We start from the raw sequence: 453,228 nt of genomic DNA, 5'->3' as shown, positions 1-453,228 counted from the left end.
CTGCCGAAGGAGACCGAGTCCGGCGTCGCGTTCTGGGGCGCGATGTACATCCCGGTCGTCGTCGCGATGGCGGCCAACCAGAACGTCGTCGCCGCGCTGAAGGGCGGGCCCGTCGCGTTGCTGTCGGCGGTGGGCGCGGCCGCCGTGTGCGCGGTCTGCATCGCGGTGCTCGCGCGCGTCGGGCGCGACGCGACGACGCTCGCGGCGCTGCCGCGGCCCGAAGAGAACTGAGCGGGAGCCGGCCATGATCGACATGCTCGGAAGAGTCGTCGCGCACAACGGGCTCGTCGCGTCGTTCGCGCTCGTCGGCTGCATCATGCTCGCGTCGGCGGCGCTGTCGAAGAAGCTCACGCTCGGCCGCGTGCACGGCTCGGCGATCGCGATCCTGATCGGTCTCGCGCTCGCGTACGTCGGCGGCGCGTACACGGGCGGCGAGAAGGGGATCGCCGACGTGCCGCTCTTCGCGGGCGTCGGCCTGATGGGCGGCGCGATGCTGCGCGATTTCGCGATCGTCGCGACCGCGTTCGAGGTGCAGCCCGCCGAGGCGCGCAAGGCGGGGCTCATCGGGCTCGCGTCGCTGTTGCTCGGCACGGTGCTGCCGTTCGTCGTCGGCGCGAGCGTCGCGCGCGCGTTCGGCTATTCGGACGCCGTCAGCATGACGACGATCGGCGCGGGCGCCGTCACGTACATCGTCGGGCCGGTGACGGGCGCGGCGATCGGCGCGAGTTCCGACGTGATCGCGCTCAGCATCGCGACGGGCCTCGTGAAGGCGATCATCGTGATGGTCGGCACGCCGTTCGCGGCGAGCTTCATGGGGCTGCGCACGCCGCGCGCGGCGATGATCTTCGGCGGGCTCGCCGGCACCGTGAGCGGCGTGAGCGCCGGGCTCGCCGCGACCGATCGGCGGCTCGTGCCGTACGGCGCGCTGATCGCGACGTTCCATACGGGCGTCGGATGCCTGCTCGGGCCGTCGCTGCTGTTCTTCGCGACGAAGGCGGCGGTGGGGGCGTGACGCCCGCGCGCGGGATCGCATGCGGCCGCGCCGGCCGATCCATCGCGCGCGCCACTGAGTCGCATCGCGCAACGTCATCAATCGCCGCGGCGGCGCGGCTTACAATGCCGCAGAACCTACCGGACGGATACGCAGGAGGCGACTCTATGACGGGATGGAACGACGCCCGCGCCGCGCGCGCCGCGCGTCTCGCGGCGGCCGCGCCGCTCGCGCAGCGCAAGCGGGTGGCCGCGCGCGACGCGACCGCGCTGCTCGAGGCGGTGCTGCGGCCGGGCGAGCGCGTCTGCATCGAGGGTGACAACCAGAAGCAGGCGGATCTGCTCGCCGCGGCGCTCGCCGCCGTCGACAGCGCGAAGGTGCACGATCTGCACATGGTGCAATCGGGCGTCGTGCTGCCCGAGCATCTCGACGTGTTCGAGCGCGGGATCGCGAAGCGGCTCGACTATGCGTATTCGGGCCCGCAGTCGCAGCGAATCGCGAAGCTGCTGTTCGGCGGCAAGATCGAGCTCGGCGCGGTGCACACGTATCTCGAGCTGTTCGCGCGCTACTTCATCGATCTGACGCCGCACGTCGCGCTCGTCGCCGCGGTGAGCGCCGACGCCGACGGCAACCTGTACACCGGCCCGAACACCGAGGACACGCCGACCGTCGTCGAGGCGACCGCGTTCAAGGACGGCATCGTGATCGCGCAGGTCGAGAAGATCGTCGATCGCGTGCCGCGCGTCGACATTCCGGGCGACCGCGTGCACTTCGTCGTCGAGGCGGGGCGGCCGTTCTACGTCGAGCCGCTCTTCACGCGCGATCCGGCCGGCATCACCGAGACGCAGATCCTCACCGCGATGCTCGCGATCAAGGGCATCTACGCGCGCTACGGCGTGAAGCGGCTCAATCACGGGATCGGCTTCAACACGGCGGCGATCGAGCTCGTGCTGCCGACCTACGGCGAGCGGCTCGGGCTCAAGGGCAAGGTTTGCACGCACTGGGCGCTGAATCCGCATCCGACGCTCATCCCGGCGATCGAATCCGGCTGGGTCGAGCAGATCCACTGCTTCGGCTCCGAAGTCGGGATGGACGACTACATCCGCGCGCGCTCCGACATCTTCTTCACGGGCGTCGACGGCTCGCTGCGCTCGAATCGCGCGTTCTGCCAGACGGCGGGCCTCTACGCGTGCGACATGTTCATCGGCTCGACGCTGCAGATCGATCTCGCGGGCCATTCGTCGACGGTGACGGCCGAGCGGATCGCGGGCTTCGGCGGCGCGCCGAACATGGGCAGCGACGCGCGCGGGCGGCGTCACCCGAGCGAGCCGTGGATCAAGGCGGGCGAGGAGGCCGATCCGGCGACGCCCGCGGCGCTGCGGCGCGGGCGCAAGCTCGTCGTGCAGATCGGCGAGACGTTCGGCGAGAAGAACGCGCCGATGTTCGTCGAGAAGCTCGATGCGCTGCGCCTGGCCGACAAGCTCGCGCTCGATCTCGCGCCAGTGATGGTGTACGGCGACGACGTCACGCACGTCGTCACGGAGGAAGGGATCGCGAATCTCTTGCTGTGCCGCGACGCCGACGAGCGCGAGCACGCGATTCGCGGCGTGGCCGGCTACACGGAGATCGGCCGCGGCCGCGACCGCCGGCTCGTCGAGCGGCTGCGCGAGCGCGGCGTGATCCAGCGCCCGGAGGATCTCGGCGTCGATCCGCTCGACGCCGACCGGCGGCTTCTCGCCGCGCGGTCGATCAAGGATCTCGTGCATTGGTCGGACGGCCTGTACGCGCCGCCGTCCCGATTCCGCAATTGGTGAGGAGCGTTTCGCAATGGAACAGTTGAACTATCGCCACGCCGCGCGCGCGCGCGCGAAGGGCGACGCGGCGTGGGCGATCGTCGGCGTCGTCGCGTCGGGCAATCTCGAAGTGCTCGTCGAGCGCGTGCTGCCCGACACCGAATGCGAAGTCGACATCCGCACGGCGGCCGCGGGCTTCGGCGACGTGTGGCAGGCGGTCGTCGCCGATTTCGTCGAGCGCCGCTCGCCGGGCGGGCTGCGCCTGTCCGTGAACGACGGCGGCGCGCGGCCCGACATGGTGTCGCTGCGGCTCGCGCAGGCCGTGCGCGCGATCGAAGGAGACGCGCGATGAACGCGGCGGCCACGGCAACGCATCCGAAGATCGCGCCGGCGGGGGCGAGCTGGTTCGAGGCGTCGGCGCGGCAGCGGCTCGCGGGGCTCGTCGACGCGGGCTCGTTCGAGGAATTCGTCGGCCCGCGGGCGCGGCTCGTGAGCCCGCATCTGCCGCTTTTCGGCTTGCCGCAGCAGTTCGACGACGGCATGGTCGTCGGCCGCGCGGCGCTCGGCGGGGCGCCCGTGCTGGTCGCCGCGCAGGAAGGGCGCTTCATGGGCGGCGCGTTCGGCGAGGTGCACGGCGCGAAGCTGACGGGCCTGCTGCGCGCGGCGCGCGAGCTGCGCTCCGTGCCCGTGCTGATCCTGTTCGACACGGGCGGCGTGCGGCTGCAGGAGGCGAACGCGGGCGAGATCGCGGTGTCGGAGATCGTTCGCGCGGTGATCGACGCGCGCGCGGCGGGCGTGCCCGTCGTCGGGCTCGTCGGCGGGCGCGCGGGCTGCTACGGCGGCGGCGGGATCATCGCCGCGTGCTGCTCGGCGCTCGCGGTGTCCGAGCAGGGGCGCATCGGCGTGTCCGGGCCGGAAGTGATCGAGAGCCGGCGCGGCGTCGACGAGTTCGACTCGCGCGATCGCGCGCTCGTCTGGCGGACGATGGGCGGCAAGCATCGGCGGCTCGTCGGCGGCGCGGAGCGCTTCGTCGACGACACGATCGACGCGTTTCGCGACGCCGCGATCGCGCTCGTCGCGCAGGCGTGCGCGGGCGCGGCGTTCGGCACGGCGACGCTCGAGGCCGAGCACGCGCGGCTCGCCGGGCGCATCGCGCGCTTCGGCGGCTGCGAAGACGCGCTCGACGTGTGGCGCGCGCTCGGCGCGAGCGACGCGAACGCGATTCCGTCGCTCGACGGCGCGGCGTTCGCGGCGTTGGCCGGCCGCTTGACGGAGGTGCGCGATGACGCTCGATGACGTGCTCGCTTCGCTGTTTCCGTCGGGCCACGACGTCGCGATCGACGCCGACGGGCTGCTCGCCGGGCACGGCGCGCTCGCGGGGCGCACGGTCGACGTGATCGGCGTCGCGCGGGGCGCGGCGCTCGGCGTCGACGGCGCGCTCGCGCTCGCCGAGCGCGTGCTCGCGACGATCGGGCGCGGCGGCGAGACGCCGATCCTCGTGCTCGTCGACGGCGACAGCCAGCGGATGAGCAAGCGCGACGAACTGCTCGGCCTGAACGAATGCCTCGCGCATCTCGCGAAGTGCCTGCTGCATGCGGACGCGCTCGGCCATCCGACGATCGGCTTGCTGTACGGGCATGCGGCGGCGGGCGCGTTCATCGCGACGGCGCTCGCGACCCGCACGCTCGTCGCGCTGCCGGGCGCGCAGCCGGAGGTGATGGATCTGCAGGCGATGTCGCGGGTGACGAAGCTGCCCGTCGACGTGCTGCGCGAGAAGGCGCAATCGACCGCGGTGTTCGCGCCGGGGCTCGAGAACTTCGCGAAGACGGGCGCGGTCGACGCGGTGCTCGATCCGGCGCGCTCGCTCGCCGAGCAGTTGGCCGGGATCGTCGCGCGGCCGACCGATCGCGCTGATCGGCGCGACCGCGTCGGCGCCGAGCGCGGCGGCCGGCCCGTCGCCGCCGACGTCGCGCAGCGCGTGCATGAGCTCGCCCGCGCCGGCCGCTGACGCGCCGCTCGTGCGGCACACGCTCGTGCGCGTGCGCGCCGACGCGTGGCGCGCGCTGCTCGCCGCGCGCGACGGCGCCGATGCGCTGCCGTACGTGCGCGACTGGGCCGCGCGCGGCTGGCCGCTGATCGTGCGGCGGCGCTCGCCGTGCGATGCGGGCATTCCGCTCGGGTTGCCGCTGCCGCCGTCGGCGGGCAAGCGTCGCGTCGCGCTTGCGGCCGCGCGCGAGCAGATCGACGCGGTGTGCGCGCTGCCGGCGCTCGGCGACGTCGAGCATCGGGCGCCGCCCGCGTGGCGGCCGACGCTTGCCGGATTGCGCGCGCTCGCCGACGCGCATCGCGTCGACTGCCGGGTGTTCGGCAGCCTGGCGTGGCAGACGCTGACGGGGCTGCGCTATGTGGGCGACGGGTCGGATCTCGATGTCTTGTTGATGCCGTTGCGCTCGGAGCCGTCGCTGTCGCTTTCGACGTCGCTGTCTGCGTCGATGTCGTTGCCGACGTTACCGGCACCGTCGATGTCGCCGTCGTCATCGCCATTGCCATCGCCATTGGCTTTGCCTTTGTCTTTGCAGGTATCGTCGCTGACGGCATCGGCATCGGCATCGGCATCGGCATCGGCGTCAGAACGGGAGGCTACATCGTCGTTTTCGATTTCATCGCGGCGCGACGCGATCGCGCCGTTTCTCGCGGCGCTCGCCGAGCTCGACGCCCATGCGCCGATGCGCATCGACGGCGAGCTGCTGCGTGCGGACGGCGCGGGCGTGAACTGGCGCGAGCTGCACGCGGGCGAGCGCGAAGTCGCGATGAAGACGGCGACGGGCGTCGAGCTTTGCGAGCCGGCGGCATTTCTGGACGCGTGGCGATGAAGCGGCGCGCATCCTCGGTATGGACGGCGGTGTGGTGCGGCGAGGCGCGTCGCGAGCCGGTACGCGCGCTTGACGGGGCGGGCGGGGCGGATACGCTGCTGAATGCGTCGAATGCGTCGAATGCGTCGAATGCGTCGAATGCGTCGAATGCGTCGAATGCGTCGAATGCGTCGAGCATCGCCGCGATACCGGACATGCGAATCCTCCGGCATACGCCGTCCGCGCACAACGCGCGCGATCGATCCGATGCGCGAGCCGTCGCGGAGCGTTTCGATCATTCGACACCCGAGTCGCACCGGCGAACGTCGCCGGCGGCAGCGATGATCGGCGCCCACGCGACGCGCTGTCTTCGCCTCGAAATCGACACGTGGCCGAAGCCCGGTCTCGTGAGCCACGTCGACGCGGGCAGCCACGACGACATGACGGCCGGCACCTTCTACCGCAGCGCGGCGGCGCTCGCCCGCTACTTCGCCGAGCTCGCCGCGGCGGGCGCGCACGACGCCGGCATGCCGGCGCTGCGCAGGATCGGCCTGCGCGCGGAGCACGCGATGCTCGCGGCGACGGGCGGCGTGAACACGCATCGCGGCGCGATCTTCGGGCTCGGCCTGCTTTGCGCGGCCGCGGGCCTGCGCGCGTCGGCGGAGCGCGGGCGATGCGCGGGCGCGACGCTCGGCGCGCTCGTCGCCGCGCGTTGGGGCGGCGAGATCGTCGGCGGCCCGCGCCTTGCCGGTAGCCACGGCGAACGCGCGGGGCGTCGCTACGGCGTCGGCGGCGCGCGCGCGGAGGCGGCGGGCGGCTTCGCGAGCGTGTATGCGATCGGCGTGCCGGCGCTGCGCGAAGCCGCGCGGCTCGCGCCGGGCGACGCCGAGGCGGCGCGCGTGCACGCGTGCTTCGCGCTGATCGCCGCGGTCGACGACACGAACCTCTTGCATCGCGGCGGCCGCGACGGCCTCGACTTCGCGCAGCGCACGGCGCGCGAATTTCTCGCGCGGGGCGGCGTGGGCGCCGCCGGGTGGCGCGCACGCGCGGCCGCCGCGCATCGCGCATTCGTCGCGCGCCGGCTGAGCCCGGGCGGCGCGGCGGATCTGCTCGCGATGAGCCTGTTCGCCGCCGCACTCGACGCGCCGCCGCCGCCATGACGATCGCGATTCTCTGTTCGGGGCAGGGCGGCCAGCGCGCCGGCATGTTCGAGCTGACAGCCGATGTGCCGCAAGCCGCGCCGCTTTTCGCGCATGCGGCCGCGCTCCTCGGCGCCGATCCGCGCGAGTGGGCGCGCGACGCCGGCGACGATGCGTTGCGCGAGAACTTCGCCGCGCAGCTCGTCTGCACGCTGCAGGCGCTAAGCGCGATGACGCGGCTCGACGCGCTGCTGCCGCGCCGGCGCTGCGTCGCGGGCTACAGCGTCGGCGAGGTCGCCGCATGGGGCGTCGCGGGGCTCGTCGACGCGCGCGACGCGCTCGATCTCGTCGCGGCCCGCGCGCGCGCGATGGACGCGGCGAGCGACGGCGACGCGCGCATGCTGTTCGCGCGCGGCCTGCCGCGCGACGCGATCGACGCGTTGTGCGCGGCGCACGGCGCGGCGGTCGCGATCGTCAATCCGGGCGACGCGTACGTGCTCGCCGGCCCGCGCGCGGCGCTCGACATGCTCGCCGCGCACGCGCGCGAGAAAGGCGCGGCGCGCGTCGCGCCGGTCTGCGTTCGCGTCGCGTCGCATACGCGCTGGCTCGACGCCGCGGTGCCGCGGTTTCGCGCGGCGCTCGCCGACGTGCGGATCGCGCGCGCACCCGTGCCCGGCACGCGGCTTTTGTCCGGCATCGACGGCGCGCCGGTGCTCGACGTCGCCGCCGGCGTCGACAAACTCGCGCGCCAGATCGCCGAGCCGATCGACTGGGCGGCGTGTCTCGCGGGCTGCGTTGAAGCGGGCGCGCGCGCGTTCGTCGAGCTCGGTCCGGGGCGCGCGCTCGCCGACATGGCCGCCGCCGCGTATCCCGCGCTGCCGGCGCGCAGTCTTGCCGATTTCCGCTCGTGGGACGGCGTGCGCGCATGGTTTTCCCGCGTCGATCCCGGCGCGTAGCGCGCATGGCGTGCGGGCGCGGCGATGCGTCGCCGCGCGCTTTGTCGACGAAACGGTTTGCAACGATGGGGGAGGTGGCTACAATTGCCGCCCCATGACATACCGCGTTCGTTTCGCTCCCGTCTTCTCGTCCGTTTGCGCACTGCTCTGCGCGACGTCCGCGCCCGAATTCGCGCGCGCCGCGCAGATTCCGTCGCGCGATGCCGCGCTCGGCGCGTACTTCGACGCCGATGCGAGCTCGACCGAGATCGAGGTCGAGTTGATTCGGCTCGCGCGCACGCGCGTGCTGGTCGCGGGCGGCGCGTCCGTGCCCGCGGCCGTTGCGTCGGCGCTGTGCGCGGCGCGCGGCCGCGGCGTCGACGTGCGGGTCGTGCTCGACCGGACGGGGCGCGCGACGAAGTACAGCGGCGCGGCGTTTCTCGCGAGCGCGGGCGTCAGCGTCGCGCTGAGCGAGCGCGTGTCGAACGCGCACGGGCCGTTCGTCGTCGTCGACGACGCGGTCGTGCTCGGCACCGCGAGCTTCGCGCAGACGCGCGACGCGCGCGGGGCGGGAAACTTCAACGTTTTCTATCGCGCGCCGCAGCTCGCGCAGTCGTATGCGACGGAATTCTGGCGGCTCTACGGCCTGGCGCGCCGATAGCGGGCGACGGCGGCCGCGCGGCGGCGCGGCGCGAGAACGGCGGGGCGTCGACCGAGAACTGCGGCGCGACGCCGGGCGGCGCCGCACCGGCGCGCGCGCTTCGATGCCCGACATCGCCGACATCGCCGACATCGCCGACATCGCCGACATCGCCGACTTCGCCGACATCGCCGACTTCGCCGACTTCGCCGACTTCGCCGACTTCGCCGACTTCGCCGACTTCGCCGACTTCGCCGACTTCGCCGACTTCGCCGACTTCGCCGACTTCGCCGACTTCGCCGAGCCGGTCAGACCGGCACGACCGAAAAAGCGGACAAGGCCGGCAAGACCGCCGCAACCGGTTCCGCCTCGCGCGGCCGCGCCGCCGTCGAAGCGGAGGGCGGCTGGCGGGCAATCGCGTTCGCTTGCACAATAGCCGCTCGATAGCGAGGATGTCGATGCACGAACGACCGCAGATCACGGCCGAGACGACACGGTTTGCCGCGCTGGACGGCCGACTGTTGACGGGGACTTTCCATGCGCCGGGCACGCCGGGTGCGAGCAACGGGCGCAGCGTGCTCGTGAACGGCGCGCTCGGCGTGCCGCGCGGCTTCTACGAGCGCTACGCGCGCTTCCTGGCCGGCGACGGCTTCACCGTGCTGACCTACGACTATCGCGGCGTCGGCGATTCGCGCAAGCCGCCGGCCGAAGCCGACACGGCGACGCTGCGCGACTGGGGCGAAGCCGATCTGCCCGGCGCGCTCGACCATCTCGCCGCGCGCGCGCCGTCGCATCGGCTGCTCGCGGTGGGGCACAGCGTCGGCGGGCAGATGTTCGGCCTCGCGCACAACAACGGCCGTGCGGCGGCGCTGTTGTCGATCTGCTGCCCGAGCGGCTACTGGCGGCTATGGCCGTGGCCGCGCCGGCCGCTGCTCGCGGCGCTGTGGTTCGGCGTCGTGCCGGCGCTGGGCGGCGTGCTGTCGCATCTGCCGGCGCGGCGCCTCGGCCTGGGCGGCGGCGCCGACCTGCCGTCGGGCGTGATGCGCGAATGGGCGCGCTGGAGCCGCCATCCCGACTATCTGATCGACGGCGCGGGCCGTCCGCTGCGCGAGCATTTCCGCGATTATCGCGGCCGGATTCTCGCGTACACGGTCAGCGACGACTGGATGGCGCCGCCCGCCGCGGTGCAGGCGCTGCATCGGCTCTATTCGAGCGCGCAGATCGAGCACCGCGAGATTTCGCCGGACCGCCGGCAGCATGCGATCGGTCACTTCGGCTATTTTCGCGACGATAATCGCGCGCTGTGGCCGCTCGGCGCGGCGTGGCTGCGCGAGCAGTGAGCCGCCGGGGCGGCAGCGCGCGTGATGCCGTGCCGCAAGCGGGGAGCCACGCGCCACACGCCACACGCCACACGCCACACGCCACACGCCACACGCCACACGCCACACGCCACACGCCACACGCCACACGCCACACGCCACACGCCACACGCCACACGCCACACGCCACACGCCACACGCCACACGCCACACGCCACACGCCACACGCCACACGCCGACCGCGCCGCGCGAATCCGGTTCCCGCATTTCACGAGCGCCCGCTAGGGCCTGTTCCCGCTAATAACGGGCTTGCGCTGGCCGCCAGAAGGGCCGAGCGCAAGGATTGCAACGAAGCGAATACTCGACGTATTCGCGAGGAGCATGGCGCAGCGATCGGCCCTTCTGGCGGCCAGCCCCTCGACGGATTTTTTTGATCACGGGAACGTGCCTTTGCGCCCGCATGGCGGCGTCGTTCGTCGTTGCAATAGCGACCGCTATTGCGCCTCCTCGCTCCTTGCCCTGCGGGCGCAAAGGCACGTTCGCAAGCCCGTTGTTAGCGGAAACAGGCCCTAGGCGAAGCGGGCGCGACGCGCTAAAGTCGACGCTCCCCACGTCAAGCAGAGCATTACCGATGAAGCTGATTGGCATGCTGGATTCCCCATTCGTGCGGCGCGTCGCGATATCGGCGAAGCTGCTCGGTTTGCCGTTCGAGCACCGCTCGATATCGGTGTTTCGCCAGTTCGACGAGTTCAAGTCGATCAATCCGCTCGTGAAGGCGCCGACGTTCTTCACCGACGACGGCACGATGCTCGTCGATTCGTCGCTGATCGTCGATTACCTCGACCGGCTCGTCGCGCCGCAGCGGCGGCTGATGCCCGACGATCTGCCGGCGCGCGTGCGAGCGCTCGAGCTCACCGGTCTTGCGCTCGCGGCGGCCGAAAAGACGGTGCAGGTTGTCTACGAGCATGGCCTGCGGCCGGGCGACAAGCAGCATCAGCCTTGGCTCGACCGCGTGCTCGGCCAGCTCGACAGCGCATACGGCGCGCTCGACGCGCGCATCGCGGGCGCGGGCGGCTGGCTCGTCGGCGAGCGGATCACTCAGGCGGACGTGACGGTCGCCGTCGCGTGGCGCTTCACGGCGTTCATGAAGCGCGATTACCCGGACCTCGCGCGCATCGATCCGGCGCGCTATCCGGCGCTCGCTGCGCTGTCCGCGCGCGCGGAGGCGCTGCCGGAGTTCGAGAGCACGCCGCTCGATTGAGCGGCGCGAGCCGCGGCGCAATCGGCTTCCCATACGTTGCGTGATGCTTGATGCGCGACGCGGCATCCTGAACGCGGACTGCGGACTGCGGACTGCGGACTGCGAATGGCGGATCACCAACTACCGATAACCGACTACCGATAACCAGTCACTAGTCGCCGGTGACCGGTCACCGGTCGCGGCTCACCGATCCGAATGGCGCCCGGCCAGCCGGAATCGAGCGCCGCGCGGAACGCCGCCGATTTCGGCAAGCCGGCTGCCGCCGCGCGCAAAAAAACGGAGGCGGTCTCGCCACGCCGCCCGGGCGTCGCGAAACCGCCTCCGCGGTTCGTCATCGAAGGGCGCGCCTCCTAAGCGGCCGCGCGACGATGCTTACGCACGCAGCGCGGCGGCGGGCGCGTAGCCGCCGTCGTCGCGCTCGGCCGCCTCGCGGCGCTTGATTTCTCGCGCGAGCGCATGCGCCTCGCGGTGCGACGCGACGGCGGGCGGCGAGCCCTTGAGCGGCTGGCGCGCGCTCTCGGGCAGCGCGAGCACCGAGATCGCGCCGATCACGGCGGCGCCCATCAGGTAATACGCGGGCATCATCAGGTCGCCCGTCGCGTCGACGAGCCACGCGGCCGCGAGCGGCGTCGTGCCGCCGAACAGCGACACCGATACGTTGAAGCCGATCGCGAGCGCGCCGTAGCGGATCTCGGTCGGAAAGAGCGCGGGCAGCGCCGACGGCATCACGCCCGTAAAGCACGACAGCAGCGCGCCGAGGATCAGGAGGCCGCCGAACACGAGCGACGTCTCGCCCGTGCGGATCAGGAGCAGCGCCGGAATCGCGAGCGCGAAGAGCCCGATGCAGCCGGCGAGCATCACCGGCTTGCGGCCGATCGCGTCGGACAGCCGGCCCGTCGCGAGCGTCATCGGCATCATCAGCACCATCACGATCAGGATCAGCACGAGGCCGTGCGCCTCGTCGAAATGCAGCGTCGAGGACAGATAGCTCGGCAGATACGACAGCGCCATGTAGTCGGCCACGTTGAAGATCAGCACGAGGCCGACGCACAGCAGCAGCGCGCGCCAGTGACGCACGAGCTGCCGGCGGAAATGCGCGTTCGGCACTGCCTTGTCCTGCGCTTCGCGCGCTTCGGCCTGGCGCTTGAACGCGGGCGTCTCCTCGAGCTTCATCCGGATGTAGAGGCCGATCAGGCCGAGCGGGCCCGCGATCAGGAACGGCAGGCGCCAGCCCCACGACAGCAGCGCGTCGTGCGACATCGACGCCGTCAGCAGCGCGACGACGCCCGCGCCCATCACATAGCCGATCAGCGTGCCGAACTCGAGGAAGCTGCCCATGAAGCCGCGGCGCTTGTCGGTCGAGAACTCGGCGATGAAGGTCGCCGCGCCGCCGTATTCTCCGCCCGTCGAGAAGCCCTGCACGAGGCGCGCGACGAGGAGCAGCGCGGGCGCGAGGAGGCCGATCGAGTCGTAGCTCGGGATGAGGCCGATCGCGAACGTGCCGACCGCCATCATGATCATCGTCATCGCGAGCACGCGCTGGCGGCCGATGCGGTCGCCGATCGGCCCGAACACCATTCCGCCGAGCGGGCGCACGAGGAACGCGGCGGCGAACGTGCCGAACGTCGCGAGCAGCTGCGCGGACGGGCTGCTCGACGGGAAGAACACCTGGCCGAGCGTGACCGCGATGTAGCTGTAGACGCCGAAGTCGAACCATTCCATCGCGTTGCCGAGCGCCATCGCGCCGACCGCGCGCTTCAGGAGCCCTTGGTCGACGACGGTGATCTCGTGGGGGGCGGCGGACGCGCCGTCGGCGGGCGCGATTGACGAGGAAGACGGGGCGGATGTTGCAGTCAAGGTCGAAAACTCCTGTGACGGCGGCCGAATCGCGCGAGGGGACGCGCGGTTCGCCACGGTTTGCCGGAGAGTGCGGCTCGCGATCGAACGAGGGTCGCGAGCGTGAAAGGGCGCATGAAGCGCTTAATCCGAAAGGAAGCCGATCCGGCGCGGACCCGATGGTCGTCGCGCACTCGCACTCGTGAGAAAGGCCGCCGTACGGGGACGGTCGGCCAACCGGCGCATCGCGTGGCGCTCGCGGCCGGCTGAATACCCTTCAAGGGCGTTGAAACGAAAAAAGCGGCCCGAAGGCGTGCTTTCTTGTGAGCGAAATTCCGGTCGATCCACTGCGGCGCAACGCCGAACGGCCGGGCGACCGAAATAAATGGCAGACGTAGACTGTTGAAAGAAGTGACATATTAGCACGATGGCGGAGGATCGTGCAAATTGACGCGCGGGCGCCGGTTTCTCCGGCGTCGGCTCGGGTATGATCGCGCTCGTTGCCGCGGCGTTGCGCGGCGTTTTCGACCCGCGCGTTGCGCGCCTCCGGACATGCTCCCACTCGCGAAGATCGCCGCGCTTTTCGTATTGACCGCCGTCGCCGAGATCGTCGGCTGCTACCTGCCGTGGCTCGTGCTGAAGGCCGGCAAGCCGGCCTGGCTGCTCGTGCCCGCGGCGCTGTCGCTTGCGCTCTTCGCGTGGCTGCTGACGCTGCATCCGGCCGCCGCCGCGCGCACGTACGCGGCGTACGGCGGCGTCTACATCGCGGTTGCGCTCGCCTGGCTGCGGATCGTCGACGGCGTGCCGCTGTCGCGCTGGGATGCGGCGGGCGCGGCGCTCGCGCTCGCCGGAATGTCGGTGATCGCGCTTCAGCCGCGCGGGTGAGGCCGGGGCGATGCGGCGGTGCGCGCCGGTTCGCGTCGCAGCGGGCGGTGCGGGCGATGCGGCGGCGAAAATCCGGGCGGTGCGGGGCGCGCGGTCTCCATGATCGGCGCGCGCCGACGGCCGGCGAGCCGCGCGGCGGCCGGGGCCGAGCACGGCGAGCGTCGACTAATCGCACGTGCGCATGATTCGGCCGAGCGGCGTTCGTTGGCCTGGGCGATTGCGCCGTCGCGACGGCGCGCCGCGCACATTTCCGGCTGATGGTCGATCGAACGTCGCGTGAAGTCGGGCGTCCGCCGCGCCGCGTGCCGCGCGGCGGCCGTCCGTCCGGAGAGCGGCCGATCGCGATTCAAATCGATTGCGGCGAGATTCGATTGTGGCCAGGTTCATCGTCGAGCGCGCGGCCGGCGGCGTGCGGCGGCCATGCGGGCTCCGATGATTCGCATGCGGCGCCCGACCCGCGGTGGCACATGAACGTGGCGCTGGCGCCGTGCGGCTCGCCGCGCCCTCGCGGCCGCGAATCAGCGGCAGATACCGCGCCCTGCGGCGCGGCCACGCACGCGTCGGCCGGGACGCGGAAAGGCTGAAAAGCCCAAAAGCCCAAAAGCCCAAAAGCCCAAAAGCCCAAAAGCCCAAAAGCCCAAAAGCCCAAAAGCCGAGACGCCGTCAGGCTTCGCCGGGCGTTTCCTTGCGCCACACGCACGCGCCCTTGACCGATTTGTCGAGCGCATCGAGCTGCGCTTCGTGCTCGGCGAGCTCTTCGTCGGTCGCGGCGAGCACCGGCAGGTCGAGCCCGCTGAACGCCATCCTCGGCTCGTCGCCGTTGCGGTGCTTGTCGCCGGCGTCGTCGAGCATGTCGATGACGAGGCTCTCCTGTCCGCGGGTCATCGCGAGATACACCTCGGCGAGCAGCTCCGAGTCGAGCAGCGCGCCGTGCAGCGTCCGGTGCGCGTTGCTGATGTCGAAGCGGTCGCACAGCGCGTCGAGCGAGTTGCGCTTGCCGGGGAACATCTGCTTGGCCTGCACGAGCGTGTCGATCACGCCCGCGCAGTGCTCGGTGAAAGGCGGCAGGCCGAGCAGCGAGAACTCGGCGTCGAGAAAGCCGACGTCGAACGGCGCGTTGTGGATGATGAGCTCCGCGTCGCGGACGAAGTCGCGCAGCTGGTCGACGATTTCCGCGAACTTCGGCTTGTCGCTCAGGAACTCGGTCGTGAGCCCGTGTACCGCGAGCGCGCCCGGGTCGCTGTCGCGCCCGGGGTTCACGTAGAAATGCAGGTTGTTGCCGGTGAGCCGGCGATTGAGCAGCTCGACGCAGCCGACTTCGATGATGCGGTCGCCCGCGCGTGCGTTGAGGCCGGTGGTTTCGGTATCGAGAATGATCTGGCGCATGTCGGAAAAACGGATGTCGGGTCAGTCGGGGAGCGAACAAGGGCGCGCGAGCCGGCTCATGCCTGCTCGAGCGATTCGACGCCGCGGTTCGCGAGCGCGTCCGCGCGCTCGTTTTCCGGGTGGCCGGCGTGCCCTTTCACCCAGCGCCATTCGACGTCGTGCTGCGCGACGAGCGCGTCGAGCTTCTGCCAGAGGTCCGCGTTCTTCACGGGCGTCTTCGCGGCCGTGACCCAGCCTTTCTTCTTCCAGCCGTGAATCCACTCGCTGATGCCCTTCTGCACGTACTGAGAATCGGTGTGGACGACCACCTTGCACGGGCGCTTGAGCGCCTCGAGCGCGGAGATCACCGCGGTGAGCTCCATCCGGTTGTTGGTCGTGCCGGCTTCGCCGCCGAAAAGCTCCTTCTCCTGCGTGCCGTAGCGCAGCAATGCGCCCCAGCCGCCGGGGCCCGGATTGCCCTTGCAGGCGCCGTCGGTATAGATGTCGATGGTTTGCAACGTCATGAATGTTCTTGGTGAGTGGTCGGGGTGGCGGCGGGCGTGAGGCCCGGCGCGAGCACCGGCTTTTTCATCTTGATCGGACCGACGAGTCGCATCCCGCGCACGCGCTTGATCGCCGTCACCATGTAGACGGCGCCGAAGATCGGCCACCAGCGGTCGCCCGCGGCCTCCATGAACGCATAGCGGGACAGCCACTTGTCGGTGGCGAGGGGCGGCCGGTAGCAGCCGAAGCGGCCGCGCTCGAGATCGAAGCCGAGCAGCTTGATCCAGTCCTTCAGCCGGATGAACGTGATCTGGTCGCGCGTCGCGGGGACGAACGGCCGGCTCGCCATCTTGCCGACCGATTGCCGCGCGCCCCAGAGGCTCAGCGAATTGAAGCCGGTGATCACGAGTTGGCCTTCCGGCATCAGCACGCGTTCCGCCTCGCGCAAGAGCCGGTGCGGATCGGACGTGAATTCGAGCGTGTGCGGCATCACGATGAGATCGACGCTTTGCGACTCGAACGGCAGGTCGAGCAGGTCGCACCACACGGTGCTGCGCCCGGCGGGCGCATGCTCGGCGCTGTGCGCCTCGCGCGCCCACGGGTAGTGATAGGGCGCGCTCGCGCCGCTCGCCGGATCGAGCACGAGGCCGCGGCACGGCATGCGGTTCTCGCGCAGCGCGTCGAGTTGCGGCAGCCCGAGCTGCAGCGCGTGGAAGCCGAACACGTCGGACACGGTGCGGTCGAGCTGCGCTTGCTCCCAGCCGAGCACGTAGCGCCCGGGCGGGGAGTCGGTCCAGGCGGGCCAGTCTATAATCGAACGGTCAGACATATCTCGGTGGTTGCGCGCCCATGAACGAGCTGGAATACGTGCCGGTGCCGGCATTCGACGACAACTACATCTGGCTCGTGTCGGACGGCAGCGATGCGGTCGCCGTCGATCCGGGCGAAGCCGCTCCGGTGCGCCGTCATCTCGACGCGCGAGGCTGGCGGCTGACCGCTATTTTACTCACGCACCACCACGGCGACCACGTCGGCGGAGTGGCCGAGCTGCTCGCGACCGCGCGCGAAGGCGAGCCGGTCGCGGTATTCGGCCCTGCGCACGAGGCGATCGAGCACGTCACGCGCCGCCTCGCGGGCGGCGAGCGCGTGCGCATCGGGTCGCCCGAGCTCGAATTCGACGTGATCGACGTGCCGGGCCACACGCGGGGCCACATCGCGTACTTCCAGCCGGCGGGGCGGGCGAATGCCGCGCCGCACCTCTTTTGCGGCGATACGCTGTTCTCGTGCGGCTGCGGGCGCCTCTTCGAGGGCACGCCCGCGCAGATGCTCGCGTCGCTCGACGCGCTCGCGGCGCTGCCGGGCGACACGCGCGTGCATTGCGCGCACGAATACACGCTGTCGAACATCAAGTTCGCGCTCGCGTGCGAGCCGGACAACGCGGCGCTCGCCGCGTGGCGCGACGAAGCGCTCGCGCGCCGCGCGCGCAACGAGCCGACGCTGCCGACGACGATCGCGCACGAGCGTGCGGTGAACCCGTTCCTGCGCGCGGACAGCCCGTCGATCCGCGCGACGCTCGAAGCGCAGCTACACGAGGCGGCGCCGGACCGGCTCGCCGCGTTCGCGCTGATGCGCGAGTGGAAAAACCGTTTTCGTTGAACCCTGGGAGCGATCGGGTCAAGCTCAAGCGGAATCTAGAGAGTCGGCCCCAAATACCCGATTTAGCAGGTTTTTTCGGCCTTTTTGTTGACGCGAAGCACGCACTTTCGTACTATCGCCTGCAATTTCCAGCTGTTGGAAGCCGAGATTTTCATGCGATTCCTCCTCAGTGCGCTGTTGGTCCTCACGCTCGCCGCCTGCGCGGGCACGGGACCGACCGCCCAAAATCCCGCGGCCGCCGACCCGCAAGCCGCTTCGGATTACTTGCGCAAGTCCGCCTCCGCGAAAGAAACCGTCGACGTCGACAAGCAATCGGTCGGCGATCTCACCACCGCCGACAGCGATCTCTGGGCGCGCATCCGCCGCGGCTTCCAGATGCCCGACCTGCAGAGCGACCTCGTCGACATGCAGGCGTCGTGGTACGCGCAGCGTCCCGACTACGTGCAGCGGATGACCGAGCGTTCGCAGAAGTATCTGTACCACATCGTCGAGGAGCTCGAGTCGCGCCATATGCCGACCGAGCTCGCGCTGCTGCCGTTCATCGAATCGGCGTACAACCCGCAGGCGCTGTCCGTCGCGAAGGCGGCGGGGATGTGGCAGTTCATGCCGGCCACGGGGCGCACGTACAACCTCAAGCGCAACATGTGGCAGGACGAGCGGCGCGACGTGCTCGCGTCGACGAGCGCCGCGCTCGACTACCTGTCGCGCCTGCATGACATGTTCGGCGACTGGTATCTCGCGCTCGCCGCGTACAACTGGGGCGAGGGCAACGTGCAGCGCGCGATCGCGCGCAACCAGGCGGCCGGCTTGCCGACCGACTACCAGAGCCTGCGGATGCCGAACGAGACGCGCAATTACGTGCCGAAGCTGCAGGCGGTCAAGAACATCGTGATGAACCCGCAGCAGTTCGGCCTCGCGCTGTCGGAGATCCCGAACCACCCGTATTTCGTGACGGTCACGACGTCGCGCGACATCGACGTGACGGTGGCCGCGAAGCTCGCGAACCTGCCGCTCGACGAATTCAAGTCGCTCAACCCGTCGTTCTCGAAGCCGGTGATTCTCGGTGCGACGCAGCCGCAGATCCTGCTGCCGTTCGACAACGCATCGGCGTTCGAGAAGGGCCTGAAGTCGTACGGCGGCCAGCTGTCGTCGTGGACCGCATATACCGTCACCGAGCGTTCGCGGCCCGCCGCGATCGCGGAGAAGATCGGCGTCGACGCGGACACGCTGATGCAGGTGAACAAGATTCCGGCCGGCATGCGGCTGAAGCCCGGCTCGACGATCGTCGTGCCGCGCACCGACGACGACGACGAGGACATCAGCGCCGACGTCGCCGAGAACGGCGCGCTCGCGATGGAGCCGGACGTGCCGGACACGCGCAAGATGCTGATTCGCGTGCGGCGCAAGCAGTCGATGGAAGCGCTCGCGAGCCGCTACGGCGTGTCGGTCGCGCAGCTGCGCGCGTGGAACCGCACGCGCCGCGCGGTCGTGATGCCGGGCCAGACGATGGTGCTGCACGTGCCGGTCGGCCGCGCGGTGCCGGCCGAGCCGGGTCCGGAGCGGATCGCGACGTCGGTGTCGGGCGGCCACATCGAGCGCGCGAGCCTGCATACGGGCGGCAAGGCGAGCCGCGGCCGCAAGGCGGCGCCCGTGGCGGCGAAGGCGCCGGCGAAGGCCGCGAAGAGCAGCGCGAAGGCCGCGCCCGCGAAGGCCGCGAGCCACAAGGCGAAGAAAAAGTAAGACGAAATGGCGTGCGCGCGGCGGGGGCTTTCCGGCCGCCGGCGCGTAATCGACTACCATCGCGCAACGCCGTCACCCGGGTGACGGCGTTTTCGTTTGTGCGCGCCGCGCCGTGGGTCCGCCGGCCGGCCGCTTCACCGGTGAAGTGTGATGTCCGTTGTGCAATTTCGCGTGTTCGCGCTGTTCGCGATCGGCTATTTCGTTTCATACGTGTTTCGCGGCGTGAATCTCGGCTTCGCGCCGCTCATCACGCGCGACCTCGGCTTGTCCGCTGCCGACCTCGGCCTGCTGACGAGCCTCTATTTCCTCGGCTTCGCCTGCGCGCAGATTCCGGCCGGCGTGCTGCTCGACCGCTACGGTCCGCGCCGCGTGAGCGCCGTGCTGCTGCTCGTCGCGGCGGCGGGCGCGTGGGTGTTCGGCGCCGCGCACGACATCGGCACGATGATGGCCGGGCGTCTTTTGATCGGCGTCGGCGTGTCGGTGTGCCTCGGCGGCGCGTTCAAGGCGCTCGCGCAGCACTTCCCGGTCGCGCGGCTGCCGCTCCTGAACGGCTTCGTGATGGCGGTGGGCGGCCTGGGCGGCGTTGCGGTCGGCTCGCCGCTCGAATGGCTGCTCGGCTTCGCCGGCTGGCGCGCGGTGTGCGCGGGGCTCGGCGCGTTCACGGTGGCGGTGGCGGCCGCATTGTGGGCGTTCGCGCCCGACGCGCGACAGAGCCGCCACGATACGAGTGTCGTCGAGCAATTCGCCGGCACGTGGCGAATCGTCACGAACCGCACCTTCTGGAAGATCGCGTCGTTCTCGGTCGTCACGCAGGGCGTGTTCTATGCGATGCAGTCGCTGTGGGTCGGCGCGTATCTGCGCGACGTGAGCGGCTTCGCGCCGCGCGATGCGGCCGCGCTCGTGTCGGTGCTCGGTTTCGCGATGATGGCGGGCTGCGTCGGTTTCGGCGCGGCGGCGCGCGGACTCGAGCGGCGCGGCGTGTCCCTCTACGCGTTCTGCGGCTTCGGAATGGCGCTCTTCGTCGCGACCCAGGTCGCGATCATGCTGCGCGCGCCGCTGCCCGCCGCCGTGCTGTGGGCCGCGTACGGGGTGTTCGGCGGCGTCGGCATCCTGAGCTATGCGGTGCTCGCCGAGTATTTTCCCGTGCATCTGATCGGCCGCGCGAACACGACGCTCACGCTCGTCATCTTCGTGCTGATCTTCGGCTTCCAGGTCGGGGTGGGCGCGGTGCTGTCGCATTGGCCGACGCATGCGGGGCATTATCCGGCGGCCGCACATCTGAGCGCCTGGAGCGTGCTCGTCGCGCTGCAGATCGCGAGCGCGGTGTGGTACGTGCTGCCCGACCGCGCGCTCGACAAGCCGGCCCGGCACGCGGGCTGATGCGCGTGCCGCCTGCTGCGGGCCAAGCAGTGGGCATGGACCGCGCTACGCGTTGCCATTGCCGGCGCGGTTCGCCGCGTGACATACCGCATTGGCGAATGCGATGCCGCGGGCGGTCGCGCACCGTTGCCGGCGCGCGGAGCGCTTCAACTGCGCCGATCGACGTACTCGATGTACCCGCGCCCGCCCGCAGGGCGGCCGTCGCGCTCGCCTTCCCATCGATAGCCGCCGACATAGCCGGTGCCGATGCCGAACAGCATCGGCGTGTCGACCGTCGCGTCGATGGCGAACAGATTGCGGCCATGCCGGTCGCGCACGCGCCACGTGAACGTCTCGGGCAGTCTCATCTCGTTGCCGTCCGGCGCGACGGCCGGCCGCGCCTGCGCGCTCAGCACGCGGAAATGGACATCGGCGTCGAGCCGGTGTGCGCATTGGCCGACGACGCGCAGATACGCGCTCGTCAGCGCCGAATGGCCGTCGACCTGAATGTGCGCGAGCAGCAACTGCGTGTCGGCGTCGAGGTCGATCACCTGATAGCTGAACACGTTCCACGGCAGCTTCGCGGCTTTCGGGAGGAAGCGGTTGTAGAGCAGGTACGGCGACGTGCCGCGCGCGTATTCGTAGGTGCAGAGGCCCGACACGTCGATCGCTGTGCCGCCGTGCTCGATCGTGCCCCGATAGCGGGTGACGAGCGCGATGTGTTCGTAGAAGCGGCCTTTCGCGAACCATGTAACGTCGCCTGTCGCGGTGAGCGCCAGATCGACCGCGAAGCCGTCGCGGCGGCTTTTGAGCCGGAACTCCGGGTAGCGGCCGCTCAGTTCCAGGTCGCCGCCGAGGCGCAGCAGGCTGCCGTCGGCGTGCCACTCGGTGTCACGCGGTATCGAGTAGTGCGTGAAATGGCGATCGACGGCGGCCGCCGTGCCGTGCACGAGCGTCGCGGTTTGCAGCGGGCCGTCGCCCGGCGCGGCCGCGAAGTCGGTGTCGAACACGCGCATGCCGGCGCTGCCGAGGATGATCGCGGTGGCCATGAATTGATGCGGCGCGGGCAGGTCCGGAATCATGATCCCGTAATGCACGAGGCCGAATCGGCGTGCGCCGCCGTCCGGCGCGAAGGTCATCGGCACGGGCAGTCCGTGCTGCACGGATGGTTCGACCGGCCGCAGAATCTGCGTGGCGACTTTGGTGAACAGATAGCCGCGCAATCCTCGCCAGCCGCGGTGGCGATGTTTGCTGTCGATGAGCGGCAGGGCGGGGGTGGTGCCCGGGGGCGGGGCGAGGGGGGTGCTCATGTCGTCTCCTGTTTGTCGCGCGAGCACGGCGTTGGGTGCGCGTGTGTGGCGAAGCGCCAGCGGCTTCGCAGTCGTCGAATATGTCGCCGATGCGATGGCCGCGTACTCGGCCTCGCGACCGTGGCCGGCGAGCGGCGATCGCCGGTGATTGGGCGTGCGGGAAAGATCGCATTGAGCGTTACATTGTGCAATGGCATATTGGGCGCATTCCGAACACTTGAGGCCATCTTGACCGTCAAGCTCGCCCACTGGGATTTCGTCCGGCCTGTCGGGACGACGCGCGTGCTCGTCGACGTGGGAGTCGAGCAGGGGATGGCCGTCGACCGGTGCCTGGGCGGCAGCGGCATCCCCTTCGATCTGCTCGACAAGCTGGACGCCGCAGTCGCCGCCACGCAGGAACTGTGCATCATCCGCAATCTGATGCGGCTGCTGGGGCCGGACTTTCCGCTCGGCATCGAGATCGGCCGGCGCTATCACGCGACCGCCTACGGTGTCTGGGGGTTCGCGCTCATGAGCAGCGCGACGTTCGGCGAAGCCGTGTCGGTCGGCTTGCGCTACCTTCAATTGACGTCGACCTTCTGCGACATCCGGCCGACCGTGCGCGGCGAGGATGCGACACTCGTGATCGGCGATCGCGACCTGCCCGGCGACGTGCGCGACGTGCTGGTCGAAATCACGGCGGCCGCGCTGATCACGCTGCAATTCGATCTCGATGCGACGAACTTGCCGGTCAAGCGGCTTGCGCTCAAGATGGAGGCGCCGCCGTACGCGGACCGCTTCCGGGCGCTGTTCGGCGTGTCGCCCGAGTTTGGCGCGGCGGAAAACGCGTTGTCAGTCGACGCGCGCTGCCTGAATCTGAAGCTGCCGCAGCGCAACGCGCTGACGCGGCGGCAATGTGAAGACGAATGCCGGCGCGTGCTCGAGCGGCGTCGTCGACGCGAGGGATGGGCGGGGCGCGTGCGCTGGCGTCTCGCGGGCGATCCGGCGCGCGGCCCGACGATGGACGTGCTCGCGGCCGAGTTCGGCGTGAGCGTGCGCACGTTGCGGCGGCGGCTCGCGGACGAGGGGACGGATTACGAGGCGGTTGTCGACGAGGTTCGCGAAACGCTCGCCGAGGAATTGCTCGTGACCACGACGCTCACCGTCGCGGAAGTGTCGGAGCGGCTCGGCTATTCGGAGCCGTCCGCGTTCGCGCGCGCGTTTCGGCGCTGGAAAGGGGTGCCGCCGAACGAATTCCGGCGGTCCGTGTGAAGGCATGCCGCGTGCGCGCCGCGGCGGTGCGCGGCCGATGGCCGGAATCGGCGGCGTTGCGGCCGATGTCGGCGCGGCCGTGGTTTCGGCGCACAGCCGCCCCGGCGGGCGCGAGCCCGCACGAAATGCGCCGATCGATTGAAGATAAGGCCAATTTCACGCTATAATTTGAAAGTTTGTGCTAATCAACCTCGCACCCTAGCGCCTACCTCCTTCATCCCGTTCGTCCGCCGCACGCCGCTTGACGCAGGCGATGCCGCGAAACCCGCGCCCGCGCGCGCCGTTTCGCGCTCGACCGCAAGCCCGCGCGCGCAAGCGCCCACGCGCGCCGTGATGCGTCACGCGGCCCGCGAGCGCGCGGCAGGATAGACAGGTCGGCGGCAAGGGTGTCCCCCAAGGAGCCCCCCGTGTTGCCGTCTTTTTCTCCCGCATTGCTCGCACTCGCCGACGGCACGGTCTTTCGTGGTTATTCGATCGGCGCGGCCGGCCATACGATCGGCGAAGTCGTGTTCAACACCGCGATCACCGGCTATCAGGAAATCCTCACTGATCCGAGCTATGCGCGCCAGATCGTCACGCTGACCTATCCGCACATCGGCAACGTCGGCGTGAACGCCGAGGACGTCGAGGCGACGAAAGTCCATGCCGCCGGCCTCATCGTGCGCGATCTGCCCGCGCTCGCGTCGAACTTCCGGATGGAGCGCACGCTCGGCGATTACCTGCGCGACGAGGGTGTCGTCGCGATCGCGGGCATCGACACCCGCAAGCTGACCCGCATCCTGCGCGACAAGGGCGCGCAGAACGGCTGCATCCTGACGGGCTCCGACGACGAGGCGAAGGCGATCGCGCTCGCGCGCTCGTTCCCGGGCCTGGCCGGCATGGATCTCGCGAAGGTCGTGTCGACGGCGAAGCCGTTCGAATGGAAGCAGACCGAATGGCGCCTCGGCAGCGGCTACGGGATGCAGGAGACGCCGCGCTACCGCGTCGTCGCGTACGACTTCGGCGTGAAGTACAACATCCTGCGCATGCTTGCCGAGCGCGGCTGCCACGTGACGGTGCTGCCCGCGCAGGCGAGCGCGGCCGATGCGCTCGCGCTCAACCCGGACGGCATTTTCCTGTCGAACGGCCCCGGCGATCCGCAGCCGTGCGATTACGCGATCGCCGCGACGAAGGAATTCATCGAGCGCGGCGTGCCGACCTTCGGCATCTGCCTCGGCCACCAGATCATGGGCCTCGCGGTCGGCGCGAAGACGCTCAAGATGAAGACGGGCCACCACGGCGCGAACCATCCGGTGAAGGATCTCGGGAACGGCCGCGTCGTGATCACGTCGCAGAACCACGGCTTCGCGGTCGACGCCGATTCGCTGCCCGCGAACGCGCGCGCGACGCACGTGTCGCTGTTCGACGGCACGCTGCAGGGCTTCGAGCTGACCGACAAGCCCGCGTTCTGCTTTCAGGGCCACCCGGAAGCGTCGCCCGGCCCGCATGACATCGGCTATCTGTTTGACCGCTTCACCGCGCTGATGGACGCGGCGAAGACGCGCAGCGCCTGAGCCCATCGCATCGATCACGGAGTCTCGCATCATGTTCGGCCACGCACTCGGTATCACGGATCTCTGGACCTACGTGTTCGGAGTAGTGTTCATCATTCTGCTGCCGGGGCCGAACTCGATGTACGTGCTGTCGCTCGCCGCGCAGCGCGGCGTGAAAACCGGCTACCGCGCCGCGTGCGGCGTGTTTCTCGGCGACGCCGTGCTGATGGTGCTGTCGGCCGCGGGCGTCGCGTCGCTGCTGAAGGCGAACCCGCTGCTGTTCTCGGTCGTCAAGTACGGCGGCGCCGCGTACCTGCTGTACATCGGCGCCGGCATGCTGCGCGGCGCGTGGCGCAAGCTCGCCCGGCCCGCCGACGCCGACGCCGGTGCCGACGTGCAGCGCGCGGTCGACGGCGAGCGGCCGTTTCGCAAGGCGCTCGTCGTGAGCCTTCTGAATCCGAAGGCGATCCTGTTCTTCATCTCGTTCTTCATCCAGTTCGTCGATCCGACTTACGCGCATCCGGCGCTGTCGTTCGTCGTGCTGGGCGCGATCGCGCAGCTCGCGAGCTTCCTGTATCTGAGCACGCTGATCTTCACGGGCGCGCGTCTCGCCGATCATTTCCGCCGCCGCCGCAAGCTCGCGGCGGGCGCGTCGGGCGGCGTGGGCGGCCTGTTCGTCGGCTTTTCCGTGAAGCTCGCGCTCGCGACGATGAGCTGAGCGCCGCCCGTCGTTCGCGCATCAACGATTATTTTTTGAATCCCAAGAGCCATGCCAAAACGCACAGACATCAACAGCATCCTCATCATCGGCGCCGGCCCGATCATCATCGGCCAGGCGTGCGAGTTCGACTATTCGGGCGCGCAGGCATGCAAGGCGTTGCGTGAGGAGGGCTACAAGGTCATCCTCGTCAACAGCAATCCGGCGACGATCATGACCGATCCGAACACGGCGGACGTCACGTACATCGAGCCGATCACGTGGGAAGTCGTCGAGCGCATCATCGCGAAGGAGCGCCCGGACGCGATCCTGCCGACGATGGGCGGCCAGACCGCGCTCAACTGCGCGCTCGACCTGCATCACCACGGCGTGCTCGAGAAGTACGCGGTCGAATTGATCGGCGCGTCGCCCGCGGCGATCGACAAGGCCGAGGACCGCCAGAAGTTCAAGGACGCGATGACGAAAATCGGCCTCGGCTCGGCGAAGTCCGGCATCGCGCACTCGATGGAAGAGGCGCTCAAGGTGCACGCGGACATCGCGGTGGCCACGGGCGGCAGCGGCTATCCGGCCGTGATCCGTCCGTCGTTCACGCTCGGCGGCTCGGGCGGCGGCATCGCGTACAACCGCGAGGAATTCGAGGAGATCTGCAAGCGCGGCCTCGACCTGTCGCCCACGCGCGAGCTGCTGATCGAAGAGTCGCTGCTCGGCTGGAAGGAATACGAAATGGAAGTCGTGCGCGACCGCGCCGACAACTGCATCATCGTCTGCTCGATCGAGAACCTCGACCCGATGGGCGTGCACACCGGCGACTCGATCACGGTTGCGCCCGCGCAGACGCTCACCGACAAGGAATACCAGATCCTGCGCAACGCATCGCTCGCGGTGCTGCGCGAGATCGGCGTCGACACGGGCGGCTCGAACGTGCAGTTCGCGATCAATCCGAAGGACGGCCGCATGGTCGTCATCGAAATGAACCCGCGCGTGTCGCGTTCGTCGGCGCTCGCATCGAAGGCGACGGGCTTTCCGATCGCGAAGGTCGCGGCGAAGCTCGCGGTCGGCTACACGCTCGACGAGCTGAAGAACGAAATCACGGGCGGCCAGACGCCGGCGTCGTTCGAGCCGACGATCGACTACGTCGTCACGAAGATCCCGCGCTTCGCGTTCGAGAAGTTCCGCGAAGCGGATTCGCGGCTGACGACGCAGATGAAGTCGGTCGGCGAGGTGATGGCGATCGGCCGCACGTTCCAGGAGTCGTTCCAGAAGGCGCTGCGCGGCCTCGAGGTCGGCGTCGACGGCCTCGACGAGAAGACGACGAGCCGCGACGAGATCATCCGCGAGATCGGCGAGCCGGGTCCGGACCGGATCTGGTACGTGGGCGACGCGTTCCGCGTCGGCATGTCGCGCGAGCAGATCTTCGAGGAGACGGCGATCGATCCGTGGTTCCTCGCGCAGATCGAGCAGATCGTGCTGAAGGAGAAGGCGCTCGCCGGCCGCACGCTCGCGAGCCTGACGAAGAACGAGCTGCACTACCTGAAGCAGGGCGGCTTCTCCGACCGCCGCCTCGCGAAGCTGCTCGGCGCGACGCCGCAAGACGTCCGCAAGCGCCGTCTCGAGCTGAACGTGCGCCCGGTCTACAAGCGCGTCGACACCTGCGCGGCCGAGTTCGCGACGAAGACGGCCTACATGTACTCGACCTACGAGGAAGAGTGCGAGGCGCAGCCGACCACGAACAAGAAGATCATGGTGCTGGGCGGCGGCCCGAACCGGATCGGCCAGGGCATCGAGTTCGATTACTGCTGCGTGCACGCGGCGCTCGCGATGCGCGAGGACGGTTATGAAACGATCATGGTCAACTGCAATCCGGAAACGGTGTCGACCGACTACGACACGTCCGATCGCCTGTACTTCGAGCCGCTCACGCTCGAGGACGTGCTCGAGATCGTCGACAAGGAAAAGCCGGTCGGCGTGATCGTCCAGTACGGCGGCCAGACGCCGCTGAAGCTCGCGCTCGATCTCGAGGCGCACGGCGTGCCGATCATCGGCACGTCGCCGGACATGATCGACGCGGCCGAAGATCGCGAGCGCTTCCAGAAGCTGCTGCAGGATCTCGGCCTGCGCCAGCCGCCGAACCGCACCGCGCGCGCCGAGGGCGAAGCGCTCGCGCTCGCCGACGAGATCGGCTATCCGCTCGTCGTGCGGCCGTCGTACGTGCTCGGCGGCCGCGCGATGGAAATCGTCCACGAGCCGCGCGACCTCGAGCGCTACATGCGCGAGGCGGTGAAGGTGTCGAACGATTCGCCGGTGCTGCTCGACCGCTTCCTGAACGACGCGATCGAATGCGACGTCGACTGCATCTGCGACGGCGACGCCGTGTTCATCGGCGGCGTGATGGAGCACATCGAGCAGGCGGGCGTCCACTCGGGCGACTCGGCATGCTCGCTGCCGCCGTACTCGCTGTCGAAGGAAACCGTGGCCGAGCTGAAGCGCCAGACGGGTGCGATGGCGAAGGCGCTGAACGTGGTCGGGCTGATGAACGTGCAGTTCGCGATCCAGCAGGTGCCCGCCGACGCGAATTCGGCGGACGGCTCGAAGCAGGACATCATCTACGTGCTCGAAGTGAACCCGCGCGCATCGCGCACGGTGCCGTACGTGTCGAAGGCGACGAGCCTGCCGCTCGCGAAGATCGCGGCGCGCGCGATGGTCGGCCAGAAGCTCGCGCAGCAGGGCGTGACGAAGGAAGTGGAGCCGCCGTACTTCAGCGTGAAGGAAGCGGTGTTCCCGTTCATCAAGTTCCCGACCGTCGATCCGGTGCTCGGGCCCGAGATGCGTTCGACGGGCGAAGTGATGGGCGTCGGCACGACGTTCGGCGAAGCGCTCTTCAAGTCGCAGCTCGCGGCGGGCTCGCGCCTGCCGGAGTCGGGCACGGTGCTGCTGACCGTGATGGATGCGGACAAGCCGAAGGCGGTCGAGGTCGCGAAGATGCTGCACGACCTCGGCTATCCGCTCGTCGCGACGCGCGGCACGGCCGCCGCGATCGAGTCGGCGGGTGTGCCGGTGAAGGTCGTGAACAAGGTGAAGGACGGCCGTCCGCACATCGTCGACATGATCAAGAACGGCGAGATCGCGCTCGTGTTCACGACGGTCGACGAGACGCGCGCGGCGATCGCCGATTCGCGTTCGATCCGGATGAGCGCGCAGGCGCACAAGGTCACGTATTACACGACGATGTCCGGCGCGCGCGCGGCAGTGGAGGGCCTGCGCTATCTGAAGAACTTGGAAGTCTATGATTTACAAGGCCTGCACGCTCGCCTAAACTAAGCCTCCAGTTACCTGTCGAAGCAATACGTGCCGCGATTAAGCGGCGTTTCCGATGTTTCGGAAATGCGCTTAATCGCGGTGATTTTTTTTATAGCCGTTTTAGCTATTGAGTCGTTTATGAGCACCATTCCGTTGACGAAGCGTGGCGCAGATCAACTGCGCGATGAACTGCAGCGCCTGAAGTCGGTCGAGCGGCCGGCCGTCATCAACGCGATCGCAGAAGCGCGCGCGCAGGGTGACTTGTCCGAGAACGCCGAGTACGACGCCGCAAAAGAAAAGCAGGGCTTCATCGAGGGACGTATCGCCGAAATCGAGTCGAAGCTGTCGGCCGCGCAGATCATCGATCCGACCGCGCTGGATGCCGACGGCCGTGTGGTGTTCGCGGCGACGGTCGAGCTCGAGGATCTCGAATCGGGCAATACCGTCAAGTACCAGATCGTCGGCGACGACGAGGCCGATCTCGATCACGGCCTGATCTCGGTCAGCTCGCCGATCGCGCGCGCGCTGATCGGCAAGTCCGAAGGCGACGTCGCGGCGGTTCAGGCGCCGAGCGGCGTGCGCGAGTACGAAATCATCTCGGTGCTGTACATCTGATGTCCGGTTCCGCGGCGCCGCACCGGCTGTTTCGCCTGCTGGCGACGATCTGGGTCGGCAGTCTGCTGACGATCGGCTATGCGGTGGCGCCGGTGCTGTTCGCGACGCTCGATCGGGCGACGGCGGGTTCCGTCGCCGCGCGCCTGTTCAACATCGAGGCGACGATCGGCGCGGTGTGCGGCGTGCTGCTGATCGGCTTGTCGAATCTGCTCGTGCGGCGCGGCCACGATTCTTACCGCCGGCTGCGCTGGCTGCTGGCCGCGATGCTCGGCTGCGTGCTGGTCGGCTATTTCGCGTTGCAGCCGTTCATGAACGCGCTGCGCGTCGCGGCGCTCGAGGCGGGCACCGACGTCGGCCATTCCGCGTACGCGGGGCGCTTCGCGCTCCTGCATGGCGTGTCGAGCCTCTTTTATCTCGTCGAGAGCCTCGTCGGCGTGTGGCTGATCTGGCGGCTGCCGGGGCACGGCGGCTCGAGCCCGCTTGGCGGCGCGCGGCGCGCATAGCCGGCGCATATCATCCGGCGCGGCGCACGCGCGCGCTGGAAGCGCGGGCTTGCCCGGCCGGCGATCCGGCCGTGTGGCAAGCCCGAAGGCGATTACTTCTCGTTCTGATGCTGGCGCTTCGCGCTCGACTGGCGTTTTTTCGCGCGCTTGACGTTGCCGCCCGCGGTCACGCGTTCGTTGCCGAGCACGCGCACTTTCTCCGGCTTCGGCCGGCGGACGGCGGGCGCGTTCGGCGATTGCTTCACCACCTTGACGACGCGCGGCGCGCGGCCCTTCGCGTCAGCCGACGGCGCGGCGCCCGCGCGGGCGGCCTCGCGCGCGCTCGGCACGCCGCGGCGCCCGCGCGGCGGCGCCTCTTCGGCCTGCTCGGGCTTCCAGATCACGAGCAGCTTGCCGATGTGCTGGATCGGCGCGGCATTCAGGCGGTCGCAGATTTCGTCGTAGATCGCGACGCGCTCGTCGCGCTCGTCGCCGAATACGCGGATCTTGATCAGCTGGTGCGCGGCGAGGTGGACTTTGATCTCGGCGAGCACGGCATTGGTAAGCCCTTCTGCGCCGATCAGCACGACGGGCTTGAGCGCATGGGCTTCGGAACGCAGCGCGGAGCGCTCGGCGGGGGAAAGCGAAAGGGCGGGCATCGGAATGAGGAATTCGAATCAAATTGACGGCGGGCGAGCCGGGAAGAGCGGCAAAGCTTTTCCGCGGCGGCGCGCCGAAACCACGTAAAATCGCGGCTTGGGCCCGTCGGGGCCGAAAGCCGCGCCAATAAGTCCCGTATTATCCGCCAAAAGTGCGGCTTCACGAAGCAATCGGCAGCAATCTCTCCATCGCATGGCAAAGAACCGCTTTAACCAATCCTGGTTGCATGACCACATCAACGACCCGTACGTCAAAATGGCGCAGCGGGAGGGCTATCGCGCGCGCGCCGCGTACAAGCTGAAGGAAATCGACGAGCAGGACAAGCTGATCCGTCCGGGCCAGGTGATCGTCGACCTGGGCGCCGCGCCGGGGAGCTGGAGCCAGTACGCGCGCAACAAGCTTGCGCGGGGCTTGCGGCGCGACGCGGTGCGTGAGGGCGGGATCGACGGCACGATCATCGCGCTCGACATGCTGCCGATGGAGCCCATCGCCGACGTCCATTTCATCCAGGGTGACTTCCGCGAGGAGGACGTGCTGCACCAATTGGAGGAAGTCCTCGCCGGGCGCCCGGTCGACCTTGTAATTTCCGACATGGCCCCCAACCTGTCCGGCGTGGCGGTCGCGGATGCGGCGCGGATCGAGCATGTCTGCGATCTGGCGCTCGAATTTGCGCAAAACCATCTGAAACCGGATGGGGCCCTTTTGGTGAAGTGCTTCCACGGCAGCGGCTACAGCCAGATTGTCGAGAAATTCAAGCACCAATTTAAAACGGTGGCGCCGCGCAAGCCAAAAGCTTCCCGCGACAAATCGTCCGAAACGTTTATTTTGGGTCGGCATCTGAAGCAACCGCGCTGAAGGTGGCATGGCGCGGCAGGATGCGCCGGAGCCCTTGCCAGTCGTGCCGCGCGCCTATCGGCGCGGTAGCGAATCCTTATGGCGAGGGGCTGCGGACTGGATTAGAATGCCTGAGGAGCGCCGCAAGGCAAATGTAGGCGCTCGTCTATGAGTGAAGGAGTGGTGCTTTGAACAACAATATGTTTTCGAAGGCAGCAGTGTGGCTCGTGATCGCACTGGTGCTGTTTACGGTGTTCAAGCAGTTCGACAAGCCCCGCGTCCAGGAAGGCGTCTCCTATTCGCAGTTCATGGATGACGCGAAGAACGGCAAGATCAAGAACGTCGTCGTGCAGGGGCGCAACCTCACCGTCACTCCCGCGGATGGTCAGAAATATCAGATCGTGTCGCCGGGCGACATCTGGATGGTCGGCGATCTGATGAAGTACGGCGTGCAGGTCAGCGGCAAGGCCGACGACGAGCCGAACGCGCTCGTCTCCGCGCTCTACTACCTCGGTCCCACGCTGCTCATCATCGTGTTCTGGTTCTACATGATGAGACAGATGCAGGGCGGCGGTAAGGGCGGGGCCTTCTCGTTCGGCAAATCCCGCGCGCGGCTGATCGACGAGAACAACAACGCGGTCAACTTCTCCGACGTCGCCGGCTGCGACGAAGCGAAGGAGGAAGTGTCCGAGCTCGTCGATTTCCTGCGCGATCCCCAGAAATTCCAGAAGCTCGGCGGCCGCATCCCGCGCGGCGTGCTGCTCGTCGGGCCTCCCGGCACCGGTAAGACGCTGCTCGCACGCGCGATCGCGGGCGAGGCGAAGGTGCCGTTCTTCAGCATCTCGGGCTCGGACTTCGTCGAAATGTTCGTCGGCGTCGGCGCGGCCCGCGTGCGCGACATGTTCGAACAGGCGAAGAAGCATGCGCCGTGCATCGTGTTCATCGACGAAATCGACGCGGTCGGCCGTCACCGCGGCGCCGGCATGGGCGGCGGCAACGACGAGCGTGAGCAGACGCTGAACCAGATGCTCGTCGAGATGGACGGCTTCGAGGCGAACTCGGGCGTGATCGTGATCGCCGCGACCAACCGCTCCGACGTGCTCGACAAGGCGCTGCTGCGTCCGGGCCGTTTCGACCGCCAGGTCTACGTCGGCCTGCCGGACATCCGCGGCCGCGAGCAGATCATGCGCGTGCACCTGCGCAAGGTGCCGATCGCGAACGACGTCGACGCGGCGGTCATCGCGCGCGGCACGCCGGGCTTCTCGGGTGCCGATCTCGCGAACCTCGTCAACGAGGCCGCGCTGTTCGCGGCGCGCCGCGGCAAGCGGATCGTCGAGATGCAGGATTTCGAGGACGCGAAGGACAAGATCTTCATGGGGCCGGAGCGCAAGTCGGCCGTGATCCGCGAGGAAGCGAAGCGTGCGACCGCGTACCACGAGTCGGGCCACGCGGTGATCGCGAAGCTGCTGCCGAAGGCCGATCCGGTCCACAAGGTCACGATCATCCCGCGCGGCCGTGCGCTGGGCGTCACGTGGCAACTGCCGGAGCATGACAACGAGACGTATTCGAAGGACTACCTGCTCGATCGCCTCGCGATCCTGTTCGGCGGCCGGGTGGCGGAAGAGCTGTTCCTGAACCTCGTCAGCACCGGCGCGTCGGACGACTTCAACAAGGCGACGCAGACCGCGCGCGCGATGGTGGCCCGCTTCGGGATGACCGACGCGCTCGGGCCGATGGTCTACGTCGACGACGAGAATGACGGCGGCCCGTTCGGCCGAGGCTTCACGCGCACGATTTCGGAAGCGACGCAGCAGAAGGTCGACGCGGAAATCCGCCGCGTGCTCGACGAACAGTACGGCCTCGCGCGCCGTCTGCTCGATGAGAATCGCGACAAGGTCGAGGCGATGACGGCTGCGCTGATGGAGTGGGAAACGATCGACGCCGATCAGATCAACGACATCATGGAAGGGCGTCCGCCGCGCTCGCCGAAGAGCGCGCCGCCGGCCGGCGATCCTTCGTCGGGCGGTTCGTCCGGCGCCGAAGTCAAGCCGGGCAACGCCACCGCGCCGGCATAAACGATCGCGGATTTCGTTCACGGGCTGGTGCGGCTGTCACACCGGCCCGTTTTGCTTTCTTGCCTGACGCATTTCATCGCTTCCCATCGCGTTCGATCCGACGCCCGAGCTCGTGTCCCATCCCGATTCCGCTTTTCCCGTTCCCGAACCGCTTCAATGCGGCCGCTTCACGCTGACCTTCGAGCGCCCCCTCGTGATGGGGATTCTCAACGTCACGCTCGATTCGTTCTCCGACGGCGGCCGCTATGTCGTTCGTGACGCTGCGCTCGCGCAGGCGGAGCGAATGATCGCCGAGGGCGCCGACATCATCGACATCGGCGGCGAGTCGACGCGGCCCGGCGCGCCGCCCGTGCCGCTCGACGAGGAGCTCGAGCGTGTGATTCCGCTCGTCGAAGCGCTGCGCGGCATGAATGTGCCGCTGTCGGTCGACACGTACAAGCCTGCCGTGATGCACGCGTCGCTCGCGGCGGGAGCCGATCTGATCAACGACATCTGGGGCCTGCGCCAGCCGGGCGCGATCGACGCCGTGCGCGACAGCGCGTGCGGCCTTTGCGTGATGCACATGCTCGGCGAGCCGCAGACGATGCAGGTGCACGAGCCCGACTATCGCGACGTCGTCGCCGACGTGCGTGCGTTTCTTGCCGAACGGGCCGACGCGCTGGTGCGGGCGGGCATCGATTTCCGGCGTATCAGCGTCGATCCGGGGTTCGGTTTCGGCAAGTCGGTGATAGAACACAACTACGCGCTGCTCGCGCATTTGCCGTTCACGGCGCCGACGCGGCCCGACGGGCGCGCGTATCCGATTCTCGCGGGCATGTCGCGCAAGTCCATGCTGGGCGCGCTGATCGGCAAGCCGGCGCCCGAGCGCGTCGCGGCGAGCGTCGCCGCGGCGGTTTGCGCGGTCGAGCGGGGAGCGGCGATCGTGCGCGTGCACGATGTCGCGGCGACCGTCGACGCACTGAAAGTATGGAGCGCCGTGCGCGATGCCGCGCGGCTAGCATAAGTCGAAACAAGGAGGAAGGTTCTACATGGGACGTCGTTATTTCGGCACGGACGGCATTCGCGGCAAGGTCGGCGAGGCGCCGATCACGCCCGATTTCGTGTTGCGGCTCGGCTATGCGGCGGGCAAGGTGCTCGCGAGCGCGTCCGGGCGCGCGGCGTCGGGCGCGCGCCCGACGGTGCTGATCGGCAAGGACACGCGCGTGTCGGGCTACATGCTCGAAGCGGCGCTCGAGGCCGGCTTCTCGGCGGCGGGCGTCGACGTGATGCTGGCGGGGCCGATGCCGACGCCGGGCGTCGCGTACCTGACGCGCGCGCTGCGACTGTCGGCGGGCGTCGTGATCAGCGCGTCGCACAATCCGTATCACGACAACGGCATCAAGTTTTTCTCGGCTGACGGCAACAAGCTGCCGGACGAAACCGAGGCCGCGATCGAAGCGTGGCTCGACAAGCCGCTCGAATGCGCGCCGTCGGACGGGCTCGGCAAGGCGCGGCGTCTCGACGACGCGGCCGGCCGCTACATCGAGTTCTGCAAGAGCACGTTCCCGGCGGCGTTCGATCTGCGCGGGATGAAGCTCGTCGTCGACTGCGCGCACGGCGCCGCGTATCAGGTCGCGCCGCACGTGTTTCACGAGCTCGGCGCGGACGTGATCCCGATCGGCGTCGCGCCGAACGGCTTCAACATCAACGACGGCGTCGGCGCAACCGCGCCCGATGCGCTGATGCGCGCGGTGCGTGCGAACCACGCGGATCTCGGCATCGCGCTCGACGGCGACGCGGACCGGCTGCTGGTCGTCGATCACACCGGCCGGCTGTATAACGGCGACGAGCTGCTTTATGTGTTGGTCAAGGATCGCATCGCAACTAACGGCCAAGTCGAGGGGGCGGTGGGAACGTTGATGACGAATCTCGCCGTCGAAGTCGCACTGAAAGACGTGGGCGTGCAGTTCGTGCGGGCGGCGGTTGGCGATCGCTATGTGCTCGAGCAGCTTCGCGAGCGCGGCTGGCAGCTCGGTGCCGAAGGTTCGGGCCACATTCTGTCGCTCGATCGGCATTCGACGGGCGACGGGATCGTGTCGGCGCTTCTCGTGCTCGCGGCGCTCAAGCGCAGCGGCACGACGCTCGCGCAGATGCTAGACGGCGTGACGCTGTTCCCGCAGAAGCTGATCAACGTGCGGATGAAGCCGGGCGCCGACTGGAAGGGCAGCGACGCGATCCGGCGCGCGATCGATTCCGCCGAAGGGGCGCTCGCGGGCAGCGGACGGGTGCTGATTCGTGCGTCCGGCACGGAGCCCGTGCTGCGCGTGATGGTCGAGGCTCGACACGCGGCGGACGCGAACCGCCACGCGGAGGCGATCGCCGACGCGGTCAGGCAGGCGACGGCGTAAGCGCGGAGCGCTTACGCCGGGACCGAGCCGACCGAGCCGACCGAGCCGACCGAGCCGACCGAGCCGACCGAGCCGACCGAGCCGACCGAGCCGACCGAGCCGACCGAGCCGACCGAGCCGACCGAGCCGACCGAGCCGACCGAGTCAGCCGAGTCAGCCGAGTCAGCCGAGTCAGCCGAGTCAGCCGAGTCAGCCGAGTCAGCCGAGTCAGCCGAGTCAGCCGAGTCAGCCGAGTCAGCCGAGTCAGCCGAGTCAGCCGAGTCAGCCGAGTCAGCCGAGTCAGCCGAGTCAGCCGAGTCAGCCGAGTCAGCCGAGTCAGGGTCGCAACACTACTCGGCGAGCTTCCATATCAGCGGGGCCGCCGATCCCCCCGGATCGGCGGCCCCGCGGCGTTTTCACGCCTTGCTCGAGGTCGTCCAATCAAATAGACCGTAGCCCGCGCGCCAGTCATCTTCTCCACGATCCGACCCCGTTACTCCCCCTCGCCAACATCGGCCTTTTCCTTCGCGTGAATTTTTTCCTACGCTCTACAGGCGGCGTGCTCGCATTGGCCGGCGGCCCCGACAGAGGCCGTTGTCGCCTTTCAATCGAGTCATGTTACTGTCACAGCAGGTTCATCGAATGTCACATTACTGTCATGAGGAGCCCCTAATCTTCGCGGTGCCGTAGTCATCCGCTCACACACTGGAGGTCTCATGAAATTGATGCAAACCGCGTTCGCCGGTCTCGCCGGCGCGCTTTTCGCGGTCGCCGCACACGCCGACATCACCGGCGCGGGCAGCACCTTCGCCATGCCGATTTACACGAAATGGGCAGCCGACTATCAGCAGTCGGGCGGCGCGAAGGTCAACTACCAAGGCATCGGCTCGTCGGGCGGCCTGAAGCAGATCGTTGCGAAGACGGTCGATTTCGCCGGCTCGGATGCGCCTCTGAAGGATGACGAACTCGCGAAGGAAGGCCTCTTCCAGTTCCCGACGGTGGTGGGCGGCGTCGTGCCCGTCATCAACGTGCCGGGCGTGAAGGCGGGCGAGCTGACGCTGTCGGGCGCCGTCCTCGGCGACATCTATCTCGGCAAGATCAAGAAGTGGAACGATCCGGCGATCGCGGCGCTGAACCCGAAGGTCAAGCTGCCGGACACGGACATCGCAGTGGTTCGCCGCGCGGACGGCTCGGGCACGAGCTTCATCTGGACGAACTACCTGTCGAAGGTCAACGAGGAGTGGAAGTCGAAGGTCGGCGAAGGCACGACCGTCAACTGGCCGACGGGCACGGGCGGCAAGGGCAACGACGGCGTCGCGGCATTCGTGCAGCGCCTGCCGGGCGCGATCGGCTATGTCGAGTGGGCGTACGCGAAGAAGAACAACATGGCCTACACCGCGCTGAAGAACTCGACGGGCACGGTGGTCGAGCCGAAGACCGAAACGTTCAAGGCGGCTGCCGCCGGCGCGAACTGGTCGAAGTCGTTCTACCAGATCCTCACGAACCAGCCGGGCAAGGACGCGTGGCCGGTCGTCGGCGCGACGTTCGTGCTGCTGCACGCGAAGCAGGACAAGCCGGCGCAAGGCGCGGAAACGCTGAAGTTCTTCGACTGGGCGTTCAAGAACGGCGCGAAGGCGGCGGACGATCTGGATTACATCTCGCTGCCGGCGTCGGTCGAGACGGAAATCCGCAAGCAGTGGAAGGTGAAGGTGACGGACGCGGCGGGCAAGACGGTCGCCGAGTAAGCTCGACGGCAACGTCGCAGCGGTTCGCCGCCCGGCTGCACGGCCGGGCGGCGTTTGCGGTACAGGCGGGCGGCGCAAGCCGTTCGTCATTGAAAAACAGGCTCCCATGTCTGACATTCCTTTCGCGTCGACACGATCCGGCGGCCAGGCGCCCATGCGCGCGCCGAGCCGGTACGGCGACATCGTGTTCGGCGGCCTCACGCGCGTCGCCGCCATCGTGACGCTACTCCTTCTCGGTGGCATCATCGTGTCGCTCGTCGTCGCGTCGATGCCGACCATCGAAAAATTCGGCCTCTCGTTCCTTTGGCACACGGAATGGGACCCCAACTCCGATTTGTACGGCGCGCTCGTGCCGATCTACGGCACCATCGTCACGTCGCTCGTCGCGCTCATCATCGCGGTGCCCGTGAGCTTCGGCATCGCGCTCTTTCTCACCGAGCTGTCGCCTGTCTGGCTGCGCCGGCCGCTCGGCGTCGCGATCGAGCTGCTCGCCGCGATCCCGTCGATCGTCTACGGGATGTGGGGCCTCCTCGTGTTCGCGCCCATCTTCGCGACGTATTTCCAGAAGCCCGTCGGCGCGCTGCTGGGGCCGATTCCGATCATCGGCGCGCTGTTCCAGGGGCCGCCGATCGGCATCGGCATCCTGGCCGCCGGCGTGATTCTCGCGATCATGATCATTCCGTACATCGCGTCGGTGATGCGCGACGTGTTCGAAGTAACGCCCGTGCTGCTGAAGGAATCCGCTTACGGAATCGGCTGCACGACGTGGGAAGTGATGTGGAAGATCGTGCTGCCCTATACGAAGACCGGCGTGATCGGCGGCGTGATGCTCGGCCTCGGCCGCGCGCTCGGCGAGACGATGGCCGTCACGTTCGTGATCGGCAACACGAACCTGCTCGACAACGTATCGCTGTATTCGCCCGGCAACAGCATCACGTCGGCGCTCGCGAACGAGTTCGCGGAGGCGGCGCCCGGCCTGCACACGTCCGCGCTGATGGAGCTCGGCCTCATCCTGTTCGTGATCACGTTCATCGTGCTCGCGATCTCGAAGCTGATGCTGCTGCGCCTCGAACGCGGGGAGGGCCGCAAATGAGCTCGCCGATTCTCAACATGCCGGGCCCGGACGGCGCCGCGCTCGACGCGATGCGCGCGCGCTTGCAGCGCCGCCGCAAGGCGACCAACGTGATCGCGCTGACGGCGTCGCTCGCCGCGATGGCGTTCGGCCTGCTCTGGCTCGTCTGGATTCTCTACACGACGCTGCATCTCGGGATCGGCGGCTTGTCGCTCACGCTCTTCACCGAATCGACGCCGCCGCCGAACACGGCGGGCGGCGGCCTCGCGAACGCGATCGTCGGCAGCCTGATGCTCGTCGCGCTCGCGACGTTCGTCGGCACGCCGATCGGCATCCTCGCGGGCGTCTATCTCGCCGAATACGGCCAGAAGAGCTGGCTTGCGAGCGTGATGCGCTTCATCAACGACATCCTGCTGTCGGCGCCGTCGATCGTCGTCGGCCTGTTCGTGTATGCGCTCGTCGTCGCGAAGGCCGGCCACTTCAGCGGCTGGGCGGGCGTCGTCGCGCTCGCGCTGCTGCAGATTCCGATCGTGATCCGCACGACCGAGAACATGCTGAAGCTCGTGCCGAACGCGCTGCGCGAGGCCGCGTTCGCGCTCGGCACGCCGAAGTGGCGGATGATCCTGAGGATCACGCTGCGCGCGTCGGTGGGCGGGATCATCACGGGCGTGCTGCTCGCCGTCGCGCGGATCGCCGGCGAAACGGCGCCGCTTCTCTTCACCGCGCTGTCGAACCAGTTCTTCTCGGTCGACATGAATCAGCCGATTGCGAACCTGCCGGTCACGATCTTCAAGTTCGCGATGAGCCCGTTCGCGGAATGGCAGTCGCTCGCGTGGGCGGGCGTGTTCCTGATCACGCTCGGGGTGCTGGGACTCAACATCCTCGCGCGCTCGGTCTTCTCGAAAAAGTAACGGCGGAGCAATCCGATGAACATGGCAGAAAGCCACCTCGATCCTTCCCAACGCGCGACGGCGCCGGCCGGCTTCGGCGCGGCGGCGGGGCAGCGTCCGCTCGCGCCGCTGAACGCGAAGATCGAAGTCAAGAACCTGAATTTCTTCTACAACCAGTTCCACGCGCTGAAGAACATCAACCTGAGCATTCCCGAGGGGAAGGTGACGGCGTTCATCGGCCCGTCGGGCTGCGGCAAGTCGACGCTCCTGCGCACGTTCAACAAGATGTACGCGCTCTATCCGGAGCAGCGCGCGGAAGGCGAGATCCTGATGGACGGCGAGAACCTGCTTCAGACGAAGCTCGACATCTCGCTGTTGCGCGCGCGCGTCGGCATGGTGTTCCAGAAGCCGACGCCGTTCCCGATGTCGATCTACGACAACATCGCGTTCGGCGTGAAGATGTTCGAGCGGCTCACGCGCTCGGAGATGGACGATCGCGTCGAATGGGCGCTCACGAAGGCGGCGCTCTGGAACGAAGTGAAGGACAAGCTGAGCCAGAGCGGCTACGGGCTGTCGGGCGGCCAGCAGCAGCGTCTTTGCATCGCGCGCGGAATCGCGATCCGGCCCGAGGTGCTGCTCCTCGACGAGCCGTGCTCGGCGCTCGATCCGATCTCGACGGGCCGCATCGAGGAGCTGATCGCGGAGCTGAAGAGCGACTACACGGTCGTGATCGTCACGCACAACATGCAGCAGGCGGCGCGCTGCTCGGACTACACCGCGTACATGTATCTCGGTGAGCTGATCGAGTTCGGCGAAACGGAGAAGATCTTCATCAAGCCCGCGCGCAAGGAAACGGAAGACTACATCACGGGCCGCTTCGGCTGACCGAATGACGGAGAGCAACAATGTCGGATAAACATCTGTCGAGCCAGTTCGACGCCGATCTCAATGCGGTGTCGTCGAAGGTGCTCGAAATGGGCGGCCTCGTCGAAGCGCAGATCACCGAAGCGATGCGCGCGCTGAACGAGTTCGACCGCAACGCGGCCGAGCGCGTGATCGAAGCGGAAGACCGCCTCAATCACATGGAAGTCGAGATCGACGAGGAGTGCGGCAACATCATCGCGCGCCGGCAGCCGGCCGCGCGCGACCTGCGCCTGTTGATGTCGATCTCGAAGACGATCACGAACCTCGAGCGCGCGGGCGACGAGGCGGAGAAGATCGCCAAGCGCGTGCGCCGCCTCGTCGACGAGCCCGCCGCGCGCGGCGTGAACATCGCCGAGATCAAGGTGTCGGGCGACATGGCGGTCACGATCCTGCGCCGCGCGCTCGACGCGTTCGCGCGCCTCGACACGGTCGCGGCCGCGCAGATCGTCAAGGACGACAAGGAGATCGACCAGGAATTCCGCGCGTTCGTGCGCAAGCTCGTGTCGTACATGCAGGAAGATCCGCGGACGATCTCGGTCGGCCTCGACTATCTGTTCATCGCGAAGGCGATCGAGCGGATCGGCGATCACGCGAAGAACATCGCCGAATTCATCATCTACATCGTGAAGGGCACCGACGTGCGGCACCAGCCGCGCGACATGCTCGATCGCGAAGCCAATAGCTAACCCTGTCGACAAGGACGGACCGAGGTGCCGATGCCCAGCAACATTCTCGTCATCGAAGATGAGCCCGCGATTTCCGAATTGATTTCGGTGAACCTGCAGCACGCGGGACATTGCCCGATTCGCGCTTACAACGCGGAGCAGGCGCAGAGCCTGATCAGCGACGTGCTGCCCGACCTCGTCCTGCTCGACTGGATGCTGCCGGGCAAGTCCGGCATCGCGTTCGCGCGCGACCTGCGCAACAACGAGCGGACGAAGCATATTCCGATCATCATGCTCACCGCGCGCGGCGACGAGCAGGACAAGGTGCTCGGCCTCGAGATCGGCGCGGACGACTACGTGACGAAGCCGTTCTCGCCGAAGGAGCTGATGGCGCGGATCAAGGCGGTGCTGCGCCGCCGCGCGCCGCAGCTCACCGAGGACGTGGTGTCGATCAACGGGCTGCGGCTCGATCCGGCGACGCATCGCGTCGCGGCGCATGCGCAAGGCAGCGAGATCAAGCTCGATCTCGGCCCGACGGAGTTCCGTCTGCTGCATTTCTTCATGACGCATCCGGAGCGCGTCCACAGCCGCACGCAACTGCTCGATCAGGTCTGGGGCGACCACGTATTCGTCGAGGAGCGCACGGTCGACGTGCACATCAAGCGGCTGCGCGCCGCGCTCAAGCCCGCCGGCTGCGATGCTATGATCGAAACCGTGCGCGGCAGCGGCTACCGCCTCGCGAAACACGCGTAACGGCCGCGCGGCGCGAGGGGTGCGCGCCGTGGCGAGCCATCGTCTTCATCTTTCGTCGGGCGCCGAATCATGAACATCATCTGGGCGCGCTTTCTGGTGTCGCTCGTCTTGCTCGCGCTCGTCAGCGTGATCATCGGCGTCATTGCAGGCCCCGTGCCGGCGCTCGTCTTCGCGCTCGCGATGCTTGTCGCGCAGGGCTTCTTCAGCACGTTTCACACGCAGCGCCTCTGGCGCCTGCTCGATGCGCCCGTCTACGGCGAGGTGCCGAGCGCGCCCGGCATCTGGGGCGAGATCTACTACCGGCTGCACAAGCTCGCGAAGCAGTGGCACGGGCAGGTGCGCCAGGTCGAGCAGCAGCATTCGCGCTTCATCCAGGCCATTCAGGCGTCGCCGAACGGCGTCGCGATGCTCGACGACCGCGATCAGATCGAGTGGTGCAACGCGATCGCCGAAGTGCATTTCGGGCTCGACGCGAAGCGCGACCTGCGCCAGCACATCGCGCATCTCGTTCGCCATCCCGACTTCGTCCGCTACCTGAACGGTCAGCACTACGACGAGACGCTCGTGATGCGCGGAATGGGCGGCAACCGGCAGAACGTGCTCGCCGTGCAAGTGTTCCCGTACGGCGAGAATCGCAAGCTGCTGCTCACGCAGGACATCACCGAGCTCGAGCGCACCGACGCGATGCGGCGCGACTTCGTCGCGAACGTGTCGCACGAGCTGAAGACGCCGCTCACGGTGCTGTCGGGCTTTCTCGAGACGATGCGGGAGCTGCCGCTGTCCGACGACGAGCGCGCGCGCTATCTCGAGCTGATGGAGCAGCAGGCGTCGCGGATGCGGCACATCGTCACCGATCTGCTCGTGCTCGCGAAGCTCGAAGGCGAGAGCAAGCCGCCCGCCGATCGCGCGGTCGACATGCGCACGGTGCTCGAACACCTGAAGGACGACGCGCAGACGCTGTCGAACGGACATCACGAAATCACGTTCAAGGTGGACGAGACGCTCGCGGTGACGGGCGCGCAGACCGAGATCTTCAGCGCGCTCGGCAATCTCGTGACGAACGCGATCCGTTATACGCCGGAGGGCGGGAAGATCCGCGTCGAATGGCGGCGCGACGGCGCGCAGGCGGTGTTTTCGGTCACGGACAGCGGGCTCGGCATCCCGGCCGTCGATCTGCCTCGGCTCACCGAGCGCTTCTACCGCGTCGATCGCAGCCGCTCGCGCGACACGGGCGGCACGGGGCTCGGGCTCGCGATCGTCAAGCACGTGCTGCAACGGCACGATGCGCAACTGGCGATCCAGAGCGAGGAGGGGCGCGGCAGCACGTTCACCGCGCGCTTTCCCGCGCATCGAACGATCAGCCGGCGGCACGCCGCGTGACGCGAGGCGGCGCGCGCCGCCGCGCGTTCGAAGCGTGCGCGGCGCGTGGGCCGTCGCTGCTTCCTGTTTGAGGTTTTCCGATTCGGCGCGAAACGTAGCGCATCGTCGCAGCGCATCGTCACGGCGAGACGGCGCAGCCGAGCGGCGGCGGTCGCGGCCGCCGCTTATGCGTCGCCCGCACAAGGCGCGGCGCGCCCGGCGCCGCCCGTTCAGCAGAATTTCGCGAGAAGCCCGAGCTGCGCGTTGCGCGGCGCCTTGCCGGCGCGGCGGCGGCGATAGTGGCCGTCGCTTTGCATGAGCCACGCGGACTGATTGTCGACGAGGAACACCGACAGCCCCTCGGCGATCACGCGGCGCTTGAGCTTGCGCTCGCGCACCGGGAACGCGACTTCGACGCGGCGGAACAGATTGCGATCCATCCAGTCGGCGCTCGACAGATAGACGAGCTCCTCGCCGTCCGCGTGGAAGTAGTAGATCCGATGATGCTCGAGAAAGCGCCCGACGATCGAGCGCACCGTGATGTTGTCGGACAGCCCCGGCACGCCGGGCTGCAGCGCGCACACGCCGCGCACGATCAAGTCGATCTTCACGCCCGCCTGCGACGCTTCGTATAGCTCGGCGATCACGGTCGGCTCGAGGAGCGCGTTCATCTTCGCGACGATCCGCGCCCGCTTGCCGGCGCGCGCGTGCTCGGTTTCCGCGCGGATGTGCTCGATGAGCTGCGGGTGCAGCGTGAACGGCGACTGCCACATCTCGTGCAGCTTCAGTTCGCCGCCGATGCCCGTCAACTGCTGGAACACGTGGTGGACGTCCTCGCACAGCGACGGTTCGGCCGTCATCAGCCCGAAGTCGGTGTAGAGGCGCGCGGTGCGCGGATGATAGTTGCCGGTGCCGAGGTGCACGTAACGGCGCAGCGCCGACTTGTCGTTGTGCGTCACGCGGCGCACGATCAGCATCATCTTCGCGTGGCACTTGTGGCCGACCACGCCGTACACGACGTGCGCGCCGACCGCCTCGAGCTGCGACGCCCAGTTGATGTTCGTCTCCTCGTCGAAGCGCGCAAGCAGCTCGACGACGACCGTGACTTCCTTGCCGTTGCGCGCGGCTTCCATCAGCGCGTCCATCAGCGGTGAATCGGTGCCCGTGCGGTAGATCGTCTGCTTGATCGCGACGACGCTCGGGTCCTGCGCCGCCTGCTGAAGCAGCTCGAGCACCGGCTGGAAGCTTTCGTACGGATGGTGCAGCAGGATGTCGCCGCGATCGATCGCATCGAACATCGACGGCGCGCTCGCGACCGCGTGCGGGATCGACGGCAGGAACGGCGTGAACTTGAGCTCGGGCAGATCGACGAGATCGGGCAACTGCATCAGCCGCACGAGATTGACGGGGCCGTCGACGCGATAGCAATCCTTCTCGGAGAGGCCGCTTTCGTCGAGCAGGCGCCGCACGAGGTGCGGCGGCGTGTCGGCCGACACCTCGAGGCGCACCGCGTTGCCGAGGTGGCGCGCGGGCAGCTCGCCCTGCAGCGCGACGCGCAGGTTCGTGATTTCGTCTTCGTCGACGAAAAGCTCACTGTTGCGCGTGATCCGAAACTGATTGCAGTTCTTGACGACGAGCTTCGGGAACAGCTCGCCGACGAAGCGCTGCATCAGCGAGCTGAGCAGCACGAAGCCGTGCTGGAAGCCCGACAGCTCCTGCGGCATCCGCACGAGGCGAGGCAGCGCGCGCGGCGCCTGCACGATGCCCATCACCGCCTGGCGGCCGAACGCGTCGCGGCCTTCGAGCTCGATCACGAAGTTCAGGCTCTTGTTCAGCACGCGCGGGAACGGATGCGCGGGATCGAGGCCGATCGGCGTGAGGACGGGCAGCAGCTCGTCGAGGAAGTAGCGGCGCGCCCATTCGATCTGCGCGTCGCTCCAGGTCTCGGTGCCGTGGAAATAGATGCCTTCCTGCTCGAGCGCGGGCAGGATCGTTTCGTGCAGCATCGCGTATTGCCGGTGCACGAGACGCTGCGCGCGCTCGACGACGAGGTCGTACACGTGCTGCAACGACATGCCGTCGGGCGCGAGCGCGCCCGGATTGTCGCGCATCTGCTCCTGGAGCCCGGCCATCCGGACTTCGAAGAATTCGTCGAGGTTGCTGCTCGTGATGCAGATGAAGCGCAGGCGTTCGAGAAGGGGGACGTGAGGATCGGTGGCTTGGGCAAGCACGCGCTCGTTGAAGCCCAGGATGCCGAGTTCACGATTCAAAAGCGGATAGCGAAGAGGCATCGGCAGAGAATACGAAAGGTCAGACGCAGACTCGAAAGGTCGCTCGGAAATTCTCACGGTGCGATGACGTGCTGATGACAGTTTGATGTTTGTCGGCAAATCATACGCCGGAAACCCGGGGATTTCATAAAAGCGTCCTCTGGATACAATGAAAGCCGGTGTCCTCCGGCTCGCGGCCGACACCGGAAGCCGCGCAACGCTTAAAATGGCGCCTTTGATCCTTTCGGTACGCGCAGCATCGCCTGCGCGGCCAGGCGAGTACGGAGCCCTCTCGATGGTTACATCCCCGCATCTACTGGCTGCCGTCGATCTCGGTTCGAACAGCTTCCGGCTCATCGTCGGGCGCGTCGAGGAGACGCCCGCCGGCAGCCAGATCTATCCCGTCGACGCGCTGCGCGAGCCCGTGCGGCTCGCGGCGGGCCTGTCGCGCGACAAGATGCTCGACCGCGCGTCGCAGGAGCGCGGCTGGGAGGCGCTCAAACGCTTCGGCGAACGGCTGCGCGACTTTCACCCGGACCACGTGCGCGCGGTCGCGACCAACACGCTGCGCGTCGCGAAGAACGCCGGCGAGTTCCTCGCCGAGGCCGAGGCGGCGCTCGGTTTCCCGATCGAGGTGATCGCGGGCCGCGAGGAGGCGCGCCTCATTTACGCGGGCGCCGCGCACTCGGTGCCGGCGAGCGCCGGCAAGCGGCTCGTCGTCGACATCGGCGGCGGTTCGACCGAGTTCATCATCGGCCAGCATTACACGCCGCTCGTGATGGAGAGCCTCTACATCGGCTGCGTGAGCCACAGCCGCGCGTTTTTCCCGGCCGGCAACGTCGACGAATACACGATGCGCCAGGCCGAGCTCGCCGCGAAGCGCGAGATCCAGATCATCTCCGGCGAATACAAGAAGGCGGGGTGGGATCAGGCGATCGGCTCGTCCGGCACCGCGCGCGCGCTCGCGGAGCTCGTCGAGGCGAACGGCTTCAACGACGCGGGCGTGCCGCACGGCATCTCGCGCGGCGGCCTCGAGCGCCTGAAGCGCGCGCTCATCAAGGCCGAGAACGTGAACCGCCTGAAGCTCGTCGCGCTCAAGCCCGATCGCGTGCCGGTGCTCGCGGGCGGGCTGTCGATCATGCTCGCCGCGTTCGAGGAGCTCGGCATCGACTATGTCGACACGACGGACGGCGCGCTGCGCCTCGGCGTGCTGTACGACCTGCTCGGCCGCACGCAGCACGAGGACATGCGCGCGGTGACGGTCGACGGCTTCATGCGCCGCTACGGCGTCGATCGCGCGCAGGCGGCGCGCATCGGCGCGCTCGCCGCGCGCTTCTACGATCAGCTCGACGAGCCCGAAGGCGAGGCAAGCGACGAAAGCCGCACGTTTCTCGGCTGGGCGGCCGCGCTGCACGAGATCGGGCTGTCGATTTCGCACAGCGCGTATCACAAGCATTCGGCGTACATCGCGAGCAACGCCGACATGCCGGGCTTCTCGCGCACCGATCAGGCGCGGCTCGCCGCGCTCGTGCTGGGCCACGCGGGCAAGCTCGGCAAGCTGTCGCAGGCGCGCGACGTCGAGTGGCCGCTGCTGTTCTGCCTGCGTCTCGCCGCGCTGCTGTGCCGACGCCGGAACGACGCCGGGCTGCCCGACATCAACATCGCGCAGATGAAAAAGGGCGGCTACGAAGTGCACTTGCCGAGCGCGTGGGTCCAGCAGAATCCGCTCACCGACTACAGCCTCAGCCAAGAGGCGGCCGAGTGGGAGAAAGTCGGGATTCCGTATCGCGTCGTCTATACGGGCGCGTGATTCGCGTTGCGGCGGCGCGGCGCGCGTGTCGTCGCGCGTGTCGTCGGTAGGTCGCGGCGGGGCGGGGGGCGCGGGGCGTCGGTTGCCGTCGCGCGACCGGCGTTCACTTCACTCATGTCGCCGCGGATGCGCGCGTCGAACCTCGGCGAGCGCATGCCGCCTTGCACGACGCGCAAACTTGACGGGGTGGGGGCGCGGGCGACGCCGCCATGTTTGCGGCGCGGCTTTGATGCTCGGCTTTGCGGCGCGGCTTTGTGGCTCGGCGTCGGGCGCGGGCCGCGCTGCAAGCCGGCCGCGCATTTCGGCATGCTTACGGCGACGTGCAGACGATCGCCGTCAGAAACGGAAACGCATCCTTGACGACCGCCTGGCTGCCCGCCTCGCGCACCTTCGCCTCCACCGCCTGCTTCGAGCCCCGCACGACGACGCCGTACGCCCAGTCGCCGATCGGTGTGCCGTCGCCGTGCGTGAAGATCGGATCGTTCGCCTGATAGCCGAGCACGACGTAGACCGGAAAACCGTAGGCAGTCAGCGAATGGTTCGTGCGGAACGCGTTCATCGAGTTCGCTTCGACGTGCATCGGCTGCGAGCGGATCGCGCCGCTCGCGACGAGCGGCGCGACGAACGCGTGGCCCGTCGACGAGCAGCCGAGCGCGGCGTCGAGCGCCAGTGAATCGGCGGATGCGGGCGATGCGCTCGCGAGCGTTGCGATCGGGATCAGGAGTCGGGCAATCAGGCGGAGTGAATCGTTCATGCGATGGCGCGCGCCGGACGGGCGGCGGGTTGTCGACGGCCCGGGGCGGGCCGCTCGGTCGGAGGCGGGCAAAACGGTGCGCGGCGATGCGGCCGCGGCCTGTTCGCCCGGCTTTTCTTTCGAGCCTGACGGATCGGGCGCGACTTGCCGCTTCGGGCTTGCCGGCGCCATTCGCCCGATGATAGCGAAAACGTCCGGCGCGCGCAGGCGAATCGGCGCGTGACGATTGCGACGGGCGCGTTGGCGAAACGCTTGACTGAGGGCGGGCGGATGCGCGGCGAGGGGACGCGAAGCGCGCGTGGGCGGCGTGAAAGGAGGCGACATGCGTGTTTGCGACACGCGCGTTCGCGACGTGCGCATTCGCGACATGAACGTTCGTGACATGCGCTTGTGGACAGCGCTTGTGGACAGCGCATATGCATATTCACAACAATCGACTCGAGGGCGGCCAGCGATCTATGATGAGCGACGCCCGACGCCCGACGCCCGAGCCATCGGTCTCCGTCGTTTGGGAGGGCCGCGCGCGGCCGCATCCGCCGAACCGCGCCGGGAAGCGCCGCACGCAATCATTCGTAAGACAAGAGCGACCTCATGACGCATCGTGCCGACACCGCCCCATCCGCCGATCCGTGCCGCAGCACGCTCGCGCGGCACCCCTATCGGCTCGGCTGGGCACTGTGCGCCGCGGTGGCGCTCGTCGACGCCGTGTGGCTGCGCGCGGGCGGCTACGTGCTGCAAGGGGCCGGCGCCGTCGCGGCCGTGCGGGCTGTTGCCGTGTGCGCGGTGTTCTCGATCGTGCTGGGCGGCGTCGCGCGCATGCCGCGCTATGCGGACGTCGCGATGCGCTTTCGCTATCGCGAGGCGTCCCGCACGTTCGCGTGGCTGGCGCTGCTGGCCGCGTTCGTCGCGGCGGCGGGCATCCTGTCCTATCTCTGCGTGACGTTGAGGCCGCCGCTCGTCGACGACGCGTTGATTCGTCTCGACGCGCGTCTCGGCTTCGACTGGCTGGCCGCCTACGACCGGGTTCGCGCGCATTCGGCGCTGCAGCGCACGCTCGCGTTCGCGTACGACAGCGCGAAATGGCAGCTGATCGCGATTCCGATCTGGCTGGGCCTGACGGGGCGCGACGACGCCCTGTCGGAGTTCGTCTCGCTCTTCATGCTGACGAGCGTGCTGGTGCTGCTGATTTCGGCGCCGTATCCGGCGGCGAGCGCGTTCCTGCATTTCCGCGTGTCCGATCCGGCCGCGCTGTCGAGCGTGAGCGATTTCGTGCGATTGCGCGACGGGACGCTGCGAGTCTTCGATCCGTCGGCGCTGCAGGGGACGGTATCGCTGCCGTCGTTCCACACGGTGCTCGGCGTGCTGTTCGCCCATGCGCTGCGACACGTGCGCGTCGTCGCGCCGTTCGCGCTTCTGTTCAACGGCTGGATGATCGCGTCGACGCCGACGCAAGGCGGGCATTATCTCGTCGACGTGCTGTCCGGGCTGCTCGTCGCGTTTGTCGCGATCGCTGCGCTCCGTCATGCGAGCAGTGCGCGAGCGGCCGCCGGCGCCGCGTTCGCCGGTCGCGGGCAGCCGGCGACGTCGGGGCCGTTGGCGGGCGGCGACGCGCCTTTCGCAGGCCGCGCGGCGCGAGCATCGCGATCGAACGGCGAAGCGTGAGCCGTCCGTGGGCAGCGCAATTCGATTGCTTTTGCTCGATTCGCTTGCTATCACAGAGGACGGCGGCAGACGACAGCGGACGCACGCGTCGAGCGACGTCTGCCCGCCGTCGACGAAGAACGATAAGGAGGACGCGCAAATGGCCAGCCCGACTGCTCACAAGATCATGATCATCCGGCACGCGGAGAAACCGGACGGAAACGATGCGCCATACGGCGTGAACGCGAAGGGAGAACAGGACGTCGAGGCGCTCACGGTGTTCGGCTGGCAACGCGCGGGCGCGCTCGCGGCGCTGTTCGCGCCGAGCCGCGGCCCGCTGCAGAGCTCGGAACTCGCGACGCCCGATTGCCTGTTCGCGGCGGCGGTCGCGAAGCATGCGAAGAGCGAGCGTCCGATCGACACGGTCACGCCGCTCGCGCACAAGCTCGGATGCGCGATCAGCGACGCGTATACGAAAGGGCAGGAAAAGGAGCTGGCGCAGGCAGCCGCGGCGAGCAAGGGATGCGTGCTGATCGCGTGGCAGCACGAGGACATTCCGACGATCGCCAATGCGCTGCCGCTCGGCAAGGCGACGGTGCCGCCGAAGTGGCCCGACGATCGCTTCGATCTCGTCTGGGTGTTCGATCTCGATGCGGCGAGCGGCGCGTATCGGTTCAGTCAGGTGCCGCAACTGCTGCTGAAGGGCGATCGGAACAGTGTGATCGAGTGACGGAGGGTTCGGTCAGGCGTGTCGATTCGCATCCGACGAGGGATGCGCGTTCGTCGAGCGTGCGCCCGCCGAAGACTTTCGAAGGGCGGAGATTTTTCGAGCGGCGCTGCGCGTCGTTGGAGGAAAGCGGAATGGCCGCCGTCTTTGGCGCGGGCGAATGCCTTTCGTAGCGGAATCGTTGAAAGTGACTTGATGGAGTTTATCGATATTGGAATGGGAGATGGCGTCCGCTAAGGCATCTTCGATTGCGGGGCCGTCAATGGATTCTTGCTTCGCAATTCACGGATTCCAACCAAGTCCGCGCCCGTTGACGGCAATGTCGAGTGCGCGAACCGGAAATGGAAAAAGGGGTGACGGCGATTAACCATCACCCCTTGATGTTGCTGGTCGGAGCGATAGGATTCGAACCTACGACCCTCTGATCCCAAATCAGCAACGAGCACATTTATGTAAGCCTTACCAGAAAAGGCTCTCGGGCCGATTGTGTCTAATGTTCTGCTCAAAAAACATGCACGAAGAGACGGGGCTCTGCGGGCGACGGTAGGGCAATTATTAGACACCCTCAAGCCGATTCTGGCAGTCTCAGGCGCACGTCCGCCACTGGTACATTTCGCTTTTTGATGTACGTCTCCGTCATCTTCTCGTCAGTGTGCGCTGCGGCAATTTGGAGTGCCTTCACGTCATATCCAGCCCGCTCGCCATCTGTTAGGGCCTTGGCTCGTATGTCCTTCACGGTGTATCCAAAATGCAACAGGTTGGCGCGCTTTGCGGCCGCTTTCCATGCCTTCAGGATCGTGTTCGCAGCGTACGTCTTCCCTTTGCGTGTGTGGACAACGGGCATATCGCCGATGGTCGGACGGCCGTCGATCTGCCGAATTCGCAACAACACTTCGCTGATCTCGGGCGTGATCTTGAAATCGACCCGCACACCGCTCGAATCCACCGTTTTGCTCGGGATGAAGTGAATTACGCCGGCCTCGCGATCCACGTCCGACCATTTCAAGTTACGGATCTCGGTCGAGCGTTGTGCCGTCAGATAGCATAGATCGACGATGCACTGCATCATTGGCCCAGTCGGAACGTCTGCTACGACATCTCTTTCCCTGTCTGTCCCCTCGTGGAGCTTGTAGGTAGTCTCAAGCATCGCGCTGCGGATCGCGGCAAAATGCGTGTCCGTGATGTAGGTCTGCCTCGATTTCGGTTTCTTCAGCTTCACTTCCTTGCACGGGTTCGTGTCGCGCTTCCCCTTGTCGACGCACCACTGGAAGAAACCGGATAGGAACGCGCGCATGACGCGTTGCATATGCAGCTTGCCGGCGTATTTCACCTTCAGCCAGTTATTGATGTGCGTCGGCTTCACGTCCGCGACGTTGACCTTGCGGAATCCATTGCCAGCGTAGTCTCCATACTTCGGCCAAGCCTTTTCCTTGTGCAGTTGCCTGTTCTCGCGCACGTACTGGTCGATCAGTGGGCGCATATCCCCTGCGCCGTCCGGACGTTCGCGTTTCTTCCGCTCTTCCGCCAGCCGCTCGACTAGCTTTGTTTCGTCGTCGGTCAATCGGCACAGACGAATCCATCTTCCCGATACTGGCTCGCTCCAATACCAGGCGCCGTGCTTGGCGTAGACGCGCGGATACTTTGCTTTCTTACGATTTGTAGCCATCAGTCAAAGCAGAGTTCAACATTCGATGTTTCGGGATTCCCGACGAGGCCGGCCTTTTTCGCTTGGAGTGACTCGAATGTCGACCAAGTCATGATGACGGCGCCGTTCGCAGCGGTGGCGACGTCGATGCCGAACGTTGCTTTGAACCAGTCGGCTTGTTTGGTGTATCGCTTCTTGCCGGTGACGATCGCGAGGTCGGCCGGCGTCATCAGACGTGCGGTCATACTACAGTTCCTTGCAATTTGATTTCAATAATTGAAGAGGTGGCTGCGGACTCGAGACGATCAAGCCGTGCGCGGAGTGCGTCGAACTGCACGGGCAGCCGTCGACGGTAAAACCGAATCATCTGGAGATGGTTGGCGCCGGTGAGTTCCACGGCGAATGCCGCGAAGAGCATTGCGAGTGCTCGACATGCGGCGTCGCGTTTGCCGGTGTCCTGACGGGCGAGGCCGAGTCCAGCGTGCGGTTGGCCGTGAATTCAATCCAGCATTGACGCCCACACGCGTTGCGCCGTCAGATTCATGAAACCCGCGAGTGCTACGATCGCCTCGGTTCGTTTCATGGTTTGGCTCAAATGCAGAGTTTGTTCACGATGCGCGGCTATCAAGTCGACTGTACGCCGCGCGTGACCGAAGATGGTCAGTTCGCCGCTCAGGTGACGTTCACCTACATCGGCTACAACCCAGAGGCGTTTTTCAAGAATCTCGGGACCTACGAAACCGAAGAGGCAGCGGTCGAGCGGGCTCGGTCGTTCGCCGTTGAGTGGCTCGCGCGAAACGGTTGAACTGGGCTATGCTCGATCGATTCACATACCGCGGGTACGACGTCGAGATAGAGGCAACCGAGCGGGAGAGCGATGCCCTTGGCCCGCGCGTGCTCGTGAGCATGTCGATCGTCCGCGCGCGCGATGGCGACGTGCTGTTTCGCGAGGCGCCGATCCGCATGCTGCCAGCCGGTGTGACAATCACGCCTGATCTGGCAATCGAATACCGGCGAGATGAGGCTCGGCGTCGGGTAGACGGGGTGATCAGCGCGTAGTGCAGTTCAATACGGAGGCTGATATGTCGGAACATATGGTTGTCGACGAAAACGGTTATCTGTGTTTTTGCGAAGCATACGAAGAGGCTTCGGGTGTTTGGCGCGCACTCGTGCGTTTCGAGCGCAAGAGCGACCATACGGCGATGAAGTCCCACATCGCCAGCATGAGGCACACGATCGTTGAGAAATTTGCGACCCACCACGAAGCAATGGAAGCCGCAAAGGCTTACGCCAGATACAAGGCGTCTCAAGACGACACGGGTCTCTAAAATCAACGATCGAGGTGACTACTCCTCTGCGCCGATAGAGCATCGCATCTGCGTTTTGCGGCCGTCGAGGATGGCGCGCACCATCGGGGCGTTGAACAGGATTGAACGTTCTTTCATCTGGCGTTACTCCCGGCCCAGCAATTCCGATACGACCTCGTTGGTATCGACGAAGTAGTAGTCGGAGTCCGTCAGGTTGTTGATCAGGAAGCGTTCGAATTCGGCGGCCGGCATGGTCGCTTGAATTCGGCGCCATTTCGCGGTCGGCCCGCGCCACGTCGGCTTGATGCCGGCGGCGCGCGCGGCCGCGAGGTTGTGGTGGCCGTCGATCAGCAGCCGGTACGACTTCCCGCGAAGCGTCACATCGGCGACGTGCACGATGAACACCTTGAAGCGGGCAGCCTTATCCGTGACTCGCGACGGATTGAGATGGCGCTGCGACGAAATCAACGGTTTAGAGGCAATGCTCATCGCGACACCTCCGGGAATTCGTCATGCGTGCGACCGTCGAGCAGGCGGCCGGCTGCTTTCTTGCCGACGCGCTCTGCGTAATGGACGCGTTCGCCGTTGAAGCCGTGTCCGCCTGCCAGATTGATCCAGCGGCCGGGTAGGCGAGCCATGCGATCGCACCGACGATAGTCCGGATCGTCCCGATCGCGGTCGTAGGCGAGAGAGTGTTCACCCCATTGCTTGAACAGGAACGGCACATCTGCGGCAGCGCATTGGTCGCGCAGCGACCGAGCCCAGTCGGGATGCAGCGGCCTCGCACCGGGGCCGCTTTCGCCACCGCAAATTACCCAGTCCGGAAACAGGTCAGACGGGATCGTGCCGAGGTCGCCGAGCATCGGCTCGACGCTCCAAAACGTGACGCGCGCACCGGTTGCTTTGAGCTTGGCCGCGTCGCGCAACATCTCGTCGCGGTTCGCGATCGTTGCGCCGAGCCAGACATGCGGCCACGGCCACTCACGCTCATCGCGCATGATGCTGCCCAGGGTGCCGGCAATCATCTCTCGCGCGTTTCCGATTCGCTTCGTCAGCAGCAGCCAGTCGAGGTTCGACGTGTCGGCGATCAACCGGAAGAGGTCGCGGCGCCAGAGCAGATCAACCGCGTTGTCGAACACGTCGGCGAGCGACGCGCAGAACACGCGCTGGCGCCGGCCGTGCGCGTCGAAGAACTGGTCGTGCTCGCGATTCCAGCGTAGCGGCATGCGCCAGTTGGCGGCCGACGTGCGGCGGCGTGGCGCGCCGGGCCCCCAGTTCACGGCCGAGCCGCCAGCGAAGCGTGCATTGCGCGCCTCTGCGTAGCAGTGGTCGCATCCCGGGCCGACCTTCTGGCAACCTTCCCACGGGTTGAACGTGTGGTCGCACCATTCGATTTTGCTGTTCTCGCTCACGATTTGCTCTCTTGGGTGCGGGCGGCGTCGGCGACCTGATCGGCACTCGCTTTGTACTCTGTGAAGGTCAACGGTCTTAGCACCTTCCTTTCCGCCGCGGGCATGTAAATGGTCTCGTACTCGTATTTGATGTGCGTGCGATACCGCTCGGCATCTCGCTTGACATCGTCCGCCAGGTCTACGCTTGTCCGCGTCGGGGGATGCACAGGACACGGCCGCCGCAGCGAGCCGTCGCCGCTCGGGCAGGTGCATTCCTTCGACTCCTCGCTTGGCTGCTGTGTGGAGTCGAGAAGGGCGCGCAGTTCAGTTGCCTCCGTCTTCAGCCCGTGGAATTCCAGCGTGTCGGCAGCTCTGCTGATCGTCTGCTGTTCACCGACCGTCAGGGTCGACGACTTTGCGTCGGCGTAGAGCAGGTGCTTGCCTTTGCCCAGCGTCTGCCGTCCGCGCTCGTTGAGGGACATGAACGAGATGCCCGTGGCCGAATCCCCCGGCTTCGAGATCGTTACGGACCCTACCGCTTCTCCCGCATCGGCGGGGGTGCAACGCATCTTATGAGCGAGCATGCGCAGCTCGTAGGCGACAGCGCGCACGCCTGCTGCAGCGCTGTCCTGTCCGAGCCTGTCCAACGCATCAGCAGCCATCTCCAGCGACTCGTCGTTGCCGCACAGGACTTCGGCCCGCAGCTCGCGAAGCACGCCTTCTGGATCGCCCACATTTGCAGTCCCGAGAACCCTGCCGTCGCGCAGTCCGGCCGCATAGCCGTTGTTGCTTGCCGCGATCAGCTCAGGGTCGTCGCGCTCTCGCGCCTCAGCGCGCGGTGCGGGCTGCGAAGATGCGGATGCGGCAAGTGTCGGAACGATCGCGCGGTTGATCAGGTCGTCGATCGTGCGCGAGTCGCAGTAATCGAACGTGCGAAGGATTCGTCCTTCCGGCGTGCGGATACCTTCGTCGGAATCGAGCTTGCCGAAGTATTCCGCAAGCGCTTCGCCGAGTGCTTGCCGTTGGTCGTATGTCAGCGCATCAGCGCGGCTCTGTTGTTGGTCGTTCATGGTCGAACCTCGATTCAGGACGGTTTGCGGATCTCGACCGCACACAGCGTGGTCATCACTTCGTGCAAAGCCGCTTCAAGCCATCCCATGACCCACTCATCGCCCACGACGCTTCGAAGCAGTTGGTAAGCGGACAGCAGCGACGCGGACAGGTAGGTGACCTTCTCTGCATCGGTCATCGTGGCGATGCCGTTGCGGGTATAGTCGTCCAACACGAGCTTCATCATCCGCATGTCTTCGGCTTTCTCGGCGTCGCTGTATGGCGAATCAGCGTGGATACCTTCGTCGAACCCCGCCCGATAGGCGGCTTGTTCTGCGGGTGTGCGCCCGGTCGGCTCCGTTGTATGCCGTGTGCGATCGCGGCGCACCTTGGGGGGAATTGCACGTGCAAACAGCGCGTGCGGGCCGTCTTCGGTGTCGTAGATCTCGAGCAGCGCCCAACCTTCGCCATCGGGTGGCGTCGGCGTCCATGCGCTGCAATCGGCGTCGGCGCGTTCGTGGTACTGCTCGTAGCTCTCGGCATCGACGTCGGATTCCATGCTGACGAACGCCGATTCGATGCCGAACGCCGCGAGGAACTTGTCGATGCGTACGTCTTCGTCGCAGCAGGGAAGTGCGGGATGCGTCAGCCAACCTTGATCGTCGCGCTCGATCTCGCGCGGTGCGAGCAGCTTTTCCCGCAGACCTTCAAGCGAGATCAAGCCATCGAAGAGCGATTCGCGTGTCGCGGTTGCGAGATCGAGCCGAAGAGCCTTTGCTTGTTTCAGTGCCTCGTCGCGCTGCGGCGACTCGGGCAGCAACCCGATCGCGCCGACCAACTCAAACATGTACTGCGTCAGGTTCACGATGCCGCTCGCGCGCGGCTTCGCCTCGATGGGGGCGCGCGCTCCGCACTCGACACATACGCTGTCCGTCCGCACGTAGTCGTGTGCGCACGTGTCGCGCGATTCTGCGCGCGCGGTATTCGTTTCGTTGATCATGACTTGTCCCTGTTCAATAGTCGCGACCCGGGTAGTAGGTGTTGATGCTGTTCTCGTCGCCGTCGATGATCAGCTTCGTGCCGGCGGCGTAGAGCTGGAACAGGCGGCGCTTGAAGCCATGCATGGGGCCGACGAACAGCGTCTTGCTTGGGTCCTTTCGATCGATCTGCACGCTGTACACGCGGCCATCGTGGACATCGATCTGATACGGGCAGCTGTAGGATTCGGTGCCGTATTCCTTGTCCAAATGGATGTGGTAGAACTTCGAATCGACGACGCTCGCTTCGCGAACAATCAGCGTGATGCGATTGGATTCTTCGCATGAGCGCGAGCGGTACTGGCGATCGGTGTGCTCGTCCTTGATGAATTCCTCGACGAGTTGCGAGAGCTTGATCTCGGTCGGTGCGGGTGCGAGCAGTTCCTTCATTTGCTGCTCGATCTGCGTTGCGATCGTCGCGTTTAACTGCGTGTCGACTTGTTGACGAACGACCTTGAGAATGAGGTTGTTGTATCCGGGCAGTCCGAGGTTATGAAAATCGACTTGCAGCGCGGTTTTGACGTGTTCCTTCAACCGCTCGCCGAAGCTCGAGTACGAGCGGAGTTCCTCGTCGATGATCGAAGTGATCGTCTTCGCCAACTTTTCTTCGATCGCCTTCTCGATCGCGCCGGCCGCGACGATGTTCGAGAAGGCAGTGGAGACAGCTTGTTGCAGTTCTTTCATGGCTTGGCCCTCATGCGCATCATTGGAATCCGAAAAAGTGCTGGCCCGTACAGGCGCCAGCTCAAGCGGGGGTTCAAGGGCGGACACTCAGCGCTCGCATAAGGCAGCGTTGCATGAAGTGATCAACATTGAGTTGAGGGAGTGACGGAGCCCAACCGCCACCGCCGAGCGTCCGCTCTTGAATCTCCGCAGCGGAAAAAGAGGGTGCCGAACTGGCCACCCTTAAAGGCCGCCCATATCCGAGGGGGAGAGCCCGGGCGCAGGCTCAGAACTTCGTTACCTGATCTGAACGAACGGGACGCTGTTCGCGCCCATGTATTGGGGAAGCTTGCCGTCCCACTTTTCAATCGCCATCTGTTGCAGCATCTGGCCGTTCTCGCGCAGTGCTTTCGCTTTCACTTCGAGCGCTTCGGCTTCGCCCTTGGCGATTGCGACCTGCTTCGCTGCATCGGCCTCGGCAGCGCGCAGTTCGTTCTCTTTCTGCTGCGCGATCTGTGTCGCGGCGATCTTCCCGTTGATCGAGTTCATAACCTGCTCGGGGAGACGCATCTGATTCACGAAGTAGACCTTCTCGACGCTGATTCCGACGGTCGCGGCATTCGCCTTTACCTCGTCCTCGACGCGCTGCTGAAGCGCCGCTTTGCCCTTGCCGTAGACGTCCTCGACGGCCATCGACGCGCCGGCGAGATTCAGTGCGTCGCGCACCATCGCGCGCAGATAGACACCCGTGATTTCGTCGACGCCGCGGCGGTACTTCTGGAACACCTTCGGCGCGTTGTCGTGCGGGATCGCGTAGCTGATTCCGATGTCGGTGTTGACCGACAGTCCCTCCACCGTTTGGAATGTGAACGACTCGTCGGACTTGTCCGTTCTGTCCCACACGTAGGACTGCGTGAACGTCGGGAAGATGAACATGTCGACGTTCGGCCCGTTGAAGTAGCGGCCGGGGCCTTTCACCTCGACGTTGACGCCGCGGTCGTCGCCGTAGCGTTGCACCTTCACACCGACGTAGCCGGCCGGGACGTTGTCGCAGCCGGCCGCGAGGAACATCACCGGAGCGAGGATCAAAATCAGAAACAGGCGTTTCACTTGTTCTCCTTGATATGAGGGGGAAGAAATTTCACGAAAGCGGCGGCATACGCCAGCCACACGAACGGCACGGCGAGCAGGGTGATGCTGCTGTCCTGATTCACCAGCCACGGGGTTACGATCGACAGCAGCACCAGAAACAGAACGACCGCGAAAACAAACTTCGAAGCGGTTTTGATGGGTATCTCCCGTGAAAAAGGGCGGGGCGCACGTACAGGCCGCCCGCCGAAAGGCCGCGCTTATCCGAGAGGAAATCCCGCGCGCGGCGAGCGGGGAACTGCGGTGCGTGGCTTACGTCGGCCACAAAAAAGCCACGCGTCCGGAGCGCCGGGATGTGCGTGGCTACGGGGCAGGTTGCCGTGCTAGGATTTGCCGCAGAAGCACAACGACGGGGTGCGAAATGAACAATCGAAAAACGATCCTCTTTGTGTTATTTGGCGCTTGTGCGGTGATCTTGCTTTCATTCGTCGGCGCGACATCCGCCGGGACAGAGAAATACGACGGCGACGTGATGGCTAGTTGGCTGCAAGCAACTGGCTCCATTGCGGCTATCGTCGGTGCATACTGGGTCGCAGAACATCAGGCGCGACAGCAACGCCGACAAGCACTCGAGATGGACCTCTTGTCGCGCAAACGAAGCTTCGAAGCGTTTCGTGCCATCGTTGAGAACGGAGACAAATGCCTTCACGAAGTCGAGTTCATCGGCGGTGCGTCGCCCACAGCGGAGTTCGTCAAGTATTGGGAACAGGCGGCTAGACGCTTTAACGATGCAATTAACGCGCTGGCAGCCATTCCGTTGCACAGCTTGGGATCTTACGAAGCAGTGCGTGCGGTTGTGGGCATGAAGGACACTCTGTTAGCCGCGCGAGACGCTGTCGATTCGTACGTCCGCCCGCTAGATAGCGACAACCCGCTCTTCGAAGACGACTTCAAAGGCAGGATTAAGCAAATGGCGTTGGAAGCAAGTTCCTATCGAAACGAGTTCGAAGTGACTCAGCAAGGTGTTTGAGTTGCTGTGCTGCATCGCTCCAGTGTGGGAGTGGTGTGCCGGCATGTCGCAGTTGCCCCTTCAAGATGCATTGTGCTCCTTAGATCAGGCTTTTGCTGGCGTCGATGTAGCCAAGTCGATAACCGATGGTCGTCGATCTTGGCGGTCTACCGAGAGCAGCGTCGTTCCAGCCTTTTGCGTAGTCGCTAATGCGTGCTTGGTTCATGGTCGGTCTCGTTGTGCTGCTGTCGCACGATTACGGTGTGCTGCCTGCCTGGGTGACGCCGGGGGCGATCAATGCCAGCGCAAACTCGCGTAGCAGGTGCTCGACAAGCGCGCCGCGAGGCATTCGACGCAGCTCGAGCAGGTTCTTTGCGGGTTGGCTCACGATCGTCTCCTAGACCTTGAGTCCGACCGTACGCAGGAACATGCGTCGGTCGTAATCGAGTTTCATGCGGGCCGCGTGTCGCATGGCATGAGCGCGGCCGATGTTCTCGCTGTACCGATGGGATAGGCCGAGCAGCGCCCACGTCTCACGGCTCGCGTTCGCGCTGACTTCGAGGTCAGCTGCTGCGTTTTCTAGCCACTCGACCGACACGGTCGGCAGCTTCCGTTTCGTTTCCACTGGTTCTCCTTTCGAAGAGTCACGATCGCGATCCTCGTTTCCCCTCATGATTTAGTAGTCCGAATTCAATGAAACGATGAGGGTGCAACGCTGATCGATCTGCTTCCTTGTCAGTTTTCATGGGATGGGGCCACTGCCGCGACTTCCGGCTTCGCTCTCCCCTCCGAACGACAATCCGGCTATCTCGCGAACCGCCACGTGCGTCGCGACCAACTCCGGCGTCCTCTGGCTCCCTCGCCGTGGCCAGACCACGTCCGCATCGGCAGGACCCCATCTCATGAAAGCTGAGGGGGTGTCGGGCGCTACCCCGTTTCTCGGCTACACCGTAGAGCCGGCCGGTTGCTCCCTGTACTGCGGTCCCGGCGCACTAGCACTCTTAAAGATCGATCCGCTGGAGCGGTGGCGCAGCGATCCGTGCTGCGTCGGAGTGAATATTAGAAGTTCTTCTTTTTTGGGTCAAGAGAAATTCTAATATCCGGTGGTGAATTTGTAACAGCGTCCGAACCGGGGTAGGCTTACGCCGCGCTGACGCGCAGCTTGCTCAGATGGCGCCGGCGAATCCCGCGCCGAAGAAAGCTGGGATGGACTAGAGAGACCAAACGATGAACAAATACGGGATCGCGGTTGCGATCATCGCGGGGGCAGTGCTCGTTGCATGTGGTGACGAGAATGGCGATTTGATGGCTCGGGCGCGGAGGGAAAGGGACGTTCGGGCCATTACTCTGTGCCAAGACTATGCTCGGTCCAAAGCCACCCATCCGAGTACGGTAGACTTTTCCCTCTTGGGAACTCGGGTTGCCGAGCAATCGGACGGCAGCGTGATCGCTGCCTCAACCTTCACTGCGAAAAATGGGTTTGGCCTTGAGTTGAAGTACGAGGTGGCCTGCCAGGTCAACGGAAGCGGCATCGTTGAAGCAGGTGTTCGTGAGGCTCGCGATTAAGGCGCCATCCAAATCACCTATGCTATGAAGTTCAACGGGAGCTAGCCATGACGTCCGGCGACGTGATCACAATCTTCGAGCGGTTGAACGCAGAGGGAAAGGCAGTAGTCGACCTAGATGAGACATGCGCCGGGTTCGCGGGCTGGCTGGCCGAGGCGTGGGATCGGCTCGGTGATGATGAGATCGCGTTGCTGCCGTCGGTAAGAGCAACACTCTTCCGAGAGGGTTTCGAGCGGGGCCAGAAATGAAGAGCCCCGCTCAGGGCGGGGCTTATCTAAGGGTGTCTTCGTCGTCGTCAGGCTGCTTGCCGGCATTCTGGCGGTGAACATGCCCGGTAAGGAAAGCGAGGGCGATGCTTGCGGCTGGATTGCATGGGAGTAAGAACATCCACCGAGCTTAGGCCGAATCGATCGATTTCTTCGCTCTCTTTCTTGATCGAGGGGGCTTTGCCGGGGCTGGCAGCTGTACGCCTTCACCAGAATTCGCGGTCGCAGGAGTAATGTCTGTTGAATTAAAATCAATCCCCAGATTGGGGCTGACGCCTGTAAAACCCATATCTTGTGCAATCCGGCGCATTCTCTCCATTTGCAGTGGAAAGGCTTGAACTATAAATGTCCTGATTTCTCGACCGGCGTCTAGGTCATCAAAATACCCACGCTTCTCACTCTCGAATAGATATTCGGCACGGGTTTCGATGCTGAAAGAGCGATCGGAGTCACTTCTTCCTTGCCCTTGGAAACCTACTAATTCCATCGTGAGTTCTAGGTGTACGTAATCGCCTTGATCTTCCTTTGATGGCAACGGGCATACGCCATCCATTCTCGCGATGGTGGTTCCGCTGCCGTCTTCTGAGGGACTTTCGTATCTTTCGGCGGATATTGAAATAATCCGTGTATCTACGAATTTAAAATCACCCGCACTCAATGTGGCAGGGGCGTTGCGCTTTCGTGTTTCCATTTGGTCGGTTCTTTGAAGGTCGCAGTGACTTCGAGCTGTGCGCTGCTGGCATACGTATGGTGGTGACTATGTTCGTGATTATGAATAGTCACATAGCGTTCGCCGGATATCTCGTGTTCCAAGGAAATTCGTACGAACTCGTTTAGAGTTATAGCTCGTCTTGCCGCTTCGACCTGTACCTTGCGATGCAAGTCAGGCGAGACGCGAACGTTAAATGTGCCGCTGCAAGGCTTGTTGGCGTCGATGCCTTCTTCTTTACATACGGCCAGATAGTTGTCTACTGCATGAATAAAGGCCTGCTTGAGATCAACCAACGTCTCGGCTTCGTAATTTACAAGATCTTCGATAAATAGAATCTTCCCCGTGAGAATCCCATCCTCAAGGCTGAATTCAACAGACCCTACATACCCCTTGTGCTCAAAAACGTTCGATTTCGTCATTTCATTCCTCGCTGTCCAGCAGGCCGAATTCCTGAAGCTTGGTCACTATGTTTCGCAGACAGTATTTCTTGACAATCGAGCCTGGGTGTGGCTTGTGCAAAAACAGCTTCCGACCATCTTCGCGAAAAAATGTTCTATACGATCCGCCTTTTTTGGATTTTTCTTCGAATCCGACCGATCCCAAAAGTAAAATTAACTCATCCCAGGTGAAATCCGCTGGGATGGCCACCATGCGCTGGCGTAGCTTCTCTAACTTCGACACGAACTATATGCGATCTATGTTAGTGGTTGCAACTAAGATTTAGTTGCAAAGCGTGTGTTCTTTTGTCGCTTGGTCGACGTGGCGACCCCGTCGATCACGTGCTGACGGGCAATCTGACCAACAACTTGTGGCTGATGAGCACAACGATATGTCCGACATCTGCTCCAGAATTGATGCCCGGCGGCATTGAGGCAGAACGGCGAAGAATGACGTTCATTCTGTTCATGTTGTCGCATCTCAGGTTCCACGATCCCCGGCTCGCGGTTCGCCGTTGTAATTTTGCCTGCATGGCTTTGGCGCAGCACGCAAGATTTTGTTGAATTGTATTCGTGCCGCGCAATGTTGGTTGATTTTCGGTAAGATAAATTTGACTTCTATCCGTGCAGGGCGTGAAGCCATTTCTTACACCCTGTCAGAATTGTCATTGATAGGCCACTTTGTCCTTGGCAAAATACTGTATGCATGAACAGTATTTGTGACAAAAAAAAGACGACCAGGGGGTGGTAATGAAAGAAAAATCGACGGCGCGCTTGCGCTGCAGGCCGGGGGATTTGGCGATTGTGACGAAGTGCGGGGTAAAGGAACGGATCGGGCTGCTTGTCCGAGTCGTGGAGCGCTGCGAGAGCGATGCGCACGACTGGGTAACTGAACTGCAGGGGGCGGGGATTCTGGCGCGAGGTGTGACTTCCGGGCGCGTCTCGCTTCGTCGTCGGGCGCTGATGCGCGACTGGAATCTGACTCCGATTAGGGGGATGGAGACTCTATGTCGAACGGCTCATCCGGGTCGGGCAGCATACGAAGCATCAGCTTGAATGTTGTTTCCGGTTCGCCGGCCCTATCTGCCCTGATGACAGCTTCGATGACCTTCCGCGCAATAGCGCTAATTCCCTGAAGCGTGACGGTGTCTTGTATCGCCTGAACATCCTTAGCTAGCCGAGGGCTGACCTCTGCCGGATTGGCTCCGATCTGGGCGCAAATTGCCAAGAGGGCTCGCACGTTAAGCGGGATGATGCCTCTGAAATATTGGCTGATAAGGCCCTGAGTGCCTAGCCCAGTCGTCTGCGCGAGCCATATTTGGGACGCCCCGGGGTGCCCGTTTTTGTAGCGTTCCCAAGCCGCAACCAAGCGATCTCGATCCGCCAGTTCCTCCTCGGTGAGGGGGCGTTTCTCTACAGTAGCCATGTCGGTATGTTAAATAGAGACGCTAATAAATTGGGCGGCTCGTAATTAGAACTTCTCTTGACGCAAAAAGAGAGAAGTTCTAATATTTCGCCATGAACAATGTGCGCAGCCTTCGCAAGACGCTCTCCCTCTCCCAGGCGGAGCTGGCCAAGAACATTGGAGTCAGCCAATCCGCGCTGTCTCACTATGAGAACGGTGGGTGCAATCCGTTAGTTGGCACTGCGCGGCGGCTGATTGCATTTGCCAAGACACGCGGTATTGAGTGGCGGCTTGAGGATGTTTACGCAGCGCCAGATCTCGCCCAACAGAAGGAGACGACGGCGTGATGCCGCTCAGTCTTCTTCCGTCGGAAGCAGGTCGGCGAGCACGGCCTCAAGGTGCTTGTGCAGGTCGGCGAGTACTTCGCGGTGCTCGTCGTCGAACGCGGCCGCTTCGGCTGGATGCCATTCCGAAGTGCCGGGTTCTGGCTCAAGACCTTGAAGCGCTTCGCGCAAGCGTACGGGAGCGAGTTCGCGGGTTTCCTTCGGATCGCCGTCGACTTCCTCGAACGATCGTTGGACGAGTAGTCGCAAGACGATTTGCTGGAGGGCGAGGACCTGAATTCTGAGGCGGTGGTGATCGAGGTCGTGCTGCGTGAGCGGTGCCGGGGTTATCTTATTCAAGTTAACGATATCCTGTGAGAGTCGTTTGTCCCATGAAGGGACGCCCAATAGAAGGAGCCAACGTGACAAGCGCGCAAAACAAATGTGCCGTGACGATCGAAGCAAGGCCCAATGGAACGGGGCGGGTGTTGATCGATGGCGTCGAAATCCGATGCGTTCAGAGCGTCAACGCGCGCGTCCGAGCTGGGCAGGGGCCGGTAGTGGAGCTGGGATTGGTCGCTGATGGCGGCACCCAGATCCACTACGACGGCGCGAACCTCTACGTCGAAGAAACTGCTATGCCCGCGGCACTCGAAATCGCTCTGTGGAAACACCTCGCGAAGAAGTACGGCCGCGAAATCGACGTTACAACGATGAGTTCGTCGACGCGCGATCACTGCCTTGTTGGCGACTAGATTCGCGTGATCTCGACGCCGCTTCTCACGAGTCGAAAGACATTTTCCGAGACGCGGTTCAGTGGCTCACCGTTCGAAAGTCGATATTCCTTGAGTTTTCGAGTCGCTTACCCAACAGAAGGAGACTTCATGAAGCGCATGTACGCACGTTTCGTCCTGTGGCTGATCCGGCCGGCGCTCGAAGCACATCGTGCGGAACGCGAGCCGGACATCGCCGCATTGACCGAAAAGCTTAGTCGGACTTTACGAGCGTCAGAGCCGGTTTCTCGGGCTCGTTAGAGACGACCCGCAAAGCAATCTCGGCAATCTTTGCGCTCAATGGGTCTAGTTCGTCGACCTGAGTGAATTTCTCAATTAGTCGTTTGATCGTTGCCTCGGAGCCGGGATGCGCCACTTCGAGTGCCGCAATGGTTGTTTGAATGAGGACGCGGTTGGCAAGAATTTCGAGTTCGTAGTTTGGAACTTCCATGAGGGTCCGTAGAGAAGTGGTTGTTTGAGAGCTGCCAATTCTAAGACGAAAGTCCGGGGCCCTCGCCCAATGCAGTAGATCGCGCCTGCACGGTGTGGTCGAGGAAATTGAAATTTCGTTCGCGTCATAGGGACACACTTTAGTAGTCCTTATCGAATCGAACAACGTTCAGATGAGGATTGAATGAACATCATCGACGCCGCATACGCGGTTGTTCACGATTACCCGGGCGGCAGTGAGTCGCTCGCGCCGCGTCTCGGTATGTCGGCGGCGGTGCTGCGGAACAAGGTGAACCCGAACAACGCTACGCATCACCTCGGGCTCGCTGACGCGGTTCGCGCGACGGACGTGACCAACGACGATCGGATGCTCGAAGCGTGGGCAGCGGCGCGTGGTTACGCGCTCGTGAAGTTGCCGAGCGCCGTTGAGTGCTGCGACGCGGCCATCGTCGAACTGATGGGCAAGGCGTGGTCGACGCACGGCCTAGTCGGCCGAGAGATCGTCAAGACGCTCGAAGACGGGCGCGTCGAGCACTCCGAAGTCGTGCGGGTCGAAGCGCGCATCTTCCAGCACGCACAGGTGCTGTTCAATCTCGCGGCGCGGCTGCGCGGCATGGCTGAGTAGCGGGGAGCGTTTGAGTGCCGCCTACTACAACGAACACGATCCAGTCACCGCCGCGTGGCTGCGAAACCTCATCGCCGCCGGTCACATTGCAGCTGGTGACGTCGACGAGCGCGACATCCGCGACGTCCATCCTGACGACCTGCGCGGATACACCCAGTGCCATTTCTTCGCAGGCGTCGGCGTCTGGTCCTACGCGCTTCGTCGCGCCGGCTGGCCCGACGATCGACCTGTTTGGACCGGTTCCTGTCCGTGCCAACCTTTCAGCGCGGCAGGCAAAGGACTTGGGTTTGATGACGAGCGGCATCTCTGGCCTGCGTGGTACTGGCTTATCGGCGAGCGCCGCCCTGCAATCGTCTTTGGAGAGCAGGTTGCGAGCTCGGCTGTCGACCCTTGGATCGACCTTGTTCAAGCTGACGTGGAAGCGTTGGACTACGCCTATGGGTGTGTCCCGTTTCCGTCTGCGGGCGTCGGCTCCCCGCATATCCGAGACCGGGCGTATTGGATGGCCTACGCCGCTCGCGAGCGACGCGCGAGGATCAGCGGGCGTCGGCAAAACCGAATTGCCGAACATCGCGAAGCTGGCCGGTTGGCCCACTCCAACCGCATGCCAAGCGGGCGGGGCTCCGGAGCAGTTCTTAGAACGGAAGCTACGCGCGATCGCGCGCGGCTCGAAGATGGGCGTGAGCCTGACGGATCTTGGAATGGTTGCGCAACTGTCGGGCTGGCCGACGCCGACTGTTGGCAACGCGGAGGGATCTCAATCGTTCGCGGGCTTGAGCGCGACGGGCAAGACGCCGGACGGTCGCAAGGTCGCGGTGAGCCTGAATCATGTGGCGCAGTTCGCGGGCTGGGCAAGCCCGACCACGGGCGATGCGAAGCTGCGGGACTACCAACGCAGCGGTGCAACGGGGACGATCAATCTAGCGCTGAACGGAATGGCCAAGCTGGCGAGCATGCAACCGTTGCAGCCGGCCGCCGAAGCGGAGTTGAAATTGCCACCGCTGATCCCGGCCCGATTAACGGCTTCTGGCGAGATGCTGATTGGCTCCTCTGCCGGGATGGAAAGTGGCGGCCAGTTGAACCCGGCACATTCCCGTTGGCTCATGGGGCTCCCGCGCGAGTGGGACGACTGCGCGCCTACGGCAACGCGATCAACGCGGAAGCGGCGGTTGCGTGGATCGAAGCGTGCCGAGGGGTGATCGGATGAACTGGCTCGACCGCTCCCATCGCGGCGACTGCCGCGACCTCATGCGCGCGATGATCGCCGATGGCGTGAAGGTGCAGACGATAGTGACGTCGCCGCCGTACTGGGGCCTCCGCTCGTATCTGCCCGACGGCCATCCGGACAAGCATCGCGAGATCGGCAGCGAGCCGACACTGCGCGAGTTTATCGACACGCTCGTCGAGGTGTTTGATCTCGCGCGCGAGATGCTCGCGGACGACGGAACGCTCTGGCTGAACATGGGCGATGCCTATGCGTCATCGGGCGGACAGACGCCGATGCGTGGCGAGACGTTCGCCGGGCGCGCTCGCGCGAAGGTGAACATCTGCCTGAGCAACAGGAAGGCGGGCATCGACGGTCTCAAGATCAAGGACCTGATGGGCCAGCCGTGGCGCCTTGCGTTCGCATTGCAGGATGCCGGCTGGTATCTCCGGCAGGACATCATTTGGCACAAGCCGAACCCGATGCCCGAGAGCGTGCGCGACCGCTGCACGAAGGCACACGAATATCTGTTTCTGCTTTCGAAGAGCGAGCGCTACTACTACGACTTCGACGCGATGCAGGAGCCCGTGACTGGCGGCGCACATGGGCGTGCGTCCGGCAATCGGTCGCACAAGGCCGCGGATGCATTCGCGGCAGGCGATGAGCATCACCGCACGAAAAGCGGGCTCGTCGCATACGCCGAGCGGCAGCGTGCTGCGGGCGTCAATCCGAAAGCTGTAGCGGTTGCCGGTTGGCAGTCGGGGCCGGGCGCACATTCGACTGTCCAGCACAACCGCGGCGCGCGAACGAAACGGCCAAAGCAGAACGAATCGTTTTCTGCGTCGGTCGCGGAGCTCGTTACGAGTCGAAACCGCCGCAGCGTTTGGACGATTCCGACGCAATCGTTCGACGGAGCACACTTCGCGACTTTTCCCGAGGCACTCGTCGAGCCGTGCGTGCTCGCCGGCAGCCGGCCGGGCGACGTCGTCTTCGATCCGTTCTTCGGCAGCGGCACGACCGGACAGGTAGCGCAGCGTCTCGGCCGCCGTTTCATCGGCTTCGAACTCAACCCCGACTACGAGCCGCTGCAGCGCGATCGCCTGCGGCAGCCAGCATTCATTTTCGAAAGCGCTTGATCGCGCACACAAGTTAGCGAGGACCAGAGATGGCAAAGAACTCGATAGACGTCTACGGGGCATCGGGCAAGGGCAACGTCCTTTCGATGGACCCGGACAAGCTGACGCTTGTCACGGACCCGAAGCACCCGCTATACGACCGGCGCGTACATCAGGCGCCGAACCCGAAGACGGTTCGGAACTACCGCGCGCAGGGCGTGCTTGAGCCGGTGCTCTTTTGCAAAGACCCGGAGACGGGCGAGAACCTCGTGATTGATGGCCGTCGCCGAGTGACCAACGCGCGCGAGCTGAACCGTCAACTGATCGATGCGGGCGAAGAGCCGATCACGATTCCAGCGATCCCAAAGCGCGTTATGCGCGACAGCGACAAGTCGTTCGTCGGAATGATGGTCAGCACGAACGAGATCCGCGAAGAAGACTCGCCGATCAACCGGGCCGAGAAGATGGCTCGCATGCTCGACGTCGGCCACACCGAGGATGCTATCGCCGTCGCGTTCGGCGTCGAGGTGCCGACCGTGCGCTCCGCATTGAAGCTGCTCGACTGCTGCATGGCGGTGCGTGACGCTGTTGAGGCGGAACAGATCACTGTGTCGCACGCGCTGAAGCTTGCGAAGCTGTCGCCGGACGAGCAACGCGCGAAGGTTCAGGCGTTGATCGATGCCGCTGACGGCAAGGAAGGGCACGCGCGCTCGCGTGCGCAGAAGGCCGTGCTCGGCGGTACGGCGGCACGCGTACGTCCGCGTAAGCAGATCGAGGCGGCGCTTGCGGAGGCGACGGGCGAGCGCTTGGCGGCGCTGCGATGGGTGCTCGGTATTGACGACGCGGAAAGCGCACAGGAGGCCGCCGAATGAGTTTCGAGCACCTCAACCGCGCTATGCGCGAGCAGTTCCCGCCGACGGCCAAGGTGATCCTGATCTTTCTGGCGCGGTTGGCCGACGAGCAGGGGAATTGCGATCCGTCGATCGACGCCATTGCGGAATTCGCGGGCGTGACGCGCGTGACCGTGTCGTCGACCCTTCGCACGTTGGAGGAGGTCGGTGCGCTGCGCATTACGCGCCGGCCCGGTCACCCGAGCGCCTATCGCTTGACTCTCGGGAGAGCGTCTTGACTCCGACCGACATCAAAGAGCCCGTTCCGGCGCGCGCTGGCGAAGTGACGCCCGTTGCGGTGACAGCTCGCGCAGCGGCCACGCGTACGTGTCTGTCATGTGGCGCAAAGACTGACGCTGACGGCGCGTTGCCGTGCGGGCACTGAGGAGCCTATGAGCGTCAAGGTTATGAACGCCGTGTTCGAGCGCTATCCGGAAGGTGGCGGCGAGATGATTCTCGCGCTGGCACTCGCGGACCATTCGCACGACGACGGCACGCACATCTATCCGAGCGTCGACAAGCTGGCTGCGAAGACGCGCCAATCGCCGCGTGCGGTGCAGTACCAGCTTCGCCGGATGCAGCAGTCCGGATGGCTGATTCTCGTGAGCGAGTCGACGGGCGGACGTGGAAACACGCGCGAATACCGAATCAATTCGGACTGGATAAACGGTGCAGAACTTGCGCCCATTTCGTCGGGTTCAAAGGGTGCAAAAAATGCACCCACTGGAAAGGGTGCAAACGGCGACGTAAAGGGTGCAACTGGCGACGTAAAGGGTGCAAATCACAGCACTAAAGGGTGCAAAGCTTTTGCACCCGAATCATCAGGAACCACCATAGAACCATCAGAGAACCATCAACCCGCGCGGCGTGCGCCGCGAGTTGCGTTGCATGGCGAACTGCGATCGATCGAACTGCCCGACTGGCTGCCCCTCGACGCATGGCTCGACTGGTGCGAGCACCGCGAGGCGAAAGCGTCGGAGAAGTCGGCGCCGTGGACACGCCCGGCAGCGAAGGTGTCGCTGCGTCGCCTCGAGAAGCTCAGAGAGCTTGGGCATGCCCCGACGGACTGCATCGACGAAGCGGTGCTGCGCGGCTGGACGGGGCTGTTCCCGGTGAAGCCGGACGGCACGGCGACGAATGGGCAGGACGTTCCTTCCGATTGGCACAAGAGCGCGCAAGGCGTTACTGACCGCGGTAAGCAACTCGGTATCGAGCAGCGCGAGGGCGAAGTGTTCATGCGTTTCAAGGCGCGCGTCGTCAAGGCGGACGGGCCCGGCGAGGCGATGGAGGAAATGCTTCGCGAGGCCAACCGCTTCGGGAACGAAACCTACGAGCAGCTCTACCGGTACTTCAACGACATCCCGCGCGATCAGGAGAGCGTGTGAGCAAGAACGCACTCCGCTATCCCGAGAGCGCGATCGAAGGCGGTCGCTTCGGAACCGCTCGTGTTCGCGAGGACAGGACGATCGGCCGCAGCTTCGCCGAGCGCGAGGTGTTGCGCCGCACGGGCAATCAACCGAATTCGGAATTCGACGAGATCGCTTCAGGCGACCTCGACAGGCCGATCTTCCCGCCCGCCATGACGGCGAAGCGCTCGAAGTACCGCAACACGAAGTGCGAGTACGACGGCATCAAGTTCGACAGCAAGCGCGAGCGCTCACGGTGGTTCGAATTGAGCCGGCAACAGGCGGCAGGCCACATCAGCGAACTTCGTCTTCAGGTGGAGTTCGAGCTGATCGCGCGTCAGCGGCGCTCGGACGGCTCGATCGAGCGAGCAGTCGAATACGTTGCCGACTTCACCTATCGCAATTCCGCAGGCGAGCTTGTTGTCGAGGACGTGAAATCGGCCATCACACGGAAGAACAAGGACTACGTCATCAAACGAAAGCTGATGCTCCGAGAGCACGGCATCACGATTCAGGAGGTCGAGTGAAGAAGAAGGTGAGCTTGAGTTCGGGTAACTGGCTGATCTGCGATTGCTTGAAGCGGAAGGCCGGCCGCCGCGGGCTGACGATTGAGCAGATCGGATACGAAGCGTCGATGACGACTGATACGGTGAAGGGGCGCATACGAAACCTTCTCGGCAAGAAGTATGTTGAGCGCATCGAAGGTTCGCGCCCCACGACGTACCGCTGCTTGCTCAAGGAACTTCCGCCGCCGACTGAGTCGCCGCAAGAGAGGCTCTTGAAGCGAGCAGCCGAACAGCATCGAGAACGTAACGCGGCGATCGCGCACGCGGCATTCGCCATGGACCGAATGATTCGTTCCTGCGCAGTCGTTGCGCAACGCGATCGGCGCCAATGAAGCGAACGGGATTTAAGCGAAAGCCGCATTCGCCGTTCAGCAGCCTGACGCGAACGGTGACGCTGAAGCGTCAGAAGGCGATTGTGAAGCGGATCAAGCGGCCGACGGTCGCCGAGGGTTCGAAGTATCTGGCCGCGTGCCGAGGCGAGCCCTGCTATCTGCGCGTACCGGCGCAGTGCTGGCGCAATCCGATCGATGAAACGGTCGTGCCGTGCCACGACAACAGCCTCGCATCGGGGAAGGGTATGGGGCTCAAGGCAAGTCACGAACGGACGGTGCCGGGTTGCTTCTGGTGCCATCGCTGGCTTGATCAAGGGCCGACAACGCGCGAGGAAAAGCAGGCTGCGTTCGAAGCAGCATATGAGGAATGGGCGCCGGTGCGCGCTCGAAAGATGGGAGAAAAGGATTGCCAGTGATTTTGACGGTGCAGTTGCCTGCCGGTCGGCACTGCTTTAAGCGACGGCACGGGATGGGGCCGACGATCAGCGCCGAGTTGCACAGGCCGTTGCCGACGACCGTGTACCGGATCGCGCGCGTCGTGACGGTTAAGCGCCAATTGCTGACGACCGTCGAGGTAGACGCATTCATTCCGGAACATCATCGAACCCACATCGCGCCGAGCGACATTCGTTGGATCGCGCCGGATGTGTTTCGGACGAGAGCGTACTGGATCGACAACAAGAAGTCGCGCGTGCTCGGGGCATTCATCGAGAGCGGTGACGCTGAATGGGATGTGCGAGGTATGTCGTGAGCGCCATTCTCTATTTCAACCTGAGCGACGTCGTGGAACCGGTAGCAAAGATGGCGGTGCGGAGAAATGAAGCGCTTACGGGGAACCGGTTTATCGCATTTCCCGGTTGCCCGCTCGAGGGCGTCGAGCTCGACGACGGGCAGATCGAGACGCGGCTCCATCACGGCGAGGAGGTTCGTGACGTCCTGATCAACTGGCTGATGTACTGGGGCATTCCTTTCCGCGTTCTTCCATGAGACAACAGATGGATTTCATTTTCGACAGCACTCGCCAAGCGCTGCACGTGTCGTTCCTGATTCTGGCGAGCGAGCCGCGAGCGAAGAACGTGCTTCGAACCGCGCTCATTCGCGCGATGGAACTTGAGCCGGAACTGTCCGAGGAGCAGCGGAAATGGCTCGGGCAACTGACCGGCTCGGCCGCCGAATCCACTGTGAATTTCAGCGGGCTCGACATGGCGGAAGTGCGGGCGCAGTGCGCTGCCGTGGTGAGCGCGGTCCGCACGAAGCTGATGGACGTCGAGCGATGGGCGGTGATCGCGCGTTTCGGGCAAATGGGAGACACTCGGGATGCCGATGGCGTAAAGCGCTACTACTTCCTCGCCGAGCGCGCTGAAGCGATCCAGAGCCTGTCGCGTTGGCTGGAGCCGTCGTTTCCCGGCATTTCGAATCTCGCACTCGACTGTCTGCTCGCGCGGCTGTATGCGAATCACGCGCGGGCGACGATCAGCTTTCGCGATCTTGAGCGCAGTTTCGGCGCGAGCCATATGACGTACAAACGTGCGTACGAAAAGATCGACCAGCGCTTGCGAGAAGTCGAGGCGTCAGCGGTGGGGCGGCTTACGCCATACTTCGAAGAGACGGGGCTGATAGCTGTTCAGTCGAATACGCGTGATGGAGACTTTCGGCCGGGCTAGCGCGACGTTGTCTCGCTGGCGACGTGTTGGAAATTCCAGCGGGCGACGGCTGTGGCCAGCAACTGGAACATCGCGCGTCGATTGGGGTGCGCCGCATCTCATCGTGACCTTTGCTGGTTCGAGCCAGTCGCTATTGCTTTTGCTGCCTTGAGGGCATTTTTCTAAACATCAGCGACGATCCACAGTAAGCTCTGCGGCAGAAATGCAGGGCAATGTTTAGCCTCAGTGGTGCGCCGTAACCAATCTGGGTCCGTCAAAGCTCTGCGAAGATTGTGGTCATGTGTTTATCGCCTCGACTGTATCCGGGGCGTTCGCCAATGAAGTGTTGTCCAGTAGTCTGCAACCCGGAAATTTTTGAAATATTGCAGAAATCCCATTCGTGGCCCGGGGTGACATGGCCACCTTGTGTTTGGTAACATCGCAACACGTTATTTCCCGCTGTCGACACTCCCACCGCGTGCGGCTCGGCTACGCGGGCGAATCCATCGTATGTGAAAGATAGAACTTCTCGGTTGCGAATAGCGTCGATGATTGTTTGTAACATCGCGACTGCTCCTCTTAGATGTGCCCTGCATCCTAGATTTTTCATTCCATCAATCTGATTGACGTGGCTCATTCCGCATCGGAAGGGCCATGATTCTTGATCTCCGCGAACTTGGCAGCCATCGTCGGATTTCCACGAGTCAGCTTCTTGATCGTCACGTCCTGCGCCTTGTCGTTCGCGAGACGAAGGTTCCGATCGGTTCCAAGTAGGGCATCCTTCGTCTTCTGTAGATGGTCGATCGACTTGTCGATCTCATCAATTGCCGTTTGGAAGCGCCTGGAGGCGAGATCATAGTTCTTCGCGAATGCGCTCTTGAAGGTTTCGAGGTCGGTTTCGAAGCTCGTGATGTCTATGTTTTGCGCCTTAATAAGTGCCAACTCCGACTTATACTTGAGCGAGTTCATCGCAGCATTTCTCAGAAGTGTAATGATTGGAAGAAAAAACTGCGGTCGGACGACGTACATTTTCGGGTGCCGGTGAAACACGTCGACAATTCCGGTGTTGTAAAGCTCGCTGTCGGGTTCGAGCAGAGAGACCAACACCGCATATTCGCATCCCTTCTCGGTACGATCCTTGTCGAGTTCCTTCAGGAAGTCCTCGTTTTTGCTCTTCGTGGCGGTGTGATCACTCTCGTTTTTCATTTCGAACATGATCGAAACAATTTCGGTGCCAGCCTCATCTGAGTCGCGAAAGATGTAGTCGCCCTTGCTGCCAGTCCGCGAGTCGTTGTCCTTCTCGAAATATGCCCTCGGAAATGCCGTCGCTCGAATGCGGTTGAACTCGGTCTCGCAGTGCTGCTCAAGAGTTTCACCAACCATCTTGGTCGACAAGCGGGCCTTCATGTCCCGGAGGCGCTCGATTGCGTCATCGCGATCCTTGATCTGCGTCTCGTACTTGTCTTTGAGCGACTTCTCCGCGAGCTGCATCTCAAGCTCCGCTCGCTCGAGGCCACTCTTCAGTTCGTCGCGTTCCTTCTCGACTGCGCTGAGTGCCTCGGTTATGGCGAGCTTCTGCGCAACCTCGATGGCATCGAGCTTGGCCTTTAGGTCCTGGATCTCCGCGTCCTTCGTAGCTGCGGCGCTTTGCAGTTCGCTCGTGAGCCTCACCTCGGCTAGCTTGGAGGTGGCTTCCTTATCGAGCTTCGCTCGCTCAAGTTGGTTCGCAAGTGCGTCACGCTCTTTTTCCACGGCGCTTAGGGCCTCGGTCACGGCGAGCTTCCGTGCGACCTCGCCAGCATCGAGCTTGGCCTTCAGGTCCTGAATTTCGGCGTCCTTGGTTGCGGCAGCTCTCTCCAGTTCGCTGGCGACCTTGGTCGTGGCAAGTTCAATGGCATTTCGTTTGTCCTGCTCGGCCAGTTCAAGCCGCTCGTGCAACTGCTGCTCGAACTCGTTGTCGCGAACCTGCTTCAAGATGTCCGCGTACCCGGCCTCGTCGATCTTAAATGCCTTCCCGCAGTGCGGGCAGATGATTTCGTTCACTGTTACTTCCCCTCCACTTTAGCCAGAACCTGCATGAGCATCTCTGGCACATTCCCCGCGGCCTTTAGTGTTGCCGTTCGGTATGCGAGTTGATTCTTCGCGAGACTGAAACCTGCGGCAGCCTCGAGGCTGTTGCAGGCCGTGACCCATTCGCTCCAGTTTGCTGACAGGAATGCTTCCAGGTGATCGTCAAAGATCGCCACCTCGTCAGCAACAACGGCAGACGGAAAGTCCTCTTCAGCTCGACCAAAGTACCTCAGAACCGCACGATTCGCTTTCGAGTGGTTGTCCCGCTCTTCATCGATCTTTTTTTGCGGCTTCCCATTATCTTTCGCACGTGCTTCAAATCCGCTATCTGCATCGAAGAGCGCATAGACCGGTATACCGATCGACTCCAGAATCGCATGTACGAGCGGGATAGATGTCTTGCCTCCTACGGGGACGATGGAGACGCCAGCGGCTTCAAGCGAGCCGAGAGACGCTCTATCGCCGATGCCGTAAAACACCGCCGACTCTGTCGTGCCTTCCACGAGAAAAGCGCGATGCGCGAAGAGCGCCACGGCGAGCTGATTTGCTACGATGCCGTCGAGCTGGCGGTCAACTGTATCTGCGATCAATATTCCGTCCAGTTTGGTTTTCACGCCAGCAACCGTGGCGAGGTGGACGGTGACCACTGGAGTCGCGTCAGACGACCTTGTCAGCCGCCTCACCTGGTCGAAATGTCGCGCCTCCAGGAAGTAGGGGCTATGAGTCGCATAGGCCACTTGGATACGCTTACTGGCGTCCTCCGCGAGCGACCGGAGCACCTTCGCGAACGTCTGGGCCTGGATCGGGTGCTGAAAGAGTTCCGGCTCCTCAATCGCCAAGCAGATGACACCCTTTGCCGACGCCGCGCCTGACTGCGCCAAGAGTTGGAGCGCCGAGATCAAAAGCGTTCGCTGAAATCCATGTCCCTGTCTCTCCACGGCCGTCTCGGTTGTGCCATCGAGCACGGCCACCTCGAACGTGGTCCGAGGGGCCTTAAGTTCCACCTCTGCCGGGGATACCGTGACAGCCCGACCGGGCGAGTAAGACTTGACGACCTCATTGAGTTGCGTCGTCATCGTCTCAAGCTGCGCCTTGAACTTCTCCTCATAGATAGTCTGTTGCTTTGCGCGTGACTCCTCGACGATCTTTGCGATCGCCTCATCAGCAGCAGTGCGATCGACTGAACGCTCAAGGATTCGACCGATGATGCTCGACTTTCCGTCGATCGACTCCTCGCTCGCGCGAAGATCGGCGGTGACCAGGACAAAGTCGAAAAGGCCACTCATCTTGCCGCCGCTGTTGAAGCCGAAGAAGTTGGTCTGCAAGGACTCGGGCGCTTCGACGAGTTGGTCGTTGTGAGCTGCCTCCCAGGTCGTCATAGCTTGGTTGACGGCATCAACATTTGTCCACGCCGGGAGACCAAGCGACGAATCAGATGTCCGCAGTTCGTTGTAAGCTGCCTTTTTGTCGGCAGCCGATCCCTTACCGCGGACGGCGTTGAATGGCGCATAGCTCTTCGAGTTCGCAGACAAGCTTTCGGAACCATCTTGGCCGCGACGTTTCCATGCGGTGAATGTTGTGACACCTGAAGGAGCGTACTTGCCGAGCTCATTCCGATCCTTTTCAGTAAGGTCCGTGAACGTGACCTGAACCTCGATGTCTTCATCAGTCGCCCCGAAGGAGCAATCCTTCTCCGTCAGCGTCCCAGGCTTTCCGTTAAAGTACCAGTCGAGCGCCCGTAGCACAGTTGACTTCCCGGCACCGTTCGGCCCAATGAAGGTCGTGACGGAATCAAAGGGGATCGTCACGTCTTTCAGCGTGCGGAAGTTCTTGATGTGGACTGATTGGATCTTCATTGCGGACTCCAACTTCTTTGTGCGAAGACTGATTCGTGAACGCCGGCTCGCTGCCCGGAAATTCGAAGCGTGGTTCGCACGAGCGTTTGAAATATCTTCTTGACATCGTTGTTACAGGAGCATATGATTTTTGCCATGCTGCACGAGTTGCATGCGAGAAGCCCTGCCGGATTGCCGAGCGGGGCTTTTTGTTTTTGGTAGCGGCGTGTGTTTCAAAAAACTATGGTTGATCCCTATGTTCGTGCAGATTGGGGTTCTCACTTTTCCCGAGCAAGTAACCGGCGACTGTACCCAGGAGGCCGAGAACCGATGCGATCTGCTTATCGCTGTATCCAGCGACGACCAGGAAGACGGCAAACACGAGGATGAGCACAGTTCCCAGGACGCGCAGGACGGCATTGTGCGGTATGCGACGGAGTATCAACCACGCTGCGAGTCCGATTGTCACCAAGCCGAACACAAGCACTACGGTGCTAATCGTCATTGCGTTTTCGACAGACCACCAACCGGCTTCCTGGGCGACTAGCTGAGAGCCTTGGGCGGCAACGCCGCTTGATGCATCGACCACTGCAGCTTGCGACGCTATTGCTTTGTTGAGTTCTGCCAAGGCTTGCGCGGAGTCATTTGCCATTTTCTTTTGTGGAGCTTTCGAGGATCGTGATTTTTGTTTGGAGAAGTTGTACGTACTTCTCCAAATCCGTGATTCGCTTTTTCAGCGCGGCATCATCACAGGCAATTGTGGGTTTGCCATCTCCCGCTAGGCTAGGTGCCTGGGCCGGCACATTTGTGTTGCCAAACTCGGAGCCCTTAATGCCGGAATTGTCGTTCTTCCGCGTCCAGTTGGAGTGCGGTTGAATGCTATCGGATTTGTCGGGGGCCTGTTGTGACGCTGCTGTCATTGATACCAGTAGCGCAATCGCACCACAGTATTGGATTCGCATTTCAGCTTCCCCGTGTACTGGCTGAGACGCTAGCGTAAATGTATGGTGCGCAACATGTAGAGTTGCGAGCAGTTATTGTGCGAAAAGAGATTGATCTCGGAGAAAGAATAGTGCATCGAGACATGCTAATCAAAGGGCGGGGCGCAACCGATGCAATGGAACCGGGCCCATAACCGGCTTTAATTTTCAGATAATATGGCCCATGGTCGCGGCGGGCGTGGCAACGTGGCAATCGGTTACGATGTCGCGATCCCGCTAGGTGAAAGCCTCGCGGGCTTTTTCGTTTCCGAGCCCACAGCTGATGTGGCCGTTCTGATGTTTCGCCGTCGTTCGCACTGGGTGCGGGCGGCTGTGGCGGTCATCGCGTTCATGCGACAGCATTACGTAGACCGACGAGACGAGCGACATTGCGTTACGACTGTGCGGGCGGCGGCTCGATCAAGTCGTCGACGGGCACGGCAAGTGCGCTGGCGATCTTAGACAGCACGTCGGTAGTGCCGACGCGCTGTCGGGTTTCGATCTGGCTGAGATACGGTTTGCTGATGCCGGCTGCTGCGGCGAGCGCATCTTGCGTCATGCGCAGATGATTGCGCCAAGCTCGAACAGGGTGATCGCCCGCCAATTCAGCATCGAGCACAGCGGCCGGGATGCGGCGGCCGTCGTCGCTTGCCTTGGCCTGCGCGTAGAGCGCTTCATCTTCGAGATCTTCGATCAGGTCCTTCACGCGGTCCCACAGTTCGATGGGGACCACGGCAAAGGCCCGGTGGCCGTCCTGCTCGATAAATTGAACTTCGGTCATTTGTAGGCACCTCCACGGGGTTTGACGGCCAGCACAACGATCACGACGCGGCCATCTTCGATTTCGTACAACACACGCCAATCGCCAACTCGGAGCCGGTAGCCGGGCTGGCCCGCCAACTTCTTCGCGTTCGGATTCGGTGCGTAGGGATCAACTGCCAGTGCATCGATCTTTGCCCGAATCGTCGCCGAAATGTTGCGCGGCATTGCCTTGAGGGCTTGGGCGGCTTGTTTGGTGAATTCGATTGAGTGCATAAACGTATGTTAGCAAATCGCTAACAAAAATGCAAACAAAGTTAGCTGGAGTTTGGCGAGATGGCGCGACGACCGATGAAGCCCTGCAAGCACCGAGGATGCGGCGCGCTCGTTGCGGACGGCAAGTCGTACTGCGAGCAGCACACTCATGAGGCGGTGAAATGGAAGCCCGACGCGGTGCGCGGCAATCGCCATGCGCGGGGATACGGAACCGCTTGGGACAAGATCAGGCCGCGCATCCTGCGTCGCGACAGCGGCCTGTGTCAGCCCTGCCTGCAAGCCGGGCGCGTGACGCCGGCAACCGCTGTCGACCACGTTATCTCGAAGGCGCGCGGTGGGACAGACCGCGACGAGAACCTGCAAGCGATCTGTTGTGACTGTCATACAACGAAGACGGCGCGCGAGCGGTTGCGGTGACGCGGGAGCGGTCCCGCCTGGCTGTTGCCCGCCCGGCGTATGCGCCGGGCGGGGAGGGGGGGATGAAAAAGTCTAGGAGGTGTCGCCTCCGGGACCGCCCGCTTCGTCAAATTTTCACGCCCGCGAAATTAAAAATTCAGGAGTTGGCCAGTGGGAGGTATCGCGACAGTGCCGGGCCGGGGCAGAAAACCCAAGCCGACGGCGCGGAAAATCGCGGCGGGAAATCCCGGCAAACGTGCGCTGAATAAGGACGAGCCGGATTTCGGCTTGGTCACGAACATCGAGCCGCCGGACTGGATTGTCGGCAAGGCGCGGGACATGTGGGAGCGCGTTGTGCCGCTGCTTTGTGGGCAAAAAATCTTGCAAGTGACCGATCTGCACATTGTCGAAATTTTCTGTGCGGCCTACGGCAACTGGAGGGCCGCCCAGGACGATTTGACTCGCAACGGCCCTGTCGTCGACAGCTCGCAAGGCAGTCCGATGAAGAATCCAGCTGCGACTGTTGTGAAGGAAGCGGCGGCGCAAATGGCGAGCTTCGGCGCAATGCTGGGGCTCGACCCGGCGAGCCGGCAGCGCCTGGTCGGTCCAAAGCCGAAAACACCCGACAACCCTTTCGCGAAGCTGCTCGGCAAATGATTGGAAGACATGGCGACGAATTTCCCGCGCGTAGAGCAGGGGCTCAAGTTCGCGCGAGACGTCGTTCGTGGCAAGCGCCCTGCTTGCCGGTATGTGCAACTTGCGTGCAAGCGCCACCTTGACGACCTTGCGGCGAGCCGCAAGAAGGATTTCCGATGGAAGTTCGATCCGGAGGCGGCCGAGCGAAAGCTCGCACTCGTTGAATTGCTGCCGCACACGAAGGGTGAGTGGGCATTCAGAGGGCAACTGGTAACGCTGGAGCCTTGGCAGAAGTTCGGCTTGATGGCGACCTTCGGATGGCTCAACAAGCGCACCGGAAAGCGCCGGTTTCGAGAAAGCTACTGGGAGGTCCCCAGAAAGAACGGCAAATCGGTGATCGCCGCGGGCGTCGGCATCGGCATGTTCGTCCTCGACGACGAGTTCGGTGCGGAGGTATATGCGGGCGCGACGACCGAAAAGCAGGCGTGGGAGGTTTTTCGTCCAGCGCAGTTGATGGTCAAGCGCTCGCCCATGCTGATCGATTCGGCTGGAATAGAGGTGAATGCCTCGAATATGAACAAGCCGGCCGACGGCAGCCGATTCGAGCCGATCATCGGCAACCCAGGCGACGGCGCGTCGCCGTCGTGTGCGATCGTGGACGAGTATCACGAGCACGATAGCGCCGCACTGTACGAAACGATGCTGACTGGCATGGGCGCGCGTCGACAGCCGCTCATGTTCATCATCACGACTGCGGGCGCGAACATCGAGGGGCCGTGCTACGACAAGCGCCGGCAGGTGATCGAAATGCTCGAAGGGACGGTGCCCGACGACGAGCTTTTCGGCTGGATCTGGACGATCGACGAAGGGGACGATTGGACCGATCCGCGCGTGCTGGCGAAAGCCAATCCGAATATCGGAATCTCGGTCTATCAGGACTATCTGGAAAGCCAGCAGCAGCGTGCGATTAAGTCTGCGCGCTTCACGAACACGTTCAAGACGAAGCACTTGAACGTCTGGACGTCGGCCAAGGCGGGCTATTTCAACCTAGAAGACTGGAAAGCACGCGAGGACCAAGCGTTGGCCCTCGAACAGTTCGAGGGGCAAGACTGCGTGCTCGCGCTCGACATGGCGCGCAAGCTCGACTTGAACAGCATGGCCCGCCTTTTCTGGCGCGACATCGAGGGGCGCCGGCATTACTTCTGCGTCGCGCCGCGATTCTGGGTGCCGGAAGACACCGTTCGCAACACCGAGAACCGGCGTATGGCGGAGCGGTATCAGGCGTGGGTCAATCTGGGCTTTCTATTCGAAACGGACGGCGCAGAGATCGACTATCGCGACATTCTGGATGAGGCAAAGGAGGCGAACCGGTTGTGCCCGGTGCAATGCACTCCGCTCGACCCGCACGGCGCAACGAACCTGTCCCACCAACTCGAGGACGAGGGACTGACGCCGGTCACGATCGTGCAGAACTACACGAACATGTCAGACCCAATGAAGGAGCTTGAGGCGGCGATTACGGCGGGCCGATTCCATCACGACGGCAACCCGATCATGACGTGGTGTGTCAGCAATGTCATCGGCAAGAACCTGCCGGGCAATGACGACGTGGTGCGCCCGATCAAGCAGGGTAACGACAACAAAATCGACGGCGCTGTTGCGCTCATCATGGCGGTGGGGCGTGCAATGCTCGCCGATCGCGTCGATTCCGAGTCGATCTACGATCAAGGGGTGGGTGTTTGAATTCAATTGGTATTGCGGCCTGGGTGGCCGGCCTGCTCGGGTTTGCTCTGCTGGTGACGGGTGTCGTGCTGATCAGCTTGCCGGTCGGGCTCATCGTTGCGGGTGTCCTGCTGCTGTTGTGGGCGTTCGTTGCAGATCTCGCGGCGGCTCGCGCTGCGCGAGTCGTTCAGCCGAAGGAGTAGCTCAATGTTTTTCAGCAGGCAATTGCTGTCCAACCTAGGCCAAACGCAGATGAGTGCGGGTGGGTGGGTGTCGGCGTTGCTCGGTAGCTCGCGGTCGGACTCCGGGCAGGTAGTGACTCCGGCAAGCGCGCTAGCGCTTACGGTCCTTCAAAACTGCGTGACGCTGCTTGCGGAGAGCATCGCGCAACTGCCGATTGAGTTGTACGAGCGTTCCGGAGAGGACAGAAAACCGGCAACGGACCACCCGCTGTATTCGATTCTGAAGTACGAGCCGAACTCGTGGCAGACGCCGTTTGAGTATCAGGAGCAGTCGCAGGTAGCCGTTGGCCTTCGTGGCAACAGCTACAGCTTCATCGATCGCGATTCGGACGGCGTCATTCAAGGACTTTACCCGCTAGACAACGAAGCGGTGACAGTCATGAGGGGCTCGGACCTGAAACCTGTTTATCGAGTCCGAGGCTCCGACCCGATGCCGCAACGCCTCGTCCATCACGTTCGCTGGATGTCGATCAACGGTTACACAGGGCTGTCACCGGTCTTGCTTCATGCGAACGCAATCGGGCATGCGCAGGCGATCCAGCAGTACGCCGGCAAGTCGTTCATGAACGGCACGGCACTGTCGGGTGTGATCGAGCGGCCGAAGGATGCCCCGGCGCTCAAGGACCAAGCCAGCGTGGATCGCATCACCGATGGCTGGAACGCGAAGTTCGGCGGATCTGGTAACGCGAAGAAAGTTGCGCTCCTGCAGGAGGGCATGACGTTCAGGCCGCTATCGATGACGAACGTCGATGCAGCGCTGATCGACGCGCTGCGCCTTTCCGCGCTCGACATCGCGCGGATCTACAAGATACCGGCTCACATGGTGAACGAGTTGGAGCGAGCCACGTTCAGCAACATCGAGCACCAGTCGCTCCAGTTCGTCATCTACACGCTGTTGCCGTGGGTCAAGCGGCATGAGCAGGCGAAGACGCGCGACCTTTTGCTGCCGTCGGAGCGCAAGCAGTACTTCATCGAATACAACCTCGCCGGGCTGCTGCGCGGCGATCAGTCGTCGCGATACGCCGCCTACGCGGTCGGGCGCCAGTGGGGCTGGCTGTCGATCAACGACATCCGGCGGCTTGAGAACATGCCGCCGGTCAAGGGCGGCGACATCTACCTGAGCCCGATGAACATGGTTGATGCCTCGAAGCCGCAGCAACTTCCCGTCGGGAAGTCTGAACCGACGAAAGCGGCAATCGACGAAATTGGGAGAATCCTATCTTGAAACCGCACCTCAGACTCGCAAGTCTGATTTTCAATCAGCCGCAGCTCGTCACGGACCCGATGATGTCGCTCGCCGTGCAATGGGCGAATCAGGCGCTCAACCTGAACATCGTCAACCTTACCGTGAACGGTGCGCAGCCGAAGATCATGGAGGACGGCGAATTCGACAGCGGCGCGCAGATGGCTGCCTCATCGGAGCGCCGACGTGCCCTGGTCGCAGATACGGGCATGGACATCATTCCGGTGTCGGGAATTCTCGTATCGCGATCCGCGCACATGAACCCCTGCGAGCCGATGACGAGCTACGAAGGCCTGCGCTCTGCCGTAAGTCAGGCGGTCGCAGATCCGGCGGTCGAACAGATCGTGCTCGACATCGACAGCAACGGCGGGAGCGCGACTGGCGCGTTCGAGCTGGCGGACGACATCCGCGCTGCCTCGTTGGTGAAACCGATCACCGCAATCGTCAACTTCTCGGCTTTCTCGGGCGGCTACCTGATCGCTGCCGCAGCGTCGAAGGTGATCGTCAGCCGCACTTCGGGCGTAGGGTCGATCGGCGTCATCGCCAACCATCTCGACGTATCGAAGCGGGATGAGCAGCAGGGGATCAAGGTGACGTCGGTGTTTGCCGGGGACCACAAGAACGATCTCACCCCGCATGAGCCGCTGAGCGACCAGTCGCTGACGTTCCTGACGAGCATGGTGCAAAACAGCTACAAGCAATTCGTCGACGCAATCGCGAACTTCCGTGGTTTGAGCACTCAAGCGGTAAAGGACACGCAGGCGGGATTCTTCTTCGGACAGAAGGGCGTTGAGGCTGGGCTCGCGGATAGCGTTGAGACGCCACAGGCAGCAATCAATCGCATCGCTGCCGAAGTTCGCGCCTCCCGAGCCGATCGTCAAGGCGCGAATGCGCACCGTAGCGTTTCGGCTCGCGCGGCCGCGATGAACATGCAGGTGACGATGTAGCCAGTCGTCAGAAATCGGATTTTCGTCATTCAGCACTGGAGCGCGTTCGCGTCTCAGTCAAGCACTGCCGCCTTCGGGCGGCATTTTTTTGGGAGAAGAGTAGTGAACGTCAATGAACTTCGCCGCGAACGCGCAGCCGTCAATCAGCGGGTGCAAGCGCTGGCACAGATCGAGGTGGGCGGTACGGCGCTGTCGGTCGAGCAACAGGCCGAATTCGACCAACTCAGTTCGAAATTCAACGAACTGACCGCGCAGATCGAACGCGCGGAAGCCGCTGAACGCATGGCGGCTGCGGCGGCTGTTCCGGTTGACCCGAATCCGGCCGCCGTCGCGGCACCGGCCGCCGCGCCCGTGCATGCACAACCGAAGGCCCTGGAAGTGAAGGGCGCGAAGATGGCGCGCATGGTACGTGCACTCGCGGCAGCGCGCGGCGACGCGCAGCTCGCCTCGAAACTGGCGATCGAGCGCGGCTTCGGCGAAGAAGTCGCGATGTCGCTTAACACCCTTTCGCCGGGTGCTGGCGGCGTCCTAGTGCCCGAGAACCTGTCGAGCGAGGTCATCGAACTGCTGCGTCCGAAGTCCGTCGTTCGCAAGCTCGGCGCGCGCACGCTGCCGCTCTCGAACGGCAACATCACCATCCCGCGCCTGAAGGGTGGCGCGATCGTCGGCTACATCGGTGCTGACACCGATATCCCGACGACGCAACAACAGTTCGACGATCTGAAGCTGACGGCGAAGAAGATGGCCGCGCTGGTGCCGATCGCAAATGACCTGATCAAGTACGCCGGCGTGAATCCGAACGTCGATCAGATCGTGGTCGGCGACCTCACCGCCGCGATCGGCGCGCGCGAAGACAAGGCGTTCATTCGCGACGACGGCACGGCGAACACCCCGAAGGGCCTGCGCTTCTGGGCGCTTCCCAGCAACGTCATCGCCGCCAGCGACGGTTCGACGCTGCAGAAGATCGAAACGGATCTCGGCAAGGCAATTCTCGCGCTCGAAAACGCCGACGCCAATCTGACGCAGCCCGGCTGGATCATGGCGCCGCGGACGTTCCGGTTCCTCGAAGGCCTGCGCGATGGCAACGGCAACAAGGTCTATCCCGAGCTTGCCAACGGCATGCTGAAGGGCTATCCGGTCGGCAAGACGACGCAGGTGCCGATCAACCTCGGCCAAGCCGCGAACGAGTCGGAAATCTACTTCACCGACTTCGGCGACGTGTTCATCGGTGAGGAAGAAACGCTGGAAATCGACTACAGCAAGGAGGCGACCTACAAGGACGCTGACGGCAACATGGTAAGCGCATTCCAGCGGGATCAGACGCTGATCCGCGTGATCGCGAAGAACGACTTCGGTCCGCGTCACGTGGAGTCGATTTCCGTGCTGGCCGGCGTGACCTGGGGCGCGTAAGCGATTCTGTAACCGTGCGGCCCGTCCGTTCATGGGCGGCCCGCATATCGGAGAAAAACATGAAGGTGGTCAAGTTCAAGCGACATTACGCGCAGTACACGCCCGGTGATGTCGCGGGGTTCGATGACGAGCACGCAGACAGGCTCGTCGAGGCGCAGATCGTCCAGGCGCACGAACCCGGTCTGAAGGAGCCGAAAGCACCGCCGAAGACTGAAACGTCCAAGCCCGCAGCGGCAAAGGGGTAAGCCGGTATGGGCGCTGTTCTCGTCGAATACCTGGACGATGCGGAGCCGCTCACCTTCGAGGATGTCGCTGTTCAGTGCCGAATTGATGACGACGATGAGCGCCAGTTTGTTGAGCGCATCGTGGTTCCCGGGGCACGTCAGGCGGCCGAGAACAAATCCGGTGCGGCAATTCGAAAGGCCCGCTATTTCGAACGGTTCGCTGGCTTCCCCGCAGGAGAATTTCCGCTGTCCGTCGGACAAGTGCTCAGTGTCGAGAGCATCGCAAGCCGCGATGCGTTGGGTGCGACTACGAAGCTCGACCCGGGTGCCTACGAGCTTATCCAGTTGGGCCGCGAATCTCTGTTGGTCCTGCCCACCGATGTTCGCTTGCCGAGTGCTCGCGCTTGGACAGTCACGTATCAGGCGGGTATTGAGATCGACAAGTATCCGTCGGTGCGATCGTGGATGCTGCTTGCAGCCGCGTGGGCGTACGACCATCGCGAGCTTTTTTCAGAAGGGCAGACGATCGCACCGATGCCAGACGGGTACGCGGATCTCCTGCTCGATCCGATCACAGTTCCGCCGAGGTTTTGATGAAAGCCGGGAAGTTGAAAGAGCGGATCGTCATCGAGCGGCCGAGTGGCGAGGAAAACGAGAACGGTGAGCCGATACCGGGCGCGTGGGTCGTGCATGCGAAACCGTGGGCCGATGTGCTGTTCCTGAACGGAAAGGAGCACGTCGTGTCCGGAGCGATTCGAGGTGCAACGGTCGCGAGCATGCGCATCCGATATCGGGCAGGCATTGACGAACAGATGCGTGTTCGTTACGACGGCAGGCTCTACGACATTACGGCGGTGTTGCCTGCGCGCGTCCGGGGATATCTCGATCTGTCAGTGAAGGTGGGAGAAAAGTATGTCTAGCGTGCAGATCATTGGTTTAAACGACCTGCAGGCTGATTTCGCGAAACTGGCAAAGGCGCAATCTCGGTCGGTACTCCGGAAGGCGACTATGGCAGGCGCGCGCGTCATCACCCGCGCGGCGAGAAAGCGCGCGCCGAAGAAGTCGGGGAAGCTGCGTCGCAATATCGTCGCGGCTCCGCTGAAGCGTAGGGATGAGCAGGGTGTCGCGGTGGCGGGGATGCGAGTACGGACGCAGGGCAAGGCTGATTCGCCTAACAACGCGTTCCACTGGCGATTTGTCGAGCTTGGAACGCGGTACATGCAGGCGCAGCCGTTCGCTCGACCGGGTTTCGACGAATCGATCGACGAGGCGGAGGCCGCGGTGCGCACAGAAGTCGCGCGGGCTATCGATCAACTGCTCGGAGGCTGGCGTTGAGCACGATTATTATCCGTGACGCCCTACAGGGCATAGGTGGCGCAAAGGGGTATATCGGCGTTGCAGCGCCGAAGGCGCAGGCGCCGTACTTCGTCGTGGCGCGCGTACATGGCGCGCTCGACATGACACTTGCCGGGCCGACCGGAGGCCGTTCTGGCTCCTATCAGGTCGACTGCTACGCGTCGACCTTCACCGACGCCGATCGGCTTGCCGACTTGGCTGTCGATCGTGCGATGTCGGCGCAGGACCAGTTTTCGGTCGGCGGCGTAGACGAATTGCCGGACGACTACTCGCCGGACACAGGACTGTTCCGCGTCTGTCTGGAAATTTCGGTCGAGTTCTGACCGACAACACGACGATTCATTTGGCCCGCCGCGTGCGGGCCTTTTTCATTTGTGAGGGGCATATGGCTGACAAAAGCAGGCGCACCAAGGCACAGGGGACCAAGGTGGAGGTCTCGAAAGTTGCGTCGACTGATCTCGACGCGGCCGATCTGGTGTTCATCGATCTGAGCGCGACGGGCAAACAGATCCAGTGGCAGGGCGGGCAATCGGAAGAAATCGACGCGACGACGTTTGCGAGCGACGAAAAGGAATCCGAGCTCGGCTTGCCCGATCCGGGCGAATTTTCCGTCGATGGCAATTACCAGTCGAACGACGAAGGGCAAAACATTCTGCGTGCCGCGCGCGCGACAGGCGAAAAGCACGTGTTCCGCGTCACCTTCGCCGACAAGTCGCAGTTCCTGTTCGCCGGCATGGTGCGTCAGTACACATGGGCGGCGTCGGTCAACGGACTGATCTCGGCGACGTACAGCGTGCGTGTGAGCGGCGCACCGAAGCTCGTGCCGCCGCCGGCGGCCTAACTCCGGAGCACAGATAGGAGATGTACGTGGAAAACGAAATTCAAGGGCTGTCGGACCTGCGCGCCGCTGCGCTCGATCCGCTGACCGGCTGGCGGCACGAGCTAATTACCGTGCCGGAGTGGAACGACGAGACGATCGCCGTGCGCGAGCCAACCGTCGGCGATCGCATGTTCTGGATCGAACCGCTCCAAGACGCTGCTCGCGTGACGGACGAAGACGACGAGCCGGCCGCCCGCGAGAAATATGAGCGAATCAGTGCGGCGGCACACTCGCAGGCCAGTGCGCGGTTATTCGTTCGCGTCGTGTTCGTAAAGACGTCGTCGAGTTGGCAGCGCCTGTTTGCGGATGAAGACGTTGGCGCGATCGTGACGGCGTACGGCGCCGTACACGACCGCGTCGTCGTCAAGGCACTCGAGCTCGGAAAGCTGAACGTCGACCCGGTCGAAGACGGAAAAAAGCCTTCCGCCGAACCCCAGGTCTCCGCTTCCTGATGTCGCTCGCGCTGCGGCTCGGCAAGACGTTGGCCGAGCTGCGCGAGCAGATGTCGTCGGCCGAGTTGAATCTCTGGATTGCATTAGACGCGGAATCGCCCATTGCGGACGATCGCGCGGATCTGCATGCGGCGATGATCGCGGCGGCGGCGTTCCAGTCGCAGGGCGCGAAGGTCAAGGTGTCGGACATGATGCCGAACTGGTCCGGCGAGCCCGCGACGGTGAAGGATGAGGAAGGGGGCGGCGATCCGTTTCAAGCCGCCCTGATGCGCATGGCGAAGTAGGCGAGAACAAACACTATGGCAACGAGCCTTCGCGAGCTGATCGTCAGCGTCACGGCGAATACGACCGAATACGACCGCCGCATGCGCGGTCTTGCGTCGACGGCCGGCTCGTATTTCAATGCAGTTCGTGACGGCGGGCGCACGGCGGACGCGGCGTTTGCCTCGAATGCCGCGAGCGTGCAGGTCACGGTACGCGCGCTCGACGTGGCGCGCAGCTCGATTCGCGAATACGCGCAGGCCGCTGCGGCGGCGTTCGGCGTGCATCAACTGATCGAGTACGCCGACGAATGGACGAACCTTAGCAACCGGCTGCGGATCGTCACGCGCGATCAAGTCGATTTCGCGATCGCGCAGAACGACGTGCTACGGATCGCGCGCGATACGCGGCAGCCGCTCGACGCGACCGCTGAGCTGTATCAACGGATCGCGAACAACACGTCGCACCTCGGCCTGACGATCAAGCAGGTCGGGCCGCTCGTCGAGACGATCGGTAAGGCGGTTGCGCTGTCGGGCGTCTCGGCCGATACGGCGCGGCTCGGTATCGTGCAGCTCGGGCAGGCGTTCGCCGCCGGTCAGCTGCGCGGGCAGGATCTGAAAAGCGTGCTCGAGGAGCTGCCCGGCGTCGCGGACGCGATCGCGCGCGGCATGGGTACGAGCACGGCGCAGCTCAAGTCACTTGCGGAAGACGGCAAGCTCACCGTCGAGAACCTGATCGATGCGCTGACGCGCGCCGGGGCGAGCACGAACGATCTGTTTGGCAAGGTCAACGTGACCGTCGGGCAGGCGATGACGCGCCTGCAAACGGAGATCGTCGCGTATGTCGGGAGCGCGAACGACGCGACCGGCGCGAGCCAAAAGCTCGCGCAGGGGATCACGTACGTCGCGGAGCACCTCGACGGCATCGTGAAACTCGGCGTGTCGCTCGCGGCCGGGCGGATTGCCGTGTACTTCGGGCAATCCGCGGTCGCGGCGACGCAGGCGGCGACGGCGTGGGTCGGGGCGCGCCGGGCGCTCGTTGAGGAGACGGTCAAGCAGCACGAGGCGGCGCAAGCGGCGCTCGCCAAAGCGCAGAGTGATCGCGAAGCCGCCGCGGCGAAGCTGCAAAACGCGCAAGCGGCTGAGGCGGCGGCACAGGCCGAGCTCGCAGGCATGCGCGCGATGCGCGAAAGCCTCGCGATGCAGTCGGCGTTGACGGCCGGCTCGATCAAGTACACCGAAGCGAGGCTTGCCGAAGCGCGTGCCGTCGAGGCGGCGGCGCAAGCGCACGTCGCGACGGCGCGCGCGAACGTCGCCGGCAGTCAGGAAATCGGCGCGCGCATCGCGGGCATGCCGTATGCGGCGATCATTGCCCGCGAGACGGCCGCCGCGCAGCAGGAACTCGAGCGCGCCGAGGCGTCGCTCGCGCTCGCGCAGCAGCGGCGCACGGCGCTCGAGGCGGCAGCGAGGCAAGGCACGATCGACAAAGCGCGCTACACAGCATCTCTTGCCGAGACGGATCGCGGCCTTGCGCAGGCCGAGCGTGGCGTCGCGCTCGCCACGCAGGCGCGCGAGCGGGCGGAGCGCTCGGCGGCGGCGACGTCGGCCAGCCTGACGTCGGCGACCGAGCGAGCGACTGCGGCGCAGACGGCATTCGTGCGTACTGGCTCGATGATGCGATCGGTCGGATCGGGATTGCTGGCGGCCGTTGGCGGCTTGCCGGGCATTCTGGCGACGGTGGGCACAGTGGCGCTCGGCGCCGCCGCGAACTGGCTGCTGTTTCGCGACAACGCGAGCGGCGCGACGTCGAGCCTGATCGACATGCAGGCGCCGCTCGATCAGATCATCGACAAGTATCGGCAACTGACGCCGCTGTTGCAGGAGTCGGAGCGGCTGCGCACGAAGCAAGAGACGTCGCGCGCGGCAGACGACGCGCAGTCCGCGTACCGGAGTCTGGCGATGCGGGCGGCGCAAAGTGTCATGGTGCCGACGTTTGGCGATGCGCCGTCCGTCATGCCGGACGCTTATCAAGCCGAGCTGGATCAATTTCTTGCTGGGTTGGATCGCATCAGGGCGGCAGACCTGGGCGTCGACGAGAAGTCGCGCGAGATCGGTCAGTTGATTGACCGCTTCGTGTCCGCAACAGACGGCGGCGACGAACTACGTGCCGAACTTGTCCGAGCCGCCGGCGCGATCGACACGGCGAGCCTCGCGTCGCAGAAGGGCGCGCAAGCACTCACGGCGATGGACGTAGCCGCGCGGGGCGCTAACGACGGCGTGCGGCTGCTGTCGGACGCGACCAATTTCTTTGCCGGCGGGATGGCGCAGGAGGCTTGGGAGAAGTACGTCCACAAGCTCAAGGAGGAATCCGACGTCATCGGTATGACGGCCCGTCAGAAGGCCGAATACGAGGCGAGGACGAAGAGCGCGAATGACGCGCAGGTCCGCATGGCGGGGCTGATCGCCGGGCGCGCCGACGCGTACAAGTCGCTCGAAAAGGCGATCGCCGACAAGGATTCGAAAGCCGTGGCGGGCGCGCGAACCAACATCGACAATCTGACGCGCGAGCTCGCGCTGATGAATCAGCAGATGGTGGTTGCGGAGGCGCTCGCCGAGTTTCAAGCCGACCTATCAAACAAGAAATTCGAGAAGTTCGGCTTCAACGCCGACGCGGCGCGCGCCGCGGCTGCCGCGCGCGGGCAGCAGGCTTTCGACGAGACGATCGCGTCCGCTGCGGCGCAGACGTCACGCGTATCCACCAACGCCGCGGCGGCCCGCGTAGCGAAGGGCAGTGGCGTTCACTCGCTGGAAAGCGAGCGCATGCTCGACAACATCCGGCAGCGGATCGCGCAACTGCGCGTCGAGGCGGTCGCGACCGACAAGCTGACGCAGTCGCAAAAGGATCTGCTCGCGTTCGATCAGAAGGTGGCGGACCTGCGCGGCAAGCGCAAGAAGCTGTCGGACGATGACAAGAGCCTGCTCCGTGATCAGCAGGAGATTCGCGCGAGGTTCGAGCAGGCCGCACAGCTCGAAAAGGAGGTGCGCTACCGCGACGCGATCAACAAGCTGAAGGAGCGCAGTGCGCAGATCGATGCGGAGCTCGCGGACTACGCGGCCGAGCGTCAGCGCGACGTGCAGCGTGAGCTTGCGGCGATGTCGATGGGGGACAACGCGCGCGAGCTGAATCAGGCTGTCAATCGCGTGGGCGACGAATTCCGGCGCCGCCGCGATGAGCTGACGAAGGGCGCGCGCAAAGACGGCACGCTCGGGTCGCCGGAATATCTTGCTGAGATCGAGCGTATCAACGCGGCCGAGGTCGAACAGGTCGCGCGCGAGCGCGGCTATGTCGAGCAGCGGCTCGCGTTGCAGGCCGACTGGCGGGTTGGCGTGAAGCGGGCGCTGGCGGTCTATCAGGAGTCGGCGCAAAACGCGGCCCAGATGGCCGAGGAAGCGCTGACGAGTTCGTTCCGTAACGCCGAGGATGCGCTCGTCTCGTTCGCGACGTCGGGCAAGCTCAATTTCCGCGGACTGGTCGACAGCATGATCGCGGATCTCGCACGGTTTTCGGCGCGCGCGGCGATGTCTCAGGTATTCGGGGCGATCGGCTCGGCGTTGGGCTTCGGCAGCGCTTCCGATGCCGTGGGTGCGTTCGGTGGTGCAGCGAGTGCGGCTGTCGGTTCTAACGCCTACGGCTTTCACCTCGCGACGGGAGGTGCGGTGTGGGGGCCGGGCACGTCCACGAGCGACAGCATCCCGGCGCAGCTTTCGAACGGCGAGTTCGTGGTCCGCTCGGCGGTGGTGTCGCAGCCTGGCGTTCGTGCGCACCTCGAGCGATTGAATGCGGCTGGCCGGTCGGGCTTCGCGCGATTCGCCGCTGGCGGGCTCGTTGGCGGGAGTGCGGGCGGAGGCGATTCGTCGATGCGCGACGGCGGAATCTCGGTCAGCGCGCCGGTCACGATCGAGGGCGGCTCGGCGAGTCCTGCAAGCCTGATCGCGCTCGGCGATTTCAAGAAGCTGTTTGAACAGATGATGCGTGAGTTCATACAACGCGAGTTCCGGCAGGGCGGCACGTTGTGGAATTTCAAACAAGGAATGGCGAGATGAAAGATACATTTCATTGGCCGTCGACGACGCAGGGGCACGGTGGCGATACGACGTTGCGCGTGCGTAAGGCGCAGTTCGGCGACGGCTATACACAGCGTGCCGCGGACGGCCTGAACAATCGCGAATCGACGTTCAATCTTCGGTTCGTCGGCGATGCCGAGAAGATCGTGGCGATCATCGATTTCCTCGACCGGCACGCCGGCGCGGAGTCGTTTTACTGGGCGCCACCGCTTCGCGACCGCGGGCTGTTCGTCTGCGAAAAATATTCCGAGCCGATCAAGAACGGCGCCGCGTACACGATGACGGCGCAGTTCGAAGAGACGTTTTCTGCGTAGGAGCTCAGATGTCAGTGCTTCAAAAGATCAAATTGGGTACGCCGCCGGGCGGGCGGGATGGCGACGACAACCGCGTCGCGCACATCAAGACGAACGAGAATTTCGACGTGGTCGAGCGCTCGACCCCGCTCGATATTGGATTTTTCAACGACAGCGAGAACCTGACGCCGGACCATGTTGGGAAACGGTTCGGGCTGTGGATTGCCGATGCGGGAAAGGAGATCGGGTTGCCACTCGCTGCGTCCGTGCGGCCGAATTCGTGCATCCATCTGTTTAACGTGCAGCAGAAGGTGTCAATCAAGCTTCAGGCAGGCGACATGTCGCAGCTCACGGCTTTGAATACCGGCGACTGGGTGAAGTACGTGTCTGATGGCGCAAAGATTTGGCATGTCGCCGAGCGTGGTCGGATGATGTGGGATGAAGTCGTCGGCGGTAGTCTGACCGTCGGGCAAGGGCTTACGGTAGGCGGACCTATCCATGTCGAGCCGGCCTCCGACGAAGCCCATATATATATGGGCAAGATGCCGGGCTATTTCTACGGGAACAGCGGGTCGGTGGGTTGGTGGTCTTCGGAATCTGGAGGATCGTACCAATACCTACTCAACGATCATACATTTCGCGTCAACGACGAAGTCGTCACGGTATGCGCCAAGGGGCACGCGCTGCGGTTCGACTGGAGTGATGTTGCGAACGGCTGGCAACTCGGGGCGACAGTCGACAAAACGCATATCGGGTATCTCTGGCACAGCGGCAATCTCGCGCAGCCGATGACGCTAGATACGCCGCAAACAGTCGGATCGAAGAAGACGTTCACGCAGACTCAGGAAATCGCGGTGGCCCCCGCGGGGCTACACACTCAGGCGAATTTGCATCTGAACGGAACGGGCGGTTTAAGCTACCTCGGGTTTTCGGGGCTGAACAATACCGTTGGGGTACAACTGCGAGTTTCGAACAATACGTCGGTCGCCGAATTGCAGTGTGTCAACTACAACGCCTCAACGTTCGGCGTGTTGACCGCATCGAACTTCAATCAGGCATCGGATCGCGCTTTCAAGTCCGACATCAGGACGCTCGAAAACGTGATGGCGCGGCTGCGTGGTAAGCGGGGCGTGACATATCTGCCAAAGAGCAGTCCGGACGTGGGGCGGCAGGCTGGCGTCATCGCAAACGAGTGGTGGGATTTCCCGGAACTGCTCGGCGAGGGGCCCGAGATCGACGAGGACGGCGATTTCATCGTGCGTCAGTACGACGAGAGCGGCAAGGAGATTTTCGGCGAGAGCGGGCCGCCGAGGGGGCGGCCGTCGCTAACCTTCCGTTACACGAATGCCGTTGGCGTGTTGTTGGCCGGCTTGCTCGAGACGGATGCGGCGTTACAGGACGCGCTCAGGCGGATTGCGGAATTGGAGGCGGCGAAGTGAGTGTAACGGCAGACATCCAGCAGCTGGAGCCGGGCCGTCTGATTGAGTTTTTCGAAGTCGACTGCACGGAAATTGGCGCCGACGTGCTGCGCTTTCATCGGCATCTTCAGTCGACGTCGATCGTATGGCAGGGGCGCGAGTACAGGTCGTGGCCGATTCAGGCCACCGGCTTCGAGCAGACATCCGACGCGCAGCAGCCATCGCCGACGCTGCGGGTGGGTGACATTAACGGAACGATTTCGGCGCTGTGCGTTGCGCTTGGCGATCTCGTCGGCGCGAAGGTGTTCCGGCGCCGGACACTCGCGCGCTACCTCGACGCCGTGAATTTTCCGGCCGGCAATCCGACGGCGGACCCGCACGAGGAAATGCCGACGCAGCAGTGGCGGATTGAACAGAAGAGCGACGAGCAGCCGGGATTGCACGTCGAATTCACGCTGTCGTCGCCGCTCGACTTTGGCGGCCAGCAACTGCCGAAGCGGCAGATCATTTCGATCTGCCAATTGGGGTATCGCGGTCCCGAGTGCGGCTATACCGGAGCGGCGTGTTTCGACAAGGACGACAACCCGGTAAGCGATCCCGCGCTCGATCGATGCAGCAAGAAGATCAGCGGTTGCGAACGTCGATTCGGTGTGAACAACCCATTGCCGTTCGGCGGCTTCCTGTGCGACACGATGGCGTGATGCACGAAACAGTTTCGATATGAGGACCCGCCACACGGCGGGTTTTTTATGGACGAACAAATCAAGAAGGCGATCGAGGCGCACGCGATCGCAGAGTATCCGCGCGAGTGCTGCGGGTTGGTCGTGAAGACGGCGAGCGGCGAGACGTACGTGCCCTGCCGAAACCTCGCAGCCGCGCCGACGGACCAATTCGCGCTCGCATCCGAGGACTACGCCGCCGCGGAAGATGCTGGCGAGATCGCAGCTCTCGTGCATTCGCATCCGGGGGCGTTGGCGCAGCCGAGCGAAGCGGATCGCGCGATGTGCGAGCGCAGCGGCATCGCGAAGTGGGTGATCGTGTCGCTCGGCGTGCAGGCCGACGGCTCGATCGGTGTCGACGACTGGTGCGAGTTCGCGCCGGCCGGCTACGTCGCGCAGTTGGTCGGCCGCCAGTTCGTACATGGCGTGCACGACTGCTACGCGATCGTGCGCGACTGGTATCTCGCCGAGCGCGGCGTTTCGCTACCCGACTTCGAGCGCGAGGACGAGTGGTGGAACGACGGTCGGTCGAACCTCTACCTCAACCACTATCAGGACGCAGGCTTTCTCGACGTCGGCCGCGACGTGACGTTGCAGGTCGGCGACGTGTTGCTGATGCAGGTCCGCAGCAAGAACGGCGTGCCGAATCACGCGGGCGTGTATCTGGGCGACGGACAGTTCCTGCATCACATGCACGGGCGTTTGTCCGCGCGCGCGGTGTGGGGCGGAATGTGGGCCGACTGCTGCACGACGGTACTGCGCTATGTGGGAGATCGAAAGTGAACGAGACGCTTCGCACGATAAGGTTGTATGGGGTGCTCGGTGGGCGTTTCGGAAGAGTTCATCGTCTGGCGGTTTCGTCGACCGCGGAGGCCGTGCGCGCGCTGTCGGTGCTGATTCCTGGCTTCCGCGCGTTCCTGACGTCAGCGCGCGATGCCGGCCTGACGTTCGCCGTGTTCAACGGCCGGCGCAATCTCGCCGAGGACGAGCTCGAGCATCCGGTGGGGCGAGATGAAATTCGCATTGCGCCGGTAATCGTCGGCAGCAAGCGCGGCGGGCTCTTCAACACGATCCTCGGCGCCGCACTCGTCGCGGTCGGCGCGGTCGCGACGTTCGGTTTTGCGCAGCCGTGGGGCGCGTCGCTGATGGGGCTCGGTGCGTCGATGGCATTGGGCGGCATCGTGCAGATGCTCAGTCCGCAACAGGCCGGCCTCGCGGGCGCGGCCAACAATGGCACGTCGTACTACTTCAACGGTCCCGTGAACAGCGCTGCACAGGGCGAGCCGGTGCCGCTCGTCATCGGCGAAATGGTCGTCGGCTCGAAGGTGGTCAGTTCGGGAATCTATGCGGAGGATCAGGTTTGAAGAAGGTCCATGCTGAAGGCGGGTTGAAGCGCATCTACGGCGCCAAGGGCGGTGGTGGTGGCGGTGGCAGCAGTGAATCGCCCGACAGCCTGCATTCGATCGCGCGCGCGAAGGTGCTTGACGTGATCTCGGAGGGGCCGATCGTCGGGCTGGTGAACGGCCTGCAATCGGTCTATCTCGACGGCACGCCGATCCAGAACGCGGACGGCTCGCTGAACTTCCAGAACTACACCGTCGACGTGCGAACCGGCACGCAGGATCAGGACCACGTGCCGGGCTTTCCGGCCGTCGAGCGTGAAGCCGGTGTCGGCGTGCCGCTGACGTCCGACGCGCCGTGGGTGAGGCAGATCCAGAATACGCAGTTGACTGCGGTGCGCGTGCGCTTCGGCGTGCCGGCGCTACAGCGTCAGGACACGTCGAACGGCAACATCACGGGCTATCGCGTCGACTATGCGATCGACTTGTCGGTCGACGGCGGGTCGTATGCGCAGGTGCTGGCTGGCGCGTTCGATGGCAAGACGACGTCGCTCTACGAGCGCTCGCATCGGATCGAGTTGCCGCGCGCGAAAAATGGTTGGCTGATCCGTGTGCGCCGCATCACGCCGAACGCGCACACGGCCACGATTGCCGATGCGGTCAACATCGAGGCGATCACCGAGATCATCGATCGGAAGCTCCGCTATCCGATGACGGCGCTCGTCGGCATGACCTTCGACGCGCGCTCGTTCTCAAGCGTTCCGGTGCGCTCGTATCACGTGCGGGGGATGATCTTCCGTGTTCCGACAAATTACGACCCGGAAACCCGCACGTATTCGGGCACGTGGGATGGCACGTTCAAGATGGCATGGACGAACAATCCGGCTTGGGTCTACTACGGCCTATTGCTCGACAAGCTCTACGGATTGGGCGACCGTGTCGATGCGTCGATGGTCGACAAGTGGGCGCTGTACGCGATCGCGCGTCACTGTGACGAACTGGTATCGGATGGGAAGGGCGGCAAGGAACCGCGCTTTACGTGCAACTGCGTGATTCAGACAAAGGCGGACGCGTTCAAGGTCGTGCAGGATATCGCGAGCGTTTTTCGCGGCATTTCGTACTGGGGCGCCGGGTCGGTCGTCGCGTCGGCGGACATGCCGTCCGATCCGGTCTATCTCTACACGGCCGCGAATGTCGTCGGCGGTGCGTTCAAGTACGTTGGTAGCGAGCGCAAGACACGCTACACGGTCGCGCTCGTCAGCTACAACGATCCGACGAACCAGTACAAGCAGGCTGTCGAAGCAGTGCAGGACGACGACGGGATCGCGCGATACGGCGTCATCAAGACGGAAGTCACAGCGTTTGGCTGCACGTCGCAGGCGCAGGCGCACCGCCTCGGGCGCTGGTTGCTGCTGACGTCGCGATACGAAACCGGCACGGTGTCGTTTCAGGTCGGGCTCGACGGGACGCTTTGTGCGCCGGGACAGGTGATTGCGGTCGCCGATCCAAAGAGGGCCGGCCGCCGGATCGGCGGGCGCATCCGCGCTGTGGCCGGCGAAACGATCACGCTCGACAAGGCGCCGACGATCACGGCGGGCGATCGCTTCACGGCGATTCTGCCGTCGGGTATTGCGCAGGCGCGCGCGGTCAAGTCGGTCGACGGCGACACGGTCACGCTCGCCCAGCGCTTCGACGCCGATCCGGTGCCGGGCGCAGTATGGATGGTCGAAAGCCGCGAGCTCGCCGCGCAGCAGTATCGCGTGGTGAGCGTGCAGGAAAGCGACGACGACGGCCAGATCGTCTACACGATCAACGCGACGCAGTACGAGCCGGGGAAGTACGCGGCGATCGACGACGGCGCACAGATCCAGCAACGGCCGATCACGATCGTTCCGCCGTCAGTGCAGCCGCCGCCGTCGAACGTGCGCCTGTCGACGTACTCGGTGGTCGATCAGGGCATATCGAAGACGACGATGGTGATCGCGTGGGACGCGGCGAGCCACGCGACGAGCTACGTCGCCGAATGGCGGAAGGATAACGGCGAGTGGGTGCGTGCGCCGTCGACGGGCGGCTTGCAGGTCGAAGTGTCGGGCATCTATCAGGGGAAGTACCTCGCGCGCGTGCGCGCCGAGAACGCGCTCGGCGTGACATCGATTCCGGCGTACGGCGTCGATACGGTGCTCACGGGGAAGACCACTCCACCGCCGTCGGTGGTGTCGCTGACCGCGACGGGCATCGTGTTCGGGATCGATCTGAAATGGGCGTTCCCGGGCGACGGGTCCGCGGGCGACACGCAGCGTACGGAGATCTGGTACGGCCGCACGCCGAGTCGCGACGATGCGATCAAGTTCTCGGATTTCGCGTATCCACAAGTCTCGACGTCGTATCAGGGGCTCGCGCTCGGGCAGGTCTTCTATTTTTGGGCGCGACTGGTCGACACGTCGGGCAACGTCGGACCGTGGTTTCCGGCGAAGGGGCCGGGCGTGCAGGGGCAGCCGAGCACGGATCAAAGCGACTACGAGAAGTATTTCGCCGGGCAGATCAGGAGATCGGCGCTTGGCACGGATCTGCGCGAGCCGATCGACCTGATCACCCCACCGATGGCGGGCGACGCGACCATCTATGCCGGCGACGAGACGCTTAATGCCGGCGTCTGGTCGTTGCAGTCGGCGATTGCCGAGGGCGACATGGCGGTCGCGAAGAAGGTCGACACGGTGGCGGCTCAGGCGCGCTCGAGCTCGAACCTGCTGAACGCTGCTGTGCAGAAGGAGACAATCGCGCGCGTCGAAGGCGAGCGCGCGATGGCGCAGGACATCACGACGGTTCAGGCAAAGGTGAACGACAACGTGGCCGCGGTGCAGACCGTCGCGAAGTCCTATGCCGACCTGAACGGGCGCGTCTCGGCGTCGTATCAGGTCAAGGTGCAGACGACCGTCGACGGGCGCAAATACATGGCGGCGATCGGCGTGGGCATCGACAACGAAAGCGGCGTCGTCGAATCGCAGGTGCTTGTGTCGGCGAAGCGGTTTGCGGTGATCGACGAAGACGGCGCGGGCGTGATTGGCGCGCCGTTCGTCGTACAGGGCGGGCAGGTGTTCTTGCGCCAAGCGCTGATCGGCGCGGGCTGGATCACGAACGCGATGATCGGCAGTTACATCCAGTCCGACAACTACATCGCGGGCCGGCAGGGGTGGCGGATCGACAAGAGCGGTTGGTTTGAGATCAACTCGACTGATGGGCAGGGAAACCGAACGGTGGTCGATAGCAATGGGGGGCGCACGTACGACGCGAACGGGGTTCTTCGCGTGCGATGGGGGGTATGGCAACAATGACAGCGGGGCTTCAGATCTTCGACAACGTCGGCCGCATCTGGCTCGACGGAACGACGAGGTGCGGGCGGGTCTTGGGCATGCAACGAATACGGGACGGTGCGGGGGGCAGCGTGTCCGCCGATTTGTCGCGCGGGACGCCGTTCTGGTCTTTCATGCCGGACTGGTTGTTTCAGCATATCTCGATGAATGCGCCCGTTCCGATCGTACAGATCGGCGCGGGCGGCATCTCGTGGCGATACAGCGCCGACGGTAACAGCAACTACCGAACGCCAGTGCCGGGGTGGCTCATTTTCGGGGTGTTTTGATGGCGGCAGGATTTCAAGCCTTTACAGACTCTGGCGTCTTTCAGATCGATGGACTGACGCCGAATTACCAGCTCGTACAGTCAATGTCGGCTGTATCGCAGTCGATTCGTATCGATACGGCCTGGAACGATAAGAACATTCAATATCAAGGGCAGTTTTGGGTGTGCTCGTTTACCTTCTCCGCGGAAGCGCCGCTGTATGCGTTTTCTGCGGATTCGGGCGTTGGCGTTTCTCTCTGGGACGCCAACAGCCGTGATGGTCAGACGTACACCGTACGCTTCATCACTGAAGTTCAGACGACGGTGCGGTTCTTCGTTTTTTCGAAAGTCCCGGTATCTAGCAGAGGATTCGGGCTTCAGGTGTTCGATGGACACGGACAACTGATTGCCGATGCCGCGAGTCCCTTCTTTCGTGTCCTCGACGTTGTGTACGACGCTTACATGCCCGCGAATGGCGGCGAAGGATGGACGGTCGAGGGCGCGCCGAATCCGCCTTGGCAACTGCGTTCGTACGGACGGCCAGTGCTGATATCGAGCATGTGGGCGGCGCACTATATCTGGGGCTCGTCGAACAGCAATCAGCGGCTTTGGGACATCCTTGAAATAGGGATGGTTCGGGTGAGCGGTGGCGATGTCAGTTGGGGAACTCAGATTTACAACGGGGGGAGAGCGCCGAACATCACGACGTTTCGAGAGTGCTGGCGCATGCAGTTCATGGTGATTGATGGCACTGGGATCATTTAATACACCGCCTTTGGGCGGCTTTTTCATTTCTGCGAGGAGTGGATGCGAGCTAGTCCTACGGAAGCCGTGAGCTACGCGGGAAGCATAGCGTCGGTTGCGTCGTCGCTTACGTTGACTGATATCGGCGTCATCGTCGGGATTCTCACGGCGATCGCGACATTCGGATTGAATTTTTACTTCGCACGGCGTAAGGATCGTCGAGAGCAAATCGAGCTTGCCGCACGCCTGCGTGAACTGGAGCATCACGATGGCTGAGAAGAAGACGCTGATTGGAGTGGTAGGGGCCGCGACAGCGGCCCTTTTGCTTTCTATCGTTCCTGCATTTGAGGGCGAGGTGCTTGTCGCGCGGCCAGATCCGATCGGCATCGTCACGGCATGCAACGGCGATACGAAAGACGTGTACGCGAGCCAGCGCTTCACGCGTGATGAATGCCGCGCGCGGCTCGAGCAACGGCTCATAGAGCACGCGGAGCCGGTCATGACATGCACGCCCGGCTTGAGGGGGCACACATATCAGCTCGCGGCGGCGGTGAGCTTCGCCTACAACATCGGGCCGCGAGCCTACTGCGGCAGCACAACCGCGAAGCGATTCAATGCGGGCGACTGGCGGGGCGCGTGCCGCGCGATCAACGAGTCGGACAATGGCCGGCCGCAGTGGGTGACTGCCGGCGGGCGAGTGCTGCCGGGTCTCGTGAAACGCCGCGCCACGGAACGCGCAATTTGCGAACGGGGACTGTGATGCCGAAAGCAACCCCGTATCTGTTGGCCGCGCTGCTTGGCATGGCGGCCGGCGCTGGCGTCGAGCACCTGATCGGCGCACGCCGGCTTGCCGACGAGCAGGCCGCGCGAGCGCTCGACGCACAGCGGCACGCCGAAGCGTTGGACGCGATCTCGCACGCGGCGCTCGACGCCGAACAGCGTGCGATCGCCGCGCACGATGCGGCGGCGTCGGCGGTGGCCGCCGTCGACCAACGAACCACGAAGGATAGGAACGAGCATGAAAGCGAGAATCGCAGCCTGCGGGCTGCTCTTGCCGCTGGCACTGAGCGGCTGCGCGTCGCTGTCCGAAACTGCGCGGCAGCCGATCGCGACGGCATGTCCGGCGCTTCCAGCGCCGCCGGCATGGGCGATGGTGCCGCCGCCTTCGCAGACGTCGACCCAGCGGTTGCGGAACGCGTTTTTGCAGTCGCTGGAGACGATCAGCGCGAGATCGACAAACTGACGGCCCTACAGGGCTACGTGTGTGCGATCCGGCCGCAGACGCCTGAATGTCAGAATTGAAATTTGAATGTAAACTCTGCGGCTCATGAAGTGAACAATACCTGAGAACCTGAGACCAAATATGAAAAAAATCTTCGCCTTGGCGGCACTTCCGTTTTGCCTCGCGATTTCCGCATGCGGAGGAGGCGACGACGGCGGATCGTTAGCCGGGCCTGCGATTAAGCTATCGTATTCCGGCGCGCCTATCGTGAAGGCACAGCAAGCGAAGGCAATGGCTTCGGTCGACGTTGCGATTGGCGCGTCGGCCAGTTCATCCGCCTCTGCTGCCGATGCACAAGCAACCATTGACGCGCTAAGCCAAGCATTCAAGGCAAGGGGTGCTGACATCGGTGTGTATCCGGGCGTGATTGACGGAACGGCGTTGCACCAACTCGTTATGGCCGAGAACGGCGGTGTGCCGCCGACTGGTGACGAACTTGATCGGGCGACTACCAATATCAGCGAGTGGACGCTCGTCAATTTTCAACTCGATGACATGAGCGGCTATATCGACACGCCCGCGCGCGAGGCCGCCGTTGCGCAGTTCGCGCGGGACTTGGCGATCTACACGGCCCGGGAATACATGAGAGGCCGCGTCGTGTTTGCGGCACTTCCCATTGTTTCGTGCGCACTGCCCAAAACTATTTCGATGACGGACAGCTCAGGCGGTAGCAGTATGAAGACCGTTTATACGGCCTCGGACGAGCTTCACTATGCCATTGCGTCGAGAGCGAAATACGAGACAACGGTTTCAGGGCCGAACGGCGTCGCTCGTTGGGATGTGCGTCTATTCCAGACTATCGGGGGAGCACGGCCGACGGCCGAACACATGGGAGAGGATTGCAATACTCCGGACAAGGAAACGCGCGAGGCCTATATCGCTGCAATTGCCGATCCCCTTGTTGAGCGGTACAAGATTGCTCTCGATACGATCGACAAGTGCAAACACAATCCCGAGGCAATTCCTGAGTATGAGCGAGCGGGGCAGTGCTGGGGGATCGAGCCGGAAAAGAAATAGCTCGTTCTGTTGCCCCGGTCGCTCGGCCGGGGCTTTATGTGGCGACCCATAATTCCGGCCTGATGCCTTGCCGCTTCGAGGAGACTCAATGAGCCGTCCTGCGAGCAAGTGATCGCTTAATGGCGATGTTCGCAAGGGCGACGAGTATGCCGACAACGATGATCGAAGCGATGAGAATCGCCGTCATCGCCAGTACCTCCATGTCATCCGGGTTCGCGAGTTCAGGATGTCCGGTGAGGCTCAGCACGGCGCGGATGCCATTGTCCAGAAACCCGGGCATTTCGATGGGAAGCCGAATCACTAAGTTGGCGAGTGCCCATCCGCCAACGAGCGTAATGATCGTGTTGAGCGCGAATTTCCCGAGCCTCTTCATTTCACTTCCACCGTGCCATAGGCCTTCAGGCTGGTGCCCGGAACCGTCAGGTCCGCGCCCTTCTTGCGGAGGAACGTTGCGAACCTCTCGAAGCTGGCTGTGTTGGTAACGGTAATACATCCTTCACTGAGTCCCATTGGGCCAATCGGATGCAGGCGAAACGCGCCGCGCTTTACTTTACCCACGTACGTGCTATCGCCCGTGTCTCTGTTCCAAAGCATGAACCATTTCGTGTGATCGGACGTGCCGTACCCGAATTGGCCCCACAGGTCATAGAGCCACCCGAGATTTCCACCCGACTGACGGTCCACGATGTAGTAGACGCCCTTCGGTATCGGGCCGACTTTTTCGATCGCGGTTGCTTCCGGGTTGTCGCGGCCGGAACTGCGGCCGGAGAACGCCGGCAGAGTGCCTACGCCTGGGCAATGAAAAGCGGACGTCGGCTGATTGTTCAAAACGAATGTGCAGCGGATCGGCATCGCGTGGCCCCCTGTGATTTTCGACGCGCATAGTGTACATGCCTGCAAAATCACGCCGCACCCGGTGAATCTGTCAGGTGCAGAGCCACTCGCATCTATCCGTCACTACACGATATGGCTGAACGCTTCATCCTCGTGTTCGGCTTCAAGAAGGCGTTTCAACTGGTCGAGAGCGAACAACTGCACTCCGCTTTTCTCTGCTTCAATTCGGGCTGCATCGACGAGCTTTCGCGACTTCCCGACGATGTTGCTTCGCAAATATGCGATATCAAGAGCCATGCGCTGCTCGAGCGTATGCCGGCCCACTTTCTTGCCTTCCTCGATGCGCCATTTCTCGCGCAGTTCCGCCCACGTTACCCGCTGAAATTGTGGGATCGATTTCGGCGACGTGCCGGGGGGCGTGTCGTCCGGAGACTCCCAGCATTTGGACTTGAGCTCTTCGCGGGCACGCCACTCGTCCGAAAAGGGCGCGACTGGTTCTCGCATACGGGCGAATGGGGCGGCACGATCAATTTCCTTCTCGACAATGTAGCCGAGCCTCCGTAGCGGCGCGCCATACTCGAGCAACGACGGGTCAATTGCGCGAGCCCGCCGCGACGCATCGGCGATGCAACTGCGGAGCTCCCACAACGTGAGGCGTTGGTGCTGAACTTCGAGAATCAGCCGTTGGACGTCCGCATACGTGCAGCGCGTCCACCACTCGGTCATCTCGGGTAGCTTGGGCGGATTGAACGGTGGCAGGATCATTTCGTGATACGAGAAAACCTGTAAGTTTATACAGTATATCGTGGACTATGATGAAGTGATCCATCCCCTGAAAAGAGGTGCCGTCGTGTGCACCAACTATCGCGCCCCCGACGAAGATCCGGGCATCAGCGAGCTTCGGCTTGGCTTGATTGACCTATGGAAGAGAGCGCCCTGGGAGCCTGAGATCTACCCGGACTATCTTGCGCCCACGGTTGCGATGATCGACGGGCGCGTCGAGGCGTTCCTCGCGGGGTTTGGTTACTGGCCGCGTGCGATGCAGAAGGCGAACATCGATAAAGCGAAGGCTGAGGGCAAAGCGCCGCCGATCATGCGTAGCACGATGAACGTGCGTGACGACAATCTTGGGAAGTCGCCGCTATACGGGCCGGCGTGGCGCGCCGGTCGCCGCTGTCTGATTCCGGTGCAATGGATTTACGAGCCGTGCTACGAGACCGGCCGAAACGTCTGGCATCGAATCGGCCTGTCTGGCTGGCGGCCGTATTGTGTTGCAGGGATCTGGCGTACGCTGACGGGCGCGGATGGGAACGAGCTGCTCACGATGGCGATGATCACCGTCAACGCCGAGGGCGATCCCATCATGTCGCGCATGCATAAGCCCGGCGACGAAAAGCGATCGGTCGTCATACTTCGGCCGGACGATTGGGAAGAGTGGCTCACGACGTCGAATGCTGAAGCCGCTCGCGCGATGTTGCAGCTCTATCCCGCGGGCGACATGGTTGCAGCGCCAGCACCGTGATTGGGAAGGGAGAAGGCGCCGTAGCGATCAGCGAGCCAAATTTCGACGTTTAGGTATCGAGATTGGTCCCACCCAAAAATGAAAAAGCCCGCACGGTGGCGGGCTTCCTCGCGATCAAGATGCCCAATTTATTAGACACCGATTGGACTTGCTATTAGACAGGTCCTGTCAAAGTGCGGCGGAACCTTTTGTATAAGTGGTCGGAGCGATAGGATTCGAACCTACGACCCTCTGATCCCAAATCAGATGCGCTACCAGGCTGCGCTACGCTCCGACGAATCGATGATTGTATCGCTCTTGTACAAATCGGGTCAATCTCCGCGTGCAATCGCTCACGCGCGCGCATAGACTGCGCAAGAATGACGGATGTCGCGACATCGCGCATGCCGCGCCGCGAAGCCGCGGCATGCGGCTTCCATCATCCTGGAGACGTCTCGTGATGAACCTCATTCTCTGGCGGCATGCCGAAGCCGAAGACTACGCGAGCACCGATCTCGCGCGCCAGTTGACCGCGCGCGGCCGCAAGGACGCGCAGGCCGTCGCGAAATGGCTGCGCGCGCGCATCGAGCGTCACGCGGTGGTACTCGCGAGTCCGGCCGCGCGCACCGTGCAGACGGCCGAGACGTTGACCGACCACTATCGGACCGCGGACGAACTCGCGCCCGGCTGCGACGTCGGCGACGTGCTCGCGGCGGCCGGTTGGCCGGACGGGATCGCGTCGACGGTCGTCGTCGTCGGCCATCAGCCGACGCTCGGCAGTGTCGCCGCGTATTTGCTCGCTGGTTCGGACGAAAGCTGGAGCCTCAAGAAGGGCGGTCTGCTGTGGTTTGTGAGCCGCGCCCGCGAGGGCAACGGGCAGACCGTGCTGCGTGCGGCCATTTCGGCCGATCTAGTCTGATTGGCCGCAATCAAACGCCATTTTCCGCTTTCTGCTAAAGTCAAATCGGCGACACGTCACCGAATGGACACCGTTTTGCCACGTAAGCGTCACGGCCGGTTACTACATTGGCGGGCATGTCGTCTCCTTCCTTACGACCAGGAATGCCTAATGCGAGAACTGCCGACGCCCACGCTTCCATTTGCCTCGCTGTCTCTTGAGCAACCGCGCCGCCGTTTGCCACGCGCGTCCGAAACGGTCACCGCCGAATTCCGCCTGCGCGCCGCCTGGGCGCGCACCGAAGACGAACTGCGCGAAGCGCAGCGTCTGCGCCACAGTGTGTTCGCCGACGAAATGGGCGCGCACGTGAGCGGCCCGGCGGGCCTCGACGTCGATCCGTTCGATCCATACTGCGATCACCTGCTCGTGCGCGATCTCGACACGCTCAAGGTCGTCGGCACCTATCGCGTGCTGCCGCCGCATCAGGCCGCGCGTGTCGGCCGCCTGTACGCGGAGGGCGAGTTCGACCTGTCGCGTCTCACGCACCTGCGCTCGAAGATGGTCGAGGTCGGCCGCTCGTGCGTGCATCGAGACTATCGCAGCGGCGCCGTCATCATGGCGCTCTGGGGCGGCCTCGGCACCTACATGCTGCAAAACGGCTACGAGACGATGCTCGGCTGCGCGAGCGTGTCGATGGCCGACGGCGGCCACTACGCGGCGAATCTCTATCAGTCGCTCGGCGATGCGCTGACGGCGCCCGAGTACCGCGCGTTTCCGCACACGCCGCTGCCCGTCGACGATCTGCGGACGGGCGCGAAGGTCGCTCCGCCGCCGCTCATCAAGGGCTATCTGCGGCTCGGCGCGAAGATCTGCGGCGCGCCCGCGTGGGACCCGGATTTCAATTGCGCGGACTTCCTGACGCTGTTCCGCCTGTCGGACATCAACGCACGCTACGCGCGCCACTTCCTGAGCGATCCGCTGCCGCGGTGACGCCACCCGGCTCGATCCGAATCCGGGCGTGAACGACGGCACGGCGCATGCATCGCCGTGCCGTTGCTTTGTCTGCGGTCGTTCGGCGAATCGAAACGGTGGGCGGTGTCGTGTTGCGGTCGAGGTCGACGTGCGACGTGTGATGCGGGATGCGGAATGCGAGATGCGGGATGCGGGATGCGGGATGCGGGATGCGGGATGCGGGATGCGGGATGCGGGATGCGGGATGCGCTGCGATCGCGCGCATTCCGGTGCGCAAACAGCGCCCCTCCTGCTCGCCGCGAGCGGGCATTCGTGGTGACTCCGAACAGGCGCCGCCCGCGCTAGACGCAAGCGCGCCGCGCACGTCGGCGCGCGGCGTCGCGTTCGTCGTGCATGAGACGGTGGAAGAGAAGTGGCGGAGCGTCAGTGCTTGCGCCGCCAGTCGAGCAGGTGATGCTCGGCCATCCAGTGATGGATCATGCCTTCGCCGTTGTGCGTACGCTTGTATTCGCGCGATTCGTACACCGACAAACTGACGAGCACCAGCAACCCGATACCTAGGCCAATCAGGCCCGCAATCGATTCGGCATCCATGGCAGCCCTCCTTTCAAACCGGCATAGCGCCACGTCTACATAGTAGGACATGCGGGCGCGGACGCGAAGGAGCGCGGGGTCGTCGTCGGGCGCCGATTTCCAGTAGACTCGCCGGGCGCCATCCGGCGGAAACCGGGGCGCAATCGTCCATTCGTTCCGAGGAAATTCATGACCCGTATCGTCATTGCCGCGCTCGTGGCGGCCATGCTTGCCGGTTGCGCGAGCGATCCGCGGCAGGGCCGCCGTGGCACGCCGCCGCAAGATCCGCCCGATTATCAGGGCGTGCCGACCGACATGACGCCGCCGTCGATGCTAGGCGAACCCGGTGCGAGCGGCGCGCCCGCTGCACCCGCGAAATAGCTTCGACGAACGCCTCGGTCAGCCGCGAACGGACTGTGCTCGGCACGCTCGCTCGCGGCGAAGCGGGCGATGGTATGGCGCTCATATCCGCGCCGCCGCCGTACGGCATGCTTCGCCCGGCGATGCATGCGCGCCGCCGGCAACACGACATTCATCGACATCCGGCGCGGTACGGCGCGGCCCGTCGCCGCAGCCGGCGCGAGGCGCGCGTTAGCTTGCGGCGCGCGCCGCTGCCGATGGCGCGTCTGCCGCGACTGCTCGTTCGAGCCCGGGCAGGTGGCGCGCGAGCGTCGCGCCGCGCGCCGCCATGAACACGAGCAGCGCGGCCCAGAGCCCGTGATTGCCGAACGGGCCGACGAGCGCGAACGTCGCGGCGACGAACAGCGCGAACGATGCCGCCATCGCACGCATCAGCGCCCGCGTATGCATCGCGCCGATGAACACGCCGTCGAGCATGAAACCCCAGACCGAGATCACGGGCGAGAGCGCAGCCCATGGGAGATAGCGCTCGGCGACGCTGCGAATCGACGATTGATCGGTGAGCTGTGCGACGATCCAACCGCCCGCGCCCCAGTAGACGAGCGCGAACGCGAGCGCGCCGATTCCCGCCCAGAAGAACGTCGCGCGCAGCGCCTGCCGGAATGTATCGCGGTTGCGCGCGCCCGCCGCCGCGCCGACGAGCGCTTCGGCCGCATGCGCGAAGCCGTCGAGCGCATATGCCATGAAGGTCTGGAAATTGAGGAGGAGCGCGTTCGCGGCGAGCGTCGCGTCGCCTTGCCGCGCACCGAGATGCGCGAACCAGCCGAACGCCGACAGCAGGCACAGCGTACGGAGGAAGATGTCGCGATTGAGCGCGACGAGGCGTGCAAGCGCCGCGCGATCGAAGAGCTCGGCGCGCCCGATCTTCGGCAGGCCGCGGGGGCTCAGCCAGCGAAGCAGCAGCGCGCTGAGCGCGAAGCCCGCGATGTCCGCCGTCGCGGTGGCGGCACCGATGCCCGCGACGCCCCAGTCGAAGTGATACACGTACAGCAGCACCGCGCCGATGTTGACGACGTTGACGAACACCTGGATCGCGAGCGCGAGACGCACGCGCTGCACGCCGAGCAGATAACCCAGCACGACGTAGTTCGCGAGCGCGAACGGGGCGGCCCAGATGCGCGCATGCGTGTAATCGAGCGCGGTCGCGCGCACCGCATCGCTGCCGCCCAGCGCGGCGAACGCGAGGCCGACGAGCGGCGTCCGCAGCGCGAGCACCGCTGCGCCAAGCGCGAATGCAAGCAGCAATGCGCGCATCACGTTGATGCGGATGCCGGCAAGATCGTTCGCGCCGAACGCCTGTGCGACGAGCCCCGTCGTTCCCATCCTCAGGAAGCCGAAGCCCCAGTACACGAAGTTGAAGAAGAGACCGCCGAGCGCGACGCCGCCGAGATATTGCGGGCCGCTCAGATGGCCGGCGACGGCGGTGTCGACCGCGCCGAGAATCGGCTGCGTGAGGTTCGCGGCGATGATCGGCAGCGCGAGACCGAGCACGCGGCGGTGCCAGTTCGCGGTGGAGCGCGGCTCGGGGTCTTCGTCCGAGTGCGCGGAAGCGGAGGAGGCGGACATCGCGGCGTTACGTGCGTTCCTGCACGCACACCCACGGCGACACGACCACCGCCCACAGCTCGGGATCGCGCGTCGCGTAATCCTGCGCGGTGCCGGCCTGCATCCGCTCGACATGGCCCGCGGACAGCCAGCGCGTGACCTGCTCCTTGTCGTCGCCGGCGATCGCCTCGGCCACGCTCACGAGGTCGAGATCGCGCGCGACCGACAGCAGCTTGCCTTGCGCGAAAAAGCGCTCGAGATCGCACCAATCGATCTTGGCGGTTTCGCCGAGAAGCTTCAGATAGAGCGGGCTGTGCTGCGAGTCGGAGGAAGGGGTGTTCGAAGACATGGAATGGGGTGACTGAACTACGGTGAGCGCCACTATAAACCATTCGCGCGGCCCGCGAGACTCGGCCGTTCGGACGAGTTCCGCGACGGACGGCGGCGTGGGAGGATGGCGCCGTACGCATGCCGGTCAAGGCGCTCGAGCTGCGTGCGCCGGCGCTGTCTCGCGGTTCTTTCGGTGCGGATTTTGCGGCGGTTTCGGCGCGCGGTGCTCGTCGCTCGCGCGCGGCGCGCCGCTCGACATACGGCGCCCATGCGGCGAGCGCGACGCGCGTCGCACACGTCACGCACGTCACGCACGTCACGTATCGCGCAGCGCGCGGCGGATGATCTTGCCCGTCGCGGTCATCGGCAAGCTGTCGACGAACGCCACTGCACGCGGATATTCATGGGCGGCGAGTCGCGTTTTCACGTGCTCCTGCAACTCGCGCGCGAGCGCGTCGTTCGCTTGGTGGCCCGTGTTCAGCACGACGAACGCCTTGACGATCTCGGTGCGGGTCGCGTCCGGCACGCCGACGACGGCCGCCATCCGCACCGCCGGGTGCTTGAGCAGGCAATCCTCGATGGGAGCCGGGCCGATCCGGTAGCCGGCGCTCGTGATCACGTCGTCGTTGCGGCCGACGAAGCGGACGAAGCCGTCGGCATCGGCGAGCCCGACGTCGCCCGTCAGCAGATAGTCGCCGACGAATTTTTCGCGCGTCGCGTCGGGCTTGCGCCAGTAGCCGATGAACATCACCGGATCGGGCGCGCGAACGCCGATGTTGCCTTCGACGCCGGGCGGCAGCGCGTTGCCGGCATCGTCGACGATCGCGACGCGATGCCCGGGCACGGCCTTGCCGATCGTGCCCGTGCGCGGCTCGAAGAGCGTGCTGCACGACGACAGCACGACGTTGCATTCGGTCTGTCCGTAGAACTCGTTGATCGTCACGCCGAACGCGTCGCGGCCCCAAGCGACGAGTTCCGCGCCGAGCGATTCGCCGCCGCTCGCGACCGATTCGAGGGCGAGCGCGTAGCGTTCGCTAGGCTGCGCGACGGCGGCGCGCATCAGCTTCAATGCGGTCGGCGGCAGGAATGCGTGCGTGACGCCGTGCCGCGCGAGCAGCTCGAACGCGGCCGCGCCGTCGAACTTCTCGAAGCGGCGCGCGAGCACCGGCACGCCGTGATGCAGGGACGGCAGCAGCACGTCGAGGAGCCCGCCGATCCACGCCCAGTCGGCGGGCGTCCAGAGCAGGCGCGCATGCGCGGGAAACAGGTTCTGCGACATCTCGAACCCCGGCAGATGGCCGAGCAGCGCCCGGTGCGCGTGCAGCGCGCCTTTCGGTTTGCCCGTCGTGCCGGACGTGTAGATGATGAGCGCCGGATCGTCGGCCGACGTGTCCGCGGGCGCGAACTTGTCCGACTCGGCCGCGAGCGCCGCATCGAATGCGAGCACGCCGGGCTCGGCGAGATCGGGCGCGCCGTCGATGCAGTAGATCGTCGCGAGCGACGGCAGCGACGCGTGCAGCGGTGCGATCTTCTCGTAGCCCGCGCGATCGGTGACGAGCGCGGCCGCGCCGCTGTCGCCGAGGCGGTATTCGAGCGCGTCCGCGCCGAACAGCGTGAAGAGCGGCACCGCGATCGCGCCGAGCTTGTACGCGGCCAGGTGGGCGATCGCGGTTTCCGGGCCTTGCGCGAGCAGGATGCCGATCCGGTCGCCGCGCTTCACGCCCGCGCGCGCAAAGCTGTTCGCGAGCCGATTAGAGCCGCTCCTCAGGTCGTCGAACGTGTAGCGCGCGACGCCGCCGTCCGCATGCTCGTGAATCAGCGCGACGCGGCCGCTGCCGTCGGCCCACTTGTCGCAAGCGTCGACGCCGATGTTGTAGCGCGCTGGAATGCGCCATGCGAAGCGGTCGACGAGCTCGGCGTAACTGGCGGCATGGGGCAGCATCGGGCGTCTCCGGTCGTTTTTTCGTGTGCCGTTTCGACGCACAGTACACCGAATCGCCGGGCCTACGCTCACTCGTTAGGGTCGATCCTAGAAAGCACGGTCATGCGCAAACTACAAATGCTGCGTATGATCGTTTCACCAACGATAGATACGACCATGGACCTGTTTCTGATAGCTACGGGGCTCAGCGTGATAGGGATCGGCGCGCTGGTGGCGTTCGCGCGCCACGTCGATCCGGTGTCCGGCCGTCTGCACGGCCGGCTGCGCAAACGCTGATCGTTTTCTTGATCCGATCGCCCGGCTCACGCCGGAATGCGCACGACGCGCTGCGCCGTGCGCGAAGCGTCGCGCCGTGTCAGCGCGACGGCAGGTAGCGTGACGGATCGATCGAGCGGCCGCCGTAGCGCAGCTCGAAGTGCAGCGAGACGCGGTCGTTGTCGGTATCGCCCATCTCCGCGATTTTCTGCCCTTGCGCAACCGTTTGGCCTTCCTTCACGAGCAGCGCGCGGTTGTGCGCGTACGTCGTCAGGAAATCGGCGTTGTGCTTGACGATCAGCAGGTTGCCGTAGCCGCGCAGGCCGTTGCCTGCATAGACGACCGTGCCGGCCGCCGCCGCGACGATGGGCGTGCCCGCCGTGTTCGCGATGTCGACGCCCTTGGACTTCGAGCCGTCGAACGAGCGAATCACGTTGCCGGCGGCGGGCCACACGAGCGAGATGTTCGACGCGGGCTTCACGGACGGAGCCGACGACGTGGCGGGCGACGACGGCGCCGGGCGGCTCGGGCTGCGCGACGCGCTCGTCGCGCCCGACGACGATGCGGCGCCGGGCGGCGGCGCGACGCGCAGCACCTGGCCGACTTCGATGGCGTCGGGATTGGTGATCTGGTTCCAGCGAACGATGTTCGCGACCGGCTGGCGGTTCGCGCGCGCGATCTTGGAGAGCGTGTCGCCGCGCTCGACCCGGTAGAAGCCGGGGCCGACGGGCGCCGAGCCGCAGGCGGCGAGCAGTGCGGCAAGCGATGCGACGACGAGCCGTCTCGTTGTTTTCAGCAACATTGAACCTCGCAGGGCACCGCCGCGACGGCGCGGCGGTGGGTACAAAAACGTCTGATTTTAACGGGTTCGGCGGCGAGCCCGCCGTTTCGGGGCGGCAGGGCGGCGCAAGCGGGTGCTCGGAAGGCGCTCGGAAGGCGCGAGCGGGGGCCGAGCGGGCCGGCGCGGCAGCCGCTTGGAGCAGGCTGCCGCGCGATGTCGGGCGGGGTATGGCGGGGTGTGCGCGACCGAAACCGTTACGCGAGCGGCGTCACGCGAATGCGCAGCGCAGCGGTTTCGGTCGCGCCCGGCGCGACGTGGCGCAGGCCGAGGCCGTTGTGAATCGCGTCCGGCAGCCCGAGCCACGGCTCGACGCAGTAGAAATCCGATCCGGGCGCCTCGGTCCACGTCGTCACCGCATACCACGGCGCCGAGCCCGGGCGGTTCAGGTCGATCTCGACCGCATGCCCGCGGCCGGCCATCAGCACGCGCACCGGCTCGGCGGGGACGCCGCCCAGGCAGTGGAAGCGATCGAGAATGCTCGCGTCGTCGAGCGTGTAGCGGGGCAGGCCCGCCTCGGGCGCGCCGATCGAGCCGTCGTCCAGTTGGCGGCGGCGTTGCGTCGGCGGCAGCTCGAGCACGGTCGACGCGCGCTCGGCGTGCGGCAGCGCGAAATAGAAATGATGGCCGGCATAGTGCGGCAGCGGTGCGTCGCCGAGATTGGTCGTGGTCAGCTCGACGTCGAGCGTGCGCTCGTCGACGAGCCGGTAGCGTGCGGCGAAGCGGAATTCGAACGGGAAGCCGGCGCGCGTGCGATCGCTGCTTTCGAGCGTCAGCGTGACGCCTTGGCCGTCGGCGTCCGTTTGCGCGTCGAACGGCAGATCGCGCGCGAAGCCGTGCATCGGCAGTTCACGGACGACGCCCGCGCCGTCGCGCCAGAAGCCGATTCGTCCGTCGACCCGGTGACGGCCGAGAAACGGGAACAACAGCGGATTGCCGCCGCGGATCTTCGCCGGATTGGACCAGTCTGCGGCTTGCGGCCAGAAGACGATGCTCGCGCCGCCGATACTCCATGACAGCAGCCGACCGCCCGCTTGGGGCGCGACGCGCGCGAGCGACGCGCCGGCGGTGAGTTCGAGGATGTCCTGGTTCTGAAAAGAAGGCATGATGGCAGCCGTCGGCGTTCTCTGGGGTAGGGCCGCCAAGGATAGCGGAATCGCCGCGGGCCGGGGCGGCGCGTCGGTGCGGCAGATGACGGCGGCTACGGGAAAGCGCGCATGCGGGAAACCGAGAATGTCAAAAATGGCAAGCTGTAAGGACAATGACGCGGACCGGTCATTTTTTTAGCGCCGGATCTGTATCTAACAAGGAGCGAACATGGATCTGGCAACTGCGATGGCCCTTACGCTGTTCGGCATGTTCACCGGCAGCACCGTGCTGTTCTTCTACAAGGTCGGCCGCTGATTCGCCGCCTGTCGTCCGGGAAGCATTGTCGCGACGCGCGGCAATTCGCTTTCGCTCAAGCTTTCAATTGAATTAAAGATGTATCTGGCTGTTAGCCAGATGCCCGATTCGCGCCAAACGCCTTGGCGCGGTCACGCTCGCTCGGCATAATCGGGGCGCGGTTTTTCGGGCGGCGCGGCGATCCGCACGACGCCGTTTCCGTCTGTTCTCCTCGCTTAACCCTCTCCGACAAAAGGACCGACGCGTGAGCCTCTGGTTTCTGGTATTTCTGAGCGTCCTGCAGGGCGTCACCGAACTCTTTCCCGTCAGCAGTCTGGGGCATACGCTCCTCGTCCCCGCGCTTTTCGGCATGCACATCGACAAGCATGCGCCGCAATTGCTGCCGTTCCTCGTCGCGCTGCACCTCGGCACCGCGTTCGCGCTGCTGTGGTACTTCCGCGAGCGCTGGATCGCGCTGATCGCCGGCTTCTTCGCGTCGCTGAACGGGCGCAAGAACGACGAGGGCCATTTGATGTGGGCGCTCATCATCGGCACCATTCCCGCGGGGCTCGTCGGGCTGCTGCTCGAAAAACGCATCGAGCGGGTGTTCCACGACTTGCGCATCGTCGCGATCGCGCTGATCGTCAACGGCATCCTGCTGTGGCTCGGCGATCGCATCCAGCGCGCGCGCGCGCATCAACCGCCCGAAAAGCTGACGTTCAAGCAGGCGTTTTTCGTCGGTCTCGCGCAGGTCGGCGCGCTGATCCCGGGCTTCTCGCGCAGCGGCCTGACGATGATCGCCGGCAACGCGGCGGGGCTCACGGCGGAGAAGGCGGCGGAATTCTCGTTCCTGCTCGGCACGCCGATCATCTTCGCGGCGGGGCTGCTCGAACTGCCGAAGCTCTTTCATGCGCCCGATCAACTCGCCGACGCGCTGCTGGGCGGCGTGCTGACCGCGATTGCCGCGTATCTGAGCGTGCGTTTCCTGATGCGCTACTTCGAAGGGCGCGGGCGGCTCGCGTCGTTCGGCTTGTACTGCGTGCTCGCGGGCCTGCTCTGCCTCGGCTGGTTCATGTTCCACACGCAGCCGGTTTGATGCGCGATTGGCGTTTTCGATCGCTTCCACGAAGCGATCGGGTATAATTGCCGGCTCGGTTTTTGCCGGGATCGTTGCGGGATTTTTTTGCAGTTGCCGGCGGCGTCCGGCAGCCTCCCGCAGCGTCAAATGCGCGGCGCTTGCCGCCATCTTCCTCCTCCGCGACCGCCCTTAGCTCAGTCGGATAGAGCAACGGCCTTCTAAGCCGTAGGTCACACGTTCGAATCGTGTAGGGCGGGCCAGAAATTCATGAAAGATCAATGGGTTACGAATCGAGCGCACTGCTGGATTGCACTCCGGCCAGCATGCGAAACTGCAGTCACCGTGCTCGAATACGCTCGCATTTTCGCTGACGCGTGGGCAGGCTCTGGATCGAGCAGACCGAGGGCGTCAAGTTCTGGCTGCGGGTCGTCAACGACCTGAACCTGCGTGGCGTGCAGGACATTCTGATCGCCGTAGTCGACGGCCTGAAGGGCTTCCCGGAAGCGATCAACTCCGTGTTCCCGGAAACGACGGTTCAGACCTGCATCGCGCATTTGATCCGGAACTCGCTCGACTTCGTGAACTGGAAAGATCGCAAGGCGGCCGCCGCCGCGCTCAAGGAGGTCTACCGGGCGCCGACGGCCGAGGCAGCCGCCGTGGCGCTGGATGCCTTCGACGCCGGCCCGTGGGGCACGAAATACCCGCCGATTGCCGCGCTCTGGCGCCGGGCCTGGGAACAGGTCATCCCCTTTTACGCGTTCGCGCCGGACATCCGGAAGATTATCTATACGACCAACGCGATCGAGTCATTGCACATGCAGCTTCGGAAGATCATCAAGGCACGCGGCCACTTCCGGTCGGACGAGGCCGCACTTAAGCTGATCTGGCTGATGCTGCGTAACGTCGTTGCCAAGTGGACCGGCTCCCGGCGCGATTGGAAAAGCGCGATGACGCAGTTTGCGTTGCTTTACCCGCAGCGATTCAGCATCGCAATCTGAGTCTTAACCCGCCTAACACACGAAAATCCTGACAGGCTCAAACTGCACTTCGCCTAATTCCACCCGGAATGGCATCCGTGCCGATGGGTGAGTTCATGTTCCAGCAACTCATCAGTTGTTCTGGCGAAGAACTCTAAGCAACTGAGAGCGTCGTCTACATACGCCATATCTAGCATGCCGGGCACAGCAAGGCCGGGGACGTTTGCGGGTATCGAAAAGCCATGGGCGAAAGCATGTCTGACGCTCATGATTCCATCAAAAAATACCTTAGTGTCTGTCTGATTTGTGAATTTTGGCGCCCAGATCCATGATGAGTATGGATCCATACCTGTGGCGGTCATCAGCAGCTCGCGCGCCTTTTCCCAGCTTGGAGTATTTAGATCGGCTGCCATCTTGTCGACTATCGTTTCGAACTGAGCAATTAGCCCCCAAGCTTTTCGATGCGCCTGTACGCGCGTGCGGGAAACGAATTCTCTCAATGCACCTTCTATGTAACCTTCCCAGCAGCCGACCGCAAGGGCGATCGCCGCTTTCAAGCACGTTTGATCGACGAAAGGCTGATCAGCGCATGCAGCCGACGACGTGCCGGCATGGGATTTCAACACCATCGCGCCAGTGTGAGTTGCCCGGAATTTGGTTAGTGCGCTGGATGGCATCTCAGAGCCTCTCCGCGAGCTTTTTGATTGCCTTTGTGTATTTGTCGATTGCGTTTTGATTCACTTGGACAAGGTCCCCATCAATCTGATGGTGACCCGACCTCATAAGCGACAAAGGGCACCCTTCGGACGATGCTACAACGGCGACGGAATGGTAGTCGGGCATTTCCGCAAAAAGATCTGCCACATTTCGATACGAGGCAAAGTAGCGCTTGTTCTGTGCTGCTGTCGTCTCGATAACCGCACGAATCGGCGCGCTCTTGGCTTGAAATGCGGAACTCGGCTTTCCTTTGTACATGGTCACCCGATTACTCACGAAAGTGTGCAGCTTGGGTATATCGACGCCTTCGTCCGTTGCTTTTTTTGAAAAGCTAAGCTTGGCATATCCCTGTAACTCATTAGCTGAGAGGCCATATAGGAGAGCAAGAACGTTCTCTACACCACGACGAGAGCTATCGTCGGCGGTGAAAGGAATGATCAGATAGTCTGCGGCCGAAAGACCGACTTGCGTGTAGATCGAGAAACTTGGATTACAGTCGATGAACGTGACCACGTCCGACGCTTGGCTGTATTCGGTGAACGATCGAATTAGATCCGACGCCCAGCGCATGACTTTAGGCCACGCGTCGTATGGAAGTGCCATTTGAGACGCTTGCCGCATAGCCTCTGAAAGCAATTCGAGTAAGTTGTCGCCGGCTACAAGCGCGATATTCTCCGGGAGATTTTCATTGATGGTGTGCGGACGACAAATGAAATCCGTAACGTCTGCTGGCGCTACAAACGGAGATGTTAACCGAGACTCAAAATAACCACCGATGGAGCGTCGAGGCTTCTGCTTATAGAGTTCATCCAGCGCTGCACCCGAGAGATCCTTGCCGCCGAGTAGCATTTCGGTAAGATTTGCTTGAGGGCAGAGGTCAAGTACTAGAACATCCTCGTCTGGGTTGTCTAGTGCATATTCGCAAGCGAGAGAGAAAGTGAGAAAGCTCTTTCCGACGCCTCCTTTGTTATTCCACAGGGCGTACTTCGTCATTTTGAGTTCTTGTCCACATTGAATTTCGAAATGAATCTGGTTCGGGCAAAGCTACGTTGACCCTTGGTCACGTCGCGAAGTATCAGGGGCGTATCGGGACGGGTCAAGTGTTCTGCGGTGTCACCCGGCGCACTCATATAAATAGGGGAGTCCGGCTCCGGGAGTCGAGCAACCAGCACTCTATGCGTATAGCCATTTTGCAAAAGCCGCAGCCTGAAAGCGTGCACGCGTTGCACTGCGCAACAAGCAGACAGCCGAGATCCGGCATTGCTACCTTGACGAAATCTTGTCGAAAATCGTTGCGAAATGGCAAGAATAGGGACCGGAAGCGCAGCGGTTCAGATGTGGTGATCGCTGCAAGTCTTTGATTTTGTTGCGTTTCGGTTTGCGTCAATTTTCAAATTGCCGTTCCTCCAGGGCGTAGGTTACACGTTCGAATCGTGTAGGGCGGGCCAGAAATTCCTGAAAGATCAACGGGCTGAAAAGCAGGCGACACTGCGCGACTGCACCCCGAACATCACGCGGAGCCGCACTCACCGTGCTCAGAGTGAACTTGAACTCGCATTGTAGCCAGCGCGCAGGCGTGACGGGTCGGCCTCCGTCCGCCCCAAACCACCAAAGCGCCGCCCCGTCCGCCGCAAATCCAAGATAGTCATGGAAAGCTGTATAAACATACAGTATAGTACTCATCGCGATTGAGCCGCGACGGCGTCCGCATCGCGGCGCGGGCGCCGCGCCTGCGAGCGTCCCGCAGCCTTCCGGCGCAGCGAATCCCTGGCTAACACATTCAGACGGGCAGACAAATTGTCATCCAGCAATCTGATCCGCATTCGCGGAGCACGTCAGCACAATCTCAAGAATCTCGATCTCGATCTGCGCACCGGCGAAATGACGGTCGTCACCGGCCCGTCGGGCTCGGGCAAATCGAGTCTCGTGTTCGATACCCTTTACGCGGAAGGCCAGCGGCGCTACGTCGAGACGTTCAGCGCGTACGCGCGGCAGTTTCTCGACCGGATGGACCGGCCGCAGGTGGACCGCGTCGACGGCGTGCCGCCCGCGATCGCGATCGACCAGACCAATCCGGTGCGCAGTTCGCGCTCGACCGTCGGCACGATGACCGAGCTCAACGACCACCTGAAGCTCTTGTACGCACGCGCGGCGGAACTGTTCGACCGCATGACCGCGCAGCCGGTGCGGCACGACTCGCCGGAGACGATCTACGCGGAGCTCTTCGCGCGCACGGCGGATCACGATCCGCGGCTCGCGGTCACGTTTCCGGTCGAGCTGCCGGAAACCGCGACCGATGAGGAAGTCGAGCAGTGGCTGTCGGCGAGCGGCTATACGCGGGTGCAGGCGCGACGCGAAGTGGCGTCGCCCACCGGGCCGCGCAAGGTGCTCGACGTGGTGGCCGACCGCTTCCGTCTGCATCAGGTCGACAAGGTGCGCGCGGTCGAGGCGATCGAGGCGTCGTTGAAGCGCGGCGGCGGGCGGGTGAATGTCTACGTGCTCGCGCAGGCGCCGGAAAACCCGGGCGACGCAACAGAAGAGCCCCAGGTGTGGCGTTTCTCCACCGGGCTGCATCACCCGGACAGCGATCTGCGCTATGCGGACCCGCAGCCCGCGCTGTTCTCGTTCAACTCGGCGTACGGCGCGTGCGAAACCTGCCGCGGCTTCGGCCGCGTGATCGGCGTCGATCTCGGCCTCGTGATTCCCGACGCGCGCAAGACGCTGCGCGGCGGTGCGATCAAGCCGATGCAGACGCCCGCATGGAAGGAATGCCAGGACGACCTGATGCGCTATGCGGCGAAGGCCGGCATCCGGCGCGACGTGCCGTGGGCCGAACTGTCGGACGCCGAGCGCGACTGGGTCATCAACGGCTCGCCGGACTGGAACGGCAAGTGGCAGAGCCAGTGGTACGGCGTGAAGCGCTTCTTCGGCTATCTCGAATCGAAAGCGTACAAGATGCATATCCGCGTGCTGCTGTCGAAATACCGCAGCTACACGCCGTGCGAGGTGTGCGGCGGCGCGCGCCTGAAGACGGAGTCGCTGTTGTGGCGGCTCGGCACGAAAGCGAACGCCGATGAGGCGCTCGCGCCGGCCGGCCGCTTCATGCCGCGCGGCGTCGACTGGACCCGCGCGCAGCTCGAAGCGCTGCCGGGCCTGACGGTGCACGACCTGATGCTGTTGCCGATCGAGCGCATCCGCCGCTTCTTCGACGACATCGGCCTGCCGAGCGCGCTGCTCGACGACGCGCTGAAGCTGCTGCTCGCCGAGGTGCGCACGCGGCTGAAATATCTGTGCGACGTCGGGCTGGGCTACCTGACGCTCGACCGGCAGAGCCGCACGCTGTCGGGCGGCGAGGTGCAGCGGATCAACCTGACGACGGCGCTCGGCACCTCGCTCACGAAGACGCTGTTCGTGCTCGACGAGCCGAGCATCGGCCTGCATCCGCGCGACCTGAACCGGATCGTCGAGGCGATGCAGCGCTTGCGCGACGCGGGCAATACGCTGGTCGTCGTCGAGCACGATCCGTCGGTGATGCTCGCGGCCGACCGGCTGATCGACATGGGGCCCGGCCCGGGCGAGCGCGGCGGCACGATCGTCTACGACGGCACGCCCGGCGACATCCGCTCGGCCCGCACGCTGACGGGCGAGTATCTCGGCGGCCGCAAGCATGTCGCGCATGCGTCGCACTGGTCGCGCCGGCCGGTGGACGCGCACACGCCGCGCATCGTGCTCGAGGGCGCGAGCGAGCACAATCTGCGCGACGTCACGGTCGAGATTCCGTTGCAGCGGCTCGTCTGCGTGACGGGCGTGTCGGGTTCCGGCAAATCGACGCTGCTGCAGGACGTGCTCTACCCGGCGATGGCGCGGCATCTGGGCCGCGCGACCGAGTCGCCGGGCGCGTACCGCCGCCTCACGGGCGCGGAGCAGGTGGGCGACGTCGTGTTCGTCGATCAATCCCCGATCGGCAAGACCACGCGCTCGAACCCGGCGAGCTACGTCGGCGCGTTCGACGAGATCCGCAAGCTGTTCGCGAAGGCGCCGCTCGCGCTGCAGCGCGGCTACGGCGCGGGCACATTCAGCTTCAACTCGGGCGACGGCCGCTGCCCGACGTGCGGCGGCTCCGGCTTCGAGCACATCGAGATGCAGTTCCTGAGCGACGTCTATCTGCGCTGCCCGGACTGCGACGGGCAGCGCTACCGCGCCGAGATCCTCGAAGTGCGGATCGAGCGCGACGGCCGCGCGCTCAGCATTGCCGACGTGCTGGACCTGACCGTCAGCGAAGCCGCGGCGTTCTTCGCCGCCGACGCCGAGGTGCTGCGCGTGCTGCAGCCGATCGTCGACGTCGGGCTCGAATACGTGAAGCTCGGCCAGCCGGTACCGACGCTGTCGGGCGGCGAGGCGCAGCGCTTGAAGCTCGCGGGCTTTCTCGCCGAATCGGCGAAGGCCGCCGGCGGGCGCCGTGTCGTCACGCGCGAGGCGCGCGTCGCGCAAGCGCGGCTGTTCATGTTCGACGAGCCGACCACGGGGCTGCACTTCGACGACATCGCGAAGCTGATGCAGGCGTTCGGCAAGCTGCTCGCAAGCGGCCATTCGCTGATCGTGATCGAGCACAATCTCGACGTGATCCGCGCGGCCGACTGGCTGATCGACCTCGGCCCGGAAGGCGGCGACGGCGGCGGCTTCGTGCTGTGCGCGGGCGCGCCGGACGACGTGAAGGCCTGCGCCGGATCGCATACCGGCGCGGCGCTCACGCACTACGAGCGCGCAATGGATGCCGAAGCGCGGCTCGCCGACGAGGGCGTGCCGCTGCAGGCTGCGTTGAATGCGGCGCGTGCGCGGCGCGCGGTCGAGGGAGAGGACGTCGTGCGGATCGTCAACGCGCGCGAGCACAACCTGAAGGCGCTCGACGTCGACATTCCGCACGGCAAGTTCAACGTGATCACCGGCGTGTCCGGTTCGGGCAAGTCGACGCTCGCGTTCGACATCCTCTTTCACGAGGGCCAGCGCCGCTACCTCGAATCGCTGAACGCGTACGCGCGCTCGATCGTGCAGCCGGCGGGGCGCCCCGAAGTCGATGCGGTGTACGGCATTCCGCCGACGGTTGCGATCGAGCAGCGGCTGTCGCGCGGCGGCCGCAAGAGCACGGTCGCGACGACGTCCGAAGTGTGGCACTTCCTGCGGCTGCTGTACGTGAAGCTCGGCCTTCAGCATTGCATTCACGACGGCACGCCGGTCAGCTCGCAAACCGTCGAATCGATCGCCGCGCAGTTGCTGCGCGATCACCGCGGCGAGCATGTCGGGCTGCTCGCGCCGCTCGTCGTCAACCGCAAGGGCGTGTACACGGATCTCGCGAAGTGGGCGAAGGCGCGCGGCAACACGCATCTGCGCGTGGACGGCGAGTTCGTGACGGTGGACCCGTGGCCGAAGCTCGATCGCTTCCGCGAGCATACGATCGAGCTGCCGGTGGCCGATCTCGTCGTGTCGCCGGACCGCGAGGCCGAGTTGCGGCAGCGCCTCGCCGAGACGCTCGAGCTCGGCAAGGGCGTGATGCATCTGCTCGCGCCGCTCGACGGCCTGCATCATGCGATGGCCAACGATCATTCGACCGCGCGGATCGGCGAGATCAAGGTGCTGTCGGTCAAGCGCGCGTGCCCGGTGTGCGGCACGAGCTACCCGGAGCTGGACCCGCGGATGTTCTCGTACAACAGCAAGCACGGCTGGTGCACGACCTGCGTGGGCACCGGCGTCGCGCTCACGCGCGAGCAGCGCGCGGCCTACGACGACACGGTGTTCGCCGAAGACGGCCGCGGCCGCGAGCAGACGCTGCCGTCCGACGAGCAGGAACCGGAAGGCGTCGGCGACGAGCCGTGCGCGGATTGCGGCGGCACGCGACTGAATCCGTCCGCGCGCGCGGTGATGTTCGACGGCCATCCGATCGTCGATGTCGCGCAATGGACGGTGTCGGATACGCGCCGCTGGATCGACGGCCTGCAACTCGGCGGGCGCGACGCGCAGATCGCGCGCGACGTCGTCAGCGAGATCGGCAGCCGTCTCGCGTTTCTCGAGGAAGTCGGGCTCGGCTACCTGAGCCTCGATCGCGCCGCGCCGAGCCTGTCGGGCGGCGAGGCGCAACGCATCCGGCTCGCGGCGCAGCTGGGCAGCAACCTGCAAGGCGTCTGCTACGTGCTCGACGAGCCGACGATCGGCCTGCATCCGCGCGACAACCAGATCCTGCTGAACGCGCTGCGCAAGCTCGGCGACAAGGGCAATACGCTCGTCGTCGTCGAGCATGACGAAGACACGATTCGCCGCGCCGATCACATCATCGATGTCGGCCCGGGCGCCGGCAAGCGCGGCGGCACGCTGGTCGCGCAGGGCGGGGTCGCGGACCTGTCCGCGCAGGCCGATTCGTTGACGGGGCGCTTCCTCGCGCATCCGATCGTGCATCCGCTGCAGCCGCGCCGCGGCGTGAGCCCGCCGGGCGCGAAGAACGGCGCGGCGGTGCCCGAGAACTGGCTGACGGTGCATCGCGGCAAGCTGCATAACCTGCGCGACGTCACGGTCGGCATTCCGCTCGCGCGGCTCGTCGCGGTGACGGGCGTGAGCGGCTCGGGCAAGTCGACGCTCGCGCGCGATGTGCTGATGACGAACCTGCTCGATGCGGTGGGCCGCTCGGTGCTGTCGTCGCCGGCCACGCGCCGCGCGCGCAAGGCCGCGCAGCAGGGCGCGGAAAAGGGTGCGGAAAAGGGTGCGGAAAAGGGCGGTTCGCTGGCGGCGCAGGCGGCGAAGCGCCGCGCGAGCGTGCTCGCGCGCAGCGCGCCGCGGCCGTCGTTCGACGTCATGCACGCGTGGCAGGGCTGCGAGGCGATCAGCGGCTGGGAACATATCGACCGCGTGCTCGAAGTCGACCAGACGCCGATCGGCAAGACGCCGCGCTCGTGCCCGGCGACCTACATCGGCGTGTGGGACACGATCCGCAAGCTGTTCGCGGATACGCTCGAGGCGCGCGCCCGCGGCTACACGGCGTCGCGTTTCTCGTTCAACACCGGCGAAGGGCGTTGCCCGGCATGCGAAGGGCAAGGCGTGCGCACGATCGGCATGAGCTTCCTGCCCGACGTGAAGGTGCCGTGCGATGTGTGCCACGGGCAGCGCTTCAATCCGGAGACGCTCGCGGTCACGTGGCGCGGCAGGAACATCGGCGATGTGCTGACGATGGAGATCGACGAGGCGGTGGAGTTCTTCGCGCCGATATCGAACATCGCGCATCCGCTGCAACTGATGAAGGACGTCGGCCTCGGCTACCTGACGCTCGGCCAGCCGTCGCCGACCTTGTCCGGCGGCGAGGCGCAGCGCATCAAGCTCGTCACCGAACTGAGCAAGGTGCGCGACGACATCACGCGGCGCGGCCAGAAGGCGCCGCATACGCTCTATGTGCTCGATGAGCCGACCGTGGGCCTGCACATGGCGGACGTCGCGAAGCTGATTCGCGTGCTGCACCGGCTCGTGGACGCGGGGCACAGCGTCGTCGTGATCGAGCACGACCTCGATGTGATCGCGGAGGCGGACTGGATCATCGACCTCGGCCCGGAGGGCGGCGTGGGCGGCGGCGCGATCGTGGCGGCGGCGCATCCGGAAGGGCTCGTGCAGGTGAGCGCGAGTCATACGGGGCGCGCGCTCGAACCCGTGCTGGCGCGCGGCGGCTCGGATCGGGGCGAGCCGGTGCGAAGCGGGGAGGCGGGCGCCGGTTGATCGGCGCGCTGCCGATGAACGCCCCCGGCGCCGCGTGGGAAGCCGAGGCTTCACGGCAGGCCCGAGGCGTTCATGCACGCGCGGCGCGATCGCGCATCGTCGGCTTGCCGGTGCGCGTGCGGCCGCGGTTCGAGCGACGGGGCGCCGGTATCCGCCGCGCGCCCGCGTGCGAGGCATCCAAATGCGGCGCGGCAGGGCGCGTCAGGGGCGTGACGGAGCGGCCGTTGCGCATGCGTGCACGGACCGGACGCAACTTCGCCGTATCCGGCGCGCTCGCCATCCGGCGAGCAAAGACCAGAGCATTCGACCTGCGCCGAACTAGCCCGAACTGATCAGAATCGAGCCGACCGAGCCGACCGAGCCAACCGAGCCAACCGAGCCAACCGAGCCAACCGGGCCAACCGGGCCAACCGAACGAACCGAGTCAACCGAACCGAGTCAACAGAACCGGGCCAACCGAATCGGTCCGATTCGAACCGATTCGAACTAACCGGCCGCTCCCCCGCGCCGCGCAACCCGCCCGGCCTTCTCTCCCGGCATCGCAGGCAGCCCCGCCGGCGGCAATCCCGGCGGCGCGCCCGTATCCGCGAGGCTGAACATCGGCATCGCGCCGGGACACCGGAACGTCTTCAGCACGTCGCTCGTCAGCGGGTTGGCGACGCTGCCCGCGCTCGCGATGTCGAGCACGGCGCGGCGGCCGTCGAAGTCGAGCGCGACGCGCGTGCGCCCGGGCGTCGCCGTTTCGCTCACGTGCCCCTTCTGCAGCAGGCGCAGCAGCGCCCATGGCCCGTCCGTCGACACCGTCGACGTATCGGGCCGGATGCGCGGGCTCGCCGTGATTTCCGCGTGGACGCCACCGCGCGGCCCCGGCCAGCTCACCGTGATCGGGGAAACGGGCCCGTGCTGGTAGAGCGACGTCTGTCCGTCGACGTCGATCGCGAGGCTCGTGATCGTCGGGTCCAGCTCGGGAATCCGGATGTCGGCCTTCCACGCCATCTGCTTGTGGCCCGAGCCGCCGAAGAAGATGTCGCGGATCGCCTTCGCATGCTGGAACGGCTCGAGGTCGGGGCCCTGCACCGGTTCGGTCGCGCCGGGCAGCGTCTTGTAGCGCCACGGCTTCGTCGACGTGTCGACGAACGGCGCGAGCGCGTTCGTGAAGAAGTCGTCGATCACGCCGCCCTGCGCGAAGACCCGCGTGAAATCGTCGATGCCGACGTCGCGCCGACTGTCCGAGGCGAACGGGTAGTTGCCCGCGATCGCGAGCCGGCACGCGTCGCCGAGCTTCGCCTCCAGCTGTCGCGACAGCAACTGGCCGATGCCGCGATTCACTTCACGCGAGCCCTGCACCGACAGATCGATCAGCACCGCGCGAAACGGCGCGGGCATCGTGTCCGCGGTCATCTTCAGCTTCGCCGCCGCGTCGCTCGCGGGCGGCATGCCATTGCTGGTGAGCGCGTCGTCCGCGACGGTGAGCGCGGTGTAGTAGTCGTTCAGCAGGCTCGTCACGGCGTCGAGCCCGGTCTTGCCCGCTTGCGCGGCGGACGGGGGCGGGGCCGTGCGCGTGTCCGCGCCGCCCGTCACCACTTCGCGCAGCGCCGCGAAATGGTTGTCGACGAGTTCGCGCTCGACGCGCTCCTCGGCGCGTATGCCGAGCGCCTGGTCCGCTTTCCGGCTCAGCTCGTCGGAGGCCTTTTGCAGGAACGAACGGTCCGCCGCGGCGACGGGGCCGGCGAGGGTCGTCTCGTTCACCGCCGCGCGCGCGAGGCGGGCGAGCGGCGAATCCGGCGCCGCGAGGCTGCGCAGCACGAGCCGGTTGAAGCCGAGGCTCGTGCCCGTCACCGTGCGGATGTCGCCGAGAAAGTCATCCCATTGCTGCGCGTACTCGATCAGGTATTGCCGGCGAATCGCCTCCGTCAGCGGATCGTCGGCTCCCGTCGCGGCGTTCACGATCGCAGCCGTTTTTTTTTGAGCGCCGCCCAGATAGGCGCGGCCCATCACCCACGCGTCGTCTTCGCGCGCGGCCTGCACGAATTCGGGCAGCCGCTTGTCGAACAGGCGCCGGTATCCGTCGAACGTGAAGAGGCCCGGCACGCCGCGCGAAAGCGGCGCGCCGCTCGCTCGCGTGAAGACGGTGCCCGCTTGCGGGCCGACGGCCCGGATCAGCGTGAATTCGTCCGGCGCTTCTTTCTCGATGGCGGCCTTCGCGCGCTCGTAGAGCCGCGCGGTCGCATTGCTGCCGTCGAGAAAGTCTCGCGCCTGGCGGATCAGCGCGTCGTTGCGGATCAGCGGCGATTGCACGACGCGCTCGCCGGAAAAAAGCTGCTCGACGTGCGCGATCATCGACGCGCGGCCGCCGAAGATCGCCGCGCTGTCGGTCTTCGCCCAGTCGTCGAGCACCCACGCCTCGATCCGCGCGGCGTCGAACTTCGTCTTGTCGTACAGCATCAGGTAGACGCGCAGCGCGTCGTAGGCGGCTCTCGCGTCCCGGCGGGCGATCGCGTCGGAAAGCACCGTTTCGATCCGCTTCACGATCTGCGGCAGCAGCAGGTTGTCCGCGAGCGCGTCGTAGGTGCGACGGCTTTCGGCGACGATGCCGGGCGGCGCGTACAGGCCGAAGCGCCAGGCGCTGTCCGGCTCCGACAGGTCGAGGCCCGGGTACGTGGGCAAATCGCGCGCTTCGCTCAGCGTGTCGGGCACGGCCTCGGGCTTGGGCTCCCTGTACGACTGGCCGACCCGCGACGCGAGCGCGGCCGTCTTGCGCCCGATCGCGTCGAGGTAATCGCCGTTGTTGCCCGCGCTGACGCGCAGGCCGATTGCCGCCCACGCGAACAGCAGCAGCGCGAGCGCGTGGCCGACGATGCACAGCGTTCGCGAGCGGTATTCCCACCGCAGATTCGGCTGCACCAGATGCGCATCCGGGAACACGACCTTCGTCAGCAGATCATGGAGGAAGAAGCTCCGGTTGCCCTCGTGCCGGGGCGCGCACGCGATCGGCGCCGGCGCGCGCCCGATCGCGGCCGCGAGACGCTGCATCACGGTGCGCGCTTGCGCCGGCGCCTCGCTGTCCGTCTGGGCGGCGCTCGTGAAATACACGCCGCGCAGCGTCGAATGGTATTGCGTGTCGTCGTAGCGGGAATCGACGAACACGCGGTCGATCAGCTCGCCGAGCGAGCGCGTCATCACGAGGAATTCCTCGGCAAGGGCGGACAGCTTGCGACGCCTGAGCGCGTCGTGCTCCTCCTGCAGGCGCGCGTTCGTGCCCGCCGCGAGCCGCGCGGCCAGCGCGTCGAGCTCCTCGGCGCAGCGCGCGCGGATGCCGTCTTGCGCGACGGTCTCCTTGTCGTACGCGAGCGTGAAGCCCCATGCCTGCGCACGGCCCTCGGTGGTCAGCGAGCTGAAGTATTCGCTGAAGCCCGGCAGCCGGTCCATCTTCGTGACGAGCAGATAGACGGGAAAGCGGATGCCGAGCTCGGTGCGCAGATCGGCGAGCCGTGCGCGCAGCGCGGCGGCTTCGGCGTGGCGCGCGGTCTCGTCGGCGCTCGTCAGGGCGGCCACGTCGACGGCGAGCAGCGCGCCGTTGATCGGCGCGCGGGGGCGGTGCTTGCGCAGCATGCGCAGGAAGCCGAGCCACTCGGCCGCGTCGACGGTCTGCCGCCATGCGCTTTGCGGTCCGTCGTCCGGGGCGGCGCTTGTCGCGCTCGTCGCGCTCGTCGCGCTCGCCGGGGCCGCGGCGGCCGCGCGGGCCTGGCCGGCGGCCGGGCCGTCCGCGCGGCGCGCGTCGGCCCGCGCCGCGGATTCGCCTGCGTCCGGGCGCCCGGACCGCGCGGCGACGAACGGCCGGGGCAACGCATGCAGCGACGTGCCGTGGCGCGTGTAATGGCCGGCCGTGTCGATCAGCACCGCGTCGTTGGTGAGCCACCAGTCGACGGACCCGTCGCGGCCCGAAACCATGCCCGCGGCCCGCTGCATCTGCGCGGCCACCGGGAACGTGAGGCCGGCGTTCAGGAGCGCGCTCGTCTTGCCCGACGCGCCCGAGCCGAGCGTGATGTACCACGGCAGTTCGTACAGGTAGCGCTTGCCCTGGAACAGGCGCCCGAGCCCGCGGGCGCCGGTGCGCATCGCCTTCAGGCGCGCGAGCGCGCCGGCGACGGCCGCGCCGACCCTGGCCAGTTGGCCGGCCGCGGGCGATTCGTGCCGCTTGCCGCCGACATCGAGCAGGCTTTGGAGAAAATCCGGGTCCGCTCGCATCCTCTGCAGCAGCCGGAACGCGAGATGGATCAGAAACACCGCGAGCACGGCCGCGATCGCGATCGCGCGGACCGAGGGCGGCGCGAAGGGCGTCGCGTGTCCGAACGCGAGCAGCGGCGACGCATGCCAGATCAGCAGGCAGAGCAGCGCCACGAACGCGGCGCTCGTCGAGCGGCCCGCGAGCCATAGCAGCGCGCCCGCAAGCAGCAGCGCGATCGCGGCGATCCGCATGCCCGCGCCCGCGAGCGGCTCGAGGCCGCCGAACGCGACGAACGGGCCGACGAACCAGATCAGCAGCGCGACGAGCAGCAACGCGACGAAGGCCAGGAACTGGCGCGACACCAGAAAGGACAGGAACTTGTTCATGTCGGCATCCGAATGGCCGGGGAGTTAGTGCGCGACCGTGATTTCGACGCGGCGGTTCAGCGCGCGGCCTTGCACGGTCTGGTTGTCGCCGATCGGGTTCGCGTCGCCTCGGCCGGCCGATTCCAGACGGCTCGCCGGCACGCCGCCCGCCTGGAGCAACTGCATGACCTGCGTCGCGCGCTCCTCGGACAGCGCTTCGTTCGATGCGAACTGTCGGCTCTTGATCGGCGCGTCGTCGGCGTAGCCGATCACCGTCACCTTGCCCGGCACCTTCGCGATCTCGGCCGCGATCTTCGCGATCAGCGCGCCCATCGCCGCATTCACGGCCGCGCCGCCCGGCGCGAACATCGCGTCGCTTCGGAACGTCACGGAGCTGCGGCGGGCGTCTTCGTCGACGCGGACCGTTCCCGCGGCGATCTCGCTCGCGAGCAGCACCTTGAGGCGCAGCTCGGCGCGCGCGGCCGGCGGCGTCATGCGGCCGATGGCGGCGATCTGCATCTGCACGTCGGCGCCGCGGCTCGACAGCGCGTATTTGAAATAGCCGAACAGGCCGAGCAGGATCAGCGACAGCACGGCTGCCGTGATCCGCACCGGGAAATCGTAGAACGACAGGCGCTTGCCGTTCGCATCGGCTTGCCAGTGCGGCGAAAGGGCGACGGACACGGGGCCGCGTTGCGAGGCGATCTCGTTGTGGAGCCGCTGGCGCACGGTCTCGTGCTTGCGCTGGCCGTCGGCTTCGTAGCGGTAGCGGCCTTCGAAGCCGAGGCTCAGGACCCGGTACACGACTTCGAGCAGATCGAGGTGCTCCTGCGGCGAGCTCATCAGCCGGCCGATCAGCAGATACACCTTGTCGCCGCCTTGCCGGTCTTCGTGAAACGACGTGGCGAGCCCTTCGCTGATCCAGGTGCCGAAGTTGCCGTCGCCGGAGCGGGCCCACGTCGTCTGCATCGCGGCTTCGTCGAGCGCCGTGCACAGGCAATAGCGCGCGCCGAGCATGTGGTCGCGCCGGATGTTCGCCTGCTCGCAAAGCCGCTGGAACTGGCGCACTTCCTGCTCGAGCAGCAGGCGCAGCTGCTGGGCGCCTTCGCGCTCGAGCCTGTCCGGCATGTCCGACAACGCCCGCAGCAGCGGGCGCGCCGCTTCGAGCAGCGGATTCGCGGCGGCCTTGACCGCCGCGAGGCGGGCGGCGGGCGATTCCGCGGCCGGAGGCATCGCGGGGGACGGCGCGCGCGCGTGCTCGGCGAACGCCGTCACGGCGGGATCGGTCGGTGGCGGACCGGGCGGGTCCGGACGTTGGACGGCTTCTGAGCTCACGGGCGTTCTCCCGGTTCGTTCGATTGATCAACGCGACCTGCATGCGCGACAGCCCGGTCGCTTCCTGCACGCGCCGCTATCCCCGGATTCCCCACAGTTCGAGCCGCAACGACGGGAATTCGCCCGCGATGTGCAGCGCGAGCCCGCCGTGCCGCGAGACTTCGTCCCACAGCGGCCCCGTTCGCGACAGTTCGTAGTAGACGTAGCCCGCGTTGAACGGAATCTGCCGGGGCGGTACCGGCAGCGCCTGCAGCGCGATGCCGGACAGGTGGCTGCGCACCAGATCGGGCAGCCGTTCGGAAGGCCCCGCCTTCGCCTGCGCGGCGAATTGCTGTTGCAGCAGATCGGGCGGCATCTGCGCGTGCACCGCGAGCACGACCGCCGTGAAGCCCTGCACGTCGGCCGGGTCCACCACGGCGTTGAGGATGCCGTGCTCCTGATCCGACAGCGCGATGCTCTGCGCGCTGCGCACAAGCACCGCGTTGAGCAGCCGGTGCGCATCGTCGACGACGGGCTTCAGGCACAGGTGCGGCGCGACGTGCTGATACGGCGGATGCGAATCGAGCGGGCGGCGCGTGTCGGTGCGCACGTAGGTCGACAACTCGCCCGCCATGCCGACGAGAAGCGCGTACAGCTCGGCGGGCGACGTGGTCGGCACCCGCTGCAGATGCTGGAGCAGCGGCTCGTAGCGGTTGAGCGTCTGCAGCAGCAGGTAATCGGATACTTCGGCCGTCGAGCCGGTCTTGCCGTCAGCGCCCGTCAGGCGCTCGGCGAGCGCGTTCGCGCGCAGGCGCGTGAGGTCGTGGATCTTCGCGAGCCAGCTCGCGAGCGTGTCGCTCGCGCCGTAACCGGTGACGGGCGGAATCAGCGTGTCGTCGAGCTCGATGCTGGCGTCGGCGCGAATCGTCTTCACGCGCGTGAGCGCAAGGCCGATCCACGCGTCCGTCAGTTCCTTCTCGGGAATCAGCCGCAGCCGCAGGTTCGACAGCTGGACCGTCTTCGGTCCTTGCCCGATCGAATTGGTGTCGCGCAGGTCGGTCTCGAACACGACGTAGCGGGCGAGCGATTCGGCCGCATGGTCGAACGCGGTTTCCTCGCCGTTCGGCACGCGGATCGGCACGGCCAGATAGATCACCTGGTCCAGGTGCTCGGGCCGGATCGTGAGCGGCGCGGGCGGCGGCGTGCTGCCGGGCGCGTCGAACGGCGTGCCGTCGGCGAATACGCCGCTCGCCGATTTGACGACGATCTTGCCGAGCGCGGGCGCCTCGGTGTCGAGGCTGTAGTGGCTGAAACCGAAGAAGAACGGGGAGAGCGGCGCCGTGCGCCGGTGCGCGTAGTGCTCGAGGTAGCGCTCCTGCTGCTGGAACAGCTGCGGGCGCATGAACAGTCCCTCGCTCCAGACGACCTTGTTATGCCAGCTCATGGTGTCATTCCGACGTTCGTGTCATTTTCCGGTTTCGGTGATCCTCACCGCGTGCGTGTCGAGATCGATCGTGAGTCTCAGCTTCGGCGACGAGAAGCGATACCAGGCCGCCTCGCGCGCGGGCGGCAGCGGATACGCGGCGCGCCAGACCGAGTTCGGCAAATCGCGGTAGGCCGCGACGACGCCGAGCGCGGTCGCGGCCGGATCGATCTTGCGGCGCAGCGTCATGCGCTCGCCCGGGCGCAGCAGCAAGCGTTCGCGCGACACGAGATCGTCGGCGAGCACGGTCTTGTCCTGGTCGTCGAGCGTGAAGAAATCGGCGGCGTTGAACGCGCCGTCGGTCTTCAGCTCATAGACGCTCACCGCGATCGGCGCCGCGCGTTTCAGGTCGTCTGGATTGACCGTGGGCGCGGCGCGCACGGTCAACTCGAGACGCGTCGGTTCCTTCGGCGTCGGCGGGCCGCCCGCGCATGCGGCGAGCGCGAGCGGGAGCGCGAAGAAGGCGGCGAGCGTGGTCGGGCGCATGCGGATTCACCGTGCTAAGGGTGAGGCGATCGAAGGCGGGTGCGTGCGGCGGACGCGGGCCGCGCCCGCCGCACGCGCGCTCACGCCGCTCAGGCTTCCTTGTTGCCCTTGATGTCGAAGCTGGTCGTGACGGCGCCGCCGCTGCCGCCTTGCGCGTTCTGCACGACGTACTCCTGCTTGACCTTCGCGAACGACAGCGACACGGTCTCGCGGCTGCGCTCCGTATCGGTGCGGCTGCCCGACGGCTTCACCCGCGTGACGATCACGTCGCTCATCGTGAGCTTCAGGTACTCGAGCGGATTGCCGCCCGCCTTGCGCATCACGAGCACGGCCTGATCGACGTGCTTGCCGGTCAGCGCGTACTTCATCAGATTCGGGCTCGCGCGGTCGATCGCATGCTCGAACGTGAGATCCCGGACGGTCGCCTTGCCCGCGCCGCCGCCGCTGCCGGTGTGCATCGTCGACGCCTGCTCGATCTCCCAGCCCCAGTTCAGCACTTCGATTTCGTCCTTGTGACTGTCGTCGAGCGACTCGCCGTTGATCCCGTCGATCTTCAAAAAAATATCTTGAGCCATGAACTTGCTCTCTTGCGTTGATGACAAAAAACAGCCGGTGTCGCGGTGAAGCCGCGATGCCGGCCAGCCGAGGACGCCGGCCCGCAATGGGTCAGGCGGCTTCCTTGATCGACGGCAGCTTCGCGACGAGCCGCAGCGACACGGTCAGGCCTTCGAGCTGGAAATGCGGCCGCAGGAAGAACTTCGCCTGGTAATAGCCCGGGTTGCCTTCCACTTCCTCGACGAGCACTTCGGCGGCGGCGAGCGGCCGGCGGGCCTTGGTGTCCTGCGAGGAGTTGGCGGGGTCCGCGTCGACGTAGTTCATGATCCATTCGTTCAGCCAGCGCTGCATGTCCTCGCGCTCCTTGAACGCGCCCACCTTGTCGCGCACGATGCACTTCAGGTAGTGCGCGAAGCGCGAGCACGCGAACAGGTACGGCAGGCGCGCCGACAGGTTCGCGTTGGCGGTCGCGTCGACGTCGTCGTATTCGGCCGGCTTGTGCAGCGACTGCGCGCCGATGAAGGTCGCGTGATCGGTGTTCTTGCGGTGAACGAGCGGGATGAAGCCGTTCTTCGAGAGCTCCGCCTCGCGCCTGTCGGAGATCGCGATCTCGGTCGGGCACTTCATGTCGATGCCGCCGTCGTCGGTCGGGAACGTGTGGCACGGCAGGCTCTCGACCGTGCCGCCCGATTCGACGCCGCGGATCAGCGAGCACCAGCCGTAGAGCCGGAACGAGCGGTTGATGTTCACGCCCATCGCGTACGCCGCGTTCGCCCACGCGTAATGGCGGTGATCGGCGCCGTTCGTGTTTTCCTCGAAATCGAACTCGTCGACCGGGTTGGTATGCACGCCGTACGGCAGGCGCGCGAGGAAGCGCGGCATCGCGAGGCCGATGTAGCGCGCGTCGTCCGCGCTGCGCAGCGCGTTCCACGACGCGTATTCGAGGTTCTGCGTGAAGATCTTCGTCAGGTCGCGCGGGTTGGCCAGCTCCTGCCACGATTCCATCTGCAGCACCGACGGCGACGCGCCGGAGATGAACGGCGTGTGCGCCGCCGCGGCCACTTTCGAGATCGAGCCGAGCAGGTCGACGTCGGGCGGCGTGTGGTCGAAGTAGTAATCGGCGACGAGGCAGCCGTACGGCTCGCCGCCGAGCTGGCCGTATTCCTCTTCGTAGATCTGCTTGAAGAGCGGGCTCTGATCCCACGACTGGCCCTTGTAGCGCCGCAGCGTGCGGCGCAGCTCTTCCTTCGAGATGTCCATGAAGCGGATCTTCAGGCGCTCGTCGGTTTCGGTGTTCGACACCATGTGATGCAGCCCGCGCCACGCCGACTCGAGCTTCTGGAAATCCTCGTGATGCAGGATCAGGTTGATCTGCTCGGAAAGCTTGTGATCGATCTGCGCGATGATCGCGGCGATGCTCTTGTACGCGTCGTCGCTGATCGTCGCGGCTTGCGCGAGCGCCTGCTCGGCGAGCGTGCGGACCGCGTACTCGACGGCCTCGCGGGCCTGCTCGGTCTTCGGCCGGAACTCGTGCGCGAGCAACTGCGCGAAATCCGATTGCGGTTGGGCCTGCGATTGGGCGTCGTGCGATTGGGCCTGCGATGGGGCCTGCGATTGCGTTTGCTGTTGCGTCTCGGCGCCGGCCGCCTGCGGTTGCTGTTTTTTCATGATGGTTTCCTCGGGTTGCCCTGTTCGGCCGGTCAGTCGGCGTCGCGCTCGCGCGCCGCGGCGTCGGCGCCGTTCGCCTCGCCCGCGAGCCGCGGCTTCGGCGCGGCCGCGAGCGAGCGCAGCAGCGCGTCGTCCTGCAGCAACTGGTTGACGAGCGATTCCGCGCCCGACTTGCCGTCCATGTAGGTCTGCAGGTTCGCGAGCTGCGTGCGCGCCTCGAGCAGTTGCCGCAGCGGATCGACCATCCGCGCGATCGCGGCGGGCGAGAAGTCCTCGATGCTCTCGAACGTCATGTCGACCATCAGCTGGCCGTCGCCCGTCAACGTGTTCGGCACGGCGAACGCGACGCGCGGCTTGACGGCCTTCATGCGCTCGTCGAAATTGTCGATGTCGATGTCGAGGAAGCGCCGGTCGGTGACGGACGGCAGCGGCGCGACGGGCTTGCCGGACAAGTCGGCGAGCACGCCCATGACGAACGGCAGCTCGACCTTCTTTTCCGACCCGTAGACCTCGACGTCGTACTCGATCTGCACGCGTGGCGCGCGATTGCGCGCGATGAATTTCTGGGAACTGCTGATTGCGGACATGCCTGGCTCCATGAAAGAGAGAAGAGGGCAGGGTCAGTGAGCCTGCGCGGCGGGACGCGGCGTCGCGGAGGACGTCGCAGGGTCCGCGCCGACCGGACGAAACACGAGCGCTTCCGGGGGCGGCGCGGCCGGATCTGCGACGTCGATGTCGATGCGCGCGAGGACTGCCTTCGAGGCGAACGCGTCGAGCCACAGAGCGGAGAGGCGCGGCAGCACGTGCTGCTCGATGAAGCCGATCAGCAGCCGGGCGCCGGTTTCCTGCACGAGACATCGCCCGACGATGTAGTCGACGAGCGCGTCGCGATAGGCGACGGCGATCCGATGGTGGCCGGCCATGCGCGCGGCCACGCGATCCAGGTGCAGGCGCACGATGCGCGCGAGCGCGCCGTGCTCGAGCGGCCGGTACGGCACGACGGCGACGCGGCCGAGGAACGCGGCCGGGAACGCCTTCAGGAGCTCGGGCGCGAGCGCGTCGCGCAGGCGCGCGGCGTCGGGCGCGAGCGCCGCGTCGGCGCACAGGCTCGCGCTCAGCTCGGCGCCGACGTTGCTCGTGAGCAGGATCGTCGTGTTGCGGAAATCGATGTAGCGGCCGTCGCCGTCTTCCATGTAGCCCTTGTCGAACACCTGGAAGAACACTTCGTGCACGTCGCGATGCGCTTTCTCGATCTCGTCGAGCAACACGACCGAGTAGGGGCGGCGGCGCACGGCCTCCGTCAGCACGCCGCCCTCGCCGTAGCCGACGTAGCCGGGCGGGGCGCCCTTCAGGCCCGACACGGTATGGGCTTCCTGGTACTCGCTCATGTTGATCGTGATCAGGTTCTGCTCGCCGCCGTACAGCGCCTCGGCCAGCGCGAGCGCGGTCTCGGTCTTGCCGACGCCGGACGGGCCCGCGAGCAGGAACACGCCGAGCGGCTTGTGCGGATCGCTCAGGCCCGCGCGCGCGGTCTGCACGCGTTCGCCGATCTGGCGCAGCGCGTCGGCCTGGCCGATCACGCGCGCCTCCAGCGTGGCGGGCAGCGCGCGCACGGCGGCGACTTCGTCGGTCACCATCCGGCCGACCGGAATGCCGGTCCAGTCGGCGACGATCTGCGCGACGATCGCCTCGTCGACTTCGGGGAATACGAGCGGCGCGTCGCCTTGCGCCGCCGCGAAGCCGCGCTCGAGCGCGCCGAGCGCCGCGGCGGGCGCGCTCGGCATCGCGCCGCCTTCGGGTGCCGTGCCTTCGGGGGCCGCGTCTTCGGCGAGCGCCGCCTCGCGCGCGGCGAGCAGCGCCCGCGCCGCTTCGATCTGCGCCTGCCAGCGGGCGTCGAGCGCCGCCTCTTCGGCCGACAGCGCCGCGATCCGGCCGACGCAAGCCGCGACGGACTGCTCGGCCGCGAGACCGATGCGCGCCTCTTGCCCGAGCAGGTCGAGCTCGGTGCGCGCTGCCCGCAGGCGCCGGCGCGTGTCCTGCAGTTCGCGCGGCGCCGCGTGCTGCGAAAGCGCGACGCGCGCGCACGCGGTGTCGAGCAGGCTGATCGCCTTGTCCGGCAACTGGCGCGACGGGATGTAGCGATGCGACAGCGTCACCGCGGCGCGGATCGCCTCGTCGCGCACGAGGACGCCGTGATGCCGCGAGAACGTCCGCGCGAGGCCGCGCACCATGTCGACCGCGGCCTGCTCGTCCGGCTCCTGCACTTGCAGCACCTGGAACCGGCGGGTCAACGCGGGATCTTTCTCGATGTGCCGCTTGTATTCGGACCACGTGGTCGCGCCGATCATGCGGATCGTGCCGCGCGCGAGCGCCGGCTTGAGCAGGTTCGCCGCGTCTCCCGTGCCTGCCTGGCCGCCCGCGCCGATCAGCGTGTGCGCTTCGTCGACGAACAGGATGACCGGAGCGGGCGATTTCGCGGCGGCCTCGAGCACGCTTTTCAGGCGCGATTCGAATTCGCCCTTCACGCTCGCGCCGGCGAGCAGCGCGCCGACGTCGAGGCTCATCAGACGTGCGCCGGCGAGCTTCGGCGGCACGTCGCCCGCCGCGATCGCGAGCGCCAGGCCTTCGACGACGGCCGTCTTGCCCACGCCCGCCTCGCCCGTGAGGAGGGGATTGTTTTGCCGGCGGCGCAGCAGCACGTCGATCATCGTGCGGATTTCCAGCTCCCGACCCACGACGGGATCGATTCCACCGTCTTTCGCGCGCGCGGTGAGATCCGCGCAGTACGGCTCGATCGGCGCGCCGGTCGGCGCCGACGGGATCGCATCGGATGCGGCGCCCGCCGGGACGGGCGCGAAATCGCGGCTGTCGTAGGGCGCGTCGGCGGCTTCCGGGGAGCCGTCGATCCACGCGGGCAGCGCGTCGTCGATGCCGTCCGCGCCGAGCTTGCCGAACGCCGGAGAAATGGAGAGCAGCACGCGCCGCAACTCCGGCGTGCCCACGAGCGCCGCCACGAGCCACGCGCCGCGGATGCGCCGATCGTCGAAGCGCAGCGTCGCGAGCACCCATGCGCGCTCGATGGCCGATTCGACGTGATGCGAGAAATCGCTGATCGAGCTGGCGCCCGCGGGCAGCGCGGCGAGCGCGCGCGCCATGTCGCGATCCAGCGCGTCGCGCTCGATGCCCGCGTGCCGGAGGATGCGGTGCAGATCCGAGTCGGTCTGCTGCAACAACTGGTGCAGCCAATGAACCAGCTCGACGTACGGGTTGCCGCGCAGCTTGCAGAAGACCGTCGCCGACTCGATCCCTCTGAAGAGCGTGCCCCCGAGCTTGCCGAACAGCGCCTGACGCGAAATCGTCATGGACAGGTCCTTCCTTTTGCTTGTCTTGTTTTATTGCGGAGCCGAGCTAATCGCTCCGCACATCGTTCGATCGTCAAGGCGCGCGACTTGTTTTAGGATTTTTCTTATTCGCATTAATGCGTTCTGCTTTCGTTGGCTCGAATATTCTTTTTGAATTAAGGCTTGGTCAACTACCATAAATGGTAAGTCGGTCGAAAAATGGAGGATCGAACTTTTTTGTCAATCGAATCGGCAAATTGTCAAAAATTGCAAAGCTGTTATATTCCGTTATGGACAACGGCGAATTCCATGGCGCACACTGATTTAAAGCACGTGCCGCGTGAAATGCGGCGCGCCGGAAAATAGCGTCGCATCGAATAATTGATGTCGCCGAGGCCGATTGAATTACCGCCGGATTTCGTGTGGAATCTGTTTCCGGGTGCGAAAATCGGTGTCGAATGAAATTCTTTTTATTGAGATAACGAGAGCGGTTCGATTTAAGAACGATTTTCATCAATTTTTAAGTCAGTCGGATTTGCCATGCGAACTTTTAAACTGTTTCGCCGCAACGGGCAGGGCGCGCAATATGCCGAATCGGCATCGCGGGACGCCGGCGCTGCGTCTCGGGCCGCCGGCCGCCGCAGCGAATCGATCGTCGAGACGCTGCTGATCGGGCCGTCGGATACGGGCCAGGATGATTCGACGCATGACGGCGGCGCGGTGTTCGGCCTGATCGGGACGACGATCGCGGCGGAGGCGTTCGCTTCCCGTCCGGAGCGCGCTGCAACGGATGTTGCGACGGCGGCCGGCGCGCCCGCGCCTGCCGGGGATCTCGTGCATTCGCTGTACGAGCAGTACTGCAGGGCGCTCGAGGACCCGCAGGCGCCGCTGACGAGCGATTGGGCGGCCCGGCTGGCGGTCGTGCACGCGCCGTCGCCGGAGCCGGCCGTCGCGCGGATCGAGGAAGCCGACGGCACAGGCGCGATCGACGCGCTTCTGTCCGGCGCGCGCGTCCTCGACGACGCGTTCGGCTCGCTCGGCTCGGACGGCGCGCCCGATCCGGCGGGCGCGGATTCGACGCCGGAGGTCCTGCGGCTTTTCGCTCCGGCCGAATACCGCGCGGCGGCGGCGCGGCGGCCGGGCGGCCTGCCGCCCGCCCTGGCCCGGCGAGAGCACCATGCGCTCGCCATCGACAGCCCGCTGCCCGCGCCGGGCGCGGCCTCGAATCAGGACGCGCGATGACGACGCCGAACGCATCGGATGCGCGCGCCGCGGCGAAAGCCGATCTGCACGATCTGCCGATCGCCGCGCGGCTCGCGGAGATGGAACGGCGCGTCCGGGAGCAGCCCGCGAGCGCGGAGCACCGCTGGCCGCTGTTTCAGCTGCTGTGCGTGACGGAGCAGTGGGCGCGCGCGCTCGTGCAGTTGCAGGTGCATGCGCAGCTCGCGCCGCAGGATGCGCAGGCCGCGCAGGCATACCGCGATCTGATTCGCGCCGAGCGCTTGCGCGCCGAGGTGGTCGCCGGCCGCGCGCGGCCCGGATTCGTGTTCGATGCGCCGCGGTGGGCCGACGATCTGCTGGAGGCGCTGCGTGCCGCGTCGATCGGCCGGCGCGACGAGGCCGACCGCGTGCGCGAGCGGGCGCTCGATCAGGCGCCGCTCGTCGCGGGGCGCGCGCCGCATTCGGCGTTCGACTGGATCGCCGACAGCGATTCGCGGTTCGGCCCCGTGTGCGAGATCGTGACTGCCGGCCATTATCGGTGGCTGCCGTTTTCGGACATTGCCGCGTGGCACGTTCCGCGTCCGGCCCGGCTGATCGATCTCGTATGGGCGCCGTGCGCGGTGACGCTCGTCGACGGCGGCGCGGTGCGGGGCTTCATGCCGGCGCGCTATCCGGCGGCGGATGACGCGAACCAAGCGAACGAGACGAACGAGACGAACGAGACGAACGAGACGAACGAGACGAACGATGCGCACGAAACGAATGCGCACGCCGATCGAGGCGCGGCCGACGCGGCGCGCGAGATCGACGCGTTGCGCGTCGGCCACAGGACGACATGGCGCGAGGCCGGCCGTACCGGCGTGATCGCGCGAGGCCGGAAGACCTGGTCGACGAGCGCGGGCGACTACGGCCTGTTCGAGCTCGAGCGCTGCGCGTTCGGCGCGGCGGCGCGCGCGGCCGGGGCGGCGGATGGCGCGACGCACGATGCGGCGCACGGCGCGCCGCGCGAAGGGGACGGCGATGGACGAGCATGAGAAACGCGCGCCGGGGCCGGGCAAAGGCGGCGCGCGCCCGGGCGGCGCAGGCGTCGCGGCGCCGCGACGCGCGAACACGCATCTGCTGCCCACGCTGATCGACCGGCTGCGCGACGACGCGCCGCAGCGCCAGACCGAGGCACCCGGCGAATACGCGGTGACGCGCATGCAGATGCGCGGCATCGTCCAGCGCGATCTCGCGTTCCTGCTCAACACGATGAACATCGACGATCGCATCGACCGCGAGCGGTATCCCGCCGCGGCCGCGTCGACCGTCAACTTCGGCGTGCCGCCGCTCGCGGGCGCGTTCATGGCGGCGTGCAAATGGGCCGACATCGAGCGGATCATCCGCCGGGCGATCGCCGATTTCGAGCCGAGGCTGATCGCGGAAACGCTCGTCGTCGCGCCGTCGAAGGACGTCGAGGCGGGCGAGCGATCGAACGTGCTGTCGTTCGAGGTGCGGGGCATGATCCGCATGGACCCTTATCCGATCGAATTCATGGTCCAGAGCGCGCTCGATCTGGAAACGAGCCAGGTGAGCATTACCGGCATGCGCGCGGTCTGACGCGCGCGCCGACGACAAGGGGGACATCCGGTGGACCCGCGACTGCTCGACTACTACAACCAGGAACTGATCTACATGCGCGAGCTCGGGGCCGAGTTCGCGCACGCGCACCCGAAGATCGCGCGGCGCCTCGGCATGCAGGCGGGCGAGGTGGCCGATCCGTACGTCGAGCGGCTGATCGAGGCGTTCTGCTTCATGGCCGCGCGCATGCAGATCAAGCTCGACGCGGAGTTTCCGCGCTTCACGGGCCGGCTGCTGGAAGTGCTGTATCCGAACTACGTCGCGCCCACGCCGTCGATGGCGGTCGCGCGCCTGTATCCGAGCCGCACCGAAGGCAATCTCGCCGAAGGGTTTCGCATCGCGCGCGGCACCGCGTTCACCGCGCGCGTGCCGGCCGGCGAGAAGACCGCCTGCCAGTTCCGCAGCGGGCAGGACGTGACGCTCTATCCGCTGGAGATCGCGGAAGCGACGCTGACGGGCATCCCGCCCGACATCCCGGCGCTCGACCGCTACGTTGCGTCCGGCACGCAGGTGCGCGGCGCGTTGCGCCTGCGGCTGCGCACGACGGGCAACGTCCGCATCGCGGACCTGAAGGGGCTGGACCGGCTGCCGGTGTATCTGGCGGGCGACGAGCAGGTGGCCTCGCACCTGTTCGAACTGCTGCACGTGGCGGGCGTCGCGACGATCATCGCGGCGCCGGGCGAATTCGCGGCGCCGGGCCGGCCGCTTTACGCCGTGACGGCCGATGCGCTCGCCCACGAAGGGCTCGGCGCCGACGAAGGCCTGCTGCCGCTCACGTGGTCGAAGTTTCACGGGCACAACCTGCTGCACGAATACTTCGCGTGTCCGCAGCGGTTCTACTTCTTCGCGTTGACGGGCCTCGCCGACGGATTGCGCCGCGTGAGCGGCCGCGAGGTCGAGATCGTCGTGCTGCTCGACCAGTCGCCCGAGCGGCTCGAGAGCGTCGTCGACGCATCGCGCTTCGCGCTGTTCTGCACGCCCGTCGTCAACCTGTTCGCGCGCCACACGGACCGGATCGAGCTGTCGACGGGGCAGAGCGAATTTCACCTGGTGCCGGCGCGCCTCGCGCCGCTCGACTACGAGGTGTTTTCCGTCGAGGCGATGCACGGGCAGGTCGCGGCCACGTCCGCCGAGCTCGAGTTCCGGCCGCTTTACCAGACGCTCAACGACGACGAGCACAATCATGGACGCTATTTCTCGACACGGCGCGAGCGTCGGCTCGCATCGGACTCGGCGCGCCGCTACGGCACGCGCACGCCTTATGTCGGCACGGAGATGTTCGTATCCCTCGTCGATCAGAACGAGGCGCCTTATAGCGAGGAAATCCGCTACCTGTCGGTCGACGCGCTGCTGACGAACCGCGACCTGCCGACCCTCGTGCCGCGCGACGGCGTGCGCGACCTCACGATCGTCGAATCCGCGCCGCTCGAAAGCGTCGGCCTGATCCGCGCGCCGACCGCGCCGAAGGCGCCGTATGCGGAGCGCGAGACCGCGTGGCGGCTGATACGCCAGCTCAATTTCAACTATCTGCCGCTCGACGAGCTCGATCACCGCGCGGGCGGCCAGGGAATGCGCGATCTGCTGCGTCTGTTCGTGACGGGCGACGAGGCCGACAATCGCCGGCAGATCGAGAGCCTGATCGGCGTGAAGACGCGGCCCGTGACGAGAAAGCTGCCGGGCGCGGGCCCGCTCGTCTTCGGGCGCGGCATCGAATGCTCGCTCACCGTCGACGAGCCGGGTTTTTCCGGCGTGAGCCCGTACCTGTTCGGGCTGGTGCTCGAACACTATCTGGCGCGGCACGTGTCGATCAACGTTTTCACGCAGACCGAGCTGCATTCGGTCCAGCGCGGCCGCATCGCGCGCTGGCCGGTGCGCATGGGCGCGCGGGGAGGCGCTTGATGGAACACGCATCGCACGACGCCGCGCTCCCGCCGCGGATGCACGAACGCCTGAAGGCCGAGCCTTGGCGCTACGGCTTTCTGACGCTGCTGCGGCGCGTCGGCGCGAATCCTCGCCTCGATCCGATCGGCACCGCGAAGCGTCCGCGCGCCGAGCCGTTCAGGCTCGGCCAGCAGCCGAGCCTCGCGTTCGCGCCGCGCGAGATCGCGAGCGTCGGCGGCGCGAACGGCCGGCTCCGGGTGCGGCTGTTCGGCCTCGGCATGCTGGGGCCGAACGGGCCGCTGCCGATCCACGTGACGGAGATCGCGCGCGATCGCGAAGAGAGCCGGCGCGACACGACGCTCGGCGATTTCCTCGACCTCTTTCACCACCGCTATCTGACGCTGCTGTATCGCGCGTGGGCGTCGGCGCAGGCGGCGGCGGGGCTCGACAGGCCGGGCGACGAGCGTTTTTCCTTTTATGTCGCGAGCCTCACCGGGCAGGACGCGGCCGACATCGCCGCGCGCCCGCTGCCCGCGCACGCGCGCCTGTCGGCGTCGCCGCACCTGGTGCGCGAGGCGCGCAATCCGGATGGCCTGCGCATGACGCTCCAGCGTTACTTCGGCGTGCCGGTGACGATCGAGGAGAACGTGTTCCACTGGATTCGGGTGGACCCGGCCGAGCACAGCCGTCTCGGCCGGCCGGGCAGCGCGTCGGTCATGGCCGAAGGCGCGATGCTCGGCGAGCTGGTGCCGGACCGGCAGCACAAATTCCGCATCGTCGTCGGACCGCTCGACATCGACGCCTATCTGCGCTTCACGCCGCAGGGCGAGGATTTGCCGCGGCTCGTCGAATGGGTGCGGGCGTTCGTCGGCTACGAGTTCGAATGGGAGCTCGAGCTGCGCATCAAGCCGAACGGCGCGCCCCCCGCGGTGATGAACGGCCCGCAGCAGCTCGGCTGGTCGGGGTGGCTCGGGCGCTCGCCAGCCGAGGCGCCCGTCACCGGCATGCGTTTCGAACCCGAGCGGTATGCGGACCGGTTCCGGCGCGATGGCGGCCCGACGCCCGCCGATCGCCCGATTTGAGAGGTGAGCGATGAGCAGCAGAAAACCGGCCGGTCAATCCGCGCCCGCGCGAACGCCGAAGGCCCCGGACTGGATGGCGAGCGTCGATGCGGACGCGCCTTGCGGAGCGGACCTTGAATACGATCCCGAATTCGTCGTGCTGTCGGCGAAGGTCGCGCCCCGCTCGGACGCGCAGTACGGCGACTTCGTCGGGATGCCCGAACCCGTGAACTGGAGCGACGTCGACCGCGACTGCCGTCGGCTGATGACGCGCAGCAAGGACATGCGCGTCGCGGTTCTGTTCGCCCGGTGCCGCACCCGGCTCGCCGGCGCGGCCGGGCTGGCCGAAGGCGTCGGCCTGCTCGCCGCGTGGCTCGCCGCGTTCCCCGATGCGATTCATCCGCGGGCCGACGTCGACGCGGATCGCGACGCGGCGCTCGAGATCCGGATGAATGCGCTGCAGGCGCTGACCGATTCCGACGGCCTGCTCGCGGACGTGCGCGAGATCGTGCTGATCGGCGCGACCGCGACGCGCCTGCAGGTGCGCGACGTGGAGCGCGCGTTTGCGCAACCGCGCCCGGGCGACGCGCTCGCGCCCGAATCCGTCGCGCGCCAGCTCGCGGATCTGCGCGCGCAGCAGCCGGCCGCGCTCGCGGGCTTCGACGAAGCGCTCGCGAGCGCGGCCGCGATTCGCGCATGGAGCCGCGCGCATCTCGGCGCGTATGTGCCCGATCTGTCGGCGCTCGAAGGGCTGCTTCGACATGTCGCGGGGCGAGGCGCGCGCACGGACGACGCGGCCCCGGCGCCGGCCCCCGCCGATGCGCCGCCGACGCAGGAGGCGGGCCGCGTGCGAGCGGACCGCCCCGCGCGGGCTCAGGCGAAGGCTCACGCTCAGGCGTCCGTCGAACGCGAGGCGGCGCCGACGGTCGAGTCGAACGAACGCGGCGCGGTCGCGACGCCGCTCGATCGCTACGCCGCGCGCGCGTTGATCCGGGAGGCGCGCGAGTGGTTCGAGCAGCACGAGCCGAGCAGTCCGATTCCGGTGCTGCTCAGGCGCGCCGAGTATTTCGTCGGCAAGCGCTATGCGGAAGTGGCGCGGGCGATTCCGGTCGAGCTGCTCGCGCAGTGGGGCGACGGCGAATCCTGATCGCGCATGGGCGCGAAGCGCGCCGATTGGCGTCGCTCGCCGATAGACGACGTTCCTGAAGGAGGGCAGTCATGCCGAATTTACCCGCCGCTCGCACCGTCGAGATCAGCGGCCCCGCGTTGCCGACGTTGCCGTCGGGCGAGCCCGCCCTTCGGCTGAGCGCGATCCGCGGCAGCGAAAAGCTGTCGGAGATCTACGCGTACGCGCTGGAGTGTCTGACGCCGCCGGATTCGACGCTCGCCGACGAGCAGGCCGCGAACCTCGACTTGAAGGCGATGATCGGCAAGGCGCTGACGGTGACGGTCCAGCTCGAAGGCATGGGCTCGTTCGTGGCGGGCATGCCGGGCATGTCCGGCACCGCCCACATCGGGCAGGGCAAGCGCGAGATCAGCGGCATCGTGACCCGGGCGAGCTTCGCGGGCCCGTTGAACCGGCAGTGCCGATACCGGCTGACGATGCAGCCGTGGATCTATCTGGCCGACCAGCGCTCGGACTACCGGATCTTCCAGAACCGGAGCGTGGACGAGATCATCGACGAAGTGCTGAACGCGTACTCATATTCGTACGACAAGCGGTTGAGCGGCCGGTATCCGAAGCTCGCGTTTCAGGTGCAGTACGGCGAGACGGATTTCGCGTTCATTCAGCGGCTGATGCAGGAGCACGGCATCTACTGGTTCTTCGAGCACTCGAACAAGGTGCATCGGATGGTGCTCGTCGATCACCTCGGCGCGCACGAGCCGGTGGCGAGCGCCGCGTACCGCACGCTGAAGTATTACCCGCCCGGGCACAAGATCGATCGCGAATACATCGACGCGTTCGATACGGCGGAGTGCCTTCAGCCCGGCCGCTGGACCACGAGCGATTTCGATTTCGAGAAGCCGAACGCGCGTCTTCGCGTCGAGAACGCGCTGCCGCAGGAGACGGCGCACAACGGGCTCGAACGGTACGAATGGCCGGGCGATTATGCGAACCCCGAGCACGGCGAGCATGTCGCGCGGGTGCGCATGGAGGAACTGCGCGCGCAGGGCGAGCGCGCGTCGGGCGGCGGCAACGTGCGCGACGTCGTGTGCGGCACCACGTTCTCGCTCGAGGGCTATCCGTGCGCGAGCGCGAATCGCGAGTATCTGGTGCTCGGCGCGTCGTTCGAGGCCGAGGAAACGGGCGGGGCGACGGGAACAGGCGACCATCGGATCAGCGCGTCGTTCGTCGTGCAGCCGGCGACCACCGTGTTCCGGCCGCCGCGCACCGTGCGCAAGCCGCGCACGCGCGGGCCGCAGACCGCGGTCGTGACCGGGCCGCCAGGGCAGGACATCTGGACCGATCAATACGGCCGGGTCAAATTGAAATTCCACTGGGATCGCTCGGCTGCGCGCGACCAGAATTCGTCGTGCTGGGTGCGCGTGTCGTATGCGTGGACGGGGAACAACTACGGGGGCGTCCACATTCCGCGGATCGGCTCGGAAGTGATCGTCGATTTCGAGAACGGCGATCCGGACCGGCCCATCGTGACGGGGCAGGTCTACAACGCGCTGCACATGCCGCCGTGGCCGCTGCCGGACCACGCGACGCAAAGCGGGATGCTGAGCCGCACGCCGGCCGGCAGCGGCGAGAACGCGAACATGCTGCGCTTCGAGGACAAGGCGGGCGAGGAGCAGGTCAAGCTGCACGCGGAGCGCAACTACGACGTATCCGTCGAGCGGGATTCGACGATCGCCGTCGGTCGCAAGCACTTGACGCTGGTGGGGCTGGAGCTGCCGCCCGTGTCGTCCACGCGCTCGCCGCTGGATCGGCTGATCGAGGTGCTGCGGCTCGGGGGCGCGCCGCGTCCCGCCGCGCCGGCGCAGCAGCCTGCGCCGCAGCAGCAACACCAACAGCAGCAACACCAACAGCAGCAACACCAACAGCAGCAACACCAACAGCAGCAACACCAACAGCAGCAACACCAACAGCAGCAACATCAGCAACAGCAGCAACAGCAGCAACATCAGCAACAGCGGCAACCACAGCCGTATCAGCAATTGAAACGGCAGCGGCAGTTCCAATGCGCGGGCGCGTTTCAGGCGCTCGCCGCGAATGTCGCGAGCGCGCTGCAGGGCATCGTGGCCGTGCTCTCGGACCCGTCGATGACCGCATCGGCGCGCACCGTGCAAGGCGCGTCGACGTCGGTCGTGTTCGGCGACACGCAGGGCGTGAACGTCGGCAACAAAGTGACGGTCACGAGCGGAGACACGCACGCGGAAGTCAATGGAACGGCTTCCGCGAAGAACGCGAACAGCGTCTCGCTGAACGGCACGAGCACGAGCGTCACCGGCTATTCCACGGGCGTGACCGGAGCGAGCGTCACCACGCTGGGATTCGGCGTCTCGACGAACGGAACAACGGTCACGACGAATGGCGCGACCATCGGTTCGACGAGGGTGGCGATCGCAACTAAAGCGAACGATTACACCTTGATCGAAGGAATCAAGATCTCCTTCTGACCGAAGCCGCCCACAAGCCTCAGGCCGTCAAATGAAAATCATCAAACCCTTCAGGATCAGCCCGCTGACCCGTCTCTACCGGATGCACGGACAAGAGCATCTCGGCGTCGCCGCGCTGATGGCCGCGACCTTGGGCGAGCATCCGCAACTGCTGACGGACTCGGCACTCTGGAATCTGGCCGGCGAAGCGCTGCGCGGCTACACGCTCGACATGGCGCTGCCGAAGCCGTGCCCGGAATTCCTCGTCTGCGGATATGCGTACGGGAAACATGCGGGCGAGCGCAGCGGCGGCGCATGCGAGGTCGGGATCGGCGTCGCCGGCGTGGAAAAGCGGCTGCGGATATCCGGCGACCGGCAATGGGCCGGCGGGCGCGTCACGCCCGCGCGGCCGTTCGAGCAGTTGCCGCTCGACTGGGAATTCGCGTACGGCGGCGCGGGCTTCGCTGACAATCCGCGAGGCCGCGGCGCGGAGCCGTCGCAAGACGGCGTCCGCCCTCTGCCCAACATCGAATACGCGCACAGCCCGATGCGTTTTCCCGACGAGCTTCCCGCGCCCGCCGGCTTCTGTCCGATCGACGCGACGTGGCCGCAGCGCGCGAGCCTGTCCGGCGAATACGACCGGCAATGGCTCGAAACGGATTTTCCCGGCTTTCCGCGCACGCTCGATCCGCGCTGCTTCAACATCGCGCCCGCGGATCAGCAATTGACGGGGCTCGCCGAATTTCCGGACGGCGTCGCCTACGAACTGACGCATCTGCATCCCGATCACGCGGTATTGACGGGGCGCGTGCCGGCGCTGCGCGCGCGGTCGTTCGTCGTGCGCGCCGGCCGCGAGACGCCGGAGGAAATTCCGATGCGCTTGACGACCCTATGGTTCATTCCGCACCGCGAGCGCGTCGTGATGATCTATCACGGCGCGACGGCCGTCGCGCAGTTCGACGCGAGCGACGTGCAGGCATTGCTGCTCGGCGCCGACGCGAGCGGGCAGCCGAGGCCGCCCGAATGGTATCGGCAGGTGATCGAGTGGCGCACGCGACACGACAAGGCCGTGCTGTACGCGCTGCGCGATCGGGATCTGCTGCCCGAGCGCTATCTGCCGGCGGATTCGCCGGCTGAGCCCGCGGCCGCGACGCAGGGTGCGAGGCAGCGGCTCATGCGGGACCGGCTGAGCGCGTTTGCGGACGCGCGTCCGGTCGAGGAGCCCCGCCTCGATCAACTGGTCGAGTTCGTCGAGCGTCAGGAAGCGGCGGCCGACGAAGCGCGCGCGCGGCTCGAGGCGATGCGGCGCGATCTGCCGTCCGGGCGCGAAGCGCCGGCCGCGAAGCGGCGCGGCCCGCCGGCGCCGGCCGTTTTTCATGGCGACGGAGACGAGGCCGGGCAGGCGGCCGCCACCGATTGGTCGGGCATGCAGAAAATGCAACGCGATGCGCACGAGAGCCTTCGCAAGCTCTACCTGCAATCGGCCCAGCATCAGGACGCGCCGGACCGGCTGAGCGAGGCGGCGTCGGAATCGCGGCGCGCGTTCGTCGCCGCCGCCGTCGCGGCGGGGCGCTCGCTCGAGGGCGTCGACCTGACGGGCGCGGATCTTTCCGGCATGGATCTGCGCGGCGCGCGGCTTGCCGGCGCGATGTTCGAGAGCGCCGATCTGAGCGACGCCGATCTGTCGGGCGCGATCGTCGATCACGCCGTGCTGGTGCGCGCCGGTCTGAGCCGGACGCGGTTCGTCAACGCCGATTTGACGGGCGCCAATCTCTCGCTCGCGGCGTGCGACGAGACGGACTTCTCGGGCGCGAACCTGAGCGATTGCATCGTCGAGCGCGTGCGGTTGCGAAAGTGTCGATTCGAAGGCGGCATCTTGTCGGACACCCGGTTCGGCGATTGCCGCTTCCATGAAGTCGATTTCAGCCGCGCCACGCTGCGCAATCTGATCGTCGTCGATCAATCGTTCGAGAACGTGAACTTCTCGAACGCGACGATCCGCAAGATGCTGCTGATGAACTGCTCGCTCGCCGACGTTCGGTTTTCGGCGGCCGACATCGACGGATTCGGAATCGTCGACGCGCGCACGCAAGCGCCGCTTCGCTTCGACGCGGCGAATCTCGTGAAGGCGTGCTTCGTCCAGCGCTGCGACGTCGCGCGCGCCGATTTCTCGTTCGCGACGCTCAGTGAGGTCAATTTTCGCGAAGCGGATCTCGACGCGGCGGATTTTCACGGGGCGCGCATCGGCAACTGCGACTTCACCGACGCGCGCCTGCGGGCCGCCAATCTGCGCGGCGCGAAAAGCGAAGGCAGCCACTTCGTGCGAACCGACTTCACCGGGGCCGATCTGCGGGACACCGATCTGATCGCCGCGTACCTGCGCGGCGCGACGCTGGACGGCGCCGATCTGCGCGGGGCCAATCTGTTTCGCGCGAATCTCTCGGAAGTCCTGTCCGACGGCGATACGCAATGGGCGGGCGCGTATCTCGACCACGCGATGCGGTTCCCGGCAGCGCGAGCGCGCCAATGAGAGCGAGCCTCGAGCAATTGCGCGACGCCGTCGCCCAAGGCCATGTGATCAAGGGCGTCGTGATCGATTCGGCGAACCTCGACGGGCAGGATTGGTCGGCAGGCGTGTTCGAGCAGGTGCGGTTCGCCGGCGTCGCGATGCGGGGCGCGCGGCTCGGCGAAGCCGTCTTCAACGAATGCGAATTCCGCAGCGTCGACATGCAATGCGCGGATTTGTCGAAGTGCACGTTCCACGCGTGCCGGCTCGACGATGTGAACCTCTCGGAAAGCCGCCTCCACGGGTTCACGATGAGCTCGACGGTTGCCGCCGGCGTGGATTTTCGCCTCGCGCACGCGCACGGCTTCAACTGCCTGCAAAGCGATATCGGCGATTGCAGCTTTCAACGCGGGCGCATCGAATCGTCGGTGTTCAGCGAGACGCGGCTGGGGCGCGCCGATTTCACGGCGGCCGTCGTCCGCAAGGCGGTCTTCTTCCAGCTCGATCTGACGCAGGCGATCTTGCGCGACGCGACCTTCAGCGACGCCGTCTTCGTCGAAGCCGATCTTGCCGGCCAGTGCTTGCGCGGCCAGCGGATGCATCGCTGCCAGTTCGCCGGCGCGAATCTGACGAACGTCGATTTCACCGCCGCCAATCTCGCTTACTGCAATTTCCAGCGCGCCAGGCTGAGCGGCGCGCGGCTGGACGAAATCGACGCACCGTACGCGGTGTTCGTCGAGGCCGACGCGCAGGGCGCCGTGTGCCGTCATGCCGCGCTGGAGGGCAGCCTCTGGGTGCGGGCCGACATTCGGCAAGCCGACTTCACCGGCTCGACGCTGGAGCGGGCCGTGCTCCAGCACGCGCGATGCGGCGCGTCGCGCTTTTCGCGGGCGCGCCTCGCGGGCGCGGATTTTTCCGGCGCGGATCTGACCGGCGCCGAATTCGACGGCGCGGGTTTCGCGCGAACCCTGTTTCACGACGCGGTCGCGCCCGACATCGCATGGCACGCGCATCCCGGCGCGCTGGCGCGCGATTCGGCGTTGTCGGAGGCGCAAGCGTGGTCGCGGCGACGAGACGAAGCGCTGCGTCGCGAGCGCGAGTGAGAACGGCGCGGGCGCGATCGATCCGTTTCGAACCGAGGAGGAAACATGAATCCGACCGTGATGGAAGCACCGCGCAGCCGCGCCGCGCCTGCGATGCAAGAGAAAGCGGCGACGGTCGCGGATGCGCTGTCCGACGGCTCGTTCGTCGTCGAATGCGAAGGCGCGAGCGTTCGCTGCCGGCGCGCGTTCAGCTGTCTCGTCGAGCCGCGAGCGGGCGACCGCGTCGCGATTTGCACGGCCGATGCGCGATGCGTCTACGTGACGGCGATCCTGGAGCGCCCGAACGCGGACGCCGTGCACGTGTGCGTTCGGGGCGACCTCGTGCTGGAGGCGACGCAAAACGTCTATCTGAAGAGCGACGGCGCCCTGTGCCTGACGGGGCGGGAGCGCGTATCGGTCAGCGCGGAGCGGCTGGCCTTGTCGGCCCTCGACGCGTCGCTGTCCGCCGACAAGACGACGCTCGCCAGCGCGGAAGTTCACGGCCGGCTCGGGACGATTCGTCTGATCGGCCGGATGCTGGAGACGGTGATCGACCACGTCGCGCAATCGTGCCGAAGCAGTTTCCGTTCGGTTGAGACGGTCGAGCACTTGCGGGCGGCGCAGATCGATCACGCGGCGAGCGGCAACCTGCGCCTGCATGCGAAGAACGCGCTGCTCACGGCCGAGCGGCTGTCGAAGATCGATGCCGGGCAAATACATCTGGGTTAGGAGGGTGCTGAGATGGTGATGGTGAATTCGAGCGCGGGCGGCGAAAACATGGCGACGAGCGTCAACCTCACGCCGCCGGCGGGCGCGCCCGCTCCTTATCCGAACAGGGCTTCGCGCGCGAGCGCGATACCGAATGTCACGAACATCTTCGTGGGCGGCGGTCCCGCCCACAACGTCGCGACGATCATTCCGATGTCGAGCGGCGACAGCGCGGGGGCGATGGGCGGGGCCGCGTCCGGCACCGTGTCGAGTGTCTCGCGCAACGCCCGGGGCGCGAGCAAGACCCTGATCGCCGGCATGCCGGCCACGCGCATGACCGACCCGACGCAGCAGAACAGCGGCAATACCATCGGTGCGGGTAGTTCTCCCAGTCAGACCATCGTGTTGAATCTGAGCGGTTGAAGGATTCGCGCGCCGCTTGGAACACGGCTCGGAGACGCCGCGCGAGGCGATTTCCGGTCGATGTCGCCGGGCTTCGAACTCGGGCTTCGAACTCGGACTTCGAACCGGCACGAAAGCCGCGCTGGCGATCGGGACGCGCCATTGCCACAGTGCAAACGCATCGCCGCGCTTGCGCCGAGCCCGAGTGCATGCGAGCGGGCCGGCATCTTCCCGTTTGAAACCGGCATGCCCGGGCGTCGCGACAACGATCGAAGCCGGGGGCGCGCATGCGGTGAAATGCGAGCGGGCATATCGAAGAGCGGATCGCGTTCGGGTTGAAACAGCGCGAGCATGCGGCAGTCGACTTGAAAGGCCGACACGATGCGTTTTGAAGCGTCGCTCACGGGCGGCGCGAGCCACGAATTTCATGAGCGCTTCGTCTATGGCCGCGAGGCGTTCGCACCGGATGCGCAGGCATTCGAAGTGATGCGGCCGTGCACGGATGCGCCTGACGGCGCAGCGGGTTTCGCCGCGACCGCTTCCGGGCGGCTCGCGGCGGCGGGCGGACTGCGCGGCGATGCGGGCGGCGTGCAGTAGCCGTGCAGTGGCTGTGCAACGGACATGCGGCGGACATGCGGCGGACATGCAATGGCCGGCGATGACGGGACGTAAAAAGCGGACAGCGCCGCATCGAATCGGCGCACTTTCCGGATAGACGGCGCCGGTGGGCGCCGCCACAATCGGATGCCATGCGTTTTCCCACATTCCGAATATCGGCGGATCGACGATGGAACGACTGTATCGCGGCATGGGCCGCGCGGCGCTCGACAGGGCGTACAACAACACTCGGGCGATTGCGAATTTCCCGGCGGTATTGGCCGATTTCCGCACGCGCAGCGCCGCGCTGTACGAGCGCGTTCGCGGCCGGCGCGACTTGCGCTACGGCGATCGGCCGCGCGAGCGTTTCGACTGGCTTCCCGGCGGCCGCGCGAACGCGCCGACCTTCGTGTTCATTCACGGCGGATATTGGCAGAACTGCGCGAAAGAGGATTTCGCGTTCGTGGCGCACGGGCCGCTCGCACGCGGATTCAACGTCGTGCTGGCCGAGTACACGCTTGCGCCCGACGCGTCGATGACGCAGATCGTCGACGAAATCGGCCGCTTGATCGATCATCTGCGCGCCGATCGGGACGGCCTCGGCACCGCGGGACGGCCGCTTTGCCTGAGCGGGCATTCGGCGGGCGGACATCTGAGCGCGTTGCATCGCGGCCATGCGTTCGTGACGAGCGCGCTCGCGATCAGCCCGCTCGTCGATCTCGAACCGATCAGCCTGTCGTGGCTCAACGAGAAACTGCAGTTGAGCGAGCGCGAAATCGCGGCCTACAGCCCGTTGTGGCACGTCGGAAAGGGCGCGCCGACGGTCGTCGCGGTCGGCGCCGACGAACTGCCTGAGCTCGTGCGCCAGGCGGACGACTATACGGCTGCGTGCGCGGCGGCGGGCGAGCCGGTATGGGGCGCCCACGTGCCGGGCTGCACGCATTTTTCCGTGCTGGACGATCTGGCGCAGCCGAACGGCACGCTGATGCGTCTGCTCGACGCGGCCATTGCCGGTTCCGGGCACGGCGGCGACGAGCGGGCAGACGAAGAGCGCCGGTAGGCGCGGCGGACTTACGCGGCGGACATAGGTGGCGGACGTAGGCGGCGGAAATAGGCGGCGCAATTAGGCGGCCGACGCGCACGGCGGGCATGCGCGGCGCAGCATCGCGCATCGCGGCCGGCTCGGGCATGGAGCCTTCCCGAGTTGCGCCGCGACGGAACGCGGTTCCGGTTCGCGATCCTTATCGTTGCGCCGTTTCCTGCGCTTGCGCGACCGTCCCCGTCGCGAGCGCGAGCGACGCCGCGGCCGACAGCGCGGCGCTGTAGCTGTCCGCGTAAGCGGTCCGCGCCGCAAGCAGGCCGTTCTGCGCGAGCATTGCGTCGGTGATCGATCCGACGCCGTGCCGATACGCGTCGAGCGCGGCGTCGTAGGTCGTCTGTGCGGCGTCGACGAGCGCCGCCGCCGCCGCCTCGTGCGATGCGAGGCTCGTGCGCAGCGCGTTCTGCCCGGCGAGATAGCCGCCCATCGCGGCCGCCGACAGTTGCGGCAGATACGCGGCCTTCGCGATGCCGGCTGCGAGCGCCGCGTTGCGCGCGTCGTTCCAGGCGATGCGCGTCAGCGGATTCGTCGATTCGGCGAGGTCGATCAGCTCGGGCAGCGTGTACGCATGTGCCGGATCGAGCGCGCGGCGGGCGGCACCTCGGCGAGCGCGCCGTTCGCGGGCAGCGTGTAATCGCCGCGCGCGACGCTCGCTGCGGGCGTCGATGATCCGGGCACGATCGCGCCGGCGACGTCCGTCTGCGGCCGCCACGGGCGATCGGGTGCGTCGGGCGCCATGTCGAGCGATGACGTCGCGCAGCCCGCGAGGCCGGCCACGGCAAGCGCGATCGACAGTGACATCGGATTAAGCGCGCGCATGATTCGTCGGCTCCTTCGATACGTCTCGTTGTCGCGCGGTCTCGGCGAGGCGGGCGAGGCGCGCGTCGATCAGGTTCAGCAGCGTGCGTCGCGGCGCGTCTGCGTCTGCGGTTTCGGTTTCGGCATTGGCTCGGGCTTCGGCTTCGGCTTCGGCTTCGGATTCGGATTCGGATTCGGATTCGGATTCGGATTCGGATTCGGCATGGCGGGTTGCGGCGTCGCTTGCGCCGAGCGCGTGCGGCGTCACGGCGGGTGCGGTGGATGCGGTGCCCGGCGGGGCAGCGTGCGTGTCGGCGGCGTGCGGCGCATCGGTTGCGGCATCGCGCGCTTTTGCATGCGTGTCATCGCCTGCATCGCCCGCATTCGCACTCGCGTCATTGCCTGCATCGCCCGCATTCGCACTCGTGTCATTGCTCGCATCGCCCGCATTCGCGCTCGCGTCATCGCCTGCATCGCGCGCGTTCGCACTCGCGTCATCGCCTGCATCGCCCGCATTCGAGCTCGTGTCATTGCCCGCATCGCTTGCATTCGCACTCGTGCCGTCGCCCGCATCGCTTGCATTGCGCGCGACGCGGCGCAAGCGCGCATCGACGTCCGCGAGGCCATCCTCGCCCGCTGCGCGTTCGGCGAGCAGGAACAGCGGGCCTTCGAGCGCGTCCAGTTCCGCGAGCGTCCGCCGCCGGCTCGCGACCCGGTCCGGCGCCGGCCGCACCCACGACGGCGCATAGTGGATCAACCCGAGGTCCTGCCGCAGGCTCGCGTGCTGCGCGAGCGCCGCGGCGGTTTGCGTGCGGCGCGAGTCGGCGTCCTTCGCGCGCGCGATGCGCGCCCATTGCGCGACGAGCGCGGCCGCCGCGCCGATCACGGCGCTCAGCAGCCAGCGCGGGAAATACGCGCCGAACAGCACGTACGAAGGCGCGCCGCGCGAGCCGCAGCCCTCGAGCGGCGCGCATAGCGCGAGCGTCGCGGCGACGCCCGGTAGCGGAAGCGATTTTCGTTGTTTCATCGAGTTCATGCCCGAGCGTTTGACGTGACGGCGATACGCGCGGCCCGCCGGCATCCTGCGGCACCTGACCGTGCGGCTCTTCCTGCGCGCCCGGCGGGGCGCGTCGCTGCGCCGAGGGCTCGGCGGCGGTTGCGGCACTTGCTGATCTTCGTCGGCACTCCTGCGCGTCGATGCATTGCGTGCCGCGCGCGGCACGCCGCAAAAATTCTAACCCAGAGCCGGGGAGGCGCCGCTCGGCGAGCGTGGCGGACGACGTGCGGTTCGGGCCGCTCGACGGCGATGGCTCGGAGGATTGCCGGAGCGGCATCGAGGCGACGTCGAGGCAACGTCTAGGCGGTATCGAGGCGGTATCGAGCCGACGTCAAGGCAACGTTGAGGCGACGTCGGTATCGGCGCGACGCGGGTTGTCGGCGCGATCGCGCGAATGCCGTTCGCCGCGCTGCCCGATGGGCGTCGCGGAGAGGCGAAGTGCGGAATGAAGGAGGCTGCGCGGTTCGTTCGTCATCTTTCCCGTTGCGCACTCATTGTCTTCCCATCGGGGGCGCCGCGTCGGTCTGCTGCGATTGCGCGCAATCGCGCGTCGTCCGCGTCGCTTGCTCGGCGCCGAGCGCCTCGATCGCACGCCGGTCCTGCTCGGCGTTCGCCGCGAACGCCGAGACGTCTGCAATCGCGCGACGCCTGAAGCCGCGATGCGCGTCCGGGCGCTGATCGAGTCGAAGCGCGCGGTGAGCGGGCGAGCGTCTGGCCGACGGTGACAGCACCGAGCGCGCGCGTCCGCTCGCACCAACCTCACCGGCCGCACCGGCCGCACCGGCCGCACCGACCTCACCGATCTCACCGACCTCACCGACCTCACCGACCTCATCGACCTCATCGACCTCACCGACCTCACCGGCCGCATCGACCGCACCGACCGCACCGACCGCGCCGACCGCGCCAATCGCGTCGTCACCCGTCGCGTCCGTCGTCGCGCGTCGCCGCCCTGGCGCGCGTTCGCCGCGGATAGCCCGATCGGCCGACGCGCGGGCCGCGGCGTGGACTGCACCCGAATGTTCCGGTAAAGTTGGCCGTCGCGTCGGCCCAGGCTGATTGCCCGCGCAACGTTCGTCCATTCGGGCCCGCACGGCGGTCCGGCCGTTCGCGCTTTCGCCGAACGCATGGTGAGCCGTGCCGTCGGCATCGGCCGACCGGCGTGCGACGGCACTTTCGAGAACCGCTGATGGATGAACTCCTCTCTTACTACGAACGGGAACTGGCGTTCCTGCGCCGCCATGTGCGCGATTTCGCCGAGCGCTATCCGAAGATCGCGAGCCGCATGCAGCTCGCGAGCGGCGCCGACGGCAGCAGCGAGGACCCCCAGGTCGAGCGGTTGTTCGAGTCGTTCGCGCTGACGGGCGCGCGCGCGTCGCAGCACATCGAGGACGATTACTCCGAATTCACGAAGGCGTTCGTCGAGGTGCTGTACCCGCATTATCTGCGCGCGTTTCCGTCGTGCTCGATCGCCGCCTTCGACGTCGACGCGAGCCGCGCGGCGCAGATGTCGGCGGCAGTCGTCGTGCCGCGCGGCACGCAGCTGTACAGCCGGCCCGTCAAGGGCGCGAAGATGTTCTTCCGCACTGCCTACGATGTGACGCTGTCGCCGCTGCAAGTGAGCGCGGCGCGCTTTCACGCGATGCCGCAGGCGCCGATGTCGTTCCGGCTGCCGCCGAACGCGGGCGCGCAAATCTCGCTCACGTTCGCGATCCGTTCGCCGCACGCGTGCGTCGCCGACCTGAAGCTCGACACGGTTCGCCTGTACGTGCGCGGCGAGCCGCTGCTGAGCGCCGCGCTGCGCGACGCGCTGTCGTTGCACGCGGTGCACGCGTATGTCGAATCGGCGCAGAGCGGGCGCTGGGCGGCGCTCGGCCGCGTGCCGTTCTCGGCCGCCGGCGTGTCGCGCGACGACAGCCTGATTCCCTGTCCGGACACCGTGCATCCCGCGTATCCGCTGCTCACGGAGTATTTCGCTTTTCCCGAGAAGTTCGGCTTCTTCGATTGCGATCTGCGTGAGGCCGGGCGGCTCGGCGGACGGCAATTCACGCTCCATTTGCTGCTGAAGGACATCCCGGCCGATTCCGCGAAGGCGAGCGTGCTCGAATCGCTGAGCGCCGAGCACGTGCGGCTCGGATGCACGCCGGTGATCAACCTGTTCGAGACGTCCGGCAAGCTCGGCGCGCAGCCGGGCGCGGCGTCGGGCACGCACATGTATCCGCTCGTCGTCGACAAGCAGAATGCCTACGCGTACGAGGTCTATTCCGTCGACGCGGTGACGCAGGTCGAGGACACGCCGCAGGGCGAGCGGATCACGGCGTTCCGGTCGCTCCATTCGCTGTACCACGGCGGGCACGCGGCGCGGGCGTCGTCGTACTGGCGCATGCGGCGCGACGCGCTGATCGCGAGAAGCGAGCCGGGGCACGAACTGTCGCTCGGCTTCGTCGACGGCGCGCTCGACCCGGTCGCGCCGCCGCCCGGCGTCGACTTCAAGCTCACGTGCAGCAATCGCGACTTGCCGGAGCAACTGCCGCACGGCGCGCCGGGCGGCGATCTGATGATGGAGGGCGGCACGCTCGCGAGCCGGATCAGCCTGCTGCAGCGGCCCACGCGGCCGCTTCGTTTGCGCGACGACCGCGGCGCGCTGTGGCGCCTGATCTCGCAACTGTCGCTGAATTCGCTGCTGCTCGCGGGCGGCGCCGGCGCCGTGCGCGACATGCTGAAGCTTCACGACCTGCAGGAGTCGCCGGCTACCGTCCGGCAGATCGCGGGCATCGTCGACGTGTCGCAAAAACCCGTGACGGCGTGGGTATCCGAGAAGCCGTTCGCGAGCGTCGTGCGAGGGCTCGAGATTCGCATCACGGTCGACGAAGACTGCTTCGCCGGTACGGGCGTCCACACGTTCGCGCAACTGATGGATTGCCTGCTGAGCCAGTACGTCGCGCCGAACGGCTTCACGCAGCTCGTGCTCGTGTCGAGCCGGACGGGCGACGCGCTGTGCCGGCGTGCGCGCCGCTCGGGCGGCGGATTTCTGATCTAGACGCGCGACGCAGCCGCGGCGCACGCGCGGCCGGCTTCGGCGTGCTCAGGCGGCGGCTGCGAGATCCGGCCCGATCGGCTCGGGCGTGACGAGCATGACGCCGCGCGCAGCCGGATCGCCGATCGACGCCGCGAACGTCGGCTGCCGTTCTTCGTTCGCGCGCCAGCCGGCCACAGCGAGCGCGCCGAGCGCGAGTGCCGCGCCGCTTTCTCCGTTCGCGACGCCGAGATGCCGGCAACGTTCGCGGCCGTCGTCGGGCCAGGTTCGCTCGACGACGCCCGCGATTTCGGTGCGGCTGCCGCCGCGCTGGTTGGCGTCGCTCACGAGCCCGCAGCCGGACAGATCGAGCTCGGCCGATGCGGTCTGCGTGCGCGCCGCGTCGAGCAATTGCGCGAGCGTATCGGATTGCGGCTCGGCCGCCGCGTCGCCTGCGGCGCGGGAGCGAGCCGCGACGAGCCGGTGAATGCGCGGCGCGTCCATCGCATCCGCCGACGCGGGATGCGCGAGCAGCAGCGCGCAGGCGCCTTCGCCCGGAACGCGGCCGTTCGGCCGGTTGTGTCCGTACAGGCTGCCGTTGTCGTCGAGCGCGCGCACGGTCGCGTCGCTCAGTGACGAATCGCACGCGAGCACGACATGGCGCGCATCCGACGGCTGGTGATGGAGCGACACGATCAGTTCGTCGACGATCGTCCATGCCTGCACCGGGTCCGCGATCATGCGGGTCTGCACGCGCTCGACGCCCGGCATCCAGCGTTCGCGCGCGACGTGCGCGTCGAGCCACGCGGCGAGCGTGGCCGCCACCGGCTGCCAGCGCTCGGGCAGCAGCAGATGCAGCTTGAGCGGCTCGGCAACGCGGGATGCGCCGCCCGTCGACAGCACCGCGTGGCGCTCGAGCAACTCGTCGAGCGCGTCGGCGGCGAGCATCAGCGCGCGCCAGTGCTCGTCGTTCAGCGCGGCGCCCGTGCCGGGCGGCAGCAGGCTTTCGTCGAAGTGGTCGAGCGAGACCGACGCCACGCCGCTCGCGAACACGCCCGCGCCGTCCGGGCGGCGCAGCTCGGGGTGCAGGCCGACGGCGGTTTCGTTGCGGGCGGCGTCGTCGGCTTCAGCCGTCGTCGCGCCCGTCGGAAATCTCACGCTGCTATCGAGCAGCGCGAGCGTCCACCTGCGCTGCGCCGCTTCGTCCGCGGCCGGTGCGGCATGGGCAGCGTGCGGGCCATGGGCGGACGCCGCCATGGCGACGGCCTGCGATGCGGCGGCGGGTGCTTCACGCAGCCGGCCGACGGCCTTGCGCGCCCACGCGACGCACGCGGCGAGCAGCGACGGCAGCGCGATGCCGTACACCAGCAGCTCCGTCCCGCTCGGCGGGTGATACGTCGCTTTCCAGTAAACGATCGTCGCGATCCAAACCAGAACGAATACCGCGGCCACGAGGGCCGTCTTGCTCAACCACGCGCGCTGCTTCATGCGATTCCCCGTCGATGCATTCGTCACGCCGCGTCGCCGCCCGTGTTCGACTGGCTCGCGATGAGCGCCGCGCCGCAGGCTGTCCGGTAGCCGTCGCGCGCGACGCCTTCGTTGTCGATGATCATCGTGTCGTCGCCTTCGACGATGTGGTTCGATCCGTGGATCGGACACGAGACCTTGTCGTTGCGTCGCGCGATGCCCTTGCCGTGGATCGCGGACGTCGCGGCCGCCGTCGTGACGGTGCCGCCGTGGCTGTGCTTGTCGCCGAGCACGATGAACGGGCGTGCCATGGTGTGGTCTCCTTCGGGACGCTCGGCGGGCGTGCGTCGAGCGGGTCGGTTTCCGCCCGCGCTCGGCGCGGGCGGGGCCGATTTTACCGGCTAATCGCCATTGGCGACGATATCGGAATTTGGCTGGCGGAATTAATTACCTCGGCGGCAATATTTACTGAGCGACTTTGGAAATCGTCCCGTTCGCGGCAGTACGAAACATTTTCATTTTGAGATAGCGCCCGGTTGCGCGTTTTTGCTCGGGTTTCGTATCGGTGTCCTATAGCCTAGCGCCGCCGCGTAATTTAAAATAGTGCGCGATAAATGGGGGACCTACCGTCCGGCGGCCTTGGCGGCGGGGCGCGTCCCGGTGATTCGGCAAGCCGGATCGCATCGCGCGCAATCGGGGTTTGGCTACGCTGCATTATCGCGATCGTTCGAGGGTGGTGATCGCGCTGCGCAGTGGTTTTATCCGTTGTCCCGTTTTCGTCGCAACGAGCCGTATTCAAAAAATAGTCGAACTCCGAGAGAGCGGGATTCTCATGAGCGTGATCACGCAATTCACGTCGCTTTTCAGCGCTGCCAATTGTCTCTATTCCCTCGACGGCCCGGGCGAGCTCGCGTCGCTGCAGATCGAGCGCTGGGCGGGCCGCGAGACGCTCTCCGAGAATTTCCAATGGGACGTCTACGCGCTCGCGACCGATCCCGGCCTCGACCTCGAGGCGATGCTCGGGCAGCGCGTGACGATCCGCACCGCGCTGCCGCACGGCGCGAGTGCCGTGCGCAGCGGGCTCGTCGCGCAAGCCGAATGCATCGGCTATGACGCCGGCCTCGCGCGCTATTACCTGCAGCTCGTGCCGTGGCTCGCCGCGCTCGCGCACGGGCGCGACGAGCGTACGTTCGTCCGGCAGGGCGTCGCGGACGTGCTCGGCGCGGTGTTCGCGCCGTACGGCGCGATCGCCCGCTGGCGCTTCACGGCGGACGCGAACCAGCGCGTCGCCGAACTCGGCGCGCGCGACTACCGCGTGCAATACCGCACCCATACGCATTTCGATTTCGTTCGGCACGTGCTGGCCGAAGCGGGGCTCGGCTTTTGCTTCGTCGAAGACGCGGATGCGCCGGCCGGCCACGCGATGCTGATTTTCGACGACAGCACGCAACTGCCCGAGGACGAGACGTCCGCGCGCGCGGGCGGCGTGCCGCAGCGCCTGAGCGGGACGGCGACGGAACCGGACGACGTGATCGTCGGCATCGGGCAGTCGCTGTCGCTGAGCGCGGATCGCGTCACGCTGATCAGCAGCGACTACCGCAGCAACCAGTCGACGAGCGCGACGGCGAGCCTCGGCAATCCGGCCGGATCGCGCGAGCTGTACGACGACGTTGGGCCCGAAGCGTTCGACAGCCTGCGCGAAGCCGAAGACACCGCGCGCCGGCACGCGGAGGCGATCGTTTCCGCGGCGCGCTTCTGGACGGGCTACAGCACGTTGCGCACCGCGCGCGTCGGCCGCGCGCTGCGCATCGCGGGCGCGACGTGGCGCATGCCGCGCGGCGGCGCGCAAGCGCCGGATGCGTTCGTGCTCACCCGCATCGACGAGGTCGGCGTCAACAATCTGCCCGCGACCGTGATGGAGCGCGTCGAGCGCGGCCTCGGCCCGCTGCCGCTCGCGGATCTCGACGCGCGCGTGCTCGGCCAGGCGAAGGCGGGCGGCTACGCGAACCGGTTCGACGCCGTGCCGCGCGAGCAGGCGTGGCGCCCGACACTCGACGACGGCACCGGCCAGCGGCTGAATCCGGCGCCGACGGCGCTCGGCGCGCAGACGGCGATCGTCGTCGGGCCGCAGGGCGAGCCGCGGCCGGGGGCGACGGGGCCGGTCCACACCGATGCGCAGGGCCGGCTGCGGCTGCGCTATCACTGGCAGGCGGACGGCGATTCGGGCACGTACCCGACGCGCGCGATGCAGCGCCTCGCGAGCCAGGGGCACGGGTTGCAGCAGACGCAGCGGATCGGCCACGAGGTGCTCGTGCAGTTCGTCAACGGGCTCGTGCATCGGCCGATCGTGCTCGGCGGGCTGTTCAACGGGCGCGGCGAAGGCGGCGAGGCGCCGACGCCGGGCGGCGAAGCGGGGCAGCCGCTCGACGAATCGGTGTATGCGCAGGCGGGCGATCACGCGACGAGCGCGCAAGGCAATCTCGCGGGCGGCCACAGCCCCGCGTGGCACGGCGCGGGCGGCGGCGCGAAGCGCCACCGTCACGCCGGCGCGCTGTCCGGCTTCAAGAGCCAGGGCTTCGACGGCCAGGGCCACAACCAGCTCGTCGCGGACGATACCGACCGCATGGGCCGCATGCAGATGGCGACGACGCACGCGGCGACGCAGCTCAACATCGGCCACCTGCGCCATCAGGCCGACAACTATCTCGGCAGCTTTCGCGGGCAGGGCGTCGAGCTGCGTTCGGACGCATACGGCGCGTTGCGCGGCGCGCGCGGCATGCTGATCTCCAGCTATGCGCCGACGGGGCCGTCGCAACCGGCGGGCGACGTGTCGGCGCTGCGGTCGCTGCTCGGCCAGCAGGCGACGCTCGCGAAGCTTCTCGACCAGGCGGCCGATACGCACAAGACCCTGCCGTTCGCCGCGCAGCGCGGCGCGCAGCAGGCCGGGCAATCGTCGATGAACGACGCCGCCGCGCCGCTCGACGCGCTCAAGAAGAGCCTCGCGACGACGGTCGGCGCGGACGGCTACGCGCAAGCGGCGGCCGACGCGTCGAGCCGCTCGGCGGGCGACGCGCTGCCCCATACGGGCGACGCGGTGCTCGGGATCGAAGCGAAGGGCGGCCACGGATTGCTCGCCGGCCAGTCGCTGCAATGGGCGGCGGGCGAGACGCTGACGGTCGGCAGCGGCAACGACACGAACCTCGCGGTCGGTCGGACGCTGCGCATCCACAGCGGGCAGGGGATCGGCTGGCTTGCCGGCGCGAGCGCGGCGAGCGGCGTCGGCATGAGCGTGATCTCCGGCAAGGACGATCTGACGCTGCAGGCGCAGCATGACGCGATCGCGCTGCGCGCGCGCGACGACCTGAAAGTGGCTTCCGTCGGCGCGGACGTCGAGATCGCGGCGAGGCAGACCGTGCACCTCGCGGTCAGCGGCGGCGCGCATCTGACGATCGAAGGCGGCAACGTCACGTTCGGCTGCCCGGGCTCGCTCGTCGTGCACGCGGCGCAGCATACGTTCGTCGGCCCGGATCAACTGGATGCCGCGCTGCCGCAGTTTCCCGAGAAGGTGTGCGTCGAGTGCCTGAAGCACGCGATGCAGTCGGGCAGCGCACTGGCCGGCAAGGCGGTTTGAGCATGACGGCCGAGATATTCGACTGGATCGATCCGTACCCGGCGGGCGCGTTGCCGCGCCTGCGGCAAGTGCTCGACGCGCCGTCGGCCGAGGGGCGCTGGTATGCGCTCGTCGACATGGGTTTCTCGCCGTCGCTGCGCGATGCGCTCGCGGCGCTGAATCCGAACGGCACGGTCGTCGCGCTTTACGAAGGCGTCTACGACGGCGAAGGTCTGGTGGAAATCTCGCCTTGCCTGATGCCGCTGCCGGACGACGCGCAGCCGCGCGAAGAAGTGTGCGCAGGCTTGCTGCGCGAGACCGACGGCCGGCCGATGTTGAGCTTGCTGCGCGCCGCGCACGGCATCGATGCGCTCGCCGCGCATTTGCGCGGGCAGATGGAGGCGCGCGCCGAAGACGACGAAGCGTTTCTCGTGCGGCTCGCGGATACGCGCTGCGTGCCCGCGTGGACGGGCGTGCTGACGCAGGCGCAGCGCAATCGCTTTTTTGCGGGCATCGATGCGTGGTGGCTGTTCGATCGCGCGGCGTCGCTCGTCGAGCTCGATGTCGCGCCGGTTGGCGGCGAGATCGCGTCCGACGGCGGCGACGACGAGCCGTATCGCCTCGACGCCGATCAGATCGCGGCGCTCAGGCAGGCGTCGAGGATCGACACGCTGATTTTTCACGTGCGGCAGCGGCCGGAAAGCTTCGGACGGCTCACGGCGACGCCTTCGCAGGCTCATGCGTGCGTGAGCGAAGCGTGGGCGAAGGAAGGCGTGCCGCCGTCGGCCGGCGCGCGGGCGGCGCTCGATGCGCTCGAGGCGGCGGGATGGCTCGTGCCGCCGGTCGAAGCGTCGGCGTAGTCGGGGTGGGTGAATCGTGAGGCGGAGCGAGAGGTCGGGAGGGCGAGGAGCGGTGCGGTCGTTCATGCGAGCCCGGATTCGACGTGTGACATCGGTGGCGCTTGGGCGTCGGTCGATGGATGCGGTTGCCCTGTTGTTGCTCTTGCTGGCGCTGTTGGGGAGTGTCGCGGCTTGCTCGCGTGCGGGGAGCGATGCGTCGCTGGAGGCGGGAGGGAAAGGCGAGGCCGTGTCGCAGGCGGATGACGACATGATGAGCCTGAAGCTGAACGCGTTGAACTACACGGAAATCCCCATTGGTCGGTTTTATGTCGATGGCACATGGGGAGGTAATGTTCCGTCGCGTATTGGAAGCGGTGGAGGGCGAATTATCTGTTGCGTATCGTTGCCCAACAAATGGCGTCCCGGGCTGACCGTGACTGTCGAATGGCGCAACGACGAGATGTTCGCGAAAGATCCGAAATCGATAGCGGGTCGCGTGGTGCCGGTCGAGAAGTACGAGTACTTTTCCGACGGATTCTTGTGGGTGCTGTTTTTACCGGAGGACCGGATCAAGGTGTACGCGTCGCAATGGATGCCCGGCTTTCCGGGGTTCCCGGAAGGGCTGCAAGCGCCGAACGAGGCGTGTCCGGGCCACTTCACGCTGAGGAACGATGATCCGCGCTGCCCTCATCCGGATAAGAGAATCAAGTCATGAATTTGCACTTTGGCCCGATGAAGGTTTTTATCAGATTGACCATATTCCTGATTGTGTTTCTGGCCGGCGCGGGTTGCTCGCGGGCGACAGATCGAACGTCAGTCGACGAGGGGGAGGAGGCGCTCTCACAGTCAGGGGGCGATGCGATGAGTTTGAAGTTGAATGCGCTTAACTATACCGAGATTCCAATTGGCAGATTTTATGTCGATGGGACGTGGGGAGGGAATGTCCCATCTCGAATTGGTAGTGGGGGGAGGAGAATTCTTTGCTGCGTTTCCCTGCCGAATAAATGGCACTCTGGGCTGACTGTCACAGTCGAGTGGCGCAATGACGATATGTTTAAAAAAGATCCCGATTCGATGGCAAGTCGCGTTGTACCCGTCGAAAAGTATGAATATTTTTCCGATGGATTCTTGTGGGTGCTATTTTTGCCGGGAGATAAAATTAAAGTATATGCGTCACAGTGGGTGCCCGGATTTCCTGGTTTCCCGGAGGGGTTGCAGGCGCCAAATGAGGCCTGCCCGGGAAATTTCACGATACTGAACAATGATCCGCGTTGTCCGGTTCCTGATAAAAGGATCAAGCCATGAGCGTTTGTTTCGCTTCTGCCGAGCGTCCCGACATCAATGTCGTTACCAAGGAAGAACAGGACGCAATTTTGCGTAGACTCCAATCTGATGATGGCATGGGTTGTTGTAAGACCCTGCACATCGGGATTTTTTTTGATGGTACGCGTAATAATGCGGGTCGTGACAGGGCAGGGCGGAAGGATAGCAACGTGGCTCGCCTGAGTGCGACATTCCCTGACGACAGATACCACTTTCCCATCTATGTTGCGGGAGTTGGTACGCCCTTTGTTGACCAGATCGGCGATTACGGTGTCGGATTGCAAGCGGCGGCAGGTGCGGCAGCGGGATGGGCAGGGGAAGGGCGTATCAATTGGGCACTTTTGCAAATTCACAACGCATTACATACCTACGTTTACGGTAACTCGTTAACCGTGGCGTTAGGAAAAAAGGATAAGGAAATCGTAAAATCGATGAGCCTCGACATGAATTTCAAGGGCATCGATCTTGGCGGCACACCACCTAAACCGGGAAGCGCAGGCGACATCAAATTGCGCGCGAATTCTGGTGTGGGGGCGCTCAAGCTGATTGCTGCCGAGCAGAATGGCGTCGAATTGACTTGGGATTGGGATTCGAATTGGGCGCAGCTCAAGGACGAGTTGGATTCGTCGAAGTGGAATGCAGCCGTGCAAGATTGGGACAGCAAGCGCCGCAAGGTATTGCTGGATCGTCGTACCCAGTTAAAAGAGCGCATCGGTGATCTGCTGGTCAAAGGAAAGCCGAAGCTGCAACGCATTCGGCTGTACGTATTCGGATTTTCGCGCGGCGCAGCGGAGGCGCGCACTTTTTCGAATTGGCTTGCTGACGCACTCGATCCCGATTTCAGTTTGTGCGGGGTGCCGGTTTCATACGATTTTCTCGGCATCTTTGATACGGTCGCATCGGTTGGCATCGCTCAGAGCGCCGCTGCAACCTTGTTCGACGGACATGGGGGATGGGGGCGCAAGGAATTGATGGCCGTGCCTTACTACGTGCGCCGTTGTGTGCACATGGTGGCCGCACATGAACCTCGTGGATCATTTCCACTCGATCTTATCGATTGTTCGATGGACGGCCGTGAGGAGATCGTCTACCCGGGCGTTCACTCGGACGTCGGCGGCGGCTATGGGCCAGGCGAACAGGGGCGCGGTCAGGACGATGCCGACAAACTTTCGCAAGTCCCGCTGCTTGATATGTACCGGGAAGCACGTAAGGCAGGTGTGCCTTTGGATATCCAGGGACCAGGTATCGGCGCGGACGTCACCGCTTCATTCAAGATTTCAGCAGGACTAAAACAATCTTTCGAAGCCTACGTAAAAGCGAGCGAGAACTACTACTACGAGAAGGACCACGGCACTCCTGGCCTGATGCGCTGCCATTACGGCTTGTATCTTCGTTGGCGCAAGATGCGGCTCAAGGACATGCGCGCGCAGCCGAGCTTCAAGGCTGCGCAGGCAAGCTACCCGCAAGATGCAGCGGATTTGGACAGCGCGAATGCGGAGTTGAAGGAGGAATGGGACGATCTGCTGGAGGTCGAGAAAGCCGGCGGCCCGACGGTCACCCGATACGTGAAGAAGTTTGTTACGAAATGGGCCAGCGAGAATCCGAAAACAGCCGCTGTTGTCTCCACGTCACTACTTCCGGCCGCGGCCGCTGCTGAAGTTTTCATTCCGGGGGCCACCCCTGCGACCGTGCTATTCGGCGACAAAGTGGTCAAATTGGTGCAAGCCCAACTCAATGAGAAGTGGGAGCAGTGGCAACAAGTTCGCAGCGACTGGAACATGGACCCTCCCGAAGCGCCGATCAGCGTGCTGTACGACAACTACATGCACGATTCGCGCTCTTGGTTCAAGCCGCTGGGCGACGACGACGACGTGTGGAACCATAAGCAGATTCAGGAGATTAAGGCCAAGCAAGCCGACTTCGAACGTGCGCACGCTGCCTGGAAAAAACGTGTAGAAACGGGCATGCCCGGCCCGTGGCAGATTACGCAAGCGATGGGCGTGGGTTCCACGGGATTGGGGCCCGTCGGTGGGCTTCCGCCCGAGCCCGAGCCCCGCTCCCCCCTCACCGCGCCGCAAGCCGACCTGCTGAAGCGCTACGACGCCGCGATGCAGTCGGCCAAGCAGGCGCGCGCCGCGAAGGACCCGAGCGCGCCGACGGACAGCGCCGTGCTCACCGATCCGAAGGTGACGGGCGGCCTCGCGCTGCAAACGAGCGGCCGCGAGTTCTATTTCCTGTGGGGCTTCCTGCGCTGGCGGACCGTGTTCGTGAACGGCGTGCGCTGGGATCAGCCGCGCGTGCCGACGATGCAGGAGGAAATGGAGGGCATGCGGATGCAGATGCAACGCCAGGTCGACATGAAGGGCATCGGCGTGCTGTTCCAATGAACGAACGCATGCGAATGGTCGGCGACCGCGCGCCGGGCGAAGCCAGCGCAATGACGCGCATCGAACGCAATCGCCGAGCGCGAACGCACACGAGTACCGGGAACTGACATGGATTTAGTCGCAGCATTGACGGGCTATTCGCAAACGACTCGCCACATCCGGATCGATACCGCGATGCCGGGCGCGTTCGTCGTCGAACGCTTCCACGGGCGCGAGGGCGTCGACGAATCGTTCCGCTTCGAGATCGACGTGCTGTCGAGCGAGCCGTATCTCGACCTGACGCCGCTCATCGGCCACGCGGCGCGGCTGCGGATTGCGACGGGCGCGGGCGAGCGAAGCTGGAACGGTTACGTCACGCATGCGGCATACGCGGACAGCGACGGCGAGATCACGCGCTATCGCATCACGATGGAGTCGTGGCTCGCGCTGCTGCGCCTGCGCCGCAATTGCCTGTATTTCGTCGACGTCGATACGAAGGACATCTGCGAGCGTGTGTTCGGCGACTATCCGGAAGCGCATCGGCGCTACGAGCTGAAGGAGCCGCTGCGCAAGTTCAGCCTGCGCGGCCAGTATCGCGAGACCGACGACGCGTTCGTGCTGCGCCAGCTCGCCGAAGCGGGCCTGTCGCTGCGGATCGAGCATGCGCAGGACGCGGGCAAGGACGCGTCGGGCGACCACACGGTCGTCGTGTTCGATCGTCGCGCCGAGTTCCCGCGCGGCAGCGCGATTGCGTACCGCCATCAGGACGTCGGCGATCCGGACGGCGTGATCACGCAATTCTCCGAGCGCCATCAGATGGTGCCGGACCGTGTCGTCGCGACGAGCTGGAAGGCGGACGAATTGCTCGCGCTCGCCGGGCACGCGCAGCGGCAGCCCGATGACAAGGCGCCGGTGCTGCCCGTGCGCGAAATCTACGACGGCCAGCGCGCCGGCCGCTTCGAGACGATCGACGACGCGCAGCGCTTCGCCGAGCAGCGGCTCGACGCGCTGTGCCTGCCGAAGCTGATTCATTACGGAGCGGGATCGTCGCGCACGCTCGAGATCGGCAAGGTCCACACGCTCACCGGCTATCTGGGCAAGGCGATCACGTTCGTGCCGCTGTCGATCGAGCACGAGGCGGTCAACAATCTCGGCGCAGACATCGGCGCGCTGCTCGGGCGCGGCGAGCTCGACAAGGGGCTGTACCGCAACCGCTTCGTCGCGGTGCCGGAGGGCACGGCGATCGTGCCGCCATATCGTGAACGGCCGACCGTGCACGGCGTGCAGACGGCGATCGTCGTCGGCGAATCCGGCAGCCGCGTCAGCAGCACGCGCGATCATCAGGTGCGCGTGCAATTTCCGTGGATGCGCGGCGCCGCGCCGCTGCCGGGCGGCCTGACCGACACCGCGAGCCGCTCGAACCCGGCGGGGCATGCGCCGGGCGACCATCGGTCGGGCGTGCTCGTGCGCGTCGCGGAATCATCGGCCGGGCCGAATTTCGGGCATGCGTTCACGCCGCGCGTCGGTGCGGAAGTCGTGATCGGTTTCGAATCGGGCAACATCGACATGCCCGTCGTGCTCGGGCAGGTCTACGGCGGACGCGTGCAGCCGCCGTTCGCGGCGGGCGAAGGCAGCGACGCGAATCATCCGGGCACGCTCACGGGCCTGCAGACGCAGACGCTCGACGGCCAGTCCGGCAGCCGCTGGGTGATGGACGACGCCGCAGGGCAACTGCGGCACGAGCTGGGCAACTCGACCGCGAACAGCCGCCTCGCGCAGGGCTATCTGATCGAGCAGCAGGGCTCGGTGCGCGGCGCGTATCGCGGCGAAGGGTTCGAGCTCGCGACGCAGGGGTGGGGCGTCGTGCGCGCGGGCGAAGGCGTGCTCGTGTCGAGCACCGCGCGGCGGCTCGCTACGTCGACGCAAATGGACGTCGCGCAAAGCGTCGGGCAATTGAAGCAGGCGGTGCAGACCGCGCAGGGCATGAGCGAAGCCGCTGCCGCCGCGCACGCGCGCGAATTGGCCGCCAATGCCGCGCAAGCGGATTTCCTGAAGGCGATCGATCCCGCGCAAGACGGCAAGTACACGGGCGCGGTCAACGGGCAGAGCGCGACGAAGGCGAGCGGCTCGCAGCGCGACGGCGGCGATCCGGTCGAGCGCTTCGCTGCGCCGGCGGTGCTGATGGAGTCGCCGGAGAACATCGTGCTGACGACGCCGCACAGCGCGGCGTCGTATGCGGCGCAGCACGTGCATCTGACCGCGCAGGGCGATGCGCACGTGGCGGCCGCCGCGACGGTCGCGGCTGCGTCGGGCGATGCCGTGAGCCTCTACAGCGCCGCGGGCGGGTTGAAGGCGATCGCGAGCGACGGGCCGGTGAGCGTCGAGGCGCATACGTCGACGATGGAGATTCTCGCGGACCAGTCGGTGCGCATCGTATCGACCGACAACCGCGTCGACGTGCTCGCGAAGGATGCGATCGTGCTGCAGCAGGGGCCGAACCGGATCACGCTGAAGGGCGGCGACATCACGGTCGAGACGCCGGGGCAGTTCCTCGTGAAGTCGGGCGCGCATCCGTTTCCGGGGCCCGCGTCGGAGAGCGTGTCGCTGCCGCCGCTGCCGATTCCCGCGCCGCTCGCGCTGTTCGACGAACAGATTCGCTTCGTCAACGAAAACGGCGAGCCGCTCGGCAACGTCGCGTACAAGCTGAAGCTCGCCGATGGCTCGACCGTGTCGGGCGTCACTGACGACAACGGGAGAACCGAGCGCGTGTCGACGGACGGACCGACGTCGATTCAGTCGGCGACGCTCACGCCGACGCAGGTCGTCGACTGCTGCGGGAGAACGTCGGATGTGCCGCCGCCGTCGGTGAAGGTCGACATCAAGGGAATCGGGACCAACAACATGCTGGTGGGCAGTTCGGAGAAATCGGTCACGGTCAAGGGCGAGAGCCGGCCGCTGACCGAGGGCGAGATCGAGATGGCGAAAACCGTGTTCCAGGACAGCATCGATTACAGCGCGGTGCGCGTGCACAAGGGCAGCTATTTCTGGTTCAACTTGCAGAGCAAGCATACGGCCGTGACGCCGAACAACAACATGTATTTCCTCGAGGAGGATTTCGAGGAGGATTTTTCGGCGGTTTCTGACGAAAAGACGTACATGCAGTCGTGGTTCATGCACGAGATGACACATGTCTGGCAGCACCAGCGAGGATACGTAGTGCGTTGGCATGCGTTAACTGTCACGATTCGCGGCAATAGCGCTTATGAATACAAAGTCGAACCCGATCAGGTCTTTCACGACTACAACATGGAACAGCAGGGTAATCTCGTGAGTGACTACTACGCGCTCATTGTTCTGCGTTTGCATACGGCAGTGAGTCACCAAGGCTACGTCGGGACACCGAACGAACTTCGTCAGGTGCTTGCACCACTTTTACAGGACCCCAGGAATGAGGCGAATCTTCCGAAGTAGTGCGCTATGCGTTGTATTGTCATTGTGTGTTGCCCAGACCGCGGCGATGTCTCGAGGGGCGCTTCTTCTCGATATCAAAGAGGTGGATGGGAAACCAGCGGCCTGTATTCCAGCGAATGATGAAGAATTCGAAAATGTCGTGCAACTTGACTTTATTGGAGTTTCGCGGTCAATGGGGCCGACCACTCCAGGCATCAATTATTGGGAAGTGCAAGTTCCAACCAGTGCGAAGCCTGTTTATCTGAAACGCGGCGAGTGCATCGTATATGGTCAGTACATCGAAGGCGCGCGCGTGGATACGCCACCCAAGCCTTTGGATGCCGGCAAGACGTATTATTTCGCGATTATTCCTCGCGGTGAAGCGCCAGGTCCAGTGTACGGCGCTGGTTTTTGCGTTCTTAAACGCACGGGAGGGGGAACCCAAATTGTGCAGCCGACAAAAGACAATGATCCGTGCCCGCATCGTCGTTGATCTAATGACGTTCGCGATTGCTTGCGTTGTTGTGTTAATAAGGATTCGTGCCCGAACGGAAAATGGCGGTGTGCGCATCGGCCGGATATGCAACTCATGATATTCGATAACGTTGCATGCCCCACGCGTTCGATGCTGACTCCGCGTTGCGGGTGCGTGGATGTGGCGAGCCGTGCGCGCCGTCCCGATGAAGGCATCGAACATTTGCATGTTGAACGGACTATCGATGAATTTCCGCACCCACGTCTCTCGCTTCCTGCAGTGGCCCGCATTGCTTCGTTCGCGTGTGTCCGCACGCGCGTTCGTTCGCGGGGCAACGGCGCACGAGCGCGCCGTGGATAGCGAGCGCCGCGAACGGCGAGCAATGCGGACATCATGCGCATCGGCAGCCGAGGAGACGAGCGCGCATACGCGCAGCGACGAACAACCCGTGCCCCGAGTCGCAAGAGCACGTGGCGTCGCGCCCCAATACATGAACCCGGCCCCGCGGATCGTCGCGCGCCCGGCCCACTGAACGGACAAGCCATGTCGATCCCAACTGACGTTCTGCAAGCACTCTTCGGCGGCTGGTCGCAGCACGACCGTTTCCTCTGGATCACGACGCCGCTCGGCGCGAACGCGCTCGTCGCGGAGAGCCTGCACGGCTGGGAAGCGCTCGATCACGGCGGCTTCCGTTTCCAGCTCACCGCGCTCGCCGAGAACCCGTCGCTGCCGCTCGCGCAATTGATCGGCGCGCCGATCCTGATCGAGTGGCAGGCGGCGCAAGGGCGCGATGCGCGCCGGCCGTTTCACGGCCACGTGATCGCCGCCGAACTGATCGGCTACAACGGCGGCCTCGCGCGCATGCGGCTCGTCGTCGAGCCGTGGCTCGCGCTGCTGCGCCAGCGCATCGACAGTTACAACTATCTGAACGCGAGCGTCGTCGAGATCAGTGAACAGGTGTTCCGCCGTTACACGCGCGGCGCGATCGCGCCTGCATGGCGGTGGGCGCTCGCCGATGCGACGAAGTACCCGAAGCGCAGCCTGACCGCGCAGGCTGGCGAATCCGATTTCGCCTTACTCGAGCGGCTCTGGGCCGAGGAAGGCATCTTCTACTGGTTCGAGCACGAGGGCGATCCGCGCGCGTCGAGCCTCGGCAAGCACACGCTCGTGCTTGCCGATTCGAACCAGCGTTTCGCGCCCGACGAACCCGAGATCGTCGGCTTCCACCAGACGAGTGACGACGATCCGCAAGGCTGCATCCAGCACTTCATGCATGCGCGGCGCTGGCGGATCGGCAGCGTCGCGCGCGCGAGCTGGGATCATCGCAGCCTGTCGACGCGGCCGACGGGCGCGCGCGCGAGCGGCGCGGTCGTGCCGGGCGAGGATCGCGACGTCGCCGGCCCGTATGCGTTCCAGACGGGCGCGATCGGCGATCGGCGCGCGCAGCAGCAACTCGACGCGCAACGCGTGGCCGCGCTGCAAAGCGAAGGCCGCAGCACGCGGCGCGATCTGCGCCCGGGGCTGCGTTTCGCGATCGCGCATCATCCGACGCTCGGCGCGTCGGACGCGCTCGTCTGCCTGCGGGTCGAGCATTCGGCGCGCGCGAACGTCGATGCGACGGTGCGCAGCGCGATCGAACAACGTCTCGGCACGATCCCTTCGATGACCGGCGCCGCGCCCGCACCGCACGGCGCGGCGAACGCGCTGCACGCGGCGCTTGGCGTCGACACGCATCATGGCGGACAGCTGACGCTCGATGACGCCGTTTATCGCAATCGCTTCGTCGCGCTGCCCGTCGAGCAGGCATACCGGCCGCTTGCCGCATCCGGGCACGGCGCGCGCGCGCATCCCGTCGCCGTGATGCCGGGCGCTCAGACGACGATCGTCGTGGGCTCGGGCGATCCCGTTCACACCGATCGGGATCACCGGATACGGATTCAGCATCACGCGCAGCGCGGCCAGCAAGCGGCGAGCCGCGAGGACCATCCGCATGCGGCGAACGCGCCGGCGGACCGGAGCGCCGGCACGTGGACGCGCGTGCTGACGCCTGTCGGCGGCGACAACTGGGGCGGCGTGAGCGTGCCGCGCATCGGGCAGGAAGTGTGGACCGAGTGGCTCGAAGGCCAGCCCGATCGACCGGTCGCAGTGGCCGCGCTCTACAACGGTCAGGGCAACGCCGACGCGCAGCACAACGCGCAAGCGGGCGGCCCGAGCGGGAGCACCGGCAACGCGGCCGCGTGGTTTGCGGGCAATACGCATGCGGCCGTGCTGACGGGCTTCAAGACCCAGGACATGAGCATGAGCCAGCAAGGCACGGGCGGCTACCGGCAGTTCATGCTCGATGACACCGCGGGCCAATCGAGCGCGCGCCTGTACACGACCGATCGCAATAGCGGCCTCACGCTTGGGCACATCAAGCAGACCCAGGACAACCAGCGCCAGGCCGATCGCGGCTACGGCGCGGAACTCGCGACGGATGCGGCCGGCGCGCTGCGCGGCGGCGCGGGGCTTTTGATCAGCACGGCGCCCGGCGTGAGCCAGATGGACGCGAGCGCGCCGAGCCAGGTGCTCGCGCAACATCGGCAGACATTGCAAAGCCTCGCGGAGCTTGCGCAGAAGCATGGAGCCGAGCCGGGCAACGGTACGGCAGTGCAGGCGCCGAGCGCAGCGGATACGCCGCCTGCGTCGACGGGCAACGCGGGCGGCGCGGGCAACGCGGGCAACGCGGCGGGCAAGTCATTGCCGGCCGTCGAGGGCGTCGAGCGGAGCCGCGAGGCGATCGGCGTGACGCGCGAGGGCAGCGGTGGCGGCGATGCGGCGGGCGGCGGGAGCGGCAGCGCAATCGCATGGAGCAAGCCGCATCTCGTCGCGCACGGCGAGGCTGGGCTCGTTGCGATGTCGGCGAAGAGCCACGTGTGGGTGTCGGGCGCCGAGACTGTGCTGAGCGCCGGACAGGACGTGCAGTTGACGGCGAAGGGCAAGACGAGCGTTGTCGCGAATCATGGCGTTTCGCTGTATACGCAAGGCGCTGCGGGCGGCGGGCGGCCGGTGGCGGGGCAAGGCATCGCGTTGCATGCGGCGACGGGCTCGGTGAGCGTCCAGGCGCAGAACGCGGGCAAGCTGAGCGCGAGCGCGCAGAAGGCCGTGACGGTCGCGAGCGCGCAGGGCAGCGCTTCCGTGCAGGCGCAGCAGCGTGTGTTGCTGACCGCGGCGAAGGCTTATCTGAAGATGGAAGGCAACGACATCGTGGTCGGCGCACCGGGACGCGCGGATTTCAAGGCGGCGGCGCATCAGTTGACGGGGCCGAAGAGTGCGAGTGCTCAGAATGCGTTGGGCAAGGGTGCGTCGAAGGACTGTCCGCAGACGATGAGCGACATGGTTTCTTCCAGTGCCGCATTCGCGGATCTATAAGTCATGGTTCGAGAACAGATGCTTTCAGAGCCGCGAGCGAGCGACGCGATTGCGGGCCGCGAATCGGCTTCGCCCGAGGACGCGCTGTTGGGGCAACTGCAGCAGCGATGCGCGGCGCAAGGCGGCGCCACGCGCATCGTGTTGCTGATCGGGCCGGCGATGCTTCAGGAAGCGGACTCCGAAGTATCGAAGGCGCTGCGCGCAGATGGCGCACATTCGACGCTCGACGTGCAACTGCGTCCGGGGCAGATTGATTCGGATTATTGGCCGTCATTGGTCGAGCTGGATTTCATGCGTCAGCATTCGATCGACGCGTGTCGCATCGCACTGCGAGCGGCCTTGGAGGATTGGCGGCCGGGTGCGCTGGCCGAGGGGCGAGGCCATCGTATCGGCGCGCTGTTGTTCGGCGATGCGTCATTGGCGGAAATCGCGCATCACATCGCGAACGTGGCGATTCAGCAGCGTTCCGATCGACCGGGGCAGAGACTGCTGGCGTTGGCCGACCCGGCGGCTTTCGAGGGCGTATGGCGGGTGTGTCGCGACGATCAACGTTGCCGCCTGCTGGGCCCCATTGCCAGATGGTGCACCGTGGATCGCTGGGGACAACTGACGGATCACGCATGCGCGATTGCGGGCGAGCGCGCTCCGGCGCGAGGCCGCTTCGTCGGGTTCGACGACGCGCAGTGGATGGCGTTGTCCGATGTCAGGCCGATCAATCGCGCGTGGATGCGCATGCGCGCGGACGGCGGTGTCGTTCGACGTGAAGACTTCGCCCGCATGCCGGACAGTTTGCTTCGTGCGCGGCGATATGGCTTGAGCGATCCGGCCGATCTGGAATTGTTCGCGTTTCACGCACTCGAGTCGGGGCCGGACTTCGATTTGCATCCTTTGATGCAGACGTTGCTGCGCGCGCGTCCGGAGGACGTCTACTACAGTCGCGCCGTCGCCGAGCTGGACGACGCGCAGTGGGACGAGATTCGCGAGGCTCGCCGAGCCGCGCCCATCAATTGATCAAGGAATGAAAAATGGCGGGAAGCGACGATCGTTGCGACGTTTGCAAGCTTCAGGGGTTGGCGGTCTACCCGTCGCGCTATGCGGTGGTGCCGAAATCGTTCGGCGCGCCGGCACTCGGTTCGTTCGACGACAAGAGCGTCACGGGTGTGGCGTTGACGCAAGGCAAGTACGGCTTGCGCCAACTGCGCGAGGGTTTCGTCTATCTGTTCTACGAACTGGGCGCTCGCGGTGCGTACTATTGGGAAGTGTATTCGGTTGCACCGGATGGCTCGTTGTGGAAGCAACTGGATACCGCGAGCGCGAAAAGAATCGATGCGCCGCAAGCATGTCGACGCACAGGGCACAGCGCGTCGCGCCTCCAATATCTCGTCATCGAAAAGCCGCATCAGTGCGGCAACGTCTGGGTCGCGTTCAGCGAATGGCCGTGGAGTCGGGACACCGTCAAACGCTACGGCGCGCGGGATGCGCAGGCGGCGAGCCTGCGCAAAAAGCGCATGCAGCTCATCGAGCCCGCGAAGTGGATATCGGCGCCGAAGACGGGAACGTATTCGGCGCCGCTGACCGAGGCCAATCTGCAACACGTCATCGAATATGCGCCTGCTGTCGCGACCACCGCAAAGGGGGAGCCCGTCGGCCTGCAAAGCACGGAGCTGCCCGAGGCCGTCAGCTTCGGCGAATTGGGAGCGTTTCGGGACGCCCGTCTGCAGACTTGCACGTCGCGTTATCCGTGGACCATGCGCAACAAGGCCGCGGCAGGCGCGAAGCTGAGCCCGGCGGCCGAGTTGGTGAAGCATGCCGAGAGCAACAGCCGGAAAGAAAAGGGCGCGGCATGCGTGCCGATGATGCTGGCGCTTTGGGATGGCGTGGGGATCACGCACGAATTGAACGGCTTCCGAAACGACGCACAGGCGCGTTTTCTGCAGTATTGCGACGAGCAGGCGCTCAGGATCAATGCGCTGCAATGGATCGATCAGGCGAAGCTCGCGGTGGAAGCCGGCGCGCGCAGAAAGGCGACATTCGACCATAGCCCCGCGACGCCCGGCAGCACGAGCTGGTATTACCCGGACGCGGTTGCGAAGCAAAAGGCGGCCGCGAAGACGCCGGCGGATCAGCAGTTCTGGAGCGACTACCAGTGGATGGGGGAAAACGGCGTGCCGCCGTCGTACGCGAGGCAGATTACGCAGTTTCGCGCGGCGCCTTCTTCGCCTGCGTATCAGGACGCGATGACTCGCGCGCGCAAGTATGTGGAGGCCAAGCCGAGGATCGAGGAAAATCGGGCCCGGAGGATCGATCAGGACACCGCTACCGGGAGCGTGCAAGATTGGTCAAAGTACCGCGAGAAGCTGGCGGACGATACATCGGGCAAACCGGGAAGCGCGAAAGGGAACGTCAAGCGTATCGACGTGTTCCGCATCCTGTATCAACGCATTCAGGACCAGAAGCAAGCGTTGCTCGCGCAGCGTACGGCGGATGTCGCGAACTGGCTGGACGCGCCGCTCTTTCTCGCCGCGCTCGAAGATTATCACGATCAGAACGGCTTCGACGGGGTGGCGTTCGAGTTCGTCATTTTCCATGCGATCGTCGGGCTGAGTGCCGATTCGAGCGGCGTTGCGGCATTGAACAAGTTGATCGACCGCCTCGACCCGACCAAGCCGGAAAGTTTGATCTGGCGGATGGTGGCCAGCAATCAGAAGGAGTCGAAGGAAGCGCTCAAGCTGGCGCTGGCGCGGGCGGAGGCGCACAAGACCACGCTGCTGGGCATGGCGGGAGAAGGCTTCAATGCATTCGCGGAGGCCTGCGAGAAGCTGAAGAAGTTCGCGGAGTTCTACGGAAAGATGGACGAGATGAGCAAGCAGGCCAAGCAGCTCAATGCCGTCGATCAGGCGATGCACGATAAGGGCGTCGACAAGGCCGCGGTTAGCGTAGGGCACCTCATCTTTCAGCGGTTCTCGTTCAAGGGATTCAACCTGCAGAATCTCGGCAACGGGGTGAGCGAGGCGATCATCAACTCCGTGTTCATGCTGAGGGTGGGCATCAAGAGCGACGAGGTGAAAGAACTCGTTCTGCTGCAAGCTAAAATCGAGCCGCAACTGCGCAGCAAGTTCCTCGGTGAATATCAGGCTCAACGCCGAATGGGGAGAAGTTCGCCGGAGGCGTTTCGAATGGCCACCTCGGCCGTCGCCGAGACCGAAGGATCGAATGTTCTTTCCAGGCGGTGGCGCGCGATCAAGGTGCGCGAGAGCGTGGGTCTCGTAGGCGTGATCGGGCTGATCGAGGTGTTTGCTCTGATCAAGCTGATCAATAAGAAGGATAAGGAAAAGCGGGATTGGGCGGAGTTGGGGGGAGCGTGTTTTTCGGTAGCGGGGGCAGCAGCGGAGGTTGCGCTTAAGCCTTTGGAGGCACTCAAGTTCGAACAGGGAGCCAAGAATCTCAAAATAATCGGTGGGTATTGCGGAGCGATTGCTGGAGGCGTCGGGATGATGCTCGATTTCATGGACGCCAGGGGGAAATGGAATAATGGCGAACGGCTGATCGGCCTTCTTTATGCTGGTAAAGGCATTTTCGGATTTGGAGCGACGGTAGCATTCGGTTTAACTGCTTTGAGTTCATCGGCACCATTTTTCGAGCGAATTGCATCGAACGTTACCGGTCGAAAGATTCGTATCGTTATTCTCGACCGTATCGGGCAAGGTATTGTCGATGCGACCATGCGCAAGGCAGCCATTGCGGCGGGTCAGGAAGTCGCAGCTGTCGCTGCCGAACGAGTTGGGGCCATGGTAATGGGTAGAGTGCTCTTGTTTATGGCTAGCTGGGAAATGCAGGTGGCTGTTATCGCTATTCAAGTCGTGATTTGGACGCTAAGCAATGATGATTTGCAGAACGCGATACTCGATTCGGTGTTCGGGAGGGAGGGGAAATATAAAATGATATCGGATATTAAGAAGCAAGATGAAGCATTCGACAAGGCATTAGTGGCTGTTGGCTTCAAAGCTGAAGAGACGGTGGAGACAGGAAAAGCGAAGCAAAACGGGTAGGAGCGCATATGGATAATGGACGAGCGGTGATTTTGCGAGGGGTCGTAAGTAATTTCAGTAAGGAGCGAGCGACGGGAGATTTTCTCCTGAGCGATGCCGATCGATCAGCTGCGGGACTTACCGCGGTCGCGGCGGCGCTGGCTGGCTCGGGAGGAGCAGTCGGATTGGCATCTCTGGCGGGGATCAAGGAAGAGGCTGATAAGGTTCAATTTGAACTTAACGGTAAGAAAATAACGGGGTGGTTGATGTGGTCGCCATTCAAAAATGGCGACGAAGTCGAAGTAGTTGCTGAATTGCTGCGGGATGGTACATATCGAAGTTTTGCCGTTCTCAAACCTGAAGATCGTACCATTGCTCTATATCCGCATTGTTCGAGAGGGAGAATTGCGCACTATAAAAATTCCCTGAAGTGGTTTTTTATGGCATTCGCTTTTATTTTCTTGGGATCGTGTGGCGTTATGGCGGGAATTTTTTTGGTTAACCATGATGACGATTGGAGGAGTTTCGTGGGATTGATGGGGGGAGGGGGGCTGATTAGTCTTGTGATTTACGCCATTATTGCCTATAGAATTTCTAGGAAATTTATGCCATTTGTTGTTATGGCTGAAGGAATATTCCAATCTTTGGGTTGGCGTGATGTGAAGAGTGTGGATTTGCCGGCTAGAAGTAAGGCGGCGAGGAAGGCCGAGAGACGGCCCGGTCTTGGGACGTTGTATTTTAGATATTGATATAAGTGTCGTATATTTTTGGTTCTGAATGGCATGTCATGTGAGAATTTTAATTTGCAGTGTCGACGAGAGAAATTGGCGACTATATGTTATCAACCTGATCGCTGTCACTCAAACCGAGAGCAACAGCCGGAAAAAAAGGGCGCGGCATGCGTGCCGATGATGCTGGCGCTTTGGGATGGCGTGGGGATCACGCACGAAGGGACTGTCAGTAATTTCGTGTTCAAGGCATATCATGCTCGCTAGGAGAACATATGCCTCGCAAACCGAAAGCCAAGCCGGCGGAGCTGCCGGCGATTCCTGCCGAGTTGCTTGAACAGTTCGGCAACGGGCCGATGACGGCTGAAGCGATCAATGCCGCGACGCTGGCCCTGAAGAAGGCCCTGATCGAGCGGGCGCTGGGTGGAGAGATGAGCCATCATCTCGGCTATACGCCCGGCGCCGTCACCAACCAGCGCAACGGCACGGGTGCCAAGACAGTCCTGACCGAGGATGGTCCGATTCGTATCGAGGTCCCGCGCGATCGCGACGGCAGCTTCGAACCGCTGCTGATTCCCAAACACGAACGACGCTTCACGGGCTTCGACGACAAGATCGTCGCCATGTATGCCCGGGGCATGACCGTGCGCGAGATTCAGGGCTTTTTGCTGGAACAATACGGCACCGGGGTCTCGCCCGATTTCATCAGCTCGGTCACCGACGAGGTCATGGCCGAAGTGACTGCCTGGCAGGCCCGGCCGCTTGAGCCGATGTATCCGGTGGTGTTCTTCGACGCGCTGCGGGTCAAGATCCGCGAAGACGCCGTGGTGCGCAACAAGGCGGTCTACCTTGCGCTGGGCATTCTGCCCGACGGTACACGCGATATCCTGGGCCTGTGGATCGAGAATACCGAAGGCGCCAAGTTCTGGACGAAGGTGTTCAACGATCTCAGGACGCGCGGCGTCAACGACATCCTGATCGCCGTGACCGACGGCCTCAAGGGAATGCCCGAGGCGCTGGCGGCAGTGTTTGCGTCGACCACGTTGCAGACCTGCATCGTTCACCTGATCCGCAACAGCCTCGATTGCGCGTGCTGGAAAGACCCCAGGGAACTGGCTGCAGTGATTCGCCCGATCTACACCGCGCCCAGCGCGGAAGCGGCCCAGGTAGAACTCGATGCGTTTGCCGACGGGCCGTGGGGGCAGAAATTCCCGACGGACAGTGCGGCATGGCGCAACGCCTGGGATCGCGTGATTCCGTTCTTCGCCTTTCCACCGGCAGTTCGCAAGGTTATATACACGACGAACGCCATCGAGAACATCAACTCGCAGTTGCGCAAGATCATCATGACCCGGGGCCACTTTCCGACCGATGAGGCCGCGGCGAAGCGCATCTGGCTGGCACTGCGCAACATCACTGCTCATTGGGGCCGCGCGGCTCATGACTGGAAGGCAGCCATGAACCAGTTCGCCATCCTCTATGAGGATCGATTCGTTCGACCATCCGTGTGAATCTCAATCCGCCTTGAACACGGAAATTCTGACTCCCCCCGGGCGGCAGATTCGTATCGTTATTCTTGATCGGATTGGCCAAGGCATCGCTGACGCAACTGCACGCAAGGTGGCAATAGCGGCCGGGGAGAGGGTCGCAACGGTCGCGGCTGAGCGTGTTGGAGCCATGGTGTTGGGTAGAGGGCTGCTGTATATGGCCAGTTGGCAAGTCCAGGTTGCTATTGTTGCGATCCAAGTTGTTATTTGGTATTTTGGGAATGATGATTTGCAGAATTCATTAAATGATTCTGTTTTTGGGGTAGGTAAAAAATATAAAAATAACGATGACTTAAAAAAACAGGATGAGGCATTCGATAAGGCTCTGGTGGCTATTGGATTCAAAGATGATGCTACTTCTGGCGCGGAAGAAGCAAAGTCGCATGGATAAGTGATCGATATATGGATACTAGTCGTGCAGTCGTGTTGCGTGGAGTACTGGAGAATTTTCATAAGGAACGGGCCACCGGAGACTTTCTATTGAGCGACTTGGAGCGCTCAGCTGCTGGGTTGACGGCCGTAGCGTCTGCGTTGGCTGGCTCGGGAGGAGCAGTCGGACTGGCATCTCTGGCGGGCACAAAAGAAGAGGCTGACAAGGTTCAATTCGAAATCGACGGAAAGCAGGTTGCCGGCTGGTTAATGTGGTCTCCATTCCAAAACGGCGATGAGGTAGAGGTGGTGGCTGAGCCATTGAGGGATGGAATGTATCGAGCATTTGCCATACTTCGACCATCTGACCGAACGATTGCGTTATATCCACACTGTTCGCGAGGGCGGTGGGCGTTTTTTAAAAATGCTGTGAAATTATTCATGCTGTTTTTTATATTTATTGTGATAACGCTTGGAAGCCTTTTGTCGGCTGTGTTTTTTGTGAGAGGGTACAGTGATTGGCTGGGTGTCCTTGAGTTGATTGCAATGATATCGGGGGGGCTGTTTGTTGTATATGGAATTATTGCGGTTAATATTGCTAGAAAATTTATGCCATTTGTTAATATGGCAGAGGGGATTTTTGAGGTTTTGGGGTGGAAGGGGGTGAGTCAAATCGATCTCCCGGGAAGAAGTAAAGTCGCGCGGCGAGTGGAGGGGCGGCCTGGGTTGGGAAAGCTATATTTCAAGTATTAGTGAAAGTTTGTGAGTTTGATTGAATTCTATGTGCTCGTTCATGAGGTACAGCCGCGTTGGAGACGGAGGTTGTGTGGAGCTGTCGTGGTGAAGGGCGTGAGAGAACGAAATATGGATATCGATCGAGCTGTAGTGTTAAAGGGAAGGTTGAAGAATTTCAAAAAAAATAGAGTTTCGGTGGATTTTCTGTTAAGTGACATGGATCGATCGGCGGCGGAACTTACCGCGGTGGCGTCGGCGCTGGCCGGTTCGGGTGGAGCAATCGGCTTGGCGTCGTTGGCGGGCACCAAGGAGGAAGCGGACAAGGTTCAATTTGAGTTGGGCGGAAAATTTTTTACGGGCTGGTTGATGTGGTCGCCATTTCAAGACGACGAGGAAGTGGAAGTGGTGGCGGAACCTTTGAAAGATGGAACCTATCGTGCTTTTGCGATTCTTCGACCGTCGGACCACACGATTGCTCTGTATCCGCACTGTTCGCGTGGGAAGAGTGCGCACTTTAAGAACTCTTTCAAGTGGTTTATGCGGGGATTCCTCATTGTGTTCCTCATCTATTTTTTTGTGATGCTGGCAACATTTTGGGGAGAGGGGATCTGGCGAGAGTTTTTTATTGCACTGATCGGTGGCGGGTTGGGGGAATTTTTTGTTTATGGAGTTATCGCCTACAGCATGGCCAGAAGATTTTTGCCATTCGCCGACATGGCTGAGCAAATTTTTCATGTTTTAGGATGGCGAGACGCGGCGAAGATTGATTTGCCGGCTAGAAGCAAGATGGCAAGGAAAAAGGAAGGGAAGCCTGGGTTAGGGGTTCTGTATTTTAGATATTGATAATCGAGAAGCTTGGTTGGCGCGATATGGTGGGGGCGAGAAATTGCTCTGGATGCCACGAGGGGCTATGCACATGGGCTGGATGCAATCGCTTCTTGTGGAACTATGGGCTCGATGCGCATAGACCGGTGAGCGAGCTGCCGCGCGAAGGACAACATAACAAGACGTGCCAGGAGCCGCAGTTCCCGCCAGAGGTCGAGGCCGAATGCCAGGTTGGGCCAAACGATCCGAACGTCTGGTGTATTCCCGCGTCGATCGCCGAATTCGCGGTGACGGTTCTGGGCTTCATGGAGCGCGCACAGGAAAAGGAGGGGCTTGCGCAAATGGCCGAAAGAGTAGCGCAGCGAGCGTAGTCGGAAAGAGAACCTCGCGATCGATGTGCGCGGTAGTGCCCATGGCGGTGGCAATCGTCGCCTGCGAGCGAAAAGTGCGTTGGCAAAATGTTATCTATTCATTCGAGGATGGCGTCGTCGACAGTCAATGGCGTTTCGCGTGTGTTTCCGTTGCGGCGAACAGCGTCAAAGACTAGATGGCACGGCTCATGCTGAGGTTGATCGAAGGTTCGAGCAAGTTTCATCGTTGACATTGGATATCCGGAAATTCTGCTTGTGCGCACGTCGATCGGACATGCCAGATCGACAAGGTTTTGTTTCCTCGAAGGTCGCGCCGACGGTTGGCCTCAAGTTCGAGGAGACGATGAAAAGAGAGGGCAATGTACATGAACTGCGATCGAGCAGTGATTCTGCATGGGACGATAGAGAAATTCAGTAAGCAGAGAACGACGGGGGATTTTCTGTTGGACGATTCCGATCGTTCGGCAGCCGGACTGACTGCAGTGGCTGCGGCGTTGGTTGGTTCTGGCGGTGCCATCGGGCTAGCAGCCCTGGCGGGGACGAAAGAAGAGGCCGACAGAATTCAGTTCGAGCTGGACGGGAAAAAGATATCGGGATGGTTGATGTGGTCCCCTTTCAATAATGGAGACGAAGTAGATGTTGTGGCGGAATTATTGCGAGATGGTACGTATCGAGCATTCGCGATGCTCAAGCCGCGTGATCGGATTATCGCTTTATATCCACATTGTTCGCGTGGCCGGATCGCACATTATATAAATACTCTGAAATGGTTTGTTTGGATTTTTGGGGGCATATTTTTGGCTTCTTGCTGCGTTATGGGTGTGATTTTCTGGGTGAATCATGACAGCGATTGGCGCGCTTTTGTTGGATTAATGGGCGGTGGTGGCATAATTAGTTTCGTGATATATGCCATTATCGCATTTAGTATTTCAAGAAAATTCATGCCGTTTGTCAATATGGCTGAGGGGATTTTTCAGGCTTTAGGATGGCGCGATGCAAAAACGATTGATTTGCCCGCTAGAAGTAGGGGCGCAAGGAAGGCAGAAGGTAAACCTGGCCTGGGGATTTTGTACTTCAAGTACTGAAATGCGGGAAGGACATGGATATGGGCCGACTGGTCGTGTTGCGCGGGACACTGAAAAATTTTCATCAGGAGCGGGTGATCGGAGATTTTTTGCTGAGCGACCTGGAATGGTAGTGAGCGGAGGTCTACTGATTATGGCTAACTGGCAAATCCAAGTTGCCATTATCGAGCTTCAAGTTGTTATTTTGTATTTTTGAATGGTGATCTTCGGGGTGCAATAAAAACTCTGTTTTGATCGTAAAAATATAAAAATAACGGCGACTTAAAAGGTGTGAGACTTTCGATAAGGGGCTGGTGGCTGTTGGGTTTAAAGATGAGGTCAATTCTGGTGAGGAAGAGGAAAAATCTCATGGATGACTGATGATATATGGATACGAATCGTGCAGTGGTATTGCGTGGAGTATTGGAAAATTTACGAAAGGAGCGAGCGGCCGGAGATTTTCTGTTGAGTGATTTGGACCGCTCAGCCGCTGGGTTGACGGCCGTGGCGTCAGCGTTGGCCGGTTCGAGCGGCGCGGTCGGTTTGGCTTCTCTGGCGGGGACGAAAGAAGAGGCCGACAAGGTTCAATTCGAAATCGATGGAAAGCAAGTTGCAGGTTGGTTAATATGGTTTCCGTTTCAGGATGGTGACGAGGTAGAGGCTGTGGCGGAACCATTGAGGGATGGGACGTACCGGACATTTGCCGTACTTCGACCATCGGATCGGACGATTACGTTATATCCGCATTGTTCTCGAGGACGATGGGCTTTTTTTAAAAATTCTGCGAAGCTCTTTGCGTTATTTTTTATTCTTATGGTGTGTTCGATGGGGGCGCTCATGTCGCTCATGTTTTTTAGTAAAGGATACGATGATTTGCGGGGTGTTGCCGAGTTGATTTCGATGGCGTCGGCGGGGGCGTTTGTTATATATGGGGTAATCGCAGTGAATATTGCGAGAAAATTCATGCCATTTGTTAATATGACGGAAGGGATATTTGAGGTGTTGGGTTGGGAGGGAGTGGGGCGAATTGATCTTCCGAAAAGAAGTAAAGCCGCTAGGCGAGCGGGAGGAAGGCCAGGGCTGGGGAAACTATATTTCAAATATTGATGCGAATTCGTGCATTTGGTCGAAATTGCAGCGGCTCACTCGCGGGGTGGTGGTGATCTGAAAATTGCTTGAGTGCTCAAAAAATCCTCTGGCAGTGCCGGTTGAGGATACGAGTATAGAGGCGCTCAAAGTAAAAGGCGAAAGGTCGAAAATATGGATGTCGACCAATCTTGCCGCCGCGGCATGTCAAGAGCTTCAACGGGCGGTTCCGCGATGAATGCCTGAGCGAGCACTGGTTCGTCTCAATGCGCCACGCCAAGGGGCTGATTGATGAATGGCGTACCGAGTACAACGCCGAGCGGCCTCATAGTTCGCTTGGCTATCTGACGCCTGCGCAGTTCGCCCAGGCGTACGATGAGAAGCAGCAGTTTTTAACCTCTGACTCTAACTACAGTCCGGACTAAAACCGAGGGCAGGCCGGTTTCGCATCTCGGGGCGACATCGTCGCACGTGCGTCGCGCGGCGGATGCCCGACGCGAATTCAACGCGCGTTCATTGCTTCGGATGGCGGACGATCGACGAGGGTCGGATGCGCAGTCCGGCATCGCCGCCTATCGCGCGGCCAGCAACCCGAAAGCGCGGGCGAAGCGCTTCGCACACGGGCCATTGTTTGCATTAGCGAAACGGACTGTTAAGCGTGACGGGAATGATCTATCGCGCGGAGCCGGGCATACTTTCGCGTGTCCCGTTGTTCTCAGTGTGCTCGAAGAGCGCGCCGTCAAAATTGAAACTCCGCGTTCTCAAATCGTCGTCCCTATCGATCGTGGTCAGCGCGCTGCTGCTGGCCGCATGTTCAAGCGCGTCCGACATCAGCGCAACCGAGAAGCCGAACGTCTACACCGTCGATTCGAGCTCGCGCGGCATTCTGCTGTCGTGGGCGGGTGCGCACGAGCGGGCCGTCAACGAAGCGACGAGCTACTGCGCGCAGCGCGGGATGCAAGCGAGCGTGAAGCGCGAATCCGTCGATCATGGAAGCGGGCCGCAAGGGCACGCGCAACTCGCGTTCGAGTGTCATCCGGCATTCTGAGCGACGGACGCGACCGACGGATGCAGTCGCGCATCGCGGGCGGCACGACGGCAAGCGCGCTCGCTGCTCGCTGCTTGTTGCTCGGTTTCGTGCCGCAGCATGCCGCATGGCTGCGGCGCGGCAAGTGATACATGTTCCGTCGCATGTCGCGGCGCGTCTTCACCATGAAGCATGCTCGGCCAAGCACGATTTGCGGTCGGCGTTGCCCGGTCATTCGGGCATCGGCTTCGACGGCCGTGATTCTCGCGGTCGCACGACGGCGAGATCGTCTTTCTGCCTTCTTCGCACGCGGTTTCCGACCGCAACCGGCGAACGCGTCGGCGGCGTATCGTGTTTCGCGCGGCTGGCGCCCGGCCCCAATGAAAAGGTTCATCGCAGGAAACCGTGGAGGGTTTTCGAGCGATTGCATAATCTGACACCTGATTTTGAGGATATCGGAGGAAGCAATTGCTCGATCGAAAGGCACTTCAGGCACTGGGCTGCTGGACAGGTTATCGGCTGGAACGTGTGGAATGGCCACAAGGAGAAGAGCGCACGCTATCGCTGTATCTGAAGCCGGTCAGCAAGGTCATGTACTGCGAGCAATGCGGTGCACGCTGCCAGCAGATCCACGAGACGACGGTTCGTCGAGTGCGCGATTTGCCGCTGTTCGAATACCGGGTGGTGCTGCACGTTCCCCGTCGCCGGGTCTGGTGCGAACACTGCGGCGGCCCGCGACTGGAGAAGCTGGCGTGGCTGGGCCGCTACCAGCGAGTGACGGAGCGGTTCGCCAAAGCCTGCGAGAAGCTGCTGCAGGCCGCCAGCGTGCAGGCGGTAGCGGCCTTTTACGATTTGGGTTGGCACACGGTCAAATCGATCGACAAGATGCGCTTGCGAGCGCGTGTGGCCGAGCCGGACTGGTCGGCGATCCGCTATCTGGCGATGGACGAGTTCGCGCTTCATAAGGGCCATCGCTACGCCACGGTGGTGGTTGATCCGATCGGCCGGCAGGTGCTCTGGGTCGGGCCCGGACGTTCACGCGAAACGGCGCGAGCCTTCTTCGAACAACTGCCTGAAGGCGTGGCCGAGCGCATCGAAGCGGTCGCCATCGACATGACCACGGCCTATGAACTGGAGATCAAGGAACAGTGCCCGCAGGCGGAAATCGTCTTCGACCTGTACCACGTCGTGGCCAAGTACGGGCGCGAGGTGATCGATCGGGTACGAGTGGATCAGGCCAATCAACTCCGGCATGACAAGCCGGCGCGGAAGGTGCTGAAGTCCAGCCGCTGGCTGCTGCTGCGCAACCGTCATAACCTGAAACCCGAACAGGCCGTGCACTTGAAGGAGCTGCTGGCCGCCAATCAGTCGCTGTTATGCGTCTATGTGCTGCGCGACGAACTCAAACGGCTCTGGTTCTACCGCAAGCCGGCCTGGGCGGAAAAGGCCTGGGAGCAATGGATCGAACAGGCTCAGCAAAGCGGGATCGCCGCCTTGCAAAAGTTCGCCGAGCGCTTGCAGAGTTACTGGCACGGAATCGTGGCCCGCTGCCGCCATCCGCTCAATACCAGCATCGTTGAAGGCATCAACAATACGATCAAGGTCATCAAGCGTCGTGCTTACGGGTACCGTGACGAGGAGTACTTCTTCCTCAAGATCCGCGCCGCGTTCCCCGGAATTCCGCGATGAACCAATGAAAAAGCCCACACGGCTCGAACGAACGAGCGGTGTGGGCTTTTCGCGGCGGGAGAACGGCGGCGCTAGCGACGCGAGCAAACGTTGTCGAGCGCGGCCGCATTAAGCCGCGGTTACACGACGAATGCGGCGCGATCCTTCCCGGCGATCCACGAAGGCGGGCGGCCGCGGCCCGTCCACGTCGCGCCGGTCTTCGGGTCGCGATACTTCGGCTTGGGTTTGCCGCGGTGGCGCAACGCGCCGGCACGGCCGAACACTTCCTGCGTCGTGAGCTCGAATTCCTCGACGATTCGCTTCACTTCGGACAGCGCCGCGCTTCGTGCTTGCGTGCGCGCCGCATCCAGTTTGATCATCAGGGCTTCTCGTTCTACCAGAAGGTCGAGGTAAGTTTCCATCAAAAAAATGCTCCCTTGCCTGTCGGGATTCGATCGCGTCCCGTATCGGCCGGCAAATGTATGGGTGTGTTGGACGAATGACGACTAGCCGATTGCCCATCGGAATGAAGCGCGGCCCGATGCGGCGATCTGCGGTTGAAACGAAAAAAATGCGAACGGGTTTCGACGTCGATCGCGATGCCTTCCACGGTCAGGCGTTGGCGTTCCGCAAGCAGGCGATGCGTTTCCCGGCCTGCGTGCGGAGTGAAAAATCGATATCCGCAGGCGATGTCCGGTGTCCGTGCGAAAGCGCGTCGGCTCGACATTCGTTCGCGCGCGAAGCGCATCGGACAAGGGGCCGGATGATCGTCATTGGGATGGCGAAATTCTAATGGCCGGCATCAACGCGAACCAGCGGATGGAGCCGAGATATTCATAAATTTTCGACATACATCGGCGGCGCGAGCAGCGCGGCGAAACGATGTGCGGATGCGGTGTGCGGATGCGTCGAATGCAATCGTTTAGCTGTCGAAACGATACAGCGTGCGCGCCGAGTCGCAGAGAACGATGCGCCTGAGCGACGGATCGGGAACCCAGTCGTCGAGCGCCGAGCGCGTTGCGCGGAAATCGGTTCGGTCGCGATGCTGCGTGTGCGGCCAGTCGCTGCCCCACACGAGGCGATTCGGCGCAAACGCGCCGAGCAGCTCGCGCGCCGCGCGCGTGCCGAACGCGGCGCCGTCGCCCGATTCGATGTTGCGATACGCGGCGGACAGCTTGACCCAGACTTGCCCCGTTCCGGCGATCGACAGCAGGAAGCGGAAGCCGGGATCGCGCGTGCCGAGATGCGGCGCCGGGCGCCCGAAATGGTCGACGACGACGCGGCACGACTGTTCGAGCAACGCGGGAATGATCGCGGGAAGATCCGCCGCGCGCCGATGTACTTCGACATGCCAATCGAGCGCGTTCGCCCGCGCGAGCAGCGCGCGCCACCGCGGCGCGGCGAAATCCGGAATCGGCAGGCCGACGAGATTCAGGCGGATGCCGACCACGTCGGTCGCCTCGAGCCGCGCGAATTCCTCCTCGGCCATGCACGGGTTCACGACCGCGACGCCGCGAAAGCGCTGCGGATAGCGTGCCAGCACGTCGACGAAGAAGTGATTGTCGGTGCCGAGAAAGCTCGGCTGAACGAGAACCGCGTGCGTGACGCCGGATGCGTTCAGATGCGCGACATACGATTCGAGCGTTGCGTCGTATTCCGGCGAGTGCCGCGCGCTCGGAATGCGCGGCAGGCTTCGCAGGAACACGTGCGCGTGCGAATCGACGGCTTCGATCGGCGCGATGCCGTCGCCGTACCACGCATCGACGAGCGGATCGCGCGCGTCGTGCGTGTCGCGCATGTGTCGTGCGCGCGTGGCGCAGGTGCGGCCCGTCGTTTCGACTGCCGGATCGTTGCTTGCCTGATCCATGAAAAACCCACGAAATGACGGGCGCCCGGCATGCCGGCCGGCTCCTACAGCGCCGCTTCGCGGATGCGCGGGTCGGGCTGCGGCGACTGGAAATCGCGCGCGCGCGTTTCGGGCAGGAACCAGGCGGCGATGAACACGAGCCCGTAAGCGATGCCCGCGTCGATGCCGAGCGCGAGGCCGAGCGGCATCGACGTCCCCATGTGCCCGACGAGCACGGGGAAGATCGCCGATGCGACGCGGCCGAAGTTGTAGCAGAAGCCGACGCCGCGACCGCGCACGTTCCGCGGATAGAGCTCGTTGAAGAGCGCGCCGAGCGTGGCCGGGATGCCGGCAGCGAAGAAGCCGAGCGGAAAGCCGAGCAGCAGCATCGCGAGGTTGTCGAGCGGCAGCAGCACGTACAGATTGACCGTCACGACGCAGCAGGCGGAGAACAGCATCAGGTTCTTGCGGCGGCCGATGCGGTCCTGCAAGTACGCGCTCGTCATGCACCCGACGATGAACGCGACGATGATCACGGCGAGATACGCTCCCGTGCCGAGCACCGACAGATGGCGCTCGGTCTTCAGATAGGTCGGCAGCCAGGTCGTGATCGCGTGATAGCCGCCGTGCGCGCCGACGCCGATCAGGCCGCCGACGATCGTCATCCTGAGCACGGACGGATCGAAGATGCTCGTTGCCGGTTGCGCGGGCGCCGCGTCGGCGGCCGACGCGATCGTGTCGGCGCGCGGCGGCTCGGGAATGGCGCGCCGGATGTACAGCACGAGCAGGGCGGGCAGCACGCCGATCGCGAACAGCACGCGCCACGCCCATTCGGGCGGCAGCCACGAAAAGATCAGCGTATAGAGCAGCACCGCGCCGCCCCAGCCGAAGCCCCAGGCGCTCTGCACGATCCCCATTGCCTTGCCGCGGTGCCGCGCACGCATCGTCTCGCTCAGGAGCACGGCACCCGCCGTCCATTCGCCGCCGAAGCCGAGCCCTTGCAGCGCCTTCAGCACCAGCAGTTGCTCGAAGTTCTGCGCGAACGCGCTGAGGAACGTGAACAGCGAGAACCAGCACACGGTGATCTGCAGCGCGCGCACGCGGCCGAAGCGATCGGCGATCGCGCCGGCGAGCAATCCGCCGATCGCACCCGCGGCGAGCGTCGCGCCGCCGATGAGGCCCGCCTGCCCCTTGCCGATGCCCCAGGACGTCAGCAATGCGGGGATGACGAGGCTGAACATCTGCGTGTCGACGCCGTCGAGCGCCCAGCCGGAAAAACATCCTTTGAATGTACGTCTTTCAACGGGCGATATTTCTTTGTACCAGCTCACTCATGCTCTCCGGAATGATGTCGCCATAAGCGATTGGAAAAAGCCCGCATCATATCGTCATATTTTATCGAGAGGTAAACGATATATGCATCACGAAGTCGAGCATTATTGATAAAAGAAAATTATGATTGCGTATTTCGCCGTGACGTCGATCGCGTGAGGCGAAATGTTGCGCGAACGTTTGCGTGGCGTCGGCGTCTGTGGATTCAGGATCGTTTTGGTACGATTGATTCGGATATTTGAAATTGTTCGTCGAATAATTCTGTTTGGTTGAATGATGATGAGATTGAAAATGCGCCGGCCGAATTCGTCTATTGAAGGCGGGCGCGGAATGAAATCGTGTATTCGCAATACGTGTCCATCGTCTCGGCGATGCGGCGGCGCGGCCGTCGGAACGCAATCTCGTGGCGCTGCGTGATTATGGAATCCAAGCATCTTCGATACTTCCTTGCGATTGCGGACACGGGCAGCCTGACTCACGCGGCGATCCGCTTGGGCGTCGCGCAGCCCGCGCTCAGTCACGCGCTGACGAAAATGGAGCGCGAGCTCGGCGTGAAGCTGTTCGAGCGTTCGCGGCGCGGCGCGGCGCTGACGACGGCGGGCGAAGCGATCGTCGACGACATTCGCCTGAGCCTCGCGCGGATGGACGCCGCCGCGCGGCGCGCGAGCGAGATCGGCGCGCAGCGGGCGGGGCGGCTGAGCGTGGGCTTCGTGTCCGCCGCGCTGTTCGATACGCTGCCTTCCGCGGTGTGCGCGTTGCGCGCGGCCACGCCGCGCGTCGATCTCGTGATGCGCGAGATGAGCAATGCGGAGCAGGTCGTCGCGCTCGAGCGCGGCGAGATCGACATCGGCATTCTGCACACGCCCGTCGCGATCGGCGGTCCCGTCAACGAGAAGCTGATCCGGCGCGATCCGCTGATCGCGGTGATTCCGAAGTCGTTTCCGCGCCAGCCGGACGGCACGATCACGCTGCGGGAGCTGTCGCGCGCCGGGCTCATCTGGTTCCCGCACGAGCAACTGCCGTCGATACGCGCGGCGATCCTCAGCGCGTTCCGGCTCGCCGGCCATCCGATCGAGATCGTCCAGGACGTGAACCGCACGCTGACCGTGATCGCGTGCGTCGCGGCGGGCTGCGGCGTGTCGCTGCTGCCGTCGTCGATCCGCACGCTGACGTTCGAGGGCGTCGAGTTCAGTCCGGTCTCGGATGGGCAGGCGCTGCCCGAATTTCCGTTGACGGCCATCTGGCCGAAGCGATCGCGCCGAACGCTCGCCGACCGGTTCGCCGAACTGCTGCCTCAGTTCCAGCCGAACTGAGCGGGCGGGCGAAATGGCCGGCCGCGGCGCGCGCGCGGCCTGTCTTCGACGGCGCGACGCGACGCGTCGCGCCCGCGCCGCTGATCGTCCGGATGTCGGAATATTCGAATTGCTCAATATACGAATTTCGGAAATTAATTCGTGATTCGAATTGATGTGCGAAATTTCGGCATGCGAAAGTCAAGATTTAATATTTCGGTTTCCATATCGATTGGGCGGGCGAAAATTTTGGTCTCGCCAAAATAGATGGTCTTTCGCGCGCACGGTATCTTTTGGTGATGCGAACCCGAATCGGCGGAATTCGATCTTTCCCGTCGCATAAATCCAATTTCTCTTGTTTCGTTTCCGATCGTTCGATGACGCTTGCGTGCCGCGCCTAACGCGGCGCCGGTCGAGCCGATCGCGTTTCAAATGCGAGATTTGGCGCGCCAGAATGAATCTTTAAATATTGTCAAATTTACCTAAACTCGGATTATTCCGATAGTAACAATTACTCTAACCATTCATCATCCATTCAATTATATTTTCGATGGAATCGGGGCGCGGTTCCGAAATAACCGCAATCGAGTAGACCAATCGGATCGGCTTCAACCAATTAAAACCGAGCCGGCCGAATTCCAATCCGATCTTGCCTGCCGCGGCGGCGGCGCGCGATGCGCCGCCGTTGGTCCGCGCTCGTCCGAACGCATGGCGGCGCGAGCCGAGTGCCGGGCGGCGGCGCATGTATCGCGCGCAAGGCGACGGGGCCGCCGCGCGCGGCCGGCGCGCGGCGATTGGGCCATCGAAAAACAACGACGAAATCAACGGGCGATCGTGTGGAGAGCGAAATGCGCAAGCGTGTGGTGCAGACGATGGGCGGGGCGGCATTCATGCTGGCTTTCGCGACCGTCTCGGCCGGGCAACTGACCGGCGCGATGCAGGTGAATTTGCAGGTCAGTCGCGGATGCGAGGTCGCGGGCGTTGCCGGAAGCGCGGATTTGGGCCGGCTGGATTTCGGCGCGCACGGACCGCTCTGGTCCGACTACCTGACGGCCGACGGCCGCGCGACGTCGAACGGCGCGGTGCGCGTCGTGTGCAGTCCGGACGTCGACGGCTTTCTGGTCTCGATCGACAGCGGCCGCAACGGGGACCAGTCGGCCCGCTATCTGGTGACGCGCGGCGCGCACGGGCGCGTCGTCGGCCGGATTCCGTACCACGTGTACCGCGACGCGGCGCGCAGCGTGCCATACGTGCCGCTCATGCCGCAGTCGTTTCTCGTCGACGGGCGGCAGGACGACGTGACGCTGCCGCTCTTCGGCGTCGTCAACGGCATGACGCGCGCGATGCCGTCCGGGGCCTACGAGGATTTGCTCGGGATCACGCTCGACTGGTGATCCGGAGCGGGTAAGCAGCAACAGTTCTTTTTCACCACACAGAAGGAAACAAGATGAAGGCTCACTGGAAAGTCTGGGCGGCCGTCGCCTGCGTGTCGGTTTGCGCAGGCGTGCAGGCGCAAACCAGCCCGCTCACGGGGACGGTCAACTCGCAGCTCGTGCTGACGACGGGCTGCGCGGTCGATACGGGCGGCGGTTCTGTCGGCGCGACGAACTTCGGCACGCTCGACTTCGGCACGCAGCCGAGCGGCTTCACGGGCCAGCTCTCGAGCGCGGCGAAGGGCGGCGGCTCGACGTCGACGCAAGTCACGTGCTCGCCGGACGTCACGTCGATCCAGGTGACGATCGACGGCGGCCAGAACGCGTCGAAGGGCGCGGCCGTCGGCACGGGCACGCGCGCGCTCGCGAACGGCGCGAGCTTCGTGCCGTACGAAGTCTATGCGGACGCGGGCCACTCGCAGCACTACGTCGCGGGCACGCCGCAATCGGTGTCGGTGCCGACGCCGGGCGCCGCATTCGAGCTGCCGCTTTACGGTGTCGTCAACAAGACGAGCTCGTCGGCGCTCGCCGCGGGCACGTACGTCGATGTGCTGAACGTCACGCTCGGCTGGTGAGCGAGCGCATCGACTCCGTTCAGTCCGGCCTCGCGGCGCGCATACGAGCAAGCCGCGAGGCGATCCCAGATTCCGATCGTCATGTCGACCTTTGAGCGAGTGGTTTTCCTGCTGTGCGCCGCGTTGCTGCCGGTTGTTCCGGCGATTGGCCGGGCCGACGCGCTGTTGCCCAGAACCCAGGCCTTCACGGTCAGCGCGCAGATTGTCGCGGGCTGCGGCGTCGCGGGCGGCGGGCCGACGAGCGGCCTGAGCTTCGGCACGCTCGATTTCGGCGCGCATCCGGCCGTCGCGACGGGGCAGGCGAGCGCGGCGGTCGGCGGCGGCGCATTGCAGATCGAATGCTCGCCCGGCTCGACGCTGAAGATGACGATCGACGGCGGCGCGAACGCGAGCGCGGGCAACACGCAGCGCAATCTGGCGAGCGGCGGCGCGCGCGTCGCATATCAGCTGTATTCGGACGCCGGACACACGCAGGCGATCGCGATCGGGCAGGCGGTGTCGCTGCCCGTGTCCGGGACGATCACGCTGCCGATCTACGGCGCGCTGACGCTGCCGGGCGGCGGCGCGCCCGCCGGCACGTACACCGACACCGCGCAGGTCACGCTCAGTTATTAATCAATCAGGAATCCGTGATGAAAGTTTCGAGATCGCCCGGCATGCCGGCGCGAGCCGCACGCATGTTGCGCCGCGCGCTCGTCGGCGCGGCGGCCGCGGCGGCGTTGGTCGCGCCGCACGCGCATGCGGCGACGTCCGTGATGATCTGGCCGATCGATCCCGTGATCGACAGCGATCAGCGCGCGGCGGCGTTATGGCTCGAGAACCGCGATCGCCGGCCGGTGACGCTGCAGGTGCGCGTGCTCGGCTGGCGCGAAGCGAACGGCGAGGACGTCTACGACGAGAGCCAGCAGCGCATCGCGGGCAGCCCGCCGATGGCGACTGTGCCGCCCGGCAAGCGCCAGTTGATCCGGCTGACCCGCCTCGCGGACGCCGCGCCCGGCACCGAGGAGGCGTACCGCGTGCTGATCGACGAGATCCCGCAGCCGGACGACGACGCGCGGAACGCCGCGAACGAGACGGCGCTCGGCGTGAAGTTCCAGATGCATTACTCGGTGCCGCTCTTCGTCTACGGCGACGGCCTGTGGACGAAGGAGAACCCGGACGAGCGTCGCGACCCTGCGACGGCGGGGCGGCCCGCGCTCCGGTGGCGCATCGTGCACGACGGCGGCAAGCGCTGGCTCGTCGTGTCGAACCGCGGCCCCGTGCATGCGCGGATCACGCGCGCGGCGTTCGAATCGAACGGCGCGCGCGCCGATTTGGCGCGCGGCCTGCTCGGCTACGTGCTGCCCGGCGCGCAGATGCGCTGGGCGCTGCCCGAGAGCATGAAGCTCAATTCCAATTCCAAGCTGGTCGCCACCGTCAACGGCGTGGCCGATCTCGCGATCGACGTGGACGGCGCCGCTTCGAACCGGTAATCCGCATCACGACACAAGCGACGACGTCGCGACGGGGAAATGCCTTGAAGCGGTACAACGGGTACAACGAACACAGAACGAGAAGACTGCCGCGACGGCGCGCGGCGGCGTGGGCGGTGGGAATGGCGTTCGCGGCGGCGGGGGACGTGCGCGCGAACGAGCCGATGACGCTCGCGGACAGCTTCGGCCGCGCGCTGCCGCCCGCGGGCGGCGCGGCGACGCGCGGCACGTTGTACCTCGAGCTCGTCGTCAACGAGCTGTCGACCGGGCGGATCGTGCCGATCCGCTATCGGGACGGCGTCTACTACGCGCGCGCGAGCGATCTCGCGCAGGCGTCGGTGCGCACGCACGCCGAACCCGACGCGCTCGTCGATCTGTCGACGCTCGACGGCGTGCAAGTCGAATACGAGAGCGGCGAGCAGCGCCTGAAGCTGAGCGTGCCGCCCGACTGGCTGCCGCAGCAGGCGGTCGGCTCGCGGCGGCTGTACGACCGCACGCCCGCGGCCGTGAGCTTCGGGCTCCTGTTCAATTACGACGTGTACGCGAATTCGCCGACGCTCGGCACGAGCTACACGTCCGCATGGACCGAAGCGCGGCTGTTCGACAAGTGGGGCACCGTGACGAACACGGGTGTCTATCGGCGCGATTACGGCGGCAGCGGCGGCGTCGCGAGCAACCGCTATCTGCGCTACGACACGTCCTGGCGCTACTCGGATCAGGACCGCATGCTCACGTACACGGCGGGCGACGTGATTACGGGCGCGCTGTCGTGGTCGAGCGCGGTGCGTCTGGGCGGCGTGTCGATCGAGCGCGACTTCAAGGTGCGCCCCGACATCGTCACGTATCCGCTGCCGCAGTTCTCGGGCCAGGCCGCGGTGCCGACCGCCGTCGATCTCTTCATCAACGGCAGCAAGACGACGACGGGGCAGGTGAATCCGGGGCCGTTCACGCTGAACAACGTGCCGTTCATCAACGGCGCGGGCGAGGCGACCGTCGTGACGACCGACGCGCTCGGCCGCCGGGTCGCGACGACGATTCCGTTCTACGTCGCGAACACGCTGCTGCAGAAGGGGCTCTCGGACTATTCGCTGTCGGTCGGCGCGATGCGGCGCGACTATGGCATCCGCTCGTTCTCGTACGGCAAGTTCGCGGCGTCGGGCACCGCGCGCTACGGCCTCACCGATTACCTGACGATCGAAGGCCATGCGGAGGGCGGCGAACGCCTCGCGCTCGGCGGCCTCGGGTTCGACGTCGGCGTCGGCATGTTCGGCGTGCTCAACGTCGCGGCGACGCAGAGCCGTCTCGCCGGCGCGTCCGGCCGGCAGTACGCGTTCGGCTACAGCTATTCGTCGCAGCGCTTCAGCGTGGCGCTGCAACGGATTCAGCGCACCGACGGGTTTCGCGATCTGTCGGTCTACGACTTGCCTTCGGACGTCGCGTACCGGCTCGTGCGCAGCAGCACGCAGGCCACGGGCGCGCTCAATCTCGGCGCGATCGGCGGCACGCTCGGCGCCGGCTATTTCGACGTGCGCGGCGCCGACGGCGCGCGCACGCGGATCGCGAACCTGTCGTACACGCGTCCGATCTTGCGGCGCGCGACGCTCTACGCGTCGGTGAACAAGACGATCGGCGACCACGGCTTCGCCGCGCAATTGCAACTGATCGTGCCGCTCGGCGACAAGGGCGTCGTGACGGGCTCGCTCGCGCGCGATCAGAACAACAGCGTCAGCGAGCGCGTGCAGTACAGCCGCAGCGTGCCGAGCGACGGCGGCTTCGGCTGGAACCTCGCGTACGCGGGGGGCGGTTCGCACTATCAGCAGGCGGACGCGACGTGGCGCAACCGCTACTTCCAGGTGCAGGGCGGCGCGTACGGCTACGGCGCGGGGCGCGGCTATGCGCGCTGGGGCGAGATGCAGGGCTCGGTCGTCGTGATGGACGGCGCGATGCTGCCCGCGAATCGCGTCGACGACGCATTCGTGCTGATCGACACGCAAGGCCGCAAGGGCGTGCCCGTGCGCTACGAGAACCAGCTCGTCGGCAAGACGGACGGCGGCGGCCACCTGCTCGTGCCGTGGGCGCCGTCGTATTACGCGGGCAAGTACGAAATCGATCCGCTCGAGCTGCCGAGCAATGTGCGCGTGCCGGTCGTCGAGCAGCGCGTGGCCGTGCGCGACCGCGGCGGCGCGCTCGTCACGTTCCCGATCGAGAAGATCGTCTCCGCGCAAATCTCGCTCGTCGACGCCGCGGGCCGGCCGATCGGCATCGGCTCGCGCGTGCTGCACGAGGAGAGCGGCCAGACCGCGCTCGTCGGCTGGCAGGGCGAAACTTATTTCGAAGGCTTGTCCGCGGTCAATCATCTGCGCGTGACGACGCCGGACGGCCGCACGTGCCGAGCGACGTTCGATGCCGACGTCGACGCGGCTAGGATGAGCCGCATCGGCCCGCTCGCGTGCGGCGAATAACGACAGGATTCATCGATGAAGCCATTCTGCCAATTCCTCGTGCGCGTCGCGGCGGCGCTCGCGCTCGGTCTTTTCGCGGCGATGCACGCGCACGCGACGTGCTCGGTCGTGAGCGCGGCCCCCGCGTCGTTCGGCACGGTCACGTCGTTCGTCGCCGCGAGCCAGCCGCAGTCGACGTCGACGACGAGCAGCGGCCTGTCGTGCTCGGGCGCGCTGCTCGGCCTGTTCGTGATCGGCGACCAGATCAACGCGACGATCACGTCGGCCAACGGCGGCAAGCTCGTCGGCCCGACGGGGGACGCGGTGCCGTACGCGGCGTTCGCCGACCAGAACTATTCGATCAAGCTCGACTACAGCACGACCTACAACTGGGCGAGCGGGCAGTTGCTGAACCTGCTCGGGATCTTCGGCGGCCCCGCGAAGACGCTGCCGCTGTATTTCCGCACGATCCAGGGCAGCAATGTCGCGGCGGGCACGTACGCCGACACGCTGACGATCGCGTGGAGCTGGGACTACTGCAGCGGGATCGGCATTCTCGGTCTCTGTCTCGGCCGCGACCGGGGCTCGGGCACGGCCGTCGTGCCGGTCACGCTCACCGTGACGAACGATTGCGTGATCGTCGCGCCCGACGTGAACTTCGGTTCCGCGCCGACGGTCGCGAGCTTCGCGCCGGTGACGGGCAGCGTGTCGCTCACCTGCACGAAGGGGATGGTCTACACGGTCGGCCTCACCAGCGGCGCGAATCCGCACGCGAGCGGGCGCCGGCAGATGGCGAACGGCGCGAACCGGCTGCAGTACGACATCTTCGGCTCGGGCGGCGGCGCGGTGTGGGGGCAGTCGACGAACCGCGCGGGCAGCGGCGCGGCGGCCGACGGCCGATCGGCGCAGCAGTTTCCGTACACCGCGCGGATCTACTCGGATCAGCAGACGCCCGCCGTCGGCACGTATACGGACAGTGTGGTGATCGACGTGCGCTATTAGCCGAAAATCGGCGTTTTCTGAAAATCGTTTCGGACATGCGAATCGAGTCGGACGGGGGGATATGGAGGTGAGCGGAAAAGCCGGAACAGTTTTTTTCGTTTTCGAACGAAGCGTAGATTTGACGATGTGCGAAGCCCGAAACGGCCAATTCGGGCGCGAGAATATCGCCCTGCGCATGCGTTGATCGCCGACTTTCGCGTGTCGGCCGTCCCATTTTCGTTCCGGGCCGGCCGCGGGCGGACGCCGCCGCTCTGCGCTGCGCGCCATCGAATCGAGGAATCGGAGAAAGCGCACGTGCGATGGGATAAACGACCCTACCCATAAATGGAACGGCGACAAGAAAAAGGAGGTGCGAGTTTTTTCCGGAAACGGAAGAGATGCGTATTCTGACGAGGTTCCATATGGGATAAAGGTATGAAAAGCGACGGCTTTTGCGGAGGCAAATTCTGTCGACGCATACTGGTGTGCATCTCCGCAGCAGCGCTCGCGTTCTTGACGCTGCCGCAGGCTTCCGCGCGGGTGCAGGACAGCATGCTGATCGCGGCGACGCCCTGCAAGTGGACGCATCTGTACCCGTTGCTTTGGGGAGGCAGCCACGTGCTCGTCGCGCTGCTGAGCTACGGATGGGCGCACCGCGATCTGAAGCGCCTGCAGGCGGCGCTGCGCGCGAGCCGGGGCTCGCTCGCGACCGCGAGCCACGAGCTGCGCGCGCCCGTCAACGGCATGCTCGCGCTCGTCGAGCTGCTGAAGAAGGGGCTGCTCGCGCCGGAGCAGCAGCGGCTGCTGAGTCTCGTGCAGGACTCGGGGCAGTCGCTCGCGCGCGTGCTGAACGACATTCTCGATCACGCGAGCATCGAGGCGGGGCAGTTCGCGATCGAGAAGACGCGCGTGGACGTGCGCGAGCTCGTCGACAGCGTGACCGCGATGCTCGCGGTGCAGGCGCAGCGCAAAGGCTTGCGAATCAGGCTATACGTCGACGCTGACGTGCCGGCCGCCGTGCTGACGGACGGCAATCGGCTGCGGCAGATTCTCGTCAACCTGATCGGCAACGGCATCAAGTACACGGAGCGCGGCAGCGTGTCGGTGCGCGTGCGCGCGGCGCACGAGGCCGACGGCTCGGTCGAGATCGTCGCGACGATCGTCGATACGGGAATCGGTATCGCCGCCGACGAGCTGCGGCGGCTCTTCACGCCGTTCGTGCGCGCGGCGCGCGGCGCGCGGCGCACGGAATCGGGAACGGGGCTCGGGCTTGCGATCGCGCGCAAGCTCGCGAGATTGCTGGGAGGAGACGTGACGCTGTCAAGCGAGGAAGGCAGGGGAACGACGGCGACGGCGCGCATCCGCTGCGCGGTCGCGGCGCGCGGCTACGCGCCGGATGCGCTCGCCGGGCGCGTGGTGTCGATCGACGTCGGCGATCCGGCGGCCGCGGCGACGCTCGCCGCCTACGCGCGCGCCGCGGGCGTGCGGCTCGCCGCGCGCGGCGCGACGGACGTCGACGCGGTGGTGTGCGACGAGGCGCGCGTCGACGCGGCGCGGCCGCAGATCGGCTGGGTCGGCGTGACCGACGCGGCGCAGCCCGCCGGCTGGCTCGACGACGGCACGCACGTGCGGCTGAGCAGCAACCCGCTCGGCTGGCGCGCGTTCACCGAGAGCCTGCGCGCCGCGCTCGACGCGCGGGATGCGGCGTGCGCACGCGCGGCGACGGGAAGCGAGCCGCGCGCGTACCGCGTGCTCGTCGTCGACGATCAGGAAATGAACCGCGTCGTGATCGGCTACCAGCTCGACGCGCTCGGCCATCGCGCGCGCCTCTGCGGCGGCGGCGAAGAAGCGTTGCGCGCGCTCGAGGCGGGCGCGTTCGACGTCGTGCTCACCGACTGCCGAATGCCGGGCATGGACGGCGTCGCGCTGACGGCGGCGATCCGCGCGCATCCGGATGCGCGCGTGCGCGCGACGCCCGTCGTCGGCGTGACGGCGCTCGTGTCGGACGCCGAATACGCGCGCTGCGTCGCGGCCGGCATGACGTTGTGCATCGGCAAGCCGACGACGCTCGACGCGCTCGAGCGCGCGCTCGCCGATGCGATCGAGCCCGCGCCCGCGCTGCGCTTCGATCCGTCGCGCATCGACGCGACGCGCCTGCTCGCGGGATTCGGCGCGTCGTCCGCGCACGGCGCGGCGCGCGACGCGATCCTGCTTGCGTGCCGCCGCGCGCTCGAGCGCGACCGGGATGCGCTGACGCGCCATTTGCGCGACGGCCTGTCCGAGCGCGAGCTGCGCGCGTGGTGCCACACGGCGCGCGGCACGTACGGCCTGTTCGGCCAGGCGCACGTCGATGCGCTGCTCGACGAATTCCACCATCTGCTCGCGGCGGGCGACGCCCGCGCGATCCGCGGCGCGGTCCGGGACACGCTCGCGATGGTGAACCATCTGCTGCGCTGCGTTGCGCATCCGGCGCAATCGCGCGATCGCGGCGATCCAAAAGGAGGAAGGTAAATGAGCGTTCAAGTGTTGATCGCGGACGACCATCCGCTCGTGCTGTTGGGCGTGCGTCACATGCTGGCGGAGATGGCCGACGTGTCGATCGTCGGCGAGGCGCACGATCCGGCGGGGCTGCTCGCGCGGCTCGCGGCCACGCCGTGCGACATCGTCATCACCGATTTCGCGATGCCCGACCAGCCGGCCGCGGACGGCCTCGCGATGCTGACCGCGATCCGCGACGGCCATCCTTCGGTGCGCGTGATCGTTCTGACGATGCTCGACAACCCGGTGCTGATGCGCACGATGCGCCAGGCGGGCGCGCTCGCGGTGCTGAGCAAGCGGGGCGACCTCGACGAGCTGCCGCGCGCGCTCGCCGCCGTGTGCCAGGGGCGGACATTCGTCGGCACGCACGCGGGCGCGGCGAGCGGGCTCGCGATGCGCGCGACGGACGCGCCGCCGCAGCTGAGCCCGCGCGAGATCGAGGTCGTGCGCCTCTGCGCGACCGGCATGACGATGACCGACATCGCGCACCGCTATGGCCGCAGCATCAAGACGGTCAGCACGCACAAGCACAATGCGATGGGCAAGCTCGGGCTGAAGTCCGACGTCGATCTGTTCATGTACGCGTCGGAGAACGGGCTCGTGTGACGGGCGCGCAGGGACGCAGGCATCGCATCGCGCGATGCCGATGCCGGGTGCGCCGGGCCTGGCGCCGTGCGAAGAGGCGGCTGCCCGATTCGCGAATCAGTCGATCAGATTCGCCATCCGCACGTTCGGGTCGACGTGCGCGTCGTAATCGACGCCGTCGATCTCGAAGCCGAACAGACGCAGGAATTCGGTCTTGTAGCCGGCGAAATCGGCGAGCGTGTACAGATTGTCGTCCGTCACCTGGTCCCACAGCTCGAGCACGCGCGCCTGCACGGCGGGATCGAGCTCGCGCCCGTCGGCGCGCAGCCGGCCTTCGGCGTCGACATGCGGATGCGCGCCGTAGAGACTGTCGCGGAACAGGCCGTCGACCTGCTCGATGCAGCCTTCGTGCGTGCCGCGCGCCTTCATCACCTTGAAGAGCAGCGACAGGTACAGCGGCATCATCGGAATCGCGGAGCTCGCCTGCGTGACGACGGCCTTCAGCACCGACACGCGCGCGTCGCCGCCGCGCGAGGCGAGCTTGTCGCGGATCGCGAGCACGGTGCGGTCGAGGTCCTTCTTCGCCTCGCCGATCGAGCCGTTCCAGTAGATGTCGTGCGTGACCTTCTCGCCGAGATACGTGAACGCGGTCGTCTTCGCGCCGTCGGCGAGCACGCCCGCCGCGTCGAGCGCGTCGATCCACATCCGCCAGTCCTCGCCGCCCATCACGGCGACCGTGCCGGCGATCTCGTCGGGCGTCGCCGGCTGAAGCAGCGTTTCCTTGATCGCCTCGTTGTCCGTATCGATCCCGCGCAGCCGCACCGCGCGGCCGATCGGCTTGAGCGTCGACTGGAACGTCTCGCCCGTCTTCGGATGCGTCCTGCGCGGCGCGGCGACGCTGTAGACGACGAGGTCGACCTGGCCGAGATCGCGCCTGATCGCGTCGATCGTCTTTTGCTTGATCTCGTCGGAGAACGCGTCGCCGTTGATGCTCGCCGCATACAGGCCGCGCGCGGCCGCTTCTTCATGGAAGGCGGCGCTGTTGTACCAGCCCGCGGTGCCGGGCTTCGCGTCGCCCGGCGCACGCTCGAAGAACACGCCGAGCGTGGCGGCCGCCGATCCGAACGCGGCCGCGATGCGCGCGGCGAGCCCGTAGCCCGTCGACGCGCCGATCACGAGCACCTTCTTCGGCCCGTGCCCGATCGGGCCGCCGCGCTCGACGTAGGCGATCTGCTCGCGCACGCTCGCCGCACAGCCGGCCGGATGGGTGGTGACGCAGATGAAGCCGCGTACGCGCGGTTTGATGATCATGGCGGTCTCGCTTGGATGGCAGGGACGGTCGGAAAGGGAGCGTGCATTCTAAACGAGGCGCGCGGCGGGCCATGCGTTCGCGAGGGCGGACGGCGCGCGCGGCGGCGGCCGGAATGCGCGGCAGGCGGAGCGGATGGTGCGGGATCGGCGCCGGATCGGCGCGGATCGATGCAGATCGGCACCGGAGTGCCGCACGCGATGAATCGGGCGGCGGACATCGCGGCGCGCGGCATCGCATGCGAGCGTCCCGCGCGCGCCGGGCCGCTCGCGTGCGAATGCTTGCATCCGATCGGATGCGGCGCGCCGAGTGCGCCGCGCGCGGGCCGAAAAAAAGGGCGGCCGAAGCCGCCCAATGAAGCGATGTCGCGTCGTCGTGATCCGGTAGCGCGCTCAGTTGCCCGTCGACAGCGTGAGCGCGTTCGTCAGGTCGCCCATCGGCTTGAGGCCGTTCGCGACGAGCGCGTCGTCGCGCTGTTTGAGGCCCGCGAGCTTCGGCAGCGAGAAGCGGCGCGTGATGAAGCGCAGGATCGACGCGGTGTCGTATTGCGTATGGTCGACGAAGCCTTGCTTCGCGAACGGCGAGATGACGAACGCCGGAATGCGCGTGCCCGGGCCCCAGCGGTCGCCCTTCGGCGGCGCGACGTGATCCCAGAAGCCGCCGTTCTCGTCGTACGTGACGATCACGACCATGTTGTTCCACTGAGGGCTCTTCTGCAGGTGCGAGATCACGTCGGCGATGTGCTGGTCGCCCGACGCGACGTCGGTGTAGCCCGGGTGCTCGTTCAGGTTGCCCTGCGGCTTGTAGAACGTGACCTGCGGCAGCTTGCCCGCGTCGATCGCCTGGATGAGCGTGGTGCCGTTCGAGCCGGCGTCGAGCAGGTGCTGCGCGCGGCTCGCGCTGCCGGGCGCCTGGTTCGCGTAATAGTTGAACGGCTGGTGATGCGGCTGGAAGTTCGGCGAGGTCATGTTCGGCCCGTAGATCACGCCCGACGTGTTGCTTTGCGCGGCCTGCAGCGCCGCGCCCCACGCGCCGCCGTACCAGGCCCACGAGATGCCCGAGTTCGTCAGCAGGTCGCCGATGTTCTGCTGCGTCTGCGGCGGCAGCGTCGACGGGTTCGACGGATCGGCGAGGTTCGGATCGCCGCCCGATGCGGCCGCGTTGCCGCTCGGCTGATACGGCGGCTGCATCGTGTTGACCGCGTAGAAATCCGGCGTGAGGCCGCCCGATTTGACGAACTTCGGCGGGCCCGACAGCGCGGAAGCGGGCGAATTCGCGGCCGTCGTGAGCGTCACGCCGTCCGGGTTGACCACCGAGATCTGGCTCGCGGCCGGGCTCTTGTCGGCGTTCGGGTAATACGGCGCGCACGCGCAGATCAGGTACTGGTGATTCAGGAACGAGCCGCCGAACGCGCCCATGAAGAAGTTGTCGGCGAGCGTGTATTGCTGCGCGAGCTTCCAGAGCGGCAGCTTCGACGGATCGGCCGTGTAGTGGCCCATCACGAGGCCGCCCGCGTCGGACCACGCGGCGTACTTGTCGTTCTTGCCGCCGTCGATCTGCATCTGGTTCTCGTAGAAGCGGTGAACGAGGTCGCGCGTCGTCACGCTCATCGGCGTGTTGAAGCCGTTCGGATCGTCGATGGCGAACGGCGCGTTCGGCAGGTTCGCCGTCATCGCCTCCGTCACCGCGGGCGACACGCCCGCCGCCGTCAGGCCGTTCCAGATCTTCGGCAGCGTCGCGAGCGGCGTGCCGTCGCGGTCGGCCTGCTGCGCGCTCGCGGCCGTCGCGTTCTGCAGGCCGTTCGCGCCGGGGAAGTTGCCGTACAGGTTGTCGAAGCTGCGGTTTTCCGCATAGATCACGACGACGTTCTTCACTGCCGACAGGCCGGGCGACGTGACGTCGTCCCCGCCGCACGCGGTGAGGCCGAAGGCGGCCGCCAGCGCGATCGGCGTCACGCGAATCCAATGCTTGTTCATCCGTTATCTCTCTTGTCGCACGAGGGGTGTGGGTATCGAGGGGCCGGCCGGCGCGCGTCGCGCGAAGCGGCGTGCGGCATGAATGTGCTTTGACAGCCGGCTGCGCGGATTGTGTAAGGAGCGTTTGACAGCAACATGTTGTAATGCTTTCGTTCAGCTGTCGATTTATCGTCATCGATTTGTCATTCTCGTGACATACGCTCGCGCCTTTCCCACTCGACACCGCCGAATCGATGATGCGCCGCCCGCTGCGACACGCCACCCGGAATCGTTCGACCTTCGCCGCGCTGCGCACGCTCGCGGCGGCGACCGCGTTCGCGGCAGGCGTCGCCGCCTGCGATGCGAACGGCCCCGCCGAGACGCGCGCTTCGGCGCCCGCTGCGGTATCCGCTTCGGCGCCCGCCGCGCAGGCGGGTGCGCCCGCCGTCGTCGAGCGCCGGCCGCAGACGCGCGCGCAGGTGTACGAAGCGGTGACGCAGATGACGGCGCTCGGCCGGCAGCTGTTCTTCGATCCGTCGCTGTCGGGCAGCGGCAAGCTCGCGTGCGCGTCGTGTCACAGCCCGCAGCACGCGTTCGGGCCGCCGAACGCGCTGCCCGCGCAATTCGGCGGCGACGATCTGCGCCAGCAGGGCTTTCGCGCGGTGCCGACGCTCAAGTACCTGCAGAAGGTGCCCGCGTTCAGCGAGCACTATCACGAGTCGGACGACGAGGGCGACGAGAGCGTCGACGCCGGTCCGACGGGCGGCCTCACGTGGGACGGCCGCGTCGACAGCGGCGCGGAGCAGGCGCGCGTGCCGCTCACGTCGCCGTTCGAGATGAACGGCACGCCCGCGAAGGTCGCGCGCGCGGTGCGGGCCGCGCCGTACGCGGACGCGTTTCGCCGCGCGTTCGGCTCGCGCGTGCTCGACGACGACCGCGCGACGTTCGACGCGGTGCTGCAGGCGCTCGGCACGTTCGAGCAGACGCCCGGCGTGTTCTATCCGTACTCGAGCAAGTACGACGCCTATCTGGCGGGCCGCGCGCAGCTCACGAGCGCCGAGCTGCACGGGCTGCAGGTCTTCAACGACGAGAAGAAGGGCAACTGCGCGAGCTGCCACGTGAGCCGGCGCGGACTCGACGGCACGCCGCCGCAGTTCAGCGATTTCGGTCTGATCGCGCTCGGCGTGCCGCGCAATCGCGAGCTCGCCGTGAACCGGAATCCGGCGTTCCACGATCTCGGCGCATGCGGGCCCGAACGCCGGGACCTGAAGGGGCGCGACGAGTTCTGCGGGCTGTTCCGCACGCCGACGCTGCGCAACGTCGCGCTGAAGAAGACGTTCTTCCACAACGGCATCTATCACTCGCTCGAGGGCGTGATGCGCTTCTACGCGCAACGCGACACGCATCCCGAGAAGTTCTATCCGGTGAAGAACGGCGTCGTCCAGAAGTTCGACGACTTGCCCAAGCGCTACTGGAAGAACCTGAACGACGAGCCGCCGTTCGACCGCAAGCGCGGCGATCCGCCCGCGATGACCGACACGGAGATCAAGGACGTGATCGCGTTCCTCGGCACGCTCACCGACGGCTACGACGCGCAAGCGAAGCCGGCGCTCGGCAATCGCTGAGACGCGCGCAACGGGCGGGCTGCGCGACGCCACCGCCCGGCGTCACTCGCGCAGCGCGTCTTCGACGCACGCGGCGCGCGCCGCCGCATGATTCTCGTGCGTCGTATCCGTAAGGCAATCCGCATACGACGCGACGTAACGCTCGAGCATTTCGCGCGCTTCATCGGGCGGCGCGCCGACCATCTGCGCGACGAGCGCGCGCGAGCCCACTTCGAAGTGCTGATAGTCGATCGGGTCGTCCCAATAGCCGCCCCAGCGCAGGAAGCCGTTGTTCGCGAACACGTCGACGGCGCGTTCGGCCATGCCGGGCCTCGGCGGCTTGCCGGGCCGTTCGTCGAGCCGGTTCATCGACGCCTTCGCGGCGGACTCGGGCAGCACGCGCGCGCCGCCGTCGCCGCCGAACGACACGTACGGGTTGCGCAAAGGATTGACGTCGATCGCGACGCCGTACGCGTGCATCGACCACTCGTCGCTGCCCGTTTTGGGCCGCGAGTTGAACGCGGACGTGTTGTCGTCGTTCATCGACGCGACGTCGTTGCCGCGATAGCGCTCGATCGGCACGGCCTTGTTCAGCGGGAAGCGCATCCGGCGGAGCGTGTCGAAGATCGTCTGCACGCGCTCGGCAACCGCATCGAGCACGACGACTTCGCCTTTTTGCGTTTGGCCGTCGAAATTCACGTAATCGAACGACACGTTTCTCAATCGTCCGCATTGAACCGGCGAACGATCGCTCATTACGCGTTCGGCATGCATATTCGCGCATTGCGCGGCCGTGATTCGGTTGATATCGGCAATCGCATTGGTCGTGACGAAAACCGAAAGCAGCGTGAAAAGGGCCGTGCTATGCTGCGCGCACTGCCGAATCGGCGCGAATGTTCGCGGCAGAAGTCGCATGTCGATCACTGATTTGACGAATTCGATGCATGCGAATTCAGAGTGAATGGATATGCATGAAGTTCCGGAGTACCGATGAACCGAAAGCCGAAGGGAATTCCGGATCACGAATCAAATGACGTAAGTGCCGCGAATGCGCGCGGCAAGGACTCGGTGAAAATGCGCAAGAAAAGCTTGGTTCATTTCCCCGTCGCGCTGGCGGTGACGGCGGCGCTCGGCGCCTGCTCGTCGGGCGACGACGACGCGACGATCGAATCACGCGCGGACGCGATCGTCGAGCGCATGTCGACCCGGCAGAAGGTCGGCCAGAAGATCATGATGGCGTTCCGGTACTGGTGCCCGGACGGGCAGCCGGCTTGCACGAGCGGCATGACCGAATTCCCCGACGCCGCGCGCGACGCGTTGCGTGAGAACGGCATCGGCGGCGTGATCCTGTTCTCGAACAACCTGACGGGCATCGAGCAGACGCGCCGGCTGATCGACGGAATCCGCGCGGCGCCCGCGGCCGACAGCCCGGTCGGCCTGATGGTCGGCATCGACGAGGAGGGCGGCAACGTGTTCCGCCTGCCGCGCGTGGAGGCGACGGCGTTCGCCGGCAACATGGCGCTCGGCGCGGCCTACGAGGCGACGAAGGACGACCGGCTCGCATACGACATGGGCCGCGTGCTCGCGGCGGAGATCGCGGCGGTCGGCTTCAACGTGAACTTCGCGCCGGATGTCGACGTGAACAGCAATCCGCTCAACCCCGTCATCAACGTGCGCTCGTTCGGCGACGATCCGGCGACGATCGGCCTGCTCGGCCGGCGCATGGTGCAGGGAATGAAGAGCGAGCGCGTGATCGGCACGTTCAAGCATTTCCCGGGGCACGGCGACACGGACACCGATTCGCACTACGGGCTGCCCGTCGTGATCAAGTCGCGCGCCGACGCGTACGCGATCGATCTCGCGCCGTACCGGCAGGCGATCGACTCGGGCGAGGCGCCCGACATGATCATGACCGCTCACATCCAGTATCCGTCGCTCGACGACACGCGCGTCGCGACGCGCACGGGCGAGCAGATGATCGCGCCCGCGACGATGTCGCGACGCATCCAGCATGACATCCTGCGCGGCGAATTCGGCTATCAGGGCGTGACGATCACCGACGCGCTCGACATGAAGGGCATCGCCGATTTCTTCGACGAGGACGATGCGGTCGTCAAGGTGTTCCAGGCGGACGTCGACATCGCGCTGATGCCCGTCGAGTTTCGCACCGCGGCCGACGCCGGCCGGCTGACGGCGCTGGTCGATCGCGTCGCGGCAGCCGTCGATGCGGGCCGGATCGACCGCGCCGAATTCGATCGCTCGGTGCGCCGGATCGTGCTGACCAAGCTGCGCAACGGCATCGTCGCGGCGGACCGCGGCAGGCCGATCGACGAACTGGCGTCGATCGGCGGGCCCGCGCATCGCGCGGTCGAGCGCGACATCGCGCGCAAGTCGATCACGCTGCTGCGCAACGAGAACGGCACGCTGCCGCTGCAGGCGCAGGGCCGGCGCATCTTCATCCTGACGCCGTGGGGCGAGCAGGCGGAGGCGATGCGGCGCCGTTTCGCCGAGCTCGGCCATCCGCTCGTGACGGGCGCGAAGCTGAGCGCGATCACGTGGCCCGAGCAGCAGCAGGCGATCGACGCGGCGGATGTCGTGATCGTCGGCACGCTGTCGACGGGCGTCACGCCCGTCGAGCACAACGGCGATCCGAGCGCGCGCATCGTGCCGCCCGCGCCCGCGCTGATGCGGCAGACGGCGCCCGCGAACGGCGAGGAGGCGGGCTCGGTGATCTTCGATCACGTCGACGCGGGCGCGGGGGCGGGCGCGGATGTCCGCGCCCGCCGCAGCGTGCTCGCCGTCGCGGTGCCGAACGAGGCGCAGCAGATGCGCGACGCGATGGATTACGCGAAGGCGCGGCGCAAGACCGTGATTCACGTGACGATGCGTGCGCCGTACGACGTGATCAGCTACGACGACGTCGCGGACGCGACGCTCGCGACGTACGCGTACTACGGCTACGAAGGCGGGCTGCGCGGCCCGTCGCTGTTCGCCGCCGTCGACGCGATGCTGGGCGTCGAGCGGCCGGTCGGCAAGCTGCCGGTCGCGGTGCATGCGCTGAACGCGGACGGATCGACGGGGCCGCTGCGCTATTCGCGCGGCTTCGGCTTGCAGTACTGAGGAGCCGAGCGCCGGCCGCGACGCGGCGCTGCGGCGATGCGCGCGGCCGGCGGCGCGGCCGATCGCCGCGCGCCGCCCGAAGCGGTTTCGCCGTCGATTTTCTGAGGCGCGGCCCACGCGAGGCCGCGTCGTGCCGCCGGATCGGTTTCAAATACCGTTCGTTGCAGTTATCCTTGAGCGCTCTTGCGGCGCGCGGCCGAAGCCGCGCGCCGGACGTTCGATCGCTTCCAAAGGAGAACAACATGACGATGCGAGCCCGTGTCTCGATCCTGTCGCGCGCGCTGGCGGGCGCCGCGTGCGCGGCGGCCGCGCTTGCCGCGCACGCGCAGAACAACCTGAACTTCCTGAACGACACGCCGATCAGCTATTTCAGCAAGGCGGACACCGCGTCGCTCGCGAAGGCCGTGCAGAAGGTTCGCGACGAAGGCAAGGACGGCGAAACCGTCGACTGGATGAACGAAGGCCGCGGCACGAAGCTCGCGGCGAAGCTGACGCCGAGCACGACCGAGCAGGAAGGCCGCACGTGCCGCGAGATCAAGACGGAAATCGAGGCGAAGGGGCAGTCGATGACGCTGCGGCCGCTCTATTGCAAGACCGAGGCCGGCAAGTGGCAGTTGCAGAGGCGCTGACGCGGGCCTAGCGCGCGGATGAGCGCGATGAAGCCGCGCGGCCGGCCGCGCACGGTGTCCTGCGGGATCGTGCTGCTCGATTCCGCCGGCCGCGTGCTGCTCGCGCACGCGACCGACACGGCGCACTGGGACATCCCGAAGGGCCAGGACGAGCCGGGCGAGACCGCGCAGCAGGCGGCGCTGCGCGAGCTGGTCGAGGAGACGGGCATCGTGCTCGATCCCGCGCGCCTGACCGATCTCGGCTTGTTCGCTTACCGGCACGACAAGGATCTGCACCTGTTCGCCGCGCGAGCCGCCGCGCACGAGACGGACCTGTCGCGTTGCACGTGCACGTCGATGTTCCCGAGCCGCCGCGACGGGACGATGATTCCGGAGATGGACGCGTTTCGCTGGACCGAGCCGGGCGAAGTGGAGGCGTACGCGAGCCGCAGCCTCGCGCGGCTTTTCGCGACGACGCTGTCGCTCGCGCAATTGCATCGGACGCTGCCGGGGTAAGCGCCGCGCGTGCGCGACGGCCTTGCCGCCCGTCGCCGATGACGAACGTTGCATGATGACAAGCCTCGGCGCGCGATCCCCCGCGTGCGACGCCCGGCGTGCGACGCCCGGCCGATTCGTCCGCGCGAGGTTCGGTGTCACGCGCGCCTGCGCGCCTGCGCGCCGGACGCCGCACGCGCCGCGGCAATCCGGACCGGTCGGCGGGCCGAAAGCCGACTCGGCTGCCATCCCGGCTCGGACATCAAACGAAAATGCCCGGCCTGAGCCGGGCATTTCATTTTTTGCGCGGCGCGAGTAACGGAGCGCGCCGAAGCGGCCGTCAGGCCGGCTTGCCCCAGCTGTCGCGCAGGCCGACGATCCGGTTGAACACCGGCTGGCCGGGTTTCGAATCGACACGGTCCGCGACGAAGTAGCCGTGGCGCTCGAACTGATAGCGCGCCTCCGGCGTCGCGTCGCGCGCGCCGGGCTCGAGGTAGGCCTGGACGACCTTCTTCGAATCCGGATTCAGCGCCTCGAGGAAGTTGCGGCCGCCCGCGTCCGGGTGCGGCTCCTTGAACAGGCGATCGTAGATCCGCACTTCGGCCGGGCACGCGTGCGGCGCGCTCACCCAGTGGATGTTGCCCTTCACCTTGTAGTTGTTCGCGCCTTCGGTGCCCGACTTGCTGTCCGGATAGTAGTTGCAGTGCACGGCGATCACGTTGCCGTTTTCGTCCTTGTCGGCGCCCGTGCATTCGATCACGTAGCCGTAGCGCAGCCGCACCTTGTTGCCCGGGAACAGTCGGAAATAGCCCTTCGGCGGGCTCTCGTTGAAGTCCTCGCGCTCGATCCACAGCTCGCGCGAGATCGGGAACGTGCGCTGCCCGCGCTCCGGATGGTGCGGGTGCACGGGCGCCGTGCATTCCTCGGTCTGGCCTTCCGGATAGTTGTCGATGACGAGCTTGAGCGGATCAAGCACGGCGACCGTGCGCGGCGCCTTGTCGTCGAGGTCGTCGCGCAGCGCGCCTTCGAACACGCTCATGTCGATCCACGAATCGACCTTCGTCACGCCGATCCGCTCGCAGAAGAGCTGGATGCTCTGCGGCGTGAAGCCGCGGCGGCGCACGCCGACGATGGTCGGCATCCGCGGGTCGTCCCAGCCGTCGACGTGGCCTTCCGTCACGAGCTGCAGCAGCTTGCGCTTGCTCGTGATCGCGTACGTGAGATTCAGGCGCGAGAACTCGATTTGCTGCGGCAGCGGCCGCGCGAACACGCCGGCGTCGGCGAGCTCGTTGAGCACCCAGTCGTAGAGCGGGCGGTGATCCTCGAATTCGAGCGTGCAGAGCGAGTGCGTGATGTTCTCGATCGCGTCCGAGATGCAGTGCGTGTAGTCGTACATCGGGTACACGCACCACGCGTCGCCCGTGCGGTAGTGGTGCGCGTAGCGGATGCGATAGATCACCGGGTCGCGCATGTTCATGTTCGGCGAACCCATGTCGATCTTCGCGCGCAGCACGTGCTCGCCTTCCTTGAACTCGCCCGCCTTCATCCGGCGGAACAGGTCGAGGTTCTCCTCGGGCGAGCGGTCGCGGAACGGCGACGGCGTGCCCGGCTCGGTCAGCGAGCCGCGGTTCGTGCGCATCTCGTCGGCGCTCTGGCTGTCGACGTACGCCTTGCCGCGCTGGATCAGCAGCTCGGCGAATTCGTAGAGCTTGTCGTAATAGTCGCTCGCGAAGTACTGGTGGTCGACGCTGTCTTTCTGCCAGTCGAAGCCGAGCCAGCGCACCGCGTCGATGATCGAATTCACGTATTCGACGCTTTCCTTTTCCGGATTCGTGTCGTCGAAGCGCAGGTGGCACACGCCGCCGTAGTCGCGGGCGACGCCGAAGTTCAGGCAGATGCTCTTTGCATGGCCGATGTGCAGATACCCGTTCGGCTCGGGCGGGAAGCGCGTTTCGACGCGGCCGCTCCATTTGCTCGCGCGGTTGTCGTCGTCGATGATGTTGCGGATGAAATTGGAAGGCGCGGTGGCGTCGTTGCGTTCGGTGCTCATGCGGAACAGGGAAGAAAAAGGGGGAGGGCGCGTGCCGCGCCGCTCGAATTCGTCAATTCTACCTGACGGACGACCGTCCTGAGGAGCGGCGCACCTTGCGGCGGGCGGCGCGGCGCGTTTTTCCGGCATTTGTGCGGCATGTGTTGCCGCTGTAACGGGAGGTAAATCGCCTTGCCGGCCGGATCGCGCTTTTTTAAGATGCGCTCACCCAGGTTTCATGCCGCCGCGCCGTGCCTTGCGCGGCAACGTTTCGAAGGCAGCATCATGATGAAGAAGACCAGCTTTCTCGTTCGCGCCACCGTCATCGCCGTGGCGCTCGCCAGCTTGAGCGCGTGCGCGATGAACCGCACGCAGCGCAACGCCGGCATCGGCGCGGCCGCGGGCGGCGCGCTCGGCTACCTGATCACGGGCGGCCCGATCGGCACCGTCGCGGGCGCGGCGGCGGGCGGCCTCGTCGGCGCGGGCGTGCGCTAAAGGGCGCAGAAGGGCATTAAAGGGCATTCGACGCGGCGGCCGAGCGGTGGACGGGGCCGCCACGGCGCTCCTGGCGAGCAGGTGGCGCGGGCGAATGCCGGGGGCGGTGCCGGATCGTAGATCCGGGGCGTCGAATTAGCCGGTTTCGCGCCCTTCGTCAGCTTCGTTGCACGAATGCATGTGTCAGCCCGTCGCAAGCCGGGCAGCAGGGCGCGCCATAGGCGCGCCCGTTTTGTTGGCGGGCACGATTTCGTCGGGTTTTGGGGCCCTTCGACGAGGGCTCGCGATCGGCATCTTCGCCGGCTGGTTTGTTCGGGGGCACCGTTTCGGGTGTCGGCGGCCGAAGCGACGCGCTCGTGTTCGCGGTTTTTCGGTCGACGTCGGGCGTTGATCATTCCTGTCGCTATCCCGTTATCCCGCTAGAGGAGAAACTTGCGACGCGACGACATGCGGGACCTCGGCAGGGAAAACGTGGAAGCCCGCTTTGTACCGTTCGGTCGTGACGAGGCGATGTCCGGGTGCGCTCGCCGGGTGCCGCGTGCGGTGAACGGGGCGGGCCGCGCGTCGAGATCCCGGGTTGCGGCGCGCGGATATTTTGGGCTTTCGAGGGGGGGCAAGTTCCGGCGCCCGAAATGCGGAGTTCGAAGCTCGGGCTCGGGCTCGGGGCTCGGGCTCGAAGCTCGAAGCTCGAAGCTCGAAGCTCGAAGCTCGAAGCTCGAAGCTCGAAGCTCGAAGCTCGAAGCTCGAAGCTCGAAGCTCGAAGCTCGAAGCTCGAAGCTCGAAGCTCGAAGCTCGAAGCTCAACGCTCAACGCTCAACGCTCAACGCTCAACGCTCAACGCTCAACGCTCAACGCTCAACGCTCAACGCAAAAGTTCAACCGTCGATGCTCAACGTCCGAAGCCGAAGCCCGAAGCCTTGAAGCTATAGAAGTTCGCGAGTTTGAATCGGCAAACCGGCAAACCGGCAAACCGGCAAACCGGCAAACCGGCAAACCGGCGAAACGGCGAAACGGCGAAACGGCGAAACGGCGAAACGGCGAGCGGGCGACTGGGCGAAGAACCAACACTCGAGAGAAAGAACGCGGGCGCACAATCGAAGCCGCGCGCCCGCCCGCCATCGCACCCATGCGCCGCGCTCACACGACGCGCTTGTCCCTGAGCGCCGCGATCGCCGCGTCGCCGTAGCCGAGCATGTCGCGCAACACCGCGTCCGTGTGCTCGCCGAGGAGAGGCGGCGCGCTGCGCGCGTCGGGCGGCGTCTCGCTCATCCGGATCGGGTTGCGCACGAGCTTCACGGTCGCGCCGCTCGGATGAGGCAGCTCGACCTGCATGCCGCGCGCGCGCACTTGCTCGTCGTCGAACACTTCATCGAGATCGTTGATCGGCCCGCACGGCACGCCGAGCGCCTCGAGCGCGTCGAGCCATTCGCGTTTCGTGCGCGTCTTCGTCATCTCCGCGATGATCGGCACGAGCGTGTCGCGATGGCGCACGCGCGCTGGGTTCGTCGCGAAGCGCTCGTCGTCGGCGAGCGCCGCGCGGCCGCCCGCCTCGACGAACTTGCGGAACTGCCCGTCGTTGCCGACCGCGACGATGATCCAGCCGTCGCTCGTCTCGAACGTCTGGTAAGGCACGATGTTCGGATGCGCGTTGCCCCAGCGCACGGGCGGCTTGCCGCTCGCGAGGAAGTTCGTGTTCATGTTCGCGAGGAGCGCGACCTGCACGTCGAGGAGCGCCATGTCGATGTGCTGGCCGCAGCCCGTGCGGTCGCGGTGCGCGAGCGCGGCGAGGATCGCGATCGTCGAGTAGAGGCCCGTCGCGAGATCGGCGATCGCGACGCCCGCCTTCTGCGGGCCGCCGCCCGGCAGGCCGTCGCGCTCGCCCGTGATGCTCATGAAGCCGCCCATTCCCTGGATGATGAAGTCGTAGCCCGCGCGGTGCGCATACGGGCCCGTCTGGCCGAAGCCCGTCACCGAGCAGTAGACGAGATCGGGCTTCACGGCTTTCAGCGATTCGAAGTCGAGCCCGTATTTCGCGAGCTGGCCGACCTTGTAGTTCTCGAGCACGACGTCGCATTGCGCGGCGAGCTCGCGGACGATCCGCTGGCCCTCCGGCGTCGCGATGTCGACCGTCACCGAGCGCTTGTTGCGGTTCGCGGCGAGGTAGTACGCGGCTTCGCGGGTGTCGGCGCCGTCGGGCGTTTTCAGGTACGGCGGGCCCCAGTGCCGGGTGTCGTCGCCGCTCTCCGGGCGCTCGACCTTGATCACGTCGGCGCCGAGATCGGCAAGCGTCTGCGCGCACCACGGGCCCGCGAGCACGCGGCTCAGGTCCAGGACGCGGATATGGCTGAGGGCTCCCATCTTCGTTCAGTCTCCTCTGTTGGTGGTGCTATCGATCGGCGCGCGGCCCAAGGGCGTCGCGCCGATCGGGGCGCGGCCGCGCGGGCGCGTGTCCGGTTGGTCGTCTCCCGCCGCATCTTAAAGCGATTCGGGGGCGGCTGTCGCGAAGGCGGGCGGCGCGAGGGCGGCGGCGGGGCCGGATGCAGGCGTGCGCCGCCGCCGCGAGCGCCTGCGGCGCGGTTGTGACCGCTCGCCGCGTGGCGCTGCTTCGGCGGAGCGGATTGGGGGCGAGGTTCCGGCGCGGCTTGGGTGCGGTCTCGATGCCGCCCCGATGCGGCTTCGATGCGCTCGGTCGAAAGCCGACGAGATGCCGATGTGAACGTGTTGCGACGTCGAGCGAGAGCCGACGGGGCGCTCGAGCACGGCGCTCGAGCGCTCGGCAACGGCTTCGAACGGTGCAATGGCCTGCTCATGGCCGGGAAGCCGGCAACGGCCTCGAAAAATGGCTCCGAATGGCTCCGAACGGTCGGTAATGGCGCGGCGGCCGGGCGTCTTTCGGGGGTGGCCGCGGCATGATTGTCGGCGTGTCGGGCGTATCGTCCACATTGGGTTCGACGCGTCGCCATGCGGCCGTCGCGGCGCGCTCGTATCGCGCGCGATCGTTCGGCTCGACCGGACTCGCCGGTTCTGGTCCCGGTCACGGCCGAGTTCAGCTCGCCGCGGCTCGACTCGGCCTGGCCGATTGGCCCAACCCGCCGCCCCAAACCCGTCGCCCCAAACCCGTCGTTCGAGCCCGGCCGCGTGTTTCCGGCGTGGATTTCGCGTGCTTTGCCGGCCGTCCTCGACTAGCGCGTCGGACGTTTCCGGACCGCGACGATCTTACGCCGAGTCGGCCGCGTCGCCCGCTGCCGGCCTCGACGCCGTCCACGGAACGTTCGCCCAACGCCCGCCCCAACGCCCACCCCAACGCCCACCCCAACGCCCACCGGCCGCGAGCGGGGATCTATCCCGTATAATTGATCGTTTCAGAATCCAGCCGCCGTCCGCCGAGTCGAAGCGGCCGGCGCTCAACCCAGTTTTGGCCTGACCCCGTCCCCGCACGCTATGAACGCCGCCGAAATCCGCGAGAAATTCCTCAAGTTCTTCGAATCGAAGGGCCACACGATCGTCCGCTCGTCGAGCCTCGTCCCGGGCAACGACCCCACGCTGCTCTTCACCAATTCGGGGATGGTGCAATTCAAGGACGTGTTCCTCGGCGCCGAGACGCGCCCGTACTCCCGCGCGACCACCTCGCAGCGCAGCGTGCGCGCGGGCGGCAAGCACAACGACCTCGAGAACGTCGGCTACACCGCGCGCCACCACACGTTCTTCGAGATGCTCGGCAACTTCTCGTTCGGCGACTACTTCAAGCGCGATGCGATCCATTACGCGTGGGAACTGCTGACGACCGTCTACGCGCTGCCCGCCGACAAGCTCTGGGTCACCGTCTACCACGACGACGACGAGGCGTACGACATCTGGGCGAAGGAAGTCGGCGTGCCGGCCGAGCGGATCATCCGCATCGGCGACAACAAGGGCGCGCGCTACGCGTCGGACAATTTCTGGCAGATGGGCGACACGGGCCCGTGCGGCCCGTGCTCGGAAATCTTCTACGACCACGGCCCGGACGTGTGGGGCGGCCCGCCGGGGTCCCCCGAGGAAGACGGCGACCGCTACATCGAGATCTGGAACCTCGTGTTCATGCAGTTCAACCGCGACGCGCAGGGCAACATGACGCGCCTGCCGAAGCCGTGCGTCGACACCGGCATGGGCCTCGAGCGGATCGCGGCCGTGCTGCAGCACGTGCACAGCAACTACGAGATCGACCTGTTCCAGAACCTGATCAAGGCGTCGGCGCGCGAAACGGGCGTGGCCGACCTCGCGAACAATTCGCTGAAGGTGATCGCCGATCACATCCGCGCGTGCTCGTTCCTGATCGTCGACGGCGTGATCCCCGGCAACGAAGGCCGCGGCTACGTGCTGCGCCGGATCGTGCGCCGCGCGATTCGCCACGGCTACAAGCTCGGCCGCAAGGGGGCGTTCTTCCACAAGCTCGTGGCGGATCTCGTCGCCGAGATGGGCGTGGCCTATCCGGAGCTGAAGGAAGCCGAGCAGCGCGTGACCGACGTGCTGCGCCAGGAGGAAGAGCGCTTCTTCGAGACGATCGAGCACGGGATGTCGATCCTCGACGCCGCGCTCGGCGAGCTCGACGCCGCGGGTGGCAAGACGCTCGACGGCGAACTCGCGTTCAAGCTGCACGACACGTACGGCTTCCCGCTCGATCTGACGGCCGACGTGTGCCGCGAGCGCGGCGTGACGGTCGACGAGCCTGCGTTCGACGACGCGATGGCGCGCCAGCGCGAGCAGGCGCGCGCGGCGGGCAAGTTCAAGGCGGCGCAGGGCCTCGACTACTCGGGCGCGAAGACGGCCTTCCACGGCTACGAGGAAATCGCGTTCGACGACGCGAAAGTCGTCGCGCTGTACGTCGACGGCGCGTCGGTCGACGCCGTGAAGGCGGGCGAGAGCGCGGTCGTCGTGCTCGACCACACGCCGTTCTACGCGGAATCGGGCGGCCAGGTCGGCGATCAGGGCGTGCTCGCGAACGCGGCCACGCGCTTCGCGGTCGCCGACACGCTGAAGGTCCAGGCCGACGTGATCGGCCACCACGGCACGCTCGAGCAGGGCACGCTGAAGATCGGCGACGTCGTTCGCGCGGAGATCGACGCCGAGCGCCGCGCGCGCACCGCGCGCAATCACTCGGCGACCCACCTGATGCACAAGGCGCTGCGCGACGTGCTCGGCTCGCACGTGCAGCAGAAGGGCTCGCTCGTCGACGCGGACAAGACCCGCTTCGACTTCGCGCACAACGCGCCGCTGACCGACGACGAAATCCGCCGCGTCGAGGCCATCGTCAACGAGCAGGTGCTCGCGAACGCGCCCGGCATCGTGCGCGTGATGCCGTACGACGACGCGGTGAAGGGCGGCGCGATGGCGCTCTTCGGCGAGAAGTACGGCGACGAAGTGCGCGTGCTCGATCTCGGTTTCTCGCGCGAGCTCTGCGGCGGCACGCACGTGCATCGCACGGGCGACATCGGCCTCTTCAAGATCGTCGCGGAAGGCGGCGTCGCGGCGGGCATTCGGCGCGTCGAGGCGATCACGGGCGACAACGCGGTGCGCTACGTGCAGGCGCTCGACGCGCGCGTGAACGCGGCGGCGGCGGCGCTGAAGGCGCAGCCGTCCGAGCTGATCCAGCGGATCGGCCAGGTGCAGGATCAGGTGAAATCGCTCGAGAGGGAACTCGCCGCGCTGAAGTCGAAGCTCGCGTCGAGCCAGGGCGACGAGCTCGCGCAGCAGGCGGTCGAAATCGGCGGCGTGCACGTGCTCGCCGCGACGCTCGACGGCGCCGACGCGAAGACGCTGCGCGAGACCGTCGACAAGCTGAAGGACAAGCTGAAGAGCGCGGCGATCGTGCTCGCGGCCGTCGACGGCGGCAAGGTGAGCCTGATCGCGGGCGTCACGGCGGACGCGAGCAAGAAGGTGAAGGCGGGCGAGCTCGTCAACTTCGTCGCGCAGCAAGTGGGCGGCAAGGGCGGCGGCCGGCCGGACATGGCGCAGGCGGGCGGCACCGAGCCGGCGAATCTGCCGGCGGCGCTCGCGGGCGTCAAGGGCTGGGTCGAAGCGCGGCTGTGACGCGGCCGGGCGGCGCGACGAGATTCGGCGCGCCGTTCTCGTCGCAACGGCGGCCGCACGGCGGCGGCGGGTGACGCGATTTCGGGGGCGTATCGGCGCGGTGCGCGGTGCGCCCGCGCGGCGGAACGCGGGCTTGGACGATGAGCTTGCGGCGATGCCGGCGCGCTTCGCTTCTTCGACTTCCGCGAGCGTCGCGGCAAAAATCGGATGATCGAACGACCGAAACGGTCCAATCGGCTTGCGCCGGCTGGGCCGTTTTGCTTTCGGGTTCGATGACGGGCGCGGCGGTGCGCGGTGCGCGCATGGCGTCGGCGCGCGTCATGTCACGTTGCCTTGCCTCGCGTTGCGTGACGCAGCGCCGCCGCACGGCGAGCCGGCTATGCACGCGCGCATCGCGCACGTCAGACGGCCAGCGTTTCGTCCGCCGTGCCGCGCCGCGTGCGCCCGCGCGTGGCCTTCGCCGTTTCGTTCGTCGCGATGTCGGTTGCGTTCGCCGCCGCGGCCGCATCGCGCAACGCGTCGCGCAACGCGGCGAGCGCCGCCGAGAAATACCCCTGACGCCAGACCAGCATCGTGTCGATCGGCGCGATGTCGTCGATCGGATGCACGCCGAGGCTGTCGGGCTCGCGCTGGACGGTGAGCACCGAGCGCGGCGCGACCGCGACGCCCGCGCCCGCCGCGACGCACGCGACGATCGCGTGATACGAACCGAGCTCGAGCACGCGCCCGGGCTTGAGCCCGTATGCGGCATACCAGCGCTCGACGCAACCGCGGTACGCGCAGCCGCGCTCGAACGCGACGAGCGTCGGCAGCAGCACGTCCCGCGGCGTGCGCACGCGCGGATGGCCGCGCGGCGTCAGCAGCACGAGTTCCTCGGTGAAGGCGGGCGCGGTCTCGAACGGCTCGCCGAGCGCCTCGGAGCCGGCCGGTGTCGCAACGAGCGCGGCGTCGAGCTCGAATTCGCGCACCAGGCTGATCAGCTCGCCGGTCGTGCCGGTGACGAGCTCGAGCGTGACGTCGGGCCACGCCTGATGGTAGCGCGCGAGAAAAGCGGGCAGACGGCTCGCCGCGGTGCTTTCCATCGCGCCGAGCCGCAGCCGGCCGCGAGGGCGGTTCTCGCGGACCGCGTGGCGCGCCTCGTCGGCGAGCGCGAGCAAGCGCTCCGCGTACGGCAGCAGCGTTTCGCCCGCGGGCGTCAGCACGAGCCGGCGGCCGTCGCGCACGAAAAGCGGTGCGCCGAGCTGTTCCTCCAGCTGCTTGATGCGGGTCGTGACGTTCGACTGCACGCGATTGAGCTTCGCGGCCGCGCGCGTCACGCCGTTCTCGCGCACGACCGCGCGAAAGATCGCCAGCGCCGCCAGATCCATGATTCTCTCCATGGGATGGATCGAATCTCAATTATTCATTTTTCGAGAACGGTTGGTCAAGCTAGCATCGATTCGATTTTGGCTAATCCGCGACGCTTCCGACCCCTCGAATCGGCCGCGTCGCCCTCGAAACGATGCGCTCCCTTTCTCCTTCACGCGGCGCGGCCGGCGCGCCCGACTATCCATTCTCCGGCGAGCGCGCGGCGCGCGACGCGGCGCTCGCCTGTGCGGCGGCGCTCGCGGTCGCGCTCGGCGTCGGGCGCTTCGCGTTCACGCCGCTGTTGCCGCTGATGCTCGCGGGCGGCGAGCTCGACATCCGGCACGGCGGCTGGCTCGCGTCCGCGAACTACGCGGGCTATTTCGTCGGCGCGATGACCTGCGCGCGCATCGCCGTCGATCCGGCGCGGATGGTGCGCGCCGGGCTCGCGGCGACGGTCGCGCTGACGCTCGCGATGGGAGTCGCGAGCCCGTTCTGGGTGTGGGCGCTCGTGCGCTTCGCGAGCGGCGCGGTCAGCGCGTGGACGTTCGTGTTCGCGTCGCAGTGGGGCCTGAGGCGCGTGGCCGAGCGCGGCGCGCCTGCGTGGGGCGGCGTGATCTATACCGGGCAGGGGATCGGGATCGTCGTGACGGGGCTGATCGGCTCCGCGTTGGCGGGGCAGCGTGCGGCGTTCGGCTGGATCGGGTTCGCGGCGGCGTCGGCGGTGCTGTCGGCGATCGTGTGGCGCGCGTTCGGGGCGACGGGGCGCGACCCGATGCGCGATGCGGACGGCGGGCGTCTTCGTCGCGGGGCGGAAACCGCGGGCGATGGGGGCGGCTTGGCAGAGGCGGGCGGTCGGGCCGAGACGAGGTGCGCGGTCGAGCCGGCCGGATCGGCCGACGCCATTCGAGTGGGTTCGGCGTACGGCGTGCCCGATGCGCGTGACGTATCCAACGCGCCCGATACGCCCGATGCGTCCAACGCGTCCAACGCGTCCAACGCGTCCAACGCGTCCAACGCGTCCAACGCGTCCAACGCGTCCAACGCGTCCAACGCGTCCAACGCGTCCAACGCGTCGACAGCGGCGGCCGCAAAGAATTTCGCGTCCGCGCAAATTCCCGGCAAGCGCGGCGCGCTCGCCGCATCGGCCGCAAGCGCGCCGCACGCGTGCACCGCCGCCCGGCGCGATGCGTTCTGGCTCGTCTTGCTCTACGGCCTGCCCGGCTTCGGCTACATCATCACCGCGACCTTCCTGCCGGTGATCGCCCGCGCCGCGTTGCCCGCGCACTCGCCGTGGCCCGATCTGTTCTGGCCGACGTTCGGCGCGGCGCTGATCGTCGGCGCGCTGGTCGGCGCGCGGCTGCCGAGCCGCTGGGACAATCGCCTGCTGCTCGCGGTTTGCTGCGCGGTGCAGGCGGCCGGCGTCGCGCTCGGCATCGTCTGGCCGACGGCGCCCGGATTCGCGTTCGGCAGCGCGCTCGTCGGCTTGCCGTTCACCGCGATTACGCTGTTCGCGATGCGCGAAGCGCGCCGCTTGCGCGGCGAGCGCGCGGCGGGCCTGATGGGGTATGCGACCGCGTCGTACGGCGTCGGACAGATTGCCGGGCCGCTGGCGGCCGCGCCGCTCGCCGCGCGCGCGGGAACCTTTTCGCCGGCGCTCTGGCTCGCGTCGGCGGTGCTGCTCGTCGGGGCGGCGGGGTTTGCAGCGGTAGCGGCGAGTTCGCGCGCGACGACGCACGGCCGCGACGTCGCATGAGCGCGCGACTGGCGATGGCGCGATGAAGCGGTTGCGGGCGTTCGAGCACGCCTGCTGCATCGACGCGCTCGACGTGCTCGACGTGCATCGTGCGTTGCGTCGTTGGGAGCGCGCGCCGCGTGCATTGCCGAGCGTCGCCTTTCCCGCGTCGAATGCGCGGCCTCCGCCTCTGCCGCCTCTGCCGCCTCTGCCGTCTCCTCCGTCTCCTCCGTCTCCGCCGCCTCTGCCGCCTCCTCCGTCTCCTCCGTCTCCTCCGTCTCCGCCGCCTCCGCCGCCGCGCCGCGGTGCTGCACGATTTTTTGTCGAGCCGCGTCGCGACGGTCCGTGTTGAGGCATCGTCGCTTGCCGCTTGCCGCTTGCCGCTTGCCGCTTGCCGCTTGCCGCTTGCCGCTTGCCGCGCATGGCGCGCGCATCCTGCGCATCGACCGGAGCGCGCCGCGCGCGCCGAATGACCGCCGCAATCGATCGTCATCGAGCTTGCGCGCCCACGCGGCGCGTTCCGCCGCTTCCACTTTTCTCGATGCGCTCGCCGCGCATCCAACGAGCATCCGACGAACGTGCGTCGCAGGCCGCGGCGAATTGCGAATATCGTGAAAGCACGGACTGCCGGCCGTCGGCCGCTATGCAATAATCAATTCACCAGTGCGTGCTAGTCCTTTGCGCGCCGCGCAACGGGCCCCTGGCATAACGACTGCCTTGGAGGTGCACTGTGTCTCGTCAAACGCTTGGCCGCGCCCTGATTCACGCTGCAGCGATCGGGGCGGTGCTTGCGGGCTTTGCCTGCCTGCAGCCGACGGAGATCGCAGCGGGCACGTTGCCGCAAACCCTGAAGGCGAAGCGGATCGCGCAGACGGGCCCTGCGGGGCCGATCGATTTCCCCACGCTCGTCGAGCGTTACGGGCCCGCCGTCGTGAACGTGAGCGTGCCGGCGCAGGAGCCGCAGATGTCGGCGTCCGGCCTCGAGGCGCTCGACCCCGACGATCCGTTCTTCGCGTACTTCAAGCTCTCCGCGATGCAACCGCCGACGTCCCAGGACAACGCGCCGCGCGCGATGGCGGGCGCGGGGTCCGGTTTCATCGTCAGCCCGGACGGCATCATCCTCACGACCGCCTACGTGGTCGGGCAGGCGACCGAGGTGACGGTCCGCCTCGTCGATCGGCGCGAGTTCAAGGCGCGCGTGGTGGCGCTCGACGACCAGAGCGACGTGGCCGTGCTGCAGATCGATGCGACGAAGCTGCCGACGGTGCGGCTCGGCGACTCGTCGCGGGTGCGCGTCGGCGAGCCGGTGCTGACGATCGGCGCGCCGGACGGCGCCGCGAACACGGTGACGACGGGCATCGTCAGCGCGACGTCGCGCACGCTGCCGGACGGCGGCAGCTTCCCGTTCTTTCAGACCGACGTGACCGGCAATCTCGACAATTCGGGCGGCCCGGTGTTCAACCGCGCCGGCGAGGTGATCGGCATCGATGTGCAGATCTACGGGAGCGGCGACCGCAATCCGGGCGTGACGTTTGCGATTCCGATCAATCTGGCGGTGAAGGTGCGCACGCAGGCGATGCAGGCGCAACAACAGGCTCAGCTGCAGGCGCGGCAACAGGCCCAGCAGCAGGCCCAACAGCAGGCCCTGCAGCCGCAGTACGCGGCGCAGCAGAACGGGCTCGGCGTCGACGTGCAGGACGTCGGCCCGGGGCTCGCGGCGGCGTTCGGTTTGCCGCGGGCGGCGGGCGCGCTCGTCAACGCGGTCGAGCCGGGGTCGCCCGGGGCGGCGATCGGTTTGAAGCCGGGCGACGTGATCGTGCAGGTTGGCGACAGGCCGGTCGGCCGTTCGTCCGAGTTCGCCGGCGACGTGGCGGCGCTGCCGCCCGGCGCAAGCACGCCGATCAGGCTGGTGCGCAACCGCGCGCCGATGACACTGAGGCTCGGATCGGGCCCGGCGGCGGGCGCGGCGGCCGCCGGTTCGTCGGGCAGCGCGAGCGCCGGCCGAAGCGAAGCGGGCGGCGCGGATCGCCTCGGCCTGACGATGCATCCGCTGACGGACGACGAGCGCCGCTCGACGGGGTTGCCGGTCGGGATGGTGGTCGACGCGGTGCGCGGACCGGCGGCGAACGCGGGCATCCAGCCGGGCGACGTCGTGCTGGAGTTCAACGACACGCTGATCGAGACGCCGGACATGGTGCCTGCGTTGGAGGCGAAGGCGGGAAAGGTGGTCGCGGTGCTGATACAGCGCGGCGGCGAGCGCAAATTCGTGTCGGTCAAGGCGAGGTAGCGCCGATGCGGGGAGTGCGTGCCGCGCCGGGCGCGTCTCGATCGTCCAAACTCGCTAGAATTGGGCCTTCCCGACCCAAAAAAACGGCAGGACTCGCGCGCCGCGCCCGACGTATCCGAGCGAGCGGGCAAAGCCGCCGGCCGATCCCCGACAAATGACCACCGCAGACTACCGATTCTGTCCTCGCTGCGCGCGAGCGCTCACCGAGCGCGTCGATTCCATCGAGGAGGGCGGCCGCGTGCGCCGCGCGTGTCCCGACGAAACCTGCGGCTATGTCCATTGGAACAATCCGGTGCCCGTCGTCGCGGCGATCGTCGAATACGAAGGCAAGATCCTGCTCGCGCGCAACGCCGCGTGGCCCGAAGGCGTGTTCGCGCTCATCACCGGCTTCCTCGAGCGCGGCGAAACGCCCGAGGCGGGCATCGCCCGCGAAGTGCGCGAGGAGACGTCGCTCGACGCGGAATCGGTGAAGCTCGTCGGCGTTTATGAGTTCATTCGCAAGAACGAATTGATCATCGCGTATCACGTGCGCGCGAACGGGACGATTCGCCTGTCGCCGGAGTTGCTCGAATACCGGCTCGTCGATCCGCCGATGCTGCGGCCGTGGCGCGCCGGCACCGGCCAGGCGCTCGCCGACTGGATGCGCGCGCGCGGCCTCGACTTCGAAATCGTCGAGTTCCCCGGCCAGTAACGAAGCACGGAAACGGATTGGGCGCCGCGGCGGGCAAGCGGGGGCAGGCGACGAACAAGCCACGGACAAGCGGGGAACAAGCCACGAACAAGCCACGAACAAGCGGGCCGCGCCGGCGCGGCCCGCCGCCCCGGGCGGTCGGCGTCAGCCGGCGCGCGCCGCCTGCACCGCTGTGCCGTAGCACAGCACCTCGGTCACGCCCGACGCGATCTCGGTCGCGTCGTAGCGCATCCCGATGATCGCGTTGCCGCCCATCTGCCGCGCTTCTTCGACCATCCGCTCGTAGGCCTCCCGCCGCGCGCGCTCGCACAGCGACGTGTAGAGCGAGATGTTGCCGCCGAACAGCGTTTGAATCGACGCGCCGAACGTGCCGACGATCGAGCGCGAGCGCACGACGATGCCGCGCGCGACGCCGAGCGAGCGTTCGATCCGGTAGCCCGGAATGTCGAAAGCGGTCGTGATGAGCTGCGGATCTGCCATGATGTTTCCTCTTCGATGTGAAAATAACCTTGCGCCGCGCCTCTTGGAATTTGCCGCAATCTATGCTTTTCTGTGCGGCACGCCCCGCGTGCGCCGCGCCCGGCGTCGCATGTTCGCCCGGACGAAGGCCGCTTGTCCAGCGCCGGGCGGCGCATCGGCCGCGCGCGAACGTGCCGCCCGGCGATTCGAACGAGCGCGACCGAAGGAGACTTCCCGTGGCCTACATTTATTACCTGACGCACATTCATCTCGGCGACGACGCGCTCGCGATGCTCAAGGCCGAATGCGCGCGAAGCGGCATCGCGCGCCCGCTCGTCGTGACGGACAAGGGCGTCGCGGCGGCGGGGCTCGTCGATCGCGCGCTGGACGCGCTCGGGGCGGGTGCGCTGCCCGTGTTCGACGATACTCCGTCGAATCCGACCGAAGCCGCCGTGCTCGCCGCCGCGGCGCGCTACCGCGACGAAGGCTGCGACGGGCTCGTCGCGGTCGGCGGCGGCTCGGCGATCGATCTCGCGAAAGGCGTCGCGATCGCGGCGACGCATCCGCTGCCGCTCGCGCGATACGCGACGATCGAAGGCGGCAGCGAGCGGATCACCGCGGCCGTCGCGCCCCTCGTCGCGGTGCCGACGACCTCGGGCACGGGCAGCGAGGTCGCGCGCGGCGCGATCCTGATCCTCACTGACGGCCGCAAGCTCGGTTTCCATTCGTGGCACCTGCTGCCGAAGGCGGCGATCTGCGATCCGTCGCTGACGCTCGGCCTGCCGCCCGGCCTCACGGCCGCGACCGGCATGGACGCGATCGCGCACTGCATCGAAACGTTCCTCGCGCCGGCGTTCAACCCGCCCGCCGACGGCATCGCGCTCGACGGCCTCGAGCGCGCGTGGGCGCACATCGAGCGCGCGACGCACGACGGCGGCGACCGCGCCGCGCGTCTTGCGATGATGAGCGCGTCGATGCAGGGCGCGATGGCGTTCCAGAAGGGGCTCGGCTGCGTGCATTCGCTGTCGCATCCGTTGGGCGGCGTGAAGGTGAACGGCAAGACGTCGCTGCATCACGGCACGCTGAACGCGGTCGTGCTGCCCGCGGTGCTGCGTTTCAACGAAAGCGCGGCGAGCGTGGTCGCCGAGCGCCGCTATGCGCGGATGCGCCGCGTGATGAATCTGCCCGAGCGCGCGGATCTGCCGCAGGCGCTGCACGACATGACCGCGCGCCTCGGCCTGCCGACGGGACTCCGGCAAATGGGCGTCGACGAGCGCGTGTTCGAGCACGTGATCGAAGGCGCGCTCGTCGATCATTGCCACAAGACGAATCCGCGCGTCGCGACGGCGGACGACTACCGGCGCATGCTCGTCGAATCGCTGTGACGGCGCCGCGCGCGGTTTCGCCGGCATCTTCTGCGGCGTGTCCGCGGTTGCGTTCGTCAGCGCGTTCGTCAGCGCGTTCACCGGCGATTCCGGGCGACGCGGCGACGCCGCCCGATCGCGCAGCCGCCGCCTCGCCGTCGCGCCGCCGTGCGGCGTGCGACCATCCTCAACCCATCGTCAAGCAACCGTCCTTTCGCATCGCGCCGACATGTCCTCAGCCAAACCCGTTCCGCTGCCGCGCAGCGCCTACCGCCATTTCCTGCCGATCACGACGCGCTGGATGGACAACGACGTCTACGGGCACGTGAACAACGTCGTCTACTACAGCTACTTCGACACGGTCGTCAACGAATACCTGATCCGCCGCGGCGTGCTTGACGTCGAGCACGGCGAGACGATCGGCCTCGTGGTCGAGACGCAGTGCAACTACTTCGCGCCGCTCGTGTTTCCGCAGCGCGTCGAAGCGGGGCTGCGGGTCGCGCGGCTCGGCTCGTCGAGCGTGCTCTACGAGGTCGGCCTGTTCGCCGACGGCGACGCGTCGGCCGCCGCGCAAGGGCATTTCGTGCACGTGTACGTCGATCGCGCGACGCGCCGTCCGGTGCCGCTGCCCGAGCCGTTGCGCGCCGCGCTCGCGCCGCTCGCCGCGCCGCAGGCGGCCTGACGCGGTGCAGTCGATCGTCGTCAATCTGCTGAACGGCCTGAGCTACGGGCTGTTGCTGTTCATGCTGTGCGCGGGGCTCACGCTGATCTTCAGCATGCTGGGCGTGCTGAACTTCGCGCATGCGAGCTTCTACATGCTCGGCGCGTATGCCGGCTACGCGATTGCCGCGCGCACGAGTTTCTGGGTCGCGCTCGTCGCCGCGCCGCTCGTCGTCGGCGCGCTCGGCGCGTTGTGCGAACGCGCGCTGCTGCGGCGGGTGAGGGCGAGCGGCCATCTCGACGAATTGCTGCTCACGTTCGGGCTCGCGTATCTGATCGCCGAGGGCGTGAAGCTCGTCTGGGGGCTCGCGCCGCTCGCCGCCCCCGTGCCCGCCGCGCTCGACGGCGCCGCGTTCACCGTCGACGGCGCGGTGTTTCCGCGCTATCGCGTGTTCATGATGATCGTGTCGGTCGCGATGCTCGGCGCGTCGTGGGCGATGCTGCGCGTGTCGCAGACGGGGCTCGTCGTGCGCGCGGCGCTCACGCATCGTGCGGCGGTCGAGGCGCTCGGCCACGACGTGCCGCGCGTGATGACGCTCGTGTTCGGCGCGGGCACGGCGCTCGCCGCGCTCGCGGGCGTGATCGGCGCGCCGCTCGCGGTGATCGAGCCCGCGATGGCGCAGACGCTCGGCTCGGTCGTGTTCGCGGTGATCGTGATCGGCGGGCTCGGCTCGCTCGCGGGCGCGCTCGTCGCGTCGCTCGCGGTCGGTTGCGCGCAGACGTTCGCGACGGCGAGCCGAGCGTCGCTCGGCGACGCGGGCGAATGGGCGGGCATCGCGTTGCCCGACGCGTGGCGCGCGCTGACGCTCGCGCCGCTCGCGCCGCTGATTCCGTATCTGCTGCTCGTCGCGGTGCTCGCGTGCCGCGCGCGCGGCCTGCTCGGCGAGCGCGACGATGTCTAGCGCGGCCGTGCGAAGCCGTCTGGCCGCCGCGCTGCCGTGGCTCGCGCTCGTCGCGCTGCTCGCCGCGCCCGCGCTCGCGTGGCCGCGCGGCTGGGTGCTCGGCTATCTCGCGCAGACGGCCGCGATGATCGTGCTCGCGCTGTCGTACAACCTGCTGCTCGGCACGACGGGACTGCTGTCGTTCGGACACGCGGCGTTCGCCGGGCTCGGCGCGTTCGCCGCCGCGCACGGGTTCAATCGCTACGGCCTGCCGCTGCCGCTCGTGCCGCTCGCCGGCGGCGTCGCGGGCGCGGGCTTCGGCGCGCTGTTCGGCTTCATCGCGACGCGGCGCGCGGGCACCGCGTTCGCGATGATCACGCTCGGGCTCGGCGAGCTCGTCGCGGCCGCCGCGTGGAGCGTGCCCGACTGGTTCGGCGGCGCGGGCGGCGTGTCGATCGACCGGGCGAGCGGCCCCGCGCTCGGCGCGTGGGATTTCGGCAAGCCGGCGCAGGCGTATGCGCTGATCGCGATCTGGTGCGTCGTCGCGGCGGCCGCGATGCGCGCGCTCGTGCGCACGCCGCTCGCGCGGCTCGCGAACGCGGTGCGCGACAACCCGGCGCGCGTCGCCGCGCTCGGCACCGATCCGCGCCGCGTACGCTACGCGATGGCGATCGCGGCGGCGTTTTTCGCGGGCGTGTCGGGCGCGCTGACGCTGATCGACGTCGAGGTCGCCACGTCGGAGAGCGTCGGCATGCTGCGCTCGGGCGCGGTGCTGTTCGCGGCCGTGATCGGCGGTGCGACGAGCTTCTTCGGGCCCGCCGTCGGCGCGGTGCTGCTGACGTTCTTCAGCGTGTTCGTCGCGAGCGTGTCGCGCGCGTGGCTGCTGTATCTGGGGCTGCTGTTCGTCGCGGTCGTGCTGGCGGCGCCGGGCGGCGCGAGCGGCTGGCCGCGCGCGCGGCGCGAGGCGCGGCGGCGCGGCGGCGCGCGCTTCGACTGGCGGCGCGAGCTGCTCGGCGCGCTCGCGGCGCTCGCGGGCGGCGTCGCGATCGTGTTCGTCGTCGAGCTCGCGTATGCGCTGCGGTTCGCGCAAGACGACGCACGGCGCGCCGTCATCGGGCTCTGGCGGTTCGATGCAGGCGCGCCGCTAGGCTGGGCGGTCGCGGCGGCCGCGGCGGCGATCGGCGCGGGGTTCGCGCAGGCGGCGCGGCGGCGCGGCGCGAATCGTGCTCGTGCGGATCTCGCGGATCGCTTCGATCGCGTGATTCGCGCGAATGCCTCGGATGATTCGAATGCTCGGGACATCGATGCGGCCGGCGCGCCCGGCATGCCGTACGCGAGCGGCGCAGCCGGCGCAGGCGGCAAGGCGAGCGCGCTTGCGCCCCGTGCGGCGGTTGCCTCCGACGACGCAGCCGCGCTCGCAGCCCGCGCCTCGGCCGCCGCGGCCGATCCCGAGCGCGCGAGCGCCCACGCGGCGACCGCGCCTGCCGCGTTGCGCCTGACGAACGTCGGCAAGTCGTTCGGCGCGACGCCGGTTCTCGTCGGCGTCGATCTGACGATCCGCGCCGGCGAGCGCCATGCGTTGATCGGCCCGAACGGCGCCGGCAAGTCGACGCTCTTCAACCTGATCGCGGGCGCGCTCGCGCCGACGCATGGCCGCATCGAGCTGAACGGCACCGATCTCGGGCGGCGCGGCCCGCATGCGGTCGCGCGCCTCGGGCTCGCGCGCAGCTTCCAGCAGACGAGCGTGTTCGCGCGGATGAGCGTCTACGACAACCTGCGCTGCGCGGCGCTCCACGCGCCGCGGCAGCGCCGCCGCTGGCGCAACCGGCTCGCGGGCGCCGCCGAGATCGATCGCGCCGCCGACGCCGCGCTCGCGTCGATCGGCCTCGCCGCGCATCGCGACGCGCTCGCGGGCAGCCTGAGCTACGCGGAGCAGCGCGCGCTCGACGTGGGCCTCGCGCTCGCGAGCGGCGCGTCGGTGTTCCTGTTCGACGAGCCGACGGCCGGCATGAGCCGCGAGCAGGCGCGGCGCACGATCGCGCTGATCCGGCGCGCGACGGCGGGCAGGACGGTGCTGATGATCGAGCACGACATGGACGCGGTGTTCGGCTTCGCCGATCGCGTATCGGTGCTCGTGCGGGGCGAGCTCGTCGCGACCGGCGCGCCCGCGGCGATTCGCGCGAACGCGGCCGTGCGCGCCGCGTATCTCGGCGAGGCGTTCGAGCGATGAGCGCGTTGCTCGAACTGCGCGGCGTGCGCGCCGGATACGGCGCGCTGCCGGTGCTCGACGGCGTCGACCTGCGGATCGCGGCGGGCGAGGCCGTCGCGCTCGTCGGCCGCAACGGCTCGGGCCGCTCGACGCTCGCGAAGGCGGTCATCGGAATCGTGCGGGCGGCGGGGACGGTGCGCGTCGACGGCGTCGACGTCGCGGGCGCGCCGCCGTTCGAGATCGCGCGGCGCGGCGTCGGCTACGTCGCCGAGAGCCGCGACGTGTTTGCGTTGCTGAGCGTCGAGGACAATCTGCGGCTCGGCTTGCGCGGCATGTCCGGCGCGGCTGCGCGCGCGGCGCTCGCCGACGCGCGCCGGCGCTATCCGATGCTCGCCGAGCGCTGGCGGACGAAGGCGGGCGTGCTGTCGGGCGGCGAGCAGCAGATGCTCGCGCTCGCGCGCGCGCTGATCGGCGCGCCGCGCGTGCTGATCGTCGACGAGCCGGCCGAAGGGCTCGCGCCGCTCGCGGTCGAGCAGGTGCGCGCGTGTCTTGCCGACGCGAAGGCGCAAGGCGTCGCGCTGCTCCTGATCGAGCAGCGGATGCAGCTCGCGCCCGCGCTCGCGGCGCGCGTCGCGGTGATGGGGCGGGGGAGAATCGTCTACGACGGCGCGGCGAATGCGCTCGATGCGGGAATCGTCGAGCGTTGGCTGAGCGTCGGTTGACGGGCGGCGGGGCGGACGGCCGCGTCGAACTCGCGCGAGCGGTGCGCCGATCTTGCGGCGCGGGCGGCGATCGCGCGCCGGCTGGCCGCCAAATGGTCGCTGATTGGCCGCTGATTGGCCGCTGATTGGTCGCCGATTGGTCGCCGATTGGTCTCCGGCCGGCCACCGAATGTCCACCGAATGGCCGCCCGGCAGCCGCCGCGGTTTCGCCGTCACCGCCCGCCGCTCAGCAGCCACTCGTGCGCCGGATCGTTCTTGAAGTGCCACACGCGGCTCGGCCCGGCCATCACGTTCAGGTAGTACGACTCGTACCCGTATGGCACGACGACCGGGTGATAGCCGCGCGGCACCAGCACGACGTCGTGATCGCAGACGGCCATCGATTCGTCGATGTCGCGCGAATCGGTGTACACGCGCTGGAACACGAAGCCCTGCGGCGGATGCACGCGGTGGTAGTACGTCTCTTCGAGCGCGCTTTCGGCGGGCGCGTTGTCGGTGTCGTGCTTGTGCGGCGGATAGCTCGACGAATGCCCGGACGGCGTGCGCACCTCGACGACGAGGAGCGACTCGGCGGGCTCGGTCTGCGGCAGGATATCGCAGACGTAGCGCGTGTTCGCGCCGCTGCCGCGCACCGAGCGCCGCATCTGCGACGGCTTGATGAGCCGCGCCGGATAGCGTCCGGCCGCGGGCGCGCTCGCGACGCCGAGCTCCGCGTCGCGCGACGCGCGCACGGCGACGGATCGCATCGGCGGCAGGTACAGCGCGTACGGCGCGACGCCGTCGAACACGCTGTCGCGCGAGCCGAGCCCGGTCCAGCGGGTGCCGTCGTCCGCCTCGACGTCGACGGTGCCCGACAGCACGACGATGCACATCTCGCGCGCGGCCTCGGCGAGCGCGAGCGCCTCGCCCGCCTTCAGCCGATACGCGGCGAAGCCGACGTGCTTCCAGTGCGCCGATTCCGGCGTGACGCGCGCGATCGACGCGCCGTCGGCCGCGCCCTTGACGAGCAGACTCATTTAAGCGGCCTCCTGGTCGACGGGATCGACGGGATCGACGGGATCGACGGGATCGACGGGATCGACGGGCGGGAGCGGCGCGTCCACGAGCGCGCGCAGCGTCCGATAGCCCTTTTGCGCGTACGCGTAGCTCGGCGCGACGGCCGGGTCCTGCTCGGCCTCGACGACGAGCCAGCCGCGATAGCCGTGGCGCTTCAGCATGCCGACGATCGTCGGGAAATCGATCGCGCCGTCGCCCGGCACCGTGAACGCGCCGGCGATCACCGCGTCGAGGAAGCTCCAGTCGCGGTTGCGCGCGAGCCTGATCACGGCCGGGCGCACGTCCTTGCAATGGACGTGGCACACGCGGCCGATGTGCTTCGCGAGCTCGGCGACCGGATCGCCGCCGCCGAACGTCATGTGCCCGGCGTCGAACAGGAGGCCCACCGCGTCGCTCGTGCTCGCCATCAGCCGGTCGACGTCGGCGGGGGATTCGACGTATGCGCCCATGTGATGGTGATAGCCGAGCCGCACGCCCTGCGAGCGCGTGTAGCGCGCGAACGCGTCGACGCGTTCGGCGTACGCGTCCCAGCGCGCGTCGTCGACGAAGCGCGGGCGCTGGTAGAGCGGCGCGGGCGAGCCCTGGATCGTGCCCGCCACTTCGCCGTAGACCATCACGCTCGCGCCGTTTTTCGCGAGCAGCTCCAGGTGCGGGCCGACCGCGTCGATCTCTTCCTGCACGCCGCGCTCGGCGAGCCGGCCCGAATGCCAGCCGGACACGAGCGACAGATCGTACTGCGCGAGCAGCGCCTTCAGCGCCTGCGGCTCGCGCGGAAACTTGTTGCCGAGCTCGAAGCCTTCATAGCCGATCTCGCGGCCCTCGGTCAGCGCGACGGACAGCGGCGTCTCGCCGCCGAGCGACGGCAAGTCGTCGTTCATCCACGACAGCGGATTGATGCCGATACGGATCTCGGGTGTGCTCATGTCGATGATTCCGGGGTAGAGGTCGAAGGCGAAGCGGGGGCCACGCCGGCGCGCGCGGCGAGCCGCCGCTCGTAGTTCGCGCGCGCGTCGCGCACCGCATCGCGCGGCGACACTTCGGGCACCGCGACTTCCCACCACCAGCCGCCGTCGGGCGTCGTGCGGGCGGGGTCGGTGTCGATGCAGATCACGTATGTGCGATCGGACGCGCGGGCGCGCGCCATCGCCGCTTCGAGCGCGGCGACGTCCGCGACGTGCTCCGCGTGCGCGCCCAACGCGCGCGCGTGCGCGGCGAAATCGATGCGCGGCGCGCCGAGCGGGCCCTGCACGCAGTCGTCGAACAGGTTGTTGAACGGCGCGCCGCCGCACGCCTGCTGCAGCCGGTTGATGCAGCCGTAGCCGCGGTTGTCGAGCACGACGACGACGAGCTTCGCGCCGAGCATCACCGACGTCGCGATCTCGCTGTTCATCATCAGATAGCTGCCGTCGCCGACCATCACGATCACTTCACGCGCGGGTCTGGCGAGCTTCGCGCCGAGGCCGCCCGCGATCTCGTAACCCATGCACGAATAGCCGTATTCGACGTGATAGCCGCCCGGCGCCGCCGCGCGCCAGAGCTTGTGCAGCTCGGCGGGCAGCGTGCCCGCGGCGCACACGGCGATGTCGCGCACGGCCGAGTCGGGCGCCGAGCGCTGCACCGCGCCGATCACGTCGGCGTCGTACGGCAGCGCGCCCGCGCGCTGCGGCGCGTGCGTGAGCGCGTTCACCGCGTCGCGCCATTCGCTCGCGAGCGAGCGCGCGCGGGCCGTCCACGCGGCGTCGGCGCGCCAGCCTTCGAGGCGCGCGCCGAGCGCGTCGAGCGCGAGCCGCGCGTCGGCCTGCACGATCGACGCGCGGTGTTTCAGCGCATCGAATGCGTTCGCGTTGATGCCGACGACGCGCGCCTGCGCGAACAGCGTGTTCGAGCCCGTCGTGAAATCCTGCAGCCGCGTGCCGAGCGCGATCACGCAGTCGGCGTCGTTCGCGAGCGCGTTCGCGGCGGGCGAGCCCGTCACGCCGACGGCGCCCGCGTTCAGCGGATGATCCCACGGCAGCGCGCTCTTGCCGGCCTGCGTCTCGCCCACCGGAATGCCGTGCCGCTCGGCGAACGCGGCGAGCGCGGCCGCGCCGCCCTCGCTGTACAGCGCGCCGCCGCCCGCGACGATGAACGGGCGCTTCGCCGCGCGCAATTGCGCGAGCGCCGCGTCGAGCTCCGCTTCGACGGGCGCGGGCGCATGGAACGTGACGACGCGCGGCGCGAAGAACTCGGCCGGATAGTCGTACGCCATCGACTGCACGTCCTGCGGCAGCGCGAGCGTGACCGGGCCGCAGAGCGCCGCGTCGGTCAGCACGCGCAGCGCGCGCGGCAGCGCGCTCAGCAACTGGGCCGGGTGCACGATCCGGTCGAAATAGCGCGACACGGCCTTGAACGCGTCGTTCGCCGAAAGCCCGCCGTCGTGGAAATCCTCGATCTGCTGCAGCACCGGGTCCGGCGCGCGCGACACGAACACGTCGCCCGGCAGCAGCAGCACCGGCAGCCGGTTCACGTGCGCGAGCGCCGCCGCCGTGACGAGGTTCGTCGCGCCGGGGCCGATCGACGTCGTCACGGCCATCATCCGGCGGCGCAAGTGCGCCTTCGCGTAGGCGATCGCGCTGTGCGCCATCGCCTGCTCGTTGTGCGCGCGGTAGGTCGGCAACGCGTCGCGGTGCTGATGGAGCGCCTCGCCGAGGCCGGCGACGTTGCCGTGCCCGAAGATCGCGAACACGCCGCCGAAGAGGGGCGCGCCGCCGTCGGCCAGGCCGCCGCCGCCGTCGCCGTCGTCGTTCGCCGCGACGCGCTGCGCGGCCAGATACCGCACGAGCGCCTGCGCGGCGGTCAGCCGGATCGTGCCGCGCGCGTTCGCGGCCGGATCGCCGATGATGTCGTTCACGCTGGAATCCCGTCGGGTTTCGTCATCCGTTGCTCTGCGATTCATGCGCAGGCTCCTAGGCGGCCGCGCGCCGCGCGGCCGCGTGCCCGTCGCGCGCGCCGCTTTGCGCGCGCGCCGCGCGCCACGCGCCGATCAGCGTCTCGAACGTCCGCCGCACGCGCGCGATCAGCTCGGCGTCGCCGATCTCGCCGGCGAGCCACGCGCGGCTCGGCTCGTGGAAGATCGTGCGGCCGACCGTGAAGCCGCGGCACGTGGCGGACGCGGCCGCCGCCTTGAAGCCGTCGACGAGCTCGTCGACGGGCGCGGACAGGCCGAGCAGCACGACGCCGCGGCAGTGCGGATCGCGCTCGGCGATCAGCGCGTCGATCGCCTGCCATTGCGCGGCGTCGAGCGGCGCGAGCTTCCACCATTCCGGCTGGATGCCGAGGTTGTACAGGCGCTTGAGCGCGCGGTGCACGGTGTCGGCCGCCTGCGGCAGATCCGCGCGGCGCGGCGGGATCACTTCGAGCAGCAGCTCGTGGCCGCTCGCCTGCACCGCGTCGTACAGCGCGCGCAGCTGCGTTTCCTGCTCGATCCGCTGCTCGGCGGTTTCGTCCGGATGGTATTGAACGAGGCACTTCGCGACGTGCTCCTGCGGCCACGACACGAGCGTCGTGCCGATCGAGCGGCCGTGATCGAATTCGAGCGGCAGCGATCCGGGCAGCTCGACCGGGCGGCCGATCCACCAGCCGCGGCCCGTCGCGTCGTTGAGCGCGTCCTGGCCGTAGCGGTCGTCGATCAGCACGCCGATCCGGCCGGCGAGCCCGAGCTGCGCCTGCGTCTGCGCGACCGCCTCGACGAACAGGCGCTTGAGCGCTTCGATGCGCGCGACGCTCGCGCCCGTTTGCCGCGCGAGCTCGAAGAACTGATTGCGATGATCGAACGCGAAGCCGAGCACCTCGTCGCGCGGCGTGCGCGCGGGCGTCACGCGGTGCAGCCGCGCGAGCGTCGGATCGAGGTCGGGGCGGCGCATCCGCGCCGGATCGCGCTTCGCCTCGCCGAGGAAATGCGCGAGCTCGGCGGGCGTCGGCATCGCGGGCGAGCAGCCGTGCCGGGACACGACGAGCGCGCCGCACGCGTTCGCCGCGCGCGCCGCCTCGGCGAACGGCCGCCCGCGCAGCCATTGCGACAGGAAGCCCGACGCGAACGCGTCGCCCGCGCCGAGCACGTTCATCACCTCGACTTCGACGCCGCGGATGATCGGCAGCGCGTCGAGCGTCGCGGGCACGTCGCCGTCGACGATCGAGCAGCCGAGCGGCCCGCGCTTGACGACGAGCGCAGCGCACGTCACCGCGCGCACCATCGCGAGCGCGTCGAGCAGCGCGTCCTTGCCGCCCGCGATGCGGAATTCCTCCTCGGTGCCGATCACGACGTCGAACAGCGGCAAGATCCGCTGCAGGTGCGCGGTCACGCCTTCGTTCGCGACGAAGCGCGTCTCGCCGTCGGCCTTGTCCGTCAGGCCCCACAGCACGGGGCGATAGTCGATGTCGAGCACCGTGCGCACCTGGTTGCGGCGTGCGTAGTCGAGCGCGCGGCGGCTCGCGCGCATCACCCGCTCGGTCGAGAAGTGCGTGCCGGTGATGAGAAGCGCCTTCGACGACGCGATGAACGCCTCGTCGAAGTCGCTTTCGTCGAGCGCCATGTCCGCGCAGTTCTCGCGATGGAAAATGAGCGGAAACGTGTCGCGATCTTTCAGGCCGAGCAGCACGAGCGCGGTGAGGCGCTCGGGATCGGTGCGCAGGCGGCTCGTGTCGCAGCCTTCGCGCGCGAGCGTCTCGAGCACGAAACGGCCCATGTGATCGTGGCCCACGCGCGAGAGCATCGCCGATTTGAGGCCGAGCCGCGCGCAGCCGAACGCGATGTTGCCCGACGAGCCGCCGAGATATTTCGCGAAGCTCGACGCATCCTCGAGCCGCGCGCCGATCTGCTGCGCGTAGAGATCGACGGCGACGCGGCCGATGCAGATCACGTCGAGCGGGCGATTCTGCGAAAGGGGGAGAGTAGGGAAAGTCATCGCGAGTCCTGGATCAAATGGTCGCGCCGTCGAGTTCGGCGATCATCTTCTGCATCTCGGCGCCGCCCGCCATCATGTCGAGCACCTCGTTCTTGCTGATCGTGTCCTTCGTGAACGTGCCGAGCGAGCGGCCGCGGTTGAGCAGCGTGAACGAATCGCCGATCGGGTACGCGTGATGCACGTTGTGCGTGATGAAAATCACCGAGATCCCTTTCGCGCGCGCGGTGTGGATCAGCTTCAGCACGTTGAAGCTCTGCTTGACGCCGAGCGCGGCGGTCGGCTCGTCGAGGATCAGCACGCGCGCGCCGAAGTGGATCGCGCGCGCGATCGCGAGACACTGCCGCTCGCCGCCCGACATCGTGCCGATCGGCTGATGCGCGTCGCGCACGTTGATGCCCATTTCGGCGAGCTTCGCGCGGGCGATCTGCGCGCTCGCATCGAGATCCATCACGTTGACGAAGCCGAACAGCTTCTTCCGCGGCTCGCGGCCCATGAAGAAGTTGCGCGCGACCGACAGCAGCGGCACGAGCGCGAGATCCTGATAGACGGTCGCGATGCCGAGATCGAGCGCGTCCTTCGGCGATGCGAAGCGCACCGGCTCGCCGTCGACGAGGTACTGCCCGTCGGACGGCTGGTGCACGCCCGCGAGCGTCTTGATGAGCGTCGACTTGCCGGCGCCGTTGTCGCCGAGCAGGCAATGCACCTCGCCGCGCTTCAAGCGCAGCGTGACGCCCGACAGCGCGATCACCTTGCCGAAATACTTGCTGACGTTCTCGAGCGAGAGAATCGTATCGTTGGATGCTGAGGTGGACATGCTTGAACTCCGTTACGATTGCGACACGCGGCGGCGCACGTAGTGGTTGAACAGCACGGCGACGAGCAGCATCACGCCGAGGAACACGCGGAACCAGTCCGAGCTGATGTTCGTGTAGGTGATGCCGATCTGCACGACGCCGAAGATGAGCGCGCCGAACGCCGCGCCGATCACCGATCCGTAGCCGCCCGTGAGCAGCGTGCCGCCGATCACCGCGGCGATGATCGCCTCGAACTCCTTCTGCAGCCCGCGGTCGGCCGCGGCCGAGCCGATGTCGGCCACCTGCAGCACCGCGAACAGGCACGCGCAGAACGCGGTGAGCACGAACAGCGAGATCTTCACGCGGCGCACCGGCACGCCGACGTTCTTCGCCGCGTGCGCGTCGCCGCCCGACGCGAGTATCCAGTTGCCGTAGCGCGTCTTCGCGAGCACGAACGCGCCGATCGCGGTGACGGCGAACCACCACAGCAGCACCTTCGGCACGCCGGGCACGAGCGGCTCGCCGTTGTCGAGCACCTGGCCGACGCCTGCGTGCGCGAGCCAGCGGAACAGGTCGTGGAACGCGACGCCCTGGAACAGCAGGTGCACGACGGGGTCCGCATGCGCGTAGTCGCCGAGGCCCGAGACGATCGTGCGGTCGGCGAACATGATCGAGAGCGCGAGCGTCAAGCCGCGCAGGATGAACAGGAACGCGAGCGTGACGATGAACGAAGGCAGCTTCGTGCGCATCACGAGATAGCCGTTCAGCGCGCCGAGCGCCATCGAGCCCGCGAACGCGAACAGCACCGCGAGCCAGATCGGCCAGTGGAAGTAGACGGTCGGAATCGCGACCATCATCCCGGCGAAGCCGATCATCGAGCCGATCGACAGGTCGAACTCGCCCGCGACCATCAGCAGGCACGCGCCGACGGCGAGAATGCCGAGGTAGGCCGCGACCTGCGACCAGTTCATGATGCCGTCGAGATTGAACATCCCGGAGCCGCCCGCGCCGAACGCGAACACCGCGAACACGAGCGCGGCGCCGGAAATCGCGGCGAACTCGGGGCGATTGAGAAAGCGCTGGAACCACGCCTCGCCGCGCAGCCGCTCGTCGGACGCGGCGCCCGGCTGCGGCTTCTCGTGTGCATGCGCTGACATGTGCTTGCCGACTACACCCATGATGTCTCCTTGATGCCCGGCGCTCGGCGCGTTCGGCCCCGCTTCGCCGGTAAAGCGCGCGGGCGAGCGCCGCGCGTCGTACGACTCGATGCGATGGACGTTAGCGGTACTGGCCCGCGTACTTGAGCACCTTGTCGATGTTTTCCTTCGTGATGAAGCCCGGGCCCGAGCGGATGTTCTTCGGCCCGTACGACGGCTGCAGCCCGTAAGTCGAAAGCCGCGCCTGGAACTTCGGGTTCGCCTCGAGGATCTGGCGGATCTTCGCGGGATCGGCCGTCTTGTTCTGCTTGGCGATCGCGAGCACGGCGACCGGGATGTAGCCCTGCAGGTACGGCTGCTGGTCGATCGCGAACTTGATCGCGCCGCTCTGGATCGCCTTCGCGATGTCGTCGGAGAAATCGAACGTCGCGAAGAACAGCTTGTTCGCGAGGCCCATCTGCTGGACCGCCTTCAGCGTCGCCGCGGCGGGCACCGGGCCGAGCGTGAGGATCGCCTGCGTGTCCGGATGGTTGCGCAGATAGGCGCTCACCTTCGACTGGATTTCGGTCGGGTCCTGGCCGGAGTCGATCGTCGAGCTCTTGTAGTCGGCGCCGATCGCGTCCGCGAAGCCGCGGCAGCGGTCGAACGACACGCTGTTGGTCGCGATGTGGTTCACGCAGACGAAGCGCTTCACGCCCGCGGCCTTCGCCTTTTCGCCCGCCGCGCGGCCCGCGACGTACTCGGGCTGGCCGACGTGCATGATCGCGCCCAGTTGCGCGCTCTGCTCCTCGGTGCCGGAGTTGATCGTCACGAGCGGGATCTTCTTCGCGGCGACCTTCTTGATCGAGTTCTTCAGCACGTCGTAGTCGGCGATCGTCGTGATCACGCCGTCGTAGTCGCGCGCGGCCGATTGTTCGACCAGGCGCGCCATGTCGGCGATGTCGCCGTTCGGCGGATTGCGGTAGTCGGTCGTGACGTTGAAGTCCTCGTCCGCCTGCTTGATCGCGTTCTTGATCGTGTTCCACCACGAATCGGAATCCGGCGCGTGGCTGATCAGCACGAACCGGGCGTCCGCCGCGTGGGCGGCCGGGGCCGCGGCGAGCGCGCCCGCCGCGACGGCGATCGCGGCGACGCACGCGCGCAGGACGGCCTTGCCGGTGCAAAGTCTCATGTCTCCACCTTTCTCTGTGTGTCGTTATCGGGCGAACGCCGCTCGGGCCGCGTTCACGAGCAAGGTTAGGTCAACTCGCGGCCGATTGCAAAGAAAAGTTTATTAATTTTCTTGATGGAAAATTTGTTCCATTTTGCATCCGAAGTGCCTATACTCGGTTCACGACAAGACAAGGCGCCGGCTGCCTGTCGCGCCGCGCGCGATGCGCGGCGCGGAGCAGCGCCCGCCGGCCGGAACGGACATGGACGACACGACACAACCGGAGACGCCCGCCGTCGACGAGCTCCTGCAGCGGATCGCCGACGCGTACGACGCGCTGCCGCGCCAACTGAAGAGCATCGCCTCGTATATCGACGAGCACCGCTCGAGCGTGATGATGGATCGCACGGGCGACATCGCCGAGCGCTGCGGCGTGCATCCGTCCGCCGTCGTGCGCTTCGCGCAGCGCTTCGGCTTCTCCGGCTTCTCCGATCTGCAGGCCGTGTTCAAGGACGCGTACACGGGCCAGAACCCGAGCGTGCAGAGCTACCAGCAGCGAATCCGCAACCTGATCGACGGCAAGGCGGGCCCGATGACGGGCGGCGCGGTCGCGCGGCAGTTCATCGACGCGTCGCGCGCGGGGCTCGACGAGCTCGCGGCGGGCCTCGACGACGACCAGTTCGACGCGGCCGTCACGATGCTCGAGCGCGCCGAGAACATCTACGTGGTCGGCGTGCGCCGGTCGTTCCCGGTCGCGAGCTACATCGTGTATGCGCTGCAGCACACGGCCAAGCGCGTGCACCTCGTGTCCGGCCTCGGCGGCATGTACCGCGAGCAGATCCGCAGCGTGAAGAAGGGCGACGTCGTGATCGCGATCAGCTTCGCGCCGTACGGCAAGGAAACGCAGTACTGCCTGCGCGCCGCGCGCCACAACCATGCGCAGACGCTCGTCATCACCGACAGCCGCCTGTCGCCGCTCGCGCGCGACGCGAGCGCCCATTTGCTCGTGAAGGAGGGCAGCGCGTTCGCGTTCCGCTCGCTGACAAGCACGATCTGCCTGTGCCAGGCGCTTTTCATCGCGCTCGCGTACCGGCTGGAATTGAACGTCGAGGAAGTCAAGGACACTGGAGGATACGATGACTAATGCAGCACGGACGATCGCAGCGCCGACGATCGACGTCGCCGTGTTCGGCGCGGGGCGGATCGGCCGCATCCACGCGGGCAATCTCGCGCGCCGGCCCGGCGTGCGCCTGAAGTACGTGGTCGACGTGAACCGCGACGCGGCGGCCGCGCTCGCCGCGCAGCACGGCGCGCGGGTTGCCGACGTCGACGGCGCGCTCGGCGACGCGTCCGTCGGCGCAACGGTGATCTGCTCGAGCACCGACACGCACGCCGACCTGATCGCGGGCTCCGCGCGCGCGGGCAAGCACGTGTTCTGCGAGAAGCCCGTGGACCTGACGCTCGCGCGGGCGCGCGCGTGCGAGGCGGCCGTCGCGCACGCGAACGTCGTCTGCATGATCGGCTTCCAGCGCCGCTTCGATCCGACCTTCGAGGCGGCGAAGCGCCGCATCGACGCGGGCGAGATCGGCACGCCGGAGATGCTCGTCGTGACGAGCCGCGATCCGGGCGCGCCGGGCGTCGATTACATCAGGCGCTCGGGCGGGATCTTCAAGGACATGCTGATCCACGATTTCGACATCTTCCGCTGGATCTTGGGCGACGACGCCGACACGCTGCACGCGACGGGCAGCTGCCTGACCGATCCGGCGATCGCCGACGCGGGCGACATCGATTCGACCGCGGTCACGATCCGCACGAAGCGCGGCCGGCTTTGCCAGATCAACACGTCGCGCCGCGCCGCGTACGGCTACGACCAGCGCTTCGAGTTGCTCGGCAGCGACGGGATGCTGCAGGCGGGCAACCTGCGGCCGACCGAGGTGACGGGCTATTCGGCGAAGGCGGTGTCGACCGATCTGCCCGAGGCGTTCTTCCTCGAACGCTATCGCGCCGCGTACGCGCGCGAGATCGAGCATTTCTTCGCGGCGGTGACGAACGGCGAGCCCGTGCGCACGACGGTCGCCGACGGCGTGAAGGCGCTCGAGCTCGCCGAGGCGGCGACGCTGTCGTGGCGCGAAGGGCGCGCCGTGAAGCTCGGCGAAACGGCGGCCTGAAGGAGCGGCGCGATGACAGTCAGCCGCAGCGCCGCGCGCGTGCGCATCGGCATCGCGGGGCTCGGCCGGCTCGGCCGGCGCCATGCGGAGAACCTCGCGCGCCGCGTCGCGGGCGCTGAGCTCGCGGCCGCGTGCAGCCCTATCGCCGACGAATGCGCGTGGGCGCGCGACGCGCTCGGCGTGCCGCGCGTCTACGAGGATTTCGACGCGCTCGCGGCCGATCCGGGGCTCGATGCGCTGTGGCTCGTCACGCCGTCGGCGTTGCACGCGGACCAGATCGTCGCGGCGCTCGCCGCGGGCAAGCACGTGTTCTGCGAGAAGCCGCTGTCGCTCGATCTCGCCGAGTGCGAACGGGTGCTCGCCGAGGCGCGCGCGCGGCCGCATCTCGTCGCGACGATCGGCTTCATGCGCCGCTTCGATCCGAGCTATCGCGACGCGTACGCGCGCGTCGCGGCGGGCGCGATCGGCCGGCCGTTCCTCGTGCGCTCGCAGACCTGCGACCGGAACGATCCGGAAGGCTTCTTCGTGCGCTTCGCGCCGACCTCGGGCGGCATCTTCCTCGACTGCACGGTGCACGACATCGACGTCGCGCGGTGGCTGCTCGGCGCGCCGCGCGCGACGCGCGCGTACGCGGCGGGCGCGGTGGCGCTGCACGAGGGGCTGCGCGCGTGCGGCGACGTCGACAACGGCGTGGCGATCTGCGAGTTCGAAGGCGGCCGGCTCGCGATGTTCTACGCGTCGCGCACGATGGCGCACGGCAACGACACGCATTCGGAGGTGATCGGCACGGCGGGCGCGCTCGCGATCGGCCGCAACCCGCGCGCGAACCGCGTCGAGATCTACGACGCGGCGGGCATCCGCAACACCTGCACGCCGACATTCTTCGACCGTTTCGAAGAAGCGTTCCTGATCGAGGCGCAGGCGTTCGTCGCCGCGGTGCGGGGCGAGGGCGGCTCGGGCGGCGCGACGCTCGCGGATGCGCTCGAGGCGACGCGAATCGGCCATGCGTTGCGCGAGTCGCTGCAGACCGGGCGGGCGATCGAGCTGTAGCCCGGCGCGCGCGCCGCCGCCGTGCGCCGCGCGCATAGTCGCTCGTTCGCTCGTTCGCTCGCGCGCGGATGCGGATGGGGGCGCATGCGGTAGAATCTGTCGTTCCGACAGCGCCGCGACGGCGCGCCATTCGAAGGTCGAAAGCCGATGCTCATTCACAAGGAAGTGGACGCGCGCGGGCTCAATTGCCCGCTGCCGATCCTGCGCGCGAAGAAAGCGCTCGCCGATATGGAAAGCGGCCAAATTCTGAAGGTGCTCGCCACCGATCCCGGCTCGCAGCGCGACTTCGCCGCGTTCGCGAAACAGACGGGCAACGAGATCGTCGAATCGTCGACGACGCAGGACAAGACGTTCGTTTTCCTGATGCGCCGCCGCTGACGCGCGCGGCCGCGACGCCATGTCGTTCCGATGCCGCGCGGGCGTGCCCGGCGCGGCATTTTTCTTCGCACGTCGTCGCATGTCGTCGCATGTCGTCGCGCGCCGGCCGAGCGAGCGCGGCTGGCGGCCGCCGGCGGGCCTCGGGCGGCGCATCCGTCTAACAATCCTTAAACCAAGTTTCGCCGCGCGGTGCCTATACTGCGCTGTCGAGTCTCGTCTGCGGAATCGTGCCGTGCGTACGGCGGCCGCGGCCGGGACGCATCGCGAAGGACATGCCCCGTGCGTGTCGTTGCGGCAAACAGGGGGAGGTCATGCTGTTCAGATCGGGAACGATTCGGATACCGTTCGAGCCGAACGGCAGGGCGCGCGAGCGGGGGCGGCCGATCCAGCGCGTCGAGCTCGATCCCGAGCATGACCGCCACGCGCGCGCGGCGCTGGAAGCGTACGCGGATTCGAGCGCGGCCGAGATGCCGTGGCTCGCCGAATGGATGCGCGAAGCGCTCGGCGGTCCGCAGCCGGACCTGACGCGCTGCGCGGCGACTGTCGAGCGCGTGTTCGACCTCGCGCAAGCGTGGGCAGCCGGTCAGCCGGACTACGCGGGCGCCGCCTGGGAGCACGTGCGGGCGAGTCTGCATGACGCATTGCAACACGTGCCGCGCGCGGTCGCACGTGACGCTCTCGAGACCGATCCGGTCTGACGGGCGTTTTCACCACCGCGCCCGCCGGGCACAAAGCCGGCGGCGCGGCGTGCGATCCGGTCGCCGTTGACATAATTACGCGGCGATACGCACATTTCTCCGGCCGTTTTCATACTACCATCATGAAAACGCCGATCAGGCGTGCCCCGTTTTTGAGATATGGGGCCATCGATCACATAGAATACCGGTACGCGCAGGCGCGCCGGACAACCTTCACCATTCGGCCGATAATGGCGAGTGATGCGAATCGGGGGCTCGTGCAGGCCTGCCCATCGCCGCCCGGCAGGCGTGGGTGCCCGAATGGATTTCGTTTTGCGGGGTGCTATGAGAATTGCTGTACTGGATGACGATCAGGCCCAGACGGATTTTGTCAGTCAGACGCTGACGGCCGCAGGCCATACGTGCTATGCGTTCAAGGAAGGCAAGGCGCTGAAGAAGCGGCTGCAGCGCGAGACGTTCGATTTGCTGGTGCTCGACTGGAACGTGCCGGACATGTCCGGCGAGGAAGTATTGAAGTGGGTGCGGGCGAACCAGGTCGAGCATCGCCTGCCGATCATCTTCATGACGAGCCGCGACGACGAGGCGGGCATCACGCAGATCCTGAACGCGGGCGCCGACGACTACGTCGTGAAGCCCGTGTCCGGCCCGATCCTGCGCGCGCGGATCGGTTCGCTGCTGCGCCGCGCGTATCCCGTCAACGCCGAGTCGTCGATCCGCGAGTTCGACAACTACAAGTTCGACGCGAACCTGAAGCAGGCATACGTCGGCGACAAGCCGGTGAGCCTCACGCAGAAGGAGTTCGAGCTCGCGCTGCTGTTGTTCCAGCACCTCGACCGGCCGCTGTCGCGCGCGCACATTCTCGATCTCGTATGGAAGCAGGCCACCGACATTCCGTCGCGCACGATGGACACGCACATCTCGATGCTGCGCACGAAGCTCGGTCTGCGCCCGGAGAACGGCTATCGCCTTGCGCCGATCTACGGCTACGGCTATCGCCTCGAGCGCGTGATGCAGGGGGATGCCGAGTGAGTGCCAGCGGGATCGTGACGAAGTACGTGCTGACGGCGTGCTGCGCCGCGGCAGCGGCTCTCGCGGCGCAGCACGCCGCCGCGCAGCCGTCGAAGACGAAGAATCCGTCCGGGCAGACCGTCGACTACACGACGCGCAACGGCGACACGCTGTACGACGTCGCGGCCCGCTATCTGCAGGGCTCGGACGACTGGCCGCTCGTCGCGCAACTGAACGACGTGCCGGTGCCGAAGCACCTGCAACCGGGCATCGCGTTGAAGCTGCCCGCAGCGCGGCTGCGCAAGGAGCGGCTGTCGGCGCGCGTGATCGCCGCGCACGGGCCGGTCGAGAGCGCGGGGCGCGGCTCGACGCAGTTCTCGCCCGTCGCCGTCGACACGACGCTGACGGAAGGCGATCGCCTGCGCACGGGCGCGAACGCATTCGTCACGCTCGAGCTCACGGACGGCACCCACCTGAGCCTGCCGCCCGACAGCCAGATCGACCTCGCGACGCTGCGCCGCACGGTGCTGACGGGCACGCTCGAGCGCGTGATCGATCTGCGGCGCGGCTCGGTCGACAGCGAAGTTACCCATCTGAAGAAGAAGGACGACCGCTTCCAGATCCGCTCGCCGTCGGTCGTCGCCGGCGTGCGCGGCACCCGCTTTCGCGTGAATTACGACAAGGACGGCCGCGCGTCGACGACGGTCGAAGTGCTCGACGGCACGGTCGGCGTCGCGCCGAGCGCGAAGCGCGCGACCGACACGCTCGTCCACGCGAACTTCGGCAACGTGACGAGCGCGAGCGGCGTCGTCGGCAGCCCGATCGAGCTGCTCGGCGCGCCGCAGCTCGTCAATCCGGCGAAGGTCCAGGACGACCCGCAGGTGGCGTTCGATCTCGTGCCGCTCGACGGCGCGCAGAACTACCATGTGCAGATCGCGCGCGACGCGGGCCTGTACGATCTCTTCAAGGAAGTGCGCGCGAACACGCCGCACGCCGCTTTCGCGGACGTGCCGGACGGCACCTATTTCGTCCGGATCTCGGCGATCGATTCGCACGGCCTCGAAGGCCAGCCGCGCATCTACGCGTTCGAGCGGCGGCGCTTCGGCGTCGATGCGTCGGCGGCGCCCGCCGACGGCGGCTACGCGTTCCGCTGGTCGACGACGGAAGGCGGCCCGGCCGCCGGCCCGACGCGCTTTCGCTTCGTGCTGTCGGGATCGAAGGACCTGAGCAACCCGATCGTCGACCAGGTCGACGCGCAGGGCGGGCGCATCGTCGTGTCGAACCTGAAGCCGGGCGACTACTACTGGACCGTGATCGCGGAGCGCTACGAAGGCGGCCGTTTCTACGAGAAGGCCAGCGCGGTCAACGCGTTCACGATCGCGCGTTGATGGGCGGCGGATGAGATTCGACCGCACGCAACGGCGGCGGCTGCTCGGCCGCCGCTTTCTCGTCGAGTGGATCGCGATCGGCTGCCTCGGGGTCGCGGTGATCCTCGGGGGCGTCGCGGGCCGGATGACGGCGAGCGTCGACCGGATCATCTACGACCGCTTGCTGACGCTGCGCAAGGTGCCGATCGAGTCGAACATCGCGATCGTCGAGATCGACAATCGCAGCCTCGACACGCTCGGCCGCTGGCCGTGGCAGCGCAGCGTGCATGCGGAGTTCCTTGGCGCGCTCGCGAAGATGCATCCCGCGGCCGTCGTCTACGACGTGCTGTTTACCGAGCCTTCCGCCGACGACAAGGCGCTCGCGAAGTCGCTCGACCTCGCGCCGACGTTCCTGCCGGTGCTGCTGAGCTCCGAGGAGAGCGACGGCACGCGCACCGTCAATCTGCCCGTGCCGGTGCTCGCGGAGCACGTCGCGGGCGCGGGCCACATCAATCTCGAAGTCGACCCGGACGGCATCGTGCGCAGCGTCGCGCTGTTCGAGAGCGACGGCCGGCACCGCTGGCCGCAGCTGATGGTGCCCGTGTTCCACGCGCTCGAGAGCGGCCAGCTGAAGCTCGCGCAGCCCGTGTCCGTCGCGCGGCGCGCGCACGACATCGCGCAGGACGACAGCGGCGAGGCGCGCTATTTCATTCCGTTCAGCCGCGCGTCGCAGAACTATCCGGCGATCTCGTTCGTCGACGTGCTCGCGGGCCGCGTGAATCCCGAGCAGTTGCGCGGCAAGATCGTGATCGTCGGCGCGACCGCGTCGGGGCTCTACGACCGCTTCGCGACGCCGATCTCGGGCGAGTTCGGTCCGCTGCCCGGCGTCTACATCCATGCGAACGTGCTCGACACGCTGATGACGGGGCGCGCGATCTCGCCCGTTTCCGGCTGGCTCGTGTTCAGCGCGTCGCTGCTGCCGCTCGTCGTGCTGCTGGCCGGCTTCCTGATGCTGTCGCCGTGGCGCTCGCTGCTGCTCACGCTGAGCCTTGCCGCGCTCGCGGTCGCGTCGAGCGCGGCGCTCCTCTACGAGGCGCGGCTGTGGCTGTCGCCCGCGCCGGCGATCTTCGGGCTGATCGCGGCCTACCCGATCTGGAACTGGCGGCGCCTGGAGATGACGATGTCGTACCTGCGCTACGAACTGCAGCGGCTCGCCGACGAGCCGCACCTGCTGCCCGAGGCGCCGCGCGAGGGCAGCGAATTCGGCGGCGACGTGCTCGAGCGGCAGATGGCGCTGATGGCGCAGGCCGCGCAGCGCGTGCAGGACATGAAGCGCTTCGTCTGGGACAGCCTCGACAGCATGCCAGAGCCCGTCGTCGTCACCGATCTCGCGGGCACGGTGCTGATCGCGAACCACGCGGCGAAGCGCTACTGCGCGCGCCTGAACGCGCCGGCGCCGGAAGGGCGGCCGCTGCGCGTCGCGTTCGGCGAGCTGTCGTTCACGAAGACGGTCGACGGCAACGCCGAGCAGGACGTCGAGCTTCGCGCGCACTGGCCCGCCGCGCTCGATCCGACGCGCGACTACGCGAACGACGTGATGGAGCGCGGCATCGAAGTTCGCGACCTGAGCGGCCTCGATCATCTGTTACGCTACGCGCCGTGCACGAACGCGCAGGGCAGCGTGACGGGCTGGATCGCGAGCCTCGTCGACGTGACCGCGCTGCACGCGGCCGAGCGGCAGCGCGAGGAGGCGCTGCATCTGCTGTCGCACGACATGCGCTCGCCGCAGTCGTCGATCCTCGCGCTCGTCGAGATCGAGCGGCAGCGGGCCGAATCCGAGCACACGCGCGGGCTGCTCGGACGGATCGAGCGCTACGCGCAGCGCGCGCTGATGCTCGCCGACGAGTTCGTGCAGCTCGCGCGCGCGGAGTCGCAGACGTATCAGCTCGAGGCGGTGAGCTTCGCCGATCTGCTGATCGACGCGAGCGACGAAGTGTGGCCGCAGGCGCAGGCGAAGCGGATTCGCATCGACACGTCGCTTGGCGACGAGCCGTGCTGGATCGGCGCCGACCGCTCGCTGATGACCCGCGCGCTCGTGAATCTGTTGAACAATGCGGTTAAATACAGCCCGACGGACACGGTGATCACGTGTACGCTATCGGTCGAGCCGGGCACGAAGCGCATGCATTGCACGATCCGCGATCAGGGCTACGGCATTTCGCCGGAGGATCAGCGGCATCTGTTCGAGCGCTTCAAGCGGTTTCACACGAACGAGCGGCCGGAAGTCGCCGGGTCCGGGCTCGGGATGGCGTTCGTCAAGACCGTGGTCGTGCGCCATGGCGGCTGCGTCGGCGTGGACAGCACGCTGGGCGTGGGCACGGCGATCACGGTGTCGCTGCCGACGCTCGACGAGCCGTCAGCGTGACGCCGGCAGGATTCGATCGTCCGGCGCGGGTGGGGCCCGCGCACGAGCGAATGGCTAGGACGGGGGCGAACAGCGATATGGGAGAAGCTATGAAAATCTTGTGGGCGGGGGCGGCGCTGGCGGTGGCGTTGTTGTCCGGATGCGCGTCGGTGACGACGGGCGTCAGCGCATCGGGCGCACCCGATGCGCTCGCGGGCGCGCGGACCTACGATTTCGCGCGCACGGCCGCGCAGGCCGACAACGCCGACTACGGGCAAGTGGAGGCGCTCGTGCGCCGCGAGCTCGCGCAGCGCGGCTTCGACGAAACGGCCGACGCGCAGGCGCGCTACCGCGTGTCGATCGCCTATGCGACGCAGCCGGCGTCCGTCGCGCTGACGATGCCGGGCTGCGGCGGCGCGCAGCAGCCGGCGTGCGTCGCGGTCGACGGGCCCGCGCCGTTCGGGCTGCCGTTCGCGGGCACGGTCTACCGGCACGTGCTGACGCTGCGCTTCGTCGAGCGCAGTAGCGGCCGCGACGCGTATCGCGTGTCGGCGGCCGTGCAGGACCGTCGCCCCGATGCGCTGCAGGCGGCGCCCGTGCTCGTGCGCAGCGCGCTTGCGCGCGTGCCGTTTGCGGACGGAAATGGGTGGCTCGTGGAAACGAAGAAGGCCGACGCGAGCGCGCTTCCCGGCGTCGTATCGGTGAAGCCCGCCCGCTCGAACTGAGCGGCAGCGGGGCGTGCGGCGCGTGAAGCGCGGCGACGGCGCACGTGGCCGCCCGCCGCGCCTGACCGGGGTTACGGCTGCCGGGTTTCGCTGCGCGAGCGCAGATAGGCTTCGAACTCGGTCTTCACCTCGGGGTGACGGAGCGCGAACTCGACCGTCGCCTTCAGATAGCCGAGCTTGCTGCCGCAATCGAAGCGGGTGCCGCGATACTTGTACGCGAGCACCTGCTCGTCCGCGAGAAGCGCCTGGATCGCGTCCGTCAGCTGCAGCTCGCCGCCCGCGCCGGGCTTGAGCGCGCGCAGATGATCGAAGATCCGCGGCTTCAGCACGTAGCGGCCGACGACGCCGAGATTGGACGGCGCGACTTCGGGCGCGGGCTTCTCGACGATCGCCGACATCTTGATGATCGAGTCTTCCCATTCCTTGCCGTCGACGATCCCGTAGGACTTCGTGTCCTCGGGCGGGATCTCCTCGACGCCGATCACCGAGCTGTGATAGTGGTCGAACACGTCGACCATCTGCTTCATCACGGGCGGCTCGCCGTCGAGCAGGTCGTCGGCGAGGATCACCGCGAACGGGTTGTCCGCGACGAGCTTCTCCGCGCACAGCACCGCGTGGCCGAGGCCGAGCGCTTCGGGCTGGCGCACGTAGAAGCAATCGACGTGGCTCGGCTTGATGTTGCGCACGAGGTCGAGCAGCTTTTCCTTGCCGCGCGCCTCGAGCTCCGCTTCGATCTCATACGACTTGTCGAAATGGTCCTCGATTGCGCGCTTGCTGCGGCCCGTCACGAAGATCATCTCGGTGATGCCCGCTGCAATCGCTTCTTCCACCGCGTACTGGATCAACGGTTTGTCGACGACGGGCAGCATTTCCTTCGGGCTCGCCTTGGTGGCGGGCAGGAACCGCGTGCCCAGGCCCGCGACCGGGAAGACCGCCTTGGTGACTTTCAACATGATTGAACCCTTGCTCCTCGTATCGATTCGGTCGAATCGAATGGTGATTGCAGCATTATAGTGAACGCAAGATTCCTTACGGATTGTTACGCCGGCAGCCGGGCGAGCTGCGCGCCGAGTTTCGTCAACGTATTCTGAAACTCCGCGAGCCGCTTTTGCTCCTGTTCGACCACTGCGGGCGGCGCTTTCGCGACGAACGCCTCGTTGCCGAGCTTCGCGTTGCACTTCACGACTTCGCCTTCCAGGCGCGCGATCTCCTTCGACAGGCGCTCGCGTTCCGCCGCGATGTCGATCTCGACCTTCAGCACCAGCTTGTTGTCGCCGACGATCGCGATCGGCGCGCCGTGCGCGTCCGCGTCGAGCGCCGCTTCGCTTGCGAGCACGCGCACTTCGGACAGGCGCGCGAGCGCCTGCACGTACGGTGCGAACGCCTGCAACTGCGCGGCGTCGCCGGCCGCGAGGAGCGGCACTTTGGTGGCCGGAGACAAGTTCATCTCGCCACGCAGATTACGACATGCATCGACCACCGCCTTCAGTTCGGCCGCCCACTGTTCGGCCGCCTCGTCGAGCTTCTTCGGCTCGGCGATCGGATACGCCTGCACCATCAGCGACGCTTCGCCTGGCGCGGTGCCCGCCGGATGGCGGCCGGCGAGCGGCGCGACCTTCTGCCAAAGCGCCTCGGTGATGAACGGGATGATCGGGTGCGCGAGACGCAGCACCGTCTCGAGCACGCGCAAAAGCGTGCGGCGCGTCGCGCGCTGCTGCTCGGGCGTGCCGTTCTGGATCTGCACCTTCGCGAGCTCGAGATACCAGTCGCAGTACTCGTCCCAGACGAACTTGTAGATCGCGTTCGCGATGTTGTCGAAGCGGTAGTCGGCGAAGCCCTTCGCGATGTCCGCCTCGACGCGCTGCAGCAGCGATACGATCCAGCGGTCGGCCGCGGAGAAGTCGAGATAGCCGCCCGGGCCGCAGTCGCCCGCGCCGCAGGTTTGCGGCTTGTCGAAGCCGCAGTCGTGGCCTTCGCAGTTCATCAGCACGAAGCGCGTCGCGTTCCATAGCTTGTTGCAGAAGTTGCGATAGCCTTCGCAGCGCGCGAGATCGAAGTTCACGTTGCGCCCGAGCGTCGCCATCGACGCCATCGTGAAGCGCAGCGCGTCGGCGCCGAACGCGGGGATGCCTTCCGGGAATTCCTTGCGCGTCTTTTTCTCGATCGTGGCGGCCTGCTTCGGATTCATCAGGCCCGTCGTGCGTTTCGCGACGAGCGCGTCGAGCGCGATGCCGTCGACGATGTCGATCGGGTCGAGCGTGTTGCCCTTGCTCTTCGACATCTTCTGGCCCTCGGCGTCGCGCACGAGGCCGTGCACGTACACCGTGTCGAACGGCACCTTGCCGGTGAAGTGCGTCGTCATCATCACCATCCGGGCGACCCAGAAGAAGATGATGTCGAAGCCCGTCACGAGCACCGACGACGGCAGGAAGTGCTTCAGTTCCGGCGTGTCGTTCGGCCAGCCGAGCGACGAGAACGGCACGAGCGCCGACGAGAACCACGTGTCGAGCACGTCGTCGTCGCGCTCGAGCGCGCCCGTGTAGCCCTTCGCGGCGGCCTGCGCGCGCGCGTCGTCCTCGCTGCGCGCGACGAAGATCTCGCCGTTCTCGCCGTACCACGCGGGAATCTGATGGCCCCACCACAGCTGGCGCGAGATGCACCAGTCCTGGATGTTCTCGAGCCACTGGTAGTAGGTGCTCGTCCAGTTCTCCGGCACGAACTTGATCTGGCCGCCGCGCACGACGTCGAGCGACACGTCGGTGATCGACTTGCCCGGATGGAACGTGCCTTCCGGCGCGGGCTTGGTCATCGCGACGAACCACTGATCGGTGAGCATCGGCTCGATCACGACGCCCGTGCGGTCGCCGCGCGGCACCATCAGCTTGTGCGGCTTCACCGATTCGAGCAGGCCTTGCGCGTCGAGCTCGTCGACGATCGCGCGGCGCGCGTCGAAGCGGTCGAGGCCGCGGTAGGGCGCGGGCGCGTTGTCGTTGATCTTCGCGTCGAGCGTGAGGATCTCGATCGGCTCGAGCTTGTGGCGCAGGCCGACCTGGTAGTCGTTGAAGTCGTGCGCGGGCGTGACTTTCACGACGCCCGTGCCGAATTCGCGGTCGACGTAGTCGTCGGCGATGATCGGAATCTCGCGCCCGCAAAGCGGCAGCTTCACGTGCTGGCCGATCAGGTGCCGGTAGCGCTCGTCTTCCGGATGGACCATCACCGCGACGTCGCCGAGCATCGTCTCGGGGCGCGTCGTCGCGACGGTCAGGTGGCCCGAGCCGTGCGCGAGCGGGTACCGGATGTGCCACAGATGGCCGTTTTCCTCTTCGCTCGCGACTTCGAGATCGGACACGGCGGTGAGCAGCACGGGGTCCCAGTTGACGAGGCGCTTGCCGCGATAGATGAGACCTTGTTCGTAGAGGCGCACGAACACTTCGCGCACGACGTCGGACATCTTGTCGTTCATCGTGAAGTATTCGCGCGACCAGTCGGGCGACGCGCCGATCCGGCGAACCTGCCGCGTGATCGTCGAGCCGGATTGCTCCTTCCATTCCCATACGCGCTCGACGAACTTCTCGCGGCCGAGATCGTGGCGCGACACGCCTTGTGCGTCGAGCTGGCGCTCGACGACGATCTGCGTCGCGATGCCGGCATGGTCGGTGCCGGGCACCCACAGCGTGTTGTGGCCGAGCATCCGGTGGTAGCGCACGAGCCCGTCCATGATCGTCTGATTGAACGCGTGGCCCATGTGCAGCGTGCCCGTCACGTTGGGCGGCGGCAACTGGATCGAGAAATCAGGCCGGCTCGGGTCGAGCGCAGGGGTGGCATAGCCGCGCTTTTCCCATTCCGGCCCCCATTGGGATTCGATGGTGTGGGGCTCGAAACTCTTCGCAAGCGTGGTGTCGCTCATGGTAGGAAATTCGCCGAAAGATGGGGTGATTGATGCGGAAACCATCAATTATAAATGGATGCGCATCCGCCGGGCGGCGCGGGCCGCGCGCGATTTATAATGTCGGGCCCGCGTCCACCCGCTCGACCGCTTTTTCTCCATGCCCGATCTGCTCGCGAACCTGAACCCCGAACAACTCGCCGCCGTTACGCTGCCCAACGAGCCGGCGCTGATCCTCGCCGGGGCGGGCAGCGGCAAGACCCGCGTGCTCATCACGCGGATCGCGTGGCTGATCCAGCAGGGCTATGCGTCGCCGCCCACCGTGCTCGCCGTCACGTTCACGAACAAGGCCGCGCGCGAGATGATGGCGCGCCTGTCCGCGATGATGCCGATCGACACGCGCGGCATGTGGATCGGCACGTTCCACGGCCTTTGCAACCGGATGCTGCGCACGCACTGGCGCGACGCCGGTCTGCCGCAGACTTTCCAGATCCTTGATACCGCCGACCAGTTGTCCGCGATCAAGCGGCTGATGAAGGCGGCGAACGTCGACGACGAGAAGTATCCGCCGAAGAACGTCCAGTACTTCATCAACAACGCGAAGGAGCAGGGGCTGCGCCCGGACAAGGTCGACGCGACCGACCACTTCAACCGCAAGTTCGTCGAGCTGTATCAGGCGTACGAGCAGCAGTGCCAGCGCGAGGGCGTCGTCGATTTCCCCGAGCTGCTCTTGCGCTGCTACGAGCTGCTCGCGCACAACCCGCCGTTGCGCGCGCATTATCAGGCGCGCTTCAAGCACATCCTCGTCGACGAGTTCCAGGACACGAACAAGCTGCAGTACGCGTGGCTCAAGCTCCTCGCGGGCGGCCACAACGCGATCTTCGCGGTCGGCGACGACGACCAGTCGATCTACGCGTTCCGCGGCGCGAACGTCGGCAACATGCGCGACTTCGAGCACGAGTTCCGCGTGCGCAACCTGATCAAGCTCGAGCAGAACTACCGGTCGCACGGCAACATCCTCGACGCGGCGAACCATCTGATCGCGAACAACGCGCACCGGCTCGGCAAGAACCTGCGCACCGACGCGGGCCACGGCGAGCCGGTGCGCGTCTACGAAGCGGCCACCGACGCGCAGGAAGCGGCGTGGATCGTCGAGGAGATCCGCTCGCTCGTGAACTCGGGGCTCGCGCGCAGCGAGGTCGCGGTGCTGTACCGGAGCAACGCGCAGTCGCGCTCGATCGAGCACACGCTGATGACGGCGGGCATCCCGTATCGCGTGTACGGCGGCCTGCGCTTCTTCGAGCGCCAGGAAGTGAAGCACGCGCTCGCGTATCTGCGGCTCATCGACAATCCGAACGACGACACCGCGTTCGCGCGCGTCGTCAATTTTCCGACGCGCGGGATCGGCGCGCGCTCGATCGAGCAGCTCGCCGACGCCGCGCGCCTGTACGACTGCGCGATGGCGGCCGCGATCCCGTACGTGGCGGGCAAGGCGGGCTCGAGCCTTTCCGCGTTCGCGAACCTGATCGCGAAGATGCGCGCCGAAACGGCGCAGATGAGCCTGCCCGAGACGGTCGAGTACGTCGTTCGCGCGAGCGGCCTCGCCGATTTCTATCAAGGCGAGCGCGAAGGGCAGGATCGCCTCGAGAACTTGCAGGAACTGGTGAACGCGGCCACCGCGTTCGTCTCCGAGGAAGGCTACGGGCTCGACACGCCCGCCCGCTCGATTCCGCTGCACGCCCGCGCGAGCGCGGCGCCCGAGCTCGCCGCGGGCGACGCCGTTCCGTCCGACGCGGTGCTCGCGCCCGCGAATCTCGCCGATCCCGCGCAGAACCCCGATGCGATGACGCCGCTCGCGGGCTTTCTGTCGCACGCGTCGCTCGAGGCGGGCGACAATCAGGCGCAGGCGGGCCAGGACGCGGTGCAACTGATGACGGTTCACGCGGCGAAGGGGCTCGAGTTCACCGCGGTGTTCATCACCGGGCTCGAAGAGGGGCTTTTCCCGCACGAAAACAGCGCGATCGAATCCGACGGCCTCGAGGAAGAGCGCCGGCTGATGTACGTCGCGATCACGCGCGCGAAGGAGCGCCTCTACCTGTCGTTCGCGCAGAGCCGGATGCTGCACGGCCAGACCCGCTACAACATCCGCTCGCGCTTCTTCGACGAGCTGCCGCAGCACGTGCTCAAGTGGCTTACGCCGAAGGTCGAGGCGGGCGCCCGCTGGGGCGGCCGATCGGACAACGCCGGCTGGGGGCGCGACTGGTTCGGGCGGCCGGGCGGGGGCGCGCGAGAGAGCGTCGTCGACGCGGCGGTGTCCGCGCCGCTGCCCGCGTTCGCGAACCAGCAGCGCGAGGCCGAGAACGGCTTGCGGATCGGTCAGCAGGTGTTCCACACGAAATTCGGCGAAGGCACCGTGACGGCGCTCGAAGGCAGCGGCACCGACGCGAAGGCGCAAGTCAAATTCAAGCGGCACGGCGAGAAGTGGCTCGCGCTCGCGGTCGCGAAACTGCAGGCGGTCGAATGAATCTGCAGACGTTTTCGAGCCGGCCGCTCGGCATTCTCGCCGCGCTGCCCGAGGAGCTGGGCGACCTCGTCGCCGCGATGCGCGACGAGGGGCCTGTCGACACGGTCACGCTCGGCCAGCGCGATTACCACGCCGGCGTCGCGTACGGCGTGCGATGCGTCGTCACGCTCGCGCGGATCGGCAAGGTCGCGGCCGCCGCGACGGCGAGCGCGCTCATTCATCGCTTCGACGTGCGCGCGGTCGTGTTCACGGGCGTCGCGGGCGGCGTCGCGAGCGACGTGAGCGTCGGCGACGTCGTCGTCGCGGATGCGCTGTTGCAGCACGATCTCGACGCGTCGCCGCTCTTTCCGCGCTTCGAGGTGCCGCTGCTCGGGCGCACGCGCTTTTCCGCGGACGCCGCGCTCGCGTCGCAGTTGAAGGCCGCGTGCGCGCGCTTCGTCGAGGACGAGGGCGGAGCGCTGAACGCGCGCTTCCGGCTGCGCGGCGCGCGCGTGCGCGAGGGGCTCATCGTCAGCGGCGACCGCTTCGTGTCGAGCGAGCGCGAAGTGACCGCGTTGCGCGACGCGCTGCCGGACGCCCTGGCCGTGGAGATGGAAGGCGCGGCCCTCGCGCAGGTATGCCACGAGTACGGCGTGCCGTGCGCGATCGTCCGGACGATTTCCGACACCGCCGACGATCACGCGAGCGCGTCGTTCACGACGTTCCTGACCGATATCGCCGGCACGTATTCGTCGGGCATTCTGAAGCGGTTTCTCGCCGCGCACGCGAAGGCGGCCTGATTCGAAGGCGAAGGCGGCGCGCCGCTACTTGGCGCTGCTCGCCGCTGCTCGCCGCGCGGCGGCGGCTCGGTCTACCCGCGCGAGCAGCGGGGGTAGGGCGATGTCGGGCCGCTCGCGGCGGCGCTTTTTCGTCGCGTCTGGGGCGCCGCGCGGCGGTCGTTTCGACTCGACCCGACCCGACCCGACCCGACTCGATCCGACTCGATCCGACTCGATCGCCGTCGGCCGCCGCTGCCGCAACGCAGGTTTCGCAACGCTCGGTTGAATTGGCGCGTGAATCGCACATCATCCGCCGAGCCGAGCCGAGCCGAGCCGAGCCGAGCCGAGCCGAGCCGAGCCGAGCCGAGCCGAGCCCAGAGGTGTGCGCGAATCGACGTGGATTCGACGCCGATTCGCCGCCGACCGACTCAGACGACTCAGACGACTCAGACGACTCAGACGACCGCGCGCCGCCAACTTGGCGGCCGTCGCTCCGCGCGCACCTTCGCAACCGCCCGCCGATCGCCTCCGTCGCGGGCGATTTCCCTAGTCGGGCCGATCCGTCAGGCCGCCTGCTTCCCGAGCTTCCCCTTGCTTTCGAGATTCGGCAGGAACACCGTCAGCACGCCGATGAGCGGCAGGAACGAGCAAACCTTGTAGACGAACGCGATGCTCGTCGCGTCGGCGAGCTGGCCGAGCACCGCCGCGCCGACGCCGCCGAGGCCGAACGACAGGCCGAAGAAGAGGCCCGCGACCGTGCCGACCTTGCCCGGAATCAGCTCCTGCCCGTAGACGATGATCGCCGCGAACGCCGACGCGAGCACGACGCCGATCACGATGGTGAGCACCGTCGTCCAGAAGAGATTCGCGTACGGCAGCAGCAGCGTGAACGGCGCGACGCCGAGGATCGACGTCCAGATCACGTACTTGCGCCCGATCCGGTCGCCGATCGGCCCGCCGACGATCGTGCCCGCCGCGACGGCCGCGAGGAACACGAACAGATGGATCTGCGCGGCCTGCACCGACAGATGGAACTTGTCGATCAGATAGAACGTGAAATAGCTGTTGATGCTCGCGAGATAGAAGTACTTCGAGAACACGAGCAGCACGAGCACGCCGAGCGCGAGCATGACCTGCCGGCGCGACAGCGTCGGATGCGCGATGCGCGCGGCCTTCTTCTTCGCGGCCGGATGGCGCTGATACCAGCGGCCGATCTGCACGAGCACCAGAATCGCGACGAGCGCCGCGACGGAGAACCATGCGATGCTGCGCTGGCCGTGCGGGATCACGATCAGCGCGGCGAGGAGCGGCCCGAGCGACGAGCCGGCGTTGCCGCCGACCTGGAACAGCGACTGCGCGAGCCCGTGCTGGCCGCCCGACGCCATGCGCGCGACACGCGACGATTCGGGGTGAAACACCGACGAGCCGCAGCCGACAAGCGCCGCCGCGACGAGCAGGAGCGGGAACGTCGGCGCGAACGACATCAGCAGCAGGCCCGTGAGCGTGAAGCCCATGCCGACGGGCAGCGAGTACGGCTGCGGACGCCTGTCGGTATAGAGGCCGATCACCGGCTGCAGGAGCGACGCGGTGATCTGGTAAGTGAGCGTGATGAGGCCGATCTGCGCGAACGACAGCGCGAATTCCGACTTCAGCATCGGATAGATCGCGAGGATCAGCGACTGGATCATGTCGTTGAGCAGATGCGAGAAGCTGATCGCGCCGAGCACCGGATAGATGGTGCGCGAGGCGGTGGTCGGTGCGGGCGGCGCGGCGGGGCGGGCAACGGACGGGCGGTTGTCGAGGCTGGTTTCCATAGGAATGCGAGTGTCTCGGAAGGGGCGCTGCGTGCTTGAAAGGGCACGACACTGTTTTTCTTTGATGCGTCAACGAAGTCTAAAGTGGCGAGTCGGCAATGTCCGGCCAACTTTTGTCGCGAATCGGACAATTCTGACGCCTACTGTTGCGTGATTTTGCGCGTCTGCGCGTGTTTAGCGTTTGCGCCGCCGCCCGCCGTGCGTCGTGCGTGAAACGGCGGGTTTCACCCCACTCAAGAAAAAAAAGCGCCTGCCGTAGATTCCGGCGAGACGTACCGCGCGAGCGCCGACGGTCATGCCGAAACCGCCTTTTCGGCTGCAGCATCAGAACGGGGACCCATCAATGAAAGGAGTATCGCTGCACGGCAAGCAATTCCTGCCCGACGGCCCGGCCGGGAGCCCGAGGCGCGCGCCCGGGCCCGGCAGGCCGCGTCGCGCGCGCCGCGCGTGGTCGGTGAAGGCGACGCTGCGCGCGGCGTTCGCCGTGCTGCTCGCGGGCACGCTCGCCGTCGGCCTGTTCTCGCTCGCGCAGATCAGCCGGCTCAACAGCTCGATCAAGTCGGTGTACGAGCAGGGGCACGTCGCGAGTCGCGCGGCCGAGGAAGTGCGCGCGTCGGTGCTGCGCGCGAGCCGTGCGCAGAAGATGCTGATCACCGCGACGACCGCGAAGGAGCGCGACGAGCTCGGCGCGGACATCGACAAGGGGCTCGCCGCGATCGGCAACGATCTCGCGACGCTGCAGCGGCACGCGGACGGCGCGGCCGACGCCGCCGCGCGGCTCAAGGCGTTCGGCACGGCCGTCGCCGCGTGGAGCGGGCATCTGCGCGACTTCGTGAAGCTCGTGCGCGAGCAGCCGCTCGACCTGTCGCAGATGAGCTGGCAGGTCGGCTCGCAGGACGTATCGCTGCTCGTCGAGACGGGCAAGCTCGAGAAGCTCGTCGACGCGCTCGTCGACGCGCGCGGCGACGCGTCGAAGGCGACCCTCGACGCGTCGGGCGCGATCTATCGCGAGTCGTTCGCGATGCTCGCCGCGATGACGGCCGCGCTCGTCGTGCTCGCGTTCGCGATCGCCGCGTGGGTCGTGCGCAGGCTCGGCGCGCAGCTGGGCGGCGAGCCCGCGTATGCGAAGGAGATCGCGGTCAGCATCTCGCGCGGCGATTTGTCGAACGCGATCCGGCTCGACACGCGCGATCGCGACAGCATGCTGCACGCGCTGCGCGACATGCAGGAGGGCTTGGCCGGCACCGTGCGCGAGATTTCGGCGAGCGCCGAGGCGATCGCGTCGGCGGCGGGCGAGATCGCGATGGGCAATCTCGATCTGTCTCAGCGCACCGAGCAGCAGGCGGTCGCGCTCGAACGCACCGCGACGAGCGTGGGGCAACTGACGTCGACCGTCCACCAGAACGCGGAGAACGCGCGGCAGGCGAGCGCGCTTGCGGCGAACGCTTCGTCGGTCGCCGAGGAGGGCGGCACGGTCGTCGGCCGAGTGGTCGTGACGATGAACGAAATCGACGAGAGCGCGAAGAGCATCCGCGACATCATCGGCGTGATCGAGAGCATCGCGTTCCAGACCAACATTCTCGCGCTGAACGCGGCCGTCGAGGCGGCGCGCGCGGGCGAGGAAGGGCGCGGATTCTCGGTCGTCGCGAGCGAAGTGCGCTCGCTTGCGCAGCGCTCGGCGACGGCCGCGAAAGAGATCAAGGCGCTGATCGGCGCGTCGGTCGAGCGGGTCGCGAACGGCGCGGTGCTCGCGCAGGACGCCGGGCGCACGATGGACGAAGTCGTGCGCGCGGTGAAGCGCGTGACCGACATCATGGGCGAGATCTCGGCCGCTTCGAACGAGCAGAGTTCCGGCATCGACGCGATCGAGCGCGCGGTCACGCAGATGGATGCGGGCACGCAGCAGAACGCGGCGCTCGTCGAGGAGGCGGCCGCGGCCGCGCGCTCGCTCGACGAGCAGGCGCAGATGCTCAAGGCGATGGTCGGGCGCTTTCATTTGCCCGCGCACGCGGTGGGTTGAGCGGCGCGCGTTTCGGCGGGCGCGCCGTTTCGCGCGCGCTTGCGCGTGGCTTGCTCCGGCTTACGGTTGACGGCTGGCTACTTGCCGGCTCACGACTCACGACTCACGACTTACGACTTACGCTTGCCGCCGTCGTCCGGCTCGACGATCACCGTGCACGTCGTGCCCGCCGACAGCACGAGATCCTTCGGCACCTCGTCGATATGGATGCGCACCGGCACGCGCTGCGCGAGCCGCACCCAGTTGAACGTCGGGTTCACGTCGGCGACGAGATCACGGCTTTGCGGATTGTCGCGGTCGTAGATGCCGCGCGAGATGCTCTCGACGTGGCCCTTCAGCACGCCGCCGCTCATCAGCCGCATCTGCGCCTTCGCGCCGATCTTCACGCGCGGCAGCTTCGTTTCCTCGAAGTAGCCGTACACCCAGAACGAATGGCTGTCGACGATCGCGAGCTTCGCCTGGCCGGCGCTCGCGTAGTCGCCCCTGAACACGCTCAGGTTCGTGACGTAGCCGTCGACGGGCGCGACGACGCGCGTGCGCTCGAGATCGAGCTTCGCGGCGTCGAGCGCGGCGAGCGCCTGCTGGTATTGCGCCTCGGCGCTCGACGCGGTCTGCGCCGAGTTCTCGCGGCTTTCCTTCGACACGACGAGCGCGTCGAGGTCCGCGCGGCGCGCGGCGTCGGCGCGGCGCATCTGCAGCTCGGCGCGGCGGGCGGCGACGGCCGCCTGCGCCTGCTCCACCGCGATCTGATAGTGCGACGGATCGATCTGCATGATCAGGTCGCCCTTCTTCACGAGCTGGTTGTCGCGCACCGGCAGCTCGACGACCGCGCCCGACACGTCCGGCGCGACGTTGACGATCTCCGCGCGCACGCGGCCGTCGCGGGTCCAGGGCTCGTCCATGTAATGGACCCACAGGGTGCGCCCGATCAGGATCGCGACGATCAGGATGGCGGCTGTCGCGACGAAGCCGAAGAGTTTTCGCAAGAGCATGGTTCGACTCATATCAACGGTAGACGGCGAGGCTGAGCCCGCCGCAAATGCAGACGAGCAGGCTCGCCCGGAACAGCGACGGGTGCCAGACGACGCGATAGAGGCCCGTGTACGCGAGCAGGCGGTCGATCAGCCAGGTCGCGAACGCGCCGATGACGAACATCAGCACGACGGTCGGCACGTAGGCGTCGAGGATCGCGAGGTCGCGCGGCATCATGGTGAAACTCCTTGTCGGTCGGGCGGCACGCGCGCGCCGTTGAGCGCGGCGAGCGGCGATTCGGGATCGAGCAGCGCGGTGCGCACGAAATGCAGGTGCGACAGGATTCGCTGCATCTGGTGGCGTTCCTCGCGCGGCGGCGCGAACGTGACGAGCGCCTGCTGGGTCGCCGCGATCGCGTCGACGGCGGCGGCGAGCGCCGCGTCGAAGCGCGCGGGCGCCGGCTTGCCGAACAGCGCGGCGAGCGCGTCGCGCGCCGCCTCGATCGCGCGCCGCCACGGCATCGTCGCCGCGTAACGCGGATCGCGCGGCAGCGTCGCGATCTCGTGGCGCAGGTCGATCACCGCGTTGCCGGTCTCGAGCACCGCGAACATCCAGCGCAACGCGTCGCGCTGCGCGTCGGGCTGATCGGCCGACAATCCGTGCGCCTGGAACATCAGGTCGCGCGCGCCGCTCTCGAAGCGCGTGCGCAACCCCGGCAGACGCGCGTGGCATGCGGCGACCGCCTGATGGCGCAGATCGGCGAACAGGCGCTTCTTGAGCCACGGCGCGCTCGGCGGGAACAGCACCGCGAACGCGATCGCCGACACGATCATCGACAGCAGCAGCGCGAGCGCGTCGTTCATGAAGCCGGCGGGATCGTAGTGCGTGACGTTCTCGGGGCCGGCGAGCGTGCAGAAGAAAATCAGGTAGCCCGCGCCGCAGCCCGCGTACTTCGGCTTGAGCGACATGAACACGCCGGGCGCGAGAAACGGCGCGAGCGCCGCGCACAGCAGCACGAAGCCGTCGATGTGCGGATAGACGCCGAACATCAGCACGAAACCCGTGACGACCGCGAACGCGGTGCCGAGCGCCATCTGCGCGGCCATCTTGGTCGGCTGCGGCGACGACGACGCGAGCGCGCACACGGCCGCCGCGTTCAGCACGAGCATCACGCCGCTCGGCCACGCGCTGTAGATCCAGAACACGCTCAGCAGCAGCATCACGCTCGCCGTGCGGATGCCCGCGATCAGCGCGGCCGTCGCGTTGGTGCGCGGCTCGTAGCGCTCGATCCAGCGCTCGCGCTCGTGCGTGCTCGCGGCGAGCGACGCGTAGGTGGCCGCGTACGCGTGCAGATCGGTGATGAAGCGGTACAGCAGCTCGGACGCGGTGTCGAAGTCGAGGAGCGGGAAGCCGGGCTGCGTCTCGTGCTCGGCGCGCGTCGCGCGGATGCGGCGCGGCAGCGCGTCGCGATACGCGAGCAACTGCTCGGCGGCGTACGCGGCGTCGGCTGAGGTGCGCACGTACTCGCCGTCCTTCGACAGGAGCGGCGCGATCTCGCGGAAGTACGGCTCGAGCGCGTCGACTGCCTGCGCGCTCGTCGCGTGCAGCCGGTTCATCAGCTGATGCAGCGCGTGGAAGCGGCTCGACGCGGTCATGAACTCGCTGTTCAGGCGCGACAGCCGGCCGCTGCGCATCCGCGTGTCCGGATTCTCGAACACGGCCATGCTGCGCGCGGCCTCGAAGCCGACCACGTCCGCGACGAAGCGCGTGTGGACGCTCTCGATCTTCGAGCGGTCGAGCGTGCCGGCGAGCGCGGACGCGACGTAGTCGACGAACGCGCCGAAGCGCCGGCGCACCGTCGTGCGCATCTGCTCGCCCGTGTACTGCGGGAAGATCAGCGCGCTCACGATGCCCGCGGACAGGATGCCGACCGATATCTCGGACACCCGCGTCATCGCGGTCATGAACGCGCCGCCGGGGTTCTGCGACGCGGGCAGGCCGATCAGCGCGGCCGTGTAGCCGGCGAGCAGGAAGCCGTAGCTGCGGAAATTGCGGTTGCGCGCGGCGCCCGCCGTGCACACGGCAACCCACAGCGCGACCGCGAGCAGGAACAGCACCGGCTGCTGCGGGAACAGGCCGACGAGCGCGAGCGTCGCGCTCAGGCCGACGAAGGTGCCGATGAGCCGGTAGAAGCTCTTCGCGAACACCGCGCCGCTTTGCGGTTGCATCACGATGAAGACGGTCGTCATCGCGGTCTTCGGCGCGGGCAGGTCGAGCACCATCGATACGCCGAGCGCGAGAAACGCGGCGGCGAGCGCCTTCGCGAGATAGAGCCACGCGGCGCCGTCGGTGCGCGCCCAGTCGCTCATCGACGCGACGAGCGCGGCGCCGGCCGATCGCGGCGGCGGGGCGGAAGCGGGAGGGGCGGCTGACATGATCGGCTCCTTGCGTGGGTTAGCGCGCGGCGGGGGCGGCGGTCGCCGACGCGCTCGTCGCGGCGGACGTCGGCGCCGACGCGCCGGCGACGGCGGCGGTGAGGCCGCTCGCCGTTGCGGCGGCGGCTGTGGCCGATGCGCGAGAGGCGGCGGCAGCGCGGCCGCCGGCCGACGAAGCCGAAGCCGAAGACGAAGACGAAGACGAAGACGAAGACGAAGCCGAAGCCGAAGCCGAAGCCGAAGCGCCGGAGCCCGCCGGGGCGTCGGCCGCGGCCGGCGCGCCGGACTTGGTCGAAGCGGATGCGTCGGCCGAAGCGGCGGGCGGGTTCGGCGCGCTCGCCCGCCGCGCATCGCCCGCCGGCGCGTCATGCGGCGCGTCGCCCGCGGTTTCGAGCCCGCCGCCGAGCGCGATCATCAGCGACGCGTGCGCGGCGAGCCGCGCGGCTTCGACGCGCGCCTGGTTCTCCTGCGCGGTCAGCAACTGGCTCTGCGCGAGCAGCACGTTCACGTAGTCGGTGAGCCCGCGGCTGAAGCCGGTATGCGACAGATCGTACGAGCGGCGCGTGAGCGCAACCGCGCGCGCGGCGTCCTTCTGTTGCGAGTCGAGCGAATGCAGCCGCACGACGTTGTCCGCGATGTCCTTCAGCGCGCCGACGATCGTCTGGTTGTAGCGCTCGACGGCCTCGTCGTAGCCGGCCGATGCGACGCCCAGTTGCGCGCGCAGCCGGCCGCCTTCGAAGATCGGCAGCGTGAGCGCGGGGCCCGCCGACCAGCCGCCGTTCATCGCGCGCAGGAACGTCGCGAACGGCGCGCTGACCGCGAAGCCGCCGAGCGACGCGATCAGGTCGACGTTCGGATAGAACGCGGCCTTCGCGACGTCGATGCCGCGCGCCTGCGCGTCGACCGTCCAGCGTGCGGCGACGACGTCCGGCCGCCGGCCGATCAGCTCGGCGGGCAGCGCGGACGGCAGGCTCGCGTCGGCGTCGAGCGCGAGCTTCGGCCGCGCGAGCGGCGCGCCCGCGCCCGGCCCCTTGCCCGCGAGCGCGGCGAGCTGATGGCGGCCGAGCTGGATCGCTTCCTCGTACGAATCGATCTGCCGCGCATAATCGGGCAGCGGCGCCTCGGCCTGGCTCACTTCGAGCTGCGTGCCGATGCCCGCGCGAAGGCGCTTGCGCGCGAGTTCGGCGAGCTCGTTCTGGCGGTCGTAGGTCGCGTGCGCGATGTCGAGGAGCGCGTAATCCTTCGCGAAATCGACGTACGCGCGCACGACGTTCGCTTCGAGCTCGAGCTGCGCCGCGCGCGCGTCGGCCGCGCTGGCGCGCGCCGTATCGAGCGCGCGCCGGGCGTTGTTCTTGTCCTTGCCCCACAGGTCGAGGTGGTACGACAGGCTCAGCGCGCCCGTGTTGTTCCAGGTGTCGGCGTTGGCGAGCGGGCCGGGGCCGTAGTAGACGTTGTCCGGCCAGTGCTGGCGCATCAGCGAGAGGCTGCCGTTCAACTGCGGGAGCTCCTCGGCGTGCGCGATGCGAGCGAGCGACTGCGCTTCGCGCACGCGCGCCTGCGCGGCCGCGAGCGACGGATTGCCGGCGAGCGACGCGGCGATCCACGCGTCGAGCTGCGGATCGCGATACGCGCGCCACCAGTCTGACGCGGGCCAGCCGGCGTCGCGGTCGGCTGCCGCGATCGCCGCGCCCGCATCGAGCGAGGCCGGGTCGATCTGCTTTGCTTGCGGTGCAACATCGCCCATGCTTGCACATCCGGCCATTATTAATGAGATTGCAAGAACCGCGAGTGCAAGCGTCCCTCTTGTTGCCGGAGACTGCACGATTTTCTCCCTTTCGGATAAAGATGAGTCGGATGCGATTATATTTTTTTGCGGATTGCCAAATAAACCGACAATGGTGCAACGCATTCTTACGGACATTGAGATAATATTGTTGAATATTTATGCAACAATCCTCCCGGATTCAATAGGGAATTAGCATGGATACGCTCCAAAACATGCGTGTGTTCGTCCGCGTGGTCGATGCGGGCAGCTTTACGGCGGCGGCGCAGCAGCTCAATTCGACGACCGCGTACGCGTCGCGAGCGGTGTCCGATCTCGAGGCGCACCTGCGCACGCGTCTGCTGAACCGCACGACGCGCCGCATCGCGCTCACCGAGGCAGGCGAGCGCTATCTGCAGCGCTGCGAGCAGATCCTCGCGTACGTCGAGCAGGCGGAGGCGGAGGCGAGCGACGCGCACGCGCGCCCGTCCGGCAAGCTGAAGGTGCACTGCATGACGAGCCTCGGCCAGCATTACACGGTGCCCGCGGTGTCGCGCTACCGGCAGCGCTACCCGGAAGTCCAGGTCGACCTGACGCTCGCGCAGCGGCTGCCAGACCTGCTCGACGAAGGGTTCGACGTGTCGCTCGTCGTCGGGCGCGAGCTGCCCGATTCGGGGCTCGTGTCGCAGCGGCTCGGCGAGACGTTCAGCGTCGTCTGCGCGTCGCGCGGCTACATCGAGCAGCACGGCGCGCCGCAGCGCCCGCACGATCTCGCGAATCACATTTGCCTCGGGATGGTCGCGCCGGGCCTGTACTGGGACGAATGGAAGCTGGTGGGCCCGCACGGCGAGGAGAGCGTGACGCTCGCGCCGCCGCCGTTTCGCGTGAACGTCGCCGAGGCGCTCGCGGCCGGCATCCGCGAGGGCATGGGCATCGGCGTGCTGCCGCTCTATTCGGCGATCGCCGGCCTGCGCAACGGCGACTTCGTGCGCGTGATGCCCGAATACCGGTCGCACGCGATGAACATCTACGCGCTCTATGCGTCGCGCCAGTATCTCGACGCGAAGATCCGCACGTGGGTCGATTTTCTGCGCGACGAGCTGCCGTCGATCCTCGAGGCCGACGAAGCGGCGCTCGAGCGCTTCACCGTGCAGACCTGAGGCCGCGCGGCGGAATTGACGCATTTTGACGCTGTCGCAACACTTTCTTACGTTCACGCCGCGCCGGGTTTGCTACTGTCTTCTCATGTATTCGCTTAACGCAATCGACGGATCGGGGAGAAATCGATGAATACGCCTCTGCTGATGGGTTTCGGCGCGCTCGCGCTCTTCGGCGCGATCGGGATCGCGGCGTCGCGCGAGTTGCTGCGCGCGATCGACGCGCAAAAGCGCTGCGCGCCGGTTCCGGTGCGCGTGCGTTCGCATCGCCCGCATCGGGACGGCCGCCGCACCGTCCTCTGAATGCCGCGGGCGCGGCGGTTCCTTCGCGCTTCTGCTTCTTCGTCTCGCGCTCGCGTCACGCGAGCGTGACGATCTTGCCCCATTCGAACGACGGATTTTCGCGCTCGCCGGTGCGCCGGCGAATGTAGCCGTGCGGATTGCAGACGACGCGCGTGCCTTCGGCCGTCGTGTAGTCGAACGACGTGTGCGTGTGCCCGTGAATCCATAGCGAGACGGGCGGCCGCACGAGCGCGCTCAAATCGCTGATGAAGCCGGCCGACGCGAGATCGTCGGCGTAGCGCGCGGCGAGGCTCGCGCGGTGCGGCGCGTGGTGCGTGACGACGATCGTTCGGCCCGCCCACGGCTTCGCGAGCTCGCGCTCGAGCCACGCACGGGCGGTGCGATGCAGCGCGAGGGCGTCGCGCGGCGCGAAATCGCGCGGGCTCGGCGCCGCCGCCGAGTCGGGCGCCTGCCCCGCGGGCGCGCGCGAGGCGGCGGCGTGTCCCGCCTGCGCCGTTGCATCGGCGATATCGGCGGCTCCGTCGGCGGCTGCATCGGCCGCTTCGCCCGCGCCCGCGCCGGCGTCGCCCGGCCAATCCACCTGAATCAAGCCCTTGAAATCGAGCATCACGCGCGCGCACTCGGCGATCGACTGCGCGAGCGCAGCCTCGTCGCCGCCGAACAGCTCGAAATCGGTCCAGAGCGTCGTGCCGAGCACGCGAAAGCGTCCGGCCGGATCGACATACGCGGCGTTGTTCAGGTAGTGGACGTGGTCGAGCGTCGCGGCGGCGTCGCGCATCGCCGCTTCGAGCGCGCCGAACTCGCCGTCGTAATACTCGTGATTGCCGGGCACGTAGACGACGGGCACGTCGGGATCGAACGTCTGCGCCGCCCAGCGCAAGCCTTCCGCATGATTGTGAATGTCGCCCGCGAGCACGACGAGATCCGCGCGCGCGTACGGGATCGCGTCAGGCTCGTTGCATTCGAGATGCAGATCGGACAGCACGCGAATCTTCACGGACGGCTCCTTCGTGTCGCGGGTTGCGGCGTCAGTGCAGCACCTTGCCGGGGTTCATCAGGCCGAGCGGATCGAGCGCCGCCTTCAGCGCGCGCATGAGGCCGATCTCGACGGCGGACTTGTAGCGCTGCGCGTCGTCGATCTTCAATTGCCCGATGCCGTGCTCGGCGCTGATCGTGCCGCGGTGCTTGTGGACGTTGTCGTAGACGATCCGGTTGATGGGCGCCTGGTGCGCCGCGAGGAACGCCTTCGGATCGCCGCCTTCGGGCATCTGCACGTTGTAGTGCAGGTTGCCGTCGCCGAGGTGGCCGAACGTCACCATCCGCGCGCCGGGCGCGGCGGCTTGGATCGCCGCGTCGGTCTCGTCGATGAAGCGCGCGATCGAGGAGATCGGCACCGCGATGTCGTGCTTGATGTTGAGCCCTTCGTCCGCCTGCGCGAGCGGGATGTGTTCGCGCAGATCCCAGAGCGCGCGCGACTGCGCGAGATTCTCGGCGACGACCGCGTCGACGACGAGCCCCGCCTCGAACGCCTGTTCCATCATCGTCTCGAAGAGCGCGCGCGCGTGGGCCTCGCTTTCGTTGTCGGACAATTCGAGCAGCACGGTCTGCGGATGCGCCGCGTCGAACGGGTAGCGCAACTGCGGATAGTGCTTGCCGACGAGCTTCATGCAAAAATCCGACATCAGCTCGAAGCCCGTCAGCAGCGGGCCGGCCGCGCGCTGCGCGAGCGACAGGAAATCGAGCGCCGCGTGCGGCGATTCGAGCGCGGCGAGCGCCGTCACCTTCGCGGCGGGGCGCGGGTGCAGCTTCATCACCGCGGCCGTGATGATGCCGAGCGTGCCCTCGGCGCCGATGAAGAGATCGCGCAGATCGTAGCCGGTGTTGTCCTTGCGCAGCCCGCGCAGGCCGTCCCAGATCTCGCCTTGCGGCGTGACGACCTCGAGGCCGAGGCACAGCTCGCGTGCGTTGCCGTAACGCAGCACCGCGGTGCCGCCCGCGTTCGTCGCGAGATTGCCGCCGATCGTGCAGCTGCCTTCGGCGGCGAGGCTGAGCGCGAAAAGCCGGTCCGCTTCCTGCGCGCGCGCCTGCACGTCGGCGAGGATCACGCCCGCTTCGACGGTGATCGTGTTGTTGTGCGCATCGAGCGCGCGCACGCGGTTCAGGCGCGCGAGGCTCAGCACCGCCTGCGCGCCGCTCGCGTCGGGCGTCGCGCCGCCCGCGAGGCCCGTGTTGCCGCCTTGCGGCACGAGCGCGACGCGATATTCGAGCGCGAGCTTCACGAGCGCCGCGACCTCTTCGGTGTTCGCGGGCCTGAGCACCGCGCAGGCGGCGCCCTGATAGCGGCGGCGCCAGTCGGTCACAAACGGGGCCGTGTCGTGGGGATCGGTCAGCACGTGGGCGGCGCCGATCGCTTGGCGGCACGCGTCGACGAAAGCGGGGGAGGAGGTCATGGCGTTCGTTCGGAGGTCAGGCAATCGAAAAAATCAGGAGCGGGGGCGGCCGGACGCGGGCGGACGGTCTTGCGCGCGCTTCGCCGTTTGCTTTGCCGCTTGCTTCGCCGCTTGCTTCGCGGCGCGCTTGAACGGCGCGACGTAGGCGAGCGCGGCGCCGAAGACGCCGAGCGCGAGCGCGGCCTCGAGCCAGCCGAGTCGCGCGGACAGCCCGCCGTCCGTCATGCCGCGCACGATGCCTTCTGCAAGATAAATCAAAATCAGCATCGACGCCCACTGCAGCGTGTAGACGCTGCGCCGCCACACGCCGGGCAGTGCCAGCGCGAGCGGCACGGCCTTCAGGATCAGCGCGGAGCCGCCCGGCCGCAGCGGCGCGAGCCAGGCTTCCCACGCAACGCAAAGCGCGATTAGCGCGACGAGGCCAAGCGCGGCCGCGCGTGCGGCGAGCGGCTTCGGGCAGGCGGGCGCGCTCATTCGGACGCGGCCGCGAGGCGCGACGCGGTGCGCGCGAGCCGCGCGCCGAGCGCGTGCGCGAGCGCCTTCTCGTCGGCGGAAATGCGCTCGTGCGCCGCGTCGGCGACGCGCGCGAAGTGCGACGCGCCGTAAGGCGTGCCGCCCGTCTGCGTGACGGACAACGCGGTTTCGGTGTAAGGAATTCCGACGATCAGCATGCCGTGGTGCAGCAGCGGCAGCATCATCGACAGCAGCGTCGATTCCTGGCCGCCGTGCAGGCTGCCCGTCGACGTGAACACGCACGCCGGCTTGCCCGCGAGCGCGCCCGACAGCCATTGCGGCGTCGTGCCGTCGAGAAAATACTTGAGCGGCGCGGCCATGTTGCCGAAGCGGGTGGGCGAGCCGAGCGCGACGCCCGCGCATTCGTCGAGGTCGCGCGGCTCCGCGTACGGCGGGCCGTCGTCGGGGATGTCGGGCTGCGTCGCCTCGCAGACGGTCGACACGGCCGGCACCGTGCGGATGCGCGCCTGCATGCCGGGCACGCTGTCGATGCCCGCCGCGATCGCGAGCGCGAGTTCGCGCGTCGCGCCGTGGCGGCTGTAATAGAGCACGAGGATGTCTTTCATAGGCCTCTTGAGTGAGCGGCTATTATAGGGGCTGAAGCCGCCGCGAAGCGTCGCGGCTCGACCTGTCGCGCGGCGCGCGACATGCGCAGCAAAAGGAGAAAGCCGTTGCCGAAGTTGAGCGTCGATCTCGACACCATCAAGCGCCTCGCGCGCTTCGCCGCGAAGCGCAGCGCGGAGGACCGCATCCCGCAGGTCGCGGGCAGCCTCACGTTCACGACGATGCTCGCGCTCGTGCCGCTCGTGACGGTCGCCTTCGCGCTGTTCACCGCGTTCCCGATGTTCGCGTCGTTCCAGAATTCGCTGCAGGGCTTCCTCGCCGATCACCTGATGCCCGCGCAGTTCAACAGCCAGATATTCAAGTACCTGAACCAGTTCGCGTCGAAGGCGAAGGGGCTGACGACGGCGGGCCTCATCGTGCTCGTCTTCACCGCGGTGATGACGATGATGACGGTCGAATCCGCGTTCAACCTGATCTGGCGCGTGCGCAAGCCGCGGCCGTTCGCGCAGCGCGTGCTCGCGTACTGGGCGCTCATCACGCTCGGGCCGCTGCTGTTCGGCGTGAGCCTGTCGATTTCGTCGTATCTGTTCACGAAATCGCTCGCGTTCGCCGGGTCGACGAGCACGCCGCCGATCTTCGAATGGCTGCTGACGGCCGCGTCGCTGCCGCTCACGGTGCTCGCGTTCACGCTGCTCTACGTGTATCTGCCGAACTGCACGGTCGCCTGGCGCGACGCGGCGGTGGGCGGCGTGTGCGCGGCGATCGCGTTCGAGCTCGCGAAGCGCGGCTTCGGGTATTACGTGCGGCGCATTCCCACCTATACGGCGGTGTACGGCGCGTTCGCGACCGTGCCGATGTTCCTGCTGTGGATGTACCTGAGCTGGTTCGTCACGCTCGCGGGCGCGATGATCGCATCGGCGCTGCCGGCGATCCGGGTCGGGCAGTTCCACAGGATTCACTATCCGGGCAGCGATCTGCTCGACTCGCTCGAGCTGCTCGCGCGGCTCGCCGAGGCGCAGGACGCGGGCAAGCCGGGCTACACGGCCGCGCGGCTCGCGCTGATGGCGCGCTGCGACATGGAGACCGCGCAGCGGCTCCTGTCGACGCTCGAGGAGCGCGAATGGGTCGCACGGCTGCAAAGCGGCGGCGACGCCGCGCCGCGCTACGTGATGCTCGCGAACCCGGAGCGCCTGACGATCGCGAATCTGTTCGACGTGCTCGTGATCGACCGGACGGAGCTCGTCTACCAGGCGCAGCGCGGCAAGACCGAGGTGGACTGCGGGGCGCTGCTCGACGCGTTCGCGAGCGAGAAGCTCGAGCTGTCGCTCGCGGAGCTGATCGCGCGCCGCAAGGCGGGCGCGCCGCGCGGCGCGCAGGACGCGGGGCGGCCGACGTCGGCGCTGCCGCCGCGCACTGCCTGACGCGAGAACGAAGCCGACGAAGCAAGCCGACGAGCCGACGAGCCCGTGTCATCACGGTGTCACGTTGACGAGAAGGCGCCGCCGGGAAGCCCGAGCGGGCGGCGTATGGATGCGATGCGCGGGCCCGCGCAGGCGTTGGTCGCGCGTCGCGCGATTGCGGTTCCGGCCCGGTTCGCCGGCAATCCGTCCGAGCGGGTCAGATCGAAATCTTGCCGGTGCAGATGTCCTTGAACATCACCCAGTCGCCCATGAAGCTGTAGATCGGGTGCCGGAACGTCGCGGGGCGGTTCTTTTCGAAGAAGAAGTGCCCGATCCACGCGAATCCGTAGCCGCAGACGACGGCGGCGGGCAGCCACCACCAGAGGCCCGTGGCGAGCGCCATCGCGACGCAGCCGATCACGCCGAGCGAGCCGATGAAGTGCAGCCGCCGCGACACCAGGTTGCGGTGCTCGTCGAGATAGAACGGATAAAACTCGGCGAAACTGGAGAAATGCTCGGTGTGCGCGGAATGTGCCATGACAGTCTCCTCGAGCGCCGGCGGCGGCCGCGCGGCGCGTCATCGCTTCCATTGTGCGGCGGGGCGCCGCCCGCCGCAACGGGGGCGGGCGCCCGCCGCCGCGCGCTTTCCTTTTGCGGGGCTTTCCGTTAGGATCGAAAGCCGATTATGCACGAGTTGCAACAGGGGACAACGATGCGCGTCAGCGATATTCTGAAAGTCAAGGGCAATACGCTGTTTACCGTGACGCCCGACATGCCGCTGCGTAATGCGGTCGACACGATGGCGGAACACGACATCGGCTCGCTCGTCGTGATGGAGTACGGCGATCTCGTCGGGATTCTGACGTTCCGCGAGATCATCCTGCGCCTGAAGGCGAACGGCGGCAGCATCGGCGAGGTGCTCGTGCGCACCGTGATGGACGAGCCGCTCACGTGCACGCCGGAAACCGACATCGACGAAGTGCGCCGGATGATGCTCGAGCGGCACGCGCGCTACATGCCGGTGCTCGACAAGAAGGTGCTGATGGGCGTGATCTCGTTCTACGACGTCGCGAAGACGGTCGTCGAGGCGCAGAGCTTCGAGAACCGGATGCTGAAGGCGTATATCCGCGACTGGCCGGAACCCGACAGCGAAGAGCGCAAGCCGCTCGCGAGCTAAAGGCCGCGCGCGGCCGCGCGTGCAGGCCGCCGGGCGGCCGTCCCGGCGATCTTCGTCATTTCTTCTTTCGCCTGCGTGTGCGATCGTGCCGACGCGACGCGCGGGCGCCCTCACGCATGAGCGATCCTTCCCTCACTTCGACCGCGCGGCGCGAGAAGCGCCACGCCCATCCGTCGCAGTTCGACCTGTTGCGCGAGCGCCGCTTCGCGCCGTTCTTCGCGACGCAGTTCATGGGCGCGCTGAACGACAACGTTTTCAAGATCGGCTTCACGTCGCTCGTCACCTACCAGGCGGCGAAATTCAGCGGCGTCGATCCGAAGACGGCCGCGTTCCTGATCTCGGCGATCTTCATTCTGCCGTTCGTGCTGTTCTCGGCGACGGCGGGGCAGCTCGCCGACAAGTACGACAAGGCGCGCCTCACGCGCTTCGTGAAGAGCTTCGAGATCGTGCTGATGACCATCGGCGCGGCGGGTTTCGTCACGCACGGCGCGCCGCTGCTGTATCTGTGCACGTTCATGATGGGCATGCACTCGACGCTCTTCGGGCCCGTCAAGTATTCGTACCTGCCGCAGCATCTGAACGATCACGAGCTCGTCGGCGGCAACGGGCTCGTCGAGATGGGCACGTTCGTCGCGATCCTGATCGGCACGATCATCGGCGGCGCGGCGGCGGGCATTTCGGGACGCGGCGAGCTGCTGCTCGCCGTCTGCTGCGTCGGCATCGCGCTCGTCGGGCGCGTCGCGGCGGCGGGCGTGCCGGCGACGCCCGCGCCGCAGCCGAATCTCGCGATCAACTGGAACCCGTTCTCGGAGACATGGCGCAACCTGAAGCTCGCGCGCGAGAACCGGACGGTGTTCCTGAGCCTGCTCGGCATTTCGTGGCTGTGGTTCGTCGGCGCGACGTTCCTCACGTCGTTTTTCGGCTTCGCGAAGGACGTGCTGTCGGCGAATCCGGACGTCGTCACCGTGCTGCTCGCGACGTTCTCGTTCGGCATCGGCCTCGGCTCGCTGCTGTGCGAGCGGCTGTCGCGGCGGCGCGTCGAGATCGGGCTCGTGCCGCTCGGCTCGCTCGGCATCAGCGCGTTCGCGATCGAGCTGTACTTCGCGAGCCACGCGCTTCCGGCGCAGACGCATCTGCTTGCCGTGGGCGAGTTTCTCGGCCACGCGGCGCACTGGCGGATACTCGCCGACCTGTTCCTGCTCGCGATGTTCGGCGGCTTCTACAGCGTGCCGCTCTACGCGCTGATCCAGAGCCGCAGCGCGCCGACGCACCGCGCGCGGATCATCGCCGCGAACAACATCCTGAACGCGCTCTTCATGATCGTGTCGGCGCTGATGGCGATGCTGCTCACGAAGGCGGGCGTCAGCATTCCGGGGATCTTCCTCGTGACCGCGCTGCTGAACGTCGTCGTCGCGTCGTACATCTATTCGCTCGTGCCGGAGTTCCTGCTGCGCTTCGTCGCGTGGGCGCTCGTGCACACGTTCTACCGGATTCGCCTCGTGCACGCGGAGCGGATTCCCGACGAAGGCGCGGCGCTCCTCGTCTGCAATCACGTGAGCTACGTCGACGCGCTCGTGCTCGCGGCGGCGAGCCCGCGGCCGATTCGCTTCGTGATGGACCACCGGATCTTCAACGCGCGTTTCGCGAACTGGGCGTTCCGCCATGCGAAGGCGATCCCGATCGCGCCGCGCCACGAAGACCCCGAGATGCTCGCGCGCGCGTACGACGCGTGCGAGGCCGCGCTGCGCGAAGGGGAGCTCGTCTGCGTGTTCCCGGAAGGCAAGCTGACGAAGACGGGCGACGTCAACGGGTTCCACCACGGCGTCACCGAAATCCTGACGCGCGCGAGCGTGCCCGTCGTGCCGATGGCGCTGCGCGGGCTGTGGGGCAGCGTGTTCTCGCGGCACGAGGATGCGCGCTGGCCGCGGCCGGTGAAGCGCGGGGTGACGAGCCGTCTCACGCTCGCGGTCGGCGAGCCGATCCCGGCCGTGGCGGCGACGCCGGAGGCGCTGCAGGCCGCCGTGACGGAGCTGCGCGGCGCGCGGAAGTAGGTGGCGCGAGCGGGGCGGGTGGGGCGAGTCGGGCGAGCTGGACGGCCGCCAGCGGGTGAGGCCGTCTGCGTCGGGCGGCGCTCGACGCGGGGCGGCGCGCGCCGATCGTGACTTCAAGCGCGGGTCGCGCAGCCCGCTCGCCCATCGGCGGTCCGTCGGCGTGGCTCGCGCTCGCCGATTGTCCCGCACGCCGCTTTCCCGCCGTTCGCGTCGAAGCGGATCGCGACGGCACCGGCCGCCGCCCCCGGCATGCGCCGCCCACCGCACGGCGTCGCGCCATATCGCACGACATCGCCCGATCACGCGCCATATCGCCGCACCGCTCAAAACGGGCTGGCATAATATCGGTTTCCTCGACTGACTTTTTCTTGGACGGTCCTATGTCCGGCAACACCCTCGGCACGCTTTTCACTGTCACGACCTTCGGCGAGTCGCACGGCCCCGCGATCGGCTGCGTGATCGATGGCTGCCCGCCGGGCATGGCGCTCACGGAAGCCGACGTCCAGCTCGAGCTCGACCGCCGCAAGCCCGGCACGTCGCGCCACGTCACGCAGCGCCAGGAGCCCGACCAGGTCGAGATCCTGTCCGGCGTGTTCGAGGGCGTGACGACGGGCGCGCCGATCGCGCTCCTGATCCGCAACACCGACCAGCGCAGCAAGGACTACGGCAACATCGCCGACACGTTCCGCCCGGGCCATGCCGACTACACGTACTGGCAGAAGTACGGCGTGCGAGACTATCGCGGCGGCGGCCGGTCGTCGGCGCGGCTGACGGCGCCCGTCGTCGGCGCGGGCGCGATCGCGAAGAAGTGGCTGCGCGAGCGCTTCGGCGTCGAGGTGCGCGGCTACATGAGCGCGCTCGGCGAGATCGAGATCCCGTTCGTCGACTGGTCGCACGTGCGCGAGAATCCGTTCTTCGCGCCGAACGCCGACATCGTCCCGCAGCTCGAAGGCTACATGGACGCGCTGCGCAAGGACGGCGATTCGATCGGCGCGCGGATCGACGTCGTCGCGTCGGGCGTGCCGGCCGGCTGGGGCGAGCCGCTCTTCGACCGCCTCGACGCGGACATCGCGCACGCGATGATGGGAATCAACGCGGTGAAGGGCGTCGAGATCGGCGCGGGCTTCGCGAGCGTCGCGCAGCGCGGCTCCGTGCACGGCGACGAGCTGACGCCGGACGGCTTCGTCGGCAATCACGCGGGCGGCGTGCTCGGCGGCATCTCGACGGGGCAGGACATCACGGTGTCGATCGCGATCAAGCCGACGTCGAGCATCCGCACGCCGCGCCGCTCGATCACGAAGGCGGGCGAGCCCGCCGTCGTCGAGACGTTCGGCCGCCACGATCCGTGCGTCGGAATTCGCGCGACGCCGATCGCCGAATCGATGCTCGCGCTCGTGCTGATCGATCACGCGCTGCGCCATCGCGCGCAGTGCGGCGACGTGTCGACCGCGACGCCGAGGATCGCCGCGAGCGCGCCGGAAGCGAAGTGATCATCGCCCGATAGCGGCGCGTTTCGCGCCGCTATCGGGCGCGTGCCGGTGCGCCGCGGGCAGCGACCACGAAACGATAGAACGACAACGGGCGCCGAGGCGCCCGTTTCGCTTTGCCGCATTCGCCGCGCGATGCGACCGACTCGCCCGCGCGACGCGCGGGCGCGCGCTCACATGTTCGGATAGTTCGGCCCGCCGCCGCCTTCCGGCGTGACCCACACGATGTTCTGCGTCGGGTCCTTGATGTCGCAGGTCTTGCAGTGCACGCAGTTCTGCGCATTGATCACGAGGCGGTCGCTGCCGTCGTCGTTCTTCACGAACTCGTAGACGGCGGCCGGGCAGAAGCGCGCTTCCGGCCCCGCATACGTGCGCAGATTGACGCTCACCGGCACGCTCGCGTCCTTCAGCGTCAGGTGAGCCGGCTGGTTCTCCTCGTGATTCGTGTTCGAGATGAACACCGACGACAGGCGATCGAACGTCAGCTTGCCGTCCGGCTTCGGATAGTCGATCGGCTGGCACTGCGACGCGGGCTTCAGCATCTCGTGGTCGCCGTGCTGGTGATGCAGCGTCCACGGCACGTTGCCGTTCATCAGCTTCTGCTCGACGCCGACCATCAGCGTGCCCAGATACAGGCCCTTGCTCATCCACTGCTTGAAATTGCGCGCGCGGTAGAGCTCCGTGTACAGCCACGACGTCTTGAACGCGTCCGGGTACGCGGTCAGCTCGTCGGCCTGGCGGCCCGCCTGCACCGCGTCGAACGCGGCTTCGGCGGCGAGCATGCCGGTCTTGATCGCCGCGTGGCTGCCCTTGATTCTCGACGCGTTCAAAAAGCCCGCGTCGTCGCCGACGAGCGCGCCGCCCGGGAACACCGTCTTCGGCAGCGACGTCAGGCCGCCCGCCGTGATCGCGCGCGCGCCGTACGACACGCGCTTGCCGCCTTCGAGGAACGGCCGGATCGACGGATGCGTCTTGTAGCGCTGGAACTCCTCGAACGGCGACAGATACGGGTTCGAGTACGCGAGCCCGATGACGAAGCCGACGACGACCTGGTTGTTGTCCATGTGATACAGGAACGAGCCGCCGTACGTGTCCGACGACAACGGCCAGCCGGCCGTGTGGATCACGAGGCCCGGCTTGTGCTTGACGGGATCGATCTCCCACAGCTCCTTGATGCCGATGCCGTACGCCTGCGGATCGCTGTTCGCGTTCAGCTTGAACTTGTCCATCAGTTGACGGCCGAGGTGGCCGCGCGCGCCTTCGCAGAAGAGCGTGTACTTCGCGTGCAGCTCCATGCCGAGCTGGAAATTCTCGGTCGGCTCGCCATCCTTGCCGACGCCCATGTTGCCGGTGGCGACGCCCTTGACCGAGCCGTCGCCGTTGTAGAGGATCTCGGCGGCCGGAAAGCCCGGGAAGATCTCGACGCCGAGCCCCTCGGCCATTGTCCCGAGCCAGCGCGTGACGTTGCCGAGGCTGATCACGTAATTGCCGTGGTTCTTGAAGTTGTCCGGAAGCGCCCAGTTCGGCACCTGGAACGCGCTCTTCTCGGTCAGGAACAGGAAGCGGTCTTCGGTGACGTCGACGGTGAGCGGCGCGCCTTTTTCCTTCCAGTCGGGGAACAGTTCAGTGATCGCGCGCGGGTCCATCACGGCGCCCGACAGGATGTGCGCGCCGATCTCGGAGCCCTTTTCGAGCACGCAGACGCCGATCTCCGTGCCTTTCTCGGCGGCGAGCTGCTTGAGCCGGATGGCCGCCGACAGGCCTGCGGGGCCGCCGCCGACGATCACGACGTCGTATTCCATCGATTCGCGCGGGCCGTATTGCTCGATGAGGCTTGCGGGGGTCATGAACGCTCCTCTAACCATTAGAATGCTTTTATTCGGGACCGTATTGTCGGCGAAATAAAACGCTTGCCGCAACAGCGGAATCCTAGATTAGCACGATCGTTCTATTTTATGGGTTGGGTCGTGCACGAGAACGTCGCATACTGGTGCGGCATGATGTCATCGGAACGAAGAGGAGTCGGCATGGGCCGTTCGATCAATCTGGAAGGCAAGGTTGCGTTCATCACGGGCGCGTCGAGCGGTCTCGGGCAGCGCTTCGCGCAGGTGCTGTCGCAGGCGGGCGCGAAGGTCGTGCTCGCGAGCCGGCGCGTCGAGCGCCTGAAGGAGCTGCGCGCGGAGATCGAGGCGGCGGGCGGCGCCGCGCACGTGGTGTCGCTCGACGTCACCGATTATCAAAGCATCAAGGCGGCCGTCGCGCACGCTGAAACGGAAGCGGGCACGATCGACATTCTGGTCAACAATTCGGGCGTGTCGACGATGCAAAAGCTCGTCGACGTGACGCCGGCCGATTTCGAGTATGTATTCGATACGAACACGCGCGGCGCGTTCTTCGTCGCGCAGGAAGTCGCGAAGCGGATGATGATGCGCGCGGGCAGCGGCAGCGCGAAGCCGGCGTGCCGGATCATCAACATCGCGTCGGTCGCGGGGCTGCGGCCGTTCTCGCAGATCGGCCTGTATGCGATGAGCAAGGCGGCCGTCGTCCACATGACGCGTGCGATGGCGCTCGAATGGGGCCGCCACGGGATCAACGTGAACGCGATCTGCCCGGGCTACATCGACACCGAGATCAATCACTATCTGTGGGAAACCGAGCAGGGGCAGAAGCTGCAGGCGATGCTGCCGCGCCGCCGGGTCGGCAAGCCGCAGGATCTCGACGGGCTGTTGCTCCTCCTCGCCGCCGACGAGTCGCAGTTCATCAACGGCTCGATCGTGTCGGCCGACGATGGCCTCGGCCTCGCGTGAGCGGCCGCGCCGAACGGTTTCACCTTGCAGAAAAGAAGAGTGCGATGAGCGATTACACCCCTGTTTTCGAAATGTCGATGCCGATCCGCTGGGGCGACATGGACGCGTTCGGCCACGTGAACAACACGGTCTACTTCCGCTACATGGAGGAGGCGCGCGTCACGTGGTTCGGCAAGCTCGGCATCGCGGGCGGCAACGGCGAGGGGCAGGGGCCCGTCGTCGTCAATGCGTCGATGGAGTTTCTCAGGCAACTGCATTATCCGGGCGACGTGATCGCGCGCCTGTCGGCGGCCAAGCCCGGCCGCAGCAGCTTCGACACCGCGTTCGAACTGACCCGCTCGGACGGCCCCGAGCACGTGTACGCGCGCGGCGCCGCGCGTTGCGTGTGGGTCGACTACGCGCTCGGCAAGTCGGTGCCGCTGCCGGATATGCTGCGCAACACGATCGAAAGCGCGCTGCAGACGAAGATCGCGTAAGCGCGGCGGCGCGCCGGCGTACGCCGTGGCCTCGTCGCGCCGCACGCCGGCGCGCCGTTTCTCTTGCTGCCTCGAGCGCTGCAAATCGCGCGTGCCCCGGCGGTCACGCGTTCGGGGGCGCGGCGGCCGAGCTGATTTCGAGGCGAAGCGGCGGGACGTTCCCGCGCCCACGAAGCGCGGCGGCTGCGGCACGCGGTGCCGCGCGCGGCTTTCCGTCGGATCGCCCGCTTTCCCGATGCGTCACCAGCCCGGGCCGACCGGCGCGTAGCCCGGGGTCTGATTGGCCGCCGCCGCGGCGGCGGCGCCGAAGTTGGGCCAGGCCGGATAGTACTGCCCAGACACGGCCTGATACGTGCCCGCGATCTTGGGCGCGCCGGCCGTTCCGCTCGATCCCGTCGAACCGGTGATCGTCACCAGGCCGAAATACGGCTCGTAGATGTTCGCGCTGTATGGCGACGCCAGCGTCATGTCCGAGTAGCAATACGCGTAAACCGGGCCAAACCGGCCGTAAGGCTGGTTGGCGATCCATGCCATTAGCGCCCGGTACTCGCGCGCCTGGTTCGCTTGCGTCAGGTACGAGGGCGCCAGCGTCTGAAAATCGGCGTTCGTGTACTGCTGTGCGCTGCCGCCCAGCTGGCCCGTGAAATTGGCGGCGCCATCCGACGCAGTCGTTGCGACCCCGAATTCCGTGATCACGATGGGCTTGGCCCCGTCGCCGTTCGCGTTCATCAGGTCGCGCAGGCTCGTCCCCGTGTAACTGGCGAACGTCTTGCCGGTAGGGGACGGCCAGCCGTAGGAGGGCGACGAGAACGTGTGCCACATGATGTTGAACGGATTCGAGTAATCCGGATAGACGGAGTTGACGGTCGTGCTCGGGCACTGATCGGGGGGCGATTGCCAATCGTCGCTGTGGCAGTGCGGATGGTGCGCGAGCCCGTCGAAATATCCCTTCGCGCCGTTCGCGTACATCACGGCAAGCCAGTCGCGGGGCTCCCATTGCGTCGGCGCGGGGTAGCGGGAATCCGCCGAATTCACGAGGCCCGCCACGCCGCTCGACGGAAGCGCGCCCGTGCCGTTGTTCGGCGACGTGAGGCATCCCGAGCTGCCGCCCGCATAGACGGACGCCGACGGATTGGCTTGCTTGATCGCCGAATACGCGCTCTTCAGGAGCTGGGTATAGAGGACCGGATCGTGCGGGATGAAGTTGGGCCCGCAATTCGGCTCGTTCCAGATTTCCCACGCGTCGATTTTCCCGCCGTAGCTGTCGCTGCTGTAGTGTTTGGCGGCCGCGCGCGCGAAGTTGGTGTACGACGTGGGATTCGGCGCGCACAGCGCATAGGCGCCGTTACTCGACAGGCGGTAGTTGCTCGGACATTGCGAGCCGACCGCCCAGCGCGGCGTCAACGTGATCACGCCGAGAATTCGCATTCCGTAATTTCTGGCGGCCCGAACGACGATGTCCGTCGCGCCCCAGGTCAGGCCGCTGCTGACGCCGGGATTGGGATCGCTGGTAAAGATCCATGTCGACGCCGGCTGGATTTCCGACCAATTGAGGTGAATGCGCAGCCAGCGCACGTTCATCGCGGCGACGCCCGCCATATAGTTATTGATTGCCTGTGCAGGATTATTGGGATTCTGATTGATAATGTCGAGAATTTCTCCGCCGAGATCGATTCCCGTTACCGGCGTATTGGTTTGAGAAAATGCCGCCTGGCATCCGATTACGTTAATCATGAAAATGAAAAATAAATCTCTTGCTCTCGAGATAATCATTAATTCACCTGGCCTTTGGGATTGGCGTAGTTGATTCGGGATTGGGTTTGTTCGATCGATGCGAGAATCCGGCGCAGCGTGCTACCAGGTGACGCGAGCCCGTTCCGGGGCCGCCGGGCCGCGTTGCGTTCCGCTGCCCGCGATGCCCGGCGCGGCACGCCGACGGCATGAAATCGTCGCGCTCGTGTGTCGGTCGAAATTGTTTCCGCACAGGATCGATCGATCATCCGATTCGGTCAGGACGGTGCGAAAACGCCCTGCCAAAAGGTCGACTTTCTTGCTATCTCAAAATATTTATTGCGTGAAGGATAGGGATGTATTGTTTTTCATCCGATGTTGAAGATTGCGTAACCCACTTGGATCGTGTTGCTCAAGGTTAAATAAATTTCTGAAAAAAGTGTAGGGCGGAAATTCGATCTAATCGGTATCGGGAAATGGAATTGTTGAGTTTTGGATGGTAATGACTCGGTTCTGTTCGGGGGCTGACGCTCGGCTTATTGCCGTTCCCGATTGCCTCGGCGCGCAACGGCAGGATGCGTTCGCGTGCATGTGCTCGGCCGTCTGCCCCGGCGGGGCGCGCGGGCCGTCACTGCCCGAGCAGGCGCTGCACCAGCTCGGGCGTGTTCCCCGTTCCGTATTTGCGCATCAGCCGCGCGCGGTAGATGTCGACCGTGCGAGAGCTGATGTCGAGCACGCGGCCGATCTGCTTGCTTGTCTTGCCGGTCACGAGCTGCGCGGCGATCTCGCGCTCGCGCGGCGTCAGCTCGACCGCGACGCGGCGCGTCGCGCTCAGGTCCTCGAACGTCCATACGCCCGCCGCGAGCGGCGCCGTGCGATCGAGCGCGCGGCCCGTCACGTGGCACCAGAACAATTCGCCCGTCGCGCGCTTCATGATGCGATCGTCCGCGTAGCTGCCGTGCGCGATCATCACGGGCGAGATGCGCTCGCCGATCCGCTCGAATTCGTCGGACGACGGATAGAGCACCTCGAACGACCGGCCGATCAGATCGATGCGCGCGCAGCGGAAGATCGCGGCGAGCTCGTCGTTGCAATCTTCGATGACGCGGTCGTGCGACAGCACGAGGCCGATCGGCGCGAGATGGAAGGCGGTCTTGTAATCGATGGAGGGCATGGACGCTGACGGGCTGTGATCGGGCGCCGCGCAAGCGGCGGCGAACGCTTATGTATTTTTGCGTATTGTGCCGCATCCGGCGCGCATCGTACCCTTTCACACATGTCGCGGCCCATGCCGCGAACGGACGGCAGAAGAAAGCAGAAGAAGGAGCGGCGTCGCGGCAGCATTGGCCGCGCGTGCTTAGAATGGTGCGACGGGCCCGTCGCGCGCGCGAGCCGCGCGGGCTGTCGAGCTGGTTTCCATAGAGGAAGGGACATACAGATGAACAAAGTCTACCCAAGCGCGGCTGCCGCGCTCGAGGGCGTGGTCCATGACGGCCAGACCTTCGCGGTCGGCGGCTTCGGCCTGTGCGGCATTCCGGAAGCGCTCATCGCCGCGCTGCGCGATTCGGGCGTGAAGGACATCACCTGCATCAGCAACAACGCGGGCGTCGACGGCTTCGGCCTCGGCCTTCTGCTCGAAACCCGGCAAATCAAGAAGATGATCTCGTCGTACGTCGGCGAGAACAAGGAGTTCGAGCGCCAGTACCTGTCCGGCGAGCTCGAGCTCGAGTTCACGCCGCAAGGCACGCTCGCCGAGAAGCTGCGCGCGGGCGGCGCGGGCATTCCGGCGTTCTTCACGCAAACGGGCTACGGCACCGTGATCGCCGAAGGCAAGGAGACGCGCGAGTTCGACGGCAAGCATTACGTGCTCGAGCCGTCGCTCACGGCCGACGTCGCGCTCGTGAAGGCGTGGAAGGCCGACAAGTCCGGCAACCTGATCTACCGTCGCACCGCGCGCAATTTCAATCCGATGTGCGCGATGGCGGGCCGGATCACGGTTGCCGAGGTGGAGGAGATCGTCGAGAACGGCGAGCTCGATCCCGACGCGATCCACACGCCCGGCATTTTCGTGCAGCGGCTCGTGCTCAACGCGACGCCGGAAAAACGCATCGAACAACGCGTCGTGCGCGCGAAAGGAGACTGAGATGGCTTGGAATCGTGATCAGATGGCCGCGCGCGCGGCGAAGGAATTGCAGGACGGCTTCTACGTGAACCTCGGCATCGGGCTGCCGACGCTCGTCGCGAACCACGTGCCGGCGGGCGTCGAGGTGTGGCTGCAATCGGAGAACGGCCTGCTCGGGATCGGCCCGTCGCCGACCGAGGACGAAGTCGACGCGGATCTCATCAACGCCGGCAAGCAGACTGTGACGACGCTGCCCGGCTCGTCGATCTTCTCGTCCGCCGATTCGTTCGCGATGATTCGCGGCGGCCACATCAATCTCGCGATCCTCGGCGCGATGCAGGTCAGCAAGAACGGCGACCTCGCGAACTGGATGATCCCGGGCAAGATGATCAAGGGGATGGGCGGCGCGATGGATCTCGTCGCGGGCGTGAAGCGCGTCGTCGTGCTGATGGAGCACGTCGCGAAGGGTGACCAGCACAAGATCCTCGAAGCATGCACGCTGCCGCTGACGGGCGTGGGCGTCGTCGACCTGATCATCACGGATCTCGGCGTGATCGAAGTGACGCCGGACGGGCTCAGGGTGCTCGAACTCGCCGACGGCGTGAGCGTCGACGAGATCAAGGCGAAGACGGGCGCGCCGCTCGACGTGAGCGCGGTCGGCTGACGGCGCGGCATCGGCGCGGGCGCGCGCTTGCGTGAGTTGGGCCGTCGCGCGGCGGCGCTTTCGCAGCACAACAGTGCGAACGATGCGATGAAAATGCCGCGCTTCGGGAAGACGTGGGGCGTCATGAGATGGTCGGCCCGATCCCTGCTCAGCGTAGTTCGCCAAGTGGGGATAGGGCTGATTGTAGGTTTTTGCTCCGACCGGCACCGGCGCGCGTTCGATCGCGTATCGGGCGATGCGTGCCCAGATGCGGCGCAGGGCGTCTTGCGGAGATCGCTGCGCGGTGTCGCGGCGCCGCGCGGCAGCAGGCGCGTCGGGGGAGTGAACTCGCGACGCAGTCGGCCGTCCGCGTTGCTAGTTGCTAGTTGCTAGTTGCTAGTTGCTAGTTGCTAGTTGCTAGTTGCTAGTTGCTAGTTGCTAGTTGCTAGTTGCTAGTTGCCGCGGCACGCGCCGCCCGCCTTGCCGACGGACAAATCGACGGTGTCGCCGATCGCGTAGACGTTCTCCGCTCCGCGCACGCGCAGCGTCTCGTGGTCGGTCGGCAGCGATCCCTCGCCGTCGGCGGTCTCCGATACGCCGCTTTCGCGCACGGCGTCGGCCGCGCGTACCGGCGGCGTCTTCAGGATGTCGAACGGCTGCTCGGCACCTTCCTCCGAATATGCGATCCCGCGCGCCGGACCGATGCGCGCGAGCGTGACGCCGCGCTGATGGCGGATGCCGCGCCTCGAAGATCGCGGGCCGCGCGTCGCAGGTCGGCTTTTGCAGGAGCAGGCAATCGCGCAGCAATTGCGACGCGGTCGGATACGTGTGGACGATTCCGACCTTGCGCACATCGCGGCGGCGCAGCCAGTCGTCGAACATCAGCGTGGTCTTGATCGGCACGATTCGGCACTGGTGCGGGACGTTGCGCGCCTTCGGAAACGTGACGGTGACGAACACGACGCCGCGCTTGATCGACGCGATCCGCTTGGCGAGCTGCCGCTCGGGCTCATGCTGGTAGAAATGGTTGCTCGCTTCGGCGAGACCTTCGATGCACTCGGGCGACGGCACGCAACCCGTCGCGATCACGAGGTGGTCATGGCCGTAGCGTTTGTCGCTCGTCGTGCGCACGTGCTGCGCGGCGAAGTCGAAATGCGTCGCGCGACCGACGGCGAACGCGATCTCGGGCCGCGGCAGCGAGCGCTCGGCGCGTGTCAGCGCGTTGCGGAAGAACGCGCCGAACGCGACGTACATGAAGGCCGGCTTGTCGTAGTGGCCAGGCGAATCGGACGGCAGCGTGATCCGCGCGTCGTCGCGGGCGACTTCGTCGAGCGGTTTCGGCGCGAATGGTTGGCGAGCGTCGTGCCGCCGAGCCCGTCGCCGACGATCAAAATCTGCGTGGGCATCGTGCATTTCCTTTCGCCGGTCGAGCAGGAGGCACGAGACAGGGCGTCGGCGCGGCAGCCGGCTCCAACGATTGACAATGCGCGAATCGGAGATTCGTTTTTGTTGAGTTGAGCCGAGCGTAGGAAATCCAATCGGCGATGTTGATTCCGCGGCGGCGCTTTCGAGGATGAATGGCAGGCGGGCGCGAGCGACGGGCTCGCGAATCGCGCGTCGGGAGCAGACGCGGGCGGGCGCGGCATATTGCCTCGGCCATTGGCGGGCGCGCACGGCGCATTCATTCGTCGAACAGCGGCGCGGCGGCGCGCGATGGGAAAAGCGCATCCGGTTTTCCGGAAATGCGATTGACGAAATGGATCGATGGATCGTCTCGGTTTCAGTGCGGCGCGCGGATCGCCGCACGTCGCGCGACTGTCCGTTCGGCCGATCGGCCGTCTGCAACGAAGCGGTTTACAATCGGTTCATCTGTTCGGCGCCCGTCGCCACTGGGGCGCCGAGCATTCGACCATGCCGACCGTTCGTCAGGAGCGCCGATGTCATCGAACCTTGCCACTTCCGTCTCCCCGCGTGAACGCCGCGTGCAATGCGCGAGCCCGGTGGGCCTGCATCACGTCGCATACACCGAATGGGGCGATCCCGAGAATCCGCGCGTGCTCGTCTGCGTACACGGCCTTACGCGCTCGGGGCGCGACTTCGATCGGCTCGCGGCGGCGCTGTCCGACGTCTATCGCGTCGTCTGCCCCGACGTGGTCGGCCGAGGCCGCTCAGACTGGCTCGCGGAGCCGAAGCTCTACGGCCTGCCGCAGTACGTCGCCGACATGGTGACGCTGATTGCGCGCCTCGACGTCGAGCGCGTCGACTGGTTCGGCACGTCGATGGGCGGGCTGATCGGCGTCGCGCTCGGCGGCCTGCCGGGCACGCCGCTCGGCAAGATGATCGTCAACGACGTCGGCCCGCACATCGAGCCTGCCGCGCTCGGGCGGATCGGCGAGTATGTCGGTCTCGACAAGCGCTTCGCGACCGAAGAGGAGGGAGTCGATTATCTGAAATCGCTATCGCTGCCGTTCGGCCCGCTCACGCCCGACGAGTGGCGCGCGCTGAACCGGCCGCTCCTCGTGCAGAGCGCGGACGGCTCGTGGCGCGCGCGCTACGATCCGCGCATCGGCGAGCCGTTCAAGGCCGCGACGCCCGACGCGAACGCTCAGGGCGAGGCCTGGCTCTGGCATGCGTTCGAGCAGTTCGCGGGGCCGCTTCTTGTCGTGCGCGGCGCGCAGTCGGACCTGCTTTCGCGCGACACGGTCGAAGCGATGAAGGCGCGCGGCCGCGCGGTGTCGAGCGTCGAGATCGCCGAAGCGGGCCATGCGCCCGCGTTCGTGAGCGCCGGGCAGATCGCGATCGCTCGCCAATTTTTCGTCGGCGATGCGCCGCACGCGTCATAATATGCGGTTCGGCGAGGCCTGCCCGAGGGCTCGCGGCGCCGTCCACCGATCAACCATTCACCGGGAATTCTCATGGCAGTTACTCGTCACCACGTCGGCCCCCGTCTTTCCGAAATCGCGATCCACGGCGGCACCGTCTACCTCGCGGGCCAGATCGCCGAGGACACGGCGCAGGACATCAAGGGCCAGACGCGCGAAGTGCTCGGCCACATCGATCGCCTGCTCGGCGAGGCGAACAGCGACAAGTCGCATCTGCTGTCGGTGCAGATCTTCATCTCCGACATGGCGAACTTCCCGGGCATGAACGAAGTGTGGGACGCGTGGGTCGCACCGGGCGCGACGCCGCCGCGCGCGACCGTCGAGGCGAAGCTCGCGAATCCGGCATGCCTCGTCGAAGTGGTGGTCGTCGCCGCGCAGCGCGGCTGAGCAGGAGCGCGACACGTTTTTCCAGGCAACATGCAATACCCGACGATGACAGCTGATTCCGCATCCGGCGCCACCGCCGCGGCGCCGTCGCTCGACAACGTGCTCGCGTTCGTGCGCGAGCACGCGGGCGACGCGCGCTTGCCGTCGGGCGAGTTGCTCGTCGATCATGCGGCGGGCACGTCGACGATCATGCAGCGCCTGAACGTCGATCCGCCCGCGACGCAGGCGGCGGCGCTTTTCGCGCTCGCGCCGTATCTGAGCGATCCCGAGAAGCAGATCGCCGAGCGCTTCGGCGACGAGGTGGCGCGCCTCGTCACCGACGTGCGCAAGCTGCTGCGCCTCGGCACCGTGAGTCTGCGCGCCGCGCAGAGCGCGCCCGTCGACACGGGCCGCGACGCGCAGGCGGAGCGGCGCGCGCAGATCGAGGCGCTGCGCAAGATGCTGCTCGCGTTCGCGCAGGACATCCGCGTCGTACTGATCAGGCTCGCGTCGCGACTGCAGTCGCTGCGCTACTATGCGGCCGCGAAAATCGAGCCGCCGCCCGACGTCGGGCGCGAGACGCTCGAGATCTACGCGCCGCTCGCGAACCGGCTCGGCATCTGGCAACTGAAGTGGGAGCTCGAGGATCTCGCGTTCCGCTTCGAGGACCCCGGCACCTACAAGCGCATCGCGAAGCTGCTCGACGAGAAGCGCGTCGAGCGTGAGGCGTACGTTGCCGAGGCGATCGAGCGGCTGCAGCACGAGCTCGCGGCCGCGCATATCCAGGCCGAAGTGAGCGGCCGTCCGAAGCACATCTACAGTATCTGGCGCAAGATGCGCGGCAAGGAGCTCGACTTCTCCGAGCTCTACGACGTGCGTGCGTTTCGCGTGATCGTGCCGGACATCAAGGATTGCTACACCGTGCTCGGCATCGTCCACCACCTGTGGCAGCCGGTGCCGAAGGAGTTCGACGACTACATCTCCCGGCCGAAGCCGAACGGGTACAAGTCGCTGCACACGGTCGTGATCGGCGACGACGGCCGCGCGTTCGAAGTGCAGATCCGCACGCACGAGATGCACCGCTTCGCCGAATATGGCGTCGCCGCGCACTGGCGTTACAAGGAGGCGGGCGCGCGCGGCTACGGCGGCCAGTTCTCGGCGAGCGAGAAGTACGACGAGAAGATCGCCTGGCTGCGCCAACTGCTCGCGTGGAAGGACGAAGTCGCGGATAGCGGCGGCGGGGACGCGATCGGTCATGAGGCATGGGCGCAACTGCGCGAGACGACGCTCGACGACGACCACATCTATGTGCTGACGCCGCAGGCGCGCGTGATCGCGCTGCCGCAGGGCGCGACGCCCGTCGATTTCGCGTATCACCTGCACAGCGAGCTCGGCCACCGCTGCCGCGGCGCGCGCGTCGACGGCGTGATGGTGCCGCTCAATACGCCGCTTGCAAACGGACAGACGGTCGAAATCGTCGCGGTGAAGGAGGGCGGCCCGTCGCGCGACTGGCTCAATTCGCAACTCGGCTATCTGCACAGCTCGCGTGCGCGCCAGAAAGTGCGCGCGTGGTTCAACGCGGTCGACCAGCAGGAAAACATCGCGCACGGCCGCGCGCTCGTCGAGAAGACGCTGCAGCGCGAGGGCAGGACCTCGGTGAATCTCGAGCATCTCGCGGCGAAGCTCGGCTTCAAGTCGCCCGACGAACTGTTTTCGGTCGTCGGCAAGGAAGAATTCAGCCTGCGCAACGTCGAGCAGGCGCTGTCCGACGCGCCGGCGCCCGAGCCCGAGCCGGAAGCGCCCGCGAACTTCGAGAAACGCGCGAGCGGCGCGAACGTCGCGCACGGCGCGTCGACGGGCGTGCTCGTCGTCGGCGTCGACGCGCTGCTCACGCAGCTCGCGCGCTGCTGCCGTCCGGCGCCGCCCGATCCGATCAGCGGCTTCGTCACGCGCGGCAAGGGGATGTCGATCCACCGCAGCGATTGCGCGATGTTCCGCCGGATGGCCGAGCGCGCGCCTGAGCGCGTGCTGCAGACGACCTGGTCGGCCGACGTGCTGGGCGGGCGCGGCGCGTCTGTCTATCCGGTGGACCTGATGATCGAGGCGACCGATCGGCAAGGGCTGCTTCGCGACATCTCCGAAGTGTTCGCGCGGGAGAAGATGAACGTGATCGGCGTGAAGACGCAAAGCCGCCGCAACGCGGCGTTCATGCAGTTCACGGTCGAGGTGTCGAGCGCGTCGCAGGTGCAGCGGGCATGCACGCTGCTCGGCGAGGTTCAGGGCGTCGTGCGGGCGGCTCGCAAGGCGTGAGCGCCGGCCGTGCGCCGCCGCGCGGCAACGGGTTGCGAACTTTTTCGAACAGAAAGCACAAAAACGCTTGCCAGGGCGGAAAGGGCTCCATATAATTTCACTTTCTTCAGGCTCGTAGCTCAGTTGGTTAGAGCACCACCTTGACATGGTGGGGGTCGTTGGTTCGAATCCAATCGAGCCTACCAACGACATCGGTCGAAGCTCGATTTGTCGGGCTTCGGCGGCAGTAGAGAATTTCTACGCAAAAGGCGAATACGGTTATGACACCGCGAACGTTGACCGAAACCCATTCGGAGCGACGCTAGTCGAGGAACGTTTTCGCCTTGTGGTTTTGATGTATCGAAATGCGGCCCCTCGAAAGCGGGGCCGCATTTTTTTTGTCGCGCGTTTTCGTTGGCGCTTTCGCGCGTTGATAGATAGTCTGCCGCTCACTGACGGCATCACGGAGATTGCTATATGGTTTCGATACGCTTGCCCGACGGCTCGGTTCGCCAATACGAGCATCCGGTGACGGTCGCCGAAGTGGCGGCGTCGATCGGCCCTGGCCTTGCGAAGGCCGCGCTTGGCGGCAAGCTCGACGGCGAGCTCGTCGACACGTCCGCGCTGATCGACCGCGATGCATCGCTCGCGATCGTCACCGACAAGGACGCCGACGGCCTCGACATCATTCGCCACTCGGCCGCTCACTTGCTTGCCTACGCGGTGAAGGAACTGTATCCGGACGCGCAAGTGACGATCGGGCCCGTGATCGACAATGGCTTCTATTACGACTTCTCGTACCATCGCCCCTTCACGCCCGAGGATCTCGAAAAGATCGAAAGGCGCATGCAGGAGCTCGCGAAGAAGGACGAGGCCGTCACGCGCCGCGTCGTGTCGCGCGACGAAGCGGCGTCGTACTTCCGGAGCATCGGCGAGAAATACAAGGCCGAGATCATCGAATCGATTCCGGCGAGCGACGAGATCAAGCTGTATTCGCACGGCGCCTTCACCGATCTGTGTCGCGGCCCGCACGTGCCGTCGACGGGCAAGCTGAAGGTCTTCAAGCTGATGAAGGTCGCGGGCGCATATTGGCGCGGCGATTCGAAGAACGAGCAGTTGCAGCGGATCTACGGCACGGCCTGGACGAAGAAGGAAGACCAGGATGCGTACCTGCACATGCTCGAAGAGGCGGAAAAGCGCGACCACCGCAAGCTCGGCAAGCAGCTCGACCTGTTCCACATCCAGGAGGAGGCGCCCGGCATGGTGTTCTGGCACCCGAAGGGCTGGACGCTGTGGCAGCAGGTCGAGCAGTACATGCGCCGCCGTCTCGACGCGGCCGGCTACCTCGAGATCAAGACGCCGATGATCATGGACCGCTCGCTGTGGGAGGCGTCCGGCCACTGGCAGAACTATCGCGAGAACATGTTCACGACGGAGTCGGAGAAGCGCGACTACGCGGTCAAGCCGATGAACTGCCCGGGCCACGTGCAGGTGTTCAAGCACGGCTTGCGCTCGTATCGCGATCTGCCGCTGCGTTACGCGGAATTCGGCTCGTGCCACCGCAACGAGGCGTCGGGCGCGCTGCACGGGCTGATGCGCGTGCGCGGCTTCGTGCAGGACGATGCGCACATTTTCTGCACGGAAGACCAGATCAACGCCGAGGCGATCGCGTTCAACAAGCTCGCGATGAGCGTCTACGAGGATTTCGGTTTCGAGCGCATCGACATCAAGCTGTCGCTGCGCCCGGAGCAGCGGATGGGCTCGGACGAGACGTGGGAGCACGCGGAGGAGGGGCTGCGCAATGCGCTGAAGGCGTGCGGCCTGGCGTGGGAGGAACTGCCGGGCGAGGGTGCGTTCTATGGTCCGAAGATCGAGTACCACATCAAGGACGCGCTCGGTCGCTCGTGGCAGTGCGGCACGCTGCAGCTCGACATGATGCTGCCCGAGCGGCTCGGCGCCGAGTACGTCGCCGAGGACAACAGCCGCCGCCGGCCGGTGATGCTTCACCGTGCGATCGTCGGCTCGATGGAGCGTTTTCTCGGGATTCTGATCGAGCACCACGCTGGTGCAATGCCGGTTTGGCTCGCGCCCGTCCACGCGGTTGTGCTGAATATCGCCGAAAGTCAGGCGGAATATGCTCAGACTGTTGCTCAATCGTTGCAAAAACAAGGGCTTAGAGTGTCAGCCGATTTGCGCAACGAGAAAATTAGCTATAAAATACGCGAGCACACGCTCGAAAAAGTTCCCTATCTGCTCGTTGTAGGCGATAAAGAGCGTGAAGCACAAACGGTAGCCGTGCGTGCCCGTGGCGGCGTCGATCTGGGTGTGATGCCCGTCGAAGCCTTCGTTGAGCGTCTGCATGAGGACATTCGGACGTTCAAGTAACCGCCCTGGCAGCGCGGCTCGTTTTTTTAATTTTTAGAGGAAACGTAACATCGCTACTGATAAGTCGTCGCATCGCATCAACGGTGAAATCACTGCACCGGAAGTGCGTCTGGTCGGGGTCGATGGCGAGCCCATCGGCATCGTGAAACTCGCCGAGGCTTTCCGTAAATCGGAAGAACTGGATGTTGACCTGGTGGAGATTGCGCCGCAAGCGGCTCCGCCGGTTTGCCGTCTGATGGATTACGGCAAGTTCAAGTACCAGGAAGCCAAGAAGCAGCACGAGGCGAAGCTCAAGCAAAAGGTCATCCAGGTCAAGGAAGTGAAATTCCGCCCAGGGACCGATGACGGCGATTACAACGTCAAGCTTCGCAATCTGGTGCGCTTCCTCGAGGAAGGCGACAAGACGAAGATCACGTTGCGTTTCCGCGGCCGTGAAATGGCTCACCAGGAAATCGGCATGCGGATGCTCGAGCGTCTGCGCACCGACCTCGACGAAGTCGGTCAGGTCGAGCAGATGCCGAAAATGGAAGGGCGCCAGATGATCATGGTGCTCTCGCCGAAAAAGAAGAAGTAACGGGCGTGCCGCGCGCGTGCGCGGCGGCTCGGTGAAGTGGTTCGGCGCGTCGTCCGGTCGGGGCGGCGTGCCTGAAACGACGGCGGTCGCGCGAGCGCACGCGCCGTACACAAGTGGACTGGGTTCCGAAGGGCGGGTTGAGGGCGCAAGCCAACCGCACACCCACCTCCATCAAATAAACTGGAGTTGTTCGTCATGCCTAAGATGAAGACCAAGAAGAGCGCTGCAAAGCGCTTCGTGGTGCGTCCGGGCGGCACCGTCAAGCGCGGTCAAGCCTTCAAGCGTCACATCCTGACCAAGAAAACCACGAAGAACAAGCGTCACCTGCGCGGCGCCACGGCAGTTCATGATTCCGATCTGAACTCCGTCCGCGCGATGCTCCCGTTCGCGTAACCCCTCAACCGATACTCACAGGAGAGAAACATGCCTCGAGTCAAACGTGGGGTAACCGCACGGGCCCGTCACAAGAAGATCATCAACCTGGCCAAGGGTTATCGCGGCCGCCGCAACAACGTCTACCGCATCGCCAAGCAGGCGGTGATGCGCGCTGGCCAGTATGCGTACCGCGACCGTCGCAACAAGAAGCGTGTGTTCCGCGCACTGTGGATCACGCGTATCAATGCGGCCGTGCGTCAGCACGACATGACCTACAGCGTGTTCATCAACGGCCTGAAGAAGGCGTCGATCGAACTCGACCGCAAGGTGCTGGCCGACATGGCGGTGTTCGACAAGGCAGCTTTTGCCGCGATCGTGAAGCAGGTGAAAGCCGCCGTTGCAGCCTAATTGCGAAATTAGCACTGCGTGGTGAGCTGCAGCGATGTTCCGGTAGTCGCGGCCGCTGCAGCGAAAACGGGGCTCTTCCGAGCCCCTTTTTTGTTGGGTCGGGCGTTTCGCTCGACGAGCACAACTGACGTTGGAAGTGATGGGATCAATGGATCTGGACCAGATTGTCGCCGACGCGCAGCAGTCGTTCGAAGGGGCTGCGGATATCACCACGCTCGAGAACGAGAAGGCGCGGTTTCTCGGTAAGTCGGGCGCGCTGACCGAGCTGCTGAAGGGCCTCGGCAAGCTCGATCCCGAGGCGCGCAAGACGGAAGGCGCGCGCATCAATGTCGCGAAGCAGCAGGTCGAAGCCGCGCTGAACGCGCGCCGCCAGGCGCTCGCCGACGCGCTCCTGAACCAGCGTCTCGCCGCCGAGGCGATCGACGTCACGCTGCCGGGGCGCGGCACGGGCGCGGGCAGCCTCCATCCGGTGATGCGCACGTGGGAGCGCGTCGAACAGATTTTCCGCTCGATCGGCTTCGACGTGGCCGACGGCCCCGAGATCGAAACCGATTGGTACAACTTCACCGCATTGAACAGCCCGGAGAACCATCCGGCGCGCTCGATGCAGGACACGTTCTACGTCGACGGCAAGGATGCCGACGGCCGTCCGCTCCTGCTGCGCACGCACACGAGCCCGATGCAGGTCCGCTACGCGCGGATGAACCGGCCGCCCATCAAGGTGATCGCGCCCGGCCGCACGTACCGCGTCGACAGCGACGCGACGCACTCGCCGATGTTCAACCAGGTCGAAGGCCTGTGGATCGACGAGAACGTCAGCTTCGCCGACCTGAAGGGCGTCTACACTGATTTCCTGAAGAAATTTTTCGAGCGCGACGACATCCTCGTGCGCTTCCGTCCGTCGTACTTCCCGTTCACCGAGCCGTCGGCCGAGATCGACATGATGTTCGAGCACGGCAAGAACGCGGGCAAATGGCTCGAGATCTCCGGCTCCGGCCAGGTGCATCCGGCGGTGATTCGCAACATGGGCCTCGACCCCGAGCGCTGCATCGGCTTCGCGTTCGGCAGCGGCCTCGAGCGGCTGACGATGCTGCGCTACGGCGTGCAGGACCTGCGTCTGTTCTTCGAGAACGACCTGCGCTTCCTGCGGCAGTTCGCGTAACGGCGCGACCGTCCCGCTCCGCGCCCGGCCGGCCCACCGAGGCGGCGCGCCGGGCCTCGATCTAACCTGTTTCGAACGTGGATATCCATGCAATTCCCTGAATCCTGGCTGAGAACCTTTGTCGATCCGCAACTGACGACGGACGAACTGTCGCACGCGCTGACGATGGCGGGGCTCGAGGTCGAGTCGCTGCGCCCGGCGGCGGCGCCGACCGAGAAGATCGTCGTCGGCCGCGTGCTCGAGGTGGTCAAGCATCCGGATGCGGACAAGCTCAACGTTTGCCAGGTCGACGCCGGCACGGGCGCGACGCTGCAGATCGTCTGCGGCGCGCCGAACGTCGAGCCGGGCATCAAGGTGCCCGTCGCGCTCGTCGGCGCGAAGCTGCCGCCCGCCGAGGAAGGCGGCGTGCCGTTCGCGATCAAGCTGTCGAAGCTGCGCGGCGTCGAGAGCCAGGGGATGCTCTGCTCGGCGCGCGAGCTGAAGCTTTCCGAGGACCACAGCGGTCTCATGATCCTGCCGGAGGACACGCCCGTCGGCCAGGACATCCGGGAAGCGCTGAACCTCGACGACACCGTCTTCGAAATCAAGCTGACGCCGAACAAGGCGGACTGCCTGTCCGTGTTCGGTATCGCGCGCGAGACGGCCGCGATCACGGGCGCGCCGCTCACGGCGCCCGACATCCGGCCGGTTCTCGCCGAGCTGACGGAGACGCTGCCCGTCGAGATTGCCGCGCCCGACCTGTGCGGCCGCTTCTCCGGCCGCGTGATCCGCGGCGTGAACGCGCGCGCGAAGACGCCGCGATGGATGGTCGAGCGCCTCGAGCGCGCCGGCCAGCGCAGCGTGTCCGCGCTCGTCGACATCTCGAACTACGTGATGTTCGAGCTGGGCCGCCCGTCGCACGTGTTCGATCTCGACAAGATCCACGGCGGCATCCGCGTGCGCTGGGGCACGCGCGGCGAATCGCTCAAGCTGCTGAACGGCAACACGGTCGAGCTTGACGAGACGGTCGGCGTGATCGCCGACGACGCCCAAGTCGAGAGCCTCGCGGGCATCATGGGCGGCGACAGCACGGCCGTCACGCTCGACACGACGAACATCTATCTCGAAGCGGCGTTCTGGTGGCCGGACAGCATCCGCGGCCGCGCGCGCAAGTACAACTTCTCGACCGACGCGGCGCATCGCTTCGAGCGCGGCGTCGATTACTCGACGACCGTCGAGCATGTCGAGCGGATCACGCAGCTGATCCTCGACATCTGCGGCGGCCAGGCGGGCCCCGTCGACGATCAGATCGCGAACCTGCCGCAGCGCGCGCCCGTCACGATGCGCGTGTCGCGCGCGAACCGGATCATCGGCGTCGAGATCGGCGGCGACGAAGTCGCGCAAATCTTCACGCGCCTTGGCCTCGCATTCGAGCGCGACGGCGACGTGTTCAGCGTGACGCCGCCGCCGCACCGCTTCGACATCGAGATCGAAGAGGATCTGATCGAGGAAGTCGCGCGGATTCACGGCTTCGAGAAGATTCCCGCGCGCCCGCCCGTCGCGACGAGCGAGATGCGCGCGACCGACGAGACGCGCCGCTCGATTCACGCGATCCGTCACGCGCTCGCCGCGCGCGACTACGCGGAAACGGTCAACTTCAGCTTCGTCGATGCCGAGTGGGAGCGCGACTTCGCCGGCAACGACGAGCCGGTGCGTCTGCTGAACCCGATCGCGAGCCAGCTCTCCGTGATGCGCACGACGCTGTTCGGCAGCCTCGTCGGCGTGCTGCGCCACAACCTGAACCGCCGCGCCGATCGCGTGCGCGTGTTCGAGACGGGGCGCGTGTTCGTCGCCGATCCTGCGGTGAAGGCGGGCGAGCTCGCGGTCGAAGGCTACGCGCAGCCGAAGCGCGTCGGCGCGCTCGCGTACGGGCCCGTTGCGGACGAGCAGTGGGGCGTGGCGACGCGCCAGGTCGATTATTTCGACGTGAAGGGCGATCTCGAGGCGCTGTTGGCCCCCGTCGCGGCGCGCTTCGTGAAGGCCGAGCATGCGGCGCTGCATCCGGGGCGCAGCGCGCAGATCGAAGTCGACGGCCGCGCGGTCGGCTGGATCGGCGAGCTGCACCCGCGCCTGATGCAGAAGTACGAGCTGCCGCACGCGCCCGTGATGTTCGAGATCGACGCGGACGCGCTTGTCGCGCGCGCGCTGCCCGCGCCGTCCGAGGTGTCGAAGTTCCCGCCGGTGCGTCGCGACATCGCGGTCGTGGTAGACCAGAAGGTCGAAGTGCAGGCGCTTTTCGACGAGATGAAGAAGGCGCTTGCCGAAGACGCGTGCAAGTTCGTCCAGAAGGTTGCGCTCTTTGATGAATTTCGTGCAAAATCAAATACTTCCAGTGGGTTGTCAGCCCACGAGAAAAGCCTTGCGTTCCGCGTCACGCTGCAGGATGCGGCCGGAACCTTGCAGGACGAGACGGTCGATCTGGCGATTCAGACCCTCGTGGATCGCATGGCTCGAGTCTATGGCGCGCGTTTGCGCGGATAGGGCGCGAAAGTGGCGGAAGCCGCCGCTTTCGTCAGTGTTTTTGTCCAAGTTTGACGCGCTAGTTTTGCAGATATGAACGACATGAACTCGAGTGAATTTGAAGCCCTTCTGACGGCGCAGCGCAGCGCCATGTCCCGCGACGTCCCGGCGTCGCCGCCCGCCGGCGATACGCCGACGCTGACGAAGGCCGAGCTGGCCGAGCTGCTGTTCGACAGCGTCGGCCTCAACAAACGCGAGGCGAAGGACATGGTCGAGGCGTTCTTCGAGGTGATCCGCGATGCCCTCGAGAATGGCGAGAGCGTGAAGCTGTCCGGCTTCGGCAATTTCCAGCTGCGCGACAAGCCGCAGCGGCCGGGGCGCAATCCGAAGACGGGCGAGGCGATTCCGATCGCCGCGCGCCGTGTCGTGACGTTCCACGCGAGCCAGAAGCTGAAGGCGCTCGTCGAAAACGGCGCCGAATCGGATCTCGTGCGCTGAGCCGGCGCTTCGCCACCTGCGCGGAGCGCCCGCGCCCTTACCGACGGTTAACTGACGATGACGTCGACGGTTGAGAAAGTCGTGCTGCCTCCGATTCCCGCGAAGCGCTACTTCACGATCGGGGAAGTGAGCGAATTGTGCGGCGTGAAGCCCCACGTGCTGCGGTATTGGGAGCAGGAGTTCACGCAGCTGCGCCCGGTGAAGCGGCGGGGGAACCGCCGCTACTACCAGCACCACGAGGTGCTGCTGATCCGGCGGATTCGCGAGCTGCTGTACGAGCAGGGCTTCACGATCAACGGCGCGCGCAACCGGCTCGACACGGTCGGCAGCGAGCGGAGAGCGCCGCCCGAGCCGGGCGAGTTGGAGCAGCATGCGGCCGAGCCGGCAACGGGCGACACGATCGACGTCGCGCAGTTGCGCCGGGCGCTTCTCGACGTGATCGACAGCCTCAAGCGCGGCTGAGCGCGGCGTCGAGGGAGCGCAGGATGTGCCGAGGCCGCGCGCCTCGAGCGGCAAGTGGCCGGCAATCGTAGACGAGCCCGTGCGAACCTTGGATCGCACGGGCTTTTTTTCGCGCTGTTTCCCCGCGGAGGCCGCGCCGCGCGCGGCGCGAATCACCGCGCGAGCGGGTCCTTCTTGCCGACGTCGACGTACAGCGTGCCGTCGTGCACCATCCGCACCGCACCGCGCGAGACCACGTCGCGGTAGTCGTAGAGATCGAAGCGCACCCGCTGTTTCGTCGTGTCCTCGACGAGAATGCGCATGTTCAGCACGAGGACGTTGAACATCTTCGTATCGCCGCTTTCGAGCCACAGGTAGCTGTTCGGAAGGTTCGCGGGCGGGCGCAGCACGGGCGCGTTCGGCGCCGGGCGGAACGTGAGGCGCAGGCCGTCCGGCTCGACCGTCGCCTGCGACATGTGGCCGACCAGCATGGGCGACGGGAACACCGTGTACTGGTCGAGCACGAGCGCATTGCCGCGCAGCTCGGCGCCGCGACGCTTGAGCGGCGCGAGCGACGACAGCTCGATGCCGAGCGCGCGCAGCAGCTTCGCCTGCGGCACACCGAGCACCGACACCTGCGTCGGCGTGAACGCGAGATGGCGATCGTCGAGGAGCGACAGCGTGCCCTTCATGTCGGCCGGCAGCCACACGCCGGGCGGCACCTGGTTCCACAGCTTGAGGCCGCCCTGCACGCGCAGCATGTCGCCGTCGGCGCTCAGCTTCAGATCGTTCAGCGAGCGCGGCGAATAGTCGAGCAGATGGCGGTTGAAGAGGTCGGACATCGCGTCCCACGGCGCGAGCACCGAGCCGCTCACGATGCGGATGTCGTACTGATTCGGATCGTCGAGGTCGACGGGCTCGCCCGCGCGTTTCGCGACGAGCTGGACGACGAGATCGTCGACGCGAAAGCCGATGTTGCCGGCGATGTAGAAATCGGCGTTGTGCAGGTGGATCGTGGTCGTGCCGTTCGAGATATGGCGCGGGCCGAAGGCCGTCACGTCGCCGCCCGGCCGCGCGGCCACCTTGCGGAAGTTGGACTGCGGCGCGCCGCCGTGCGGTGCGATCGCGAATGCCTCCCATTGGCGGCGCGCTTCGTTCAGGTTCGACTGCTGCGCGTCGATCAGGCTGTCGTTCATCCGCGCGGACGCGCTGCCGATGCCCGGTGCGGCGGGGCGCGCGACCTGCCGGTACGACGGCATCAGGATCGACAGCGCGCCGCTCGGCTCGAAGTTGAAATAGCCGGCGACGAGCTGCTCGCGGTAGTGATACATGTCGAACACGAACGCGTCGTCCGGCGATGACTCGCGCGGCGGATAGATCACGATGTCCGCGTTCATCGGCATCGTGCGCATGAATTTCACGTCGCCGCCGCGCAGATACATCGCGTGCTTCGGCGCGTTCTCCGGCATCGTGAAGCCCGCCTTCGTGCCGTCGTCGAGCACGAGGTCGAGGCCGGCGGGCGTGAGTTTCAGCGCGATGATGTTGATCTTCAGATGGGGCGGCGGCAGCAGCTTGTCCACGTTCAGCACGAGATCGTTGCCGTTCAGCTTCACGATCGGCGTGTCGATCTTCAGCAGATCCGACACTTGCACTTTCGCGGCCCGCATCACGGGGCCCGCGTCGATGCCCGAGACGTGCACGTCGGTCGGGCGAAAGACGAGCGTCGAGCCGTCGCGAATCTCCAGCTTGCCCCTCAGCGAGAACGGCACCCAGCCGTCTCGCTGCATTTCGCCGCGGATGTCGAGGAAGCCTTCGCCCGCCGTCACGCGCACGTTTCGCAGCGGCGCATTGCGGTAGCCGAAGATGTAGCCGCCGAAGAGCGCGTTGAGCTTCGTATCGTCGAGCGTCACGGTGCCGTGGTGCACGGCGATGTCGAAGCTCGTCGGATCGTCGAAGACGGCGGGTGCGCCGGGACGAGTCGGCACGAGCGTCGCCGACAACTCGTGGACGAGGAAGCCGAGATCGCCGACGATGCGGAAATCGACTTCGCGCAGGAACGCGAGCGTGCCGCTCTGGCCGGAATCGCGCAGCGTGAGCGGGCGTAGCTGGTCGACCTTGATCGACGCGAGCGTCGGCACGGTCCGTGCGATCTGCTGCTCGCGCGCGACGCGATCGGCCTTCGCGCGCTCGATCGCCGTCGACGTGGCGCTGCCGCGATCGGTCTTGGGCGTCGATTCCGCGCATCCCGCGCTCAGAACGGCGAGCGTGACCGCCGTTCCCGCGCACGAGCGCAGGAACCAGCGTGAAGCCGAAATGGCCGTGCACATGGCGCGCCATGCGCCGCGCGTACGGTGAAACGGCGGCGTGCGCTGGGCGCGCTGGACCTGTGTCCGCATCGTTGATGTCTCCCTATCTTTGTCGTGACTGGCGCGCGAGCGCGCGCGTCGGCTGGCGCCGATGTTTGGCGGCAGTGTGGCATAGCCGCGCTAGAGGAGCGGCACCAAACATCGGCCCGGCGTGCTGCGCTGCAAGATGGCGCGTTGCGGCGCGGATGTCGCGATGGCAATGATACGAATCAAACGCTCGTATGACGCGCGGGCCGTGATCCGTGACGCGAAATCATGTGAAGTGCTTCCGCCGAAGGGATGTCGACCGTGGTGTCCGGGCGAGCCCAGGTGGGCGTTGCGTGCGTCGCTGGTGGCGGCGTGGAGCCGCGTCGCGGCCGGAGAAATGCGTCGCGCGCCGGTATCCGGCTCGCGCGCGGCATATTCGGATCGCAATCGACGCGGGAGCGTTCGGATCGATGCCGGCGCGGGCATGCGGATGTGCGATGCGTCGAGAGGGGGTGTTGATGCGATCCCCCATGCGGCGCGCGCCCGTCGGCCGAAGAAGTGCTGCGTCGCCGGGAAGTTGGGAGGCCGATGTCGCTCGCGCGCAAACGGCTTGACGAGCGCGTCTTCGGCAGGCTGTTGGTGCGGGGATGAAGCGGGTGTGAGCGTCGGCGTGAACGCTGGAGCAGCATGTGATGCGGCGAGACGCTTGTTTTTGCCGACGAGGCTGGTGACGCATGGACGCGTGACCACACTCGCGCTGCGCATTGCAATGTCTGGCGCGCCCTTCGAGCTTGCTTCCATGCGTCGGGGCGGTCGAGTTCGCGGGGGCTATTGCCCGAATTCTGGCGTTGCGAAGCGCGCGATGCGGACGATGGATCGCGGGACGTCCTGCGACGAGTCGTCCGTTTCCGAGTCGTGCGCGTCTCGGAACGGGCGGCGCGTCGCGCGCATCGATCGGCAGCGGTGGGGCTGTTGCCTGGTACGTCAGAAGCCACCTGTTGCGGCGGGGCCGACTTTATAGCCGCCGTCCGCCGTCGGTTGAATGCTCACGCCGATGCATCCTGCAAGTGCCGCCAACATGACAATGAGAATGGCCAGTTTCATGAATTTGCTGTTCCTGTTTGTTGTGTTTGGCAGTGCATCGTAGCGCTGCATCGGGATCGTGTTCGCGTGTCCTCGACATGGGCGATTGTGCTCAAGATCGCGCGCGGATCGCTAGAACATCGCCGCAAAAAAAACCCGCGTCAGCCATGGCTGACGCGGGTTTGATCTTGGTCGGGGCGAGAGGATTTGAACCTCCGACCACCTGCACCCCATGCAGGTACGCTACCAGGCTGCGCTACGCCCCGAAAGCGTGAAAGTATAACAGACACTTTTCTCAAATAGAACTGCTCGGATGCAAATTCTGTTCGACGCCGGCACGATGCCTATTCGCGCGCGACGCCGTTGCGGATCAATCGCATCGGCACGCGAATCAATGCGTCGATGCGTTTCGCGCCGCGCGCCGCACGATCGCATCTTCCGCGCGTTCCTTCAGAACGCATAGTACGGCCCGGGTCCCGCGGGCGTTGCTCTCCCTTCGATCGCGGTATAGACGCTGCGTCCATAGAAGAACGGCAGCCCCAGATCGACGACGTTGCCGATCGGGCCCGCGAGATCGTCGAACGCGAAGTTGAACGTGGAGAACAGCACTTGCGAGCTTGCGACCTGGAACGTCGTCGCTTTGGTCGGCGTGCCGTTGCCGCTCGTGAGCGTGATGCCGAACGTCTGCGTGCTGCCGGGGCAAAACCACGATCCGCATTGCGGCAGCGAGGCATCCGCGAAGAAGATCCCGTTCGAGCCGCTGTCGAAGAACGTGCGCATGTTCGTGTTGCCGTTGAGCACGCTCGTCACGTAGGCGCCCGACGAGATCGTCGCGAGCGTCGTCGTCGAGCCGAGTCCGTTGTTTGTCTGCGTGCCGATGCCGAAGACGAGCGAGCCGTTGACCGTCGCCGAGCCTGTTGCCGGGATCGCGGGCAGCACGATCGCCGAGCCGTTGTTGTCGCTCGCGAACGCGCCGACCGGATTCGCGACCTGTTGCGCAATCGGCTGCGACGTGCTCGTGCATGAGCCATCCGTCGCGCATGCGTAATACCAGCCGGACAACGCGCTGTTGGCGCACGCGGGGCCGCAGTCCGTGGTGAAAAGACCGATGCCGAGAATCCCGTTCGCGCGCAGCGTGCCTTGTGTTTGCATCGGCCCGGCGCTTTGCGTGCAATCGGCTGGCGTGTTCGGCGTGCTCGGGTCGGCGATCACCTGGATCGGGATGTTCGCCGCGACTTCGCCTGCGATCTTCACGTCGGCGCGACGCACGGCGCCCCACGTGAAGCCCGTGCCGAACACCGCGCATGCGCCCGTGATCGGCGCGTTCGCGGCCGCCGCGATCGGCAGCGCGACGCTCGGCGGCAGCGCGGCCGCGAGGATGCGCAAGCCCTCCGAGCCGGTGTCGATCTGCACGTTGTCGAGCGTCTGGCAGTCGTTCGTGTTCGGCACGCACACGGTGACGCTCGTCATCAGCATGTTCGCCGCACCCGTCACGCCCGCCGACACCGTGACGGGCTGCACGTTCGCCGCGCTGGACGGCGCGACGCCGTTGCCGTTGCCGTTCGAGTTCGGCGTCGCCGAGCCGCCACCGCCGCCGCCACCGCATGCGGCGAGCATCGCGGCGAGCATCGCGGCGAGCGCGGCGACGCACCACGCGATCTTGAGGGTCATGGCCGTCTCCTCACCGCAGAGCGTCGATCGACACGCCGGCCGGCACCGCGCCGGGCAGCCACGCGCGGCCGACGTACGCACGCATGCGGCCGCCGGCTTCGACGACGAAGTCGGCTTGCGCGACGCGTCCGGCATGGAGTCCCGCGCGGACGCGCGGATCGGTCGCGACGGCGTGGCCTTGGTAGATCGCGAAGCGCTCGCCGAGCAACTGCCGCAGGTTCGGCGATGTCGGCCCGTCCCACGTGTACGCGAAGATCTGTCCCGTGCGCGTCGCGTACTCGCGAATCGTCGTGCCGCCCGTGTCGACGTAGCTGCGCATCGTGACGGCGCCGTCGAAGAGCGCGGTCGCCCCTTGCGCGAACATGCGCGCCGACGGGTTCGGGGCGATGCCGCCGAGTTGCGAGTGCGCGGCGACGGGGGCGAGCGCGACGGCGGCGGCGACTGCGACCACGAGAAGGGCATGCGCCGGGCCGCGCCGCGTCGGAGAAGGTGACTGCTTGTTGTTCATGCGACTGCCCTCCGCAGGTGAATACGGCTGGGGTCACTGTCCAATCAATGATAGTGAGTCCCGGCGCGCGCTGAGGCCGAAATTTCGGGTGCCGGATGCTCGTTATCCCTAGGCGGCAATGCGAGTCGCCATGCGCCGCTTCGCCGTCGCGCACGCGGGACGGGCCATGCGCGAGCGAGCGACGCGATGGGCGCATACGAAAGCGCACAAATGAGACCGCGCGCTTTTTGCACGGTCCGCCGCCGGACCGGTAAAATAGAAAGTTGACTCACGGAAAAGTCGCCGTGACCTAGTGGAAGGATTCCCTGAACATGACTGATCTTCGTCTTACCAAGCGGTTCGCAGCACTGCTTGCAACCGGCGTGTTCGTTGCCGGCTGCAGTACGCCGTCGCCTACGAAAATCGACTACAAGAGCGATTCGAAATCGAAGGAGGTGTCGCTCGCGGTGCCGCCCAACATGCTCGACGAGACGCCGGATCAGCGGTCGTTGCCGCCGCAGGGCGGCGCGACGTCGCTTTCCAGCCTGCAGCAGGTGCAGCAGGTCGCGCCGCCCACCGACGCGGTCGCGCCCGTCGTCCCCGGCATGCGCATCCAGCGCGACGGCAGCGAAAGCTGGCTCGTGATCGACGACAAGGCGCCGGCGCAAATCTGGCCCCAGGTGCGCCGCTTCTGGCAGGAGCAGGGCTTCCTGCTCGTCGTCGAGCAGCGCGACAAAGGCGTGATGGAAACCGACTGGAACGAAACGCATCCGCAGATCAACGACGGCCTGATTCGGGGCGTGATCTCGAAAGCGATGGGCAACTCGTACGTCACGGCGGAGCGCAACAAGTACCGCACGCGCCTCGACGCGGCGCCGAACGGCGGCACGTACGTCTTCATCAGCCAGAAGGGGATGCGCGAGGCGCTGACGGGCGCGAACAACGACTCGAGCAAGTGGGAGCCGAAGGCGAACGATCCGGGCCTTGAAACCGAATACCTGAAGCGCCTGATGGCCGTGCTCGCGCAGAACGATGCGCGTGTGAAGGCGGGCGGCGTGCCGATCACCGACGATGCGGCGCCGTCGAAAAGCGCGAAGGCGTCGAGCGGCAAGAGCAAGGATGCCGCGGCGGCGATCGCCGCGCAGAACGTCGCGAGCGCATCCGCATCGCGCGGTCCGGGCGATGCGAGCGCGCTGCCCGACGTGCCGCCCGAAGTGACGCTCGCGGAGCCGTACGATCGCTCGTGGCTGCACGTCGGCCTCGCGCTCGATCGCGCGAATTTCACGGTCGACGATCGCGATCGCACGAAGGGCCTTTATTACGTGCGCTACGTCGATCCGAAGGATCTGAGCGTCGAGGAGCAGGGCTTCTGGAGCCAGCTGTTCCACGGCAAGAAGGAGAAGAAGGCGAAGCAGTACCTCGTCAACGTGAAGGCGATCACCGAGGGCCAGACGCGCGTGGCGATCGTGGACGAGAAGGGCGGTGTCGACGCATCGGCGCCCGCGCGGCAAATCATGTCGCTGCTCGTCAATCAGCTGCGCTGACGTCGAGGCGCGCGGCGTTCGCCGCCGAACCCGCCAAGCCCGCCTTTCGGCGGGCTTTTTTGTGCCCGCGGCCGGCCGTCGATGCGGACTCGAGCGCTTGTCATGCATTCGTCGCGTTACGTAACGTCACCCCGTAACGAATGGAATGAATGCACATTTCTGTCTGGCGTTTGAGGATTAATCGTTAAAAATCAATCGTTTGATGGGTGGCCTTCAGTTGGCACGGAAGCTGCTCTATCTATCGTCAACCAAGCAATCAGGGAGGGCGCCAAGAAAACAGCCTGGCTCGGCTATGCGTGCCTCCCGCCTAGTGTGGATGTCGACGTTTCAGGCAGTCGCCGTTGCCGGCGAAGCTGCCGTACTGGACGACGACCCGTGCGTTCGCGCGGGTCTCGGTGGCCCCGTCGCCTATCCTCGTAGGGCGACGGTTTTGCCCGCGCTTCTCGTGAAGCGCGGGCTATTTTTTTGGGTGGTCGGGCGTGAATGCGCGAAAGCCCGCTCGTGTCGATTCGCGTATGCTGAGCCCTTTGTCACGCAGCAAAGGAGATCTGCATGTCCGAAGTCGCCGTCGTCGCGTTCATCGTCGCCAAGCCGGGCGCGGAAGCAAAACTGTTGGAGCAGCTCGAGGGAATCGTCGGGCCGACGCGCAACGAAGAGGGCGCGCTGCAATACGATCTGCACCGCGATCTCCATGAGCCGCGCCGTTTCATCTTCATCGAGCGTTGGGCCAGCGAGGCGGCGCTCGCCGCCCATGCGCGTTCCGCTCACATCGACGCGTACAAGCGCGCGGCGGCGGACTGGATCGAGAGTTCGGAAATTCGCGTCGCGTCGAAGATCGCGTAGCGAAGAGGGCGGGCCGCGCGTCGCGCGGCCCGATGGGCGCATCGGCGATCAGTGCGATGCGTTCGGGACGTCGAGAATCAGGATGATCGTCCAGTCGGCGTCGCCGTCATGGTGGTATTGCCGCTCAGCGACGATGAACGGCTGCTGCTTGCCCTGCGGACCGAGGAAAAGCACGTCGCCTTCCGTCGGCAGGCATTCGATCGGCGGCAGCGCGAGGAACGCGTCGTCGGAGCCGCGCGGCATCAGTTGCTTGATCTTGCGCGTCGCGGCTTCGGTCCATTCGATGTCGAGTTGGATGTTGCTCATTCAGTCCTCCGCACCGGAGTGCGCACGGTTGGAAAAGTACGGTGCGCGACTTTAGCATAATGCGCTACGCGCTCATTGGGGCGCGCCAATGAAAAAGCCGAACCCGGCATGCCGGATTCGGCTTTCGCGCAAGCGGGGCGTGCCGTGCTTATTGGCCGGCGTCGCTCGCGGGAGCCGCCTTGGCGGCTTTCTTCGCGCCCTTATGAGCCTTCTTCGCGTGATGCTTGTGCTGCTCGTGCATCGGTTTCGCCTCGGCGGCCGGCTCGGCTGCCTGCTGTTGTTGCAGCGCTTGTGCGCGTTGCTCGATTTCTGCAATCTTTGCCGGATCGGTGATCGTCCTGATTTCCGTGCTCTCTTGCGCATGCGCTGCGCCAGCCAGAGCCGACATCGATACCAGGATAGCCATGGTCATCTTCTTCATTGCTTACCTCCGCTAAGTGGTGATGGACCCGAGTGTTGCCGATTTGTCTGGCGTCTGCAATCGAGTGAGGCGAGTTTATCAAAAGTGACGGATCAGTGCATTCGATTGCGTCATGGCGCCTGGTGGCGTGGATCGGGCGCAACAGTGAGGCAACCCGTCATCGCCGCGCCATTCGCGTGCGCAGAATGGGGGGGCTGGCGGCATTGGAGCCGCGACGATCGGGCGCGCCGAATGTGCGCCGAATGTCGCATGCGCCGCTAGAACCAGCCGAGACGGCGATACACGTGGAACTGCGCGACACCGACGATTTCGTGCAGCGCCTGCTCCGCGTTGACGAGGTTGGCCGCGCGCGGCAGCCAGCCGAGCTGCGCGTTCCTGCGATTCGCGTAGACAGGCTGCGGCACGATCCCGAATCGGCCGAAATCGAGCAGCGCGCGTTTCATCTGATATGACGAAGTGACGAGAATCAGATCATCGTAATGTTGGGCGCGTAATATGGGAGCAGTGAAACGCGCGTTCTCGTAGGTCGTGTGGCTGCGCTTCTCGCGGATCAGGTCGCCGTTCGCGACGCCGCGCGCGAGCAGATAGGGCGCATACGTGTCCGCTTCCGTGACGCCGCGCACCTGCGGATCGCCGCCCGACACGACGACCGTGCAGCGCGTCGCTGTTCGTTGGCATGCCGAATAAAGTTCGGCTGTCTTGTCGATGCGGGCGAGCGCGTCGCGCGGCGGCAACGCGATGCCGTCGCGGCGCTTGATGCCCGAGCCGAGCATCACGATTGCCGTTTCGCCCGTCATCGCCGGATGCGCGACCGGTCGCACGCCCGATTCGGCGAGCGCGATGAGCGGTGCGGCGAGCCAGCCCGAAGCGATCGACCATAGGAGCAAGATGCCGATCGCGAGTATCGCGGAGGCCCCGCGGCGTTTGCGGCAGAGCAGAAAAACGACGAAGAGAATTCCAAATGAAATAAACAGAATCAATTTGATTGCGGTAAGGTAGTTCTTTGGGAAACGATTGGCGATCTGTCCCTGCTTTACGCGAACGAAGCATCGGGGAACGGGTCGGAAGAAGTGGAGGGATTATAAGGACCCCTCTTGAGCTGCGTGGCGGTGCCGGCGGGCGAGGAGTCCGCTTGGCGGAGCCGCTCTGCAATGTCGCCGCACTTTAAGAAAGAATCGAGATGGCCACGTATTCCAACGAAGCAGTGCTCGACGCGCTGAGGCGCGTCCAGTACCGTCAGGTTCCGTGGGCGAGGCGTCCGGGTGTGTTCGAATACCTGCGTGCGCTCGGCTTGATGGATACGGTTCGGCAGAAGACTGTCGCGCCCGCGCCCGGTTTCCACGCGCCCGTCGATATCGCCGTTCTGACGGACAATGGTCGAGCCGAATTCGCACGGCTCGAGCGAGACGAGAGGCAGCCCGACTGGGAGGCGCGCCGGATCGAAGATTACGCGCTCAGCGAAGCGAGCGCCGTGTCGATTCTCGAGAGTCGCTTGTAGCGCCGGCTTCGCGCTGCATTTTCCGCACGAAAAAAAGCCCGTATCGCGAGGATACGGGCGGTACCGGGTACATTGCTGCTGCCACGCTGTGCTCATGGCAACGATGAGACTCGGCGCGCGCCGCGCAGTTCCCGGGGGTGCGGATTTTTCCCGTTGTCGCTTCAGGGGTGGTTCGTATAACTCGGCGGACGTTGCGCGTCGTTGCGCGCGCGCGCGTTGCTGGCGATGTCGCCGCGCAGATCGCCGCGCGGCACGTTTGGCCGTGCGCCGCGCGCGGCCGCGCCCGCTTGCGTGCGGGCGGCTTGTTCTCGCTGTCCGTGCTGCTTCGGAGAAAATTGATCGGCGCGCGAAGGAGCGGCGAGCGCCAGCGAAACGACAATGCCGCATGCCGTGAGAAGTGACATGGGTTTCATCGTTGGGAGCTCCCTTTCAAGCCGTCGAACGGCTCGTTCGTATACCGCTACGTTATGCGGGGGAGCGAAGGCGCGCTGTAAATATTAGTAAATAGATGTATCGCCGGATCGCATCGTCAGGAGTCCGTGCGAATGGGTGGCCATGCGCCGCGGCGGGCGCCAAAAATGATTCTGGGCGGCCGATGCCGCCCAGAAATCGAATTCATGCCATCTTGACGGGAGCGCGCCAGGATTCCGGATTGGTCCAGAACGCGCCGCGCAGTCGGTCGCGGCTCGGCGGGGCGGGCGGCTTCACCGCGCTTGCGCCGATGCGTCCGCGCAACGAAATCTGGCGGCCGCTGGAGCCGAGGCGCTTCACCACTTCGGCGAGCGTGCCGTCGGCCTGCCATTCGTCGAAGCGTCGACGGCAAGTCGGCGGCGACGGATAGCGGCCGGGGAGCTTCGACCAGCCTTCGCCCGTCGACAGCACCCAAAGAACGGCGTTCACCACCGAGCGGGCTTCCACGCGGGGACGACCACGGCGTTCACTGCGTGCGGGCTCGGAGCAGAACAGTCCCTCGACCAGCGCCCATTCGTTGTCTCTCAAATCGTCGAACAGCATCATGTCCTCACCTCAGCGAAGCTAACTCCGGTGCGCCGCCCTGCGCTGCGCACTCAATGAGCACTCGATTCAACGAGTGCCGGGTGAAGGCGTCGGCTTCATGGAGCGGCGGATGTTGCGCGATCCGCCGCGAGAAGTTCGAAAGCCCGCAGCCCTGTGCGCCTGCTAACGCAGGAAGCGTGCCACGTTGGCGACGACCGCCCCAAAGCCGCCTGGCAGCGAGCTGACAGCCGCGTCAGCTAGGGGCGTATAAGACGCCAAAATGGACGTCGAGCAAATAAGGACAATCACCAATCTTGTGCAGTCTGGCCCGTGAGACGTGCGTTTCGGCCGTGTGCTGCACCGCACCGACACACGGCACGGGATCGCGCGGGCACAATACAATTGCGCATTGATGCGTTCGATTGATGAGGGAATCCCATGAATATCACGCTGAGGCAATTGCGCGTGTTCATTGAAGTGGCGCGGCTCAAGAGCTTCAGCCGGGCGGGCGACGAAATCGGCCTCACGCAATCGGCCGTGAGCCGCTCGGTGCGCGAGCTGGAGGGCGAGATCGGGCTCAAGCTGATCGACCGGACGACGCGCGACGTGCAACTAACCGACGTCGGCACGAATCTGATTGCGAGCGTGTCGCGCCTGCTCGGCGACCTCGACGACACGTTGCGCGAAATCCGCGAGATCGGCGAACAGCGTCGCGGGCGCGTGATCGTCGCGGCCAGCCCGACGATCGCGTGCCGGCTGATGCCGCGCGTCGTCGCCGCGTGCGAGCGGCGCTTTCCGTTCGTCGCGCTTGGCCTGCGCGACGACGTGCAGAGCGACGTGCTGCGCAAGGTGAAATCGGGCGAGGTCGATTTCGGCGTCGTGATCGGGCCGCTCGCGACGAGCGATCTGATCAACGAACCCTTGATGACCGACTCGTTCTGCCTGGTCGCGCGCGCCGATCACCCGCTCGCCGCGCGCGAGCGGGTGCCATGGACGGCGCTCGCGGGCGAGCGGCTGGTGCTGCTCGACTATGCGTCGGGCAGCCGGCCGCTGATCGACGCGGCGCTCGCGACTCACCGGGTCGCGGCGGCCGTCGTGCAGGAGCTCGGGCATTCGGCCACGGTGTTCGGCCTCATCGAGGCGGGCGTCGGCGTGAGCGTGCTGCCGTGGCTGTCGTTGCCGCTGCCGGCCGGCTCGTCGCTCGTCGCGCGGCCTCTGACGCCGCGTGCGGAGCGCACCGTCGAGCTCGTGCGGCGGCGCGACCGCTCGCTGTCTCCGGCGGCGGATGCGGTCTGGGGGCTCGTCAAGGAGATGCCGGCGCGCGTCGAGGATATCTGAGCTGAGGGCGCGGCCGCGCGGGCCGGTTCGATGCGTGCCGGCGCGCGGCGGCGCGGCGCTTTTCGCGGCGTTCGGGGCGGGGCGGATCGTCGTTCGAATGGGCGGGCGCGCCGATTGCGAATGCGGCGGGACGCGCGGCCGCGGTCTTTTTTCCGGCCGGCGACGGGACAAAAGATATGTCTTTTGGCGTACGTTCTTTGTCTTTACGCACTGGGTAATTTTGCGTAAGATGGCGCTCAGTCACGCGGTTCCAACGTGGTTCCGCGCTGTTCCGTCCGGTTTGGGTTGGGCTTGAGAGTAGGTTCGCCGCCCCCGGTTCGTGCTCCCATCAATATGACCGATCAGAATCGGGCGAGCGCGTCTTCCGTTCCTTTCGTCTGTTCGATTGATCCGGTTCGTTTGACCACAGGGTCTGACCTAGCTGCATGAATACCCAAGAGGCGAAAATCGTCCTCGAGACTGCTTTGATCTGCGCGCAGGAACCGCTGAAGCTCGGCGATTTGCGCAAGCTCTTTGCCGACGGCGTGTCGGCGGACACAGTCCGAACACTGCTCGAAGATCTGAAACGGGAATGGACGGGGCGCGGCGTCGAACTCGTCGCGCTCGCGTCGGGTTGGCGCTTTCAAAGCACGCCCGCGATGCGCACGTACCTCGACCGGCTGCATCCGGAGAAGCCGCCCAAGTACTCGCGGGCCGTACTGGAAACGCTCGCGATCATCGCGTACCGGCAACCGGTGACGCGTGGCGACATCGAGGAAATCCGCGGCGTCACCGTGAACACGCAAGTCGTCAAGCAGCTCGAGGATCGCGGCTGGATCGAGGTGATCGGCCATCGCGACGTGCCGGGCCGCCCGGCGCTCTACGCGACGACGAAGCAGTTTCTCGACGACCTCGGCCTGAAGGCGCTCGACGATCTGCCGGCGCTCGAGGAGCCGGCCGCGCACCTGGAGGCGAGCCTCCTCGCGCAGCAGGCGATCGACTTTCCCGAGGATGCGCGCGCCGACGGCGACGCGATTGCGGACGTGTCGGTGGCCGATGTCGGTGAGGCGGGCGCGTCGGCGGCGGGAGCGGACGAGGCCGGCGGCGAAGCGGCGCCGGCGGCGCACGTATCCGTTGCGTCGTCCGACGGCGCGGATGGCGTGGATGGCTCGACGGCAAGGATTGCCGATCCGGCTGATAATGACGAGCGGGCCGGTGCTGAAGCGAGCGTCGAGGCGACGTGCGTCGCGAGCGAGGCCGAGGCGTCACGCGTCGCGGGCGGCGACGCGTCCGAGCAGGCTGCCGGCCATGCCGACGGCCGAATCGAGTCCGGCGAAGTCGTCGCCGATCCGGCGTCGGCGGACGATGAGGACGCAGCTGCGGCGCGTGATCGCAAGGCGGCGCGCGGCGATGCGCAGGATTCAGCGGACGCCGCCACGGCGCCGCATGCCGAGGCGGCCGAGCGCGCCGTCGCGGCGGACGGCGAGCCCGTCGAATCGCCCGTGCCGGCGAACGAATACGCACACGCCGTCGCGCGGTCGGACGCAGTTCCGGCCGGCGCGGCGAACGCAGCAACCCGCGAGGCGGCCGCCGACCCGGCGGCCAACCGAGCGACGAAGGGAGACCAACGCGCGATCGGCGGCATCCCGCACGATGCCGAGCCGGTCCCGGCGCACACGGAGGAGGCGTTGGACGACACGTCCGACAGCCTCGCCGACGCCGTGCGCAGTGCAAGCGAGGCGGCCCCCGAGCGCGAGTTGCAGGACGACGACGAAGCGCCTGCGAAGCGTCGCGCCTGAGGCGCGCGACCGTACCTTAGCCGTGCCCGCGACGGGCGCGAGACCTGACATTTTGAGGTTGTTTTGACTGATACCCACGACATCGATTCGTCCGAATCCGCGCATGCCGTCGCGACGGCGCACGCCGACGGCGCACCCGAGCAGTCCGCTCAGGACGCGGGCGGCGAAGAGCGCCCGCGCCGCGGTCTGCGGCGCGGGCCGCGCAGCCTGATCGCGCGCCGCCGCGCGGCCGCGAAGTCGAAGAGCGCCGACGCCACGGAGGGCGGCGAAGCCGCCGCCGCGGCGACGGACGCCGGCGCCGCAGCCGCGAAGGCGCCGGCGCGCGCGCCGCGCAGCAAGGAAGCGGCGGCAAAGGCGCCGCGCAAGCCGGCGGCCGGCAAGCGCGAGGGCGAGGGCGCGGCGGCACGGCAGGGCCCGGCGAAGCGCGGCGCCGCATCGGCTGCGGCTGTCGCGGCATCCGCCGACGCCGGCCAGGACGATCTGTTCGCCTACGTGATTTCGCCCGCGTTCGACGCCGACAACAATGCGTCGGGCGGCGGCGTGCGTGCGCCGATGCTGCGCCGGGGCCGCCAGAACCAGCCGAAGCGCGTGCTGTCGCCGGACGACGACGCGCCGAAGCTGCACAAGGTGCTCGCCGAGGCCGGGATGGGTTCGCGCCGCGAGATGGAGGAATTGATCATCGCCGGCCGCGTGTCGGTGAACGGCGAGCCGGCGCACATCGGGCAGCGGATCATGCCGACCGATCAGGTCCGGATCAACGGCAAGCCGGTCAAGCGCAAGCTGCCGAACAAGCCGCCGCGCGTGTTGCTGTATCACAAGCCGGCGGGCGAGATCGTGAGCCACGCGGACCCGGAGGGGCGCCCGTCGGTGTTCGACCGGCTGCCGCCGATGAAGACCGCGAAATGGCTCGCGGTCGGCCGCCTCGACTTCAACACTGAAGGCCTGCTGATGCTGACGACGTCGGGCGATCTCGCCAACCGTTTCATGCATCCGCGCTACAGCGTCGAGCGCGAGTATGCGGTGCGTGTCGTCGGCGAGCTGTCCGAGGCGTCGCGCCAGAAGCTGCTGCACGGCGTCGAGCTCGACGACGGCCCGGCGAACTTCCTGCGCATCCGCGACGGCGGCGGGGAAGGCACGAATCATTGGTATCACGTCGCGCTCGCCGAAGGGCGCAACCGTGAAGTGCGTCGGATGTTCGAGGCGGTCGGCCTGATGGTGAGCCGCCTGATCCGCACGCGCCACGGCCCGATCCCGCTGCCGCGCGGGCTGAAGCGCGGCCGCTGGGAGGAACTCGACGAAGCGCAGGTGCGCCGCCTGATGACGACGGTCGGCCTGAAGGCGCCGGCCGAGGAGAAGGGCGGCAAGCGCGGCGGAGCGGCGGAGCGCCGCCAGCCCGACCCGATGCAGACGTCGATGGGCTTCATCAATCGCGAGCCCGTGCTGACGACTCACGGCCAGCTCGATCAGCCGCGTCGCGGTCGGCGCGGCACGGCGGGCGGCGGCTTCAACGCGGGCCTCGGCGGCTACGCCGGCCTGCCGGGCTACGGCGGTGGCAGCGGCAGCGGTGGTGGCGCGCGCCAGGGCGGTCGCGACGTCGACGGCAATCGCGCGTCCTACGGCACGGGCGGCAACAAGCCGCGCGGCGGCGCCGGCAAGGGCGGCCGCAACCCGAACGGCAATCGCGCGGCCGAAGGCGGCGGCCCTCGCGGCGGCCAGCGCACGCCGCAGCGCAATCGTTCGCGCGGCCGCTGATCGTCCGAATCGGCATTCGCAACCGCGCTCGCGCGTTGCGAATGCCCCGCGAAGTCGCCGTTTCGGGCCGATTTTGCGGGCCCAAGCTTTGCGTTCGGGCCAAAAATCGCTATAATCGCCAAGTCGCTGGGCGTACGGATTCGATGTGTAGCTCAGGTGCGACCACCGGTAACAAGATGGGCGTTGCGCCCATTTTTTTTTGCCGAAACGGTTGGGCATCTCGGGTAGCGCTTCCTGCGCCGGCTAAGGCGCGCGTTCAGCGGGTGAATCGCGAGGGGCGGGCGCGGACACCTGAGAGGACACTGTGCAACTGACGGAACTGATAGAAACTACGGTCACGGGGCTCGGCTACGAGCTCGTCGATCTCGAGCGCACCGGGCGCGGCATGGTCTGCGTCTACATCGATCAGCCCGCCGGCATCACGATCGACGATTGCGAGAAGGTCACGCGTCAGCTCCAGCACGTATTGACGGTCGAAAACATCGATTACGAACGGCTCGAGGTCTCGTCACCGGGGCTCGACCGGCCGTTGAAGAAGCTGGCTGACTTCACGCGTTTCGCGGGCAGCGAGGCCGTCATCACCTTGAAAAAGCCGCTGGACGGGCGCAAGACGTACCGGGGCATTCTGCACGCGCCGAACGGCGAGACGATCGGTTTGGAATTTGAGAGGAAGAAGGGCGAGGCGGCCATGCTGGATTTCACGCTGGCAGACATCGACAAAGCCCGCCTGATTCCGCACGTTGACTTTAGGAGCCGCAAACAATGAGTCGCGAAGTGTTGATGTTGGTGGATGCGCTGGCGCGTGAGAAGAACGTCGACAAGGACGTCGTGCTGGGCGCGCTCGAAGCGGCCCTCGCATCGGCTTCCAAGAAGCTGTTCGACGAAGGCGCCGAGATCCGCGTACATATCGATCGCGAGAGCGGCGAACACGAGACGTTCCGTCGCTGGCTCGTCGTGCCCGACGAAGCCGGCCTGCAAGAGCCGGATCGAGAGATCCTGCTGTTCGAGGCGCGCGAGCAGAAGCCCGACATCGAGATCGGCGACTACATCGAGGAACCGGTGCCTTCGATCGAGTTCGGCCGCATCGGCGCGCAGGCCGCGAAGCAGGTGATCCTGCAGAAGGTCCGCGACGCGGAGCGCGAACAGATCCTGAACGACTACCTCGAGCGCGGCGAGAAGATCATGACGGGCACGGTGAAGCGCCTCGACAAGGGCAACTTCATCGTCGAATCGGGCCGCGTCGAGGCGCTTCTGCGCCGCGACCAGCTGATTCCGAAGGAAAACCTGCGCGTCGGCGACCGCGTGCGCGCGTACATCGCGAAGGTCGACCGCACCGCGCGCGGCCCGCAGATCGAGCTGTCGCGCACCGCGCCCGAATTCCTGATGAAGCTCTTCGAGATGGAAGTGCCGGAAATCGAGCAGGGCCTGCTCGAGATCAAGGCGGCCGCCCGCGATCCGGGCGTGCGGGCGAAGATCGGCGTCGTCGCGTACGACAAGCGGATCGATCCGATCGGCACGTGCGTCGGCATCCGCGGCTCGCGTGTGCAGGCCGTGCGCAACGAGCTCGGTGGCGAAAACATCGACATCGTGCTATGGTCGGAGGATCCCGCCCAGTTCGTGATCGGCGCGCTCGCGCCGGCGGCCGTCCAGTCGATCGTCGTCGATGAAGAAAAGCATTCGATGGACGTCGTCGTCGATGAGAACGAGCTGGCCGTCGCGATTGGCCGCAGCGGCCAGAACGTTCGTCTTGCCGGCGAGCTGACAGGCTGGCAGATCAACATCATGACGCCGGACGAATCCGCCCAGAAGCAGAACGAAGAGCGCGACACGCTGCGCGGCCTCTTCATGGCGCGCCTCGACGTCGACGAGGAAGTCGCGGACATCCTGATCGACGAAGGTTTCACGAGCCTCGAAGAGATCGCTTACGTGCCGCTCAACGAAATGCTCGAGATCGAGGCGTTCGACGAGGATACCGTCCACGAGCTGCGCAACCGCGCGCGCGACGCGCTGCTCACGATGGCGATCGCCAACGAGGAGAAGGTCGAGACGGCCGCCCTCGATCTGAAGAGCCTCGACGGCGTGACGCCCGAACTGCTCGCGAAGCTGGCCGAGCATGGCGTGCAGACGCGCGACGATCTCGCGGAGCTCGCCGTCGACGAGCTGGTCGACATGACCGGTACTGACGAGGAAGCCGCGAAGGCGCTGATCATGAAGGCGCGCGAACACTGGTTCCAGTGAGAAATGACCATGGCGCAATGATTTGCTGGCGGCCGGAAGGCCTGACCCGATGCTAACCGCAAGGAATCGGTCCTTGCACTAAGAGGAATGAATGGCGAGTAACAACGTAGCCCAATTTGCCGCGGAACTGAAAATGCCTGCTGGTGTGCTGCTCGAACAGCTGCAGGCGGCGGGCGTCCAGAAAGCGAGCGAGGACGATGCGCTGTCGGAGACGGACAAGGCGCGTCTGCTCGATCATTTGCGCAAGTCGCACGGCGCGACCGATGGCGACAAGCGCAAGATCACGCTGACTCGCCGGCACACGTCGGAGATCAAGCAGGCCGACGCGACGGGTAAGGCTCGCACCATTCAGGTCGAGGTGCGCAAGAAGCGCACGTTCGTCAAGCGCGACGACGTGAGCGAGACGGGCGCCGACCAGGCACAGGCGCAGGCCGACGAGCAGGCGGAAGCCGAGCTGAAGCGCCGCGAGGAAGAGGCGCGCCGCGAAGCCGAGCTGCTCGAGAAGCAGGCTCAGGAACTGCGCGAGCGTCAGGAGCGCCTCGAGCGCGAGGAAGCCGAGCGCCGTGCGCGCGAAGAGGCGGCTGAAGCCGAGCGTCGCCGTGCGGAAGACGAAGCCGCGGCGAAGCACGCGGCGGCTGCCGCGCAGGCCGAAGCAGTGCAGCAGGCCGAGGCCGCGGCCGCCCGCGAGGAAGCGCAGCGTGCGCAAGCCGGGCAGACGACTCAGGACGAAGCGCGCGCGGCCGCCGAGCGCGCCGCGCAACGCGAAGCGGCGAAGAAGGCCGAGGACGCCGCGCGCGAAGCGGCCGACAAGGCGCGCGCCGAGCAGGAAGAGATCCGCAAGCGCCGCGAAGCCGCGGAGGCGGAAGCGCGCGCGATCCGCGAAATGATGAACACTCCGCGCCGCGCGCAGGTGAAGGCGGTCGAGCCGCCGAAGCCCGCGGAGCCGCCGGCTGCGAAGGCGGCCGAGGCGAAGGGCACGCTGCACAAGCCGGCGAAGCCCGCCGGCGCGGCGGCTGCGGCTCGCCCCGCGGCGAAGAAGCCGGCAAGCGGCACGGCGGCGCCCGCCGCCGCCGCGCCCGCGGGCGACCGCAACAAGAAGCCGGGCACCGGCAAGAGCGGCTGGCAGGACGACGCAGCGAAGCGCCGCGGGATCAAGACGCGCGGCGATTCGAGCGGCGGCGTCGATCGCGGCTGGCGCGGCGGCCCGAAGGGGCGCGGCAAGCATCAGGACAACGCGTCGTCGTTCCAGGCGCCGACCGAGCCGATCGTGCGTGAAGTGCATGTGCCGGAGACCATCTCGGTGGCCGATCTCGCGCACAAGATGGCAATCAAGGCGTCGGAAGTCATCAAGATGATGATGAAGATGGGCCAGATGGTCACGATCAACCAGGTGCTGGACCAGGAAACGGCGATGATCGTCGTCGAGGAGCTGGGCCACCGCGCGGTTGCCGCGAAGCTGGACGATCCGGAAGCGCTGCTCGTCGAAGGCGAAACGGGCACCGACGCGGAGCAACTGCCGCGTCCGCCGGTCGTCACGGTGATGGGCCACGTCGACCACGGCAAGACGTCGCTGCTCGACTACATCCGTCGCGCGAAGGTCGCAGCGGGCGAAGCGGGCGGCATCACGCAGCACATCGGCGCATATCATGTCGAAACGCCGCGCGGCGTCGTCACGTTCCTCGATACGCCGGGTCACGAGGCGTTCACGGCGATGCGTGCGCGCGGCGCGAAGGCAACCGACATCGTCGTTCTGGTGGTCGCGGCCGACGATGGCGTGATGCCGCAGACGAAGGAAGCGATCTCGCACGCGAAGGCGGGCGGGGTGCCGATCGTCGTCGCGATCAACAAGATCGACAAGCCGGAAGCGAACCCCGATCGCGTGAAGCAGGAGCTCGTCGCGGAAGGCGTCGTGCCGGAAGAGTACGGCGGCGATTCGCCGTTCGTGCCGGTGTCGGCGAAGACGGGTTCGGGCATCGACGATCTGCTCGAGAACGTGCTGCTGCAAGCGGAAGTGCTCGAGCTGACGGCGCCCGTCGAGGCGCCGGCGAAGGGCATCGTGATCGAAGCGAAGCTCGACAAGGGCAAGGGCCCGGTCGCGACGGTGCTCGTGCAATCCGGCACGCTCAACCGCGGCGACGTCGTGCTCGCCGGGACGGCCTACGGCCGCGTGCGCGCGATGCTCGACGAGAACGGCAAGCCGACGAAGGAAGCCGGCCCGTCGATTCCGGTCGAGATCCAGGGCCTGTCCGAAGTGCCGGGCGCGGGCGAGGAAGTCATCGTGCTGCCGGACGAGCGCAAGGCGCGCGAAATCGCGCTGTTCCGTCAAGGCAAGTTCCGCGACGTCAAGCTCGCGAAGCAGCAGGCGGCGAAGCTCGAAAGCATGCTCGAGCAGATGGGCGAGGGCGAAGTGCAGAACCTGCCGCTCATCATCAAGGCGGACGTGCAGGGCTCGCAGGAAGCGCTCGTGCAGTCGCTGCTCAAGCTGTCGACCGACGAAGTGCGGGTGCAGATCGTGCACAGCGCGGTGGGCGGCATCAGCGAGAGCGACGTCAACCTCGCGACCGCGTCGAAGGCCGTCATCATCGGCTTCAATACGCGTGCGGACGCCCAGGCTCGCAAGCTCGCCGAGGCGAACGGCATCGACATCCGTTACTACAACATCATCTACGACGCAGTGGATGAGGTGAAGGCGGCGATGTCGGGCATGCTCGCGCCGGAGAAGCGCGAAGTCGTGACGGGCATGGTCGAGGTGCGCCAGGTGTTCAAGGTGCCGAAGGTCGGCGCGGTCGCCGGCTGTATGGTCACGGACGGCGTTGTCAAGCGCACGTCGTCGGTGCGCGTGCTGCGCAACAACGTGGTGATCTTCACGGGCGAGCTCGATTCGCTCAAGCGCTTCAAGGACGACGTGAAGGAAGTGAAGCAAGGCTTCGAATGCGGTATGTCGCTCAAGAACTTCAACGATATCGTCGAAGGCGATCAGTTCGAAGTGTTCGAGGTCACGGAAGTCGCGCGTACGCTGTAACGCAGGCGTGACGGCTTGAATGGGCGGGTCGGGCTTGGGCCCGTCCCGCCCATTTTCATGAACGGCGCCGCGCGGCGCGCCGATCAACCGGATGACGGATTAATCATGTCGAAAAAACGCAGTTCTCCCAATCGCAACGTGCAGATCGCCGATCAGATCCAGCGCGATCTGTCGGAGCTCATCATGCGCGAGGTCAAGGACCCGCGCATCGGGATCGTGACGATCCAGTCGGTCGAGCTCACGCCCGATTACGCGCATGCCAAAGTCTATTTCACCGCGCTCACGGGCAATCCGGCGGACACGCAGGAGGCGCTCAACCACGCGGCCGGCCATCTGCACAATCTGCTTTTCAAGCGCCTGCACATTCATACGGTGCCGACGCTGCATTTCCATTACGACCAGACGATCGAGAAGGCCGTCGCGATGTCGCGCCTCATCGACGAGGCGAACGCGACGCGCGCGAAGGACGAATGAACACCGCACGAGCCACTGCGCGCCGACCATGACGACTGTTTCGCCACGCCCCCGGATTCCGCGTCGCGCGCTCGACGGCGTGCTGCTGCTCGACAAGCCGGTCGGGCTCTCGAGCAACGACGCGCTGATGCGCGCGAAGCGCCTGTACCTCGCGAAGAAGGCGGGCCACACGGGCACGCTCGATCCGCTCGCGTCGGGGCTGCTGCCGCTTTGCTTCGGCGAAGCGACGAAGTTCTCGCAGGATCTGCTCGACGCCGACAAGACCTATGAGGCGACGATGCGTCTCGGCGTGCGCACGACGACGGGCGACGCCGAAGGCGACGTGCTCGACACGCGCGATGTGACCTGCGACGAAGCCGCGGTCGTCGCGGCGCTCGCGCGCTTCGTCGGCGACATCGTGCAGGTGCCGCCGATGTACTCGGCGCTCAAGCGCGACGGCAAGCCGCTTTACGAATACGCGCGCGCCGGCCAGACGGTCGAGCGCGAAGGGCGCGCGGTGACGATCCGCTCGCTCGAGTGCCTGTCCTGCGCGCTGCCCGACGTCACGTTTCGCGTGACGTGCAGCAAGGGCACGTACGTGCGCACGCTCGCCGAGGATATCGGCGAAGCGCTCGGCTGCGGCGCGCATCTGACGATGCTGCGGCGCACGGGCGTCGGTTCGCTGTCGCTCGAGCATGCGGTGACGCTCGATGCGCTCGATGCCGCGACGCAGGACGAGCGCGATGCGCGGCTTGCGCCAGTCGATGCGCTGCTGTCGACGTTCCCGCTCGTGGAGCTCGACGCGGCGCTCGCGAAGCGCTTCCTGCACGGCCAGCGCCTGAAGCTCGCCGAACTCGCGGCGCAGCCCGATGCGGACGAAGGCGCACGCGTGCGCGTCTACGACGGCGACGGCCGGCTGCTCGGCGTCGCGCGGGCGGCGGAGGGCGTGCTCGCGCCTGAGCGGCTTGTCGTGACGGACTCGTAGGCGCGCGCACGCGCGGGCGGCTCGTATGCGCGGGCCGCGCGGAGAGCGGAATCCGCGTTGCGGGGCGCTCGCATTTGGCGGCGGCGTATCAGTCGCCGTGCGAGCCCGCCAATGGAGGCGGATTCTGCACGACGCCAACGCAACGATCCCCGCGCGGATCGCATTTGCATCGCCAGATACGAAAACGCCCGGCTCGAAAGCCGGGCGTTTTGCTTCGCACGCCGCGAACGGCGCGGGACGCCGCTCAGTGCGCGGCCGACGCCGCCGCGCTCGAATCGCCGCCGCCCGCGCGCTCGGGCTTCGTGATCCAGATGAGCGCGATGAGCAGCACGAAGATCGCGGCCGAGATGTAGAACAGATCGTTCACGCCCAGTTGCGCGGCCTGCTGCGTCGCGATGTTGTTGATGAGCCCGTGCGCCTGGTCGCGCGTGAGCCCGAGCTGCCCCATCTGCGTGACCGCCTGGTTGAAGGTCGGGTTGTACGGGTTCGCCTGCTCGACAAGCTGCGCGTGGTGGAAGTTGTTCCGATGATCCCACGCGGTCTGGAAGATCGACGTCCCGATGCCGCCGCACATGATCCGCACGAAGTTCGACAGGCCCGACGCCGCCGGAATCCGGTGGCCGGGCAGGCCGGACAGCGTGATCGACACGAGCGGGATGAAGAAGCCCGCCATCGCGATCCCCTGCACGAAGGTCGGCGCCATCAGCGACCACTCGTCGACGCCCGTCGTGTAGCGCGAGCGCATCCAGAAGCACAGCGCGAACGTGAGGAACGCGGCCGTCGCGATGTAGCGCGGGTCGGTGCGCGACAGGAACTTGCCCGTGAGCGGCGACAGCAGGATCGCGAAGAAGCCGACGGGCGCCATCACGAGCCCGGCGTCCGTCGCCGTGTAGCCGATCTGCGTCTGCAGCCACAGCGGCAGCAGCACGAGGTTGCCGAAATAGAGCCCGTAGCCGACCGACAGCGCGATCGTGCCGCCCGAGAAATTGCGCATCCGGAACAGCGACAAGTCGACGACCGGATGCTCGGCCGTCAGTTCCCACACGACGAAGAACGCGAATGCGATGAGCGCGGTGAGCGCGAGCACGACGATCGTCGTCGACGCGAACCAGTCGAGATCTTTGCCCTTGTCGAGCATGATCTGCAGCGAGCCGACCCAGATCACGAGCAGCGCGAGCCCGACGCCGTCGATCGGCGCGCGGCGGACCGCCGATTCGCGGCTGCGATAGATCATCCACGTGACGGCCGCGGCGGCGATGCCGACCGGAATGTTCACGTAGAAGATCCACGGCCACGAGTAGTTGTCCGAGATCCAGCCGCCGAGAATCGGGCCGGCCACGGGCGCGATCAGCGTCGTCATCGACCAAAGCGCGAGCGCCATCGGCGCTTTCGCGCGCGGATAGCTCGACAGCAGCAGCGCTTGCGACAGCGGGATCATCGGCCCGGCTACCGCGCCCTGCAGCACGCGCGACGCGAGCAGAAACGGCAGCGTCGGCGCGAGGCCGCACAACCACGACGAGATCACGAACAGGATGATCGACGCGAGGAAGAGGCGCACCTGGCCGATACGCTCGGTGAGCCAGCCCGTGAGCGGCACCGAGATCGCGTTCGCGACCGCGAACGACGTGATGACCCAGGTGCCCTGGTCGGACGACACGCCGAGGTCGCCCGAGATCGTCGGGATCGCGACGTTGGCGATCGACGTGTCGAGCACGTTCATGAACACGGCAAGCGATACCGCGATCGTGCCGAGTATGAGCTGTCCGCCCTTGAGCGGAGGAATAGGAGCTTGGGGCTGTGCCATGCTTCGTGGTCCGGCCGAGGGGCGCTTACATCAGGTTCGACGTGCGGCCGACGGCCTTCGCGGCCGGCGCCGGCGTGGCCGAGACGGCCGACGTGCCGCCGCCCGCATTCGTCGCGATGATGCGCGCGATCTCGGCGTTCGCTTCGTCGCCGTACTTCGCGAACACGTCGGTTTCGTACACGGTGTTCTGCACGTTGCCGAGCTGGTTGCCGCTTTCGTTCTTGATGTCGACGTCGACCTGCATCGACAGGCCGATCCGCAGCGGATGATCCTTCAGCTCCTTCGGATCGAGCTCGACGCGCACGGGCAGGCGCTGGACGACCTTGATCCAGTTGCCCGTCGCGTTCTGCGCGGGCAGCAGCGAGAACGCGGCGCCCGTGCCGGCCGAGAAGCCGACCACCTTGCCGTGATACTGCACCGACGAGCCGTAGATGTCGGCCGTCAGCTCGACCGGCTGGCCGATCCGCATGTGCTTCAACTGCACTTCCTTGAAGTTCGCGTCGACCCACACCGCGTTGAGCGGCACGACCGACATCAGCGGCGTGCCCGGCGACACGCGCTGGCCGACCTGCACGGAGCGCTTCGCGACGTAGCCCGTGACGGGCGCGGGCAGCGTGTTGCGCGCGTTGTTCAGATACGCGTCGCGAACCTTCGCGGCGGCGGCGAGCACGTTCGGGTGATCGGCGATCGTCGTGTTCGCGGTGAGCGCGCGATTCGACGCGAGCTGCTGCTCGGCGGCGTCGAGCGACGCCTGCGCGGCCTTCACCGCGTCGCGCGCGTGCGAGATCTCTTCCTGCGACACGGCGCCCGTCTGCGCGACGGCGAGCCGGCGACGCAGGTCATCCTGCGCCTTCGACAGATCCGACTGGCGCAGCGAGACCTGGGCGCGGTATTGGTCGTCGTTCACGTAGAGGCCGCGCACCTGGCGCACCGTTTGCGCGAGGTTCGCCTCGGCCTGCTGCAGCGCGACTTGCGAATCGGCCGGATCGAGCACGACGAGCGGGTCGCCCGCCTTCACGGTTTGCGTGTCGTCCGCCTTCACCGCGATCACGGTGCCCGTCACCTGCGGCGTGATCTGCACGACGTTGCCGTTCACGTACGCGTCGTCGGTGGTTTCGTGGAAGCGCGCGACGAGCACGTAATAAAGGCCGTACGCGATCGCGGCGATCGCGATCACCGCGACGAGCAGCGTCATCATTCGCTTGCGCTTGCCGTTGCTCTGCGGCTGCGCGGGCGCTGCGTTTTGTTGAGGGTCGCTCATGGCGAGTTTCTCCGTCTTCTATCTAAAGCGATTAAAGCGATGGTTCGGGTGTGATCCGGGAATTCAGTTCGACGCGTGCTGCGCGGAGGCGGCGCTCGCCGATGCGGGCGCGGGCGCGGCGAGCCGCGTGCCCGTCGCGTCGAAGCCGCCGCCGAGCGCTTTCACGAGGCCGATCTGCATGTCGCGCCGGCGCATCTTCAGGTTCGTCACCGTCTGCTCGGCGGCGAGCCGGCTGCTGTCCGCGTTCAGCACCTGCAACTGCGGCGACAGGCCCGCCTTGTAGCGGATCACGGCGAGCTCGTACGCGCGCGTCGACGCGTCGAGCGCGCGCTGCGCGTCGCCCATTTGCGTGTCGATCGAGCGGATCGACGCGACTTGCGTCGCGACGTCGTTGAACGCGCCGATCAGCGTCTGGTTGTAGTTCGCCACCGACAGGTCGAAGTCCGCATAGCGGCCCTTCAACTGCGCGCGCAGCGCGCCGCCGTCGAATATCGGCAGGTGGATCGCCGGGCCGAACTGCGCCTGGCGGCTCGCGAAGTTCAGGAATTTGCCCCAGCCGAAGGCGTCGAAGCCGAAGCCCGCGGCGAGGTTGATGTCCGGATAGAACTCCGCCTTCGCTTCCTTCACGTCGTGCATCGCCGCCTCGACCTGCCAGCGCGCGGCGACGATGTCCGGGCGGCGCGACACGAGATCGGCGGGCAGGTTGTCCGGCAGCGCGACCGCGCCGCCCGGGCTCAGCACCGGCTGCGCGATCTGCAGCCCGCGGTCCGGGCCCTTGCCGAGCAGCGCGGCGAGCTGATAGCGGAGGTTCGTGACCTGGCCGTCGAGATCGGACAGCGTTTGCTGGCTCGTCGCGACGTTGCCGCGCGCGGTCTGGCGCTCGACGTTGGTGTCGAGGCCCGCGCCGACGCGATCGTCGGTGATCTTGCCGACCGTCTGCCGGTTCGAGATCTCGCGCCCGGCGATGTCGCGCAGCGCGTACAGCTGCGCGAGCTGGTTGTAGGCGCGCGCGACCGACGTCGCGAGCGTCACGCGCGCCTGCTGCATGTCGGCCTCGGCGGCCTTTTCCTGTGACACGGCCGCATGCAGGCGCGCGCGGTTCTTGCCCCACAGGTCGAGCTCCCACGACGCGCTCGCGAGCGCGTTGTTCTCGCTGTACCACTGGCCGCCGAACGGCGGCGGGAAGAGAGCGTTGCCCGAGTACAGCTCGCGGGTCCACGAATACTTGGCGTCCGCCTGCGGCAGGAGCGTCGAGCGCGACGTCTCGATGTACGACGAGGCCTTCGCGATTCGCGCCTGCGCCTGCGCGATCGTCGGATTGCCTTCGAGCGCCTCGTCGATCAGCTTCGGCAGTTGCGGATCGCCGAACTGGTTCGCCCAGTCGAGCGACGGCCACTGGCCGCCTTGCGCGGGCAGGCTCTGCGCGCTTTCGAACTGCGTCGCGGGGGCGAGCGCCTTGTCGCTCTTGATGCCGAAATAGTTCGCGCATCCCGCGAGCGCGAGCGCGGCGACCGCGACGGCCATGGCGGTCCGGCAAGCGGACAACGGGAAGGTCTTCATTGCTGGGTTTCCTGACTCGGAATCTGATTCGGCGTGAATAGTGGACACTGCAAGGATTTCCTTACATTTATCTGTCTGAATTACTTGTTGCGGCAATATTTACGACAGGGTTCCGCTCGTGCCCGGGCATTCGCCCGAATTCACGAGAATGCGGCGCAGCATGCTCTTCAGGAAACCGACTTCCTCGGGCGTGAAGCCGTCGAGCACCTGATCGAGCACGCTGCGGAAGATGGCCGGCATGCGCTTCGTGAGCTCGCGCCCCTCGTCGGTCAGTTCGAGCCGCACGACGCGCCGGTCCTCGCTGCTGCGCACCCGCTGCAACAAGCCGCGCTTCTCGACGCGGTCGAGCAGGCGCGTGATCGCGCTCGCGTCGATGCCGTATTCGCGTGCGAGTTCGGCCGCCGTCGAGCACTTGCCGACGGCGAGCATGAACAGCATCGTCGCCTGCGTGCCGGTAATGCCGAGTTCGGTCTGCGTGCGCTGCGTGATCATGTTCGTCATCAGCGATTTCACGCGCGACATCAGATAGCCGACGCTGTCGTTGATCTGGTACAGGGACAGATCCAGGTCGTGCTGCGAGGAAGAGGGAGCCGACATAAATTCTCTGAAGCTGCAATAGTTGACTAGGCATCAGTATAGGCGCGATTTAGTTGCTGCGGCAAATGTTAATTGAAGCGCGATTTGGTTGCAGGACTGCAAAAATGGCCCTGACGCGAGTGGGTTCATCGGCATCCGGGCAACCGCGCGCGCGGTTGCCCGGATGCCGCGTCGCAACGGACGGCTCAGTCCGCGACATCTTGACGTGCTATAATTTGTGGCTTTCCAAGCTGCAAGTCGCGCGCGCATCGGGCAACGGTGCGCGCGCGTTTGCGCGTTCCATCCGTTTTCAGGTTTCTATGACCCGCGCCCTTCGCAACATCGCCATCATCGCCCACGTCGACCACGGCAAGACGACGCTCGTCGACCAACTGCTCCGCCAGTCCGGCACCTTCCGCGAGAACCAGCAGGTCGCAGAACGGGTGATGGATTCGAACGACATCGAAAAAGAGCGCGGGATCACGATTCTCGCGAAGAACTGCGCGGTCGAATACGAAGGCACGCACATCAACATCGTCGACACGCCGGGGCACGCGGACTTCGGCGGCGAAGTGGAGCGCGTGCTGTCGATGGTCGACTCGGTGCTGCTGCTCGTCGACGCGGTCGAGGGCCCGATGCCGCAGACGCGCTTCGTCACGAAGAAGGCGCTCGCGCTCGGCCTGAAGCCGATCGTCGTCATCAACAAGATCGACCGTCCGGGCGCGCGCATCGACTGGGTGATCAACCAGACGTTCGACCTGTTCGACAAGCTCGGCGCGACCGAAGAGCAGCTCGACTTCCCGATCGTCTACGCGTCGGGCCTGAACGGCTACGCGTCGCTCGACCCGGCCGCGCGCGAAGGCGACATGCGCCCGCTGTTCGAAGCGATCCTCCAGCACGTGCCGGTGCGCCCGGCCGACCCGGAGGCGCCGCTGCAACTGCAGATCACGTCGCTCGACTATTCGACGTACGTCGGCCGGATCGGCGTCGGCCGCATCACGCGCGGCCGCATCAAGCCGGGCCAGCCGGTCGTGATGCGCTTCGGCCCGGAAGGCGAGGTGCTGAACCGCAAGATCAATCAGGTGCTCTCGTTCCAGGGCCTCGAGCGCGTGCAGGTCGAGGCGGCCGAGGCGGGCGACATCGTCCTCATCAACGGGATCGAGGACGTCGGCATCGGCGCGACGATCTGCGCGGTCGACGCGCCCGAAGCGTTGCCGATGATCACCGTCGACGAGCCGACGCTGACGATGAACTTCCTCGTCAATTCGTCGCCGCTCGCGGGCCGCGAAGGCAAGTTCGTGACGAGCCGCCAGATCCGCGACCGCCTGATGAAGGAGCTGAACCACAACGTCGCGCTGCGCGTGAAGGACACGGGCGACGAAACGGTGTTCGAGGTGTCGGGCCGCGGCGAGCTGCACCTGACGATTCTCGTCGAGAACATGCGCCGCGAAGGCTATGAGCTCGCGGTGTCGCGTCCGCGCGTCGTGATGCAGGAAATCGACGGCGTCAAGCATGAGCCGTACGAACTCCTGACGGTCGACCTCGAGGACGAGCATCAGGGCGGCGTGATGGAGGAGCTCGGTCGCCGCAAGGGCGAGATGCTCGACATGGTGTCGGACGGCCGCGGCCGCACGCGCCTCGAATACCGGATTCCGGCGCGCGGCCTGATCGGCTTCCAGGGCGAATTCCTGACGCTCACGCGCGGCACGGGCCTGATGAGCCACATCTTCGATGCGTACGCGCCGGTCAGGGAAGGTTCGGTCGGCGAGCGCCGCAACGGCGTGCTGATCTCGCAGGACGACGGCGCGGCCGTCGCCTATGCGCTGTGGAAGCTGCAGGATCGCGGCCGCATGTTCGTGAAGCCGGGCGACGCGCTCTACGAGGGCATGATCATCGGCATCCACAGCCGCGACAACGATCTCGTCGTGAACCCGATCAAGGGCAAGCAGCTGACCAACGTGCGCGCGTCGGGCACCGACGAGGCGGTGCGCCTCGTGCCGCCGATCCAGATGTCGCTCGAATACGCGGTCGAATTCATCGACGACGACGAGCTCGTCGAAGTGACGCCGCAGTCGATTCGCCTGCGCAAGCGTCACCTGAAGGAGCACGAGCGCCGCCGCGCGAGCCGCGAGGCCGAGGCCGGCTGAGCGTTCGGCGGGCGGCCCGCCCGCGCGCGTTTCGCACGGCATTCGCCGTGCATCGGAAGGCCGCCTTCGGGCGGCTTTTTCGTATCCGCGCGAAGGGGCGGGCGCGCCGTTTGTAAAACAGTGTTGCGCGGTGCCGGCGGAATCGCCACGACCGGCGCGAAAGCCCGTCTGGACGGGCTTTCAGGGCGCTATCGCCGCGTTCGCCGCAGGTTTTTTTGTGCTATGCTGCGCGCACGCAAGTTTTAGGTCCTTCCAAGCAAGACTTGATTCGCGCAATCCGCTAAACGGTCAGGCCGTGTCGCGGAAGGTTGAGTAACCCGCTATTTCTCGAGAAGCTCGAAGAAAGGTGAGCGTCAAATGTCAGATGTAATGAAGCAGTTCCAGCTGAACTCGTATTTGTTCGGCGGCAATGCTTCGTATGTTGAAGAACTGTACGAAGCCTATTTGGATAACCCGGCGTCGGTGCCGGATAACTGGCGCGAATATTTCGACGCGCTGCAGAACGTCCCCGCAACCGACGGTTCGAACGCGAACGACGTGGCTCACAACCCGATCGTCGAGTCGTTCGCCCAGCGCGCGAAAGCCAACGCTTTCATTCCGCGCGAAAGCGGTGCCAATCTCGCCACCGCCCGCAAGCAAGTCCACGTTCAGTCTCTCATCAGCGCGTATCGCTTCCTCGGCTCGCAATGGGCCAACCTCGATCCCCTGAAGCGCCGCGAACGCCCCGCGATTCCCGAGCTGGAACCCGCGTTCTACGATTTCTCCGAAGCCGACCTCGACCAGACGTTCAGCGCGAGCAACCTGTATTTCGGGTTCGAGCAGGCGTCGCTGCGCGACATCGTCAAGGGGCTGCGCGACACGTACTGCGGCACGATCGGCGCCGAGTACATGTACATCAGCGATCCCGAGCAGAAGCGCTGGTGGCAGGAGCGCCTCGAGTCGACCCGCGCGACGCCGAACTTCTCGGCTGACGAGAAGAAGCACATCCTGAACCGCCTGACGGCCGGCGAAGGCCTCGAACGCTACCTGCACACGAAGTACGTCGGCCAGAAGCGCTTCTCGCTCGAAGGCGGCGAGAGCTTCATCGCGGCGATGGACGAAGTCGTCCAGCACGCGGGCTCGAAGGGCGTGCAGGAAATCGTCATCGGCATGGCGCACCGCGGCCGGCTGAACGTGCTCGTGAACACGCTCGGCAAGATGCCGGCGGATCTCTTCGCCGAATTCGAAGGCAAGCACGTCGACGACCTGCCGGCAGGCGACGTGAAGTACCACAAGGGCTTCTCGTCGGACATCGCGACGCAAGGCGGCCCGGTGCATCTGTCGCTCGCGTTCAACCCGTCGCACCTCGAAATCGTGAACCCGGTGGTCGAAGGTTCCGCGAAGGCGCGGATGGATCGCCGCGGCGACGCCGACGGCCTGCAAGTGCTGCCCGTGCAGATTCACGGCGACGCGGCGTTCGCCGGCCAGGGCGTCGTGATGGAAACACTGAACCTCGCGCAGACGCGCGGCTACGGCACGCACGGCACGCTGCACATCGTCATCAACAACCAGATCGGCTTCACGACGTCGGACCCGCGCGACGCGCGCTCGACGCTGTACTGCACGGACGTCGTCAAGATGATCGAGGCGCCGGTGCTGCACGTGAACGGCGACGATCCGGAAGCGGTCGTCCTCGCGACGCAGATCGCGATCGACTACCGGATGCAGTTCCACAAGGATGTCGTGATCGACATCGTCTGCTTCCGCAAGCTCGGCCACAACGAGCAGGACACGCCGGCCGTCACGCAGCCGCTGATGTACAAGAAGATCGCGCAGCACCCGGGCACCCGCGCGCTGTACGCGGAGAAGCTCGTGCAGCAGGGCGTGATCACGGCCGAAGAAGGCGACGGCTTCGTGAAGGCGTACCGCAAGGCGATGGACGACGGCCATCACACGGTCGATCCGGTGCTGTCGAACTACAAGAGCAAGTACGCGGTCGACTGGATGCCGTTCCTGAACCGCAAGTGGACGGACGCGGCCGACACCGCGGTGCCGCTCGCCGAGTTGAAGCGCCTCGGCGAACGCATCACGACGGTGCCGGAAAACTTCAAGGTTCACCCGCTCGTCGAGCGCGTGATCAACGATCGCCGCAACATGGCGCGCGGCGATCAGCCGCTCGACTGGGGCATGGGCGAGCATCTCGCGTACGCGTCGCTCGTCGCGTCGGGCTACGCCGTTCGCCTGACGGGCCAGGACTCGGGCCGCGGCACGTTCACGCACCGTCACGCGGTGCTGCACGACCAGAACCGCGAGCGCTGGAACGACGGCACGTACGTGCCGCTGCAGAACATCTCGGAAGGCCAGGCGAAGTTCAACGTGATCGACTCGGTGCTGTCGGAAGAGGCGGTGCTCGGCTTCGAATACGGCTACTCGACCGCCGAGCCGAATACGCTCGTGCTGTGGGAAGCGCAGTTCGGCGATTTCGCGAACGGCGCGCAGGTCGTGATCGACCAGTTCATCTCGTCGGGCGAAGTGAAGTGGGGCCGCGTGTCGGGTCTCACGATGCTGCTGCCGCACGGCTATGAAGGCCAGGGGCCGGAGCACTCGTCGGCGCGCATCGAACGCTATCTGCAGCTGTGCGCGGAGCACAACATGCAGGTCGTCCAGCCGACGACGCCCGCGCAGATCTTCCACCTGCTGCGCCGCCAGATGATCCGCCTGTTCCGCAAGCCGCTCATCGTCGCGACGCCGAAGTCGCTGCTGCGCCACAAGGAAGCGGTGTCGGACCTGTCGGAGCTCGCGAAGGGTTCGTTCCAGCCGGTGCTGGGCGAAGTCGACGGCGGCATCGACGCGAAGAAGGTCAAGCGCGTGGTCGCGTGCTCGGGCCGCGTGTATTACGACCTCGTCGCGCATCGCCGCGAAGCGAAGGCGAACGACGTCGCGATCATCCGGATCGAGCAGCTGTATCCGTTCGCGCACAAGCAGTTCGAAGCGGAAATGAAGAAGTACGAGAACGCGACGGAAGTGGTCTGGGTGCAGGACGAGCCGCAAAATCAGGGGCCGTGGTTCTACGTCGAACACCACCTGAAGGAAGGCATGAAGGAAGGGCAGAAGCTCGCGTACAGCGGCCGCCCGGCTTCCGCCTCGCCGGCTGTCGGCTATTACGCGAAGCACTACGAGCAGCAGAAGGCCCTCGTCGAAGGCGCATTCGGCCGCTTGAAGAGCGCATCGATCGCGAAATAAAGAGGCGTAGCGAAGCGGGAAGGCGCGATGCGCTTTCCCGCGCGCTTTCGACCGCAGGCGCCGCGCGCCGCGACACTCGACAGCGCTCGCAGACGCCTCGTCGTTACCCAGATTAAGCATCCAGGAAATTCACATGGCTATCGTAGAAGTCAAAGTCCCCCAGCTCTCCGAATCGGTTTCGGAAGCGACCATGCTGCAGTGGAAGAAGAAGCCCGGCGAGGCCGTCGCGCAAGACGAAATCCTGATCGAGCTCGAGACCGACAAGGTCGTCCTCGAAGTGCCGGCGCCCGCCGCGGGCGTGCTCGCGCAAGTGCTGCAGAACGACGGCGACACGGTTGTCGCCGACCAGGTGATCGCGACGATCGACACCGAAGCGAAGGCAGGTGCCGCCGAAGCGGCGGCAGGTGCAGCCGAAGTCAAGCCGGCGGCGGCGCCCGCCGCAGCCGCACCGGCGCCGGCCGCGCAGCCGGCCGCCGCGACGGCGTCGAGCTCGGCGGCGGCATCGCCGGCCGCGTCGAAGCTGCTGGCCGAGAAGGGCCTGTCGGCCGGCGACGTCGCAGGTTCGGGCCGCGACGGCCGCATCACGAAGGGCGACGCGCTGGCCGCAGGCGCGCCGAAGGCCGCACCGGCTGCCGCACCGGCTGCCGCACCGGCGAAGCCGTCGCTGCCGGAAGTGAAGGTGCCGGCGTCGGCGACGACGTGGCTCAACGACCGTCCGGAGCAGCGCGTGCCGATGTCGCGCCTGCGCGCACGCATCGCCGAGCGTCTGCTCGAGTCGCAGCAGACCAACGCGATCCTGACGACGTTCAACGAAGTGAACATGCAGCCCGTCATGGATCTGCGCGCGAAGTATAAGGACAAGTTCGAGAAGGAGCACGGCGTGAAGCTCGGCTTCATGTCGTTCTTCGTGAAGGCCGCCGTGCACGCGCTGAAGAAGTTCCCGCTCGTGAACGCGTCGATCGACGGCAACGACATCGTCTATCACGGCTACTTCGACATCGGCATCGCCGTCGGCTCGCCGCGCGGCCTCGTGGTGCCGATCCTGCGCAACGCGGATCAACTGAGCCTCGCCGACATCGAGAAGAAGATCGCCGAATTCGGCCAGAAGGCGAAGGACGGCAAGCTGTCGATCGAGGAAATGACGGGCGGTACGTTCTCGATCTCGAACGGCGGCGTGTTCGGCTCGATGCTGTCGACCCCGATCATCAACCCGCCGCAGTCGGCCATCCTCGGCGTGCACGCGACGAAGGAGCGCCCTGTCGTCGAAAACGGCCAGATCGTGATCCGTCCGATCAACTATCTGGCGCTGTCGTACGACCACCGGATCATCGACGGCCGCGAAGCGGTGCTGTCGCTCGTCGCGATGAAGGACGCGCTCGAAGATCCGGCGCGCTTGCTGCTCGACCTGTAAGCACGCTTTTCACACCGTATCGAACCGCTTCGGCGGGCCGCGCGGGCGCCCATTGCGAGGCGCCTGCTCGGCTTGCCGGAGCCAAACCAAAGGATTGTCATGTCGAAGGAATTTGACGTCGTCGTGATCGGCGCGGGCCCGGGCGGCTACATCGCCGCGATCCGCGCCGCGCAACTGGGCAAGACCGTTGCCTGTATCGAGAAATGGAAGAACCCGGCCGGCACGCTGAAGCTGGGCGGCACGTGCCTGAACGTCGGCTGCATCCCGTCGAAGGCGCTCCTCGCTTCGTCGGAGGAGTTCGAGAACGCGCAGCACCACCTCGCCGACCACGGCATCAGCGTCGACGGCGTGAAGATCGACGTCGCGAAGATGCTCGCGCGCAAGGACGCGATCGTCGAGAAGATGACGGGCGGGATCGAGTTCCTGTTCAAGAAGAACAAGATCACGTGGCTCAAGGGCCACGGCAAGTTCACCGGCAAGACCGATGCCGGCGTGCAGATCGAAGTGAGCGGCGAGGGCGAAACCGAAGTCGTCACCGCGAAGAACGTGATCATCGCGACGGGCTCGAAGGCGCGTCACCTGCCGAACGTGCCCGTCGACAACACGATCGTCGCGGACAACGAAGGCGCGCTGACGTTCGACACGGTGCCGAAGAAGCTCGCCGTGATCGGCGCGGGCGTGATCGGCCTCGAGCTCGGCTCGGTGTGGCGCCGCCTCGGCGCCGAAGTGACGGTGCTCGAGGCGCTGCCGGCGTTCCTCGGCGCGGCCGACGAAGCGCTCGCGAAGGAAGCGGCGAAGCTGTTCAAGAAGCAGGGCCTCGACATCAACCTCGGCGTGACGATCGGCGAAGTGAAGACGAGCGCGAACGGCGTGTCGATCGCGTACACGGACAAGGACGGCAACGCGCAGACGCTCGACGCCGACCGCCTGATCGTGTCGGTGGGCCGCGTGCCGAACACCGACGACCTCGGCCTCGAGGCGATCGGACTGAAGGCGAACGAGCGCGGCTTCATCGACGTCGACGACCACTGCCGCACCGCGGTGCCGAACGTCTACGCGATCGGCGACGTCGTGCGCGGCCCGATGCTCGCGCACAAGGCGGAAGACGAAGGCGTGCTCGTCGCGGAAGTGATCGACGGCCAGAAGCCGCACATCGACTACAACTGCATTCCGTGGGTGATCTACACGCACCCGGAAATCGCGTGGGTCGGCAAGACGGAGCAGCAGCTGAAGGCCGAAGGCCGCGAGATCAAGTCGGGCAAGTTCCCGTTCTCGATCAACGGCCGCGCGCTCGGCATGAACGCGCCGGACGGCTTCGTGAAGATGATCGCGGATGCGAAGACCGACGAGCTGCTCGGCGTGCACGTGATCGCCGCGAACGCGTCGGACCTGATCGCGGAAGCCGTGGTGGCGATGGAGTTCAAGGCGGCGTCGGAAGACATCGCCCGCATTTGCCACCCGCATCCGTCGATGTCCGAAGTGATGCGCGAAGCGGCGCTCGCCGTCGACAAGCGCTCGCTCAACAGCTAAGCGCGAAAACGCAGCACCGCGCGCCGGCCGTCGCGGCCGGCGTCGCTGTCTCTCGGCGAAGGCGGGCGGGATTTTCCGCTCGCCTTCGTTTTTGCCGGTTTGCATGATGAACGTCACCGAATACTACGAGCACGAGCTGAAGACGCGCGGCTATCAGTCCGATGCCGCGCAGCGCGCCGCGGTCGAACGCCTGCAGCGCTGCTACGCCGAATGGGTCGCCTACAAGGCGCGTCGCTCGAATGCGTTCAAGAAACTCGTCATACGCCCGGATTTGCCGCGCGGCGTCTACATGTGGGGCGGCGTCGGGCGCGGCAAGAGCTTCCTGATGGACAGCTTCTATGCGATCGTGCCGGTGCAGCGCAAGACGCGGCTGCATTTCCACGAGTTCATGCGCGAGGTGCATCGCGAGCTCGAAGAGCTGAAAGGGCAGGCCGATCCGCTCGACGAGCTCGCGCGCCGGATCGCGAAGCGCTACCGGCTCATCTGCTTCGACGAATTTCACGTGTCCGACATCGCCGACGCGATGATCCTGTACCGGCTGCTCGACCGGCTGTTTTCGAACGGCGTGCAGTTCGTGATGACGTCCAATTACGACCCGGACGATCTGTACCCCGACGGCCTGCATCGCGACCGGATGCTGCCCGCGATCGCGCTTCTGAAGGACAGGCTCGACGTGCTGAACGTCGACGGGGGCGTCGACTATCGGCAGCGCACGCTCACGCAGGTGCGGATGTATCACACGCCGCTCGGCGCGGACGCCGATCGCGCGCTGCGCCATGCGTTCGGCCAGCTCGCCGCGGTGCCGGACGAGAGCCCGATCCTGCACATCGAGAAGCGCGAGATCAAGGCGCTGCGCCGCGCGGACGGCGTCGTCTGGTTCGATTTCGCGACGCTCTGCGGCGGCCCGCGCTCGCAAAACGATTATCTTGAGCTCGCGAGCCGCTTTCACGCGATCGTGCTGTCGGAAGTGCCGCAGATGTCGCCGCGGATGGCGTCCGAAGCGCGCCGCTTCACGTGGCTCATCGACGTGCTGTACGACCACAAGGTGAAGCTGCTGATGTCGGCCGCGGTGGCCGCGGAAGATCTGTACATCGAAGGACCGATGGCGAACGAATTCAGCCGCACGGTCTCGCGGATCGTCGAGATGCAGTCGAAGGAGTATCTCGAGGCGCCGCGCCGCCTGATCGATACGTCGCTCACCTGATCCGAACCGCCGGGGCGGCGGGCGCGCATCGCGCCTCGCGCGCCCCGAATGACCCGACCCGAATTCGAAAAGCGCGTCAGACGGTTAACTTCGGTTAATTCGGTATTAACTATTCTTAAATCGGCGCGCGCCGTGTTTCCAACGCCGGCTCGTCTCGATATCGTTGCGCCATGTTCTTCATGAACGGAGAAACACATGACGCCGTATCGCGATATAACCGATGAGGAGTGGCAGCGCGTCGCTCCCTTGCTGCCCGAGCTGCGCCCGCGCAAGGAGATGCGCGGCAGACCGCTCGCGGATACGCGCGCGGTGCTCAACGGCGTGCTGTGGGTGATCTACAGCGGCGCGAACTGGTCGGCGATGCCGCGCCGTTTTCCCGCATATCAGACGTGTCATCGCCGCTTCAAGGCGTGGCACGAATCGGGTGCGTTGAAGCGCGTGCTCGTCGAATTGTTCGGCGCGGAGAGCGAGGATCTGTGCGAGCTGATGACGATGCGCATGCGCACGCATGCGCGCTCGAAAGCGGCTCACGCGCGCAGCGTCGCAGCGTCGACGACATCGACCGCGCCGCGTCTCGATTGCACGCTCGAGCACGTCGTCTGACGCGACGCGGGCAGCATGCCGCGCGCATGAAAAAACCGGCCTGGCGCAAACGCACAGGCCGGTTTTGTTTTCGTCGCTCGGCGCTCGCTCGCGAGACCCGGCGCGCGAGCGGCAATGTCGGCGCGACGAGGCCGACGTGCGAGGCGCGTTACTGCGCGCGCATCCAGGTCTGCGAGCGGCCGAGCAGCGACACGCCGATGTAGCCGCGCACGACGAGCTTCTGGCCGCCTTCCTCGAGCGTCATCTTGCACTTGTAGACCTTGCCGTTTTCCGGGTCGAGGATGTTGCCGCCGTCCCAGCCTTCGCCTTCCTTCTTCATCGCCTTGATGATCGTCATGCCCTTGATCAGCTGATCCTTGCGCTCGTCGGAGCACGCGGTGCAGCGGCGATCCGGCGTGTCGTTCTCGCCGAGGCCCTTGACGACCTTGCCCGACAGCTCGCCGCTCGCGTCTTCGCTGATCTGCACGAGCGCCTTCGGCTTGCCCGTGTGGTCGTCGATCGTCTGCCACGTGCCGATGGGGCTGTTCGCTTGAGCGAATGCGCTCGCGGCGCATGCGAGCAGCGCGCCTGCCACGGTGAACGAGCGCAGTGAACGAGTCATTTGAAACATGTCTTCCTCCTTGGATCGCACGATGTCGTTTTCGTCGGCTCGCGGGCCGTTTGCGTCGAACGGCGTTGCATGCGAGCTGTGCGCAGAATACGTGAATCTGCGCATCGCGTTTGATACAAGTGCTTCTAATCGAAGCACCGATGCGAAATGAAAAACTGAAAACGCGCGCGGCCCGCCGGATCTCGACGGGCCGCGTGAGCGCAGCGGGAAGGGCGCGAGCGCGTCAGTAGAGCTGATACGAGAACGATGCGTTCACGCGCGGGCTGCGCGACGCGCTTTCGATCGGCGCATCGCCGACGGGTTTCGCGATCGACACGTCAAGATTGTAGAAGCGGCTGTCGGTCAATCGCACGCCGAGCGCGACCGACGACAGGCGGTGCGGCACCGGCGTGCCCGAATGCAGATACACGCGCGCCATGTCGTACGCGACGTATGGCGTGATGCTCTTCAGGTACGTGAAGCCCGGCGCGAATGCGCGATTGAGCTCGAGCGACGCGCCCCATCCCGAATCGCCCGACGTCTCGCCCGGTTGATAGCCGAGCGCGAAGCGCTGCGCGCCGAACGAGATCTGCTCGGTGGTCGGCAGCGAATCCGGGCTGTACTGGCCGGTGAGCTGCACGGTCGAGCCGATCTTGAACGGCCACTCGTTCGTCTGCACGAAGGTCGCGCCGGTGCGCACGAACGTCGTCGACGCGGGATTCGTCGCGACGACGCCCGGGATGTTCGTGATGCCCGATTTCGACGCGCCGAGAATGTCGAACGCCTTCGCGACATTGAAGCTCAGCTTCTGCACTTGTTTCGGCTGCACGCTCGTGTAGTCGAGCTGCATTTGCAGCACGCGCACCTGCGAGCGCGTGCCGATCATCGCGCCGGTGATCTGGTTCTGGTAGCGATCCTCGCTGTGCGACGCATAGCCCGACACCGTGCCGAGCAGACTGCGCTGATTGCTCAGCATCAGCGGATACGATGCGGACAGGCCGAGCTTGTCGTTGATCACGGTGCGCTGGACGTTCGGCAGCACGGTCTGGTCGACGGACGGATTGCCGCGGTAGTGGCTCGCGTCGAGGCGCGTGACGAGGCCGTTGCTGCCGATCGGCACGGCGCCGCTAAACGACACGTACGTCTGGTTGTTCGGCCCCTTCGGGAACAGCGCGGAGATGCTCATCTGCTCGCCGAGCGACGTGAGGCCGTTCTCGGTCATCGTGAAGAGCCCCTGCAGACCAGGGTTGTTCGTATTGAGCCCCGCGCTCACGTTGAACGGCTTGCGATCGACGTTCAGCTCGAGCGTCGTCGCGCCGTCGGTGTTCTGCGGCGGCGGCACGTTCGCCTTGACGGCCACGCCGGGCAGCAGGCCGAACGTGTTCACGTAGCGCTCGAACGTCGCGCGGCGCAGCGGCCGATCGTCCATGATGTGCGCGGCGATTGCGCGCACCTTCGGTTCCATCGCGCCGGGCCGGCCGGTGATCTTCACGTTCGCGACGTAGCCTTCGACCACCGTCACGCGCACGGCGCCGCCTTCGAACGTCTGCGCGGGGATGAACGCGAACGAGAGGGCGTAGCCGCGCTCCTGATACAGCTTCGTCACGCCGTTCGCTGTCTCGATCAACTGGCCGATCGTGATGTCCTTGCCGACGAGCGGCGTGAAGCGCTGCGAGATCTCTTCGAACGGAATCGACTTGACGCCTTCGACCTGGAACGAGGTCGGCGTCAGATGCCGCGCGAGCAGCGCCTGCACCTGGACTTCCTGCGGCGCGACCTGCACGGTCACGCTCGGCCGCTGAGGAGTGTTGATCTGTGGCAGCGCTTCGAGCGGGTTGCCGCCCGAGCGGCTCTGCGCATGCGCGGCACCGGCGGCCGCGACGAGCGCGAGCAAGAGCATCCAAGATTCGTGTCTGGATTTCATTGTGATTCCTCGTGGGCCTCTTTGTGCTTGTGATCTTCTAATGTCGATGCGCGGCGTTTGGCGCGCCGCGCATCGTGGTCTTCCGTTGTTCTAATCCGACTGCCACCACGCCGCGCGCTCCTTGCCGGAAGGAGCGCGCGGTACTTCGCATCACTTACCAAAGCTGCCCAGCGTGCCGAGCGCGCCCGTCACGGGAGCGAGGAGCCCCGTCGTCGAGCCGCTCGCCGTCGACGACGACGTGGCGCCGGACAACGTGCCCGTGACAGTATTCAGCAAACTGGTAACGGGCGCGAGCGGGTTTGTACTAGCACCCGTGCCGCCGCTCGCGAGGCTCGTGATCGGCGCAAGCGGGTTGCTCGCGCCGCCCGACGTCGTGCCGCCGCCGAGCGCGCCGGTCGGCAGCGCGCCGCCGCCGAGGCTCGACAGCAGGCCGTTCAGCGGGCTGCCGAGCGTCGAGCCCGAGCTCGAACCCGAGCCGCTCGCGACCGTCGCCGTCGAGCCGCCGACGAGGCTCGTGATGAGACCGGGGATCGGCGCCGCGCCGTTCGGTGCGGCCGGATTGACGAGGCCGCCCGCGTTCGTCACGGTGTTGCCGAGCGTCGACACGAGCTGGCCGACGTCGCCGACCACCGGCTGCGACGACGTGCCCGCGATCTGAGTGCCGGCCGAGCTGATCGCGCCGCCGACCTGCTGCAGCAGGCCCGACACCGGCTGGCCGACGCCCGTCGTCGTGCCCACCGTCTGCGTGACCTGGCCCGCCGTGATGACGAGCGGCGTGACCGCCGAGCTGATCGGTTGCGTGATCTGCTGGACCGGGCCCGTCGACAGCGCGTTGCCGAGCATCGTGCCGGCCGCGTTCACGCCGTTCGCCGCCGTCGCGAGCGCACCCGCGACGGGCGTCGTGACGGGCGAGAGCGGCGCGAGCGGGCCGGTGCCGAGCGCCTGCACCGTCTGGCTTGCGCCTTGCACGGTATTGCTCGCGGCGCTCACGACGTTGCCGAGGCCCGCGACCGTCGTGCCGACCGGATTCTGCGTCGAGCCGATCTGGCCGAGGCCGTTGCTGATCGCGTCGGCGGCGGCGTTGACGATGCCGCCCGTGCTGCTCACCGTCGCGCCGACGCCTTGCGTGACGCCGCTGCCGAGGCCCGGCACGCTCGTCGAGCCGACCGTGTTGCCGATATCGGTCGCGGTCTTGCCGAGCGTGTTGACGACGCCGGACGTGCCGGTCGTGGTCGTCGTCGGGTTGTTCGGGTTGGTCGGCGTCGTGTTGTTGCCGCTGCCGCCGTTGTTCGCGGACGGCGGCGCGGTGACGTCGCTGCCGCCGCACGCGGCGAGCACGCACGCGGCCGCGAGCGCGGTGAGCGGAACGCGCCAGGCCGCGACCGCGAACGACGGGACGAAACGTTTCTGGTTCATGATGTTCTCCTCGCTGTCTCTTCTCTGATGCTGGACGGGCGCCCGCCCTGTTGGGCGGACGGGCGCCTGCCTGTTACTTCTTGATGCCGCCGAGCAGGCCGCCGACGAGCGACGTAACGGGCGACAGCAGGTTGGTCGTGCCGCTCGTGCCGGTGCTCGTGCCCGTCAGCGGCGCGGTGAGGCTCGCGACCGGATTCGTCGCGGTCGACGTCGAGCTCGTCGCCGGCGCCGCCGTTGCCGCGCCGCTCAGCGCGCCCGTCGCGGTCGACACGAGGTTCGTGATCGGGGCAAGCGGGCTCGTCGACGTCGTCGCGCCGCCCGTTGCGCCCGTGAGCGCGCCGGTGACGGTCGACACGAGGCCCGTGACGGGGGCGAGCGGATTGCTCGAGCCCGTCGTGCCGCCCGTTGCGCCCGTGAGCGCGCCGGTGACGGTCGACACGAGGCCCGTGACGGGGGCGAGCGGGTTGCTCGAGCCCGTCGTGCCGCCGGTTGCGCCCGTGAGCGCGCCCGTGACGGTCGACACGACGTTCGTGAGCGGCGCGAGCGGGGTGCCCGAAGTTGCGCCGCTCACGCCGCTCAGCGTGCCCGTCAGGCCGCCGACCGCGGCCGTGATCGGCGCGAGCGGATTCGTCGAGCCGGTGCCGCCCGTCAGCAGGCCGCCGACCGACGTGATCGTGTTGCCGGTGGCCGACACGGTCTGGCCGAGGCCCGTCGTGACCGGGTTGTTGCCCGTCTTCGAGATCAGCGCGCCGGCCTGGTTCAGGCCGCCGCCGATCGTGCCGAGCAGCGTGTTGACGGGCGCGCCGAGGCCCGTCACGTTGCCGACCGTTTGCGTCGCGCCCGTGACCATCGACGTGATCGGCGTGATCGCGGAGCTGACCGTCTGCGTCAGTTGCTGGACGGGGCCCGTCGACAGCGCGGTGGTGAGCGTCGTGCCGCCCGCGGTGATCGCGTTGCCGAGCGTGCTGACGGCGCCGCCGAGCGGCGACGTGAGGGGCGACAGCGGCGCGAGCGGGCCCGTGCCGAGGCTCGTGACGAGATTGCCCGTCTGCGTGACGGCGCCGCCCAGCTGGCTGACCACGCCGCCCGTGCTCGCGACGGTCGTGCCGATCGGATTGGTCGACGAACCGAGCTGGCCGATGCCGCTCGTCACGCCCGAGCCGAGCGCGCCGACCGCGCCGCCGAGGCTCTGGACGACGCCGCCGAGCGCCTGCGTCGTCTGCGGGTTCACGCCGGGCAGCGCCTGGCTGCCGACGACGGTGCCGAGGCCCGACACGGTCGAGCCGGCGCCGCTGATGATGCCGCCCGCGTTGCCGGCGACCGTGCCGAGCGCGTTGACGCTCGACGAAGTCGACGTGCCGCCCGAGGTCGAACCGCTGCCCGACGTGGAGCCGCCGCCGGAGGTCGAGCCGCCGCCGCCCGACAGGCCGCCCGTCGAGCCGGCGCCGCCGCTGCCGCCGGAACCCGAGCCGCTCGAGCCGCTCGTGCCGCCCGAACCCGAACCCGAACCGTCGCCCGTCGTGGAAATCGCGTTGCCGCCGCCGGAGCCCGAGCCCGAGCCGTCGAGGCCCTTGCTGATCGTGCCGGAACCGCCGCAAGCGGAAAGGGAGAGCATGGCTGCCACGGTGGCCGCGATCAAAGTCGTCCGGAGCGTGCCATGAGAAATGGTCTGAATATTCATCATCGTCCTCGCATTGGTGTGTTGTCTGTTCATTGGTGTGCTGCCCCTGCGGACGACTTCTCTGCAACTGGCGTGCCATTTCGCTGGACGGTCTTTTCGGTGCGTGAGGAGATGGCCAGCAAACCCTTGTCGGTAAAGGATTTGAGGCGAACGGGAGGTTTCGGGTGATGAAGGGGAAGGCGCGTGCGGCGGGCGTGTTTTTATGTGTTCGTAACGTAACGCCGCGCGCTTTGCGTTACGCGTGCGGCGTAACGTGCGACAAATGCAGGGCACGATTCATCGATATTTGAATCGTCTGATTTACTAATGGATTAGATATGTAGATCTAACCTATCGTAAGTCCTTATGGGTAAGGGCTACCGATAGGCCGTAAAAATAAGCGTGCGCGCTGTCATAATGTCTGATCAAAATTGACAAAGATGTGGAACGAAAAAAAGTTCGGATATATGATGCGCCCGTGCGTAATTTGTACGACATAGTACATCAGGGAATACGAGGAGGGAGCCGCCGACATGAATGTTAACTTGTATCAAATTGTTAGAAACTCTTGAAAAAAGAGTTATAACCAAACCGCCCGAGCCGGCATTAAAGTCGGACTGGCGGGGCAAGGTCGGCCGATAGCGAAAAGCAAGGCCAGTGAAGACTCAAGGCACGAGGATCAACATGAAACAACTGATGAAGCGCTTCCTTAATGAGGACGCAGGGGTAACCGCGATCGAATACGGGTTGATCGCGGGTCTCATCGCGGTGGCCATCGCGACGACCGTCGGCACGCTCGGTACCGATCTGAGCGCGCTGTTCAGCACGATCGCCAGCAAATTGCCAGCGGCTTGACTTTCACATCCAATTGCGCGTTATCACGAATTGCGGATTGCTTCGGCAATCCGCAAACGTTGCTGGGCGGCCGGGGTTGAAATGATTCACCTCTTCAGTATTGGATTCTTTTTCGCCTGGACTGCGGCCGTTGCAATTTCCGATTGTCGCGATCGCCGTATTTCCAACGAATTGGTGCTTGTCGGTCTTGCCGCCGTTATCATTTTTACAGTCTTCCGACAAAACCCATTCAATATGACGTTGACAGGCGCATTGATCGGCGGGGTAGTCGGCCTGGTTTCGCTTTTTCCATTTTTCGCGCTGCGCGTGATGGGTGCCGCGGACGTCAAGGTATTCGCGGTGCTCGGCGCGTGGTGCGGCCTGTCGGCGCTGCCGTGGCTGTGGATCGTCGCGAGCGTCGCGGCGGGCATTCACGCGCTCGGCCTCATGTTCCTGAGCCGCACGCCGTTCGGCTCGCTCGGCCGCAGCGGCGCGCCCGCGTTCGCGCTCGGCGCGCACCGCTCCGCGCCTTATGCGGCGTTTCTCGTCGCGCCCGCCGCCGCGTGGCTCGTCTACCTGATTCACACCGGAGGCACGCGATGAAGCGCGCGCTCGGGCGGTTCGCGTCGTTACGGCGCCAGCGCGGCGCGACCGCGGTCGAATTCGCGATCCTGTTTCCCGTCTTCTTCATGATCCTCTACGGAATCATCACGTACGGGATGATCTTCGCCGCGCAGCAGAGCCTGACGCTCGCCGCGACGGAGGGCGCGCGCGCGGCGCTCAACTACCAGGTCGCGCAAACGCCCGCGGCGGCGCTCGGCCTGCGCGCCGCGGCCGCGTGCACGGCCGCGAACAACCTGACGGGCTGGCTGTCGGGCGCGACGTGCTCGACCTCGCAGAATTTCACGTGCTCGTACGACTCGACGATGTACTGCATCCAGGTGACGGTCACGTATCCGTACGCGGCCAATCCGCTCGTGCCGACGGTCGCGCTCTTCAACGCGGTGCTGCCGACGGCGCTGACGAGCCAGGCGACGGTGCAGATCAACCCGACGAACATCATATGAACGCGATCGACTAGGCCGGGCCGCCGCGCCGCGCCGTGCGCCGGCGGCCTTCTCCAACGACTTCTCTTGCGCTGCACTGATAACAACCATGGCCAATCACTTGACCAAGATCGTCGCGGGGCTGCTGATCGGGATCGCGATCCTGCTCGGCATTTACGCGTGGCTGCTCGGGCGCAAGCCCGCGCCCGCCGCGCCGGTTGCCGCGCCCGCCGTCGCCACGGCGATGGTGCCCGTCGTCGTCGCGAAGCGCGCGCTGCCGGCCGGGCAGCCGATTCCCGCCGATGCGCTGAAGGTGCAGCAGACGCCGACGCCGATCGCGGGCGCATTCCCGAATCCGATGCTCGTCACGGGCCGCATCCCCGCGAGCGACATCGTCGCGCAGGCGCCCGTGCTCGAGAGCGAGCTGATGTCGGGGCTCGCCGACCAGATCGCGCCGGGCGAGCGCGCGATCGCGATCAAGGTCGACGACACGAACGCGGTCGGCAATCGGCTGCGGCCCGGCAACTTCGTCGACGTGTTCGTGAATCTGAAGCGCGAAGCCGGCTTCGGCTCGAACGGCTCCGAGATCACGCGATCGCAGGCGCGGCTGCTGCTGTCGCGGGTGCGCGTGCTGTCGTTCGGCGATGCGACGGCCGATCGCGACGGCTCGCCGGGCCCGACGGGCGCGGGCGCGCGCACCGCGGTGCTCGCCGTGCCGACCGCGCAGGTCGACGCGCTCACGCTCGCCGAAGCGAGCGGCCGGCTCGTGCTCGCGCTGCGCAGCCCGCGCGACGAGGACGTCGCCGCGCAGACGGTCGCGATGCGCGCATCGAGCGCGGGTGGGCCTTCGAATCAGGCGGCGGACGGGCTCGTGCTGGGCGAGCTGTCGGGCAGCGGCGGCGTGCCGGCGCAGACGCCGCGCGCGGCGCCCGCGCGGGTGGCCACGGCGGCGGCCGCGCCGCGCGCGGGCGGCAGCATCGAAGTGATTCGGGGTGGGCGGGCCGAGACGGTCGCCTATTGATCGACGAGTGGATTCGAACAGTGACGGCAGGGAGAGGGCCGGCTCGCGCCGGTCTCCGACACGATGAAAAATAAACTGATTGCATGGGCGATGGCGTTCGGCGTGTTGCTGTCGTTCGCCGCGCGGGCGGCGCAGATGGGGACGATCGAGCTCGCGACGGGCGCGCAGCGGCAGATTGCCGTCGGGCGCGGCGTGCAGCGGGTCGCGGTGGGCGATCCGAACGTCGCGGACGTGCTCGTCGTCAAGGGCGGGCGCGGCGGCGTCCTGCTCGTCGCGAAGGCGGCCGGCTCGACGAGCCTGATGGTGTGGGAGCGCGGCCGCGACGAGCCGGCCGTGTACACGGTCGACGTCGTGAGCGGCGCCGCGCGCGAGCTTCTCGATTCCGGCTCGCCGAGCGTGAAGGCGTACAACGGCACGGCGGTCGTGTCCGGCTCGGCCGCGACGCTCGACGCGCATGCGCGCGCGCTCGCGCTCGGCAAGGGGATGGCCGGCAAGGACGGCGGCGTCGTCGACGCGTCGACGGTCGGCGGCAAGAGCGTGGTGCAGGTCGACGTGCGCGTCGTCGAGTTCAGCCGCTCGGTGCTCAAGCAGGCGGGCCTGAACCTCTTCAAGCAGAACAACGGCTTCACGTTCGGCTCGTTCGCGCCGTCCGGCCTCGCGTCGGTGACGGGCGGCGGGACGTCGTCGATGTCGGTGTCGGCGAACATCCCGATCGCCTCCGCGTTCAATCTCATCGTCGGCTCGGCGACGCGCGGCCTCTTCGCCGACCTGTCGATCCTCGAGGCGAACAACCTCGCGCGCGTGCTCGCGCAGCCGACGCTCGTCGCGCTGTCCGGGCAGAGCGCGAGCTTTCTCGCGGGCGGCGAGATTCCGGTGCCGGTGCCGCAGGGGCTCGGCACGACGTCGATCGACTGGAAGCCTTACGGCGTCGGCCTCACGCTGACGCCGACCGTGCTGAGCCCGCGCCGGATCGCGCTCAAGGTCGCGCCGGAGTCGAGCCAGCTCGACTTCGTGCATTCGATCACGCTCAACGGAATCACGGTGCCCGCGCTCACGACGCGCCGCGCGGACACGACGGTCGAGCTCGGCGACGGCGAGAGCTTCGTGATCGGCGGGCTGATCGATCGCGAAACGACGTCGAACGTCAACAAGGTGCCGTTCCTCGGCGACCTGCCGATCATCGGCACGTTCTTCAAGAATTTGAGCTATCAGCAGAACGACAAGGAACTCGTGATCATCGTGACGCCGCATCTCGTCGCGCCGATCGCGAAGAACGCGTCGCTGCCCGCGACGCCCGGCGAGCTGTCCGAGCAGCGCGACGGTCCCGTGTGGCGGTCGTATCTCGGCGGCGTGCTGTCGCCGGACGCGGGGCCGGGATTCTCGAAATGAGTGCGCGACGTCACGACAGCGCGAGCGCCGCCACGCGGCGCGCAACCGGGATGCTTCATCATGAACGCGAGAACACTATCTTTGGCTGAGCCCGCCGTCACCGACTACTTCGTCTGTGCGTCGCTCGAGGGCGAGCATGTGCGCTGGCTCGCGCAGACGCTCGTTTCGGCGGGCGCGGTGGAGGCCGCGCCGCTCGAGCCGGCGGCGCTCGCTCAGCGGATCGCCGGGCTCAATCCGGTGCTCGTCTTCGTCGATTTCTCGGGCGGCCACGCGCAGGCGGCGAGCGCCGTGGCGGCGGCCGTGCGCCTGTCGCATCCGGGGCTGCCGATCGTCGCGCTCGGCTCGCTCGGCGAGCCGGAAAGCGCGCTCGCCGCGCTGCGCGCGGGCGTGCGCGACTTCATCGATTTTTCCGCGCCCGCCGAGGATGCGCTTCGGATCACGCGCGGGCTGCTCGACCACGTCGGCGACCAGCCGAGCCGCCACGGCCGGCTGATCGCGCTCCTCGGCGCGCGCGCCGGGATGGGCGCGAGCACGCTCGCCGCGAACCTGTCGGTGCTGTTGCAGCGGCGCTCGGCCGCGCAAGGGCGGCAGACGGCGCTCATCGATCTCGGGCTGCCGGCGGGCGACGGCGCGCTGTTCCTCAACACGCGCTGCGAATTCGATTTCGTCGAGGCGGTGCGCAACCTGCGCCGCTTCGACCGGACCTTCGTCAACACGGCGCTCGCGCGCCACGCGAGCGGCGTCGCGCTGACGTCGCTGCCGCCGAACCTCGCCGGGCTGCGCGACGTGTCGTACGCGTCGTGCGTCGGGCTCCTGAACCGCCTGCGCGCGTTCTTCGACTACCAGATCGTCGACTTGGGCGGCTTCTCGAACCGCGATTTCGTCGTGCAGACCGCGAACGCGGCCGACGAATCGTGGCTCGTGTGCGACCAGGGCGTCGCCTCCATCGTGTCGGCCGTCGAGCTGCTCGAGTCGCTGCGCGACGCGGGCGTCGATACCGACAGCGTGCGTCTCGTCGTCAACCAATACGATCCGGCGCTCGGCCTCGCGCCCGCGCAGATCGCCGAGCGCCTCGGCCTCGCGCTCGCCGCGACGTTGCCGTCGCGGCGCGTGCCGATCGGGCATGCGGCCAATCAGGGCAAGCTGATCGTCGACGTTGCCGAGCGCGATCCGTACGTGCGCGCGCTCGAGCCGCTCGTCGAGTGCGCGACGGGCGGCTCGGGGGCCGCCGCATCGCGTCCGGCGAGCGGTCTTTCCGCGCTCAGGCGCTTCATTCAACCCACCTCCAAGCGGTCGTAAGAGATGGCACACGACATTCAATTTGCCGACGGGGCGACGCCGTTCTCGCAAACGCAGCAGTTCCACGACATCAAGAACGCCGCGCACGAACATCTGCTGACGCGCATCGAGGAGCTGGGCGCGGAGTTCGGGCGCTGGTCGCGGCAGGCGATCAACCAGTTCGTCGATCTCGAGATCGACAGCTTCGTGAGGCTGCGCCGCATTCCGCTCAACGAAAACGAAGTGCGCGCGGTCGCGCAGGCGCTGACGAAGGAGCTCGCGGGCTTCGGGCCGATCGAGGACCTGCTCGCCGATCCGCACGTCGAGGACATCCTGATCAACGGCTACAGCGACGTGTACGTGTCGAAGCACGGGATACTGGCGAAGCTGCCCGTGCGCTTCACCGACAACGCGCACCTGCTGCGGATCGTGCGGCGCATCCTCGCGCCGATCGGCCGGCGGCTCGACGAGTCGAATCCGATGGTCGACGCGCGGCTGCCCGACGGCGGGCGCGTGAACGTCGTGATCGAGCCGCTGTCGATCGACGGCCCCGTCGTGTCGATCCGCAAGTTCCGCAAGGACCCGCTGAAGCCCGCTGATCTGCTCGCGAACGGCACGTTCAACGACGAGATCGGCACGCTGCTCGAGGCCGCGGTCGCGGCGCGCTGCAACATCCTCGTGTCGGGCGGCACGAGCTCGGGCAAGACCTCGCTCCTGAACGCGCTCGCGTTCCACATCCCCGAGGCCGAGCGCGTCGTGACGATCGAGGACACGGCCGAGCTGTCGCTCAACCACCCGCACGTCGTGCGGCTCGAGAGCCGGCCGGGCGGTTTCGACGGCACGGGCGTCGTGACGATCCGCGACCTGCTGCGCAACACGCTGCGGATGCGGCCCGACCGGATCATCGTCGGCGAAGTGCGCGGCGGCGAGGTGCTCGAGATGATGCAGGCGATGAACACCGGCCACGACGGCTCGATGGGCACGATCCACGCGAGCTCGCCGCGCGAATGCCTGTACCGCCTCGAGATGCTCGCCGGCTTCGCGGGCTTTCAGGGCACCGAATCGAGCCTGCGCCGGCAGATCGCGAACGCGGTCGACTTCATCGTGCAGATCGGGCGGCTGTCGAACGGGCGGCGGCGCATCCTGTCGGTGACCGAAGTGACGGGGCTGTCCGACAACATCATCGCGACGCAGGAGCTCTATCGCTACGAGCCGCGCGTGAACGCGGACGGCGACGAGACCGACGCGTGGGAGTCGCTCGGCATCCATCCGCATTCGCCCAAGCTCGCGCGCTTCAGGCAGGCGCTCGCGGGCGGCGGCTTCGGCGGCGAGCCGTTCGGCCGCGGCGGGGGCTTCAATGTCTAGCGCGGCGCTTTGGGCGCTCGCGCTCGCGCTGCTGTGCGCGGCCGGGGCGCTCGCGCTGTGGCGGCGCGGCGAGGCGACCAAGGAGCGCGCGCACGCGGCGCGCTACATCGACAGCCGGCTCGAGCCCGGCGCGCGCCCGGGCGCGCCGCCGAAGGCGCCGCTCGCGGGCGAGCCCAAGCGCGCGGCCGCGGCGGGCGACGCGCCGGGCGCGAAGCCCGCCGAGGGCCTCACGCGGTGGCGCGAGCGCGTGGCGCACGCATGGCTCAACGTGTCGAACCGCGCGGGCGTGCCCGAGATCCGCACGCCGCTCGTCGCACTCGTCGCGGCGACGGGCGTCGCGACGCTGTGGATGGGCCTGCGCGCCGGCTGGCTCGCGGCCGTCGCGGTGCTCGTGGCCGGCGCGACGCTCGTGCTGTTCTGGCTTGTGTCGCGGATACAGAAGCGGCGCATGCAGATCGTCCGGCAACTGCCGTCGTTCCTCGACGGCATCGTGCGGCTCGTCACGCTCGGCAACAGCGTGCCCGCCGCGTTCCAGGCGACGCTGCAGACGACCGAGGCGCCGCTGCGCGGCTGCCTCGACCACGTGTCGCGGATGCTGCGCTCGGGCGTCGAGATCGATCGCGCGATGGTCCACATCGCGGCGCTCTACCGGATCAAGGAATTCGAGCTCGTCGGCTCGGTGCTGCGGCTGTCGGTCAAGTACGGCGGCCGCGCGGACGTGATGCTCGACCGGATGGCCGTTTTCATGCGCGACCTCGAGCAGGCGGAGCGGGAGCTGATCGCGATGTCGGCGGAGACGCGGCTGTCCGCGTGGGTGCTCGGCCTGCTGCCGATCGGCCTCGGCAGCTTCGTGATCGCGACCAACCCGAAATACTTCAGCACGATGTGGCTCGATCCGTCAGGCCGGCAGCTCGTGTATCTCGCGTTCATGTTGCAGATCGCCGGCGGCTACTGGCTGTACCGGCTGGCCCGATTGAGGTGACGACGATGGACCCCAGCCGTCTCGGCGCAATCGCGCTCGTTCTCGGCGCGCTCGGCGTGCTGCTGCTCGCCGTGCTCGCGATCATGCGGATCGTGCTCGCGCAGCGCTCCGATCGCGCGCTCGCCGACGCGCTCGGCCAGCGCGCGGCCGCGCTGGAGGCGGCCGTCGCGCGCACGACGGCGCGCGCCGCGCCAGCCGGCGGCGCGGCGCGCGCGAGCGCAGCGGAAGAGCCGGCGCCGGTCGCGCGCCGTGCGCGCTTCGCGACGCTGCTCGACCGCGCGGGCACGTTCGGCATGCGGATGCTCGACACGCGGCTCGGCAAGCAGATCGTCGCCGACGAGGACCGGATGCTGCTCGAGCAGTGCGGCTATGTCGACGCGCACACGCGCGGCATCTTCCTCAGCGCGCGGATCGCGTGCGCCATCGCGCTGCCGGCCGCCGCGGCGATCGTCGGCGGCGAGACGGTCCGCACGCATCTGAGCGCGTGGGTCGCGATGTCCGTCATCGCCGGCTTCATGCTGCCGAAGATCCATGTGCGCCGCCGTGCGGCGGCGCGCCGCCAGTCCGTCGTCGACGAGATGCCGCTCCTCGTCGACATGCTGCGGCTGCTGCAGGGCGTCGGGCTGTCGCTCGACCAGAGCATCCAGGTCGTCACGAATGATTTCAGGGGGATGCTGCCGGTGCTGTCGTCGGAGCTCGCGATCGCCCAGCGGCAGTTCGCCGCGGGCCGGGCGCGCGAGCAGTCGCTGCAGCGCCTCGCGACGAGCTTCGACAACGAGGACCTGCGCGCGATCGTGCGCCTGTTGATTCAGGTCGACAAGCACGGCGGCGCGGTGCAGGAACCGCTCAAGCAGTTCGGCGACCGGCTGCGCGAAGTGCGGCGCGCGATGCTGCGCGAGCGGATCGGCCGGCTCACCGTGAAGATGACGGGCGTGATGATTCTCACGCTGCTGCCCGCGCTCTTCATCGTGACGGCGGGGCCGGGGATGCTCGCCGTGACGCATGCGCTCACGGCCGCGCGCCGTTGACCACATCGGCCGGCGCGCAATGAAGGAAGGCACGACATGAGACGAAACAGCTTTTCAAAGATGATGACGACGGCGGCGCTTGCGACGCTCGCGCTGTCGCTCGCCGCGTGCGGGGTGTTCAAGGAGTCGGGCTACGGCATCGGCGCGCAGGCCGAGCGAGCGGCGCTGATGCAGGCCGCGGCCGACAAGAACGCGACGCCCGACACGCCCGGCATGTATCTCGGCCTCATCGGCCGGATGCAGTCGCAGGGGCTCTATTTCGCGTCGCTCGCGCACATCGATGCGTACGAGAAGCAGTACGGCGTGTCGCCGGACACGATCCTGCTGCGCGCCGACGCGCTGCGCGCGACCGACCAGCCGGCCGCGAGCGCGGTCGCGTACAAGCAGCTGCTCGGCACGCCGCTCGCCGCGCGCGGCTATCGCGGGCTCGGCCTGCTGGCCGGCGCGTCGGGCGACTTCGACGCCGCGTCGCAAGCGCTCGCGCAGGCGGCGGCGCTCGCGCCGACCGATTCGCCGACGCTGTCCGATCTCGCATACGCGCGGATGCGCGGCGGCGACGTCGCGCTCGCGCGCGTGCCGCTGATGAAGGCGGCGGAGCTCGACCAGAACAATCCGAAGATCCTGAGCAACCTCGCGCTCTTCCTGCTCGCGACCGGGCAGACGCGCGACGCGCTCGGCCTGATGAATCAGCTGAAGCTCGCGCCTGCGGTACGAACGGAAATCCGCAACGACGCGGCGAAGATCGCGGCTGCGTCGCGTGCGCGGCAACGCGCGCTCGCGCGCCCGGGCGCGCCGAATGCGGCGGGCCAGACAGGGGCGGCGGGGGCGGCGGGAGCCGCCGGTGCGGCGGGGGCCGGTGCCGGCGCTGGCGCGATCGGCATCGTCGGCGCAACGGGTGCGATGGGTGCGGCAGGTGCGGCGGGCGGCAAGGGGGAGGCGACCGTCGCGGGAGCGCCCGCGCCCGTCGCGTCCGCTTCCGCGTCGGCCTTCGAGCCGACGGTGCCGCTCTTGCAGCGATTCTCGCAATGACAGACGTGACACGGAGCCGATATGACGACGCATGACCAAACCAAGACCGCCGCGGCCCGCTCCGGACGCGCCCGCGCGCTGCGCGCGGCGACGCTCGCGGCCGCGCTCGCGGCCGCGACGGGCGCGGCATGCGCGCAAGCGCCTCAATCGCCTCAAGCGCCTCAATCGCCGCAAGCCGCGACGCCGCCCGCATCGGAGATTGGCCATGCGACGCAGACGTGGTTCGAATTGCAGGCGAGCAACCGCGACGCGGCGCCGTCGCAGCCGATGATCGGCGAGGCGGCGTCGCTTGCGTACGCACGCTATATCGAGTCGTTCAAGACGAAGATCCCGGCGTTCTACGGATCGGCGGCGGGCATGGGCGGCGGTGGCGGTGGCGGCGGGGCGGACTCCCTTCTCGCGCCGGCGTCGCATTCTCAGTGAGGGCCGCATGCCGTTAGCTCGCCGTTTCGCCGAACGCCGATCGTTCGCTCGCGGGCGTCGGCCGATCGCGCGCGAACGCGGCGCGTTCGCCGTCGTCGCGGCGGTCTGGATGCTCGTCGCGATCGCGGCGCTCGGTGCGATCGACATCGGCAACGCGTTCTTCGTGCGCCGCGACTTGCAGCGGGTTGCCGACATGGCCGCGCTCGCCGCCGCGCAGAAGATGGACAACCTGTGCGCGCGGCCGAACGCCGCCGCCGCGGCGAACGCGAGCTCGAACGGCTTCGATCCGGCGAAGAGCGGCAACACGCTCGCGGTCGCGTGCGGGCGCTGGGACACGCAGAGCAACGCGGGGCCGAGCTACTTCAATACGGCGTCGACGCCGCTGAACGCGGTGCAGGTGACGGCGACGCAGAGCGTGCCGTACTTCTTCCTCGGCCCGTCGCGCACGGTGAGCGCGATATCCACCGCGAAGGCGACCAACATCGACCAGTTCACCGTCGGCACGACGCTCGCGAGCCTGCAAGGCGGCCTCGTGAACAACGTGCTGAACGCGTTGCTCGGCGCGAATCTGGGCTTGAGCGTGCTGTCGTATCAGGCGCTCGCGTCGACGCAGATCAAGGTGGGCGACCTGATGGCGGCCGCGAACGTGCTGACCGTCAACGAGCTGCTGTCGACGCAGGTGACGGCGGGGCAGTTCGCGCAGCTGATGCTGACCGCGCTGTCGCGCACGCAGGTCGTGAACGCGAACCTGCAGGCGAGCGTCGCCGCGTTGCAGGCGATCGTCGCGGCGAATCTCGGCGGCGGGAAATTCAGCATCGGCAGCCAGTCTGGCGGGCCCGGCGTGTTCGCGCTCGGCCTGTCCGACACGCAGGCGGCGGCCGACGCGAAGATCAACGTGTTCGACGCGCTGATGGTTTCGGCGGAAGTCGCGGCGGCGGGCCAGCCGGCGGTGAACGTCGCGACGGGGCTGCAGCTCGCGGGGCAGGGCGCGACGCTGATGTTGCAGGTCATCGAGCCGCCGACGATCGCGATCGGCGAGGCGGGAACGGACCCGAAGACGGGCGCGTGGCGCACGCAGGCGAACAATGCGCAGATTCGGCTGTATCTGAACGTGGGTGTAGGCACGGCGGGTTTGTTGCCGACCGGCGTGCTGTTTCCGGTTGCGGCGCTCGTGAGCCTCGTTGAAGGCCTCATTCAGGTCAATTTGAATCTGCCGCTCACGTTGCAGGTCGCGACGGGCTCGGCATGGCTTCAGTCGACGAACTGCGCGGCGACTGCCGCGTCGAGCAGCGCGACGATCACCGTGCAGCCGGGCCTTGCGAACCTGTGCATCGGCGACGTGCCGACGAATCTTCCCGCGCAGCAGACGTTCGCCTGCAACGTGCCCGCGACGCTCGCGACGCTCGGCGTGCTGAACGCGCCGCTGCTGCAGATCAAATCGGCGCTCGCGTTGCCCGTGGTGGTGCCGCAGTCCAATGCGGCGACGCTCACGTTCAACGGCGTGACGGGCGACGCCGACGACTATCAGACGACGAATTCGAACGCGGTGGGCTCGGTGCTCTCGAACGCGCTGTCGGGCGCCGCGCAGTCGCTGACGGGGCCGAACGGCCTGACGCTCTACGTGTTCGGCCAACCGGTTGCGGTCGGCAGCATGCTCAATCCCGTGGTGTCGCTGCTGCTGAGCCAGCTCGGCCCCATGCTGAATTCGCTCGACCAAGTCGTCGTCCCGCTCCTGAACCTGCTGGGCGTGCAGGTCGGGGCGGCGACGGTCCACAACCTGGCGCTGACCTGCGGCACCGCGCAAACGGTTTATTGAAGAAGTCACGATAACGATGAGAAACACGAACGCAATCGAAGGACTCGACCTGTACGTCTGGGAGGGCAAGGCCGACATCGTCGACCGGGTCGCGCGCTGCATGTCGAGCTTCGAAGTCGAGGTGATCCGCGCCGACAACGAGGTCGTCTCGCCCGAGCGGACCGCGATGCGCCCGTCGCTCGCGATCATCAGCGTCACGATGATCGAGGCCGGAGCGGCGTTCCTGCGCAGCTGGCAGGCGGACATCGGCATGCCGGTGGTCTGGGTCGGCGCCGCGCGCGATCACGATACGTCGCTGTACCCGCCCGAGTATTCGCATATCCTGCCGCTCGATTTCACGTGCGCGGAGCTGCGCGGCATGATCTCGAAGCTCGCGGTGCAACTGCGCGCGCACGCGGCGAAGACGCTCGAGCCGAGCACGCTCGTCGCGCATTCGGAGTGCATGCAGGCACTGCTGCAGGAAGTCGACACGTTCGCCGATTGCGACACGAACGTGCTGCTGCACGGCGAGACGGGCGTCGGCAAGGAGCGGATCGCGCAGTTGCTGCACGAGAAGCACTCGCGCTACTGCATGGGCGAGTTCGTGCCCGTGAACTGCGGCGCGATTCCGGACGGCCTGTTCGAATCGCTGTTCTTCGGGCACGCCAAGGGCTCGTTTACGGGCGCGGTGGGCACGCACAAGGGCTACTTCGAGCAGGCGGCGGGCGGCACGCTCTTTCTCGACGAAGTCGGCGATCTGCCGCTCTACCAGCAGGTCAAGCTGCTGCGCGTGCTCGAGGACGGCGCGGTGCTGCGCATCGGCGCGACGGCGCCCGTCAAGGTGGATTTCCGGCTCGTCGCGGCGAGCAACAAGAAGCTGCCGCAGCTCGTCAAGGACGGCTTGTTCCGGGCGGACCTATACTACCGGCTCGCGGTGATCGAGCTCAGCATTCCGTCGCTCGAGGAGCGCGGCCCCGTCGACAAGATCGCGCTGTTCAAGTCGTTCGTCGCGTCGATCGTCGGCGAGGAGCGCCTCGCCGCACTGCCGGAGCTGCCATATTGGCTCGCCGAAGCGGTCGCCGATTCGTATTTTCCGGGCAACGTGCGCGAGCTGCGCAACTTGGCCGAGCGCGTCGGCGTGACGGTGAGGCAGACGGGCGGCTGGGACACGGCGCGGCTGCAGCGGCTTGTCGCGCAGGCGCGCAGCGCCGCGCAGCCGGTGCCGGCCGAGAGCGCGCCCGACGTGTTCGTCGATCGCAGCAAGTGGGACATGGCCGAGCGCAGCCGCGTGATCGCCGCGCTTGACGCGAACGGTTGGCGTCGGCAGGATACCGCGCAGCATCTCGGGATCAGCCGCAAGGTGCTGTGGGAAAAGATGCGCAAATATCAGATTTTCGACGAGGAGCCCGAAGCCAGGGAAAGCGAATGAAGCAGGGCTGCGACGCAGCCGACCAACATGCATTCGAATAACGACAACACATCGAAGCAGGAAAAACATAATGAGCCACATACGGGGAATGGGGCGCGTCTTCGTCGCGATCGCGGCGGCGGGCGGCCTCAGCGGCGCGCATGCGCAGGCATTGGGTAGCGCCGGCGGGGCGTTGCAGGCATCGCCGGCGTTGACCGTGTCCGCCGCGCCGGTGCCGGCGGCGGCCGTCTCGGCGAGCGCCGTCGTCAATCTGTCGGCGCCCGGCGCAACGGCGGCCGCGAGCGCCGACGCGAACGGGGCGAGCACGATCGACGAGCTGCAACGGCAAATCCAGGCGCGCGAACTGACCGAGATGCGCACGACGTACAACGGCAGCTACGGCGCGAGCCTGCTGCTCAACGTCGACGAAGGCACGTACTTCGTCGCGCTGTTTCAGCAAAAGGCGTTCTGGCGCGTGATCAAGACGGCGAGCGACGCGCGTGCGGAGGCGGTCTACCGCGATTTCGCGAAGCAGTCGGAGACTCTCGCGGTCAACGAGCTGCAGGCCGCGAAGCTCGAGTCGCAGAAGGCGCAGGCCGACCGGCAGATCGCCGCCGCGCAGGAGCGGGCGAACCGGTTGCAGGCCGATCTGAACATCGCGCGCGAGCAGCGGGCGGCCGTCGCGAGCCGGCAGAAGGACAAGCTTGACGAGACGGTTGCGCTGCGCGATCAGCGCAACGAGCGGCAAGATCAATTGCGCAAGCTGCAACAGCAAGTGCGCTCGCTGCAACGGCAGGCCGACGCTGGATTGCCGAAGGCGCGTTGATCGCAAATGGAGCGGGGCGGAGCCGGACGGCTTCGCTTCGCGCAAGCGCCGGCTTTCGCGGCGGCGCGAGCTCGCGACGCTCGATGTGAAGCGACGCTCGACGAAAAAAGGGCAAGCCGCGATGAACGGCTTGCCCTTTTTGTTTGGACGGAGTCGGCTTATTGACCGTCCGTCGGCCCGAGCGAGCGGCGGCGGCGCGTGACGATCACGGGGCCGTTGCCGTTGCGCTCCTGTGCGCCGGACGGCGTCGACACGCCATCTTGCGGCTCGCGCGGCGCGCCGTACGATTCGCGGGGTTCGCGCGGCTCGCGGGAGCCGTAGCCGTCGCGGGGTTCACGGGAGCCGTAGCCGCCGTCGCTGCGTTCGCGTGCGCCGTAGCCGCCGTCGCCACGGGAATCGCGGGAGCCGTAGCCGCCGCCGTCGCCGCGGGATTCGCGTGCGCCGTAACCGCCGCCTTCGCCGCGCGGCTCGCGGGAGCCGCCGTGCGAGCCGTACGGACCGTGGCCGCCGCCTTCGCGCCCGCCGGGGCGACCGCCGCCATGGCCGCCGCCCGGACGCGGGCCGCGCGGGCCGCCCGGACGGGAGCCGCCCGTATCGAGCTGAATCGTCGAAATGGCGCGTTTATAGATGCCTTGCAGGCCGACGGGCGTGCGCAGCATCACCAGATACTGGTCGAACGACTCGATGCATCCCGTCAGGCGAATGCCGTTGACGAGATAAATTTCGACGCGCTTGCGTTCCTTGCGCGCGGCATTGATGAAGTCGTTTTGCGGATGGGATTCTGCAGGATTGGCCATTAAAAAGCGGCAGGTGCCGGCGTCAATTAAGAGTTATGCGTTTCGCCGCATGCGAACTTACACAGCGTTTGGCGGGATTTTACCCTGTTCGAACCCGATGCGCGCGCGAGCGTTTGTGTCTAACCGTTACCCACTATAGACGGTCCGGGCGATTTGCGCGATCCGTCCGATCGGCCAGTGCGTGTTTGCGCGCACTTCCGTTACGTCGCGTTACAGCTCTCGCAAGGCCGTTTCACCTGGCGGCGGACGGGGCGGCTACAGTCCATGCATGAAGTCGGCAGAGCCGGCGAAACGAGGTGACGAACATGAAAAAGTTACTGACGAGCATGATGCTGGGCGTCGCGGCGCTCGCCGCATCGGGTGCCGCGACGGCGGGCGGTGTCGATCTGTCGATCGGGGTCGGCGTGCCGGTCGCGCCCGTGTACGTGGCGCCGCAGCCCGTCTACGTCGCGCCGCAGCCCGCCGTCGTCGGATATCCGGCGTACGGGTGGCGCGGCGACGATGACGAAGACTACTGGAAGCACGAGCGCAAGCACTGGCGCAAGTGGCACCGCCATCACGACGATGACGATTGACCCTGCGGGCGGCCCGGCCGGGCAGGCCGGTCGCCGTGCCGACGCAGCGAAGCGCCGCGCGGGCCGCCAAGGCCGCGCGGCGTTTTTCATGGGCGCCCGTCTTGGCGATTCGTGACGAAACGATGACGGCTCAGAACTTGTACTCGGGATTCTTCGGATCGAACGCCGTTTCGTCGAACGACTTCGGCGTGATCCTCTCGAACACGACCTTCTCGAACACGTGCCCGTCGTTGTCGTACGACTCGACGGTGCGGAAATACGGCTGCCGCAGATCGAGCCCGAGCGTTTCCTTCTTCGCGTAGAACTGCGGCCGGCCGCCGGGCGTCTCGTAGGTGAGCGCGACGACGCGCACGCCCTTGATCGTTTTCGCCTCGACGTGCGTCGGCTTCAGCACGCCCGCTTCGCGGTACTTCTTCGCCTCGCTCAAATACAGGTTCGCGACGAACTCGGTGCCGAGATCGCGCACCTGGTGGTTCGACTGCGCGCGCGAGAGGGCGCCGTCGAGCGCCGTCCACATCGGCACCTTGCCGAGCAGGCCGCCCAGGTGGCCGTACATCTCGTCGGCGCGCTTCGTCGAGTCGTAGATCACTTCCTGGCCCGAGTGCGCGCTGTCCGGCAGCCACTTCGCGTACACGCGCAGCGGCCCGCGCGTCACCTTGACGAGCATGTGATCGGGCGTATCGGACCATTTGCCGCTGAGGCGCTCCTGGCGCAGCATCGTGAATTCGTACGACGAGTAGCCGATCGGGCCCGCGGCGACGTACTCGGGCACCGTCTGCGGATCGAGCGACTTGAAGAGCGCGGTGAGCGTTGCGTCGTCGAGCTTTTCGAGCGCGCCTTCGCGCGCGGCCGTGCGCAGCCAGCGCGCCTGCTGGTCGACGGGGAGCTTCGCGACCTTCGCGAGTTCGGGCGCAAGCGCGGCGTCGGGCGCGCCGGATTCGACGGCGGCGTGCGCGTCGGCGCCTGCGCTTGACTGCGCGTGCGCGGCGCCGCCGGCGAACCCGAGCGCGAGCGTAAGCGCGAGTGCGCTCACGGCCGAAGCGGCGACGAGCCGGCGCCGCGCGAATCGCGTTCGCTGTGACGAAGATGGGTGCTGCGGTGACGCGTGTGACATGCATTCCTCCCAGAACGCGTTCGAAAATTCGTGTGGCCGTGCCTCGGTTGGCCGAATCAATGCCGCGCCGACGGATTCGCCGGCGCTTTCGCGAGCTTCGCGAGTTCCTCGTCGCGCAGCGCGCGGCGCAGGATCTTGCCGACATTGGTCTGCGGCAGCGCGTCGCGGAATTCGACCGCCTTCGGCATCTTGTAGCCCGTCAGGTTCTTGCGGCAGTGCACGAGCACGTCCTCGACCGTCAGCGACGCGTCGCGCGGCACGACGAACACCTTGATGCGCTCGCCGTGCACGGGATCGGGAATGCCGATCGCCGCCGCCTCGCGGATGCCCGGATGCGACACGAGCACGTCCTCGATCTCGTTCGGATAGACGTTGAAGCCCGACACGAGAATCATGTCCTTCTTGCGATCGATGAGGCGGATGAAGCCGCGTTCGTCCATCACGCCGATGTCGCCCGTCGCGAGCCAGCCGTCGGCGTCGATCACCTTCGCGGTTTCGTCGGGGCGCTGCCAGTAGCCGCGCATCACCTGCGGGCCGTGCACGCATAGCTCGCCCGATTCGCCGACGTTCGCCCACGCGCCGTCCTCCTTGCGAAAGCGCACGATCGTCGACGGCGCGGGCAGCCCGATCGAGCCGCTGAACGCGCGCTTCTCGTTCGCGTCGTACGGGTTCATCGTGACGATCGGCGAGCACTCGGTGAGCCCGTAGCCTTCGACGATCGGGCAGCCCGTCACCTGCTCGAAGCGCTCGGCGACCGCGCGCTGCATCGCCATTCCGCCCGCCATCGCGAGCTTGAGCTTCGAGAAGTCGCGCTTGCGGAATTCCTCGTTGTCGAGGAACGCGTTGTAGAGCGTGTTGATGCCGGTGATGCCCGTGAAGGTTTCGTGGCGCAGGATCTTCATCATCATCTTCGTGTCGCGCGGATTCGCGATCAGGATGTTGCGACCGCCGAGGCCGAGGAAGATGAACGCGTTCACCGTCAGCGAATAGATGTGATAGAGCGGCAGCGGCGTGAGCACCGTTTCGACGTCGCCCGTCAGTTGATCCTCGATCCACGCCTTCGCCTGCAGCAGGTTCGCGATCAGGTTGCCGTGCGTGAGCATCGCGCCTTTCGCCACGCCCGTGGTGCCGCCCGTGTACTGCAGGAACGCGAGGTCGTCGCGCTTGAGCGCGACGGGCGCCGGCGCCTTGCGCGCGCCGGCGGCGAGCGCCGCGCGCAGGCGCACGGCCTGCGGCAGCCGGTACGGCGGCACGAGCTTCTTCACGTGCTTGAGCACGAAGTTGATCAGCCGGCCTTTCGGATTGAGGCCGTCGGCGAGCAGATCGCCGAGCGCGGTCACGACGACGTGCTTGATCTGCGTTTCGGGCAGCGCGTCCTCGAGCGTCTTCGCGAAATTCTCGAACACGACGATCGTCTGCGCGCCGCTGTCCTTCAGCTGATGCGTGAGCTCGCGCACCGTGTAGAGCGGGTTGACGTTCACGACGATCGCGCCCGCCTTCAGCGCGCCGAACAGCGTGACCGGATACTGGAACGTGTTCGGCAGCATGATCGCGACGCGGTCGCCGGGTTTCACGCCGAGGCTCTGCAGGTACGACGCGAACGCGGCCGCCTTGTGCGCGAGCGCCGCGTAGGTGAGCCGCGCGCCCGCGCTGATGAACGCGACGCGCTCGGCGTAGCGCGTCGTGCATTCGTCGAAGTACTGGGCAAGCGATTCGTACTGCGTGACGTCGATGTCGTGCGGCACGCCTTTCGGGTACGACGCATGCCAGATGCCGTCGGTGTTCGGTGCTTGCGTGTGGGCGCGGGCGGGCGCAACGGGGGCGGTCATCGCTTGTCTCCTGAATCGCTGAATCGTTATGATGGGCCGACGCGCGGGCGTCGAAGGCGCGATGCGCGGTGCGCCGCGCAGTCGGGGTGGGCGATCGGGCGGGGCGTCGGATCGCGACGCGCCCGGCGCCGCCGCGCTCGGCCGCGTGCCACGCGGCCGATGCTCGCAGCGTTGGACCTCGATCAGGTCGCGTGGGTTTCGTGCGCGGCCGCGACGATGGGCTCGGCCGCGATCGGTTCAATGCACGGTGCGGCGGCAGCCGCAGCGGCGGTCGGCATCGGCGCGGCGGGTGTCGCAGCGGCCGACGTCGGCGGCGCGGGGTTCGGCGCGGGCGCCGAAATGGCGGCCGGCGCGATCTCCGGTGCGGCGGCGGGCGCGGACGGCGCGATGGCGGCAACGGCGGCGGCTGCCGCGCCTGCCGCCGCCGCCGGCTCGGCCGGATGCGTCGCGTCGGCCGACGCCGCAGCGCCGTCGAGCACCGACGCGAAGATCGTGAGCTGCGCCGTGTCGGGCATCGGCGCCTTCAGCGCGGCGACGATCAGCGACGACAGCCGCGCGATCATTTGCACGTCGTTCATCGAGCGGCCTTGCGTGAATTCGTCGATGAGGCTTTCTGTCTCCGCGCCCGCGAGCGCGCCGGACAGCGCGCCGATCGCGTAGTGCAGCCGCCAGCCGAGCTCCGCGCGCGGCAGGTTCGGCAGCGCGCGCTGGAACGCGTCGAAGAAGCGGCCGGCGACGCTCGCGTAGTGCGCGGTCAGGAAATTGCGCACGAACGCCGACGGATCGGTGTACGCGCGGCCGATGAGTCTGAGGAATGCGCGGCCGCCGCGTTGCGGATCGCGCGACGCCTGCAGCGCCGGAATGAACATCGCGCCCAGCACGTGCTCGCACGTGACGTGCGGGCCGAGTTGCGCGTCGAACCGATCGAGGATGCGCAGGCGCTCCTCGTTCAGCTGATCGAGGCGCCGCGACAACATCGCGTGGATGAGCGCTTCCTTGCTACCGAAGTGATAGTTGACCGCGGCAAGATTCACCGCTGCGCGCGATGTGATTTGCCGCATCGACATCGCTTCGAAGCCATGCTCGATGAAAAGATCTTCGGCCGCATCGAGGATGCGCGCCTTCGTCCCGCCGGATTGCCGGCTGGCCTGTCGAACTGCCATGTTCCGCCTCCCTTGCCGGTTTCCCGGTACGCGAACAAGCGATTCAAATCTGTAATTGAAACAGCTGTTTTCATTAAGATAAAAAGCGGTGCGGGGCGGCGGCAAGCGTTCTTTATGGACAAATTCCTCTAGAGCGTTCAGTGCAATGCAGCATGAATCACGCGCCGCGCGCAGTACGGCGCGCGCTTGCGCAATGGTGCGCCGCCGCGTGCGGGCGCTATCCCGTCGTCGGGCTCATCGCGGCCGCCTGCGTCATGTCGATCCCGCGTCGCTCGCGGCTGAACACAATTAAAACGCAGATGACGACGGCGACGATGCCCGCGACCGTCGCGAGCGCCATGCTGTAGTCGTTGCCGTGATTGACCGCGAGTTGCGCCTGCATCGTCGCGTTGCCCGACGCGAGCAGATTGCCGAGCTGATACACGAAGCCGGGGAAGGTCGCGCGAATCTCGTCGGGCGAAATCTCGTTCAGATGCACGGGGATCACGCCCCATGCGCCCTGCACCGAGATCTGCATCAGGAATGCACCGGCGGCGAGCGCGAGCACGCCGGTCGAGAACGCCCAAAGCGGCAGCACGGGCAGCGAGATCATCGTTGCGATGAAGATCGCGCGGCGGCGGCCGATGCGCTCCGACAGCCAGCCGAACGTGAGCCCGCCGACGATCGCGCCGATGTTCAGCACGATCGTGATCCCCGACACCGTGTGCGGATCGAAGTGATGCTGTTCGCGCAGGAATGTCGGATAGAGATCCTGCGTGCCGTGCGAGAAGAAGTTGAACGCGGTCATTAGCACGACTGCGTAAATCGACAGCTTCCAGTTCTGCTTGAGCGTCTCGACGAGGCTCGGGCGCGCGCGCTTTTCCATCTGCTTCCACGCGGGCGACTCGGGCACTTTCGCGCGCACGTACAGCACGAGCAGCGCGGGCAGCACGCCGATCATGAACATGCCGCGCCAGCCGATGTACTGGTAGAAGAGGCCGAAGACGATCGACGCGAGCAGATAGCCGCTCGGGTAGCCCGCCTGCAGCAGGCCCGACACGGCGCCGCGCGCGCGCGTCGGGATCGTTTCCATCGTCAGCGCGGAGCCGACGCCCCATTCGCCGCCCATGGCGACGCCGAACAGCGTGCGCAGCACGAGCAGCGCGGCCAGGCTCGGCGCGAAGCCGGACGCGAGCTCGAGCAGCGAATAGCATGCGATGTTGATCATCAGCGTCGGCCGGCGGCCGAAATGATCGGCGAGGCGGCCGAAGATCAGCGCGCCGATCGGGCGCGCGGCGAGCGTCAGCGTGATCGCGAACGCGACGGCGGGAATCTTCGTGTTGAATTCGGCGGCGATGTCCTTCAGCACGAAGACCATCAGGAAGAAATCGAATGCGTCGAGCGTCCAGCCGAGGTAGGCGGCGATCGTGACGTTGCGTTGTTCCCGGGTCCAGCTCATGGTCATGGCGGCGGTCTCCTCGAGGGAAAGCGCCGTCGTGGCCCGCACCGTCCGGCTGGCGCTGCGCGCAGGCGGTAATGCGAGTGTACGCCGCTCATCGCGCGCGTGAGGGCTCTGAACGATCCGATCCGGATTTATCCCTATGAAATACCTTGTTGCCCAGGACGTAACCGATGTGTGCGCCGCATTCGTCACGTCGAGCTCATCGCGTCGCGCCGCATCGCGTCGAGCGAACGGCGCGGGATCGCCCGGCTGCGCGTGCGAACCGGCGCGATTCGCCGCGGTTTTCGCGATGCGGCGGGCGATGCTAAGGTAGCGCCGTCCTCTTTCTTTCATGTGCTTACAGATGGATTCGGATTCGCAAGCTCTCCCGGCGCTGCCGGTTCTCGAAACCGATCGCTTGTGGCTGCGCCCGCGCATGCTCGCCGACCTCGACGCATGCATCGCGATGGATCGCGATCCGGACGTGACGCGCCACATCGCCGGTCCGTGGAGCGATCCGCTCGAGCATCGCCGTTTCGTCGAGCATCGGATCACGCGCGCGTATCCGCCCGGCCTCGGCTATTGGTCGATCTTCGAGAAGGCGCGGCCCGAGCGCTTCGTCGGCTGGACGCTGCTGATTCCCGATTTCGCCGAAGGCGGTCGCGACGTCGAGATCGGCTGGCGCCTCGTGCGCGAAGCATGGGGGCGCGGGATCGCGAGCGAAGCCGCGCGGCGCGTCGTGCGGCACGCGTTCGAGACGGTCAGGCTGCCGCGCATCGTCGCGGACATCGCCGCGCAGAACGACGCGTCGCTGCACGTCGCGCGCAAGCTCGGGATGCGGCGCGTCGGCATCGTGCAGGACGGCATCCCGTACGTCCGTCACCGGCTCGAGCGCGCGGACCTCGCGACTCTTTCGACTGTCGCGGCTCGCCGCTGACGCCCGGGTGCCGCCGCGCGCGCCGCGCACCGTGCGGCAGTACGCATGGCGCAAGCCTCGGGGGCAATGCGGTATTAACGCGAGCGCCGATCCCATGTATCGTTGCCGACATCCTATTCGGGAGTCCCACCATGACGATCGGCCACGACGTGCATCTCATCCCCGCCAAGCTCGACGCGCTGCGCCCGACGCAGATCACGGTCGGGTATCGCGAAGTGAAGGCGAAGCGCAAGCACTGGAAATCGCTCGGCAAGAAGGCGCGCAAGGCCGCGATCGATTCGCACTGGTTTCCGGCCGTGTTGGGGCCGGGCGGCGAGTACTTCATCACCGATCATCATCATCTCGGGCTCGCGCTCATCGAAGAGGGCGTGACCGAGGTGAGGGCGATGCTGCTGAAGGATCTGTCATGGCTCGACGAAACGATCTTCTGGCGGATGATGGAGCACAACCAGTGGGTGCATCCGTTCGGCACGAACGGCGTGCGCCATGACTACGCCCGCTTGCCGAAGTCGCTCGTCGGCCTGAACGACGATCCTTACCGCAGCCTGGCGGGCGAACTGCGCACGGCGGGCGGCTACGCGAAGGACGCGACGCCGTTCAGCGAATTCCTGTGGGCCGATTTCCTGCGCCCGAAAATCGCGCTGACGCAGATCCGCAAGGATTTCGCGACGGCGCTCGAAGCGGCGCTCGGCCACGCGCACACGCAGGAGGCGCGCTATCTGCCGGGATGGTCCGGCGTGATCGCGGCGCCGCGCTGAGCGCCGCGTCCTCATTCGATCGACGGACAACGAACACGGAGCGCGCATGGACTCTCGTACGAAGCGTATCGACGCGCCGCCTCAGCAGGCCGAGCATTTCGCCGCGCTCGACGCGCCGCCCGCGCCGCGCGGCCGCCGCACGGCGCTCGACGCACTCGCCGGGCTGTCGATCGCGGGCCTGCTGATTCCCGAGGCGGTCGCGTACGCGGGGCTCGCGAACCTGCCGCCGCAGGCGGGGCTCATCGCGCTGCTGGCCGGGCTCGTCGTCTATGCGATCGCGGGCAGCAGCCGTTTCGCGATCGTGTCGGCGACATCGTCGTCGGCCGTCGTGCTCGCCGCGACCGTGATTTCCGAGGCCGGGCCGAACGTCGCCGCGCAACTTCTGTTAGCGGCCGCGCTCGTCGCGACGACGGGCATCCTGTTCATCCTCGCGGGCGCGGCGCGCCTCGGCGGCATGTCGGATTTCATCGCGCGCCCGGTGCTGCGCGGCTTCACGTTCGGTCTCGCGCTCACGATCGTAATCAAGCAGTTGCCGAAGATCCTCGACGTGCCGATCCACCACAGCGATACGCTGCGCTTCACGTTCGACCTGCTGCTCGGGATTCCGAACGGCAACGTGCACAGCGCGGCGCTCGGCGCGACGGCGCTCGCGATCCTGTTCGCGCTCGGGCGGCGCTCGCGCGTGCCGGCGACGCTCGTCGTCATCGTGCTCGGCATCGCGGCCGGCTATTGGATCGACTGGCATCGCTACGGGATCGCGGTCGTCGGCACGATCGACCTGCAGAATCTCGCGTTCGGGATGCCGGTGCTCGGCCGCTCCGCATGGATGCAGACGGCCGAGTTCGGCTTCGCGCTGATGCTGATCCTGTACGCGGAGTCGTACGGGTCGATTCGCAACTTCGCGCTCAAGCATGGCGACGCGATTTCGCCGAACCGCGATCTCGTCGCGCTCGGCTGCGCGAATCTCGTCTCCGGGCTGCTGCACGGAATGCCCGTGGGCGCCGGCTATTCGGCGACGTCGGCGAACGAGGCGGCGGGCGCGCAGACGCGCATGGCGGGCCTCTTCGCGGCGGCCGTGATCGCGCTGATCGTCTGGCTGCTGCTGCCGCAGCTCGCGCGCATCCCGGAGCCCGTGCTCGCCGCGATCGTGATCTTCGCGGTCAGCCATTCTCTGCATCCCGAAGTGTTCCGGCCGTACTGGGCATGGCGTCGCGACCGGATCGTCGTGATCGCCGCGCTGTCGGCCGTGATCGTGCTCGGCGTGCTGCACGGCCTGCTCGCCGCGATCGGCGTGAGCTTGCTGCTGACGCTGCGGCAACTGTCCGAGCCGAACGTGAGCGTGCTTGGACGGCTGCGCGAGAGCCACGATTTCGTCGACGTGTCGATGCACGAGGATGCGAAGCCGATCCCGGGCGTGGTGATCGTGCGGCCGGAGGCGCAGCTCTTCTTCGCGAACGCGGAGCGCGTGCTGAACATGGTGCGGCATCTCGCGCGCGATGCGCAGCCGCCCGTGCACACGGTGATGCTGAGCCTCGAGGAATCGCCCGACATCGACGGCACGACGATCGAAGCGCTGAAGACGTTCGCCGCCGAATGCGACGCGCGCGGCTGGCGCCTCGTGTTCGTGCGCCTGAAGCCGAACGTGCTGCGCGTGCTTCAGCGCGCGGCCGACGGAGCGCTGCGGGCGGGCGCGCTGTCCGAGCTGAGCGTCGACGAGAGCCTGCAACTGCTGGCGGCGGGCGAGCCGCAGCATGCGTGATGCGTCGGCGGCGTCCGCCGCCGCGCGTGCATGGCGCCGATGCGCGCGGCGCGATCGTCGCGCCGGCCGATCGTGTCGCTCCGTGCCGCTTCGTGTCGCCCCGGTTCGTTTGTGCATCGCGCCGGCGGCCGCTCGGTTCGTCCGTTCGCATGCCTCGCGCTTACGGCGCCCGTCGGCGCCCGTCGGCGCGCGAGCGCAAGCGTCACAGTGTGGCCGCGCGCATGCCCGGCCGCACCGCGCGCAATTCGGAGAACGGCACGCGTGACAGATCGAGCAGCGTTTGCGTCGTCGCCGCGATTTCGCGGTGCAGGCGCACATAGTCGATCTTCTCCGCGGTCGTCACGCCGTCCGTAGTTGAGGAGATACGTCGGGCCCGTGATGACGTTGATCGTCGGCACGCGCCCGCGGCCCCAGAAATACTGGCCCTCGCCGGGCCAGGCGGCGTCGTCGGCGCTGCCGCCTCCGTTCGGATTGAGCGGCGGCATCACGAACGCGGGCGCGGCGTTCGCGCGGCGCACCAGCGCGTCGGCCGCGTCGACGAGCGCGGGCACGGGCGGCATGAAGAGCGCCGCCGGCTCCGCGCGGCCGGTCGGCGCGAGCGCGCCGCGCGCATTCGGCAGCTATTCCTGCGCACCCAGATGCTCGATCGTGACGACGCACGCGATTCGCGCGACGAGCCCGTCGTGCGCGTGGCGAGCGAGGAAATCCTCGATGCCGAGCCCGCCCGCGAAGTGCCCGCTCGACAGCATGATCGTGCGCGGCAGCGCCGCGCGGGGCAGGCGGTACAGGTACTGCGCGATCGCGACGATCGCGTTCGGGCCGTTGTCCTCGATTCCGTTCGTGCCGTCGGTGTGGCTGTTGACGACGGTCAGCTCGTCAGTCGCGCCGGGGATGATGCCGATCAGGTTGCGCGTTTGCACGCGCTCGACGCTCGCGTCGAGCGGCAGCCTGAGCGTGGCGCCGCGCTTCGCGAGCGTGACGAGCTTTGCGCCCGTCGCGCGATCGACGAACAGGCCGGGCGCACGTCGCGGCCGGCCGTCGTACGGTGCATAGAGCCTGGTTGTCTCGGCGGCGGACGTGTCGGCGATCATCACGACGCCGCCGCGCCCGCCGCCTGCAGCGCGTCGAGCATCGCGGTGAGCGCGCCGAGCATGAAGCTCGTGCGCACGTACGGCGCTGACGGCGGGAACGCGTTGTCCGGATCGAACACGCGCAGCGCGCGCTCGCGGAAGAACGCGTCCGGCTTGCCGGCTCGCGCCGGGTCTCGGATTCGTGTGCTGAAAGTGCGTCGGGCGCGTGATCGTTATACGAATGGGGGCGGCGAAGATCAAATGTGATGCGCCGGTAAAGCGACATGGCGCGCGCTCCGCGGCGGGCGCAGGCGCGTTCGGACGCGGATCGGCGCACGCTTGCGAATTGCGCCGACCGTCGTGCGCGGCGCTCGGCAACGCGAGCATGCGTTCGTGCCATTGCGAGCGCCGCGCGCATCGGATGTGCCGTGTGGGCGACGTGAAAGCGTTTCGTTGATTGTCCCGAGCGAGGTCGCGTGACGGGCCGGCTCGGCCGGGTTCAAAGTGGAGCGAAGAGCGGACGAAGAGGACGCAAGGACGGAGCGACACGGACGCGCGGCGATGAAGCGGCGACGATCGCGATGGCGTCGCATGCGCGATGCATGCCGCCGATATCACACGAGACGCGATCGAACGGCGCGGCGTGTGCGAGAAACAAAAAACCCCGTACGCGATGCGTTACGGGGTTCGTTGTTTTGCTCGATAAGAGATGGTGCCCAGGAGAGGACTCGAACCTCCACGGTGTTGCCACCGCTAGGACCTGAACCTAGTGCGTCTACCAATTCCGCCACCTGGGCACTGCTGCATCGAGCAAGACCGCTATTTTAGACGTCTTATGAATTCTGTCAACAGAAATTTAGGGAGAGACCAAAAATTCATTGAAGACAGTTTTCACGAGACATGGGCAGCCTCACACAAAAAGAAAAAGCCAGCGCAAGCTGGCTTTTTCGAATCTGGTGCCCAAGAGAGGACTCGAACCTCCACGGGGTTACCCGCTAGTACCTGAAACTAGTGCGTCTACCAATTCCGCCACCTGGGCAGGTGCGTGTGCTGCAAAGACCGCAATTATAGACGGTCGAATGAGCCTGTCAACACTTTTTCATCGTGCGCGCAGGGCGCGGCGCATCCCGCGCAACACGCGGCGTGCGGTCCGTTCGGTGCGGCGGCGGGTGTTAGAATGGGGCGGCATGAGCGGCGCGCCCGTTCGGCTCCGCTTGCCGCGGTCGCGCAAGCCAAACGCAACGAGAAAAATCATCGACAAGCCCTTGAGCAAGTATCCGTATCCCATTCCGAGCCGCGAAGAGATTCTCGGCGTGCTGCGCACGAGCGACGCGCCGCTTGCGGCGAACGACATCGCTGAAGCGCTGTCGATCAAGCGTCAGGAGCGCGAAGGATTTTTCCGTCGCGTCGCCGCGATGGAGCGCGACGGTCAGATCCGTCTCGACAAGCGCGGACATTATCAGTTGACGCATCCGTCCAACTTCGTCGCGGGCCGCGTGCAGGGCCATCGCGACGGCTACGGCTTCGTGATCCGCGACGACGGCCAGGACGACCTGTTCCTGCCGAACGCCGAGATGCAGAAGGTCATGCACAACGACCGCGTGCTCGCGCGGATCGTCGGCTATGACCGGCGCGGCCGGCCGGAAGGGCATGTCGTCGAGGTGACAGAGCGCGCGAACAAGCGCGTGATCGGGCGTCTGCTGAACGAGAACGGCGCGCTCATCGTCGCGCCCGAGGACAAGCGGATCAGCCACGACATCCTCGTCACGCAGAACGTGAAGAAGGCGAAGGTCGGGCAGGTCGTCGTGGTCGAGCTCACCGATTTTCCGAGCCGCCATTCGCAGCCGCTCGGCCGCGTCGTCGAGGTGCTCGGCGACATCGACGATCCCGGCATGGAGATCGAGATCGCGGTGCGCAAGTACGGCGTGCCGCACGAATTCGGCGCGCACGCGCTCGGCGAAGCCGCGGCGCTGCCGGACAAGGTGCGGCCCGCGGATTTGCGCTATCGCGTCGATCTGCGCGACGTGCCGTTCGTCACGATCGACGGTGAGGACGCGCGCGACTTCGACGACGCCGTATATTGCGAGCCCGTCGCGGTCGGCCGTGGCGAAGGCTTCCGGCTCATCGTCGCGATCGCCGACGTGTCGTACTACGTGCAGCCGGGCAGCCCGCTCGACGGCGACGCGGTCGAGCGCAGCACGTCGGTCTACTTCCCGCGCCGCGTGATTCCGATGCTGCCGGAGAAGCTGTCGAACGGGCTGTGCTCGCTGAATCCGCAGGTCGACCGCTGCGTGCTCGCGTGCGACATGATCATCAACGCGCGCGGCGACATCAAGGCGTATCAGTTCTATCCGGCCGTGATCCACTCGGCCGCGCGTCTCACGTATACCGAAGTGGCCGCGGTGCTCGCGAACACGAAGGGGCCGGAGGCCGCGCGCCGCGCCGAGCTGATGCCGCACCTGCAGAACCTGTACGGCGTCTACAAGGCGCTCTTCGCCGCGCGGCAAAAGCGCGGCGCGATCGATTTCGACACGACCGAGACGTACATCGTCTGCAACGCGCAAGGCAAGATCGAGCAGATCCTGCCGCGCCAGCGCAACGACGCGCATCGCCTGATCGAGGAATGCATGCTTGCCGCGAACGTCTGCGCGGCCGATTTCCTCAAGCGCAACAAGCATCCGGGCCTCTACCGCGTGCATGCGGGCCCGACGCCCGAGAAGCTCGAGAACCTGCGCGCGTTCCTGCGCGACATGGGGCTCACGCTGGGCGGCGGCGACACGCCGCACGCGAGCGACTATGCGGCGCTGATGGCGCACATCCGCGATCGGCCCGATGCGCAGATGCTGCAGCCGATGCTGCTACGCTCGATGCAGCAGGCGGTCTACAGCCCCGACAACATCGGCCACTTCGGCCTCGCGTACGACGCGTACGCGCACTTCACGAGCCCGATCCGCCGCTATCCCGATCTGCTCACGCACCGCGCGATCTACGCGATCCTGTCCGGCAAGAAGTACACACCGAAGTCGCCCGAAGGCGTCGAGCTCAACACCGCGCTGTCGCCGCGGGCCCGCGCGATGCAGCGCGAGGACGACGAGGCGCGCGGCCGCGCGCGGTCGAACACGGCGATCTGGGAAGAGCTCGGGCTTCATTGCTCGTCGAACGAGCGGCGCGCGGACGAGGCGTCGCGCGACGTCGAAGCGTGGCTCAAGTGCTATTTCATGCGCGACAAGCTCGGCGAGGAGTACGGCGGGATGGTGAACGGCGTCACGTCGTTCGGCATCTTCGTGCAGCTCGACGCGCTCTTCATCGAAGGCCTCGTGCATGTGACCGAGCTCGGCGCCGACTACTTCCAGTACGACGAAGTGAAGAACGAGCTGCGCGGCGAGCGCACGGGCATCCGCTATCGGCTGTCCGATCGCGTGCGCGTGCAGGTGAGCCGCGTGGACCTCGACGCGCGCAAGATCGATTTCCGGCTCGTGCGCGAAACGCCCGTCAAGGCGCCGCGGCCGGCGGCTTCGGCGGCGGCTGCCGAAGCCGCCGGGCCGCGCGTGCGTTCGCTGCCGCCCGCGGAAGGGCCCGCGCGGCGCAAGAAGGCCGCGAGCGCGCCGAGCGCGGCGGTGAATGAGGCGAGGGCGGCGCGCAAGAAGGGCGCCGCGTCCAAGCCGGCCGCGAAGAAGGCGCGTTCGCGCAAGAAGTACTGATCGAGCGCGCCGCCCGCGAGAGGCGGCGCCGACTGATCGAGACGCCGCGCACCCGGAAGGGCGCGCGGCGCTTTCCATTTTCAATGCGGCCGTGCAATGCGCGGCCGCGCGTTTTGATCGAAGGTTGTTCCAGCCATGTCACGTCTGAAGGTTCTCTACGGTTTTCATGCGGTGACCGCGCGCATGCGGCACGATGCGTCGACGGTCGCGGAGGTGTTCTACGATGCGACGCGCCGCGACCGCCGGATGCAGGACTTCCTGCAGACCGCGAAGGAAGCGGGCGTGCGTCTCATCGCCGCCGACGAGACGCGGCTCTGGGGGCTCGCGCACACCGAGCGCCACCAGGGGGTCGTCGCGCGCGTCGAGGATCTGCCGCTCGCGCAGAACCTCGCCGAGCTGCTCGACGGGATCGCGGGGCCGGCGCTTCTGCTCGTGCTCGACGGCGTGACCGATCCGCACAACCTGGGCGCATGCCTGCGCGTCGCCGACGCGGCAGGCGCGCACGCGATCATCGCGCCGCGCGACCGCGCGGCCGGACTCAATGCGACCGCCGCGAAGGTCGCGAGCGGCGCGGCCGATACGGTGCCGTACATCACGGTGACGAACCTCGCGCGGGCGCTGCGCGAGCTGAAGGACGCGGGGGTGTGGGTGATCGGCACGTCGGACGATGCGACGGCGAGCCTCTACGACACGAAGCTCGACGGCCCGGTGGCGCTCGTGGTGGGCGCGGAAGGCGAGGGGATGCGGCGCTTGACGCGCGACACGTGCGACGAAGTGATGTTCATTCCGATGGCGGGGAGCGTCGAGAGCCTGAACGTGTCGGTCGCGAGCGGCGTGTGCCTGTACGAAGCCGTGCGGCAGCGAGGCGCGAAGAAATAAGCTAAGCGCGCGGCGCGTGCGCGCGCCGCCGACTATGAGCGATGCGCGCGCCGCTTCGTGCGTGACGCGCGACGGCGAACGCCGGCGGCATGCGAGGCGGCGCGCTCGCGCGTATCGCCGCCGCAAGCGCGAGTCCGGTCGCGGAGCGCGAGCGTCGGGTCGGGTCGATCGCGACGCCCGCACGCTTCCGTTTTCGTCGTGACGCGCAGCCGTCATATCGCCGCACCGCGCGCAGTTCCCGTAAAACAGGCGCAAAACGCGCAAGAATACGATCGACGAAGCGTCTAAAATGGGGCGCTCGTGTCGGGTCGAATCGTCCCGACGACCGCAGATTCATCGAGCGCCGTCATCATGAAAATCCCTTTGCGCCATGCGCTTCTCGCGAGCCTCAGCCTGCTCGCCGCCTGTACGGCGCCCACGCTCGTCAATCACGGCGACTACTACGCCGACACGAGCCTGCCCGCGCGCAGCGTCGATTCGCGCATTCGCTTCCTCGTCATGCACTACACCGAGATCGGCGAAGCGCAGTCACTGCACGTGCTCACGCAGGAAAACGTGAGCTCGCATTACGTCGTGTCCGACGCGCCGCGCACCGAGCGCGGCTTGCCCGTCGTCTATCAGCTCGTGCCGGAAAGCGAGCGCGCGTGGCACGCGGGCGTGAGCTCGTGGCAGGGCGCGACCGAGCTGAACGGCGTGTCGATCGGCATCGAGAACGTCAATCGCGGCCCGATCGATACGCCGCACGGCCGCATGTGGGCGCCGTATCCGCCCGCGCAGGTCGACGCGATCGTTCGGCTTGCGAAGGATATCGTCACCCGTTACCAGATTCCGCCGACGCGCGTCGTCGGCCACAGCGACATCGCGCCGCAGCGCAAGATCGATCCCGGCCCGCTGTTCCCGTGGCGCGCGCTTGCGAAAGCGGGCGTCGGTGCGTGGCCCGACGACGCGACCGTCGCCGCGCGCCTCGCGGGCCGACCGCCGAAGTCGCTCGTCGACGTGCGCGAACTGCAACTGAAGCTCGCGCGCTACGGCTATGACGTCGCGACGGACGGCGTGCTCGACGATCGCGCGCGGCGCGTGATCGCCGCGTTCCAGATGCATTTCCGGCCAACCGACTACGCGGGCAATCCCGATGCGGAAACCGACGCGATCGCGCAGGCGCTGCTCGACAAGTACATGTCGTCGCAGCCGGCGCCCGAGCGCGACGTGGCGACGGACGGCGCAAGCGCGGCGAGCGGGGTGGCGGCGCAGTGAACGCGTTCGACGGGCGGCCACGCGAGCGCGCCGCCCGATTCGACGCGGCCGCGTGGGCGAGCGTCAACGCGGCCGAGCGATTGTCAATCTGAGAAACGGCGGGCGTCGGCGCCGCGCGTGGCGTCGCCGTCGCGATCGCATCGAAAAAAGCCGTCAAGCGGAGCGTCTCCGGTAAACTTGCGCTTTTCGCACTTCGATTGCTCGACGCTTCTCATGACACAAGACGAACTCAAACGCCTCGTCGGCGAGGCCGCCGCCCAATACGTGACCGACAACGTGCCGCAAGGCGCGGTGATCGGCGTCGGCACGGGCTCGACCGCCAACTGCTTCATCGACGCGCTCGCGGCCGTCAAGGATCGCTATCGCGGCGCGGTGTCGAGCTCGGTCGCGACGACGGAGCGCCTGAAGTCGCATGGCATCAAGGTGTTCGATCTGAACGAGATCGAGTCGCTGCAGGTGTATGTCGACGGCGCGGACGAGATCGACGGGAGCGGCGCGATGATCAAGGGCGGCGGCGGCGCGCTCACGCGCGAGAAGATCGTTGCTTCGGTCGCCGAAACGTTCGTCTGCATCGCCGATGCGAGCAAGCGCGTCGCGATGCTCGGTCAGTTTCCGCTGCCCGTCGAGGTCGTGCCGATGGCGCGCACCGCGATCGGCCGCCGGCTCGCCGCGCTCGGCGGCGTGCCCGTGCTGCGCGTGAAGCAGGACGGCGCGCCGTACCTCACCGACAACGGCAACGAGATTCTCGACGTGAAGGGCCTGCGAATCGACGATCCGCGCGCGCTCGAAGCGACGATCAACGGCTGGCCCGGCGTCGTGACGGTCGGCCTGTTCGCCGAACGCGGCGCGGATCTGTGCCTGCTCGGCACCGCGCAAGGCGTCGAAACGCTCCGCTACGTGCGGCGTTAATTCAATCATTTGAAAATGAATTTGCTGTGCGAAAGCAATAAAGTCGGTTAAATCCAATCTCAATAAATTCAGATTGCCGACGCTTTCGGCAGGCCTTCGATCCGAGGTCCAGCGAGCTTGCAACAAGCTTGCTGGACCTATTTTTTTAGGGCTGTTTTTTTTCTGGATATAGTAAGAGGGATTACCCTGTCAGGTGTTTACCAGATAGCGGAATTGCGACGAACTCAGCAACGTATCGTTCATAAGAACAAAGGCTGATAGTCATGTCATTTCGATACAGAGGGCCGGCGAGACTGCGAGGGCATTGTGCCAACACAGGTGATGTTCGGGGAGAGGTCTCATGGAGCAGGGAAAGGACCGGTCACTGGTCAGTAAAGTGATGGATGGGCTTGTCACGGGAATCGTCGAGGACAAGTATGGGGGCGTGTTGCCGCCGCAGGACGTGTTGTCGAAGGAGTTCGACGTCAGTCGCACCGTGATGCGCGAAGCGCTCTCGATGTTGCTGGCGCGCGACATGCTGGACGTGCGCCCGAAGGTCGGCACGCGCGTTCGGCCGATGAGCCATTGGAGGATGATCGACGAAGATGTCGTGAACTGGCGTTTCCGGGCGAAGCCCGATCGGCAGTTCCTGCGCGACGTGATCGAGTTCCGGACGCTGATCGAGCCGCGCGCGACCGCTCAGGCGGCAAGCCGCGCGACGGCGGCCGAAATCGCAGGCATTCGGGAGGCATTCGAGCTGTTCAAATTGGCCGAGCCGGGGACGCCGGCATACGACGAGGCGGATGAGCTGCTGCATACGCGCATCGTGCATGCGAGCGGCAATCAGTTCTTCCAACAAATGGCGGCGATCATTCGCGGCGCGCTGCGCGTCGTGAACCCGCGAATGAGCCAGCGCGACGATATTCGCGCGCTCGCGCTCAAGTCGCACGGGCGGGTCGTCGAGGCGATCGAGCGGCGCGATGCGCGCGAGGCGGAAGCGGCCGCGCTCGAGCTGATCGACTACACGGCGGAGGAGATGCGCGACTTCGCGGTCGAGATGCCCGAGCGCAACTGAGCGCCGCGCCGTGTCGCACGCCGGAGGCCGGCCGTTTATCATGACGGCCGGCCGGGCTGCGAGTCCGACGCCGGATATCCTCAGCGACACGGAATTGATTCGATGACCGATTACCAACCGACGCCGATTCGTTTCGGCATCGTCGGCGCGGGCAGCATCGCGCGCCGGTTCGCACAGAGCATCGCGCACGTGCGCGATGCCGTGCTCTCGCACGTGTGGGCGCGCCGCGCCGACGCGGCCGCCGCGTTCTGCGACGCGCACGGCGGCGCGCCGTGCGCGAGCGTCGACGCGCTCTTCGCATCCGAGATCGACGCCGTCTACATCGCGACGCTGAACGACAGCCACGCGCATTACGCGCGCGCGGCGCTCGCGGCCGGCAAGGCAGTGCTCTGCGAAAAGCCCGCGACCGTCAACGCGCGCGAGCTCGACGCGGTGCTCTGCGACGCGCGCGCCGCGAAGCGCCTGTTCATGGAGGCGATGAAGCCGCCGTTCTATCCGCTGTACCGAAAGCTGCGCGCGCATCTCGAGCGCGATCCGATCGGCGACGTCGCGCTCGTGCGTGCGGGCTGCGCGTCATCGACGGTGCCGGCCGATCATCCCGTCTACCGTTTCGAGCAGGCGGGCGGCGCGCTGCTCGACATCGGCGTCTACGAAATGTTTCTCGCTGTCGACTGGCTGGGCGCGCCGCTCGACGTGCAGGCATTCGGTCGCGTCGGCGCGACGGGCGTCGACGTGTTCGCGAGCGTCAACGCGCGGCACGAGCGCGGCGTGTCGCAGCTTTTCTGCGGGCTCGACGTGATGGGGCGCGGCGACGCGCTCCTCGCGGCCGCGGGCGGCTACGTGACGATTCACGAAAACTGGTGGAACCCCGCGCGGGCGACGATCCGCTATGCGGACGGCCGCGTCGTCGAGCTCGACGAGCCGTTCGACGGCGGCGGCCTCAATTACGAGATCGCGCACTTCTGCGAGCTGCTGCGCGCGGGGGAGCTCGAAAGCCCGGTGATGACGCACGATCATTCGCGGCGGATGATCGCGATGACGGATGCGGCGCGCGCGGCGCTCGGCGTGCGCTATCCGATGGATTGACGGGCGACGTGGGCGCTGGACCTGCGCGCCGCCGCGCTTGTGGCGCGCGGCGGCGTCGCACGCGCGATCAATGCCGGCTCGGCAAAGCGAGCCGGCGTTCGTACCAGCGCTGCACCCATTCGAGAATCTGGCACAGCACCCAGTAGACGCCGGCCGCCGCGAGATAGAGCGGCAGCGGCTGATAGGTCGACGCGATGATTTCCTGCGCGCTGCGCAGCAGCTCGGTGACGGTGATCACCGACACGAGCGACGTGTCCTTGATCAGGCTGATGAGGCTGTTCGACAGGCTCGGCACCGCGATGCGCAGCGCCTGCGGGCCGATCACGTAGCGCAGCGTCTGCCGCCACGACAGCCCGAGGCTGTAGGCGGCGAGCCATTGCCCCTTGTCGATCCCGTTGATCGCGCCGCGCATGCTTTCGGACATGTAAGCGGCGACGTTCGCGGACAGCGCGATTACGCCGGCGGGCGTCGGATCGAGCGAGATGCCGAGGCTCGGCAGTCCGTAGTAGACGACGAAGATCTGTACGAGGAGCGGCGTGCCGCGCATCACGCTCACGTACGCGCGCGCGACGCCGGCCAGCACCGCGCTGCGGCCGATGCCCATTAGCGCGAGCGCGACGGCGCCGACGAGGCCGAGCACCATCGACAGCACGGCGAACTTGACGGTCAAAAGCGCGCCCTGGAGGAGGACCGGGAGCGATTGGGCGAGGAGGGAAGTGATCGGCATGTGAAGCGGTGACGAGGCTTACGCGAAAGCGCAATCATAAACCGGACGCGCAATGCAAAGGGCGGCACCGTTGCGGATGCCGCCCTCGTTTGCCGCCGGACGCGGGCGGCGCGACGACGAGCTTACGCGCTCACTTGACGGGCTTCGTCACGTCGATGCCGAACCACTTGTCCGAGATCTTCGTGAACGTGCCGTCGGATTCGAGTTGCGCCATTGCGTCCGCAATCGCCTTCGCGAACTTCGGGTTGCCCTTCTTGTACGGGATGCCGGACGGATTCGCCGAGCCGACGTTCGCGCCCGGGCGCAGCGGCAGCTGCGAGTTCTTCGTCAGGTACGCGAGCATCAGGCGGTCGTTGAGCGCCGCGTCGAGGCGGCCGGCCGCGAGATCGCGCAGATACTCGGGCGCGCCCGGATACGTCTTCACGTCGATGCCCGGCACCGACTTCGCCATGTCCATGTAATTCGTGCCGAGCGCGACGCCGAGCTTCTTGCCCTTCAGCTCTTCGAGCGACTTGAACTGGCGCGCGTCGTCCTTGCGCTGGATCAGTTGCGCGGACGAGTAGGTGTACGCCGGCGAGAAGTCGAGCGTTTCGCGGCGCTTGTCGGTGATGCCGACCTGGTTGACGATCACGTCGAACTTGCCCGCCTGCAGGCCCGCGATGATGCCGCTCCATTCGGTCGTGACGAATTCGGGCTTCACGCCGAGCTTCGCGGCGATCGCCTTGGCGATGTCCACGTCGAAGCCGACGAGCTCGCCTTGCGGGTTCTTCGAGTTGAACGGCGGGAACGTGCCTTCGAGGCCGATCCGCAGCGTGCCGCGTTGCTTGACTTCGTCGAGCAGATCCGCCGCGTGCGCGGTGGCGGCGACGAACGACGCGCCGATCAGGCCGGCGACCAGAAGCTTCTTCAGCGACGCAATTTTCATTGTGTTGTTTCCTTGCCTGGGAGGGGGTCTTCGATGAGGCCCTGATATCGATCGCGCAATGGTAGCGAAATAACAATCGATATCTAAATATCGTTTGTTTATTTCTATATCACCGCGCTTGCTCGCGAGCGATCGCCTTCACGCATTCGGCGACGAGCGCCGGGCCGCGATAGATGAAGCCCGTGTACACCTGCACGAGCGACGCGCCCGCCGCGAGTTTCGCACGCGCGTCCTCGCCGGAGAAGATGCCGCCCACGCCGATGATGGGCACGGCGTCGCCGAGCTCCGCGCGCAGCTTGCGGATCACCGCGTTCGACGCGTCGAACACCGGCCGCCCGGACAGCCCGCCCGCTTCGTCGGCGTGCGGCAGGCCCTTCACGGCGTCGCGCGACAGCGTCGTGTTGGTCGCGATCACGCCTTCGATCTGGTGGCGCAAGAGCGTCGCGGCGATCTCCTTCACCTGCTCGTCGTCGAGGTCCGGCGCGATCTTCAGCGCGAGCGGCACGAGCTTGCCGTGCAGGTCGGCGAGACGCCGCTGCTTGTCCTTCAGCGCGGCGAGCAGCGCGTCGAGCTCGCCCGCGCCCTGCAACTGGCGCAGGTTCTTCGTATTCGGCGACGAGATGTTGATCGTCACGTAGCTCGCGAACGGATAGACGCGCTCGAGGCAGTACAGGTAATCGTCGGCCGCGCGCTCGATCGGCGTGTCGGCGTTCTTGCCGATGTTCAGCCCGAGCACGCCGCGATAGCGCGCCGCCTGCACGTTCTTCACGAACTGGTCGACGCCGCTGTTGTTGAAGCCCATCCGGTTGATGATCGCTTGCGCCTCGGGCAGCCGGAACATCCGCGGGCGCGGATTGCCGGGCTGCGCGCGCGGCGTGACCGTGCCGACCTCGATGAAGCCGAAGCCGAGCGCGGCGAAGCCGTCGATCGCCGCGCCGTCCTTGTCGAGGCCGGCCGCGAGTCCGACCGGATTGCGGAACTCGAGCCCCATCACGGTGCGCGGCGCGTCGGGCACGTGCGAGGAGAGCGCGCACGCGAGGCCGGTGCGGCCCGCGGCGCCGAGCATGCGCAGGGTCAGATGATGGGCGTCCTCGGCGTCCATCTTGAAGAGAGACGCGCGGGCAAGCGGATAGAGGGAGCTGAACACGGAAGAGGCGGCGGCAGCCGAAAAATTGACAACCCGGTATTTTAGCCGAGAAGCGCCGGCGCGCCTTCGCAGGGCGGGCGGCGGCGCACGTGCGCCACGCCGTCAGCGCGTGCCCGAATGGCCGCCCGGCAGCGGCGCGCGCGCGAACGCGGCATCGACGGGCGGCAGGTCGACGAGCGTCGGATCGAGCACTTTCCAGCGGCCGTCGACGAGCCCTTCGAGCGGATGGAAATTCGCCTTGTACGCCATCTTCGGGCTCTCGCGAATCCAGTAGCCGAGATAGACGTACGGCAGGCGCAGGCTCTTCGCCTGCTCGATCTGCCAGAGGATGTTGTAGGTGCCGTAGCTCGCGTGCGGCTCGTCGGGATCGAAGAACGTGTAGACGGACGACAGGCCGTCGCCGAGGATGTCGATCATGCTGACCATGCGCAGCGCGCTCGCTCCGTCCTGCGCCGGATCGAGATCGCGGAACTCGACGAGCCGCGAGTTGATCCGGCTCTGCAGCAGAAATTGCTCGTATTGATCGCGGCTGTCGCGATCCATGCCGCCGCCCGCGTGGCGCGCCGACTGATAGCGCATGTAGAGCGCGTAATGCTCTTCGTCGTAATGGAGCGGCGACACCGTCGCGACGAGCGCGCGATGACGCTTCCATGCGCGCCGCTGCGTGCGGCTCGCCTTGAACGCGTCGACGGGCACGCGCACCGGCACGCACGCACGGCAGCCGTCGCAGTAGGGGCGGTACGTGAACACGCCGGAGCGGCGAAAGCCTGCCTTGACGAGCTCGGTGTAGATGTCCGAATTGATCAGATGACTGGGCGTCGCGACTTGCGAGCGCGCGATGCGCCCGTCCAGATAACTGCACGGGTAGGGGGCCGTCGCATAGAATTGCAACGCCGAAAGCGGTGAAAGCGGCAGCTCAGTGGGATGAGTCATGGGCAGCTCTCGATGTATTGATGTTTTGCCGCGCTAACGATCGAACGCATCCGCTGCCGTCGCCGAAGCGGCATGGCCGAGCAGCCCGGCGACGACGGTCTTGTCGAACCGCCATGGTATCGGCGCTTCGCCGACGGCGCGGCGCACGTGGGCGACGAACGCCTTGCGCGCGATTTCCCGGCCGCCGAGCGACGCCAGATGCGACGTGTTCTGCTGGCAGTCTATCATTTCTACCCTGTGCTCGCGCAGGTGCGCGACGAGCGCCGCGAGCGCGATTTTCGACGCGTCGCTCACGTCCGCGTACATCGATTCGCCGAAGAACATCCGGCCGAACGACACGCCGTAAAGGCCGCCCACGCGGCGGCCGTCGAGCCAGGTTTCGATGCTGTGCGCGTCGCCCGCGCGGTGCAGCGACGAATACGCGTCGACGATCTCCGCGGTGATCCACGTACCGCGCTGTCCGGGCCGAGGCGCCTGCGCGCACGCGCGCATCACGCCGGCGAAGTCGCTGTCGACGCGAATCTCCCAGCGCGGCTCGCGCAGCACGCGCTTGAGCGTCTTTCTGAACGTCGCGGAAATCTTGAATTCGGTGGGCGCGAGGATCATCCGCGGATCGGGGCTCCACCAGAGCACCGGCTGGCCGTCCGAATACCACGGGAAGATGCCGCGCCGGTACGCGTCGATGAGGCGCGACGGCAGCAGGTCGGCGCTCGCGGCGAGGAGGCCGGGCGCGCCGCTCGCCGCGCCGAGCGCGCGCTCGACGCTCGGAAACGGATCGTCGGGGCCGAGCCAGGGAACCATGCGCGCGCCTAGCCGTTGCGCAGCGAGCGGAAGATGTCGCCCGTGTGGACGCCGTAGTCGCCCGCCTCGCGGTCGGCGAAGAAGAACCGCAGCGTCTGGCTGACGGTCGGGAACGCGATGTCGTCCCACGGAATGTCCGCTTCGTCGAAGAGCCGCACTTCGAGGCTTTCCTCGCCCGCCTCGAAAGACGGATCGACGAGGCGCGCCAGATAGAAGAGATGCACCTGATGGACGTGCGGCACGTTCAGCAGCGTGAAGAGATTCTGCACCTCGACGCGCGCGCCCGCTTCCTCGAGCGTTTCGCGCGCCGCGGCCTCGGCCGTCGTCTCGCCCATCTCCATGAAGCCCGCGGGCAGCGTCCAGAAGCCGTAGCGCGGCTCGATCGCGCGCCGGCACAGCAGCACCTGCTCGCCCCACACGGGAATCGTGCCCACGACGTTGCGCGGGTTCTGATAGTGGATCGTGCCGCAATGGTCGCAGACAAAGCGCTCGCGATTGTCTCCCGGCGGGATGCGCGCAATGACTTCGTGACCGCAAACGGAACAGAATTTCATAGGAAGGGGATGGGAAATGGTGATGCGAGTGTATCACCGGGCGGGGGCATTCTCGAACGCTCGCCGTGGAGCGCCGTGCCGAACGGCGCGTGCGCGGCGGCGCGTTCGCGACAGGCTTTTCGCGCGATCGCGGTTGCCCGCGCTCGCGCGTTGCGCTTTCGTTCGGCGCGTGTCGCGCCGGCTGCGCGCGATGGCGTTCGGATGCAGATCGGCGACGCAATCGAGCAGGCGCCCGAAAAGCAAAAAGCCCACCGTTGAGGGCGGGCTTTCTGATCGGTTTCGACGTGGATTCGTCCGTTTCCGCATGATCGCGCGCTCGGCGCCGCTTGCGAAAAACCTGGCTTGGTTGCGGGGGTAGGATTTGAACCTACGACCTTCGGGTTATGAGCCCGACGAGCTGCCAGACTGCTCCACCCCGCGTCCGTCGAAAGATGAAATTATAAGGAGATACCCGGAGAAATGCAACACCTTCCTGACGATTTCCGTTCGCCGCCGCGCCCGAACGGCTCGGAAGCGGCGCTGCGCTAGAATCGGAGCGTTTCGCCTGACTGTTTCGCCTGACTGTTTCGCCGGCCGCACCGCACGGGCCGCGCAGCGCGCCGGCCGCCCGAGGCGGCGCGGCATTTCCTTCTCGCATTTTCGCTATCGTTCGCACACACGCGTCATGGACATCGCTCTCGATCTGCAGTCGATCGCCGTACAGGAAAAGACCCTCGTGTTCCCGCAGTTCGACGCCGCGCGCGCATGGGCGCTCGGCTCGCAGCTGCGCGAGCTCGCGCTCGCGCGCGGCCATGCCGTCGCGATCGACGTGCGCACGTTCGGGCAGCCGTTCTTCTTCGCGTTGCTCGACGGCGCGACGCCTGACAACGTCGATTGGGCGCGCCGCAAAGGCAATGTCGTCGCGCATTTCCGGCGCAGCTCGTATGCGGTCGGCCTGCGGATGCAGCAGGCCGGTGCGACGCTCGCCGACAAGCACGGGCTGTCCGCGTCCGAATACGCGTCGCACGGCGGCGCGTTTCCGCTCGCGGTGGCCGGGGCGGGCGTGATCGGCTCGGTGACGGTGTCGGGGCTGCCGCAGCGGGGCGATCACGAGCTCGTCGTCGAAGCGCTGTGCGCGCAGCTCGGCCACGCGTACGAAACGCTGGCGCTCGTGAGGAGCTGACGCGATGCAACTGCCCAGCTATGCATGGCTCGCGATCGCGATCGTCGCCGAGGTGATCGGCACGTCGGCGCTGCGCGCGGCCGAAGGTTTCACGCGGCTCTGGCCGACGCTCATCGTCGCCGCGGGTTACGGCACCGCGTTCTATTGCCTGTCGCTGACGCTCAAGAGCATGCCGGTGGGCGTCGTGTATGCGATCTGGTCGGGTGCGGGCATCGTGCTCATCACGCTCGTCGCCGTCGTGCTGTATCGGCAGGTGCCGGACTGGCCGGCGGTGGTCGGGCTCGCGCTCATCGTCTCGGGCGTGGTGGTGCTCAATCTCTTTTCGAAAATGCAGGCGCATTGACGGCCGCGCCCGCCCACTTCCCATCGTCATGAACGCTTCCCTTACCGATTCGCCCGAGGCTGATGTCCGCGCGCACGTCGCGAACCGCATCGGCTTTCTCGAACTGAACCGTCCGCAAGCGCTCAATGCGCTGTCGACCGGCATGATCCGCGCGCTGCACCGCGCGCTCGACGCGTGGCGCGACGATCCCGGCGTGCTCGCGGTCGTGATCCACAGCCCGCATCCGCGCGCGTTCTGCGCGGGCGGCGACGTGCGCTTCTTCCACGATGCGCACCGGCGCGGCGATCAGGCGTCGATCGACACGTTCTTCATCGAAGAGTATTCGCTGAACCACGCGATCTTCACCTATCCGAAGCCGTACATCGCGCTGATGCACGGCGTCGTGATGGGCGGCGGGATGGGCATCTCGCAGGCGGCGAAGCACACCGGCGGGCTGCGCGTCGTCACGGACTCGACGAAGATGGCGATGCCGGAGACGCGCATCGGGCTCTTTCCCGACGTCGGCATGAGCTGGTTTCTCGCGCGCACGCCGGGCGCGCTCGGCCGCTATCTCGCCGTCACCGGCGCGACGCTCGACGCGGCGAGCGCGCTGTATGCGCAGCTTGCCGACGCGTATCTGCCGGATGCGGCGCTGCCGGCGCTCATCGACGCGCTGCGCACCGAGCGCTTCGACGACGGCGCGGCGGTGACGGCGCGCGTCGCGGCCGAAGCGGCGCGGCACGCGCCGGCGCCCGCGCCCGACGCGTCGACGCTCGCGGCCGCGCGCGCGTCGATCGACAGGCATTTCGCGCGGGCCGACGTCGCCGCGATCGCCGCGTCCCTCGACGCCGAGCGCGACGCTTCGGTGCGCAGCGCGTGGCTCGACAAGGCGCGCGATGCGATGCGCGGCGGCGCGCTGTCGCCGCTGTCGATGGCGGTGTCGCTCGAAGTCGTCGAGCGCGCGCGCGGCGCGACGATGGCGGATTGCCTGCGGCGCGATCTCGACCTGACGCGTTCGACGTTCGCGCGCGGCGACGTGATCGAAGGCGTGCGCGCGGTGATCGTCGACAAGGATCACGCGCCGAAGTGGCGTTATCCGACGATCTCGGACGTGACGGCGGAGGTGGTCGCGAGGATGTTCGAGAGCCCGTGGCGCGCGGACGAGCATCCGCTCAGAGGTTTGCGCGACTGACGGCGGGGCGTTGCGCGGGTTGCGTGGTGCGCGGCGACGCATGCGAAGGCGAGGAAGCGAGGAGGCCGTCGGCCTCGACCGCCGACGAGCACGCTCCGCGGTTTCCGCGCGCTTCCGGGCGCGCCATGCACGGGGCCGCGCGCGCATAGCGCGGCGCGCCCGATGCTGCACGACGCGGCGCGGGTCATTCGATCGGCGCTCGACGAGCGCGTCACGATCGATCCGAACGATCGCCTCGTCGAAGACAATTCAACCGATTCGCCGAAGGCTCCCCGGCCGACGCGCCGAGAATTTTTTCGACCGCCGCGACGCGGAAACGTCGATCCGTCGGCGACCGCGGCCATCCGCCATCCATTCAGGTATCGGCGCGATCGTCCGTCGAACGATGGACGATCTTCGCGTCGCGCGCGGTCAGCGCGGCGCGCGACGGCGGTGGTGAACGCCGCGCCCGATCGGCGGCGCTCACGCGTCGTCGCCGTTGTCCGACATGAACGCTCGCATGAACACGAGCGCGCCCCAGCCCCAGACGGCGTTCGCGACGAAGCCGACGACGAGGGGCGGCAGCATGTTGCCGGCCGGCCAGAAGCCGCGCAGCGGATCGATCGCGAACACGCGCGCGGCGGTGAGCACGATGCCGCCGAACATGAGCGACGGCACCCATGGCGCCGCGCGCTCGGGCGACACGCGCAGCAGCCACGCCATCAGGATCGCCCAGCACGCGCTCATGATCGCGTTCGCGACGAATTCAGGAATGCCGAGCGGGACGAACGGCACGGTCGAGAAGCCGGTCGCGTCGATGAGGCCGGCCGTATGCAATAGCGCGAGCGTCGCTTCACGGAAGAAGAGCGCGGCGAGAAAGCCGGACAGAAACGGCAGGATCACTTTCTGCATCGAGAGCGTCACGTAAAGGCGCGGCGCCGTGCGGCGCGCGCCGGGTTGTTAGGGACTTGGGCAACATTATAGGGGCCCGTGCGCCCATATTCGCTGCAGCAGCACGCTATGCACGAAAGCGGAAAACCTAAGCTCAAAAAAATCGTTCCTATACGAAACCGCGCTCCCTAGACTGGTTCCCCAGAGACGGCCGGGCCGCCCATCGCGCGAAAGCGCACGCAAGCCGAGCGGTTCGCCGCGGCATGCGTTCCCCAACTCATCCGCGAGTGCCGCGCCGCCGCCCACTTCTTCGCACGATCAGTCAGGCAGGAGCATCGCATGAATGTGTTTTGGTTCATCCCCACGCACGGCGACAGCCGCTATCTCGGCACGGCCGAGGGCGCACGCGCCGCGGATTACGATTACTTCCGGCAGGTCGCCGTCGCGGCCGACACGCTCGGCTATGACGGCGTGCTGCTGCCGACGGGCCGCTCGTGCGAGGATGCGTGGGTCGTCGCGTCGAGCCTCATTCCGGCGACGAAGCGCCTGAAATTCCTGGTCGCGATCCGGCCGGGGTTGTCGTCGCCCGGGCTGTCCGCGCGGATGGCGTCGACGTTCGACCGGCTCTCCGACGGGCGCCTGCTGATCAACGTCGTGACGGGCGGCGATTCGGCCGAGCTCGAAGGCGACGGCCTCTTCGCCGATCACGACACGCGCTACGCGATCACCGACGATTTCCTGCACATCTGGCGCAAGCTGCTCGCCGAATCGCACGAGAACGGCAGCGTCGATTTCGACGGCGAGCACCTGCAGGCGAAGGGCGGCAAGCTGCTGTATCCGCCCGTTCAGCATCCGCATCCGCCGCTGTGGTTCGGCGGCTCGTCGCCCGCTGCGCACGCGATCGCGGCCGACCACATCGATACCTATCTGACCTGGGGCGAGCCGCCCGCCGCGGTCGAGAAGAAGATCGCCGACATTCGCGCGCGCGCGGCCGAGCGCGGCCGCCAGATCAAGTTCGGAATCCGCCTGCACGTGATCGTGCGCGAGAGCGAAGAGGAAGCGTGGCGCGACGCCGATCGCCTCATCAGCCGGCTCGACGACGACACGATCGTGCGCGCGCAGCAGGCGTTCTCGAAGATGGATTCCGAAGGTCAGCGCCGGATGGCCGCGCTGCACGGCGGCAAACGCGGTTCGCGCCAGGAGCTCGAGGTCTATCCGAATCTGTGGGCGGGCGTCGGGCTCGTGCGCGGCGGCGCGGGGACGGCGCTCGTCGGGAATCCCGAGCAAGTCGCCGCGCGGATGCGCGAATACGCGGCGCTCGGCATCGAGACGTTCATCCTGTCCGGCTATCCGCATCTCGAGGAATCGTACCGCTTCGCCGAGCTCGTGTTCCCGCTCGTCAAGGGCGGCGGCGGCGCGCGTCGCACGGGGCCGCTGTCGGGGCCGTTCGGCGAAGTCGTCGGCAATCAGTATCTGCCGAAGGCGAGCCAGAGCTGAGCGGGGAGGGCATCGACATGGCAACGACGCATTCAAGCCCGAGCTTCGCCGTGCGCCGCGCCGGGCAAGCCGCGCGCGCGATCGCGCCGTGGCTCGTGCCGCTCGCGCTCGTGCTCGCGTGGGAATTCGCCGCGCGCTCGGGCGCGCTGTCGAGTCGCGTGCTGCCCGAGCCGTTCGCCGTCGTGCGCGCCGCGTGGGCGCTCGTCGAATCGGGCGACATGTGGGCGAACGTGAAAGTCAGCACGTGGCGCGCGCTCGTCGGCTTCGTGATCGGCGGCGGCGTCGGGCTCGCGCTCGGCCTCGCGACCGGGCTCTCGAAGGCGGCCGAAGTCGCGCTCGACTCGACGATCCAGATGATCCGCAACATCCCCGCGCTCGCGATGATTCCGCTCGTGATCCTGTGGTTCGGCATCGACGAGAAGGCGAAGCTCTTCCTCGTCGCGCTCGGCGTGTTCTTCCCGGTCTACATCAACACGTATCACGGAATCCGCTCGGTCGACGCGGGCCTCGTCGAGATGGCGAGGAGCTACGGCGTGAAGGGCTTCGCGCTCTATCGCGACGTGATCCTGCCGGGCGCGCTGCCGTCGATTCTCGTCGGCGTGCGATTCGCGCTCGGGCTGATGTGGGTGATGCTGATCGTCGCCGAGACGATCTCCGCGCAATCGGGCATCGGCTACATGACGATGAACGCGCGCGAATTCTTGCAAACCGACGTGGTGGTGGTCGGCATCCTGCTGTACGCGGTGCTCGGCAAGCTTGCCGACGTGCTCGCGAAATGGCTCGAGCGCGCGACGCTGCGCTGGCACCCCGCGTATCAACCGGGAGCCCAGGCATGAACGGAACCACGCTGGCCGCCACGTATGGCCCGATCGCGGGCGCGGATCTCGAGGCCGAGCTCGCGCAGCCGCGCACCACGGACGGCGACGCGCAGGACGCCGCGGTGCTGGAGCGCGACGGCGGCGCGCACGTGCTGCCGTTCGCGTCGGGCGGCGAATTTCGCCGTGCGCCGCGCGACGGCGCCGCGGACGCATCGGTGCGCCTGCAACGCGTGAGCAAGCGCTACGGCGAGCGGACCGTGCTCGCCGACGTCGACCTGTCGATCGAGCGCGGCAGCTTCGTCGCGATCGTCGGCCGCAGCGGCTGCGGGAAATCGACGCTGCTGCGGCTCGTCGCGGAGCTCGAGACGCCGAGCGCCGGCACGCTCGTCAAGCATGGCGAAGGCGGCGGCGCGCTCGATACGCGAATCATGTATCAGGATGCGCGCCTGCTGCCGTGGAAGACCGTGCTGCAGAACGTGATGCTCGGTCTCGGGCGGCGCGCGAGGGACGATGCGCGCGCCGTGCTCGACGAAGTCGGGCTGCTCGCGCGCGCGAACGACTGGCCCGCGCAACTGTCGGGCGGCCAGCGGCAGCGCGTCGCGCTCGCGCGGGCGCTCGTTCACCGTCCGCAACTGCTGCTGCTCGACGAGCCGCTCGGCGCGCTCGATGCGCTCACGCGCATCGAGATGCATGCGCTGATCGAGCGCCTCTGGCGCGAACATCGATTTACCGCGCTGCTCGTCACGCATGACGTTCAGGAGGCGGTTGCGCTCGGCGACCGGATTCTGCTCATCGAGGCGGGCAGGGTCGCGTTCGATCAGCCGGTGCCGCTCGAGCGGCCGCGCGCACGCGCGTCGGCGACGTTCGCCGCACTCGAGGAGCGCGTGCTGCAACGCGTGCTGACGGGCGCGGACGCGGCCAATACGGCGCCGGCCGCCGCGCTTGCGGACGGCGTGCGCGGCCGCGCGGCCGCCGCGGGCGGATTGCGCTGGGCGGTATGACGGGCGCGCGGCGCTCGCGCCGCCGCCTGCGCGATCGAACCGGTCGCATCGATCAATCAGACGAACCATTCGGAGCGAATACTCGATGAGCATCACGGCAATCAACGTACGAAATCAATTCCGAGGCAAGGTGAAGGAGATCATCCGCGGGCCCGTCGTGTCCGAAGTCGACGTCGACACGCCGTTCGGCATCGTCACGTCGGTCATCACGACGCGCTCGATCGACGAACTGGAGCTGAAGGTGGGCACCGAGGTAGTGGCGCTCGTCAAGTCGACTGAAGTATCGATCGCCCGCCTCTGAGCGGGCGGCCGCCTCGGCTACGTCCGACCGGCGCGGCGCGGCTTCTCGCGCCGGCCCGGCGCCGCTTGCGTCGTTTTTCCCGGCATGTGCGAAAGTGCTAGGATGGAACGAAACCGACGGCGGAGGCGGGCCATGTTTCCTACCCTGAGTCCAGAAGCGATCGAAGCGCTGAAATGGATCGACCAGTTCGGCTCCGGCCGGCCGCTGCCGGCGGGTTTCCGGCTGGCGCTCGAAGAGCTTCTGAACGACGGCTTCGTCTATCAGAGCGGCCCGGACCGGGCCGACATCACCGACGACGGCAAGGCTTACCTGTCTGAAGCGTACGATTGACGGAGGCGGCGCGCGCCGCAGGACTTGCCCGCGACGACGCAGGCGCACGAACCGTCCGGGTTCGGGAGGCGGCGAAATGGAACCGAAAGGCAATGACATCGGCGACTTCGGCGAGTCCTACAAGGGCTACGAGATCGAAGTGAAGACCGAGCAGGTGTGGGCGGGCGAGAAGGCGCATTACCGGGTGCTGCAGGGCGGCACGGTGATGATCGACTGGCGGCTCGTGCATATCGACGGGCTGCTGCTCAGCGAGCGCAGGGTGATCGAGCAGACGCTCGCCGTCGCGCGATCGGCGGTCGACCGGGAGTTGCTGGGCGCGGGCGTCGTCTGACGGGATTCGGCTTGGGTCTTGATGGTCGTGTGACGGCCGTGCGGCGGTCGTGGCGGCGCGATCGGTCCGCGGATCGTGCGGGCGTGAGCGCGTGGCGTGATCCGATTCGGGCGGAGCGTCGGGGGCGGGACGCGCGTCGTTCGCGCCGTGGTGGCGGGATGCGGCGCGCCGCAGGCGGGAATCGGATCGATCCGCGCGATCGAACCGGTTTTCACGAGAGTGCTTAACTGGCGATACAAATATTCACAAAGAATCGGCATGCCGCCCGGCGCGCGTCGAATATACTGCAAGGGCATCTTCTCCTCGTGCCAAAGGATCTGATGCAAAAGAAGGCCCCGGCTGCGTAATGCGGTTGGGGCTTTCGCGTTTTGAGCGTCGGAGTCTTGCGCGTCGGATTTCCGGAGATTCGATCGATGAGAGGGCGGCGCGCGAATGATGCGCGACGAGTCGCCCGCGATGAAGGTGATTCGATGCTTCGCACGCGATGCGTGCATTGAGGCCGACGCGACATCCGGGCGACTTCGGAAGGTTCACGCCTTTGCGATCATGATCGAGGTTCGATTGCCGGCAAGCCGGCGACTATGGCGTCATGTTCTTGGCGAGAGGGCGGCAACGCACATTCGTCGGGATGCAGGCGAAAGAGGGAGTGCGCAAGGCGAAAGCGGCGAACACGGCTGCGTGAAGAAAGCGAATCCCCGGGAAAGCGAATCCGCGGCGTCGCTCCGACGTTATCTGGCCGCAGAAAGCAAAACAGGCGCCGAAGCGCCTGTTTTGCTTTGAAACTCTGGGGTGGCTGATGGGACTCGAACCCACGACGACAGGAATCACAATCCTGGACTCTACCAACTGAGCTACAGCCACCACTATTTTTCTCCGCTAATTCGCCGCAGCGGCGGCATCAACGAAGAAGCGAGATTATACAAACGCTGTTTAACTTTGCAAAGCCCTTTTTTCAAAAAATTCTTCCGGGCTTGCAAGGTGCGCGCGCGCTTCGTCGAAGATCGACAGATCGCCGCGTGCGAGGCGCTTGTTGTCCGACAGCACGCGGCGCCAGCCGCGCGCGCCCGCGACGCCGCGATACAGGCCGAGCGCATGCCGGACGATCGCGCCGAGATACGTGCCGCGCGCGAGCTCGGCCGCGGAGTATTCGACGAGCTTCGCCTCGATTGCTTCGCGCGTCGGCGCCGGCGCTGTCGCGCCATAGAAGCGTGCGTCGACATCGGCGAGCACGTACGGATTGTGATAAGCCTCGCGGCCGAGCATCACGCCGTCGACGTGCTGCAGATGCCGCTCGACTTCGTCGAGCGTCGTGATGCCGCCGTTGATGACGATCTCGAGCTGAGGAAAGTCGCGCTTCAGTCGATACGCATAGTCGTACTTGAGCGGCGGAATCTCGCGGTTTTCCTTCGGCGACAAGCCCTTCAGGATCGCGTTGCGCGCGTGCACGACGAATACGCCGCAGCCGGCCGCGGCAACCGTGCCGACGAAGTCGCGCACGAACGCATAGTCGTCGATTGCGTCGACGCCGATCCGGTGCTTGACCGTCACGGGGATCGACACTGCATCGCGCATCGCCTTCACGCAATCCGCGACGAGTTGCGGCTCGTTCATCAGGCACGCGCCGAATGCGCCGCGCTGCACGCGCTCGGACGGGCAGCCGCAATTCAGGTTGATCTCGTCGTAGCCCCAGCGTTCGCCGAGCTTCGCGGAATGCGCGAGGTCGGCGGGCTCGCTGCCGCCCAGTTGCAGCGCGACGGGCGCTTCGTCGGGCGTGAATGCGAGATGGCGCGCGACGTCGCCATGGATCAGCGCGCCCGTCGTCACCATTTCCGTGTAGAGCCACGTGTGGCGCGAGATCGTTCGGTGAAACGAACGGCAATGGCGATCGGTCCAGTCCATCATCGGGGCGACGGACACCCGGCGTGGGCTGAGGGCAGGCGAGGCGGACATAGGCGGGACTGAAATGGCGCGGCGGCGCGTGAACAACCCGGTATTTTACTTCAATGCGGCCGACGAGCTGGCGTGCCGTGTGGCGCGTCCTCCATCCGCGGCTAATGTGCCGGCGGAGCGCGCATGTGGGTGCGCATATGAACGCCGCTTGCGGCGAGACGAGTCTTCACTCGTTCCTCGCGCACGTCTGGCTTTTCGTTTCCGGAGCAATTCGCAAGACGCTGCGATGCGTGGCTCGGCGGACGCGCTGCTCGCCCGCGATGCCGCGGCAAGCCGGCGCGCTGCGAGCAAGGGCGGCTGTCCGCATTGGACGTCGGCGCGACGAGACGGCAAAGGGCCGCTATGCGTCGTCGCCGAATGAGATGCGGAAGTGTGCCGATGCTGCGCTTGCCGCATTCGGCTACGTGGGCGGGGGCAACGGTTCCTGCGCCTGCGCCGATCGCGATCCCGTGGATCTGAAGCCGTGACGCGCGTTTTCAGGGCGGCCAACGGTGATCGGCGCGAACCTGGCGAGCTTGCGGCGGTGCCGCCGCATTGGCTCGCCGGGCCGCCGCCCGGGAGCGTCGCATTGCACGGACGGCCGGCCTGGCGACGCCGGGCCAGCCCGCGCAAGCGGCCACCGCTATACGCGCTCCGTGATTCGCGGCGGCTCGCTCGACGCCATGCCGCCATCCGAGCCGGAGTCGGCGTCGGCGTCGTCGCGCGGGTCGCCGAGCTGGCCTTCCCACTTCGCGACCACGGCGGCCGCGATCGAATTGCCGACCGCGTTGGTCGCGGAGCGGCCCATGTCGAGGAACATGTCGACGCCCATGATCAGCAGCAGCCCCGCTTCGGGCAGGTGGAACTGGTTGAGCGTCGCCGCGATCACGACGAGCGACGCGCGCGGCACGCCCGCCATGCCCTTCGACGTCAGCATCAGCAGAAGCAGCATCGTGATCTGCGTGCCGAGCGGCAAATGGACGCCGTACACCTGCGCGATGAACAGCACCGCGAACGTGCAGTACATCATCGAGCCGTCGAGGTTGAACGAATAGCCGATCGGCAGCACGAAGCTCGAGATCTTGCGGTTCACGCCGAAGCGGTCGAGCGCGTCGAGCAGTTTCGGATACGCGGCTTCCGAGCTCGCGGTCGCGAACGACAGCAGGAACGGCTCGCGGATCAGGCGGATCAGCGTGAACGTGCGCTTGCCGAGGAACACGATGCCCGCGAGCGTGAGCACGCCCCACAACAGCGCGAGCGCGATGTAGAAGCTGCCCATGAACTTCGCGAACGTGAGCAGGATGCCGAGTCCTTCCGTCGTGATCGTCGACGCGAGCGCTGCGAACACCGCGACGGGCGCAAACCACATCACCGCGCCCGTGACCTTCAGCATGACCTGCGCGAGATCCTCGATCACGCCGGTCAGGCGCTTGCCGGTGTCGCCGAGCGCGGACAGCGCGGTGCCGAAGAAGATCGAGAACACGACGATCTGCAGGATCTCGTTGTTCGCCATCGCCTCGGCGATCGATTTCGGCACCAGGTGGATCACGAAATCCTTCAGCGTGAACGAGTTCGTTTTCAGGTTGACGGCGGCATCGGTGGCGGGCAGCGGCAGGCTCAGATGGCTGCCGGGCTGCAGGATCGTCGCGGCCATGAGGCCGAGCAGCAGCGACGTGAACGACGCGATGACGAACCAGCCCAGCGCCTTCACGCCGACCCGGCCGACCGCTCCCGTGTCGCCCATGTGCGCGATGCCGACCGTCAGCGTCGCGAACACGAGCGGTGCGATGATCATCTTGATGAGACGCAGGAACACGTCGGACAGCAGCGAGACGTAACCGGCGATTTCCTTCGCGATCAGCGGGTCCGGAAACGCGCTATGGCAGCCATAGCCGACGGCGATGCCGAGGATCATCGCAATCACGATGTACGAGGTGATGTTGCGTCTATTCTTCATGAGGAATCCAAATTGCACGGCGGATGTTGCAAATGACGGCGCCGCCGCCGGCGTGCAATCAGTGGACTTGGAATCTGAGCTGTTCGCGCGCCTTCCGGTACGGCACGCACCAGGCAATTCTTGCGGGACGCGCTCGGCAGGAAGCGGTCGCTGGGTGCAAGAGGCGATATGTTACCTCAATCGCCCGGATTGCTTTCAAAAGCGAAAGGGTTTGCTCGGGGTTTCGCTTGTCGCGCGGGCGGCGCGGCTGCTTCGACGGGCGCGCGGTGCGGCGCGGCGGCGGCGATGCAGGGGGCTTGTTTGGGCGGTTGGCGGTCGCGGTTGGGCCGAAACGCGGCTTGGACGAAGCGGCATCGGTGGCAAATGCTCGTTTGCGTGTGCGCGGCGACGTTTCCATGCGTGTCGCGTCCCGTCGTTTCGGTGCGCAGGGCGTGCCTGAAATCGTGGCCGGCGTGTGCGTGCGCGCTCCGTGACGAACCGGTTCGCTCGGCGGGCTGTGGTGCGGCTACTGGATACGGCAGGAAGGCCTGCAATTGACGCACATCGCGCGCGTCGTCTGGTCGATCGCCGCCTATCTGCTGTTCCAGTTTGCGCGGTCCCGGGCAGGCGCGCTTCGCGCACGTTCCGCGTCGCGAAGCGTGCGCATGCGTGTCGAGCGCATCGCACGCGCTCGCTTTCGCTCACGCAAGCGGCAAGCGACAGGCGACATCATCGTCGACGCAGCGGCGTCCGTCCGCCGCCCGCCGTCACTCGACTTCGTCCGTTTGCCGCGCGATCCAGCCCGGCCCCGGCAGCGGCTCGACTTCCCGCGGATCGATCGGCTCGCCGCATTCGGAGCACACCATCACCGGCTGCATCACGTGCCCGCATTTGCGGTGCCGCAGCACGACGGGGGGGCCGTTGCCGTCGTCCTTCCAGCGGTCTCCCCACGCGGTGAGCGCGAGCAGCACCGGATAGAGATCGAGGCCTTTCTGCGACAGCCGATATTCGAAGCGCGGCGGCCTGTCCTGATATGCGCACTTCGCGAAGATGCCTTCGTCGACGAGCCGTGCGAGCCGCTCGGCGAGCACGTGGCGCGTGAGTCCCAGCTGCGTCTGGAACGCCTCGAAGCGGCGATGGCCGAGAAACGCGTTGCGCAGGATCAGCATCGTCCAGCGGTCGCCGAGCACGGCAAGCGTGCGCGCGACCGAACACGGCATCGAGCCGACGTCGTCCCATTTCATGATCCGATTCCGTATAGGCAGGGAAAGTGCGTTCGATTATAGAACGCACGCTCGAACCGGCGGCGCCTTCGTGTGTTGACAGCGGTTGAGCGTCTGCGAATAATGGGCGCCATCATAAGTTCTTTTTCGGAACTTTATGGTGCGCGATACGCGCGCCGCGTTCCGCATCCCAGCGAGGAGTGTGTCGATGAATCCGCTTTCCATGTCCGGTCTCGAACTGTTGCGCGCCGCAGCGGCGGGCGATTTGCCCGCCGCGTCGATCGCCGAGACGATCCCGATGCGGCCCGAGAGCATCGAGCTCGGCTACGTGAAAATGACCGCGCGCGCCGACGGCCGACATCTGAACCCGCTCGGCGGCGTGCACGGCGGCTTCGCCGCGACGGTGCTCGATTCGGTCACGGGGTGCGCGGTGCATACGATGCTCGATCCGGGCGTCGGTTACGGCACCGTCGATCTGCACGTGAAAATGCTGCGCCCGGTGCCGCGCGACGTCGATCTCATCGCCGAAGGGCGCGTGATCCATCTGTCCAAGAGTCTCGGCGTCGCCGAAGGGACGCTGAAGACGCCGGACGACAAGGTGGTCGCGCATGCGTCGGCGACGTGCTTCATTCAGCGGCCGGCGTGAGCGGTGCGCCGGCGCGCGGCTCGCGGCGCGCGATGCGTTGCGTGAGGTGCCGGCGCTAGTGCCGGTGTTGTGCCGGTGTCGGTGTCGGCCGAGCGTCGGTCGCCGGGCGGCCGCGCGGGAGGGCCGAGCGCATGCGCGTCGCCGACGCGTCGACGCCGTAAGCGCAGCCTCGGCGTCGCTTCGCCGCGCGCGTCCTGAAGCAATCGCGCCGATGTGTTAGCTTCGAATTTTTGCACGCGAAGCGACAGGAACCTCAGCATGGAATACCGCACACTTGGCGATTCGGACGTCAAAGTCAGCTTGATCGGTCTCGGCACGATGACCTGGGGCGAGCAGAACACCGAAAGCGACGCGCACGCGCAGCTCGACTATGCGATCGACCAGGGCGTCACGCTGATCGACACCGCCGAGATGTATCCGGTGCCGCCGATGGCGCAGACGCAGGGGCGCACCGAGGCGTATCTCGGCACGTGGCTCGCGAAGCGGCCGACGCTGCGCGACAAGCTGACGATCGCGACGAAGATCGCCGGCCCCGCGCGCCAGCCGCACAACCCGACGCACATTCGCGGCGCGGGCAACCAGTTCGACCGCAAGAACCTGACCGAGGCGCTCGACGGCAGCCTCAAGCGCCTGCGCACCGACTATGTCGACCTGTACCAGCTGCACTGGCCGGACCGCAGCACGACGACGTTCGGCCGCCCCGCGTATCCGTGGATCGACGATTCGTACACGGTGCCGATCGAGGAGACGCTCGCCGTCCTCGGCGACTTCGTGAAGGCGGGGAAGGTGCGCCATGTCGGCGTGTCGAACGAAACGCCGTGGGGCGTCGCGCGGTTCCTGCGCGCGGCCGAGAAGCTCGGCCTGCCGCGCATCGTCAGCATCCAGAATCCGTACAGCCTGCTGAACCGCACGTTCGAGAACGGCTTGTCGGAATTCAGCCATCGCGAGCGCATCGGGCTGCTCGCGTATTCGCCGCTCGCGTTCGGCTGGCTGTCGGGCAAATATGAAGAGGGCGCGCGTCCCGCCGGCGCGCGCATCACGCTGTTCGAGCGCTTTCAGCGCTACAGCAAGCCGCACGCGGTGCAGGCGACGTCGCGTTACGTCGCGCTCGCCAAGCGGCACGGGCTGTCGCCCGCGCAGTTCGCGCTCGCGTTCGTCAACAGCCGGCCGTTCGTGACGAGCAATCTGATCGGCGCGACATCGCTCGAGCAATTGCGCGAAAACATCGCGAGCGCAGACGTGAAGCTCTCGCCCGACATCCTCGCCGAAATCGACGCGCTCCACGAGCAGCAGCCGAACCCCGCGCCGTGACGGCCTTCGGGCGGCGGCCCGCAGGCGCGCGTCGCGTGCCGCCGCCCGGCCTCGTGCTGCCGGGCGACGCACGCCGCAGCAGCGAATGCCCCAATCGGAGAATCGCGCGGCACGTGCGATAATTGCCGCTTTCCGTCGGCTGTCCGGCTCGCCCGACCCGGACATGAAATTCCGCATTCGAAATCGAGGCGCCGATGAGCCGCCGTCCGCCGCGCCGTGGCGCGATGCGGCGTTCGTCCGTTTCCGGCATTTCGCAACGATGCGCAACGACGCACAACCACACGCATTCACGGCGACCAGCATGAACAGTTCCCGTTCCTACACCCCGCACCCGGCGCTCGGCCTCGCGACGTTCGTCGTGCTGGCGGTCGCGGGCCTCTTTTACGTCAAGTGGTTTCCTTACTATCACAAGGCGTTCGTCGCGGCCGAGCATCATTCGATCGGCCAGTCGATCCTGATGGGAACCGCGGCGCACGCGCCCGAGCCGTCGCTGCAGGCGGCGCTCGACTACGCGTGGGCGTACGGCAAGGCGATCTGGCAGGCGATGGTGCTCGGCCTGCTGCTCGGCTCGGCGGTGCAGGCGCTGCTGCCCGCGCACTGGGTCGCGCGCGCGCTCGGCGGGACGGGCTTCGGCAGCGTCGCGGCGGGCGGCCTGCTCGCGCTGCCGGGCATGATGTGCACGTGCTGTGCGGCGCCCGTCGTCGCGGGCCTGCGCGAGCGCGACGCGTCGCCGGGCGGCGCGGTCGCGTTCTGGCTCGGCAACACGGTGCTCAATCCGGCCGCGCTCGTGTTCATGGGTTTCGTGCTCGGCTGGCACTGGAGCGCGCTGCGGCTCGTGCTCGGCGTCGCGATGGTGTTCGGCGTCGGCTATCTGATCAACCGTCTCGCGGGCGCGAAGACGCAGGATATCGACGATACGCTGCGCGCGAAGCTCGTCGCGGAGCAGGCAGCGGCCGGCAACGCGTTCGTGCGCTGGATGAAGATCTTCGCGCGGATGACCGTGCGCCTCGTTCCCGAATATCTGCTGCTCGTCCTGCTGCTCGGCGCGGCGCGCGCATGGTTGTTCCCGCACATCGGGCCGGACATCGGCAACGGGATCGGCTGGATCGTCGCGTTCGCGGTGGCGGGCATGCTGTTCGTGATTCCGACCGCGGGCGAGGTGCCGATCATTCAGGCGATGTTGTCGCTCGGCATGGGCGTCGGTCCGGCGGGGGCGCTGCTGATGACGCTGCCGCCCGTCAGCGTGCCGTCGCTCGCGATGCTCGCGCGCTCGTTCAAGCCGACGACGCTTACGCTCGTGGCGGCGCTCGTCGTTGCGTTCGGGGTGGTCGGCGGGCTGGCGGCGGTCGCGCTCGGATTCTGAGCGCGACGCGGACGGCGACTGTCGCGGCGGCGGTCGGGCTGTTCGCTCGGCGGGCGCTCAGGCGGTGCGTCCTCCGTTGCGGGCGCGTCTGCGGGCAAGCCGGGCGAAATGCTGGATCGGCTTCGGGAGGCGGGCCGCGGGCGATCGCCGATCACGCGCCGGCGAGCCGCAGTCGACATGTGCCGCGCGGCGCACGCCGTTGCGGATGCGGCGGGCAGGGCACCGCACGCGCGCCGATCGCCCTCGTGTCGCGCACATAAGCAATCGGGCCGGTTTCGGAATCGAGGCCGGCCGTCATTTTCAGAAGCAGAAGCAATCAGGAAAACGCATGACGAAACACAAGGTACATCCCCGCCTCGAACAGGCGCTCACGCGCGGCGATCTCGCGATTCGCCAGGCCAACTCCGCGCGCGCGACCGCCGTGCTGAACGCGCTGGGCAAGATGATCGTCGAGGCGTCGGCGACGATCGGCGTCGAGGCGAGCATCGACATTCCGCAGGGCGAGCGCGTCTACGATCCGCTCAACGGCGTGTGGCCGCAAAAGATGCTCGTTTCGTTCGACGGCCCGGTCGAGGACGCCGATCCGGAAGAACTGCGCACCGTGTATCTGCTCGCCGACGACCCGACCACCATGTTTCGCGTCGAATGGCACCGCGCGGACGGCAAGCTCGGCCGCCAGGAAGGCGGGCCGCTCGCGACCGTCGCGTTCCTGACCGATGTCGAGATGCCCTGGGGCGACGACGAAGAGTGAGCGTCGCGCTCGAGCCCGCGCGGCCGGCAACCGGGCGATGCGGCGCGTGAGCGCCGCGCGCTCCGAAAGGCCGCATGCCCGGCGCTCGGTCGGGCATGCGCGCCGGCGCTGCGAGCCGGCCGGGCGGCCCGGCCCCGTCAGCGCATCATTCGCCGCCTGAACAGGCGCGCGCAGACGAAGAATCCGCCCACCGCGTACGCGACGAGTATCGCGACATGGAGCGCGATGTCGGTCGCCGGGCGGCCGAGCATCGCCGGACGGATCAGGTCGACCGCGTTCGCGAGCGGCAGCGCATGCGCGACGTGCCGCGCGAATTCGGGCAACTGCGCGAGCGGGAAGAACACGCCGGACAACAGCAGCATCGGCGTCAGCACGAGCGTCTGGTAGAACATGAAGAAGTCGTACGACGGCGCGAGCGCGGTGACGATCATCGCGAGGCTCGCGAACGCGAGGCCGGCGAGCGCGATCACCGGTAGCGCGGCCAGCATCGACGGAAACTTCGCATAGCCGAGAATGCCCGCGACGAGCATGATCGCCGCGCCCGACAGCATCGCCTTGCTCGCCGCCCAAACGATCTCGCCGAGCACGATGTCGCCGAGCGACAGCGGCGTGTGCATGATCGCCTCCCAGGTGCGCTGCACGTGCATCCGCGAAAAGCCCGAGTACATCGACTCGAAGCTCGCCGAAATCATCACGCTCGAGCCGACCGTTCCGGCCGCGAGAAACGCGATGTACGACACGCCCTCGACGTGCCCGACCATCAGCCCGAGCCCGAAGCCGAGACCGAACAGATAGATCATCGGATCGGCGAGGTTGCCGAACATCGACGCGATCGCGAGCTTCTGCCAGACGAGATAGTTGCGCCGCCAGACGGCGATCCAGTTGGTGGCGTTCGCGGGCAGCGCGAGCGCGAATGCGGATGCGCGCTCGCGGGGGGCGACGGCCGGCGACGGCGAGTAGTGGCGAGTGTCCATTTGTCTCAATCCTGCATCTCGCGGCCGGTCAGCCGCAGGAATACGTCTTCGAGATTCGCGGGGCGGTGCAGATAGCGCAGGCCCGTGCGGCCCTTCAGGCGCGCGTGGATCGGCTCCGGATCATTGACGTAGCAAAAGAGCGTTTCTCCGCTGATCTCGGCGCGCTCGGCGAACGGCGCGAGCTCGTCGCGAAGCCGTGCGGGATCGGCGCCGTAGATCTCGATCACGTCGCAGCCGATTTCCGTTTCGATCAGCGTGCGTGGCGCGCCTTCCGCGATCTTGCGGCCTTCCTCGATCACGCACAGGCGGTGGCACAGACGCTCGGCCTCTTCCATGAAGTGCGTGGTGAGCAGAATCGTCTTGCCGCGCGCGAGGAGCGAGCGCAGCCGCTCCCACATCAGATGTCGGGCTTGCGGATCGAGGCCCGTCGTCGGCTCGTCGAGCACGAGCACGTCCGGGTTGTTGACGAGCGCGCGCGCGAGCGTGAGCCGGCGCTTCATTCCGCCCGACAGCTCGCCCACCTTCGCGTTCGCCTTGTTTTCGAGCTTCGCGAATTCGAGCAGCGACGGCACGAGCGCGCGGGACTCGTGCGCGGTGAGACCGAAATAGCGGGCGAATACGAGCAGATTCTCGCGAACGGTGAAGTCGGGATCGAGGTTGTCGAATTGCGGCACCACGCCGACGCGACGCCGTGCATGCCGCGCGCGGGACGGCACGGGCTCGCCGCACAGGCGGATCGAGCCTGCGTCCGGATGCGTGATGCCGAGCAGCATCTTGAGCGTGGTGGTCTTGCCGGCCCCGTTCGGGCCGAGCAGGCCGAAGCATTCGCCGGGTTGCACATGAAACGACAAGCCGTTGACGACGAGCTTGTCGTCGTAGCGTTTCTCGACTTCCTGAAAATCGATTGGTGCGACGGACATGGGCAAGTGAATATCTATTTTGGAGTCGTGCGACACGAACGGGCCATTCTAGTGCATCGATCGCATTGCTTCAGCGCGCTTGCCTCATCCCGGCGCACGCGGCGCTGGCTCCTGCATTGCATCATCGCGCGTTCGCGGTGCAACGCGAATCAGCGTTTTCCAGCGCTTGCATCTGGAATTGCGGTGCAGCATGATGAATTCACGCGCTGGTCGCGCACTAGGGAGACCAAAATGGCTAGTTATAAAAAAATATTGTTGTGCTACGACGGTACGCTCGAGGGCCGCAAGGCACTGCGATGCGGTGCCGATCTGGCGCTCGAGCTGAAGGCCGAGACGCACTTGCTGTCGGTCGTCGACATGCGTTCGAGCATTGCGCAAAGCGCCGGTCTGCTGACCGACGTCGCGTGCAGCCGCTTCGAAGAAACCGCACGGGAGATCCTGCAAGAAGGCGTCGACTGGCTGACCGAGCGCGGCGTGCAGGCACAGGGGCATTTCGCATTCGGCTACCCGATCGACGAAATCGCGAATCTCGCGACGAAGCTGAACGTCGATCTCGTCGTGGTCGGCCATCGCTGCCGCAGCGGCTTGTCGCGGTGGTGGATGGGCTCCGGCAGCACGCAACTGCTCGATCGCGTGTCGTGCAGCATTTTGGTCGCGTGTTCGTCGCCCGCCGAGCAGAAGGCGGAAAGCGCGAGGGAAGCGGCCGCGGCGACGACCGGGCACTGACGCATTCCGGCGTCGGGGCGGTGACATGCCAATCGGCCGCGCGCGGCCGAGGCTGGTGTTCGCTGCTTCGGCCGTTGCCGGTGTCCGGCATCGGTTGAGCGTGTAGAAGGACAGAACCGGTTCCAGTGCGTCTGGGAGCGCACGCGGCATTCAGGTGAGCGGACTTCCGGCTCCCCGCTGCAAGGCGCTCCCACCGGATGGTCGGCGAACTGTACATGGTTTACGCGTATACGCGATGTACGCGGCATGTGTCTTGGCCTACTTGCTTGGTGAAGCGGGCGGTCGACGCGCGGATTCACATTCAATCGTCGTGCAAATCGACCGCTGACAATTTCCACCCGAAGACTCCGCTGCGGCGAAATATCGCCGCATAGCGCGTGCTACCGTCGTCGCGACGATACGTGACGACGAATTCGTCGAAGCTCCGGTAGTGCGCGCTCGTCTGCGGCGATGCGTCAGGATGCGCACCTGCGGCGGCGGGCACGCTTGCCGCAGACGACGGCCCAGCTTGCGCTGCGGCGCTGCTTGCCGCGGGCGTCGGGCCGCTCGAAGCGATGGCGGAGTTGCCGGCGCTGCTTGCCGGGGCAACCGCGCCGGGTGCCGACGACGTGGGCAGGCTTGCCGTTTGATCACCCGGTTGATTCAATTCGGGCGGCCGCTGTCCCGGCTGCGCGCGCGGTGGCAAGCCGCTCAACAGCGCTGCGACGCCGTCGGGCGTTGCATAGGCGTCGACGAGCGGGCCGACGAGCGCCGAGCCGATCAACGCGCCAATGATCGCGAGCGGATTGTCGCGCTTTTGCGCGTCGATGCGCCGCATCAATTCGTCGGTGAGCTGCTGCTTCAGGCTGATCCGCAGCGCGGGGAAATCGACGTGCGCGCTGATCGCCTGTGCGTCGCGCGAGTCGATCGCCTGCTTGATTTGCCTGAGCGCGAGATACGGCGACGCATACGCATACACGGCGACGGCGGCAGCGACGACGACCGCGATGACGATCGACACCGGCTTCAGAAAACGCTTTTGCGGGCGCACGGCAGGATTCAAGCGGCCTCCACGGCGAAACGGACGGACCCGGAAGATCAGAGACCTTGCTGAGTCAACGAACGTTCCTCGGCAATGCACCGGTCGATCATTCGGCAGATCGCGTCGACCGTCCCCACCATGATGAATCGCGACGGCCCGTGATAGACGCGCACCGGCGCGCGTCGCGCGGGCTCCGCGTGATGGAGCGAACCGTTCAGCGACACGCGCGCGAATGCCGGCAAAGCGGACAACGGCAGCTGCGTGTCGGCATCGCCGGGCGGCTGCGCGGCGGCGGCGAGCGGCGCACATGGCGTGCGTCCGCGCAGATGGCGCAGGCGGCCGAATTGGCGGAAGGGCAGCAGGCGGGCGAGGCGTTCCATAGGGTTCTCCTGATCCAGTCGAATGGCGGATAGACGGGCGGGGCCGCGGCTGGCCGAAAGGCGCTTAGAACTCGCCCGGGCGGATCAGCCCGACGGCGACGCCTTCCAGCGCGAATTCCGCGCTGCCGGCCTTCACGAAGATGTTCTCGTAATCGGGATTCTCGGCGATCAGCTCGACGCCGCCCGGCCGGCGCTTCAGGCGCTTGACCGTGACGTCGTCGCCGAGTCGCGCGACGATGATCTGCCCGTCCTTCGCCTCGGTTCGCTTCTGCACGGCGAGCAGATCGCCGTCGAGGATGCCGGCGTCGCGCATCGACAGGCCGCGCACCTTCAGCAGGTAGTCCGGCTTGCTCGAGAAGAGCGCGGGATCGCACGCGTAACGTTGCGAAATGTGCTCCTGCGCGAGGATCGGGCTACCCGCCGCGACGCGGCCCACGAGCGGAAGCGACAGTTGCATCAGCGCCGCGTGCGGCAGCGTCAGCTGGTGCGGCGCGTCTTCGAGGCCGAGCAGGCGGATGCCGCGCGACGCGCCCGCCGCCAGTTCGATCACGCCCTTGCGCGCGAGCGCCCGCAAGTGCTCCTCGGCCGCGTTCGGCGAGCTGAAGCCCAGCTCGGCGGCGATTTCCGCGCGCGTGGGCGGAAACCCCGAGCGCTCGATCGCGCGACGGATCAAGTCGAACACTTGCTGCTGACGGGCGGTGAGTTTGATCATGGCATGACTGTATGGATAGACAGTGAGCTGTATTTTTATACAGTGCCCGAGGAAATTCAAGCGTTACTTGAAGTTCGGCGCTATCGCGGCGGTTCCGCCGCGATCCGGCTGCGTCGCAGCGGCGCTTCGGTCGCGATAGCCGTCGATCGGGCGGTCGTTACCACTTTTGAGTATTAAAAAATGAGGAACGATTATTTTTAATGATGAAACCTGTTCGTTAGACTGGCCCGACATCGCAATCCATGACCCACACATTTGGAGAACAACGGATGGTCAAGCGCAATACGGGGCTGGCGGGCGGCGCGCGCCGTCTCATCGCATCACTCGCGCTCGGCGCGGCGGCGGCGCTTGGCGCGCTCACGCCGGCGCTCGCGGACACGACGTTCCTGAACGTCTCCTACGATCCGACGCGCGAGCTCTACCAGGACGTCAATCAGGCGTTCGGCAAGGCGTGGAAGGCGAAGACGGGCGAGACGGTGAACTTCAAGCAGTCGCACGGCGGCTCGGGCGCGCAGGCGCGCTCGGTGCTCGACGGGCTGCAGGCGGACGTCGTGACGCTCGCGCTTGCGTACGACATCGACGCGCTCGCGAACAAGGGCATCGTCGACAAGGACTGGCAGAAGCGCCTGCCGGACAACGCGTCGCCGTACACGTCGACGATCGTGTTCCTCGTGAGGAAGGGCAATCCGAAGGGCATCAAGGACTGGGACGATCTCGTGAAGCCGGGCGTGTCGATCGTCACGCCGAACCCGAAGACGTCGGGCGGCGCGCGCTGGAACTATCTCGCCGCGTGGGCGTACGCGCAGCACAAGCCGGGCGGCAACGCGCAGACGGCGAAGGACTTCATCACGAAGCTCTACAAGAACGCGGGTGTGCTCGATTCGGGCGCGCGCGGCGCGACGACGAGCTTCGTGCAGCGCGGCATCGGCGACGTGCTGATCGCATGGGAGAACGAGGCGTTCCTGTCGATCAAGGAGTTCGGCGCCGACAAGTTCGAGATCGTCGTGCCGTCGGCGAGCATTCTGGCGGAGCCGCCCGTCGCGGTGGTCGACAAGGTCGTCGACAAGAAGGGCACGCGCAAGCTCGCCGAGGCTTACCTGAACTTCCTGTACAGCAAGGAAGGGCAGGAGATCGCCGCGCGCAATTACTACCGGCCGCGCTCGAAGGACGTGCCGGCGGCGCTCACGAAGCAGTTCCCCAAGCTGAAGCTGTACACGGTCGACGATACGTTCGGCGGCTGGACCAATGCGCAAAAGACGCATTTCGCCGACGGCGGCGTGTTCGATTCGATCTACAAGCCGCAATGAGCGAAGGCGGGCGCGCGCCGTGACGGGCGCGCGCCCGCCGCAACACAACGATACCGGGCCGACGGACGCGCGTGCAACGCGCGTCCGTCGAGCCGTTGAACCCATGTGCATCACCCTGGAAGAGCATTCCGCATGACGACGTTCACCTTCCGCAAGCCGAGCGCGCTGCCCGGATTCGGCGTGACGCTCGGCATCACGCTGGCTTACCTGAGCCTCGTGGTGCTGATCCCGCTCGCCGCCACCTTTCTGAAGACGGCCACGCTCACGTGGGATCAGTTCGTCGCCGCGACGACGTCGCCGCGCGTCGTCGCGTCCTATCGGCTCACGTTCTCGGCCGCGCTCGGCGGCGCGCTCGTCAACGCGGTGTTCGGCTTTCTCGTCGCGTGGGTGCTCGTGCGCTACTCGTTCCCGTTCAAGCGGCTCGTCGACGCGATCGTCGACCTGCCGTTCGCGCTGCCGACGTCGGTCGCGGGCATCTCGCTCGCGGCCGTCTACGCGCAGAACGGCTGGATCGGCAGCTATCTCGCGCCGCTCGGCATCAAGATCGCGTTCACGCCGTTCGGCGTGCTCGTCGCGCTGACGTTCATCGGCCTGCCGTTCGTCGTGCGCACCGTGCAGCCGGTGCTCGAGGATTTCGAGCGCGAGCAGGAAGAGGCGGCCGCGTGCCTCGGCGCGTCGCGCTGGCTCACGTTCCGCCGCGTCGTGCTGCCCGCCGTCACGCCCGCGCTGCTGACGGGCTTCGCGCTCGCGTTCGCGCGCGCGCTCGGCGAATACGGCTCGGTGATCTTCATCGCCGGCAACGTGCCGATGAAGTCGGAAATCACGTCGCTGCTGATCATCACGAAGCTCGAGCAGTACGACTACGCGGGCGCGACGGCGCTCGCGGTCGTGATGCTCGTCGTGTCGTTCGTGATGCTGCTTTTCATCAACACGCTGCAGTGGTACTTGCAGCGCCGCACGAGCCGCGGCGCAAGCGGCCCGGCGCCCGCCGCGCAGGCGGTGACGGCACTCGGAGGCGCGCAATGAGCCAAGACGCCGCTCAGTCCCGCGCAGTCGCGGCGCCCGCCGATGCGAGCCGCGGGCCGCGCCGCGCCGCCGACGCGGGCGTGCGCGCACGCCGCCTCGATCCCGTCAGCGAGCCGCTCGCGGTGCGCTGGCTGCTCACGGGCGCGGCGCTCGCGTTCCTCGCGCTCTTTCTCGTCGTGCCGCTCGCGGCGGTGTTCGTCGAGGCGCTGCGCAAGGGCTTCGATTTCTACGTCGAATCGCTCGCCGACCCGGATGCGTGGTCGGCGATCAAGCTCACGCTGACCGTGGCCGCGATCGCGGTGCCGCTCAATCTCGTGTTCGGCGTGTGTGCGTCGTGGGCGATCGCGAAGTTCGAGTTCAAGGGCCGCGCGCTCCTCACGACGCTCATCGACCTGCCGTTCTCGGTGTCGCCCGTGATCTCGGGCCTCGTCTACGTGCTGCTGTTCGGCGCGCAGGGCTGGCTCGGGCCGTGGCTGCAGGCGCACGATGTGCAGATCATCTTTGCTGTGCCGGGCATCGTGCTCGCGACGATCTTCGTCACGTTCCCGTTCGTCGCGCGCGAGCTGATTCCGCTCATGCAGGCGCAGGGCAGCGACGAGGAGGAAGCGGCGCGCGTGCTCGGCGCGTCCGGCTGGCAGATCTTCCGGCGCGTGACGCTGCCGAACGTGAAGTGGGGCCTGCTGTACGGCGTGATCCTCTGCAACGCGCGCGCGATGGGCGAGTTCGGCGCGGTGTCGGTCGTCTCCGGCCACATCCGCGGCCAGACCGACACGATGCCGCTGCACGTCGAGATTCTCTACAACGAGTACAACTTCGCAGCCGCGTTCGCGGTGGCGTCGGTGCTCGCGCTGCTCGCGCTCGTCACGCTCGCGCTCAAGCTGTTCGCCGAGCGGCGGCTGTCCGCCGACCTCGCGCAGGGGCGCGACGGCGCGCCCGCCGCGCACCCGAGCGCCGCCGTCACTTCGTCGATTTCGTAAAGAGGCAAACCAGATGGGCATCACCGTTCGTAATCTGCACAAGCGCTTCGGCGATTTCACCGCGCTCGACGACGTCACGCTCGATTTTCCGGCGGGCGAGCTTGTCGCGCTCCTCGGGCCGTCCGGCTGCGGCAAGACGACGCTGTTGCGCGTGATCGCGGGCCTCGAGCACGCGGATGCGGGGCAGGTCGTGCTGCAGGGGCTCGACGTCGCGTCGGTCGGCGCGCGCGAGCGGCAGGTCGGCTTCGTGTTCCAGCATTACGCGCTCTTCAGGCACATGACGGTGTTCGAGAACGTCGCGTTCGGGCTGCGCGTGAAGCCGCGGCGCGAGCGGCCGGGCGAAGCCGCGATCCGCGCCAAGGTGCATGAATTGTTGTCGCTCGTGCAGCTCGACTGGCTCGCGCAGCGCTATCCGTCCGAGCTCTCGGGCGGCCAGCGGCAGCGGATCGCGCTCGCGCGCGCGCTCGCCGTCGAGCCGAAGGTGCTGCTGCTCGACGAGCCGTTCGGCGCGCTCGACGCGAAGGTGCGCAAGGAGCTGCGCGGCTGGCTGCGCCGGCTGCACGACGATTTGCACATCTCGACGATCTTCGTCACGCACGATCAGGAAGAGGCGCTCGAAGTGGCCGACCGGATCGTCGTGCTCGATCACGGCCGCGTCGAGCAGGTCGGCAGCCCGCAGGACGTCTACGATCATCCGCAAAGCGCGTTCGTCTACGAGTTCCTCGGCGCGGCGAACCGGCTCGAGGGCACCGTGAGCGGCAAGGGCTTCGTCGCGCACGGCGCGGCGGATGCGATCGCCGTCGACGCCGATTTCGCGGGCCCCGCGCGCGCGTACGTGCGGCCGCACGACCTCGAGCTCGTCGCGCCCGATGCGCGCGCGAACGGCATCGCGGCCGACGTGCGGCGCGTCGTGCCGCTCGGCGGCTCGGTGCGCATCGAGCTCGCCGCGCGCGCGGGCGGCGTGCTCGAGGCCGAGCTCGATCGCAACGCGTGGCGCGCGCTGTCGCTCGACGTCGGCGACGCGCTTACCGCCGTGCCGCGCGCGGTGCGCGTGTTCCCGGCGCGCTGACGGCGCGCGGCGGGCGACTCGCGCATGTGGATTTCACAGACCAACAAAGACAACGCCTGAGAGGCTACCCATGAACTTTCAACAATTGCGCTTCGTGCGCGAAGCGGTGCGTCAGAACATGAACCTGACGGAAGTCGCGAATGTGCTCTACACGTCGCAGTCGGGCGTGTCGAAACAGATCAAGGATCTGGAGGACGAGCTCGGCGTCGACATCTTCATTCGTCGCGGCAAGCGCCTGACGGGCCTCACGGAGCCCGGCAAGGCCGTTCATCAACTGATCGAGCGGATGCTGCTCGACGCGGAGAACCTGCGCCGAGTCGCGCGCCAGTTCGCGGACCAGGACAGCGGCCACCTCGTCGTCGCGACGACGCACACGCAGGCGCGCTACGCGCTGCCGAAGGTGATCCGCCAGTTCACCGAGGTCTATCCGAAGGTGCATCTCGCGCTGCGCCAGGGCAGCCCGCAGCAGATCGCGCAGATGATCCTGAACGGCGAGGCGGATCTCGGCATCTCGACCGAGGCGCTCGACCGCTATCCGGACATCGTCACGTTCCCGTGCTATTCGTGGCATCACGTCGTCGTCGTGCCGAAGGGGCATCCGCTCGTCGGCCGCGAGAACGTGACGCTCGACGATATCGCCGAATACCCGATCATCACGTACGACCAGGACTTCACCGGCCGCTCGCATATCGACCAGGCGTTCGCGAACGCGGGCGCGGTGCCGGACGTCGTGCTCACGGCCATCGACGCCGACGTGATCAAGACCTACGTCGAGCTCGGGATGGGGATCGGCGTCGTCGCCGCGATGGCGTACGACGCGCAGCGCGACACCGGGCTCGTCGCGCTCGACACGCAGCACTTGTTCGAGGCGAGCACGACGCGCGTCGGCCTGCGCCGCGGCGCGTTCCTGCGCGCCTATGCGTACCGGCTGATCGAGATGTTCGCGCCGCATCTGTCCGAAGGCGAGATCGCCGGGCAATTGCGCGAAGCGGCCTGAGCGTGCGTCGGGTGCGCGCGACGGCTCGCGCGCGGCTGCGGTGACGGAGCGGCGCGGCGCGGTTCCGCACGACCCGGCCCGGCCGTCGTGCGAAGCCGCCGCGCGCCGGCGCGCGGTCGCCGGGCCGACTCCAGCTCGCCGCCCGATCGCCGCGTAACGGTTGGGTTGCGTGCGTTCGCTGCGGCGCGTTCGGCGCGCGTCGTTCCTTCGTCGTGCGCCGACAGCACACGCGGCCTGCGCGCGAAATGCGCAGAACGCATCGCCGCGGCCGGCTGGCCGGCCTTCGACCATTCGACCATTCGGCCGCACGCGAGACGGCGGCGCGCTCGCCGCCCCGCGCACGCGGCACGTTTCGATTGCGCCGATCCGGCGTCGCGCTTTCGTTCTGCGCCGGGCCCGCATTCTCGCTGGCCTCTCGCGCACCGCGCCGCGCCGTATCGCGCCGTCGGTCGTTTTTCCGGCCGTTTTCTCCGAACAAACCCTTAATTGCCCGAATCGGCGTTGCGTAACGCGCAGAAAAAGCTGACGATAGGCGCTCCCGATATCAAGAAAAAGGACCGGGATGCGCAGTTTGCGCGGCCGACCATACGCAGGCAGTCACTTCCGTCGTATCCCCTTCGTGGCGCAGATCGTTGAAACGTCGTGTCGGGCCGGTTCGCGCAAACGTTTGCTCGTCGTCAAAACGACACTCGGTCCGCCCGGGACAACAACCACTGCCAGGAGAGTCGCATGGATGTCAGCCTCCGCCGCCGCGTGCTAGCCGCCGCGGCCGTTTGCGTCGCCGTCGCCGCCGCCGGACCGTTCTCGGCCGCTCGGGCGCAGACCGCGCACAAGCCGAAGGTCGCCCTCGTGATGAAGTCGCTCGCCAACGAGTTCTTTCTCACGATGGAGAACGGCGCGAAGGAATACCAGAAACACAACGCGAGCCAGTTCGATCTCGTCACGAACGGCATCAAGGACGAAACCGACACCGCGAGCCAGATCCGCATCGTCGAGCAGATGATCGTGTCGAAGGTCGACGCGATCGTGCTCGCGCCCGCCGATTCGAAGGCGCTCGTGCCCGTCGTCAAGAAGGCCGTCGACGCGGGCATCATCGTCGTCAACATCGACAACCGGCTCGATCCGGACGTGCTCAAGTCGAAGAGCCTGAACGTGCCGTTCGTCGGCCCGGACAACCGCAAGGGCGCGCGGATGGTCGGCGACTACCTCGCGAAGCGGCTGAAGGCGGGCGACCAGGTCGGCATCGTCGAGGGCGTGCCGACGACGACCAACGCGCAGCAGCGCACCGCTGGCTTCCAGGACGCGATGAAGGCGGCGGGCGCGAAGGTCGTGTCGGTCCAGTCGGGCGAATGGGAGATCGACAAGGGCAATGCGGTCGCCTCCGCGATGCTCAACGAATACCCGAACCTGAAGGCGCTCCTCTGCGGCAACGACAACATGGCGATCGGCGCCGTGTCCGCGGTGCGCGCGGCGGGTCGCCAGGGCAAGGTGTACGTGGTCGGCTACGACAACATCAACGCGATCAAGCCGATGCTCAGGGGCGGCCGCGTGCTCGCGACCGCCGACCAGTACGCGGCGAAGCAGGCCGTGTTCGGCATCGATACTGCGTTGAAGGCGCTCGCCGAGCACCGCAAGCAGGCCGACATGACGGGCATCGTCGCGACCCCGGTCGATCTCGTGACGAAGCCTTGACCCGGCGCGGCGGCTTCGGCTCGCCGCTCAAGATCGCCGCGGCGCGGCCGTTATCCGGTCAGAGCGTGACCCCGGCCGCCTCGCGTCCCCGTCCGCGCGGCTGCGCGGATCGCGACAACCGTATTTCATCAGGATCGCGATGGATTCGACCGACCCAGATTCGGTGCCCGACGCGCCGACGCTCGTCGTGAAGGGCATCGGCAAGACCTATGCCGAGCCCGTGCTCGCCGACGTGTCGCTCGCGCTGCACGCGGGCGAGGCGCTCGCGCTGACGGGCGAGAACGGCGCGGGCAAGAGCACGCTGTCGAAGATCGTGGCCGGGCTCGTCGCGCCGACGGCGGGCGCGATGCGGCTCGCGGGCGCGGCGTACGCGCCGCTGAGCCGCGCGCACGCGGAGGCGCTCGGCGTACGGATGGTGATGCAGGAGCTCAACCTCATTCCGACGCTCACCGTTGCCGAAAACCTGTTTCTCGATCGCCTGCCGCACCGGTTCGGCGTGATCGACCGCCGGCGGCTCGCCGACGACGCGCGCGCGGCGATGGCGCGCGTCGGGCTCGACGCGCTCGACCCTAACACGCCCGTCGGCGCGCTCGGCATCGGCCATCAGCAACTGGTCGAGATCGCGCGAAGCCTCGCGGGCGAGTGCCGCGTGCTGATCCTCGACGAGCCGACCGCGATGCTGACCGCGCGCGAAGTCGAGCTGCTGTTCGACCAGATCGCGCGGCTGAAGGCGGACGGCGTCGCGCTCGTCTACATCTCGCACCGGCTCGAGGAGCTCGCGCGGGTCGCGGAGCGGGTCGCCGTGCTGCGCGACGGCCGGCTCGTGCACGTCGATCGGATCGACGCGCAGCCGACCGAGCGGCTCGTCGCGCTGATGGCCGGGCGCGAGATCGCCGAGCAGGCGGTGCATGGCGCGCGCACGCCGGGCGCGCCTTGCTTGAAGGTCGAGCGCCTGTCGCGCGGCGACGCGGTGCGCGAGGTGTCGTTCGACGTGCGCGCGGGCGAGATCTTCGGCATTTCCGGGCTGATCGGCGCCGGGCGCACCGAGCTGCTGCGGCTCATCTACGGCGCGGACGAGGCGGACGGCGGCACCGTGTCGGTAGGCGATCCGCCGCGGCCTGCCGCGATCGGCTCGCCCGCGGACGCGGTCCGGCACGGCATCGCGCTCGTCAGCGAGGACCGCAAGGGCGAGGGGCTGCTGCTGCCGCAGTCGATCGCGGCGAATCTGTCGCTCGGGCAGCTCGCGCGCGTCGCGCGCGGCGGCATCGTCGACGGTGCGCGCGAGACGGCGCTCGCCGCGCGGCAAATCGACGCACTGCGGATTCGCGCGCGCGGCCCCGCGCAGCCGGTGTCGGAGCTGTCGGGCGGCAATCAGCAGAAAGTCGCGATCGGCCGCTGGCTCGGCCGCGACATGAGCGTGCTGCTGTTCGACGAACCGACCCGCGGGATCGACGTCGGCGCGAAGTTCGACATCTACGCGCTGCTCGACGCGCTCGCGCGCGAAGGCCGCGCGATCGTCGTCGTGTCGAGCGACCTGCGCGAGCTGATGCTGATCTGCGACCGGATCGGCGTGATGTCGGCGGGGCGGATGGACGCCGTGTTCGAGCGCGGCGCGTGGACGCAGGACGCGCTCCTCGCCGCCGCGTTCGCCGGCTACGCGCGCCGCGACGCGGCGCTGCACGCGCCCGGCGACGCGCGAACCGCCACGTAAGCGCGCTTGGCGCGACCGATCCGGCCCGCGGCCGACACCGCACGCCTCAATTCATCGAAGCAGCAACACACAGGACATTCACGATGAACGACCGATCCATCGACCGAAACGCCGGCGCCCGGCCCGGGCAGGCGGGCGGCGTCGCGGCGAAGCCGGCCGGCGTGCGGCTCGGCCTGTCGAACTACATCGGGCTCGCGCTCGCGCTTCTCGCGCTGATCGCGCTCTTCTCGATGCTGAGCTCGCACTTCCTCACGTACGACACCTTCAGCACGATCGCAAATCAGATTCCCGACCTCGTCGTGCTGTCGGTCGGCATGACCTTCGTGCTCGTCATCGCGGGCATCGATCTGTCGGTCGGCTCCGTGCTCGCGCTCGCGGCGTCGGTCGTGAGCGTGGCCGCGCTGCGCTGGCAGTGGCCGCCGCTCTTCGCCGCGCTCGCCGGCGTCGCGGCGGCGGCCGCGACGGGCACGCTGACGGGCGCCGTCACGGTCGGCTGGCGGATTCCGTCGTTCATCGTGTCGCTCGGCGTGCTCGAGGCGGCGCGCGGCGTCGCATACCAGTTGACCAACTCGCGCACCGCCTACATCGGCGACGCGTTCGACTTCCTGTCGAACCCGATCGCGCTCGGCATCTCACCCGCGTTCCTGATCGCGGTCGCGGTGATGGCCGTCGCGCAATTCGTGCTCGCGCGCACTGTGTTCGGCCGCTACCTCGTCGGCATCGGCACGAACGAGGAAGCAGTGCGACTGGCCGGGGTTAACCCGCGCCCGTATAAAATCATCGTTTTCGCGCTGATGGGCGCGCTCGCCGGGCTCGCCGCGCTGTTTCAGATCTCCCGGCTCGAAGCCGCCGATCCGAACGCGGGCGCGGGCCTCGAGCTGCAGGTGATTGCGGCCGTCGTGATCGGCGGCACGAGCCTCATGGGCGGTCGCGGCTCGGTCGTCAGCACGTTCTTCGGCGTGTTGATCATCTCCGTGCTCGCGGCCGGTCTCGCGCAGATCGGCGCGAACGAGCCCACCAAACGCATCATCACGGGCGCCGTGATCGTCGTGGCCGTCGTGCTCGACACGTATCGCAGCCGGCGCGCGCGGGGATAGCAAGAACAACGAACCAGAGAGAAAGGGAATGGCGACGATCAAGGATGTGGCGGCCATCGCCGGCGTGTCGTTCACGACGGTATCGCACGTGGTCAACAATTCGCGGCCCGTGTCGGCCGACGTGCGGGCCAAGGTCGAGCGGGCGATCCGCGAGCTGAACTACGTGCCGTCGGCCGTGGCGCGCTCGCTGAAGGCGCGCTCGACGGCCACCATCGGCCTCGTGGTGCCGAACAGCACGAACCCGTACTTCGCCGAGCTCGCGCGCGGCATCGAGGACCAGTGCGCGCTGTCCGGCTACTGCGTGTTCCTGTGCAACTCGGACGACGATCCCGAGAAGCAGCGCAACTACCTGCGCGTGCTGCAGGAAAAGCGCATCGACGGGCTCATCATCGCGTCGGCGGGCGACGACGCGGTGCTCGCGCACACGCTCGCCGACACGCGCGAGCCGCTCGTCGTGGTCGATCGGAACATCGAGGGGCTCGCGGCCGATCTCGTGCAGATCGACCACGAGCGCGGCGCGTATCTCGCGACGCGGCATCTGCTCGAGCTCGGCCACGCGAAGATCGGCTGCATCACGGGCGCCGTGTCGACTGCGGTGAGCGCGATGCGCGTGCACGGCTTCATTCGCGCGATGGCCGAGCGCGGCATCGACATCGTGCCGGGCGCGATCGCCGAGAGCGACTTTTCCTGCATCGGCGGCTATCACGCGGCCGTGCGCCTCTTCGACACCGTGCGCCCGAGCGCGATCTTCGCGGGCAACGACCTGATGGGGCTCGGCGCGCTGCGCGCGGCGGCCGAGCGCGGCATTCGCGTGCCGGCCGATTGCTCGATCATCGGCTTCGACGACATCGAGCTGTCGCGCTATACGTATCCGGCGCTGTCGACGGTCGGCCAGTCGGTGCGCGCGCTGGGCGAAATGGCCGCGCAGACGCTGATCGAGCGGATCGGCGGCGGCGCGTCGGGCGCGCCGAAGCGTCGGCGCGTCGTGTCGCCGCGCCTCGTGCTGCGCGAATCGACGACCGTCTACGTGGAGCCGGCCGACGCCGGGTATCGCGGATGACGACCGAAATCGAACGGACCGCGCCCGCGAGCGGCGGCAAGGTGATGGTCGTCGGCAGCCTCAACATGGATCTCGTCGTGCGCTCGCCGCGGCTGCCGCGGCCGGGCGAGACGCTCGCCGGCCGCTCGTTCGCGCAGGCGGCGGGCGGCAAGGGCGGCAACCAGGCGGTCGCGGCCGCGCGGCTCGGCGCGCGGGTCGCGATGCTCGGCCGCGTCGGCGCGGACGAGCACGGCGCCGCGTTGCGCGCGGGGCTCGTCGCCGAAGGCATCGATTGCGGCGCGCTGTCGGCCAGCGAGACGGCGACGACGGGCGTTGCGCTCATCGTGGTCGACGACGCGAGCCAGAACGCGATCGTGATCGTCGCGGGCAGCAACGGCGAGGTGACGCCCGAGTCGATCGCCGGGCACGAAGCCGCGCTCGCCGCGGCCGATGTGCTGATCTGCCAGCTCGAGACGCCCGCGGATGCGGTCCGCGCGGCGCTTGCCGCGGGCCGCCGGCTCGGCAAGACGGTCGTGCTGAATCCGGCGCCCGTCGTCGGGCCGCTGCCCGCGGACTGGCTGCCGCTCGTCGATTATCTGATTCCGAACGAAGTCGAGGCCGCCGCGCTGACCGGGCTGCCGGTGCGCGATCCGGCGGGCGCCGAGGCGGCGGCGCGCGCGCTCGCGGCGGCGGGCGCGCGCAACGTGATCGTCACGCTCGGCGCACAGGGCGCGCTCGCGCTGACGGCGGACGGCGCGGCGCGCCACTATCCGGCGCCGCGCGTGGCGCCCGTCGACACGACGGCGGCGGGCGACACGTTCATCGGCGGCTTCGCCGCCCGGCTCGCCGCGGGCGACGCGCCGCACGATGCGATCCGCTTCGCGCAGCGCGCGGCGGCGCTGTCGGTCACGCGCGCTGGCGCGCAGCCGTCGATTCCGACGCTCGCCGAGCTCGACGCATTCGCGCCGGACTCGGCGTGACACGCGCCGCGCGACACCGGTCTTCGTCAGCAAAAAGAAAGAAAATATAGGGCCGATGCACGTGGAGAACAGGATTTTCCTCGGATCAATCGTCACACGGATCAAGTCTTCCTGTCGAAAGCCGTAAACAGGCGAGACGAAGCAAACGTTTCGTCGTCGCGGGCCGCAGAGCGGGCGGCTTGCGTCGTCTTCACGATGCGTCACAGGAAGAACCATGCTGCTGAAGAACATCACGATCAGGTCGCGCCTCGCCGTCACGATGACGCTCCTTTCCCTCCTGCTGTGCGTCGTCGGCGCGCTCGGCCTGTTCGGGATGAGCCGGGCCAACGACGCGAACGAGCAAACCTCGTCGAACCAGTTGCCGAGCGCGATCGACGTCGCGAGCGCCGAGCTGTTCGCCGCCCGCGAGCGCCTCGTGCTCGACCGCGCGGCGCTTCTCGCCGGCACGCCGGACGCCGCGCAGGCGATCGAGCGCGCGCGCGGCATGCGCGGGATCTCCGATTCGTGGTGGAAGAAGTACCTCGACCTGCCGCGCGACGCACAAGAGGAGCGCCTCGCGCAGGACGTCGCGTCCAAGCGGCAGATCCTGCAGCGCGAGCTCGACGGGTTCGCCGGGGCCATCAACGCGAACGATCGCGACAAGATTCTCGAGTCCGCAAAGCGGATGCAGGTGGTGTTCAACGACTTCGCGCTCGCGAGCGAGGCGTTGCGCGCATTCCAGATCAAGCAGGCGAGCATCAATTTCAACGACGCGCAAAGCGTATATTCGACGAGCCGAGTCGCGAGCATCGCCGCGCTCGCGCTCGGCCTTGCAATCTCGGTCTATTGCTTCCTGAGCCTGCGCGCGGCGATCGCGCGGCCGCTCGCCGACGCGCTCGGCCATTTCGACGCGATCGCGGCGGGCGAGCTGCGCCGCCCGATCGTCGCCGCGCGGCGCGACGAGATGGGGCTGCTGCTCGAAGGGCTCGCGAAGATGCAGGCGAGCGTCGCGGACACCGTGCGCTCGGTGCGCGGCGGCAGCGAATCGATCGCGACGGCGGCGCGGCAGATCGCGGCGGGCAACATCGACCTGTCTTCGCGCACCGAGCAGCAGGCGGCGGCGCTCGAGGAGACGGCGTCGAGCATGGAGGAGCTCACGGGCACGGTGCGGCGCAACGCGGACAACGCGCGGCAGGCGAGCACGCTCGCCGCGAGCGCGTCGGAGATCGCGAACAAGGGCAATGCCGTCGTGGGCCAGGTGGTCGGCACGATGGGCGACATCAACCAGAGTTCCGCGAAGATCGCCGACATCATCACGATCATCGAGGGCATCGCGTTCCAGACCAACATCCTTGCGCTGAACGCGGCCGTCGAGGCGGCGCGCGCGGGCGAGGAAGGGCGCGGCTTCGCGGTCGTCGCGGGCGAGGTGCGCAGCCTCGCGCAGCGCTCGTCGGCGGCCGCCAAGGAGATCAAGGAGCTGATCGACACGTCGGTCGAGCGCGTGCGCACGGGCTCGACGCTCGTCGACGAGGCGGGGCGCACGATGAGCGAGGTGATCGGCGCGGTGCGGCGCGTGACCGACATCATGGGCGAGATCGCGGCGGCGTCGGAGGAGCAGAGCACCGGGATCGATCAGGTGTCGCGCGCGGTGTCACAGATGGACGAGGTCACGCAGCAGAACGCGGCGCTCGTCGAGGAGGCCGCGGCCGCCGCGCAATCGCTCGACGAGCAGGCGGCGCGGCTGCGCGCGACCGTTTCGGTGTTTCGCGTCGACGACGGCGATGCGCGCGACGCCGCCTCGCAGGCGCGGCCCGCGGCCGGCGCGGCACGCCGGGCGGCGGCGGGCGCGGTTGCGCCGGCGCAGGGCGGCGCGCATTCGGGCGCGACTGCCGGCGCGCCGTCTGTCGCGCCGCCCGTTGTGTTGCCGGTCGCGCCGAGTCAGGCGGCGCCCAAGCCCGCGCCGCCCGCGAAGCCCGCGCATGCGGCCGCGGCCGCCAAGCCGAAGCCGGTGCCCGTGCCGCGCGCGGCGCCGGCCGCCGCGGCGGCCGTGGCGAGCGGCGACGATTGGGAGACGTTCTGACATCGGATGGCGATCGTATCGGACAACGATCTATCCCCAATTAGACTGAACGACAGCGCTTGCCGCCAGCGGGCGTTTTTGCATCGCAAACAGCCGCTCACACGTTCGTCGCGCGGTGGCCGGCGCGCGCTTTCCGATGCGTGGGCGCTCGGCGCGCGACGAGCGCGGCATCGCCATCTCGAAAATCGCCGCGAGCGCGCGTCGCGCGTACGGGCGCACCCTGGGCGGGCACGTCATGGAACAGGCGCGTGCTGGGCACGCACGTCCTGGACAGACGGGCATATGCCTAGACAGGCACGTCCTGAATATGGACAGATCCCGAACGGAAACATCCCCTGCGGCCGCATTGCCGTTGCCTCCGCCGCGAACGTGCCCGAGCGGGCACGTACATGTAACCGACACGCACTCGTCGCGCGCGCTCGGGAGCCGTTTCGGCCGGCGCGCCGCGCGTTTCCGCCGCGCGTGCGCCGCAAGCAATCGCCCTCATCGCCGTCAGGGGCATCGCGCCGTTGCGCGCAACGCAAAAAAATTGTAACGGCGCGTTTGCGATGTCGTCGCAGACGACGCGTCGCGCGTATAGGGAAAGAAGCGGGAAGGTGGTTCGGCGAGTGCGGGAACGTCAACGGAGGAGACGATCCGCTGCCTGAATGGAGAGCGCCGATGCAGCGTTGGCGCGAAGCGGGAGAACCATTCTAGAGCAGCAGAAAGTGCTTTCCAAGCAGCGTTTTCCGCAATGCAGAGAACTGCAACGGGGCCGTTGAAGTAGTTCGTGAAAAAAAAAGTAAATGGGTTTAGGATGAAATCGAACGGTCCTGCTTCGACACGATCTATACGAAGGCAAGATCGTCTTCAGACTCAGGCGAGGAGGTAGCATGGATATTTATAGCAGCTTCGCGAACCGCTTCGAAAAAACGCGAGAAGAAGAGTTCTCGCTAGAGGAGTATCTCGCGCTCTGCAAGAACGATCCATCGGCGTACGCCACGGCCGGCGAACGCATGCTGGCGGCCATCGGGGAGCCGGAACAGATCGACACTCGCAACGATCCGCGCCTGTCGCGGATTTTCGCGAACAAGGTCATCAAGGTGTACCCTGCGTTCCGCGAGTTTTACGGGATGGAAGAGGTGATCGAGCAGGTGGTCGCCTATTTCCGCCACGCGGCGCAGGGGCTCGAGGAGAAGAAGCAGATCCTCTACCTGCTCGGACCGGTGGGCGGCGGCAAGTCGTCGATCGCCGAGCGCCTGAAGCAACTGATGGAGCGCGTGCCGTTCTACGCGCTCAAGGGCTCGCCCGTCAACGAATCGCCGCTCGGCCTGTTCGACTACGACGAAGACGGTCCGATCCTCGAAGAGCAATACGGCATACCGCGCCGCTATCTGAAGAGCATCCTGAGTCCGTGGGCGGTCAAGCGCCTGCACGAGTACAACGGCGACATCCGGCGCTTCCGCGTCGTGCGCCGCTATCCTTCGATCCTGCGGCAGATCGGCATCGCGAAGACCGAGCCCGGCGACGAGAACAATCAGGACATCTCGTCGCTCGTCGGCAAGGTCGACATCCGCAAGCTCGAGCAATACGCGCAGGACGATGCCGACGCGTACAGTTATTCGGGCGGCCTGTGCCTCGCGAACCAGGGCCTTCTCGAGTTCGTCGAAATGTTCAAGGCGCCGATCAAGGTGCTGCATCCGCTCCTGACCGCCACGCAGGAAGGCAACTTCAAGGGCACCGAAGGATTCGGCGCGATCCCGTTCGACGGCATCATCCTCGCGCATTCGAACGAATCCGAATGGAAGGCGTTCCGCAACAACCGCAACAACGAGGCGTTGCTCGACCGGATCTTCGTCGTCAAGGTGCCGTACTGCCTGCGCGTGTCCGAGGAAATCAAGATCTACGAGAAGCTGATCCGCAACTCGTCGCTCGCCGAGGCCGTGTGTGCGCCCGGCACGCTGAAGATGATGGCGCAGCTCTCGGTGCTCACGCGTTTGCACGAGCCGGAGAATTCGAGTCTCTTTTCGAAGATGCAGGTGTACGACGGCGAGAATCTGAAGGACACCGATCCGAAGGCGAAGTCCTATCAGGAGTATCGCGACTACGCGGGCGTCGACGAAGGGATGACGGGCGTGTCCACGCGCTTCGCGTTCAAGATCCTGTCGCGCGTGTTCAACTTCGATTCGACCGAAGTCGCGGCGAACCCGGTGCACCTGATGTACGTGCTCGAACAGCAGATCGAGCGCGAGCAGTTCCCGCCTGAAACCGAGCAGAAGTATCTGTCGTTCGTGAAGGATCTGCTCGCGTCGCGCTACGCGGAGTTCATCGGCAAGGAGATCCAGACCGCGTATCTCGAGTCGTATTCGGAATACGGCCAGAACATCTTCGACCGCTACGTCACGTACGCGGATTTCTGGATACAGGATCAGGAGTTCCGCGATCACGACACGGGCGAGAGCTTCGACCGCGCGGCGCTCAACGCCGAGCTCGAGAAGATCGAGAAGCCGGCGGGCATCAGCAATCCGAAGGATTTCCGCAACGAGATCGTGAACTTCGTGTTGCGCGCGCGCGCCGCGAACGGGGGCAAGAACCCGGCGTGGGTCAGCTACGAGAAGCTGCGCGTCGTGATCGAAAAGAAGATGTTCTCGAACACGGAGGAATTGTTGCCGGTCATTTCGTTCAACGCGAAGGGCTCGGCGGAGGAGCAGCGCAAGCACGAAGACTTTGTGAACCGGATGGTCGCGAAGGGCTATACGCCGAAGCAGGTTCGGCTCCTGTGCGACTGGTATCTGCGCGTGCGCAAGTCGTCATGACGCGCGCAACGCGACGCCCGCGCGGCCGCGCACGGGCACCTTGAGAGACGTCGCCCGCATTGCGGCAAGTCCGCGTGCGCGGCGTGCGTCCCGGCGTATCGACATTCGAGCGGGAGACTGGGTGTGCTTCATCAAATCATCGACCGCAGGCTGGCCGGCAAGAACAAGAGCATTGCCAATCGCGAGCGCTTCCTGCGCCGTGTCAAGAACTACATTCGTCGTGCAGTGTCCGACGCGGTGCGCGATCGCAGCATCAAGGACATCCAGAGCACGCAGAGCATCACGATTCCCCGCAAGGACATCGCGGAGCCGACGTTCCGGCACGGGCCGGGCGGCCGGCGCGAGCTCGTGCACCCGGGCAACGCCGATTACGTGCGCGGCGACAAGATCCCGCGTCCGCCGGGCGGCGCCGGAGGCGGCGGCAGCCAGGCGAGCAACGAGGGCGAAGGTCAGGACGACTTCGTGTTCGAGCTGTCCCGCGAGGAATTCATGCAGTACTTCTTCGACGATCTCGAACTGCCGCGCCTCGTCAAGACCCACCTGCTGACCGTACCGAGCTGGAAGAACGTCCGCGCGGGCTGGGCGGCGGAGGGCACGCCGAACAACATCGACGTCGTGCGCTCGCTGCGAAGCGCGCTCGGCCGGCGCATCGCGCTCGGCTCGCCGCTCGTCAACGAACTGCGCGAGCTCGAGGAAAAGCTCGCCGCGCTGAAGGAAGAATCGGGCGACCATCGCGTCGAGATCGCGCAGCTCGAGGAGGAGATCCATCACCTGAAGGGCCGCATCTGGCGCATTCCGTTCATCGATCCGTTCGATCTGCGCTACGTGAACCGCGTGAAGATGCCGCAGCCGTCGAGCCAGGCGGTGATGTTTTGCCTGATGGACGTGTCGGGCTCGATGGACGAGCAGCGCAAGGATCTCGCGAAGCGCTTCTTCATCCTGCTGTACCTGTTCCTCAAGCGCAACTACGAGCGCATCGAAGTGGTGTTCATCCGCCATCACACGCGCGCGGAGGAAGTCGACGAGGACACGTTCTTCCATTCGACCGAAAGCGGCGGCACGGTCGTGTCGAGCGCGCTCGAGCTGATGCGCAAGGTGATGGACGAGCGCTATTCGCCGACCGAGTGGAACATCTACGGCGCGCAGGCGTCGGACGGCGACAACTGGACCGACGATTCGCCGAAGTGTCGCAAGATCCTCGACGAGGACATCCTGTCGAAGGTGCGTTATTTCGCGTACATCCAGGTGACGCCCGAAGAGCAGAACCTCTGGCTCGAATACGCGCAACTGGCGCTGTCGCAACCGCATCTCGCGATGAAGAAAGTGGAATCGGCTGCCGACATTTATCCGGTGTTCCGTGAACTCTTTGAAAAGCACGTGGAATCCTGATGACGACTCGCCACCTGCATAACGAAGCGCGCGGCTACGAGCCGCGCCGCAAGAGCGACGAAGCGTCGGAACCCGCCGCGAACGATCGCGGCGCATCGCCCGACGCGGCGGCGCAGCACCCAGAAGCGCCCGCAAGCGGGCTCAAGGAAGCGCGTATGAACGTTGCCGACCGCAAACCGCTGCCGTGTCCGTCCGACTGGACCTTCGAGCTGATCGAGGAGTACGACACCCACATCTCGCAGGTCGCGGAGCAGTACGAGCTCGACATCTACCCGATCCAGCTCGAGCTGATCAGCGCCGAGCAGATGATGGACGCGTACGCGTCGGTCGGCATGCCCGTCAACTACCGTCACTGGTCGTTCGGCAAGCACTTCCTGTCGACCGAGAAGAGCTACCGGCGAGGGCAGATGGGGCTCGCGTACGAGATCGTCATCAATTCGAACCCGTGCATCGCGTATCTGATGGAAGAGAACACGATGACGATGCAGGCGCTCGTCATCGCGCACGCGGCGTACGGGCACAACTCGTTCTTCAAGGGCAATTACCTGTTCCGCTTGTGGACCGACGCGCACGCGATCATCGATTACCTCGTCTACGCGAAGAACTACGTCGCCGAATGCGAGGAGCGCTACGGGCTCGATCGCGTCGAGGAACTGCTCGACTCGTGCCACGCGCTGATGAACTACGGCGTCGACCGCTACAAGCGTCCGCAGAAGCCGTCGCTCGCGAAGGAATCCGAACTGCGGCGCGAGCGCGAGGCGTACCTGCAGTCGCAGGTCAACGAGCTGTGGCGCACGCTGCCCTCGAGAAAGCTCGAGCTCGCCGAGGAGCAGGAGGAACGCTATCCGCCCGAGCCGCAGGAAAACCTGCTGTACTTCGCGGAGAAGAACGCGCCGTTCCTCGAGCCGTGGGAGCGCGAAGTGATCCGGATCGTGCGCAAGATCGGCCAGTACTTCTATCCGCAGCGGCAGACGCAGGTGATGAACGAAGGCTGGGCGACGTTCTGGCATTACACGCTGCTCAACACGATGTACAACCAGGGCAAGCTCGCGGACGGCTTCATGATGGAGTTCCTCCATTCGCACAGCAACGTGATCTACCAGCCGCCCGTGATGAAGCCGTACTACAGCGGGATCAATCCGTACGCGCTCGGCTTCTCGATGATGAGCGACATCCGCCGGATCTGCGAGGCGCCGACCGAGGAGGACTACAAGTGGTTTCCCGAGCTCGCGGGCAGCCCGTGGCTGCCGGCGCTTCACTATGCGATGCGCAACTTCAAGGACGAGAGCTTCATCGCGCAATATCTGTCGCCGCATCTGATTCGCGAGATGCGTCTGTTCTCGGTGCTCGACGACGACATGCGCGATGCGCTCGAAGTGTCGGCGATCCATGACGACTCCGGCTATCAGTACGTGCGGCAGGCGCTGTCGCGGCAGTACGACATCCATCATCGGGAGCCGAACATCCAGGTGTGGTCGGTCAATACGCGCGGCGACCGCAGCCTCACGCTGCGCCATTTCATGACCGACAACCGTCACCTGTCCAACGACAGCGAGGAGGTGCTCAAGCACATGGCGCGGCTCTGGCAGTTCGACGTGTTCCTCGAGAGCGTCGACGAGACGGGGACGGTACGCAAGCGCTACGAGTGCCCCTACACGGCGCCGGAAATCCGGATCTGACGGCGCGGCGCGCCCGTCGCGCGCCGCGCGGCGATATCGGTGGATATCGGCGATATCGTCGGCGTGGCCCTCGCTCCGGCCGCCGCTTGCGCGGCGCCACCTTGCACGAAACGCGAGCCGCCCGGCTCGCGTTTTCGTTGAATGGCCGGCCGAGCGGAAATTATTTTTTGACATCGGGGCGATCCCGGGCAGCCAGATAGATTACATTTCGCTAAAATCGCCGCCACGCCGAGGTGGAACCGGTATCACCGCGTGCGTCGAACAAGAAGGCGGCAGATCGTCACCGCCAGGCCATCCAGAGAACTTCAAGGAAAAGACCCATCCATGAATGACCAGACCGCCGTCGCCGCCGTCACGCGGCAAGACGTCCGGCGTCGCGTGCTCGCGATCGTCGGCGCATCGTCGGGCAACCTCGTCGAGTGGTTCGACTTCTACATCTACTCGTTCTGCGCGCTGTATTTCGCGCCGGCGTTCTTTCCGAACGGCAACACGACGACGCAGCTGCTCAACACGGCGGGCGTGTTCGCAGCGGGCTTCCTGATGCGTCCGATCGGCGGCTGGCTGTTCGGCCGGATCGCGGACAAGCACGGCCGCCGCGCAGCGATGATGATCTCGGTGCTGATGATGTGCGGCGGCTCGCTCGTGATCGCGGTGCTGCCGACGTATGCGCAGATCGGCGCGCTCGCGCCGTTCCTGCTGCTCGTCGCGCGGCTGTTCCAGGGCCTGTCGGTCGGCGGCGAATACGGCACGAGCGCGACTTACATGAGCGAGGTCGCGCTCAAGGGCCGCCGCGGCTTCTTCGCGTCGTTCCAGTACGTGACGCTGATCGGCGGCCAGCTCTGCGCGCTCCTCGTGCTCGTGATCCTGCAGCAGACGCTCTCGGCCGCCGAACTGAAGGCGTGGGGCTGGCGCATTCCGTTCGTCGTCGGCGCGGCGGCCGCGCTGATCTCGCTGTACCTGCGCAAGTCGCTCGACGAGACGTCGACGAGCGAGTCGCGCAAGGCGAAGGACGCCGGCACGATTCGCGGCGTGTGGCAGCACAAGGGCGCGTTCCTGACGGTGGTCGGCTTCACGGCCGGCGGCTCGCTGATCTTCTACACGTTCACGACGTACATGCAGAAGTACCTCGTCAACACTGCAGGCATGCATGCGAAGACCGCGAGCAACGTGATGACGGCCGCGCTCTTCGTCTACATGCTGATGCAGCCGGTGTTCGGCGCGCTGTCGGACAAGATCGGCCGCCGGAAGTCGATGATCCTGTTCGGCACGGGCGCCGTGATCGGCACCGTGCCGCTGATGCATGCGTTGGGCGGCGTGACGAGCCCGTTCGCGGCGTTCGGCCTCATCGTCGTCGCGCTCGCGATCGTCAGCTTCTACACGTCGATCAGCGGCCTCATCAAGGCCGAGATGTTCCCGCCCGAAGTGCGCGCGATGGGCGTCGGGCTGTCGTACGCGGTCGCCAACGCGATCTTCGGCGGCTCGGCCGAGTATGTCGCGCTGTGGTTCAAGTCGGTCGGCAGCGAATCGAGCTTCTACTGGTACGTGACCGTGCTCTGCGCGATCTCGCTCTTCGTGTCGTGGCGCATGCGCGATCCGAGCAGGGAAGGGTATCTGCGCAACGAGCCCTGATCGCGGGCCGCCGCGCGGCGGGCGAAGGCCGGTTCGGCGCTCGCCGCGCGAAGCGATGTCGAATGCGCGCGACGCCTGCGGGCAGCCTGCGTCGCGCGCGGGAAAGACGGCGTTTCGCGTCATCGCGAAGCGCCGTTTTTGTACGCGTGTCGTGCCGTTCGCGTGCGCGCCGTTATCGTCGCAGCCGATAAGCGTAGCGGATTTGCTTCGTTGACCCGGGCGCACGGGCGCCCCTAGATTCGCTGTCTCGACGGAATTCATGGAGTCGTCATGACACGCGCATCGTTCTTCGGGCGGCGCCCGCTCGCGGCCGTGCTGGCCGCCGCGCTCGCCGCCGCATCGTTTCTCGCCGCGCCCGCGGCCCGCGCCGAGGGGCGCATCCGAATCGCCGAGCAGTTCGGCATCGTCTATCTGCTGCTGAACGTCGCGCGCGATCAGCATCTGATCGAGCAGGCGGGGCGCGCCGAAGGCGTCGCGATCGACGTCGACTGGGTGAAGCTCTCGGGCGGAGCGGCGATCAACGATGCGCTGTTGTCCGGCTCGATCGACATCGCGGGCGCGGGCGTCGGGCCGCTACTGACGATCTGGGACCGCACGCGCGGCCGGCAGAACGTGAAGGGCGTCGCGTCGCTCGGCAACCTGCCGTACTACCTCGTCAGCAACAATCCGCGCGTGAAGACGATCGCCGATTTCACCGAGCGCGACCGCATTGCGGTGCCCGCGGTGACGGTGTCGGTGCAGTCGCGCGTGCTGCAGTTCGCGGCCGCGCAGCGCTGGGGCGATCGCGCGTACGATCGGCTCGACCGGCTGACGCAGGCGGTCCCGCATCCGGATGCGGCGGCCGCGATCATCGCGGGCGGCACCGAGATCACCGCGCATTTCGGCAATTCGCCGTTCCAGGAGCTGGAGCTCGCGGGCAATCCGAACGCGCACGTCGTGCTGAGCTCGTATGACGTGCTCGGCGGCCCGAGTTCGTCGACGGTGCTGTACGCGACCGAGAAATTCCGCCGCGACAATCCGAAGACCTACCGCGCGTTCGTCGCGGCGCTCTCGCAGGCGGCGCGCTACGTGCAGGCGCATCCGGACGGCGCGGTCGACGCGTATCTGCGCGTGAACGGCTCGAAGGCGGACCGTGCGCTGCTGCTGAAGATCGTCAACGATCCGCAGGTGCAGTTCAGGATCGCCCCGCAAAATACGTTCGCGCTCGCGCGGTTCATGCATCGCGTCGGTGCGATCCGCAACGAGCCGAAGACCTGGCGCGATTATTTCTTCGACGATCCCGCGACCGCGCAGGGCAGTTGACGCGCGAGCCGTTCGCGCCGGGCCGGGCGGCTCGCCCGGCCCGCGCGCGGCGTCGCGCCAACGTCAATGCGGCGCGCGCGATATCGATATCGAAAATGCTTCGTTGTGGAGAGCGCCCACGGGCCTTAATCTGAACTCGTAGTTCGTGTGACACCTCCTTGACTGGGATTCTCGCCCGCTTTCACAGCGGGCATTTTTTTGCATCGTCCCGGCGGGAACTCGATGGAGTGCGACGCGTGGCGGCAGAACCGTCAACCCTGTTTTCAAATCCGGCCGACGCGGCGCGCGGGCAGGCGACGAGCGGCAAGCTGCTCGCCGTCGATCGCGTGACGCTCGAATATCGCAGCCGCGAGCGCGCCGTGCGCGCGACGCAGCAGGTCAGCTTCGATGTCTACGGCGCGGATCGCTTCGTGCTGCTGGGGCCGTCCGGATGCGGCAAGTCGACGTTGCTGAAGGCGATCGCGGGCTTCGTCGCCCCCGCCGAAGGCACGATCACGCTCGCCGGCGAACCGGTGCGCGGGCCGGGCGCCGATCGGATCGTCGTGTTCCAGGAATTCGATCAACTGCCGCCGTGGAAGACGGTGCTCGAGAACGTGGCGTTTGCGCTGCGCGCCGCGAAGAAGCTGCCGCGCGGCGAGGCCGCCGAGCGCGCGCGTGCGGCGCTCGACAAGGTGGGCCTCGCCGCGTTCGCCGACGCCTATCCGCACACGCTGTCGGGCGGGATGAAGCAGCGTGTCGCAATCGCGCGCGCGCTCGCGATGCAGCCGCGCGTGCTGTTGATGGACGAGCCGTTCGCCGCGCTGGACGCGCTCACGCGCCGGCGCATGCAGCACGAACTGCTGCGGCTGTGGGACGACGCGCGCTTCACGCTGCTGTTCGTCACGCATTCGATCGAGGAGGCGCTCGTGATCGGCAATCGTATCCTGTTGCTGTCGCCGCATCCGGGGCGCGTGCGCGCGGAGCTCAACAGCCATCGTTTCGACGAGCGCAGCGTCGCATGTGCGGACTTTCAGCAAATGGCCGGCCGGATTCATCGGCTATTGTTCGACGAGCAGGGCGCGCCGGCATGAGCGCGAGTACGAATGCGCGAATCGAGCCGCCCGTGCGCGACGAGTACGAGGTTGCGCTCGCGCCGGTTGCCTGCGCGGCGGGCGCTCGAGCCGGCGATGCGTCAGCCGCGGGCGAAAACGGTGGAGTCGCCGCGCCGCTCGTGCGGCGTTCGACGATTGCGCGTCTGCGTGAGTCCGGATGGCTGCGCAAGGCGCTGATCGCGCTCGTGCTGATCGCCGGATGGGAAATCGCCGCGCGCGCGATCGACAACGATCTGCTGCTGCCGACCTTCACCGCGACCGCGCTCGCCTTTGCTCAGGGCATCGCGAACGGCGAGTTGCCGGCGAAGATCGCGGCGTCGCTGTCGGTGCTGTTGCGCGGCTACGCGCTCGGCGTCGCGAGCGCGTTCTTGCTGAGCGCGCTCGCGGCGACGACGCGCGTCGGCCGTGATCTTCTGACGATGCTGACCGCGATGTTCAATCCGCTGCCGTCGATCGCGTTGCTGCCGCTCGCACTGCTGTGGTTCGGCCTCGGCACGGGCAGCCTGCTGTTCGTGCTCGTGCATGCGGTGCTTTGGCCGCTCGCGCTGAACACGTTCGCGGGTTTTCAGGCGGTGCCCGTGACGCTCAGGATGGTCGGCCGCAACTACGGGCTGACGGGCGTGCGCCACGTGGTCGCGATCCTGATTCCGGCCGCGCTGCCGTCGATTCTCGCGGGGCTGCGGGTCGGCTGGGCGTTCGCGTGGCGCACGCTGATCGCGGCCGAGCTCGTGTTCGGCGCGAGCGCGGGCGGCGGCGGGCTCGGCTGGTACATCTTCCAGAACCGCAACGAGCTCTATACCGATCGCGTGTTCGCCGGGCTCGCCGCGGTGATCGTGATCGGGCTCGTCGTCGAGCATGGCGTGTTCGATGCACTCGAGCGCGCGACCGTCAGGCGCTGGGGCGTTCACGCGCAGTAGCGCGTCATCGCGAAAGCGGCGCAAGCGACGGACGTGACCGGGGCGGACGAAAGTCTGCACGTTTGTCCGCGCTGCGCGTGCGTGCGCAGCTCATCGCGCTATCTTGCCACCGCGCCACCGCGCCACCGCGCCACCGCGCTATCGCGCTATCGGCCAAGTCCCGTCGTTCATTCCGGATCGATGCCGCCGCCATGCGGCCGGCCTCGTCCCGTCGTTCGTTTCGTATGCCGAATCGTCCGCAGCCCTTCATTCGCGGCTCGCTCCGCATTTCTTCATTCGATTGAGCAGCGTCGAAAGCTGACGTTTGCATTTCGCATTGCCTTCGAAGCTTGCATCGGATTCCAAAGTAAATTGTGCGAATGAGGGTTTGCCCCACTGCGGAACGTTTGCGTTGTGCCCGTTATGCAACGTGGAAAGTGTCTCTTTCCGGCGCCGTACCCACGGCGCACAGATCCCACCGCCGTTCTTTCAGGAGACTCTCATGCTGCGTTTCATCCAATCGCTCTTGCGCGACGAGCGCGGGGTCAGCGCACTCGAATATTCGGTGCTGGCCGGCATCGTGGTTGTGGCAGTCGCTGCGGCAGGCGCCATTTTCGGCGGCGGTTCCGGTCTGCCGGAACTGTTTCAGAACATGATCACCAAGGTGACGAGCGTACAGACCAACGGCCATTGAGACGAACGGCCGGCGCCGCCGCTGCGGCGCAGCCGGCCGACTTTCCCCGATTACACGAACGCCGATGATTCTCCCGCTCAAGCTCGTCGCCAGTTGGACGCTCGCGTCGCTCGCGCTCGCCGATCTGCGCACGCGGCGGCTCGCCACGTGCGCGGTCGCGCTCGTCGGCGCGCTGTATTGCGCGCAAGCGCTCGCGGGCGTGCCGGGCGACGGCGGCTTCGCCGCGCATGCGGCGCTCGGCGCGCTCGCTTTCGTGCTGGGCGCATTGATGTTTCGCCTCGGCTGGATCGCCGGAGGCGACGTCAAGCTGGCGGCCGCGGTGTTTCTCTGGGCGGGCCCCGCTTACGCATGCCCGGTCGCGTTCGCGATCGGCACGGGCGGTCTCGCCGTCGGCGCGGTGTGCGTCGCGGCTGCGCGCGCGCCGCATCGGCTCGCGTGGTTCGCGCCGGCGCGCGGCGTTCCGTACGGCGTCGCGCTCGCGGCGGGCGGTCTTGTCGCCGTGTGGGCGCCCGCCGCATGCCGGCTGCCCGCATGCGCCGGATGACAGGTGGCCGACATGTCCCATTTCCTCAAGCTCGCCGGCCTGTTTCTCGTCGCCGTGGTCGGCGCGTTCCTGTTTCGCGCGTTGTATGTCGCGGCGTCCCGGCCGCGCCCGGCCGCGCCGCCGCAACAGGTGCGCGTGCGCGTTGCGGCCGCCGATCTCCCGGCCGGCCTGCTGCTGCGCGACGCCGATCTCGGCTGGAAGACGATGGCCCGCGGCGAGGCGCCCGCCGGCGCGCTGATCGACGGCGATGCGCGCGGCAACGGTGCGAGCGCGGCCGCCGATGCGAGCGCGGCGGCGGCGGGCGATCTGAAGGGCGATCTGCTGCGCCATCCGGCGCGCGCGGGTGCGCCACTCGGCCCCGCCGACGTGATTTCGCCGAGCGCGCCCGGGTTTCTCGCGGCCGCGCTCAAGCCCGGCATGCGTGCGATCTCGGTCGCGATCGACGACGTGTCGGGCAATGCGGGCCTCATTCAACCGGGCGACTACGTCGACGTGCTGCTCACGCAGCAGCTCGCCGCGCCGGGCGGCGCGAGCGTCGCCCCGGAGCGCGCGGTCGAGTCGGAGACGATCGTCGCGCGCGTGCGCGTGCTCGCGGTGGGCTCCGCGTTCCAGCGTCCGAAGGACGACGCCGCGCAGCCGAACACGCGTGCGCGCACGGTGACGTTCGAGGTGAGCTCGCACGATGCGCAGGTGGTCGCGGTCGGCGCGCATCTGGGGGCGCTGTCGCTCGCGTTGCGCAGCTTCGCGACGGCCGATCGCGGCGCGGGCGCCGCGCCGTCGCCCGAGCTGCCCGCGCCGCCCGTGTGGGCGGGCGACGTGTCGCGTGCGCTGCGCGCCGAGCCGCCCGCCGCGACGCCCGCGCTGCCGCGCCGCATCGGCGCCGCGCATGCGGGGGGCGAGCGGCAGGTGCTCGTCTATCGCGGCTCGAAGCAGGGCGACGCGGCGAACGCCGGCGCGGGCGCGCCGCTGCCGAGCGGCACACCGCCGATCCCGACGCTGCCGCCGCTGCCGGGCGCGGCGAGCCCGTCGGGCGGCGCGCGTCCGGCGGCATGAAAGTGTCGATCGATCAGGAGGGCGAATCGAAATGATGAGTGTGATCGACGCGATCGGCGTGCGGCAAACGGCTTCGGCGGCGCCGCACGCGCTGCGTGCGCGAACGCGCACGCACGCGCGACGACGCAATGCGGCCGCCGCGCTGTTATGGCTCGCCGCGGCGCTCTGCACGAGCGCCGCGCTTCGGCCCGCGCGCGCGGCCGAGCCCGCGCGCGTGCTCGCCGTGCCCGCGGGCGGCGGCGAGATGGTGAAGCTGCCGGAGCCCGCGGTTGCGGTGTTCGTCGCGGACCCGGACGTCGCCGACGTGCACGTGCCGACGTCGCAGGCCGTGTTCGTGCTCGGCAAGAAGGCCGGCACGACGACGCTCTTCGCGCTCGGCGCGAACAACCGGACGATCCTGCGCGAGACCGTCGTCGTCGACGTCGACACGCCGTCGCTGCAGCGCATCCTCGACGCGCGCTTCCCGCAACTGCATCTGACGCTCGCGGGCGCGCCGGGCTCGCTGATGGTGAGCGGCCGCGTGCCGAGCGCATCCGACGCGGACGCCGTGGTGGAGACGCTCAAGCCTTATCTGCGCCAGCAGGAATCGCTCGTGAACCGGCTGGCGCTCGAGAGGCCGATTCAGGTGCATCTGCGCGTGCGGATCACCGAGGTCGACCGCAACGTCACGCAGCAGCTCGGCATCAACTGGAGCGCGCTCGGCTCGAGCGGCAATTTCGTCGGCGGGCTGTTCAACGGCCGCACGCTGTTCGACACGACGTCGAAGGCGTTCGATCTGTCGCCGTCGGGCGCGTTCTCGGTGCTGGGCGGCTTTCACACGTCGCGCTACTCGATCGACGGCGTGCTCGACGCGCTCGACCAGGAGGGCCTCATCACGATGCTCGCCGAGCCGAACCTGACCGCGATCTCCGGCCAGACCGCGAGCTTTCTCGCGGGCGGCGAGTTCCCGGTTCCGGTCGCGCAGGACACGACGGGCGCGATCACGATCCAGTTCAAGCCTTACGGCGTGTCGCTCGACTTCACGCCGACCGTGCTCGCCGACAACCGGATCAGCCTCAAGGTGCGCCCGGAAGTGAGCGAAATCGATCCGACCAACAGCGTGACGACGGGCAGCGTCAAGGTGCCGGCGCTCACGGTGCGGCGCGTCGACACGACGGTCGAGCTGTCGAGCGGGCAGAGCTTCGCAATCGGCGGGCTGCTGCAGAGCAAGAGCAGCGACGTGCTCGCCGAGCTGCCGGGGCTCTCGCGGCTGCCGGTGCTCGGCAAGCTGTTCTCGTCGCGCAATTATCTGAACGACAAGACGGAAGTGGTCGTGATCGTTACGCCGTACATCGTGCAGCCCGCGAATCCGGGCGAGCTGCGCGACGCGCTCGACGATGTCACGCGGCCGAGCAGCGATATCGAGTTCGTGCTGCAACGCTCGCTCGGCATCGATCCGCTCGGCGGCGACGCGCCGCGGCTCGCGGGACCGGCGGGATTCGTCTACTGACGCCGCAAGACAGCGTTTCACGGAGGCATTCGATGGCGATTCGATCGGAACCCAAGCCGCGCCGCCGCGCGCACGGCGCACACGGCGCGCACCGCGCTCGCCGAGCGGCGGCGGCGTGCGCGGCGGCGGCGCTCGCGGCGCTCGCCGGCTGCATGTCCGGCCATCCGCCGTACGGGATGCCGGACGCGTCGGCGATCGGCTACGACGCGCGCACCGGGCTCGCGCGCGCGCCCGACTGCGCGGCGCTCGAGCAGCGCTCGCAGATGATCGACGCGGGCGGCGCGCGGCCCGGCGTGAGCTTCGGCTGCGCGACCTACGGCAACCTCGCGGCGATGCTCGCGCGCCCCGCCGATCTCGTCGCGCCGCTGCCTTACGCGGGCGCGGACGCGGCGCTCGGCGCGAGCGCGGTGCGCCGCTACGACGAAGGCCGGACGACGCCGCTCAACGCGACGTCGACGACCACCGCCGTCACGCATTGACGGAGGCGAGATGGGCGCATTCGACCTGATGAGCGGCGCGTCGCGCGCGAAAGACCTGCGCGCGGCGGCGAGCGGCGCGCGCCTGATCGCGATCGTCGCCGACCCGGCAAGCGACGAAGTGATCCGCAATCTGATCGTCGATCAGGCGATGGCGGGCGCGCACGTCGCGCGCGGTTCGATCGACGACGCGATCGCGCTGATGCGCGATCTCGCGCACGGGCCGCAGCACCTGATCGTCGACGTGTCGGGCGCGGCGATGCCGCTGTCCGATCTCGCGCGGCTCGCCGATGTCTGCGATCCGTCGGTGAACGTGATCGTGGTCGGCGAGCACAACGACGTCGGCCTGTTCCGCAACATGCTGCGCGTCGGCGTGCGCGACTATCTCGTCAAGCCGCTGACCGTCGAGCTCGTGCATCGCGCGCTGAGCGCGGCCGATCCGGGCGCGGCCGCGCGCACGGGCAAGGCGATCGGCTTCGTCGGCGCGCGCGGCGGCGTCGGCGTGACGAGCATCGCGGTCTCGCTCGCGCGCCATCTCGCGGAGCGCACGCGCCGGCGCGTCGCGTACGTCGATCTCGACTGCCACGGCGGCGCGGCGTGCTCGATGTTCGGCGTCGTCAGCAACCAGGGGCTCGTCGAGCTGCTGCAGAATCCGCAGCGGCTCGATGCGCAACTGATCAACCAGGCGATGGTCGCGCAGAGCGACCGGCTGTTCGTGCTGTCGGCCGAGCTGCCGTACGACAGCGAGCCGCCGCTGCGCGCGGGCGCGATCGCGGGGCTCGTCGGCGCGCTCAGGCATCAGTTCCATTACGTGCTGCTCGACCTGCCGGAACGCGCGGGGCGGCTCGTCGACGACGCGCTCGCCGCGTGCGCGAACGTCTACATCGTCGCCGACCGCTCGGTGCATGCGGCGCGCGAGGCGGCCCGGCTGTTGCGCCATGCGGAGGCCCGCGACGGCGGCGCGCACGCGTCGCTGATTCTCAACAACGCGCAGCAACCGGTGCGCGGCCGCGTCGAGGCGGCCGATTTCGCGCGCGCGGTCGGGCGCGCGTCGATGCTCGAGCTGCCGTACGAGCCGCAGACGCTCGCCGTCGCGGAGAACCTCGGCGCGGCGCTCGACGCGGCGCGCGGCGGTGCGTTCGCGGCCGGCATCGTCGCGCTCGCGCAAGGGCTGACGGGCGCGGATGCGGCGCCCGCCGAACGCCGGCCGTGGTACGCGCGGCTCGCCGGCGCGCGCGGGAGGCGGTGATGTTCGGCCGGCGCGTTTCGTCTTCGTTCGTTCCCGGCGCGAGCCGCGACGCGCGCGAGTTCGCGGACGCCGCCGCGCCCGGCGCCTGCGCCGACGCGACGACGGCCGACGCCGGCGGCCGGTCGCACGCGCAAGACGAGGCCCGCGCGCCGCGCGCGAATTCGCCCGCCGACGCGCGGCAGGGAAGCGGCGCGCCGCCCGCGGCCCCGCCTGCGCCGCGTGACGATCGCGGCAATGCCGGCAATGTCGACCATCGCGACCATCACGACGATCACGACGATCACGACGATCACGCGCAAGACCGCCACGAGGCGCTGATCCGCTCGGAGACGTTCAAGACGATCCGCGCGGTCGTGTTCTCGTCGATGAACATGTCGGCCGCGCTGATGATGTCGCGCGCGGAGGTGCGCGAAGGCATCGAGCAGACGGCCGCCGACGTGATCGCGCGCGAGCGCCTCACCGTGACGCTCGCCGAGCAGGCGCTCATCGTCGACGAGATCCTCAACGACATGTTCGGCGTCGGCCCGATCGAGCCGCTCCTCGCGGACGAGCGCGTGACCGACATTCTCGTGAACGGGCCCGATCAGGTGTACGTCGAGCGCGCGGGCAAGCTCGAGCTCACGCCGCTCAAGTTTCGCGACAACGCACACGTGATCAACGTCGCGCAGCGCATCGCCGCGGCGGTCGGGCGGCGCGTCGACGAGAGCAGCCCGATGGTCGACGCGCGGCTCGCGGACGGCAGCCGCGTGAACGTCGTGCTGCCGCCGATCGCGATTCGCGGCGCGTCGATCTCGATCCGCAAGTTCGCGAAGCGCAACATCACGCTCGCGCGGATGGCGCAGCAGGGCAACCTGTCGCAGCCGATGGTCGAGGTGCTGAAGATCGCGAGCGCGTGCCGCCTCAACATCGTGATCTCGGGCGGCACGGGCTCGGGCAAGACGACGCTGCTCAACGCGCTGTCGCACTTCATCGATTCGCACGAGCGCATCGTGACGATCGAGGACGCGGCCGAGCTGCAGTTGCAGCAGCCGCACGTGGTGAGCCTCGAGACCCGCCCGGAAAACAGCGAGGGGCTGGGCGGCGTGTCGCAGCGCGATCTCGTGCGCAACGCGCTGCGCATGCGCCCCGACCGGATCATCCTCGGCGAGACGCGCGGCCCCGAGGCGTTCGACGTGCTGCAGGCGATGAACACGGGCCACGACGGCTCGATGACGACGATCCACGCGAACACGCCGCGCGACGCGATCACGCGCCTCGAAAGCATGGTGATGATGGCCAACGGCAACCTGCCGCTCATGTCGATCCGCCGCCAGATCGCGAGCGCGGTGCACATGATCCTGCAGATCGAGCGGATGCGCGATGGCGTGCGGCGCGTCACGCGCGTGACCGAGATCGCCGGGATGGAGGGCGACGTCGTGATCACGCAGGATCTGTTCGCGTTCCGCTACGACGCGAGCGCGTTCCAGGAGCAGGTGCACGGCATGTTCGAATCGTCGTCGCTGCGTCCGGCGTTCGCGCAGCGCGCCGCGTATTACGGGCTCGAGGGCGCGCTGCTCGGCGCGTTGCAGCCGTGAGCGCGGCGGACGTCGTCGCCGTCGGCGCGTTCTTCGCGATCGTCGTCGCGGGCTTCATCGCGCGCGCGCTGGGCGATCTCGCGCGCCGGCGGCCCGCCGCGCGCGTGCGCTCGCGCGTCGACGCGCTGCGCGATCCGCGCGCAGCGGCGCGGCCCGCGCAGGCGGCGCGCGTCGGCTTGCAGCTGTTCACCCGCACCCACGGCGACGGCGATGACGGCGTGTTGCGCGCGTGGCTGCGCGCGCGCGGCGAGCGCGTGCGCACCGCGGCGGGCAGCGGCGGCATGCGCGCGATCGCGATCGCGGCCGCGCTCGCGGCGCTCGCCGGCTTCATCGGCGCGTCGCTCGCGGGCGCCGCGCCGTGGCTGCGCGTCGCGATCGCGGCGTCGCTCGCGGCCGGCGCGGCGCGCGCCGTCTACCGAATCCTGATCGCGCGCTTCAAGCAGCGTTTCCTCGCGGTGTTTCCGGACACGCTCGATCTCATCATCCGCGCGGTGCGCGCGGGCATTCCGGTCGCGCAGGCGATCGGCACCGCGGGCCGCGAAAGCGAGGAGCCCGTGCGCGCGACGTTCCGCGCGATGGGCGATGCGCTGCACGTCGGCGCGGATCTGAAGGATGTGCTCGAGCGGCAGGCCGAGCGCCTGCAGCTCGCCGACTTTTCGTTCTTCGGCGTGTGCCTCGTGCTGCAGCGCGAGACGGGCGGCAACCTGACGGAGACGCTCGAGAACCTGTCCGGCATCATCCGCACGCGCCGCGACATCCGGATGAAGACGCGCGCGCTGACGGCGGAAGGGCGCATCGCGAGCAAGATCATCGCGGCCGTGCCGTTCGCGATCGCCGCGTTCCTGTTCGTCGTCAATCGGCCGTACGTCGCATTGCTGTTCGACACGCGCGCGGGGCACAAGATGCTGATCCTCGCCGCCGTGCTGCTCACGATCGGTCTCGCGATGATTCGCAAGATCGCCAACCTGGATACGTCGCGATGAACCCCGCCGCGCTGTCGATCGCCGTCCTCGTTGCGCTCGCCGCCGCCGCGGCGCTGCTCGCGTGGCTGCTCGCGCGCGACGTCGCGATGCGCAGGCGCGTCGCGCAGCGCGCGCGCTCGAGCGCCGCGCGCGCGTCGGCCGTCTACGCGAGCGCCGGCGACGGCGCGCGCAGCGTGCCGCGGCGCGTCGCGCAACGGGTCGCGTCGCTCGGCGAGCGCGTGCCCGTCGTCGATGCGACGCAGCGGATGAAGCTCGCCGCGCGGCTCGCGAACGCGGGGTTTCGCGAACGCCGCGCGGTGTCGGTGATGGCGGGGCTCAAGCTCGTCGTCGGCGCGAGCGCGGGGCTCGCCGCGCTCGTCGTCGGCGCGCACGTGCCGCGCGTCGGCGACTACTTCGTGCTGCGCGCGCTGATGATGGCGGGCGCGTTCGTGATCGGCATGATGCTGCCCGAGCATGCGCTCGGCTTCGCGGTTGCGCGCCGCCAGAAGACGATCGCCGCGTATCTGCCCGACGCGCTCGATCTGCTCGTGATCTGCACGAACGCGGGCAACAGCCTCGCGGTCGCGGTGCGGCGCGTCGCATCCGAGCTGAAGGCGATCTGCCCGCCGCTCGCCGACGAATTCTCGGTTTGCGCGGACGAGCTGCAGATCGGCGGCGACGCGGCGTTCGCGCTCAACGCGATGGCCGCGCGGATCGGCCTGCCGTCGATGCGCGCGCTCGTGACGACGCTCGTGCAGTCGCAGCAGTACGGCACGCCGATCACGCAGTCGCTGCGGATGCTGTCGCGCACGGAGCGCGCGATGCAGATGATCGCGCTCGAGGAAAAGGCGGCGAAGCTCGCGCCGAAGATGACGCTGCCGATGATGCTGTTCGTGATGCCGACCGTCGCATTGATCGCGGCGGGGCCGGCGGTGATTCGACTGATAGCGGTGTTCCACAAATGAACGAGCGACATTTCGACGACGCATGCGATCGCGCATGCACGGCGCCGCGCATCGGGCGCGGACGGCACGGAAAGCGTGGGGAGCTTGAGGGGCCTGAGGGGACTAAGGGGCGCGGCGCGCACGTGGGGCGCGCGGGCCGCATCCGCCGCGCGATGCCGCTCGTGCTCTTTTGCGCGGCGCTGCTCGCGGGCTGCGCGAGCCATGGCGCGTTACAGCCGCGGCCGCTGATGTCGCAGCGCGGCACGCTCGGCGACAGCGATCTGACGGTCGCCGAGAGCGCGCTCGCGGCCGGCAACACGGAGCTCGCGGCGACGCTCTTCGAGCGCGCGCTGAAGGCCGACCCGCGTTCGCTGCCCGCGCAGGTCGGGCTCGGCGACGCGATGTACCAGACGGGCGACTTCGCGCGCGCCGGCGTGCTGTACGCGGGTGCCGCCGCAGCCGCGCCGGACGATCCGCGCGCGCAGCTCGGCTTGGCGCGCGTCGCGCTGCGCGAGCGCCGTCTCGACGACGCGCTCGCGCGCTACGCGAAGCTCCACGGCGCGCATCCGGAGAACATCGCGGCAGCCGCCGGCCTCGGCACGGTGCTGGATCTGCAGGGGCGGCACGACGACGCGCAGCGCGTCTATCGCGCGACGCTCGCGCGCCATCCGGACGCGCAGGCGCTCAGGACCGATCTCGGCCTGTCGCTCGTGCTCGCGAATCGCGCGCGCGAAGGCGCGAACGTGCTGCTCGACGTCGCGGGGCTGCCGAACGCGCCCGCGCAGGCGCGCGAGGATCTCGCACTCGCGTACGGGATGCTCGGCAACGACGCGGCCGCGAAGCGCATTCTCGTTCACGATTTGCCGGCGGCGTCGGCGGAGGACAACTTGCGCTTCTATCGCAACGTGCGCGAGCGGCGCGCGGCAGCCGCGACGACCGGGGCTACGGGGGCTACAGGGGCAGGCACAGACGCGGCGGCGACAGCGGCGACCGGCGAAGCCGGCGCGACCGCCGCTGCGCGGGCGACCGGCGGCGCCCGCGCAAACGGCGCGGCTGCCGACGCAGTCGCCGACGCCGGGCGCGCGTCCGTTCGCGCGGAGGCCGTCAAATGACACGCGTGGCCCGCCTCGCGCACGACGAGCGCGGCGTGGTGTCGCTCGAATTCGTGCTGGCGTTTCCGTTCATGATGCTCGTGCTGTTCGGCATCGTCGACACGAGCCTGCTTCTCTGCGACAAGGCGGTGATCACCAACGCGAGCCGCGAGGCCGCGCGCGCGGGCGTCGTCGTGCGCGTGCCGCAGCTGGCCGCGGCCGACATCGAGAACGTCGCGCTGTCGTACGCGCAAGGCAGTCTCGTGAGCGGCGGCACGGTCGGCGCGCCCGTCGTCGCCGTCGACCAGTCGGCCGGCACGTCGCCCGGCAGCCCGCTGAAAGTGACCGTGAGCTACACGTATCAGGGCCTCGTGCTCGGCTCGGCGCTGAGCTCGCTGACGGGCCCGATCACGCTGACGGCCGTGACGGTGATGAACTATGAATGAGCGTCGCGCCGCCGCGCGCCGCCGCGAGCGCGGTTCCGTCGTGCTGTGGTTCCTGCTGTTCCTGCCGGTGCTGCTGCTCTTCGGCGCGTTCGCGATCGACTTGCCGCGCGTCGCCGCCGCGCGCAACGAACTGCAGAACGCGGCGGACGCGGCCGCGCTCGCCGGCGCCGCGTCGCTCTCGTCGAGCCCGGGCGCGCCCGCATGGGCCGCCGCCGCGAGCGCGGCGAGCGCGGCGCTGCCGCTGAACGCCGCCGACGGCGCGACGCTGTCGGTCGGCGTCGTGCAGACGGGCTACTGGAACCTGACGGGCACGCCCGCCGGCCTCGAGCCCACGACGCTCGTGCCCGGCGCGTACGACGCGCCGGCCGTGCAGACGACCGTCACGCGCGCGGCGGACCAGAACGGCGGGCCGCTCGCGCTGCTGATGGGTGGCTTCCTCGGCCTCGTCGGCACGCCCGCCGCGGCGACGGCGGTCGCGGTCGCCGCAGCGCCGTCGACGGTCGGCGCGGGCGGACTCTTTCCGATGGTCATCGACCGGTGCGTGCTCGATCAGTACTGGAACGCGCAGACGGGCGCGCCGAGCGTCGATCCGACGACGGGCGCGCCGTACGAGTTCCAGGTCGGCAACGGCCAGACATACGGCGGCACCTGCTATGCCGGGCAGTGGACGTCGTTTCTCGTCAACGCGAACGACGTGCCGACCGTTCGCGCACTGATGGCGAACGGCAATCCGACGCCGCTTTCGATCGGCGACGCCATCTGGATCGAGCCCGGCGTGAAGACCGCGCTCTATTACGACGTGCCGGTCGGCGCGACGGTCGTCGTGCCGGTGGCCACGCAGATCAGCAGCAAGACTTACGTGCCCGTCGTCGCGTTCGCCGCGTTCCACATCGACGCGTCGGACGGCGCGAACATCAAGGCGGTGACCGGCCACTTCGTCGGCAGCTACCGGATTCCGGCGAGCGCGGGCGGCGTCGGGCCCGCGTACGGCGCGTACGTCGCGCCGCGTCTCGCGTATTGAGCGCGGCGCGGGCCGGCCCGCGGATTGGTGCGCGGGTGGGCGCGCGGATTGGCGTGATCGAGCGGCCACGCCTGTCGCCGCGCCGCGCGGGCCCGGCGCGAACGCGCCGCCTCGGATGTCGCGTGCGCATGCGATAGCACGAAAACTGCTGAGTTCAGCAGCATTTCTTGGTTCGAAAATGGTGCATGCACTGATACGGTGACGAACTCGCAGCGCGTCGCGCTGCGTCGCTCATCCGGCCGGACGCGTCGCGCCGGCACCTTCCTAGAACAAGAGAAACGCGCCAATGAAACTCAAGCCACTCGCTACCTGGCTCATCGGTTTGTCGCTCGTCGCCGCGCATGCGGCCGCGCACGCGGACCGTCTCGACGACATCAAGAAAGCCGGCGTGCTGCGCGTCGCGACGTTCGACAGCAACCCGCCGTTCGGCTTCGTCGATCCGAAGACGAACCGGATCGTCGGCCTCGACGTCGACTACGCGCAGGCGCTCGCCGACAAGCTCGGCGTCAAGCTGAAACTGCAGCCGACCAATCCCGCGAATCGCATTCCGTTCCTGACGTCGGGCAAGGTCGATCTCGTGCTCGCGAACTTCACGATCACCGACGAGCGCGCGAAGCAGGTCGACTTCAGCATTCCGTATTTCGCGTCGGGCCAGCAGTTCCTCGCGAAGAAGGGCGCGCTGAAATCGGCCGACCAGTTGAGCAGCCTGCGCATCGGCGCGGACAAGGGCACGACGAACGAAGTCACGCTGCGCGAGAAGTATCCGAAGGCGACGATCGTCGCGTACGACGACACGCCGTTCGCGTTCGCCGCGCTGCGCGCGGGCAACGTGCAGGCGATCACGCAGGACGGCCCGAAGCTGATCGGCCTGCTCGCGAACGTGCCGGACAAGCAGAACTATGAGATTCCGGCGTTTACGATCTCGAACGACTACATGGGCGTCGGCGTGCCGAAGGGCGAGACGCGGCTCGTCGCGTTCGTCAACGGCGCGCTGAAGGACCTCGAGGCGAACGGTCGCGCGGGCCGGATCTACGACGCATGGTTCGGGCCGGGCACGAAGACGCCGCTCACGCGGATCTTCAAGATCGGCGACAAGAGCTGAGCGCGCGCGCGAAACGCGCGGCGATGCGCGGGCGTCGCGCGGAGCCCGGCGCGGGCCGCATGCAAACCGCACGCGGCCCGCAATCGAATCGTGCATGATCCGTGCGCGATCGCGCGCGGCCGGCGCCTCACCCGACACGCAACATGCGGCCGCCTCGCCGGCGGCCCGAAGCAGACAAGATGGACGCCTGGCTCGCTCCGAAGTATCTGATGTGGTTGTGGCAGGGTTTCCTGCTGACGCTCGGCCTGTCGCTCGCGGCGGCGGTCACGGCGACGTTCGCGGGCTTCGCGCTCGCGATCGCGCGGCATGCGAGGCGCGCGTGGCCGCGGCGCGCGGCGGCCGCTTACGTCGTCGCGTTTCGCAACACGCCGCTCGTCGTGCAATTGCTGTTCTGGTATTTCGGCGTCGCGTCGCTGCTGCCGGAGCCGCTGATGGCCTGGCTGAACGCGCGCCACGCGATCGCGGCGGGCGGCGTGGAGCTGCGTTGGCCGTCGTTCGAATTCGTCGCCGGCTGGGTCGGCCTCAGTTGCTACACGAGCGCGTTCGTCGCCGAGGAGTTTCATGCGGGGCTGCGCGGCGTGCCCGCCGGGCAGTATCACGCGGCGAGCGCGCTCGGCCTTTCGCCGCTGCAGACGTTGCGCTTCGTCGTGCTGCCGCAGGCGGTGCGAATCGCGCTGCCGCCGCTCTTCGGGCAATACATGAACCTCATCAAGAACTCGTCGCTGACGATGGCGATCGGCGTCGCCGAGCTGTCGTACGCGTCGCGGCAGGTCGAGACCGAGACCTTCCGGACGTTCGCCGCGTTCGGCGTGTCGACCGTGCTGTACGTCGCGGCGATCGCGGCCGTCGAAGCGTTCGCGCAGTGGATGGTCCGGCGTCGCGATCGCACGTTCGCGGGGCGCTGACGATGGATCTGTCGATACTCGCGAACAATCTGCCGTACCTGCTCGTCGGCGCGTTTCCGGACGGCCCGCTCGGCGGCGCGGCGCTGTCGCTCGCGCTCGCGCTCGCATCGGCGCTCGCGTCGGCCGTGCTCGGCGTCGCGGGGGGCGTCGCGCTCGCGCTCGCGACGGGCGCGCTGCGCGGCGTGCTCGTCGTCGTGATCGGCTTTTTCCGCGTGATTCCGGTGCTGATGCTGATTTTCTGGACGTACTTCCTGCTGCCCGTGTTGCTGCACGCCGACGTGCCGGGGCTCGCGGCCGTCGTGTGCGCGCTGTCGCTCGTCGGCGGCGCGTATCTCGCGCACTCGGTGCACGCGGGCATTCGCGCGGCGGGCGACGGGCAGTGGCAGGCGGGGCTGTCGCTCGGGCTCACGCGCTGGCAAACGGTGCGCCACGTGCTGCTGCCGCAGGCGGCGCAGATCATGACGCCGTCGTTCGTCAACCAGTGGGTGTCGCTCGTGAAGGACACGTCGCTCGCCTACATCGTCGGCGTGCCGGAGCTGTCGTTCGTCGCGACGCAGGTCAACAACCGGCTGATGGTGTATCCCGCGCAGATCTTCCTGTTCGTCGGCGTCATCTATCTGATTCTCTGCACCGCGCTCGACGTCGCGGCGACGTGGCTGCTCGCGCGCAACCGGCGCGCTTCGCCGCGCGGCGGCGAAGCGCCGCATGCGGGCGCCGCGCAGCCGGCATCGAGCGGGCCGAGGTAGCGTCGCGGCTTCGCCGCAGCTCGACGAAAGGCGCGGGAGGGCAGGGGCGCGTCGTCTTGGCGAGCGGCGCGATGGAGCTCGACGCATGCACGCATGCATCCATTCGACCCATTCGACCCATTCGACCCATTCGACCCATTCGACGCATTCGACGCGCGCGGCGTGTCCGGCGTAGGCGCCGCCAGCGACGCATCGAGCTCGATGCGTCGACATCGACGGCGCGTGCGACGCCCACGACGCCAGTCACGGCGACGCATGCGCCTGGCGACGAGCTTTTCGCGGCGGCCGCGAGGCGTAGCCGAATGCGTCGCGTCGCGCCGCGCGAATCGAGATCCCGCGCACCGGCGCACGCGGGGTTTTGCACGCTACCGCATCGTCACGACGACGCGTAATGCGTGTTGAAGATCGCGCGCAGCGTCGACGAATCGGTCGCGAACTCGGCCCACAGCGGCGCGTCGATCTGCGCGAAGCCGAGCGGCCGCGCGTCGCTCGACGCGAGCCGGAAGCGCGCCTCGCTCGCGACGCGGCGGAACGCGTCGAGCTGCATCGCCGACAGCGTGTTCTGCGCGTCGGCGAGCGCGACGAGCGGATCGACCGGCTGATCGTCGACGCGCACCTCGAAGTGCAGATGCGGGCCCGTCGCCGCGCCCGTCGCGCCGACCGCGCCGATTCGCTGGCCCTGCGCGACCGTCATCCCGGCCTCGAGCCCCGGCGCGAACGCCGACAGGTGCGCGTAGTAGGTCGACGTGCGATCCGGATGATCGATCACGACGTACTTGCCGTAGCCGCCCGGATCGTAGCCGACGAACGACACGACGCCCGCCGACGCGGCGTTCACGCGCGTACCGGCCGGCGCGGCGAGATCGACGCCCGTGTGCATCTGCAGGATGTGCGACAACGGATGGATGCGCTCGCCGAAGTACGAGCTGATGCGCGTGCTGACGACGGGTATCGTGAGCGCGGGCGCGTCGAGCGGCGCGCCGTCGAACGCGTAGTACGCGCCGCTCGCCGCGCCGGGCGCCTTGAACCAGACCGCGCCGAAGCGGCGGCCCGCGACGCGCAGCTCGAGCGCCGTCACGCGCGGCTTGGCCGATGCGGCGTCGAACGCGACCCGGTAGCGGTCGCCCGGCTGCGCGTTCGCGTGCGACTGCACGCGGTCGGCGATCAGGTCGCCGATCTGTATCCGCACTTCGGGCGGGATGTCGATCCGATTGAGGGTGTCGGCGAGCGACTGCTCGATCGGCCCGGCGCGCACGCCGCTGTCGATCGGCGCGAGCACCGAATCGGCGAGCGAGAACGCGCGGCTGCCGTAGCCGAGCAGCTCGTTGCGGTGCTCGGCGAGCGGCGCGAAGAGGCCGGGCGGCGCTTGGCCGGGCATCGGGGCGGCGGCCGACGCAGCGGTTTGCGCGGCGAGCGTTCGCAGCGGCGCGTCGGGCGGGCTTTGCTCGCCGATCACGCGTTCGAGCTCGCCCGTGACGAAGCGCTGCGCGCTCGGAAACGGCGCGTCGGCGAACACGCGCTGCGGCGCGCGCGCGGCGTTCGCGGTCGACGAATCGGGCGGCTTCGACACGGCGGGCAGCGCCGCGAGACCGAACGCGATCAGCGCGCCGAGCGCGCTCGCCGTGGGCAGCTTGCGTCTGAGCGATCGGGCAGAGGCGGCTTGCGCCGGCGATCCGGCGACGGACGCGGGATCGTCGGAAGAAACGAAAACGGTATGCGCGATTGGCTTGGCCAAGGGTGTCCACATCCTTGAAAAAGGCAGTTCGAACGAAAGGGTGTGGGCGGCGGCTGCGGCGAGGCACGCGTCGGGGCGGGCCGGCAGCGCCAGGGCGTTCAACGCAGCGGGGCGCGATCACGACCGGACCGCGCCCCGCTGCGCGCCGCTCGGCCCAACGACGCGGACCATGTCCGCTCCGAACGGCGATTCGAATTCCGAGGGTTCAAACCCATATGAAGAATCGACACCAGCTAGAGTGACCGCCGCGCGCGCGCAATTGTTCCGCAGTCTTGACGACTTTATAAAGGGGCCCGACTGTCGATGCGCGGCATGCACGCTCAGCGCGCGGCCGTGCGCGCCATGCAATCTTCGGCGACGCGCAGCGCGGGCGACACGCGCAGCGCGTCGACGCCCGCGTCGAGCATCGCTTCGGCATCGTCCCAGCGGTCGCCGCGCAGCCGCGTCGTCCAGATCATCGAGCCGAAGATGCCTTCGAGCAGCGACAGCAAATAGACGCCCGCGAGATGCACGTCGAGCGACGCGTCGAGTTCGCCCGCGCCGACCGCGCGGCGCAGCAGCGCCTTCGTGATCCGCAGCGCCTGCAATTCGTAGAGCGCGCGCCGGCGCAGCAGCGGCGCATTTTCCTCGCTCTGCTCGCACTTCATGTAGAGGATCTCGAGCACGCGCTGCATCGAGCCCGGCTCGCCGCATTGATGCAGGTAGTGCGACGCGGCGAAGCGCAGCGTCGCGAGCGCGGGCCGCTCGTCGGACAGCTCGAAGCCCTCGACCGCGCGCGAGAACGCGCGGTCGCACATCGCGACGCACACCTCGGTCTTGCCTTTGAAGTGCCCGTAGACGGCGCCGCGCGACATCCCGGCCGCCTCCGCGATGTCGGCCATCGCGGTCTGGCCGACGCCTTTCTCGAGCAGCACGAGCTCGGCGGCGTCGAGGATTCGGTTCTTCGTGTTCAACGATTCTTCGCGCGTCTTGCGGGCCATGTGGGTCGATTCTCCCTTTCTTTCGATTGTTTGTCGCTTTATTACGACATTCTATCAAGCGACACTATTTAATCAGTCGTGACTGATTATAATCGATCGCCCTGACCGGCCCCGATTTGTCCCGGGCCGAGCGAATCGCGAGGAAAACAATGACATACGAATGGGCACGCACGCGTCGCAGGTGGGCGGCGCTCGCCGCCGCGGCGTTCATCGCGGCCGGCTGCGGCAAGCGCGAAAGCGGCGACGAGGCGGCCGCGCCGCGCGAGGCGAGCGTCGTCACGGTGAAGAAGACGTCGGTGCCGCTCACGGTCGAATTGCCGGGCCGGCTCGACGCATACCGGCAGGCGGAGGTGCGCGCGCGCGTCGCGGGCATCGTGACCGCGCGCACGTATGAAGAAGGGCAGGAAGTGAAGCGCGGCGCGGTGCTCTTCAAGATCGATCCCGCGCCGTTCAAGGCGGCGCGCGACGCGGCCGCGGGCGCGCTCGACAAGGCGCAGGCCGCGCATCTCGCGGCGCTCGACAAGCGCCGCCGCTACGACGAGCTCGTGCGCGACCGCGCGGTGAGCGAGCGCGACCACACCGAGGCGCTCGCCGACGAGCGGCAGGCGAAGGCCGCCGTCGCGTCGGCGCGCGCGGAGCTCGCGCGCGCGCAGCTCGAGCTCGACTACGCGACCGTCACGTCGCCGATCGACGGCCGCGCGCGCCGCGCGCTCGTCACGGAAGGCGCGCTCGTCGGCCAGGATCAGGCGACGCCGCTCACGACCGTCGAGCAGCTCGATCCGATCTACGTGAACTTCTCGCAGCCGGCCGCCGACGTGGAATCGCTGCGGCGCGCGGTGAGGAGCGGGCGCGCGGCGGGCATCGCGCAGCGCGACGTCGAGGTGACGCTCGTGCGCCCGGACGGCAGCGCGTATGCGCGCAAGGGCAAGCTGCTGTTCGCGGATCTCGCGGTCGATCCGTCCACCGACACGGTGGCGATGCGCGCGCTCTTCCCGAATCCGGAGCGCGAGCTGCTGCCGGGCGCGTACGTGCGGATCACGCTCGATCGCGCGATCGCGCGCGACGCGATCCTCGTGCCGCGCGACGCGCTCCTGCGCGCGGCCGACAGCGCGACCGTCAAGGTGGTCGGCGACAACGGAAAGATACGCGACGTGACGGTCGAGGCCGAGCAGATGAAAGGCCGCGACTGGATCGTCACGCGCGGGCTCGCGGGCGGCGAGCGCGTCGTCGTCGACGACGCCGCGCAATTCGAAGCAGGCGCGACCGTGAAGGCGGTCGAGCGCGGCGCGCCCGCGCAACCGGCGTCGCAGCCGGCCGCGGCGGGCGCGCCCGCGAAGCGCCAAACCTGACAAGCACGACACGATCATGGCTCGTTTCTTCATCGATCGCCCGGTGTTCGCCTGGGTGATCTCGCTATTCATCATGATGGGCGGCGTCTTCGCGATCCGCGCGCTGCCCGTCGCGCAGTATCCGGACATCGCGCCGCCCGTCGTCAGCATTTACGCGACGTATCCGGGCGCGTCCGCGCAGGTCGTCGAGGAATCGGTCACGGCCGTGATCGAGCGCGAGATGAACGGCGTGCCCGGCCTGCTGTATACGTCGGCGACGAGCAGCGCCGGCCAGGCGTCGCTGTACCTCACGTTCAAGCAGGGCGTGAGCGCCGATCTCGCGGCCGTCGACGTGCAGAACCGCCTGAAGACCGTCGAGGCGCGGCTGCCCGAGCCCGTGCGGCGCGACGGCATCTCGGTCGAGAAGGCGGCCGACAACATCCAGCTCGTGGTGTCGCTCACGTCGGAGGACGGGCGGCTGTCGGCGGTGCAGCTCGGCGAATACGCGTCGGCGAACGTCGTGCAGGCGCTGCGGCGCGTCGAGGGCGTCGGCAAGGTGCAGTTCTGGGGCGCCGAATACGCGATGCGGATCTGGCCGGACCCGGTCAAGATGGCGGCGCTGAACCTGACGGCGTCGGACATCGCGGCCGCCGTGCGCGCGCACAACGCGCGCGTGACGATCGGCGACATCGGCCGCAGCGCGGTGCCCGACAGCGCGCCGATCGCGGCGACCGTGCTCGCCGACGCGCCGCTCGCGACGCCCGACGCGTTCGGCGCGATCGCGCTGCGCGCGCGCGCCGACGGCTCGACGCTCTTCCTGCGCGACGTCGCGCGCGTCGAGTTCGGCGGCAACGACTACAACTATCCGTCGTTCGTGAACGGCAAGACGGCGACCGGCATGGGCATCAAGCTCGCGCCGGGCTCGAACGCGGTCGCGACCGAGAAGCGCATCCGCGCGACGATGGACGAGCTGTCGACGTTCTTCCCGCCGGGCGTCAAGTATCAGATTCCGTACGAGACGTCGTCGTTCGTGCGCGTGTCGATGAGCAAGGTCGTGACGACGCTCGTCGAGGCGGGCGTGCTCGTGTTCGCGGTGATGTTCCTCTTCATGCAGAACCTGCGCGCGACGCTGATTCCGACGCTCGTCGTGCCCGTCGCGCTTCTCGGCACGTTCGGCGCGATGCTCGCCGCGGGCTTCTCGATCAACGTGCTGACGATGTTCGGGATGGTGCTCGCGATCGGCATCCTCGTCGACGACGCGATCGTCGTCGTCGAGAACGTCGAGCGGCTGATGGTCGAGGAAAAGCTGCCGCCGTACGAGGCGACCGTGAAGGCGATGAAGCAGATCAGCGGCGCGATCGTCGGGATCACCGTCGTGCTGACGTCGGTGTTCGTGCCGATGGCGTTCTTCGGCGGCGCGGTCGGCAACATCTACCGGCAGTTCGCGCTCGCGCTGGCGGTGTCGATCGGCTTCTCGGCGTTTCTCGCGCTGTCGCTCACGCCGGCGCTCTGCGCGACGCTGCTCAAGCCGGTGGCCGACGACCATCACGACAAGGGCGGCTTCTTCGGCTGGTTCAACCGCTTCGTCGCGCGCTCGACCGGCCGCTACACGCGGCGCGTCGGGCAGGTGCTCGAGCGCCCGCTGCGCTGGCTCGTCGTCTATGGCGCGCTGACGGCGCTCGCGGCGCTGCTGATCACGAAGCTGCCGACCGCGTTCCTGCCGGACGAGGACCAGGGCAATTTCATGGTGATGGTGGTGCGCCCGCAGGGCACGCCGCTCGCGGAGACGATGCAGAGCGTGCGGCGCGTCGAGGAATACGTGCGCGGCGAGGAGCCGAGCGCGTACACGTTCGCGCTCGGCGGCTTCAACCTGTACGGCGAGGGGCCGAACGGCGGGATGATCTTCGTCACGCTGAAGGACTGGAAGGAGCGCAAGCGCGCGCACGACCAGGTGCAGGCGATCGTCGCGCGGATCAACGAACGCTTCGCGGGCACGCCGAACACGACGGTGTTCGCGATGAATTCGCCCGCGTTGCCCGACCTCGGCTCGACGGGCGGCTTCGATTTCCGCTTGCAGGATCGCGGCGGGCTCGGCTACGCGGCGCTCGCCGCCGCGCGCGAGAAGCTGCTCGCCGACGGGCGCAAGAACCCCGTGCTCGCCGATCTGATGTTCGCCGGCACGCAGGACGCGCCGCAGTTGAAGCTCGACATCGATCGCGCGAAGGCGTCGGCGCTCGGCGTGTCGATGGACGAGATCAACGCGACGCTCGCGGTGATGTTCGGCTCCGACTACATCGGCGATTTCATGCACGGCGCGCAGGTGCGCCGCGTGATCGTGCAGGCCGACGGGCCGCACCGGCTCGATCCCGATGACGTGACGAAGCTGCGCGTGCGCAACGCACGCGGCGAGATGGTGCCGCTCGCGGCGTTCGCGACGCTGCAATGGACGATGGGCCCGCCGCAGCTGACGCGCTACAACGGCTTCCCGTCGTTTACGATCAACGGCTCGGCGGCGGCCGGGCACAGCAGCGGCGAGGCGATGGCGGCGATCGAGCGGATCGCGTCGGCGCTGCCCGCGGGCGTCGGCTATGCGTGGTCCGGGCAGTCGTACGAGGAGCGGCTGTCGGGCGCGCAGGCGCCGATGCTGTTCGCGCTGTCGGTGCTCGTCGTGTTTCTCGCGCTCGCGGCGCTGTACGAGAGCTGGTCGATTCCGTTCGCGGTGATGCTCGTCGTGCCGCTCGGCGTGATCGGCGCGGTGGCGGGCGTCACGCTGCGCGCAATGCCGAACGACATCTATTTCAAGGTGGGGCTGATCGCGACGATCGGGTTGTCCGCGAAGAACGCGATCCTGATCGTCGAGGTCGCGAAGGATCTGGTCGCGC

Annotated in this window: 403 protein-coding genes, 8 tRNA genes and 10 pseudogenes (2 of these 421 only partly in view); 284 read left to right on the top strand and 137 right to left on the bottom strand. The window is 66.8% G+C overall.

From position 1 onward, the window contains the following. From madL to WT60_RS34450, 14 genes and pseudogenes are all read left to right on the top strand, one after another. A protein-coding gene (madL, locus tag WT60_RS13265; RefSeq protein ID WP_038744823.1) for a malonate transporter subunit MadL crosses the window boundary here: on the top strand, positions 1–231 show its 3' portion. Its footprint begins 165 nt before the window's first position; the window shows 231 of its 396 coding nt (coding positions 166–396); its start codon lies off the left edge, out of view; it ends in the stop codon at positions 229–231. A gap of 13 nt (positions 232–244) precedes the next feature. Beyond that, positions 245–1,012 (top strand): malonate transporter subunit MadM, encoded by a 768-nt coding sequence (gene madM, locus WT60_RS13260; RefSeq protein ID WP_038744824.1) that lies wholly within the window; start codon positions 245–247, stop codon positions 1,010–1,012. 146 nt (positions 1,013–1,158) lie between these two features. Continuing rightward, positions 1,159–2,805: a malonate decarboxylase subunit alpha gene (gene mdcA / locus WT60_RS13255; RefSeq protein WP_038744825.1), complete on the top strand. Its 1,647-nt coding sequence runs from the start codon at positions 1,159–1,161 to the stop codon at positions 2,803–2,805. 13 nt (positions 2,806–2,818) lie between these two features. Then, positions 2,819–3,136: a malonate decarboxylase acyl carrier protein gene (gene mdcC / locus WT60_RS13250; RefSeq protein ID WP_038744826.1), complete on the top strand. Its 318-nt coding sequence runs from the start codon at positions 2,819–2,821 to the stop codon at positions 3,134–3,136. After that, positions 3,133–4,080 carry a biotin-independent malonate decarboxylase subunit beta gene (locus WT60_RS13245; RefSeq protein ID WP_059647097.1) on the top strand — a complete coding sequence of 316 codons (948 nt, stop codon included), beginning with the start codon at positions 3,133–3,135 and terminating at the stop codon, positions 4,078–4,080. The genes mdcC and WT60_RS13245 overlap by 4 nt, the downstream gene beginning before the upstream one ends. Further along, positions 4,067–4,792, top strand: a complete 726-nt coding sequence (gene mdcE, locus WT60_RS13240; protein ID WP_038744828.1) for a biotin-independent malonate decarboxylase subunit gamma — start codon at positions 4,067–4,069, stop codon at positions 4,790–4,792. Before WT60_RS13245 ends, mdcE begins: the two co-directional genes overlap by 14 nt. Further along, a complete protein-coding gene (mdcG, locus tag WT60_RS13235; protein ID WP_060356832.1) occupies positions 4,767–5,657 on the top strand; it encodes a malonate decarboxylase holo-[acyl-carrier-protein] synthase in 891 nt (296 codons plus the stop codon). Before mdcE ends, mdcG begins: the two co-directional genes overlap by 26 nt. Continuing rightward, on the top strand, positions 5,654–6,796 hold the full coding sequence (mdcB, locus tag WT60_RS13230; protein ID WP_145986784.1) for a triphosphoribosyl-dephospho-CoA synthase MdcB: 1,143 nt from the start codon (positions 5,654–5,656) through the stop codon (positions 6,794–6,796). The genes mdcG and mdcB overlap by 4 nt, the downstream gene beginning before the upstream one ends. Continuing rightward, the gene (gene mdcH / locus WT60_RS13225; RefSeq protein WP_060356831.1) at positions 6,793–7,731 is read left to right on the top strand and encodes a malonate decarboxylase subunit epsilon; all 939 of its coding nucleotides are present in this window, start codon (positions 6,793–6,795) and stop codon (positions 7,729–7,731) included. The genes mdcB and mdcH overlap by 4 nt, the downstream gene beginning before the upstream one ends. A gap of 94 nt (positions 7,732–7,825) precedes the next feature. Further along, entirely contained in the window at positions 7,826–8,371 is a 546-nt protein-coding gene (locus WT60_RS13220; RefSeq protein WP_082745266.1) for a phospholipase D-like domain-containing protein, read from the top strand. Then, positions 8,328–8,797 (top strand): annotated as a pseudogene (locus WT60_RS34935) (hypothetical protein). The gene WT60_RS13220 and the pseudogene WT60_RS34935 overlap by 44 nt, the downstream one beginning before the upstream one ends. Before the next feature lie 11 nt (positions 8,798–8,808). Next, positions 8,809–9,690: an alpha/beta fold hydrolase gene (locus WT60_RS13210; RefSeq protein ID WP_038744856.1), complete on the top strand. Its 882-nt coding sequence runs from the start codon at positions 8,809–8,811 to the stop codon at positions 9,688–9,690. A 610-nt stretch (positions 9,691–10,300) separates the two neighbouring features. Beyond that, positions 10,301–10,930 carry a glutathione S-transferase gene (locus tag WT60_RS13200; RefSeq protein WP_038749728.1) on the top strand — a complete coding sequence of 210 codons (630 nt, stop codon included), beginning with the start codon at positions 10,301–10,303 and terminating at the stop codon, positions 10,928–10,930. A gap of 195 nt (positions 10,931–11,125) precedes the next feature. Next, positions 11,126–11,284: a hypothetical protein gene (locus WT60_RS34450; RefSeq protein ID WP_156443777.1), complete on the top strand. Its 159-nt coding sequence runs from the start codon at positions 11,126–11,128 to the stop codon at positions 11,282–11,284. Positions 11,285–11,302: 18 nt separating this feature from the next. Here the strand turns inward: WT60_RS34450 and proP are convergent, their stop codons facing one another. After that, positions 11,303–12,787, bottom strand: a complete 1,485-nt coding sequence (proP, locus tag WT60_RS13190) for a glycine betaine/L-proline transporter ProP (protein WP_060356450.1) — start codon at positions 12,785–12,787, stop codon at positions 11,303–11,305. A 531-nt stretch (positions 12,788–13,318) separates the two neighbouring features. Between proP and WT60_RS13180 the strand changes: the two genes are divergently transcribed. Beyond that, complete coding sequence (locus WT60_RS13180; RefSeq protein ID WP_038749732.1) at positions 13,319–13,651, top strand: YnfA family protein; 333 nt, start codon at positions 13,319–13,321, stop codon at positions 13,649–13,651. A gap of 663 nt (positions 13,652–14,314) precedes the next feature. On the opposite strand, the gene dnaQ is transcribed toward WT60_RS13180, so the two are convergent. The 3 genes from dnaQ to WT60_RS13160 are packed head-to-tail and all read right to left on the bottom strand — an operon-like array spanning position 14,315 to position 16,349. Beyond that, on the bottom strand, positions 14,315–15,037 hold the full coding sequence (gene dnaQ / locus WT60_RS13170) for a DNA polymerase III subunit epsilon (RefSeq protein WP_038749736.1): 723 nt from the start codon (positions 15,035–15,037) through the stop codon (positions 14,315–14,317). Between the two features lie 56 nt (positions 15,038–15,093). Beyond that, complete coding sequence (gene rnhA / locus WT60_RS13165; protein ID WP_038749739.1) at positions 15,094–15,540, bottom strand: ribonuclease HI; 447 nt, start codon at positions 15,538–15,540, stop codon at positions 15,094–15,096. Then, positions 15,537–16,349, bottom strand: a complete 813-nt coding sequence (locus WT60_RS13160) for a class I SAM-dependent methyltransferase (protein ID WP_038749742.1) — start codon at positions 16,347–16,349, stop codon at positions 15,537–15,539. The genes rnhA and WT60_RS13160 overlap by 4 nt, the downstream gene beginning before the upstream one ends. A gap of 20 nt (positions 16,350–16,369) precedes the next feature. Between WT60_RS13160 and gloB the strand changes: the two genes are divergently transcribed. The 3 genes from gloB to WT60_RS13145 all read left to right on the top strand — a co-directional run bounded on the left by gloB (position 16,370) and on the right by WT60_RS13145 (position 20,296). After that, positions 16,370–17,176, top strand: coding sequence for a hydroxyacylglutathione hydrolase (gene gloB / locus WT60_RS13155; protein WP_060356448.1), 807 nt, complete (start codon positions 16,370–16,372; stop codon positions 17,174–17,176). A 153-nt stretch (positions 17,177–17,329) separates the two neighbouring features. Further along, positions 17,330–18,916 carry a transglycosylase SLT domain-containing protein gene (locus tag WT60_RS13150; RefSeq protein WP_059647131.1) on the top strand — a complete coding sequence of 529 codons (1,587 nt, stop codon included), beginning with the start codon at positions 17,330–17,332 and terminating at the stop codon, positions 18,914–18,916. A 150-nt stretch (positions 18,917–19,066) separates the two neighbouring features. Next, positions 19,067–20,296, top strand: a complete 1,230-nt coding sequence (locus tag WT60_RS13145) for an MFS transporter (RefSeq protein ID WP_038749748.1) — start codon at positions 19,067–19,069, stop codon at positions 20,294–20,296. A gap of 146 nt (positions 20,297–20,442) precedes the next feature. On the opposite strand, the gene WT60_RS13140 is transcribed toward WT60_RS13145, so the two are convergent. Continuing rightward, entirely contained in the window at positions 20,443–21,585 is a 1,143-nt protein-coding gene (locus WT60_RS13140) for a DUF6670 family protein (RefSeq protein ID WP_060356447.1), read from the bottom strand. 228 nt (positions 21,586–21,813) lie between these two features. Here WT60_RS13140 and WT60_RS13135 point away from each other — a divergent pair, with 228 nt between their 5' ends. The 6 genes from WT60_RS13135 to WT60_RS13110 all read left to right on the top strand — a co-directional run bounded on the left by WT60_RS13135 (position 21,814) and on the right by WT60_RS13110 (position 29,501). Next, positions 21,814–22,836, top strand: coding sequence for an AraC family transcriptional regulator (locus WT60_RS13135; RefSeq protein ID WP_059647112.1), 1,023 nt, complete (start codon positions 21,814–21,816; stop codon positions 22,834–22,836). A gap of 407 nt (positions 22,837–23,243) precedes the next feature. Beyond that, positions 23,244–24,389, top strand: a complete 1,146-nt coding sequence (carA, locus tag WT60_RS13130; RefSeq protein WP_059580952.1) for a glutamine-hydrolyzing carbamoyl-phosphate synthase small subunit — start codon at positions 23,244–23,246, stop codon at positions 24,387–24,389. A 31-nt stretch (positions 24,390–24,420) separates the two neighbouring features. Next, the gene (gene leuE / locus WT60_RS13125) at positions 24,421–25,086 is read left to right on the top strand and encodes a leucine efflux protein LeuE (protein WP_059580949.1); all 666 of its coding nucleotides are present in this window, start codon (positions 24,421–24,423) and stop codon (positions 25,084–25,086) included. Between the two features lie 51 nt (positions 25,087–25,137). Then, complete coding sequence (gene carB, locus WT60_RS13120) at positions 25,138–28,404, top strand: carbamoyl-phosphate synthase large subunit (RefSeq protein ID WP_059580944.1); 3,267 nt, start codon at positions 25,138–25,140, stop codon at positions 28,402–28,404. A 117-nt stretch (positions 28,405–28,521) separates the two neighbouring features. After that, complete coding sequence (greA, locus tag WT60_RS13115; RefSeq protein ID WP_038749766.1) at positions 28,522–28,998, top strand: transcription elongation factor GreA; 477 nt, start codon at positions 28,522–28,524, stop codon at positions 28,996–28,998. Beyond that, entirely contained in the window at positions 28,998–29,501 is a 504-nt protein-coding gene (locus WT60_RS13110; RefSeq protein ID WP_059647116.1) for a DUF4149 domain-containing protein, read from the top strand. Before greA ends, WT60_RS13110 begins: the two co-directional genes overlap by 1 nt. A 92-nt stretch (positions 29,502–29,593) precedes the next feature. On the opposite strand, the gene WT60_RS13105 is transcribed toward WT60_RS13110, so the two are convergent. Continuing rightward, positions 29,594–30,139, bottom strand: coding sequence for a YhbY family RNA-binding protein (locus tag WT60_RS13105; protein WP_038749772.1), 546 nt, complete (start codon positions 30,137–30,139; stop codon positions 29,594–29,596). Positions 30,140–30,332: 193 nt separating this feature from the next. Here WT60_RS13105 and WT60_RS13100 point away from each other — a divergent pair, with 193 nt between their 5' ends. From WT60_RS13100 to phoR, 11 genes are all read left to right on the top strand, one after another. Further along, a complete protein-coding gene (locus WT60_RS13100) occupies positions 30,333–30,995 on the top strand; it encodes an RlmE family RNA methyltransferase (RefSeq protein WP_059580940.1) in 663 nt (220 codons plus the stop codon). A 167-nt stretch (positions 30,996–31,162) separates the two neighbouring features. Continuing rightward, positions 31,163–33,049 carry an ATP-dependent zinc metalloprotease FtsH gene (ftsH, locus tag WT60_RS13095; protein WP_038749778.1) on the top strand — a complete coding sequence of 629 codons (1,887 nt, stop codon included), beginning with the start codon at positions 31,163–31,165 and terminating at the stop codon, positions 33,047–33,049. A 112-nt stretch (positions 33,050–33,161) separates the two neighbouring features. Beyond that, the gene (folP, locus tag WT60_RS13090) at positions 33,162–34,052 is read left to right on the top strand and encodes a dihydropteroate synthase (RefSeq protein WP_059670147.1); all 891 of its coding nucleotides are present in this window, start codon (positions 33,162–33,164) and stop codon (positions 34,050–34,052) included. Positions 34,053–34,077: 25 nt separating this feature from the next. Further along, entirely contained in the window at positions 34,078–35,436 is a 1,359-nt protein-coding gene (gene glmM, locus WT60_RS13085) for a phosphoglucosamine mutase (protein ID WP_038749784.1), read from the top strand. Between the two features lie 695 nt (positions 35,437–36,131). Next, on the top strand, positions 36,132–37,160 hold the full coding sequence (gene pstS, locus WT60_RS13065; protein ID WP_038749786.1) for a phosphate ABC transporter substrate-binding protein PstS: 1,029 nt from the start codon (positions 36,132–36,134) through the stop codon (positions 37,158–37,160). Positions 37,161–37,266: 106 nt separating this feature from the next. Further along, a complete protein-coding gene (gene pstC, locus WT60_RS13060) occupies positions 37,267–38,253 on the top strand; it encodes a phosphate ABC transporter permease PstC (RefSeq protein ID WP_060355310.1) in 987 nt (328 codons plus the stop codon). Beyond that, the gene (pstA, locus tag WT60_RS13055; RefSeq protein ID WP_038749792.1) at positions 38,250–39,143 is read left to right on the top strand and encodes a phosphate ABC transporter permease PstA; all 894 of its coding nucleotides are present in this window, start codon (positions 38,250–38,252) and stop codon (positions 39,141–39,143) included. The genes pstC and pstA overlap by 4 nt, the downstream gene beginning before the upstream one ends. 15 nt (positions 39,144–39,158) lie before the next feature. Continuing rightward, positions 39,159–40,007, top strand: a complete 849-nt coding sequence (gene pstB / locus WT60_RS13050) for a phosphate ABC transporter ATP-binding protein PstB (protein ID WP_038749794.1) — start codon at positions 39,159–39,161, stop codon at positions 40,005–40,007. Between the two features lie 20 nt (positions 40,008–40,027). Then, positions 40,028–40,732, top strand: a complete 705-nt coding sequence (gene phoU / locus WT60_RS13045; protein ID WP_038749797.1) for a phosphate signaling complex protein PhoU — start codon at positions 40,028–40,030, stop codon at positions 40,730–40,732. 30 nt (positions 40,733–40,762) lie between these two features. Continuing rightward, positions 40,763–41,464: a phosphate regulon transcriptional regulator PhoB gene (gene phoB / locus WT60_RS13040; RefSeq protein WP_038749800.1), complete on the top strand. Its 702-nt coding sequence runs from the start codon at positions 40,763–40,765 to the stop codon at positions 41,462–41,464. A 69-nt stretch (positions 41,465–41,533) separates the two neighbouring features. Then, entirely contained in the window at positions 41,534–42,844 is a 1,311-nt protein-coding gene (gene phoR, locus WT60_RS13035) for a phosphate regulon sensor histidine kinase PhoR (protein WP_038749803.1), read from the top strand. Positions 42,845–43,053: 209 nt separating this feature from the next. Here the strand turns inward: phoR and ppk1 are convergent, their stop codons facing one another. Then, positions 43,054–45,114 carry a polyphosphate kinase 1 gene (gene ppk1, locus WT60_RS13030; protein WP_059580927.1) on the bottom strand — a complete coding sequence of 687 codons (2,061 nt, stop codon included), beginning with the start codon at positions 45,112–45,114 and terminating at the stop codon, positions 43,054–43,056. Positions 45,115–45,388: 274 nt separating this feature from the next. On the opposite strand from ppk1, the gene ppx reads away from it, so the two are divergent. Next, the gene (gene ppx / locus WT60_RS13025; RefSeq protein ID WP_038749808.1) at positions 45,389–46,903 is read left to right on the top strand and encodes an exopolyphosphatase; all 1,515 of its coding nucleotides are present in this window, start codon (positions 45,389–45,391) and stop codon (positions 46,901–46,903) included. A gap of 310 nt (positions 46,904–47,213) precedes the next feature. Here ppx and WT60_RS13020 read toward each other — a convergent pair whose 3' ends face one another. Then, complete coding sequence (locus WT60_RS13020; protein ID WP_038749846.1) at positions 47,214–47,657, bottom strand: hypothetical protein; 444 nt, start codon at positions 47,655–47,657, stop codon at positions 47,214–47,216. Positions 47,658–48,248: 591 nt separating this feature from the next. Between WT60_RS13020 and WT60_RS13015 the strand changes: the two genes are divergently transcribed. Together WT60_RS13015 and WT60_RS13010 are read left to right on the top strand one after the other, a co-directional pair. Continuing rightward, positions 48,249–49,319 (top strand): phosphatase PAP2 family protein, encoded by a 1,071-nt coding sequence (locus WT60_RS13015; RefSeq protein WP_059580915.1) that lies wholly within the window; start codon positions 48,249–48,251, stop codon positions 49,317–49,319. 139 nt (positions 49,320–49,458) lie between these two features. After that, the gene (locus WT60_RS13010; RefSeq protein WP_059647133.1) at positions 49,459–50,028 is read left to right on the top strand and encodes a hypothetical protein; all 570 of its coding nucleotides are present in this window, start codon (positions 49,459–49,461) and stop codon (positions 50,026–50,028) included. Positions 50,029–50,590: 562 nt separating this feature from the next. Here the strand turns inward: WT60_RS13010 and WT60_RS13005 are convergent. After that, a complete protein-coding gene (locus tag WT60_RS13005) occupies positions 50,591–51,691 on the bottom strand; it encodes a tyrosine-type recombinase/integrase (protein WP_025992364.1) in 1,101 nt (366 codons plus the stop codon). Beyond that, complete coding sequence (locus WT60_RS13000) at positions 51,691–51,915, bottom strand: DUF4224 domain-containing protein (RefSeq protein WP_009910650.1); 225 nt, start codon at positions 51,913–51,915, stop codon at positions 51,691–51,693. Before WT60_RS13000 ends, WT60_RS13005 begins: the two co-directional genes overlap by 1 nt. Positions 51,916–52,265: 350 nt before the next feature. Here WT60_RS13000 and WT60_RS12990 point away from each other — a divergent pair, with 350 nt between their 5' ends. Genes WT60_RS12990 through WT60_RS12980 form a run of 3 tightly spaced genes read left to right on the top strand, consistent with a single transcriptional unit; the run spans position 52,266 to position 52,998 of the window. Beyond that, positions 52,266–52,475 carry a hypothetical protein gene (locus tag WT60_RS12990; RefSeq protein ID WP_060355312.1) on the top strand — a complete coding sequence of 70 codons (210 nt, stop codon included), beginning with the start codon at positions 52,266–52,268 and terminating at the stop codon, positions 52,473–52,475. Positions 52,476–52,483: 8 nt separating this feature from the next. Continuing rightward, positions 52,484–52,729 carry a hypothetical protein gene (locus WT60_RS12985; RefSeq protein WP_059641706.1) on the top strand — a complete coding sequence of 82 codons (246 nt, stop codon included), beginning with the start codon at positions 52,484–52,486 and terminating at the stop codon, positions 52,727–52,729. A gap of 23 nt (positions 52,730–52,752) precedes the next feature. Then, positions 52,753–52,998, top strand: a complete 246-nt coding sequence (locus tag WT60_RS12980) for a hypothetical protein (protein ID WP_226383056.1) — start codon at positions 52,753–52,755, stop codon at positions 52,996–52,998. Between the two features lie 123 nt (positions 52,999–53,121). Here the strand turns inward: WT60_RS12980 and WT60_RS12975 are convergent, their stop codons facing one another. The 6 genes from WT60_RS12975 to WT60_RS12945 all read right to left on the bottom strand — a co-directional run bounded on the left by WT60_RS12975 (position 53,122) and on the right by WT60_RS12945 (position 58,189). Next, positions 53,122–53,466, bottom strand: coding sequence for a hypothetical protein (locus tag WT60_RS12975; RefSeq protein WP_236860826.1), 345 nt, complete (start codon positions 53,464–53,466; stop codon positions 53,122–53,124). Then, on the bottom strand, positions 53,463–54,389 hold the full coding sequence (locus WT60_RS12970; protein ID WP_060355313.1) for a phage Gp37/Gp68 family protein: 927 nt from the start codon (positions 54,387–54,389) through the stop codon (positions 53,463–53,465). Before WT60_RS12970 ends, WT60_RS12975 begins: the two co-directional genes overlap by 4 nt. After that, complete coding sequence (locus WT60_RS12965; RefSeq protein ID WP_060355314.1) at positions 54,386–55,438, bottom strand: hypothetical protein; 1,053 nt, start codon at positions 55,436–55,438, stop codon at positions 54,386–54,388. Before WT60_RS12965 ends, WT60_RS12970 begins: the two co-directional genes overlap by 4 nt. 14 nt (positions 55,439–55,452) lie before the next feature. Next, positions 55,453–56,418 carry a hypothetical protein gene (locus tag WT60_RS35180; protein ID WP_236860825.1) on the bottom strand — a complete coding sequence of 322 codons (966 nt, stop codon included), beginning with the start codon at positions 56,416–56,418 and terminating at the stop codon, positions 55,453–55,455. A 13-nt stretch (positions 56,419–56,431) separates the two neighbouring features. Next, on the bottom strand, positions 56,432–57,139 hold the full coding sequence (locus tag WT60_RS12950) for a hypothetical protein (protein WP_060355315.1): 708 nt from the start codon (positions 57,137–57,139) through the stop codon (positions 56,432–56,434). A 276-nt stretch (positions 57,140–57,415) separates the two neighbouring features. Continuing rightward, entirely contained in the window at positions 57,416–58,189 is a 774-nt protein-coding gene (locus tag WT60_RS12945) for a prohibitin family protein (RefSeq protein ID WP_236860881.1), read from the bottom strand. 439 nt (positions 58,190–58,628) lie between these two features. Between WT60_RS12945 and WT60_RS12935 the strand changes: the two genes are divergently transcribed. Further along, positions 58,629–59,237 (top strand): hypothetical protein, encoded by a 609-nt coding sequence (locus tag WT60_RS12935; RefSeq protein WP_060355318.1) that lies wholly within the window; start codon positions 58,629–58,631, stop codon positions 59,235–59,237. 79 nt (positions 59,238–59,316) lie between these two features. Here WT60_RS12935 and WT60_RS35565 read toward each other — a convergent pair whose 3' ends face one another. From WT60_RS35565 to WT60_RS12925, 3 genes are read right to left on the bottom strand one after another with little or no spacing between them, the layout of a single operon-like run. After that, positions 59,317–59,442: a hypothetical protein gene (locus tag WT60_RS35565; RefSeq protein WP_257790884.1), complete on the bottom strand. Its 126-nt coding sequence runs from the start codon at positions 59,440–59,442 to the stop codon at positions 59,317–59,319. A gap of 30 nt (positions 59,443–59,472) precedes the next feature. Continuing rightward, complete coding sequence (locus tag WT60_RS35560) at positions 59,473–59,604, bottom strand: hypothetical protein (RefSeq protein WP_060820909.1); 132 nt, start codon at positions 59,602–59,604, stop codon at positions 59,473–59,475. 9 nt (positions 59,605–59,613) lie between these two features. Continuing rightward, complete coding sequence (locus WT60_RS12925) at positions 59,614–59,889, bottom strand: hypothetical protein (RefSeq protein WP_025992358.1); 276 nt, start codon at positions 59,887–59,889, stop codon at positions 59,614–59,616. Positions 59,890–60,443: 554 nt separating this feature from the next. Here WT60_RS12925 and WT60_RS12915 point away from each other — a divergent pair. Together WT60_RS12915 and WT60_RS12910 are read left to right on the top strand one after the other, a co-directional pair. Then, positions 60,444–60,782: a hypothetical protein gene (locus tag WT60_RS12915; protein ID WP_045603127.1), complete on the top strand. Its 339-nt coding sequence runs from the start codon at positions 60,444–60,446 to the stop codon at positions 60,780–60,782. A 47-nt stretch (positions 60,783–60,829) separates the two neighbouring features. Then, a complete protein-coding gene (locus tag WT60_RS12910; protein ID WP_060355319.1) occupies positions 60,830–61,030 on the top strand; it encodes a hypothetical protein in 201 nt (66 codons plus the stop codon). A 148-nt stretch (positions 61,031–61,178) separates the two neighbouring features. Here WT60_RS12910 and WT60_RS33620 read toward each other — a convergent pair whose 3' ends face one another. From WT60_RS33620 to WT60_RS12895, 4 genes are all read right to left on the bottom strand, one after another. Further along, positions 61,179–61,739 (bottom strand): hypothetical protein, encoded by a 561-nt coding sequence (locus WT60_RS33620; RefSeq protein WP_145986783.1) that lies wholly within the window; start codon positions 61,737–61,739, stop codon positions 61,179–61,181. Further along, positions 61,703–62,179, bottom strand: a complete 477-nt coding sequence (locus WT60_RS12905) for a type II toxin-antitoxin system HicB family antitoxin (protein ID WP_082759174.1) — start codon at positions 62,177–62,179, stop codon at positions 61,703–61,705. The genes WT60_RS33620 and WT60_RS12905 overlap by 37 nt, the downstream gene beginning before the upstream one ends. A 1-nt stretch (position 62,180) precedes the next feature. Beyond that, complete coding sequence (locus tag WT60_RS12900) at positions 62,181–62,441, bottom strand: type II toxin-antitoxin system HicA family toxin (RefSeq protein ID WP_082759176.1); 261 nt, start codon at positions 62,439–62,441, stop codon at positions 62,181–62,183. A gap of 744 nt (positions 62,442–63,185) precedes the next feature. Beyond that, complete coding sequence (locus WT60_RS12895; RefSeq protein ID WP_060355320.1) at positions 63,186–63,623, bottom strand: hypothetical protein; 438 nt, start codon at positions 63,621–63,623, stop codon at positions 63,186–63,188. A 92-nt stretch (positions 63,624–63,715) separates the two neighbouring features. On the opposite strand from WT60_RS12895, the gene WT60_RS12890 reads away from it, so the two are divergent. Next, the gene (locus WT60_RS12890; protein ID WP_043276727.1) at positions 63,716–63,949 is read left to right on the top strand and encodes a helix-turn-helix transcriptional regulator; all 234 of its coding nucleotides are present in this window, start codon (positions 63,716–63,718) and stop codon (positions 63,947–63,949) included. A gap of 6 nt (positions 63,950–63,955) precedes the next feature. Here WT60_RS12890 and WT60_RS12885 read toward each other — a convergent pair whose 3' ends face one another. Further along, positions 63,956–64,285, bottom strand: a complete 330-nt coding sequence (locus WT60_RS12885) for a hypothetical protein (protein WP_236860823.1) — start codon at positions 64,283–64,285, stop codon at positions 63,956–63,958. 62 nt (positions 64,286–64,347) lie between these two features. Between WT60_RS12885 and WT60_RS12880 the strand changes: the two genes are divergently transcribed. Continuing rightward, complete coding sequence (locus WT60_RS12880) at positions 64,348–64,680, top strand: hypothetical protein (RefSeq protein ID WP_060355383.1); 333 nt, start codon at positions 64,348–64,350, stop codon at positions 64,678–64,680. A 232-nt stretch (positions 64,681–64,912) separates the two neighbouring features. Here the strand turns inward: WT60_RS12880 and WT60_RS12875 are convergent, their stop codons facing one another. Continuing rightward, entirely contained in the window at positions 64,913–65,149 is a 237-nt protein-coding gene (locus tag WT60_RS12875; RefSeq protein WP_060355322.1) for a hypothetical protein, read from the bottom strand. A 183-nt stretch (positions 65,150–65,332) separates the two neighbouring features. On the opposite strand from WT60_RS12875, the gene WT60_RS12870 reads away from it, so the two are divergent. The 13 genes and pseudogenes from WT60_RS12870 (at position 65,333) to WT60_RS12815 (ending at position 72,950) form a co-directional block, all read left to right on the top strand. Further along, positions 65,333–65,773: a phage regulatory CII family protein gene (locus WT60_RS12870; RefSeq protein WP_015967389.1), complete on the top strand. Its 441-nt coding sequence runs from the start codon at positions 65,333–65,335 to the stop codon at positions 65,771–65,773. A gap of 10 nt (positions 65,774–65,783) precedes the next feature. Continuing rightward, positions 65,784–66,239, top strand: a pseudogene (locus WT60_RS35175) (DNA cytosine methyltransferase); the annotation flags it as partial. Positions 66,240–66,474: 235 nt separating this feature from the next. Beyond that, positions 66,475–66,972 (top strand): hypothetical protein, encoded by a 498-nt coding sequence (locus WT60_RS35170; RefSeq protein ID WP_236860885.1) that lies wholly within the window; start codon positions 66,475–66,477, stop codon positions 66,970–66,972. A gap of 4 nt (positions 66,973–66,976) precedes the next feature. Further along, positions 66,977–68,113: a site-specific DNA-methyltransferase gene (locus tag WT60_RS12860; protein ID WP_060355324.1), complete on the top strand. Its 1,137-nt coding sequence runs from the start codon at positions 66,977–66,979 to the stop codon at positions 68,111–68,113. 29 nt (positions 68,114–68,142) lie between these two features. Beyond that, positions 68,143–68,964, top strand: coding sequence for a hypothetical protein (locus WT60_RS12855; protein ID WP_060355325.1), 822 nt, complete (start codon positions 68,143–68,145; stop codon positions 68,962–68,964). Next, entirely contained in the window at positions 68,961–69,221 is a 261-nt protein-coding gene (locus tag WT60_RS12850) for a helix-turn-helix domain-containing protein (RefSeq protein ID WP_060355326.1), read from the top strand. The genes WT60_RS12855 and WT60_RS12850 overlap by 4 nt, the downstream gene beginning before the upstream one ends. A 153-nt stretch (positions 69,222–69,374) precedes the next feature. Continuing rightward, positions 69,375–70,367 carry a helix-turn-helix domain-containing protein gene (locus WT60_RS12845; RefSeq protein ID WP_060355327.1) on the top strand — a complete coding sequence of 331 codons (993 nt, stop codon included), beginning with the start codon at positions 69,375–69,377 and terminating at the stop codon, positions 70,365–70,367. Further along, positions 70,364–70,915 (top strand): DUF1064 domain-containing protein, encoded by a 552-nt coding sequence (locus WT60_RS12840; protein ID WP_060355328.1) that lies wholly within the window; start codon positions 70,364–70,366, stop codon positions 70,913–70,915. Before WT60_RS12845 ends, WT60_RS12840 begins: the two co-directional genes overlap by 4 nt. Further along, a complete protein-coding gene (locus WT60_RS12835; RefSeq protein WP_060355329.1) occupies positions 70,912–71,286 on the top strand; it encodes a hypothetical protein in 375 nt (124 codons plus the stop codon). The genes WT60_RS12840 and WT60_RS12835 overlap by 4 nt, the downstream gene beginning before the upstream one ends. Continuing rightward, positions 71,283–71,702 (top strand): nuclease domain-containing protein, encoded by a 420-nt coding sequence (locus WT60_RS12830; protein WP_060355330.1) that lies wholly within the window; start codon positions 71,283–71,285, stop codon positions 71,700–71,702. Before WT60_RS12835 ends, WT60_RS12830 begins: the two co-directional genes overlap by 4 nt. Before the next feature lie 53 nt (positions 71,703–71,755). Then, positions 71,756–72,037, top strand: a complete 282-nt coding sequence (locus WT60_RS12825) for a hypothetical protein (RefSeq protein ID WP_060355331.1) — start codon at positions 71,756–71,758, stop codon at positions 72,035–72,037. Further along, the gene (locus tag WT60_RS12820; RefSeq protein ID WP_060355332.1) at positions 72,013–72,273 is read left to right on the top strand and encodes a hypothetical protein; all 261 of its coding nucleotides are present in this window, start codon (positions 72,013–72,015) and stop codon (positions 72,271–72,273) included. The genes WT60_RS12825 and WT60_RS12820 overlap by 25 nt, the downstream gene beginning before the upstream one ends. An 8-nt stretch (positions 72,274–72,281) precedes the next feature. Beyond that, positions 72,282–72,950: a hypothetical protein gene (locus WT60_RS12815; protein ID WP_060355333.1), complete on the top strand. Its 669-nt coding sequence runs from the start codon at positions 72,282–72,284 to the stop codon at positions 72,948–72,950. Between the two features lie 253 nt (positions 72,951–73,203). On the opposite strand, the gene WT60_RS12810 is transcribed toward WT60_RS12815, so the two are convergent. The 3 genes from WT60_RS12810 to WT60_RS12800 are packed head-to-tail and all read right to left on the bottom strand — an operon-like array spanning position 73,204 to position 76,855. Continuing rightward, the gene (locus WT60_RS12810) at positions 73,204–73,566 is read right to left on the bottom strand and encodes a WYL domain-containing protein (protein ID WP_222430139.1); all 363 of its coding nucleotides are present in this window, start codon (positions 73,564–73,566) and stop codon (positions 73,204–73,206) included. Next, the gene (locus WT60_RS12805; protein WP_060355334.1) at positions 73,563–74,972 is read right to left on the bottom strand and encodes a DUF2130 domain-containing protein; all 1,410 of its coding nucleotides are present in this window, start codon (positions 74,970–74,972) and stop codon (positions 73,563–73,565) included. The genes WT60_RS12810 and WT60_RS12805 overlap by 4 nt, the downstream gene beginning before the upstream one ends. Before the next feature lie 2 nt (positions 74,973–74,974). After that, positions 74,975–76,855, bottom strand: coding sequence for an ATP-dependent endonuclease (locus WT60_RS12800; RefSeq protein ID WP_060355335.1), 1,881 nt, complete (start codon positions 76,853–76,855; stop codon positions 74,975–74,977). Between the two features lie 151 nt (positions 76,856–77,006). Between WT60_RS12800 and WT60_RS12795 the strand changes: the two genes are divergently transcribed. Further along, positions 77,007–77,381, top strand: a complete 375-nt coding sequence (locus WT60_RS12795) for a hypothetical protein (RefSeq protein ID WP_145986782.1) — start codon at positions 77,007–77,009, stop codon at positions 77,379–77,381. Between the two features lie 94 nt (positions 77,382–77,475). Here WT60_RS12795 and WT60_RS33615 read toward each other — a convergent pair whose 3' ends face one another. The 3 genes from WT60_RS33615 to WT60_RS12785 form a co-directional block, all read right to left on the bottom strand. Further along, positions 77,476–77,796, bottom strand: coding sequence for a hypothetical protein (locus tag WT60_RS33615; protein WP_145986781.1), 321 nt, complete (start codon positions 77,794–77,796; stop codon positions 77,476–77,478). Between the two features lie 412 nt (positions 77,797–78,208). Further along, a complete protein-coding gene (locus WT60_RS12790; protein ID WP_004548635.1) occupies positions 78,209–78,595 on the bottom strand; it encodes a helix-turn-helix transcriptional regulator in 387 nt (128 codons plus the stop codon). After that, complete coding sequence (locus WT60_RS12785; RefSeq protein ID WP_004549735.1) at positions 78,592–78,849, bottom strand: type II toxin-antitoxin system RelE/ParE family toxin; 258 nt, start codon at positions 78,847–78,849, stop codon at positions 78,592–78,594. Before WT60_RS12785 ends, WT60_RS12790 begins: the two co-directional genes overlap by 4 nt. A 60-nt stretch (positions 78,850–78,909) precedes the next feature. Here WT60_RS12785 and WT60_RS12780 point away from each other — a divergent pair, with 60 nt between their 5' ends. From WT60_RS12780 to WT60_RS12645, 28 genes are all read left to right on the top strand, one after another. Further along, the gene (locus WT60_RS12780) at positions 78,910–79,266 is read left to right on the top strand and encodes an HNH endonuclease signature motif containing protein (RefSeq protein ID WP_082759183.1); all 357 of its coding nucleotides are present in this window, start codon (positions 78,910–78,912) and stop codon (positions 79,264–79,266) included. A 150-nt stretch (positions 79,267–79,416) separates the two neighbouring features. Further along, positions 79,417–79,902 carry a phage terminase small subunit P27 family gene (locus WT60_RS12775; protein ID WP_060355337.1) on the top strand — a complete coding sequence of 162 codons (486 nt, stop codon included), beginning with the start codon at positions 79,417–79,419 and terminating at the stop codon, positions 79,900–79,902. Between the two features lie 9 nt (positions 79,903–79,911). Next, positions 79,912–81,624: a terminase large subunit gene (locus tag WT60_RS12770; protein WP_059844794.1), complete on the top strand. Its 1,713-nt coding sequence runs from the start codon at positions 79,912–79,914 to the stop codon at positions 81,622–81,624. Then, positions 81,621–81,806 (top strand): hypothetical protein, encoded by a 186-nt coding sequence (locus tag WT60_RS12765; RefSeq protein WP_009910343.1) that lies wholly within the window; start codon positions 81,621–81,623, stop codon positions 81,804–81,806. Before WT60_RS12770 ends, WT60_RS12765 begins: the two co-directional genes overlap by 4 nt. A gap of 4 nt (positions 81,807–81,810) precedes the next feature. After that, positions 81,811–83,070 (top strand): phage portal protein, encoded by a 1,260-nt coding sequence (locus WT60_RS12760; protein WP_015967350.1) that lies wholly within the window; start codon positions 81,811–81,813, stop codon positions 83,068–83,070. Then, a complete protein-coding gene (locus tag WT60_RS12755) occupies positions 83,067–84,035 on the top strand; it encodes a S49 family peptidase (RefSeq protein WP_060355338.1) in 969 nt (322 codons plus the stop codon). The genes WT60_RS12760 and WT60_RS12755 overlap by 4 nt, the downstream gene beginning before the upstream one ends. 102 nt (positions 84,036–84,137) lie before the next feature. Then, on the top strand, positions 84,138–85,445 hold the full coding sequence (locus tag WT60_RS12750) for a phage major capsid protein (protein WP_060355339.1): 1,308 nt from the start codon (positions 84,138–84,140) through the stop codon (positions 85,443–85,445). Positions 85,446–85,504: 59 nt separating this feature from the next. Beyond that, a complete protein-coding gene (locus WT60_RS12745; protein ID WP_060355340.1) occupies positions 85,505–85,690 on the top strand; it encodes a hypothetical protein in 186 nt (61 codons plus the stop codon). Between the two features lie 6 nt (positions 85,691–85,696). After that, positions 85,697–86,263, top strand: coding sequence for a hypothetical protein (locus WT60_RS12740; protein WP_060355341.1), 567 nt, complete (start codon positions 85,697–85,699; stop codon positions 86,261–86,263). After that, entirely contained in the window at positions 86,263–86,589 is a 327-nt protein-coding gene (locus WT60_RS12735; protein ID WP_082759185.1) for a phage head closure protein, read from the top strand. The genes WT60_RS12740 and WT60_RS12735 overlap by 1 nt, the downstream gene beginning before the upstream one ends. After that, positions 86,582–87,004 carry an HK97-gp10 family putative phage morphogenesis protein gene (locus tag WT60_RS12730; RefSeq protein WP_060355343.1) on the top strand — a complete coding sequence of 141 codons (423 nt, stop codon included), beginning with the start codon at positions 86,582–86,584 and terminating at the stop codon, positions 87,002–87,004. Before WT60_RS12735 ends, WT60_RS12730 begins: the two co-directional genes overlap by 8 nt. Then, positions 87,001–87,348, top strand: a complete 348-nt coding sequence (locus WT60_RS12725; RefSeq protein WP_060355344.1) for a hypothetical protein — start codon at positions 87,001–87,003, stop codon at positions 87,346–87,348. Before WT60_RS12730 ends, WT60_RS12725 begins: the two co-directional genes overlap by 4 nt. Before the next feature lie 62 nt (positions 87,349–87,410). Further along, positions 87,411–87,866, top strand: a complete 456-nt coding sequence (locus WT60_RS12720) for a phage tail tube protein (protein WP_060355345.1) — start codon at positions 87,411–87,413, stop codon at positions 87,864–87,866. Positions 87,867–87,892: 26 nt separating this feature from the next. Then, entirely contained in the window at positions 87,893–88,357 is a 465-nt protein-coding gene (locus tag WT60_RS12715; protein ID WP_060355384.1) for a phage tail assembly chaperone, read from the top strand. Next, positions 88,357–88,641, top strand: coding sequence for a DUF4035 domain-containing protein (locus tag WT60_RS12710; protein ID WP_060355346.1), 285 nt, complete (start codon positions 88,357–88,359; stop codon positions 88,639–88,641). The genes WT60_RS12715 and WT60_RS12710 overlap by 1 nt, the downstream gene beginning before the upstream one ends. A gap of 15 nt (positions 88,642–88,656) precedes the next feature. Beyond that, positions 88,657–92,721 carry a phage tail tape measure protein gene (locus tag WT60_RS12705; protein WP_060355347.1) on the top strand — a complete coding sequence of 1,355 codons (4,065 nt, stop codon included), beginning with the start codon at positions 88,657–88,659 and terminating at the stop codon, positions 92,719–92,721. After that, positions 92,718–93,056 carry a phage tail protein gene (locus WT60_RS12700; protein WP_060355348.1) on the top strand — a complete coding sequence of 113 codons (339 nt, stop codon included), beginning with the start codon at positions 92,718–92,720 and terminating at the stop codon, positions 93,054–93,056. Before WT60_RS12705 ends, WT60_RS12700 begins: the two co-directional genes overlap by 4 nt. 8 nt (positions 93,057–93,064) lie before the next feature. After that, entirely contained in the window at positions 93,065–94,474 is a 1,410-nt protein-coding gene (locus WT60_RS12695; RefSeq protein ID WP_060355349.1) for a tail fiber domain-containing protein, read from the top strand. Next, positions 94,471–95,154: a phage minor tail protein L gene (locus WT60_RS12690; protein WP_060355350.1), complete on the top strand. Its 684-nt coding sequence runs from the start codon at positions 94,471–94,473 to the stop codon at positions 95,152–95,154. Before WT60_RS12695 ends, WT60_RS12690 begins: the two co-directional genes overlap by 4 nt. 48 nt (positions 95,155–95,202) lie before the next feature. After that, positions 95,203–95,955: a C40 family peptidase gene (locus tag WT60_RS12685; protein ID WP_038738267.1), complete on the top strand. Its 753-nt coding sequence runs from the start codon at positions 95,203–95,205 to the stop codon at positions 95,953–95,955. Then, positions 95,952–96,536 (top strand): tail assembly protein, encoded by a 585-nt coding sequence (locus WT60_RS12680; protein ID WP_060355351.1) that lies wholly within the window; start codon positions 95,952–95,954, stop codon positions 96,534–96,536. Before WT60_RS12685 ends, WT60_RS12680 begins: the two co-directional genes overlap by 4 nt. Further along, complete coding sequence (locus WT60_RS12675) at positions 96,533–99,844, top strand: phage tail protein (RefSeq protein ID WP_060355352.1); 3,312 nt, start codon at positions 96,533–96,535, stop codon at positions 99,842–99,844. Before WT60_RS12680 ends, WT60_RS12675 begins: the two co-directional genes overlap by 4 nt. Beyond that, entirely contained in the window at positions 99,841–100,149 is a 309-nt protein-coding gene (locus WT60_RS12670; RefSeq protein WP_060355353.1) for a hypothetical protein, read from the top strand. The genes WT60_RS12675 and WT60_RS12670 overlap by 4 nt, the downstream gene beginning before the upstream one ends. Next, positions 100,149–100,892, top strand: coding sequence for a hypothetical protein (locus WT60_RS12665; RefSeq protein ID WP_060355354.1), 744 nt, complete (start codon positions 100,149–100,151; stop codon positions 100,890–100,892). The genes WT60_RS12670 and WT60_RS12665 overlap by 1 nt, the downstream gene beginning before the upstream one ends. A gap of 42 nt (positions 100,893–100,934) precedes the next feature. Then, entirely contained in the window at positions 100,935–101,147 is a 213-nt protein-coding gene (locus tag WT60_RS12660; RefSeq protein WP_004552929.1) for a holin, read from the top strand. Continuing rightward, positions 101,140–101,631: a lysozyme gene (locus WT60_RS12655; RefSeq protein WP_060355385.1), complete on the top strand. Its 492-nt coding sequence runs from the start codon at positions 101,140–101,142 to the stop codon at positions 101,629–101,631. The genes WT60_RS12660 and WT60_RS12655 overlap by 8 nt, the downstream gene beginning before the upstream one ends. Continuing rightward, complete coding sequence (locus tag WT60_RS12650) at positions 101,631–102,173, top strand: lysis system i-spanin subunit Rz (RefSeq protein WP_060355355.1); 543 nt, start codon at positions 101,631–101,633, stop codon at positions 102,171–102,173. The genes WT60_RS12655 and WT60_RS12650 overlap by 1 nt, the downstream gene beginning before the upstream one ends. Positions 102,174–102,234: 61 nt before the next feature. Continuing rightward, complete coding sequence (locus WT60_RS12645; protein ID WP_060355356.1) at positions 102,235–103,170, top strand: hypothetical protein; 936 nt, start codon at positions 102,235–102,237, stop codon at positions 103,168–103,170. An 85-nt stretch (positions 103,171–103,255) separates the two neighbouring features. Here the strand turns inward: WT60_RS12645 and WT60_RS12640 are convergent, their stop codons facing one another. The 3 genes from WT60_RS12640 to WT60_RS12630 all read right to left on the bottom strand — a co-directional run bounded on the left by WT60_RS12640 (position 103,256) and on the right by WT60_RS12630 (position 104,769). Beyond that, positions 103,256–103,543, bottom strand: coding sequence for a hypothetical protein (locus tag WT60_RS12640; RefSeq protein WP_060355357.1), 288 nt, complete (start codon positions 103,541–103,543; stop codon positions 103,256–103,258). Continuing rightward, positions 103,540–104,022 carry a DUF2778 domain-containing protein gene (locus tag WT60_RS12635; protein WP_060355358.1) on the bottom strand — a complete coding sequence of 161 codons (483 nt, stop codon included), beginning with the start codon at positions 104,020–104,022 and terminating at the stop codon, positions 103,540–103,542. Before WT60_RS12635 ends, WT60_RS12640 begins: the two co-directional genes overlap by 4 nt. 105 nt (positions 104,023–104,127) lie before the next feature. Further along, positions 104,128–104,769 (bottom strand): hypothetical protein, encoded by a 642-nt coding sequence (locus tag WT60_RS12630; protein ID WP_060355359.1) that lies wholly within the window; start codon positions 104,767–104,769, stop codon positions 104,128–104,130. 85 nt (positions 104,770–104,854) lie between these two features. Here WT60_RS12630 and WT60_RS12625 point away from each other — a divergent pair, with 85 nt between their 5' ends. Continuing rightward, on the top strand, positions 104,855–105,526 hold the full coding sequence (locus tag WT60_RS12625) for an SOS response-associated peptidase family protein (RefSeq protein ID WP_060355386.1): 672 nt from the start codon (positions 104,855–104,857) through the stop codon (positions 105,524–105,526). 197 nt (positions 105,527–105,723) lie between these two features. Here the strand turns inward: WT60_RS12625 and WT60_RS12620 are convergent. Continuing rightward, positions 105,724–105,800, bottom strand: a tRNA-Pro gene (locus WT60_RS12620). 165 nt (positions 105,801–105,965) lie between these two features. On the opposite strand from WT60_RS12620, the gene sixA reads away from it, so the two are divergent. Further along, positions 105,966–106,424 (top strand): phosphohistidine phosphatase SixA, encoded by a 459-nt coding sequence (gene sixA, locus WT60_RS12615; RefSeq protein WP_038749814.1) that lies wholly within the window; start codon positions 105,966–105,968, stop codon positions 106,422–106,424. Between the two features lie 150 nt (positions 106,425–106,574). After that, positions 106,575–107,393, top strand: coding sequence for a GNAT family N-acyltransferase (locus WT60_RS12610; protein ID WP_038749817.1), 819 nt, complete (start codon positions 106,575–106,577; stop codon positions 107,391–107,393). Positions 107,394–107,798: 405 nt separating this feature from the next. On the opposite strand, the gene WT60_RS12605 is transcribed toward WT60_RS12610, so the two are convergent. Next, positions 107,799–107,969: a hypothetical protein gene (locus WT60_RS12605; RefSeq protein WP_038749819.1), complete on the bottom strand. Its 171-nt coding sequence runs from the start codon at positions 107,967–107,969 to the stop codon at positions 107,799–107,801. 168 nt (positions 107,970–108,137) lie between these two features. Here WT60_RS12605 and WT60_RS12600 point away from each other — a divergent pair, with 168 nt between their 5' ends. Next, complete coding sequence (locus WT60_RS12600) at positions 108,138–108,329, top strand: hypothetical protein (protein ID WP_038749822.1); 192 nt, start codon at positions 108,138–108,140, stop codon at positions 108,327–108,329. Between the two features lie 210 nt (positions 108,330–108,539). Here WT60_RS12600 and WT60_RS12595 read toward each other — a convergent pair whose 3' ends face one another. The 3 genes from WT60_RS12595 to WT60_RS12580 all read right to left on the bottom strand — a co-directional run bounded on the left by WT60_RS12595 (position 108,540) and on the right by WT60_RS12580 (position 112,185). Further along, a complete protein-coding gene (locus WT60_RS12595; RefSeq protein ID WP_038749825.1) occupies positions 108,540–109,934 on the bottom strand; it encodes an MATE family efflux transporter in 1,395 nt (464 codons plus the stop codon). Between the two features lie 7 nt (positions 109,935–109,941). After that, positions 109,942–110,262 carry a DUF2288 domain-containing protein gene (locus tag WT60_RS12590; RefSeq protein ID WP_038749828.1) on the bottom strand — a complete coding sequence of 107 codons (321 nt, stop codon included), beginning with the start codon at positions 110,260–110,262 and terminating at the stop codon, positions 109,942–109,944. Positions 110,263–110,559: 297 nt separating this feature from the next. Further along, positions 110,560–112,185 carry an acyl-CoA synthetase gene (locus WT60_RS12580; protein ID WP_059580455.1) on the bottom strand — a complete coding sequence of 542 codons (1,626 nt, stop codon included), beginning with the start codon at positions 112,183–112,185 and terminating at the stop codon, positions 110,560–110,562. Here WT60_RS12580 and WT60_RS35165 point away from each other — a divergent pair. Further along, positions 112,174–112,275 (top strand): annotated as a pseudogene (locus WT60_RS35165) (heavy metal-associated domain protein); the annotation flags it as partial. The gene WT60_RS12580 and the pseudogene WT60_RS35165 sit on opposite strands and share 12 nt — an antisense overlap. A gap of 265 nt (positions 112,276–112,540) precedes the next feature. On the opposite strand, the gene WT60_RS12575 reads toward WT60_RS35165, so the two are convergent. Together WT60_RS12575 and WT60_RS12570 are read right to left on the bottom strand one after the other, a co-directional pair. Further along, positions 112,541–113,242, bottom strand: coding sequence for a peptidoglycan DD-metalloendopeptidase family protein (locus WT60_RS12575; RefSeq protein WP_038749837.1), 702 nt, complete (start codon positions 113,240–113,242; stop codon positions 112,541–112,543). A gap of 233 nt (positions 113,243–113,475) precedes the next feature. Next, positions 113,476–114,384 carry an aldose epimerase gene (locus WT60_RS12570; protein ID WP_038749839.1) on the bottom strand — a complete coding sequence of 303 codons (909 nt, stop codon included), beginning with the start codon at positions 114,382–114,384 and terminating at the stop codon, positions 113,476–113,478. A 542-nt stretch (positions 114,385–114,926) separates the two neighbouring features. On the opposite strand from WT60_RS12570, the gene WT60_RS12565 reads away from it, so the two are divergent. From WT60_RS12565 to WT60_RS12555, 3 genes and pseudogenes are all read left to right on the top strand, one after another. Further along, positions 114,927–115,757, top strand: a complete 831-nt coding sequence (locus tag WT60_RS12565) for an undecaprenyl-diphosphate phosphatase (RefSeq protein WP_038749841.1) — start codon at positions 114,927–114,929, stop codon at positions 115,755–115,757. 165 nt (positions 115,758–115,922) lie between these two features. Further along, positions 115,923–115,999, top strand: a tRNA-Arg gene (locus tag WT60_RS12560). A 123-nt stretch (positions 116,000–116,122) separates the two neighbouring features. Further along, positions 116,123–116,737: pseudogene (locus tag WT60_RS12555) on the top strand (IS256 family transposase); the annotation flags it as partial. A 53-nt stretch (positions 116,738–116,790) separates the two neighbouring features. Here WT60_RS12555 and WT60_RS33610 read toward each other — a convergent pair. Next, positions 116,791–117,393 carry a hypothetical protein gene (locus tag WT60_RS33610; RefSeq protein WP_145986780.1) on the bottom strand — a complete coding sequence of 201 codons (603 nt, stop codon included), beginning with the start codon at positions 117,391–117,393 and terminating at the stop codon, positions 116,791–116,793. A gap of 1 nt (position 117,394) precedes the next feature. Next, positions 117,395–118,426 carry a ParA family protein gene (locus tag WT60_RS12550; protein ID WP_081989896.1) on the bottom strand — a complete coding sequence of 344 codons (1,032 nt, stop codon included), beginning with the start codon at positions 118,424–118,426 and terminating at the stop codon, positions 117,395–117,397. 804 nt (positions 118,427–119,230) lie between these two features. Between WT60_RS12550 and uvrA the strand changes: the two genes are divergently transcribed. Then, on the top strand, positions 119,231–125,182 hold the full coding sequence (gene uvrA / locus WT60_RS12545; protein WP_060355361.1) for an excinuclease ABC subunit UvrA: 5,952 nt from the start codon (positions 119,231–119,233) through the stop codon (positions 125,180–125,182). Between the two features lie 486 nt (positions 125,183–125,668). Here uvrA and tssM read toward each other — a convergent pair whose 3' ends face one another. From tssM to tssH, 8 genes are all read right to left on the bottom strand, one after another. Further along, positions 125,669–129,796, bottom strand: coding sequence for a type VI secretion system membrane subunit TssM (gene tssM, locus WT60_RS12530; protein WP_060355362.1), 4,128 nt, complete (start codon positions 129,794–129,796; stop codon positions 125,669–125,671). Positions 129,797–129,820: 24 nt separating this feature from the next. Next, positions 129,821–131,050: a type VI secretion system protein TssL, long form gene (tssL, locus tag WT60_RS12525; RefSeq protein WP_052145138.1), complete on the bottom strand. Its 1,230-nt coding sequence runs from the start codon at positions 131,048–131,050 to the stop codon at positions 129,821–129,823. Positions 131,051–131,186: 136 nt separating this feature from the next. After that, on the bottom strand, positions 131,187–132,533 hold the full coding sequence (gene tssK / locus WT60_RS12520; RefSeq protein ID WP_060355363.1) for a type VI secretion system baseplate subunit TssK: 1,347 nt from the start codon (positions 132,531–132,533) through the stop codon (positions 131,187–131,189). A gap of 21 nt (positions 132,534–132,554) precedes the next feature. Next, entirely contained in the window at positions 132,555–133,058 is a 504-nt protein-coding gene (gene tssJ, locus WT60_RS12515; RefSeq protein WP_038751405.1) for a type VI secretion system lipoprotein TssJ, read from the bottom strand. 89 nt (positions 133,059–133,147) lie between these two features. Further along, complete coding sequence (locus tag WT60_RS12510) at positions 133,148–133,633, bottom strand: type VI secretion system tube protein Hcp (RefSeq protein ID WP_059582918.1); 486 nt, start codon at positions 133,631–133,633, stop codon at positions 133,148–133,150. 91 nt (positions 133,634–133,724) lie between these two features. Next, complete coding sequence (tssC, locus tag WT60_RS12505; protein WP_082759189.1) at positions 133,725–135,281, bottom strand: type VI secretion system contractile sheath large subunit; 1,557 nt, start codon at positions 135,279–135,281, stop codon at positions 133,725–133,727. A gap of 32 nt (positions 135,282–135,313) precedes the next feature. Next, positions 135,314–135,868, bottom strand: a complete 555-nt coding sequence (gene tssB, locus WT60_RS12500) for a type VI secretion system contractile sheath small subunit (protein WP_038751399.1) — start codon at positions 135,866–135,868, stop codon at positions 135,314–135,316. A gap of 33 nt (positions 135,869–135,901) precedes the next feature. Then, on the bottom strand, positions 135,902–138,643 hold the full coding sequence (tssH, locus tag WT60_RS12495; RefSeq protein WP_060355364.1) for a type VI secretion system ATPase TssH: 2,742 nt from the start codon (positions 138,641–138,643) through the stop codon (positions 135,902–135,904). A 519-nt stretch (positions 138,644–139,162) separates the two neighbouring features. On the opposite strand from tssH, the gene WT60_RS12490 reads away from it, so the two are divergent. From WT60_RS12490 to WT60_RS12430, 13 genes are all read left to right on the top strand, one after another. Further along, positions 139,163–139,864 carry a TagK domain-containing protein gene (locus tag WT60_RS12490; protein WP_060355365.1) on the top strand — a complete coding sequence of 234 codons (702 nt, stop codon included), beginning with the start codon at positions 139,163–139,165 and terminating at the stop codon, positions 139,862–139,864. After that, a complete protein-coding gene (locus WT60_RS12485) occupies positions 139,861–140,877 on the top strand; it encodes a type VI secretion system accessory protein TagJ (RefSeq protein WP_060355366.1) in 1,017 nt (338 codons plus the stop codon). The genes WT60_RS12490 and WT60_RS12485 overlap by 4 nt, the downstream gene beginning before the upstream one ends. Further along, positions 140,864–141,442: a type VI secretion system baseplate subunit TssE gene (gene tssE / locus WT60_RS12480; protein WP_038751442.1), complete on the top strand. Its 579-nt coding sequence runs from the start codon at positions 140,864–140,866 to the stop codon at positions 141,440–141,442. The genes WT60_RS12485 and tssE overlap by 14 nt, the downstream gene beginning before the upstream one ends. Positions 141,443–141,472: 30 nt before the next feature. Continuing rightward, the gene (gene tssF / locus WT60_RS12475; protein ID WP_038751390.1) at positions 141,473–143,362 is read left to right on the top strand and encodes a type VI secretion system baseplate subunit TssF; all 1,890 of its coding nucleotides are present in this window, start codon (positions 141,473–141,475) and stop codon (positions 143,360–143,362) included. Beyond that, positions 143,362–144,426: a type VI secretion system baseplate subunit TssG gene (gene tssG, locus WT60_RS12470; protein WP_060355367.1), complete on the top strand. Its 1,065-nt coding sequence runs from the start codon at positions 143,362–143,364 to the stop codon at positions 144,424–144,426. Before tssF (WT60_RS12475) ends, tssG begins: the two co-directional genes overlap by 1 nt. A 73-nt stretch (positions 144,427–144,499) precedes the next feature. Beyond that, positions 144,500–145,552, top strand: a complete 1,053-nt coding sequence (locus WT60_RS12465; RefSeq protein ID WP_060355368.1) for a type VI secretion system ImpA family N-terminal domain-containing protein — start codon at positions 144,500–144,502, stop codon at positions 145,550–145,552. A gap of 71 nt (positions 145,553–145,623) precedes the next feature. After that, a complete protein-coding gene (gene tssI / locus WT60_RS12460; protein WP_100185286.1) occupies positions 145,624–148,032 on the top strand; it encodes a type VI secretion system tip protein TssI/VgrG in 2,409 nt (802 codons plus the stop codon). A 31-nt stretch (positions 148,033–148,063) separates the two neighbouring features. After that, on the top strand, positions 148,064–150,541 hold the full coding sequence (locus WT60_RS12455) for a DUF2169 domain-containing protein (protein WP_060355370.1): 2,478 nt from the start codon (positions 148,064–148,066) through the stop codon (positions 150,539–150,541). Next, the gene (locus WT60_RS12450; RefSeq protein ID WP_038751381.1) at positions 150,538–151,620 is read left to right on the top strand and encodes a pentapeptide repeat-containing protein; all 1,083 of its coding nucleotides are present in this window, start codon (positions 150,538–150,540) and stop codon (positions 151,618–151,620) included. The genes WT60_RS12455 and WT60_RS12450 overlap by 4 nt, the downstream gene beginning before the upstream one ends. 45 nt (positions 151,621–151,665) lie before the next feature. After that, positions 151,666–152,328, top strand: a complete 663-nt coding sequence (locus WT60_RS12445; RefSeq protein WP_038751380.1) for a DUF3540 domain-containing protein — start codon at positions 151,666–151,668, stop codon at positions 152,326–152,328. A 12-nt stretch (positions 152,329–152,340) separates the two neighbouring features. Beyond that, positions 152,341–152,730 carry a PAAR-like domain-containing protein gene (locus WT60_RS12440; protein ID WP_060820863.1) on the top strand — a complete coding sequence of 130 codons (390 nt, stop codon included), beginning with the start codon at positions 152,341–152,343 and terminating at the stop codon, positions 152,728–152,730. A 360-nt stretch (positions 152,731–153,090) separates the two neighbouring features. Beyond that, positions 153,091–153,306, top strand: coding sequence for a hypothetical protein (locus WT60_RS12435; RefSeq protein ID WP_060355371.1), 216 nt, complete (start codon positions 153,091–153,093; stop codon positions 153,304–153,306). Positions 153,307–153,496: 190 nt separating this feature from the next. After that, entirely contained in the window at positions 153,497–154,366 is an 870-nt protein-coding gene (locus tag WT60_RS12430; RefSeq protein ID WP_052145136.1) for an alpha/beta hydrolase, read from the top strand. Positions 154,367–154,826: 460 nt separating this feature from the next. On the opposite strand, the pseudogene WT60_RS12420 reads toward WT60_RS12430, so the two are convergent. The 3 genes and pseudogenes from WT60_RS12420 to WT60_RS33600 form a co-directional block, all read right to left on the bottom strand. After that, a pseudogene (locus WT60_RS12420) lies at positions 154,827–155,224 on the bottom strand (TolC family protein); the annotation flags it as partial. Further along, positions 155,211–156,230, bottom strand: a complete 1,020-nt coding sequence (locus WT60_RS35160; protein ID WP_236860820.1) for a hypothetical protein — start codon at positions 156,228–156,230, stop codon at positions 155,211–155,213. The pseudogene WT60_RS12420 and the gene WT60_RS35160, both read right to left, overlap by 14 nt. Positions 156,231–156,751: 521 nt before the next feature. Continuing rightward, the gene (locus tag WT60_RS33600) at positions 156,752–157,342 is read right to left on the bottom strand and encodes a hypothetical protein (RefSeq protein ID WP_145986778.1); all 591 of its coding nucleotides are present in this window, start codon (positions 157,340–157,342) and stop codon (positions 156,752–156,754) included. Between the two features lie 107 nt (positions 157,343–157,449). On the opposite strand from WT60_RS33600, the gene tssF (WT60_RS12395) reads away from it, so the two are divergent. Continuing rightward, entirely contained in the window at positions 157,450–159,300 is a 1,851-nt protein-coding gene (tssF, locus tag WT60_RS12395) for a type VI secretion system baseplate subunit TssF (protein ID WP_060355375.1), read from the top strand. A 45-nt stretch (positions 159,301–159,345) separates the two neighbouring features. Here the strand turns inward: tssF (WT60_RS12395) and WT60_RS12390 are convergent, their stop codons facing one another. Together WT60_RS12390 and WT60_RS12385 are read right to left on the bottom strand one after the other, a co-directional pair. Next, positions 159,346–160,764 (bottom strand): hypothetical protein, encoded by a 1,419-nt coding sequence (locus tag WT60_RS12390; RefSeq protein WP_060355387.1) that lies wholly within the window; start codon positions 160,762–160,764, stop codon positions 159,346–159,348. Between the two features lie 23 nt (positions 160,765–160,787). Further along, positions 160,788–161,054, bottom strand: coding sequence for a PAAR domain-containing protein (locus tag WT60_RS12385; protein ID WP_059582968.1), 267 nt, complete (start codon positions 161,052–161,054; stop codon positions 160,788–160,790). Positions 161,055–161,575: 521 nt separating this feature from the next. Between WT60_RS12385 and WT60_RS12375 the strand changes: the two genes are divergently transcribed. The 21 genes and pseudogenes from WT60_RS12375 (at position 161,576) to WT60_RS12265 (ending at position 189,686) form a co-directional block, all read left to right on the top strand. Next, the gene (locus WT60_RS12375) at positions 161,576–164,374 is read left to right on the top strand and encodes a type VI secretion system Vgr family protein (protein WP_060355376.1); all 2,799 of its coding nucleotides are present in this window, start codon (positions 161,576–161,578) and stop codon (positions 164,372–164,374) included. Between the two features lie 2 nt (positions 164,375–164,376). Further along, positions 164,377–165,213 (top strand): DUF4123 domain-containing protein, encoded by an 837-nt coding sequence (locus WT60_RS12370; protein WP_060355377.1) that lies wholly within the window; start codon positions 164,377–164,379, stop codon positions 165,211–165,213. Positions 165,214–165,328: 115 nt separating this feature from the next. Continuing rightward, positions 165,329–165,907: a DUF3304 domain-containing protein gene (locus WT60_RS12365; protein WP_059671134.1), complete on the top strand. Its 579-nt coding sequence runs from the start codon at positions 165,329–165,331 to the stop codon at positions 165,905–165,907. Positions 165,908–165,924: 17 nt separating this feature from the next. Next, positions 165,925–166,497 carry a DUF3304 domain-containing protein gene (locus tag WT60_RS12360; RefSeq protein WP_100185345.1) on the top strand — a complete coding sequence of 191 codons (573 nt, stop codon included), beginning with the start codon at positions 165,925–165,927 and terminating at the stop codon, positions 166,495–166,497. Then, positions 166,494–168,902, top strand: a complete 2,409-nt coding sequence (locus WT60_RS12355) for a DUF2235 domain-containing protein (protein WP_060355378.1) — start codon at positions 166,494–166,496, stop codon at positions 168,900–168,902. Before WT60_RS12360 ends, WT60_RS12355 begins: the two co-directional genes overlap by 4 nt. Before the next feature lie 108 nt (positions 168,903–169,010). Then, a complete protein-coding gene (gene vgrG, locus WT60_RS12350) occupies positions 169,011–172,352 on the top strand; it encodes a type VI secretion system tip protein VgrG (RefSeq protein ID WP_060355379.1) in 3,342 nt (1,113 codons plus the stop codon). Beyond that, positions 172,330–172,824, top strand: a complete 495-nt coding sequence (locus WT60_RS12345) for a hypothetical protein (RefSeq protein ID WP_038751363.1) — start codon at positions 172,330–172,332, stop codon at positions 172,822–172,824. Before vgrG ends, WT60_RS12345 begins: the two co-directional genes overlap by 23 nt. 525 nt (positions 172,825–173,349) lie before the next feature. Next, the gene (locus WT60_RS12335) at positions 173,350–176,217 is read left to right on the top strand and encodes a type VI secretion system Vgr family protein (RefSeq protein ID WP_060355380.1); all 2,868 of its coding nucleotides are present in this window, start codon (positions 173,350–173,352) and stop codon (positions 176,215–176,217) included. Positions 176,218–176,220: 3 nt separating this feature from the next. After that, entirely contained in the window at positions 176,221–177,228 is a 1,008-nt protein-coding gene (locus tag WT60_RS12330; RefSeq protein ID WP_226377128.1) for a hypothetical protein, read from the top strand. Positions 177,229–177,242: 14 nt separating this feature from the next. Further along, on the top strand, positions 177,243–180,266 hold the full coding sequence (locus WT60_RS12325; RefSeq protein WP_038751361.1) for a T6SS effector BTH_I2691 family protein: 3,024 nt from the start codon (positions 177,243–177,245) through the stop codon (positions 180,264–180,266). An 8-nt stretch (positions 180,267–180,274) separates the two neighbouring features. Continuing rightward, positions 180,275–180,994, top strand: a complete 720-nt coding sequence (locus WT60_RS12320) for a putative type VI secretion system effector (RefSeq protein WP_081989887.1) — start codon at positions 180,275–180,277, stop codon at positions 180,992–180,994. Positions 180,995–181,248: 254 nt separating this feature from the next. After that, positions 181,249–182,484: an IS256 family transposase gene (locus WT60_RS12315; protein WP_038751359.1), complete on the top strand. Its 1,236-nt coding sequence runs from the start codon at positions 181,249–181,251 to the stop codon at positions 182,482–182,484. Positions 182,485–182,497: 13 nt separating this feature from the next. Continuing rightward, positions 182,498–182,911, top strand: coding sequence for a hypothetical protein (locus WT60_RS35155; RefSeq protein WP_226377127.1), 414 nt, complete (start codon positions 182,498–182,500; stop codon positions 182,909–182,911). 11 nt (positions 182,912–182,922) lie between these two features. Beyond that, the gene (locus WT60_RS34445) at positions 182,923–183,642 is read left to right on the top strand and encodes a putative type VI secretion system effector (protein WP_156432449.1); all 720 of its coding nucleotides are present in this window, start codon (positions 182,923–182,925) and stop codon (positions 183,640–183,642) included. Between the two features lie 84 nt (positions 183,643–183,726). Beyond that, positions 183,727–184,467: a putative type VI secretion system effector gene (locus WT60_RS12300; protein WP_236860819.1), complete on the top strand. Its 741-nt coding sequence runs from the start codon at positions 183,727–183,729 to the stop codon at positions 184,465–184,467. Positions 184,468–184,595: 128 nt separating this feature from the next. Then, a complete protein-coding gene (locus tag WT60_RS12295; protein WP_236860884.1) occupies positions 184,596–184,820 on the top strand; it encodes a hypothetical protein in 225 nt (74 codons plus the stop codon). 359 nt (positions 184,821–185,179) lie between these two features. Further along, positions 185,180–185,905: a putative type VI secretion system effector gene (locus WT60_RS12290; RefSeq protein ID WP_236860818.1), complete on the top strand. Its 726-nt coding sequence runs from the start codon at positions 185,180–185,182 to the stop codon at positions 185,903–185,905. Positions 185,906–186,271: 366 nt separating this feature from the next. Further along, positions 186,272–186,991 (top strand): putative type VI secretion system effector, encoded by a 720-nt coding sequence (locus WT60_RS34440; RefSeq protein WP_186448533.1) that lies wholly within the window; start codon positions 186,272–186,274, stop codon positions 186,989–186,991. A 185-nt stretch (positions 186,992–187,176) separates the two neighbouring features. Then, positions 187,177–187,395, top strand: a pseudogene (locus WT60_RS12280) (transposase); the annotation flags it as partial. Between the two features lie 359 nt (positions 187,396–187,754). Beyond that, entirely contained in the window at positions 187,755–188,018 is a 264-nt protein-coding gene (locus WT60_RS12275; RefSeq protein ID WP_038751355.1) for a hypothetical protein, read from the top strand. A gap of 447 nt (positions 188,019–188,465) precedes the next feature. Continuing rightward, positions 188,466–189,686: an ISL3 family transposase gene (locus WT60_RS12265; RefSeq protein WP_100185282.1), complete on the top strand. Its 1,221-nt coding sequence runs from the start codon at positions 188,466–188,468 to the stop codon at positions 189,684–189,686. 119 nt (positions 189,687–189,805) lie between these two features. Here WT60_RS12265 and WT60_RS12260 read toward each other — a convergent pair whose 3' ends face one another. Beyond that, positions 189,806–190,087 carry an H-NS histone family protein gene (locus WT60_RS12260; RefSeq protein WP_038751354.1) on the bottom strand — a complete coding sequence of 94 codons (282 nt, stop codon included), beginning with the start codon at positions 190,085–190,087 and terminating at the stop codon, positions 189,806–189,808. A 104-nt stretch (positions 190,088–190,191) separates the two neighbouring features. Here WT60_RS12260 and WT60_RS12250 point away from each other — a divergent pair, with 104 nt between their 5' ends. Further along, entirely contained in the window at positions 190,192–190,458 is a 267-nt protein-coding gene (locus WT60_RS12250; protein ID WP_186448532.1) for a hypothetical protein, read from the top strand. 129 nt (positions 190,459–190,587) lie between these two features. Here the strand turns inward: WT60_RS12250 and WT60_RS12245 are convergent, their stop codons facing one another. Together WT60_RS12245 and WT60_RS12240 are read right to left on the bottom strand one after the other, a co-directional pair. Further along, complete coding sequence (locus tag WT60_RS12245) at positions 190,588–191,532, bottom strand: amidohydrolase family protein (protein WP_059583002.1); 945 nt, start codon at positions 191,530–191,532, stop codon at positions 190,588–190,590. 44 nt (positions 191,533–191,576) lie between these two features. Then, positions 191,577–192,842 (bottom strand): MFS transporter, encoded by a 1,266-nt coding sequence (locus tag WT60_RS12240; RefSeq protein ID WP_038751352.1) that lies wholly within the window; start codon positions 192,840–192,842, stop codon positions 191,577–191,579. 420 nt (positions 192,843–193,262) lie between these two features. On the opposite strand from WT60_RS12240, the gene WT60_RS12230 reads away from it, so the two are divergent. Then, positions 193,263–194,156, top strand: coding sequence for a LysR family transcriptional regulator (locus WT60_RS12230; protein WP_038751435.1), 894 nt, complete (start codon positions 193,263–193,265; stop codon positions 194,154–194,156). A 495-nt stretch (positions 194,157–194,651) separates the two neighbouring features. Here the strand turns inward: WT60_RS12230 and WT60_RS12225 are convergent, their stop codons facing one another. Further along, entirely contained in the window at positions 194,652–194,960 is a 309-nt protein-coding gene (locus tag WT60_RS12225; protein WP_226377123.1) for a hypothetical protein, read from the bottom strand. Positions 194,961–194,983: 23 nt separating this feature from the next. Here WT60_RS12225 and WT60_RS12215 point away from each other — a divergent pair, with 23 nt between their 5' ends. From WT60_RS12215 to WT60_RS12175, 8 genes are all read left to right on the top strand, one after another. After that, complete coding sequence (locus tag WT60_RS12215; protein WP_038751433.1) at positions 194,984–195,529, top strand: spore coat U domain-containing protein; 546 nt, start codon at positions 194,984–194,986, stop codon at positions 195,527–195,529. Positions 195,530–195,582: 53 nt separating this feature from the next. After that, positions 195,583–196,143, top strand: a complete 561-nt coding sequence (locus WT60_RS12210; RefSeq protein ID WP_038751350.1) for a spore coat U domain-containing protein — start codon at positions 195,583–195,585, stop codon at positions 196,141–196,143. 81 nt (positions 196,144–196,224) lie between these two features. Continuing rightward, positions 196,225–196,758: a spore coat U domain-containing protein gene (locus WT60_RS12205; RefSeq protein WP_060356412.1), complete on the top strand. Its 534-nt coding sequence runs from the start codon at positions 196,225–196,227 to the stop codon at positions 196,756–196,758. Between the two features lie 17 nt (positions 196,759–196,775). Then, positions 196,776–197,615 carry a molecular chaperone gene (locus tag WT60_RS12200; RefSeq protein ID WP_060356413.1) on the top strand — a complete coding sequence of 280 codons (840 nt, stop codon included), beginning with the start codon at positions 196,776–196,778 and terminating at the stop codon, positions 197,613–197,615. A 44-nt stretch (positions 197,616–197,659) separates the two neighbouring features. Beyond that, the gene (locus WT60_RS12195; RefSeq protein WP_060356414.1) at positions 197,660–200,077 is read left to right on the top strand and encodes a fimbria/pilus outer membrane usher protein; all 2,418 of its coding nucleotides are present in this window, start codon (positions 197,660–197,662) and stop codon (positions 200,075–200,077) included. Positions 200,078–200,092: 15 nt separating this feature from the next. Beyond that, positions 200,093–201,058, top strand: coding sequence for a spore coat U domain-containing protein (locus WT60_RS12190; RefSeq protein WP_059671128.1), 966 nt, complete (start codon positions 200,093–200,095; stop codon positions 201,056–201,058). 414 nt (positions 201,059–201,472) lie between these two features. Continuing rightward, positions 201,473–203,548, top strand: a complete 2,076-nt coding sequence (locus WT60_RS12180) for an ATP-binding protein (RefSeq protein WP_060356415.1) — start codon at positions 201,473–201,475, stop codon at positions 203,546–203,548. Then, positions 203,549–204,181, top strand: coding sequence for a response regulator transcription factor (locus WT60_RS12175; protein WP_059641676.1), 633 nt, complete (start codon positions 203,549–203,551; stop codon positions 204,179–204,181). 96 nt (positions 204,182–204,277) lie between these two features. On the opposite strand, the gene fabV is transcribed toward WT60_RS12175, so the two are convergent. Continuing rightward, positions 204,278–205,471 (bottom strand): enoyl-ACP reductase FabV, encoded by a 1,194-nt coding sequence (gene fabV, locus WT60_RS12170; RefSeq protein ID WP_038751343.1) that lies wholly within the window; start codon positions 205,469–205,471, stop codon positions 204,278–204,280. Between the two features lie 390 nt (positions 205,472–205,861). Then, positions 205,862–207,445 (bottom strand): acid phosphatase, encoded by a 1,584-nt coding sequence (locus WT60_RS12160; protein WP_059671127.1) that lies wholly within the window; start codon positions 207,443–207,445, stop codon positions 205,862–205,864. A 233-nt stretch (positions 207,446–207,678) separates the two neighbouring features. On the opposite strand from WT60_RS12160, the gene WT60_RS12155 reads away from it, so the two are divergent. After that, positions 207,679–209,049: a cytochrome c peroxidase gene (locus tag WT60_RS12155; RefSeq protein ID WP_060356417.1), complete on the top strand. Its 1,371-nt coding sequence runs from the start codon at positions 207,679–207,681 to the stop codon at positions 209,047–209,049. 42 nt (positions 209,050–209,091) lie between these two features. On the opposite strand, the gene WT60_RS12150 is transcribed toward WT60_RS12155, so the two are convergent. Beyond that, positions 209,092–209,784 carry a M15 family metallopeptidase gene (locus WT60_RS12150; protein ID WP_236860817.1) on the bottom strand — a complete coding sequence of 231 codons (693 nt, stop codon included), beginning with the start codon at positions 209,782–209,784 and terminating at the stop codon, positions 209,092–209,094. Between the two features lie 12 nt (positions 209,785–209,796). On the opposite strand from WT60_RS12150, the gene WT60_RS35150 reads away from it, so the two are divergent. The 4 genes from WT60_RS35150 (at position 209,797) to WT60_RS12135 (ending at position 213,272) form a co-directional block, all read left to right on the top strand. Beyond that, positions 209,797–209,955 (top strand): hypothetical protein, encoded by a 159-nt coding sequence (locus WT60_RS35150; RefSeq protein WP_236860816.1) that lies wholly within the window; start codon positions 209,797–209,799, stop codon positions 209,953–209,955. 147 nt (positions 209,956–210,102) lie between these two features. Continuing rightward, the gene (locus tag WT60_RS12145) at positions 210,103–212,148 is read left to right on the top strand and encodes a glycoside hydrolase family 3 protein (protein ID WP_060356419.1); all 2,046 of its coding nucleotides are present in this window, start codon (positions 210,103–210,105) and stop codon (positions 212,146–212,148) included. Between the two features lie 242 nt (positions 212,149–212,390). Beyond that, on the top strand, positions 212,391–212,777 hold the full coding sequence (locus tag WT60_RS12140) for an RT0821/Lpp0805 family surface protein (protein ID WP_038751339.1): 387 nt from the start codon (positions 212,391–212,393) through the stop codon (positions 212,775–212,777). 18 nt (positions 212,778–212,795) lie between these two features. Further along, positions 212,796–213,272 (top strand): NUDIX hydrolase, encoded by a 477-nt coding sequence (locus tag WT60_RS12135; protein ID WP_038751338.1) that lies wholly within the window; start codon positions 212,796–212,798, stop codon positions 213,270–213,272. Between the two features lie 319 nt (positions 213,273–213,591). Here the strand turns inward: WT60_RS12135 and WT60_RS12130 are convergent, their stop codons facing one another. After that, entirely contained in the window at positions 213,592–215,301 is a 1,710-nt protein-coding gene (locus WT60_RS12130) for a glutamine--tRNA ligase/YqeY domain fusion protein (RefSeq protein WP_038751337.1), read from the bottom strand. A 264-nt stretch (positions 215,302–215,565) separates the two neighbouring features. On the opposite strand from WT60_RS12130, the gene WT60_RS34435 reads away from it, so the two are divergent. Further along, entirely contained in the window at positions 215,566–215,775 is a 210-nt protein-coding gene (locus tag WT60_RS34435; protein ID WP_038751336.1) for an ornithine acetyltransferase, read from the top strand. Between the two features lie 1,137 nt (positions 215,776–216,912). On the opposite strand, the gene WT60_RS12110 is transcribed toward WT60_RS34435, so the two are convergent. Further along, entirely contained in the window at positions 216,913–218,133 is a 1,221-nt protein-coding gene (locus WT60_RS12110) for a CaiB/BaiF CoA-transferase family protein (RefSeq protein ID WP_038751335.1), read from the bottom strand. 1,083 nt (positions 218,134–219,216) lie between these two features. Between WT60_RS12110 and alaS the strand changes: the two genes are divergently transcribed. After that, positions 219,217–221,841 carry an alanine--tRNA ligase gene (alaS, locus tag WT60_RS12105; RefSeq protein ID WP_060356919.1) on the top strand — a complete coding sequence of 875 codons (2,625 nt, stop codon included), beginning with the start codon at positions 219,217–219,219 and terminating at the stop codon, positions 221,839–221,841. On the opposite strand, the gene WT60_RS12100 is transcribed toward alaS, so the two are convergent. After that, positions 221,813–222,163 (bottom strand): hypothetical protein, encoded by a 351-nt coding sequence (locus WT60_RS12100; protein WP_145986775.1) that lies wholly within the window; start codon positions 222,161–222,163, stop codon positions 221,813–221,815. The genes alaS and WT60_RS12100 overlap by 29 nt on opposite strands. Positions 222,164–222,242: 79 nt before the next feature. Further along, complete coding sequence (locus tag WT60_RS12095; protein ID WP_060356917.1) at positions 222,243–223,208, bottom strand: LysR substrate-binding domain-containing protein; 966 nt, start codon at positions 223,206–223,208, stop codon at positions 222,243–222,245. A gap of 134 nt (positions 223,209–223,342) precedes the next feature. Between WT60_RS12095 and WT60_RS12090 the strand changes: the two genes are divergently transcribed. The 3 genes from WT60_RS12090 to WT60_RS12070 all read left to right on the top strand — a co-directional run bounded on the left by WT60_RS12090 (position 223,343) and on the right by WT60_RS12070 (position 227,898). After that, the gene (locus WT60_RS12090; RefSeq protein WP_100185280.1) at positions 223,343–224,941 is read left to right on the top strand and encodes a YbfB/YjiJ family MFS transporter; all 1,599 of its coding nucleotides are present in this window, start codon (positions 223,343–223,345) and stop codon (positions 224,939–224,941) included. A gap of 709 nt (positions 224,942–225,650) precedes the next feature. Further along, a complete protein-coding gene (locus WT60_RS12075; protein WP_060355966.1) occupies positions 225,651–227,207 on the top strand; it encodes a trypsin-like peptidase domain-containing protein in 1,557 nt (518 codons plus the stop codon). 154 nt (positions 227,208–227,361) lie between these two features. Further along, positions 227,362–227,898 carry an NUDIX domain-containing protein gene (locus WT60_RS12070; protein ID WP_038751328.1) on the top strand — a complete coding sequence of 179 codons (537 nt, stop codon included), beginning with the start codon at positions 227,362–227,364 and terminating at the stop codon, positions 227,896–227,898. 144 nt (positions 227,899–228,042) lie between these two features. On the opposite strand, the gene WT60_RS12065 is transcribed toward WT60_RS12070, so the two are convergent. Beyond that, entirely contained in the window at positions 228,043–228,378 is a 336-nt protein-coding gene (locus WT60_RS12065; protein ID WP_038751326.1) for a YbjQ family protein, read from the bottom strand. A 215-nt stretch (positions 228,379–228,593) separates the two neighbouring features. Here WT60_RS12065 and WT60_RS12055 point away from each other — a divergent pair, with 215 nt between their 5' ends. From WT60_RS12055 to WT60_RS12030, 5 genes are all read left to right on the top strand, one after another. Beyond that, the gene (locus WT60_RS12055) at positions 228,594–229,742 is read left to right on the top strand and encodes an iron-containing alcohol dehydrogenase (protein WP_038751325.1); all 1,149 of its coding nucleotides are present in this window, start codon (positions 228,594–228,596) and stop codon (positions 229,740–229,742) included. Positions 229,743–229,950: 208 nt separating this feature from the next. Next, positions 229,951–230,403 (top strand): thioesterase family protein, encoded by a 453-nt coding sequence (locus tag WT60_RS12045; protein ID WP_059583054.1) that lies wholly within the window; start codon positions 229,951–229,953, stop codon positions 230,401–230,403. A 4-nt stretch (positions 230,404–230,407) separates the two neighbouring features. After that, on the top strand, positions 230,408–231,343 hold the full coding sequence (locus WT60_RS12040) for a branched-chain amino acid ABC transporter permease (RefSeq protein WP_060355967.1): 936 nt from the start codon (positions 230,408–230,410) through the stop codon (positions 231,341–231,343). Further along, entirely contained in the window at positions 231,336–233,552 is a 2,217-nt protein-coding gene (locus WT60_RS12035; protein WP_060355968.1) for a branched-chain amino acid ABC transporter ATP-binding protein/permease, read from the top strand. Before WT60_RS12040 ends, WT60_RS12035 begins: the two co-directional genes overlap by 8 nt. Next, positions 233,549–234,253, top strand: coding sequence for an ABC transporter ATP-binding protein (locus WT60_RS12030; protein WP_038751317.1), 705 nt, complete (start codon positions 233,549–233,551; stop codon positions 234,251–234,253). The genes WT60_RS12035 and WT60_RS12030 overlap by 4 nt, the downstream gene beginning before the upstream one ends. 212 nt (positions 234,254–234,465) lie before the next feature. Here the strand turns inward: WT60_RS12030 and iolB are convergent, their stop codons facing one another. The 7 genes from iolB to WT60_RS11995 form a co-directional block, all read right to left on the bottom strand. Next, on the bottom strand, positions 234,466–235,269 hold the full coding sequence (gene iolB / locus WT60_RS12025) for a 5-deoxy-glucuronate isomerase (RefSeq protein WP_060355969.1): 804 nt from the start codon (positions 235,267–235,269) through the stop codon (positions 234,466–234,468). After that, complete coding sequence (gene iolE, locus WT60_RS12020; RefSeq protein WP_236860815.1) at positions 235,270–236,232, bottom strand: myo-inosose-2 dehydratase; 963 nt, start codon at positions 236,230–236,232, stop codon at positions 235,270–235,272. It abuts the gene before it with no gap. Continuing rightward, positions 236,229–238,244: a 3D-(3,5/4)-trihydroxycyclohexane-1,2-dione acylhydrolase (decyclizing) gene (gene iolD / locus WT60_RS12015; RefSeq protein ID WP_060355970.1), complete on the bottom strand. Its 2,016-nt coding sequence runs from the start codon at positions 238,242–238,244 to the stop codon at positions 236,229–236,231. The genes iolE and iolD overlap by 4 nt, the downstream gene beginning before the upstream one ends. 10 nt (positions 238,245–238,254) lie before the next feature. After that, positions 238,255–240,252, bottom strand: coding sequence for a 5-dehydro-2-deoxygluconokinase (gene iolC, locus WT60_RS12010; RefSeq protein WP_038751311.1), 1,998 nt, complete (start codon positions 240,250–240,252; stop codon positions 238,255–238,257). A 13-nt stretch (positions 240,253–240,265) separates the two neighbouring features. Then, on the bottom strand, positions 240,266–241,066 hold the full coding sequence (locus tag WT60_RS12005) for an ATP-binding cassette domain-containing protein (protein WP_059583075.1): 801 nt from the start codon (positions 241,064–241,066) through the stop codon (positions 240,266–240,268). 12 nt (positions 241,067–241,078) lie between these two features. Then, the gene (locus tag WT60_RS12000) at positions 241,079–242,224 is read right to left on the bottom strand and encodes an ABC transporter permease (protein WP_060355971.1); all 1,146 of its coding nucleotides are present in this window, start codon (positions 242,222–242,224) and stop codon (positions 241,079–241,081) included. 100 nt (positions 242,225–242,324) lie between these two features. After that, complete coding sequence (locus tag WT60_RS11995; protein WP_060355972.1) at positions 242,325–243,374, bottom strand: sugar ABC transporter substrate-binding protein; 1,050 nt, start codon at positions 243,372–243,374, stop codon at positions 242,325–242,327. A 241-nt stretch (positions 243,375–243,615) separates the two neighbouring features. Here WT60_RS11995 and WT60_RS11990 point away from each other — a divergent pair, with 241 nt between their 5' ends. From WT60_RS11990 to WT60_RS11945, 9 genes are all read left to right on the top strand, one after another. Continuing rightward, complete coding sequence (locus WT60_RS11990; protein ID WP_038751425.1) at positions 243,616–244,497, top strand: MurR/RpiR family transcriptional regulator; 882 nt, start codon at positions 243,616–243,618, stop codon at positions 244,495–244,497. Then, a complete protein-coding gene (gene iolG / locus WT60_RS11985; RefSeq protein WP_060355973.1) occupies positions 244,490–245,524 on the top strand; it encodes an inositol 2-dehydrogenase in 1,035 nt (344 codons plus the stop codon). The genes WT60_RS11990 and iolG overlap by 8 nt, the downstream gene beginning before the upstream one ends. Before the next feature lie 12 nt (positions 245,525–245,536). After that, on the top strand, positions 245,537–246,574 hold the full coding sequence (locus tag WT60_RS11980) for a Gfo/Idh/MocA family oxidoreductase (RefSeq protein WP_038751302.1): 1,038 nt from the start codon (positions 245,537–245,539) through the stop codon (positions 246,572–246,574). Positions 246,575–246,721: 147 nt separating this feature from the next. Continuing rightward, positions 246,722–246,952 (top strand): sulfurtransferase TusA family protein, encoded by a 231-nt coding sequence (locus WT60_RS11970; protein ID WP_004193727.1) that lies wholly within the window; start codon positions 246,722–246,724, stop codon positions 246,950–246,952. 311 nt (positions 246,953–247,263) lie between these two features. Continuing rightward, positions 247,264–247,650, top strand: a complete 387-nt coding sequence (locus WT60_RS11965) for a hypothetical protein (protein ID WP_038751300.1) — start codon at positions 247,264–247,266, stop codon at positions 247,648–247,650. 324 nt (positions 247,651–247,974) lie between these two features. Further along, positions 247,975–248,679, top strand: a complete 705-nt coding sequence (locus WT60_RS11960; protein WP_004193573.1) for a response regulator transcription factor — start codon at positions 247,975–247,977, stop codon at positions 248,677–248,679. Continuing rightward, complete coding sequence (locus WT60_RS11955) at positions 248,676–250,046, top strand: FecR domain-containing protein (RefSeq protein WP_060355974.1); 1,371 nt, start codon at positions 248,676–248,678, stop codon at positions 250,044–250,046. Before WT60_RS11960 ends, WT60_RS11955 begins: the two co-directional genes overlap by 4 nt. 10 nt (positions 250,047–250,056) lie before the next feature. Then, entirely contained in the window at positions 250,057–252,450 is a 2,394-nt protein-coding gene (locus WT60_RS11950) for a CHASE2 domain-containing protein (protein WP_060355975.1), read from the top strand. Between the two features lie 89 nt (positions 252,451–252,539). Next, the gene (locus WT60_RS11945; protein WP_060355976.1) at positions 252,540–253,154 is read left to right on the top strand and encodes a DUF4136 domain-containing protein; all 615 of its coding nucleotides are present in this window, start codon (positions 252,540–252,542) and stop codon (positions 253,152–253,154) included. Between the two features lie 71 nt (positions 253,155–253,225). Here WT60_RS11945 and galU read toward each other — a convergent pair whose 3' ends face one another. Beyond that, positions 253,226–254,107 (bottom strand): UTP--glucose-1-phosphate uridylyltransferase GalU, encoded by an 882-nt coding sequence (gene galU / locus WT60_RS11940; RefSeq protein ID WP_038751293.1) that lies wholly within the window; start codon positions 254,105–254,107, stop codon positions 253,226–253,228. 86 nt (positions 254,108–254,193) lie between these two features. Continuing rightward, entirely contained in the window at positions 254,194–257,061 is a 2,868-nt protein-coding gene (locus tag WT60_RS11935) for a valine--tRNA ligase (protein ID WP_060355977.1), read from the bottom strand. A gap of 139 nt (positions 257,062–257,200) precedes the next feature. Here WT60_RS11935 and WT60_RS11930 point away from each other — a divergent pair, with 139 nt between their 5' ends. Beyond that, positions 257,201–259,564 carry a UvrD-helicase domain-containing protein gene (locus tag WT60_RS11930; protein ID WP_060355978.1) on the top strand — a complete coding sequence of 788 codons (2,364 nt, stop codon included), beginning with the start codon at positions 257,201–257,203 and terminating at the stop codon, positions 259,562–259,564. Beyond that, positions 259,561–260,343: a 5'-methylthioadenosine/adenosylhomocysteine nucleosidase gene (locus WT60_RS11925; RefSeq protein WP_059583097.1), complete on the top strand. Its 783-nt coding sequence runs from the start codon at positions 259,561–259,563 to the stop codon at positions 260,341–260,343. The genes WT60_RS11930 and WT60_RS11925 overlap by 4 nt, the downstream gene beginning before the upstream one ends. Before the next feature lie 542 nt (positions 260,344–260,885). Here the strand turns inward: WT60_RS11925 and WT60_RS11920 are convergent. After that, positions 260,886–262,136: an MFS transporter gene (locus WT60_RS11920; RefSeq protein WP_060355979.1), complete on the bottom strand. Its 1,251-nt coding sequence runs from the start codon at positions 262,134–262,136 to the stop codon at positions 260,886–260,888. 343 nt (positions 262,137–262,479) lie between these two features. On the opposite strand from WT60_RS11920, the gene WT60_RS11915 reads away from it, so the two are divergent. Next, the gene (locus tag WT60_RS11915) at positions 262,480–264,156 is read left to right on the top strand and encodes a methyl-accepting chemotaxis protein (protein WP_060355980.1); all 1,677 of its coding nucleotides are present in this window, start codon (positions 262,480–262,482) and stop codon (positions 264,154–264,156) included. Positions 264,157–264,266: 110 nt separating this feature from the next. On the opposite strand, the gene WT60_RS11910 is transcribed toward WT60_RS11915, so the two are convergent. The 4 genes from WT60_RS11910 to WT60_RS11895 are packed head-to-tail and all read right to left on the bottom strand — an operon-like array spanning position 264,267 to position 269,325. Then, positions 264,267–265,148 (bottom strand): HlyD family secretion protein, encoded by an 882-nt coding sequence (locus WT60_RS11910; protein ID WP_060355981.1) that lies wholly within the window; start codon positions 265,146–265,148, stop codon positions 264,267–264,269. 13 nt (positions 265,149–265,161) lie between these two features. After that, positions 265,162–265,365: a DUF1656 domain-containing protein gene (locus tag WT60_RS11905; protein WP_004191885.1), complete on the bottom strand. Its 204-nt coding sequence runs from the start codon at positions 265,363–265,365 to the stop codon at positions 265,162–265,164. After that, positions 265,362–267,563 carry an FUSC family protein gene (locus WT60_RS11900; RefSeq protein ID WP_038751279.1) on the bottom strand — a complete coding sequence of 734 codons (2,202 nt, stop codon included), beginning with the start codon at positions 267,561–267,563 and terminating at the stop codon, positions 265,362–265,364. Before WT60_RS11900 ends, WT60_RS11905 begins: the two co-directional genes overlap by 4 nt. 19 nt (positions 267,564–267,582) lie before the next feature. Then, positions 267,583–269,325, bottom strand: a complete 1,743-nt coding sequence (locus WT60_RS11895; RefSeq protein ID WP_060355982.1) for an efflux transporter outer membrane subunit — start codon at positions 269,323–269,325, stop codon at positions 267,583–267,585. A 218-nt stretch (positions 269,326–269,543) separates the two neighbouring features. Here WT60_RS11895 and WT60_RS11885 point away from each other — a divergent pair, with 218 nt between their 5' ends. Both WT60_RS11885 and WT60_RS34430 read left to right on the top strand, forming a co-directional pair. Continuing rightward, entirely contained in the window at positions 269,544–270,485 is a 942-nt protein-coding gene (locus tag WT60_RS11885) for a LysR family transcriptional regulator (RefSeq protein WP_038751275.1), read from the top strand. A 126-nt stretch (positions 270,486–270,611) separates the two neighbouring features. Then, positions 270,612–270,785: a hypothetical protein gene (locus WT60_RS34430; RefSeq protein WP_038751273.1), complete on the top strand. Its 174-nt coding sequence runs from the start codon at positions 270,612–270,614 to the stop codon at positions 270,783–270,785. A gap of 55 nt (positions 270,786–270,840) precedes the next feature. On the opposite strand, the gene WT60_RS11875 is transcribed toward WT60_RS34430, so the two are convergent. From WT60_RS11875 to wrbA, 4 genes are read right to left on the bottom strand one after another with little or no spacing between them, the layout of a single operon-like run. After that, positions 270,841–271,782 carry a metallophosphoesterase gene (locus WT60_RS11875; RefSeq protein WP_060355983.1) on the bottom strand — a complete coding sequence of 314 codons (942 nt, stop codon included), beginning with the start codon at positions 271,780–271,782 and terminating at the stop codon, positions 270,841–270,843. Positions 271,783–271,813: 31 nt separating this feature from the next. Next, the gene (locus WT60_RS11870; RefSeq protein ID WP_038751269.1) at positions 271,814–273,235 is read right to left on the bottom strand and encodes an FAD-binding oxidoreductase; all 1,422 of its coding nucleotides are present in this window, start codon (positions 273,233–273,235) and stop codon (positions 271,814–271,816) included. Positions 273,236–273,268: 33 nt separating this feature from the next. Continuing rightward, positions 273,269–273,709: a DUF2069 domain-containing protein gene (locus WT60_RS11865; protein WP_038751267.1), complete on the bottom strand. Its 441-nt coding sequence runs from the start codon at positions 273,707–273,709 to the stop codon at positions 273,269–273,271. Then, entirely contained in the window at positions 273,706–274,314 is a 609-nt protein-coding gene (wrbA, locus tag WT60_RS11860; protein ID WP_038751265.1) for an NAD(P)H:quinone oxidoreductase, read from the bottom strand. Before wrbA ends, WT60_RS11865 begins: the two co-directional genes overlap by 4 nt. 105 nt (positions 274,315–274,419) lie before the next feature. On the opposite strand from wrbA, the gene WT60_RS11855 reads away from it, so the two are divergent. Next, entirely contained in the window at positions 274,420–275,733 is a 1,314-nt protein-coding gene (locus WT60_RS11855) for a YihY family inner membrane protein (protein ID WP_059645710.1), read from the top strand. 196 nt (positions 275,734–275,929) lie between these two features. Here WT60_RS11855 and WT60_RS11850 read toward each other — a convergent pair whose 3' ends face one another. Beyond that, the gene (locus WT60_RS11850; RefSeq protein ID WP_038751261.1) at positions 275,930–276,250 is read right to left on the bottom strand and encodes an Mpo1-like protein; all 321 of its coding nucleotides are present in this window, start codon (positions 276,248–276,250) and stop codon (positions 275,930–275,932) included. 174 nt (positions 276,251–276,424) lie between these two features. Here WT60_RS11850 and WT60_RS11845 point away from each other — a divergent pair, with 174 nt between their 5' ends. The 3 genes from WT60_RS11845 (at position 276,425) to aroC (ending at position 280,430) form a co-directional block, all read left to right on the top strand. Beyond that, positions 276,425–276,889: a CBS domain-containing protein gene (locus WT60_RS11845; RefSeq protein ID WP_038751422.1), complete on the top strand. Its 465-nt coding sequence runs from the start codon at positions 276,425–276,427 to the stop codon at positions 276,887–276,889. Between the two features lie 116 nt (positions 276,890–277,005). Further along, a complete protein-coding gene (locus WT60_RS11840; RefSeq protein WP_059645713.1) occupies positions 277,006–278,940 on the top strand; it encodes an MFS transporter in 1,935 nt (644 codons plus the stop codon). A 380-nt stretch (positions 278,941–279,320) separates the two neighbouring features. Further along, the gene (gene aroC / locus WT60_RS11835) at positions 279,321–280,430 is read left to right on the top strand and encodes a chorismate synthase (RefSeq protein WP_059670359.1); all 1,110 of its coding nucleotides are present in this window, start codon (positions 279,321–279,323) and stop codon (positions 280,428–280,430) included. 170 nt (positions 280,431–280,600) lie between these two features. Here aroC and WT60_RS11830 read toward each other — a convergent pair whose 3' ends face one another. Further along, entirely contained in the window at positions 280,601–282,274 is a 1,674-nt protein-coding gene (locus WT60_RS11830) for an electron transfer flavoprotein-ubiquinone oxidoreductase (protein WP_060355984.1), read from the bottom strand. Positions 282,275–282,454: 180 nt separating this feature from the next. Between WT60_RS11830 and WT60_RS11825 the strand changes: the two genes are divergently transcribed. Together WT60_RS11825 and WT60_RS11820 are read left to right on the top strand one after the other, a co-directional pair. Continuing rightward, on the top strand, positions 282,455–283,234 hold the full coding sequence (locus WT60_RS11825; protein WP_038751253.1) for an SDR family oxidoreductase: 780 nt from the start codon (positions 282,455–282,457) through the stop codon (positions 283,232–283,234). 44 nt (positions 283,235–283,278) lie between these two features. Beyond that, positions 283,279–283,710: an acyl-CoA thioesterase gene (locus WT60_RS11820; protein ID WP_038751251.1), complete on the top strand. Its 432-nt coding sequence runs from the start codon at positions 283,279–283,281 to the stop codon at positions 283,708–283,710. Between the two features lie 240 nt (positions 283,711–283,950). Here WT60_RS11820 and WT60_RS11815 read toward each other — a convergent pair whose 3' ends face one another. Together WT60_RS11815 and WT60_RS11810 are read right to left on the bottom strand one after the other, a co-directional pair. Continuing rightward, positions 283,951–285,483 carry a cellulase family glycosylhydrolase gene (locus tag WT60_RS11815; protein ID WP_059583130.1) on the bottom strand — a complete coding sequence of 511 codons (1,533 nt, stop codon included), beginning with the start codon at positions 285,481–285,483 and terminating at the stop codon, positions 283,951–283,953. Between the two features lie 586 nt (positions 285,484–286,069). Then, the gene (locus WT60_RS11810) at positions 286,070–286,615 is read right to left on the bottom strand and encodes a LuxR C-terminal-related transcriptional regulator (RefSeq protein WP_038751247.1); all 546 of its coding nucleotides are present in this window, start codon (positions 286,613–286,615) and stop codon (positions 286,070–286,072) included. A 264-nt stretch (positions 286,616–286,879) separates the two neighbouring features. Between WT60_RS11810 and WT60_RS11800 the strand changes: the two genes are divergently transcribed. Further along, complete coding sequence (locus WT60_RS11800; RefSeq protein ID WP_038751245.1) at positions 286,880–287,584, top strand: CoA transferase subunit A; 705 nt, start codon at positions 286,880–286,882, stop codon at positions 287,582–287,584. Position 287,585: 1 nt separating this feature from the next. Further along, a complete protein-coding gene (locus WT60_RS11795) occupies positions 287,586–288,227 on the top strand; it encodes a CoA transferase subunit B (RefSeq protein ID WP_038751243.1) in 642 nt (213 codons plus the stop codon). Positions 288,228–288,670: 443 nt separating this feature from the next. Here the strand turns inward: WT60_RS11795 and WT60_RS11790 are convergent. Beyond that, a pseudogene (locus WT60_RS11790) lies at positions 288,671–289,612 on the bottom strand (FAD/NAD(P)-binding oxidoreductase); the annotation flags it as partial. Positions 289,613–289,779: 167 nt separating this feature from the next. On the opposite strand from WT60_RS11790, the pseudogene WT60_RS11785 reads away from it, so the two are divergent. The 12 genes and pseudogenes from WT60_RS11785 to WT60_RS11730 all read left to right on the top strand — a co-directional run bounded on the left by WT60_RS11785 (position 289,780) and on the right by WT60_RS11730 (position 302,106). Continuing rightward, positions 289,780–291,049: pseudogene (locus tag WT60_RS11785) on the top strand (alpha/beta hydrolase). A 72-nt stretch (positions 291,050–291,121) separates the two neighbouring features. Beyond that, positions 291,122–291,475 (top strand): RidA family protein, encoded by a 354-nt coding sequence (locus WT60_RS11780; RefSeq protein ID WP_038751240.1) that lies wholly within the window; start codon positions 291,122–291,124, stop codon positions 291,473–291,475. Between the two features lie 45 nt (positions 291,476–291,520). Next, positions 291,521–293,764 carry a bifunctional (p)ppGpp synthetase/guanosine-3',5'-bis(diphosphate) 3'-pyrophosphohydrolase gene (locus WT60_RS11775; RefSeq protein ID WP_059645734.1) on the top strand — a complete coding sequence of 748 codons (2,244 nt, stop codon included), beginning with the start codon at positions 291,521–291,523 and terminating at the stop codon, positions 293,762–293,764. A gap of 108 nt (positions 293,765–293,872) precedes the next feature. Continuing rightward, positions 293,873–293,949: transfer RNA gene (locus WT60_RS11770), tRNA-Val, on the top strand. A gap of 271 nt (positions 293,950–294,220) precedes the next feature. Beyond that, positions 294,221–296,128, top strand: a complete 1,908-nt coding sequence (thrS, locus tag WT60_RS11765) for a threonine--tRNA ligase (RefSeq protein WP_059645726.1) — start codon at positions 294,221–294,223, stop codon at positions 296,126–296,128. Positions 296,129–296,177: 49 nt separating this feature from the next. Further along, positions 296,178–296,702, top strand: coding sequence for a translation initiation factor IF-3 (gene infC, locus WT60_RS11760; RefSeq protein WP_081464034.1), 525 nt, complete (start codon positions 296,178–296,180; stop codon positions 296,700–296,702). Between the two features lie 195 nt (positions 296,703–296,897). Continuing rightward, positions 296,898–297,095, top strand: a complete 198-nt coding sequence (gene rpmI / locus WT60_RS11755) for a 50S ribosomal protein L35 (protein WP_004191477.1) — start codon at positions 296,898–296,900, stop codon at positions 297,093–297,095. Between the two features lie 30 nt (positions 297,096–297,125). Beyond that, positions 297,126–297,485, top strand: coding sequence for a 50S ribosomal protein L20 (rplT, locus tag WT60_RS11750; protein WP_004192938.1), 360 nt, complete (start codon positions 297,126–297,128; stop codon positions 297,483–297,485). 148 nt (positions 297,486–297,633) lie between these two features. Continuing rightward, complete coding sequence (gene pheS / locus WT60_RS11745) at positions 297,634–298,647, top strand: phenylalanine--tRNA ligase subunit alpha (RefSeq protein ID WP_060355985.1); 1,014 nt, start codon at positions 297,634–297,636, stop codon at positions 298,645–298,647. Positions 298,648–298,734: 87 nt separating this feature from the next. Continuing rightward, entirely contained in the window at positions 298,735–301,167 is a 2,433-nt protein-coding gene (pheT, locus tag WT60_RS11740; protein ID WP_060355986.1) for a phenylalanine--tRNA ligase subunit beta, read from the top strand. A gap of 72 nt (positions 301,168–301,239) precedes the next feature. Next, the gene (locus WT60_RS11735; protein WP_038751231.1) at positions 301,240–301,644 is read left to right on the top strand and encodes an integration host factor subunit alpha; all 405 of its coding nucleotides are present in this window, start codon (positions 301,240–301,242) and stop codon (positions 301,642–301,644) included. Between the two features lie 57 nt (positions 301,645–301,701). Continuing rightward, positions 301,702–302,106, top strand: coding sequence for a MerR family transcriptional regulator (locus WT60_RS11730; protein WP_038751229.1), 405 nt, complete (start codon positions 301,702–301,704; stop codon positions 302,104–302,106). 152 nt (positions 302,107–302,258) lie between these two features. On the opposite strand, the gene WT60_RS11725 is transcribed toward WT60_RS11730, so the two are convergent. The 5 genes from WT60_RS11725 to WT60_RS11710 form a co-directional block, all read right to left on the bottom strand. Next, positions 302,259–304,412: a hypothetical protein gene (locus tag WT60_RS11725; protein ID WP_060355987.1), complete on the bottom strand. Its 2,154-nt coding sequence runs from the start codon at positions 304,410–304,412 to the stop codon at positions 302,259–302,261. 159 nt (positions 304,413–304,571) lie between these two features. Continuing rightward, a complete protein-coding gene (locus WT60_RS33585; protein ID WP_145986774.1) occupies positions 304,572–305,219 on the bottom strand; it encodes a hypothetical protein in 648 nt (215 codons plus the stop codon). Between the two features lie 471 nt (positions 305,220–305,690). After that, positions 305,691–305,767 (bottom strand) — tRNA-Pro (locus WT60_RS11720). A 184-nt stretch (positions 305,768–305,951) separates the two neighbouring features. Beyond that, positions 305,952–307,172, bottom strand: coding sequence for a DUF3443 domain-containing protein (locus tag WT60_RS11715; protein ID WP_060355988.1), 1,221 nt, complete (start codon positions 307,170–307,172; stop codon positions 305,952–305,954). 10 nt (positions 307,173–307,182) lie between these two features. Next, the gene (locus WT60_RS11710; RefSeq protein ID WP_059583154.1) at positions 307,183–307,680 is read right to left on the bottom strand and encodes a DUF2844 domain-containing protein; all 498 of its coding nucleotides are present in this window, start codon (positions 307,678–307,680) and stop codon (positions 307,183–307,185) included. Positions 307,681–307,991: 311 nt separating this feature from the next. Between WT60_RS11710 and bamC the strand changes: the two genes are divergently transcribed. Beyond that, complete coding sequence (gene bamC / locus WT60_RS11705; protein WP_038744503.1) at positions 307,992–309,203, top strand: outer membrane protein assembly factor BamC; 1,212 nt, start codon at positions 307,992–307,994, stop codon at positions 309,201–309,203. 552 nt (positions 309,204–309,755) lie between these two features. Further along, positions 309,756–310,046 carry an antibiotic biosynthesis monooxygenase gene (locus tag WT60_RS11700; protein WP_038743285.1) on the top strand — a complete coding sequence of 97 codons (291 nt, stop codon included), beginning with the start codon at positions 309,756–309,758 and terminating at the stop codon, positions 310,044–310,046. A gap of 48 nt (positions 310,047–310,094) precedes the next feature. Here WT60_RS11700 and WT60_RS11695 read toward each other — a convergent pair whose 3' ends face one another. From WT60_RS11695 to WT60_RS11685, 3 genes are all read right to left on the bottom strand, one after another. Then, positions 310,095–310,352, bottom strand: coding sequence for a hypothetical protein (locus tag WT60_RS11695; protein ID WP_038743283.1), 258 nt, complete (start codon positions 310,350–310,352; stop codon positions 310,095–310,097). A 148-nt stretch (positions 310,353–310,500) separates the two neighbouring features. After that, positions 310,501–310,773 (bottom strand): hypothetical protein, encoded by a 273-nt coding sequence (locus WT60_RS11690; RefSeq protein ID WP_038743282.1) that lies wholly within the window; start codon positions 310,771–310,773, stop codon positions 310,501–310,503. A gap of 257 nt (positions 310,774–311,030) precedes the next feature. Continuing rightward, positions 311,031–311,753, bottom strand: a complete 723-nt coding sequence (locus WT60_RS11685) for a YdcF family protein (RefSeq protein ID WP_038743280.1) — start codon at positions 311,751–311,753, stop codon at positions 311,031–311,033. A gap of 200 nt (positions 311,754–311,953) precedes the next feature. Between WT60_RS11685 and WT60_RS11680 the strand changes: the two genes are divergently transcribed. Then, a complete protein-coding gene (locus WT60_RS11680; RefSeq protein WP_038743279.1) occupies positions 311,954–312,271 on the top strand; it encodes a hypothetical protein in 318 nt (105 codons plus the stop codon). 161 nt (positions 312,272–312,432) lie between these two features. Here the strand turns inward: WT60_RS11680 and WT60_RS35145 are convergent, their stop codons facing one another. Together WT60_RS35145 and WT60_RS11670 are read right to left on the bottom strand one after the other, a co-directional pair. After that, positions 312,433–312,684, bottom strand: coding sequence for a hypothetical protein (locus tag WT60_RS35145; protein ID WP_038743277.1), 252 nt, complete (start codon positions 312,682–312,684; stop codon positions 312,433–312,435). Positions 312,685–312,886: 202 nt separating this feature from the next. Beyond that, positions 312,887–313,288 carry a transposase gene (locus WT60_RS11670; RefSeq protein WP_038743276.1) on the bottom strand — a complete coding sequence of 134 codons (402 nt, stop codon included), beginning with the start codon at positions 313,286–313,288 and terminating at the stop codon, positions 312,887–312,889. A 417-nt stretch (positions 313,289–313,705) separates the two neighbouring features. Between WT60_RS11670 and WT60_RS11660 the strand changes: the two genes are divergently transcribed. The 8 genes from WT60_RS11660 to truB all read left to right on the top strand — a co-directional run bounded on the left by WT60_RS11660 (position 313,706) and on the right by truB (position 324,833). Continuing rightward, a complete protein-coding gene (locus WT60_RS11660) occupies positions 313,706–314,605 on the top strand; it encodes a LysR family transcriptional regulator (protein ID WP_059670364.1) in 900 nt (299 codons plus the stop codon). A 425-nt stretch (positions 314,606–315,030) separates the two neighbouring features. After that, on the top strand, positions 315,031–316,383 hold the full coding sequence (scpB, locus tag WT60_RS11655) for an SMC-Scp complex subunit ScpB (RefSeq protein WP_038743272.1): 1,353 nt from the start codon (positions 315,031–315,033) through the stop codon (positions 316,381–316,383). A 63-nt stretch (positions 316,384–316,446) separates the two neighbouring features. Then, the gene (gene rluB / locus WT60_RS11650; protein WP_038743270.1) at positions 316,447–318,135 is read left to right on the top strand and encodes a 23S rRNA pseudouridine(2605) synthase RluB; all 1,689 of its coding nucleotides are present in this window, start codon (positions 316,447–316,449) and stop codon (positions 318,133–318,135) included. A 304-nt stretch (positions 318,136–318,439) separates the two neighbouring features. Beyond that, positions 318,440–318,901: a ribosome maturation factor RimP gene (gene rimP, locus WT60_RS11645; protein ID WP_004193908.1), complete on the top strand. Its 462-nt coding sequence runs from the start codon at positions 318,440–318,442 to the stop codon at positions 318,899–318,901. Continuing rightward, the gene (gene nusA, locus WT60_RS11640) at positions 318,898–320,373 is read left to right on the top strand and encodes a transcription termination factor NusA (RefSeq protein WP_038743268.1); all 1,476 of its coding nucleotides are present in this window, start codon (positions 318,898–318,900) and stop codon (positions 320,371–320,373) included. Before rimP ends, nusA begins: the two co-directional genes overlap by 4 nt. 91 nt (positions 320,374–320,464) lie before the next feature. Further along, on the top strand, positions 320,465–323,395 hold the full coding sequence (gene infB, locus WT60_RS11635; RefSeq protein ID WP_059583173.1) for a translation initiation factor IF-2: 2,931 nt from the start codon (positions 320,465–320,467) through the stop codon (positions 323,393–323,395). Between the two features lie 105 nt (positions 323,396–323,500). Then, complete coding sequence (rbfA, locus tag WT60_RS11630) at positions 323,501–323,869, top strand: 30S ribosome-binding factor RbfA (RefSeq protein WP_038743264.1); 369 nt, start codon at positions 323,501–323,503, stop codon at positions 323,867–323,869. A 28-nt stretch (positions 323,870–323,897) separates the two neighbouring features. Next, positions 323,898–324,833 carry a tRNA pseudouridine(55) synthase TruB gene (truB, locus tag WT60_RS11625; protein ID WP_060355989.1) on the top strand — a complete coding sequence of 312 codons (936 nt, stop codon included), beginning with the start codon at positions 323,898–323,900 and terminating at the stop codon, positions 324,831–324,833. Between the two features lie 244 nt (positions 324,834–325,077). Here truB and WT60_RS11620 read toward each other — a convergent pair whose 3' ends face one another. The 5 genes and pseudogenes from WT60_RS11620 to WT60_RS35140 all read right to left on the bottom strand — a co-directional run bounded on the left by WT60_RS11620 (position 325,078) and on the right by WT60_RS35140 (position 330,402). After that, positions 325,078–326,637: a DHA2 family efflux MFS transporter permease subunit gene (locus WT60_RS11620; protein WP_060355990.1), complete on the bottom strand. Its 1,560-nt coding sequence runs from the start codon at positions 326,635–326,637 to the stop codon at positions 325,078–325,080. Positions 326,638–326,662: 25 nt separating this feature from the next. Continuing rightward, the gene (locus tag WT60_RS11615) at positions 326,663–327,898 is read right to left on the bottom strand and encodes an efflux RND transporter periplasmic adaptor subunit (RefSeq protein WP_038743258.1); all 1,236 of its coding nucleotides are present in this window, start codon (positions 327,896–327,898) and stop codon (positions 326,663–326,665) included. A 63-nt stretch (positions 327,899–327,961) separates the two neighbouring features. Further along, positions 327,962–329,458: an efflux transporter outer membrane subunit gene (locus tag WT60_RS11610; RefSeq protein ID WP_060355991.1), complete on the bottom strand. Its 1,497-nt coding sequence runs from the start codon at positions 329,456–329,458 to the stop codon at positions 327,962–327,964. A gap of 99 nt (positions 329,459–329,557) precedes the next feature. After that, positions 329,558–330,055, bottom strand: coding sequence for a MarR family transcriptional regulator (locus WT60_RS11605; protein WP_038743254.1), 498 nt, complete (start codon positions 330,053–330,055; stop codon positions 329,558–329,560). Between the two features lie 208 nt (positions 330,056–330,263). Beyond that, a pseudogene (locus WT60_RS35140) lies at positions 330,264–330,402 on the bottom strand (pyridoxal-dependent decarboxylase). Between WT60_RS35140 and typA the strand changes: the two are divergent. The 6 genes from typA to WT60_RS11565 all read left to right on the top strand — a co-directional run bounded on the left by typA (position 330,355) and on the right by WT60_RS11565 (position 340,151). Continuing rightward, positions 330,355–332,181: a translational GTPase TypA gene (typA, locus tag WT60_RS11595; protein ID WP_038743252.1), complete on the top strand. Its 1,827-nt coding sequence runs from the start codon at positions 330,355–330,357 to the stop codon at positions 332,179–332,181. The pseudogene WT60_RS35140 and the gene typA overlap by 48 nt on opposite strands. 357 nt (positions 332,182–332,538) lie before the next feature. Continuing rightward, positions 332,539–335,403: a 2-oxoglutarate dehydrogenase E1 component gene (locus tag WT60_RS11590; protein ID WP_038743250.1), complete on the top strand. Its 2,865-nt coding sequence runs from the start codon at positions 332,539–332,541 to the stop codon at positions 335,401–335,403. Between the two features lie 133 nt (positions 335,404–335,536). Beyond that, positions 335,537–336,814: a 2-oxoglutarate dehydrogenase complex dihydrolipoyllysine-residue succinyltransferase gene (odhB, locus tag WT60_RS11585; RefSeq protein WP_059670367.1), complete on the top strand. Its 1,278-nt coding sequence runs from the start codon at positions 335,537–335,539 to the stop codon at positions 336,812–336,814. A gap of 99 nt (positions 336,815–336,913) precedes the next feature. Beyond that, positions 336,914–338,344, top strand: coding sequence for a dihydrolipoyl dehydrogenase (lpdA, locus tag WT60_RS11580; RefSeq protein WP_059645179.1), 1,431 nt, complete (start codon positions 336,914–336,916; stop codon positions 338,342–338,344). A gap of 106 nt (positions 338,345–338,450) precedes the next feature. Next, on the top strand, positions 338,451–339,548 hold the full coding sequence (gene zapE / locus WT60_RS11575; RefSeq protein WP_038743349.1) for a cell division protein ZapE: 1,098 nt from the start codon (positions 338,451–338,453) through the stop codon (positions 339,546–339,548). Between the two features lie 195 nt (positions 339,549–339,743). Continuing rightward, positions 339,744–340,151 (top strand): transposase, encoded by a 408-nt coding sequence (locus WT60_RS11565; RefSeq protein WP_038743244.1) that lies wholly within the window; start codon positions 339,744–339,746, stop codon positions 340,149–340,151. A 148-nt stretch (positions 340,152–340,299) separates the two neighbouring features. On the opposite strand, the gene WT60_RS11560 is transcribed toward WT60_RS11565, so the two are convergent. The 4 genes from WT60_RS11560 to WT60_RS11540 form a co-directional block, all read right to left on the bottom strand. Continuing rightward, positions 340,300–340,761, bottom strand: a complete 462-nt coding sequence (locus WT60_RS11560) for a DUF2147 domain-containing protein (protein ID WP_038743347.1) — start codon at positions 340,759–340,761, stop codon at positions 340,300–340,302. Positions 340,762–340,984: 223 nt separating this feature from the next. Continuing rightward, a complete protein-coding gene (locus WT60_RS11550) occupies positions 340,985–342,640 on the bottom strand; it encodes a ShlB/FhaC/HecB family hemolysin secretion/activation protein (RefSeq protein WP_186448587.1) in 1,656 nt (551 codons plus the stop codon). 174 nt (positions 342,641–342,814) lie between these two features. Beyond that, positions 342,815–344,080: a collagen-like triple helix repeat-containing protein gene (locus WT60_RS11545; protein ID WP_038743240.1), complete on the bottom strand. Its 1,266-nt coding sequence runs from the start codon at positions 344,078–344,080 to the stop codon at positions 342,815–342,817. A 73-nt stretch (positions 344,081–344,153) separates the two neighbouring features. After that, on the bottom strand, positions 344,154–345,761 hold the full coding sequence (locus tag WT60_RS11540; protein ID WP_060356062.1) for a collagen-like triple helix repeat-containing protein: 1,608 nt from the start codon (positions 345,759–345,761) through the stop codon (positions 344,154–344,156). Here WT60_RS11540 and WT60_RS34425 point away from each other — a divergent pair. From WT60_RS34425 to WT60_RS11470, 15 genes are all read left to right on the top strand, one after another. Further along, positions 345,738–345,929 carry a hypothetical protein gene (locus tag WT60_RS34425; protein ID WP_161788621.1) on the top strand — a complete coding sequence of 64 codons (192 nt, stop codon included), beginning with the start codon at positions 345,738–345,740 and terminating at the stop codon, positions 345,927–345,929. The genes WT60_RS11540 and WT60_RS34425 overlap by 24 nt on opposite strands. A gap of 468 nt (positions 345,930–346,397) precedes the next feature. After that, a complete protein-coding gene (locus WT60_RS11535) occupies positions 346,398–346,595 on the top strand; it encodes a Flp family type IVb pilin (protein WP_161788620.1) in 198 nt (65 codons plus the stop codon). Positions 346,596–346,676: 81 nt separating this feature from the next. Beyond that, positions 346,677–347,177, top strand: coding sequence for a prepilin peptidase (locus WT60_RS11530; RefSeq protein WP_060355992.1), 501 nt, complete (start codon positions 346,677–346,679; stop codon positions 347,175–347,177). Further along, positions 347,174–347,641 (top strand): TadE family protein, encoded by a 468-nt coding sequence (locus WT60_RS11525; protein ID WP_038743235.1) that lies wholly within the window; start codon positions 347,174–347,176, stop codon positions 347,639–347,641. Before WT60_RS11530 ends, WT60_RS11525 begins: the two co-directional genes overlap by 4 nt. An 88-nt stretch (positions 347,642–347,729) precedes the next feature. Beyond that, on the top strand, positions 347,730–348,641 hold the full coding sequence (cpaB, locus tag WT60_RS11520; protein WP_060355993.1) for a Flp pilus assembly protein CpaB: 912 nt from the start codon (positions 347,730–347,732) through the stop codon (positions 348,639–348,641). 63 nt (positions 348,642–348,704) lie between these two features. Next, positions 348,705–350,030, top strand: a complete 1,326-nt coding sequence (locus tag WT60_RS11515) for a type II and III secretion system protein family protein (RefSeq protein WP_038743231.1) — start codon at positions 348,705–348,707, stop codon at positions 350,028–350,030. Between the two features lie 60 nt (positions 350,031–350,090). Further along, positions 350,091–351,329: a fimbrial protein gene (locus WT60_RS11510; RefSeq protein ID WP_038743229.1), complete on the top strand. Its 1,239-nt coding sequence runs from the start codon at positions 350,091–350,093 to the stop codon at positions 351,327–351,329. A 3-nt stretch (positions 351,330–351,332) separates the two neighbouring features. Then, positions 351,333–352,673 carry a CpaF family protein gene (locus WT60_RS11505; protein WP_038743227.1) on the top strand — a complete coding sequence of 447 codons (1,341 nt, stop codon included), beginning with the start codon at positions 351,333–351,335 and terminating at the stop codon, positions 352,671–352,673. Further along, complete coding sequence (locus WT60_RS11500; protein WP_060355994.1) at positions 352,666–353,655, top strand: type II secretion system F family protein; 990 nt, start codon at positions 352,666–352,668, stop codon at positions 353,653–353,655. The genes WT60_RS11505 and WT60_RS11500 overlap by 8 nt, the downstream gene beginning before the upstream one ends. 5 nt (positions 353,656–353,660) lie before the next feature. After that, positions 353,661–354,683 (top strand): type II secretion system F family protein, encoded by a 1,023-nt coding sequence (locus WT60_RS11495; RefSeq protein ID WP_038743223.1) that lies wholly within the window; start codon positions 353,661–353,663, stop codon positions 354,681–354,683. Positions 354,684–354,719: 36 nt separating this feature from the next. Further along, positions 354,720–355,712 carry a tetratricopeptide repeat protein gene (locus WT60_RS11490; protein ID WP_060355995.1) on the top strand — a complete coding sequence of 331 codons (993 nt, stop codon included), beginning with the start codon at positions 354,720–354,722 and terminating at the stop codon, positions 355,710–355,712. A 21-nt stretch (positions 355,713–355,733) separates the two neighbouring features. Then, positions 355,734–356,135 (top strand): DUF3613 domain-containing protein, encoded by a 402-nt coding sequence (locus WT60_RS11485; RefSeq protein ID WP_060355996.1) that lies wholly within the window; start codon positions 355,734–355,736, stop codon positions 356,133–356,135. A gap of 7 nt (positions 356,136–356,142) precedes the next feature. Then, entirely contained in the window at positions 356,143–357,951 is a 1,809-nt protein-coding gene (locus tag WT60_RS11480) for a TadG family pilus assembly protein (protein ID WP_060355997.1), read from the top strand. A gap of 16 nt (positions 357,952–357,967) precedes the next feature. Then, a complete protein-coding gene (locus WT60_RS11475; protein WP_059575121.1) occupies positions 357,968–359,359 on the top strand; it encodes a sigma-54 dependent transcriptional regulator in 1,392 nt (463 codons plus the stop codon). A gap of 88 nt (positions 359,360–359,447) precedes the next feature. Further along, complete coding sequence (locus tag WT60_RS11470; protein ID WP_060355998.1) at positions 359,448–360,164, top strand: DUF2968 domain-containing protein; 717 nt, start codon at positions 359,448–359,450, stop codon at positions 360,162–360,164. Between the two features lie 158 nt (positions 360,165–360,322). Here the strand turns inward: WT60_RS11470 and hfq are convergent, their stop codons facing one another. After that, positions 360,323–360,961, bottom strand: a complete 639-nt coding sequence (hfq, locus tag WT60_RS11465) for an RNA chaperone Hfq (RefSeq protein ID WP_060355999.1) — start codon at positions 360,959–360,961, stop codon at positions 360,323–360,325. Between the two features lie 305 nt (positions 360,962–361,266). Between hfq and WT60_RS11460 the strand changes: the two genes are divergently transcribed. Further along, positions 361,267–361,536 carry a PXPV repeat protein gene (locus WT60_RS11460; protein WP_038743343.1) on the top strand — a complete coding sequence of 90 codons (270 nt, stop codon included), beginning with the start codon at positions 361,267–361,269 and terminating at the stop codon, positions 361,534–361,536. Positions 361,537–361,666: 130 nt separating this feature from the next. Here the strand turns inward: WT60_RS11460 and WT60_RS11450 are convergent, their stop codons facing one another. The 4 genes from WT60_RS11450 to WT60_RS11435 form a co-directional block, all read right to left on the bottom strand. Then, positions 361,667–362,650, bottom strand: a complete 984-nt coding sequence (locus tag WT60_RS11450; RefSeq protein WP_060356000.1) for a DUF1571 domain-containing protein — start codon at positions 362,648–362,650, stop codon at positions 361,667–361,669. A gap of 56 nt (positions 362,651–362,706) precedes the next feature. Next, the gene (locus WT60_RS11445; protein ID WP_060356001.1) at positions 362,707–364,479 is read right to left on the bottom strand and encodes an AMP-binding protein; all 1,773 of its coding nucleotides are present in this window, start codon (positions 364,477–364,479) and stop codon (positions 362,707–362,709) included. Between the two features lie 182 nt (positions 364,480–364,661). Then, positions 364,662–365,642, bottom strand: a complete 981-nt coding sequence (locus tag WT60_RS11440; RefSeq protein ID WP_060356002.1) for a TetR/AcrR family transcriptional regulator — start codon at positions 365,640–365,642, stop codon at positions 364,662–364,664. Positions 365,643–365,859: 217 nt separating this feature from the next. Further along, entirely contained in the window at positions 365,860–367,086 is a 1,227-nt protein-coding gene (locus WT60_RS11435; RefSeq protein WP_038743205.1) for an MFS transporter, read from the bottom strand. 340 nt (positions 367,087–367,426) lie between these two features. Between WT60_RS11435 and WT60_RS11430 the strand changes: the two genes are divergently transcribed. The 3 genes from WT60_RS11430 (at position 367,427) to WT60_RS11420 (ending at position 370,516) form a co-directional block, all read left to right on the top strand. After that, on the top strand, positions 367,427–367,999 hold the full coding sequence (locus tag WT60_RS11430) for a GNAT family N-acetyltransferase (RefSeq protein WP_038743203.1): 573 nt from the start codon (positions 367,427–367,429) through the stop codon (positions 367,997–367,999). A 131-nt stretch (positions 368,000–368,130) separates the two neighbouring features. Continuing rightward, positions 368,131–368,757: a ParB-like protein gene (locus WT60_RS11425; protein ID WP_060356003.1), complete on the top strand. Its 627-nt coding sequence runs from the start codon at positions 368,131–368,133 to the stop codon at positions 368,755–368,757. Between the two features lie 46 nt (positions 368,758–368,803). Continuing rightward, a complete protein-coding gene (locus WT60_RS11420; RefSeq protein ID WP_038743199.1) occupies positions 368,804–370,516 on the top strand; it encodes a SulP family inorganic anion transporter in 1,713 nt (570 codons plus the stop codon). A 202-nt stretch (positions 370,517–370,718) separates the two neighbouring features. Here the strand turns inward: WT60_RS11420 and WT60_RS11415 are convergent. The 3 genes and pseudogenes from WT60_RS11415 to WT60_RS11400 form a co-directional block, all read right to left on the bottom strand. Next, positions 370,719–371,753 (bottom strand): annotated as a pseudogene (locus WT60_RS11415) (PA domain protein); the annotation flags it as partial. Between the two features lie 543 nt (positions 371,754–372,296). Beyond that, positions 372,297–372,383: transfer RNA gene (locus WT60_RS11405), tRNA-Leu, on the bottom strand. Positions 372,384–372,540: 157 nt separating this feature from the next. Next, positions 372,541–372,625: transfer RNA gene (locus WT60_RS11400), tRNA-Leu, on the bottom strand. 226 nt (positions 372,626–372,851) lie between these two features. On the opposite strand from WT60_RS11400, the gene rnr reads away from it, so the two are divergent. From rnr to WT60_RS11370, 6 genes are all read left to right on the top strand, one after another. Then, positions 372,852–375,287, top strand: a complete 2,436-nt coding sequence (gene rnr, locus WT60_RS11395) for a ribonuclease R (protein ID WP_060356005.1) — start codon at positions 372,852–372,854, stop codon at positions 375,285–375,287. Between the two features lie 135 nt (positions 375,288–375,422). Further along, a complete protein-coding gene (gene rlmB / locus WT60_RS11390; RefSeq protein WP_038743197.1) occupies positions 375,423–376,166 on the top strand; it encodes a 23S rRNA (guanosine(2251)-2'-O)-methyltransferase RlmB in 744 nt (247 codons plus the stop codon). A gap of 351 nt (positions 376,167–376,517) precedes the next feature. Continuing rightward, positions 376,518–377,420 carry an N-acetylmuramoyl-L-alanine amidase gene (locus WT60_RS11385; RefSeq protein ID WP_059670372.1) on the top strand — a complete coding sequence of 301 codons (903 nt, stop codon included), beginning with the start codon at positions 376,518–376,520 and terminating at the stop codon, positions 377,418–377,420. Positions 377,421–377,633: 213 nt separating this feature from the next. Further along, on the top strand, positions 377,634–378,329 hold the full coding sequence (gene rpiA / locus WT60_RS11380) for a ribose-5-phosphate isomerase RpiA (protein ID WP_038743339.1): 696 nt from the start codon (positions 377,634–377,636) through the stop codon (positions 378,327–378,329). Positions 378,330–378,669: 340 nt separating this feature from the next. Beyond that, the gene (locus WT60_RS11375; RefSeq protein ID WP_038743194.1) at positions 378,670–379,383 is read left to right on the top strand and encodes an FCD domain-containing protein; all 714 of its coding nucleotides are present in this window, start codon (positions 378,670–378,672) and stop codon (positions 379,381–379,383) included. Between the two features lie 102 nt (positions 379,384–379,485). After that, the gene (locus WT60_RS11370) at positions 379,486–380,469 is read left to right on the top strand and encodes a Gfo/Idh/MocA family oxidoreductase (RefSeq protein ID WP_038743192.1); all 984 of its coding nucleotides are present in this window, start codon (positions 379,486–379,488) and stop codon (positions 380,467–380,469) included. Positions 380,470–380,536: 67 nt separating this feature from the next. Here the strand turns inward: WT60_RS11370 and WT60_RS11365 are convergent, their stop codons facing one another. From WT60_RS11365 to WT60_RS11340, 6 genes are all read right to left on the bottom strand, one after another. Continuing rightward, the gene (locus WT60_RS11365; protein WP_038743190.1) at positions 380,537–381,196 is read right to left on the bottom strand and encodes an amino acid ABC transporter permease; all 660 of its coding nucleotides are present in this window, start codon (positions 381,194–381,196) and stop codon (positions 380,537–380,539) included. Between the two features lie 130 nt (positions 381,197–381,326). Continuing rightward, on the bottom strand, positions 381,327–382,121 hold the full coding sequence (locus tag WT60_RS11360) for a cystine ABC transporter substrate-binding protein (protein ID WP_038743188.1): 795 nt from the start codon (positions 382,119–382,121) through the stop codon (positions 381,327–381,329). A 109-nt stretch (positions 382,122–382,230) separates the two neighbouring features. Further along, entirely contained in the window at positions 382,231–383,268 is a 1,038-nt protein-coding gene (locus WT60_RS11355; RefSeq protein WP_038743186.1) for a quinone-dependent dihydroorotate dehydrogenase, read from the bottom strand. Positions 383,269–383,370: 102 nt separating this feature from the next. Beyond that, the gene (locus WT60_RS11350) at positions 383,371–384,201 is read right to left on the bottom strand and encodes an arginyltransferase (RefSeq protein ID WP_038743184.1); all 831 of its coding nucleotides are present in this window, start codon (positions 384,199–384,201) and stop codon (positions 383,371–383,373) included. 33 nt (positions 384,202–384,234) lie between these two features. After that, entirely contained in the window at positions 384,235–385,002 is a 768-nt protein-coding gene (gene aat, locus WT60_RS11345) for a leucyl/phenylalanyl-tRNA--protein transferase (RefSeq protein WP_038743182.1), read from the bottom strand. An 8-nt stretch (positions 385,003–385,010) separates the two neighbouring features. Continuing rightward, entirely contained in the window at positions 385,011–385,556 is a 546-nt protein-coding gene (locus WT60_RS11340) for an NUDIX hydrolase (protein ID WP_038743180.1), read from the bottom strand. Between WT60_RS11340 and WT60_RS34420 the strand changes: the two genes are divergently transcribed. Next, complete coding sequence (locus tag WT60_RS34420; RefSeq protein WP_186448592.1) at positions 385,473–385,814, top strand: hypothetical protein; 342 nt, start codon at positions 385,473–385,475, stop codon at positions 385,812–385,814. The two genes, WT60_RS11340 and WT60_RS34420, sit on opposite strands and share 84 nt — an antisense overlap. Before the next feature lie 85 nt (positions 385,815–385,899). Here the strand turns inward: WT60_RS34420 and WT60_RS11330 are convergent. After that, positions 385,900–385,976 (bottom strand) — tRNA-Met (locus tag WT60_RS11330). A gap of 244 nt (positions 385,977–386,220) precedes the next feature. Between WT60_RS11330 and WT60_RS11325 the strand changes: the two genes are divergently transcribed. Genes WT60_RS11325 through WT60_RS11315 form a run of 3 tightly spaced genes read left to right on the top strand, consistent with a single transcriptional unit; the run spans position 386,221 to position 388,232 of the window. Then, complete coding sequence (locus WT60_RS11325; protein WP_060356006.1) at positions 386,221–386,718, top strand: heme-degrading domain-containing protein; 498 nt, start codon at positions 386,221–386,223, stop codon at positions 386,716–386,718. 4 nt (positions 386,719–386,722) lie between these two features. Next, entirely contained in the window at positions 386,723–387,061 is a 339-nt protein-coding gene (locus WT60_RS11320; RefSeq protein WP_038743174.1) for a multidrug efflux SMR transporter, read from the top strand. Positions 387,062–387,089: 28 nt separating this feature from the next. Then, the gene (locus WT60_RS11315) at positions 387,090–388,232 is read left to right on the top strand and encodes an enoyl-CoA hydratase/isomerase family protein (protein ID WP_038743172.1); all 1,143 of its coding nucleotides are present in this window, start codon (positions 387,090–387,092) and stop codon (positions 388,230–388,232) included. Positions 388,233–388,694: 462 nt separating this feature from the next. On the opposite strand, the gene WT60_RS11310 is transcribed toward WT60_RS11315, so the two are convergent. Then, positions 388,695–389,123 carry a hypothetical protein gene (locus WT60_RS11310; protein WP_059575153.1) on the bottom strand — a complete coding sequence of 143 codons (429 nt, stop codon included), beginning with the start codon at positions 389,121–389,123 and terminating at the stop codon, positions 388,695–388,697. 318 nt (positions 389,124–389,441) lie between these two features. Here WT60_RS11310 and ssuD point away from each other — a divergent pair, with 318 nt between their 5' ends. The 7 genes from ssuD to WT60_RS33580 all read left to right on the top strand — a co-directional run bounded on the left by ssuD (position 389,442) and on the right by WT60_RS33580 (position 394,160). After that, on the top strand, positions 389,442–390,599 hold the full coding sequence (ssuD, locus tag WT60_RS11300) for an FMNH2-dependent alkanesulfonate monooxygenase (RefSeq protein WP_038743170.1): 1,158 nt from the start codon (positions 389,442–389,444) through the stop codon (positions 390,597–390,599). Positions 390,600–390,616: 17 nt separating this feature from the next. Continuing rightward, the gene (gene ssuC, locus WT60_RS11295; protein WP_038743168.1) at positions 390,617–391,435 is read left to right on the top strand and encodes an aliphatic sulfonate ABC transporter permease SsuC; all 819 of its coding nucleotides are present in this window, start codon (positions 390,617–390,619) and stop codon (positions 391,433–391,435) included. Further along, positions 391,432–392,418 carry an ATP-binding cassette domain-containing protein gene (locus tag WT60_RS11290; protein ID WP_038743167.1) on the top strand — a complete coding sequence of 329 codons (987 nt, stop codon included), beginning with the start codon at positions 391,432–391,434 and terminating at the stop codon, positions 392,416–392,418. Before ssuC ends, WT60_RS11290 begins: the two co-directional genes overlap by 4 nt. Positions 392,419–392,503: 85 nt before the next feature. Beyond that, positions 392,504–392,719, top strand: a complete 216-nt coding sequence (locus tag WT60_RS11285) for a molybdopterin-binding protein (RefSeq protein ID WP_006026606.1) — start codon at positions 392,504–392,506, stop codon at positions 392,717–392,719. 132 nt (positions 392,720–392,851) lie between these two features. Further along, positions 392,852–393,049 (top strand): hypothetical protein, encoded by a 198-nt coding sequence (locus WT60_RS11280; protein ID WP_038743165.1) that lies wholly within the window; start codon positions 392,852–392,854, stop codon positions 393,047–393,049. A gap of 76 nt (positions 393,050–393,125) precedes the next feature. Continuing rightward, positions 393,126–393,380: a hypothetical protein gene (locus WT60_RS11275; RefSeq protein WP_038743163.1), complete on the top strand. Its 255-nt coding sequence runs from the start codon at positions 393,126–393,128 to the stop codon at positions 393,378–393,380. Between the two features lie 432 nt (positions 393,381–393,812). Further along, positions 393,813–394,160 carry a hypothetical protein gene (locus WT60_RS33580; RefSeq protein ID WP_145986773.1) on the top strand — a complete coding sequence of 116 codons (348 nt, stop codon included), beginning with the start codon at positions 393,813–393,815 and terminating at the stop codon, positions 394,158–394,160. Between the two features lie 5 nt (positions 394,161–394,165). Here WT60_RS33580 and WT60_RS11265 read toward each other — a convergent pair. The 4 genes from WT60_RS11265 to WT60_RS11245 form a co-directional block, all read right to left on the bottom strand. Beyond that, positions 394,166–394,241: transfer RNA gene (locus tag WT60_RS11265), tRNA-His, on the bottom strand. Between the two features lie 69 nt (positions 394,242–394,310). After that, entirely contained in the window at positions 394,311–395,330 is a 1,020-nt protein-coding gene (gene dusA / locus WT60_RS11260; RefSeq protein ID WP_060356007.1) for a tRNA dihydrouridine(20/20a) synthase DusA, read from the bottom strand. Positions 395,331–395,952: 622 nt separating this feature from the next. Then, complete coding sequence (locus WT60_RS11255) at positions 395,953–397,266, bottom strand: dicarboxylate/amino acid:cation symporter (RefSeq protein ID WP_059648195.1); 1,314 nt, start codon at positions 397,264–397,266, stop codon at positions 395,953–395,955. 746 nt (positions 397,267–398,012) lie between these two features. Then, the gene (locus WT60_RS11245) at positions 398,013–398,489 is read right to left on the bottom strand and encodes a helix-turn-helix domain-containing protein (protein ID WP_038743129.1); all 477 of its coding nucleotides are present in this window, start codon (positions 398,487–398,489) and stop codon (positions 398,013–398,015) included. Between the two features lie 187 nt (positions 398,490–398,676). On the opposite strand from WT60_RS11245, the gene WT60_RS11240 reads away from it, so the two are divergent. The 4 genes from WT60_RS11240 (at position 398,677) to WT60_RS11225 (ending at position 402,539) form a co-directional block, all read left to right on the top strand. Further along, positions 398,677–399,114, top strand: coding sequence for a PaaI family thioesterase (locus tag WT60_RS11240; protein WP_038743331.1), 438 nt, complete (start codon positions 398,677–398,679; stop codon positions 399,112–399,114). Between the two features lie 258 nt (positions 399,115–399,372). Next, positions 399,373–400,425 carry an NADP(H)-dependent aldo-keto reductase gene (locus WT60_RS11235; RefSeq protein WP_059670378.1) on the top strand — a complete coding sequence of 351 codons (1,053 nt, stop codon included), beginning with the start codon at positions 399,373–399,375 and terminating at the stop codon, positions 400,423–400,425. 301 nt (positions 400,426–400,726) lie between these two features. Further along, entirely contained in the window at positions 400,727–401,788 is a 1,062-nt protein-coding gene (locus WT60_RS11230; protein ID WP_059575151.1) for a permease, read from the top strand. Positions 401,789–402,116: 328 nt separating this feature from the next. Continuing rightward, positions 402,117–402,539, top strand: a complete 423-nt coding sequence (locus WT60_RS11225; protein WP_038743126.1) for a hypothetical protein — start codon at positions 402,117–402,119, stop codon at positions 402,537–402,539. A 137-nt stretch (positions 402,540–402,676) separates the two neighbouring features. Here WT60_RS11225 and WT60_RS11220 read toward each other — a convergent pair whose 3' ends face one another. Both WT60_RS11220 and nodI read right to left on the bottom strand, forming a co-directional pair. After that, complete coding sequence (locus WT60_RS11220; RefSeq protein ID WP_038743124.1) at positions 402,677–403,513, bottom strand: ABC transporter permease; 837 nt, start codon at positions 403,511–403,513, stop codon at positions 402,677–402,679. Positions 403,514–403,518: 5 nt separating this feature from the next. Beyond that, complete coding sequence (gene nodI / locus WT60_RS11215) at positions 403,519–404,433, bottom strand: nodulation factor ABC transporter ATP-binding protein NodI (RefSeq protein WP_038743123.1); 915 nt, start codon at positions 404,431–404,433, stop codon at positions 403,519–403,521. A gap of 231 nt (positions 404,434–404,664) precedes the next feature. Between nodI and WT60_RS11205 the strand changes: the two genes are divergently transcribed. Further along, positions 404,665–405,159, top strand: a complete 495-nt coding sequence (locus WT60_RS11205) for a universal stress protein (protein WP_038743122.1) — start codon at positions 404,665–404,667, stop codon at positions 405,157–405,159. Positions 405,160–405,460: 301 nt separating this feature from the next. Here the strand turns inward: WT60_RS11205 and WT60_RS11200 are convergent, their stop codons facing one another. The 3 genes from WT60_RS11200 to lexA form a co-directional block, all read right to left on the bottom strand. Then, complete coding sequence (locus WT60_RS11200; protein WP_059670380.1) at positions 405,461–406,201, bottom strand: DUF2939 domain-containing protein; 741 nt, start codon at positions 406,199–406,201, stop codon at positions 405,461–405,463. Positions 406,202–406,236: 35 nt separating this feature from the next. Next, on the bottom strand, positions 406,237–406,560 hold the full coding sequence (locus WT60_RS11195; protein WP_059575095.1) for a hypothetical protein: 324 nt from the start codon (positions 406,558–406,560) through the stop codon (positions 406,237–406,239). A 64-nt stretch (positions 406,561–406,624) separates the two neighbouring features. Next, on the bottom strand, positions 406,625–407,272 hold the full coding sequence (gene lexA, locus WT60_RS11190) for a transcriptional repressor LexA (RefSeq protein WP_038743119.1): 648 nt from the start codon (positions 407,270–407,272) through the stop codon (positions 406,625–406,627). 269 nt (positions 407,273–407,541) lie between these two features. On the opposite strand from lexA, the gene WT60_RS11180 reads away from it, so the two are divergent. From WT60_RS11180 to WT60_RS11005, 33 genes are all read left to right on the top strand, one after another. Continuing rightward, positions 407,542–408,579 carry a sulfate ABC transporter substrate-binding protein gene (locus tag WT60_RS11180; RefSeq protein WP_059575093.1) on the top strand — a complete coding sequence of 346 codons (1,038 nt, stop codon included), beginning with the start codon at positions 407,542–407,544 and terminating at the stop codon, positions 408,577–408,579. A gap of 132 nt (positions 408,580–408,711) precedes the next feature. Beyond that, positions 408,712–409,605, top strand: coding sequence for a sulfate ABC transporter permease subunit CysT (gene cysT, locus WT60_RS11175; protein ID WP_038743117.1), 894 nt, complete (start codon positions 408,712–408,714; stop codon positions 409,603–409,605). Then, positions 409,602–410,582: a sulfate ABC transporter permease subunit CysW gene (cysW, locus tag WT60_RS11170; protein WP_060356008.1), complete on the top strand. Its 981-nt coding sequence runs from the start codon at positions 409,602–409,604 to the stop codon at positions 410,580–410,582. The genes cysT and cysW overlap by 4 nt, the downstream gene beginning before the upstream one ends. Positions 410,583–410,595: 13 nt before the next feature. After that, positions 410,596–411,651, top strand: coding sequence for a sulfate ABC transporter ATP-binding protein (locus WT60_RS11165; RefSeq protein WP_060356009.1), 1,056 nt, complete (start codon positions 410,596–410,598; stop codon positions 411,649–411,651). A gap of 70 nt (positions 411,652–411,721) precedes the next feature. Beyond that, on the top strand, positions 411,722–412,648 hold the full coding sequence (locus WT60_RS11160; protein ID WP_038743114.1) for a CysB family HTH-type transcriptional regulator: 927 nt from the start codon (positions 411,722–411,724) through the stop codon (positions 412,646–412,648). A 729-nt stretch (positions 412,649–413,377) separates the two neighbouring features. Beyond that, a complete protein-coding gene (locus WT60_RS11150; protein WP_038743113.1) occupies positions 413,378–414,340 on the top strand; it encodes a sugar ABC transporter substrate-binding protein in 963 nt (320 codons plus the stop codon). Between the two features lie 139 nt (positions 414,341–414,479). Continuing rightward, positions 414,480–416,051: a sugar ABC transporter ATP-binding protein gene (locus tag WT60_RS11145; protein WP_060356011.1), complete on the top strand. Its 1,572-nt coding sequence runs from the start codon at positions 414,480–414,482 to the stop codon at positions 416,049–416,051. 83 nt (positions 416,052–416,134) lie between these two features. Then, positions 416,135–417,148, top strand: a complete 1,014-nt coding sequence (locus WT60_RS11140; protein ID WP_038743111.1) for an ABC transporter permease — start codon at positions 416,135–416,137, stop codon at positions 417,146–417,148. A 28-nt stretch (positions 417,149–417,176) separates the two neighbouring features. Then, positions 417,177–418,208 carry a LacI family DNA-binding transcriptional regulator gene (locus tag WT60_RS11135; protein ID WP_059575089.1) on the top strand — a complete coding sequence of 344 codons (1,032 nt, stop codon included), beginning with the start codon at positions 417,177–417,179 and terminating at the stop codon, positions 418,206–418,208. Next, positions 418,205–419,167 (top strand): ribokinase, encoded by a 963-nt coding sequence (rbsK, locus tag WT60_RS11130; protein WP_059670382.1) that lies wholly within the window; start codon positions 418,205–418,207, stop codon positions 419,165–419,167. Before WT60_RS11135 ends, rbsK begins: the two co-directional genes overlap by 4 nt. A 214-nt stretch (positions 419,168–419,381) precedes the next feature. Beyond that, on the top strand, positions 419,382–421,226 hold the full coding sequence (locus tag WT60_RS11125) for a methyl-accepting chemotaxis protein (RefSeq protein WP_060356012.1): 1,845 nt from the start codon (positions 419,382–419,384) through the stop codon (positions 421,224–421,226). A gap of 872 nt (positions 421,227–422,098) precedes the next feature. Further along, positions 422,099–424,021, top strand: coding sequence for a PrkA family serine protein kinase (locus tag WT60_RS11115; RefSeq protein ID WP_038743107.1), 1,923 nt, complete (start codon positions 422,099–422,101; stop codon positions 424,019–424,021). 123 nt (positions 424,022–424,144) lie between these two features. Next, positions 424,145–425,410 (top strand): YeaH/YhbH family protein, encoded by a 1,266-nt coding sequence (locus tag WT60_RS11110; protein ID WP_038743106.1) that lies wholly within the window; start codon positions 424,145–424,147, stop codon positions 425,408–425,410. Next, the gene (locus WT60_RS11105; protein WP_060356013.1) at positions 425,410–427,089 is read left to right on the top strand and encodes a SpoVR family protein; all 1,680 of its coding nucleotides are present in this window, start codon (positions 425,410–425,412) and stop codon (positions 427,087–427,089) included. Before WT60_RS11110 ends, WT60_RS11105 begins: the two co-directional genes overlap by 1 nt. A gap of 324 nt (positions 427,090–427,413) precedes the next feature. Next, positions 427,414–428,718 carry an MFS family transporter gene (locus WT60_RS11100; protein WP_038743104.1) on the top strand — a complete coding sequence of 435 codons (1,305 nt, stop codon included), beginning with the start codon at positions 427,414–427,416 and terminating at the stop codon, positions 428,716–428,718. A 270-nt stretch (positions 428,719–428,988) separates the two neighbouring features. Further along, positions 428,989–430,020: an ABC transporter substrate-binding protein gene (locus tag WT60_RS11095; RefSeq protein ID WP_059647894.1), complete on the top strand. Its 1,032-nt coding sequence runs from the start codon at positions 428,989–428,991 to the stop codon at positions 430,018–430,020. A 236-nt stretch (positions 430,021–430,256) separates the two neighbouring features. Next, positions 430,257–431,090: an ABC transporter ATP-binding protein gene (locus WT60_RS11085; protein ID WP_038743102.1), complete on the top strand. Its 834-nt coding sequence runs from the start codon at positions 430,257–430,259 to the stop codon at positions 431,088–431,090. Continuing rightward, on the top strand, positions 431,087–432,028 hold the full coding sequence (locus WT60_RS11080) for an ABC transporter permease (protein ID WP_060356014.1): 942 nt from the start codon (positions 431,087–431,089) through the stop codon (positions 432,026–432,028). The genes WT60_RS11085 and WT60_RS11080 overlap by 4 nt, the downstream gene beginning before the upstream one ends. A gap of 481 nt (positions 432,029–432,509) precedes the next feature. Next, positions 432,510–432,701, top strand: coding sequence for a Flp family type IVb pilin (locus WT60_RS11075; protein WP_038743100.1), 192 nt, complete (start codon positions 432,510–432,512; stop codon positions 432,699–432,701). Between the two features lie 64 nt (positions 432,702–432,765). Further along, positions 432,766–433,245, top strand: a complete 480-nt coding sequence (locus WT60_RS11070) for a prepilin peptidase (protein ID WP_060356015.1) — start codon at positions 432,766–432,768, stop codon at positions 433,243–433,245. A 12-nt stretch (positions 433,246–433,257) separates the two neighbouring features. Continuing rightward, positions 433,258–434,298 (top strand): Flp pilus assembly protein CpaB, encoded by a 1,041-nt coding sequence (gene cpaB, locus WT60_RS11065; RefSeq protein WP_060356063.1) that lies wholly within the window; start codon positions 433,258–433,260, stop codon positions 434,296–434,298. 31 nt (positions 434,299–434,329) lie between these two features. Next, on the top strand, positions 434,330–435,787 hold the full coding sequence (locus WT60_RS11060) for a type II and III secretion system protein family protein (protein ID WP_038743097.1): 1,458 nt from the start codon (positions 434,330–434,332) through the stop codon (positions 435,785–435,787). Between the two features lie 32 nt (positions 435,788–435,819). Then, positions 435,820–436,266: a CpaD family pilus assembly lipoprotein gene (locus tag WT60_RS11055; RefSeq protein WP_059575074.1), complete on the top strand. Its 447-nt coding sequence runs from the start codon at positions 435,820–435,822 to the stop codon at positions 436,264–436,266. Between the two features lie 10 nt (positions 436,267–436,276). Beyond that, positions 436,277–437,512, top strand: coding sequence for an AAA family ATPase (locus WT60_RS11050; protein WP_038743095.1), 1,236 nt, complete (start codon positions 436,277–436,279; stop codon positions 437,510–437,512). After that, positions 437,512–439,086: a CpaF family protein gene (locus tag WT60_RS11045; RefSeq protein ID WP_060356064.1), complete on the top strand. Its 1,575-nt coding sequence runs from the start codon at positions 437,512–437,514 to the stop codon at positions 439,084–439,086. Before WT60_RS11050 ends, WT60_RS11045 begins: the two co-directional genes overlap by 1 nt. Further along, on the top strand, positions 439,083–440,069 hold the full coding sequence (locus WT60_RS11040) for a type II secretion system F family protein (protein WP_060356017.1): 987 nt from the start codon (positions 439,083–439,085) through the stop codon (positions 440,067–440,069). Before WT60_RS11045 ends, WT60_RS11040 begins: the two co-directional genes overlap by 4 nt. After that, positions 440,066–441,013 carry a type II secretion system F family protein gene (locus tag WT60_RS11035; protein WP_038743093.1) on the top strand — a complete coding sequence of 316 codons (948 nt, stop codon included), beginning with the start codon at positions 440,066–440,068 and terminating at the stop codon, positions 441,011–441,013. Before WT60_RS11040 ends, WT60_RS11035 begins: the two co-directional genes overlap by 4 nt. After that, positions 441,010–442,104, top strand: coding sequence for a tetratricopeptide repeat protein (locus tag WT60_RS11030; RefSeq protein ID WP_060356018.1), 1,095 nt, complete (start codon positions 441,010–441,012; stop codon positions 442,102–442,104). The genes WT60_RS11035 and WT60_RS11030 overlap by 4 nt, the downstream gene beginning before the upstream one ends. After that, positions 442,101–442,529, top strand: coding sequence for a TadE/TadG family type IV pilus assembly protein (locus WT60_RS11025; protein ID WP_038743091.1), 429 nt, complete (start codon positions 442,101–442,103; stop codon positions 442,527–442,529). Before WT60_RS11030 ends, WT60_RS11025 begins: the two co-directional genes overlap by 4 nt. Beyond that, complete coding sequence (locus WT60_RS11020; protein ID WP_060356019.1) at positions 442,522–443,550, top strand: TadG family pilus assembly protein; 1,029 nt, start codon at positions 442,522–442,524, stop codon at positions 443,548–443,550. Before WT60_RS11025 ends, WT60_RS11020 begins: the two co-directional genes overlap by 8 nt. Before the next feature lie 286 nt (positions 443,551–443,836). Then, complete coding sequence (locus tag WT60_RS11015) at positions 443,837–444,652, top strand: ABC transporter substrate-binding protein (RefSeq protein ID WP_038743089.1); 816 nt, start codon at positions 443,837–443,839, stop codon at positions 444,650–444,652. A gap of 179 nt (positions 444,653–444,831) precedes the next feature. Next, positions 444,832–445,557, top strand: a complete 726-nt coding sequence (locus WT60_RS11010) for an amino acid ABC transporter permease (RefSeq protein ID WP_059575147.1) — start codon at positions 444,832–444,834, stop codon at positions 445,555–445,557. 2 nt (positions 445,558–445,559) lie between these two features. Then, positions 445,560–446,303 (top strand): amino acid ABC transporter permease, encoded by a 744-nt coding sequence (locus tag WT60_RS11005; RefSeq protein ID WP_060356020.1) that lies wholly within the window; start codon positions 445,560–445,562, stop codon positions 446,301–446,303. Between the two features lie 376 nt (positions 446,304–446,679). Here WT60_RS11005 and WT60_RS11000 read toward each other — a convergent pair whose 3' ends face one another. Continuing rightward, complete coding sequence (locus tag WT60_RS11000) at positions 446,680–448,038, bottom strand: M23 family metallopeptidase (RefSeq protein ID WP_060356021.1); 1,359 nt, start codon at positions 448,036–448,038, stop codon at positions 446,680–446,682. Positions 448,039–448,358: 320 nt separating this feature from the next. Continuing rightward, positions 448,359–449,018 carry a TetR family transcriptional regulator gene (locus WT60_RS10990; protein WP_038743086.1) on the bottom strand — a complete coding sequence of 220 codons (660 nt, stop codon included), beginning with the start codon at positions 449,016–449,018 and terminating at the stop codon, positions 448,359–448,361. Positions 449,019–449,167: 149 nt separating this feature from the next. Between WT60_RS10990 and WT60_RS10985 the strand changes: the two genes are divergently transcribed. Together WT60_RS10985 and WT60_RS10980 are read left to right on the top strand one after the other, a co-directional pair. Beyond that, entirely contained in the window at positions 449,168–450,367 is a 1,200-nt protein-coding gene (locus WT60_RS10985) for a MexX/AxyX family multidrug efflux RND transporter periplasmic adaptor subunit (protein ID WP_038743085.1), read from the top strand. Positions 450,368–450,383: 16 nt separating this feature from the next. Next, positions 450,384–453,228, top strand: the 5' portion of a protein-coding gene (locus tag WT60_RS10980) for a multidrug efflux RND transporter permease subunit (protein WP_060356022.1). 287 nt of this gene lie beyond the right edge of the window; 2,845 of the gene's 3,132 nt are visible here — the first part of the coding sequence; it begins with the start codon at positions 450,384–450,386; the stop codon falls past the right edge of the window.

The sequence above is a fragment of the Burkholderia sp. MSMB617WGS genome (genome assembly GCF_001532025.2).
In the GTDB taxonomy this organism is placed as follows: Bacteria; Pseudomonadota; Gammaproteobacteria; order Burkholderiales; family Burkholderiaceae; genus Burkholderia; species Burkholderia savannae.
This window is presented reverse-complemented; position numbering and strand designations above follow the sequence as displayed.

What these genes read in the sequence shown, in the direction of transcription:
- madM (WP_038744824.1), top strand. Translation starts at nt 245, where the DNA reads ATGATCGACATGCTCGGAAGAGTCGTCGCGCACAACGGGCTCGTCGCG.
- mdcA (WP_038744825.1), top strand. Translation starts at nt 1,159, where the DNA reads ATGACGGGATGGAACGACGCCCGCGCCGCGCGCGCCGCGCGTCTCGCG.
- mdcC (WP_038744826.1), top strand. Translation starts at nt 2,819, where the DNA reads ATGGAACAGTTGAACTATCGCCACGCCGCGCGCGCGCGCGCGAAGGGC.
- WT60_RS13245 (WP_059647097.1), top strand. Translation starts at nt 3,133, where the DNA reads ATGAACGCGGCGGCCACGGCAACGCATCCGAAGATCGCGCCGGCGGGG.
- mdcE (WP_038744828.1), top strand. Translation starts at nt 4,067, where the DNA reads ATGACGCTCGATGACGTGCTCGCTTCGCTGTTTCCGTCGGGCCACGAC.
- mdcG (WP_060356832.1), top strand. Translation starts at nt 4,767, where the DNA reads ATGAGCTCGCCCGCGCCGGCCGCTGACGCGCCGCTCGTGCGGCACACG.
- mdcB (WP_145986784.1), top strand. Translation starts at nt 5,654, where the DNA reads ATGAAGCGGCGCGCATCCTCGGTATGGACGGCGGTGTGGTGCGGCGAG.
- mdcH (WP_060356831.1), top strand. Translation starts at nt 6,793, where the DNA reads ATGACGATCGCGATTCTCTGTTCGGGGCAGGGCGGCCAGCGCGCCGGC.
- WT60_RS13220 (WP_082745266.1), top strand. Translation starts at nt 7,826, where the DNA reads ATGACATACCGCGTTCGTTTCGCTCCCGTCTTCTCGTCCGTTTGCGCA.
- WT60_RS13210 (WP_038744856.1), top strand. Translation starts at nt 8,809, where the DNA reads ATGCACGAACGACCGCAGATCACGGCCGAGACGACACGGTTTGCCGCG.
- WT60_RS13200 (WP_038749728.1), top strand. Translation starts at nt 10,301, where the DNA reads ATGAAGCTGATTGGCATGCTGGATTCCCCATTCGTGCGGCGCGTCGCG.
- WT60_RS34450 (WP_156443777.1), top strand. Translation starts at nt 11,126, where the DNA reads ATGGCGCCCGGCCAGCCGGAATCGAGCGCCGCGCGGAACGCCGCCGAT.
- WT60_RS13180 (WP_038749732.1), top strand. Translation starts at nt 13,319, where the DNA reads ATGCTCCCACTCGCGAAGATCGCCGCGCTTTTCGTATTGACCGCCGTC.
- dnaQ (WP_038749736.1), bottom strand. Translation starts at nt 15,037, where the DNA reads ATGCGCCAGATCATTCTCGATACCGAAACCACCGGCCTCAACGCACGC.
- rnhA (WP_038749739.1), bottom strand. Translation starts at nt 15,540, where the DNA reads ATGACGTTGCAAACCATCGACATCTATACCGACGGCGCCTGCAAGGGC.
- WT60_RS13160 (WP_038749742.1), bottom strand. Translation starts at nt 16,349, where the DNA reads ATGTCTGACCGTTCGATTATAGACTGGCCCGCCTGGACCGACTCCCCG.
- gloB (WP_060356448.1), top strand. Translation starts at nt 16,370, where the DNA reads ATGAACGAGCTGGAATACGTGCCGGTGCCGGCATTCGACGACAACTAC.
- WT60_RS13150 (WP_059647131.1), top strand. Translation starts at nt 17,330, where the DNA reads ATGCGATTCCTCCTCAGTGCGCTGTTGGTCCTCACGCTCGCCGCCTGC.
- WT60_RS13145 (WP_038749748.1), top strand. Translation starts at nt 19,067, where the DNA reads ATGTCCGTTGTGCAATTTCGCGTGTTCGCGCTGTTCGCGATCGGCTAT.
- WT60_RS13140 (WP_060356447.1), bottom strand. Translation starts at nt 21,585, where the DNA reads ATGAGCACCCCCCTCGCCCCGCCCCCGGGCACCACCCCCGCCCTGCCG.
- leuE (WP_059580949.1), top strand. Translation starts at nt 24,421, where the DNA reads ATGTTCGGCCACGCACTCGGTATCACGGATCTCTGGACCTACGTGTTC.
- carB (WP_059580944.1), top strand. Translation starts at nt 25,138, where the DNA reads ATGCCAAAACGCACAGACATCAACAGCATCCTCATCATCGGCGCCGGC.
- greA (WP_038749766.1), top strand. Translation starts at nt 28,522, where the DNA reads ATGAGCACCATTCCGTTGACGAAGCGTGGCGCAGATCAACTGCGCGAT.
- WT60_RS13110 (WP_059647116.1), top strand. Translation starts at nt 28,998, where the DNA reads ATGTCCGGTTCCGCGGCGCCGCACCGGCTGTTTCGCCTGCTGGCGACG.
- WT60_RS13105 (WP_038749772.1), bottom strand. Translation starts at nt 30,139, where the DNA reads ATGCCCGCCCTTTCGCTTTCCCCCGCCGAGCGCTCCGCGCTGCGTTCC.
- WT60_RS13100 (WP_059580940.1), top strand. Translation starts at nt 30,333, where the DNA reads ATGGCAAAGAACCGCTTTAACCAATCCTGGTTGCATGACCACATCAAC.
- glmM (WP_038749784.1), top strand. Translation starts at nt 34,078, where the DNA reads ATGGGACGTCGTTATTTCGGCACGGACGGCATTCGCGGCAAGGTCGGC.
- pstS (WP_038749786.1), top strand. Translation starts at nt 36,132, where the DNA reads ATGAAATTGATGCAAACCGCGTTCGCCGGTCTCGCCGGCGCGCTTTTC.
- pstC (WP_060355310.1), top strand. Translation starts at nt 37,267, where the DNA reads ATGTCTGACATTCCTTTCGCGTCGACACGATCCGGCGGCCAGGCGCCC.
- pstA (WP_038749792.1), top strand. Translation starts at nt 38,250, where the DNA reads ATGAGCTCGCCGATTCTCAACATGCCGGGCCCGGACGGCGCCGCGCTC.
- pstB (WP_038749794.1), top strand. Translation starts at nt 39,159, where the DNA reads ATGAACATGGCAGAAAGCCACCTCGATCCTTCCCAACGCGCGACGGCG.
- phoU (WP_038749797.1), top strand. Translation starts at nt 40,028, where the DNA reads ATGTCGGATAAACATCTGTCGAGCCAGTTCGACGCCGATCTCAATGCG.
- phoB (WP_038749800.1), top strand. Translation starts at nt 40,763, where the DNA reads ATGCCCAGCAACATTCTCGTCATCGAAGATGAGCCCGCGATTTCCGAA.
- phoR (WP_038749803.1), top strand. Translation starts at nt 41,534, where the DNA reads ATGAACATCATCTGGGCGCGCTTTCTGGTGTCGCTCGTCTTGCTCGCG.
- ppk1 (WP_059580927.1), bottom strand. Translation starts at nt 45,114, where the DNA reads ATGCCTCTTCGCTATCCGCTTTTGAATCGTGAACTCGGCATCCTGGGC.
- ppx (WP_038749808.1), top strand. Translation starts at nt 45,389, where the DNA reads ATGGTTACATCCCCGCATCTACTGGCTGCCGTCGATCTCGGTTCGAAC.
- WT60_RS13020 (WP_038749846.1), bottom strand. Translation starts at nt 47,657, where the DNA reads ATGAACGATTCACTCCGCCTGATTGCCCGACTCCTGATCCCGATCGCA.
- WT60_RS13015 (WP_059580915.1), top strand. Translation starts at nt 48,249, where the DNA reads ATGACGCATCGTGCCGACACCGCCCCATCCGCCGATCCGTGCCGCAGC.
- WT60_RS13010 (WP_059647133.1), top strand. Translation starts at nt 49,459, where the DNA reads ATGGCCAGCCCGACTGCTCACAAGATCATGATCATCCGGCACGCGGAG.
- WT60_RS13005 (WP_025992364.1), bottom strand. Translation starts at nt 51,691, where the DNA reads ATGGCTACAAATCGTAAGAAAGCAAAGTATCCGCGCGTCTACGCCAAG.
- WT60_RS13000 (WP_009910650.1), bottom strand. Translation starts at nt 51,915, where the DNA reads ATGACCGCACGTCTGATGACGCCGGCCGACCTCGCGATCGTCACCGGC.
- WT60_RS12990 (WP_060355312.1), top strand. Translation starts at nt 52,266, where the DNA reads ATGCAGAGTTTGTTCACGATGCGCGGCTATCAAGTCGACTGTACGCCG.
- WT60_RS12985 (WP_059641706.1), top strand. Translation starts at nt 52,484, where the DNA reads ATGCTCGATCGATTCACATACCGCGGGTACGACGTCGAGATAGAGGCA.
- WT60_RS12980 (WP_226383056.1), top strand. Translation starts at nt 52,753, where the DNA reads ATGTCGGAACATATGGTTGTCGACGAAAACGGTTATCTGTGTTTTTGC.
- WT60_RS12975 (WP_236860826.1), bottom strand. Translation starts at nt 53,466, where the DNA reads ATGAGCATTGCCTCTAAACCGTTGATTTCGTCGCAGCGCCATCTCAAT.
- WT60_RS12965 (WP_060355314.1), bottom strand. Translation starts at nt 55,438, where the DNA reads ATGAACGACCAACAACAGAGCCGCGCTGATGCGCTGACATACGACCAA.
- WT60_RS35180 (WP_236860825.1), bottom strand. Translation starts at nt 56,418, where the DNA reads ATGATCAACGAAACGAATACCGCGCGCGCAGAATCGCGCGACACGTGC.
- WT60_RS12950 (WP_060355315.1), bottom strand. Translation starts at nt 57,139, where the DNA reads ATGAAAGAACTGCAACAAGCTGTCTCCACTGCCTTCTCGAACATCGTC.
- WT60_RS12945 (WP_236860881.1), bottom strand. Translation starts at nt 58,189, where the DNA reads ATGTTCCTCGCGGCCGGCTGCGACAACGTCCCGGCCGGCTACGTCGGT.
- WT60_RS12935 (WP_060355318.1), top strand. Translation starts at nt 58,629, where the DNA reads ATGAACAATCGAAAAACGATCCTCTTTGTGTTATTTGGCGCTTGTGCG.
- WT60_RS35565 (WP_257790884.1), bottom strand. Translation starts at nt 59,442, where the DNA reads ATGAACCAAGCACGCATTAGCGACTACGCAAAAGGCTGGAACGACGCT.
- WT60_RS12925 (WP_025992358.1), bottom strand. Translation starts at nt 59,889, where the DNA reads ATGAGGGGAAACGAGGATCGCGATCGTGACTCTTCGAAAGGAGAACCA.
- WT60_RS12915 (WP_045603127.1), top strand. Translation starts at nt 60,444, where the DNA reads ATGAACAAATACGGGATCGCGGTTGCGATCATCGCGGGGGCAGTGCTC.
- WT60_RS12910 (WP_060355319.1), top strand. Translation starts at nt 60,830, where the DNA reads ATGACGTCCGGCGACGTGATCACAATCTTCGAGCGGTTGAACGCAGAG.
- WT60_RS33620 (WP_145986783.1), bottom strand. Translation starts at nt 61,739, where the DNA reads ATGGAAACACGAAAGCGCAACGCCCCTGCCACATTGAGTGCGGGTGAT.
- WT60_RS12905 (WP_082759174.1), bottom strand. Translation starts at nt 62,179, where the DNA reads ATGACGAAATCGAACGTTTTTGAGCACAAGGGGTATGTAGGGTCTGTT.
- WT60_RS12895 (WP_060355320.1), bottom strand. Translation starts at nt 63,623, where the DNA reads ATGGCTACTGTAGAGAAACGCCCCCTCACCGAGGAGGAACTGGCGGAT.
- WT60_RS12890 (WP_043276727.1), top strand. Translation starts at nt 63,716, where the DNA reads ATGAACAATGTGCGCAGCCTTCGCAAGACGCTCTCCCTCTCCCAGGCG.
- WT60_RS12875 (WP_060355322.1), bottom strand. Translation starts at nt 65,149, where the DNA reads ATGGAAGTTCCAAACTACGAACTCGAAATTCTTGCCAACCGCGTCCTC.
- WT60_RS12870 (WP_015967389.1), top strand. Translation starts at nt 65,333, where the DNA reads ATGAACATCATCGACGCCGCATACGCGGTTGTTCACGATTACCCGGGC.
- WT60_RS35170 (WP_236860885.1), top strand. Translation starts at nt 66,475, where the DNA reads ATGGTTGCGCAACTGTCGGGCTGGCCGACGCCGACTGTTGGCAACGCG.
- WT60_RS12860 (WP_060355324.1), top strand. Translation starts at nt 66,977, where the DNA reads ATGAACTGGCTCGACCGCTCCCATCGCGGCGACTGCCGCGACCTCATG.
- WT60_RS12855 (WP_060355325.1), top strand. Translation starts at nt 68,143, where the DNA reads ATGGCAAAGAACTCGATAGACGTCTACGGGGCATCGGGCAAGGGCAAC.
- WT60_RS12850 (WP_060355326.1), top strand. Translation starts at nt 68,961, where the DNA reads ATGAGTTTCGAGCACCTCAACCGCGCTATGCGCGAGCAGTTCCCGCCG.
- WT60_RS12845 (WP_060355327.1), top strand. Translation starts at nt 69,375, where the DNA reads ATGAGCGTCAAGGTTATGAACGCCGTGTTCGAGCGCTATCCGGAAGGT.
- WT60_RS12830 (WP_060355330.1), top strand. Translation starts at nt 71,283, where the DNA reads ATGAAGCGAACGGGATTTAAGCGAAAGCCGCATTCGCCGTTCAGCAGC.
- WT60_RS12825 (WP_060355331.1), top strand. Translation starts at nt 71,756, where the DNA reads ATGGGGCCGACGATCAGCGCCGAGTTGCACAGGCCGTTGCCGACGACC.
- WT60_RS12820 (WP_060355332.1), top strand. Translation starts at nt 72,013, where the DNA reads ATGGGATGTGCGAGGTATGTCGTGAGCGCCATTCTCTATTTCAACCTG.
- WT60_RS12815 (WP_060355333.1), top strand. Translation starts at nt 72,282, where the DNA reads ATGGATTTCATTTTCGACAGCACTCGCCAAGCGCTGCACGTGTCGTTC.
- WT60_RS12810 (WP_222430139.1), bottom strand. Translation starts at nt 73,566, where the DNA reads ATGAGCCACGTCAATCAGATTGATGGAATGAAAAATCTAGGATGCAGG.
- WT60_RS12800 (WP_060355335.1), bottom strand. Translation starts at nt 76,855, where the DNA reads ATGAAGATCCAATCAGTCCACATCAAGAACTTCCGCACGCTGAAAGAC.
- WT60_RS12795 (WP_145986782.1), top strand. Translation starts at nt 77,007, where the DNA reads ATGCGAGAAGCCCTGCCGGATTGCCGAGCGGGGCTTTTTGTTTTTGGT.
- WT60_RS33615 (WP_145986781.1), bottom strand. Translation starts at nt 77,796, where the DNA reads ATGCGAATCCAATACTGTGGTGCGATTGCGCTACTGGTATCAATGACA.
- WT60_RS12790 (WP_004548635.1), bottom strand. Translation starts at nt 78,595, where the DNA reads ATGACCGAAGTTCAATTTATCGAGCAGGACGGCCACCGGGCCTTTGCC.
- WT60_RS12785 (WP_004549735.1), bottom strand. Translation starts at nt 78,849, where the DNA reads ATGCACTCAATCGAATTCACCAAACAAGCCGCCCAAGCCCTCAAGGCA.
- WT60_RS12780 (WP_082759183.1), top strand. Translation starts at nt 78,910, where the DNA reads ATGGCGCGACGACCGATGAAGCCCTGCAAGCACCGAGGATGCGGCGCG.
- WT60_RS12770 (WP_059844794.1), top strand. Translation starts at nt 79,912, where the DNA reads ATGGCGACGAATTTCCCGCGCGTAGAGCAGGGGCTCAAGTTCGCGCGA.
- WT60_RS12760 (WP_015967350.1), top strand. Translation starts at nt 81,811, where the DNA reads ATGTTTTTCAGCAGGCAATTGCTGTCCAACCTAGGCCAAACGCAGATG.
- WT60_RS12745 (WP_060355340.1), top strand. Translation starts at nt 85,505, where the DNA reads ATGAAGGTGGTCAAGTTCAAGCGACATTACGCGCAGTACACGCCCGGT.
- WT60_RS12740 (WP_060355341.1), top strand. Translation starts at nt 85,697, where the DNA reads ATGGGCGCTGTTCTCGTCGAATACCTGGACGATGCGGAGCCGCTCACC.
- WT60_RS12735 (WP_082759185.1), top strand. Translation starts at nt 86,263, where the DNA reads ATGAAAGCCGGGAAGTTGAAAGAGCGGATCGTCATCGAGCGGCCGAGT.
- WT60_RS12730 (WP_060355343.1), top strand. Translation starts at nt 86,582, where the DNA reads ATGTCTAGCGTGCAGATCATTGGTTTAAACGACCTGCAGGCTGATTTC.
- WT60_RS12720 (WP_060355345.1), top strand. Translation starts at nt 87,411, where the DNA reads ATGGCTGACAAAAGCAGGCGCACCAAGGCACAGGGGACCAAGGTGGAG.
- WT60_RS12710 (WP_060355346.1), top strand. Translation starts at nt 88,357, where the DNA reads ATGTCGCTCGCGCTGCGGCTCGGCAAGACGTTGGCCGAGCTGCGCGAG.
- WT60_RS12705 (WP_060355347.1), top strand. Translation starts at nt 88,657, where the DNA reads ATGGCAACGAGCCTTCGCGAGCTGATCGTCAGCGTCACGGCGAATACG.
- WT60_RS12700 (WP_060355348.1), top strand. Translation starts at nt 92,718, where the DNA reads ATGAAAGATACATTTCATTGGCCGTCGACGACGCAGGGGCACGGTGGC.
- WT60_RS12695 (WP_060355349.1), top strand. Translation starts at nt 93,065, where the DNA reads ATGTCAGTGCTTCAAAAGATCAAATTGGGTACGCCGCCGGGCGGGCGG.
- WT60_RS12685 (WP_038738267.1), top strand. Translation starts at nt 95,203, where the DNA reads ATGGACGAACAAATCAAGAAGGCGATCGAGGCGCACGCGATCGCAGAG.
- WT60_RS12670 (WP_060355353.1), top strand. Translation starts at nt 99,841, where the DNA reads ATGACAGCGGGGCTTCAGATCTTCGACAACGTCGGCCGCATCTGGCTC.
- WT60_RS12665 (WP_060355354.1), top strand. Translation starts at nt 100,149, where the DNA reads ATGGCGGCAGGATTTCAAGCCTTTACAGACTCTGGCGTCTTTCAGATC.
- WT60_RS12660 (WP_004552929.1), top strand. Translation starts at nt 100,935, where the DNA reads ATGCGAGCTAGTCCTACGGAAGCCGTGAGCTACGCGGGAAGCATAGCG.
- WT60_RS12655 (WP_060355385.1), top strand. Translation starts at nt 101,140, where the DNA reads ATGGCTGAGAAGAAGACGCTGATTGGAGTGGTAGGGGCCGCGACAGCG.
- WT60_RS12650 (WP_060355355.1), top strand. Translation starts at nt 101,631, where the DNA reads ATGCCGAAAGCAACCCCGTATCTGTTGGCCGCGCTGCTTGGCATGGCG.
- WT60_RS12645 (WP_060355356.1), top strand. Translation starts at nt 102,235, where the DNA reads ATGAAAAAAATCTTCGCCTTGGCGGCACTTCCGTTTTGCCTCGCGATT.
- WT60_RS12640 (WP_060355357.1), bottom strand. Translation starts at nt 103,543, where the DNA reads ATGAAGAGGCTCGGGAAATTCGCGCTCAACACGATCATTACGCTCGTT.
- WT60_RS12635 (WP_060355358.1), bottom strand. Translation starts at nt 104,022, where the DNA reads ATGCCGATCCGCTGCACATTCGTTTTGAACAATCAGCCGACGTCCGCT.
- WT60_RS12630 (WP_060355359.1), bottom strand. Translation starts at nt 104,769, where the DNA reads ATGATCCTGCCACCGTTCAATCCGCCCAAGCTACCCGAGATGACCGAG.
- sixA (WP_038749814.1), top strand. Translation starts at nt 105,966, where the DNA reads ATGAACCTCATTCTCTGGCGGCATGCCGAAGCCGAAGACTACGCGAGC.
- WT60_RS12610 (WP_038749817.1), top strand. Translation starts at nt 106,575, where the DNA reads ATGCGAGAACTGCCGACGCCCACGCTTCCATTTGCCTCGCTGTCTCTT.
- WT60_RS12605 (WP_038749819.1), bottom strand. Translation starts at nt 107,969, where the DNA reads ATGGATGCCGAATCGATTGCGGGCCTGATTGGCCTAGGTATCGGGTTG.
- WT60_RS12600 (WP_038749822.1), top strand. Translation starts at nt 108,138, where the DNA reads ATGACCCGTATCGTCATTGCCGCGCTCGTGGCGGCCATGCTTGCCGGT.
- WT60_RS12595 (WP_038749825.1), bottom strand. Translation starts at nt 109,934, where the DNA reads ATGTCCGCCTCCTCCGCTTCCGCGCACTCGGACGAAGACCCCGAGCCG.
- WT60_RS12590 (WP_038749828.1), bottom strand. Translation starts at nt 110,262, where the DNA reads ATGTCTTCGAACACCCCTTCCTCCGACTCGCAGCACAGCCCGCTCTAT.
- WT60_RS12580 (WP_059580455.1), bottom strand. Translation starts at nt 112,185, where the DNA reads ATGCTGCCCCATGCCGCCAGTTACGCCGAGCTCGTCGACCGCTTCGCA.
- WT60_RS12575 (WP_038749837.1), bottom strand. Translation starts at nt 113,242, where the DNA reads ATGTTGCTGAAAACAACGAGACGGCTCGTCGTCGCATCGCTTGCCGCA.
- WT60_RS12570 (WP_038749839.1), bottom strand. Translation starts at nt 114,384, where the DNA reads ATGCCTTCTTTTCAGAACCAGGACATCCTCGAACTCACCGCCGGCGCG.
- WT60_RS33610 (WP_145986780.1), bottom strand. Translation starts at nt 117,393, where the DNA reads ATGCCATCCAGCGCACTAACCAAATTCCGGGCAACTCACACTGGCGCG.
- WT60_RS12550 (WP_081989896.1), bottom strand. Translation starts at nt 118,426, where the DNA reads ATGACGAAGTACGCCCTGTGGAATAACAAAGGAGGCGTCGGAAAGAGC.
- tssM (WP_060355362.1), bottom strand. Translation starts at nt 129,796, where the DNA reads ATGAACAAGTTCCTGTCCTTTCTGGTGTCGCGCCAGTTCCTGGCCTTC.
- tssK (WP_060355363.1), bottom strand. Translation starts at nt 132,533, where the DNA reads ATGAGCTGGCATAACAAGGTCGTCTGGAGCGAGGGACTGTTCATGCGC.
- tssJ (WP_038751405.1), bottom strand. Translation starts at nt 133,058, where the DNA reads ATGCGCCCGACCACGCTCGCCGCCTTCTTCGCGCTCCCGCTCGCGCTC.
- WT60_RS12510 (WP_059582918.1), bottom strand. Translation starts at nt 133,633, where the DNA reads ATGGCTCAAGATATTTTTTTGAAGATCGACGGGATCAACGGCGAGTCG.
- tssC (WP_082759189.1), bottom strand. Translation starts at nt 135,281, where the DNA reads ATGAAAAAACAGCAACCGCAGGCGGCCGGCGCCGAGACGCAACAGCAA.
- tssB (WP_038751399.1), bottom strand. Translation starts at nt 135,868, where the DNA reads ATGTCCGCAATCAGCAGTTCCCAGAAATTCATCGCGCGCAATCGCGCG.
- tssH (WP_060355364.1), bottom strand. Translation starts at nt 138,643, where the DNA reads ATGACGATTTCGCGTCAGGCGCTGTTCGGCAAGCTCGGGGGCACGCTC.
- WT60_RS12490 (WP_060355365.1), top strand. Translation starts at nt 139,163, where the DNA reads ATGCGAACTTTTAAACTGTTTCGCCGCAACGGGCAGGGCGCGCAATAT.
- WT60_RS12485 (WP_060355366.1), top strand. Translation starts at nt 139,861, where the DNA reads ATGACGACGCCGAACGCATCGGATGCGCGCGCCGCGGCGAAAGCCGAT.
- tssE (WP_038751442.1), top strand. Translation starts at nt 140,864, where the DNA reads ATGGACGAGCATGAGAAACGCGCGCCGGGGCCGGGCAAAGGCGGCGCG.
- tssG (WP_060355367.1), top strand. Translation starts at nt 143,362, where the DNA reads ATGGAACACGCATCGCACGACGCCGCGCTCCCGCCGCGGATGCACGAA.
- WT60_RS12465 (WP_060355368.1), top strand. Translation starts at nt 144,500, where the DNA reads ATGGCGAGCGTCGATGCGGACGCGCCTTGCGGAGCGGACCTTGAATAC.
- tssI (WP_100185286.1), top strand. Translation starts at nt 145,624, where the DNA reads ATGCCGAATTTACCCGCCGCTCGCACCGTCGAGATCAGCGGCCCCGCG.
- WT60_RS12455 (WP_060355370.1), top strand. Translation starts at nt 148,064, where the DNA reads ATGAAAATCATCAAACCCTTCAGGATCAGCCCGCTGACCCGTCTCTAC.
- WT60_RS12450 (WP_038751381.1), top strand. Translation starts at nt 150,538, where the DNA reads ATGAGAGCGAGCCTCGAGCAATTGCGCGACGCCGTCGCCCAAGGCCAT.
- WT60_RS12445 (WP_038751380.1), top strand. Translation starts at nt 151,666, where the DNA reads ATGAATCCGACCGTGATGGAAGCACCGCGCAGCCGCGCCGCGCCTGCG.
- WT60_RS12440 (WP_060820863.1), top strand. Translation starts at nt 152,341, where the DNA reads ATGGTGATGGTGAATTCGAGCGCGGGCGGCGAAAACATGGCGACGAGC.
- WT60_RS12435 (WP_060355371.1), top strand. Translation starts at nt 153,091, where the DNA reads ATGCGTTTTGAAGCGTCGCTCACGGGCGGCGCGAGCCACGAATTTCAT.
- WT60_RS12430 (WP_052145136.1), top strand. Translation starts at nt 153,497, where the DNA reads ATGGAACGACTGTATCGCGGCATGGGCCGCGCGGCGCTCGACAGGGCG.
- WT60_RS35160 (WP_236860820.1), bottom strand. Translation starts at nt 156,230, where the DNA reads ATGAAACAACGAAAATCGCTTCCGCTACCGGGCGTCGCCGCGACGCTC.
- WT60_RS33600 (WP_145986778.1), bottom strand. Translation starts at nt 157,342, where the DNA reads ATGGACGAACGTTGCGCGGGCAATCAGCCTGGGCCGACGCGACGGCCA.
- tssF (WP_060355375.1), top strand. Translation starts at nt 157,450, where the DNA reads ATGGATGAACTCCTCTCTTACTACGAACGGGAACTGGCGTTCCTGCGC.
- WT60_RS12390 (WP_060355387.1), bottom strand. Translation starts at nt 160,764, where the DNA reads ATGAAGCAGCGCGCGTGGTTGAGCAAGACGGCCCTCGTGGCCGCGGTA.
- WT60_RS12385 (WP_059582968.1), bottom strand. Translation starts at nt 161,054, where the DNA reads ATGGCACGCCCGTTCATCGTGCTCGGCGACAAGCACAGCCACGGCGGC.
- WT60_RS12375 (WP_060355376.1), top strand. Translation starts at nt 161,576, where the DNA reads ATGAGCGTGATCACGCAATTCACGTCGCTTTTCAGCGCTGCCAATTGT.
- WT60_RS12370 (WP_060355377.1), top strand. Translation starts at nt 164,377, where the DNA reads ATGACGGCCGAGATATTCGACTGGATCGATCCGTACCCGGCGGGCGCG.
- WT60_RS12365 (WP_059671134.1), top strand. Translation starts at nt 165,329, where the DNA reads ATGGATGCGGTTGCCCTGTTGTTGCTCTTGCTGGCGCTGTTGGGGAGT.
- WT60_RS12360 (WP_100185345.1), top strand. Translation starts at nt 165,925, where the DNA reads ATGAAGGTTTTTATCAGATTGACCATATTCCTGATTGTGTTTCTGGCC.
- WT60_RS12355 (WP_060355378.1), top strand. Translation starts at nt 166,494, where the DNA reads ATGAGCGTTTGTTTCGCTTCTGCCGAGCGTCCCGACATCAATGTCGTT.
- vgrG (WP_060355379.1), top strand. Translation starts at nt 169,011, where the DNA reads ATGGATTTAGTCGCAGCATTGACGGGCTATTCGCAAACGACTCGCCAC.
- WT60_RS12345 (WP_038751363.1), top strand. Translation starts at nt 172,330, where the DNA reads ATGAGGCGAATCTTCCGAAGTAGTGCGCTATGCGTTGTATTGTCATTG.
- WT60_RS12335 (WP_060355380.1), top strand. Translation starts at nt 173,350, where the DNA reads ATGTCGATCCCAACTGACGTTCTGCAAGCACTCTTCGGCGGCTGGTCG.
- WT60_RS12330 (WP_226377128.1), top strand. Translation starts at nt 176,221, where the DNA reads ATGGTTCGAGAACAGATGCTTTCAGAGCCGCGAGCGAGCGACGCGATT.
- WT60_RS12325 (WP_038751361.1), top strand. Translation starts at nt 177,243, where the DNA reads ATGGCGGGAAGCGACGATCGTTGCGACGTTTGCAAGCTTCAGGGGTTG.
- WT60_RS12320 (WP_081989887.1), top strand. Translation starts at nt 180,275, where the DNA reads ATGGATAATGGACGAGCGGTGATTTTGCGAGGGGTCGTAAGTAATTTC.
- WT60_RS12315 (WP_038751359.1), top strand. Translation starts at nt 181,249, where the DNA reads ATGCCTCGCAAACCGAAAGCCAAGCCGGCGGAGCTGCCGGCGATTCCT.
- WT60_RS34445 (WP_156432449.1), top strand. Translation starts at nt 182,923, where the DNA reads ATGGATACTAGTCGTGCAGTCGTGTTGCGTGGAGTACTGGAGAATTTT.
- WT60_RS12290 (WP_236860818.1), top strand. Translation starts at nt 185,180, where the DNA reads ATGTACATGAACTGCGATCGAGCAGTGATTCTGCATGGGACGATAGAG.
- WT60_RS34440 (WP_186448533.1), top strand. Translation starts at nt 186,272, where the DNA reads ATGGATACGAATCGTGCAGTGGTATTGCGTGGAGTATTGGAAAATTTA.
- WT60_RS12260 (WP_038751354.1), bottom strand. Translation starts at nt 190,087, where the DNA reads ATGGAAACTTACCTCGACCTTCTGGTAGAACGAGAAGCCCTGATGATC.
- WT60_RS12250 (WP_186448532.1), top strand. Translation starts at nt 190,192, where the DNA reads ATGAAGCGCGGCCCGATGCGGCGATCTGCGGTTGAAACGAAAAAAATG.
- WT60_RS12245 (WP_059583002.1), bottom strand. Translation starts at nt 191,532, where the DNA reads ATGGATCAGGCAAGCAACGATCCGGCAGTCGAAACGACGGGCCGCACC.
- WT60_RS12230 (WP_038751435.1), top strand. Translation starts at nt 193,263, where the DNA reads ATGGAATCCAAGCATCTTCGATACTTCCTTGCGATTGCGGACACGGGC.
- WT60_RS12215 (WP_038751433.1), top strand. Translation starts at nt 194,984, where the DNA reads ATGCGCAAGCGTGTGGTGCAGACGATGGGCGGGGCGGCATTCATGCTG.
- WT60_RS12210 (WP_038751350.1), top strand. Translation starts at nt 195,583, where the DNA reads ATGAAGGCTCACTGGAAAGTCTGGGCGGCCGTCGCCTGCGTGTCGGTT.
- WT60_RS12205 (WP_060356412.1), top strand. Translation starts at nt 196,225, where the DNA reads ATGTCGACCTTTGAGCGAGTGGTTTTCCTGCTGTGCGCCGCGTTGCTG.
- WT60_RS12200 (WP_060356413.1), top strand. Translation starts at nt 196,776, where the DNA reads ATGAAAGTTTCGAGATCGCCCGGCATGCCGGCGCGAGCCGCACGCATG.
- WT60_RS12190 (WP_059671128.1), top strand. Translation starts at nt 200,093, where the DNA reads ATGAAGCCATTCTGCCAATTCCTCGTGCGCGTCGCGGCGGCGCTCGCG.
- WT60_RS12180 (WP_060356415.1), top strand. Translation starts at nt 201,473, where the DNA reads ATGAAAAGCGACGGCTTTTGCGGAGGCAAATTCTGTCGACGCATACTG.
- WT60_RS12175 (WP_059641676.1), top strand. Translation starts at nt 203,549, where the DNA reads ATGAGCGTTCAAGTGTTGATCGCGGACGACCATCCGCTCGTGCTGTTG.
- fabV (WP_038751343.1), bottom strand. Translation starts at nt 205,471, where the DNA reads ATGATCATCAAACCGCGCGTACGCGGCTTCATCTGCGTCACCACCCAT.
- WT60_RS12160 (WP_059671127.1), bottom strand. Translation starts at nt 207,445, where the DNA reads ATGAACAAGCATTGGATTCGCGTGACGCCGATCGCGCTGGCGGCCGCC.
- WT60_RS12155 (WP_060356417.1), top strand. Translation starts at nt 207,679, where the DNA reads ATGATGCGCCGCCCGCTGCGACACGCCACCCGGAATCGTTCGACCTTC.
- WT60_RS12150 (WP_236860817.1), bottom strand. Translation starts at nt 209,784, where the DNA reads ATGAGCGATCGTTCGCCGGTTCAATGCGGACGATTGAGAAACGTGTCG.
- WT60_RS35150 (WP_236860816.1), top strand. Translation starts at nt 209,797, where the DNA reads ATGCATATTCGCGCATTGCGCGGCCGTGATTCGGTTGATATCGGCAAT.
- WT60_RS12145 (WP_060356419.1), top strand. Translation starts at nt 210,103, where the DNA reads ATGCGCAAGAAAAGCTTGGTTCATTTCCCCGTCGCGCTGGCGGTGACG.
- WT60_RS12140 (WP_038751339.1), top strand. Translation starts at nt 212,391, where the DNA reads ATGACGATGCGAGCCCGTGTCTCGATCCTGTCGCGCGCGCTGGCGGGC.
- WT60_RS12135 (WP_038751338.1), top strand. Translation starts at nt 212,796, where the DNA reads ATGAGCGCGATGAAGCCGCGCGGCCGGCCGCGCACGGTGTCCTGCGGG.
- WT60_RS12130 (WP_038751337.1), bottom strand. Translation starts at nt 215,301, where the DNA reads ATGAGCACCGAACGCAACGACGCCACCGCGCCTTCCAATTTCATCCGC.
- WT60_RS34435 (WP_038751336.1), top strand. Translation starts at nt 215,566, where the DNA reads ATGATGAAGAAGACCAGCTTTCTCGTTCGCGCCACCGTCATCGCCGTG.
- WT60_RS12110 (WP_038751335.1), bottom strand. Translation starts at nt 218,133, where the DNA reads ATGGGAGCCCTCAGCCATATCCGCGTCCTGGACCTGAGCCGCGTGCTC.
- alaS (WP_060356919.1), top strand. Translation starts at nt 219,217, where the DNA reads ATGAACGCCGCCGAAATCCGCGAGAAATTCCTCAAGTTCTTCGAATCG.
- WT60_RS12100 (WP_145986775.1), bottom strand. Translation starts at nt 222,163, where the DNA reads ATGACGCGCGCCGACGCCATGCGCGCACCGCGCACCGCCGCGCCCGTC.
- WT60_RS12095 (WP_060356917.1), bottom strand. Translation starts at nt 223,208, where the DNA reads ATGGATCTGGCGGCGCTGGCGATCTTTCGCGCGGTCGTGCGCGAGAAC.
- WT60_RS12090 (WP_100185280.1), top strand. Translation starts at nt 223,343, where the DNA reads ATGCGCTCCCTTTCTCCTTCACGCGGCGCGGCCGGCGCGCCCGACTAT.
- WT60_RS12070 (WP_038751328.1), top strand. Translation starts at nt 227,362, where the DNA reads ATGACCACCGCAGACTACCGATTCTGTCCTCGCTGCGCGCGAGCGCTC.
- WT60_RS12065 (WP_038751326.1), bottom strand. Translation starts at nt 228,378, where the DNA reads ATGGCAGATCCGCAGCTCATCACGACCGCTTTCGACATTCCGGGCTAC.
- WT60_RS12045 (WP_059583054.1), top strand. Translation starts at nt 229,951, where the DNA reads ATGTCCTCAGCCAAACCCGTTCCGCTGCCGCGCAGCGCCTACCGCCAT.
- WT60_RS12035 (WP_060355968.1), top strand. Translation starts at nt 231,336, where the DNA reads ATGTCTAGCGCGGCCGTGCGAAGCCGTCTGGCCGCCGCGCTGCCGTGG.
- WT60_RS12030 (WP_038751317.1), top strand. Translation starts at nt 233,549, where the DNA reads ATGAGCGCGTTGCTCGAACTGCGCGGCGTGCGCGCCGGATACGGCGCG.
- iolB (WP_060355969.1), bottom strand. Translation starts at nt 235,269, where the DNA reads ATGAGTCTGCTCGTCAAGGGCGCGGCCGACGGCGCGTCGATCGCGCGC.
- iolE (WP_236860815.1), bottom strand. Translation starts at nt 236,232, where the DNA reads ATGAGCACACCCGAGATCCGTATCGGCATCAATCCGCTGTCGTGGATG.
- iolD (WP_060355970.1), bottom strand. Translation starts at nt 238,244, where the DNA reads ATGAATCGCAGAGCAACGGATGACGAAACCCGACGGGATTCCAGCGTG.
- iolC (WP_038751311.1), bottom strand. Translation starts at nt 240,252, where the DNA reads ATGACTTTCCCTACTCTCCCCCTTTCGCAGAATCGCCCGCTCGACGTG.
- WT60_RS12005 (WP_059583075.1), bottom strand. Translation starts at nt 241,066, where the DNA reads ATGTCCACCTCAGCATCCAACGATACGATTCTCTCGCTCGAGAACGTC.
- WT60_RS12000 (WP_060355971.1), bottom strand. Translation starts at nt 242,224, where the DNA reads ATGGGTGTAGTCGGCAAGCACATGTCAGCGCATGCACACGAGAAGCCG.
- WT60_RS11995 (WP_060355972.1), bottom strand. Translation starts at nt 243,374, where the DNA reads ATGAGACTTTGCACCGGCAAGGCCGTCCTGCGCGCGTGCGTCGCCGCG.
- WT60_RS11990 (WP_038751425.1), top strand. Translation starts at nt 243,616, where the DNA reads ATGGACGACACGACACAACCGGAGACGCCCGCCGTCGACGAGCTCCTG.
- iolG (WP_060355973.1), top strand. Translation starts at nt 244,490, where the DNA reads ATGACTAATGCAGCACGGACGATCGCAGCGCCGACGATCGACGTCGCC.
- WT60_RS11980 (WP_038751302.1), top strand. Translation starts at nt 245,537, where the DNA reads ATGACAGTCAGCCGCAGCGCCGCGCGCGTGCGCATCGGCATCGCGGGG.
- WT60_RS11970 (WP_004193727.1), top strand. Translation starts at nt 246,722, where the DNA reads ATGCTCATTCACAAGGAAGTGGACGCGCGCGGGCTCAATTGCCCGCTG.
- WT60_RS11965 (WP_038751300.1), top strand. Translation starts at nt 247,264, where the DNA reads ATGCTGTTCAGATCGGGAACGATTCGGATACCGTTCGAGCCGAACGGC.
- WT60_RS11960 (WP_004193573.1), top strand. Translation starts at nt 247,975, where the DNA reads ATGAGAATTGCTGTACTGGATGACGATCAGGCCCAGACGGATTTTGTC.
- WT60_RS11950 (WP_060355975.1), top strand. Translation starts at nt 250,057, where the DNA reads ATGAGATTCGACCGCACGCAACGGCGGCGGCTGCTCGGCCGCCGCTTT.
- WT60_RS11945 (WP_060355976.1), top strand. Translation starts at nt 252,540, where the DNA reads ATGAAAATCTTGTGGGCGGGGGCGGCGCTGGCGGTGGCGTTGTTGTCC.
- galU (WP_038751293.1), bottom strand. Translation starts at nt 254,107, where the DNA reads ATGTTGAAAGTCACCAAGGCGGTCTTCCCGGTCGCGGGCCTGGGCACG.
- WT60_RS11935 (WP_060355977.1), bottom strand. Translation starts at nt 257,061, where the DNA reads ATGAGCGACACCACGCTTGCGAAGAGTTTCGAGCCCCACACCATCGAA.
- WT60_RS11930 (WP_060355978.1), top strand. Translation starts at nt 257,201, where the DNA reads ATGCCCGATCTGCTCGCGAACCTGAACCCCGAACAACTCGCCGCCGTT.
- WT60_RS11925 (WP_059583097.1), top strand. Translation starts at nt 259,561, where the DNA reads ATGAATCTGCAGACGTTTTCGAGCCGGCCGCTCGGCATTCTCGCCGCG.
- WT60_RS11920 (WP_060355979.1), bottom strand. Translation starts at nt 262,136, where the DNA reads ATGGAAACCAGCCTCGACAACCGCCCGTCCGTTGCCCGCCCCGCCGCG.
- WT60_RS11915 (WP_060355980.1), top strand. Translation starts at nt 262,480, where the DNA reads ATGAAAGGAGTATCGCTGCACGGCAAGCAATTCCTGCCCGACGGCCCG.
- WT60_RS11910 (WP_060355981.1), bottom strand. Translation starts at nt 265,148, where the DNA reads ATGCTCTTGCGAAAACTCTTCGGCTTCGTCGCGACAGCCGCCATCCTG.
- WT60_RS11905 (WP_004191885.1), bottom strand. Translation starts at nt 265,365, where the DNA reads ATGATGCCGCGCGACCTCGCGATCCTCGACGCCTACGTGCCGACCGTC.
- WT60_RS11900 (WP_038751279.1), bottom strand. Translation starts at nt 267,563, where the DNA reads ATGTCAGCCGCCCCTCCCGCTTCCGCCCCGCCGCCGCGATCGGCCGGC.
- WT60_RS11895 (WP_060355982.1), bottom strand. Translation starts at nt 269,325, where the DNA reads ATGGCCGGATGTGCAAGCATGGGCGATGTTGCACCGCAAGCAAAGCAG.
- WT60_RS11885 (WP_038751275.1), top strand. Translation starts at nt 269,544, where the DNA reads ATGGATACGCTCCAAAACATGCGTGTGTTCGTCCGCGTGGTCGATGCG.
- WT60_RS34430 (WP_038751273.1), top strand. Translation starts at nt 270,612, where the DNA reads ATGAATACGCCTCTGCTGATGGGTTTCGGCGCGCTCGCGCTCTTCGGC.
- WT60_RS11870 (WP_038751269.1), bottom strand. Translation starts at nt 273,235, where the DNA reads ATGACCTCCTCCCCCGCTTTCGTCGACGCGTGCCGCCAAGCGATCGGC.
- WT60_RS11865 (WP_038751267.1), bottom strand. Translation starts at nt 273,709, where the DNA reads ATGAGCGCGCCCGCCTGCCCGAAGCCGCTCGCCGCACGCGCGGCCGCG.
- wrbA (WP_038751265.1), bottom strand. Translation starts at nt 274,314, where the DNA reads ATGAAAGACATCCTCGTGCTCTATTACAGCCGCCACGGCGCGACGCGC.
- WT60_RS11850 (WP_038751261.1), bottom strand. Translation starts at nt 276,250, where the DNA reads ATGGCACATTCCGCGCACACCGAGCATTTCTCCAGTTTCGCCGAGTTT.
- WT60_RS11845 (WP_038751422.1), top strand. Translation starts at nt 276,425, where the DNA reads ATGCGCGTCAGCGATATTCTGAAAGTCAAGGGCAATACGCTGTTTACC.
- WT60_RS11840 (WP_059645713.1), top strand. Translation starts at nt 277,006, where the DNA reads ATGAGCGATCCTTCCCTCACTTCGACCGCGCGGCGCGAGAAGCGCCAC.
- aroC (WP_059670359.1), top strand. Translation starts at nt 279,321, where the DNA reads ATGTCCGGCAACACCCTCGGCACGCTTTTCACTGTCACGACCTTCGGC.
- WT60_RS11830 (WP_060355984.1), bottom strand. Translation starts at nt 282,274, where the DNA reads ATGACCCCCGCAAGCCTCATCGAGCAATACGGCCCGCGCGAATCGATG.
- WT60_RS11825 (WP_038751253.1), top strand. Translation starts at nt 282,455, where the DNA reads ATGGGCCGTTCGATCAATCTGGAAGGCAAGGTTGCGTTCATCACGGGC.
- WT60_RS11820 (WP_038751251.1), top strand. Translation starts at nt 283,279, where the DNA reads ATGAGCGATTACACCCCTGTTTTCGAAATGTCGATGCCGATCCGCTGG.
- WT60_RS11815 (WP_059583130.1), bottom strand. Translation starts at nt 285,483, where the DNA reads ATGATTATCTCGAGAGCAAGAGATTTATTTTTCATTTTCATGATTAAC.
- WT60_RS11810 (WP_038751247.1), bottom strand. Translation starts at nt 286,615, where the DNA reads ATGCCCTCCATCGATTACAAGACCGCCTTCCATCTCGCGCCGATCGGC.
- WT60_RS11800 (WP_038751245.1), top strand. Translation starts at nt 286,880, where the DNA reads ATGAACAAAGTCTACCCAAGCGCGGCTGCCGCGCTCGAGGGCGTGGTC.
- WT60_RS11795 (WP_038751243.1), top strand. Translation starts at nt 287,586, where the DNA reads ATGGCTTGGAATCGTGATCAGATGGCCGCGCGCGCGGCGAAGGAATTG.
- WT60_RS11780 (WP_038751240.1), top strand. Translation starts at nt 291,122, where the DNA reads ATGGCAGTTACTCGTCACCACGTCGGCCCCCGTCTTTCCGAAATCGCG.
- WT60_RS11775 (WP_059645734.1), top strand. Translation starts at nt 291,521, where the DNA reads ATGACAGCTGATTCCGCATCCGGCGCCACCGCCGCGGCGCCGTCGCTC.
- thrS (WP_059645726.1), top strand. Translation starts at nt 294,221, where the DNA reads ATGGTTTCGATACGCTTGCCCGACGGCTCGGTTCGCCAATACGAGCAT.
- rpmI (WP_004191477.1), top strand. Translation starts at nt 296,898, where the DNA reads ATGCCTAAGATGAAGACCAAGAAGAGCGCTGCAAAGCGCTTCGTGGTG.
- rplT (WP_004192938.1), top strand. Translation starts at nt 297,126, where the DNA reads ATGCCTCGAGTCAAACGTGGGGTAACCGCACGGGCCCGTCACAAGAAG.
- pheS (WP_060355985.1), top strand. Translation starts at nt 297,634, where the DNA reads ATGGATCTGGACCAGATTGTCGCCGACGCGCAGCAGTCGTTCGAAGGG.
- pheT (WP_060355986.1), top strand. Translation starts at nt 298,735, where the DNA reads ATGCAATTCCCTGAATCCTGGCTGAGAACCTTTGTCGATCCGCAACTG.
- WT60_RS11735 (WP_038751231.1), top strand. Translation starts at nt 301,240, where the DNA reads ATGAACGACATGAACTCGAGTGAATTTGAAGCCCTTCTGACGGCGCAG.
- WT60_RS11730 (WP_038751229.1), top strand. Translation starts at nt 301,702, where the DNA reads ATGACGTCGACGGTTGAGAAAGTCGTGCTGCCTCCGATTCCCGCGAAG.
- WT60_RS11725 (WP_060355987.1), bottom strand. Translation starts at nt 304,412, where the DNA reads ATGTGCACGGCCATTTCGGCTTCACGCTGGTTCCTGCGCTCGTGCGCG.
- WT60_RS33585 (WP_145986774.1), bottom strand. Translation starts at nt 305,219, where the DNA reads ATGGAAGCAAGCTCGAAGGGCGCGCCAGACATTGCAATGCGCAGCGCG.
- WT60_RS11715 (WP_060355988.1), bottom strand. Translation starts at nt 307,172, where the DNA reads ATGACCCTCAAGATCGCGTGGTGCGTCGCCGCGCTCGCCGCGATGCTC.
- WT60_RS11710 (WP_059583154.1), bottom strand. Translation starts at nt 307,680, where the DNA reads ATGAACAACAAGCAGTCACCTTCTCCGACGCGGCGCGGCCCGGCGCAT.
- bamC (WP_038744503.1), top strand. Translation starts at nt 307,992, where the DNA reads ATGACTGATCTTCGTCTTACCAAGCGGTTCGCAGCACTGCTTGCAACC.
- WT60_RS11700 (WP_038743285.1), top strand. Translation starts at nt 309,756, where the DNA reads ATGTCCGAAGTCGCCGTCGTCGCGTTCATCGTCGCCAAGCCGGGCGCG.
- WT60_RS11695 (WP_038743283.1), bottom strand. Translation starts at nt 310,352, where the DNA reads ATGAGCAACATCCAACTCGACATCGAATGGACCGAAGCCGCGACGCGC.
- WT60_RS11690 (WP_038743282.1), bottom strand. Translation starts at nt 310,773, where the DNA reads ATGAAGAAGATGACCATGGCTATCCTGGTATCGATGTCGGCTCTGGCT.
- WT60_RS11680 (WP_038743279.1), top strand. Translation starts at nt 311,954, where the DNA reads ATGGCCACGTATTCCAACGAAGCAGTGCTCGACGCGCTGAGGCGCGTC.
- WT60_RS35145 (WP_038743277.1), bottom strand. Translation starts at nt 312,684, where the DNA reads ATGAAACCCATGTCACTTCTCACGGCATGCGGCATTGTCGTTTCGCTG.
- WT60_RS11670 (WP_038743276.1), bottom strand. Translation starts at nt 313,288, where the DNA reads ATGATGCTGTTCGACGATTTGAGAGACAACGAATGGGCGCTGGTCGAG.
- WT60_RS11660 (WP_059670364.1), top strand. Translation starts at nt 313,706, where the DNA reads ATGAATATCACGCTGAGGCAATTGCGCGTGTTCATTGAAGTGGCGCGG.
- scpB (WP_038743272.1), top strand. Translation starts at nt 315,031, where the DNA reads ATGAATACCCAAGAGGCGAAAATCGTCCTCGAGACTGCTTTGATCTGC.
- nusA (WP_038743268.1), top strand. Translation starts at nt 318,898, where the DNA reads ATGAGTCGCGAAGTGTTGATGTTGGTGGATGCGCTGGCGCGTGAGAAG.
- infB (WP_059583173.1), top strand. Translation starts at nt 320,465, where the DNA reads ATGGCGAGTAACAACGTAGCCCAATTTGCCGCGGAACTGAAAATGCCT.
- rbfA (WP_038743264.1), top strand. Translation starts at nt 323,501, where the DNA reads ATGTCGAAAAAACGCAGTTCTCCCAATCGCAACGTGCAGATCGCCGAT.
- truB (WP_060355989.1), top strand. Translation starts at nt 323,898, where the DNA reads ATGACGACTGTTTCGCCACGCCCCCGGATTCCGCGTCGCGCGCTCGAC.
- WT60_RS11620 (WP_060355990.1), bottom strand. Translation starts at nt 326,637, where the DNA reads ATGGCACAGCCCCAAGCTCCTATTCCTCCGCTCAAGGGCGGACAGCTC.
- WT60_RS11615 (WP_038743258.1), bottom strand. Translation starts at nt 327,898, where the DNA reads ATGAGCGACCCTCAACAAAACGCAGCGCCCGCGCAGCCGCAGAGCAAC.
- WT60_RS11610 (WP_060355991.1), bottom strand. Translation starts at nt 329,458, where the DNA reads ATGAAGACCTTCCCGTTGTCCGCTTGCCGGACCGCCATGGCCGTCGCG.
- WT60_RS11605 (WP_038743254.1), bottom strand. Translation starts at nt 330,055, where the DNA reads ATGTCGGCTCCCTCTTCCTCGCAGCACGACCTGGATCTGTCCCTGTAC.
- typA (WP_038743252.1), top strand. Translation starts at nt 330,355, where the DNA reads ATGACCCGCGCCCTTCGCAACATCGCCATCATCGCCCACGTCGACCAC.
- WT60_RS11590 (WP_038743250.1), top strand. Translation starts at nt 332,539, where the DNA reads ATGTCAGATGTAATGAAGCAGTTCCAGCTGAACTCGTATTTGTTCGGC.
- odhB (WP_059670367.1), top strand. Translation starts at nt 335,537, where the DNA reads ATGGCTATCGTAGAAGTCAAAGTCCCCCAGCTCTCCGAATCGGTTTCG.
- lpdA (WP_059645179.1), top strand. Translation starts at nt 336,914, where the DNA reads ATGTCGAAGGAATTTGACGTCGTCGTGATCGGCGCGGGCCCGGGCGGC.
- zapE (WP_038743349.1), top strand. Translation starts at nt 338,451, where the DNA reads ATGAACGTCACCGAATACTACGAGCACGAGCTGAAGACGCGCGGCTAT.
- WT60_RS11565 (WP_038743244.1), top strand. Translation starts at nt 339,744, where the DNA reads ATGACGCCGTATCGCGATATAACCGATGAGGAGTGGCAGCGCGTCGCT.
- WT60_RS11560 (WP_038743347.1), bottom strand. Translation starts at nt 340,761, where the DNA reads ATGTTTCAAATGACTCGTTCACTGCGCTCGTTCACCGTGGCAGGCGCG.
- WT60_RS11550 (WP_186448587.1), bottom strand. Translation starts at nt 342,640, where the DNA reads ATGCTCTTGCTCGCGCTCGTCGCGGCCGCCGGTGCCGCGCATGCGCAG.
- WT60_RS11545 (WP_038743240.1), bottom strand. Translation starts at nt 344,080, where the DNA reads ATGAACCAGAAACGTTTCGTCCCGTCGTTCGCGGTCGCGGCCTGGCGC.
- WT60_RS34425 (WP_161788621.1), top strand. Translation starts at nt 345,738, where the DNA reads ATGAGAAATGGTCTGAATATTCATCATCGTCCTCGCATTGGTGTGTTG.
- WT60_RS11540 (WP_060356062.1), bottom strand. Translation starts at nt 345,761, where the DNA reads ATGAATATTCAGACCATTTCTCATGGCACGCTCCGGACGACTTTGATC.
- WT60_RS11530 (WP_060355992.1), top strand. Translation starts at nt 346,677, where the DNA reads ATGATTCACCTCTTCAGTATTGGATTCTTTTTCGCCTGGACTGCGGCC.
- WT60_RS11525 (WP_038743235.1), top strand. Translation starts at nt 347,174, where the DNA reads ATGAAGCGCGCGCTCGGGCGGTTCGCGTCGTTACGGCGCCAGCGCGGC.
- cpaB (WP_060355993.1), top strand. Translation starts at nt 347,730, where the DNA reads ATGGCCAATCACTTGACCAAGATCGTCGCGGGGCTGCTGATCGGGATC.
- WT60_RS11515 (WP_038743231.1), top strand. Translation starts at nt 348,705, where the DNA reads ATGAAAAATAAACTGATTGCATGGGCGATGGCGTTCGGCGTGTTGCTG.
- WT60_RS11510 (WP_038743229.1), top strand. Translation starts at nt 350,091, where the DNA reads ATGAACGCGAGAACACTATCTTTGGCTGAGCCCGCCGTCACCGACTAC.
- WT60_RS11505 (WP_038743227.1), top strand. Translation starts at nt 351,333, where the DNA reads ATGGCACACGACATTCAATTTGCCGACGGGGCGACGCCGTTCTCGCAA.
- WT60_RS11500 (WP_060355994.1), top strand. Translation starts at nt 352,666, where the DNA reads ATGTCTAGCGCGGCGCTTTGGGCGCTCGCGCTCGCGCTGCTGTGCGCG.
- WT60_RS11495 (WP_038743223.1), top strand. Translation starts at nt 353,661, where the DNA reads ATGGACCCCAGCCGTCTCGGCGCAATCGCGCTCGTTCTCGGCGCGCTC.
- WT60_RS11490 (WP_060355995.1), top strand. Translation starts at nt 354,720, where the DNA reads ATGAGACGAAACAGCTTTTCAAAGATGATGACGACGGCGGCGCTTGCG.
- WT60_RS11485 (WP_060355996.1), top strand. Translation starts at nt 355,734, where the DNA reads ATGACGACGCATGACCAAACCAAGACCGCCGCGGCCCGCTCCGGACGC.
- WT60_RS11480 (WP_060355997.1), top strand. Translation starts at nt 356,143, where the DNA reads ATGCCGTTAGCTCGCCGTTTCGCCGAACGCCGATCGTTCGCTCGCGGG.
- WT60_RS11475 (WP_059575121.1), top strand. Translation starts at nt 357,968, where the DNA reads ATGAGAAACACGAACGCAATCGAAGGACTCGACCTGTACGTCTGGGAG.
- WT60_RS11470 (WP_060355998.1), top strand. Translation starts at nt 359,448, where the DNA reads ATGGGGCGCGTCTTCGTCGCGATCGCGGCGGCGGGCGGCCTCAGCGGC.
- hfq (WP_060355999.1), bottom strand. Translation starts at nt 360,961, where the DNA reads ATGGCCAATCCTGCAGAATCCCATCCGCAAAACGACTTCATCAATGCC.
- WT60_RS11460 (WP_038743343.1), top strand. Translation starts at nt 361,267, where the DNA reads ATGAAAAAGTTACTGACGAGCATGATGCTGGGCGTCGCGGCGCTCGCC.
- WT60_RS11450 (WP_060356000.1), bottom strand. Translation starts at nt 362,650, where the DNA reads ATGTCACACGCGTCACCGCAGCACCCATCTTCGTCACAGCGAACGCGA.
- WT60_RS11445 (WP_060356001.1), bottom strand. Translation starts at nt 364,479, where the DNA reads ATGACCGCCCCCGTTGCGCCCGCCCGCGCCCACACGCAAGCACCGAAC.
- WT60_RS11440 (WP_060356002.1), bottom strand. Translation starts at nt 365,642, where the DNA reads ATGGCAGTTCGACAGGCCAGCCGGCAATCCGGCGGGACGAAGGCGCGC.
- WT60_RS11435 (WP_038743205.1), bottom strand. Translation starts at nt 367,086, where the DNA reads ATGACCATGAGCTGGACCCGGGAACAACGCAACGTCACGATCGCCGCC.
- WT60_RS11430 (WP_038743203.1), top strand. Translation starts at nt 367,427, where the DNA reads ATGGATTCGGATTCGCAAGCTCTCCCGGCGCTGCCGGTTCTCGAAACC.
- WT60_RS11425 (WP_060356003.1), top strand. Translation starts at nt 368,131, where the DNA reads ATGACGATCGGCCACGACGTGCATCTCATCCCCGCCAAGCTCGACGCG.
- WT60_RS11420 (WP_038743199.1), top strand. Translation starts at nt 368,804, where the DNA reads ATGGACTCTCGTACGAAGCGTATCGACGCGCCGCCTCAGCAGGCCGAG.
- rlmB (WP_038743197.1), top strand. Translation starts at nt 375,423, where the DNA reads ATGTCACGTCTGAAGGTTCTCTACGGTTTTCATGCGGTGACCGCGCGC.
- WT60_RS11385 (WP_059670372.1), top strand. Translation starts at nt 376,518, where the DNA reads ATGAAAATCCCTTTGCGCCATGCGCTTCTCGCGAGCCTCAGCCTGCTC.
- rpiA (WP_038743339.1), top strand. Translation starts at nt 377,634, where the DNA reads ATGACACAAGACGAACTCAAACGCCTCGTCGGCGAGGCCGCCGCCCAA.
- WT60_RS11375 (WP_038743194.1), top strand. Translation starts at nt 378,670, where the DNA reads ATGGAGCAGGGAAAGGACCGGTCACTGGTCAGTAAAGTGATGGATGGG.
- WT60_RS11370 (WP_038743192.1), top strand. Translation starts at nt 379,486, where the DNA reads ATGACCGATTACCAACCGACGCCGATTCGTTTCGGCATCGTCGGCGCG.
- WT60_RS11365 (WP_038743190.1), bottom strand. Translation starts at nt 381,196, where the DNA reads ATGCCGATCACTTCCCTCCTCGCCCAATCGCTCCCGGTCCTCCTCCAG.
- WT60_RS11360 (WP_038743188.1), bottom strand. Translation starts at nt 382,121, where the DNA reads ATGAAAATTGCGTCGCTGAAGAAGCTTCTGGTCGCCGGCCTGATCGGC.
- WT60_RS11350 (WP_038743184.1), bottom strand. Translation starts at nt 384,201, where the DNA reads ATGACTCATCCCACTGAGCTGCCGCTTTCACCGCTTTCGGCGTTGCAA.
- aat (WP_038743182.1), bottom strand. Translation starts at nt 385,002, where the DNA reads ATGGTTCCCTGGCTCGGCCCCGACGATCCGTTTCCGAGCGTCGAGCGC.
- WT60_RS34420 (WP_186448592.1), top strand. Translation starts at nt 385,473, where the DNA reads ATGGTCGCAGACAAAGCGCTCGCGATTGTCTCCCGGCGGGATGCGCGC.
- WT60_RS11340 (WP_038743180.1), bottom strand. Translation starts at nt 385,556, where the DNA reads ATGAAATTCTGTTCCGTTTGCGGTCACGAAGTCATTGCGCGCATCCCG.
- WT60_RS11325 (WP_060356006.1), top strand. Translation starts at nt 386,221, where the DNA reads ATGGACATCGCTCTCGATCTGCAGTCGATCGCCGTACAGGAAAAGACC.
- WT60_RS11320 (WP_038743174.1), top strand. Translation starts at nt 386,723, where the DNA reads ATGCAACTGCCCAGCTATGCATGGCTCGCGATCGCGATCGTCGCCGAG.
- WT60_RS11315 (WP_038743172.1), top strand. Translation starts at nt 387,090, where the DNA reads ATGAACGCTTCCCTTACCGATTCGCCCGAGGCTGATGTCCGCGCGCAC.
- WT60_RS11310 (WP_059575153.1), bottom strand. Translation starts at nt 389,123, where the DNA reads ATGCAGAAAGTGATCCTGCCGTTTCTGTCCGGCTTTCTCGCCGCGCTC.
- ssuD (WP_038743170.1), top strand. Translation starts at nt 389,442, where the DNA reads ATGAATGTGTTTTGGTTCATCCCCACGCACGGCGACAGCCGCTATCTC.
- ssuC (WP_038743168.1), top strand. Translation starts at nt 390,617, where the DNA reads ATGGCAACGACGCATTCAAGCCCGAGCTTCGCCGTGCGCCGCGCCGGG.
- WT60_RS11290 (WP_038743167.1), top strand. Translation starts at nt 391,432, where the DNA reads ATGAACGGAACCACGCTGGCCGCCACGTATGGCCCGATCGCGGGCGCG.
- WT60_RS11285 (WP_006026606.1), top strand. Translation starts at nt 392,504, where the DNA reads ATGAGCATCACGGCAATCAACGTACGAAATCAATTCCGAGGCAAGGTG.
- WT60_RS11280 (WP_038743165.1), top strand. Translation starts at nt 392,852, where the DNA reads ATGTTTCCTACCCTGAGTCCAGAAGCGATCGAAGCGCTGAAATGGATC.
- WT60_RS11275 (WP_038743163.1), top strand. Translation starts at nt 393,126, where the DNA reads ATGGAACCGAAAGGCAATGACATCGGCGACTTCGGCGAGTCCTACAAG.
- WT60_RS33580 (WP_145986773.1), top strand. Translation starts at nt 393,813, where the DNA reads ATGATGCGCGACGAGTCGCCCGCGATGAAGGTGATTCGATGCTTCGCA.
- dusA (WP_060356007.1), bottom strand. Translation starts at nt 395,330, where the DNA reads ATGTCCGCCTCGCCTGCCCTCAGCCCACGCCGGGTGTCCGTCGCCCCG.
- WT60_RS11255 (WP_059648195.1), bottom strand. Translation starts at nt 397,266, where the DNA reads ATGAAGAATAGACGCAACATCACCTCGTACATCGTGATTGCGATGATC.
- WT60_RS11245 (WP_038743129.1), bottom strand. Translation starts at nt 398,489, where the DNA reads ATGAAATGGGACGACGTCGGCTCGATGCCGTGTTCGGTCGCGCGCACG.
- WT60_RS11240 (WP_038743331.1), top strand. Translation starts at nt 398,677, where the DNA reads ATGAATCCGCTTTCCATGTCCGGTCTCGAACTGTTGCGCGCCGCAGCG.
- WT60_RS11235 (WP_059670378.1), top strand. Translation starts at nt 399,373, where the DNA reads ATGGAATACCGCACACTTGGCGATTCGGACGTCAAAGTCAGCTTGATC.
- WT60_RS11230 (WP_059575151.1), top strand. Translation starts at nt 400,727, where the DNA reads ATGAACAGTTCCCGTTCCTACACCCCGCACCCGGCGCTCGGCCTCGCG.
- WT60_RS11225 (WP_038743126.1), top strand. Translation starts at nt 402,117, where the DNA reads ATGACGAAACACAAGGTACATCCCCGCCTCGAACAGGCGCTCACGCGC.
- WT60_RS11220 (WP_038743124.1), bottom strand. Translation starts at nt 403,513, where the DNA reads ATGGACACTCGCCACTACTCGCCGTCGCCGGCCGTCGCCCCCCGCGAG.
- nodI (WP_038743123.1), bottom strand. Translation starts at nt 404,433, where the DNA reads ATGTCCGTCGCACCAATCGATTTTCAGGAAGTCGAGAAACGCTACGAC.
- WT60_RS11205 (WP_038743122.1), top strand. Translation starts at nt 404,665, where the DNA reads ATGGCTAGTTATAAAAAAATATTGTTGTGCTACGACGGTACGCTCGAG.
- WT60_RS11195 (WP_059575095.1), bottom strand. Translation starts at nt 406,560, where the DNA reads ATGGAACGCCTCGCCCGCCTGCTGCCCTTCCGCCAATTCGGCCGCCTG.
- lexA (WP_038743119.1), bottom strand. Translation starts at nt 407,272, where the DNA reads ATGATCAAACTCACCGCCCGTCAGCAGCAAGTGTTCGACTTGATCCGT.
- WT60_RS11180 (WP_059575093.1), top strand. Translation starts at nt 407,542, where the DNA reads ATGGTCAAGCGCAATACGGGGCTGGCGGGCGGCGCGCGCCGTCTCATC.
- cysT (WP_038743117.1), top strand. Translation starts at nt 408,712, where the DNA reads ATGACGACGTTCACCTTCCGCAAGCCGAGCGCGCTGCCCGGATTCGGC.
- cysW (WP_060356008.1), top strand. Translation starts at nt 409,602, where the DNA reads ATGAGCCAAGACGCCGCTCAGTCCCGCGCAGTCGCGGCGCCCGCCGAT.
- WT60_RS11165 (WP_060356009.1), top strand. Translation starts at nt 410,596, where the DNA reads ATGGGCATCACCGTTCGTAATCTGCACAAGCGCTTCGGCGATTTCACC.
- WT60_RS11160 (WP_038743114.1), top strand. Translation starts at nt 411,722, where the DNA reads ATGAACTTTCAACAATTGCGCTTCGTGCGCGAAGCGGTGCGTCAGAAC.
- WT60_RS11150 (WP_038743113.1), top strand. Translation starts at nt 413,378, where the DNA reads ATGGATGTCAGCCTCCGCCGCCGCGTGCTAGCCGCCGCGGCCGTTTGC.
- WT60_RS11145 (WP_060356011.1), top strand. Translation starts at nt 414,480, where the DNA reads ATGGATTCGACCGACCCAGATTCGGTGCCCGACGCGCCGACGCTCGTC.
- WT60_RS11140 (WP_038743111.1), top strand. Translation starts at nt 416,135, where the DNA reads ATGAACGACCGATCCATCGACCGAAACGCCGGCGCCCGGCCCGGGCAG.
- WT60_RS11135 (WP_059575089.1), top strand. Translation starts at nt 417,177, where the DNA reads ATGGCGACGATCAAGGATGTGGCGGCCATCGCCGGCGTGTCGTTCACG.
- rbsK (WP_059670382.1), top strand. Translation starts at nt 418,205, where the DNA reads ATGACGACCGAAATCGAACGGACCGCGCCCGCGAGCGGCGGCAAGGTG.
- WT60_RS11125 (WP_060356012.1), top strand. Translation starts at nt 419,382, where the DNA reads ATGCTGCTGAAGAACATCACGATCAGGTCGCGCCTCGCCGTCACGATG.
- WT60_RS11115 (WP_038743107.1), top strand. Translation starts at nt 422,099, where the DNA reads ATGGATATTTATAGCAGCTTCGCGAACCGCTTCGAAAAAACGCGAGAA.
- WT60_RS11105 (WP_060356013.1), top strand. Translation starts at nt 425,410, where the DNA reads ATGACGACTCGCCACCTGCATAACGAAGCGCGCGGCTACGAGCCGCGC.
- WT60_RS11100 (WP_038743104.1), top strand. Translation starts at nt 427,414, where the DNA reads ATGAATGACCAGACCGCCGTCGCCGCCGTCACGCGGCAAGACGTCCGG.
- WT60_RS11095 (WP_059647894.1), top strand. Translation starts at nt 428,989, where the DNA reads ATGACACGCGCATCGTTCTTCGGGCGGCGCCCGCTCGCGGCCGTGCTG.
- WT60_RS11080 (WP_060356014.1), top strand. Translation starts at nt 431,087, where the DNA reads ATGAGCGCGAGTACGAATGCGCGAATCGAGCCGCCCGTGCGCGACGAG.
- WT60_RS11075 (WP_038743100.1), top strand. Translation starts at nt 432,510, where the DNA reads ATGCTGCGTTTCATCCAATCGCTCTTGCGCGACGAGCGCGGGGTCAGC.
- WT60_RS11070 (WP_060356015.1), top strand. Translation starts at nt 432,766, where the DNA reads ATGATTCTCCCGCTCAAGCTCGTCGCCAGTTGGACGCTCGCGTCGCTC.
- cpaB (WP_060356063.1), top strand. Translation starts at nt 433,258, where the DNA reads ATGTCCCATTTCCTCAAGCTCGCCGGCCTGTTTCTCGTCGCCGTGGTC.
- WT60_RS11060 (WP_038743097.1), top strand. Translation starts at nt 434,330, where the DNA reads ATGATGAGTGTGATCGACGCGATCGGCGTGCGGCAAACGGCTTCGGCG.
- WT60_RS11055 (WP_059575074.1), top strand. Translation starts at nt 435,820, where the DNA reads ATGGCGATTCGATCGGAACCCAAGCCGCGCCGCCGCGCGCACGGCGCA.
- WT60_RS11050 (WP_038743095.1), top strand. Translation starts at nt 436,277, where the DNA reads ATGGGCGCATTCGACCTGATGAGCGGCGCGTCGCGCGCGAAAGACCTG.
- WT60_RS11045 (WP_060356064.1), top strand. Translation starts at nt 437,512, where the DNA reads ATGTTCGGCCGGCGCGTTTCGTCTTCGTTCGTTCCCGGCGCGAGCCGC.
- WT60_RS11035 (WP_038743093.1), top strand. Translation starts at nt 440,066, where the DNA reads ATGAACCCCGCCGCGCTGTCGATCGCCGTCCTCGTTGCGCTCGCCGCC.
- WT60_RS11030 (WP_060356018.1), top strand. Translation starts at nt 441,010, where the DNA reads ATGAACGAGCGACATTTCGACGACGCATGCGATCGCGCATGCACGGCG.
- WT60_RS11025 (WP_038743091.1), top strand. Translation starts at nt 442,101, where the DNA reads ATGACACGCGTGGCCCGCCTCGCGCACGACGAGCGCGGCGTGGTGTCG.
- WT60_RS11020 (WP_060356019.1), top strand. Translation starts at nt 442,522, where the DNA reads ATGAATGAGCGTCGCGCCGCCGCGCGCCGCCGCGAGCGCGGTTCCGTC.
- WT60_RS11015 (WP_038743089.1), top strand. Translation starts at nt 443,837, where the DNA reads ATGAAACTCAAGCCACTCGCTACCTGGCTCATCGGTTTGTCGCTCGTC.
- WT60_RS11010 (WP_059575147.1), top strand. Translation starts at nt 444,832, where the DNA reads ATGGACGCCTGGCTCGCTCCGAAGTATCTGATGTGGTTGTGGCAGGGT.
- WT60_RS11005 (WP_060356020.1), top strand. Translation starts at nt 445,560, where the DNA reads ATGGATCTGTCGATACTCGCGAACAATCTGCCGTACCTGCTCGTCGGC.
- WT60_RS10990 (WP_038743086.1), bottom strand. Translation starts at nt 449,018, where the DNA reads ATGGCCCGCAAGACGCGCGAAGAATCGTTGAACACGAAGAACCGAATC.
- WT60_RS10985 (WP_038743085.1), top strand. Translation starts at nt 449,168, where the DNA reads ATGACATACGAATGGGCACGCACGCGTCGCAGGTGGGCGGCGCTCGCC.